The following is a 450,434-nucleotide window of genomic DNA, read 5'->3' as shown; positions in this document are numbered from 1 at the left end:
ATGCACCAGGGCTCCGCCGGCATCGGCGGCACCGCCTCGGACATCAAGATCCAGGCCGAGTACCTCCTGCGCACCAAGAGGCGCATGGCCGAGATCACCGCGCACCACTCCGGCCAGACCGTCGAGGCGATCATCCGCGACGGCGACCGCGACCGCTGGTTCACCGCGGAGGAGGCCAAGGAGTACGGCCTCATCGACGAGATCATCTCTGCCGCTTCGGGTGTTCCCGGCGGCGGCGGCACGGGCGCCTGAGCCCCGCCGGCCAGCTCAAGAGCCCCAGCCCACCGAACGCCACCAGGACGGTGAACACCCAGATGTACAACAACCTCTCCATGAGCGGCCTCCACACCGGCGCGCCGATGGACAACCGCTACGTCGTGCCCCGCTTCGTGGAGCGCACCTCGCAGGGCGTGCGCGAGTACGACCCGTACGCGAAGCTGTTCGAGGAGCGCGTGATCTTCCTCGGCGTGCAGATCGACGACGCCTCCGCCAACGACGTCATGGCGCAGCTCCTGTGCCTGGAGTCGATGGACCCGGACCGCGACATCTCGATCTACATCAACAGCCCCGGCGGCTCCTTCACCGCGCTGACGGCGATCTACGACACGATGCAGTTCGTGAAGCCCGACATCCAGACGGTCTGCATGGGCCAGGCGGCCTCCGCCGCGGCCGTGCTGCTCGCCGCCGGCACCCCCGGCAAGCGGATGGCCCTGCCGAACGCCCGCGTGCTGATCCACCAGCCCTCCGGCGGCACCGGCCGCGAGCAGCTCTCCGACCTGGAGATCGCGGCCAACGAGATCCTGCGCATGCGCAGCCAGCTGGAGGAGATGCTGGCCAAGCACTCCTCGACGCCGATCGAGAAGATCCGCGACGACATCGAGCGCGACAAGATCCTGACCGCCGAGGACGCCCTCGCGTACGGTCTGGTGGACCAGATCGTCTCGACCCGCAAGAGCACGGCCGCCGCGGTCTGACGCTCGACCTTCCCCTGGCACGGTGAACACGCCCCGAACGGCCACGTGGCCGAATCGCGACCATGTGAACCGTGCCAAGGGGGGCCCGAACGGGGGGCCCGGCAAGGTACCGTCGAATATGAGGCACCAGGAGTCGCTGAACCAAGCACTCCCAGGCGAAGGGGAAGCACCTCGTGGCACGCATCGGTGATGGCGGCGACCTGCTCAAGTGCTCGTTCTGCGGAAAGAGCCAGAAGCAGGTGAAGAAGCTCATCGCGGGACCCGGTGTGTACATCTGCGACGAGTGCATCGACCTCTGCAACGAGATCATCGAGGAAGAACTCGCGGAGACGAGCGAGGTGCGCTGGGAGGAACTCCCCAAGCCCCGCGAGATCTACGAGTTCCTCGAGGGATACGTCGTCGGGCAGGAGCCCGCGAAGAAGGCCCTCTCGGTCGCGGTGTACAACCACTACAAGCGCGTCCAGGCCGGCGAGAACGGCGGCGCGCAGGGCCGGGACGACGCCATCGAACTGGCGAAGTCCAACATTCTGCTGCTCGGCCCCACGGGTTCCGGGAAGACGCTGCTCGCGCAGACCCTGGCCCGGATGCTCAACGTCCCGTTCGCCATCGCCGACGCGACGGCGCTGACGGAGGCCGGCTACGTCGGCGAGGACGTCGAGAACATCCTGCTCAAGCTGATCCAGGCGGCCGACTACGACGTCAAGAAGGCCGAGACCGGGATCATCTACATCGACGAGATCGACAAGGTCGCCCGCAAGAGCGAGAACCCGTCGATCACGCGGGACGTCTCCGGCGAGGGCGTGCAGCAGGCCCTGCTGAAGATCCTGGAGGGCACCACCGCCTCCGTGCCGCCGCAGGGCGGACGCAAGCACCCGCACCAGGAGTTCATCCAGATCGACACGACGAACGTGCTCTTCATCGTGGGCGGCGCCTTCGCCGGCCTGGAGAAGATCATCGAGTCGCGGGCGGGCGCCAAGGGCATCGGCTTCGGGGCGACCATCCGCTCCAAGCGCGAGATCGAGGCGAGCGACCAGTTCCAGGAGGTCATGCCGGAGGACCTGGTGAAGTTCGGGATGATCCCCGAGTTCATCGGCCGTCTCCCCGTCCTCACCTCCGTCCACAACCTGGACCGCGAGGCGCTCCTCCAGATCCTGGTCGAGCCGCGCAACGCGCTGGTGAAGCAGTACCAGCGCCTCTTCGAACTCGACGGCGTGGAGCTGGACTTCGACCGCCCGGCCCTGGAGGCCATCGCCGACCAGGCGATCCTGCGCGGCACCGGCGCGCGCGGCCTGCGCGCCATCATGGAGGAGGTCCTCCAGTCGGTGATGTACGAGGTCCCGTCCCGCAAGGACGTGGCCCGGGTCGTCATCACGGCCGACGTGGTCCGCGACAACGTCAACCCGACGCTGGTCCCGAGGATCGTGAAGAACGACGGCAGGCACGAGAAGTCGGCCTGACGGCAACGCGGAAGGGGCGCCCCACCGGACCGGTGGGGCGCCCCTTCCACGTGCGTGGCGCCGTCAGAGCTTGACGCGGATCTCCTTGCGGAGGCCGGCGGCGATCGCGGCGGTCCCGTCGACCGTGCCCGCCTTTCCGGCCATCAGCTCGGCGAGGTTGAAGTGCATCACGTAGCCGATGGTGCTGTGGTCGCCCCAGACGCACACGGGCATGATCACTTCCTTCGGGCCGGCGCCCCCGGCTTCGGAATCCGGCTTGTACTGCATCTCCTGGCACTTCATCACGGCGCCGTCGAGGCCCGCGGGCGTGACCGCCTTCGGGGCGTCGAGGACCCGGCCCCCGTCCTTGTCCTTCTCGGCCTTGGCCTTGAGGGCGGCGAAGACGTTGTCCACGACCTTCTCGGGGTCGTCGATCTCGCCGTACGTACCGCCGAACGCCAGCATCTTGCCGGCGAGCGGGTTGACCTTGTTCTCGGCCCGCCACGAGCCCTCGACGTCCTGGGGGTTCTTGATCCCGAGGGCCGCCGAGTCCGCGAGGGGGTCGTCGTTCGACTTCTTGTTCTTGTCGGGCGCCTTCTTGTACTCGGTGAGCACCGTCTCCGGGGCGACCAGCTTGTGCGGCCCGTCGTCCGCGACCGACGAGCCGCCACCGCCGCCGATCACGAAGTACGCGCCCACGGCGATCGCCGCGACCACGGCCACCGCGCCGACGACCAGGCCCGCCCTGGACTTCTTCGGGGCCGGCGGGGGCGGCGGGAAACCGCCGGGGCCCTGGGGGCCGCCGTACTGCGGAGGCTGGCCGTACGGGCCGGGCTGGGGCGGGTAGCCGTACGGGGGCTGCTGCGGCGGGACGCCCTGCGGAGCCTGCTGGGGGTACCCGTAGCCCGGCTGGGCGCCGTACGGGCCCGGCTGCTGCGGCGGCTGGCCGTACGGGCCCGGCTGGCCGTAGGGCCCGGGCTGCTGGGGCGGCGGGCCGCCGTACGGTCCCGGCTGGTTGTAGCTCATCGACAGGTTCCCCTCACAGAATGCTTGTGCCTCCCCGACATCCTGGCGGAACCGTCGGACACCCGGTGCGGTGGGGGCCACACCGTTACCGAACAATCGAGTTTCGGGGCACCGCCGCGTCCCCCCTAAACTGACCCCGTGACCGAGAACACTCAGCAGCAGACAGCGCCCCCCACCGAACTGCCGACCCAGTACGCGCCGGCCGAGGTAGAGGGGCCGCTGTACGAGCGCTGGGTGGAGCGCGGGTACTTCGAGGCGGACGCGAAGAGCGAGAAGCCGGCGTACACCATCGTCATCCCGCCGCCGAACGTCACCGGCTCGCTCCACCTGGGCCACGCCTTCGAGCACACGCTGATCGACGCCCTCACCCGCCGCAAGCGGATGCAGGGCTTCGAGACGCTGTGGCAGCCCGGCATGGACCACGCCGGCATCGCCACCCAGAACGTCGTCGAGCGCGAACTCGCCAAGGAGGGCAAGTCCCGCCACGACCTGGGCCGCGAGGCGTTCGTCGAGCGGGTCTGGGAGTGGAAGGCCGAGTCCGGCGGCCAGATCGCCGGCCAGATGCGGCGCCTCGGCGAGGGCCTCGCCTGGAGCCGGGACCGCTTCACCATGGACGAGGGACTGTCCAGGGCCGTCCAGACCGTCTTCAAGAAGATGTTCGACGACGGGCTGATCTACCGCGCCGAGCGCATCATCAACTGGTGCCCGCGCTGTCTGACGGCCATCTCGGACATCGAGGTCGACTACCAGGACGACGACGGCGAGCTCGTCTCCATGCGGTACGGCGACGACGAGGACAGCATCGTGGTCGCCACGACCCGCGCGGAGACGATGCTCGGCGACACCGCCGTCGCCGTCCACCCCGACGACGAGCGCTACCGGCACCTGGTCGGCAAGCGCGTCAAGCTGCCGCTGACCGACCGCACGATCCCGGTCGTCGCCGACACCCACGTCGACCCCGAGTTCGGCACCGGCGCCGTCAAGGTGACCCCGGCGCACGACCCGAACGACTTCGCCATCGGCCAGCGCCACGGCCTCGAATCCATCGAGGTCCTCGACGAGCGCGGCGTGATCACCGCCCACGGCCCCTTCCAGGGCCTGGACCGCTTCGAGGCCCGCTCCGCGATCGTCGCCGCCCTGCGCGCCGAGGGCCGGATCGTCGCCGAGAAGCGTCCGTACGTCCACTCGGTGGGTCACTGCTCGCGCTGCAAGACGACGCTGGAGCCGCGCCTGTCCCTGCAGTGGTGGGTCAAGGTCGAGACGCTGGCCAAGGCCGCCGGCGACGCGGTCCGCGACGGCCGGGTCGACATCCACCCGGCCGAGATGTCCCAGCGCTACTTCGACTGGGTCGACAACCTCAACGACTGGTGCATCTCGCGCCAGCTGTGGTGGGGCCACCGCATCCCCGTCTGGCACGGCCCGGACGGCGAGCTGGTCTGCGTCGGCCCGGACGAGGAGCCGCCCGCGGGCGAGGGCTGGACGCAGGACACCGACGTCCTCGACACGTGGTTCTCGTCCGGCCTGTGGCCGTTCTCCACGCTCGGCTGGCCGGAGCGGACGCCGGACCTGGAGAAGTTCTACCCGAACTCCGTCCTGGTCACCGGCTACGACCTGATGTTCTTCTGGGTCGCCCGGATGATGATGTTCGGCCTGTACGCGATGGACGGTCAGCCGCCGTTCCGCACGATCGCCTTCCACGGCATGGTCCGCGACGAGTTCGGCAAGAAGATGTCGAAGTCGTTCGGGAACACGGTCGACCCGCTGGACTGGATGGACAAGTACGGCTCCGACGCCCTGCGCTTCACCCTGGCCAAGGGCGCCAACCCGGGCGTCGACGTCCCGATCGGAGAGGACTGGGTCCAGGCGTCCCGGAACTTCGCCAACAAGATCTGGAACGCCACCCGCTTCGCGATGATGAACGGCGCGACGGTCGAGGGCGAACTGCCCGCTCCCGAGGAGCTGTCGGCGGCGGACCGCTGGATCCTCTCGCGGCTGAACAAGGTCGTCGCCGAGGCGGACGCCCACTACGACGACTACCAGTTCGCGAAGCTCGCCGACGCCCTCTACCACTTCGCGTGGGACGAGGTCTTCGACTGGTACGTCGAGCTGTCGAAGACGACGTTCTTCGCCGGCGGCGAGCAGGCCCGGGTCTCGGCCCGCGTCCTGGGCGAGGTCCTCGACGTCACGCTGCGGCTGCTGCACCCCATCGTCCCCTTCGTCACCGACACCCTGTGGACCACCCTGACGGGCGGCGAGTCCGTCGTCGTCGCCGAGTGGCCGAAGGACTCCGGGTTCCGCGACGAGGCCGCCGAGCAGGAGATCGAGCTCGTCCAGCGGGTCGTCACCGAGGTCCGCAGGTTCCGTTCCGACCAGGGCCTCCAGCCCGGCCAGAAGGTCCCGGCCCGGCTCGACGTGACCGGCACCGCGCTCGCCCCGCACGAGGCCGCCATCCGCCAGGTCCTGCGCCTCCAGCCGGAGGGCGAGGGCTTCTCCGCCACCGCCTCCCTGCCGGTCGCCGGGGCCACCGTCGCGCTCGACCTGTCGGGCACGATCGACGTGGAGGCGGAGCGCAAGCGCCTCGCGAAGGACCTCGCGGCGGCCGAGAAGGAGAAGGCGCAGGCGAACGGCAAGCTCGGCAACGAGGCGTTCCTGGCGAAGGCGCCGGACAACGTGGTCGAGAAGATCCGCACCCGCCTGGCCAAGGCGGACGAGGACATCGCCCGCATCCAGGCCCAGCTGGCGAACCTGCCGCAGGCCTGAGGACGGCGGCGAGGGGGCCCGGAGAACCTTTCCGGGCCCCCTCGCCACGTCCTGCTCCCGCCGCACGCCCGGCGGCCCTTCCGGCGGCCGCCCGCGCCCGGCCGCCCACCCGGTCCTTCCGGCGGTCCACCCGGCCCCCCGGTGGTGGCCCACATCCGGCTCCGCCCCGGCGGCTCACCCGGCCCGCTCCGGCCGCTCGCCCGCCCTTCCGGCGGCCGCCCCCATCCGGCCCGCTCCGGCGGTCCACCCGGTCCCCTCCAGCCGTCCACCCGCCCGCGCCCGGCCGCCCACCCGGCCCGCCCCCGCCGTTCCGCCGGGCCGGAAGCCCCGAAAGGGGTGGGTCCGCCGTCCCGCCGGAGCGGCTCCGTAGACTGGCCCCGTGAGTGAGCACCGCGATCCGTCCGACACGCCCGACGAGCCGTCCGGCGCCCCCGGTGCCCCCGGCACCCCCGACGCCTTCGACGAGATCGTCGGCAACGAGACCCACCGCGACCCCGACCTGGCGGTGATCGAGGCCGGTAGCCGCACCCTGCGCACCCAGGCCGGACCGCCCCAGGGCGACCCCGTGCCGGGCCGCCCCGCGGACCCGGAGCTGGACGCGGCCCTGCGCGAGGTCGAGACCGAGCTGTCCACCCGCTGGGGCGAGACCAAGCTGGAGCCCTCGGTCACCCGGATCGCGGCCCTGATGGACGTCCTGGGCGAGCCGCAGCGCGCGTACCCCTCGATCCACATCACCGGCACCAACGGCAAGACGTCGACGGCCCGCATGATCGAGACCCTCCTCGGCGCCTTCGAACTGCGCACCGGGCGCTACACCTCGCCGCACGTGCAGACCGTCACCGAGCGCATCAGCCTCGACGGCGCCCCGATCTCCGCCGAGCGGTTCATCGAGACGTACCGGGACGTCCGGCCGTACGTGGAACTGGTCGACGCCCGCGAGGAGTACCGGCTCTCCTTCTTCGAGGTCCTCACCGGCATGGCGTACGCGGCCTTCGCCGACGCCCCCGTCGACGTCGCCGTCGTCGAGGTCGGCATGGGGGGCACCTGGGACGCGACCAACGTCATCGACGGCTCCGTCGCCGTCGTCACCCCCATCGACCTCGACCACACCGACCGGCTCGGCGGGACCACCGCCGAGATCGCCGGCGAGAAGTCCGGCGTCATCAAGCCCGGCGCGACCGTGATCCTGGCCCAGCAGCCGGTCGACGCGGCGCAGGTCCTGCTGAAGAAGGCCGTCGAGGTGGACGCCACCGTGGCCCGCGAGGGCATGGAGTTCGGCGTCGTCTCCCGCGAGGTCGCGGTCGGCGGCCAGCTCCTGACCCTGCGCGGTCTCGGCGGGGAGTACGACAACGTCTTCCTGCCGCTGCACGGCGCCTACCAGGCGCGCAACGCGGCGGTGGCGCTCGCGGCGGTCGAGGCCTTCTTCGGCGTCGGCTCGCAGCACGCCCGCACCCTGGACGCGGACACGGTCCGGCAGGCGTTCGCGCGGGTGACCTCGCCCGGCCGCCTGGAGATCGTCCGCTCGTCCCCGACGGTGATCCTGGACGCCGCCCACAACCCGCACGGCGCGCGGGCGACGGCCGAGGGCGTCGGGGAGGCCTTCGGCTTCTCCCGGCTCGTCGGCGTGGTCGCCACGAGCGCCGACAAGGACGCCAGGGGCGTCCTGGAGGCCTTCGAGCCGATCTTCGCGGAGGTCGTGATCACCACGAACTCCAACCCGCGCTCCACCGACGTGGACGCGCTCGCCTCGATCGCGGTCGAGGTCTTCGGGGAGGACCGGGTCGTCGTGGAACCGCGGCTGCCCGACGCCATCGAGGCGGCGATCACCCTCGCGGAGGACGAGGCCGAGTACGGCGGCGCGGGCGTGCTCGTGACCGGTTCGATCTTCACGGTCGGCGACGCCCGGCTGCTGCTCCGAAGGGGCTGAATCCCATGCGCACGCTCTGTTCCTCCACCCTCATCGGCGAGTTCTTCGTCATCGGCTTCGCCGGGCTCGTCGCCATGAAGGACGACAGCCTGGCGCTGTCCACCGTCTGGTGGGTCTGCGGGGCCGCGATGGTCCTCTCGGTGCTGCTGTGCGGGATGATCACCCGCCCCGGCGGCGTGCAGCTCGGCTGGGCGCTCCAGATCGGCCTGATCGCCAGCGGCTTCGTCGTCCCGGTCATGTTCTTCCTCGGGGCGCTGTTCGCCGTCCTGTGGTGGGCCTCCGTGCACTACGGCCGGAAGGTGGACGGGATCAAGGCCCGCTGGGCCGCGGCGCAGGACGCCCAGGTCCCGGCAGGGCCTGACGCTGCGTAATCGGGGCACGTGCGGGCCCTGTAGCCTCGGAGGCCCGCACACCGCTTTTCCGAAGGAGTTCCCCGTGAGCCAGCGCACGCTCGTCCTGCTCAAGCCCGACGCCGTCCGACGCGGCCTGGTCGGCGAGATCATCGGCCGCATCGAGCGCAAGGCCGGCTGGACGCTCGCGGCCATGGAGCTGCGCGAGCTGGACCAGGAGACGCTGGAGCAGCACTACGGCGAGCACAAGGGCAAGCCCTTCTACGAGCCGCTGATGGGCTTCATGTCCTCCGGTCCCGTCGTCGCGCTCGTCGTGGAGGGCGAGCGGGTCGTCGAGGGCGTCCGGCAGCTCGCCGGCCCGACCGACCCGATCGCCGCCGCGCCGGGGTCGATCCGGGGCGACTTCGGCACCATCGTGCGCGAGAACCTGATCCACGCCTCGGACTCCGAGGAGTCGGCGCTCCGCGAGCTGAAGATCTTCTTCCCCGGCCTCGTCTGACCGGGCCGGCCCGGGGCCCGCGCCGGCCCGCGAGGACGGCCGAACGAACCACCCTGTGGGGCGACCGAAGGAATTTCGGTCGCCCTCAGGCATATGAGCGCCGAACCCGGGAACGGATCGCCGCGTCCTGCCGTCACCTGTACACAGAGGTGGACCACCGCGCGGTATCCGGGCGGGCGGCACTACGATGGAAAACTCCACGCCGCACCACCCTCAGCCATGGGAAATCAAGGGGAACTCAATGTCGTTCATCGGCCGTGACATGGCTGTCGACCTCGGGACCGCCAACACGCTGGTGTACGTCAGGGGTCGAGGCATCGTTCTGAACGAGCCGTCCGTCGTCGCGATCAACACCAACACCGGTGGCATCCTCGCGGTGGGCGCGGAGGCGAAGAAGATGATCGGCCGGACCCCCGGCAACATCGTCGCCGTGCGCCCGCTCAAGGACGGTGTGATCGCCGACTTCGAGATCACCGAGCGGATGCTCCGCTACTTCATCCTCAAGATCCACAAGCGCCGCTACCTGGCGCGCCCCCGGGTCGTCGTCTGCGTGCCCTCCGGCATCACCGGAGTCGAGCGCCGCGCGGTCATCGAGGCCTCGACCCAGGCCGGTGCCCGCCAGGTGCACATCATCGAGGAGCCCATGGCGGCGGCCATCGGTTCGGGCCTCCCCGTCCACGAGGCCACCGGCAACATGGTGGTGGACATCGGCGGCGGCACCACCGAGGTCGCCGTCATCTCCCTCGGCGGAATCGTCACGGCGCAGTCCATCCGGGTCGCCGGCGACGAGCTGGACAACGCGATCATCCAGCACGTCAAGAAGGAGTACTCCCTCCTCCTCGGCGAGCGCACCGCCGAGCAGATCAAGATCACCATCGGTTCCGCCTTCGACCTGGACAAGGACGAGCACACCGAGATCCGCGGCCGCGACCTGGTGTCCGGGCTGCCCAAGACCGTGGTCATCTCCGCCGCCGAGGTCCGCAAGGCCATCGAGGAGCCGGTCAACGCGATCGTGGACGCGGTGAAGACCACCCTCGACAAGTGCCCGCCGGAGCTGTCCGGCGACGTCATGGACCGGGGCATCGTCCTCACCGGCGGCGGCGCCCTGCTGCGCGGCCTGGACGAGCGCCTGCGCCACGAGACGGGCATGCCGATCCACATCGCCGAGGACCCGCTGGACTCGGTGGCGCTCGGCTCCGGCAAGTGCGTGGAGGAGTTCGAGGCCCTCCAGCAGGTCCTCGACGCGCAGCCGCGCCGCTGACGCCGGAACACCGCGGGACCGTGCCGGTGCGGTAGAACTGCCGCACCGGCACGGTCGCGGGAGCACCCGCCTCCGTACCGGCCCGGCCGCACGGACCGGCCCGCCGCACGGAGGACGACCGCGCGGAACGGACCGCCGCGCGGAACGATCGCACCACGGAACGACCGAACCACGAGGAAAGGCACGGCCGCCGCACGTGAGGGACACACGAGAGAGCCGGCTGCTCCTGGTACTGCTGATCGCCATCGCGTTCGCGCTGATCACGGTGGACATCCGCGGTGGCCAGGAGTCACCCGTCGACGGTGCGCGGAGGGCCGCCGCGGCAGTCTTCGGACCGGTCGAGAACGGCGTGGCCGCCGCCGTCGACCCCGTAGGCAACGCCATAGGGGCGGTGCGCGACTCCGGCGAGCGGCACACCCGGATCGCGGCCCTGGAGAAGGAGAACGCCGAACTCAAGGCGAGGCTCGGCAGCGACGACCGCAACCGCAGCCGGCTGCACGAGCTCGACTCCCTGCTCAAGACCGCCGGCGCCGGACAGTACGGCATCAAGGGGGCCCAGGTCATCGCCATAGGAGCGGCCCAGGGCTTCTCCTGGACCGTCACCATCGACGTCGGCGCCCGCGACGGCATCGAGCGGGACATGACCGTGGTCAACGGCGCGGGGCTCGTCGGCCGCGTCACCACCGTCGGCCCCTCCACCGCCACGGTCCTCCTCGCCAACGACCCCGACTTCACCGTCGGCACCCGCATGGAGAAGAGCGACGAACTCGGCTTCGCCACCGGCCAGGGCAACAGCCCGCTCCTCGTCCAGCTCCTCAACGGCAAGGCCGAGGTCAAGCCGGGCGACCGCCTCGTCACCTTCGGCTCGCGCGGCGGCAAGCCCTTCGTGCCCGGCGTCCCGGTCGGCGAGATCATCCGCGTCGACCCGGCGGGCGGCGGCCTGACCCGCAACGTCTACGTCCGCCCGTACGCCGGCTTCACCAAGCTCGACATCGTCGGCGTCGTCGTCCAGGCCCCGCGCTCCGACCCGCGCGACGCGGTCCTGCCGCGCAAGCCCGGGCCCGCGCCGACCGTCACCGTCACGGCCTCGCCGCCCCCGCCGGACGGACAGCAGCGGCAGGCGGGACAGCAGCAGCCGGGACAGCAGCAGCCGGACCGGAACCAGAACCAGGACCAGGGGGACGCGACACCGTGAAGATCAACCGCATCCTCCTCTCCGCCGCCCTGATCGTGGTGGCCCTGGTCGTCCAGGTCTCCGTCCTGGCCCGCCTCCAGCTCCCCGGGGCCGTCCCCGACCTCGTCCTGCTCACCGTCGTCGCCCTCGCACTCGTCTACGGGCACGTCACCGGCGCCCTCGCCGGCTTCTCCGCCGGCCTCCTCGCCGACCTCGCCCCGCCCGCCGACCACGCCGTCGGCCGTTACGCCCTGGTGCTCTGCCTCGTCGGCTACCTCGTCGGCCTGGCCCGCCCGGAGAACGGCCGGATGACCTCCGCGGCCGGCCCCATGGCCGTCGTCGCCGCCGCGGCCGTCGGCTCCACGCTCCTCTACGCGGGCGTCGGCGCCCTCGTCGGCGACACCGCCGCGCGCCACGTCGGCCTGGGGTTCCTGCTGTTCACCGCGGTCCTCTACGACCTGCTCCTCGCGCCCTTCGCGGTGCCGCTCGTCATGGCCCTGGCCCGCCGCGCCGACAACGACCCGCTCGCCGACACCGGCGGCGGCACCGACGTCGCCTCCGGCTGGCTCTCCTCCGGGACCGGCCTGCGCATCGGCACCCAGCGCGGCGGCCTGCGGGTGAAGGCCGCCAGGAACCGCGCCGCACGGGCCGGACGCGTCAAGGGAGTCAAGCGACTGTGACCGAGGGGGCAACGGCAGCATGAGCAACATCCCCGAGACCGGCCGGACCCCCCGGGTCCGCATCCGGCTCGTCGTCATCCAGATCCTCGTCTTCTCCCTGCTCCTCACCCTGGGGGGGCGGCTCTGGTACCTCCAGATCCGCAACGGCAAGGAGTACACGGACGAGGCCAAGAACAACCACGTCCAGCAGGTCGTCCAGCCCGCCGTCCGCGGCTCCATCCTCGACGCCCGCGGCGTCCCGCTCGCCGACAACGAGACCCGGCTCGTGGTCTCCGCGTCCCGCACCGAGCTGATGAAGATGAAGGACGACGGCAAGGCGGTCCTCACCCGGCTCGCGGGCGTCCTCGGCATGAAGCCCCAGGACGTCATCAACAGCATCCGGCTCTGCGACTCCAAGACCCCCAAGCCCTGCTGGAACGGCTCCCCCTACCAGCCGATCCCCGTCACCGACGAGGCCACCACCCAGCAGGCGCTGACGATCCGTGAGAGCTCGGAGGACTTCCCCGGCATCACGGCCGAGCCCACCGCCGTCCGCCGCTACCCGGCGCCCGGCAAGGCCCGCACCGCACAGGTGCTCGGCTACCTCTCGCCCGTCACCGACGACGAGATCAAGAAGGCCAAGGACACCGACTCGCCGTTCCTCCGGTCCGACCAGATCGGCCGCTCCGGCATCGAGCGCACGTACGACAAGGAACTGCGGGGCAAGGCCGGCGTCACCCGCTACGAGGTCGACAACCTCGGCCGCGTCATGGGGCAGACGAAGTCCGACCCGGGCGTGGCCGGCTCCACCCTCGTCACCAGCATCGACGCCCGCGTCCAGGCCGCCGCCGAGTACGAGCTCCACGAGGCGATGAAGACCGTCCGCAAGGAGACCGACAAGGTCACCGGCCGCAAGTACGAGGCCGACTCGGGCGCCGTCGTCGTCATGGAGACCAAGACCGGCCGCGTCGTCGCGATGGCCTCCCAGCCCGACTACGACCCCAACGCCTGGGTCGGCGGCATCTCCGCCGCGGACTACGCCGCGCTGACCGGCAAGAAGTCCAACTACCCGCTGCTCAACCGGGCCATCCAGGGACAGGCCCCCGCCGGCTCCATCTTCAAGGTGGTGTCGGCCAGCGCCGCCGTGCGGGCCGGGTACGACTTCAACGACAAGTACAACTGCAGCAGCTCCTACAGCCTCGGCAGCCGCAGCTTCGCCAACTTCGAGTCCCAGGGGCACGGCCCCATCACCCTCGGCGACGCCCTCAAGTTCTCCTGCAACACCGTCTTCTACGCCCTGGGCCACCAGGAGTGGCAGCGCGACGGCGGGCTCAAGCCCAAGAAGGACGCGAAGGACTGGTTCTACCGCACCGCCCGGGACTTCGGGCTCGGCTCCGAGACCGGCGTCGACCTGCCGAACGAGGTGACCGGCCGCATCCCCGACCGCCGCTGGAAGCAGAGCTTCTGGGAGGCCAACAAGGACGTCTGGTGCAAGCAGGGCAAGAAGGGAGGCAGCTACGTCCAGCAGATCGCCTACGAGAGCTGCCTCGAAGGCAACCAGCTGAAGGCGTACGACAGCATCAACTTCGCCATCGGCCAGGGTGACGTCCTCGTCACCCCCATCCAGATGGCCACCATCTACGCCGCCCTCTCCAACGGCGGCACCCTCTACGACCCCACCGTGGGCAAGGCCGTCATCAGCCCCGACGGCAAGGAGGTCCGGGAGATCAAGCCCACGCCCCACGGCAGGCTCCCGATCAGCGCCCGGACCGTCCGGGACATCGACAAGGGACTGCGCTCCGTCGTCGAGCCCGGCGGAACCGCCGCCTGGCGGTTCGGCGGCTGGCCCCAGGACAAGATCCCGATGCGGGCCAAGACCGGCACCGCCCAGGTGTACGGCAAGCAGACCACCTCCTGGCTGGCCACCTACACCGACGACTTCACCATCGTCATGACGATCTCCCAGGGCGGCACCGGCTCCGGCGCCGCCGGCCCCGCCGTGCGCAACATCTACGACGCCCTCTACGGCCTCGACGACGAGGGCAACCAGGACCTCAAGCGGGCCCTGCTGCCCCGCCCGCAGACGGCGCTGCCGAAGATCAACCGGTACGGCACCATCGACGCCCCCGCGGTCAAGCCGTACGACCCGACGTGGCAGAAGGCCGTCCCCGCGCGCGAGGACGGCGGAAAACCGCCGCTCGCGGGCCCGCCCCCCTCCTGGAGGGACTGACCCGATGACGACCCGCACCGACTTCTCCGTCTCCCGTTACGCCCCGCAGCGCGGCCCGCTCGTGAAGCTCACCGCCCGCGACTCGGTCCTGCGCCGCCTCGACTGGCCGATCCTGCTCTCGGCCCTCGCGCTCTCCGTCATCGGCGCCCTGCTCGTCTGGTCCGCCACCCGGGGCCGCACCCAGCTCAACCAGGGCGACCCGTACTACTTCCTCTTCCGGCACCTCCTCAACACCGGCATCGGCCTCGCCCTGATGGCCGGCACGGTCTGGCTCGGCCACCGCACCCTGCGCGGAGCCGTGCCGATCCTCTACGGCGTCTCGATCCTGCTGATCCTCGCCGTCCTCACCCCGCTCGGCGCCACCATCAACGGCGCCCACGCGTGGATCGTGATCGGCGGCGGCTTCTCGCTCCAGCCCAGCGAGTTCGTCAAGATCACGATCATCCTGGTCATGGCGGTGCTGCTCGCGGCCAAGGTCGACGCGGGGGACCAGCTCCATCCCGACCACGGGACCGTCGCCAAGGCCCTCGGCCTCGCCGCCCTCCCCATGGGCATCGTCATGCTGATGCCCGACCTCGGCTCGGTCATGGTGATGGCCGTCATCGTCCTCGGCGTGCTCCTCGCCTCCGGGGCGTCCAACCGCTGGGTCCTCGGCCTGATCGGCGCGGGCGTCCTCGGCGCCGTCCTCGTCACCGCGCTCGGCATGCTCGACGAGTACCAGATCAACCGCTTCGCGGCCTTCGCCAACCCCGACCTCGACCCCGCCGGCGTCGGCTACAACACCAACCAGGCCCGCATCGCCATCGGCTCCGGCGGCCTGTACGGCACCGGCCTGTTCAAGGGGCACCAGACCAGCGGTCAGTTCGTGCCCGAGCAGCAGACCGACTTCATCTTCACCGTCGCGGGGGAGGAGCTGGGCTTCCTCGGCGCCGGCCTCATCCTCGTCCTCCTGGGGATCGTGCTCTGGCGGGCCTGCCGGATCGCCCGCGAGACCACCGAGCTGTACGGCACGATCGTCGCGGCCGGGATCATCGCCTGGTTCGCCTTCCAGGCCTTCGAGAACATCGGCATGACCCTCGGCATCATGCCGGTCGCGGGCCTGCCGCTGCCGTTCGTCTCGTACGGCGGCTCCTCGATGTTCGCGGTGTGGGTGGCGATCGGGCTCCTCCAGTCGATCCGCGTGCAGCGCCCGATGACGGCCTGACGACCGTCCGGCGGGCCGTTCTCCTCCGGAGACCGAGTAAGGCGGCCCGCCCGCGGTTAGATGCCAGACATGGCCGAGACGAAGCGCGAGATCGAACGGAAGTACGAAGCCACGGCGGAGACCGGCATCCCGGACCTCACCGGGGTCCCGGGCGTCGCGACCGTCGCCGACGACGGCGTCATGGAACTCGACGCCGTCTACCACGACACCCCCGACCTGCGTCTGGCCGCCGACTCGATCACCCTGCGCCGCCGCTCCGGCGGCTCGGACGAGGGCTGGCACCTGAAGTTCCCCGTCGCCGACGGCGTCCGCGACGAGATCAGGGCCCCCCTCTCGGACACCCTCCCGCCCGACCTCGCGGTCCTCCTGCGCTCCCGCGTCCGCCACGGCGAGGTCGTCCCCGTCGTCCGCCTCCGCTCCGCCCGCGACGTCCGCCGGCTCCTCGACGCCGACGGCGCCCCCCTCGCCGAACTCTCCGTCGACACCGTCCACGCCCAGCGGCTGCCCGACGGCCCCCGGGCCTCCTGGACCGAGATCGAGGTCGAGGCGGCCGACGGCGCCGACCCCGCCGTCCTCGACGCCGTCGGGAAACGCCTCGGGAAGGCCGGCATCCGCCCCGCCCGCTTCCCCTCCAAACTGGCCAGGGCCCTCGCGGAGACCGCCCCGGACGACCACGGCGTCCGGGAGGGGCGCCCCGCACCCGCGCCCGGCACCGCCGGAGCCGCCGTCCTCGCCTACGTACGGGAACAGGCCGCGGCGATCGTCGCCCTCGACCCCGCCGTCCGCCGCGACCTCCCCGACGCCGTCCACCGGTTCCGCGTCGCCTGCCGCCGCCTGCGCGGCGCCCTCAAGACGTACCGCTCCGTCCTCGACCGGAAGGCCACCGACCCCCTCGGGAACGAGCTGAAGTGGCTCGCGGGCGAGCTGGGCGCCGCCCGGGACCAGGAGGTCCTCACCGAGCGGCTGCGCGCCCTGCTCGCCGACGTCCCCCGGCCCCTGCGCCGCGGCCCCGTCAAGGCCCGGCTCCGGGTCTGGGCCGCCGCCCGCTCCGACGACGCCCGCCGCAGGGCCGTCACCGCCCTCGACTCCGACCGGTACCTCGCCCTGCTCGACGCGCTCGACGCCCTGCTCACCGACCCGCCCCTGCGCAAGGCCGCCTCCCGTGACGCCGCCAAGGTCCTCGCCCGCGCCGTCCGCAAGGACCACGACCGCCTCGCCGCCCGCGTCGACCGCGCCCTCTCCCTGGCTCCCGGCCGCGAACGCGACCTCGCCCTCCACGAGGCCCGCAAGGCCGCCAAACGCGCCCGCTACGCCGCCGACGCCGCCCGCCCCACCCTCGGAAAACCCGCCAAGAAGTTCTCCGGACGCGTGAAGGCGGTGCAGACCCTCCTCGGCGAACACCAGGACAGCGTGGTCGCCCGGACGGCCCTGCGCGAGATCGCCGCCCAGGCCCACGCGGCCGGCGAGACCGCCTTCACCTGGGGACTCCTGCACGGCCGCGAGGAGGCGGCCGCCGCCGCGACCGAGCGCGAGCTCCCCCGCGTCCGGGCGCGGGCCTCCCTCCCCGGGCGGCTGCGGCGCTGAGCCCGCCGGGCACCGGGGTACGCTTGAGAGTCGCCCCCCTGCCAGCTCACGAAGGTTCGAGATGTCTGCTGCCGAGTCTGTCTTCCCGCAGCTCGAGGCCCTGCTCCCGCACGTGCAGAAACCGATCCAGTACGTCGGCGGAGAACTCAACTCCACGGTCAAGGACTGGGACGAGTGCGACGTCCGCTGGGCACTGATGTACCCGGACGCGTACGAGGTCGGCCTGCCCAACCAGGGCGTCATGATCCTCTACGAGGTACTGAACGAGCGCGAGGGCGTCCTCGCCGAGCGCACCTACAGCGTGTGGCCGGACCTCGAAGAACTGATGCGCGAGCACGGGGTCCCGCAGTTCACGGTCGACTCGCACCGGCCCGTCGGCGCCTTCGACGTGTTCGGCCTCTCCTTCTCCACGGAGCTCGGCTACACGAACATGCTCACCGCCCTCGACCTCGCGGGCATCCCGCTGGAGTCGAAGGACCGGACCGTCGACCACCCCATCGTGCTCGCGGGCGGCCACGCGGCCTTCAACCCCGAGCCGATCGCCGACTTCATCGACGCGGCGGTCATCGGCGACGGCGAGCAGGCCGTCCTCGACATGACCGCCATCATCCGCGCCTGGAAGGCGGAGGGCAGGCCGGGCGGCCGCGAGGAGGTCCTCTTCCGCCTGGCGAGGACCGGCAACGTCTACGTCCCGCGCTTCTACGACGTCGAGTACCTGCCGGACGGCCGCATCGGCCGCGTCGTGCCCAACCGGTCCGGCGTGCCGTGGCGCGTCTCCAAGCACACCGTCATGGACCTCGACGAGTGGCCCTACCCCAAGCAGCCCCTCGTCCCGCTCGCGGAGACCGTCCACGAGCGCATGTCCGTCGAGATCTTCCGCGGCTGCACCCGCGGCTGCCGCTTCTGCCAGGCCGGCATGATCACGCGCCCCGTGCGGGAGCGAAGCATCACCGGCATCGGCGAGATGGTCGACAAGGGTCTCCGGGCGACGGGCTTCGAGGAGGTCGGCCTCCTCTCGCTCTCCTCGGCGGACCACTCCGAGATCGGCGAGATCGCCAAGGGCCTCGCGGACCGCTACACCGAGGACAAGGTGGGCCTGTCCCTCCCCTCCACCCGCGTGGACGCCTTCAACGTCGACCTGGCCAACGAGCTGACCAGGAACGGGCGCCGCTCCGGCCTCACCTTCGCCCCCGAGGGCGGCTCCGAGCGCATGCGCAAGGTCATCAACAAGATGGTCTCGGAGGAGGACCTGATCCGGACCGTCTCCACCGCGTACGGCAACGGCTGGCGCCAGGTGAAGCTGTACTTCATGTGCGGCCTGCCCACGGAGACCGACGAGGACGTCCTCCAGATCGCCGACATGGCGATGAACGTGATCGCCGAGGGCCGCAAGGTCTCCGGCCAGAACGACATCCGCTGCACCGTCTCCATCGGCGGCTTCGTGCCCAAGCCGCACACCCCCTTCCAGTGGGCCCCGCAGCTCTCGGCGGAGGAGACGGACGAGCGCCTGCGCAAGCTCCGCGACAAGATCCGCGGCGACAAGAAGTACGGCCGCTCGATCGGCTTCCGCTACCACGACGGCAAGCCCGGCATCGTCGAGGGCCTGCTCTCGCGCGGCGACCGCCGCGTCGGCGCCGTCATCCGCGCCGTCTACGAGGACGGCGGCCGCTTCGACGGCTGGCGCGAGCACTTCTCGTACGAGCGCTGGATGCGGTGCGCCGAGAAGACGCTGCCCGCGTACGGCGTGGACGTCGCCTGGTACACCACCCGCGAGCGCACCTACGAGGAGGTCCTGCCCTGGGACCACCTGGACTCCGGTCTCGACAAGGACTGGCTCTGGGAGGACTGGCAGGACGCCCTCGACGAGACCGAGGTCGAGGACTGCCGCTGGACGCCGTGCTTCGACTGCGGCGTGTGCCCGCAGATGGACACGCACATCCAGATCGGCCCCACGGGCAAGAAGCTGCTCCCGCTGACGGTCGTGAAGTAGGCCGGCCGCACGGCCCCGGGCGACGGCCCGGCGCGAGGGTTCGCCCTCCGCCGGGCCGTCGTGCCGTTTCCGCCGTCGGCGCGGCGCGGACGGCGCCCGCCCCGGCCCGGGCGACCACGCGGAACGCCCGGCGCGCCCCGTCCGGACCGGCCCGGTCGGCCGAGCCCCGGGAACCCCGGGCGGCCCGTGCGCGTACTCTGGGTAGTACAACGAACGTCCCCGGCGCGGCGCCCGCCCCCGAGATCTCCCCGCTGGAGCGGGGGTGAACCGGGCGGGACCCCCGGGGCCAGCCGTACGTCTCGTGGACGGCGCGCACCCGCGCCGTCCCGCACCGAGGAGAAGAACCACTGGGCAAGCGACAGCCCGAAGGCCCGCCGCCCGCACCGGCGGTGCAGCGCATCCGACTGCGCTACACCAAGCGCGGCCGCCTCCGGTTCACCAGCCACCGCGACTTCCAGCGCGCCTTCGAGCGCGCACTGCGCCGCGCCGAGGTACCCATGGCGTACTCGGCCGGTTTCACCCCGCACCCCAAGGTGTCGTACGCCAACGCCGCCCCGACGGGTACGGGCTCCGAGGCCGAGTTCCTGGAGATCGCCCTCACCGAGGCGCGCGACCCGGAGACCCTGCGGGTCCTGCTCGACGCGTCCCTGCCGGACGGCCTCGACATCACCGACGCCGTCGAGGCCCGCACCCCGGGCCTGGCCGACCGGCTCACCGCCTCCGTGTGGGAGCTGCGGCTCGAAGGCGTCACCACCGAGGACGCGGAGAAGGCCGTCGAGGCGTTCCTCGCGGCCGGGACCGTGGAGGTGCAGCGCAAGACCAAGAACGGCGTCCGCACCTTCGACACCCGCTCCGCGGTCACGGAGCTGGCGGCCGTCCGTCCCCGGGACGACTCCCGGGACGATGGGCCGCTGGACAGCGCCTGTGCGATACTGCGGCTGGTTGTTCGGCACGTGACACCCGCCGTACGACCCGACGACGTCCTGTCCGGTCTCCGAGCTGTGGCCGACCTGGCGCCGCCGGTCCCCGCAGCGGTGACCAGGCTGGCGCAGGGGCTCTTCGACGAGGAGTCCGGCACGGTGACCGACCCGCTCGCGCCCGACCGCGAGGCAGTCACGGCCGCTTCACCCACGGCCGCCGCGACCGCCCCGGCGACGGCGCCGGGCGCGGACACCGCGTAGGGAGCGGTCGTCGCAGCGCAGCCCCGGCACTCGGGAGCCACCTGGGCCGGGCCGCGCACTGACCAGGAGACTTTCGCCAGGCCGTCCGCACAGGGCGTACGGAACCGGCGAGCCAGACACAGAGCTCCCGTGCGGCGCCCGCGCCCCGGACGGCGGCACCGCGCCCCAGGCGCGGCCGTGCCGCCGGACCGGAACCAGACGCGGCGCCCGGGAGCGTGACGGGAGAACCCCGCATGCTCGAGTCCAACGAAGACACCAATGCCCCCGGTGACAAGCTGCCGCCGCGCCGCAGGCGCCGCGCCGCTTCCCGCCCCGCCGGTCCGCCGGTGACGGGCGCGGCCGCCGACACCACGGACACCACCGGCACCGCCGGAACCGCCGGGGACGCGCCGGCCGACACGCCGGCCGCGGAGTCCGCTCCGGCGGAGGCCGAGGCCGCTCCCGCGCCGCGCACCCGCCGCAGGGCCACCCGGAAGACCGCGGCCCCGGTCGTGGAGGCCCCGGCCGCGGAGACGGCGGAGGCCCCGGAGCCGGTCGCCGTGACCGCGTCCGTGACCGCCGCCGAGGAGGCCCCCGAGGCCGCCCCGGCGCGCCCGGCCCGCCGCCGCGCCACGCGCAAGGCCACGTCGCCGGTGACCTCCCCGGCCGCCGCCGGGGAGACGCCCGCCCCCGCCGCCGAGCCGGTCGCGGAGGCCGTACCCGAGGCCGTCGCTCCCGCCGAGGACGAGGCCGAGGCCGCTCCCGCGCCGCGCACCCGCCGCCGGGCCACCCGCAAGGCCACCGCCCCCGCCGGCGCGCCCGCCGCCGGGGAGACGCCCGCCCCCGCCGCCGGGGAGACGCCCGCTCCCGCCGCCGAGCCGGTCGCGGAGGCCGCGCCCGAGGCCGTCGCTCCCGCCGAGGACGAGGCCGAGGCCGCTCCCGCGCCGCGCACCCGCCGCCGGGCCACCCGCAGGACCACCTCGCCCGAGCCGGCCGCCGGGGCGCCCGCCGGCGAGACGCCGCCCGAGGCCGCCGTCGCGCAGATCGCCGCCGACGAGCCCGAGGTCGCCGCCGCCGAGACCGCCGCCACGCGTGGTCGGGGCCGCCGCCGCGCCGCCTCCCCGCAGTTCACCTCCGAGCCGGCCCCGGCCCGCGAGCCGCGCCGTGCCGCGCGCCCCGCCGTCGCCGTCTTCCAGGCCCCGGTCTTCACCGAGCCGATGTTCCAGACCCCGGAGACCGCTGCCGCCGCCGCTGCCGCCGCCCCGGTGGAGCCGGAGGACGAGGAGACGGTGGACGAGACCGTCGAGGCCGTGGAAGCCGTGGAGGCCGCCGAACCCGCCGAGCGGGCCGAGTCCGGTTCCCGCCGCCGTCGCCGCCGCCGCGGCGAGCCCGTCGCCGTCGAGCCCGTCCCGGCCACCGTCGCCGACGAGCCCGAGGTCGAGGCCGCCGCCGACGAGGCGGAGGAGGAGGCCGAGGAGACGGACGAGTACGAGGACCGCCCGTCCCGCCGTCGCCGTCGCGGCGGCCGCCGCCGTCGCCGTGGCGAGCTCGCCGAGGCCGGCGAGACCGAGGACGACGAGGAGGCGCACGCCGAGGACGGGTCCGACGACACCGACGACGCCGAGGACGGCGAGGAGGAGCCGGACGACACCGAGTCCCACACCGGCGGCTCCAGCAGCTCCCGCCGTCGCCGCCGCCGTCGCCGCCGCAGCGGGGACGCCGCCGAGACCGAGCCGGGCGACGAGGACGGCGTCCGTACGGTCGTCAAGGTCCGCGAGCCCCGCCCGGCCCGCGAGAAGGCCGAGCCCGGCACCGGCGCCGACGAGGTCCAGTCCATCAAGGGCTCGACCCGCCTGGAGGCCAAGAAGCAGCGCCGCCGCGAGGGCCGCGAGCAGGGCCGCCGCCGCGTCCCGATCATCACCGAGGCCGAGTTCCTGGCCCGCCGCGAGGCCGTCGAGCGCGTCATGGTCGTCCGCCAGAACGGCGAGCGCACCCAGATCGGCGTCCTGGAAGACAACGTGCTGGTCGAGCACTACGTCAACAAGGAGCAGGCCACCTCGTACGTCGGCAACGTCTACCTGGGCAAGGTCCAGAACGTCCTGCCGTCCATGGAGGCCGCCTTCGTCGACATCGGCAAGGGCCGCAACGCCGTCCTGTACGCCGGCGAGGTCAACTTCGAGGCGCTCGGCATGGCCCACGGGCCGCGCCGCATCGAGACCGCCCTCAAGTCCGGCCAGCCGGTCCTCGTCCAGGTGACGAAGGACCCGATCGGCCACAAGGGCGCCCGCCTGACCAGCCAGGTCTCCCTGCCCGGCCGCTACCTCGTGTACGTGCCCGAGGGCTCGATGACCGGCATCAGCCGCAAGCTCCCGGACACCGAGCGCGCCCGCCTCAAGACCATCCTCAAGAAGATCGTCCCCGAGGACGCGGGCGTCATCGTGCGCACCGCCGCCGAGGGCGCGAGCGAGGACGAGCTGCGCCGCGACGTCGAGCGCCTGCAGGCGCAGTGGGAGGAGATCCAGAAGAAGGCGAAGAGCGGCAACGCCCCGACGCTGCTCTACGGCGAGCCGGACATGACCGTCCGGGTCGTCCGCGACATCTTCAACGAGGACTTCTCCAAGGTCATCGTCAGCGGTGACGACGCGTGGGAGACCATCCACGGGTACGTCAGCCACGTCGCCCCGGACCTGACCGACCGCCTGTCCAGGTGGACGAGCGAGGTCGACGTCTTCGCGACGTACCGGATCGACGAGCAGCTGATGAAGGCGCTCGACCGCAAGGTCTGGCTGCCGTCCGGCGGCTCGCTGGTGATCGACAAGACCGAGGCGATGATCGTCGTCGACGTCAACACCGGCAAGTTCACCGGCCAGGGCGGCAACCTGGAGGAGACCGTCACCAGGAACAACCTGGAGGCGGCCGAGGAGATCGTGCGCCAGCTCCGTCTGCGCGACCTCGGCGGCATCGTCGTCATCGACTTCATCGACATGGTCCTGGAATCCAACCGCGACCTGGTGCTGCGCCGCCTCCTGGAGTGCCTGGGCCGGGACCGGACCAAGCACCAGGTGGCCGAGGTCACCTCGCTCGGCCTGGTGCAGATGACCCGCAAGCGGGTCGGCCAGGGCCTCCTGGAGTCCTTCTCCGAGACCTGCGTCCACTGCAACGGCCGCGGCGTCATCGTCCACATGGAGCAGCCGACCACCTCCGGTGGCGGTGGCGGCGGCAAGCGCTCCAAGAAGCGCGGCCGCGGCGGGGACGGGCACGAGCACACCCACGAGCACGAGCACGAGCAGAACGAGGCCGTGGAGTCCGGTTCCGACGCCGCGACCCAGGAGGTCGAGACCGAGGCCGAGGTCGCGGCGGAGCTGGCCGCCCCGGTGGCCCTGCCGGAGCCGATCGCCCCGGACGAGGAGCTGTACGGCTCCATCGCCGAGGCGGAGGCCGCCGCCGCGCGCGGTGGCCGTGGCCGCCGCCGTGCGACCCGCCGGGCGACCGCCCCGGCCGCTCCGGCGCCCGAGGCGCCGGCCGCGGAGGCGCCGGTCGCGGAGGCCGGGACCGGCACCGGGACCGTCGTGGCCGAGCCGGCCGCGGAGCCCGCTCCCGCCGCCCCCGTGGTGGAGGCGGAGACCGCGGTCGAGGAGACCCCGGCCCCGCGCCGCCGCCGTGCCACCCGCCGGGCGACCTCCCCGGTCGTCTCGACCTCGGAGCCGGCCGAGCCGGTCACCGTGGCGGAGCCGGTCACCGTCGTGGAGCCGGCGCCGGAGCCGGCCGCTCCCGAGCGGATCGCCCCGGAGCCGGCCGTGACCGGGGAGCCCGCCGCCGAGGAGGCCCCCGCGGCCGCCCCGCCGCGCGCCCGCCGCCGGGTGGTCCGCAAGGCCACCGCCCCCGCCGGTTCGCCCGCGGGCGCCGAGGAGGCCGTCGTCGTGGTCGCCACGGCCCCGGCCGCGGAGACCGGGGCCGCCGAGGCCGAGGCCGAGCCCGCCCCCGCCAAGAAGACGGCGGCGCGCAAGACGGCGGCGAAGAAGGCCACGGTCAAGAAGGCCCCCGCCAAGAAGACGGCGGCGACCAAGAAGACCGCGGCGAAGAAGACGACGACCGCCAAGAAGACCGCGGCCAAGAAGACGGCGGAGAAGCCCGCCGCCCCGGCCCAGGACTGACCGGCGGGTGCGGGCCGCTCCTCCCCGGAGGAGGAGCGGCCCGCACCGCTCGGGCGGATTTGACCCCTCGTGGCAGCCGCCCGTACCCTTGACCGTCGGCGTGTCTCTTGACACGCCGCGCCTCTGAGCACCTCCCTCCCGCCCGCCGGGAGAGGCCGCTCGTCCGATTCCGGAACGCCACGGGCCCCCGGGTCCGTGTGAGCGGCTGGCGTCAGAGGTTTCATCCCGAGTGAGAGAGAGATCCGCGTGTACGCCATCGTGCGCAGCGGTGGTCGCCAGCACAAGGTTGCTGTCGGCGACATCGTTGAGGTTGACAAGATTTCCACTGCCAAGGTCGGCGACACGGTCGAGCTCTCGACCCTGCTCGTTGTCGACGGCGATGCCGTGACCAGCGACCCGTGGGTCCTCGACGGCATCAAGGTCACGGCCGAGGTCGTGGACCACCACAAGGGCGCCAAGATCGACATCCTGCGCTACAAGAACAAGACCGGCTACCGTCGTCGCCAGGGTCACCGTCAGCAGTACACGGCGATCAAGGTCACCGCGATCCCGTCGGCCGCGAAGTAAAGAGGGACTGAGCAATGGCACACAAGAAGGGCGCATCGTCCACCCGGAACGGTCGTGACTCCAACGCCCAGCGCCTCGGCGTGAAGCGTTTCGGCGGTCAGGTCGTCAACGCGGGTGAGATCCTGATCCGCCAGCGCGGCACGCACTTCCACCCGGGCGCGGGCGTCGGCCGTGGCGGCGACGACACGCTGTTCGCCCTGCAGGCCGGTTCGGTGCAGTTCGGCACCCACCGTGGCCGCAAGGTCGTGAACATCGTTCCGGTCGCCTGATCGGAACGCTTTGCGGAGGCGGACCTCACTTCCCGGAAGGGAAGCGGGTCCGCCTTTCGCGTGTTACTAGATAGACATCCCGCACGTATTTCTCTGGAGGCACCCCCATGACCACCTTCGTGGACCGCGTCGAGCTGCACGTCGCCGCGGGTAACGGAGGCCACGGCTGCGCCTCCGTTCACCGGGAGAAGTTCAAGCCGCTCGGCGGCCCCGACGGCGGCAACGGCGGCCGTGGCGGTGACGTGATCCTGGTCGTCGACCAGGCGGTCACCACCCTGCTCGACTACCACCACTCGCCGCACCGCAAGGCCACCAACGGCCAGCCGGGCGCGGGCGACAACCGTTCCGGCAAGGACGGTCAGGACCTGGTCCTGACCGTGCCCGACGGCACCGTCGTCCTCGACAAGCAGGGCAACGTGCTCGCCGACCTGGTCGGCCAGGGCACGACCTTCGTCGCGGGCCAGGGCGGGCGCGGCGGCCTCGGCAACGCGGCCCTGTCCTCCGCGCGCCGCAAGGCCCCCGGCTTCGCGCTCCTCGGCGAGCCCGGCGAGGCCCGGGACATCGTCCTGGAGCTCAAGACCGTCGCCGACGTCGCCCTCGTCGGCTACCCGAGCGCCGGCAAGTCCTCCCTCATCTCGGTCCTCTCGGCCGCCAAGCCGAAGATCGCGGACTACCCCTTCACGACGCTCGTCCCGAACCTGGGCGTCGTCACCGCCGGCGCGACCGTCTACACCATCGCCGACGTGCCGGGCCTGATCCCGGGCGCGAGCCAGGGCCGCGGCCTGGGCCTGGAGTTCCTCCGCCACGTGGAGCGCTGCTCGGTCCTCGTCCACGTCCTGGACACGGCGACGCTGGAGTCCGACCGCGACCCGCTCTCCGACCTCGACGTCATCGAGGAGGAGCTGCGGCAGTACGGCGGCCTGGAGGACCGGCCCCGGGTCGTCGTCCTCAACAAGATCGACATCCCGGACGGCCAGGACCTCGCGGACATGATCCGCCCGGACCTGGAGGCGCGCGGCTACCAGGTGTACGAGGTCTCCGCAGTGGCCCGCACCGGCCTGAAGGAGCTCTCCTTCGCCCTCGCCGGCATCGTGGCCGAGGCGCGCGCCGCCAAGCCGGTGGAGGAGGCGACCCGCATCGTCATCCGCCCGAAGGCCGTCGACGAGACGGGCTTCACGGTCACGTACGACGAGGCCGAGGACGTCTACCGGGTGCGCGGCGAGAAGCCGGAGCGCTGGGTCCGCCAGACCGACTTCAACAACGACGAGGCCGTGGGCTACCTGGCCGACCGCCTCAACCGCCTCGGCGTCGAGGACGCGCTGATGAAGGCGGGCGCCCGCGGGGGCGACGGCGTCGCGATCGGCCCCGAGGAGAACGCGGTCGTCTTCGACTGGGAGCCCACCATGATGGCGGGCGCCGAGATGCTGGGCCGCCGCGGCGAGGACCACCGCCTGGAGGCCCCGCGTCCGGCGGCGCAGCGCCGCCGGGACCGCGACGCGGAGCGCGACGAGGCACAGCGCGAGTTCGACGGGTTCAACCCGTTCTAGCGGGTTCGGCCCTTCCGGCGAGGTCGGCCTGTTCCGGCGGGTTCGGCCCTTCCGGCGGTGCGCGAGCCGTTACCGCCGGGGAGGAGCCCCCCGGCCGGCCGACGGGCCGGTCGGGGGGCTCCCGTAAAATCCTGGCGTGAGCACCGCCCCCGCCCCCGGAACCGCAGGCCGACTCAGCGTCGTGGTCATCGCCTACAACGACGAGGCGCTGGTCGGCGAGGCCGTCAGGTCCGCCCTCGACCAGGGCCCCGTGGTGGCCGAGGTGGTGGCGGTGGACGACTGTTCCCGTGACGGAACGGCGCGGGTCCTCGACGAACTGGCCGCCCTGCACCCCCGGGTGCGGGTGGTGCGCCGCGCGGACAACAGCGGGGGCTGCGGCACCCCGCGCAACGACGGCGTCCGGGCCGCCACCGCCCCCTACGTCATGTTCCTGGACAGCGACGACGTCCTGCCGCCCGGCGCCGCCGAGGCCCTGGTCTCCGCCGCCGAGCGGCACCGCGCCCCGGTGGCCGCCGGCGTCTGCGTGCGGCGTGAGCTGCCCGAGGGCCGGGACGTCCGCTGGCAGCCCGGTCTCTACCGGGAACCGGCCGTCCTGGAGACGCCCGAGGAGCTGCGGCCCCTCGTCCACGACACCCTCTGCGTGAACAAGGTCTACGAGCGGGCCTTCCTCGACGAGCACGGCATCCGCTTCCCCGACGGCCGGTTCGTCTACGAGGACTTCCTCTTCACCGCCCGGGTGTACGCCGCCGTCCCCCGCGTCGCCGTGGTCCCCGACACCGTCTACGTCTGGCACGTCCGCCGCGCCGCCGCCCGGCTGTCGATCTCCCTCGACCGGGAGGGCGTCTCCAACTGGCGGTCCCGGATCGCCGCCCACCGCGCGGCCGTCGAGGCCTTCGCCGACGCCGGGCGCGCGGACCTCGCGGCCGCCTGCCGCACCAAGTTCCTCGAACACGACCTGCGGATGTACGCCAGGGACCTGCGGTCGCGCGACGAGGCGCACCGCGCCGAGTGGTGGAAGGTCACCCGCGAGCACCTGGCCGGCTTCCGGGAGTCCGAGATCGCCGCCGCCGTCGCCCCCGCCCGCTGGGCGGCCCGCTTCCTGCTGGCCGCGGAGGAACCGCGCGACCTGCTCCGGCTGTCGCGGCTGTCCGCCCGCCCGGCCCGTCTGCTCCCGCCGTACGCGGGCACCCGCACCGCCGCCGTCTGGTCCGACGACCTGCCGGAGGCCCGTCTCGACGGCACGGACGGGCTGCCCCTCGCCGAACTGCCGCTCGTGGTGGACGCCACCCTGCGCGGCGGCGACCTGCGGATCAGCGTGCGGGACCTGTACGGGCGGCTCGCCGAGGCCGGGCCCCGCACCGCCGACATCGCGTTCGTGCCGCGCGGCGCCGACGAGCCCGCCCGTACCGAACGGGTCGAGCTGCGCGCCGGGGCCGGGGCCGGGGCCGGGGCCGGGGAGCGCTGGACCGGCCGGGTCCCGGTCCGGTTCACCGGACTCGCCGCCGCCGGGCGCCGGCGCGGATTCCGGGGCCTCCAGCAGTGGGACGTCACCACCACGGTGACCTGCGCGAACGGCGAGTCGTACACCACCGCGCTCCGGCCGCCGGACGGTTCCCAGTGGCGTTCGGCGCTTCCGAGCAGCCGGTACGGTGTACTTCTCGTGCAGCAGTACGTCACGGCCAACGGCTCGATGGCGCTACGGATCGCACCCGGTGCCCGGGGAGGGTTCCGGGCGGTCGAGGCCCGGCTCCGCCGACTCGTCCGCAGTTCTCAGTGAAAGGGTTTGGGGCGCTATGACTTATCTGATCACCGGCGGCGCCGGCTACATCGGTTCGCACGTGGTCCGCGCCATGACGCGGGCGGGCGAGCGGGTCGTCGTCCTCGACGACCTGTCCACGGGCTACGCGGAGCGGGTCCCGGAGGGCGTGCCCCTGGTGGTCGGTTCGACGCTCGACCGCGAGGTGCTGGACCGGACGATCGCCGAGCACGGCGTGACCGGCGTCGTCCACCTCGCCGCGAAGAAGCAGGTCGGCGAGTCCGTCGAGCTGCCGCTGCACTACTACCGCGAGAACGTCACCGGTCTCACGGTCCTCCTGGAGGCCGTCGCCGCCGCCGGCGTGCGCAACTTCCTCTTCTCCTCCTCGGCCGCCGTCTACGGCATGCCGGACGTCGACCTCGTCACCGAGGAGACCCCCTGCCGGCCGATGAGCCCCTACGGCGAGACCAAGCTCGTCGGCGAGTGGCTGGTCCGTGCCGCCGGCCGGGCCCACGGCATCTCGACGGCCTGCCTGCGCTACTTCAACGTGGCCGGCGCGGCCGCCCCCGAACTCGCCGACACGGGCGTCTTCAACCTGGTCCCGATGGTCTTCGAGCGCCTCGACGCCGGCGAGTCCCCGCGCGTCTTCGGCGACGACTACGACACGCCGGACGGCACCTGCATCCGCGACTACATCCACGTCGAGGACCTGGCCGACGCCCACCTCGTCGCGGCGCGCAAGCTCGCGGAGTGGGCCGGGGCGGGCGAGCCGCGCGACCTGACCGTCAACATCGGCCGGGGCGAGGGCGTCTCCGTCACCGAGATGGTCGCGCTGATCAACGAGATCACCGGTCACACGACCGAGCCCGTCGTCACCCCGCGCCGCGCCGGCGACCCCGCCCGGGTCGTGGCCTCCGCCGACCGCATCGCCGCCGAACTGGGCTGGAAGGCCCGCCACGACGTGCGCGAGATGGTCGGCTCGGCGTGGGAGGGCTGGGTCGCGCGCCGGGGCGCCACCGTCTGACCCGGAACGGAGACGAGGAACGGGCCGGGGAGTTCACCTCCCCGGCCCGTTCCTTTACGCGTCGCCGGACCGTCAGCGCTCCAGGAAGGCGAACAGCGCCTCCCAGCGGTCGGTGATCTCGTCGGCCGAGTACCGCTTCACGTTCTCGAAGGCCGCGTCGCCCATCCGGTCGCGCAGCTCCTTGTCGGAGATCAGCGTGCTGATGTGCCCGCCGAGTTCCAGCGCGTTGCCGAGCCGGGCGAGCAGCCCGTCCTCGCCGTCCCGGATGATCTCCCGGACGCCCGGCGCGCAGTCGAACGCGGCACAGGGCACGCCCGCCGCCATCGCCTCCAGGAGGGTGATCGGGAAGCCCTCGGCGCGGGACGCCTGGGCGAACACCGACGCCCCGGAGAGCGCGCCCAGCACGTCGTTGGTGCGGCCCATCCACTCCACGGACCCGTCGAGGCCCAGATCGGTGGTCTGCCGCAGCAGGGCCGGCTCCTCGTCACCGGTGCCGTAGATCCGCAGCTTCCAGTCGGGATGGCGGGGAGCGACCTCGGCCCAGCTGTCGAGCAGCATGTCGACGCCCTTCTCGTGCGAGAGGCGGCCGACGGAGACGACGACCTTCTCGCTGCGGGGCACCGGGGCCGGGGGCATGAACGGCAGGGCGTTCGGCATGTGGCCGACGTTGTCCATGCCGGCGCGGATCCACTGGTCCGCGTCGCCCGGGGTGAGGACGAGCAGCCGGTCGACGTCCTTGTAGTAGCGCTTCACCCGGGCGAGCCGCGAGGACGCGGCGCTGGCGGCGTACGACTCGTGGCTCATGCCGATCACCACGTGGCCCTTGGTGTCGGCGAGGGCCACCCACTCCATCGCCCACACCTGGGTCACGATCACGATCGCGCCGGGCCGGGCGGCGGCGAAGAGCGCCGTCATCCGGTCCGCGCGCTCCCGCATCCCGGCGGCACGGGCGGCGTGGCGCCGCCGCTCCGCCGCGTTGAGCCTGCCCTTGAGACCGCGCAGCGGCCGCACCTGCGGCGGATGCGCGTCGTACAGGGTGGTGGTGGCGTAGGGCAGCGGGTCCGGGAACTCGTGCTGCCGGCCGGCCGGGGCCGGGGTGATGCCGATGACGTGGACCCGGTGGCCGCGGCCGGTGAACTCCCGGGCCATCTGGTGCGTCCAGGTGGTCACGCCGCCCATCTCGTCCACGCTGTTGGAGACGATGAAGATGTCGCGGCCGCCGGACGCAGTGGTCTGATGGGTCACTTCCCGCTCCCGGTGAAGAACTTGGCGACGATCCGACGGGCCGCGTCGCCCCGGTCGTACTCGCTGAACTCCGCGTTGAACCGCTGACGGGCCGCCGCGTACTTGGTGTCGGCCTCGTCCTTGAAGTCGGCGATCACTTCGAAGAGCTCCTCCGCCGTCTCCACGACCGGCCCCGGCGCGCGTTCCTTCAGGTCGAAGTAGGTGCCCCGGTTCTCCTTGGCGTACTCGTCGTAGTCGTAGGTGAAGAAGACCATCGGGCGGTCGAGCAGCCCGTAGTCGAACATCACGGACGAGTAGTCGGTGATCAGCCCGTCCGCGAGGGCGAGGATCGGGGTGATGTCGTGGTGCCCGGAGACGTCGATGACCCGCCCCCTGACCGACGGCGGCAGGGTCACGCTGTTCAGGTAGTGCGTCCTGATCAGCAGGGTGTGGGTCTCGCCGAAGCGCTCGGCGAACTCCTCGACGTCGAACGGGGCCTGGAAGGCGCGCACCTTGCCGCCCGGGGCGGCCCGGAAGGTCGGCGCGTACAGCAGCACCTTCTTCTCCGGGTCGATGCCCAGCTCGGCCGCGAGCGGACCGCGCTCCCGGACGCCGGTCTCCGTCTCCCTGCGGCGCGCCTCGGCGAGGTCGTCGTTGCGCGGGTAGCCGACGGGCAGCAGCACCTCGTCACGGAGCCGGAAGCCCTTCGCGAGGGTGCGCCGGTCGTGCTCGCCGCGGATCAGGAAGTGGTCGAAGCGGTCCAGGGACTGCTGGAAGGAGGCCTGGGCGGCGAGCCCACGGGCCTTGGTGTTGGGCTCGTCGAAGCCCATCCGCTTGAGGGCGGTGCCGTGCCAGGTCTGGATGTACGTGGTTCCCGGGCGCTTGGTGAGGCGCAGCGGGAAGCCCTGGTTGTCGATCCAGAACTCGGCCTGGGCGAGCGCCCGCAGGTACTGCCAGCTCCAGCGCTTCACCAGCGTGGCGTCCTCGGGGAAGCCGGTCGGCTCCGCACCCGCGTAGGACCAGACGGCCTCGAAGGCGACGCCCTGACGGCGCATCTCCTCGTAGATCGCCTTGGGGCTGTCGCTGTACTGCTTGCCGAGGTGGCTCTCGAAGACCACGAGGCCCTTGCGGATCGGCAGCTTGCTGTAGAACTCGTGGTAGACGCGCAGCTTGGTCTCGCCCGAGTTCAGCTCCTTCTTCGCGTTCAGCAGGCGGCGCAGGCTCGTCTTCGCCAGCCGGGCGGCGCGCCCGTGCATGGCCTCCTCGATCACCGAGGAGGTGCGCACGGCGGCCCTGCCCTCGGCGGAGAGCACGTAGGAGAGGTTGCCCTTCTTCGTGATCTCGGGGACGAAGCGGTCGGAGACCAGCGTCGTCAGCCGGGGGCGGACCTTCAGGGAACGGGCGTCGTCGAGGGAGGTGCCGCCGACGGAGACCCGGGTGCGCAGGCGCCGGCCGTCGACCGTGAGGATCACGCGCACGTCCCAGACGGCGTCGATGATGCCGAGCGGGCGGACGGTGCGGGCGACGTCCACGGTGCCCTCCCACTCGATCCACCGGCCGGCGTGCCGGACCGACGTCACCGGGATGCGGGCGGTCTTGCCGCCGACGCTGCGGCGGGCCGAGAACTCGATGACGGCGCCGAGCTTCGCGTCCGGGGCGATCCGCCCCAGCGGGTTGACCACCCGGCCGGCGAGCGTGACGACGCCGTCGGTGCTCTCGTACGAGGTCAGCTTGTTGCCGAGGGCGAGGGCCGTGAGCGGGCGGACGTGGAAGCCGCGCGAGGTGACGTCGAGGATCTGACGGCCCTGCTCGGTGTCCAGGTGCCGGTCGCACCAGTAGATCCGCTCGTCGACCTCGGCGAGCGGGGAGGTGAGGCGGCCCGGGTTGGTGAGCGCCTCGGTGGCCGGGAGCAGGTTGTCCCAGTCCTCCTTGCTCAGCAGGTAGGCGCAGATGGCGTGCAGCGGCTGCACCTCCTCGTACGCCCGCGGGTCGATCTCGGCGAGGTAGCCGTTGGCCAGCTCGGCGAACTCGCGCCGGTAGTCCTCGTCGAGCAGCGCCAGGTCGCGGAAGTGCAGGACCAGGTCGTGCTTGAGGAACTTGATGTCCTTGCGGTACTTGAGCTCGTCGTAGCCCTTGCTCTCCAGCAGGGCGTCCACGCGGCGGTGGATCTCCATGCGGTGCACGAAGTTGGCGATCTCGTGCCGCCGGTTGCTGATCGACTTGGCGGCGGCGCTCTCCTGCACGTTCCAGTGGTAGACCGTGTTCGGGATGAGCGTGATCCGGCTCGCGGCGACGTAGGCCTGGGCCGAGAAGAGCAGGTCCTCGTAGTGGATGCCGACCGGGAACTCCAGGCCGGACTCCAGGAGGAAGCCGCGGCGGTAGCACTTGTTCGTCGACAGGGTGTCGAAGGTCAGCAGGTCCGGCAGCTCGGTGATCGACTCGATCGTCCGGGTCCTGGAGTACAGCCACGGGTACCAGGCGGTGGTCTTCTTGTGGCGGCTGTCCAGGTGCACGCGGACGCAGAGGCCGGAGACGATGTCCGCACCGGTGCTCTCGGCGGCGTCGAGCATGTTGCGGCAGGCGTTGCGTTCGAGCACGTCGTCGCTGTCGAGGAACATGACGTAGTCGCCGGCGCACTGCTGGATGCCGTGGTTGCGGGGCGCGCCGCAGCCGCCGCTGTTCTGCGGCAGCTGGAAGGCCCTGACCCGGTCGGGGTGCGCGGCGGCGAGCGCCTGGGCGACCTCGAAGGTGCTGTCCTTGCTGCAGTCGTCGACGATCACCACTTCGACGTTGTGCAGGGTCTGATCCAGTACCGACCGAACGGCCGTAGGGAGACGCTCTGCGTCGTTGTAGGCGATGACGACCACGGAGACGTCAGGCACTTGCACCTCGATCCACTTGTCTTTCCTCCAGGCACGTCCAAGCTACCTGGTGTTCCCCGCGCGGTTCGTCGCGGCTTCCGGCGGGGCGGCGCGCGCTGTGTCCCGATCGTGATGGAAGGGCCGGGTCCGCGGGCACAACCATCCGCGCGTGACGTGGGTCGCCCTTACGGGCGTCTCCCCACCAGCGCCGATCGCGCAGGGGAGAAGGTACCCCGTGTCCCCCCGTGTCCGGTGGTGCGGAGTGACGGGAAACACAGCCCTCCCCCGGTTCCGGCGGGCGGAAACGGGGGAGGGAGGGCGCTCGGCGCGTGTCCGGCCGGCGGGGCGCTCAGGGGCGGCGAATCCGGTCCACCCCGTAGTACCGGGCCGTGCACTGGGCCGCCCAGTCGCGCTCGTACACCGGGGTGAAGAACGGTTCGGCGAGCACGCCGATGTACATGGGGCGGTAGGTCACCTCGGTGGCGCCCTTCGCGATCTCCGCGCGGATGCGGGCGTTCTGGTTGTCCCAGGCGATGCTCCGGTAGACCGTCACCTTGCTCAGCGCGTACACCGGCTCCACCAGGGCGGCCGCGCTTCCCAGGGCGAGCGCGCCCACCGCGACCAGCGTGACGGCACGGGCGGCGGGGCGGCCGGGGGCCAGGAGGAGCCGCCCGAGCCGGTACCCGGCCCACGTGCCGTACGCGCAGAGGACGAGCAGCAGGGGGACGACGAAGTTCGTCCAGGTCCGGCCGTACGTCCACCCGGCCGGGCCGTAGCCGCTGCGCAGGCCGTACGTGACGCCCAGGCTGGCGATCGCGATCAGCGGCACCGGCAGGAGCGCCACGAACCACGGCATCCGGCGCGGACGGCCCTCTCCGGCGGCGTCGCCGCGGTCCCGGGACGGCCCGGCGAAGGCGATGCCCAGACCCAGGAGGGCGCCGACGCCGAGGGCCCCCAGGTACGCCCACTGGTCGACGATCGTCTGCCAGATGCGCCACCAGTCGTGGAAGATCTCTCCCAGTTCGTCGGCGGTCAGCGGCTTCTTGGGAACCTGGGCGCGCCGCCACTGGGCACCGGGGGAGGTGTACAGGAGGGCGAGGCCCGTGCCGAGCCCGGCGCAGGCGGCGGCGCACCAGGTGGTGACGTACCAGTCCTTCGCCCGGCCGAAGCGGGGGAGGCAGACCAGCCCGGCGGCGACCGCGAAGATCCCGGCCACCATGGTGAACGGCTCGCTGAGCATGCCGATCGCCAGACCGGTCACGACCGCCACGGCCACGCCGGCCTTCCGGGCCCACGGGCGCGGGGAGCGGGCGGCGACGACGCCGCCGAGCACGGCCGCGAGGCCGATCAGGCTCGGCAGGGTGTGGGAGATGGTGGCCGGGGTCCAGAGCAGCACCTGGTACGCGCGCGTACCGGCGAAGAACAGCAGCGCCTCGAAGAGCGCCACGGCGGCCACGAGGAGCACGGCGGGGGGCTGGGTGCGGCCGAGGGCGCGCAGCACGGCGCGGGCCAGGAAGAAGAGGACGACGCCGAACCCGACGACCAGGAAGGCGGGCATCAGCTTCGCCCCCAGCATGTCGTCGGCGTAGATGACGCCGGTGAGGAAGGCGTTGGTGACGCGGCCGTTCTGGGTGTTGTAGAAGTCCGAGGAGATCCCCAGGACGCCCATGTCCCGCGACTTCCAGAGGGCGCACCAGTCGTCGGAGGTGGGGCGCACGTAGAGACCGAGGAAGGCGCCGACCGCGAGCAGCGTTCCCGACACGGCGGCCACGACGAGGGAGACCCCGCTCAGCGCCCGGCGGAACCCGCCTCCGCCGGCGGGGGCCGCTTCGGGCCGGGCTCCGCCCTCCGGCATCCGCGCCTCATCGTGTTCTGGGAAGGTGGTCCTGCTCACCGGCGGTAGCTCCTGATGGCCCGAGGCCGTTTGTCCAGGTGGCAAAAGAGTGAAATGCCACGTATTTTCAAGGTCTTTCGCGCATGCTTTATTGTATGGACGACATGCCGACCGGGGCGGCCACGCAGGGCACGCCGGACGGCCATCACCACCTTGTACCGCATGGTGCCGCTTGAAGAAGAGTCGGGTGGTGGCCCCTCAGAGCGTGCTCTCGCCCCTCCCTCTGGAGTGACCGTTCCATGACCAAGCTTTCCGTCGTCGTTCCCTGCTTCAACGAGGAGGACGTCGTCGAGCTCTTCGACGCGCGGATGCGCCAGGTGCTCGACGCCCTTCCGGCCGACTACGAGATCTGCTACGTGGACGACGGCAGCTCCGACGGGACGCTGGGCAAGCTCCGGGAGATCGCCACCCGGCATCCGGACCGCACACAGTATGCCTCCTTCAGCCGCAACTTCGGCAAGGAGGCGGCCATGCTCGCGGGCCTGCGCAAGTCCGCCGGCGACGCCGTGGTGATCATGGACGCCGACCTCCAGCACCCGCCCGAGCTGCTCGGACGCATGCTGGACCTCTACCACCAGGGTCACGACCAGGTGATAGCGCGGCGCACCCGCGAAGGCGACAAGAAGGTCCGCAGCGCCCTCAGCCGCACCTACTACCGCGCGGTCAACCGCTGGGTGGACGTGGAGATCATGGACGGCGTCGGCGACTTCCGGCTGCTCTCCCGCCCCGCCGTCGACGCCCTGCTCTCGCTCCCCGAGTACAACCGCTTCTCCAAGGGGCTCTTCTCCTGGATCGGCTTCGACGCCGTCACCTTCGACTACAAGAACGCCGCGCGCGAGGGCGGCGAGACGAAGTGGAAGTTCAGCTCCCTGGTCAACTACGGCATGGACGGGCTGATCTCCTTCAACAACCGTCCGCTGCGCATCGCCCTCTGGCTGGGCATGATGCTGACCGGCCTCGCCGCCCTGTACGCGGTCTGGGTGGTCGTCAACGCCTTCACCCAGGGCGTCACCTCGCCCGGATACGTCACCCTGGTCGCGATCATCGTGGGCCTCGGGGGCGTGCAGATGATGATGCTGGGCCTGATCGGGGAGTACATCGGCCGCATCTACTACGAGACCAAGCGCCGGCCGCACTTCCTCGTCAAGGAGACCCACCGCACCTCCGGCCGTTCCGCCGTCGAGCGCGCCCGCTTCGCCGCCACCGAGCGGGAGCACTGATGGGCACGGGCAGGGACGGGGGGGACGGTCCCGCCCGGCCGGGCGGCGCGCCCGGCACCGGAGGGACGCTCGGCGCCGGAGGCGCGCCCGGCACCGCCGGGACCCCCGGGAAGGACGCCGCGGGACCGGCCGCTCCCGGCGCGCAGACCGCCGCGCGGCGGGCGCGGCTCGCCGAGATCTTCCGCTTCGGCCTCGTCGGCGGGGTCAACACCGGCACGTTCTTCGGGTGCTACCTGCTCCTCCACCCGTGGATGCCGTACTTCGCCGCGTACTCCCTCGCCTTCGTCCTCAGCATGATCGGCTCCTTCTTCCTCAACACCTACTTCACCTACCGCACCCGCCCCACCTGGAAGAAGTTCGCGCTCTTCCCGCTCACCAACGTCACCAACTACCTGGTCCAGAGCGTCGGCCTCTACGCGCTCGTCACCTGGGCCGGCATGGACGACAGGATCGCGCCGCTCGCCGCGGCCGTCGTCGCGATCCCCTTCACCTACGTGATCTCCCAGCGCATCCTGGTGCCCCGCGGCACCGGCCGGGACCACGCCGGGACCGGTCCGGAGAGCGAAACGGGCGAGCGGCAGCCCTCCCGGCTCGCGTAGATTGCCCGACAGCCGCGGCGCGGAGCGCGCGGCGGGACGGGCGAGCGAGGACGGCGCGGGTGACGACGCAGGTGACGGGTCAGACGGACGGGGCGAGGCAGTACGTGACGGAGGCCCGCAGGGTCGTCGTCAAGGTCGGTTCCTCCTCCCTCACCACGGCCTCCGGGGGACTCGACGCCGACCGGGTCGACGCCCTCGTCGACGTGCTCGCCAAGGTCCGCAGCGGCGGCGAGAAGGAGATCGTCCTCGTCTCCTCCGGCGCCATCGCCGCCGGTCTCGCCCCGCTCGGCCTCACCCGCCGTCCCAAGGACCTCGCCCGCCAGCAGGCCGCCGCCAGCGTCGGCCAGGGCCTCCTCGTCGCCCGCTACACCGCCTCCTTCGCCCGCTACGGCGTCCGCGTCGGCCAGGTCCTCCTCACCACCGACGACACCAGCCGGCGCGCCCACTACCGCAACGCGTACCGGACCCTCGACCAGCTCCTCACCATGGGCGCGCTGCCGGTCGTCAACGAGAACGACACCGTCGCCACGGACGAGATCCGCTTCGGCGACAACGACCGGCTCGCCGCCCTCGTCGCCCACCTCGTCCGCGCCGATCTGCTCGTGCTGCTCTCGGACGTCGACGGGCTCTACGACGGCGACCCCTCCAAGCCCGGCACGTCGAGGATCGCGCGGGTCACCGGCCCCTCGGACATCGCCCACGTCGAGATCGGCTCCGCGGGCAAGGCGGGCGTCGGCACCGGCGGCATGGTCACCAAGGTCGAGGCGGCCCGGATCGCCGCCGCCGCCGGCATCCCCGTCGTCCTCACCTCCGCCAGCCGCGCCGCCGACGCCCTCGCCGGCCGGGACACCGGCACGTACTTCCACCGCACCGGCCGCCGCTCCGCCGACCGGCTCCTCTGGCTCGCCCACGCCTCCACCCCACAGGGCTCCCTCACCCTGGACGACGGAGCCGTCCGCGCCGTGGTCGAGGGGAAGAAGTCCCTGCTCGCGGCCGGTCTCGTGGCCGTCGAGGGCGACTTCGTGGCCGGTGACCCCGTCGAGCTGCGCGACACCACCGGCCGGGCCGTCGCCCGGGGCCTCGTCAACTTCGACGCCAAGGAGATCCCCCGGATGCTCGGCCGCTCCACCCACGAGCTCGCCGGAGAGCTGGGGCCCGAGTACGAACGCGAGGTCGTGCACCGTGACGACCTCGTCGTCATCCGCTGAACACCGCCCGCACGCCACCCGCCGAAACGGCCGAAACTACGGCCGTCCGGAAGGGACGTTCACCAAAACGGCCCCACGCACCCCCTCGGGCTGGTCAACTTTGTCCCGGGGGTAAGAGCAAGGCGGGGACAGCACCGCACGCATCACACAGGAGGCCGCCGGTGAGACGAGCGCGTCCTGGGGCACCGCCCCGCGGGACTGCCGAACGCGCCCTGACCAGTGTCGAGGCCGGAGCCGACTTCGACGAGGCACGGGGCGGGTCCACGGACAGGAGGACCGGGTCCGCCACCGACCCGCACGAGGCACGCGAGACGCACGAGACCCGCGCCGGGGAACGGCAACAGCCCGTGTCCAGGCTCTGGCACATCACCCTCAGCGTGTCGGGCGTGGAGTCGCCGCTGAAGGAGGTGCGACGGGGGCTCGAACAGCTGGCCCACGACCATCCCTTCCTGCTGACCAGCCGCTACGCCGGAGATCACGCCGAGATCCGGTACTGGGAGGAGGCCCGTGACCTGCACGACGCGGCGGCCGTCGCCCTGCGCCTGTGGGGCGAGCACCGGCAGACGGCCAAGCTCCCGCCGTGGGAGATCGTGGGCCTGGAGGTCATCGACCGCGAGACCTACCACCAGCGGATCGCGGAGGGCTACGGCCCGCCGCCGGCGGCCCCGGTCGGCGTCCACCCCTACTGACGGACCGCCGGCCCGGCCGGCCGCCGGAGGGGCCACCACGGGGCCGGCAGCCGGACGGATCACCACGGGGCGGGCCGCCGAGAAGCCGGTCACCGCGAGGCCGGCCGCCGGGCGGGCCGCCGCCGGGTGCGGACCGCGTCCCGGGCCGGGGCACGGCACGCCGTCGTGGCGGACCGTGCCACCGGCCCGGGACCGCGTCGCGGGGCCCGGGCGCGCCGCCGGTCCGGGGCACGTCTCGGGACCCGGGCGTGCCGCCGGTCCGGGGCACGTCTCGGAGTGCGGGATACGTGAGGGATGTCCGCAGGCGTGCCAGTACCCTGCGGACATGACCTCGCTCACGCCCCTCGACAACCTCTCCCCGGTCATCCGGGCCGCCTACCGGGCCCGTGGCGCCGCCGCCGAAATCGCGCCACTCCCGCGCGCGGCCAAGGACGACGCCCTGCTGGCGATCGCGGACGCCCTCGAAGTGCGCACCGCCGAGATCGTCGAGGCCAACGCCGTGGACGTCGCCAGGGCCCGGGAGGCCGGGACCAGTGAGGCCGTCGTCGACCGGCTCACCCTCACCCCGGAGCGCGTCCGGGCCATCGCCGCCGACGTCCGCGACGTCGCCGCGCTGCCCGACCCCGTCGGAGAGGTCGTCCGGGGCTCCACCCTCCCCAACGGCATCGACCTGCGCCAGGTCCGCGTCCCCCTCGGCGTCGTCGGCATCATCTACGAGGCCCGCCCCAACGTCACCGTCGACGCCGCCGCCCTCTGCCTCAAGTCCGGCAACGCCGTCCTGCTCCGCGGCTCCTCCTCCGCGTACGCCTCCAACAGCGCCCTGGTGACCGTGCTGCGCGACGCCGTCGGGGGCGCCGGGCTGCCCGCCGACGCGATCCAGCTCGTCCCCGGCGAGTCCCGCGAGTCGGTCCGCGAACTGATGCGCGCCCGGGGCCTGGTCGACGTCCTCGTCCCGCGCGGCGGCGCCTCCCTCATCCGGACCGTGGTCGAGGAGTCCACCGTCCCGGTCATCGAGACCGGCACCGGCAACTGCCACGTCTACGTCGACGCCGAGACCGACCTCGACATGGCCGTCGACATCCTGATCAACTCCAAGGCCCAGCGGGTCAGCGTCTGCAACGCCGCCGAGACCCTCCTGGTCCACAAGGACGTCGCCGAGGCCTTCCTCCCCAGGGCCCTCGACGCCCTCGCCGAGGCCGGTGTCACCGTCCACGCCGACGAGCGGGTCCTCGCCCTCGCCGAGGGCTCCAGGGCCACCGTCGTCCCGGCCACGCCCGAGGACTGGGAGACCGAGTACCTCTCGTACGACATCGCCGCCGCCGTGGTCGAGTCCCTCGACAAGGCCGTGGAGCACATCCGGATGTGGTCCTCCGGCCACACCGAGGCCATCGTCACCACCTCGCAGGCCGCGGCCCGCCGCTTCACCCAACTGGTCGACTCCACCACGGTGACCGTGAACGCCTCCACCCGGTTCACCGACGGCGGCCAGTTCGGCTTCGGCGCCGAGATCGGCATCTCCACCCAGAAGCTGCACGCCCGGGGCCCCATGGGCCTCCCCGAGCTGACCTCGACCAAGTACATCGTCACCGGCGACGGCCACGTGCGGTAACGCCTCCTATCGGTACGGGCGGGGAGGGTTCGCACTCTCCCTGCCCAAAACCACCTTCCGGGTCTACCCTGAATCCGTGCCGGACGACGTGGGGGGCAGGCCGTTCCAGAACGGCGGGGACCCCGAGGACTCTGTCGACCGCGGAGGCGCCGACGAGGTCCACGCCGCCGTGGTCTTCGACGAGGAGTTCGTACGGGCCGCCCCCGTGCACGAACCGTCCGCGGTCGAGCGGCTCCTCGCCGCGGCCCAGGCCCGCGCCGAGGCCGAGGCGGCCCGGGCCCGCGCCGAGGCCGAGGCGGCCCGGGCCCGCGCGGGCGGACCCGCCGACGAGGACTTCCACGGGGACGGCCACGACCCCCTGGGCCCCGTCTACGAGCCCGACGACATCGGCGACGACGACAGCCCCTACGGCCGTCACGGCGGGGCCCTGCGTCCCTACCGGGGCCGTGCGCGCTGGCACCGGCCCGTCGCCTGGATCCTCGCCCTGGTCATGGGGATCGGCATGGTCGCCCTCGCCTTCAGCGCCGTCTACCGGGGCGCCGCCGCCAACCGCCAGGACCGGGTCCCGTCGCCCGCCACCACCGGGGTCGACGCGCCCAGCCCGGCCCCGCCGGCCGCCCGCGCGCCCGCCGTACGCTCCGCGTCCCCCGAATAGCCCCTCCCGGTCTCCCGGCCCCGCGCCGCGTCCCGCCGCCCGGCGGCTCCCGTCCCTCCGCCGCGCCCCCGCACCCCAATGGCGGAATTCTTCCGATTCTGTCGTGTAGCCGGGCGTTTACCGATGCCCCTGCGGACCTACCCTGAAGGTATGGCAGGGCGCGGCGACCCGCCTGAAGGGACGCCCGAGGGGTTCCCCGGCGGTGGTGAGGACGAGTACCGATCCGTCGTCTTCGACGAGGCGTTCGTCCGCGCTGCCCGCCTCCAGGAGTTCTCCGCCCGGGAACGGATGGAGGGCCACGCCCAGGCCGTCCGCAGCCTCCCCTCCCGGGAGGGGAGGAGCGGCCCCCGCCAGGCGGTCCTGCTGGTCCTGCTGGTCGTCCTCGCCTTCGGCACCGCCGTCTACCTGGGCATCCGCAACCCGTACCCGCTCCCGGTGGACCAGCGCGCCGAGCCCCTGCGGACCACCGTGGTCCCGCTCGCCCCCCGGAACCCCGTCCCGGGCGGCGAGCCCGTCCGGCTCCTCGCCCGCAGCCCGGCCGCCCACCACCGCACCGGGGCCGCCGGCATCGACCTGCCCGTCGCGGGACGCACCCCCCACTTCGCCGAGAGCCAGGTCGTCACCGCCCTCGGCATCGCCAAGGACTACCTGGTGGCCTCCTCCATGGAGCCCGACGTCCTGTCCGGGGCCACCGTGCGTCCCCCGCGCCTGCTGCTCGACCCGGACCAGCGGGAGCAGTTCGACCGGAGCGTCGAGTCGTCCGCCGACGACGGCCGGCACGCCCTCGCCGCCTGGCTCGTCCGCTTCGACCCGCGCCGGGTCGTCCTCGCGGACCCCGCCGTCCGGGTGCGGGGGGTCCTGCGCTTCGAGGAGGTCGGCCCCGACACGCTGGACGTCACGGCGGACCACACGTACACCTACGCCCTCCGCCCGGCCACCACGGACGCCGGGCCGGCCGCCGCCTCCCTCTTCACCGTCCACCGGGCGGTGCGCTTCCGCTTCGACCGCGAGGACCTGCGGACGCACCGCGCCGAGCTGCTGACCAGCACCGTGGAGGCCGGGCCGCAGGCCTGCGGCCCCGGGAACACGGGTTCCCTGAGGCCGCTCCTGGCCGGGGCGAAGCCCACCGGGGCGGACGGCCCGGCGGTCACCGACCCGTACGCCACGGCCCGGCCCGCCGCCCCGTCGCTGTGCGGAGCGCTGGCGCCGGACGCTCAGCCCTCGCCCTGACCGCCCGCGCCGTCGTCGGCCTTCGGGGAGCCCTGACCGCCGAACCGGGTGCGCAGCCGCCCGCCCAGGTCGCCCGCCAGGTCACCGGCGCCGCCCGCTATGTCCCCGACCAGCTTGAACAGCGGGTCCTTGCTGGTCCGCACGGTCTCGGCGTAGTGCCCGGCCGACTCGCGGAAGGAGTCCGTGACCGACGTGTCCTTGTCCTCCGACCGCTTCGGGTAGTGCCCGTCCATGATCCGCTGGAAGTCGCGGCTCTCCGACCACTTCTTCAGCTCCGCCGCCCGGACGGCCGTGAAGGGGTGCGAACGCGGCAGCACGTTGAGGATCTTCAGGACCGAGTCCCGCAGGTCACCGGCCTTCTCGTACTCGTCGGCCTGGGCGAGGAACGCGTCCACGTTCATCTCGTGCAGGTGGTTGCCGCCGGCGATCTTCATCAGGCCGCGCATCGAGGCCCGCACGTCCTGTCCCACGAGGAGCCCGGCCCGGTCGGCGGAGAGCTCCGACTTGCGGAACCACTCGCGCAGCGCCGTCACGATGGCCGTGACCGCGACCGTCCCCAGCGGAATCCAGGCGATCTTGAGCGCCAGGTTGGTGAGGAACAGCAGGACCGTGCGGTACACCGCGTGCCCGGAGAGGGCGTGGCCGACCTCGTGACCGACGACGGCCCGCATCTCCTCCTCGTCGAGGAGCTCCACGAGACCGGTGGTCAGCACGATGATCGGCTCGTCCAGGCCGATGCACATCGCCTGGGGCTTCGGGTCCTGCGTCACGTACATCTGCGGGACCTTCTCCAGGTCCAGGACGTAACAGGCGTCCCGCAGCATCTCGTTGAGGTGGCCGAACTGCGCGTCGCTCACCCGGACGGAGTCCGAGAGGTAGAGGAGCCGCAGACTGCGCTCCGGCAGCAGCCCGCTGAGCGCCTTGAAGGCCGTGTCGAAGCCGCTGAGCTTGCGCAGCGCCACCAGCGCCGAACGGTCGGCCGGGTGCTCGTAGGCCCGCGAGGAGATTCCGGGGAACCGCTTCCGCAGCCTGCTCGGCGTGCTCTCCTGGACGTTCTCGGTCATGGATGCCCCCTGTTCGTACGAGTCGGTGCTCGTCCCCCTGACTGCGCCCAGCCTAGGCGTTGGCGATACCGTGTGCCGAGGGCCTGTGGACAACCCGGGCGACCGGGACGAACGAAGGGCACGACCGACATGCCGGACACCACCGCCACCGCCCTGCTCGCCGCGGGGGAGGGCGCGGGCGACACGCTCCGGATCGTGCTGCTGCTCTCGGTCGTGGGCGGCGTCCTGCTCGCCTGGTTCCTGCTGCGCGGCTACCGCGACGACACCACCGGCGGAACGGAGGACGGCCGGGCGGCGGACGGCGCGGACGGCAACGCCGAGCGCGACGCCAACGCCTGAGTCGGCGTGAGCGCGCCGGGACGGCCCGCATACGATGTGCGCGAAGTCTCCGCTCCCACCCCCGATCGATAGGTCTGCCGAAGATGAGCCTCCACAGCACCGCCGCCCACCTGGTCACCCTCGCCGAGGGGGCCGAGCACGGCGGCAACCACGAAAGCCTCAGCCCCTACCTCACCGGCTTCGGTGCCTTCGGCGCCCTGCTCCTGCTGCTGTGGATCACCACCCGCTTCAACCGCGACCGCTGAACCGACACCGCTGATCCGGCGGCCGCTGCCGTGCCAGTAGGCTCTGCACGCATGGGAGAGCAGGAAGTGCCTACTGGCGGGCGCGGGAAGCGCCGACTCGGCGTGATGGGCGGAACCTTCGACCCGATCCACCACGGACACCTGGTGGCGGCCAGCGAGGTCGCCGCCCTGTTCCATCTGGACGAAGTGGTGTTCGTGCCGACCGGGGAGCCGTGGCAGAAGAGCCACAAGGCCGTGTCCGCGGCCGAGGACCGCTATCTGATGACGGTCATCGCCACGGCGTCCAACCCGCAGTTCTCGGTCAGCCGGATCGACATCGACCGCGGCGGCGCGACCTACACCATCGACACCCTGAGGGACCTGCGCTCCCTCAACGCCGACTCGGACCTCTTCTTCATCACCGGGGCCGACGCGCTGGCGCAGATCCTCACCTGGCGCGACGCCGAGGAGCTCTTCTCGCTCGCCCACTTCATCGGCGTCACCCGTCCGGGCCACGACCTCACCGACGACGGGCTGCCCAAGGGCGGGGTCTCGCTCGTCGAGGTCCCCGCGCTCGCCATCTCCTCCACCGACTGCCGGGCGAGGGTCGTGCAGGGCGATCCCGTCTGGTACCTGGTCCCGGACGGCGTGGTGCGCTACATCGACAAGCGCCAGCTGTACCGCGGCCAGTGAACTCCGGGGAGGGGCACCGGTGAACGACCAGCAGCATCCGTACGACCCGTACTATCCGCAGCCGCAGATCATCGGCTACGACGAGTACGGGCAGCCGGTGTACCAGCAGCCGCAGCAGCAGGCGCCCGTGCGGCACCACGACCCGTACGGCGACCCGCAGCAGCAGGCGCAGCAGCAGTCGTACGGCTACGACCCGTACGCCCAGCAGCCGCCGTACGACCCGTACGGCGGGCAGGGCCACGCCCACCCCTCCTACGACACCGGGCAGCAGTGGGCCGCCCAGTCCCCGCCGCAGTCCCCGCCCCAGCCCGTCCGGACCGCCCCGGCGGCTCCGGAGGCGCCGGCCGCGCCCGTCGCGGCCCCGCCCGGCGTCCCCGGCCAGCGCCCCGCCTCCGAGCGCCCCTCCCCGCCCCGGAGGGACGACGGCGACCGCGAGTACCGCACCGAGCAGTTCTCGTTCATCGAGGAGCCCGACGAGGACTCCGAGGACGTCATCGACTGGCTCAAGTTCACCGAGAGCCGTTCCGAACGGCGCGAGGAGGCCAGGCGGCGCGGCCGCAACCGGCTCGTCGCGCTCGCCGTGGCGCTCGTGCTCGCCCTCGCCGGCGGCGTCGCCTACCTGTGGTCCGCGGGCATGCTCCCCGGGACGTCCGACCCGGAGGGGAAGGGGACCGCGGCGAGCGGCACCCAGAAGCGCGACGCGATCGTCGTCCACCTCCACGACACCACCGGCGGCGGGACCTCCACCGCCCTGCTCGTGGAGAACGCGACCACCCGCCAGGGCACCACGGTCCTGCTCCCCAACTCCGTCGTCGTCACCGACGGCGAGGGCTCCCCGACCACCCTCGGCAAGTCGGTCGAGGAGGACGGGTCCAGCGGCACCCGGGAGGCGATCGACAACCTCCTCGGCACCCGGCTCACCGGAACCTGGCGCCTGGACACCCCGTACCTGGAGAACCTCGTCGAGATCGTCGGCGGCGTCGAGGCCGACACCGACACGGACGTGCCCGGCCCCAGGAAGGGGGCCGAGCCGCTCGTGAAGAAGGGCGAGAAGCAGACGCTGAACGGCCGCGCCGCCGTCGCGTACGCCACCTACCGGGCCCCCGGCGAGACCGAGGCGGAGCAGCTCCGGAGGTTCGGCCAGGTCCTCTACGGGGTGCTGCGGAAGATCTCCGACGACCCCGAGGCCGCCACCGTCACCATCGGGACCCTCCAGCAGATCCTCGACCCCTCGCTCCCGGAGAAGGACCTCGGGGCCTCCCTGGCCAAGCTCGCCGAGCACGCCAAGGTCGGCGCCTACAAGACGGCCCTGCTCCCGGTGGAGCAGGACGGCGCGCTGACCGAAGGCGCGAGCGACACCGTCGTGAAGGACGTCCTCGGCGGCAAGGCCGGCGCCCCGGACACGGGCGGCGTGCCCCGGGTCTCGGTGCGGGACGGGTCGGGCGGAAAGGCGGCCGAGACCGCCCGGATCACGCTGGTCAACGGCGGCTACGCCTTCGTGGGCGCCACCACGGCGCCGGCGCAGGAGAAGTCCCAGGTCCTCTACGGCGACGACGCCCGGAAGACGACGGCGGCCGAGGTGGCCAGGACGCTGGGCCTGCCCGCCGGCTCCGTCCGGAAGGGCGGCACGACCGGCACGGCCGCGGTCACCGTGGTCCTGGGCCGCGACTACAAGGCCCCGGGAACCCGGTAGGGCGCGGTCCCGGAAACGGCGCCGCCCGCTCCGCCGGGGCGGGCCCGGCGGCGCTCCGGAAAAGGCAGACGGCGGTGTCGGCGGTCCGTGAGACCCTGGAGGGGTACTGGACCGCCGACGAAAGCCTGCTTGTGACCGCTACGGACCGTTCCATCGAGCTCGTCAAGACCGCCGCCCAGGCGGCCGCCGACCGGCTCGCGCACGACATCATCGCGTACGACGTCAGCGACGTGCTGTCGATCACCGACGCCTTCCTGCTCGCCTCCGCGCCCAACGACCGCCAGGTCAAGTCGATCGTCGACGAGATCGAGGAGCGGCTGCTCAAGGAGCTCGGCGCCAAGCCGGTCCGCCGCGAGGGCGACCGCGACGCGCGCTGGATCCTGCTGGACTACGTCGACATCGTCGTCCACGTCCAGCACAGCGAGGAGCGGGTCTTCTACGCCCTGGAGCGGCTGTGGAAGGACTGCCCCGAGCTGGAGCTGCCCGAGGACGCCCGGAAGACCCGCGGGAAGGGCGCCGAGCACGCCGCCCTGACCGGCGTCGACACCGCCGACCATGCCTCCGGGCTCCCGGACGGAACGGACGGTGAGCTGAGCTGAGCACCACCGGGGGCGGCAGTGGCCGCCGCATCGTCCTCTGGCGCCACGGCCAGACCTCCTGGAACCTGGAGCGCCGCTTCCAGGGCTCGACCGACATCGAGCTGACGGAGACCGGCGTCGCCCAGGCGCGCCGGGCCGCACGGCTGCTCACCGCGCTCGCACCGGACGCCATCGTGGCCTCCGACCTGAAGCGGGCGGCGGCCACCGCCGCCGAGCTGGCCGCGCTCACCGGCCACGACGTCGCCCACGACGCCGCCCTGCGCGAGACCTACGCGGGGGAGTGGCAGGGACTGACCCACGAGGAGATCGTGGCGCGGTACGGAGAGCAGTACGCCGCGTGGAAGCGCGGCGAGCCGGTGCGCCGGGGCGGCGGCGAGCTGGAGACCGAGGTGGCCGACAGGGCCGCCCCGGTGGTCCTGGAGCACGCCGACAAGCTCCCGGAGAACGGCACGCTCGTGGTGGTCAGCCACGGCGGCACCATCCGGACCACCATCGGCCGGCTCCTGGGCCTGGAGGCCCGGCACTGGGAGAGCCTGGGCGGGCTCTCCAACTGCTGCTGGTCCATCCTCGGCGAGGGCGCGCGCGGCTGGCGCCTGACGGAACACAACGCCGGCACGCTGCCCACACCGGTCCTCGGCGACGACGACTGAGCTCCCGCGACCGGCCCGCCGGACCCGGATTTCACTTTCCGGCAGGTCACAGGCTAGAGTTCTTCTTGTTCGCAGCGCGGAGCGCGAAGAACACGAGGGGCTATAGCTCAGTTGGTAGAGCGCCTGCATGGCATGCAGGAGGTCAGGAGTTCAATTCTCCTTAGCTCCACAGTCACCGAATCCCGTCCCCATCAGGGGGCGGGATTCGTCGTTCCCCGACCCTTCCCGCCTCCCGGTCCCGTCCCTCCGGGGCTTCTCGCGCCAAGTCCGCCGACCCCCTTGCGGGGCCATGGCAGAATCGGACGGCCGGAGGGGGACGAAGATCCGGACGGGAGGGTGACCCACGTGCTCGGCGACAACGGCAGGGTGTCCTGTGGGTGCACGACCTGCGGCCACAGCTGGAGCTGACTGATGGGTGCACACAGGCGGAAGTGCGACTGGTGCGGCAGCGGTACGCCCATCGTGCGCGACATGGACCCCGTCAACCCCGGTTTCCAGTACTGGTGCGAGGAGTGCGCGCGGGCGCTGATCATAAAAGGCGACCCGATCGAGACGTACCGGGAACTCGAGGGGGAGCCGATCTACGGCCGGCTCCTCGACGAGCACTGCACCCTCAAGCGGTTCTACTCCTTCGCCACGGCCTGACGCCGCTCCTCCGGAAGGCGCCGCTCCTCCGCGGGCCCCGGCCCCCCGGTCGCGGCCCGGGCCCCGTTCCCCGCGAGGCCCCGCTCCCCGGCGGCCCGCCGCCGCGTCAGCACGTACCCCAGCAGCAGCGCCGTCGCGGTCAGCGGATAGACCGCGGAGAGCAGCATCTGCCCCGCGTTCTGGTCCAGTTCGGGACGTCCCGGGTCGTGCGGCACCCACCACAGCGCGAACGACGCGAACACCAGGGCCACCGCCCCCGTCACCGCCCACGCGCGCGTGGAGCGGTCCGCGAGCAGGATCAGCAGCGGCACGCACCAGACCCAGTGGTGGGACCACGAGATCGGGCTGATCATCAGCGCCGTGAACGCGCAGACGACCACCGCCACCGCCCTGTCGCCGCGCAGCGCCGCGCGCACCGCCACCACCATCGCCGCGCCGCCCAGGAGGGCCGCCGTCACCGCCCACCACAGGCCCGGGTCGTCGGTGTGCATCAGCCGGGCCAGGACGCCGCGGATCGACTGGTTGGCGGTCTCCTCGGCGAAACCGACCCGGCCCGTCTCGAACAGCGTCTCCGTCCAGAACTTCTTCGAGTCCGCGGGCAGCGCGGCCGCCACGGCCAGCGTCGTCCCGAGGAACACCCCGGTCGCCGTCACCGCCGTGCGCAGCCACTGGTTCCAGGACCGGTCCCGGCGCCACAGCAGCACGCCCGCGACGAGCAGCAGGACCACGAAGAGCCCCGGTGTGAGTTTCACCGCGGTCGCCAGGCCGATCCCGAGGCCGGCCCAGCGGCAGCCCTCGCGGCGCGTGAGGTCCCAGAGCACCGCCACCGCCATGAGCAGGTTGATCTGGCCGTACCGCAGGGTCGTCCACACCGGCTCGCACCAGACCACGGCCGCGGCGACCCAGAGCGCCGTGCGCCACAGGTCCGCGCGCGACAGCGACGGACGGACCAGCCGGACCGACAGCACGACCAGGGCGACCACCAGGAGCAGGTTCCCGCCGGTGGCGAGCGTCCGCATCAGCGGGACGCCCACCAGGGTCAGCGGCACGAACAGCAGGGCCGCGAAGGGCGGATAGGTCATGCCGAGGTTGGCCGAGGTGGCGCGCATCGCGTACAGGTCGCCGCCGGCCCGGACCGTCTCCCCCTCGGCCCGGTAGACCATCACGTCGAGCATGTTCACGTGGGCGAGGCGCTGCGCCACCCAGAAGGCCGTGAACGAGAGCAGGCAGACCGCCGCGGCGGTGACCAGGGGCCACGGCCGGGAACGGGTTTTCGAGAGCACGGAGACGGACACAGTCGGCGACCCTACCCGGAGGTCCGGAAGGGCTCCGGGAATCGATTTGGAGATCTGCCGGGGAGCCGGTTAATGTTCTGTCTGTCGCCGCGAGGGAAACCGGAACGGAGACGGAAAGCAAGGGGCTATAGCTCAGTTGGTAGAGCGCCTGCATGGCATGCAGGAGGTCAGGAGTTCAATTCTCCTTAGCTCCACAGAAGGTCCACGGAGGTCTCGTGGAGAGGAGAGCGGGTCACCCGGATCGGGTGGCCCGCTCTCTCGCGTCCCGGCCCCCGGAACGCCGGTGCGGCCCGTGCGGGCGCTGCGGTACCCTGGCGCCATGCGTGCCGTACGCCTCCTGCTTACCGAGCCGCGCTGACCAGTCCCGACGGGTGACAGACATTCCGTCGGAGTCGGCGCGGCATCCCCTCCTGTGCGAGGGGATTTTTCATTTCGGGCAGTCAGTGGCCGTGGGCAGAGACGATCGATGGAGCTTCAAGGACCATGACCGAGATCAATACGGCCGCCGAGACGGCGGCCCCGCATCGCTACACGGCGGCCATGGCCGCCGACATCGAGGCACGCTGGCAGGACTTCTGGGACGCCGAGGGCACGTACGAGGCTCCGAACCCCACCGGTGACCTGGCGGGCGACCCGGCGGTCGCCGCCCGGCCCAAGAAGTTCATCATGGACATGTTCCCGTACCCCTCGGGCGCGGGACTCCACGTCGGCCACCCGCTGGGCTACATCGCGACGGACGTCTTCGCCCGCCACGCGCGCATGTCCGGCCACAACGTGCTGCACACCCTGGGCTTCGACGCCTTCGGCCTGCCGGCCGAGCAGTACGCCGTGCAGACGGGCACGCACCCGCGCGTGTCCACCGAGGCCAACATGGAGAACATGAAGGTCCAGCTGCGCCGGCTGGGCCTGGGCCACGACAAGCGCCGGTCGTTCGCCACGATCGACCCGGAGTACTACAAGTGGACCCAGTGGATCTTCCTGCAGATCTTCAACTCCTGGTACGACGACGAGGCCCGGAAGGCCCGTCCGATCGCCGAGCTGGTCGAGCAGTTCGAGAACGGCACGCGTGAGGTCCCCGGCACCACGCGCGCGTGGAGCGAGCTGAGCGCCGCCGAGCGCGCCGACGTCCTGGGCGAGTACCGCCTGGCGTACGCCTCCGACGCGCCCGTCAACTGGTGCCCCGGCCTGGGCACCGTCCTGGCCAACGAGGAGGTCACCGCTGACGGACGCTCCGAGCGCGGCAACTTCCCCGTCTTCAAGTCCAAGCTGCGCCAGTGGAACATGCGGATCACCGCCTACGCGGACCGCCTGCTCGACGACCTGGACGCCCTGGACTGGCCCGAGGCCATCAAGCTGCAGCAGCGGAACTGGATCGGCCGCTCCGAGGGGGCCCGCGTCGACTTCCAGGTCGGCGACGCCGGTGCCATCACCGTCTTCACCACCCGCCAGGACACCCTGTTCGGCGCCACCTACATGGTCCTGGCGCCCGAGCACGAGCTGGTCGAGAAGATCGTTCCGGCCGCCTGGCCCGAGGGCACCCACGACGTGTGGACCGGCGGTCACGCCACCCCCGCCGAAGCCGTCGACGCCTACCGCAAGCAGGCCGCCTCCAAGTCCGACGTCGAGCGCCAGGCCGAGGCCAAGGACAAGACCGGCGTCTTCACCGGCGCGTACGCGACCAACCCGGTCAGCGGCGAGCGGGTCCCGGTCTTCATCGCCGACTACGTCCTGATGGGCTACGGCACCGGCGCCATCATGGCCGTCCCGGCGCACGACAGCCGCGACTTCGCCTTCGCGCGCGCCTTCGAGCTGCCGATGCGCTGTGTCGTCGAGCCCTCGGACGACCGCGGCACCGACCCCGCCACCTGGGACGACGCCTTCGCCTCCTACGAGGCGAAGCTGGTCAACTCGGCCAACGACGAGATCTCCCTGGACGGCCTCGGCGTCGTCGACGCCAAGGCGAGGATCACCGCCTGGCTGGCCGAGCGCGGCATCGGCGAGGGCACGGTCAACTTCCGGCTGCGCGACTGGCTGTTCAGCCGCCAGCGCTACTGGGGCGAGCCCTTCCCGATCGTCTACGACGAGGACGGCGTCGCCCACTCGCTGCCCGAGTCGATGCTGCCGCTGGAGCTGCCGGAGGTCGACGACTACTCGCCGCGCACCTTCGACCCGGACGACGCGGACACCCGCCCGGAGACCCCGCTGTCCCGCAACGAGGACTGGGTGAACGTCACCCTGGACCTGGGCGACGGGCCCAAGAAGTACCGCCGCGAGACCAACACCATGCCCAACTGGGCCGGTTCCTGCTGGTACGAGCTGCGCTACCTGGACCCGCACAACTCCGAGAAGCTGGTCGACCCGGCCGTCGAGCAGTACTGGATGGGCCCGCGCGAGGGCATGCCGACCGGCGGCGTGGACCTGTACGTCGGCGGTGCCGAGCACGCCGTGCTGCACCTGCTGTACGCGCGCTTCTGGTCCAAGGTCCTGTTCGACCTGGGCCACATCTCCTCGGCCGAGCCCTTCCACAAGCTGTACAACCAGGGCATGATCCAGGCCTTCGTCTACCGGGACGCGCGCGGGATCGCCGTCCCGGCGGCCGAGGTCGAGGAGCGCGACGGCGGCTTCTGGTACCAGGGCGAGAAGGTCTCCCGCGTCCTGGGCAAGATGGGCAAGTCCCTGAAGAACGCCGTCACGCCGGACGAGATCTGCGCCGAGTACGGCGCCGACACCCTGCGCCTGTACGAGATGGCGATGGGCCCGCTGGACGTGTCGCGCCCCTGGGACACGCGCGCGGTGGTCGGCCAGTACCGCCTGCTGCAGCGTCTGTGGCGCAACATCGTCGACGAGTCGACCGGCGAGGTCACCGTCGTGGACGCCGCGCCCGACGAGGACACGCTGCGCGCCCTGCACAAGGCGATCGACGGCGTCGCGCAGGACATGGCCGCGATGCGCTTCAACACCGCCATCGCCAAGATCACCGAGCTGAACAACCACCTGACCAAGTCCGGCGGCGCGGTCTCCCGGACCGTCGCCGAACAGCTGGTCCTGCTGGTCGCCCCGCTGGCACCGCACATCGCCGAGGAGCTGTGGCGCAGGCTGGGCCACACCGAATCGGTCGTCCACCAGGACTTCCCGGTCGCCGACCCGGCGTACGTCGTGGACGAGACCGTGACCTGCGTCGTGCAGATCAAGGGCAAGGTCAAGGCCCGCCTGGAGGTCTCCCCGTCGATCACGGACGCGGAGCTGGAGACGCTGGCGCTGGCCGACCCGCACGTGGTCGCCGCCCTGGGCGGCGCCGAGATCCGCAAGGTGATCGTGCGCGCGCCGAAGCTGGTCAACATCGTCGCCGGTTAGCGGTACGCGGCCGGTGTACGGCCGCGCCCAGGGGTTTCCCCTACGGGCAGGTTGGGGGTTCCGGGGGAACCCGCGGCCTGCCCGTTCCGTTTACCGTGGAGGAACCACAGCCGCGTGGTGAGTCGACCGATGCCGGAGGGGCACCCATGGAAGCCGCGATTGTCACGATCATGGCCCTGCTCTTCTTGTCCTTCGTGGTGCTCGGGGTGTACGCCGCCGTGAAGGTGACCAAGGCCGCCAAACGCGGTGTCGACCGCACCCTGGACCAGGCCCGGCGCACGGTCGAGGACACCACGCTGCGGGCCAAGAGCTTCGGCCAGGCCGGGACCGCCGGAGAGCTGGCCCGGCTGCGGCTCTCGCTGCGCACCTCGATGCGCGCCACCCAGGAGGCGCTCCAGGCCGGAGTCGGGCAGGACGCCTCGCTGAAGGAGTCCCTGGACCTGTTCCACCGGCTCAGCGCGCACGGGATCGAACTGGACGCCGACCTCAAGCGTCTGGAGCGGGAGCCCGACCGGGCATGGGTGGCCGGACAGCTCCCCGAGCTCGCCGCGCGGACCGAGCGGATCACGGGCTCGGCCGACGCGCTGCGTCGCGCCGCCCGGGACCGGGCCGTGAGGTTCGCCGAGGACGACCTGTCGGCGCTCAGCGCCCAGATCGACGTCGAGGCCGGGGCCCTGCGCCACTGGACCACGCCGGAGACGGCGCCGGAGACCGGTGGGGAGGAGCGGGAGCGCCCGGCCGGGTCCGACCGGAGGACCGGGACCGCCGACCGGACGGGGTCCGGGAGCGAGCCGTCCGCCATCACGGGCCCCGACCCCCTGCGGACCGTCCACCCCTGGGAGAAGTCGGCCCGCCCGGAGACGACCGCCTGACGCGACGGCCGCACCGGGGAGCCGCCCGGCGGGACGGCCGGGCGCGGGGCGGGACGGACCCATGCCGGTGCCTCCCGGGGGCCGGACTGCCGCGGGGCGTCCCCGGCGGGTAACCTCCCGCTCATGTCCCGGCATGTCGCGATCCTCACCGATTCCACGGCCTACCTGCCACGCGAGACCAGGGAGCGGCACGCCATCACCACGGTCCCGCTGACCGTCGTCATCGGCGACCGCGCCCTGGAGGAGGGCACCGAGATCTCGGCCCAGGCACTCGCCGAGGCCCTCCAGAAACGACGCTCCGTCACCACCTCCCGCCCGAGTCCCGAGGTCTTCGCCGAGGCCTACCGGAAGGCCGCCGAGGCCGGTGCGCGGGGCGTCGTCTCGCTCCACCTGTCCGCCGAGGTCTCCGGCACGTACGACGCCGCCGTGCTCGCGGCGAGGGGCGCACCCGTACCCGTACGGGTGGTGGACACCCGCATGGTGGGCATGGCGCTGGGCTTCTGCGCCCTGGCCGCGGCACGGACCGCGGAGGCCGGCGGCTCGCTCGACGAGGCGGTCGCGGCGGCCGAGAAGCGTGCCTCGGGGACCTCCGCCTTCTTCTACGTCGACACCCTGGACTACCTGCGCAAGGGCGGCCGCATCGGTGCCGCGCAGGCGCTGCTCGGCTCCGCGTTCGCGGTGAAGCCCCTCCTCGAACTCGACGGCGGGCGGATCGAGCTGCGGGAGAAGGTGCGGACGGCCTCGAAGGCCATCGCGCGGCTGGAGGAGATCGCGGTGGAACGGGCGGGGGCCGGGGCAGTGGACATCGCCGTGCACCACCTGTCCGCGCCGGAGAGGGCCGCCACGCTCGCGGACCGGCTCAGGGAGCGCGTACCGGGAATCGAGGGCTTCCACGTCAGCGAGGTGGGCGCGGTCATCGGTGCTCACACGGGCCCCGGACTCCTCGCGGTCGTCGTCTCGCCGCGCTGAGGTCCTGGGTCACCCGTGAGGGTGACGGAGTTCTCCCCAACGGAGCCCCTGTCCACGGACCGCGACCGAGCCCGGCACGGGGTCTCCGCTGTCCCTACCGTCACGGGCATGACGCTTCGTACACACACCTCGCCCGACGCATCGACCGTCCTAGGAACCACGGCCACGGCGGTTCCCGGACCCCGGGACACGACCGTCCCCGGGGCCACGGGCGCGACCGTCCCCGGAGGGACGGGGACGGCCGTCCCGGAGACCGTGAGGAGGGCCGGTGGTCCGGCGGCCGGGTTCGGACGGACACCCGGACCGGACGGGCGCGGTCGTCCCGTGGGACGCGGTTCGCCCCCCGCGCGGACGCGGGGGCCGGCGGGGCGTGCCACGGGGGCCGCCGACGGTGTGCGGCGGCGGGGGGACGCGCTGTTCCCGCCGATGCCGATGCCGATGCCGACGGAACCGGCAGCGGGAGTGGGGACGCCCGGACCGCCGGCCGGTGGAGGCGCGCCCGAGCCGTGGGAAGGGGCCTCCTCACCAGGCGTGGGGGGACGGCTGGTGGCGGGGCTCCGCGACCGGACGCCGGTGTGGGCGCGGACCGGATGCGGTCTCGAACCGAGGACGCTGGCCGCGCTGACGGTGGTCCTGCTGGTGGCCGCGGGCCTCGCGGGCGGGTACTTCTGGACGGGACGGCCGGAACCGGTGCGCGCCCCCGAGGTCGTCCGCGCCGCCCCCGCGGCGGCCGTACCCGTCGCACGGACCGGGGCCGGGACCGGACCGAGGCCCGATCCGGGGGCGGCGTCCGTGCCGCCCGCTCCCCCCGGCGCCGCCGGGACGTCCGGGAGCGCCGGGGCGGCGGGGACTTCCGGAGGCGCCGGGGCCGCCGGAGCGAAGGTCGTCGTCGACGTCGGCGGCAAGGTGCGCCGGCCGGGGGTCCTCACCCTGCCCGCGGGCTCGCGGGTGGCGGACGCCCTGCGCGCGGCGGGCGGGCCGGAACCCGGCGCCGATCTCACCGGGATCAACCGCGCCCGTGTCCTGTCGGACGGGGAACAGGTCCTGGTCGGCGTACCGGGCGCGGGGGCGGCCGGTCCCGCCCCGGGGAGGGACGGAACCGGCGGAGGCGCACCGGGGACGCCGGTGCCGGTGAGCCTCAACACGGCGACGGTGGAACAGCTCGACACCCTCCCGGGCGTCGGACCGGTCCTCGCCCGGCACATCGTCGACCACCGCACGCGACACGGCGGTTTCCGCTCGGTGGGCGAACTGCGGGAGGTCAACGGCATCGGCGAGCGCCGGTTCGCCGACCTCGAACCGCTGGTCCGTCCGTGAAGAGGGACGGGGCGGCGGACGAGGAGCGGGCGACGGGGAAGCCCCGGTGGCGGGAGGCCCCGGCCGACCTGCGGCTCGTTCCCCTCGCGGGAGCCGCCTGGGCGGCGGCGGCCTGCGCCGTGGGCCTCACCGGATGGTGGACGGCGGCCGGGGTCACGGCCTGCGCGGCGGGAGCGGCGGTCCTGCTGACGCGGGACCGGCTCCGGCGGCGCGGAGACCCGGACGGTGCCCGGAGCGCGTCCGGGAGGGGCGCGTCCGGGCGGCGGCTGCGGGCCACCGCGTGGGCGGGAGTCCTGCTGTGCGCCGCGACCGGGGCCGCCTCGGCGGGACTGCACGCGGCGGACCTGCGGCGCGGACCCGTGCCGGTCCTGGCCGAGGAGTACGCGTGGGCACGGACGGAGGTGACGGTGACCTCCGACCCGCGGCTCACCCGGCCCAGGGTGCGGGGCAACACGACGGCCCCCGTCTCGATCGTCCTGGACGGCGAGGTGACCCGGGTCGAGCGGCCGGACGGGTCGGCCCACCGGACCCGGACCCCGGTCCGCCTGCTCGTACCGGCGGGGGAGAGACGGGAGGAATGGCTGCGGCTGCTGCCCTCCACCCGGTTGCGGGTCGACGCCCGGTTCGCGCCGCCGATGAATCCGGGGGAACCGTGCGCGGCGGTGCTCAGGGCCGGCGGAACGGAACCGCCCCGGGTCGTCGGGCCGCCGAACACCCTGCAACGGGCGGCGGGGGAGCTGCGCGCGGGGCTGCGGAGGGCCACCGAAGGGCTCGCACCGGACGCGCGGGCCCTGCTGCCCGGCCTGGTGGTGGGAGACACCTCGCGGATCGGCCCCGAACTGCGGGACGCCTTCGAAGCGACCGACCTCACGCACCTTCTTGCCGTGTCCGGCAGCAACCTGACCATCGTGCTGCTCCTGCTGATCGGCCGTCCCGGACGGGCGCACCGGGCGGAACGGGGCGGGCTCGCGCCCCGCCTCGGCCTGTCGCTGCGGGCGACCGCGACGGCCGGAGGAGGGCTGACGCTCGCCTTCGTGGTCGTCTGCCGGCCCGACCCGAGCGTGTTGCGCGCCGCGGCCTGCGGTCTCGTCGCCCTGCTCGCGATCGGCACCGGCCGCCGGAGATCGCTGGTCCCCGCCCTGGCCGCCGCCGTCCTCGCCCTGGTGCTCTACGACCCGTGGCTCGCGCGGAGCTACGGTTTCCTCCTCTCGGTCCTGGCCACCGGGGCGCTGCTGACCGTCGCACCCCGGTGGAGCGACGCGCTGCGGCGGCGCAGGGTCCCCGGCAGGCTCGCGGAGGCGTTGGCCGCGGCCCTGGCGGCGCAGGCGGTGTGCGCTCCGGTCGTCGCGGTCTTCGCCGCCCGGGTGAGTCTGGTCGCGATCCCGGCCAACCTCCTCGCCGAACTCGCCGTGGCGCCCGCGACGGTGCTCGGGTTCGCCGCGCTGGCCCTGGCACCGCTCTGGACGCCGGGCGCGGAGGGCCTGGCGTGGCTGGCGGGATGGCCGGCCGGATGGATCGCGCGGGTGGCCCGTGCCGGAGGCGCGCTGCCGGGGGCGGAACTGGCCTGGCCCGACGGGTGGTGGGGCGGGCTGGCCCTCGCGCTGCTCACCGCGACCGTGGTCCTCGGGGCGCGCAGGCTGCCGTACCGGGGCGCGATCGGCGGCCTCGCCGCCGTCCTCCTCCTGCTCGCCGTGGTCCGTCCGGTGCCGCTGACCCGGTGGGCCACCGGATGGCCGCCGCCGGGCTGGGTGTTCGCGATGTGCCAGGTGGGTCAGGGGGACGCGACCGTGCTCGCGGCGGGCGGGGACTCCGCCGTCGTGGTGGACACGGGCCCCGATCCCGTACCGGTGGACCGCTGCCTGCGCGAACTCGGCGTGAGACGGGTGCCGTTGCTGGTGCTCACCCACTTCCACGCGGACCACGTGACCGGGCTGCCGGGCGTGTTGCGGGGACGGTCGGTGGGGGCGATCCAGACCACCGGGCTCGAAGAGCCGCCCGCGCAGGCCGCGTTCGTGCGGCGGACGGCGGCCGCCGCAGGTGTGCCGCTGGTCCGCGCGGAGCCGGGGGAACTGCGGAGGACCGGGAGCCTGGAGTGGCGTGTGCTCTGGCCCCGGGCGGGAGGAGGGAGCCGCTTCGAGGGGCCCAACGACGCGAGTGTCGTGCTGCTCGTCCGTGCCGCCGGGGGACTGAGCCTGCTGCTCCTCGGGGATCTGGAACCACCGGCGCAGCGGGCGCTGTTGCGGGCCCATCCGGAGCTGGCCCCGGTGGACGTCCTCAAGGTCGCCCACCACGGGTCCGCGCATCAGGACCCGCGCCTGATGCGGGCCGTGCGGCCGAGGTTCGCCCTGGTCTCGGTGGGGCGGGACAACCCGTACGGACATCCTTCGCCCCGCACGGTGGAGGCGTTGCGGAACGGTGGCGCGAGGGTGTTGCGGACCGACCGGGACGGGGCGGTCGCGGTGACGACGGAGGGGAGGGAACTCGTGGCCGTACCCGAGGGCGGGTGAGGAGCACCGGTCGTGCGGGCCGGCTGTGTGGACCGGCCGTGCGGGCCGGCCGTGTGAATCGACCACGTGGACCGGCTGTGTGGACCGTTCGTGCGGGCCCACCGTGTGGGGCCGCCGTTTCCACGGCCGGGTGCCGGTGACGCCGGTCCCCGGCCGGGCCGCCCGTTCGTCTGCCGTACGTCCCGGACGCTCAATTCGGACCCTCGGTAACAGTTGCCGACACTTGACTCGTTTGCCTCGAACGGGTCAATGGTGTTCGAATGCGACTTCGTTGCATAATGAATGAACCGCACAGGGGTATGTGAAGAATGTTCGATCGTCTCTTCGGGAAGCGTGCGGCGGGTGCCGCCCGGGGCGGACCGCTCGCCGGCCTCGTCGTCCCGTCCTCGGCGGGAGTGCTGAGCTGCCGGGTTCTCGACCCCGTGCATCAACCGGTCCGGCAGGCCGAGTTCGTCATCAGCGACACCGCCGGGCGCAAGGTGCTGTCCGGGGAGACCGACCCGTACGGCAGCGCGTTCGCGACCGTGCCGGCGGGCGAGTACCGGCTGGTGGTCACCGCCGAGGGGTACACCCCGCAGCACGGCACCGCCGTCGTCACCGAGGGCGGACACACCGGCCTCGGTGACGTTCTGCTCCAGGTCGCCCCGCAGCCCCAGCTCCCGGAGCCGGGCGACTGGGAGATCGACCCGGCGCACTCGCAGATCGGGTTCACGGCCCGGCACATCGGACTGGCCCGCGTCCACGGCCGGTTCAACAGCTTCGCGGGCGCGGTGCGGATCGCCGACCGCATGGAGGACTCCGCGATGCACGTCGTCATCGACGCGGCCTCCATCGACACCGGGCTGCGCATGCGCGACGACCACCTGCGCTCCGGCGACTTCCTCGACGTCGGCGTCTACCCGACGCTGGAGTTCTACAGCGAGCGCTTCACCCACCGGGGCGGCAGCCGCTGGGCCGTCACCGGAGCGCTCACCCTCCACGGGGTGAGCCGCACGGTGACGCTCGACACCCAGTACATGGGCATCGGGAGCGGGCTGGAGGGCGAGACGCGGTGCGCCTGCCGGGCCACCACCGAGCTGCACCGGGAGGACTTCACCCTCACCTGGCAGACGCTGCTCGCGCGCGGCATCGCGGTCGTCGGGTCCAGCATCGCCATCGACCTCGACGTCCAGATCGTGCCCAAGAACCGGCAGCCCGGCTAAGGCGCTTCCAGCCAGCCCTCGTACTCGGCGGCGAGTCCGTCGAGGGCCGCAGGGTCGAGGCGGCCGTCGGGGTCCTCGACGACCACCAGCCACTGCGCGTCCTCGGCGTCGTCCTCCCCGGCCAGGGCGTCCCGTACGAGCTGGGGTTCCTCGGCGACGCCGAAGCGGTCGGGAAGCTCCCCGGCGACCTCCTCGGCGGCGTCGCGGTCGGGGAGCACCAGTACGTGTCGTTCACTCACCCCGCCATTCTCGGTCACGGCCGCCCGTGGACCCCACCTCCCGCGGGTCGCCGACGCCCGCCGTCCGTGACCCGGGCTGTCGGTGGCCCGTGGGATGCTGGAGCGCGATGGCCACCAGAAAGACTTCCCCCGACGACCTCCTCGGCCCCGTGACGCTCGCCGTGGGGCAGGAGGACCTGCTCCTCGACCGCGTCGTCCAGGAGGTGGTGGCGGCCGCGCGTGCCGCCGACGCCGACACGGACGTGCGCGACCTCGCGCCCGAACAGCTCCAGCCCGGGGCGCTCGTGGAACTCACCAGCCCCTCGCTCTTCGCCGAGCGCAAGGTCCTGGTCGTGCGGAACGCCCAGGACCTCTCCGCCGAGGCGGTCAAGGACGTCAAGGCCTACCTCGGCGATCCGGTCGAGGACATCTCCCTCGTCCTGCTCCACGCGGGCGGCGCCAAGGGCAAGGGGCTGCTCGACGCCGCGCGCAAGGCGGGGGCGCGGGAGGTGGCCTGCCCGAAGACGACGAAGCCGGCGGAGCGGCTGACGTTCGTGCGGCAGGAGTTCCGGGCGCTGGGGCGTTCCGCCACGCCGGAGGCCTGCCAGGCCCTCGTCGACTCGATCGGCAGCGATCTGCGGGAGCTGGCGTCCGCCGTCGCCCAGCTGACCTCCGACGTGGACGGGACGATCGACGAAGCCGTCGTCGGGCGGTACTACACGGGCCGCGCCGAGGCGTCCTCCTTCAACGTCGCCGACCGCGCCGTCGAGGGACGGGCGGCCGAGGCCCTGGAGGCCCTGCGCTGGTCGCTCTCGACCGGAGTCGCGCCCGTGCTGATCACCAGTGCGCTCGCGCAGGGCGTGCGGGCCATCGGGAAGCTCTCCTCGGCCAGGGGCGGCCGTCCCGCCGACCTGGCGCGGGAGCTGGGCATGCCGCCCTGGAAGATCGACCGCGTGCGCCAGCAGATGCGCGGCTGGACCCCGGACGGGGTCGCGCTGGCGCTGCGCGCGGTCGCCGAGGCGGACGCGGGGGTGAAGGGCGGCGGCGACGACCCGGAGTACGCCCTGGAGAAGGCGGTCGTGGCGGTGGCCCGGGCGGCGAGGATGCGCCGGGGCGCCTGACGCGGGCCCCGGTGCCGAGTGCGGCCCGCCGGGCCCGTACCCGTACACCCCGTTGGGTTCGTACCCGGCACCCCCGCCGGGCCCGTACCCGGTACACCCCGTTGCGGCCCGCCGGGCCCGTACCCGGCACGCCCACGCCGGACGCGCTTCCGGCACGGCCGCGATCAGCCACGAGCGGCGCCGGTCGATCAGCCACGAGCCGTGCCGGACGATCGCCGCGAGCAGCTGCGGACCATCAGCCACGAGCGGCGCCGGAAGATTCCCCATGAGCGGCTGCGGACGATCACCCGCGAGCGGCGGTGGGCGTCGGGCCGGCCAGGACCGGCGGCGCGTGGCCGCCCGGGAGGGTGGGGGCCGGGGTACGGGGGACCGGAGGCACGGAGGCACAGGGGTGCGGGCCGTCCCTCCCCCTCCTCGCGGGGTCCGGGGGCCGCGCACGCCGAAGGCCCCGCCGTCTCCCGGGGAAGGAGACGACGGGGCCTTCGGCGTTCAAGCCGGTGGGCTCGTACCCGCGTGGCGAACGCGTCCGCGCACGAACCCGGGGTGGCCGGGCGGGGGCGGGAGAGAGGGCCCGCCGAGTCCCGTACGGCCGTTCACATCAGAGCTCAGCCCTGGAGGGAGGCAACCTTGATGGCCAGCGCCGACTTCTTGTTGGCGGCGGCGTTCTTGTGGATGACACCCTTCGAGACAGCCTTGTCGAGCTGACGCGAGGCGGCACGAGCAGCGACGGTGGCCTTCTCGAGGTCGCCGGCGGCGACAGCCTCACGGGCCTTGCGGATCGCGGTCTTGAGCGAGGACTTGACGGCCTTGTTGCGCAGGCGCGCCTTCTCGTTCGTCTTGTTCCGCTTGATCTGGGACTTGATGTTCGCCACGAAAAGAGCCTTTACAGGTTCGGTGTTCCTTCTGGATGCGCCTCGCGGCTGAGAGGGCACACGGGACACAGCTGTCCACGGTATCAGCCCCCCGTGGGGCCGCCCAAACCGGTCGTCGGCCGCCGGGCATGGGACCATGGAGCCTACGTATCGATCCGACATCGCCCCGAGACGAGACCCTGCGTGCCCGCGACTCCTCCCCACGTGCCCGAGCCGAGCCGTACCGACCCGGCTCTGATCCGCAACTTCTGCATCATCGCGCACATCGACCACGGCAAGTCCACACTCGCCGACCGGATGCTCCAGCTCACCGGTGTGGTCGACCAGCGGCAGATGCGTGCTCAGTACCTCGACCGGATGGACATCGAGCGGGAGCGCGGCATCACGATCAAGTCCCAGGCGGTCCGGCTGCCCTGGGCGCCGACCGAGGGGCCGGCCCAGGGCAGTACGCACATCCTGAACATGATCGACACCCCCGGCCACGTCGACTTCACCTACGAGGTCTCGCGGTCGCTGGCGGCCTGCGAGGGCACGATCCTGCTGGTGGACGCGGCCCAGGGCATCGAGGCGCAGACGCTCGCCAACCTGTACCTGGCGATGGAGAACGACCTCACCATCGTCCCGGTCCTCAACAAGATCGACCTGCCGGCCGCGCAGCCGGAGAAGTTCGCCGAGGAGCTGGCCAACCTCATCGGGTGCCAGCCCGAGGACGTGCTCAAGGTCTCCGCGAAGACCGGTCTGGGCGTCGAGGCGCTGCTCGACCGCGTCGTCCGGGACGTGCCGGCGCCGGTCGGCGTCGCCGACGCCCCCGCCCGCGCGATGATCTTCGACTCGGTCTACGACTCCTACCGGGGCGTCGTCACCTACGTGCGCGTCATCGACGGGCAGCTCAACAAGCGCGAGCGCATCAAGATGATGTCGACCGGCGCCACCCACGAGCTCCTGGAGATCGGCACCAACTCGCCGGAGATGCTGCCGGCCGACGGCCTGGGCGTCGGTGAGGTGGGCTACCTCATCACCGGTGTGAAGGACGTCCGCCAGTCCAAGGTCGGCGACACGATCACCTCGCAGTCCAAGGGCGCCACCGAGGCGCTCGGCGGCTACAAGGACCCGAAGCCGATGGTCTTCTCGGGCCTCTACCCGCTGGACGGCTCGGAGTACCCGGACCTGCGCGAGGCCCTGGACAAGCTCCAGCTCAACGACGCCGCGCTCGTCTACGAGCCGGAGACCTCCGCGGCGCTCGGCTTCGGCTTCCGCGTCGGCTTCCTCGGCCTGCTCCACCTGGACGTGATCCGCGAGCGCCTGGAGCGCGAGTTCGGCCTCGACCTGATCGCCACCGCCCCCAACGTGGTCTACCGCGTGCTCATGGAGGACGGCAGCGAGCACACGGTCACGAACCCGAGCGAGTTCCCCGAGGGCAAGATCGACAAGGTGTACGAGCCGGTCGTCCGCGCGACGATCCTCGCGCCCAGCGAGTTCATCGGCGCGATCATGGAGCTCTGCCAGAACCGGCGCGGCACCCTGATCGGCATGGACTACCTCTCCGAGGACCGGGTCGAGATCCGCTACACCCTGCCCCTCGCGGAGATCGTCTTCGACTTCTTCGACCAGCTGAAGTCCAAGACGCGCGGGTACGCCTCCCTCGACTACGAGCCCACGGGCGAGCAGGCGTCCAGCCTGGTCAAGGTCGACATCCTGCTGCACGGCGACAAGGTGGACGCCTTCTCCGCCGTCACCCACAAGGACGCGGCGTACGCCTACGGCGTGCGGCTCGTCGCGAAGCTGCGCGAGCTCATTCCGCGGCAGGCCTTCGAGGTGCCGATCCAGGCCGCGATCGGCTCCCGGGTCATCGCCCGCGAGACCATCCGCGCCATCCGCAAGGACGTCCTCGCCAAGTGCTACGGCGGTGACATCTCCCGCAAGCGGAAGCTGCTGGAGAAGCAGAAGGAAGGCAAGAAGCGCATGAAGATGGTCGGTTCGGTGGAGGTGCCGCAGGAGGCCTTCATCGCCGTCCTGTCGAGCGACGAGTCCTCCGGCAAGGGGAAGAAGTAGCCACGGGCGGACGAACCGGGGCGGACCGGGAACGGACCTGAACCGGAACCGGTCCGGAGTCCGCGACGGCCGCCCCGTGCGGCGAACGGGTCCACGCGCGAGCGCGCGTGGACCCGTTCGTTATGAAGCGACGACCTGCAAGACCTTACGCGTCCGACCCCCGCGCTCTAGTCTGAACCCGGCTCGAAGGTTACTCGCCAGTTAGTTACGCACCACCAGAAGGCACCGCCGCCGCCCGGAGGACGTCGTGAGCGACACACAGACCCAGATCGAGAACCGGCCGCCCTCCGTGGCGACCCTCTTCCTTGAGCGAGTCGAGCGGACTCCCGACGCGGAGGCCTACCGCTACCCGGTCCCCGCCGCGTCCGGGTCCGGCCCGGACGAGTGGAAGTCGCTCAGCTGGGGACAGGCCGCCGAACGGGTCTACGCGATCGCCGCCGGCCTGATCGACCTGGGCGTGCGGCCCGAGGAGCGGGTCGCCCTCGCCTCCTCCACCCGGGTGGAGTGGATCCTCGCGGACCTCGGCGTGATGTGCGCGGGCGCCGCGACCACCACGGTCTATCCGCAGACCAACGCCGAGGAGTCGGCGTTCATCCTCTCCGACTCCGAGTCGGGGGTCCTCATCGCCGAGGACGCCGCCCAGCTCGCCAAGGCCGTCGAGCGCCGCGCCGACCTGCCCGGCCTGCACCACGTGGTCGTCGTCGACGCCACCGGTGTCGAGGCCGACGGCGAGTGGGTCCTCTCCCTCGCCGACCTGGAGGAACGTGGCCGGGTGTACCTGGAGAAGCACCCGGAGGCGGTCAAGGAGCGGGTCTCCGCGATCACCTCCACGCAGCTCGCCACGCTCATCTACACGTCGGGCACCACCGGCCGCCCCAAGGGCGTCCGCCTCCCGCACGACAACTGGGCGTACATGGCCAGGGCCATCGCCGCGACCGGCCTCGTCACCCCGGAGGACGTGCAGTACCTGTGGCTGCCGCTGGCCCACGTCTTCGGCAAGGTCCTCACCTCGGGCCAGATCGAGGTCGGCCACGTCACCGCCGTCGACGGCCGCGTCGACAAGATCATCGAGAACCTTCCGGTGGTCCGGCCGACCTACATGGCGGCCGTGCCCCGCATCTTCGAGAAGGTCTACAACGGGGTCGCCGCCAAGGCCCGCGCCGGCGGCGGGGCCAAGTACAAGATCTTCCAGTGGGCGGCCGGAGTCGCCCGCGAGTACGCCAGGACCACCCAGGACAACTTCCTCCGCACCGGCACCGCCTCCGCGCCCTTCGGCCTCACCGCCCGGCACAAGGTCGCCGACGCCCTCGTCTACGGCAAGATCCGCGAGGCCTTCGGCGGCAACCTGCGCGCGTGCGTCTCCGGCTCCGCCGCCCTCGCCCCCGAGATCGGCTACTTCTTCTCCGGCGCGGGCATCCACATCCTGGAGGGGTACGGCCTCACGGAGTCCTCCGCCGCCTCCTTCGTCAACCCGGGCGAGGCGTACCGCACCGGCACCGTCGGCAAGCCGCTGCCCGGCACCGAGGTCCGGATCGCGGACGACGGCGAGATCCTGCTGCGCGGCCCCGGCATCATGGAGGGCTACCACGGCCTGCCGGAGAAGACGGCCGAGGTCCTGGAGTCCGACGGCTGGTTCCACACCGGCGACATCGGAGAGCTGTCCGCCGACGGCTACCTGCGGATCACCGACCGCAAGAAGGACCTGATCAAGACGTCCGGCGGCAAGTACATCGCGCCGGCCGAGGTCGAGGGCCAGTTCAAGGCGGTCTGCCCGTTCGTCTCGAACATCCTCGTCCACGGCGCCGACCGGAACTTCTGCACCGCCCTGATCGCCCTCGACGAGCCCGCCATCCTGGGCTGGGCCGCCGAGCACGGCCTCGGGGGCAGGACGTACGCCGAGGTCGTCGCCGCCCCGCAGACCCAGAAGCTCGTCCAGGGCTACGTGGACCGCCTCAACGAGGGCCTCCAGCGCTGGCAGACGATCAAGAAGTTCCGCCTGCTGCCGCGCGACCTCGACATCGAGCACGGCGAGCTGACCCCGTCGCTGAAGCTGAAGCGGCCGGTGGTGGAGCGGGAGTACAAGCACCTCATCGAGGAGATGTACGCGGGCTCGCGGGAGGCCTGAGCGGCGTCCCCGGCCGGCGGGCCGGCGGTTCACCCCGGGCGGTACGGGACAATGGGCCCATGCCTTCCGTACTGCCCGATGGTGAGACCGTTCCCGAGGACGGGGCGCTGCCCCCGCACGCCCTGGAAGGGGCCGGGGAGCGCCCGCTCGGGTTCTACCTGCACGTGCCGTACTGCGCGACGCGCTGCGGCTACTGCGACTTCAACACCTACACGGCGAGCGAGCTGCGCGGCACGGGGGGCGTGCTCGCCTCCCGGGACAACTACGCCGGACAGGTCGTGGAGGAGGTCCGGCTCGCCCGGAAGGTCCTCGGGGACGACCCCAGGCCGGTGCGGACCGTCTTCGTCGGCGGCGGCACGCCCACGCTGCTCGCCGCCGGCGACCTCGTCCGGATGCTGGGGGCGATCCGCGACGAGTTCGGACTCGCGGACGACGCCGAGGTCACGACCGAGGCCAACCCGGAGTCGGTCGACCCCGCCTACCTGGCGGAGCTGCGCGAGGGCGGCTTCAACCGGGTCTCCTTCGGGATGCAGAGCTCCCGGCAGCACGTCCTGAAGGTCCTCGACCGCACCCACACGCCCGGACGGCCGGAGGCGTGCGTCGCGGAGGCGCGGGCCGCCGGGTTCGACCACGTCAACCTCGACCTGATCTACGGCACGCCCGGCGAGACCGACGACGACTGGCGGGCCTCGCTCGACGCGGCGATCGGCGCCGGCCCCGACCACGTCAGCGCCTACGCCCTGATCGTCGAGGAGGGCACGCAGCTGGCCCGCCGCATCCGGCGCGGCGAGGTCCCGATGACCGACGACGACGTGCACGCCGACCGGTACCTGATGGCCGACTCCGTCCTGGGCGGGGCCGGTTTCGAGTGGTACGAGGTGTCCAACTGGGCCACTTCGGAGGCCGGGCGCTGCCTCCACAACGAGCTGTACTGGCGCGGCGCCGACTGGTGGGGCGCGGGACCCGGCGCCCACAGCCACGTGGGCGGGGTCCGCTGGTGGAACGTGAAGCACCCGGGGACGTACGCGGCGGCCCTCGCCGCCGGCAGGTCGCCCGGTGCCGGACGCGAGCTCCTCTCCGGGGAGGACCGGCGGGTGGAGCGGATCCTGCTGGAGCTGCGCCTCCGGGACGGGGTCGAGCTGGCCCTGCTCAGGCCCGCGGGGCTCGCCGCCTCCCGCAAGGCCCTGGAGGGCGGCCTCCTGGACCCCGGCCCGTACGGGGCCGGGCGGGCCGTCCTGACCCTGCGGGGGCGGCTGCTCGCGGACGCGGTGGTGCGGGACCTGGTGGACTGAGGGCGGCCCCTACGGCGCCGTCACGAAGTCGATCAGCTCCTCCACCCGGCCCAGCAGCGCCGGCTCCAGGTCCTTGTACGAGGTGACCCGCGACAGGACGTGCTGCCAGGCCGCGCCCGTGTTCTCCGGCCAGCCCAGGGCGCGGCAGACGCCCGTCTTCCAGTCCTGGCCGCGCGGGACCGCCGGCCAGGCGGGGATGCCCACCGAGGACGGCTTCACCGCCTCCCAGACGTCGATGTACGGGTGGCCGACGACCAGCACGTCCGGCGAGGTCACGCGCGCCGCGATCCGGGACTCCTTCGAGCCCGGGACCAGGTGGTCCACCAGGACGCCGAGGCGCGCGTCGGGCCCCGGACCGAACTCCGCGACGATCGCCGGCAGGTCGTCCACGCCCTCCAGGTACTCCACGACCACGCCCTCGATCCGCAGGTCGTCGCCCCAGACCCGCTCGACCAGTTCCGCGTCGTGGCGGCCCTCGACGTAGATCCGGCCCGCCCGCGCCACGCGCGCGCGTGCGCCCGGCACCGCCACCGAGCCGGAGGCCGTGCGGGTGGGGCGCGCCGGGGCGGCGGAGGGGCGGACCAGGGTCACGACCTTCCCCTCCAGGAGGAAGCCGCGCGGTTCCAGCGGGAAGACCCGGTGCTTGCCGAAGCGGTCCTCCAGGGTGACCGTGCCGGCCTCGCAGCGGATCACCGCCCCGCAGAAGCCCGTCGCGACCTCCTCCACGACGAGGTCCCGGTCGGCCGGGACCTCCGGGACGGGCGCCGGGCGCTTCCAGGGGGGCGTCAGGTCCGGGTTGTAGCTGCGCATTCGCAGGACGTTATGACACCTCGAAGCGGTGTGCCAGTTCCTCCCGCTGGCGCCGCACGAACGAGGCGTCCACCACCGCCCCGTGCCCCGGCACGTACACCGCGTCCTCGCCGCCGAGCGCGAGGAGCCGGTCCAGGGCGTCGGGCCAGCGGGACGGGATCGCGTCCGGACCCGCCTGCGGCTCGCCCGACTCCTCCACCAGGTCCCCGCAGAAGACCACCTCGGGCGGGCCGGGGACCAGGAGCACCAGGTCGTGGCCCGTGTGCCCGGGGCCGACGTTCGCCAGGAGCACCTGCCGGCCGCCCAGGTCGAGGGTCCGCTCGCCGGAGACCACGTGCTTCGGCGCCACCAGCACGTCCGCCGCCTCCGCCGCGGCCTCCGGGTCCAGGCCGTTCCGCACCGCGTCCGCGCGCAGCGCCTCCCGGTCCCGTTCCCGGCCGAGCAGTTCGTCCGTCCCGACCGCGCCGAGGACCTCCGCGCCCGAGAAGGCAGCCGCGCCGAACACGTGGTCGAAGTGCGGATGGCCCAGTGCGATGTGCGTCACCCTCCGTCCGCCCGTGAGTTCCGCCACCTGCGCCCGCAGCTCCGCGCCCTCGGTGAGCGACGACCCCGTGTCGTACAGGAGCACCGCCCGTTCCCCCAGGACGAGGCCCACCGTGGCGTCCCACCGGGGCAGCCGTCGCCGGCCCACCCCGTCCGCGAGCCGTTCCCATCCGCACGCTTCCCAGTCCACATCCATGCGGCGACGCTAACCGGTGGGGCGCCGCCTCCTTGCCAGGAGCGTTGTGTGCCGCCGTACACTGGCCGGGGCCCGTTGGCACTCGGACACGGCGAGTGCCAAAAGCGGAGCAACCGGAACGACGACGACAGCTGGAGGTGCGCACGATGCTCAGCGAACGCAGACTCGAAGTGCTGCGCGCCATCGTCCAGGACTATGTCGGGACGGAGGAGCCCGTCGGCTCCAAGGCGCTCACGGAGCGCCACAAGCTCGGCGTGTCGCCCGCCACCGTGCGCAACGACATGGCCGTGCTGGAGGACGAGGGCTACATCGCCCAGCCCCACACCAGCGCCGGCCGCATCCCGACCGACAAGGGCTACCGGCTGTTCGTGGACCGGCTCGCGGGCGTCAAGCCGCTGTCGACGCCCGAACGGCGGGCCATCCACAACTTCCTCGACGGCGCGGTCGACCTGGACGACGTCGTCGGCCGCACGGTCCGGCTGCTCGCGCAGCTGACCCGTCAGGTCGCCGTCGTCCAGTACCCCTCGCTGACCCGTTCGACCGTCCGGCACGTGGAACTGCTCTCGCTGGCCCCCGCCCGCCTGATGCTCGTCCTCATCACGGACACCGGCCGGGTCGAACAGCGGCTCGTGGACTGCCCGGCGCCCTTCGGCGAGACCTCCCTCGCCGACCTGCGGGCCCGGCTCAACAGCCGGGTCGTCGGCCGTCGCTTCGCCGACGTGCCGCAGCTGGTGCAGGACCTCCCCGAGTCCTTCGAGGAGGCCGAGGACCGCGCCACGGTCTCGACCGTGCTCGCGACCCTCCTCGAAAGCCTCGTCGAGGAGCACGAGGAGCGGCTGATGATCGGCGGCACCGCCAATCTCACCCGCTTCGGACACGACTTCCCCCTGATGATCAGGCCCGTCCTGGAGGCTCTGGAGGAGCAGGTCGTGCTCCTCAAGCTGCTCGGCGAGGCCAAGGAATCGGGCATGACCGTACGCATCGGGCACGAGAACGCCCACGAGGGGCTGAGCTCCACGTCCGTCGTCTCGGTCGGCTACGGTTCGGGCGGCGAGACAGTCGCCAAACTCGGCGTGGTCGGCCCGACCCGCATGGACTACCCCGGAACGATGGGAGCGGTACGCGCAGTGGCACGTTACGTCGGACAGATCCTGGCGGAGTCGTAAGTGGCCACGGACTACTACGCCGTACTCGGCGTGCGCCGCGACGCGTCCCAGGACGAGATCAAGAAGGCCTTCCGGAGGCTCGCGCGCGAGCTGCACCCGGACGTCAATCCCGATCCGAAGACGCAGGAACGCTTCAAGGAGATCAACGCCGCCTACGAGGTCCTCTCGGACCCGCAGAAGAAGCAGGTCTACGACCTCGGCGGCGACCCGCTCTCGTCCTCCGGCGGAGGCGGCGCGGGCGGCTTCGGAGCCGGTGGCTTCGGCAACTTCTCCGACATCATGGACGCCTTCTTCGGCACGGCCTCGCAGCGCGGCCCGCGCTCGCGCACCCGCCGCGGCCAGGACGCCATGATCCGTCTGGAGATCGACCTCAACGAGGCGGCCTTCGGCACCACCAAGGACATCCAGGTCGACACGGCCGTCGTCTGCGCGACCTGCTCGGGCGAGGGCGCCGCGCCCGGCACCTCCGCGCAGACCTGCGACATGTGCCGCGGCCGGGGCGAGGTCTCCCAGGTCACCCGTTCCTTCCTGGGCCAGGTCATGACCTCCCGCCCCTGCCCGCAGTGCCAGGGCTTCGGCACCGTCGTCCCGACCCCGTGCCCCGAGTGCGCGGGCGACGGACGGGTCCGCTCCCGCCGCACCCTCACGGTCAAGATCCCGGCCGGCGTCGACAACGGCACCCGCATCCAGCTCGCGGGCGAGGGCGAGGTCGGCCCCGGCGGCGGCCCCGCCGGCGACCTGTACGTCGAGATCCACGAGACCCCGCACGACACGTTCCAGCGGCGCGGCGACGACCTGCACTGCACGGTGACGATCCCGATGACGGCGGGCGCGCTCGGCACCAAGGTGCCGCTGCAGACCCTCGACGGCATCGAGGAGATCGACATCCGGCCCGGCACCCAGTCCGGCCAGTCGATCCCCCTGCACGGGCGCGGCGTCACCCACCTGCGGGGCAACGGGCGCGGCGACCTCGTCGTGCACGTCGAGGTCCAGACCCCGAACAAGCTCGACGCCGAGCAGGAGCGCCTCCTGCGCGAGCTGGCCAAGCTGCGCGGCGAGGAACGGCCCACCGGCCAGTTCCACCCGGGACAGCAGGGGCTGTTCTCGCGGCTGAAGGACGCGTTCAACGGACGCTGACGGGCGTCCGGCCGGAGACGGCGGGGAGAGGGGCGGCACTCCGGTGCCGCCCCCCTCCCGTGCCCGGCCCTTTCCCGCCCCCGCGCGGCGGCATGAAACGATGCCCGTATGTCCACCACCGCACTGAACGGCCTCTCCCGGTTCCCGATCGTGCAGGCCCCCATGGCGGGTGGCGCCTCCTGTCCCGAACTCGCCGGAGCCGTCTGCGAGGCCGGGGCGCTCGGCTTCCTGGCCGGTGGCTACAAGACCGCCGGAAGCCTGTACCAGGAGGTCAAACGGGTACGCGGGCTCACTGCGCGCCCCTTCGGGGTCAACCTCTTCGTGCCCGGGGACGGCCCGGCCGCCGACCCCGCCGCCGTCGAGGTGTACCGCCACCAGCTCGCGGGCGAGGCCGCCTGGTACGAGACCCCGCTCGGCGGGACCGACGACTCCCGCGACGACGCCTACGACGCCAAGCTGGCCATCCTCCTGGAGGACCCGGTCCCGGTCGTCTCCTTCACCTTCGGCTGCCCCGCGTCCGAGGTCCTCGCCTCCTTCGCCCGCGCGGGCACGTACACGGTCGTCACCGTCACCTCCGCCGAGGAGGCCCTGGCCGCCGAGCGCGCCGGTGCCGACGCCGTCTGCGTCCAGGGCGTCGAGGCCGGCGGACACCAGGGCACGCACCGCGACGACCCGGACGAGGACGGCGCGCCCGGCACCGGACTGCTCACCCTCGTCACCCAGGTCCGCGAGAGCGTGGGACTGCCCGTCGTCGCCGCCGGCGGGATCATGCGCGGCGCCCAGATCGCCGCCGTCCTCGCCGCCGGGGCCGACGCCGCGCAGCTCGGCACCGCCTTCCTGCCCTGCCCGGAGTCGGGCGCCCACCCGCTGCACAAACAGGCCCTGACGGACCCGCTGTTCACCCGGACCGCCCTCACCCGGGCCTTCTCCGGGCGTCCGGCGCGCGGGCTCGTCAACCGCTTCATGTGCGAGCACGGGCCGTACGCCCCCGCCGCCTACCCCGAGGTCCACCACCTCACCGCCCCCCTCCGCCGGGCCGCCGCCGGCGCGGGCGACGCCCAGGGCATGGCCCTGTGGGCGGGCCAGGGCCACCGCCTGGCCCGCGAACTCCCCGCCGGGCGGCTGGTCGAGGTCCTCGCCGCCGAACTCGGCACCGCGCTCTCCGAGCTGTCCCACAGGAGCACCCCATGACCGCACCCGTCTTCGTCGTCGACGCCGTCCCCGGCGCCGGGACCTTCCTCCTGGACGGCCCCGAGGGCCGGCACGCCGTCTCCGTGAAGCGGCTGCGGGAGGGCGAGGAGCTCGTCCTCGCCGACGGCCGGGGCCGCTGGGCCGCCTGCGAGGTGCTCGCCGCCGAGGGCAAGGACCGGCTCACCGTGCGGATCGCGGAGGTCCACGAGGACCCCGGGGAGGAGCCCCGGATCACCGTCGTCCAGGCGCTCCCCAAGGGAGACCGGGGCGAGCTGGCCGTCGAGACCATGACGGAGACCGGCGTGGACGCGATCGTCCCGTGGGCCGCCTCCCGCTGCATCACCCAGTGGAAGGGCGACCGGGGCCTCAAGGCCCTCGCCAAGTGGCGGTCCACCGCGCGCGAGGCCGGCAAGCAGTCCCGCCGCACCCGCTTCCCCGAGGTCGCGGACCTCATGACGACCAAGCAGGTCGCCGCCCTCCTCGCGGAGGCCGACTTCGCGGCCGTCCTGCACGAGGACCGCGACCACCCCAGCGGCGCGCTCGCCACCGCCGGCCTCCCCGCGAAGGGCTCGGTCGTGCTGGTCGTCGGCCCCGAGGGCGGGGTCTCCCCGGAGGAGCTGTCCGTCTTCGAGGCGGCCGGGGCGAAGCCGTACCGGCTGGGCCGCAGCGTGCTGCGCACCTCCACGGCCGGTACGGCGGCGGCGGCCCTGGTCCTGGGGCGCACGGGTCGCTGGAGCTAGGGCCCGCCCCGGGGCCCGCCCCAAGACCCGCCCCGGAGGCCGGTGCCGGTGCCCGCGCGCCGTCACCGGGCCGGACGACGGCCGCCCGTCCGTTCTTCCTCCCCGGCGGCGCGTCCGTCCGTCCCGTGCGGAGCGGCGTACGGGAAAGAGGACGGACGAACCCGGTGGACGGCCGCCCCAGGGGGCTCCTTAGGGTGGCCGCATGGCCGACGAGTCCCCCCTGATCCGCAGTCTCCGCGCCGCCGTGGCCGCCGCTCCCGGCGACGTGCCCCTGCGTCTCCACTTCGCCGGACTCCTCCTCGCGGAGGGGCGCGGCGACGAGGCCGTCGCGGAGGCGGCCGTCGCCCTCCAGCACGCGCCGGGCGACCCGGGCGCCCGCGCCCTGATGGCCCGCGCCATGGGGCTGCCCGCGACCGGCCCCGCCGCGCAGGCCCCGGGCCCCGCCGTTGAGTCTCCCGCCGCGCAGGCCCCGGCCCCCACCCCGCAGCCCCCGGGCCCCGCCGCTGAGTCTCCCGCCGCGCAGACGCCGGCCCCGGACCCCGCCGCGGAGCCTCCCGCCCCGGACACCCGGGATTCCGCGCCGGGCGCCGCTCCCGCCCCCTTCGACTGGGACGCGGCCGAGCAGCAGGTGCGGGACCTCGTCGGGCCCCGCTTCCTGGAGGACCCGCAGGCCGCCGACGGCGAGGGGACCGCCGGGGACGCCGACGCCTGGGACGTCGACGCCCCCGGCTCCGTGCGCCTGGCCGACGTCGGCGGCATGGAGGAGGTCAAGGACCGCCTGGAGGCCGCCTTCCTCGCCCCCATGCGCAACCCCGAACTGCGCAGGCTGTACGGCAAGTCGCTCCGCGGCGGCCTGCTCCTCTACGGCCCGCCCGGCTGCGGCAAGACCTTCATCGCCCGTGCCGTCGCGGGCGAACTCGGCGCGAACTTCCTCACCGTCTCGCTCTCCGACGTCCTCGACATGTGGATCGGCGCCTCCGAGAAGAACATCCACGACATCTTCGAGACCGCCCGCCGCCAGGCCCCCTGCGTCGTCTTCCTCGACGAGCTGGACGCCCTCGGCGCCAAGCGCTCCCGCACGCACCACAGCGGCCTGCGCAACGTCGTCAACCAGCTCCTCACCGAACTCGACGGCGTCGCGAGCGGCGCCGGGAACGAGGGCGTCTTCGTCCTCGCCGCCACCAACGCCCCCTGGGACGTGGACATCGCGCTGCGCCGACCCGGCCGCCTCGACCGCACCCTGCTGGTCCTGCCGCCGGACGCCGCCGCCCGCGAGGCGATCCTCCGCTACCACCTGCGCGAGCGCCCCGTCGAGGCCGTCGACCTCGGCAAGCTCGTCAGGGCCACCGAGGACTTCTCCGGCGCCGACCTCGCCCACGTCTGCGAGACGGCCGCCGAGGCCGCGCTCCTCGACTCCGCCCGCACCGGCTCCGTCCGCCTGATCACCACCAAGGACCTGCTCGGCGCGGCCCGGCAGATCAGGCCGTCCACGGAACCGTGGTTCGCCGCCGCCCGCAACGTCGCCATGTTCGCCAACGAGGGCGGCCTCTACGACGACCTGCTCGCCCACCTCAAGCGGAAGCGCAAGCTGTGACCGCGCGGGACGTCCCGGGACCCCGGGACGCTCCGGACGCGCGCGGCGTCCCCGGCGCCCCGACCGCGCTGCGGCGCGCCGAGGCCCTGTACGAGGCCGGACGGTACGCACAGGCCGGTGCGCTCGTCGCCCAGCACCTGGCGACCGAACCGGAGGACGCCGGGGCCCTGGTCCTGCTCGCCCGCTGCCACCACCGGAGCGAGGCCACGGCGGCCGCCCTGGCCGCCGTGGACCAGGCGCTGCGGGCCGAGCCCGAACTGCTCGGCGCGTGGCTGATGCGCGTCCAGATCCTCCTCTCCGGGAAGCGGTTCCAGGAGGCCGAGTCCACCGCCCGGCGGGCCGTCGCGCTCGCCCCGCACCACTGGGGCACCCACTACGCGCTCGGCACCGCCCTCACGGAACACGGCGAGCACGCCCGCACGCCCGCGCGCACCATCGAGGCGTACGAGGCCGCCCGGACCGCCGTGCGCCTCGCCCCCGAGGAGGACGCGGCCCACTTCCTGGTCGGCCTCACCGCCCAGCGCCTGGGCGACCACGCCACCGCGCAGCGGGCGTACGAGACGACGCTGCGCCTCAACCCGCAGAGCAGCGAGGCCCACAACAACCTCTCGCTCCTCCGGCTGCGCCGCCGCTGGTTCCGGCGCGGGGCGTGGACGCAGGCCGCCGAGGGATTCGTCGCCTCCGCCGCCCTCGACCTCCAGGACCGCAAGGCCCGTTACAACCTGGAGGCCATGGCCTGGAACGCCGTGGCCGGGGCCCGCTGGGTCGCGCTCGTCGGCTTCGTCGCCTCCGCGTTCGGCTCCGCCCCCGTCCGCGGCGGCGCGTCCGGGGCCGGGGCGGTCGTCCCGTTCCTGGTCGGCGCGGCCGTCCTCGCCGGCGCCTGGGGCGGCTGGGCGCTGTGGATGGCCCGCCGGGTGCCGCCCCGGCTGCGCCGCCCGATGTTCCTGGTGGCCCGGAGCTGCCGGCCGGTGATCGCCATGGCGGCGGCCGTGGGGCTCCTCGGGCTCCACTCGGTGGCGACGACGGTCCTCTGGTCCCTCGGCGCGGGAACGGTCGGCGGGCTCGGGACGCCGCTGTTCTGGGCCGTGATCGTCACGTACTGGGTGAGCCGGTCCGCCCTGAAACGCCGCGCGCCCAGGGACTGACCGGCCGGGGCAACGGGCCCGCCGGCGGCGGATAGCATGCGCGTGTACTGACCGACGGAGGCGAGGAGGCCCGGGCCATGGCCGGAGAGCCGCAGAGCGACTGCCTGTTCTGCAAGATCGTGGCGGGGGAGGTGCCCGCGACGGTCGTCCGCGAGACGGAGACGACCGTCGCGTTCCGCGACATCAACCCCCAGGCGCCCACCCACGTCCTGGTGATCCCGCGCCTCCACTACCCGAACGCCGCCGCCCTCGCCGCCGCCGAGCCGGCCGTCGCCGCCGACCTGCTGCGCGAGGCCGGCGAGATCGCCGCGCAGGAGAAGACCGAGGACAGCGGCTACCGGATCGTCCTCAACACCGGCGAGGGCGCGGGCCAGACCGTCTTCCACGTCCACGCGCACGTCCTCGGCGGACGCGGCCTCGCCTGGCCCCCCGGCTAGACCGTGTCCGTACGCGAACTGGTCGTCCTCGGAACCGCCAGCCAGGTCCCGACCCGGCACCGCAACCACAACGGCTACCTGCTGCGCTGGGACGGCCGGGGCATCCTGTTCGACCCCGGCGAGGGCACCCAGCGGCAGATGCTGAAGGCCGGCGTCGCCGCGCACGACCTCGACCGGATCTGCGTCACGCACTTCCACGGCGACCACTCGCTCGGCCTGGCCGGGGTGATCCAGCGGATCAACCTCGACCGGGTCCCGCACCCGGTCACCGCCCACTACCCGGCGAGTGGACAGCACTTCTTCGAACGGCTGCGGTACGCCACCGCCTACCGGGAGACCGTGGAGCTGGTCGAGGCGCCGGTCGCCGGGGACGGCCCGCTGGCCGTCACCGACGCCTACACCCTCGACGCGCACCGGCTCTCCCACCCCGTCGAGTCCTACGGCTACCGGCTCACCGAGCCCGACGGGCGGCGCGTGCTGCCCGAGCGGCTCGCCGCGCACGGCATCGAGGGCCCCGGCGTGGGACGGCTCCTGCGCGAGGGCGTCCTGAACGGCGTCACCCTCGACGAGGTCAGCGAGGTCCGGCGCGGACAGCGCTTCGCCTTCGTCATGGACACCCGTCTCTGCGACGGCGTGCACGCCCTCGCGGAGGGCGCCGACATGCTCGTCGTCGAGTCCACCTTCCTCGACGAGGACGTGCGCCTCGCCACCGACCACGGCCACCTGACGGCCGGACAGGCCGCCTCGGCCGCCCGGGACGCGGGAGTGCGGCACCTCGTCCTCACCCACTTCTCGCAGCGCTACCACGACCCCGCCGCGTTCGAACGGCAGGCGCGGGCGGCCGGATTCGACGGCGAGCTGAGCATCGCCCAGGACCTCATGAGGGTCCCCGTACCGAAACGAACGTGACCATGCCCCTCCCCGCCGGCCTCCCCAAGGCCGAACTCCACCTCCACATCGAGGGCACCCTCGAACCCGAGCTGGCCTTCGCGCTCGCCGCGCGCAACGGCGTCACCCTGCCGTACGCGGACACCGCCGCCCTGCGCGAGGCGTACCGGTTCAGCGACCTGCAGTCCTTCCTGGACCTCTACTACGGCCTGATGGTGGTCCTGCGCACGGCCGGAGACTTCACCGCGCTCGCCGACGCCTATCTGGAGCGGGCCGCCGCCCAGGGCGTCCGGCACGCCGAGATCTTCTTCGACCCGCAGGCGCACACCGCCCGGGGCGTCCCGGTCGGCACCGTGATCGAGGGCCTGACCGCCTCCCTCGACCGGGCCGGGGAGCGGTACGGGATCTCCACCCGGCTCATCATGTGCTTCCTGCGCGACGAGTCCGCCGCGTCGGCCCTCGCCACCCTGGAGGCCGCGAAGCCGTACCTGGACCGGATCACCGGCGTCGGCCTCGACTCGGCGGAGGCCGGCCACCCGCCGGCCAAGTTCCGCGAGGTGTACGAGGAGGCCGCCCGGCTCGGCCTGCGCCGCGTCGCCCACGCGGGCGAGGAGGGCCCGGCGGCCCACGTCCGCGAGGCCCTGGACGTCCTCGGCGCGGAGCGGATCGACCACGGCCTGCGCTGCATGGAGGACCCGGAGCTCGTCGCCCGCCTCGCCCGCGAACGCGTACCGCTCACCCTCTGCCCCCTCTCGAACGTCCGGCTCCGCGTCGTCGACACCCTCGCCGACCACCCGCTCCGCGCGATGATGGCGGCGGGCCTGCTCGTGACCGTCAACTCCGACGACCCGGCGTACTTCGGCGGTTACGTCGGCGACAACTTCGCCGGCGTCCGCGACGCCCTCGGTCTCACCGGGGACCAGCTCCGGGAACTCGCCCGCAACTCCTTCCTGGCCTCGTTCCTGGAGGACGACGAGGAGCGGCGGGCGCGGTACCTGGCGGAGGTGGACGCGTACGACCCCGGCGGGGAGCAGTAGCCGCGGGGGCGCCCGCCGGCCCCGTCCGCCGGTGCGGCGCCCGTGCGTCCCGCCCGGCCTCCGCCCCGTCGGGCACACTGGGCTGATCCGCACCACGACCGGGGAGCCCGCCGTGACCACACCCAGGGGAGAGCAGCCGCGACACGACGCCGGGGTCGACCCGCTGGAACGCCTGCGCGAGCCCACCGACCCCGCCTGCGACGTCTTCCTGACCGGTACGGTCTTCCTCGACATCATCTTCACCGGCCTCGACAGCGCCCCCGTCCGCGGCACCGAGTCCTGGGCCCGCGGCATGGGCTCCAGCCCCGGCGGCGTCGCCAACATGGCCACCGCCCTCGCCCGCCTCGGCCTGCGCACCTCCCTCGCCGCCGCCTTCGGCGACGACCACTACGGCGAGTACTGCTGGGACGCCCTGGAACAGGGCGAGGGCATCGACCTCTCCCTCTCCCGCACCGTCCCCGGCTGGCACTCCCCGGTCACCGTCTCCATGGCCTACGAGGACGAGCGCACGATGGTCTCCCACGGCCACGAGGCCCCGCCGGCGGACGACGCCCCGCCCGCCTGCCCGCCGCACGCGCGCGCCGCCGTCGCCTCCCTCGTCCCCGGCCGCTCCGAGGAGTGGGTCGCCCGCGCCGCCCGCGACGGCGCCAAGGTCTTCGCCGACGTCGGCTGGGACGACACCGGCCGCTGGGACCTGGCGGAACTCCCCGACCTGGAGCACTGCGAGGCCTTCCTCCCCAACGCCGCCGAGGCGATGCGCTACACCCGCACCGACTGCCCCCGGGCCGCCGCCCACGCCCTCGCCGACAAGGTCCGCCACGCCGTGGTCACCCTCGGTTCCGAGGGCGCCTACGCGGTCGACGCCGCCACCGGCGAGACCGCCGAGGTCCCCGCCATCCAGGTCGACGCCCTCGACCCGACCGGTGCCGGGGACGTCTTCGTCGCCGGGTTCGTCACCGGCACCCTCGCCGACTGGCCCCTCGCCGACCGGCTCGCCTTCGCCGGCCTCACCGCCGCCCTCTCCGTCCAGGAGTTCGGCGGCTCCCTCTCCGCCCCCACCTGGGAGGAGATCGCCGCCTGGTGGCAACGCGTCCAGGGCGACGCCCGGCAGGACCCCGAGGCGCTGCGCGGCCGCTACGCCTTCCTGGAACGGCTCCTGCCCGCCCCCGCCCGCCCCTGGCCGCTGCGCCGGGCGGTCCCGACGATCGGTTTCCGCGCGGCCGGCCCCCGGACGGCCGCTCCGTAAACCGCTTCGGTCTCGTCGCCGCCAAGTCGTAGGCTTGGTGGCCGAGAGGTTGTCGAACAGCGAGAACCCCGGGACAGGAGGTATGCGCAGGCCCCAGTGCCGGCCCATGACGCACACACCCACAGCCCACGACGGGGCGCGCGGACAGGCCCGCGCCCACTTCACCGTTCCCGCCAAACACCCGATGGTGACCCTGCTGGGCTCCGGCGACGCCCTGCTCCGCGTCATCGAGCGCTCGTTCCCCGGCACCGACATCCACGTCCGGGGCAACCAGGTCAGCGCGGTCGGCGACGCGGCGGAGGTCGCCCTGATCCAGCGCCTGTTCGACGAGATGATGCTGGTGCTCCGCACCGGTCAGCCGATGACGGAGGACGCAGTGGAACGCTCGATCGCCATGCTCAGGGCGAGCGGGGACGGAACGGCGGAGGGCGGCGAGGAGACTCCCGCCGAGGTGCTCACGCAGAACATCCTCTCCAGCCGGGGACGCACGATCCGTCCCAAGACGCTCAACCAGAAGCGGTACGTCGACGCCATCGACAAGCACACGGTCGTCTTCGGCATCGGCCCCGCCGGTACCGGCAAGACCTACCTCGCCATGGCCAAGGCGGTCCAGGCCCTGCAGTCCAAGCAGGTCAACCGGATCATCCTGACCAGGCCCGCCGTCGAGGCGGGCGAGCGGCTCGGCTTCCTGCCGGGCACGCTCTACGAGAAGATCGACCCGTACCTGCGCCCGCTCTACGACGCCCTGCACGACATGCTCGACCCGGACTCGATCCCCAAGCTCATGGCGAGCGGCACGATCGAGGTCGCGCCCCTGGCGTACATGCGGGGCCGCACCCTGAACGACGCGTTCATCATCCTGGACGAGGCCCAGAACACGAACCCCGAGCAGATGAAGATGTTCCTCACCCGCCTCGGCTTCGACTCGAAGATCGTCATCACCGGCGACATCACCCAGGTCGACCTGCCGAACGGGACGAAGAGCGGTCTGCGCCAGGTCCGCGACATCCTGGACGGCGTCCAGGACGTCCACTTCTCGACGCTCACGTCGCAGGATGTCGTACGGCACAAGCTCGTCGGCCGTATCGTCGACGCGTACGAGCAGTACGACAGCCGCAACGGCCGCAACGGCCTGTGACGATTTAACGAGAGAAGTACAGAAGCACCATGTCGATCGACGTCAACAACGAGTCCGGAACCGAGGTCGACGAGCAGGCGATCCTCGACATCGCCCGCTACGCGCTCGCGCGCATGCGCATCCACCCCCTCTCCGAACTCTCGGTGATCGTCGTGGACGCGGAGGCGATGGAGCAGCTCCACATCCAGTGGATGGACCTGCCCGGACCCACCGACGTCATGTCCTTCCCGATGGACGAGCTGCGTCCGCCGGCGAAGGACGACGCGGAGCCCCCGCAGGGGCTCCTCGGCGACATCGTGCTCTGCCCCGAGGTCGCCACCCAGCAGGGCAAGGACGCGCCGACGCGGCACTCCATGGACGAGGAGCTCCAGCTCCTCACCGTCCACGGAGTGCTGCACCTGCTCGGGTACGACCACGAGGAGCCCGACGAGAAGGCCGAGATGTTCGGCCTCCAGGCGGCGATCGTCGACGGCTGGCGTGCGGAGAAGGGCCTGACCGGCCCGTCCCCGGCGCCGACCGTCTCCTGACCCCGATGGACGTGTCACTGGTCCTCGGGGCGGTCGCCCTGGTCGTCGTGGCCTGGCTCGCGGCCTGCGCCGAGGCCGGTCTCGCCCGCGTCTCCGGCTTCCGCGCCGCCGAGGCCCTGCGGACCGGGCGGCGCGGGGCGGAGAAGCTGGCCCAGGTCGCCTCCGACCCGACCCGCTACCTCAACGTGGCGCTGCTCGTCCGCGTCGCCTGCGAGATGGCGGCCGGCGTCCTCGTCACGTACGCCTGTCTGGAGGCCTTCCCGGAGACCTGGGAGGCGCTCCTCGTCGCCATCGCCGTCATGGTCCTCGTCTCGTACGTGGCCGTCGGCGTGTCGCCGCGCACCATCGGCCGCCAGCACCCGCTGAACACGGCGACCGCCGCCGCGTACGTCCTGCTGCCGCTGGACCGGATCATGGGCCCGATCCCGCAGCTCCTGATCCTCATCGGCAACGCGCTCACCCCCGGCAAGGGGTTCCGCAAGGGCCCCTTCGCCTCCGAGGCCGAGCTGCGGGCCATGGTCGACCTCGCCGAGCAGGAGTCGCTGATCGAGGACGAGGAGCGCCGCATGGTGCACTCCGTCTTCGAGCTCGGCGACACCCTCGTGCGCGAGGTGATGGTGCCCCGCACCGACCTGATCTCCATCGAGCGGTACAAGACCGTCCGGCAGGCCCTCACCCTCGCGCTCCGCTCCGGTTTCTCCCGGATTCCGGTCACCGGCGAGAACGAGGACGACGTCGTCGGCATCGTCTACCTGAAGGACCTGGTCCGCCGGACGCACGTCAACCGGGAGTCCGAGGCCGACCCGGTGTCGACCGCGATGCGCCCCGCCGCCTTCGTCCCCGACACCAAGAACGCCGGCGACCTGCTGCGCGAGATGCAGCAGGAGCGCAACCACGTCGCCGTCGTCGTCGACGAGTACGGCGGCACGGCGGGCATCGTCACCATCGAGGACATCCTGGAGGAGATCGTCGGCGAGATCACCGACGAGTACGACCGGGAGCTGCCGCCCGTCCAGGACCTCGGCGGGGACCGGTACCGGGTCACCGCCCGCCTCGACATCGGAGACCTCGGCGAGCTCTACGGCCTGGGCCCCGACGAGTACGACGACGAGGACGTGGAGACCGTCGGCGGCCTCCTCGCCAAGGCCCTCGGCCGCGTCCCGATCGCGGGCGCCGAGGCCGTGGTGGAGCTGCCCGACGGGCGCGGGCTGCGGCTGACGGCCGAGTCCCCGGCCGGCCGCAGGAACAAGATCGTCACCGTGCTCGTGGAGCCGCTGGAACCGGCCGGAGCGGAGGAGGAAGCGGCATGACGCCCGAGGAACTGCGCGCCTTCTGCCTGGAGTTCAACGACGCGACGGAGGAGTTCCCGTTCTCCCCGGAGACCTCCGTCTTCAAGGTCGCCGGGAAGGTGTTCGCGCTGTCGGCGCTCGACGCCGAGCCGCTGCGGATCAACCTCAAGTGCGACCCGGACGAGGCGGTGCGGCTCCGGGAGGAGCACCCGGCGATCGTCCCCGGTTATCACATGAACAAGCGTCACTGGAACACGGTGACCGTCGGAGAGCTCCCCGCCGGAACGGTCCGCGAGCTGATCGAGGACTCGTACGACCTCGTCGTCGCGGGCCTGCCGAAGGCGGTACGGCTCCGCCTCGACCGCCCCTGAGCGGGGCCGGTCCCCGGGACCGGCCCCGCGTCGCGTCCGCCGCCGTGCCCCTCAGGCCCGCCGCCGCAGGCCGAGGCCGACGAGCAGCGCCGTGGCCAGGACGATCGCCGCGTCCAGGGCGAGGACCGTGCGGACGCCCCCGTACAGGTCCCCGCCCGTGGTGGCCAGCACCCCGAGCAGCGGGATGCCGACCGTGACGCCGACCTGCTGGGTGGTGGTCACCAGACCCGTCGCCAGCCCCTGCTCCTCGTCCGGGACGCCGGAGGTGACGGTCAGGCCGTAGGAGACGATCGCGCCCAGGTGGCACATGGAGGCCAGCGAGACCGCGACCGTCGCCAGGACCGCGCCCGAATCCTCCGCCAGCCCGAGCAGCGCGGCCGTCAGGAGGCCCTGGCCGGCCAGCGAGCCCACCAGGGTGCGGCGGGCGCCGAACCGGCCGATCACCTTCGGCGCGAGCGTGCCGGCGGCGACCGAGAGCACGCCCTGCGCCCCGAAGACCAGGCCGGTGGCGAAGGCCGAGAGGCCCAGGGTCTCCTGGAGGTACAGGGTCAGCACGAAGACGACGGTGGACATCATCGAGAAGGTGACCAGGCCGCCCAGGTTGCCGAAGGCGACCGTGCCCCGGCGCAGCATCGCCGGCGAGACGAGCGGGGCCGCGTGCCGGGACTCGATCCGTACGAAGGCCGCGAGCAGCACCACGCCCGCCACCAGGGTGATCCGCACGTCCGCGCCGCCGAAGCCGCGCTCGGCCGCCGTGGACAGGGCGTGGATCAGGGCGAGGAGACCGCCGGTGACGGTGATCGCGCCGGGCACGTCGAGCCGGGGCCGCGACGGGGTGCGGGACTCGGGCAGCAGGCCCGGCGCCAGCGGCAGCACCACCAGGGTGAAGAGGGCGAGCAGGCCCATCGTGGAACGCCAGCCGAGGACGTCGGTCATGACCCCGCCGAGCACCATGCCGACGGTGAAGCCGAGGGAGAGCAGGGTGCCGGAGATGCCGAGCGCCCGGTCCCGGGCCGGCCCCTCGGGGAAGGTGGTCGTCAGGAGGGACATGCCGGTGGGCACGATCGCGGCGGCGCCCAGGCCCTGGAGGGCGCGTCCGGTGAGGAAGGCGGCCGGGCTCCAGGCGAGGGCGGCGAGCAGCGAGGCCGCGCCGAAGACGGCGAGCCCGGCGAGGAAGAGCCTCTTGCGCCCGTAGAGGTCGCCGATCCGGCCGAAGAGCAGCAGGAAGCCGCCGGAGGGCAGGGCGAAGGCGGTGACGGCCCACTGGAGGGCCGACCGGTCGAGGCCGAGGTCGGCGCCGAGGACGGGCAGCGCCACGTTCAGCACGGAGAAGTCCAGCGCCACCATGAACTGGGCGGCGCACAGCACGAAGAGGACGAGCCGGTCGCGGCGGGAGAGGACCGGGGGAGCGGAGGACGTGGTTCCGTCCGGGGAGGGGGTGAGCGTCGTCATGTCCCCACCCTCGGCGCGCGGGAACGGCACCGGGGAGCGGGAACTTATCCTGTGGGTCGCACCACCAGGCATCCAGGGGGAGGAAGCGTACGTGGCCACCACCGTCGAGAGCGCCGGGGCGAAGCGGCGCCGTCTCGGTGAACTGCGCGAGTTCCTGATGAGCCGTCGGGCCCGGGTCGGCCCGGCCGAGGCGGGGCTGCCGGACGGCGGAGCGCGCCGCCGCACCCCGGGCCTGCGCCGGGAGGAGGTCGCGGTCCTCGCGGGCGTGGGGGTCTCCTGGTACCAGTGGCTCGAACAGGGCAGGGACATCACGGTCTCGCCGCAGGTCCTGGACTCGGTGGCGCGGGTGCTGCGGCTGAGCCCGGCCGAGCGGCGCCACCTGTACGTCCTGGCCGGGCTGAACCCGCCGGTCCCGGAGGTGGCCCCGGAGGACCGGGACATGTGCCAGGGGCTGCGGCGGCTGATCGACGCGTGGATGCCGTTCCCGGCGCACATCATGGACGCGTACTGGAACACGGTCATGTACAACGACGCGGCCGCGATCGTGCTCGGGATGCGGCCGGAGATCTCCCAGAACTGCCTGATCTCCTTCTTCACGGACCCGCTGTACCGCTCCCGGGCGAGGGACTGGGAGGAGCTGGCGCCGAAGGTGGTCGCGCAGTTCCGGGCGGCCTGTTCGAACTCCCCCGGCGACGAGGGGTTCCGCGCGGTGATCGAGGAGGCCGGGGCGCGGAGCCGGGAGTTCGCGGAGCTGTGGGAGCGGCGGGACGTCCTGCCGGGCGGCCAGCAGCGCAAGGTGATGGAGCATCCGCTGGTGGGCACGCTGGCCGTCGAGACGACCCAGCTCGGCATCCCGGCCCGCCCGGATCTGGTCATCGTGATGCACGCCCCGCTCCCGGAGGCCGGCACGGCCGAGAAGCTGGAGTGGCTGGTCTCCCCGGCCGGACGGCGCGGGACGATGTACCCGGTGGCGGGCTGAGGGACCGCCGGGCCGGGAGGCGTCCCGGGCGGTGAGGGGCAGGGGGGCGCCCCGGGCGGTGACGGGCCGGGTCCGGCCGGCGCGCCGGGGCCCGTCGGGGGCGCGCGGGGCCCGGCCTATGCTCGGTCCATGACACTCAGCAGCGAGCACGGCGACCTCGGCGCCGAGGACCTCAAGATCATCACTCTCGCCCGGAGCGCGCGGGCCCGCAACGGCGTCGCCGAGGGGGCGGCCGTGCGCGACGAGACGGGCCGGACCTACGTGGCGGGGACCGTGGCCCTCGACTCGCTCCGGCTGAGCGCGCTGCGGACGGCCGTCGCGATGGCGGTGGCCAGCGGCGCCGAGTCCCTGGAGGCGGCGGCCGTCGTGACGGCCGCGGAGACGGTCCCGGACGAGGACCGCGCGGCCGTACGGGACCTGGGCGGACCGGAGACGCCGGTGCTGCTCGCGGGCCCGGACGGGCGGCTCCGCCGGGCCGTCACGGCCGGCTGAGGCACGACGCCGGGCGCTCCGTACCCACGGAGTGCGTGACGCGGGCGCTCATCGGGGACAATGGCCCCCATGAGCGCTCGCAACCAAGAAACCGAAGCCGTCCACCGGGCCGGCTTCGCCTGCTTCGTCGGCCGCCCCAACGCGGGCAAGTCCACCCTCACGAACGCTCTGGTCGGCCAGAAGGTGGCCATCACCTCGAACCGGCCGCAGACCACCCGGCACACCGTCCGGGGCATCGTGCACCGTCCCGACGCGCAGCTGATCCTGGTCGACACCCCCGGCCTCCACAAGCCGCGCACCCTCCTCGGTGAACGGCTGAACGACGTCGTGCGCACCACCTGGGCCGAGGTCGACGTGATCGGGTTCTGTCTGCCCGCCGACCAGAAGCTCGGCCCCGGCGACCGTTTCATCGCCAAGGAACTGGCGGAGATCAAGAAGACCCCCAAGGTCGCCATCATCACCAAGACCGACTTGGTCGACTCCAAGACCCTCGCCGAACAGCTCATCGCCGTCGACCAGCTCGGCAAGGAGCTGGGCTTCGAGTGGCAGCAGATCGTCCCGGTCTCGGCCGTCGGCAACAAGCAGGTCCAGCTCGTCGCGGACCTCCTCATCCCGCTCCTCCCGGAGTCCCCGCCGCTCTACCCGGAGGGCGACCTGACGGACGAGCCGGAGCAGGTCATGGTCGCGGAGCTGATCCGCGAGGCCGCGCTCGAAGGCGTACGGGACGAACTGCCGCACTCCATCGCGGTGGTCGTGGAGGAGATGATCCCCCGCGAGAACCGTCCGGCGGACCGGCCGCTGCTCGACATCCACGCCAACGTGTACATCGAGCGCCCCAGCCAGAAGGGCATCATCATCGGCCCCAAGGGCAGCCGCCTGAAGGAGGTCGGCATGAAGTCCCGCAAGCACATCGAGGCCCTGCTGGGCACGCCGGTCTTCCTCGACCTCCACGTGAAGGTCGCGAAGGACTGGCAGCGCGACCCCAAGCAGCTGCGGAAGCTGGGCTTCTAGCGGAAGCTGGGCTTCCAGAGGACCGGGAACGGTGCCGCCGGAACCCCGGCGGCACCACGCGGTCAGAGCTGGACCAGGGAGTCCTTGTAGTACACCGACGCCTCGCGCTGTCCCGGGGCGTCTCCGGAGGCGAAGCCCATGCACAGGCGGAACACGTCGGGCCGGGACATCTGGGGGATCTGGACGGCCAGGCCCTCGGGCTCGCGGAACGGCAGGGTGTAGCCGGCCTTCGAGTGGAAGGTCGTGACGACGGCACCGGTGTTCAGGTCGACCGAGGTCAGATGGGTGTGGCCCTCGACCCGGATCAGCGGGGACGCCGGCAGCCCGTCCGCCGCGCTCGCGGTGCCGGCTCCCGCTCCGATGCCCGCGACGGAGAGGGCCGCCACACCTCCCAGGGAAAGGAAATTGCGCCGGTTGAGCTGTATGTCGTTCATGGTGCTTCCCGTTTCCGGAGTGGATGGAAGGAAGCAGCATTTCAGGCCGCCGCAGGGGCAGGGCAGTGCTCAGGCGCCCTCTTCGAGGACCCTGGTGATCAGGGACCGCTGGGCCGGGGACAGGCGGGGGTCCCCGCACCGGACCGTCCGGCCGTCGATCGTGATCTCGTACGAGAAGCCGTCCGGCACGCCCGGGCCCCCGGCGTCGCCCCCGTCGAGGACCGCCGCGGCCAGGGCGCGCCACTCGCCGGCGTCCGGCCGGCCGGAGGTGTCCACCTCCGCCGACCGCTCGATGCCCGCGAAACCGCCCGTGCGCCGTACTCGAATCCGCATGGGCCCTGTCTACCAGCCGGATCAGTCCGTCGGCACGCCCACCGCGGCCCAGGACTTCAGTACGGCCTGGATCTCCGCCCCGTCGCCGTACCGGTCCTTCGCCGCCTTCGCCGTCGCCGCCGCGAACTCGGCGAAGCGGGTCTCCGGGGTGAGGGAGCCGCCGGTCATCACGTCGTACCAGATCTGCCCGGCCCGCTCCCAGGCGTTGCCGCCCAGCTCGGTCGCCGTCAGGTAGAAGGCGTGGTTGGGGATGCCGGAGTTGATGTGCACCCCGCCGTTGTCGCCGCCCGTGCGGACGTAGTCGTCCATGTGGGCGGGCTGCGGGTCCTTGCCGAGGACGTCGTCGTCGTAGGCGGTGCCCGGGGCCTTCATCGAACGCAGCGCCGTGCCCCGCACGTCCGGGTGGAAGAGTCCCTCGCCGATGAGCCAGTCCGCCTGTTCGGCGCTCTGTCCCAGCGCGTACTGCTTCACGAGGGAGCCGAAGACGTCCGAGACCGACTCGTTGAGGGCCCCCGACTGGCTGAAGTACTCCAGGTTCGCCGTGTACTGGGTGAAGCCGTGGGCCAGTTCGTGTCCGATGACGTCCACGGGCAGGGTGAAGTCGAGGAAGATCTCGCCGTCGCCGTCCCCGAACACCATCTGCTCGCCGTTCCAGAAGGCGTTGCCGTACTTCTCGTCGTAGTGCACGGAGGCGACCAGGGGGAGTCCGGAGCCGTCGATCGAGTCGCGTCCGAAGGCGTTCAGGAAGAGGTCGAAGGTGGCGCCGAGGCCTGCGTAGGCCCGGTTGACGGTCGCGTCGCCCGTCGCCTCCTGGCCCTCCTCGCGGACCTTCGCCCCCGGCAGGTCGGTGCCGTTCCGGCAGTCGTGGACGGTGCGGCGCGGCCGGGCGGCGTCGCGCGGGGCGGCCCCCGGCGCGGTTCCGGGCAGCGGCCGTGCCCGGAACGCGCGGGCCGCGGCGTCCGCCGCCAGGGTGCGGCGGGCGGCGGCGGCGACGGCCCCGTCGGAGGAGCGTGCCAGGTTCTCCAGGAGGTGGGGCGGCACGATCGGACAGAACACGGGTGTGCGGAGAGTCATGACAGCAATGTGGCAGCGCGTGACGGACCTGTCACGAGGAGATACGAGGATTGGCGAAATGGAGTGATCCGTCACTGTTCGAGTTTGACGGCGCGACCGTCCCGCATACTGGAACGGGACGTTCGCCTCCGCGCCCCTGGGCTAAGCTGCGGCACATCATGCGTTTCGGGCTGCTTCTCCTTAGCTGCCGCGGCGAGGGCCTGTAGTCGTAGGCCGACCCCCTCCCCGCGGGACCTGGCGTTGCGTTCGACAGTCGGCCGTCCCGTTGCCGGACCCGAGGAGCCCCGCGCCATGTCCCAGTCCCCCTTCATCGGACGCCCCACGCCCATCACCAACGCGACGCACACGCAGAAGCCGTCCGGGATGCCGATCCACAAGTACGGCCGGTACGAGGCGGTGGAGATCCCCGACCGCACCTGGCCCGAGAAGCGGATCACCAAGGCCCCCCGGTGGCTGTCCACCGATCTGCGCGACGGCAACCAGGCGCTGATCGACCCGATGTCCCCGGCCCGCAAGCGAGAGATGTTCGACCTGCTCGTACGCATGGGCTACAAGGAGATCGAGGTCGGCTTCCCGTCCTCCGGCGAGACCGACTTCGCGTTCGTGCGCTCCATCATCGAAGAGGGCGCGATCCCGGACGACGTCACCATCTCCGTCCTGACCCAGGCCCGCGAGGACCTGATCGAGCGGACCGTGGAGTCCCTGGTCGGCGCCAGGCGCGCCACCGTCCACCTGTACAACGCCACCGCGCCCACCTTCCGGCGGGTCGTCTTCCGCGGCTCGAAGGAGCAGATCAAGCAGATCGCCGTGGACGGCACGCGGCTGGTGATGGAGTACGCCGAGAAGCTGCTGGGCCCGGAGACCGCCTTCGGCTACCAGTACAGCCCCGAGATCTTCACCGACACCGAGCTGGACTTCGCCCTGGAGGTCTGCGAGGCCGTCTGCGACGTGTGGCAGCCCGGCCCGGACCGCGAGATCATCCTCAACCTGCCCGCCACCGTGGAGCGTTCGACGCCGTCCACGCACGCGGACCGGTTCGAGTGGATGTCCCGGAACCTGACCCGCCGCGCGTACGTCTGCCTCTCCGTCCACCCGCACAACGACCGGGGCACGGCCGTGGCCGCGGCGGAGCTGGCGCTCATGGCGGGCGCCGACCGCGTCGAGGGCTGCCTGTTCGGGCAGGGCGAGCGCACCGGCAACGTCGACCTGGTCACCCTGGGCATGAACCTCTTCAGCCAGGGCGTCGACCCGCAGATCGACTTCTCCCAGATCGACGAGATCCGGCGCACGAGCGAGTACTGCAACCAGATGGAGGTCCACCCGCGCCACCCCTACGCGGGCGACCTGGTCTACACCGCCTTCTCCGGCTCCCACCAGGACGCCATCAAGAAGGGGTTCGACGCCATGGAGGCCGACGCGGCCGCGCTGGGCAGGACCGTCGACGACATCGAGTGGGCCGTCCCGTACCTGCCGATCGACCCGAAGGACGTCGGCCGCTCGTACGAGGCCGTCATCCGGGTCAACTCGCAGTCGGGCAAGGGCGGCATCGCGTACGTCCTGAAGAACGACCACAAGCTGGACCTGCCCCGCCGGATGCAGATCGAGTTCTCGAAGATCATCCAGCAGAAGACCGACACCGAGGGCGGCGAGGTCACGCCGGCCGCGATCTGGTCCGTCTTCCAGGACGAGTACCTGCCCAACCCCGACAACGCCTGGGGCCGCATCCAGCTGCGCTCCGGCCAGACGACGTCCGACACCGACGGCACGGACACCCTGACCGTCGAGGCGGTCGTGGACGGCGCCGACACCGTCCTGACGGGCTCCGGCAACGGTCCGATCTCGGCCTTCTTCGACGCCCTCCAGACCATCGGCGTGGACGCCCGCCTGCTGGACTACCAGGAGCACACGATGAGCGAGGGCGCCTCCGCGCAGGCCGCCTCGTACATCGAGTGCGCCATCGACGGCAAGGTCCTGTGGGGCATCGGCATCGACGCCAACACCACCCGTGCCTCCCTGAAGGCGGTCATCTCGGCGGTCAACCGCTCCGCCCGCTGACCCCGTCCGCCGGGCCGCCGCCCCGCACCCCCCCGGGGGGGCGCGGGGCGGCGGCGCGTCCGGGCCCGGGCTTCCGGGGCGGCCCCGGAGGGTGATCCCGGCCCCCCGCCCCCCGGCCCCCCGGCCCGCCGGGCGGTCCTCCGCGCTCCGGGGAGCACCGCCGCCGGGCCTCCCGGGGCGCGCAGGGCGGTGACGTGTCTCGGCCATCTCCGCGGTGAAGTGGCTCCGGGGTGCTGACGCCGCCTCGCGGATGTGGTTAACATCACGCCCACGCCGGCAGTGCAGCCGGGCCGTCGAGGAGGTGCGCATGCGGTCTGCCCGGAATTCGCGTGGGGGGAAAGTGGGCGTCTGCGGGATCCGCACCTCCTGGAACACCGTGGGGGACGGCGAGTTCTTCTGCGAGGAGTGCGGCGGCGACCGCAACTACCGGCGCCGGACCGGCCGCCGCAGGTTCGCCGTCCTGGGCGTCCCGCTCCTGCCCCGGGGGCGCACCGGCCCCGTGGTCGAGTGCGCGGCCTGTCGCACGCGCTTCGGTACGGAGGTGCTCGACCGCCCGACGACCAGCCGTTTCTCCGCGATGCTGCGGGACGGCGTGCACACCGTCGCCCTGGCCGTGCTCGCGGCCGGCGGCACCGGGTCGCGCGCGGCCCTGGACCAGGCCGTCAGCGCCGTCCGGTCCGCCGGCTTCGCCGACTGCACGGCCGTCCAGCTCGCCGACCTCGTGGAGGCCCTGGAGGCCGACACGGGACGCTTCCTGCCCGAGGCGAGCCCCGAGGGCGCGCTGCTCGCGATCGAGCTCCACGAGGCCCTGGAGCCGCTCGCCCCGCACCTGGCGTCCTCCGGGCGGGAGTCGATCCTGCTCCAGGCCGCCCGGATCGCGCTGGCCGACGGCGCCTACAGCCCGGCCGAGACGGAGGTGCTCGGCATCGTCGGCAACGCGCTGGCGCTCGCCCCCGACGACACCGTCCGCCTCCTGGCCTCCGCGCGCACCGTCCCGTAAGGGGCCTCCGCGGGGAAGGACGGCCCCGCGGGGCCCGGAGCGTCCCGGGTCCCCGCGACCGCCGCGCCGTCCCCTACTGGATCGCGCCGCTGGCGCGCAGCATGTCCTCGCGCTCCACGATCTTCACGCGCTCGCGTCCCTGCGGCTCGCCGAGCGCCTTCTCGGCGGCGTCCAGGGCGTACCAGCCCTCCCACGTCGTGTAGGTGACGCCCTTGTCCTCCAGGAAGGACACGACCGCGTCCGTCTCCGGGGAGGCCGGGGACAGCAGGCGTCCGTGCGCGAAGTCGTCCAGGAGGTTGGCCACGGTCTCGTTGGCGTCGCCCTTGGTGTGCCCGATGAGGCCGACGGGGCCGCGCCGGATCCAGCCGGTGACGTAGGTCGAGGCCAGGTGCTCGCCGTTCTCCTGGAGGACCCGGCCGCCCTCGTCCGGGACGGTGCCGCTGGCGGCGTCCCAGGGCAGCTTGGGCAGCTCGTCGGAGAGGTAGCCGACCGCCCGGTAGACGGCCTGGACGTCCCAGTCGGTGGTCCGCCCGGTCCCCCTGACGTTGCCGGTGCCGTCCAGCTCGGTGCGCTCGGTGCGCAGGCCGACGACCTTGCCGTCCTCGCCGAGGATCTCGACGGGGGACTCGAAGAAGTGCAGGAAGAGCTTGTGCGGGCGGTCGCCCGTGTCGCGGATCGCCCAGTTCTCCAGGGTCTTCGCGACCATGTCGGTCTGCTTGTTCTTGCGCCGGTCCGCGATCGAGCCCTCGTCGTAGTCGATGTCCTCGGGGTTGACGATGACCTCGATGGTGGGGGAGTGGTCCAGCTCGCGCAGCTCCATGGGGCTGAACTTGGCCTGCGCCGGGCCGCGGCGGCCGAAGACGTGGATCTCCACGGCCTTGTTCGCCTTGAGTCCGTCGTAGACGTTGGCCGGGATCTCGGTCGGCAGCAGTTCGTCCGCCGTCTTCGCGAGGATGCGGGCGATGTCGAGGGCCACGTTGCCCACGCCGAGGACGGCGACCTTCTCGGCGGAGAGGTCCCAGGTGCGCGGGACGTCCGGGTGGCCGTCGTACCAGGAGGCGAAGTCGGCGGCGCCGAGGGAGCCGTCCAGTTCGACGCCGGGGATCTTCAGTTCGCGGTCGGCCATGGCGCCGGTCGAGAAGACCACGGCGTCGTAGAAGGCGCGCAGGTCGTCCAGGTGGACGTCGGTGCCGTAGTCGACGTTGCCGAAGAGGCGGACCTGCGGCTTGTCGAGGACCTGGTGGAGCGCGGTGACGATGCCCTTGATGCGCGGGTGGTCGGGGGCCACGCCGTAGCGGATGAGGCCGAAGGGCGCCGGCATCCGTTCGAAGATGTCGATCGACACGCCCGGCTCGGCGGCGGCCTCGGACTTCAGCAGCGCGTCGGCGGCGTAGATTCCGGCGGGGCCGGCGCCGACGATCGCGACCCGGAGGGGGCGGGGCATGACTGGGTTCCCTTCGCAAGCGACGTGGCGGCGAAGCCGCCGACACTTAGGCCACCCTAATTAACATCCCGGAGAAAGTGGTACCCGAGCCCGTTCTATGGACCCATAAGGTGAACTTATGACTTCTCCAAGGAGTGCCTGGGGGTGACCGCCCGGAGTGATCGATTCCGGGACGGCGCGGGGCGGTCGGGGCGCGGAGGTGTCCGTGTTCGTCCGCGTACGCGTCGTCCGCGCGGAGGGTGTCCGTCCGTGCGCGCGGGCGCGGGCGGGGCGAACACCGTTCGGCGCGCACTCCGTCTGTTCGAGGATTCTTCCGGCCCCCGGGAATCGGCGGGCCGCTTTTCCACGCTCCGTCACCGTTTCCGGAAAAGGCGGCCCGGCGGACGCGCGCGGATTCCCGGGGCGAACACCCGTCCGCCCGCGGTGCCGCGTCGCCCTCCCGTGCTTCTCCGGGAATTTCCCGAAAACGTCCGGGCGTCCTGCCGCTTGCCTCTGGCCATGGGTTAACTCCCTCGAAGCGTCGCGCAGTTGTGCGCCCGCGCGCGCCGATTCCATGGAAATGCGCCGCTCTGGAGAGGCGCACCCGGAAATGGATTCAGAAAGGCATACGTTGGTGCAGGAAGACACCGTGAAAGCCTCCGCGGAGGCGGTCGGAACCGCTCGGGAGGCGGTGGCGGAATCGCGCGGGGCACCCGTGAGGGCCGGAATCCCGCTTCCCCGCCCCGCCGCCGTCCGGGGCCGCACGCGGAACCAGGATGCCGCACGGCGGGAACGGCCCGGCTGCCCGCCGCCGCACCGCCGAGGGAGGAGAGTCGAGCATGGCGCTGCCCATCGGGTCGTACGTCGTCGAGATCCGCACCGGACGGGTCGGGAAGGTCACGGGGAACGAGGGGGCCCGCGTCCAGGTCCGCCCACTGGGCGGCGGGCGCGCGTGGGAGACGGAGCACGAGGGGGTGCGGGAGGCCACCACGGCCGAGCGGCTGAGCGCCGCCACCGCGCACGTCAACGCCCGCAGCCGGGGCGAGGTGCCCTGAGGGGCTCCCGCGCGGCGCGGACGGCCCCGGACCGGCCGGGGGCCCGGCCCCGGGCCCGGGTGTCCGTGCCGTGCGCCAGAATGGGCGCATGAGTCTGTTCCGCGACGACGGCATCGTGCTGCGCACCCAGAAACTGGGTGAAGCGGACCGCATCATCACCCTCCTCACACGCGGTCACGGACGCGTACGCGCCGTGGCGCGCGGCGTGCGGCGCACCAAGTCGAAGTTCGGGGCCCGGCTCGAACCCTTCTCCCACGTCGACGTCCAGTTCTTCGCCCGGGGGAGCGAGCTGATCGGCCGCGGCCTGCCGCTCTGCACCCAGAGCGAGACCATCGCCCCGTACGGCGGCGGGATCGTCACCGACTACGCCCGCTACACCGCCGGCACGGCCATGCTGGAGACGGCCGAGCGGTTCACCGACCACGAGGGCGAGCCCGCCGTCCAGCAGTACCTGCTCCTCGTCGGCGGCCTGCGGACCCTCGCCCGGGGCGAGCACGCCCCCCACCTCATCCTGGACGCCTTCCTCCTCCGCTCCCTGGCCGTGAACGGCTACGCGCCGAGCTTCGACGACTGCGCCCGGTGCGGGCTCCCCGGCCCGAACCGCTTCTTCTCGGTCGCGGCGGGCGGAGTGGTCTGCGGCGACTGCCGGGTGCCCGGAAGCGTCGTACCCTCTGCGGAGGCCATCGGCCTGCTCAGCGCGCTGCTCACCGGCGACTGGGCGACGGCGGACGCGTGCGAGCCGCGTCACGTCAGGGAGGGCGGCGGCCTCGTCTCCGCCTACCTGCACTGGCACCTGGAGCGCGGCCTGCGCTCGCTGCGGTACGTAGAGAAGAGCTAGGAGACCCATCGCCATGGCCATCGCACGACGCGGAATCCTCGGGCGGCAGCGCCGGGAGTACAAGATTCCCGAGCCGCACCCCTCCGGTGCCCACCCGCCGAAGCTTCCGCCCGAGCTGGTGCCGAACCACGTGGCCTGCGTGATGGACGGGAACGGCCGCTGGGCCAAGGAGCGCGGCCTGCCCCGCACCGAGGGCCACAAGGTCGGCGAGGGCGTCGTCCTCGACGTGCTCAAGGGCTGCCTGGAGATGGGCGTCAAGAACCTCTCCCTCTACGCCTTCTCCACCGAGAACTGGAAGCGCTCGCCCGACGAGGTCCGCTTCCTCATGAACTTCAACCGGGACGTCATCCGCCGCCGCCGCGACGAGATGGACGAGCTGGGCATCCGCATCCGCTGGGTCGGCCGCATGCCCAAGATGTGGAAGTCGGTCGTCCAGGAGCTCCAGATCGCCCAGGAGCAGACCGTCGGCAACGACGCCATGACCCTCTACTTCTGCGTCAACTACGGCGGACGCGCCGAGATCGCGGACGCGGCGCAGGCCGTCGCCCGGGACGTGGCGGCCGGCCGTCTGGACCCGGCGAAGGTCAACGAGAAGACCTTCCAGAAGTACCTGTACTACCCGGACATGCCGGACGTGGACCTCTTCCTGCGCCCGAGCGGCGAGCAGCGCACGTCCAACTACCTGATCTGGCAGAGCAGCTACGCCGAGATGGTCTTCCAGGACGTGCTGTGGCCCGACTTCGACCGCCGCGACCTGTGGCGGGCCTGCGTCGAGTACGCCTCCCGCGACCGGCGCTTCGGCGGCGTCGACCCGGCCGACATGGCCGTCCTCGACAAGGCCTGACCGGACGCGCACGCGCGGGGGCCCGCGCCGGAACCGTCCGGCGCGGGCCCCCGCGGTCGCCGGGTCACTTCCCGGCGCACTCCGCGCACGTGCCGAAGATCTCCACGGTGTGCGCCACGTTCACGAAACCGTGCTCCGAGGCGATCGCCTCGGCCCACTGCTCCACCATCGGGCCCTCCACCTCCACGGCCTTGCCGCAGACGCGGCAGACCAGGTGGTGGTGGTGGTCGCCGGTCGAGCAGCGGCGGTAGACCGTCTCGCCGTCGCTGGTGCGCAGCGCGTCGACCTCGCCCGCGTCCGCGAGGGACTGGAGGGTGCGGTAGACGGTGGTGAGGCCGACCGAATCGCCGCGGTGCTTGAGCATGTCGTGCAGTTCCTGAGCGCTGCGGAACTCGTCCACCTCGTTCAGTGCCGCCGACACGGCGGCCCGCTGCTTGGTAGAGCGGCCGCGTACGGGGGGTCCTGCCGTCACCACGGGGGCCTCCTTGGATGCTTGTCTGCCCCCGTCATTCTGCCAGTCCCCCGTACGCCCCCGGGGCCGGTCGCGGTTCAGACCCTCACGTCGTCACCGGGGCGCCGGCTCGCCGGGACCGGCGCGTCGCAGGCCGCCGTCCCCTCCTCGGCCGCCCGGGCGCGCCGCTTCGCGAGCGGGGCGGCGAGCAGCGTGAGCAGGATGAAGACCCCGATCGCGTACAGCACGATCGTCGCGCCGGGCGGGGCCTCCACGTAGTACGTGGTGACCGTGCCGGAGAGGGCGACGACGACCCCGATGAGCACCGCGCCGGCGAACGTCGTGCGGAAGGAGCGGGACAGCTGCTGGGCGGCGGCGACCGGCACCACCATGAGCGCGCTCACCAGGAGCAGGCCCACGACCCGCATGGCGACCGTGACGGTCACCGCGGCCGTGACGGCGATCAGCAGGTTCAGGGCGCGCACCGGCAGGCCGGTGACCCGGGCGAACTCCTCGTCCTGGCTGACCGCGAAGAGCCGGCGGCGCAGACCGACCGTGACCAGGACCACGAAGGCGGCCAGGACCGAGATCGCGGTGATGTCCTCGGGCGAGACGGTGGTGAGCGAGCCGAAGAGGTACGAGGTGAGGTTGGCGTTGGAGCCCGTCGGCGAGAGGTTGATCAGCAGGACGCCGCCCGCCATGCCGCCGTAGAAGAGCAGCGCGAGCGCCAGGTCGCCGCGGGTCTTGCCGTACGCCCGGATCAGCTCCATCGCGACCGAGCCGGCGACGGCGACGAGGGTCGCCATCCAGACCGGGCTGGAGTTCAGCAGGAAGCCCAGGCCGACACCGGTCATGGCGACGTGACCGATGCCGTCGCCCATCAGGGCCTGGCGGCGCTGGACGAGGTAGACGCCGACGGAGGGGGCGGTGATGCCCACGAGGAGGGCGGCGATCAACGCCCTCTGCATGAAGGCGGGTTCGAGGAAGTCCATGGTCAGGTCAGCAGTCCCGTGCGGAGCGGCTCGCCGGCCGCGTGCGGATGTACGTGGTCGTGGCCGGGCAGGGCGTGCTGTCCGACGGCCTCGGGCGGCGGGCCGTCGTGGACGACGCAGCCGTCGCGCAGGACCACGGCCCGGTCGATCAGCGGCTCCAGGGGGCCCAGCTCGTGCAGGACGAGGAGGACGGAGGTGCCGCCCGCCACCTGCTCGCGCAGGGTCGCGGCCAGGACCTCCTGGCTGGCGAGGTCCACGCCCGCCATCGGCTCGTCCATGATCAGCAGTTCGGGCCCGGAGGCGAGCGCGCGGGCGATCAGGACCCGCTGGTGCTGGCCGCCGGAGAGGGCGCCCACCGGGTCCCCGGCGCGGTCGGCGAGGCCGACGAGGGCGATGGCCCGGTCGACGGCGGCCCGGTCCTCGCGGGAGAGCCGGCCGAACCTGCGGCGGGAGAGCCGGCCCGAGGTGACGACCTCGCGGACGGTCGCGGGGACACCGCTCGCGGCGGTGGTGCGCTGCGGCACGTATCCGACGCGGGCCCAGTCGCGGAACCGCTTCCGGTCGGTGCCGAACAGCTCGATCGTGCCGCCGGTCAGCGGCACCTGGCCGATGACGGAGCGGACGGCGGTCGACTTGCCGGAGCCGTTGGCGCCGAGCAGGGCGACGACCTCGCCGCGGCGGACGGTGAGGTCGACGCCCCGGAGGACGGGCCGGGCACCGAGGGCCGCCGTGGCTCCGCGGACGGAAATGACGGGTTCGACGGGTTCCTGGGCCATGGGCCGTACCTCCTGCTGTGCCGTGGTCACTTGGCGCCGAGGGCCTTCTTCAGCGCGGCGAGGTTGGATCGCATGACCTCGATGTAGTCAGCGCCCCGGGACTTGTCCGTGATTCCCTCCAGCGGGTCGAGGACGTCGGTCTTCAGACCGGTGTCGCCCGCGAGGGTCTTCGCCGTCCTGTCGCTCGCGAGGGTCTCGAAGAAGACGGTGGAGACCTTGTCCTTGGCCGCGACGGACTGGAGCTCCTTCATGCGGGCGGGGCTCGGCTCGGACTCGGGGTCGACGCCGGAGATGCCCTCCTGCTCCAGGTGGTACCGCTCGGCGAGGTAGCCGAAGGCGGAGTGGGTGGTGATGAAGGTGCGGGTGGCGGTGTTCTTCAGGCCCGTCTCGAACTCGGTGTGCAGGGCGCCGAGCTTCTTCACCAGGGCGTCGGTGTTCTTCGTGTAGTCGGCGGCGTGGTCCGGGTCCGCCTTCGCCAGTGCGGCGCCGACGCCCTTGGCGACCTCGGCGTACTTCACGGGGTCGAGCCAGATGTGCGGGTCGGAGTCGGCGCCGGAACCGTGGTCGTGGCCCTCTTCGCCGGCGTGCTCGTCGCCGTGCCCGTGGTCTTCCCCGCCGGCGTGCTCGTGGCCGGCCCCGGCTTCGGTTCCGTGCGCCTCGAGCTTCGTGAGGGTGGCGGCGTCGACCGTGTTCTTGACGCCGGCCTGGGCGATGGCGTCGTCGACGGCGGGCTGGATGCCCTTGAGGTAGAGGATGAGGTCGGCCTCGCCGAGCGCGCCGATCTGCTTCGGCTTCAGCTCCAGGTCGTGGGGTTCGACGCCGGGCTTGGTGAGCGTGTCGACGGCGACGTGGCCGCCGCCTATCTGCTCCGCCAGGTACTGCATGGGGTAGAACGACGCCACGACGTCCAGCTTGCCGTCGCTCCCCTTGCCGGCGGCGTCGGAGGTGCCGCAGGCGGAGAGGGAGACGAGGCCGAGGGCGACGGCTCCGGTGAGGGCGGTGGCGGGTATGAGGCGACGTACGTTCATGACACTCATTTTCAACAAAAATGGAAACGGTTGTCAATTGCCTTCCGTGTGGTCCGTCCCACGGAGACCCGGGAGGCCCCGCGCGCCCGCGAACCCCGAACCGATTTGATGCGGGGGGTACGGGCGCCGGTAACCTGTGGCATTCGCACTTCGTCGTCGTAATGAAGAGAGCACCGTGGCCGCCGACAAGATCGACACCATCGTCAGCCTGAGCAAGCGCCGTGGCTTCGTCTATCCCTGCAGCGAGATCTACGGCGGCCAGAAGGCCGCCTGGGACTACGGGCCGCTGGGTGTCGAACTCAAGGAGAACATCAAGCGCCAGTGGTGGCGTTACATGGTCACCGCGCGCGAGGACGTCGTCGGCATCGACTCGTCGGTCATCCTGGCCACCGAGGTCTGGGAGGCCTCCGGTCACGTCGCCACCTTCAGCGACCCGCTGACCGAGTGCACCTCCTGCCACAAGCGCTACCGCGCCGACCACCTGGAAGAGGCGTACGAGGAGAAGCACGGCCGCCTCCCCGAGAACGGCCTGACCGACCTCAACTGCCCGAACTGCGGCAACAAGGGCACCTTCACCGAGCCCAAGCAGTTCTCCGGCCTGCTCTCCACGCACCTCGGCCCGACCCAGGACACCGGCTCCGTCGCCTACCTGCGTCCCGAGACCGCCCAGGGCATCTTCACCAACTTCGCCCAGGTCCAGCAGACCTCGCGCAAGAAGCCCCCGTTCGGCATCGCCCAGATGGGCAAGTCCTTCCGGAACGAGATCACTCCGGGCAACTTCATCTTCCGCACCCGCGAGTTCGAGCAGATGGAGATGGAGTTCTTCGTCAAGCCGGGCGAGGACGAGCAGTGGCAGGAGTACTGGATGGAGCAGCGCTGGAACTGGTACACGTCGCTGGGTCTCCGCGAGGAGAACATGCGCTGGTTCGAGCACCCGCAGGAGAAGCTCTCCCACTACTCGAAGCGCACCGCCGACATCGAGTACCGCTTCCAGTTCGGCGGCAGCGAGTGGGGCGAGCTGGAGGGCGTCGCCAACCGCACCGACTACGACCTGAGCGCGCACTCCAAGGCCTCCGGCGCCAACCTGACCTACCTGGACCAGGAGACCGGCGAGCGCTGGACGCCGTACGTCATCGAGCCCGCCGCCGGTGTCGGCCGCACGATGCTGGCCTTCCTCCTCGACGCCTACGTCGAGGACGAGGCGCCGAACGCCAAGGGCGTCATGGAGAAGCGCACCGTCCTGCGCCTCGACCCGCGCCTGGCGCCGGTCAAGGTCGCGGTCCTGCCGCTCTCCCGCAACCCGCAGCTCTCCCCGAAGGCCAAGGGCCTCGCGGCCGACCTGCGGCAGAACTGGAACATCGAGTTCGACGACGCCGGCGCCATCGGCCGCCGCTACCGCCGCCAGGACGAGATCGGCACCCCGTTCTGCGTCACCGTCGACTTCGACACCCTCGAGGACAACGCGGTGACCGTGCGCGAGCGCGACACGATGAAGCAGGAGCGCGTCTCCCTCGACCAGATCCAGTCCTACCTGGGCAGCCGTCTCCTCGGCTGCTGATCTCCGCCCGTCCCACGGGAAGGCCCCCGGTTCCTCTCCAGGAACCGGGGGCCTTCCCGTCGTGGCGGCCCCGTCAGGCCGGGACCCGGGTGCCGCCGGCCGCCTCTTCGGCCGCCGCCTGACGGCGAGCCCCCTCGGCCGCCCGGCGCTTGCTGAACCACGCCGTCCAGAGGGCGAGCGCCCCGAGCACGCCGTAGATCGTCACCGGGCTGAGCACGACCATGACCGAGGTGTCCAGGACGTACGCCAGGACGACGCGGACCAGGGCCTCGGCCAGGTAGGCCACGCCCCAGACCAGCGTGATCGTGCGCATGGTGGAGCGGAAGCCGTCGAACTGCCAGAGCCCGTTCCACCAGGCCGTGGACTCCGGCGTGCCGTCGGTCGCGAACTTGCGCCCGAAGTAGAACATCAGCGGCCGGGGCGCGAGCAGGGTGCCCAGGCAGAGCAGCCCGAAGAGGCCGGTCACGCCCGAGTCCTTGATCAGCAGGGCGCGGGCGGTGTGCGCGCCGATCAGCGAGACCACGGCCGTGATCACCAGGAAGACGAGGGTGACGACGGCGAACTCGTCGAGCTTGCGCCGCCAGGCCACCATGAGGGCGCTGTCGAGCAGCGGCCAGACGCCGCTGACGAGCAGGGCGCCGAACTCGCTCCAGCCCCGGTCCCCGGTCAGGGCGTTGTACGTGAGGATCGGCGCGACGACGTTCAGTCCGATGGTCAGGAACCAGCCGATCGCCGCCGAGACCCCGGAGCGTGCCCGTGGTCCGGGCCTGCCGGCCGGGGCGGCGGTGGCCGTCCGCTCGTGCGCTGACATGGTTCCCCCTGTGAGTGGTGCTCGTGGTGCGGTGCTCGCCGCTGCGGCGCGGTCACGGCGCGGGGGAACGCTAGTCGGCGACCGGGTACGGAACGGGAAAGTCCGCTCAAAATGATCACCAAGTCGGGGGCGCGCGGCGCTCCCCGTACGAGGGCGGCGGGGTGGGAGCGGTGCGGGAAGAAATCGGGTGCCGGCGGGCCGCGGCGGGGGTAGCGTCCCCGGCATGTACGCGTTCTTCCAGATCTACGAGTGAGCGTCCGGCTCCGGCCGATCCGATCCGACCACCGCCCACCCCACTGACGGGAGAACCCCGTGGCGAAGAGCCGCAACAACCTCCTCGGCGTCGGTGGACAGCGCAAGAAGCTGTCCCGCACCGACCGGCAGGGCGCCGGCCAGGGCCGCGCCGCCGCCCGGCCCACGGCCGACGACCACAAGCAGGAGCTGCTGAGGAAGATGCGCGCACGCGCGCAGGGAACCGCGCGTGCCGAAGGCACCGCGAGCCCGGAGGGCACCGGCACCGGCGCCGCCCGGGAGTAAGGCGTTCCGCGACGGGGGCCGGGGCGTCCGCACGCCTCGGCCCCTCCGTTCGTCCCGTGCTCCCCGCTCTCCCGCCCCTCACGGCACCCTCCCGCCTCTCACTGCCCGCTCCCGTCCGGGGCTCCGGGGGTGCGCGCGTGCCGTGGAGATGTGAACTCCGACATGTCCGGACGACGCGGCCGACGTGCGGCCGCCGTCGTGCGCGACAATGGGCGGATGACCGCGTTCACCCCTCTCGCCATCGGGCCGCACATCGTGCAGCCCCCGGTGGTGCTCGCCCCGATGGCCGGCATCACCAACGCCCCCTTCCGCACCCTCTGCCGCGAGTACTCCGGCGGCAAGGGCCTGTTCGTGAGCGAGATGATCACGACGAGGGCGCTGGTCGAGCGCAACGAGAAGACGATGCAGCTCATCCGCTTCGACGAGACCGAGAAGCCGCGCTCGATCCAGCTCTACGGAGTGGACCCGGTGACGGTCGGCAAGGCCGTGCGGATGATCGTGGACGAGGACCTGGCCGACCACATCGACCTGAACTTCGGCTGCCCCGTCCCCAAGGTGACGCGCAAGGGCGGCGGCTCGGCCCTGCCCTACAAGCGGCCGCTGCTGCGGGCGATCCTGCACGAGGCCGTGACCAACGCGGGCGACCTGCCGGTGACGATGAAGATGCGCAAGGGCATCGACGACGACCACATCACCTTCCTGGACGCGGGCCGGATCGCGGTCGAGGAGGGCGTCACGGCGATCGCCCTGCACGGGCGGACGGCGGCCCAGCACTACGGCGGCACGGCCGACTGGGACGCCATCGCGCGCCTGAAGGAGCACGTGCCGGAGATCCCGGTCCTCGGCAACGGCGACATCTGGTCGGCCGACGACGCCCTGCGGATGATGCGCGAGACCGGCTGCGACGGCGTGGTCGTCGGGCGCGGCTGTCTGGGCCGCCCGTGGCTCTTCGGGGACCTGGTGGCGGGCTTCGAGGGCACCGGGGCCTACGCGCAGCCGGGTCTGCGGGAGGTCGCGGACGCGATGGTGCGCCATGCCCGGCTGCTCGGGGAGTGGCTCGGCGACGAGGCACGCGGTGTCATCGACTTCCGCAAGCACGTGGCCTGGTACCTCAAGGGCTTCGCGGTCGGTTCGGAGATGCGCAAGAAGCTGGCGGTCACCTCCTCTCTGGACGAGCTGCGCGCTCAGTTGAGCGAACTCGACCTGGACCAGCCGTGGCCGGTCGGCGCGGACGGTCCCCGGGGTCGTACGTCCGGAAACAACCGGGTCGTCCTGCCCGACGGCTGGTTGAAGGACCCCTACGACTGCTCCGGCGTGAGCGAGGACGCGGAGCTGGACACGTCCGGCGGCTGAGATCGAGCCTTTTCCGGGGAGTGATCCTCGCCACCCCTGAGGGGTGGCGCGCTCACATGAGCGTGCCGGGATCGACTGCACTGCCTGAAGGGTGGCACTGGGTGCCACCCTTTTTGTGTTCAGAAGTTGAACACATATGCTCATGCGGACGCTCATCTGAGCTTCGATCTTCCGTTTTGGACGGAGGAGCCTTCGGAGCCTGAAGGCGGAAGATACCCGTCAGTCACTTTCGAAGTGCTGGCGGACGAGTGGTTAAGACCATATGACCGCTAGGCGTACCTCCCTAGAAGCCTTCGATCTGGGTATGTTCCTCGCCGTCAGGGCAGCCAACCGAGACGCCGAGGAGTCGTGGCCCGTGTCGGAAAACAATGATCAGAAGTTCGTGTACGACTTCACCGAGGGCAACAGGGACCTGAAGGACCTCCTCGGCGGCAAGGGCGCGAACCTGGCCGAGATGACCAACCTCGGTCTGCCGGTCCCCCCCGGCTTCACGATCACCACCGAAGCGTGCAAGGTCTACCTCGAGAGCGGCTCCGAGCCGGTCGAGCTCCGCGACGAGGTGAGCGCCCACCTCGACGCCCTCGAGCGGAAGATGGGCAAGAAGCTCGGCCAGGCCGACGACCCGCTGCTCGTCTCCGTCCGCTCCGGCGCCAAGTTCTCCATGCCGGGCATGATGGACACCGTCCTCAACATCGGCCTCTCGGACGAGTCCGTCGTCGGCCTCGCGCGCCAGGCCGACAACGAGCGCTTCGCGTGGGACTCGTACCGCCGCCTCATCCAGATGTTCGGCAAGACCGTCCTCGACGTGGACGGCGAGCTCTTCGAGGACGCCCTCGACGAGGTCAAGGCCGCGAAGCGGGTCGCCAGCGACACCGAGCTCGACGCCGCCGACCTCAAGAAGGTCGTCGAGCGGTTCAAGGGGATCGTGAAGGCCGAGACCGGCCGCGACTTCCCGCAGGACCCGCGCGAGCAGATGGACCTCGCCATCGAGGCCGTCTTCAACTCCTGGAACACGGACCGCGCCAAGCTGTACCGCCGCCAGGAGCGCATCCCGCACGACCTCGGCACCGCCGTCAACGTCTGCTCGATGGTCTTCGGCAACCTCGGCCCGGACTCCGGCACCGGCGTCGCCTTCACCCGCGACCCCGCCTCCGGCCACCAGGGCGTCTACGGCGACTACCTCCAGAACGCGCAGGGCGAGGACGTCGTCGCCGGCATCCGCAACACGGTGCCGCTGGCCGACCTGGAGTCGATCGACAAGGCGTCGTACGACCGGCTCATGCACATCATGGAGACCCTGGAGACCCACTACAAGGATCTCTGCGACATCGAGTTCACCATCGAGCGCGGCCAGCTCTGGATGCTCCAGACCCGGGTCGGCAAGCGCACCGCCGGCGCCGCCTTCCGCATCGCCACCCAGCTCGTGGACCAGGGCCTGATCGACGAGGCCGAGGCGCTCCAGCGCGTCACCGGCGCCCAGCTCGCCCAGCTGATGTTCCCGAAGTTCGACGAGGACGCGAAGGTGGAGCAGATCGGGCGCGGCATCGCCGCCTCCCCGGGCGCCGCCGTCGGCAAGGCCGTCTTCGACTCGTACACGGCCGTCAAGTGGTCCCGCTCCGGCGAGAAGGTCATCCTGATCCGCCGCGAGACCAACCCGGACGACCTGGACGGCATGATCGCCGCCGAGGGCATCCTCACCTCCCGCGGCGGCAAGACCTCGCACGCCGCCGTCGTCGCCCGCGGCATGGGCAAGACCTGTGTCTGCGGCGCCGAGGAGCTGGAGGTCGACACCAAGCGCCGCCGCATGACCACCTCCGGCGGCCAGGTGGTCGAGGAGGGCGACGTCGTCTCCATCGACGGCTCCACCGGCAAGGTCTACCTCGGCGAGGTGCCCGTCGTGCCGTCCCCGGTCGTCGAGTACTTCGAGGGCCGGATGCACGCCGGCGCCGACGACGCCGACGAGCTGGTCGCCGCCGTCCACCGGATCATGGCCTACGCCGACCGCGTCCGCCGCCTGCGGGTCCGCGCCAACGCCGACAACGCCGAGGACGCCTCGCGCGCCCGCCGCTTCGGCGCCCAGGGCATCGGCCTGTGCCGCACCGAGCACATGTTCCTCGGCGAGCGCCGCCAGTACGTCGAGCGGCTGATCCTCGCGGACACGGACGCCGAGCGCGAGCAGGCCCTCGAAGCCCTGCTCCCGCTGCAGAAGCAGGACTTCGTGGAGCTCTTCGAGGCCATGGACGGGCTGCCCGTCACGGTCCGGCTGCTCGACCCGCCGCTGCACGAGTTCCTGCCCGACATCACCGAGCTGTCGGTCCGCGTCGCCCTCGCCGAGTCCCGCAAGGAGCCGCACGAGAACGACCTGCGCCTGCTCCAGGCCGTGCACCGGCTGCACGAGCAGAACCCGATGCTGGGCCTGCGCGGCGTCCGCCTCGGCCTGGTCATCCCCGGCCTGTTCACCATGCAGGTCCGGGCGATCGCGGAGGCCGCGGCCCAGCGGATCGACGCCAAGGGCGACCCGCGCGCCGAGATCATGATCCCGCTCGTCGGCACCGTCCAGGAGCTGGAGATCGTCCGCGAGGAGGCCGAGCAGGTCATCGCGGAGGTCCAGGCGCGGACCGGCGTGGAGCTGAGGCTCGCGCTCGGCACCATGATCGAGCTGCCGCGCGCCGCCGTGACCGCCGGCCAGATCGCGGAGGCCGCCGAGTTCTTCTCCTTCGGCACCAACGACCTGACGCAGACGGTGTGGGGCTTCTCCCGCGACGACGTGGAGGCCTCGTTCTTCACCGCGTACCTGGAGAAGGGCATCTTCGGCGTCAGTCCCTTCGAGACCATCGACAAGGACGGCGTGGGCGCCCTGGTGCGCAGCGCCGTCGAGGCCGGCCGGGCCACCCGCCCCGACATCAAGCTCGGCGTCTGCGGCGAGCACGGCGGCGACCCGGAGTCGGTGCACTTCTTCCACGAGGTGGGTCTCGACTACGTCTCCTGCTCGCCCTTCCGGATTCCGGTGGCGCGCCTGGAGGCGGGCCGCGCGGCGGCCGGGTCGAAGGGCAGCGACAGCCGCTGAGGCGGGATCCCCCGGCGGGACGCCCTCCCGCCGGGGGATCCCCGCCCGGCCGCGGGGCCACCGGACCCCGGGGCCGCCGCCGGTCAGCTCTCCCACCCTCACCGGCGGGCGGCGGTCCCGGAACCACGGGGACGGGACGGACGCCTTTGTGCGGAGGCGTCCGTCCCGTCGTCCTCCTCCCGCGCGGGGACCGCTCAATTCCGCCCGGCCGCGGGCCGGACGCGGGTTCGTGTCCAATTGGAGCGGATTGAATTATCGGGAATTGAACTTTTCTTTTTCCGTGCCGCAAAGAGCGGGACGGGAGCGGCCCCCGGATCCCCACCCGGGGGCCGCTCCCTTTACCGGTGCCGGGCAGGTGAGCCGTAACCCTCGCCGACCGCCGCCGGACGCGCGAAGCCCCCCACGGTCTTCGCCACGTCACCTCGGTCCTGAAGGTTTCCCGCCCGACCCGCACAGCTTTTCGGTTCCGCCCGGTTTGCCGCGATGCTTTTCAACTGTGGCTGAAACACCCTGGTAACGTGCAGTGATGCTGTGCATACTCGATGTCGGGGTGGTTGCGAGTGCACAGGTGGGGACGTCATGCTGCGGATTCATTTCACCGGAAACGACTTGGCGGGGGTGCGAACGGCCGCCCGGCCGGACGTTCTGTGGGAAACGATTCTGAGCTTTCACCGGTTAAGGGACCGGCGCGGGCCCGTCGTCTACGGGGAATGGCGCTCCGACGTACGGACGCGGCTCGGCGGTGAGACCCGCCTCCTCGCGGCCCTCGTTCCCAGCCGGGGCTATTTCCCCGACTTCCTGACGCCCGCGGAGGGCATCCACGGCCTCGACGAAGGCCTCCAGGCGATCCGCGCGACCGACCCCGGCCGGCTGCGCGGCGAACTCTCGCTGCTCGCCGCCGACCGCTCCGGCGCACGGACCGTGCCCCACTCGCTGCGCGCCCTCGCGGACGGGGGAGCGGAGCCCTTCGACCGGCTCGTGGGGGCGCTGCGCGGATACCACCGGGCCGTGGTCGAACCGTACTGGCCGCACATCCGGGCCCGCGTCGAGGCCGACCGGGCCCGCCGCGGCCGGGCCCTCCTGGACGGCGGGGCCGACGAACTCCTCGCCTCGCTGCCGCCGATGCTGCGCTGGCGCCCGCCCGTCCTGGAGGCCGACTACCCCGTGGACCGGGACGTCCACCTCGACGGGCGGGGACTGCTGCTCCAGCCCTCGTACTTCTGCCGGGGGACCCCCGTCGTCCTGCGCGACCCCGCGCTGCCGCCGGTCCTCGTCTACCCCGTCACCCACGGCGAGGCGCCGACCGTCCGCGCGCCGGGCGGCACCTCGCTCGCCAAGCTCGTCGGCCAGACCCGGTCCGCCGTGCTGCACGCCATCGGGGACGGCGGGACGACCAGCGAACTCGCCCGCCGCGCCGGAGTGTCGATGGCCTCGGCCAGCCAGCACGCCGGCGTCCTGCGCGAGGCCGGGCTCATCGCGACCCTGCGCCACGGCAACGCGGTCCTGCACACCCTGACGCCGCTGGGCGCCGCCCTCCTCGGCGGCGCCCAGCAGAAGGTGGACCTGCGCTGTTACGCGCGGAACGGGCCGGTCACCTCGTAGGTGACGCCGCCCGAGGAGCTGCCGCTCGTGCCCCGCTGGCTGGAGAAGTACAGCCGCCTGCCGTCGGGGGAGAAGGCCGGACCGGTGATCTCCGAGCCCGACTGGCCGTTGACCCGCAGGAACGGCGCGACCACGTCGTCCGGGGTGATGACGCAGATCTCCATGGTGCCGCCGTCCTCGGCGACGAACAGGTCTCCGGAGGAGGAGCCGGTGACGTTGTCGACGCCGGTCAGCGGGGCGCCGCCGGAGACCAGCGAGTCGTCGTAGGCCAGCTCGTACGTCCCGGCGGCGAGGTTGACCTGCCAGACCCGGTTGTCGCCCTTGGTGGTGAACCAGACCGTGTCGTTCGCGTAGTAGCAGCCCTCGCCGCCGTTGAAGCGCTTGGCGCCGGAGACCTGGTTCCGCGTGGCGGTCGGAGAGCCGTCCGGGTCCGGCACGTTCTGCCAGGTGAAGGTGCCGGAGGCGGCGGTGGACGCCTTGAACACCTGGAGGGTGCCGGAGGAGAGGTCGCCCCAGGTGGTGGGCAGGAAGCGGTAGAAACAGCCGTCCGACTCGTCCTCGGTCAGGTACACCGCCCGGCGGACCGGGTCGGCGGCGGCCGCCTCGTGCTTGAAGCGGCCCATCGCGTCCCGGCGGTGGGCGGTGCCGCCCCACGGATCCGACTCGTAGACGTAGCCGAGGGACACCTCCTCGCAGGACAGCCAGGTCTTCCACGGGGTGGCGCCGCCCGCGCAGTTCTGCCGGGTGCCGGAGAGGATGCGGTACGCGCCGGTGATCGTGCCCGCCGCGTCGAACCTGACCGCGCTCGCGCCGCCGCCCGGGTTGATCTCCGAGTTCGAGACGTAGATCCAGCCGGTGCCGTCGGCGAAGCAGGCGCCGCCGTCGGGCGCGTTGTGCCAGGTGTACGAGGTGCCGGCGACCGTCTGCCCGGACCGGGCGATCACCCGGCTGGTGAATCCGGCCGGCAGCTGGATGCCGTTCGCGTCCGCCGGGCCGAGCGCCCCGTAGGGGCCGGCGCCGGGCTGGGCGGGGGCGGCGAAGGCCGCGCCGTGCCAGAGGCTGCCGCCGAAGGCGGCGACCGAGGTGCCGAGGACCGCTCCACGCAGGAAACCGCGTCGCTCCACGTCTCACTCCCGAGAAGGATGGTGAACCGCCCCGCGCCGGTCGGCGGCGGGGTCGCGCCTTCCGGACCATAGGAGTACGGAATTGACGGGGCGTCAACGAGCGGTGAAGGGGAGGCGGCGGACCCGAGGAGGCTTCCGCCGGTGCGGACGCGCCCGCCGGGGCCCCGGCGCCGGGAAGCGGGTGCCGGGTGCCGGGTGCTGGGTGCCGGAGAGGCGGGAGGGGAGGGCGGAGGGAGCGGACGGGAGGCGGAGGGTGCGGGGGGCGAAGGGCGCGGGAGGGAGGCGGAAGGCGCGGGCGGGAAGGCGGGAGGCGGGGCCCCTGAGGTGCCGGGAGCCGGGGCGCCGGGACCTTCGGCACTGGAGAAGGGTCGCCGGGACCTTCGGCACTGGAGAAGGGCACGGAGGGAGGGGAGACTGGAGAGATGCGTGCCACCCGGGACATCAGCGACCGCGCCGACCTCGACGTACTGCTGCGCCGCTTCTACACCGCGGCCTTCGCCGACCCGCTCATCGGGCCCTTCTTCACCGAGGTCGCCGGTACGGACCTGGAGGCCCACCTGCCGAGGATCGCCGACTTCTGGGAGCGCGCCCTCTTCCGCACCGCCGGCTACGGGCGGGACGCCTTCGCCCCGCACGCCGCGGTCCACTCCGCGCGGCCCCTCACCGCCGCCCACTTCGGCCGCTGGGTGCAGCTCTGGCACGCCTCCGTCGACGGCCTCCACCGGGGACCCCGGGCCGACCGGGCCAAGGCGCAGGGGGAACGGATCGCCCTCGCGCTGCTGCGGCGGCTCGCCGGGCCCGGCGCCCCCACCGGGGGAACGGGCGGCGGGTTCGTGCCGCTGGCGGCGCTCGAACTGCGGACCGCGGACCGCGGCCCGGGCGGCCCCCGGGACGGGCACGGGATTTCTTCCCGGGAAGCGATGAGTTCCGGGCGCGGCCCCCGTCCTACCTCCTGAGAACGCCGGAACGCACAGGGCGGACCGGCCGACCCGAGGAGAGAACGCCATGGCCCCGCAGATGATCTTCGTGAACCTTCCCGTGAAGGACCTGGGCGCCAGCAGGGCGTTCTTCGAGAAGCTCGGCTACTCCTTCAACCCGAAGTTCAGCGACGACACCGCCGCCTGCCTCGTCATCAGCGACACGATCTTCGCGATGCTGCTCACCGAGGAGAAGTTCAGGGACTTCACCGCCCCCGGCAAGGAGATCTCCGACGCCACGAAGGCCACCGAGGTGCTGATCACGCTGAGCGCCGAGAGCCGCGAGAAGGCCGACGAGCTGGCCGACGCGGCCCTCGCCGCGGGCGCCACCCCGGCGAAGGAGCCGATGGACATGGGCTTCATGTACGGGCGCTCCTTCACCGACCTGGACGGCCACCACTGGGAGATCTTCTGGATGGACCCGGCCGCCGCCCAGGGCTGAGCCGGCCCCGCGCCGGACCGGAACGCCGCCGCCGGGCCCCGGGCCCGGGCGGCGGCGCCGGCCGCGGCGGGCCCCCGGCCCCTCCCGGACCCCGGCCCCTCCCGGACCCCGGCCCCTCCCGGACCCCGGCCCCTCCCGGACCCCGGCCCCTCCCGGCCCCGGCCCCCTACGAGAAGGACCGGACCGTCCGGACCGGGTACACCGCCACCGCGACCTCCTCGTCGTCCAGGCAGCGGCCCGTCTCCAGGTCGAACCGCTGCTTCAGGAGCGGCGAGGCCACGAACGGCCGCCCGCCCGCCGAGCCGACGAGCCCCCGGGAGAGCACCTGCGCCCCCGTGAACGGGTCGCGGTTGTCGATCGCGTACGTCCGCCCCGACCGGTCCCGGAAGAGCGCCGCCTGCCGGCCGTCCGGCAGCAGCGCGGCCACGCCGCGACCGGGGGTCAGCCGGGACTCCTCGCAGACGGGCATCCAGGAGGCGGGGGACGGGGAGAGTTCGAGCGTCGTCATCGGGAGGAAACCCCTTCCAGGGTGAGAAACGTGAGGTCCGGCTTGATCTGGTCGCGCTCCGGCACGAACCGGACCGACGGGTCCGGTGCCTCCGGGGCGTTCACGAAGGAGACGAAGCGCCGCAGCCGCTCCGGGTCGTCGAGGGTCTGCGCCCACTCGTCCCGGTAGTCCGCCACGTGCGCCGCCATCAGCGCCTCCAGCTCGTCGCAGAGCCCGAGCGAGTCGCGCACCACCACGTCCCTGAGGTGGTCGAGCCCGCCCTCCAGGCGCTCCAGCCAGGCCGACGTCCGCTCAAGGCGGTCCGCCGTCCGGATGTAGAACATCAGGAACCGGTCGATCAGCCGCACCAGCTCGGCGTCCGACAGGTCCTGGGCGAGGAGGTCGGCGTGGCGCGGGGTCGCGCCGCCGTTCCCGCCGACGTACAGGTTCCAGCCGCCGGCCGTGGCGATGACCCCGAAGTCCTTCGACTGGGCCTCGGCGCACTCGCGCGCGCAGCCCGACACCGCCGACTTCAGCTTGTGGGGGGCGCGCAGGCCCCGGTAGCGCAGTTCGAGCCGGATCGCCATCCGCACCGAGTCCTGGACGCCGTAGCGGCACCAGGTCTGCCCGACGCAGGACTTCACCGTGCGCAGCGACTTGCCGTACGCGTGCCCCGACTCGAAGCCCGCGTCCACCAGCCGGGACCAGATCGCCGGGAGCTGGTCCACCCGGGCGCCGAAGAGGTCGATCCGCTGGCCGCCGGTGATCTTCGTGTAGAGCCCGAAGTCCCGGGCGACCTCGCCGATCACGATCAGCTTGTCGGGGGTGATCTCCCCTCCGGGGATGCGCGGCACCACCGAATAGGAGCCGTTGCGCTGCAGGTTGGCGAGGAAGTGGTCGTTGGTGTCCTGGAGGGCCGCCTGCTCGCCGTCCAGGATGTAGCCGCCCAGACCGATCGCCGGCGCGAGCGAGGCCAGGATCGAGCCGACCGCCGGCTTGCAGACCTCGCACCCCTCGCCGCCCCGCGCCTCCGGCCGCCCGTGCGAGTCGAGCAGCGCGGCGAACGAGGTCACGCGCAGGGTGCGGGCGATCTCGTAGAGCTCGCTCCTGCCGTACGCGAAGCAGCCGCAGAGCCCTTCGTCGGCGGGGGCCGGCAGCAGCTTCTCGATCGTCTTCACGCAGCCGCCGCAGCCCGTGCCGGCCTTGGTGCACCTCTTCACCTCGGCGAGGGACGAGCACTGGCCGATCGCGTGCTTCGTGACGTTGTGGCACGAACAGATCACCGCGTCGTCCGGGAGCGCCGAGGGCCCGAGCGCCACCGGCGCGCCCGTGCCCGCCGGGAGGACCAACTGCTCGGGGGAGAGCGGCGGAACGGTGCCCGTGAGGGGCCTCAGCACGCCGTAGGAGTCGGCGTCTCCGACCAGGACGCCGCCGAGCAGCACCCCCTCGCCGTCCACCACCAGCTTCTTGTAGACGCCCGAACGGGAGTCGGAGTACACGACGTCGAGGCTGCCCTCGGCGGTGCCGTGCGCGTCGCCGAACGAGGCCACGTCCACGCCGAGCAGCTTCAGCTTGGTCGACAGGTCGGCGCCGGTGAAGCCCCGGTCCTCCTCCTCCGCGAGGACCGCCGCCGCCGTCTGCGCCATCTCGTACCCCGGCGCCACCAGGCCGTAGACCCGCCCGTCGGCGGCGAGCGCGCACTCCCCGATCGCGAAGACCGCCGGGTCCGAGGTCCGGCACCACTCGTCCACGGCGATGCCGCCGCGCTCGCCCACGGCGAGCCCGCAGTCCCGGGCGAGTTGGTCCCGGGGCCGCACCCCGGCCGAGAAGACCACCATGTCCACGGCCAGTTCGGAACCGTCCGACAGCCTCATGCCCGTCACGGCGCCGTCCGCCGTCACGACCTCCTGCGTGCCCGTCCCCGTGTGGACGGTCAGCCCCATCCGCTCGATCGTGCGCAGCAGGGCCGCGCCGCCGCCCTCGTCCACCTGCACCGGCATCAGGCGCGGCGCGAACTCCACCACGTGGGTGTCGAGCCCGAGCCCCTTGAGCGCGCCCGCCGCCTCCAGGCCGAGGAGCCCGCCGCCGACCACCGCGCCGGTCGTCGCCGTCCCCGCGTACTCCTCGATGGCCAGCAGGTCCTCGATCGTGCGGTAGACGAAGCAGCCCCGGGCGTCCTTGCCGGGCACCGGCGGGACGAAGGGGTACGACCCGGTGGCGAGGACCAGGGTGTCGTACGCGAAGACCCGCCCGGAGCGGGCGGTGACCGTCCGGGCCTCCCGGTCCACCGACTCGGCCGGGTCGCCCACGTACAGCTCGATGCCGTGCCTCTCCAGGAAGCCCTCCCCGACCACCGACAGGTCGTCGGGGGTCCTGCCGGAGAAGTACGAGGTCAGCTGCACGCGGTCGTAGGCCGGACGCGGCTCCTCGCAGAGGACCACGATCCGGGACCGTTCGGTGACGCCGCGTTCGGCGAGCGCCTCCAGGAACCGCTGGCCGACCATTCCGTGGCCGACCAGGACGATCGTCGGGGTGCGCGCGGCCGTGCGGGCACGCGTACGGGCGTCGGTGTCAGCGCTCATGTCAGGAGCCTCCGTCGTGGGTGAGCAGATGGAGCAGGGGGGCCGCGGGGAGGGCTTCGTCGCCCTCCCAGGCCCGCGCGAGCGCGCCGACCGCCGCGAGGTCGTTGAGGAGGACGCCGCCGACGAGGCGGTCTCCCCGGACGACGACCTTGCGGTAGGCGTTGCGGGTGGCGTCGGTGAGCTGGACGGTGTCGTCGCCCGGCCGGGCGGTCACCTCGCCGAACGCGGCCAGGTCGAGCGGGCGCGGGCCGGCGAGGGTCAGGCGGGTCAGGGCGCGGGTGCCGGTGTAGGCGGCCGGGGGAGGGGGCGCGGAGGTCTCGGCCCCCGCCGCCCCCGTCCCCGGGAGTTCCCGCTCCAGGACCTCCACCAGCGCGTCCGCCTGTTCGAGGGCCGGACCCGCCAGGCCGTACACCCGGCCCCCGTGCTCCGCGCAGTCGCCCACCGCGTGGACGTACGGGTCGGAGGTGCGCAGTTCGTCGTCGACCACGATCCCGGTGGCGACGGCGAGGCCCGCCTCCCGGGCCAGGGCCACCCGGGGGCGGACCCCGCAGGCCAGGACCACCACCCGGGCGTCGAGGACGAAGCCGTCGGCGAGCTCGACGGCCGTCACCGCGCCGTCCCGCTGCCGCAGGCCGCTCACCCGGCACTCGGTGTGCACCTCGGCCCCGAGGGACTCGACGTGCTCGCGCAGCAGGGCCGAGGCCGGGGCGTCGAGCTGCCGTTCCATCAGGCGCTCGCCCTGCTGCGCCAGGACCACGTCCGCGCCGAGCTCCGCGAGCGCCCGTGCGGCCGACACGCCGAGCAGCCCGCCGCCGACGACCACCGCCCGCGCCCCGGGCCGCACCGCCGCGCGGAGCGCCAGACAGTCGTCGAGCGTGCGGAAGGAGTGCACGCCCCGGGGGAGCGCGCCCCCGCGCAGTCCGCGCAGCGGCGGCAGCACCGGGTTGGAGCCCGTCGCCAGGACGAGCCGGTCGTAGCCCACGACCGAACCGTCCGCGCACTCCACCGTCCGCGCCGCCCGGTCGATCCGCACCGCCCGCACCCCGAGCCGCGCCGGCTCCCGGGGTCCGGGCAGCGTGATCACCTCGGGGGCGTACCGGCCGGCGAGGACGTCCGCGAGCAGCACCCTGTTGTACGGGGCGTGCGGTTCCTCGCCGACGAGGGTGACCGGCAGTCGCCGGGCGAGCCGGGCACCCGCCGGTCCGCCCCCGATCACCACGATGCGTGTACTCATGACGGGAAGCGTGCGCGGCCGGTGTTACCCGGCGGCATCCCGGCTGTTTCCCGTACGGAACGCTGATCTCAGGTCCCGGGTCCGCGCGCTGTGAGGTCCCGGGTCCGCGCGCCGCGAAACCCGGGCCTCCGCCCCGCGCCTCCGCAACGCCCGGCCCTCCCGGCCCGCCGGAGCCGGGCCCGCGACCGGCCGCCGCGCCCGCCCCGTCCGATCCCCGCCCCCGTCCGATCCCCGCCCCGGCGGGGCGCCCGACCCGGGTCCCGCCCCGACCACGCCCGCCCCGCTCCCTCCCCCGCCCCAGGATTAACCCCTGGTCAGCCTTGTCTCAAGCCCGCCTTAAGGATCACGGAAGCGCCGCCGGGACGCGGGTTCCCGTGCACGGGCGGACCTAGGGTTCCGGATGTGACCACCGAGGCCAGCCACCCTCTCTACGTACCCCTCACCGTGCCGCAGGCCCCCGCCGCGCCCCGCCGTCCGTCCGCGCCCCGCCGCCGCCCGTCCGCGCCCCGCCCCCCGGCCGGGCGGCGCCGTCCCACCGGGCGCCGTCCGGCCGAACGCCGCCCGGCCCCGCCCTCGCCCGCGCTGCGGCTCGCTCCCGAGCGCCTGCGCACCGGGATCGTCGCCGGCGCCGGGGCCGTGTCCCTCCTCTGGGGTCTCCAGGCCCGGCCCTCCGCCCGGCTCGACGCCTTCTTCGCCACCGGCGCCCACCTCACCGGTCTCCTCGCCGGGTACGGCGTCCTCGTGCTCCTGCTGCTCATGGCCCGGGTCCCGGCCGTCGAGCACGGCGTCGGCGCCGACCGGCTCGCCCGCTGGCACGCCCTCGGCGGCCGGTACGTCCTCCTCCTGATCGCCGCCCACGCCGTCCTCGCCCTCTGCGGCTACGCCGTGCACACCCGCACCGACCTCCTCGCCGCGACCGGGGGCCTCCTCTCGTACGGGGCGATCGCCGCCGCCGCCGTCGGCACCGTCCTCTTCGCCGCCGTCGGCGTCACCTCCGCCCGGAGCGTGCGCCGCCGGCTCCGGCACGAGACCTGGCGGGCGGTCCACCTCGGCGCGCTGCTGGCCGCCGCGCTCGGCTTCGTCCACCAGCTCGCGGGCCCCGACGTCGCCGGCGTCCTCCTCACCCGCTGGCTCTGGTCCATGGCCCACGGCACCGTCGCCGTCCTCCTCGTCTGGTACCGGATCGTCGTTCCCGTCCGCGCCGCCCTCCGCCACGACCTTCGGGTCGTCGAGGTCCGCGACGAGGGCCCGGGAGTCGTCTCGGTCCTCGTCCGGGGCCGGGGCGTGGCCCGGCTGTGCGCCGAATCCGGCCAGTTCTTCCGCTGGCGGTTCCTGCGGCGCGGGCTCTGGGCGACCGCCCTGCCCTTCTCGCTCTCCGCGCCGGTCCGCGACGACACCCTGCGGATCACCGTCAAGGCCCTCGGCGACCACACCCGCCGCATCCGGCGCGTCCGGCCCGGCACCCGGGTCCTGGCCTCGGGCCCCTTCGGGGCGCTCACCGCCCACCGCCGCACCCGTCGCAAGGTCCTGCTGCTCGCGGGCGGGGTCGGCATCACCCCGCTGCGGGCCCTCTTCGAGACGCTGCCCGGCGGGCCCGGGGACGTGACCCTCCTCTACCGCGCCTCGGACGAGTCCGCCGTCGTCCTGCGCGAGGAGCTGGAGGCCATCGCCCGGGAACGGCAGGCCGCCCTCCACTTCCTCCTCGGCCCCTCGGACGGCTCCTTCGACCCGCTCGCCCCCCGCGCCCTGCGCGACCTCGTGCCCGGACTCGCCGCCCACGACGTGTACCTGTGCGGTCCGCCCGCGATGGCCCGGGCCGCGTTCGCCTCCCTGCGCCGGGCCGGGGTGCCCGCCTCCCGCATCCACAGCGAGGACTTCGACCATGCCTAGACACGGAGCGCCGTCCGCGCGACCCGTCCCCCGTCCGCGACGGGCCCGGCACCGGCCGGCTCCCGGCCTCCGGCGGGCCCGGCAGCTGTTCGCCGCCGGAGTCATCGGGGCCGGGGCGCTCGCCGCGACCCTGCTGGCCTCCTCCGTCACCCCGGCCGCCCCGCCCGCGCCCGACCGCGAACCGGGCGCGGCAAGCTCAGACGTAGCTCAACTCTCCCGGGATTGATGGACGGGGCGCCGGCCCCCTCCCTAGGCTCACGGACATGCCCGACATACCGCTGACCACGCTCGTCCTGCTCTGTCTCGCCGCGCTCGTGGCGGGCTGGATCGACGCCGTGGTGGGCGGTGGCGGGCTGCTCCTGCTGCCCGCGCTGCTGCTCGGTCTTCCGCACGTCCCGGCCGCGCAGGTCCTCGGCACGAACAAGGCCGTCGCCGTCGTCGGCACCACCGGGGCCGCCGTCACCTACGTCCGCAAGGCGCCCGTACAGGTCGGGACGGCGGTGCGGATCGGGCTCGCGGCCCTCGCCGGCTCCATGGGCGGGGCCTTCTTCGCCGCCGGGATCAGCAGCGAGGTCCTGCGCCCGGTGATCATGGTGGTCCTGCTCGGGGTGGCGGCCTTCGTGATGCTGCGGCCCTCCTTCGGCGCGCGGCCGGAGGGGGAGGAGCGGGCGCCGCTGACCCGGGCCCGGATCGTGACCGCGATCGTGGTCGTCGGCGGCGGCATCGGCTTCTACGACGGCCTGTTCGGGCCCGGCACCGGCACCTTCCTGGTCCTCGCCCTGACCGCCGTGCTCCACCTGGACCTGGTGACCGCCTCGGCCACCGCCAAGATCGTCAACGTCTGCACCAACGCGGGCGCCCTCGCGATGTTCGCCCACCAGGGCACCGTGTACTGGCAGCTCGCCGCCGTCATGGCGGTCTTCAACCTGGTCGGCGGGACGGCCGGGGCCCGGATGGCGCTGAGCAGGGGCACCGGGTTCGTGCGCGGGGTGCTGCTCGTGGTGGTCCTCTCCCTGGTCGCGAAGCTCGCCTTCGACCAGTGGACGTGAACCGTCACCGCGTCCCGGCGGGCCGTCACCGCACCCCGATGAGGTGCCCGAAGGCGACCACGTTCCCCTGGTAGCCGTTCTTCTTCGAGAAGCCGCCGCCGCAGGTGATCACCCGGATCTCGGCGCGGTCCGCCTCGCCGTACACCTTCGCGTCGGGGAAGGCGTCGTTCTCGTACACCTCGACCGCGTCGACCGTGAACACGGCGGTGCGCCCGTCCTCCCGGTCCACCTCGATCCGGTGGCCCTTCCGGAGCGCGCCGAGGGTGTAGAAGACGGCCGGGCCCTCCGCGTTGTCGACGTGGCCCGCGACGACGGCGGTGCCCTTCGCGCCGGGCGTGGTGCCGTCGCCGTACCAGCCGGCCAGGTTCCGGTCCCCGGCCGGCGGCACGCCGAGCGAACCGTCCGCCGCCAGGCCGAGCCGGGTCATGGGCGCGTCGACGCCGGTCTCGGGGATGCGCAGCCGCACCGGCGCGGAGGGCGGCAGCGGGTCGGCGGCGGCGTCGGTGTGCACGTTCGGCCCGGCGGCGAAGGCCTGGGCGGCGGACGGCACGGGCGGGGTGACGTGCTCCGACCCGTTCTGGACGAGCCAGAGTCCGGCACAGGCGGCCGCCGCGACGCCCCAGCCCTTGATCCTGCTGCTCACCTGGATTCCCTCGGTCTCTCCGGTCCGCGGTCCTCCCGGTCCGCGGCCCCTTCGGCCTGCGACCTTCCGGTTCCGTCCTCCCCCCGGTCCGCGGCCTTCCGGCCCGCGCCCGGCGGGATGCGGTCCCGCCCCCGCCGGGCCCCTGTGCGGGCGCGGCGGGGGCGGGGAGGCGGTGCCTCAGTGCCCCCGCGCGCCGCTCGCCCGGCGGCGCAGGAGCCAGGCACCGCCGACGGCGGCCGCGGCCAGCACCGCCACGCCCGCCGTGACCTGGGCGGTGTCGGGGCCTACGCTGCCCCCGACACCGGTCTGGACGTGACCGCTCGGCCGCCGGTGCGTGACGGTCAGCTCGCCCCGGGCCTTCTTCCCGTTGTCGCAGACGACGCCGATGCGGTACGTGCCGGGTTTGGCGTGCTCCGGCACGATGAACTGCCCGACCACGACCTCCTTGTGGGTGCCCGGGCTCAGCCGGAACTCGCCCGCGCCGAGCCCGTCCGTGTTCCCCACGCCGTGTCCGTGCTTGCCGCAGGCGGGGGTGTTCACGGTGACCGTGGTGCCGGGGGAGGCGGACGACGGGTAGATCTCGAGGGGCTCGTACCGCCCCCCGGACTCGTTCCACTCCTCGCCGGCGTACGCCGCCGGGGCGCCGAACGCGCCGAACGCGACGACCGCCAGCGCGGTACCGGTGAACAGACGGGCAGTGGTGCGCATGGGGTCCTCCGGAGCGCGCGAACGGTCATGCCGGGGCGGTCCTCCCGGGAGGGACTTCCCGGAGACGGACCTGCTGTGACCGACATAAAGTCCGCGGCGCGCCTCCCGCCTGCTGAAGCGGCGTCAGGAAGGGGCCGTTCGACAGGACGTGCCGCCCGAATGCCGGGCGTTTTCGCAGGTCGGGGCCGTTTCCGACACGCCGGGTCCCGGTCCGCGCCGAACGGGTGACCGGGGCGTCCGCCCGCCGTGCCGTCCCTCAGGGGCGGATCTCCTCCGCCGGCACGCTCCCGTACGCCGCGTACACCCGCTCCATCAGCTCCTCGTCCACCGCGAACGCCACCCCGTCGATCGCCGTCACGGGCGCGATCGTCCGCGCGCTGGTCACGAACGCGGCCCGGTGGTCGCGGAGCCCGGCCAGGGTGACCGGCCGCCGGACCGACCCGAGGCGCCGCTCCAGGAGGGTCATGGTGACGCCGCGCAGGCAGGGGGCCGACGGCCAGACCACCGAGGTCCCGTCCCAGAAGGCGATGTTGGCGACGGCGCTCTCGGCGATCTCGCCGGACGGGGTGGTCAGCAGCGCCTCGTCGTAGCCCGCGCGCCGGGCCGCCTCGCCGTGGTGGCGCTGCCCGAAGCCGCCCGGGTGCTTGATGTGCGGGGCGGGGCGCTCGTACGCGACGCTCGCCAGGCGCTGCGGGGCGCCGGGCCCGTCCGGTGCCGGGGCGCGGACGGTCACGACCGTGCGGACGCCCTCGTACACGTACACCCGGACCGAGGCGTCCCGCCGTCCGGCGGCCTCCAGGGCCCCGGCGACCAGCCCCCCGACCCGTCCGCCGTCCAGGCCCCGGCCGAAGAGTTCGCGGGTCGAGCGGTCGAGCCGTTCGAGGTGGGCCCCGAGCCCCTTCGCGCGCCCGTCCCGCACCTGCATCGCCGTGAAGTGGCCGTAGCCGCCCATGAGGACGCCGAGGAGCTCCGGATCGGTCACCGGGACGCCGTCGGCCTCGATGTGGGGGCGGTCGGCGGCGGGGGGCGGGGGAGGGGGCGTCATGGCCTCACGGTAGGGGGCCCCGCCGCCTTCCCGCCGGGCGCCCCGGAGGACCGCTTGACCTCAACCAAACATGAGGTACCACGATCACCGTCATGGACCTCACGAACCCCTCGCGGCCCGCCGCTCCCTCCGCCCCCCTCTCCCTCGCCCTCGTCGTCGCCAGCGACCGCGAAGGCCGCTTCGCCCCCGTCCTCGCCGACTGGCTCCTCTCCCGCCTCGCCGGGCGCGAGGACTTCGCCGTCACCGTCGTCGACCTCGCCGGGGCGAACCTCCCGACCTCCCTCTCGCACGACCCCTCCCCGGCCGTCCGCGCCGCGCTCGCCCGGATCACCCCCGCCCTCGCCGCCGCCGACGCCTTCGTCGTCCTCACCCCCGAGTACAACCACTCCTTCCCGGCGTCCCTCAAGAACCTGATCGACCGTCACTACACCGAATGGCGGGCCAAACCCGTCGGCTTCGTCTCCTACGGCGGGATCTCCGGCGGCCTGCGGGCCGTCGAACAGCTCCGCCAGGTCTTCGCCGAACTCCACGCCGTCACCGTCCGGGACACCGTCTCCTTCCACCACGTCCACGGCCTGTTCGACGAGGACGGGCGGCACCAGGACCCCACCGGGGCCGAGGGCGCGGCCAAGACCCTCCTCGACCAGCTCGCCTGGTGGGGCCACGCCCTCAGGGACGCCAGGGCCGCCCGCCCCTACGACGCGTGAGGGAACCGGGCCCGCACGCCCGGCTGCACGCGGCTTGGTCCGCCCGCACGCCCGGCTGCACGCGGCCCGGTCCGCCCGTACGGTGGAGACGTGATCGTCACCGTCCGCACCACCACCGACGCCCGCGCCAAGGCCGACGCCCTGGCGCGCGGTGCCGTCGAGGCCCGGCTCGCCGCCTGCGCGCAGGTCTCGGGACCCGTCACCTCCGTCTACCACTGGCGGGGCGCGATCGAGACCGCCGAGGAGTGGCAGGTGGAGTTCAAGACCACCGAGGCCCGCCACCCCGCCCTGGAGGCGCACCTCCTCGCCGCGCACGGCTACGAGACGCCCGAGATCCTCGCCACCCGGGTCACCCGGGTGAGCGAGGGGTACGCCCGCTGGGTCGAGCGGGAGACCGCTCCGGACCCGGCGGCCGGGGGCCCGGTGGCCGGTGACGAGCTGCCGTTCTTCATGTACGGGACGCTCCGTCCGGGCGCGTACAACCACGACCGGTTCCTCGCCGGCCGGATCGGCGCCGAGGCCGAGGCCGTGCTCGACGGCGCCGTCCTGCACGACGGGCCGGGCTACCCGTACGCCGTCCCGGCGGAGAGGGGCCGGGTGACGGGCACCCTGCTCACGCCCGCGCCCGGCGCCTACGGGGAACTGTTCGGCCTGCTCGACCGCCTCGAACTGCCCGCCGGGTACGAGCGGGTGGCGAAGGACGTCGTACGGGTGCGGGACGGGGCGCGGGTCCCGGCCTGGGTGTTCCTGGCGGCGCCGGACGCGCCCCTCGGCCCGGTCATCGAGAGCGGCGACTGGTTCGCGCGCTGACCTCGGGCACGTTCCGGGCGCACCGCGCACACCTCAGGCGCGTTCCAGGCGCACCGCGCACACCTCAGGCGCGTTCCAGGCGCACCGCGCACACCTTGAACTCCGGCATCCGCGACACCGGGTCGAGCGCCGGGTTCACCAGGGTGTTGGCCCGCCCCTCGCCCGCCCAGTGGAACGGCATGAAGACGGTGTCGGGCCGGATCGACGGGGTGATCCTGGCCGGCGCGACGGCCCGCCCGCGCCGCGAGACCACCGCGATCCGCTCGCCCTCGCCCACCCCCAGCCGCTCCGCGAGCCGGGGGTGCAGCTCCACGAAGGGGCCGGGCGCCGCCGCGTTCAGTTCGCCGACCCGCCGGGTCTGCGCCCCCGACTGGTACTGGGACACGACCCGCCCGGTGGTCAGGACGACCGGGTACTCGGCGTCCGTCTCCTCGGCCGCCGCCCGGTGCGTCACCGGCACGAACCGGGCCCGCCCGTCGGCCGTCGCGAACCGGTCGAGGAACAGCCGGGGCGTCCCCGGGTGGCCGGGCGAGGGACAGGGCCAGAAGACGCCCCCCTCCTCCTCGACGCGCCGGTAGGTGATGCCCGAGTAGTCGGCGGGCCCGCCGGCCGAGGCGCGCCGCAGCTCCTCGAAGACCTCCTCGGGGTCGGTCGGGAAGCCCTTCTCGATCCCGTTCCCGTCCCCCAGGAGCTCCGCGAGCCCGTGCAGCACCTCCAGGTCGCCGCGCACCCCGGGGGGCGGCGCGAGGGCGCGGCGGCGCAGCAGCACGCGCCCCTCCAGGCTGGTCATGGTCCCGGTCTCCTCCGCCCACTGGGTCACGGGCAGGACGACGTCGGCGAGCGCGGCCGTCTCGGAGAGCACCACGTCCGCGACGGCGAGGAAGTCGAGCGACCGCAGCCGTTCCTCGACGTGCGCGGCGCGCGGCGCGGAGACCACCGGGTTGGAGCCCATGAGGAGCAGGGCCCGCACGTCCCCGCCGAGCGCGTCGAGGAGTTCGTACGCGCTCCTGCCCGGCCCCGGCAGCGATTCCGGCGCCACTCCCCACACGCCGGCGACGTGCGCGCGGGCGGCGGGGTCGTCCAGTTTGCGGTAGCCGGGCAGCTGGTCGGCCTTCTGGCCGTGTTCGCGGCCCCCCTGCCCGTTCCCCTGGCCGGTGAGGCAGCCGTACCCGCTCAGCGGCCGGCCGGCCCTTCCGGTGGCCAGGCACAGGTTGATCCAGGCGCTCACGGTGTCGGTGCCCTTGGACTGCTGCTCGGGGCCGCGCGCGGTCAGCACCATGCCGCTGCCGGCGTCGCAGAACATCGCGACCGCCTCGCGCAGCAGGGGCACGGGCACGCCGGTGATCCGCTCGACCTGCTCGGGCCAGTGGGACATGGCCCCGGCCCGCGCCGCCTCCCAGCCGGTGGTGCGTTCCGCGACGAACTCCTCGTCCACCCGCCCCCCGGCGACCACCAGGTGGAGCATGCCGAGGGCGAGCGCGAGGTCGGTGCCGGGGCGCGGGGCGAGGTGCAGATCGGCCTGTTCGGCGGTGCGGGTGCGGCGCGGGTCGACGACGATCAGCTTCCCGCCGTTCTCCCTCAGTTCGGTGAAGAAGCGCAGGGCGGGCGGCATGGTCTCGGCGGGGTTGGAGCCGACGAGGATCACGCACCCCGTCCTCGGGACGTCCTCCAGGGGGAAGGGCAGGCCCCGGTCGAGGCCGAAGGCCCGCTGGTGCGCGGCGGCCGCCGACGACATGCAGAAGCGCCCGTTGTAGTCGATCTGCGAGGTGCCGAGGACGATCCGGGCGAACTTGCCGAGGCTGTACGCCTTCTCGTTGGTGAGGCCGCCGCCGCCGAAGACCCCCACGGCGTCGGGGCCGTGGCCGGCCCGGGCCCGGCGCAGCCCGTCCGCGACGGCGGCGAGCGCCTCCTCCCAGGACGCGGGCACCAGCGCCCCCGTGTCGGGGCACCGGACCAGGGGCCCGGTGAGCCGGACCCGGGGGGAGAGCACGGCGGGCGCGGTGCGGCCCTTGCCGCACAGGGCGCCCCGGTTGACGGGGAAGTCCGTCCGCTCGACCACCTCGACGGGCGACTCCGGTGCGCCGGTGGGACGCAGCGACATCCCGCACTGGAGCGCGCAGTAGGGGCAGTGGGTGGGGACGGCGGTGGTGTCGGACATGCGGCCAGGGTGGGACGGGAGTGTTACGCGGGGCGGCGCGGCGTATTACGGGCGCGGTGCCATGCCCTCCGCCGGGCGGGCGGCGGGGGGTGAGGGCGGTCCGGGCTCAGCGCTCCGGGACCGGGGACGCCAGCGCCTCCGTGACGCCCCTCTCGCGCGGTCCGAGGAAGCGCGGTTCGGGCCGCAGCCCCGCGTCGAGGGCGGCCTTGCCCGCCGCGAACAGCTCCCGGGTGGTGCCGTAGTACCAGGTGCGGTCGCGGGGCTCGGCGACCCCGACGCCGTACGCGTCGACGCCCGCCCGTCCGCACAGCGCGACGGCCCGCTGGACGTGGAAGTCCTGGGTGACGAGGACGGCCCGGTCGACGCCGAAGACCTTCCGGGCCCGGACGCAGGAGTCCCAGGTGTCGAAGCCCGCGTGGTCGCTGACGATCCGCTCGTCCGGCACCCCGCGCCCGGTGAGGTACGCGCGCATGGCGCCGGGCTCGTCGTACGCGGTCCGGCCGTTGTCGCCGGTGACGAGCAGGACCCGGACCCTGCCCGTGCGGTACAGCTCGGCGGCGGTGTCGAGGCGGTGGGCGAGGTACGGGGTCGGCCGCCCCTTCCACAGGCCGGCGCCGAAGACGAGGGCGACGTCCCGGGCGGGCACGTCCGCGGTGGTGCGGAGCCTTCCGGCGGCGGCCGTGTGCGTCCAGGTGGCCGGCAGGAGCGCGAGGACCGCGCCCGCCATCACGGCCTGGACGGTGCGGCGGCGGGCCCGGCGGGAGCGGGGGAGCCACCGGGCGGACCGTGCCGGCATGCGGGAACCTCCGTGGATCGGTGTCGTGCTGTCATCCGGTCCGACGCGTTCCGGCCGGATTCGGTTCGCCGGCCGGCCGGCCGGTTCCGCCGAGCGCGCCGGCCGGGACCGGGCCGGGCGGCGTGCGGGGCGGCCGGGCGGGGTGGCCGGGCGGAGGGGAAGGCCGGCGCCGGGGACGTCCTCGCGATGGAAGGGGCATTCCGCTGCGCGGAACCGAAGGGAAAAAAGAAGGGGTCGGGAGGCGGGAACATCCGTACGATCCGTCCGTGACCACCGACGCCGCCGCCCGCGCGGACCTCCTCGACGCAGCCGTCCGCAACAACGCCGAATGGTGCCAGGCCATGTGCCGCGCCCACGGACACCCCGGCACCTTCGGGCCCCGCGCCTGGACCAGCGACCGGCGCACCCCGCTCTACTACCCGGACGCCGTGACCCTGACGGAGGACGCGACGGCCGGGGACGTCCTCGGCGCCATCGACCGCTCCGCTCCCGGAGCCTCCGTCAAGGACTCCTTCGCCCGCCTCGACCTGGCCGCCGAGGGCTTCCGGCTCCTCTTCGAGGCGCGCTGGATCCACCGGCCCGCCGGCCTCCCCGTCCCCGCCGCCACCGGCGACTGGCGGCCCGTCCGCACCCCGGAAGGGCTCGCCGCCTGGGCCCTGGGCTGGAGCGGCGGCGACGCCGGGGAGGCCGCGCTCCTCCACCCCCGCCTCCTCGACGACCCGGCGACCGTCGTCGTCGGCGGACACGCGCCCGACGGCCGGCTCCTCGGCGGCGCCGTCCTCAGCGCGAGCGCCCGCGTCACCGGCGTCTCCAACCTCTTCGCCACGGACGGCACCGACCCCGCCCTCGTCTGGGCGGGCGTCCTCGCCGCCGCTCCCGCCGGCCTCCCCGTCGTCGGCTACGAGTCCGGCGACGCCCTCACCGACGCCCTCGTTGCCGGCTTCGGGGAGACCGGCCCGCTCCGGGTCTGGCTGGACGCCTGACGACGCCCGGGGCCCGGAGGTGAGGTCACGGCAAACAACCGTGACCCGGCCGCAACGGGCGGGCAACGCGCCCCCGTCAGGATCGGTGCGGGACGGAGCCCGACGGGGTGCGTCCGGACGGCCGCCCGCGAGGGAAGCCAGACGAGGAGGTACGCCCGCCATGACCAGTCCCGCCGCCCGCCCACCGGCCGCCCGCCCGCCCCGCGGGGAGGCCCCCGTCCTCGTCGCCGTCGGCCACGGCAGCCGCGACCCCCGGGCCCGCGCCACCCTGGTCCGGCTCCTCGACCGCGTCCGCGCGCTGCGCCCCGGACTCGACGTCCGCCTCGCCCACATCGAGCTGAACGCCCCGCTCCTGGACGAGACCCTCGCCGCCCTCGCCGCCGAGGGCCGGGAGGCGGTCCTCGTCCCGCTCCTCCTCGCCCCCGGCCACCACGTCACCCACGACCTGCCCGCTGCCGTCGCCGCCACGCCCGGCCTGCGGGCCCGCGTCGCCGGCCCCCTCGGCGCCCACCCCCTCCTCGCCGAGGCCCTCGCCGGCCGTCTCGCCGAAGCCGCCCGGGCCACCGGGGAGGACCTGGACCCGGCGACCACCGGGGTCGTCCTCGCCGCCGCCGGTTCCCGCGACCCCCGTTCCGGCGCCGAGACCCGGCGCATCGCCGCCCTCCTCGGCGAACGCCTCGGCGGCGTGCCCGTCCTCCCCGCCTACGCCTCCGCCGCCGCGCCCACCGTCCCCGACGCCGTCCGCGCCCTCACCGCCCGGGGCCGCCGGCGGATCGCGATCGCCTCCTGCTTCACCGCCCCCGGCCTCTTCGCCGCCCGTGCCGCCGCGCACGCCCCCTGGATCGCCGCCGAACCGCTCGGCGACCACCCGGCCCTCGCCCGCCTGGTCCTCCACCGCCACGACGGCGCGTCCCCGCCCGGCCCCGCCGCCCCCGCGCGGGAACCCGCCCCCGTCCGGGGAATACTGTCGGCCCCTCCGGTTACCTTCGAGACATGGAAGGCATCGCAGACACCGAGGACAGCACGGACACCACGGGCATCACCGGCACGGGCGACACCCCCGGCTACGACCCCGCCGACACCGAACGCTGGGACGCCGAGCCCGACAAGCGTCCCGGACGCACCGCCTTCCAGCGCGACCGCGCCCGCGTGCTGCACTCCGCCGCGCTCCGCAGGCTGGCCGGCAAGACGCAGGTCGTCACCCCCGGCACGCGGAGCCACGCCTGGGACGCCAGCCCCCGCACCCGGCTGACCCACTCCCTGGAGTGCGCCCAGGTCGGCCGCGAACTGGGCGCCGCCCTCGGCTGCGACCCCGATCTGGTCGAGACCGCCTGCCTCGCCCACGACATGGGCCACCCGCCCTTCGGGCACAACGGCGAGCAGGCCCTCAACGAAGTCGCCGAGGACTGCGGCGGCTTCGAGGGCAACGCCCAGTCGCTCCGCCTCCTCACCCGCATCGAGCCCAAGCGCTTCGTCGAGGGCCCCGGCGGCGTCCCCGTCAGCGTCGGCCTCAACCTCACCCGGGCCGCCCTCGACGCCGCCACCAAGTACCCCTGGGGACGCGGCGGTCACCCCACGGACCCCGGCTCGCCCAAGTTCGGCGTGTACGAGGACGACCTCCCCGTCTTCGAGTGGATCCGGCGGGGCGCCCCCGCCCACCGCAAGTGCTTCGAGGCCCAGGTGATGGACTGGTCCGACGACGTGGCCTACTCGGTCCACGACTTCGAGGACGGGCTGCACGCCGGGCACATCGACCCCAACCTCCTCCTCGCGGAACCCGAGCGCGCCGACATCTGGCAGGTCGCGATCGGCCGCTACGTACCGGAGGACACCGACCCGGGGGAGCTGGCCGACGCCCTGGACCGGCTGCTCGACCAGGAGTGGTGGCCGCACGGATACGACGGCTCGGCCGTCGCCCAGGCCCGCCTCAAGGACGCCACCAGCCAGCTCATCGGCCGCTTCTGCCTCGCCGCCGAGGGCGCCACGCGCCGGGCGTACGGCTCGGGCCGCCTCACCCGCTACCGCGCCGAACTGGTCGTCCCCCGCGAGACCCGCGCCGAGTGCGCCGTCCTCAAGGCCGTTGCCGACCGGTACGTCATGCAGCGCGCCGAGCAGGAGGTCCTCCGCGCCGACCAGCGGATCGTCGTCGCCGAACTGGCCGAGGCCCTCGTCGCCCGCGCGCCGGACGGACTGGAGCCGCAGTTCCGCACCGCGTACGACACGGCGTCCGGCGACCGGGCCCGCAAGCGCGTGATCGTGGACCAGATCGCCTCCCTCACCGACGCCTCGGCCCGCGCCCTCCACGCCCGTCTCCGCTCCGGACGGAGGTAGGGGAGCGCCCCGCGGCCCTCTTCCGCCGGTCCCCTCCGTGCGGGACGCTCGCATGCGGCCCCGGGGCGATACGGCCCGGAGAACGTCCGGGGGCGTAGGTTGGAAACGGTCGCAACGAGGAGGAAACGACGTGGTCGACGCAGATCAGACCTTTGTCATCGCCGGCGGGGGCCTGGCAGGGGCCAAAGCGGCGGAGACCCTGCGCGCCGAGGGGTTCAACGGCCGCGTGATCCTCATCGGGGACGAACGCGACCATCCCTACGAGCGCCCGCCCCTCTCCAAGGGCTACCTCACCGGGGCGGGGGAACGCGACGACGTCTTCGTCCACGACGCCGCCTGGTACGCGGCGAACGACATCGAACTGCACCTCGGGCAGGCCGTCACCGCGATCGACCGCGAGGCCCGCACCGTCCGCCTCGGCGACGGCACCGTCATCCGTTACGACAAGCTGCTCCTGGCCACCGGCTCCGAGCCGCGCCGCCTCGACGTCCCCGGCACGGACCTCACCGGCGTCCACCACCTGCGCCGGCTCGCCCACGCCGACCGGCTCCGCCAGGTCCTCGCCGGCCTCGGCCGGGACAACGGCCACCTGGTGATCGCCGGCGGCGGCTGGATCGGCCTGGAGGTCGCCGCCGCCGCCCGCGGCTACGGCGCCGAGGTCACCGTGGTCGAGTCCGACCCCACCCCGCTCCACCGGGTCCTCGGCCCCGAGCTGGGCCAGCTCTTCGCCGACCTCCACAGCGACCACGGCGTCCGCTTCCACTTCGGCGCCCGGCTCACCGAGATCGTCGGCCAGGACGGCCTGGTCCTCGCCGTCCGCACCGACGACGGCGAGGAGCACCCGGCGCACGCCGTCCTCGCCGCGATCGGCGCCGCCCCCCGCACCGCCCTCGCGGAGAACTCCGGGCTCGCCCTGGTGGACCGGGCCGACGGCGGCGGCATCGCCGTGGACGAGTCCCTGCGCACCTCCGACCCCGACATCTTCGCCGCCGGCGACGTGGCCGCCGCCCACCACCCGCTGCTGCGCACCCGCCTCCGCGTCGAGCACTGGGCCAACGCGCTCAACGGCGGCCCCGCCGCCGCCCGCGCCATGCTCGGCAGGCCGGTCTCCTACGACCGGCTGCCCTACTTCTTCTCCGACCAGTACGACCTGGGCATGGAGTACTCGGGCTGGGCACCCCCCGGCTCGTACGACCAGGTCGTGGTGCGCGGCGACACGGGCAAACGGGAGTTCATCGCCTTCTGGCTCAAGGACGGCCGGGTCCTCGCCGGGATGAACGTGAACGTGTGGGACGTCACAGAGCCGATCCAGAACCTCATCCGTTCCCGGGCGCGGGTGGACCCGGAGGCCCTCGCGGACCCCTCCGTGCCCCTGGACGGACTGATCTGATCACCCCCGTCTCCCCGTAGACTTCACGCGTGGCAGGCAGGATCAACGACGACGACGTGAAGGCGGTACGGGACGCGGTCCCGATCGACGCCGTCGTGTCCGAATACCTCCAGCTGCGCAACGCGGGCGGCGGGAACCTCAAGGGGCTCTGCCCCTTCCACGACGAGAAGTCGCCCTCCTTCCAGGTCAGCCCGAGCAAGGGGCTCTTCCACTGCTTCGGCTGCCAGGAGGGCGGCGACACCATCGCCTTCGTGATGAAGATCGACCACCTCTCCTTCTCGGAGACGGTCGAGCGCCTCGCCGCCAAGGCGGGCATCACGCTGCGGTACGAGGAGGGCGGCTACAACCCCGGTCACCAGCGCGGCGAACGCATCCGCCTGGTCGAGGCCCACCAGGCCGCCGCCCGCTTCTACGCCGACCAGCTCGGCTCCGCCGAGGCCGAGATCGGCCGGAAGTTCCTCGCCGGGCGCGGCTTCGACCAGGCCGCCGCCGAGCACTTCGGCGTCGGCTACTCCCCGGCGGGCTGGGACCACCTCACCCGCTTCCTGCGCGGCAAGGGCTTCTCCGACAAGGAGCTGATCCTCTCCGGGCTCTCCCAGGACGGCCGCCGCGGTCCCATCGACCGCTTCCGGGGCCGGCTCATGTGGCCGATCAAGGACGTCGGCGGTGAGATCGTCGGCTTCGGCGCGCGCAAGCTCCGCGACGACGACAACGGCCCCAAGTACCTCAACACCCCCGAGACCCCGATTTACAAGAAGTCGCAGGTCCTCTACGGCATCGACCTCGCCAAGAAGGAGATCGCCAAGAGCAGCCGGGCCGTCGTCGTCGAGGGCTACACCGACGTCATGGCCTGCCACCTCGCCGGGGTCACCACCGCCATCGCCACCTGCGGCACCGCCTTCGGCGGCGACCACATCAAGATCCTCCGCCGCCTCCTCATGGACAACGGCTCGGCCCGCGTCATCTTCACCTTCGACGGCGACGCCGCCGGCCAGAAGGCCGCCCTGCGCGCCTTCGAGGACGACCAGAAGTTCGCCGCCGAGACGTACATCGCCATCGCCCCCGACGGCATGGACCCCTGCGACCTCCGGCTCGCCAAGGGCGACGAGGCCGTCGCGGACCTGGTCGAACCCCGCACCCCGCTCTTCGAGTTCGCCCTCCGCCAGATCGTGCGGCGGTACGACCTGGAGACCCCGGCCGGCCGGGCCGCCGCCCTCGACGAGGCGGCCCCCGTCGTCGCCCGCATCAAGAACGTCGCCTCCCAGCACGAGGTCGCCGTCCAGCTCGCCGGCATGCTCGGCATCCTCGACACCCAGTTCGTCGTCCGGCGGGTCGCCCAGATCGCCCGCTGGCAGCGGCAGGGCGGTACCAAGGGCCCCGCCCGGCAGCAGCCCTCCCGGCCCGGCCACGCCGCCCCGGCCCCGGCCGCCGCCCCCTCCGGGCCCGCGCTCAACCTGCGCAGCCCCGCCCACCGCACCGAGCGCGAACTCCTCAAACTCGCCCTCCAGCGGCCCGAACTGGTCTCCCCGGCCTTCGACGCGTACGGCGCGGACGAGTTCACCGCCCCGCCCTACGCGGCCGTCCGGCAGTGCATCCAGGACGCGGGCGGCGCCACCGGGGCCCCCGCCGACTACCTCGACGCCGTCCGCGAGGCCGCCCCCGACGACACCGTCCGCGCCCTCGTCACCGAACTCGCCGTCGAGACGATCTTCGCCAGGACCGTGGACGAGGCCTACGCCGGCGACCAGCTCGTCACCGTCCGCCTCCGCGCCGTCGACCGCCGCATCCGCGACGTCCAGGGCACCCTGGCCCGCCTCGGGCCGAACGGCGACCCGGAGCGGACCGCGGCCGTGCAGAACGAACTGTGGGTGCTCACCCAGTACGGGCAGTCCCTGAGGAACAACGGCGCCGCCGCCCTCTGACGCTCGGTCACCCGGCGAACCCAAAAAGTCACCGCACGCCCCTCGTGGCGGCGTTGTGTCGTACCCCACACTGGGTGACGGTGCCGTTCCGCCCCACCTGGAGGTCGCCCGCCGTGCAGACCCAGACCGTGCCGCAGGACCAGGCAGAACCCGGCGGGAACCGGACAGCGCCCGGCGAGGACCGGCCGGAACCCGGCGAGGACCAGGCAGAACCCGGCGGGGACCGCCCGGCGCCCGGAGAGGACCGGCCGACGCCCGGCGGCGGCACGGAGGAACCCGGCGGCGACGCCGGGGAGGCCGCGCTCCCGCCCCGGCGCCAGCGCCCCGACCCCGGCGGCAACGGCCTCTCCTCCGACCTCTTCCGGCAGTACCTGCGCGAGATCGGCCGCATCCCGCTCCTCACCGCCGAGGAGGAGGTCGAACTGGCCCGCCGCGTCGAGGCCGGCCTCTTCGCCGAGGAGAAGCTCGCCGGCACCCCCGACCTGGACACCCGCCTCGCGGACGACCTGGACCGGCTGGTCGTCCTGGGCCGGATCGCGAAGCGCAGGCTCATCGAGGCCAACCTCCGCCTCGTCGTCTCCGTCGCCAAGCGGTACGTGGGCCGCGGCCTCACCATGCTCGACCTCGTCCAGGAGGGGAACCTCGGCCTCATCCGGGCCGTCGAGAAGTTCGACTACGCGCGCGGCTTCAAGTTCTCCACCTACGCCACCTGGTGGATACGCCAGGCCATGTCCCGGGCCCTCGCCGACCAGGCCCGCACCATCCGCGTCCCCGTGCACGTGGTGGAACTCATCAACCGGGTCGTCCGCGTCCAGCGCCGCATGCTCCAGGAACGCGGCTACGAGCCCACCCCCGAAGAGGTCGCCGCCCAGCTCGGCCTGCCCCCCGAACGCATCGGGGAGGTGCTCCGCCTCGCCCAGGAACCGGTCTCCCTGCACACCCCCGTCGGAGAGGAGGACGAGGTGGCCCTCGGCGACCTCATCGAGGACGGCGACGCCACCTCCCCGGTCGAGTCCGCCGCCTTCCTGCTGCTCCGCCGTCACCTGGAGGACGTGCTCTCCACCCTCGGCGAACGCGAACGGAAGGTCGTCCAGCTCCGCTACGGCCTGGACGACGGCCGCCCCCGCACCCTGGAGGAGATCGGACAGCTCTTCGGCGTGACGCGCGAACGCATCCGCCAGATCGAGTCCAAGACCCTCGGCAAACTCCGCGACCACACGTACGCGGACCAGCTCAGGGGATACCTGGACTGAGGGACCGGACCGCGACGGAAGGGGGGCCCGCGCCGCACGGCACGGACCCCCCCGGGGGCGGTCGCCGGTCAGTCGACCTCCGCCACCGCCTGCGCGAACTGCGCCGCGTACAGGCGCGCGTAGGCCCCGCCGGACGACAGCAGGTCCTCGTGCGTGCCCTGCTCCACGATCGAGCCGTTCTCCATCACCAGGATCACGTCCGCGTCCCGGATCGTGGAGAGCCGGTGCGCGATCACGAACGAGGTCCGCCCGTGGGCCAGACGGGCCATCGCCTTCTGGATCAGCACCTCGGTACGGGTGTCGACCGAACTGGTCGCCTCGTCCAGGACGAGGATCACCGGGTCCGACAGGAACGCGCGCGCGATGGTGATGAGCTGCTTCTCGCCCGCGCTGACCCCCGTCCCCTCGTCGTCGATGACGGTGTCGTACCCGTCGGGCAGCGTCCGGACGAACCGGTCGGCGTGCGCCGCCCGCGCCGCCTCCTCGATCTCCTCCCGGGTCACCGGACGCGTCGCGCCGTACGCGATGTTGTCCGCGATGGTGCCGCCGAAGAGCCAGGTGTCCTGGAGGACCATCCCGATCGCGGTCCGCAGCCGCTCGCGGGAGATCGTCGAGACGTCCACCCCGTCCAGGGTGATCCGGCCGCCCGTCACCTCGTAGAACCGCATCAGCAGGTTCACCAGGGTCGTCTTGCCGGCGCCCGTCGGGCCGACGATCGCGACCGTCTGGCCCGGCTCCACCGCGAGCGACAGGTCCTCGATGAGGGGCTTGTCCTCCTCGTAGCGGAAGGAGACGTGCTCCAGGGCGACCTTCCCCCTGAGCTCCAGGGGCTTCCCGTCCGCCGGCACGTCGGGCTCCTGCTCCTCGGCGTCGAGCAGTTCGAAGACCCGCTCGGCCGAGGCGACGCCCGACTGCACCAGGTTCGCCATCGACGCCACCTGCGTCAGCGGCATCGAGAACTGGCGCGAGTACTGGATGAAGGCCTGCACGTCACCGATGGAGAGCGTGCCGCTCGCCACCCGCAGACCGCCGACCACGGCCACCAGGACGTAGTTGATGTTCGAGAGGAAGAACATCACCGGCTGCATCACGCCGGAGTTGAACTGCGCCTTGAACCCGGCCTCGTACAGCGCCTCGTTCTGCTCGCGGAAGTCCCGCGCGGACTCCTCCTGCCGCCCGAAGACCTTCACCAGGGCGTGCCCGCTGTACATCTCCTCGACGTGCGCGTTGAGCGTGCCCGTGGACTTCCACTGCTGCACGAAGTGCGGCTGCGAGCGCTTGCCGATCCTCGCCGCGACGAACACCGAGAGCGGCACCGTCACCAGCGCCACCAGGGCCAGCAGCGGCGAGATCCAGAACATCATCGCGAGCACGCCGACGATCGTGAGCAGCGAGTTGATCAGCTGGCCCATCGACTGCTGGAGCGTCTGCGAGATGTTGTCGATGTCGTTGGTCGCCCGGGACAGCACCTCACCGCGCTTGGCCCGGTCGAAGTACGACAGCGGCAGCCGCGCCAGCTTCGTCTGGACGTCCTCCCGCATCCGGTAGACCGTCCGGTTGATCACCCTGATCGACATGCGGGTGGAGACCAGCATCAGCAGGCCCGCCGCCACGTACACCGCCAGGACCAGGAGCAGCACCTCGCCCACGGCGGAGAAGTCGATCCCCCGGCCCGGAGTGAAGTCGACCCCGGACAGCATGTCCGCCATGCCGTCCTGGCCGCGGGCGCGCAGCCCCTCCAGGGTCTGTTCCTTCGTGGCGCCCGCGGGCGTCTGCCGCCCGACCACGCCGGCGAAGATCAGGTCCGTCGCCCGGCCGAGGATCTTCGGCCCGACGACGGAGGCCGCCACCGAGAGCACGCCGGCGACCAGCATCGCCCAGAGCGTGCCGCGCTCGGGCGCGAGCTGCCGCAGCAGCCGCCTGCCCGACCCCTTGAAGTCCATCGACCGCTGGTCGGGGCCGCCACCGGCCATCATGCGTCCGCCAGGACCGGCCATCAGGCTGCCTCCGCCTCGGTCAGCTGGGAGAGCACGATCTCCCGGTACGTCTCGTTGTCCGCCATCAGTTCGTGGTGCCGCCCGGTGCCCACGACCCGGCCCTCGTCGAGGACCACGATCCGGTCGGCGTCCCGGATGGTCGACACCCGCTGGGCGACGATCACCACGGTCGAGTCCGCCGTCTCCTCGGCCAGCGCGGCCCGCAGCAGGGCGTCCGTCTCGTAGTCGAGCGCGGAGAACGAGTCGTCGAAGAGGTAGATCCCCGGCCGCTGCACCAGCGTCCGCGCGATCGCGAGCCGCTGGCGCTGTCCGCCGGAGACGTTGGTGCCGCCCTGCGCGATCGGGGAGTTCAGGCCGTTCTCCAGCTTCCGCACGAAGTCGGCCGCCTGGGCGACCTCCAGGGCGTGCCACAGCTCCTCGTCGGTCGCGTCGGGCTTCCCGTACCGCAGGTTCGTCGCCACCGTTCCCGAGAAGAGGTACGGCTTCTGCGGCACCAGGCCCACCGTCCGCGCCATCAGGGCGGGGTCGAGCCTCCGCACGTCCACGCCGTCGACCAGGACCTCGCCGCCGGTCGCGTCGAAGAGGCGGGGCACGAGCCCGAGCAGGGTCGACTTGCCGCTGCCCGTCGAGCCGATGATCGCGGTGGTCTCGCCGGGCCGGGCGACGAGCCCGACGCCCTTGAGGACGGACTCCTCCGCGCCCGGGTAGCGGAAGTCCGCGTTCCTGATCTCCAGGTGCCCCCGCCGGTCGAGCGTGGTCACCGGGTCGGCCGGCGGCACCACGCTGGAGTCGGTCGCGAGGACCTCCTCGATGCGCTCGGCGCACACCTCGGCGCGCGGCACCATCATGAACATGAAGGTGGCCATCATGACGGCCATCACGATCTGCATCAGATAGGCGAGGAAGGCGGTCAGCGCGCCGATCTCCATCCCGCCGCTGTCGATGCGGTGCGCGCCGAACCAGACCACGGCCACGCTGGACACGTTCACGACGGTCATCACCGTCGGGAACATCAGCGCCATCAGGCGGCCGGTCGCCAGCGACACGTCGGTCAGCTCGCCGTTGGCCCCCCGGAAGCGCTCCTCCTCGTACGCGTCCTTCACGAAGGCGCGGATGACCCGGTTGCCGGTGATCTGCTCGCGCAGCACCCGGTTCACCGTGTCGAGGCGCGTCTGCATCGTCCGGAAGAGCGGCCGCATCCTCCGGACGATCAGCGAGACGGCGACGCCGAGCACCGGCACCACCGCGAGCAGCACGCCGGACAGGGGCACGTCCTGGCCGAGCGCCATCACGATGCCGCCGACGCACATGATGGGCGCGGAGACCATCAGCGTGAACGCCATCAGGACCAGCATCTGGACCTGCTGCACGTCGTTGGTGGTGCGGGTGATCAGCGAGGGCGCGCCGAAGTGCCCCAACTCCCGCGCGGAGAAGGACTGCACGCGGTCGAAGACGGCGCCGCGCACGTCACGGCCGAGGGCGGACGCGGTCCGCGCGCCGTAGTACACGGCCCCGACGTTGCAGACGACCTGGACGACGGAGACGCCGACCATCAGGGCGCCGAACCGGAGGATGTAGCCGGTGTCCCCCTCGACGACGCCGTTGTCGATGATGTCGGCGTTCAGGGTCGGCAGGTAGAGGCTCGCGCAGGTCTGCAGGAACTGGAGGAGGACGAGCAGCGCGATGGGTTTTCGGTAGGGCCGGAGGTGGGTTCGGAGAAGTCTTATGAGCACGGGACTTACTATCGCCCGCGGACCCGGGCCGTTACGACCGGTTTCCCGGGCGCGGGAAAGCCTGGCGAAGACTTTGCGAAAGGACCCGGCGGGCGTCCCGCGGGCCCCGGCGACCGGGCCCGCGGGACACCCGCCGGAGCCCGTCTACGCGTCGAACGCGCCCGGGTGGATCTGCTCCCGCGTCGCCGTGTACTGCTGCCGCACGGCCTGTCCCGCCGCCAGTTCCTCGCCCGGCTCCAGGACCTGGGTGGCGGCGCCCCGCCAGGCCGGGGGAGCGGACGGGGAGAGCGTGCCCCGCGCGACCCCGAGGGCCCACGCGGCCTGCCGGGCCGCGCCGAGCGCCGCGTAGTCGGCGGGCTGCGGGACGACGACCTGGGCGCCGAAGACCGCCGGCGCGACCGCCTGCACGGCGGCGAGCGCGGCGGCGGCACCGAGCAGGAAGACCCGCCGCACCTCGACGCCCCGTCCCCGCAGCACGTCCATGCCGTCGGCGAGCGAGCACAGCATCCCCTCGAACGCCGCCCGCGCCAGGTGCTCGGGCTTCATCGCCTCGCGCCGGAGGCCGCTGAGCGTGCCCGCCGCGTGCGGCAGGCTGGGGGTCCGCTCGCCCTCCAGGTAGGGCAGCAGGACGAGGCCGGAGGCGCCGGGCGTCGACTTGAGGGCGAGCGCCGAGAGCTCTTCGAGGGAGTCGAGCCCCAGCATCTCGGCGGTGCCGCGCAGCGCCCGCACCGCGTTGGAGGTGGAGACGACCGGCAGGTGCATGCCGGTGGCGTCGGCGAAGGAGGTGATCATGCCGCCGGGGTCGGCGAGGGCCTCGTGGTGCACGGCCATCACGGAGCCGGAGGCGCCGAACGAGACCACCGCGTCACCGGGGCCGAGCCCGAGTCCGAGCGCGGCGGCCATCGTCTCGCCGGTGCCGGCGGAGATCAGCAGCCCCTCGGGGGTGGTCCCGGCGGCCTCGGCCGGGCCCAGGACCTCGGGCAGCACGGCCTGGTGGCCGAGCGCGAGCTCCACGAGATCGGGGCGGTACGCGCCGGTGCGGGCCGACCAGTAGCCGGTGCCGGAGGCGGCGCCCCGGTCGGTGGTGCGGCGGGCGGGACGGCCGAGGAGCTGCCAGACCAGCCAGTCGTGCGGCTGGAGGACCATGGCCACCCGCCGGGCGTGCTCGGGCTCGGTCCTGGCCAGCCAGCGCAGCTTGGCGACCGGCTGCCCGGAGCCGGGCACGCTGCCGACGGCCTCGGCCCAGGCCTGCCGCCCGCCCAGCGATTCCACGAGGTCGGCGGCGGCGACCTGCGCCCGTTTGTCGTTGCGGACGAGCGCGGGCCGCACGAGGCCGCCCTGCGCGTCGAGCGGTACGAGCCCGTGCTGCTGCGCGGAGACCCCGATGGCCTCCACGCCCTCCAGGAGGCCGCCGGTGGCGGCCTCCCCGAGCGAGAGCAGCCAGGTCTGCGGATCGACGTCCACGGCCTTCGGCTCGCCGGGGTGCGGAGCGTACCCCTGGCGCAGTACGGCACCCGTGTCCGCGTCGCAGACGACGATGCGTGTGAACTCAGCAGAGCTGTCCAGTCCGGCGACTATCCCCATGCCGACCGATTCTGCCGCACGCGGGGCCTCATGTGTTGCTGGTGCCCCACTCGTCGTTCCCCACCTTGCCGTCGTTCTGGCCGCGTTCGCGCAGCGCCTGGACCTTGTCGGCGACGGCGGGCGGCAGGCGGTCGCCCACCTTGTCGCCCACCACGTGGGCGGCCTTGCCGGCCACCTGCCGCCCGGTCTGGGCGGCCGACTCGGCGGCGTTGCGCACGGCCGGGTTCTCGGTGATGTCCTTGGCGGACCTCTTCAACTGCTCGTAGCGCTCGCGTCCGGCTCGTGTGCCGATGACGTAACCGAGGGCGAGTCCCATGACGAACGTCAGCTTGTATCGCATGGCCACCACCTTCCCTGGAGAGCCTCACTGATGCATGGCCGGTGCGTACCGGTGCGCTTCGCCGGTGCCCGCGGCGATACCGATTGGCGGAGCACCCCCCTGCTTGCGCTAATGTATGTGTCGCAGCGAGCGCACGCCGCCCGGGAAGGCCCGAGGTGCAACCGTTCGGTGCAACGCAGCAATCCCCTGTAGCTCAATTGGCAGAGCAGCCGGCTGTTAACCGGCAGGTTACTGGTTCGAGTCCAGTCGGGGGAGCGCGGTCCCCTGTAGCTCAATTGGCAGAGCATTCGGCTGTTAACCGGAGGGTTGCTGGTTCGAGTCCAGCCGGGGGAGCGGAACGGAGAAGGACCCTTCGGGGTCCTTTTTCGCGTCTCCGGGAACCGCGCGGAGCCCCGCGGGGTCTTCATGGTCGAGCAGAGCCGATCACCCGGAGCAGGAGATCGTATGAGCGGCTATGCTGCGGCAGACGGCGCGCACACATGTACGCGCCTCACCGTACGGGGCGGTAGCTCAGCCGGTTAGAGCAGCGGACTCATAATCCGTCGGCCGTGGGTTCGAGTCCCACCCGCCCCACCACCGGTCCGTGGTCGCAGGAAGGATTCCCCTGCGCCACGGGCTTTTCCGTTCCCACGGTGCCCCCCGTCCGGCCCGGGTTTTCGCAGTGACACGCCGGGGTCACCCGGATGCCCCTTCTCCGGCGGCCCGCACGGCGCGGAGCCCCGGTGCGCGGCACCGGGGCTCCGCGCGTTCCGCGCGGGGGAGGGCGTGGTTACTCGACGACCAGCTCGACCTCGATGTTGCCGCGGGTGGCCTTGGAGTACGGGCAGAAGGCGTGGGTCTTCTTCAGGAGGGCCAGGCCCGCCTCGCCCTGGAGGTGGTCGGGGAACTCGGCGCGCATGACGACCGAGAGGCCGAAGCCGTCGTCGGCGGGGTCCTTGCCGATGGAGACCTCGGCGGTGATCGACGCGTCCGAGACGTCGATCTTCTCCTGGCGGGCGATCACGCCCATCGCGCTGGCGAAGCAGGCCGCGTACCCGGCGGCGAAGAGCTGCTCGGGGTTGGTGCCCTCCCCGTTGCCGCCGAGGGCCTGGGGGTGGGCGAGCGGGAGGTCGAGCCGGCCGTCGGAGCTGATGGCCCGGCCCTCGCGGCCGTTGGCGGTGGCGACGGCGGTGTAGATCGCGTCCATGGTTCTTCCGTCCTGTCCTGGGGTGCGCTGGCCCTCTATTTGTAGCGCGTCATTGAGTTGTGCGCAACTCAATGACGCGTGAAGGGGTCTCGCGTACCCTGGGGGCATGGAGACGCCCGACACCCTTCCCGATCTCTCCGATCCCTCCGGTCTTCCCGGCGAGGACCTCCTCCGCCTCGACCAGCAGATCTGCTTCTCGCTGCACGCGGCGGCCCGCGCCTTCAACGGCGTCTACCGCGAGGCCCTCAAGGGGCTCGGACTCACCTACCCCCAGTACCTCGTGATGCTCGTGCTCTGGGAGCACCGCGAGCTGTCCGTGAAGGGGATAGGCGAGCGGGTGCGGCTCGACTCGGGGACCCTGTCGCCGCTGCTCAAGCGGCTCGAAGCCGCCGGATACGTCGAGCGGCGGCGCAGCGCCGAGGACGAACGGTCCGTCACCGTGCGCCTCACGGAGGCCGGGGCCGGGCTGCGGGAGGACGCCCTCGGCGTGCCGCGCCGGATCGCCGCCGCCACCGGCCTCGGCCTCGGGGACCTCCACGACCTGCGCGAACGGCTCGACGCGCTGACCGCCCGGCTCGCCGCCACCGACCCCGGGGGCCTCTCCGGCCGCGCCTGAGGAGCCCCGGGGCCTCTCCGGCCGCGTTTGAGGAACCCCGGGGCCTCTCCGGCCGCGTCTGAGGAGCCCCGGGGCCTCTCCGGGTGCGCCCGGGGTTCCCCGGCCGCGTTCAGTGCCGCCGGGCCAGTCCCGCCCGCGCGTGGTTCAGGCCCAGGAGCACGCACACGTCCGTCAGGAGCGGCACGTGGTAGGCGAGCGGCCGGGGTCCCGCCTGGTCCGGGCGCGAGGTGAAACCGCCGTCCGGCCGCTGCCGTTCCAGGAGGTGCCGCGCCGCCCGTGCGGTGGCCCGCCGGGCGCCCGGCGCCCGGGCCACGGCGATCAGCGCGTACGCCGTACTGATCGGATCGGACGGGTCCCGCGGGACGTGTCCCCAGCCGCCGTCCCCGTTCTGGGTGTCGAGCAGCCGTGCCACCGCCCGCCGCCGGGCCCGCGCGGACCCGGCGGCCAGGGGATGGCCGGGCGCCGCGGCGCGGAAGGAGTCGTGGGCGAGGACGGCGCGGAAGAGGGCGTTGCTCTCGTTGAGGCTCCAGCTCCGCTCGCACGGCCCGGCGGCCTCCTGGCGGGCCGCGAGGAACCGGACGGCCGCCCCGACCGCCGGGCGGTGCGCGGGTTCGGGCGCCAGGGCGTTCACCGCCGCCGCCGTTATCGCCAGCTCCGACGCCGTGCCCGGTTCGAAGGTGGGGAAGCCGCCGTCCCCGCCCTGCCGGGCCAGCAGGTACCGCTCGCCGGCCGCCACCCCGGCCCCGTGCCGTTCCGGCGCCGCCGCCCGCAGGAACTCCACGCAGTAGGCGGTGTCGTCCACGTCGCTCTGCCCGACGCCCTGCCCGAAGCCCCAGCCCCCGTCCGGGTTCTGGTGCCGCGCCAGGGACGACGCGAGCCTCCGCAGGACGGGCGCGGGCGCTCCCGCCCCGGCCAGGGCGAGGCCGCCGGTCGCCGTCGCGAACACGTCCATGCCCGTGAGGAACGGCAGCCCGCCGTCCTCGGTCAGCGCCTCCCGCACCTCCGCCGCCCGCGCCCGGACGGCCGCCGCGTACCGGGGCCGCAGCCGCAGCGCGAGCAGGGCGAGGAGCCGGGCGAGGTGGTTGCCGTACGGCGGAGGGCCGGGCAGCGCGCAGGGTTCGAGGACCCGCCAGTCCTCCTCGGTGACGAGCCGGGGGGAACGCGTGCCGAAGGCGTGGAGGACCTTCAGGGCGGCCATCTCCGTGATCAGCCAGCGCTGCTGGCCGCGCGCCTCGAAGAGGGGGGCGGGGGAGGGGAGCCGGGGGAAGGAGTGGGCGCCCAGCTCCGCCAGGACCGTCCGGAACATCAGGCGCTTGCGTCCGGCGGTGAAGTGGTCGAAGCCGCCGAGCAGCCGGGCCAGCGCCTCCCGCCCGTCCGCGTACTCGCCGAGGGCCGCGCGGGCCGCCGCCTCCTGCACGGGGTCGGGGGCGCCCTCGTCCAGGGCGGTCTTCAGGTGGCGGCGGAGCCGTTCCTGCGCGTCCGGGTCCACGTCCGTGACCGTGAGCAGCCGCAGGGCCAGGGCGGTTTCCAGGACCCGGCCGTCGCACGGGGCCCGCAGCAGTCCGTCCGGTCCGGCGGCGGCGAGCAGACGGGTGGCGAGCCGGGTCCGGGCGCGGTCGAGCCGGTCCGTCCCCGGGGGCCGCGGGGGGCCGGGGACGGCGAGGGAGGCACCGGGTAAGGGGGGCGCGCAGTGCGTCATGGGGAGGGGTGTCCTTCGCGGGGGCGTGCGGATGGGGGAGGGGAGGGGGGGGAGGCGGGGCGGGACCGGTGGGGCGGGAGGGGTGTCGTGCGGCCTCCGCGCCCGCCGGGGGCGGCCGTCCGGCACGGCCGCCGGTGGGACGACGGGACGGCGGACTCGCGCCGAGCCGGTCCCGCGAGGGTCCGGCGGGTCCGCCGGAGCCGGCCCGGGTCCGCGCGGTCCGTACCCCGGGGCGCGGACCGGGGCGCGGACCGGGAGGCGGACGCCGTGCGGACCGTCCCGGCGGGGCCGGGCGCCTCAGGCGGTCCGGTTCCTCCCGGGACCTCCGGACGGCTGCCGCCCGGCCCCGGGGAACCGTGCGGCGCGTCCGTTCGGAGGAGCGTACGAGAGGGGGCGCACGAGAGAAGAGCGTGCGCTGGGGGCGTACGACTCCGGGACGCGCGCGCTCATGTCCGCCGGTGGAGACGCGTAACCCCCGTTCGGGTGACCGGCGTTCCGTCGCCGGGCAGGGGTGTCGCCCGGGAGGAGAGGCCGGTCAGGGGTGTTCCGGAGGCCTGTGCGGCGCTCCCGTGAAGGAGTGCCGGAGGCGCGCCGGGAGTAACGCGTCGTGCTCGCATGATGACGAATCGTAAACCCCGTGGAGATCTTCACTCTCCACTCGCGCCCCTCCCGGGTCACCTCCCGAACCCCCGGACGAATCCGCCGTTCGATCCCTGCTGGGCGTGTCCGGTCCCGGGGCTCCGCCCCCTCGCCTCCCGGTCGGAAAAATGTAAGGAGTCAGCTGCCTGTCCGCCCCTATACTCGCTCCATGTCCGACATCACCATCCGGCGCGCCGCCGCCGACGACTCCCGGCGGCTCACCCGGCTGGTACGGGGCTCCCGGGCCTACCGGGGGGACTACGCCCTCATGGTCGAGGGGTACCAGGTCGGCGGTTCGTACATCGAGCACCATTCCGTCTACGTCGCCGCGGACGGGGAGGGACGCGTCCTCGGGTTCTACGCGCTGCTCGTCGACGAGGCGGAACTCGACCTCGCGTTCGTCGCCGACGCCGCCCAGGGGCTCGGGATCGGAAGGCTCCTCATGGAGCACATGACCGAACGGGCCAGGGCCGCCGGGCTGGGCTCCGTGAAGGTCGTCGCGCACCCGCCCGCCGAGGAGTTCTACCTGCGCACCGGCGCCGTCCGCACCGGAACCGTCCCGCCCTCCGGCCGCGTCCACTGGGAGCGCCCCGAACTGCGCTACGACGTCGCGTGACCGCCACCGACGAGCGCCGGCGGGAACGGCGACGGGTCCTCGCCGACCTCACCCCGCTGCGCACCTCCGCGCACTTCCGCCGCCTCTGGTTCGGGAACACCGTCTCCTGGGTCGGCCAGGGCATGACCGCCCTCGCCATCTCCCTCCAGGTGTACGACATCACCCGCTCGCCCTTCTCCGTCGGGCTCGTCGGCCTCTTCTCCCTCGTCCCGCTCGTCGTCTTCGGCCTGTACGGCGGCGCCGTCGCCGACACCGTCGACCGACGCAGGCTCGGCCTCGCCGGCGCCGCGGGCTCCGCCGCGCTCTCCGTGTCCCTGGCCGCCGCCGCGTTCGCCGGCTTCCACCGCGTCTGGTTCCTGTACGGGGTCGTCGCCCTCCAGGCCGTGTGCGCCGCGCTCAACGCGCCCGCCCGCAGCGCGATGATCCCCCGGCTCCTGCCGCCCGAGCAGCTGCCCGCCGCCAACGCGCTGAACTCGATGGTCACCACCTTCGGCACCCTCGTCGGCCCCAGCCTCGGCGGACTGATCGTCGGGTTCGCCGGCTACCAGACCGCCTACCTCGTCGACGCCGTCGCCTTCACCGCGAGCCTGTACGCGATGTGGCGGCTGCCGTCGATGCTCCCGGACCGCCGGGAGACCAGGCGCGCCTCGGTCCTCGACGGGCTGCGCTTCCTCGCCACCCGCCCCAACCTGCGCATGACGTTCTTCTCGGACTTCTGCGCGATGATCCTCGCCCACCCCCGCGCCCTGTTCCCGGCCGTCGCCGTCCTCTGGTACGGAGGCGACGCGAAGACCACCGGACTCCTCGTCGCCGCGCCCGCGTGCGGGGCGCTCCTCGGCGGGGTCCTGTCCGGCTGGCAGGGCCGCGTCCGGCACCACGGCCGGGCGATCCTGCTCGCGGTCGCCTGCTGGGGCACCGCCATCGCCGTCTTCGGACTGACCCGGAACCTCTGGCTCGGGCTGCTGTTCCTCGCCCTCGCCGGGTACTCCGACACCGTCTCGATGATCTTCCGGAACACGATGATGCAGGTCGCGGCCCCGGACGAGATGCGCGGCCGGCTCCAGGGCGTCTTCATCGCGGTCGTCGCGGGCGGACCCCGGCTCGGGGACTTCCTCGCGGGCGCGGTGGCGGACCTGACCTCCCCGGCCGTCGCCGTCACCGGCGGCGGGATCGCCTGCGTCGTCGCCGTCGGACTGCTCGCCCTGTACGGGCGCGGGTTCCGCCGCTACGACGCCCTCGCCCCGACCCCGTGAGCGGCTTCCCCGGCCCCTCCGGCGGGCCGCGCGGTCAGCGGGCCCCCGGCAGTGCCTTCTTCAGGACCTTGCCCAGGTCGTTGCGCGGGAGGGCGTCCAGGTAGCGCACCGTCCGGGGCCGCTTGTGCGGGGCGAGGAGCCCGGCCACGTGGTCCGCCAGCTCCGCCCCGCCGGGCGGCCGCGCCGCGTCGGCGGGCACCACCCAGGCCACGATCCGCTCGCCCAGGTCCGGGTCGGGCTCGCCGGTGACGGCCGCCTCCCGCACCCCCGGGTGGTCGAGCAGCGCGTTCTCGATCTCGCCCGCCCCGATCTTGTAGCCGCCGCTCTTGATCAGGTCGGTCGCCTTGCGGCCCACCAGGCGGACCGTCCCGTCGGACTCCCGCACGGCCATGTCGCCGGTGCGGAACCAGTCGCCGTCGAAGGCCGCCGCCGTCGCCTCCGGCCGGTTCAGGTAGCCCGAGAAGAGGTTCGGGCCGCGCACCTGCACCTCGCCCACCGTCTCCCCGTCGTGCGCGCCGAGCACCGAGCCGTCCTCGTCCACGAGGCGCAGGTCCACGCCCGGCAGCGGGGTCCCGACCGTCCCCGGCCGGGGCCTCCCGCCCGGCCGGACGCTGGTGATCATGAGCGTCTCGGTCATCCCGTACCGCTCCACGACCGTCCGGCCCGTCGCCGCCGCGATCCGCTCGTGGTCGTGGACCGGGAGCGCCGCCGAACCCGACACGAGGAGCCGCGCCCCGGCGAGCGCCCGGGCCGGCGCCCCGCCGTGGACGAGCGCGTCCGCGAGCCGGTGGTACATGGTCGGCACGCCGAACAGCATCGTGCCCCCGGTCTCCAGCTCCCGCACCGCGCCCTCCACCGAGAACGCGCCCAGGTGCCGGACCTCGCCGCCCCGCCGCAGCGGGCCCAGGACGCCGAGGACGAGCCCGTGCACGTGGAACAGCGGCAGCGCGTGCACGAGGACGTCGTCGGCCGTCCACGCCCAGGTCTCGGCCAGCGCGTCGAGGGAGGCGGCGACCGCCCGGCGGGAGAGCACGACCCCCTTCGGCGGGCCCGTGGTGCCGGAGGTGTAGACGATCAGGGCGGGGGACCCGGGGTCGGTCCCGCCGCCGGACGTGGACACGGACACGGACACGGACGCCGCCGGGGCCGGGGCCTCCGTCGTCACGTCGAGCCGGGGCAGGTCCGCGAGCGCCGCCGGCGGCTCGTCCCCCGCGCCCGCGAGGAGCAGGGCGGGCTCGCTGTCCGTGAGGATGTGCGCCAGCTCCCGCTCCCCGACGCGCGGGTTGAGCGGTACGGCGGGCACGCCCGCGAGCAGCGCCGCCACCACCGCCACCGCCGTCCCGGCGGTCGGCGTGGCCCAGACGGCCACCCGCCGGACCCCGGCGATCCGGGCGGCCAGGGAGGAGGCGGCCCGGGCCAGTTCCCCGTACGTCAGCGTTCCGGCCGTCGCGGGGTCCGCGCCGAAACGCAGCGCGGGCCGGCCGGAACCGTCTCTCAGGGCGGGGAAGAACGTACTCACCGGTCGTGCTCCTCGGGTCGCGGTCGGGACGGGAACTGCCGGAAGGCATTCTGCCGGGACCGGGGACCGGGGACGGGGGACGGGGGGAGGGGGCGGGGGCGGGACCGGGGACGTGGATGTGACCGGGGGTGGGACCACGCCCGGGGACAGGACTGGGGCGGGACTGGAGACGGGGACGGGACCGCAGGCTTGGCCGGAGCCGGAGCCGGAGCCGGAGCCGGAGCCGGAGCCGGAGCCGGACCGGAGCCGGAGGTGTGACGTCGGGACGGGACCGGGACGCGGAGACCGGACGGGACCGGGACGCGGAGCCCGGCGCGCGGACGTGCTCCGTACGGGGGCCTCAGGGCCAGGTCACCACGGCCGGCGGGGTCCCGTCGTCCTCGGTCCGCAGCCGTACGCCCTCGTCCCCGGCCGACACCTCGACGGTGATGGCGCCGATCCCGGGCCGCCGGTGCGCCGCCGCGAGCGCGCCGCGCAGGGCGGCGAGGAGCTTTCCGGCCGTCCCGTCGTCCACTAGGGCGTCCACCGCGCCGGAGAAGCGCACGGACGGCTGGAAGCCGAGCAGGGCCGCGGCCCCGCCGGTCTCGCGCAGCACCCGTCCCCGGAAGGACGCCGGTGCGTCGGCGGGCGGCTGCTGGAGCGCGAAGATGGCCGTGCGGACCTCCCGGATCGTGGAGTCCAGCTCGTCCACCGCCCGGCTCAGCACCTCGTCCTCCTCGGAGGAGCCCGCCGCCCGCCGCCGGGTCGACTCCAGCATCATCTCCGTGGCGAACAGCCGCTGGACGACCAGGTCGTGCAGGTCCCGGGCGATCCGGTCCCGGTCCTCGTACACCGCGAGGCGCTCCCGGTCGTGCCGCGCGTCCGCGAGGACGAGCGCGAGCGCCGCCTGCGAGGCGAACTGCGAGGCGAGGAGCCGGTCCGCCGCCGAGTACGGCTGGCCGCCGCGCCGCCGGGGGAGGGCGAGGGTGCCGATGAGTTCCCCGCCGCTCCGCAGCGGCAGCATCATCGACGGGCCGAAACGGGACCGGACGGGGGTGGTCATCCGCGGGTCGGTCGCCGAGTCCTCGACGAAGACGGGTTCGCCGCCGAGGAGCTGGACGAGGACGGGGGAGCCGGGCTCGATCGTCGTGCCGATCAGGTCGCCCGGGTCGTCCGGGGTCGAGGCGGCGACGATCTCCATCCCGCCCTCCGGGGTGGGCTGGAGCACCACCCCGGCCGAGGCGCCGGCGAGGACGCGCGCCTGCTCGGCCACGGTCGTCAGGGCGTTCTCGGCGGACGCGCCGGTGAGCAGGGCCGTGGTCACGGCGGCCGCGCCCTCGATCCAGCGCTCCCGCTGCCGGGCCGTCTCGTACAGGCGGGCGTTGGCGATGGCGATCCCGGCCTGCGAGGCGAGGGCCCGGAGCAGGACCCGGTCCTCCTCGGTGAAGCCGCCCGCGCGCTTCTCCACGAGGTACAGGTGGCCGAAGACCTGGGAGTGGACCCGGATCGGAATGCTCAGGGAGGCACGCCCCTCCTGGGTCCCGCCCGATCCGCCGGGTCCGTCCGGTCCGCCGGGCCCGTCCGTCCCGTCCGGCCCGTCCGGTCCGTCGGGGCCATCGGGTCCGCCGGGGCCCTCGGGGAGGCGGTCGACGCGCCGCCGCTCCTCCTCCGTCATGCCCGTGGTGAAGAGTTCGGTGAGCCGGTGGCGCTCGGGGTCGAGGACCACGAGCGCTCCCCGGCGGGCGCCGGTCAGTCCGGTGGCGGCGTCGACGATGTGCTGGAGCGTGGCACCCAGTTCGAGGTCCGTGCCGATGCCGAGGACCGCTTCGAGCAGCATGGGCAGACGGAGCGGACCGAGCGCGTCCTCGTCCGGACCCGCGGGGTAACCCTCGCCCCGGCCCTCATCCATGATCGTCATGGCCTCATTGTCGTACGCGTCGGTGGCTTCCGGCGGTTCGTGTACACCCGTACCGGCGACCGTTCCGTACCGGCGGACGCCCGGACCGGCGACCGTCCCGGGTCCGGAGGCGCCGGGTCCGGGGGTGCCGCGTCCGGGGGCGCCGGGGCCGCGGGGTCCGGGGCTCACTCCGCGTCGGCGGTCGCCCCGTCGAAGTCGAAGGTGTCCCGGACCTCCAGCGGGTCCAGGACCATCGGCTGGACCTTGCCCTCCAGCATGGCGCCCAGGCCCAGGGCCGCGCACACGTCGGGCCGCTCCGCGATCCGCACGGGCATCCCGGTCGCCTCGCGGACCATCTGGTCGAACCCCGGCAGCAGGGCGGAGCCGCCGACCATCGTCACCCCGCAGTCCGCGAGGTCGGCCACCAGATCCGGCGGGCAGTCCCGCAGCACCTTGCCGATGGCGTCGAGGATCGCCGTCAGCGGGGCGTGGAGGGCCTCCCGCACGGCGGCGGTCTCCACCGTCACCGAACGGGCCAGGCCCGTGGCGACGTCCCGGCCGTGGATCTCGGTGCGGGCGGGGCCGTCGTCCGTCAGGCCGTTGCCGCTGAGGGCCAGTTGCAGCGGGCGCACCGACTGGCTCGGCAGCATCAGCTCGTGGTGGTGGCGCAGGTGCTGGATGACGGCGCGGTCGATGGCGTCGCCGCCGATCGGGATGCGCTCCGCCGTGACGATCGAGCCCAGCGAGAGCACCGCGATCTGCGTGGTCGCCGCCCCGCAGACCATGATCATGGTCGCGGTCGGCTGTTCGACGGGCAGCCCGCAGCCCACGGCCGCCGCGATCAGGGTGTCCACCAGCTCGACCCGGCGCGCCCCGAGACCGACCAGCGTCTCCACCGTGGCGCGCTGCGCCAGCGGGTCGCTGTCGTGCGGGGTGCACGCGGCCGCGCGCAGCCGGGGCTTGCGGCGCAGCTGGCGGCGCAGCTTCTCGCCGAGGAGGTGACGGAGCATCCGCTGCGCCATCTCGATGTCGACGACCGTGCCGCCGGAGACCGGGCGCACGACCCGGATGTAGTCGGGGGTGCGGCCGGTCATCTTCTCGGCCAGCGCGCCGACGGCGATCAGCGCGCCGGTGCGGGTGTTGACGGCGGCGACGCTCGGCTCGTCGACGACGAGTCCGGCGCCCTTGACGAAGACCCGGGTGCGGGCGGCACCCAGGTCGACGGCGACATGGCAACGACGCAGCTGCTCCAGGCTGACGGTCATGGCGGATCCTCCGGAGTGCGGTGCTGGCACGGGCGAGGTGGTGCACGGTCCTGTTCGCATCGTCCGGCCGTCCGGGCCGCGGCGCGCGCTGGGATGCGCCGCCCGGGGCCCCGGGGCTCCCGGGGAAACGTTCCGGAGGCGATCCTTCCCGAAGCGGGAGAATCGCGACGCACCGCCTCCGACCTGCGGGTTCCTCACACAATCCTCACCTCCGTGCCTACCTGACGCCGTATCGGCCCGCATAGTCTGCGGACTCCATGGACTACTGCCACGCGTGCCGACGGCATCTCAACGGGGCCCTCGCCTGCGCCGGGTGCGGAACCCCCGCCGAGGAACTCGGGTACGGGGCTCCCCCCGCCCCGGTCCACCTCCGGGACCCGGCCGCCGAATCCGGGCACGTCTACGAACTGGACCCGGTCGAACCGGCGCGCCCGGCCGCCGGCGGTCGCCGCGCCGCGCGCAGGGGAAGGCGGTCACGGGGGCGCGCGGCCCTGGCGGGGACGACGGGCCTGGTGCTCGCGGCCGGTGTGCTGGGGCTGGCCTGGCCCGCTCTGGAGGAGTCGCGGTCCGGGGGCGCCGCCACGGCCGTCGAGGAACTGGAGGTCACCGGGACCCCGCTGCCGACCGCACCCGCCGGGAGCACCGGGCCCCCGGACGGTCCGGCCCCGGTCACGGACGCGCCGGATCCCGGGCCCACCCCCTCCCGCAGGGCCGGCGCGGACTCCGGTGCGGAACCGGGGGCCGGGCCGGGCACGGGACCGGCCACCGGAAGCGGCCCGGACACCGGCGGCGACGCCGGAACCGGACCGGGCTCCGGAGCCGGCCCGGAGCAGGGGGACGGACACGGCCCCACCCGCTCCCCGGCGGTCACCGCCCCGCCCTCTCCGTCCTCCGCCGCCCCGTCCGCGACGGCGAGCGCCCCGGTGCCCTCCGTCACCGGGGCGCCGGGCCCGCCCGCGTCCACGTCCCCGGCCGCCGGTCCCGGACCGGGCGTCCCCCCGTCGCCGACGGTGACGCCCTCGCCGAAACCGACGCCGACCTGCACCCGTTTCCTCTGGTGGTGCGTGTAGCCGGAGCGGCGGGCGCGGGGCGTGACCGTTACGCCGGGGCCTCGCCCAGCATCCGCTTCAGCAGGTCCCGCAGCAGCGCCCGCTCGACGTCGGTCAGCTCCCCGAGCGGCTCGCGCGCGAAGTCGAGCGACTCGCGCAACCGGCGGGCGGTGGCCCGGCCCTCGTCCGTGGGGGCGGCCAGCTTGACCCGGCGGTCGTCCGGGGCGGCCCGGCGCTCCACGAGGCCGCGCGCCTCCAGCCGGTCGACTATCCCGGTGACGTTGGACGGCTCGCACTTCAGTTTCTGGGCGATGCGGCGCATCGGCAGCGGTTCGAGGGAGAGCAGACCGAGGACGCGGGCCTGGGCGCCGGTCAGCGAGTGCTCCGCGGCCACCTGCTCGTACTCCTCGTGGTAGCGCGCCACGACCGTGCCGATCAGCTCGACGACTTCGAGGGTGAGGGGGTCCGTGCGTGAGGTGGCCATGGGGGACATCCTACCCGGATGCTTGACAACATGAAATATCAAGAGGCATGGTTGTTTCAGGCAGTGAATCTTTTTCGAACTGAAGCTTCCTGGAGGCCGCACCATGACCGCTCTTCCCGCTTCCAGCCGCGAGTGGCACCTCGTCGCCCGTCCGCACGGCTGGCCCGCCCCCGCGGACTTCGCCCTGCGCGAGGCCCCGGTGGCCGAGCCCGCCGAGGGACGCATCCTCGTGCGCAACCTGCACTTCTCCGTCGACCCGTACATGCGCGGCCGCATGAACGACGTGAAGTCGTACGTCCCGCCGTTCAAGCTCGACCACCCCATGGACGGCGGCGCGGTCGGTGAGGTCGTCGCCTCCAACGCCGAGGGCTTCGCCGTCGGCGACCACGTGCTGCACGGCCTCGGCTGGCGCGAGTACGCCGACGTGCCCGCCCAGCGCGCGACCAGGGTCGACCCGGACCTCGCCCCCCTCTCCGCCTACCTCGGCGTGCTCGGCATGACCGGCCTCACCGCCTACGCCGGCCTCTTCGAGGTCGCCTCCTTCAAGGAGGGCGACGCCGTCTTCGTCTCCGGCGCGGCCGGTGCCGTGGGCAGCCAGGTCGGCCAGATGGCCCGCCTCAAGGGCGCCTCCCGGGTCATCGGCTCGGCCGGTTCCGAGGAGAAGGTCAAGTGGCTGATCGAGGAGCTGGGCTTCGACGCCGCCTTCAACTACAAGGACGGCCCGGTCAGGGACCAGCTCCGCGAGGCCGCCCCGGACGGCATCGACGTGTACTTCGACAACGTCGGCGGGGAGCACCTCGAAGCCGCGATCTCCTCGTTCAACGTGCACGGCCGCGCCACCATCTGCGGCATGATCGCCCAGTACAACGACACCGAGCCGACGCCCGGCCCGCGCAACATGGCGCTGATCATCGGCAAGCGGCTGCGCCTCCAGGGCATGCTGGTCGGCGACCACTACGACCTCCAGGAGCAGTTCGTCCAGGAGGTCGGCGGCTGGCTCTCCACCGGCGAGCTGAAGCACCGCGAGACCTTCGTCGAGGGCATCGAGAACGGCGTGGACGCCTTCCTCGGAGTGCTGCGCGGGGAGAACACCGGAAAGATGATCGTCTCGGTGTGACCGGTGCGACCCGCTAGGCTTCCCCCAGCCGTCGCGATCGTGGGCGCGAGTCGCGGCGAACCGCAGAAGGAAGTACCCGGCATGTCCATCCAGCAGTCAGACGTCCTCTACACCGCAGTCGCCACCGCCGAGAACGGCAGGGACGGGCGCGTCGCCACCGACGACGGCAGGCTCGACGTCGTCGTCAACCCGCCCAAGGCCATGGGCGGCTCCGGCGAGGGAACCAACCCGGAGCAGCTCTTCGCGGCGGGCTACAGCGCCTGCTTCCAGGGCGCCCTCGGAGTGGTCGCCCGCGAGGAGAACGCCGACGTCTCCGGCTCGACGGTCACCGCCGAGGTCGGCATCGGCAAGAACGACGACGGCTTCGGCATCATCGTCAGGATCTCGGCCACCGTCCCGAACGTGGACGCCGAGACCGCCAGGAGCCTGATCGAGAAGGCCCACCAGGTCTGCCCGTACTCCAAGGCGACCCGGGGCAACATCACGGTCGAACTCGCCGTCTGATCCCGGACGCGCGACGGCGCGCGAGGGCCGCACCCCGCCGACCGGGGTGCGGCCCTCGCCGCTCCCGGCTCGCGCGCGGCCCCCGTCCCGCGCGCTTCCGGTCCTCCCCGGCCCGGTTCGCGCCGCCCCCGGCTCGCGTCGCTCCCGGTCCGCGCGCTCCCGGCCCGCCCCGGCCCGCCCCACCCCGGTTCTCGCTCCCCGGCCTGGGCTGCTCCCCGGTCCGTGCGCTTCCGGTCCACCTCGCCCCCGGTCCTCCCCGGCCCGGTTCGCGCCGCCCCCGATCTCCCTCCCCGGCCCGGTTCGCGCCGCCCCCGATCTCCCTCCCCGGCCCGGTTCGCGCCGCCCCCGATCTCCCTCCCCGGCCCGGGGCCGACTCCTCCCGGCCCGCCTCGTCGCCGGGGGCCCTGCCTCCCGCTTTCCCTCCCGCTTTCCCTCCCCCTCCCCCTCCTCCCGCCTTCCGTCTTCCGTCCCCCCCCGTCCCGCGCGGGACGGGAGGAACCGGGCCGGGCCGGGACCGGCCGATAGGGTGAACCCATGCGTGATCTCGGGGCGGGTTTCGGATACCTGATAAAGGGCCAGAAGTGGGTCGGCAGGCACGGACGGTGGTTCGGGTTCGGGCTGCTGCCCGGACTCGTGACGCTCGTCCTCTACGCGGGCGCCCTCGTCGGACTCGGCTACGGCGCGGACGACCTGGCCGTCTGGGCGACCCCGTTCGCCGACGACTGGTCCTCCCCCTGGATCGACGTCCTCCGGGGCACCCTGACGGCGCTGGTCTTCGTCTTCGGGCTCTTCCTCGCCGTCATCACCTTCACCGCCGTCACGCTCCTCGTCGGCCAGCCCTTCTACGAGTCGCTCTCCGAGGCGGTCGACCGCGGTGAGGGCGGCGAGGTGCCCGAGTCCGGGCTCCCGCTCTGGCGCGAACTGTGGATCTCGGCCCGGGACAGCGTGCGCATCCTGGTGCGGGTCGCGTTCTACGGAATCCTGCTCTTCGCCTGCGGCTTCATCCCGGTGGTCGGCCAGACCGTCGTCCCCGTCATCGGCTTCTGCGTCTCCGGCTTCTTCCTCACCCAGGAGCTGGTCTCCGTGGCGCTCCAGCGCCGGGGCGTCGGCCTCAAGGAACGGCTGGGGCTGCTGCGCGGCCGCCGGATGGCCACGCTCGGCTTCGGCGTCCCGCTGACCCTCGCCTTCCTCGTGCCCTTCGTCGCCGTTCTCCTGATGCCCGGAGCCGTCGCCGGTGCCACCCTCATGGCCCGTGACCTGAGGGGTGAGGGCCCGGCCGGGAAGCGGGACGGCGAGGGCGAGGGGGAGGACGGCCGCGGGAACGGCCCGGAGGGCGGCAACCTTCCTCCGTCCGGCGGCGACCAGGGGGTGCACCACCTCCCCCACTGACGAAGGAGCACCATGCCCTCGCACCAGCGGAAGACGGGCCGCCGCCGCGCCCTCGTCGGCGGCCTGAGCGCCCTCGGCGTCACCGCCGCCGCCCTCGTCGCCGGCATCCAGCTCGCCCCGGCGGGCGCCGCCCCGGCGGCCGGAACCCCGGCCACCGCGACCGCCGCCGGGGTCCCGTCCCGCGCGGTCACGAAGCCGGCCGCCTGGCCCCGGGCCAAGGGCGACAGGCCGGTCGCCGCGACCGTCCGGGTCACGGGCGTGTACGACGGCGGGCTCAAGCGCTTCCGCGGCACCGGCGCGCTCGGCTCGGACGGCCAGGACGAGAGCCAGAAGCCCGTCTTCGTCCTCGCGGACGGCGCGGTCCTCAAGAACGTGATCATCGGCACCCCCGCCGCCGACGGCGTCCACTGCCTGGGCAGCTGCACCCTCCAGAACGTCTGGTGGGAGAACGTCGGCGAGGACGCCGCCACCTTCAAGGGCACCTCGGCGAAGTCCGTGTACGCCGTGCGCGGCGGCGGCGCCAGGAGCGCCTCCGACAAGGTCTTCCAGTTCAACGGGGCGGGCAAGCTGGTCGTGAGCGGGTTCCAGGTCTCCGACTTCGGCAAGCTCGTCCGCTCCTGCGGCAACTGCCGGAAGCAGTACGCCCGCGCGATCATCGTCAACGACGTCGACGTCACGGCCCCCGGGAAGGCGATCGTCGGCGTCAACGCCAACTACGGCGACACCGCCGCCCTGCGGAACGTCCGCGTCCACGGCGACGCCAGGAAGAAGATCGAGCCGTGCGTCCGCTTCACCGGCAACAGCACCGGCGAGGAGCCCGAGCGGACCGGCATCGGACCGGACGGCACCACCTGCCGCTACTCGGCCGGGGACCTCTCCCACGAGTGAGCCCGGAGGGCCGTACGGCCGCACCCGGTCCCGTCAGTCCTCGCCGGAGCCGCCGAGGACCGGGTGCAGTTCGGGCCGGGACTCCCACCACTCCCGGTGGAAGGCGTTGGTGCCGACGTCCGCCAGGTACGCCTCCGCCGCCGCCCGGTAGAGCAGTTCGGCCTGCCGGGCGGAGAGCGCCGCCCGGTTCCAGGCCAGCCTGATCCGCCCGCTGACCGGATCGCCCTCCAGGGGCCGCAGCACCGTCCCCTCGGCCGGCGGCGCCGTCGGCTGGCTCAGCGAGACCCCCCGGCCCGCCGCGATCAGGTCGTAGCGCATCTTGCGGTCGCTCACCCGGTGCCACGGCAGGGGCGTGAACCCGGCCCGCGCGCAGGCCGCGAACAGTGCCTCCGGCCCGCCGTCGTCGTCCTCCACCAGCGACATCCAGGACTCGTCCGCCAGCTCGGCCAGGGCGATCCGCTCCTTGCCGGCCAGCCGGTGACCGGCCGAGAGGCGCACGCAGAACGGCTCCCGGGGGATCAGCGTCCGGGCCGTGACGCCCTCCGGCAGCGGCACCTCGTGGTCGTTGACCTCCCCGTACAGGACGGCGTCGTACCGGCCCGCGCCCAGCTGCCGGGTCAGCGTGGTCACCGAGTGCTCCACGGTCACCACGATCTCCCGCCCCGCCAGGACCTCCTCGGGCCGTTCCATCAGCCGGTTCACCAGGACCAGGAAGATGCAGCCGAGCCGCAGCGGGCCGTCCGCCGCGACGGCCCGTGCCCCGGCCGTGAGCGCGTCCATCTCGCCGAGCACCAGGCGCGCCTTGGTGAGGACGAACTCGCCCAGCGGCGTGGGCTCCACGCCGCCGGGCCCGCGCAGGAACAACTCGCCGCCCGCCACCCGCTCGATCCGCCGCAGCTGCGCCGAGAGCGCCGGCTGCGAGACCCCGAGCCGCACCGCCGCACGCCCCAGACTGCCCGCCTCCGCTATCCGGCAGACAGCTTCCAGATGCCTCAACTCCAACTGCATTTCAGCAGCGTACGCAGCGCCGTACGGCCGCACCATAACCCGCGTCTTATGCCCGGTGGGATGTCCCGGACCAGGCATGTACACGCTCATACTCGGCGCGACGATCCGTCTCCCCCACCTCCGAACGGAGCAGGCGTGCATCCTTCAAGACTCACGGCGGCCGTGGCCGCGCTGGCACTCTCGGCGAGCCTCGCGACCGCCCTCGCCGGGACCGCCGCCGCGGCCCCGCAGGACCGGCCCGCACCGCCCCCCGGCCAGGGCCGGTCCCTCGCCCTGGCCGCCGCCGACACCGCGGCGGCCGGCGGCCTCGACGAGCTGCGGCACGGTGCCGACGAAGACCTCGTCCGCACCTCCGTCACCCCCTGGGCGAACGGCCTGTACTACGCCGCCTACGAGCGCACCTACAAGGGGCTGCCGGTCGCCGGCGGCGGTGACGCGGTCGTCCTCACCGACTCCACGGGCGCGGTCCGCGAGGTCACCGGCGACAGGACTCCCGCGATCTCCCTCGCCACCACCACCGCCCGGGTCCCCGCCGGCGCGGCCCTCGCCACCGCCAGGAAGCAGCTCGCCTCCGTCGAGTCCGCCGGCGCGCCCGAGCTGACCGTGCTCCTGAAGGACGGTGGGGCCGTGCTCACCTGGCACACCCTGGTCGTCGGCCGGACCGCGAAGGGCGCGCCCAGTTCCCTCGACACGTACGTCGACGCCCGCACCGGGGCCGTCGCGCGGTCCACCGAGAAGATCCTGCACGCCGAAGGGCGCGGCTACCACAACGGCAACGTCACCATCGACACCGCCGCGAACTCCATGACCGACACCACCCGCGGCTCCTTCAAGTGCGGCGGCCAGAACGGCAGCGCCTACACCGGCACCCCGCCGTGGGGCAACAACGGCGCCAACGACCTGGTGACCGCCTGCGTCGACATCATGTACGCGGCGCAGAAGGAACACTCCATGCTCAAGGAGTGGTTCGGCTACAACGGCCAGAACGGGCAGGGCGGCATGGTCCCGGCCCGTGCCGGGCTGACCGACGTCAACGCGTACTACGACGGCACGAAGACCACCTACGGCCGCAACCAGAACGGCACCAACCAGCTCACCGGCATCGACGTGGTGGCCCACGAGTACGGCCACGAGATCTTCGACCGGACCCCGGGCAGCGCCGGCTCCTCCAACGAGAACGGCGGCCTCAACGAGTCCACCGGCGACATCTTCGGCGCGCTCACCGAGCACTACGCCAACAACCCCAACGACACCCCGGACTACACGGTCGGCGAGAAGCTGAACTTCACCGGCAACAACCAGCCGATCCGCAACATGTACAACCCGTCGCTCATCGGCAACAACCCCAACTGCTACACCCAGCTCAGCTCGGGCACCGAGGTGCACGCGGCGGCCGGCCCGCAGAACCACTGGTTCTACCTGCTCGCCGAGGGCTCCAACCCGGGCGGGGGCAAGCCCAGCAGCCCCATATGTTCCGGCGGCCCCTCCTCGGTGACCGGCGTCGGCATCCAGAAGGCCGGCAAGATCTTCATGGGCGCCCTGCTGATGAAGACCTCCTCCTGGAACCACCTCGCCGCCCGCAGGGCGACCCTGACCAGCGCCAAGAACACCTACGGCAGCGTCGAGTGCAACGCGGTCAAGGCCGCCTGGAACGCGATCGGCGTCCCCGCCCAGTCCGGCGAGACCGACTGCGGCGGCACCACCGCCCCGGACTTCACGCTCTCCCTCGACCCGGCCTCGGGCGCGGTCCAGCCGGGTGAGGCCGTCAGTTCCACGGTCACCACCGGCACCGTCGGCGGCACCGCGCAGACCGTCCAGCTGTCCGCGAGCGGCGCCCCGAGCGGCGTCACCGTCTCCTTCAGCCCCTCCTCGGTCACCTCCGGCGAGTCCGCCAAGATGTCCGTGGAGGTCGCGGCGGGCACCGCCGACGGCACGTACCCGATCACCGTCACCGGCAAGGGCTCCACCACCCACACCGTCACCTACCGGCTGACGGTCGGCTCGACGACCCCGCCCACCGGCTGCGACGCCGCCGAGCACACCTACCGGGGCAGCCTGACGTCCGGCGGGACCGCGATCCAGCCCGACGGCTCGTACTACTACTCGGCGTCGTCCGGCACCCACACGGGCTGCCTGCGCGGACCGGCGGGCCAGGACTACGACCTGTACCTGCAGAAGTGGAACGGGTACGGCTGGACCGACGTGGCGGTCGGCGGCACGGAGACCGCCGACGAGAACACCAGCTACTACGGCACCGCGGGCTACTACCGGTACGTGGTCCACGCGTACAGCGGCTCCGGCGCGTACACGCTGGGCCTGAGCGCTCCGTAGCGGGCCGGGGGTCCCGTCACGGGGTCCCGCGCCGGGCGGCCGACCCGACGGCCGCCCGGCGTCCGCGCGCCCGGCCCTTCCCGGGGATCAGCCGACCCCGGCGAGGACGAAGCCCGGCCGGTCCGGGCCCGCGTCCGCGATCCGTTCCCCGTCCGGCCCCCACGCCCCGGCGCGGCCCTGGCCCACCCCGTCCTCGTTGGGTCCCAGGACGTTGCCGAGCACCACGTACAGGCCGAAGTCCCGGGCCCGCGCCGGATACACCGTCGTGAACGAGTCGTCGCCGGCGGAGAGCACCGAACTCGCCAGGTACACCGAGCAGCCGTCGGCCGCCGCCCGCCCGGCCGTTCCGGGGAAGCGGTTGTCGTAGCAGGTGGCCGTCGCGAACCGGACCCCGTCGAGCGCGAACCGCCCGTCCGCCGTCCCCGGCGCGAAGACCTCCCGCTCGATCCCGTACAGGTGCCGCTTGTCGTAGCGGGCGAGGAGTCCGCCGTCCGGGCCGATCACCAGCGAGGTGATCCCGGTCCGGCCGTCCGCCGTCCGCACCGGCCCGTTGACCACGGCCGCCGCCGACACCGCCCGGCACGCCTCCCGCACGGGTGCGAGCCGGGGGTCGTCCTCGGTGAGGACCAGGCCGGGGGAGTCCCGTATCAGGGTGGGCTCGTACCCGCTGAGGCAGAGTTCGGCGAAGACGACGACGCGGGCCCCCGCCTCCCCGGCCGCCCGGACCAGACCGGCGACGGTCCGGGCGTTGGCGTCGACGTCCCCGGCGGCCGGGGCGAACTGGGTGGCTGCGACGATCATGGCCCCCATCATCCCGTCCGCGGGCCGCGCGGGCTACGAGGAGGCCGCGCCGCCGTGCAGCAGCCGCACGAAGTCCCGGAAGGCGCCCGGCATGTCGACCGCCGACGGGTCCAGGAGCCACTGGTACTGGAGGCCGTCCATCACGGCGGTGAGCAGCGGCGCCGCCCGTTCCGGGGTCAGGCCGCCCGGCAGCCGGTCGCCGAACTCCAGGCGCAGCACCTCCGCCATGTGCCCCCGCACCTGGGCGTACCGCTCGGTGAAGAACGCGCGCGCGGGATGGCCGTCCGTGACGCTCTCGCCGAGCAGGGCGGAGAAGGTCTGCACGATCCCGGGACGCATGGCGTTGTACTCCACGAGGGAGTCGAGCAGGTCGAGCCGCCAGCCCTCGCGTCCCGGACCGCCGCTCGTGTCCCAGTGGTCCCGCTCCTCCAGGACCGCGACGAGCAGGGACTCCTTCGACGGGAAGTGGTGCAGCAGGCCCTGCTGCGTCAGCCCGACGCGCTCGGCGACGGAGCTGAGCGAGGCGCCCCGGTAACCGCGCTCGGCGATCACTTCGAGGGCCGCCCGCACGATGTCCGCGCGCCGCTCCTCGCTCCTGGTCCGCGCCATCGCGGGGTCCTCCTTCCGCGGGTCCGTCCGGACAGGACCGTACCCCTTCCGCGTCCGCCTCCCCACGCGTGGATAACGGAAAGGTGACATCGCCTACCTCGTCACAGGTGAAAGGGTGCAGGATGGGGTCACCGGTGCGTCGACGAGGAGGTACGGCCATGACGGAGACCCGTGCGGAGTCCGTGAGGGAGGCGGCCGTCGAGGCGGCGCTCGGCAGGCTCGGCCCGGACGCCAAGACCCGGCTGCTCTCCGGCCGGGACATGTGGTCCCTGCCCGCCCTCCCGGAGATCGGCCTGGCCTCCCTGGTCATGTCGGACGGGCCGGTCGGCGTGCGGGGCGTCCGCTGGACCGCCGACGACCCCTCCGTGGCCCTGCCCTCCCCGACCGCCCTGGCCGCCGCCTGGGACCCCGCGCTCGCCCGCCGGGCCGGCCGGCTCCTCGCCCAGGAGGCCCGCCGCAAGGGCGTCCACGTCCTCCTCGCGCCCACCGTCAACCTCCACCGCAGCCCCCTCGGCGGCCGCCACTTCGAGGCCTACAGCGAGGACCCCCTGCTCACCGGGGCCATCGGCACCGGCTACGTCCTGGGCGTCCAGGACGGCGGGGTCGGCACCACCGTCAAGCACTTCGTCGCCAACGACGCCGAGACCGACCGCTTCACCGTCGACAACCGCGTCGCCCCCCGCCCGCTCCGCGAGCTCTACCTCGCCCCCTTCGAGGCCATCGTCGAGAACGCCCGCCCCTGGGGCGTCATGACCGCCTACAACCGGGTCAACGGCACGACCATGACCGAGCACCACGAGCTGGTGAACGGGGTCCTGCGCGGCGAGTGGGGCTTCGACGGCCTCAACGTCTCCGACTGGATGGCCGCCCGCTCCACCGCCGCCTGCCTCCGGGGCGGCCTCGACGTCGCCATGCCCGGTCCGGTCACCGTCTACGGCGAGGCCCTGGCCGCCGCCGTCCGCGCCGGCGAGGTCGAGGAGTCCGCCGTCGACGCCGCCGTGCGCAACGTCCTGCGGCTCGCCGCCCGCGTCGGCGCCCTCGAAGGCGCCCCGCCGGCCGTGACCGAACCCCCCGCCCCGGTCGACGGCGACGCCCTCGCCCGGGAGATCGCCCGCCGCGGCACCGTCCTCGTGCGGAACGAGAACGGCGTCCTGCCCCTCGCCGCCGGGACCACCGTCGCCCTGTCCGGCGCCGCCGCCCGCGACGCCCGGATTCTCGGCGGCGGCTCCGCCCAGGTCTTCCCCGGCCACGTGGTCTCCTCGCTCGACGGCCTCGCCGCCGCCCTCCCCGAGGGGGCCCTGACCTACGCGGTCGGCGCCGACCCCAGCGACGAACCCGCCCCCGCCGGAGCGGGCTTCACCCTCCGCGCCCGCTGCCGGGACGCCGCCGGGAACCTGCTGGGCGAGACCTCCCTGCCCGGCGGGCAGGTCCAGTGGATCGGCGGAGACCTGCCCGACGGGGTCACCCACGAGGCGCTGGCCTCCGTCGAGATCACCGGCACCTTCACCCCGCGCGAGAGCGGCGAGCACTCCTTCGGCACCCGGGGTCTCGGCGCCTTCGTCCTCACCGTCGCCGGCGAGACCGTCTTCGACGGCGTGCAGGCCATGGGCGACGAGACCGACCCCTTCGAGGCCTTCTTCGGCTCCCCGGTCGAACGCGGCCGGGTCGCGCTCACCGCGGGCGAGACCGTCGGCGTCTCCCTGCGCCACACCCTCGACAAGGGCTTCGAGACCCCGCTGCCGGCCGTCGCGTTCTCCCTCGTCCACCTCGGTCCGCGCCGTGACCCCGACGAACTGATCGCCGAAGCCGTCGAGGCCGCCCGCGCCGCCGACACCGCCGTCGTGGTCGTCGCCACCACCGAGCGCGTCGAGTCCGAGGGCTTCGACCGGAAGGACCTCGCCCTTCCCGGCCGCCAGGACGACCTCGTACGGGCGGTCGCCGCCGCCAACCCGAACACCGTGGTCGTCGTCAACGCCGGCGCCCCGGTCGAACTGCCCTGGCGCGACGAGGTGGCCGCGATCCTGCTGGGCTGGTTCCCCGGCCAGGAGGGCGGCGCCGCCCTCGCGGACGTCCTCACCGGCGCCGGGGAGCCCGGCGGCCGCCTCCCCACCACCTGGCCCGCCGCCCTCGCCGACGCCCCCGTCACCACGACCGCCCCCACCGACGGCGAACTCCCCTACGACGAGGGCGTCTTCATCGGCTACCGCGCCTGGGACCGGGCCGGCGCCGTCCCCGCGTACCCCTTCGGCCACGGCCTCGGCTACACCGACTGGTCGTACGACTCCCTGGTCGCGGGTCCCGCCGCCGCCACCGTCCGGCTCACCAACACCGGCGGCCGGCCCGGCCGCGAGACCGTCCAGATCTACCTGGCGCCGCGCCACGACACCGCCGCCCGCCCCCGCCGCTGGCTCGCCGGCTTCGCGAGCGTCGAAGCGGCCCCCGGCGAGACCGTCGAGACCACGATCGCGCTGCCCCGCCGCGCCTTCGAGATCTGGGACGAGGAGAAGCGCGACTGGACCCTCGTCCCCGGGGCATACGAGGTGGGAGCGGCGCACTCCCTCGACGACGTGCGTCTGACCGCCACGCTGGAGATCTGACCCCGGCGGGCCCCGGACGGGCCCCGGAGCGGAACCTGACACCCGCTCCGGGGCCCCTCACCGCTCCGTGATCCGCCGGTACGCCAGCTCCGCGAGCCGCGCCTGGCCGTCCCGGCTCGGATGGAACCGGTCCCAGGGGCTCAACTGCCCGGCGCCGAAGCGGAAGCCGTGCACCGCTCCGCCGTCGTACCGGCAGCGCTCGTCCCGGGCGCAGACCTCCGCCAGGACCCGGTTGTACGCCGTCACCCGCTCCGAGACGGTCGTGCGCCGCCGTTCCGCCGCGGGCCCCAGGTCCGCCGCGTCCGCCAGCATCGAGCCGCAGACCCCCAGCTCCCAGATCCGCAGCCCGGCCTCGTCGAGCCGGCCCGTCGACCACAGCCGCTTCAGGTCCGGCACGCTCGCCACGTACACCTGGGCCTTCGGCGCCCCCGCGCGCAGCCGGGCGAGCGCCGACGCGAAGGAGGCGCGGAAGTCCGCGACCGGGGTCATCAGGTCCGGCGTGGGCCGGCAGGCGTCGTTGGCGCCCATCAGCACCGTCACCAGTTCCGGCTTCCGGGCCGCCGCGGCGGCCATCTGCTCGGGGAGCTCCGCCATCCGCGCGCCCGTCCGCGCCAGGTTCCAGCTGTGGCCGGCCACCCGCCCCGGGCCCAGGAGGCGCAGCGCCAGACTGTTGACGCCGGTGTCCGTGCCGGTCGCCCAGGACGCCTCGGGGCAGTCCGCCAGGAGCGAGCAGGCGTCGAACGCGCGGGTGATGGAGTCGCCCACGGCCGCGACGGAGGCGGGGGAGACGTTCCACAGGGGAGTGGGAGTGGGCGCCGGTGCCCGCGTCCGGCTCGGGGCCGCCTCCTCCGGCGTCCCGGGCGCGCACCCGGCCGACGCCCCCGCGCACAGCAGCACCGCCGTCACGGCGGCGACGGCGGTACGGAAACGGCGTCGCCCGCGCATCCCGGGCACCTCCTCGGGGGTCCCGGCGGGTGAAAGCTTGGTGTGCACCCGCTCCGGACCGACCGTACGTCACCCCGGCGACGGCGCGGCACGGTAGCTTTTCCCCGTCGAACCAGAGGCGTCCTCTCCGACCGGCTCCGGTACATTACATCACGTCACAAGTTGTCCCCTTTCAGAGGATTTGTGAAGATCCACTCCTGATGATGTTTACTGAGGCCGCTGGGAAAGGCGAACCTCGTCCCACACTGGAGGTCCCGGTGACGACACGTGGAGTCCTGTACGTTCACTCCGCACCGCGCGCGCTCTGCCCGCACGTCGAATGGGCGGTGGCGGGCGTCCTCGGTGCGAGGGTCCAGCTCGACTGGATCCGCCAGCCGGCGTCCCCCGGCACCTGGAGAACCGAACTCTCCTGGCAGGGCCGGACCGGCACCGCCTCCAGCCTGGCCTCCGCACTCCGAGGCTGGCGGATGCTCCGCTTCGAGGTCACCGCGGAGCCCTGCCCCACCGCCGAGGGCGAGCGCTACAGCGCCACCCCCGACCTGGGCATCTTCCACGCCGTCACCGGCCTGCACGGGGACATCCTGGTCCCGGAGGACCGGCTCCGGGCCGCCCTGGCGCGCTCCGCGCAGGACGGGACCCCGCTGGAGACCGAGATCGCCGCACTCCTCGGCAAGCCCTGGGACGACGAGCTGGAGCCCTTCCGGTACGCGGGCGAGGGCGCCCCGGTCCGCTGGCTCCACCAGGTCGTCTGACGGTCCCGCCCGGACACGCGCGTGAGGCCCGCTCCCCCGGGGAGCGGGCCTCACGGCGCGGAAGGAACGCGGATCAGACCGTGCGGAACGCCAGGACCACGTTGTGGCCGCCGAAGCCGAACGAGTTGTTGATCGCGGCGATCGTCCCCTGCGGCAGCTCGCGCGGCTCGTCGCGGACGATGTCCGCCCCGACCTCCGGGTCGAGGTCGTCGACGTTGATCGTCGGCGGGGCGAGACGGTGGTGGAGCGCCAGGACCGTCGCGACGGTCTCGATGCCGCCCGCGCCGCCCAGGAGGTGACCGGTCATCGACTTCGTCGCGGAGATCGCGACGTGGTCCAGGTCGTCGCCGAGGACGTTCCGCAGCGCCTTGATCTCGGCGACGTCGCCCTGCGGCGTCGACGTGGCGTGCGCGTTCAGGTGGACGACCTCGGCCGGCTTGAGGTCCGTCGAGTCGAGCAGGTACCGCAGCGCGGCCGAGATGCCCCGGCCGGTCGGCTCGGGCTGCGCGATGTGGTGGGCGTCGGACGACACGCCCTGGCCGAGGACCTCGCAGTAGACCCGCGCGCCGCGCGCCCGGGCGTGCTCCTCGGACTCCAGGACCACGACGCCCGCGCCCTCGCCGAGCACGAAGCCGTCACGGCCCGTGTCGTACGGGCGCGAGGCCTTCTCCGGCTCGTCGTTGTTCTTCGACATCGCCATCATGTTGGCGAAGGCGGCGATCGGCAGCGGGTGGATCGCGGCCTCGGTGCCGCCGGCGACGACCACGTCGGCACGGCCGGTGCGGATCATCTCGACGGCGTAGCCGATCGCCTCGGCGCCCGACGCGCACGCGGAGACGGGGGTGTGGACGCCCGCCCGGGCGTTCACCTCCAGACTCACGTTGGCGGAGGGGCTGTTGGGCATGAGCATGGGCACGGTGTGCGGGGAGACGCGGCGGACGCCCTTCTCCTTCAGCACGTCGTACTGGTCGAGCAGCGTGATGACGCCGCCGATGCCGGAGGCGATGACGGAACCGAGCCGCTCGGGCGCGATCTTCTCGTCCTCGCCGGCCGGGGCGGTGTAGCCCGCGTCGGCCCACGCCTCGCGGGCCGCGATCAGGGCGAACTGCGCCGAGCGGTCCAGCTTGCGGGCGAGCGGGCGGGGCAGGACGTCGCCGGGGTCGACGGCGGCCGTCGCGGCGATCCGGACGGGCAGCTCGGCGAAACGTTCGTCCTCGAGGGGACGGACGCCGGAGCGTCCCGCGATCAGACCTTCCCAGGTCGATGCGGAGTCGCCACCCAGCGGTGTGGTTGCGCCGATACCGGTGACGACCACGGTGCGATTGGTCGAGCTCACAGGAATTCTTTCTCCATGTGTGTGATGGTCGAAATGCGGCGCCACCGCCGGGTGGCTGACCGGGTCAGCGAGGGCTGATCAGTTCTGGTGCTTCACGATGTAGTCGACGGCGTCGCCCACGGTCTTGAGGTTCTTGACGTCCTCGTCGGGGATCTTGACGTCGAAACGCTCTTCGGCGGCGACGACGACCTCGACCATGGACAGCGAGTCGACGTCCAGGTCGTCGGTGAAGGACTTGTCCAGCTGGACGTCCTCGACCGGGATGCCGGCGATCTCGTTGACGATCTCGGCGAGACCTTCGACGATCTGCTCCTGGGTGAAGGCCATGGTGGCGCTCCTTCTGTGTTCGCTGGGTGAGGGGCTTCCGGGAGATCCGGGTGCCTAGGGGAGGGTAACGACCGTCGCGGCGTAGACGAGACCCGCCCCGAAGCCGATGACGAGCGCGGTGTCGCCGCTCTTCGCCTCCCCGGTCGCCAGGAGCCGCTCCATCGCGAGCGGGATCGAGGCGGCCGAGGTGTTGCCGGTGGTCTCCACGTCACGGGCGACCGTGACGTGCTCCGGCAGCTTCAGCGTCTTCACCATCGAGTCGATGATCCGCATGTTCGCCTGGTGCGGGATGAAGACGTCCAGGTCGTCCGCCGAGATGCCGGCGGCGTCCAGTGCCTGCTGGGCGACCTTCGCCATCTCGAAGACGGCCCAGCGGAAGACCGCCTGGCCCTCCTGCGTGATGGCGGGGAACTTGATCTCGCCCTGCTTGTTGAGCGGGAGCTTCGAGACGTCGCCGCCGTGGAACTCGTTCCACGGCACGGTCTGCTTGATCGTCGTCGACTTGTCGCCCTCGGAGCCCCAGACCGTGGGGCCGATGTGCGGCTCGTCGGACGGGCCGACGACCACGGCGCCGGCGCCGTCGCCGAACAGGAAGGCCGTCGCGCGGTCCTCCAGATCCGTCAGGTCGCTGAGCCGCTCGACGCCGATGACGAGCACGTACTCCGCCGAACCCTCGACGATCATGCCCTTGGCGAGGGTCAGGCCGTAGCCGAAGCCCGCGCAGCCGGCGGAGATGTCGAACGCGGCGGGCTTGCCCGCGCCGATCCGGTCCGCGATCTCCGTGGCGATGGCCGGGGTCTGGTGGAAGTGCGAGACCGTGGAGACGACCACGGCGCCGATCTGCTCCGGGCGGATGCCGGCGTCCGCGATGGCCTTGCCCGACGCCTCCACCGACATCGCGGCGACGGTCTCCTCCGGGGAGGCCCAGTGCCGGGTGGTGATGCCGGAGCGCGAGCGGATCCACTCGTCGGACGAGTCGATCTTCTCGAGGATCACCTCGTTCGGCACGACCCGGGTGGGACGGTAACCGCCGACACCGAGGACGCGCGCGTACGGGGCGCCCCTGCTGGGCTTGATCTTCGACATGCTTCTCGACACTCCTTGTCAGACGGCCGCGTGCTCGGCGACGAGCGTACGGGCCGCGTCCAGGTCGTCGGGAGTCTTCAGGGCGACCGTGGCCACGCCCGGCAGGGCCCGCTTGGCGAGACCGGTCAGGGTGCCGCCGGGGCACACCTCGACCAGCGCGGTCGCGCCCAGGTCCTTGAAGGTCTCCATGCACAGGTCCCAGCGGACCGGGTTGGCGACCTGGCCGACCAGGCGGGCCAGGACCTCGGCACCGTCCATGACGACCTGCCCGTCCCTGTTGGAGACGTAGCGGGTGGTCGGGGCGGCCGGGGACAGCGGCTCCGCCGCCTCCTCCAGCTTCGCCACGGCCGGGGCCATGTGGTGCGTGTGGAACGCTCCGGCGACCTTGAGCGCGACGACCCGGCGCACGCCCTCGGGCTTGTCCGCCTCCAGGGCGGCCAGCTGCTCCAGGGTGCCGGCGGCCACGATCTGGCCCGCGCCGTTCACGTTGGCCGGGGTCAGGCCGAGCTTCTCCAGGTGCGGGACGGTCACCTCGGGGTCGCCGCCGAGCAGCGCCGACATGCCGGTCGGGGTGATCGCGGCGGCCTCGGCCATCGCGAGCCCGCGGGCCCGGACCAGACGCAGCGCGGCGGTGTCGTCGAGCACACCGGCGAACGCGGCGGCGGTGAACTCGCCGACGCTGTGACCGGCGACGATGCCGGGCGCGAGGTCGTCACCGAGCGCGGCGGCCGAGAGCAGGCCGGCGGCGACGAGCAGGGGCTGTGCCACGGCGGTGTCGCGGATCTCGTCCGCGTCCGCCTTCGTGCCGTAGTGGGCGAGGTCGAGCCCGATGGCGTCGGACCAGGCCGCGATGCGGTCGGCGGCGCCGGGGAGTTCGAGCCAGGGGGTCAGGAAGCCGGGCGTCTGGGCGCCTTGGCCGGGAGCGACGAGTACGAGCACCCTCACACTCTCTCTTGGGGACGGCTCCGAGCGCCCGTGGGGACAAGGACGAAGAACCGTCGGGGGAATTGTCGGTGTTCGACAAAAGTCTAGGACTGCGTGTCCCCGTCGGCCAAGCGCCCGAGGATGAGCGCGATCCGCAGGGTGAAGGCGGAGCGGACGTCGGAGGGTGACCAGCCGGTGACGTCGGTCACACGTCGGAGCCGGTAGCGCACGGTATTCGGGTGGACGAAGAGCATCCGCGCCGCGCCTTCCAGGCTGCTCGCCTGTTCCAGGTAGACACTGAGCGTTTCCAGGAGCGCCGAGCCCGCTTCCTCCAGCGGTCTGTAGATCTCCTCCACCAACTGCTCGCGCGCCGACGGGTCGGAGGCGATGGCGCGCTCCGGGAGGAGGTCGTCCGCGAGGACCGGGCGGGGCGCGTCCTGCCAGGCCGAGCACGCCTTGAGGCCGGCCGCCGCGGCCTGCGCGGAGCGGGTCGCGGCCAGCAGGTCGGGGACCACGGGGCCGGCCACCACCGGGCCCGGCGCGTACGGCCCGATCAGGGCCTTCGCCACCGCCAGGGGGTTGTCGCTGCCGCCCGCGATGACGACGAGCCGGTTCCCGAGGACGCCGGTGAGGACCTGGAGCTTGGCGTGCCGGGCGGCCCGGCGGATCGCCTCCACCGTCAGTTCGCTGTCCCCGTCGGGGGCCGTGCCGAGGAGCACGCACACGTGCTCCGGGGAGCTCCAGCCGAGCGCGGCGGCCCGCGACACGGCGCCCTCGTCGGCCTCGCCGGAGAGCACGGCGTTCACCACGAGCGACTCCAGGCGCGCGTCCCACGCGCCCCGCGCCTCGGCCGCCTGCGCGTACACCTGCGCCGTGGCGAAGGCGATCTCCCGGGCGTAGACGAGCAGCGCCTCCCGGAGCACCGACTCGTCGCCGGGGGCGGCGACCTCCTCGATCGCGGACTCCATCACCTCGATCGTGGTCCGGACCATCTCCACGGTCTGGCGCAGGGTGATCGCCCGGGTCAGCTCGCGCGGCGCGGTGCCGAAGACGTCCGTCGAGATCGCCTGCGGGGTCTCGGGGTGCCGGAACCACTCGGTGAACGCGGCGATGCCGGCCTGGGCGACGAGCCCGATCCACGACCGGTTCTCGGGCGGCATCGCGCGGTACCACGGCAGCGTCTCGTCCATGCGGGCGATGGCGCCGGCGGCGAGCCGCCCGGAGGACTGTTCGAGGCGCTTCAGGGTCGCGGCGTGCGGATGGGGGCGGTTCACGGGTTCAGGCACGGGGACAAGACTGCCTCATCGGGACACCGGTGTGCCGGGTCGGGGCGGGTTCGCGCCCGAGGGCGCGCGGCGGGGCCCGGCTACGGTGGGACCGTGATACGCATCCAGCGCGCGGCCGAGCGGTACACCGGGGGCGACCCGGCGGCCGGGATCGAGACCCGGCACGCCTTCTCGTTCGGGCCGCACTACGACCCCGGCAACCTCCGGTTCGGTTCGCTGATCGCCTGCAACGAGGAGCGGCTCGCCCCGGGGGCCGGCTTCGACGAGCACCCGCACCGCCACACCGAGATCGTCACCTGGGTCGTGGAGGGCGAACTGACCCACCGCGACTCGGCGGGCCACGCCACGGTCGTCCGCGCCGGCGACCTCCAGCACCTCGGCGCGGCGTCCGGCGTCCGGCACGTGGAGCGCAACGACGGCGACGCGCCCCTGGTCTTCGCGCAGATGTGGCTCGCGCCGCTGGAGCCGGGCGGGGAACCGTCGTACGGGGTGGTGCGGGGGATCGGCGACGGCGCCCCGTACGAGGTGGCGGCGGCGGGCGCGACCCTGCGCGTCCACCGCCCCGAGAACGGCGAACGGGTACCGCTCCCGGACGCCGGCTTCGTGTACGTCCACGTGGCGCGCGGCACGGTGCGCGTCGGCGGCGAGGAGCTGGCGCCCGGCGACGCGGCCCGCGTCACCGGCGCGCAGGGGCTCGTCCTGCTCGCGACCGGCGACGCGGAGGTCCTGGTGTGGGAGATGTGAGGGCTTCGGCACCGGATGACCGGCGCACCGATGAGTTTCCCGCACCGCGGGGGTCTTGTCGGTAGCAGCGCACACCACAGCGGTACGGCCCCTACGTGAACCGGAGAGACGAACATGGCAACAGCGCGAGAGCAGTCGGCCGGAGCCGAGGCCCGAGTCACCTCCGCAGACGGCACCGAGATCGCGTTCGAGCAGTCGGGCCGCGGGCCGGCCGTCGTCCTGGTCGCCTCGGCACTGGCGGACCGCTCGGACACGACCAAACTCGCGGCTCTCCTGGCCCGGCACTTCACCGTGATCAACTACGACCGGCGCGGACGCGGCGCCAGCGGTGACGCCAGTGCTTACGCCCCTGACCGCGAGATCGAGGACATCGCCGCGCTGGTCGAACACGCCGGCGGTTCGGCGTCCCTGTTCGGCTCGTCCTCCGGGGCGGTCCTCGCGCTGCGCGCGGCCGCGGCCGGAGTCGACGTCGACCGACTGGCCCTGTACGAGCCGCCGTTCGTGGTCGCCGAAGGCGACGACGGACCGCCCGAGGACCTCGCGCGGCAGATCACCGCGCTGCTTGCGGAAGGCCGGCACGGCGACGCGGTCACGTACTTCATGACCAGGGTGCAGGGCATGCCCGGCATCGCCGTGTTCTTCATGAGGCTCATGCCGAAGATGTGGGCGAACCTCACCGGGTTGGCTCGCACCCTGCCCTATGACATCGCGGTCATGGGCGATACCCAGCAGGGCAAGCCGCTCGACGCCGAGGAGTGGAAAGGGGTGGCCGTGCCCACCCGCGTGCTGACCGGTGGCAGGAGTCCGGCCGCGTTCCGGCGCGCCGCCCTCGCCCTCACCGAGATCCTGCCGCAGGCCGACCACCGCACCCTGCCCGGACTCAACCACGGCGCCGTCGTCATGGCTCCGGGGAAAATCGCCCCGCAGATCATCGAGTTCATCAAGGGATGAGCTCGTCGTTCGAGCGGTTCGGCGGCGCTCGGCACCCCTCCTGGCACCCGGAGCGGAGCACGCCCCCGTCCCCAACCGGCCGCCGAACCCCGAACGACCACGACTCACGGGACGGCGTTCAGGCGTGCTCCCCGGACCGCCTCGCGGGCCGGCAACGTCGACCGCCGCTCCGTGCCGTGGGCGGGCGTTCTAGCGGAGCCCGTCCACGAACGCCTGCCACGCTCCGGTGCCGACGAGCAGGGCGGGGCCGGTGGGGTTCTTGCTGTCGCGGACCGGGACGGTGCCGGGGAAGTGGTCGGCGACCTCGACGCACTCGCCGCCGTTGGTGCCGCTGTACGACGACTTCCGCCACCGCGCTGCGGTCAGGTCAGGACGGGTCTCCATGGCGTTCCTCCATCACGCGGGTGATCAGTGCCGCCGAGTCCTCGACAGAGAGGGCCGTGGCTTGCAGTCGAGCGTAACCGACGGAACGTTCCTTGATCACGGGAGGATTGGCGGTCATGTGGCCCTGGTCGTAACCGTCGATGTAGAAGATGTCCGGGTCGTCGTCGAATCTGAAGAGGGTGAACGACCCCATCAGTCCCGTGTGCTCGCCGGCGGTGAACGGAAGGACCTGGACCTGTACCCACGGGTTGGTGCGGAACGTCAATAGGTGCGCCAGTTGCCCGCGCATGACCTCGCGGTCGCCCACCTTCTGCCTCAGTACGGCCTCGCTCAGGACGACCCACAGGGCGGGTGGCTCGGCGCGTTCCAGAATGCGCTGGCGTTCCTGCCGGGCCGCCACCATCTCCTCGGCCTTGTCCGGGTATTCGACGGCGAGCAGCGCCCGCGCGTACTCCGGCGTCTGCAACAGCCCGTACACGACCTGCGTCTGGAACGTGGAGATGTACGTGGCACGGGCCTCCAACTCCGCGACCGGTTGGAACCAGGAGGGCAGCCGGCTGCGCAGCACCAGACCGATCAGCCGGGAGAACGTCCCGCCCGTGCCGAGTGCCGCGTCCACCCGTTCCGAGAACTCGCGGGTGGGGAGCTTCCTCGCCGTCTCGACCTGGCCGACGAGGGAGCCCGTGCAGAAGATGACGTCCCCGAGCTGCTGCTGTGTGAGCGTGTGCGCCTCGCGCTGGCGGCGGAGTTCCCAGCCGTAGTAGTCCAGAGGGGAAGCGTTGGGATCGAGTTCCTGAATGTTGACCATGGTCAGTACCTCCGGCCTGCGGCGCGCGGCGTTCTTGTCGCCGAGCGTAATCAGAAGAATGCGGGCCGGAGGGGCGATTCATGTAAACCACCCCTGGGGTCGGTCTGTTGGCTCCCGGCGCTCAACGCAGCGCGCTCTTCGCCCGCCACCGCGCCCAGCTCACGTTCCACGCCCCGTAACCGTTGCCCTCCGCGACCGCGACCGCGACCATCGCCGGGGGCGCGGTCGGGGCCCGGTCCTCCGCCGGGCCCTCGTCCACCGCCCGCGCCGTGCGGGCCGCGAGGGGGAGGGCAGGGCCGGCCGGACGGGCGCGGACCCGTGTGACGGGGGTCGCGGCGGAACGGTCACCGTCCGGTCACACACGCCGTGCGGCTCCGTCGCATTCGGCTGTGAGCCTGCTGTGCGCCCCGCCACCGAGGGGCGGAACCAGGAGGCCCCGTTGTGCCAGCGTCGCTCGTGACGGCCGCACCCGCCGACCGCCACGCCCCCGCGGACCGCCGCACCCCCGCCGGCCGCGCGCCCGCCCGGCCGCTCCGGCTCGGTCCCGTCACCCCCGGGGCGTACCGCGCCTTCCTCGCGTCCCGCTCCGGCGCGGACGGCCCCAGCTTCCTCCAACTCCCCTCGTGGGCCCGGGTGAAGGAGGGGTGGGGTCACCAGCTCGTGGGGTGGGGGCCGGAGGGCGGCGACCTGACGGGCGTCGCGCTCGTGCTGCTGCGGGCCTTCCCCGGGACCCGGAAGTACTTCGCCTACCTCCCCGAGGGGCCCGTCGCCGACTGGACCGACCCCGACGTGGACGACTGGCTCGACCCGCTCCTCGGCCACCTGCGGGCCTCCGGTGCCTTCGCCGTGCGCATCGGACCGGGCCCCGCCCACCGCCGCTGGAACGCCGCCACCGTCAAGTCCGCCACCGGGCCCGGCCGGCGCCTCTCCGACGTCCTCGCCGACGAGGTCGACCCCCTCGGCACCGCCGTCGCCGAACGCCTCCGCGCCCGGGGCTGGCGCCGCTGCGGCGGCGACTCCGGGGACGGCGCCGACGCCCAGCCCCGGCACGTCTTCCAGGTCCCGCTCGCCGGCCGCGGCGCCGACGACCTGTGGTCCGGACTCAACCAGGAATGGCGCCGCAACGTGCGCAGGGCCCGCAAGGCCGGCGTCGAGGTCACCGTCGGGTCCGCCGCCGACCTGCCCGGGTTCCACCGGCTGCTCGGGATCACCGAGGAGCGCGACGGCTTCCGGCTCGGCCGCTCCCTCGCGTACTACGAGCGCCAGTACGCGGCCCTCAACGCCGAGGAGCCGGGCCGGATGAGGCTCTACCTCGCCCGCCACGAGGGCGAGGTCCTCGCCGCCCACACCATGATCGCCGTCGGCGGGCGCGTCTGGTACCAGACCGGCGCCTCCGCCGATCACCGCCGCGAGGTCCGCCCCTCCCACGCCCTCCAGTGGCGCATGCTGCTCGACGCCCACGCCCTCGGCGCCGCCGTCTACGACCTGCGCGGGGTACCCTCCACCCTCGACCCGGACGACCGCGCCCACGGCCTCCTCCGCTGGAAGCTCGGCACGGGCGGCCAGGTCGTCGAGACGCTGGGGGAGTGGGAGATTCCGATGCGGGGCACGACCAACCAGACGCTGTACCGCGCCTTCCAGGCGTACCTGGCCCGCCGGTGACGGCCACCCTCGCCGCGCCGGAGCGGAAGGCCGGGGCCCCGTCCGCGCTCCGCAGCGGCGCCCTCATGGCCGCCGGTTCGCTCGTCTCCCGCGCCACCGGCTTCGCCCGCGCCTCCGTCGTCGCCGCCGCGCTCGGCGCGGCCACCGTCGCCGACGGCTACGCGGTCGGCAACTCCGTCCCCACCATCGTCTACACCCTGCTCCTCGGCGGCGCCCTCAACGCGGTCTTCGTCCCCGAACTGGTCAGGGCCGCCAAGGAACACGAGGACGGCGGCGCCGCCTACACCGACCGGCTCCTCACCCTCTGCGCGCTCGCCCTCGCCGTCCTCACCGCCGCCGCCGTGCTCGCCGCGCCGTCGATCGTCGACGCGTACACCGACTACACGGGCGGCCGGCGGGAGATGACCGTCGCCTTCGCCCGCACCTGCCTCCCGCAGATCTTCTTCCTCGGCCTCTTCACGCTCCTCGGCCAGGTCCTCAACGCCCGGGGCCGGTTCGGCGCCATGATGTGGACGCCCGTCCTCAACAACGCCGTCGTCGTCGCCGTCTTCGGCCTCTTCCTGGCGGTGGGCGACGGGGGCGCGCTCACCCCGGGCGAGACCGCGCTCCTCGGCTGGGGCACCACCGCCGGCATCGCGCTCCAGGCCCTCGCGCTCGTCCCCCCGCTGCGCGCCGCCGGCTTCCGCTGGCGGCCCCGCTTCGACTGGCGCGGCAGCGGCCTCGCGGCCCCGCTGCGGTCGGCAGGCTGGCTGGTGCTGCTCGTCCTCACCAACCAGGGCGCGTACTGGGTGACCACCTGGGTCGCCACCTCGGCGGGCGACGCGGCCGACGGCGGCGGCGCGGGCCTCGCCGCGTACAACAACGCCTACCTGCTGTGGACCGTCCCGCACGGCATCGTCACCGTCTCCCTCGTCACCGCCCTGCTGCCCCGGATGAGCGGCGCGGCGGCCGACGGCGACCTCGCGGGGGTCCGGCGGGACGTCTCGTACGCGCTGCGGACCAGCGCCGCCGCCGTCGTCCCCGCCGCCTGCGCGCTCCTCGCGCTCGCCGTGCCCCTGATGACCGTGGTCTTCCGGTACGGGGCGACGGACGACGACGACGTCCGCGCGATGTCCTGGATCCTGATGGCCCTCGCGCCCGGCCTGATCGCCCTCTCCGGGCAGTACGTGTGCACCCGCGCCTTCTACGCCCTGCGCGACACGCGCACCCCGTTCCTGCTCAACCTGGTGATCGCGGGACTCAACGCGGGCCTCTCCCTCGCCGCGTACCGGCTGCTCCCCGACCGCTGGACCGTCGTGGGCATGGCGGCGGCGTACTCCCTCGCCCTGTGGGCGGGCTGGGGCGTCACGGCGTACGCGCTGCGGCGCGGGCTGCGGGGCGGGACCGCGCCGGAGGGTCCCGGCGGCGCGGTCTCCGGGGGTTCGGCGCCCGCCCTCGCGCGGCTGCTCGCCGCCGCCGTCCCGGCCACCGGATGCGGCCTCCTCGCCGCCCGCGCGGCGGAACCGGCCGGGCCCGTCGCGGCCGGCCTCGCCGGGGCCCTCGCGATCCTCGCCGTCTTCGCCCTGCTCGCCCGCCCCCTCCGCCTCACCGAGGTGAGCGGCCTCCTCGCGGCCGGGGCCGGACGCCTCCGCGCCCTCACCCGCCGTGCGTGACCCGGCCCCGGGAGGGACCCCGCCCCGACGACCTTGGGATACTCCACAGATGCCCCGCGTGCTCCTGATAGAAGACGACCCGTCCGTCCGCGAGGGCGTCGAACTCGGGCTCCGGCGGCGCGGACACGAGGTGCGGACCGCCCCCACCGGGGAGGCGGGCCTCGCCGCGCTCGGGGAGTTCCGGCCGGACCTGCTCCTGCTCGACCTGATGCTGCCCGGCATGAACGGCGTCCAGGTCTGCCGCCGGGTCCGGGAGGACAGCCAGCTCCCGATCATCATGCTCACCGCCCGGGGCGACGACTTCGACATCGTCGTCGGCCTGGAGGCCGGGGCGGACGACTACATCGTCAAACCCGCCCGCACCGAGGTCATCGAGGCCCGCATACGGGCCGTGCTCCGCCGCATCGAGGAACCCGGCGGCACGCGGCCCGCCGTCGAGTCCCACGGCGGACTGACCGTCGACCGGGCCGGGCTCACCGTCACCAAGGCGGGCGAGCGGATCGCCCTGGCCCCCTCCGAGATGAAGCTGCTGCTCCACCTCACCGCCGCCCCCGAGCAGGTCTTCAGCCGGCAGCAGCTCCTCGAACACGTCTGGGAGCACAACTACCACGGGGACGCGCGGCTGGTCGACGCCTGCGTCCGCCGGCTCCGGAACAAGATCGAGGACACCCCGGGCGAACCCCGCTACATCCAGACCCTGCGGGGCTTCGGCTACCGCTTCGGCCCGCTGTGAAGGCCTGCGTGAGGGCGGAGGCGTCCGCCCCGGAGGACGACGGACCCCCCGGCCGGGCGCCCGGCGGTCCCTCCGGCGGCTCCTCCGGCGGGGAGGGCGCGGTGACCCGCCGGAAGGTCCGCACCCCGCGTCCGCGCCCGCACCCCTTCGGCCTGCGCACCCGGCTCGTCCTCGCCTTCCTGCTCGTCGCGGCCGTCGGCTGCGGCACCACCGCCGCCCTCACCTACCGGGCCGCCCGCAACGCCGTCCTGGAACAGACCCAGAACACCGCCGTCTCCGCCTTCCGCGAGCAGGTCGACGAACTCGTCATCACCCTGCCCGTCGACACCGACACCCTGCGGGACGCGCTCCTCCGGATCGCCCGCCAGGGCAAACCCCGCCCCTGGCGCGTCTACGCCGAGTACGGCGCCGTCCGCCTCTCCTCCACCGACCGCCCCACCTCCTCCGTCATCACCCCCGAACTCCGGGACCGCGCCACGACCCGGGCCGCCACCCCGCACAGCGGCTTCCAGCGCGTGGTGAAGGACGGCGTCCCGTACCTGACCGTCGCCGTCCCCGCCGTCTTCCGGACCCACGCGACCGAGGGCACGGCCCAGCACACCGGCCTCGTCCTCTACGCCGTCATGGAGCTGAACGAGGAGGAGGCCGACATCGAGGCCATGGTCACCGCCGCCCGCGACGGCGCCCTCCCCGCCCTCGCCGTCGCCCTGATCCCCGCGCTCGCCGCCGCCCGGGGCGTCCTGCGCCCCGTACGGGAGCTGCGGCGCGCCGCCCACAGCGTGGGGCGCGGCCGCCTCGACACCCGCATCCACGCCAAGGGCCGCGACGAACTCGCCGGCCTCGCCCGTACGTTCAACGAGTCGGCCGCCCGCCTCGAACGCTCCGTCGCCGAACTCCGCGACGCCGAGGCCCGCGCCCGCCGCTTCGCCTCCGACGTCTCGCACGAACTGCGCACCCCGCTCGCCGGGATGCTCGCCGTCACCGAGGTCCTGGACGAGGACGCCGGGAACCTCGACGGCGACACGGCCCGCGCGGTCCGCCTGATCAGTGCCGAGACCGGCAAACTCGCCCTCCTGGTCGAGGACCTGATGGAGATCTCCCGCTTCGACGCCCGCGCCGCCGAACTGCACACGGACGAGGTCGACGCCGCCGACTGCGTCCGCAAGACCCTCCAGCACCGGCACTGGACCGATCCGGAACAGGTCGTCGCGCACCTCGCGGAGGGGATCAGGGCCCGGCTCGACCCGCGCCGCTTCGACGTCGTCGTGGCCAACCTCGTCGGCAACGCGCTGCGGCACGGGGAGGCGCCGGTCACGGTCCGGCTGTACGCGGAGGGGGACGTGCTCGTGACGGAGGTCGCCGACCGGGGACCGGGCATCGGCCCGGAGGTCCTGCCGCACGTCTTCGACCGCTTCTACAAGGCGGACCGGGCCAGGACCCGTTCGGAGGGCAGCGGCCTCGGCCTCGCGATCACCCTGGAGAACGTCCGGCTCCACGGCGGCACCGTCACGGCGGCCGACCGGCCCGGGGGCGGGGCCGTGTTCACCGTACGGATGCCGCGGTGAGGCGCCGGACGGGCGGCCCCGCCGGGCGCCGCCGCACCGCCGCCGCGTTCCTCTCGGGCCTGGTCGCCCTGGCCGGCTGCGGCATACAGGAGAGCGACGTGGTGGAGGCGGGCGGGGCCGCGACCGTCGCCGTCGGGCCGGTGCCCGAGTACCGGATGGTGCTCTACTTCCTCGGCCCCGACGGCCGGACGATGCCGGTGGCCCGCGACACCGGGCACCCCGACCGGTTCTCCGTCCCCCCGCCGGGCGGTCCGGGAACCGGGCGGGTGCCCCACGAGGGGTCCGGGCCCGGACACGGGCTCCCCGCCGGCGCCCCGGGCTCCGGGCGGGGCGCCACCGACAAGGTCCTCGCCGCGCTCCTCGCCGGCCCGTGGGACACCGAGAGGGCGGCGGGCCTCACCACCGCCCTGCCGGGGGGCGGCGCCCGGACGCCGCGCGTGGAGGCGGACCCGGCCGGGTCCGCCTCGGCCCGTCTGCTCCGGGTCCCCTTCGCCGTCGGGGACCTCCCGGAGGGCGCCGTCCGCCAGCTCGTCTGCACGACGGCCTACGCGGAACACCCGGCGGGCCGGATCGAGGTCACGGTCGGCGGCCCCGACGGCACGCTGCCCGCCGCCCGCTGCGAGGAATGAGGGACGACGGCGTCCGCCGCGACGGGCCGGGTGCGAGGGCGTCCGCGGTGCGGAGCCCGGGTCCTAGGGCGTGTGTCGAAAGTCCCGTCTGCCCGGCGGCGCCCGGCACGCACGCTCGCCGCGTTGTCGGGATCATTCCGATACACCCGGTATCGGGGCGACCCTCCGCCTTGCGATCGCACGCACCGGACACCGCCGGGCCTGCCCTCCGGGCAGACGACGCCGCTTTCGACACACGCCCTAGCCCGCCGCCCGCAGGTCCGCCAGGACCGCGTCCGTGAACACCGGCCAGGCCTCGACCGCCCACGGCCCGAAGGGCCGGTCGGTGAGCACCACGCACGCGGCCCGCGCGTCCGGGTCGATCCACAGGAAGGTGCCGGACTGGCCGAAGTGCCCGAAGGCGCGCGGCGAGGAACCGGCGCCCGTCCAGTGCGGGGACTTGCCGTCGCGGATCTCGAAGCCGAGGCCCCAGTCGTTGGGCCGCTGGTGCCCGTAGCCGGGCAGGACGCCGGTCAGGCCCGGATACGCCACGGTCATCGCGTCCAGGACGGTCCGGGCGTCGAGCAGCCGGGGTGCCTGGACCTCGGCGGCGAACCGCGCCAGGTCGTCCACGGTCGACACCCCGTCCTTGGCGGGCGAGCCGTCGAGGGTCGTGGACGCCATGCCCAGCGGTTCCAGGACCGCCTGGCGCAGGTACTCGGCGAAGGGGATGCCGGTGGCCTCGGCGACGTGGTCGCCCAGCACCTCGAAGCCGGCGTTGGAGTAGATCCGGCGGGTGCCCGGCGCGGCCGCGACCCGGTGCTCGTCGAAGGCGAGCCCCGACGTGTGGGCGAGGAGGTGACGGACGGTCGAACCCCCGGGCCCGGCCGGCTCGTCCAGCTCGATCGCCCCCTCCTCGTACGCGACGAGGACCGCGTACGCCGCGAGCGGCTTGGTCACCGAGGCGAGCGGGAAGCGCCGCCCGGTGGGGCCGTGGGCCCCGGCCCGGGTGCCGTCCGCGCGGACCACGGCGGCGGCCGCGGCGGGGACGGGCCAGTTCTCGATCGACGCCAGGCTCGGCAGGCTGCTCTCCACGGGACTCTCCATGGCACCGAGCCTACTTGTCCCCCGGACCGGGCTTGCTTCGAGCGCACTCCAACCTTTTAGCGTGGGGGCATGAGCGTGATCGCGAGCACGACCACGAGCGATACGAGTACGGGCACGGGCACGGTTCGTACGGGCACGGCCGGCACGGCCACGGGCCGCACGGCGGCGGACGCCGCGGGAACGGGCGGCGGCCGGGCACGGCACCACACCATCAGCGAGGTCGCCGCCCTGACCGGCCTCTCGGCGCACACCCTGCGCTGGTACGAGCGGATCGGCCTCATGCCGCACGTCGACCGTTCGCACACCGGGCAGCGCCGCTTCACCGACCGCGACCTGGACTGGCTGGCCTTCGTCGGCAAGCTGCGGCTGACCGGGATGCCGGTCGCCGACATGGTCAGGTACGCCGAGCTGGTGCGCGAGGGCGACCACACCCGCGACGAACGGCGCGCGCTCCTGGAGGCCACCCGCCGGGACGTCCTCGCCCGGATCACCGAGCTCCAGGACACGCTCGCCGTGCTCGACCTCAAGATCGGCCATTACGGGACCACCAGCGGAGGAACACCTTCATGAGCAGCGCGACCAGGATCGACACCGTACGCCTCGGGGGCCAGGACGGACCGGAGGTGGGGGTCCAGGGCTTCGGCGCCATGGGCATCAGCGAGTTCTACGGCGCCACCGACGAGGCCGCCGCCCGCGACACCCTCGACGCGGCCCTGGAGGCCGGCGTCACCCTGATCGACACCGCCGACATCTACGGCAACGGCGCCAACGAGGAGTTCCTCGCCCCCTTCCTCGCCGCCCACCGCGACGAGGTCGTCCTCGCCACCAAGTTCGCCATCGAGCGCCGCGCCGACGACCCGGCCCACCGGGGAGTCCGCAACGACCGCGCCTACGTCAGGAAGGCCGTCGAGGCCAGCCTGCGCCGCCTCGGCGTCGAGACCATCGACCTCTACTACATGCACCGCCGCGACCCGGAGGTCCCGTTCGCCGAGTCCGTCGGCGCGATGGCCGAACTCGTCCGGGAGGGCAAGGTCCGCTTCCTCGGCCTGAGCGAGGTCACCGGGCCCGAACTGCGCGAGGCCCACGCCGTGCACCCGATCGCCGCCCTCCAGTCGGAGTGGTCGCTCTTCTCCCGGGACGTGGAGCGCAGCGCGGTCCCCGCCGCCGCCGACCTCGGCGTGACCGTCGTGCCGTACTCGCCGCTCGGCCGGGGCTTCCTGGCCGGGGCGTTCGCGGACGCCGCCAGGGAACTCCAGGAGGGCGACTTCCGGGCCCAGCAGCCCCGGTTCACCGGCGAGAACGCGGAACGGAACGCCGCCCTGCTCGGCCCGGTCCGCGAGATCGCCGCCGCCCACGGGGTGACCCCGGCGCAGACAGCCCTCGCCTGGGTCCACCAGCGGGCCGCCGTCCACGGCCTCACGGTCGTCCCGATCCCCGGCACCCGCAGGCGCTCCCGCCTCCTGGAGAACGCCGCCGCCACCCGCGTCACCCTCACCGGCGCCGAACTCGCGGCGCTGGAGCCGATCGCCGGCCGGGTGGCGGGCGACCGCTACCCGGACATGCGCTTCACGTCGGTGCACCGGGAGGTCTGACCCTCCCCGGCGGGCCCCGCTCACACCGGCCCCAGGGCGAACGCCGCGAAGCCCGCCGCGAGCAGCGCCGCCAGGACGCGGAGGGCCGGACCGGCCTTCGCCCACGGGGACTCGAAGCCCCGGGCGTACCGGCCGATCAGGACGAGGAGCCCGGCGAAGACCGGCATCCAGAGCAGCCGGGCCGCGATCCAGCCGGCCGAGTCGGGCGCGCCGACCAGGCCCGGGACCTCCCCGGCGTACGAGGCGGGGATCGCGGCGGCGAGCATCGCCGTCTGGTGCCAGCACAGGACCGTCATCGCGGAGAGGTTGACGACCACGACCGGCGCCCACAGCGCGGGCCGCCGCAGGGCCGCGCCGAGCCGGTCGCGGAGCAGGATCGCGGCGCCGCCCTGCGCGGCGGCGAGGGCCAGGACGAGCAGCGACGGGGGGTGCGAGTTGGTGCGGGCCTCGCCGGGGACGCCGACCATCGACGCCGGGTAGCCGAAGACGAGCAGCAGCACGGCGAAGAGGACGGCCCCGCCGGCGAGGAGCGCCCACGCGTGGCGCCGGGTGACCCGGCCCTCGCCCCACGAGACGCCGAGCTGGTAGGCGAAGAGCCAGCCGGGCAGGATGTTCAGCAGGCTCAGCCAGGACGGCACGGCGTCGGCCCAGGGCCCGTACCGCAGGAGGTCGACGACGGCGACCGAGCCGAGCAGCGGGGCCGCCGCCCACACCCCGAGCCGGCGGGCGGCCCGCACGCAGTACGGGGTGAGCGCGGTGACCACCGTGTAGACCCCGACGAACCAGAGCGGCTGGACCACCAGCGTGGACGCCGTCCGCAGGGTGTCCACGGGGACCCCGGGCCCGAAGTGGAGGAGGGGAAGGAGCACCGCCCACACGGCGGTCACCCCGAGCACCGGGCGTCCGAGCCGGGCGAGCCGTCCCCTGAGCCAGTCGCCCGTGGAGCCCTTCCGACGCCGGTACGACAGGACGGAGGCGTACCCGCCGACCAGGAAGAAGATCCCCAGCATCTGGAGGACCCAGCTGACCGGCGCGAGACCGGCGAAGGCGCCCAGGGGGCTGGCGTTGTGGATCGCGCCGTCGGAGGAGGGAGTGAACCCGCCGAGCAGCCAGTGCCCGGTGGGCACGGCGAGCAGGGCGAGGGCCCGCAGCCCGTCGACCGCCCGGTCGCGGTGGGCGGGGGTGCCCGACTCGATCCGCCGGACGGCGGCGGCGAGGGCGCCGCGCCGGGCGGGGGCCGGCGGCGGGGTCGTGGGGGCGTTCCGCCGGGCCGGTGCCGTCGGGGCGCTCATCGCACGTCCCCCTCGGCGATCGCGGCGAACGCCCGGAGGGAGGAGGTCCCGGCCGCGAAGTAGCCCCCGTGCCCGGCGGCGTCCCCGGCCGGGACCGGGCGCGCGCCGAAGGACGGTTCCGCGGGGTCCGCGCCGTGCCCGAGTCCGGCGAACGAGACGTTCGGCACCCGGTCGATCCAGTCGGTGGGGTCCTTCGCCGCCCAGACCCGCGCGGAGGTGCCGAGTGCGGAGACGTTCGCGGCGCGCATCCCCGGCGAGCCGAGCACGACCAGGTCCTTCGCCTTCAGCTCGCGCGCGGCGAGTCCGCAGACCACCGAGCCGTAGCTGTGGCAGAACACCGAGGGCTCGGCCGCCCCGACGGCCGCGAGCCCCTCCGTGAAGCGGGCGAGCCGTTCCGCCCCCGCCCCGGCGAGCCGGCCGGTGGCCGCGTCCAGGCCGACGCCGACGGGGGTGGTGTACCCGGCCCAGGCGACGACCGCCGTACGGCCGCCGGTCGCCCGGCGCAGCGCGGTCGCCATCTCCACGAGCGGCCGGACGTGCCCGGCGTCCACGTCGGAGCCGGGCACGATCACCGCCACGTGCGCGGCCCGTGCCAGGTCCCCGTACACCAGGACCACCTGGCCCCGGCCGCGCGGATCGTGGGCGAGGACCCGCGCCTCCCCGAACCGCCCTCCCGTCGTGAGGGCGTTGGCCTCGTACCGCAGCTCCGGGGGAGCCCCGTCCAGGTTCCCGACGACCGAGGGATGGGCGCGGGCGAGTTCCCTCCGGCGTGCGGGAGCGAGTCCCGCGAAGAACCGCGCGGTCCCGGCCGGCCCCATCCGCTCCGGGTCCGGCAGTCCCGCGTCCCGCCAGGCCCCCGTCCCGGCCGGCGCGCCGGTCACGGCCTCCTGCGCGTCCCCGGACGCCCATCCGGCCGTCCCGGCGACCACGCCGGTCACCAGCGCGGCGGTGATCAGGGCCCTCGTCATACGGCGCATGCGGCCGCCCTCCCTCTCCGGTCCTCGTTCGGCCGCCGTTCGTCCGGCGACGGGAGGAAGGTAGGAAGAGGAGGGGTGACGGCACGTCACACCGGGGAGCCAACTCCCCTTTGATACCGGGGTAGGGGGTGGAGGAGCGGTGGGCCCCAGGGCGGGGGTGGGGCTTCCCCCAGGGGCCGTCTCCTCCCGGGGGTGGGGTTTTCCCGGGGGCGGCCCCCGGGGCCGTACCCGGAGCCGGGCGGGGTCCGGGCGGTGCTCGGGGCGGACGGCGGCCGGGCCGGGTGGGTGCTCGGGGCGGGCCGTGTCCGGAGCGGACCGTGTCCGGGGCGGGCGGCGCCCCGGTCAGGCGGTGCCCGGCGTCACGAGCCCCGACTCGTACGCGAAGACCACCGCCTGGGCCCGGTCGCGCAGGTCCAGTTTGGCGAGGACCCGGCCGATGTGGGTCTTCACCGTCTGCTCGGCGAGGACCAGGCCCTCCGCGATCTCCTGGTTGGACAGGCCCCGGGCGATCAGCTCCAGGACCTCCGTCTCGCGCGGCGTGAGGCCGTTCAGGCGCAGGGCCGCCGTGTCCCGGCGCGGGGCCGGGCGGGAGGCGGCGAAGTCGGCGATCAGGCGGCGGGTCACGGAGGGCGCGAGCAGCGCCTCGCCCGCCGCCACCACCCGCACCGCCGCGATCAGGTCGGCCGGCGGCGCGTCCTTCAGGAGGAATCCGGACGCGCCCGCGCGCAGCGCCTCGTACACGTAGTCGTCCACGTCGAAGGTGGTCAGCATCAGCACCTTCGGCCGGTGCGCGACCCCGGCCGGCGGACCCAGGATCTCGCGGGCCGCCGCGAGCCCGTCCAGCTCCGGCATCCGCACGTCCATCAGCACCACGTCCGGGTGCGCCGACCGCGCCACCTCCACGCCCAGCCGCCCGTCGGGGGCCTCCCCCACGACGTCGATGTCGGGCTGCGCGGCGAGCAGCGCGGCGAAACCGGCCCGCACCATGGCCTGGTCGTCGACGATGATCACGCGGATGGTCACTCGGGGTCCTTCGTACGCAGGGGGAGCCGGGCCGCGACCCGGAAGCCGCCGTCCGGCAGCGGCCCGGTGTCCAGCGTGCCGCCGGTCAACCGTACGCGCTCCCGCATGCCGACGAGCCCGTGCCCGGTCCCGGAGGCGCCCCGCTCGACGGACGAACGCCCTTCCAGGGACGGCCCGTTGACGACGAGGACCGTCAGCCACCCGTCGCCGGACCGGACGGAGACCCGGGTCGGGGCGCCCGGCGCGTGCCGGACGACGTTGGCGAGGGCCTCCTGCACGATCCGGTACGCGGAGAGGTCCACGGCCTGCGGCACGTCGCCGAGACCGGCGGCGAGCCGCAGCTCGGCCGGCACCCCGGCCCGCACCGCCGCCTCCACGAGCTGCTGGACCCGGTCGAGACCCGGCTGCGGGGCCCGTTCGCCCTCGCCGCCGTCGCTGCGCAGGACGGAGAGCAGCCGGCGCATCTCCGCCAGCGACTCGCGCGCGCTCGCCGCGATGGAGACGAACTCCTCGCGGGCCGCGTCGGGGAGTTCCGGGATGCGGTACGGGGCCGAGTCCGCCTGCACGGTGATCACGGACATGTGGTGGGCCACGACGTCGTGCAGCTCGCGCGCGATCCTGGCCCGCTCCTCCAGGAGCGTGCGGCGGGACCGTTCGGCCTCGCTGATGGTCTCCTGCTCCACGAGCCGCCGCTGCGCGTCTCCCCGGGCGCGGACGGCCGAGGTGAGCAGCAGCAGCACCCCGCTCAGGACGAGCAGCAGGGTGTGGACGCCGATCTGCCCGGCGGGCCGCAGGGCCCCCAGGAGGTAGCCGGCCGCACCGGTCGTCAGCCACACGCCGAACAGGACCCGCCGGGACTCGCGGAGGCCGAGCGCGAGCATCAGCGCGCAGTAGCCGATGACGGCCGGCGGCGTCCAGGGCCAGAGCCGCGCCTGGGGGCCGTCCGCGCCCAGCATCGCGAACGCGCCGAGCACGTCGGCGGCGAGGACGATCCACCAGGCCTGGAGGGGGTGGGCGACGGCGAGCAGCAGCGGGGCCGCCTGGGCGGTGCCGATCGCCCCGGCGAGGGCGCCGTTGACCCCGTAGTCGTGGATGAGGAGGTGGATGGTGGTGGGGACCAGCGAGGCGGCGAACGCGAGGGCGACGGCGTACGGCAGCAGCCGCACCCACCGCGAGGAGGCGTCGGCGAACAGCGGGGTCCCGGGCGCGGCGGGGGTGGTGAACGCGGCGCCGAGCCCCTGGAACGCCCCGTGCGCCCCGACGGCCCGCAGCGCGCCGGAGAGGGAACGGCGGCCGGCGCGCGGCCCGGACCGAGGAGCGGCGGACCGCCCGGACCGCCCGGACCGGTCGGACCGGTCGGCGGGCGGCTCCGAGGCCGCGTTCGGCTGGTCCTGGAGGGGCGGCTCGGAGGGCGCGTTCCGCTGGTCCTGGGCGGGCGGTTCGGAGGGTGCGTTCCGCTGGTCCCGGACGGGCTGCCCGCAGGGGGAGGCGGCGGGCGGTCCGGGCGGCGGGGCGGCGGGCGGTCCGGAGGGGGAGGGGACGGGCGGCTCGGGCCGCGGTTCGGTAGCCATGACCCGCCCAGGGTAGGCAGCGGCTCCGGCGTCCGGCGTCATACCCGGGACCGGGACGCGGCCTGGTACCGGGGTATGACGCCGGACGCGGAGGACCCGGAATCCGGACCCGGAATCCGGACCCCGCCCACGGCCCGGACCCTCAGAGCTCCGCCAGCAGGTCGGCCTTCTTCGCGGAGAACTCCTCGTCCGTCACCAGGCCGGCCCGGTGCAGCTCGCCCAGGTGGCGAATCCTTTCGGCCACCGCTTCGGGCGCCTGGGACCCGACGGGCACGGGGGTGCGGTCCGCGCCCCGGACCGCCGCGAGGACGGCGGCCGCGAAGGGGAGCGACTCGTGGACGAGCCCGTAGCCGAGGCCGAAGACGACGGACGCCGGGTCGTGGTCGGGCCGGGTGGGCCGGAGTGCGGCGTCCCGGGGTATCAGCCGCAGGTGCCCGTCGAAGACCTCGGGCGAGCGCCACTCGATCCCGCACAGGTCCCGCACCGAGAAGGTCTGGTCGCCCGCCTTCCACTTCTCCGAGGAGGCCCCCGTCCAGAACCAGCGGAACGCGACCTCCGAACCGCCGTCGAAGGACGCCTTCCCGTCGTACGCCTTGAAGGACAGCGGCCCCGGCGGCGGCGCCACGAGGAACCGCTCGGCGGGCGTCACCGTCCCGCCCGTCCCGTACGCCTCCTCCGGTCCGCCGGGCCCGTCGGGCGCGCCGTCCCGGCCGGGCCCCACGGGCGCGCCGGTTCCGCCGAGCACGTCGGTTCCGTCGTACGGGGCGCCCCCGCCGTGTCCGGAGGCCCCCGCGACCTCCGGCTCCCGGGGCAGGAGCGCCCGCAACTCGTCCCGGTAGTACTCGGCGAGCGTCTCCCGGTCCGCCGGGAGCACCAGCCGGTACGGGTCGCAGCTCTCCTTGAGCTGGCCCGCGGCCGCCTCCATCAGCGGATCGGCGCCCGGCCTCGGCACGGCGTGCAGCACGACGGTCCCCCGCTTGCCGGGCGAGAGCGTCGCGGACGCCAACGCCTCGTACGGTACGCGTCGTTCGCGCAGGACCTGGAAGAGCTTCGGCGTCCGAATCCCCCGTTCGAAGCGGATGACGAGGGCGTCGCTCTCGAACTCCCAGGTGGCATGAATTCCGGCCAGCACATCACCCATGCGGCTCATCGTAAGCGGCACCCGCCCCGGCGTCGCCCCCGTGAAAGGTCCGGAAATCACGGGATCTACACGCGTCAGGCCCCCTCCGTACCGGAAATTCCCTCGCGGCAGGCGCTGCCGGCGCGCGCGCAGACCAGTCGCGGGTAGGCGCCGGTGCCCAGCGCGGCGAAGTTGCCGAGGCTCACCGTCCCCGGCTCGAAGTAGCCGCTGTGCCCGGTGGCCCCGCCCGCCGAGAGCAGCCGCGCGCCGAACCCGGGCTCCACCGGGTCCGCACCGTGCCCGATGCCGCCCACCGTCACGTGCGGCACGTCCGCTATCCAGTCGTCCGCGTCCCGCATCGCCCAGATCCGGGCCGGGGCGGCGAGGTCGGCGGCCCGCTCCACCCGCATCCCGGGGCTCCCGGCCACGGCCACGTCCGTCACCCGGGCGGGCAGCCGGGGCGCGGCGGCTCCGCAGAGCACGGAGCCGTAACTGTGGCAGAAGAGCGTCACCCGGGCGTCCCCGGGCAGCGCCTCGGCCAGTCCCACGAGCCGTGCGGCGCCCGCCTCGGCGAGACGGCCGGTCATCGTGTCGATGCCCATCCCGGCGGGCGCGGTGTAGTCGGCCCAGGCGATCACCGCGACCCGGACGCCGGGCGCGGTCCGTCGCTCGGCGTCGTAGAGGGCCCGGGCCATGCCGACGGGGGCCCCGTACCGGCCGTGGGTCCTCTGGAAGGTGAGGAGGTTGGTGTCGGCGCCGGGCACGACGACCGAGACGCGCCGGGCCCGTTCCAGGTCCCCGAACACCTCGGCGACCCGGCCCGTGCCCGTCGGGTCGAACGCGAGGACCTGGCGGTCCGGCCGCAGCAGCGCGGCGAAGCGGTCGATCCGCCGCCGGGCCTCGTGACGGCCCTCGGGGGAGAGGCGGGGATCGTCGGCCCTGCCGTGCTCGGCGTCGTACGCGCGCGCGAGCGTGATCCGGTTGGCGCGGTAGCGCAGGGCCGGGGGAGCTCCGTCGAGGTTGCCGACGACGAGCGGGTGCCGCTCGGCGAGCCGGGCCCCGGCCGCCGGGCCGAGCCCGGTGAAGAAGGCGGCGACGGTACGGGCGGGGGTGCCCGGCCCGGGCAGCGGGCGGTGGCCGGCCCGGTCGCGCGCCCACGCCGCGAGCGCGGCCTCGCGGGAGATCTTCGGCACGGTCCGGTGCCGGGGCGCGGTCCACCCGGTGGTCGCCAGGAGCACGAACACGACGGCGAGCGCGCACAGGGCGCGCGTGACGGTGAGGGTGGGCGAGGCGCCGGCGGGGATCACGGGCCGCCACCCTACGGGGCGGGCGCGCCGCGCCGGACGGCCGGGGCGGGCGCGGTACGGAGGGGGACTACGCGGTGACGCCGTGTGCCTTCCCGGCCCCGGGAAGGGACGGGGAGGCGGCGCCGGACCCGGGCCCGGGAAGGGACGGGGAGGCGGCGCCGGACCCGGGCCCGGCGCCCGGCCCGCTCCGGGCCCCCGCTCCGTTCCCTGCCCCTGTCCCGCCCCCGAGCCCCGCTCCGTTCCCGGCCCCTGTCCCCGCTCCGTTCCCGTCCCGCCAGCGCGGTGTCAGCGCCGGGCCGAGGTGGTCGAGGTACTCCTCGGTGAGCGCGCGGATGGCCCCCAGGCTCTGGTCGGTCCCCCGGCCCCACATCTGGCCGGTCACCCGCATCACCCCGCTGAACGCCGCCACCGCGATGCGGGGGCGCGGGTCCTCGTCCACGTCGACGCCCTCGCGTGCGGCGATGATCCGGGCGATGGTCTCCTCCATCTCGGTGGAGCGGCGCAGGTGGACGGCGAGCAGCGCGGGCGTCGACTCGATCAGCCGGAAGGTGCGCAGGTACAGCGCGACCGGGACGACCTCGGTGATGGCGTCGCCGATGGTGTCCCAGGCGCAGAGGACGGCGTTGCGCATCGCGTCGAGGGGGCCCTCGGCCGGGGGGCGCTGTTCGAGGGCGCGGACGAAACGTTCTTCCACCATCTGCTGGACGGCGAAGGCGACCTCCTCCTTGGAGGAGAAGTAGCGGAAGAAGGTGCGCTGGGAGACCTCGACGGCCTCCGCGATCTCGTCGACCGTGGTCCGCTCGTACCCGTGGGCGGTGAAGAGTTCCAGGGCCACCCGGATCAGCGCGTCGCGCGTGCGCTGCTTCTTCCGCTCGCGCAGTCCGGGCAGGGTCACCTCGGGGTCCTCTTTCCACACGTTCCACAGACGTTTTGCAAGGTTTTGCTCCAGATCAGAGTACCTGTGAGCTACGTGACAGTTACCGGCGCGTGAATCGCTTTGTCAATTGTCAGCGGCTGACACTAGCCTCGGCCGTATGACTAGTCAGACCACCGTGAAAAAGGCCCCGCAGGGTCAGGGGGATGCCCCGGGAGCCGTTCCGGGCCCGGCGAAGGGACTGCGCGGCCATCCGTGGCTGACCTTGTTCGCCGTCGCCGTGGGCGTGATGATGGTCGCGCTCGACGGCACGATCGTCGCGATCGCCAACCCCGCCATCAAGGAGGACCTCGGCGCCACGCTCGCCCAGGTCCAGTGGATCACCAACGGCTACCTGCTCGCGCTCGCCGTCGCCCTGATCACCGCCGGAAAGCTCGGTGACCGCTTCGGCCACCGGCAGACCTTCCTCATAGGCATCGCCGGCTTCGCCGCCGCCTCGGGCGCCATCGGCCTCTCCCACTCCATCGGGGCCGTGATCGCCTTCCGCGTCCTCCAGGGCCTCTTCGGCGCCCTGCTGATGCCGGCCGCGCTCGGCCTGCTGCGCGCCACCTTCCCCGCCGAGAAGCTGAACATGGCCATCGGCATCTGGGGCATGGTCATCGGCGCCTCGACGGCCGGCGGCCCGATCGTCGGCGGCCTGCTCGTCGAGCACGTCAGCTGGCAGTCCGTCTTCTTCATCAACGTGCCGGTCGGCGTCGTCGCCCTCGCCTTCGGCCTGGTGATCCTCAAGGACCACCGCGCGGAGAACGCGCCGCGCTCCTTCGACATCCTCGGCATCGTGCTGCTCTCCGGCGCCATGGCCTCCCTGGTCTGGAGCCTCATCAAGGCCGGCGAGTCCTGGGGCTGGGGCAGCGCCAAGACCTGGGGCGGCCTGATCGGCGCGCTCCTCCTCTTCGCGGTCTTCGCCTTCTGGGAGACCAAGGTCAGGGAACCGCTCATCCCGCTGGCCATGTTCCGCTCCGTGCCGCTCTCGGCCGGTGTGATCCTGATGGTCCTCATGGCCTTCGCCTTCATGGGCGGCCTGTTCTTCGTGACCTTCTACCTCCAGGGCGTGAAGGGGCTCAGCCCGGTGGACAGCGGCCTGCGCCTGCTGCCGCTGACCGCGATGATGATCGTCTCCTCGCCGCTGGCCGGCGTGCTGATCACCAAGTTCGGCCCGCGCGTGCCGCTCGTCGGCGGCATGGTCTGCACGGCCGTCGCCATGTTCGGCATGATCACGCTCTCCCCCGACACCGGCGCCTTCGCCATGTCCCTCTGGTTCGCCCTCCTCGGCCTCGGGCTCGCCCCGGTCATGGTCGGCGCCACCGAGGTCATCGTCGGCAACGCGCCGCTGGAGCTCTCCGGTGTGGCCGGCGGTCTGCAGCAGGCCGCCATGCAGGTCGGCGGCGCCCTCGGCACGGCGGTCCTCGGTGCCGTGATGTCCTCCAAGGTCTCCGCCGTCTTCGCGGACAACTGGAAGGCGGCCGGCATTCCGGCTCCGCCCAGCCCGGAGCTGGAGCAGGCGGCGGAGTTCGGCATGGCTCCGGCGCAGCTGGCCCAGGCGCCGGGGATGACCCCGGACGTCTTCCAGCGGATCACCGGCGTCATCCACGACACCTTCCTGGAGGGCATGGGCCTGGCCTTCACCGTCGCCGGTGTCGTCGCGGTCGTCGCGGCGCTCGTCGCCACCCTCACCAAGCGCGGTGAGAACGCGGAGGCGGGCATGGGCGGCGCCCACATCTGAGGCCCGCTCCCCGCTCCTCGCACGGCCCCTTCCGGACGCGGTCCGGAGGGGGCCGTCGCCCGTTCGGGTGAAGAAGCTTTGGCCCCCTTCTCAACCGGCGGTCACCTCCGGCAGAGTTCTGGTGACAGAGAGTGACGAAACCGGGGGTTCAGCACCATGCGTGATCTGTGTACGAAGCGACTTCTGACGACCGCCGCCCTGGCGGTCCTCCTCCTCACCACCCTGCCGGCCGCCGCCACCGCCGGAGCGCCGCCCGGACCGCCGGCCGGCGGCGGGGCGGCGGTCGCGGCTCCGGGGACGAAGCTCGGCCCCTGCGGCCCCGGCCGGCTCTGCCTCTGGGCCAAGCCCGACTTCAGGGGCAGGGCGCAGAGCCACGAGCTGGCCACCACCGACATCGACAGCTGCGTCGCCCTGCCGGCCGGCACCTCGGCCCAGTCCCTCGCCAACCGCACCGGACGGCCGGTCACCACGTACCAGTCCGCCGAGTGCGCGGAGACGGGCGAGTTCGAGACCTACCCGGGCAAGGGGACCTGGGTGCCGCAGACGCCGTACGAGGTCAGAGCGTTCAAGATCTGGGAGCGGTAGCCGCGCCCGGGAGGACGCGAAGACTCGCGGAACGCGACGAGGAGCCCGGGACACGACGAGGAGCCCGGGACACGACGAGGGGCGGCGGGACCGTCGGTCCCACCGCCCCTCACCTTCCCTCGCGGGCCCCGTGTCACGGGCCGCGCCTCACGGGTCGCGTCCGACGGGCTACGCGTCGCCGCCCGCCGCGCCCGGGTCCGCCGCCGCCACGTCGAGCAGCTGGTAGCGGTCCACGGCCTGCTTCAGGACCGACCGCTCGACCTTGCCCTCACGGGCCAGCTCGGTCAGCACCGCCAGCACGATCGACTGGGCGTCGATGTGGAAGTAGCGCCGCGCCGCGCCGCGCGTGTCCGCGAAGCCGAAGCCGTCCGCGCCCAGCGAGGTGTACGGACCCGGCACCCAGCGGGCGATCTGGTCCGGCACCGCGCGCATCCAGTCCGAGACCGCCACGAACGGGCCCTCGGAGCCCCGGAGCTTGCGCGTCACGTACGGGACGCGCTGTTCCTCGTCCGGGTGGAGCAGGTTGTGCTCCTCGACGGCCACGGCCTCGCGGCGCAGCTCGGTCCAGGAGGTGGCGGACCAGACGTCGGCCCGCACGTTCCACTCCTCGGCGAGGATGCGCTGCGCCTCGATCGCCCACGGCACACCGACGCCGGAGGCCATGATCTGCGCCGGGATCGTGCCGGCCCCGGCCGGCTTGAGGCGGTGGATGCCCCGGAGGATGCCCTCCACGTCCACGTCCTCCGGCTCGGCCGGGTGCTGGATCGGCTCGTTGTAGACGGTCAGGTAGTAGAAGACGTCCTCGGCCTCGGGGCCGTACATCCGGCGCAGACCGTCCTTGACGATGTGCGCGATCTCGAAGCCGAACGCCGGGTCGTAGGCGACGCAGGCCGGGTTGGTCGAGGCGAGGAGGTGCGAGTGCCCGTCCGCGTGCTGGAGTCCTTCGCCGGTCAGCGTCGTGCGGCCGGCGGTCGCGCCCAGCACGAAGCCGCGCGCCAGCTGGTCGGCCATCTGCCAGAACTGGTCGCCGGTCCGCTGGAAGCCGAACATCGAGTAGAAGACGTACACCGGGATCAGCGGCTCGCCGTGCGTGGCGTACGCGGAGCCGGCGGCGATCAGCGAGGCCGTGCAGCCGGCCTCGGAGATGCCGTCGTGCAGCATCTGGCCGGTCGGCGACTCCTTGTAGGCGAGGAGGAGCTCGCGGTCCACCGCCTCGTACTGCTGGCCCAGCGGGTTGTAGATCTTGGCGCTCGGGAAGAAGGCGTCCATGCCGAAGGTGCGGTACTCGTCGGGGGCGATCAGCACGAAGCGCTTGCCGATCTCCTTGTCCCGCATGAGGTCCTTCAGGATGCGGACGAACGCCATGGTGGTGGCGATCGACTGCTGGCCCGATCCCTTCCTGGCCGCCGCGTAGGCCTTGTCGTCGGGGAGCGCCAGCGGCTTCGCCCGCACGACCCGGGTCGGGACGTACCCGCCCAGCGCCTTGCGGCGGTCGTGCATGTACTGGATCTCCTCGGAGTCCCGGCCCGGGTGGTAGTACGGGGGCAGGCCCTCCTCCAGCTGCTTGTCCGTGACCGGGATGTGCAGCCGGTCGCGGAAGCGCTTGAGGTCGTCGACCGTCAGCTTCTTCATCTGGTGGGTCGCGTTGCGGCCCTCGAAGTTCGGTCCGAGCGTCCAGCCCTTGACGGTCTGCGCGAGGATCACGGTCGGCTGGCCGGTGTGGGCCTTCGCCGCCGCGTAGGCCGCGTAGATCTTCCGGTGGTCGTGACCGCCCCGGCCCAGGTGCAGGATCTGCTGGTCGGACATGCCCTCGACCATGGCCCGCAGCCGGTGGTCGTCGCCGAAGAAGTGGTCCCGGATGTAGCCGCCGGTCTCCGTGGCGTACGTCTGGAACTGCCCGTCCGGGGTGGTGTTCAGCTTGTTGACCAGGATGCCGTCCCGGTCCTGCGCGAGCAGCGGGTCCCAGGAGCGGTCCCAGATCAGCTTGATGACGTTCCAGCCGTTGCCCCGGAAGATCGACTCCAGCTCCTGGATGATCTTGCCGTTGCCGCGCACCGGGCCGTCGAGCCGCTGGAGGTTGCAGTTGACGACGAAGGTGAGGTTGTCCAGACCCTCGCGGGCCGCGATGGAGAGCTGGCCGAGGGACTCGACCTCGTCCATCTCGCCGTCGCCGAGGAACGCCCAGACGTGGGACTTGGAGGTGTCGGCGATGCCCCGCGCCTCCATGTACCGGTTCATCCGGGCCTGGTAGATCGCGCCGAGCGGGCCGAGGCCCATCGACACGGTCGGGAACTCCCAGAAGTCCGGCATCAGCCGCGGGTGCGGGTACGAGGAGAGGCCGTTCGGGAACTTCGAGCGCTCCTGGCGGAAGCCGTCGAGCTGGGCGTCGTTCAGCCGGTCGAGCAGGTACGCGCGGGCGTAGATGCCGGGGGAGGCGTGCCCCTGGAAGAAGATCTGGTCGCCGCCGTCGCCCTCGTCCTTGCCGCGGAAGAAGTGGTTGAAGCCGACGTCGTAGAGGGAGGCCGAGGAGGCGAAGGTCGCGATGTGGCCGCCGACGCCGATGCCCGGGCGCTGGGCGCGCGAGACCATCACGGCCGCGTTCCAGCGGGTGGCGTTGAGGACCTTGCGCTCGATCTCCTCGTTGCCGGGGAAGAAGGGCTCGTCCTTGGTGGCGATGGTGTTGACGTAGTCCGTGCTGCGCATCTCGGGCACGGCCACGCGCTTCTCGCGGGCCCGCTCGATCAGGCGGAGCATGAGGTAGCGAGCCCGCTCCCGGCCCCGCTCGTCGACGGCGGCGTCGAGGGAGTCGAGCCATTCCTGGGTCTCTTCCGGGTCGAAGTCCGGGACCTGGCTGGGAAGGCCGCCAATGATGATCGGATTGCGATCTGATCCGGGAGCCACGCTCTTCCTTAGCTGTTCGGGGTGCCCACGGGGCCACGGGGTGGTCGGGATCTCCATCGTGTACCCCGCCGGCGCCAGACGTCATCTTTACCGAGAGGTAACCCTCGGGGGGCGGCCTCACGCGTGCCTGGTTACGGTCAAATCGCAACCTTACGCCCAACCCGCGCATGCGTTCCGTCCGGGCGTTCGGCAGACTGAGGAGACAGAAGTCCTCAAAAGCGGGACGAATCACTCGCACCCGGTCGCGGAGGACGGCCGGCGGTGCCGGAAGTTGCGGCGAGACGGCCCCAAACGTCACCGTTTCGGCGGTCTCCGGGGCCGGGTACTTGCGCGATCCGCCCCGGCACGTGTGGACTACGGCCAGCGCCGCGCGCATACGCGTGGCCACAGCATTTTCCGAATGAGCAGGAGGCAAGCCGTGAGCGCGACCGCGGACCACGCGGAGGAGCGGACCAACCCGGCAGCGAGGCTGGGGTTCGAGCCCGGACAGGTGGTCCAGGAGATCGGCTACGACGACGACGTCGCCGAAGATCTCCGTGAAGGCATCGAGTCCATCATCGGGGCCGATCTCGTGGACGAGGAGTACGACGACGTCGCCGACGCCGTCGTGCTGTGGTTCCGCGACGAGGACGGCGATCTCACCGACGCCCTGGTGGACGCCATCGGTCTTCTGGAGGACGGCGGCATGATCTGGCTGCTGACTCCGAAGACCGGCCGCGACGGCTACATCGAGCCGAGCGACATCAACGATGCCGCGCAGACCGCTGGTCTCTCCCAGACCAAGAGCATCAGCCTGGCAAAGGACTGGACGGGCACCCGCCTGGCCACCCCCAAGCGCTGATCACCGCACTGCGACGAGCCCCCGCCGGACCCTGTCCGGCGGGGGCTTTCGCCCACGGGCGTAGGGTGGGGTCCACCGTTTCGGCCCGCGCCCCGGTTCCGTCGACCGGGGGACCGGGCCCCGTCGAGAGGGACGCGCACGCGATGGCGATCGAGGTCGGCACCGAGGCCCCGGATTTCGAGCTCAAGGACAACCACGGGCGCACCGTCCGGCTCGCCGGCTTCCGCGGCGAGAAGAACGTGGTGCTGTTCTTCTACCCCTTCGCCTTCACCGGCGTCTGCACCGGCGAGCTGCGCGAGCTGCGCGACAACCTGCCGTTCTTCGTCAACGACGACACCCAGCTCCTCGCCGTCTCCAACGACTCGATCCACACCCTGCGCGTCTTCGGCGACCAGGAGGGCCTGGACTTCCCGCTGCTCTCCGACTTCTGGAGGCACGGCGAGGTCTCCCGCGCCTACGGCGTCTTCGACGAGGAGAAGGGCTGCGCGGTGCGCGGCACCTTCGTCATCGACAAGGCGGGCGTCGTCCGCTGGAGCGTCGTCAACGCCCTGCCGGACGCCCGGAACCTCGACGCGTACAAGAAGGCCCTCGCCGCACTCTGAGCCGTCCCCGGACCGACACCCCGTGTTCGAAGGGCGAATCGGCTGTTTCGAGCGGGAACCCGTCACTAGGATCGATTCGTTGATCCGATGCCAACGCACGACTGGGGGCGCTGCCCCTGGAAACCTATGGAGGGACTCGTGGGAGTCAGCCTCAGCAAGGGCGGCAACGTCTCGCTGACCAAGGAGGCCCCTGGCCTCACCGCCGTGACCGTCGGTCTGGGCTGGGACGTCCGCACCACCACCGGTACGGACTTCGACCTCGACGCCAGCGCCATCCTGGTGAGCGAGGAGGGCAAGGTCCGCAACGACCAGGACTTCGTCTTCTTCAACAACCTGAAGAGCGCCGACGGCTCCGTCGAACACACCGGTGACAACCTCACCGGCGAGGGCGAGGGCGACGACGAGCAGGTCAAGGTCAACCTGGCCACCGTGCCGGCCGACGTGGCCAAGATCGTCTTCCCGGTCTCGATCTACGACGCCGAGAACCGCCAGCAGTCCTTCGGCCAGGTGCGCAACGCGTTCATCCGCGTCGTGAACCAGGCCGGCGGCGCCGAGATCGCCCGGTACGACCTCTCCGAGGACGCCTCGACCGAGACCGCCATGGTCTTCGGCGAGCTGTACCGCCACGGCGCCGAGTGGAAGTTCCGCGCCGTCGGCCAGGGCTACGCCTCCGGCCTGCGCGGCATCGCGCAGGACTTCGGCGTCAACGTCTGAGCCGAACCGTTCGAACCGTCCGGCGCCGCACGGAAGTGCGGCGCCGGACGCGCCTCATCACCACCGGGGAGGAACAGAATCATGGGCGTCACGCTCGCCAAGGGAGGCAACGTCTCCCTCTCCAAGGCCGCACCCAACCTCACCCAGGTCCTCGTCGGACTCGGCTGGGACGCGCGCTCGACCACCGGGGCCCCCTTCGACCTCGACGCCAGCGCCCTGCTCTGCCAGGCCGGCCGGGTGCTCGGGGACGAGTACTTCGTCTTCTACAACCAGCTCCGCAGCCCCGAGGGCTCCGTCGAACACACCGGCGACAACCTCACCGGCGAGGGTGACGGGGACGACGAGTCCCTCGTCGTGGACCTCACCAGGGTGCCGGCCCACTGCGACAAGATCGTCTTCCCGGTCTCGATCCACGACGCCGACAACCGGGGCCAGAGCTTCGGCCAGGTCAGCAACGCCTTCATCCGTGTCGTGAACCAGACGGACGGCCAGGAACTCGCCCGCTACGACCTCTCCGAGGACGCCTCGACCGAGACCGCGATGATCTTCGGCGAGCTGTACCGCTACAACGGCGAATGGAAGTTCCGGGCGGTGGGGCAGGGGTACGCGTCCGGTCTGCGGGGCATCGCTCTAGACTTCGGGGTCAACGTTTCGTAAAGCCATGTAATTTCACGATGGGGTAGACAGTGGTTCTGAAAACCTTCGGCTGGTCGTTCGCGATCACTGCGCTCGGCCTGGTCGTGGCAGTGCTCTACGGGGGGTGGAAAGCGTTCGGGATCGTCGCGATCCTGTGCATCCTCGAGATCTCGCTCTCCTTCGACAACGCGGTGGTCAACGCCGGAATCCTGAAGAAGATGAATGCCTTCTGGCAGAAGATCTTCCTCACGGTCGGCGTGCTGATCGCCGTCTTCGGCATGCGGCTCGTCTTCCCCGTCGTGATCGTCGCCATCAGCGCGAAGATCGGGCCGATCGAGGCGGTCGACCTGGCCCTCAACCAGCCGAACAGGTACCAGGAGCTGGTGACCGACGCCCACCCGTCGATCGCCGCCTTCGGTGGCATGTTCCTGCTGATGATCTTCCTGGACTTCATCTTCGAGGACCGGGACATCAAGTGGCTCGGCTGGCTGGAGCGCCCGCTGGCCAAGCTCGGCAAGGTCGACATGCTGTCGGTCTGCATCGCGCTGGTCGCCCTGCTCGTCACCGCCATGACCTTCGCGACCCACGCCCACCAGCACGGCGGCGCGCACGCCGACAAGGCGCAGACGGTCCTCGTCTCCGGCATCGCCGGCCTCATCACCTACCTCGTGGTCGGCGGCCTGTCCGGCTTCTTCGAGAACAAGCTGGAGGAGGAGGAGGAGCGCGAGCACGAGGCCGAGGAAGAGGCCAGGCGCTCCGGCAAGAAGGTCTCCGCGGTCCAGCTCGCCGGCAAGGCCGCCTTCTTCATGTTCCTCTACCTGGAGGTCCTCGACGCCTCCTTCTCCTTCGACGGCGTCATCGGCGCCTTCGCCATCACCAACGACATCGTCCTGATGGCGCTCGGCCTCGGCGTCGGCGCCATGTACGTGCGTTCGCTGACGGTCTACCTGGTCAAGCAGGGCACCCTCGACGACTACGTCTACCTGGAGCACGGCGCGCACTACGCGATCGGCGCCCTCGCCGTGCTGCTCCTGGTCACCATCCAGTACGAGATCAACGAGGTCGTCACCGGCCTGATCGGCGTCGTCCTGATCGCCTGGTCCTTCTGGTCCTCCGTCCGCCGCAACAAGGCGCTCGAGGCCTCCGGGGGCGGCTCCGGCTCCTCCGGCGACAAGACCGAGGTGACCTCCGGGGTGTGACGCCCCCGGCGGTGAGGAACGCTTCACTGCGGGGCGGCCGGAGCACCCGGCCGCCCCGCGGGCATGTGCGCGGTGTGGACGACGACCAGTGGGGGTGGAGGCGGCATGGCCTTCTGGGACAACCTGTTCGCGGGGAGGTCGGCCCAGTTCGACTCGGGCAACTCCGCGTCGAACGCGATCGACCTGACGAAACGGCGCCCGTCCGTCTCGCTCACCAAGCAGGGCGCCGCCTCCGGCAATCTGCGGGTGAACCTCTCCTGGCGGATGCGGACCTCCGACCTGGAGGGCCGTTCCCGCCAGAGCCGGCAGCTGCTGCGGCACCCCTCCCAGCTCTTCAAGCCCGAGGTCGTCCAGGCCCACACCCAGGGCATGGTCAACGTCGACCTCGACCTGGGCTGCCTCTACGAGCTGGCGGACGGCAGCAAGGGCGTGGTGCAGCCGCTGGGCAACTTCTTCGGCGACCTGAACGCGGCCCCCTACGTCAAGCTGAGCGGGGACGACCGCTTCGGCGGCTCCTCCGGCGAGACGATCTTCGTCAACCTGGACCACAAGGACGAGTTCAAGCGGCTGCTGTTCTTCGTCTACATCTACGACCAGACGCCGGCCTTCGACCGCACCCACGCCACGGTCACGCTCTACCCGAGCAACGGCCCCCGGATCGAGATCGAACTCGACGAGCGCGCCCCGCAGGCCCGCTCCTGTGCGGTCTTCTCCGTGGAGAACGTCAAGGGCGAGCTGACGGTCCGGCGCGAGGTGCGGTTCGTGTACGGCTTCCAGGCGGAGCTGGACCGGCTGTACGGCTGGGGCCTCCAGTGGGGCCGGGGCTACAAGACCAGGGCGTGACCGCGGCCCGTGCGCTCAGGACCGCACGAACTGGGGGCCCATCGGCGGCATCCGGAAGTCCGGGGACGGGTCCCGGTCGGGAACGCCCACCGGCTGCGGATAGCCGTACGCGGGGGCCGGCGAGGGCTCCGGCTGCCGCGGGTGGTCGTAGGAGGGCGCGCGGTCCGGCCTCGGCGGCACCCCGGGGAGCGGCGGCACGGGGGCGTGCACCACGGTCGCCTCGGGGTCGGGGGAGCCGCCGGCGGGCGTGCCGTGGACCGGGGAGCCGGTGACGGGGGAATCCGGGCCCGGGGTCCGCGGGGCGCCGGGCAGGCCGTCCTGGCCCTCCTGCGCCCCCTCCTGGGCGTCCTCGTCGACCGAGATGCCGAAGTCGGTGGCGAGGCCGACGAGCCCCGTCGGGTAGCCCTGTCCCACCGCGCGGAACTTCCAGCCGTCCCCGCGCCGGTACAGCTCGCCGCAGATGACGGCCGTCTCCTCGCCGGTCTCGGCGATCACCTCGAACAGGGCCAGCGGCTCGTCCCCGGCGCCGGCGGACGCGTCGTACAGCAGGATGCGCAGGTCGGAGACGGAGCGGAAGGTGCCGCCGTCGGAGGAGGCGGCGATCACCACCCGGTCGACCGAGGCGTCCAGACCGCCCAGGTCGGCCTCCACGGTGTCGGTCAGTCCCGCGGCGTCCCGTTTCTTCGGCAGCCGCCGCACGAGCCCCGAGGGGTGGCGCGGCTGGTTGTAGAAGACGAAGTCCTCGTCGGACCGCACGCGCCCGGACGGCCCGAGCAGCAGGGCCGAGGCGTCCACGTCGGGGACCCCGGCGCCCGGGGTCCAGCGGAGCACGGCCCGTACGGCCGCGGTGTCGAGAGGGACGTTGGAGCCCTTCAGCATCGCGTGCGTCATGACCGCAATCCTGCCCTCCCGGCCGACCCGCAGACAACGCGGGGGCGGCATCGATGCGGGACCGGGACGGTGGACGCCGCCGGGTCATCCGGATTTCACATCGCGAGGGAACCGAGGACACTCGCGTCTACGTACTATTACCGGCCACGTACCGTCGGGGTACAGACGGGACATCGAACGGCAGACGGGGTACTCATATGCGTCATTTCGGGCACATCCCGTCCGCGAAGCGGACCGGGCTGTTCCACCGGGAGCCGGCCGAGTTCACGGCCGACTCGCCCGCGCGCACGCTCGCCGTGGCTCTGGGCGCCACGCTCTACAGCCCGGCCACCCGGCCCCGGCTCGCCGACGCCGTGCGCAAACAGGCCGCCCGGGGAGTGGTCTCCATGGTGCTCTGCCTGGAGGATTCCATCGGTGACGCCGACGTGGAGGCGGGGGAGGACAATCTCGTCCGGGAGTTCGCGGATCTCGCCGCCGGCGGGACGGACGTCCCCCTGCTCTTCATCCGGGTCCGCGAGCCCGGCCAGATCACCGATCTCGCCGACCGCCTCGGCGAAACGATTCGCCTGCTGTCCGGATTCGTACTGCCCAAATTCACCGAGAGCCGCGGGCGGGCCTTCCTCGACGCGCTGGCCGAGGCCGAGCGGACCAGCGGCAGGCGCCTCTTCGCCATGCCCGTCCTGGAGTCCCCCGAACTCCTCCACCTGGAGACCCGGGTCGAGACCCTCACCGGAATCGCCTCGATCACCCGCGAGTACCGCGACCACGTCCTCGCCCTGCGCCTCGGCGTCACCGACTTCTGCTCCGCCTACGGACTCCGCCGCTCGCCCGAGATGACCGCGTACGACGTCAAGATCGTCGCCCACGTCATCTCCGACGTCGTCAACGTCCTCGGCCGTGCCGACGGCACCGGCTTCACCATCACCGGACCCGTCTGGGAGTACTTCAGGCCCGGCGAGCGCATGTTCAAGCCCCAGCTGCGCCGCAGCCCCTTCCTGCAAGGACGCGCCGAGGACCTGCGCACGGCGCTCATCGAGCACGACCTCGACGGCCTGCTGCGGGAGATCGAACTCGACCGGGCCAACGGCCTGCTCGGCAAGACCTGCATCCACCCCACCCACGTGGGGCCGGTGCACGCGCTCTCCGTGGTCAGCCACGAGGAGTGGAGCGACGCCCAGGACATCCTGCGGCCCGAACGGGGCGGCGGCGGGGTGCTCCGCTCCGCGTACACCAACAAGATGAACGAAGTGAAGCCGCATCGCGCGTGGGCCGAACGCATCCTCCTGCGCGCCGAGGTCTTCGGCGTCGCCAGGGAGGACGTCGGCTTCGTGGATCTGCTCACCGCCGGACTCGCCGGCTGACGAAGGGACGTAGACGACGTGGTGTGGACCGGAACGTGGGTCGCGGAGCGACTGGGCGTCGAACTGACCGGCGGCGAGGAACTGAGAGACCTGCTGGGCCTCGCGCTGCGCCGCAACCCCAGACGCGCGCACCTGCTCGTCTCCGGCGTGCTCGGCAAGCACGTGCCGCAGCGCCCCTCGGTCGTGTACGGCGCCGGCCTCGACCTCGGCCGGCGCGTCCGCGCGCTCCTCGGCGACGAGGAGGCCGCCCGCTCGGTCGTCCTCGGATACGCGGAGACCGCCACCGCCCTGGGCCACGCCGTCGCCGACGGCCTCGGCACCGCCCCGTACCTCCACTCCACCCGGCGCCCGGTCCCCGGCGTCGCCCGCGCGGGCGGCTTCGAGGAGTCCCACTCCCACGCCACCTCGCACCTGCTGCTCCCCGAGGACCCGAAGCTGCTGGCCGGCGACGGCCCGCTGGTCCTCGTGGACGACGAGTTCTCCACCGGCAACACCGTCCTCAACACCATCAGGGCCCTGCACGACGGCTACCCGCGCGAGCGGTACGTCGTCGTCGCGCTCGTGGACATGCGCTCGGCCGCCGACCTCGGCCGGCTGGAGGCCTTCGCGGAGGAGATCGGCGCCCGCGTCGACCTGATCGCCCGCGCCGCCGGCACGGTGCGCCTCCCGGAGGGGGTCCTGGAGAGGGGCCTGGCCCTGGTCGAGGAGTACGGGGCCCCGCCCGCCCCCGCGCCCCCGGCACCCGGCCCGGCCCCCGTACGGGTCGCGCTCGACTGGCCCCGGGGGCTGCCCGACGGCGGACGCCACGGCTTCACCCCCGCGCACCGGGAACTCCTGGAGGCCGCCCTGCCGGCCCTGGCGGAACGCGTGGGACGGGCCCTGGAGACCCCGGAGGGCCGGGACGCCCCCGCCGCCCCCCGCCGCGTCCTCGTGCTCGGCTTCGAGGAGCTGATGTACACGCCGCTGCGCCTCGGCACCGCCCTGGAGGAGGCCGGACACGACGTCCGCTACTCCACCACCACCCGCTCGCCCGTCCTCGCCGTCGACGACCCCGGCTACGCGATACGCACCCGGCTCGTCTTCCCCGCCCACGACGACCCGGCCGACGGCCCCGGCGAGCGCTACGCCTACAACGTCGCCGGCGCGGACTTCGACGCCGCCGTCCTCGTGGTCGACTCCGCCGCCGACACCCCGGCCCTGCACGCCCCGGACGGCCTCCTCGCCCAGCTCGCGGCCCACGTCCCGCACGTGGTCCTCGCGGTCGTGCCCTCGTACGTGCCCGGAACCGCCGCGGCCACCGACGCCCCCCGCACCCCCGAAGCTCCCGAAAGGAGCTCCATGCTGCCCGAGCCCCTCCGCGGCCCCGCCTTCTCCTCGTACGCGCCCGACGAGGTCGGCTGGCTGCTCCAGGACCTCTCGGGCGTCGAACTGGAGGCCCCCACCGAGGAACGCGAGGAGGCCGTCCAGAGCGGCGGCGCCCACTATGCCGAGTCGCTGCCCGTCGAGTACCAGCCCAGCGAGGAGTACCAGGCGCTCTTCCAGTCCGCCCTGGAGGCCTCCGCCGGCCGGATCGCCCACGCGGTCGGCACGGTCACCGAGACCGTCCTCGCCGAACGGGCCGGCCGGCCCGTCCTCGTCTCGCTCGCCCGCGCCGGCACCCCCGTCGGCATCCTCATGCGCCGCTGGGCACGGCTCCGCCACGGCCTCGACCTCCCCCACTACGCCGTCTCGATCGTGCGCGGCCGGGGGATCGACGCCAACGCGCTGCGCTGGCTCGCCGCCCACCACGACCCCGCCGACGTCGTCTTCGTGGACGGCTGGACCGGAAAGGGCGCCATCACCCGCGAACTCGCCGAAGCGCTCAAGGACTTCGACGGGTTCGACCCGGACATCGCGGTCCTCGCGGACCCCGGCTCCTGCGTCCGCACCTACGGCACGCGCGAGGACTTCCTCGTCCCCTCCGCCTGCCTCAACTCCACGGTCTCCGGCCTGGTCTCCCGTACCGTTCTCCGCTCCGACCTCGTCGGGCCGGACGACTTCCACGGCGCCAAGTTCTACCGCGAACTCGCGGACTCCGACGTCTCCGGCGCCTTCCTCGACGCCGTCACCGCCCGCTTCGCCGAGGTCACCGGGACCGTCGACACGGACGTCAAGGAACTGCTCGCCGCCGACCGCACCCCCACCTGGGAGGGCTGGGCGGCCGTGGAGCGGATCAGCGAGGAGTACGGCATCCACGACGTCAACCTGGTCAAGCCGGGCGTCGGCGAGACCACCCGCGTCCTGCTCCGCCGCGTCCCCTGGAAGATCCTCGCCGACCGGGGGGCCGGCGCCGACCTCGCGCACGTACGGCTGCTCGCGGAACAGCGCGGCGTACCGGTCGAGGAGGTCGACGGACTCCCGTACAGCTGCGTGGGCCTGATCCACCCCCGGTACACCCGGGGAGCGACGGGCGCCGACGGCAGGACGGTGGCGTCCCGGTGAGCACGACGACGAACCCGGCCCCGGCGCCCGTCCTGGTCGCGAGCGACCTCGACCGCACCCTCATCTACTCGGCCGCGGCCCTCGCCCTCACCGCGCCGGACGCGCTCGCGCCCCGGCTGCTCTGCGTCGAGGTCCACGAGTCCAGGCCGCTCTCCTACATGACCGAGGACGCGGCCGGCCTCCTCGCGCGGCTGGCCGACGAGACCCTCTTCGTCCCCACCACCACGCGGACGCGCAAGCAGTACCAGCGCATCCGGCTCCCGGGCACCGCGTCGAAGTACGCGATCTGCGCCAACGGCGGCCACATCCTCGTCGACGGCGTCACCGACCGCGACTGGCACGCCTCCGTCCTCGACCGGCTCGCCGACGAGTGCGCGCCGCTCTCCGAGATCCGCGCCTACCTCACCGCCACCACGGACCAGTCCTGGGTGCGCAAGCACCGGGTGGCCGAGGACCTCTTCGCCTACCTGGTCGTCGAACGGGACCTGCTCCCCGAGGAGTGGCTGGGACTCTTCGGCCGCTGGGCGGGGGAGCGCGGCTGGACCGTCTCGCTCCAGGGCCGCAAGGTGTACGCGGTGCCGAAGCCGCTCACCAAGGGTGCGGCCGTCCGCGAACTCGCCCGCCGCACCGGCGCCGCGCTCACCCTGGCGGCCGGGGACTCCCTCCTCGACGCCGACCTGCTGCTCGCCGCGGACCGGGCCTGGCGGCCCGGCCACGGCGAACTGGCCGACGGCGACTGGACCGCCCCCCACCTCGACGTCCTCGCGGAACGAGGGGTCGCGGCGGGGGAGGAGATCCTGCGCCGCTTCCGGACGGCGGCGGCCGGCTAGGACGCGGTGCCGGAAGTCCCGCCCGGCGGCGCCCGGCACGCACGTCCCGGCCCGCGCCGGCCCGTCCCGGCCCGTCCTGGGGTCAGCCGCAGCAGCCCCCGCCGCAGCAACCGCCGCCACCGCCCTGCGCGGGGGCGGCGGTGCCGCTGCCGCCGACGGCCACGGCCGACAGCAGCTTCACGGTGTCGTCGTGCCCGGCGGGGCAGGCGGCCGGATCGGAGGACTCGGCCATGGGCCGACTGAGCTCGAAGGTGTCGCCGCAGGTGCGGCAGCGGTATTCGTAACGAGGCATGGGAACAGGTTAGGCGGTGTCCCGCCGGGGCGGCCCGGGCGACGGGAACGACGGTCCGGTGTCCGGCGGGGCGGGCGGGAGCGCCGGAACGGACGGAGGCGTCGGGGCGGTCGAACCGGGAACGCCGGGGCCGCCGGACCGGGCGAGGGTGCCGGGACCGGCCGGGGCGGCGAAGCAGACGGAACCGACGGGGCGCAGGAGGGAGCCGACGGGGGCCGACGGGAGCGGGCGGGAGCCGGTGAAAGCGGCGGGCCCGGCGGGCTCAGTGCCCGGTCCCCGTTCCCGTCCCCGCGCCGGCCCCCCGCTCCTCCCGGATGTGCCCGACGACCCGGGCGGCGGTGGCGCGCACGGCCTCCAGCTCGGTCAGGAAGTGCCAGTAGTCGGGGTGGCGGCCCTCCAGCGTCCCGACGGCGCGGTCGATCCGCGCGACGGCCTCGTCGAGGGGCCGGGCGTGGCGCGGATCGGGGGTGGTCCGCCCGTCCATCGCGAGCCGCTGGGCGTCCCGTACGGCGAACCTGGCGCGGTCGGTCTCGGCGTTCGGGTCCTTCGCGACGGCGTCCAGGCGGCGCAGCCGGTCGCCGGCGGCCGAGACGGCCTCGTCGGTGGCGTCCAGGAGGGCGCGGACGGTGGAGAGCAGCGAGGTCGCGTCGGGCCAGCGCTGTTCGGCCCGCGCCCGTCCCGCCTCGGCGAGCCGCTCCTCCGCCTGGCGGAGCGTGTCGGCGGCCTGCTCGGGCACGTGCTGGAGGTCCTGCCAGCAGGCGGCGGAGAACCGCCGCCGCAGCTCGGAGAGGACGGGCTCGACCCCTCCGGCGCGGGTGGTCAGCGCCTCGGTGCGGGTGCGCAGGGAGACGAGGCGCCGGTCGATCTCGGCGGCGCGCGCGGGCAGCCGCCCGGCCTCGGCCCGTATGGCCTCGGCGTCCCGCAGCACCCGGTCGGCGCGCTGCAGGGTCCCGGGGACGCCGTGCCGGCCCGCGCCCTCGTTGAGCCGGGTCAGCTCGGGGCCGAGCCGCGCGAGCCGCAGCGCGAGGTCGTCGGCGCGCAGCCCGCTCTCCCGCACGGAGTCGAGGGCGTCGCTCGCGCCCCGCAGGGACTGCCGGGCGCGTTCGACGGCGGGCGCGAGCCGGGCGAGCTGGGTCTCGGCGCGATCGAGCAGCGGGGCGAGACCCGCCTCGAACCGGTCCAGTTCGCCCTTCACGCGGTTCAGCTCGTCCCTGGCCCGGGTGAGGTCGGCGCGGGCCCGGGCGGCGGTCGCCCCGTCCAGTTCGTCGTGGTCGAGGTCGTGGGCGTCGACGGCGGTGATGTACGCGTGGCTGACCTCGTCGATGCGACGCCCCAGCGCCTCGAAGCCCTCGACGGCGCGGAGCGCCTCGGGCGAGCCGTCGACGGCCGTGATGGTCTCGATGGAGATCCGCAGTCCGCGCTGGGCGGTGTCGAGTTCGTAGAACGCGGCCGCGGCGGCGTCCTTCGCGGCTTGCGCCTCGGCCCGCTGACCCTCCCCGCGCCCCCCGAACCACCGCCGGGTCCCCCCGCCGGCGAAGGCCTGCGGCAGCAGTGCCACCGCCACCAGCGGCAGCGCGAACGCCAGCCGGAACGCGGAGGAAACCCTGGGCGCCGACGCGCTCCTCGTATCGCTCGCCGCCACGTACCTCTCCCGTGCTGTGTCCGCCGTGCCCGGTCCGGGTCCATTCTCCCACCCGGTGGGGACGAACACACGGGCCGGTCAGTTCGCCGTCCGGACCGTGACGTCGCCGTTGTCGCTGCGGACGTTCACGGCGTGCCCGGTGCCTTCGCGGCGGGGAACGTCGAGGCGGACCCGGCCGTTGCCGCTGCCCCCGGTCACCGCGTACTCGGCCTTCGGCACCTCCACGGTGATCCCGCCGTTGTCGGTGACCACGTCGACCCTGCGGGGTACGGCTCCGAGGGCGATCCGGACGTCCCCGTTGTCGGACCGGGCGGTGACGTCCCGCGAGGTGGTGCCGGCGTCGACGACCACGCGGCCGTTCCCGCTGTCGAGGTCGAGTGCCCCGCCGGCCTTCCGCACCCGTACGTCCCCGTTGCCGGACCGCACCTTCAGGGGCGTGGCGAACCCCTCGGCGGCCACGCTCCCGTTGCCGCTCTCGACGGTGACGGCGACGTTCCGGGGCACCTGGACGCGGTGCAGGGCGCCGCAGTGGGAGGCGACGGCCTCGCACGCGACCCGCAGCGTCAGCCGCCCGCCCTCCAGCTTCCAGGTCGCCTCGGGCCCCGACCCGATGAACACCCAGCCGTCGACCTGCCGCTCGACGCGCACGCCGTCCACGTCGGCGGGCGTCACCTCGAGCCGCGAGTCGTCCGAGTCGACGACGAGCGACGTCCCGGCGAAGGCGAAGTCCTTCCTCTCCACCGGCGCCCCCTCGGCGTCGGCGGCCCCGCACCCGCCGAGCGCGAGCACGGCGGCCAGGGCCCCGGCGGAAACGGACAACACACGGAACGGACGACCTGCGACCATGACGACCCAACCCCCAGAGGAACACGACGTTCCCCCGACGGTACGGTCCCGCCACACGGCGTCACGATCCGGCGACCCACCGTCTCCGGGGTGGGGCCAGCCCCCGCACCCACCCCACCCGCCTCCCGGGTTTGCGGCACCCGCCCACGGGCCATGTAGGCTGTTGCTCCTCCCACGGGTGCGTAGCTCAGGGGTAGAGCGCTGCTCTTACAAAGCAGATGTCGGCGGTTCGAAACCGTCCGCGCCCACCAGCACGAAGGCCCCTCGCCGATCATGGCGAGGGGCCTTTGACATCTATTTCTGACATCAACGGGAGCGGTCGATCACGACCGGGGACGACTCCTGAGCAGCCGATCCACGTGACCCACGGCCTCCCGCTGCGTGTCCTGGACGACGTGCGTGTACACGTTCATCGTCACGGCGATCTGGCTGTGCCCGAGGATCTCCATCACGACGCGGGGCGGGACGCCGGCGGCGGTGAGGAGGGTCGCCGTACACATCAGCGACTACATCTTCTGGGACTCAGACCCCGAGCTGACTCCCGAGAAGGTGGTCGACAGGGCCATGACCTACAAGCCGATCGCCCTCTGAGGCCAGCGCGGTCAGACTTTCTCTAGTTCATCAAGGCACCCGCTGCGCGCGGCCCGGCGCCCGGGCTTGCGCTCCTGTCTCCGCCCCGCTCCAGCCCGACCGCCGGCCGCACGCCTGACAGCTCGGGTTGATGGCGACGAACCACGACGCGGCCGAGGCCGTACGGGAGTGCGGCTCAAGACGATGCCTCCGGCGGGGGCGCTCAGGCTCCGGGATGGAGGGGGTCCGTGGGCAGGTGCCGACCGGTGGGTTGTGTCGGTGGGGGACTCCCATTCCGTCTGCCGTCGACCCAGGCAGAGCCGAGCAGACACGGCACCGGGCGTCCAGGTCGTTCGTCCAGTTGGGCGCTCCACCTGGACGCCCGGCACCGCGCCTGCTCCACGGTGTGTGGGTCGACGGCAGACGGGATGAGAGTCCAGGTTGATCGTGGACGGATCGCCTACTCCATGGTCCCCTCGGAAGAACCGATGACATGACGCCTCTTCCTGATCACCGCCTGCTTGACGTAGAAAGTAAGTAGCGTGAGAAGGCCGAAGTGAGAAATTAACACATTGGCAATAACTAATGACTTACCCATCCACTCCGGCGCATCACCGTCATCCATTGCAGGGATCCACAGAAAGAGGGTGCAGGCGCTGATCAGCCAATTTCCCGTCTCTTTGGGGCGCCGTCCCGCCCGCAGCTCAAACAGGACCGTAAGTGAGAGCCAAAGGATGAAACAATAAAGACTTCCCGTGGTGAGCACAGGGTTCAAGTCCATGTACTCGCTTACGAAGCGCACCTGATACGGCCACTCAAAAATCAGCAGACCCGCAAGGAGGAGCAATGGGCAGACCTGGAGTGCGAGCCGCCCAAAGCGCTTTACCCGCATCTCGTGGCGCACAATAATGTCGGCCAACCCCTCAAATAGAGGGTTGGGTGCCCTGTTGGGGTCAACGCCATCCAGGGCTCGCACGACAGCGGCGAATGCTTCTTCGAGGGTGAAATCCCTGAGTCTCATTCCAGTCGAATCGATATAACTCTCCAGCTGCTCCGCAAATGACGGTATGGTATCTGCGTTCAGGAGGGCGGTTCGAGGGATGTGGACACGCTTGACGGGATTATCGGTACGCCTAAGTTCCGCAGTCAAGTTCACCCAATAGAGTTCTTTCGTGTCGATGTCGAATACGATACCGACAACGGGGATTCTGCTCTCTCTCCAGTCGTCTGAATGATCTCCGACAGGAACTATGTACCCCTTGGCTCGCTTATATTTTTTGCCAGCTTTTACCTGAATGGCAAGAACGTGTCCTGTCCGTCGCCCGTCTCGCGTCAGCAAGACATGTAGATCCTCGCCGTGATCGTTTCCTCCATCAATTTCTTGGACGATGTGTCCATGATCTTCAAGCAGAGACCGCACCGCGTTAACACCAGCTCGCTCAATGCGGAGGCTTGGTCGAACCCGTGCCATGCTCCCCTCCCCAGTCACTGTCACGGTAGCGGTGACTGTGCCCGAGGTCAGGTGATCTTGCGATTTTCCCTCCGGCTGAGTGCCCTGGCCATCAGCCACGGCCCCTGTGGGCTGTCGCTCCTGCAGCCGGGGCTAGCTGCGCGCCGCCAAGAGCTCTCCTGGGGGGCAGGCTGCACCAGAACCAAGCAGGACCATGAACGACGGCGATCCGCCGGCCGCTTGAGTCGAATTAGGGTGCCGTGGGGCAGGTGAGGCCGTACGATCGCGCTACGTACAGGCACGCATGATCGGAGGGGTCCCATGCCTCCTCGCCCCCGGTGGTGGCACACACTGCAAGAGTCGCGTAGGCAGGCGTGTAGCGCGATCGACTTTTATAACAGGCCAGGCGATAAAGGGAGTTATCTGGACTTTGTCGTGCATATGCATCTAGCCTGGCAGAACCTCCTCCATGCGCATTTCGAAAAGAATGGCATTGACTTTAGCTATAAGGATAAGAGCGGCCGACCGCTCAAGACTAAGGATGGAGACGTAAAAACCTGGGAGTTGCTGCGCTGCGCCGAGGAGGCGTATGCGGAAAACGACCCAGTCCGAAAGAATATCGAGTTCTTCGTTGGCATTCGAAACAAAGTTGAGCATAGGTTCCAGAAATCTCTGATCGTGGCCACCGGTGCCCGTGCGCACGCCCTGGTGATCAACTATGAAGCCGAGTTGACAGCTAGATTTGGTGGCGATCACAGCCTGTCCAGCGAGCTCCGCTTTCCTATTTTTGTGCAATCTCTCACTCCGCAAGGAGTTGAAGAGCAGCTAGAGATCAGGAGGAAGCTCCCAGCGAAGGTAAAAACGTACATCACTCGCTTTGAGGCTGATCTAACTGACTCGGTGAAGGGGAGTGAACGCTATGAGTACCGGGTGCTTCTAACCCCGCTTAAGGGGCCTAAAAGTGAAGCTGACTTGGCGGTGACATTCCTAAAGGCGGAAAGCCTGAGTGACGAAGAGCGCCAAGATTTGAAGAGCCGAAGCCGGACAGGTTCCGTAATTATCACGGAAAAGCAACGGGACATCTACTTGAAGGATGCCCTTTCCCCCGCTAAGGCGTGCGCAGAAGTTGCTTCGCGACTTCCTTATGTGTTTCAGCAGCACCACTTCACTAAGATGTGGCAGAAGCATGGCGTTCGTCCGGCGACGAGTGATCCCAGTAAGGAGCGAACTGACACTCGGTATTGCCTCTATAATGCAGCTCACGACAATTATGTATTCACGAAAGCTTATGTGGAACGCTGCATCAAGGAGATTGACGCTCCGGAGAAATTCCGTGCATTTTTCGGAAAGGATCCGATCTCTAATCCCGAGTAAAGAACCCAAGCCGCGTGGCTCGGCTTTGTTGCTAGGAGTTGCAGCCTAAGCCTGACGAACAGCGCGCCTCCAGACGGTCGGCTGGCGCACAGATGTCGCCAGTGGCGGGGCAGGGCGAAAGAGGCGTGGCCGACTTGCAGACCAGCGAGGTACGCAACCCCGCTCCTATTGCACGAGCCCTCCGGAGCCGTGTGTCAGAAGCCCCCGGCAGGGATGCTGGGGGCTTCGTACTCTTACGTGTAGAGCTGTACGCCTTGCGGTGCTTTCGACTAGGGACGGCCCAGTTGGAGCAGGCGAGGATCCCCGCCTATGGGAGGCGCCGGCCGCGGCTCTCTGCAACGCGTAGCACCTGACCCAAGGCTTCCGTGAGATCTGCTGACGCCGCACGAAGTTCCACGGGGTCGGGCTCCGGGAGGACGAGCAGCGCGATGGCGTGGTGCAGGACATCGGCGGCCTGGTCGAGGTAGGTCGTTTCGACGGTGTCGGCCAGGCGAGACAGGCGGCTGCTGTCGTCGTCGGTGCTTAAGAAGTACGGCTTACCGTCGGGGCCGGACCATGGGAGGAGGCGCAATTCGTCGCGGGAGGTCATCTGTCCGTCTCCCCTCCTTTGAGTGTCTGGTGGGTGGTGAAGAACGCGTCTGCGGTATCGCTGGGGAGGGCCAGGAGTGCGGCCTCGATCACGCGGCCGGTGGAGTTGAGGGCGATGCGCGTGATGGTGAGGACCGTCCGCGTGGGGCTGATGCGGAGGGCGGATGCCTCTTTCGGGGTGGGGAGGCGGGCGGTGACCGTCTCTTGGGTTTCTGTACGGTCCGTGTCTCGACCGCCGGGCCAGGGAGGCGAGGCGAGTCGTGCGGTCGGTGCGAGGTCGCGCGGGATGTAGATGTGGGCCACGCTTCGGGGTGTCGCACCCTCGTAGGTGGTGCAGTGGAACTCCGTCAGGGGGGTGTTGGAGGGGACCTTCAAGAGGGTTCTGATGTGGCCGCGGGCTCGGACGGTGGTGGTTCGGATGTTGGTCTGGAGGTCGGGGGCGAACGGTATGCCAGCGCCGCCCACGTAGGTGATGCGGCGGAGCGGAGCTCGGACGAAGTTGCCCTTGCCCTGGGTCTTCTCGATGAGTCCTTCGGCTTGGAGGAGGGCGAGAGCCTGGCGGAGGGTCGGGGTGCTGACCTTGTATTGGGTGGCCAGTTTGGGTTCCGAAGGGAGACGGGATCCGGGCTTGAGGTGACCGGTGGTGATCTGGGTGCGGAGGTCTTCGGCGATGGTGTCGCGGAGAGTCGGCATGGTCGTGGTCACCACCTTCTCTGGACTCGGAGGGCGACCAGGCGCGTGCGGGGGTGCATGGTCAGTTGCTCACCCGTTTCGAAGAGGAGGCGCTTTGCGCCGAGGGGGAGTTGGCGGAGGTCGGCCACTCGGCAGGGCTGGCCGCCGATCTGGATGACGTCGCCTCGCTGGACGTTGATCGAGCTGATCTCGATGGGGGCGACCACGGCGCCGGTCGGGGTCCAGGACTTCATGCCGTTTCCTCCGGGCGGGGCGGGGTGGTCGCTGGCGTGTGGCAGGCGCAGGCGCATGCCTCGTAGACCACCGGGATGCCGATCGGGGCCGTTGCCGGGGAGGAATGGGCGCACTCGTGATGGGTGCCGATCTGGCACCGGGACGAGCGGTACGGGGTGAGCTTCGTGTGGGGCATCAGGGCGTCTCCGCCTGGGTGAGGTGGGGGCGCTCGACGCTGGGGGCGCACCGACTGACACGGAGCGTGCTGACACCGTGGGCGATGGTCCGTCCCAGTGGGGTGGCGCGGCGTAAGGGCTTGTGGGAGTGGGTGGTTCGGGCGTGCCGTGGTCTGGTGGGGTGGAGTGCGCGGCGGATACGGTTGCGCATGCTGATCAGCTCCCATCGCTGATGGCCGGGTCCCCGGACGTCGCGTGTCGCGGGGACCGCTTGTTCACGGCGGCCCAGAGGGTTCGGCCGCCCAGGCTGGTGGCGAGGAGACCGAAGCGGTCTGCCTGTGCCAGGACTTCCAGGACCTCCCGCCATGTCTCTGCCGGGAGGGTTTCCGGTACCTCCGCTTCGATCGACGTGTGCCTGGCGTGGGCCAGCACGCGTGTGGTGAGTCCGAGTGCGGACAACCGGGCGGCGAGAGCCTCCGCGCTTACTTCGGGAGCAGGCACAGGGCAGCCTCCGTTACCGGTGATCACTTTAAGTGAAGCTAGTTAACTAGATTAGAGCTAGTGGACTAGATTTTCCATATGCCTGAGCAGCCGCCATACCTCCGTATCGCCGACGAACTGCGGCGGCGGATCGCGGAGCACGAGTGGAGTCCTGGAGACCGGCTGCCCTCGCGGGCCCAGATCGGCCAGGAGTGCGGGGTGGGCGAGAACGTCGTTCGCCGGGCCCAGGAGCTGTTGATCTCCCAGGGTGTGTTGGAGGGGCGGGCGGGGTCCGGGACCTACGTGGCCGAGCCCCGGGCGCGGGTGCGGATGGTGCGGTCCGCGGCGCGCGAGCAGCCGGACGAGTCGCCGTTCCGGGCGGACATGAAGGCCGTCGGGCGGAACGGCGGCTGGGAGAGCCGGACCGATGCGAAGGTGCCCGCGCCGGCCGAGATCGCCGCGCGGCTCGGGCTCGGTGAGGGCGAGCTATGTGTCCGGACCGTGTACGAGTTCCTCGCCGACGGTCGGCCCGTGCAGCTGTCTACGAGCTGGGAGCCGTACGACCTCACCGGCGGGACCCTTGTCGTTCTGCCCGAGGGTGGACCGCATGCAGGGGCCGGCGTTGTGAACCGAATGGCCCAGATCGGCGTCACCGTCAGCCACGCCGTCGAGCAGCCCGAGCCGCGGCAGGCGACTGCCGAGGAGGCTTCCCTTCTCGGGATCCAGAAGGCCGCGCTCGTCACGCACATCCGGCGGACGTACTACAGCGACGAGGGTCGCCCCGTCGAGACTGCCGACATCATCGTGCCCGCCGCCCATTGCGAGATCGTCTACGAGATCCCGATCAGCCGCTGAATAGGCTTCGCGCAGGGGGTAGAGTCGCTAGGCTCGGTATCTGCAGCAGCAAATGGAAGCAATGTCCGTCATTATTGCCAGCCGCTCCTGGCTACCAGGCTAGCTTTATGTACCGCTTAGGGGCGATGCGTCGTGGACCCGGACAGCGGATCGCTAGGCGGCTCGCCTGCCAGCCGAATTGCGGGAGACCGTGCGGGCTCGATCGCGTCTCGGTCCGTGACGCCAATTAGTGCGTTGAAAAGCCAAATGAGGCGCATGGAGCGAAGGGAGCCCAGGAGCAGCAAGCCCTCGGCCGGCCAAGCCGAGAATCCCGGTTTGGAGTTCCGGTCGATCAAAAGAAGGAAGATGCACCCTCCGGCAATCAAGAGCATGCTGCTCAGGATGCTGGACCAATTCCGTCGCAAGCTAGGCCCGAACCGCTGACGCATGGCTTGGATTGTATCGCCGCGGGAACTTGCGTACTGTGCGATGGCTGCAGTAGCGAATCCGCCAACCAAGGCCGCGACAGAAGCAGTCGTCGTGTAAACATCCTTCCTTCTATCCAAGCTTGGGCTCTCGAAGAAAGCTGGCATCCCTCCAGCTTTCCACCAGGCTGCGTGAATAGCGAGTACGAGCGCTGCGGCCAGCCAATCAAGGCCCGGCGTTTCGCTCCATATATTCTTGATTCTTGTGACGACCCGGAACATAGCTGCCACACCCCCTCGACCCAAGGAGTCCAACACTAGCTCTAGGCACTGACAGCGGCCCTCAGGTCCCTTTCACGGTCGCGTGCCACCTGCAGGATCGCCTCCACGGCGGACTCGTAGCGAGGACGCGGGTAGTTTGAGCCCACTTCAATGCGGCACTTGACCGTAATGTGGTGCTTTATGAAGTCGAGTGGCTCATCAGTTACTTCGCCATCTTCATCGATCGATGTGATATTGGCCTGCGCGCGATCGATCCCGCTAGGCTCCTCCAGGTAGCCGAGTTCTGACATCAGGGAGTGGATGTCGCCCTGCAATCTGCGTTGTGCACGGAAGCGTGCTACTGGCCCGGGCCCGTTCTTCTTGGGGACTTCCAGCTTCAGTGAAATGCGATGATCCGGGTAGCGTTCGGAGCTAAGTCTTACAAAGCTTGCCAATCCCTCTCCGTCGGGGGGCGGGATGGCGGGGCTCGGACGGTAGCTGAACTCGAAGCTATGAACGGCGTCTGCCTTTTCGAGCTTCTCCCATACATTCTGCCCGATTACAGGCCAGAGGGCGATTTCCTCACTCGCGACGTTGCATCCGTTGAGCCATCGTTGAATAGAAGACGCTCGGGGGGAACCTGGCTTCCCTTGTAGGACACCGATGATATTTCCGTAGTCCAGGAAGCATACCGTTGTTGTGTCGATGGTTCCTTTGTTTCCCTCAAGTCTCATCTCCTCGATTCGCCCCAAATCGAGATCCACTGTCTGGAGCTCACTGGTTCCTACTCTTCCGACGAGAAGATTGAATCGACCGGAGGCGTGGACGGATTGGCCGATGTAGCTGTGTTGAGTGTGGGACAAAATTCGATCGGAAACTGGTCGATTCTCAATCTCCATGAGAGGTGCCTGCCAATTTGCATGTTCCATGCGGGGGTTAACCCCATCCTTGGCGCGCACGATCTCAAAGAAGGCAACCGTTCCTGTCCTCGTCGCCATGGCCCCCACCTCGTTCGCTGTACAGCTGCGTAGCCACATAGCGTGACGGTCCGTGACGATCTTCGCAAGGAGTTGTCGTAAAGCAAGCTGTAGCCGCGTGCGCGCACGTGTGCTTTGGCTTGATCGGGACGGCCAGGTGGCCTGGTCCTGCCTAGTGGGTGCCAAAGCGTAGGCCCGTCGCCGTCGCCGGCTACGAGAGGGGCACGCAAGTTCAATCGATGGCAGAGTCGGCTTGCGTGCGCTTCCGTCACGGCTAGGAGGGTGGATGGTCCAGGCGCTCCAAGGTGAGCTGGTAGGCGTTCCTCAGCCGCGTGAAGTCGTAGAAGTCCCCCTGCGGCTCGCGCCTGACGGTCAATAGCCCCTGCGCTTCGAGTTCCTTGCGGCCCTTGGTCCACGTGTCCGAGGACAGGTTGTAGCGCTGACGCCTCGTCGTGTGGATGTATCGAGGCTCCGAGTGCCCTCCAAGGGCTTCTCTGAGGGCAAACAGTAGGGCCGTTGTCGTTGGCGACAGCTGGAGGAGCCAGCCCCGTGTCCAGAACTCGACCGGCATGCCGACGTAACGGCCTTCCTCCCTTGGTTGCGTGTACATCCCTCCATCGCCGGTGGCGCTCCGCAAGGTGATCGCCGAGGGCCGCCCCCACTGCGGCTGGAGGTCGATGAACTGGTTCTCTTCCAGCCACTTCAAGTTGCTGGCCACCCGCCTAGGCCCCGTCCTCGGGTCGAGTGCGAGCATCTGCGTCCAGCCGTTCGGGCCCGGCGGTCTGCGCAGGTCAAAGGGCTCTTTCGTGGCCATCATGGTGATGCACAGGTAAAGCTGGAGACGCACCTTGCCGCCGCGCCCGCCTTGGATGAGCCGAGCAAGCGGCGGAGGTGAGTCACCGTCCTCAGGTGCGATGACGAACGCCGGCGGGAAAGGGATGTGCCCCCGCCTCTTCGCCTTGTCCGCCGCCCCCTGCAAGTAGGCGAGCGCCTCAGACTGGCGTCCATCGAGTGGCACGTCTTTTACCTTCCTGCAGGAGAAACAGGGATATGGGGCTAACAGGGATACACGGGGGTGCTTGGAGCTTCTCTATGGATCCCGTCACGGGGGTCGAGAGACTACAGCAAGAGCGTAGACCTATACGAGACAAAGGAAGACTACTCATCTGTTGATGTCAAGTGACTCCTGCACAGACGGTAAACACCCCTTTTGACCTGGTGTTTTCTCCCTGTCAACATCGCCTCAGTCAAGCCGGAGATCGTCGCGTGGCCCACCTGGGATGCTGCCGCGATTCCACGGATGAGGGGATTGATAGAGGTTGTCTAACCACGACTCATCGCTCCGAGGCCTCTGGGCGGCGGTCATCGTGCTCGGTGCACTCATGGCCGCCATGCTCAGCACCGCCGCTCTCTGGACGGTGGGAGCGCCTGCGTACGCCGCGCTGGGGGGAGGGGGTGTCACCTTCATCGGTGTAGCCACCCTGGGGTTCACCCTGAGGAAGTTCTTGACCGAGTGAGGAGTAAGGCGTGATGCCGTGAGGCTCTGAGTGGCCGACGTGGGTGCTCAGGGCCGTCCGGTCGGTACGGCGGGAGAAGTCTGAGCTTGTTCTTTGGGGCCTGTGCTGTCGGCGTGCTGCTGTCCGCCGCGGTTGCGCCTCCCTGCTTTGCGTCGCGGGCTGGAAGCATTTCAGCGTCCGACGACGAAGGGGACAGGATGATTCAGCCGACGTGCAGTGCTCCTACCCAGAGCGGAGGCCGCTGCCGGAACAAGGCGATGACGGGTACCTCGCGGTGCTCCAAGCACCAGGGGGCTTGGTCCCCGTACGGGGTCGAGCAGCGGAAGAAGAAGGAAGCCGAAGCCAAGATGAAGAAGCTTCGGAAGAAGCGGTAGCGGGCCGTTGAGTGCGGCCGGCTGACATCCAAAACTGACATCAACGTCGGCGGATGACGGTGGTCGCACACGAACCGCCGTGGCGGTGGTGACCAGCGATCCGCCCTTGGCGAGGGCGCCCCGCACGAGCTTACAAAGCAGATGTCGGCGGTTCGAAACCGTCCGCGCCCACCAGTAGGTAGATAGACAAAGGCCCAGGTCACCGGTATTGAACCGGGAGCCTGGGCCTTGTCCGTTCCCCGGTCGGGAAGGCGACTGCGGGGTGCCGCGCCAGTTACGTGCCAGAAGCGTCGCAAAGGATGTTCCTCGCCGCGCCTTGCCGGGTCCGACGAGCTCGCCTCTCATCACGCCGTTATGGAGGGCTTGGAGCGGTCTCGGACCCGCACGTGACGATGCCGGCGGTTGCGCTGTCCGGCCCGATGGCTGGGCTCAGCGGCACAGCCCCATGATGGTGTCGTCAAAGTCGGGGAACTCTTGTGCGGCCTGCGCGACGATCGTCGTTGCCGACGCGCGGCAGGCCGGAGCGTACTGCTCGGCGATGGCCGTCAGGTCCTCGTTGACCTGCGGAGTCCAATCGGGCTCGGGTGCGTAGAAGGCGGCCGCTTCCCACGGGCCCAAGCCGTCGGCCAGCAGCCACAGGAAGGCGCCCAGGTCGCGTGCGACTACCCCGGTCTCCCCTTCGGATCCCATGAAGACAACGGGCTGCTCTGCGAGGTCCCGGTCTGGACGGACGAGCCAGAAGGCCGCGTGCCCACCGGTGCCGTCTTGGCCGAAGACGCGGAAATCATCGCCGGTCAGGTCGCTGTTGCCCGTCCACGCGCGGAGCCAATCCGTTGTCTCGTCGGCAGTCAGGAAGGACTCGTAGGGTTCGAAGTCGACGCCGTCCTCGCCCATGCGGTCGAGCCGGATTGCCATGGCAGCGGCGAGCGCGGCGGGAAACCGGCGGTCTTCGTTCGGGGTCATGCGAACAGATTAGTGGCCGCCTGAAAGGCCCATGACGCGCCCGGCATCACTGACTGCGCACGGTGGCGTTCGCAGGAGGCTTGCAAGAGCAGCCGTGAGCAGTCGCCCGCAGCGGACAAGGGCGTCATGACGTTGGCGATGTGGGTCGATGGCCGGCAGATGCAGTGCTGCGGAAAGACCTTCGCGCCAGGGGATGGTGTCTCGTGGACGCTATTGGAGGCCGATCCGGAGAACCACGCCGACATCGGTGGTGGCGAAGATGCGGATGAAATCGCCTTTTGTGCCGCCGGCAGCGGTCGGTCACGGCCGGGGCGACTCCTGAGCAGCCGGTCCCCACGACTCACCGCCTCGCGCCGCGTGCCCTGGGCAACACAGGGGTGCGGACGTCGGCGAGCCGGGCCGGGGTCGCGAACGGGACGGCGGAGATCGGCGTCACCGTCGCCCATGTTGTCGAGCGGCCGGGGCTAGCCTGTGGGGACGGCGGTCGTCATCGTGTCCGGCCCTGTGCGGGATCGTCCACGAGATCCCGGTCGATCGCTGATGGAGCATCACGAGGGGGAGTCATGGAGTCGCTCGGTTTCGTCGTCGGTGGTCTGGTCTGGGGCGCGCCTGTCGCCGCCCTCGTGGTGCTGGTGGTGGTGGCCGTCGTTGCCGGGCGATGGCGGCGGAAGGCCATCGCGGCTCTGGAGGACGAGGGGCTGGAGGAGGGCCGGCGGCGCGGGTCCGGGCGGCCGGTCGGTACGGCGGGAGAAGCCTGAACACGTTCTCCGGGTCGTGTGCTGTCGGCGTGCTGCCGTCCGCCGCGCTTGCGCCTCCCCCTCCGTGGCGAGCGCTGGAAGCATTCCGGTGTCCGGTGTTCGGCGACGAAGGGGACGGGATGGTTCAGCCGAAGTGCGGTGCTCCTACCCGGAGCGGAGGCCGCTGCCAGAACAAGGCGGTCACGGGTACCTCGCGGTGTTCCAGGCACCAGGGGCCGTGGTCTCCGTACGGGGTCGAGCAGCGGAAGAAGAAGGAAGCCGAGGCCAGGATGAGGAAGCTCCGGAAGAAGCGCTAGCGAGCCATCGAGTGAGGCCGCGCGCGGCGACTCGCGGCGTTCGTCAGCCGGGCAGGTCGCCGTCGCCGCCCAGGTTGGCGACTGTGCGGCGCAGGACGTTGATCGTGGTCACGAAGTCGGCCGTGTCCACGCCTTCGTGTACCCGCCGGTGCACGCGCAGGTTGCGCTCCTTGGCCCGGAGGCGCCCGTCCTCTCCCGTCTCGGTGAGGGTCATGAGCCCCGCGTCCTCCACCAGCCGGCCACGGGCGACGAGGTCGTCGAAGACGCTGTCGAAGTCGGTCCCGAGGTCGTCCCACTTCGCCGGCCGTTCGGTCGGCGCCGCGCGGGTCCACCGGCCCGGCTGCCCGGCGACGTGGTTGAGCGTCCACCAGTACGGCTGGGTGAGGTCCTCCACCGCCAACTGCTCACGAAGGGCCCCGACCACCAGCCGGCACGCCACGCCCGTCCACGCCCCGATGGGCTGGGCGGCCACCTGCTCCTCCGGGTACTCCCTGGGCGTCACGCTCATGCGCTCCCCCTCGTGATCGGTGGAATGCGATCACCGTAGGACCTCAAATCCGGTTGAGATCAAGGCGCTTCCTGCAGTCCGCTCCCGGTGGACGCCCCGGCGGGACGGCCACCGGAAACCCCTGGCCGAGGGCGGGGCGAACGCGCCCCGCGCCGGTTCGCGCCGCACGGGCGGAGAGTTGACGGAACGTGCGCGCGGCGGGTGTACTCCGGCCATGACCGAGGTGGGGGACGCGCCCGAACAGGGCGATCGGGGCGGCGAGATGACGCCGCAGCGGTACATCGAGACGAGACTCGCGCAGTACCAGGAGTGGTACGACACCAAGGCGACCCGCGCGAAGGCGATGCACCAGCGGATGCGGACCCTGTCCGTCGTCGGCGGGTCGCTCGTGCCGGTGCTCGTGAACGTGGACCTGGACTCCGCGCGGGTCGCGGCCACGGTGCTGAGCGTGGTCGTCGTCGCCGCCGTGTCGCTGGAGAGCGTGTACCGGTACCGGGAGCAGTGGAAGAACTACCGCTCCACCGAACAGCTCCTCGGGCACGAACGCGTCTACTTCGAGGCCAGGGTGGGGCCGTACCACGACCTGCCGAAGCGGCAGTCGTTCCAGCTGCTCGTCGCCCGGGTCGAGAAGGCCATCGCCAACGAGAACTCGGCCACCCTGAACGTCATGACGCTCGGCGGGCAGGTCGGTTCCGACATGCAGCAGTACGGGGTCCCCGCCGCCCGCGAGGCGGTCGGCGAGGTCCGGTCGGAGAGCGTCCGGGCCGAGTACGTACGGGTGGAGAGCGACGCCCGGGTGGAGAGCGGCGCCCGGACGGAGAGCGGCGTTCGCGAGGGCGCCTGAACCGCCCGTCACGCCCCGAAGTCGTACTCCAGGACGTACGACGACGAGTCGAGCGTCATCTCGTTGAGCTCCACCGCCGTCCCCGTCTCCGTGAAGGCCGTGCGGTCGATGAGGACCACCGGCGTTCCGGGGCCCAGGGCCAGCCGCTCGGACTCGTCCGCCGTCGGCATCCGGCAGCGGACCTCCTCGCGGAAGCGCACCGGCCGCCGGCCCAGTTCGGCGAGCCGCGCGTAGGTGCCGCCCGGGCCCGTGTCCGGGGCGGTGATCGGCGTGCCGCGCACCAGCTCGGCGGAGAGGTACGAGACGGAGAGCAGCACCGGCCGGGAGTCCAGGACGAACCGGCGGCTGCGGACGCAGACGGGCGCGCCCGGCGGCAGGTCCAGGGCCTCCGCGACCCGGGCGCCCGCCTCCTCCTCCGTCACCTCGATCCGGTCGACCACCAGGTCCCGGTCCCCGATGTCCGCCGACCAGACCGAACGGCCGCCGCCCCAGTGGTCGCCCGCGAGGCGCGGGACGCCCCGGCGGCGCAGCGGGCGGAAGACGCGGACGAAGACGCCCGCGCCCCTGCGCGCCTCGGTGAGTCCTTCGGCCCGCAGGACGGAGAGGGCCTGGCGGGCCGTCATCCGGGCCACGTCGTGGGTCGCCATGAGGTCGTTCTCGCCAGGGAGGCGGTCGCCCGGCGCGAAGGTGCCCGACCGGATCGCGGACCTCAACTCCTCTGCGATCTTCTGGTACTTGGGCCGCCGGGCGCTGTCCTGGTCGGTCACGGGTGGTGCCCTCCCTTCATTTGCGGCACACCCTACGGCGCACTTCCCGGCGGGGAGGCACACGTGTACGCCTTCCCGGCCGGCCGATCCGTCCAACGGGCGACATCTCTAGAGACGCGTTGACAGGAAGGAGCCGCCGCGCTTCCCTGAGTGTCCCCATGCTTCAGGTTCCGGGACGGAGGGGACGCGTGCAGTCATGGCCCGAGGTCGGTGACCTCGTCCGCGACACCGCCACCGGGCGGGTCGGTTTCTACGTGGCCAGCGTCTCCGGGCGCTTCCGCATCAGGGCCGTCCACGGCGGCGCCGAGTGGGAGGCCGAGCCCGTCGACATCCAGCTCGCCACGCCCCTGCACGAGCTGCGGGCCCGTACCGCCGAGATCAACGCGCGGAGCAGGCGCGGCCTCGGCGCCTGAGCCGGAGCGCGCGCGACGGCGGGGAGACCGGCCGGGGCCGGCGCGGTTGTCGGTGGTGCGCGTCACACTGGGGGCATGTGCCGCAGCATCAAGACGCTCCGCCCGCCCGTACTGCCCGAGGAGGCGACCGGGGACGACATCCGGGCCGCCGCCCTGCAGTACGTCCGCAAGGTCTCCGGCTTCCGCGCCCCCGCCGCCCACAACCGCGAGGTCTTCGAACGGGCCGTGGACGAGGTCGCGGAGGCCACCGCGAGGCTCCTCGACGGCCTGGAGGTGCGCGGGGCGCGCCCTACCGTCAGGAGGCAGCCGCGGGAGCCGGGCCCGGACGCTGGATGAGGTACGCGGCCAGGCCGCCCGCGAGGAAGAGCGCGAGGGTCGACACCCCCGCGGCGAACCAGGTCGCGCCCAGCCACTGACCGCCCAGCCAGCCGAGTCCCACGCTGTACGACGCCCAGGTCACGCCCGCGACCGCCGACCACGGCAGGAACTCCTCGATCCGCCGCCTCGACGCGCCCGCCCCCAGGGAGACCACGGAGCGGCCCGCCGGGGCGAAGCGCGCGAGGACCACGAGCAGTCCGCCGCCCCGGGCGAGGGCGGTGCCGAGACGTTCCTGCGCCAGGGAGAGGCGGCGCGAGCGCGCTATCGCCCGGTCCAGCCCGGCCCCGCCGCGCCGTGCCAGCTGGTACGCGAGGAAGTCGCCGAGCACCGAGGCCGTGGCCGCGCAGAGGAGCAGGGGGAGGAGCGACGGCACACCGGGGGTGGCCGTCGTGGCCGTCGCGGCGGCCGTGGCGGCGGTGACCACCAGGAAGCCGCTCGGCAGCACGGGCAGGAAGACGTCGAGCAGGATCGACGTCGCCACCACCGGGTAGATCCACGGACCGGCGGTGAGCGACCGCACCGAGCCCAGGCTGTCGAGCAGATTCACAGGGGCAGAGCCTACGCGGGGGAGGGGGTCCGCCGTCCGGTGGGTGTCCGGCGGGGGCGTCGGGACCTGCGGGATCGCGGGGACGCGCCGGTGTGCGAACGTGCGGAGAACTGGGGGAACCCGGGGGGAACCGTCCGGGACGGCGACCGGTCCCCGCCGCGCGCCGTACGCGGGAAAGGCCGGAATCCGCGTTGTGGGGACCGTCCTCCTCCTGTTGGGCGGTCCCCGGGGGGTGTCGCGCGGGGCGGGGCGCCCGGGGTGGTGTCGCGCGGGGCGGGGTTCCCGGGGCCGGCCGGCGGGGGCGCCCGGTGCCTCACGCCTCCAGGCGGCTCAGCGCCTCCATGGCCTCCCGCTCCACGCGCGCGAGGTCGCCGAGGACCGTGCCGGCCCGGACGAGGAACCGTTCCTCACCCGTCTCACCGGCCTCCCCGACGAGCGCCGCCACTTCCGTCCACAGGGTGGCCGCCTCGGCGTACAGCGTGTGGCCGGTGCGCAGACGGGCGCTGTCGAGCACGTCGGCGCACTCGGCGAGGAAGTCGCGGTAGAGGTTGCGGAACAGGGCGCCGCCGGTACCGGCCTTCTCCATCAGGAGGGCGGCCCGCGGCAGGTCCCGCTCCGGGGCGTCGGTGCGCCGGAGCCATGTGCGCACCAGTTTCCCTGCCTTCTCGATGCCCCGGTGGCCGAGGTTGGCGACGGGCGGGTGGAGGAAGGCGTCGGCGCAGGCGGTGACGGCCGGCACGATCCGGTCCCTCGGAGAGGGCGGGTTCGCCGGCGCGCCGAGGGTGAACGAGCGGTGCCTGGCGGTCATCGGGCCGCGTGCGGCCCTGGCGCGGGCGAGGCCGGCCAGACCGGTGGAGACCGCTCCGCCCTGCTGTTCGGTGTCCACCAGGTAGGCCTTGTGGTCGTCGTAGCCGTACAGGGCCACGATGTGGCCGCCGAAGTGGACCTTCGTGTTGAAGTAGTCCAGGTGGTAGCTGTCGAGTTGCAGTCCGACGGGGTGGCCGGCGTCGACGGACGCCGCGACCGCGTCCCACGCCTTGCGCGGGGACGTGGTCTCCTGGACCAGCAGCTCCAGCCCGAGCGCGGCGGCCAGGTTCCTGGTGAGTTCGAAGGGTCTGACCCGTCCCCCGAGGAAGGGGAAGTCCATGTTCCTGCTGTCCCAGTAGACGAAGGACAGGCCGGAACCGAGGCCGAAGAGCATGGGTTCGGACAGGTCGATCCCCCGGTGCCGCAGCAGCACCCCCAGCGTCGTCGTCTCGCAGTGCAGCGCACCCCGGACGTCGATGTCGATCATCGTGGTCATGCCGTGTCCTCCCGGACGGAGACGATGGGGCGGGTCGCCGGTCCGTCCCGTGGTGACTCCGCCGGGCGACGGGACGGGTCTCGCACGCCTTCGTGGTGGACCCTCCCACAGGGGGAGGGTCCGGTGCCATGACGGTGTGCCCGGCGGCGTTCCGCCCGCCGCTCAGGCCGCGGCCGGCGTGGTCCGCTCCTCGCGCGCCGCCTTCTCCGTCTCCTCCCGGGTCCCGGCCCCGCCGGGGAGGAGCCGGTCCAGGGCCAGCGCGCCGGGGCCGGTGAAGACGAGCAGGAGGAAGACCCAGCAGAACAGGGCCGCGATCTCCCCGCCGTTCTGCAGCGGGAAGAGGGACTCGGGCTGGTGGACCTTGAAGTACGCGTACGCCATCGAGCCCGAGGCGAGGAGGGCGGCGCTCCGGGTGCCGAGGCCGGCCAGGACCAGGACGCCCGCGACGAGCTGGATCACCGCCGCGTACCAGCCGGGCCAGGTGCCCGTGGGGATCGTGCCGCCGCCCATGGCGCCGCCGAGGACGCCGAAGAGCGAGGCGGCGCCGTGGCAGGCGAAGAGCAGGCCGGCGACCATGCGGAAGAGGCCGAGCGCGTACGGCTGGGCCCGGTCGAGGCGGGCCGTGAGGCCGGCGGCGCCGGACGGGCCGCTCGTGCCGCCGGGGGTTTCGGGGGTGCTGGTGTTCTTCACGGGTGGGGACTCCTTCGGTCTGGCCTCGTTCGTGGGGCGAACGGGGTGGGGGACGGAACCGATGAGTCGGTAGGTTAGGTTCACCTCATTAGTACTTGCAAGTTCAACATTGAGCCGCGCGGGAAGTGTGGGGTCGTGTTCACTTCCCGCGCGGCTCGGCAGTGTCGTTTCTTCGGAGGGAGTGCCGTGCCGTCAGCAGCCGTTGAGGACGGACTGGAGGGCGCTCTTCTCGGCGGAGTCGACGCTGAGCTTCCAGTAGTACTTCACGTGCACCCAGGCCCGGGCGTACGTGCAGCGGTAGGCCGTCCTCGGGGGCATCCACTTCGCCGGGTCGAGGTCGCCCTTCGCCTGGTTCACGTTGTCCGTCACGGCGATGAGCTGCGGCCGGGTCAGGTCGTTGGCGAAGGCCTGGCGCTGGGAGGCGGTCCAGGAACTGGCGCCGGAGCGCCAGGACTCGGCCAGGGGGACCACGTGGTCGATGTCGAGGTCCGAGGCGGCCGTCCAGGTGGCGCCGTCGTACTCGGAGTACCAGCTGCCGCTGGTGGCGGCGCAGTTGGAGTCGGTGACGACGTTGCTGCCGTCCCGCTTGAGGACGGTCTCGCGCGTGTTGCAGGTGCCGGACTGGGTGATCCAGTGCGGGAAGAGGTCCCGGCTGTAGCCCGAGGTGGAACCTTCCGCCCTCACCGTGAGGGAGGCCAGGTAGCTGCGGGCGGTCGCGGCGCTGACCGGGGTCGGGAGGGCGGCCTGGGCGGTGGGGGCGGTGGCCAGCAGGCCGGTGGTGGTGAGGGCGGCGGAGGCGGCGAGCACCGCGATTCGACGCGCGTAGACCGTGTGTATGGACATGTGAACTCCCTTGGCGTGGCGGGACCTCGGCGGAAGCGTCCCCGTGGGCTGCCGGGCGGCGCCCGGTCATCGTGACGGCGCCGGGTTTCCGTGGGGGGTGCGCCAGGTAACAGAGTGGCGTCATGGGCACGACACATCAAGAGGTGCGTCCCCCACTGGCGGAGCGTCAGATTCCGCCCGGCGTCCCGGGGTTGTGGGGGCGCGCCGGCCGGGGCGGGCTGTTCTTCCGCGCGCGGGAGCGCGTGCGCCGGGGAGTGCGAGGGGGCGCGGAGAGCGCCGGGGAGGCGGGTGCGAGGGCCGGGCGTGTGCGGGAGGGGTGCGGGACCGGCCTCGGGGAGCGTCGCTACAGCGGTCGACGCCAAGCCCGTGATCCGGAACCTGCGGCCCGGTGGAGGGCCTGGCCCGCGACCGGGTCGACCTGAACAAGGTGATCACGCACTGGCCCGGCATGCCGAAGGCCGCCGGCTCCCTGGTCACCCATCAGGTCCGCGCCCACGACCCGCCGCGCGTGTGCGGACGCGACGTCCGCCCCACCCCGCTCGGGCCGGCGTCCACCGCGTACGGGCGGATCGCCAAGACCGGGCACCCGCTGCGCGTGGCCGACCCGGGAGAACGACACCTGCCGACGCCGGATGAACCGCCGGCACCCCCGCCGCAGGCGCCCCGCGCCCACCGCGCGCCCCGAACACGGCCGACCCGAACGAGGACGACCCGGACGAGGACGACGACGGGAGCGGGCCGCACCGGGGCCGGCGTGCGGCGCCTCGTGGGCGGGCCGAGCGGGGTGTGGTGCGTGCGGCTGTGAGGCGGAGGAGGGCGTCAACGCGCTGGGCGCACCCCCCGGCCGAGGGCTGGGGGACGTCGGCAACCGACGACGCCGCCGCACATGTGCGTGCCGCGCCCCCCGCCTGACGAAGCACTACGAGCGGGAGCCGGTCACCGCGGGGTAGTCCGTGTATCCCTCCGCGCCACCCGCGAAGTGCGTGTCGCGGTTGTCGGCGGCGAGAGGGTGGCCGTGGGCGAATCGATCGACGAGGTCTGGATTGGCGATGAAGGGGGCGCCGAAGGAGACCGCGTCGGCCAGTTGCCGTTCGAGCAGCGCGTTGCCGCGCTCTCGCGTGAAGCCGAGGTTGGCGATGAGGGCGCCGTGGTAGTGGGCGCGGTAGCGGGTGAACGCGGTGAGGGTGTCGGTTCCTGTGCCGGGTTCCGGGCCGAGGAGGTGGAGGTAGGCCAGGTTGCTGCCGTCGAGGCGCTCCAGGAGCTGGTCGTACTCGTCCAGCGTCTCGGCGTCCGCGGTGAAGGCGGGTCCGTGATTCCAGTAGGGCGAGAGTTTGATGCCGATGCGGTCGCTGCCCCACACGCCGGCGACGGCGTCCACGATGTCGAGGAGGAACCGGGCCCGCTTCTCACTGGTGCCGCCGTAGGCGTCGGTGCGCCGGTTGAGCCGCGGGTTGAGGAACTGGGCCACGAGGTGGGACACCTGTGCGTGGATCTCCAGGCCGTCGAATCCGGCGCGCAGGGCGTTGACGGCTGCCTGCCGGTAGGTGCCGATCGTGGCGGCGATCTCCGCGGCGCTCAGGGCGCGGGGGGTGAGGGACTCCTTCGGGCCGTCGGGGGTGAAGGACATCTCGTGGGGATTGACCGCCGAGGGGCCGGCGGGGAGCCTGCCGCCGTGGTGATCCGGGTGGGAGGCGGCGCCGGCGTGGCCGAGTTGCGAGACGATCCTGCCTCCCGCGGAGTGCACGGCTTCGGTGACCTCGGCCCAGCCGGCGGTCTGGGCGTCGGTGTAGATGCCCGGGACGTTGATGAAGCCGATCGCGTCCGTGCTGACCCAGGTCCCTTCGCTGATGATCAGGCCGGCGCCGGCGCGCTGCGCGTAGTAGGTGGCGTGCAGGGCGGTGGGGGCCAGTTCCTCGTTGTCGGCTCGGGAGCGCGTCATGGGAGCCATGACGACGCGGTTGGGCAGCTCGAGCGCGCCCAGCTGAACGGGCTGCAGGAGGGACTGGGTGCCGGGTACTGAGGTCAGGTCGGACATGGACGTCTCTTTCGTGAGGGGAGGCGCTCCGCGCGGACGCGGGGAGCACGAGCGGGTGGGTGGGGTCAGTCCTGCTTGAGGGCGTGAAGGGCGGACAGGGGACCGCCGAGCTGGATGAGGCGTCCTCCCTCGCGCAGCGTTCCGAGGTCGACGGGGGCGAAGCCGAACTCGGAGGCCAGGCCGCCCACGGTGTTCTTGGCACCGGCGTCGTCGCCGGCGAGGAACAGCACCTGACGCCCCGCCTCGTGGCGGGGATCGGCTGCGATGAACTGCCCGTAGAGGGCGTTGAACGCCTTGACGACGCGTGCGCCGGGAAGCAGGGAGGCCACGTATTCGCTGCCGGTGAGGTCACCCAGGTCGGCGATCTCCGGTTCCGGGGAAAGGGAGGCGAACTGGTTGGTGGCGTCGATGACGACGGTGTTGTCCAGGCTGGGGAGTCCGGCGACGGCGTCGGGAATCCGCGGCCAGGGGACCGCGAGCACGACGAGGTCCGCGGCGACGGCCTCCGCGGGGGGCGCGGCTGCCGCGAGCGCGCCGAGGTCCTTCACCAGCGGGGCCAGGGAGGCGGGTCCCCGGCTGTTGCTGAGCACGACCTCGTGGCCGTGACGGATCGCGTGCCGGGCGATGGCCTGGGCGACCGCTCCGGCTCCGAGCATTCCGATCCTCACCGGGCGGCCCCCTGCCCGGAGTCGGCCGTCCGCGGCGTGGTGAGCAGGACGGTCCCGCTCTTGGCCGGGCGGCGGGCGTGCTCGACGGCCGCCCTGAAATCGGCGAGGTCGTAGCAGGCCGCGACGCCAAGCAGGTCCGGCGCGTTCTGCGCCAGGTCCCGGGCGAAGGCGACATCCTCGGCCCGCTCCTCGGGGGTGCGGCTCAGCCAGTGCAGGATCGACACTCCCCGCACCGTCAGCTCCCGCGCCATGAGGGGTGGCGTCTCCAGCGATGTCGTGCCGGAACTCAGGTGTCCGTAGGAGATCAGAGTGCCGCCGTCGGCGAGCAGTTCAGTGAGGTCCTGGGTCAGGGAACCGCCGACACAGTCGAGGGCCACCCGGACGCCCCGCTCGCCGGCATGGCGGCGGACCTGTTCCCGCCAGTCGTCGTCGCATGTCGCGATCGTGGGCTGGGAGGGGTACGGCGTCCGCGTCTTCCCGGCACCGGAGGTGCTGCGCACGAGGTTGATCAACCGCAGGCCGTGCCGGATCGCGGCCGCGCTGACCAGCCTGCCGACGGACGAGCCGGCGGCGGTCTGGAGGACCGGGCCCGTCTGTCCGCGCAGGGCCTCCTCCACCGCGCGGTACAGCATGCGCAGCGTCAGCGGGTTGACCAGCATCAGGGCAGCGGTCTCGTCGCTGACCCCGTCCGGCACCGGTACTGCCAGATCGGCCGGGACCACGACGAAGTCGCTCCACGTTCCCGGGGCCGGGAAAACCGCCACCCGCTGACCCGGGTGCGGTGTGCGGACGTCCGCTCCGACGCTCTTGACGACGCCCATCCCCTCCACTCCGGGAGTCCGGGTCCCCGACCGCTGTTCGGGCTGCCCCGGCAGACCCTCCACACCGATCAGGTCCCCCGGATGGACGGGCCGGACCAGCATGTGGACCAGAACCTCTCCGCTGCCGGGAGTCGGCCGGCGGGCCTCCTCCCTCAGCGTCAGTACCTGGGCGGCTTCCCCTTGCCGCGTGTACTCCACGGTGCGCATCGGCGCCTCCACCCAATCTTTGATGATGGTCATCATTAAAAAGAATGATGAGGGGTAACATCGAAAACGTCAAACACTGCCGACGCAGGAGGGTGGCCATGCCGCGGATCACCAGGGAAGACAAGGCCAGGAACCGGCAGAACATCGTCGAGGCGGCCGGGCGCATGTTCCGCTCGAAGGGCGTCGACGCCGTGGGCATCGCCGAACTGATGAAGGAAGCGGGCCTGACCCACGGCGGCTTCTACAACCACTTCGCGTCCAAGGACGATCTGGCCGCCGAGGCGTGCGGCGCCTCGTTCGAAGCCTCTCTGGGCTCCCTGGAGCAACTCCTCGAGGAAGGCGCCGATCTCCCCGGCCCACCGCTGAAGCGAGTGGTGGACACCTATCTTTCGGCCGATCACCGCGACGCCCCGGACGGCGGCTGTCCCTCCGCCTCCCTGGTCGTCGACGCCGGACGGCACGGCGACACGATCCAGAGCGTCTACGCGGCCGGCGTGGAGGGGTACCTCACCGGCTTCGCCGAGGAGTTCGCCCGCGAGCACGAAGGGGAGATCACCCCGCGGGAGGCGCGGGAGCGCGCGGTGCTGCTGCTCAGCCGACTCGTGGGGGCGATGGTCCTCGCCCGCGCCGTGAGCCGCGTCCGGCCCGAACTGTCCGACGAGATCCTGCGGACCTGCCGCGCCCACCCCCTCGACTGACCGGCTTCGCACCCGCCGGCCCCGCGCCGTTCCGCCCGGCGGCGAGCCGTACGGTCGCGGCGGCTTGCCGGGGCTTCGTTCTCCTGGCACCGCCCGGGCCGACGGCGGGCTGATGGATCGAGCCGCGACGCCCTGTCGGCAGGCAATCGTTTGCCGGCGGGTGGCGCGGGTGAAGGCGCCGCGCTCTTCGGCATCGCGCGGCAGTGTGGAAATTCCGGCTTCGGGTCAGGCCGACGGGTGGGGGGCGTATCGGGCGAGCATGGTCCGGACGGCCTCTTCGACGGCGTGGTGGACGTCGGAGGGTGCGGGGTTCCAGTCGGTCAGAAGCATGCGGGGCCACAGGACGTAGTTGGCGATCATGCCGAGGAACTGGTTCGCGGCGCTCTCGGCGTCGGGCACGTCGGCGTTGCCCGCCTCGTGCTCGGATTCCAGGTAGTGCTGGACGGAGGCGAAGTAGGGCGGTTTGCCGAGCTGGAACTGCATCCGCCCCAGCTCGGGGAAGCGGGGCAGTTCGACGATGACGATCCGGAACAGGCCCGTCATGCGGGGCCGGCCGATCAGGTCGGCGTAGCGGTGGCCGATGGCCGTCAGCCCGGAGCGCAGATCTCCCGCCCGCGGCCGCGCGGCGGTATCGCCGGCGTCGCGCTGCCAGGACTCGGTGACGATGGCCTCGAAGAGGGCCGCCTTGGTGGGGAACTGCTTGAACAGGGTGGACTTCGAGACCCCGGCCGCTTCGGCGATCCGTGCGAGGGAGGTGCCGTCGTAGCCACGGTCCAGGAACAGTTCCGTGGCCGCGGAGGTGATCGCCTCGCATCTGAGCTGTGGCACCTGGGCGCATCCCGGTTGCCGCACGGTGGAGGAAGTCATGACAGTCGACAAGATCGCTCTGGTGACCGGCGCGAATCGCGGCCTCGGGCGCAGCGCGGCCATCGCCCTGGCCGCACGCGGGATGCGGGTCGTGGTCACCCACCGCGGTGATGCGGCCGGGGCCGAGAGGACGGCGGAACAAGTGCGGGCCGTGGGAGGGACGGCCGCTGCTCTCCGGCTCGACATCAGCGACGTCTCCTCCTTCGCGCCCTTCACCTCCGAACTGGGCGCGCAGCTGGAGCGCTGGGGTACTTCGCGGCTCGACGTCCTGGTCAACAACGCGGGAGTGGGAGTCTTCGGGCCGCTGGAGACCGTCACGGTCGACGACTTCGACACGGTGATGGGCACCAACGTCCGGGGCACGTTCTTCCTCATCCAGGCGCTCGTGCCGCTGCTGGCCCGGGGCGGCCGGGTCATCAACGTCTCGACGTCACTGACCCGCCACACCAGCCCCGCCACCTCGGTCTACTCCGCCTCGAAGGCCGCCGTCGAAGCCCTGAGCCGCACCCTCGCCGCGGAACTCGGGCCTCGCGGCATCCGGGTCAACTCCATCGCCCCGGGGCCGACCGCCACCGACTTCAACGGCGGAGCGATGCGGGACGACGCCGGAATGCGCCGGGTTCTGGCCGGACGGACCGCGCTCGGCCGCGTCGGCGAACCCGAGGAGATCGGCGACGCCGTCGCCGCGCTGGCCTCCGAGGGGATGCGCTGGGTCACCGCCCAGCGCATCGAGGTCTCCGGCGGCGCCCTCCTGTGACGCCGGGCGACGGCCGGTGGGGAAGCGGGCGGTGACGGCCCCCACTCGCTCCGGGCCGGCCGACTCGTCGTTGTCGTCGTCCCCGTCCGGCGCGTGCGGGAGGGGCGCGGGGCGGAAGGAGGCCGTCGGCGCGGGGGAGGGTGCCCCGGAAAACGCTCGCGCGCGGCCGGACGGGTCCGGTCGCGCGCGGAAAGCGGGGTGCGTACGCGGAAGGGTCGCCGCGTACGCGCGGGGTCAGGACAGGGCGGTCAGCGTGATCGAGCCGTCCGCCGCCGCCTCGACCCGCAGGCGGGTGAGGTCCGGCACGTGCACGTCCGGCGCGAAGGCCGCCGCGCGGGGGCCCACGCCCACGATGCGCATGCCGGCCGTGCGGCCCGCCCGGATGCCGGCCTCGGAGTCCTCGAAGACCACGCAGTCCGCCGGGCCGAAGCCCAGCGCCGCCGCGCCCTTCAGGAAGCCCTCGGGGTCCGGCTTGCTGGCGCCGACGCTCTCGGCGGTGACCCGGACCGCCGGCATCCGCAGCGCCGCCGCGCCCATGCGCGCCCGGGCGAGGGCCTCGTCCGCCGAGGTGACCAGGGCGTGCGGCAGGTCCGCGATCGCGGTCATGAAGGCGGGGGCGCCGGGGACGGGCACGACCCCGTCGAGGTCGGCGGTCTCCTCGGCGAGCATGGCCCGGTTGTCGGCGTGGTTCTCCTCCATCGGGCGGTCCGGGAGGAGCAGGGCCATCGTCGCGTACCCCTGGCGGCCGTGGACCACCCGGAGCACGGCGTCCCCGTCGAGGCCCTGCCGCTCGGCCCAGCGGCGCCAGCAGCGTTCGACGACGGCGTCCGAGTTGACGAGGGTGCCGTCCATGTCGAGGAGGAGGGCGCGGGCGGTGAGCGTTGCCGGGGTGGTGGCAGGCATCGGGTCTCCAGGAGGGGGTGCGGAGAACAAGGCGGACCCGCCCACCGGTCAGGGATTGCGGGCGGGGCCACTTTGTTTTTCAACGATACAAAACCGGGGGCGGTCTTGGCCAACCGGTCCGCCCGGTGTCCGCATCCTGGGACCGCCGCCCCCGCCGCCCCTCAGAAGTCGGAGCCGGACGGGTCCCCCTCCAGGACCGCGCGGGTGTTCGGCCCGTACACGCCCGGCGCGTCCCCCACGATCGCCCGCCACTGCTGGAACATCCGTACGGCTTCCCTGACCTCGTCGTCGTAGCGGCCGGTGATGGGCCCGTCGTAGACCCAGGCGTTCCTCAGCCGCCACTGGAGCTCCCTCACCTCGGGCCCCTGGTCGCCGTAGGCGAGGGTGGGGCCCTCCGGCTCGGGCCTCTTCGTCTCCCCGGGGGACCGCGAGGGGGTCGCGGGCCTCGTCGTCGGCGCGGCCGTCGGCGCCGGCGGGGTGGTGACGGCCGGAGGGAGGACGGGCCGGGCCGAGGCGCCGGGGCTCGCGGTGGCGGTGGTGGCCCGGGGGGAGGGGCGGACCGTGCGGGACGGGGAGGCGGAGCCGGAGGGCGTCCGCCGCGGGGTCGGTGACGCCGTCGTCGGTTCCGGGCTCGTGGAGGAGGGGGACGGCGCCTCCGACACGGCGACGTTCAGGGACGCGCTCGTGGTCACCCCGGGCACGACCGCCCGGTCGTCCGTCCCGTCCCCGCCGCCGAGGACGGCCGCGGCCAGGGCGGCGGTGCCCGCCACGGCGGCGGCGGCCACCACCGCGACCATCGCGCCGCGCCCGCGCCTCCCGCCGGACGGAGGCGTCCCGCCGGCCCCGTGCAGCAGCAGGGGCATCGTCTCGGAGGGGTCGCCCCCGGAGCCGGGGTACGCGTCCGCGTCCGCGTGCGCCCCCGTCGCCGGTGCGGCGGGACCGGCTCCCGTCGGGAGGTCCGGGCGGGACCCCTGGTGGGGCACCCGGGGAGCCACGGAGGGGACCGGGGCCGTCCGGGCGGCCGGCGCGTCCGCGTCCTCGCCCTTCGTCCCGTACTCGTGAGCCCCCGCTCCGTACGCCCCGGCTCCCGGCCCGTACGCCCCGGCTCCCGGCCCGTACGTTCCGGCTCCCGGCCCGTACGTTCCGGCTCCCGCTCCGTACCTCCCGGCTTCCGCCTCGTACGCCCCGGCTCCCGCCCCGTAGGCGTCCGCGCCGTACGTCCCCGTCCCCGTCCCCGTGCCGGGCATTCCCGCTCCCGGCCCGTACGCTCCCGGACCCGTCCCGTACGTCCCCGGACCCGTCCCGTACGCCCCCGCCCCGTGCGCCCCGGGCTCCGTCTCCTGCGGCGTCTCCAGCGTCACGTACGGCCTGATCCGGAGCGGATCGAAGTCCTCGGCCGCCGCCAGCTCCGCCCGGGCGCAGGCGCAGCCAGGTCTGTGTACACCGCATTCAGGACAGACGTGTCCGGTCATGATGGGTCCCCTCCCCGATACCAATGCGAGCGATTATGCAGCCCACCCCCTCCCTGCGGGGGAACGGGCGTGCCCTTCCGCAGGCCATAACCGGACATTCGGACCAGGATGGAGGAGCTGTCCGAGGTGAGTTCTCCGGGCCCGTCCCAGGAGACGTACGAGGAGACGAGACGACCATGGCCCAGGACCTACGCCCGTCCCCGCCCGGCGCCCCCGCGCCGGGGGAGGCGCAGAGCCACCGCACCGTCCTCGTCGCGATCGGCGCGCTGCTGCTCGGCATGCTGCTCGCCGCGCTCGACCAGACCATCGTCTCCACCGCCCTGCCGACCATCGTCAGCGAACTGGGCGGCATGGAACACCTCTCCTGGGTGGTCACCGCCTACATGCTGGCGTCCACCGCGGCCACCCCCCTCTGGGGCAAACTGGGCGACCAGTACGGGCGGAAGAAGCTCTTCCAGTCGGCCATCGTCCTCTTCCTCATCGGCTCGGCCCTCTGCGGCATCGCCCAGAACATGCCGCAGCTCATCGCCTTCCGCGCGGTCCAGGGCCTCGGCGGCGGCGGGCTCATGGTCCTGTCGATGGCGATCGTCGGCGACCTCGTCCCGCCCCGGGAACGCGGCAAGTACCAGGGTCTCTTCGGCGCCGTCTTCGGCGCCACCAGCGTCCTCGGCCCCCTCCTCGGCGGCCTCTTCACCGAGCACCTCTCCTGGCGCTGGGTCTTCTACATCAACCTGCCGATCGGGGTCGTCGCCCTCTTCGTGATCGCGGCCGTCCTCCACATCCCGGTCCGCTCCACCCGGCACACCATCGACTACCTCGGCACCTTCCTCATCGCCTCGGTCGCCACCTGCCTGGTCCTCGTCGCCTCCCTCGGCGGCACCACCTGGGCCTGGGGCTCGGCGCAGATCATCGGCCTCGCCGTCCTCGGGGCCGTCCTCCTCGTCTGGTTCGTGCGCGTCGAGGGGCGGGCCGCCGAGCCCGTGCTGCCGCTCAAGCTGTTCCGCGTCCGGACCTTCACCCTCGTCTCGCTCATCAGCTTCGTCGTCGGCTTCGCGATGTTCGGCGCGATGACCTACCTGCCGACCTTCCTCCAGGTGGTCCGGGGCGTCACCCCGACCATGTCCGGCGTCCACATGCTGCCCATGGTCCTCGGCCTGCTGATCACCTCGACCGCCTCCGGCCAGATCGTCACCCGCACCGGCCGCTGGAAGGTCTTCCCGATCGCCGGCACCGCCGTCACCGCCTTCGGGCTCCTCCTCCTCCACCGCCTGACGGAGACCAGCTCCACCTGGGAGATGAGCGTCTACTTCTTCGTCTTCGGCGCCGGGCTCGGCCTCGTCATGCAGGTCCTCGTCCTCGTCGTGCAGAACGCCGTCTCCTACGAGGACCTCGGCGTCGCCACCTCCGGCGCCACCTTCTTCCGCTCCATCGGCGCGTCCTTCGGCGTCGCCGTCTTCGGCACGGTCTTCACCAACCGGCTCACCGGCAAGCTCGAAGACGTCTTCGCCGCCGCGGGGCCGAACCTCCCGCCCGGCGTCGGCCCCGGGCAGGTCACGGCCGACCCGCGTGCCGTCGCCCAGCTCCCCCCGGGCCTGCGCCCCGCCGTGCTCCACGCGTACGCCACGTCCATCACCGACGTCTTCCTGTACGCGTCGCCCGTGGTCCTCGTCGCCTTCGTCGTCGCCTGGTTCCTCAAGGAGGACCGGCTCCGCAGCTCGGTCACCGCGCCCGACACCACCCAGACCCTCGCCTCCAACCCGGTCGAGCGCTCCTCGTACGACGAGTGCGCCCGCGCCCTGTCCGTCCTCGGCTCCCGCGAGGGGCGCAAGGCGGTCTACGAGAAGATCACGGCCCGCGCCGGGCTCGACCTGCTGCCCGCCGCGAGCTGGCTGCTGCTGCGCATCCGCCGGCACGGCACCGTCGAACCGGCCCGGCTCGCCGAGACCACCCCCGTGCCGCTGCGGGCGATCACCGAGGCGTCCCGGCAGGTGGAGGAGCGCCACCTGGCCGCACGGGAGGGCGTCCAGCTGATCCTCACCGAGGAGGGCGTACGGGTGACGACGCTGCTCGCCGAGGCGCGGGAGGAGTCGCTCGCCGAGCTCCTCGGCGACTGGTGGGGGCCCGAACGGCCCACCGACCTGGTGAAACTGGTGGAGGAGCTGACGGCCGAGCTGAACGGTTCGGACGGCGACCGCCCCCACACGCCGGAACCGCCCCGGGACCACCGCGGCTGACCGGACGCGCACCGCCCGGACCGCCGCCGTACCCGACCGCCGCCGCGCCGCGCCGGACCGCCCCCGCCCCCGGACCACCCCCGCCCCCGGACCACCGCCGCACCGGACCGTCACCGCCGCACCGGGCCGCCGCGCGGGGCCGGGCCGCCGCCCGGTGCCGGCGCGGTGCGTCAGAGTTCCTTGCCGTACCAGATCTCCATGTACGGGCCGGTGCAGTACGCCGGTATCTCCGCGTACCCGTGCCGTACGTACAGGCGCCGCGCCTCGATCAGGTCCAGGCGCGTGTTGAGGACCGTCCGGCGGGCGCCGAGCGCGCGGGCCGCGTCCTCCAGGCCCCGCATCAGCAGGTCGGCGCCGCCCAGGCCGCGGAACGCGTGGCGGACGAAGACCCGGGTCAGTTCGGCGCGCTCCCCGTCCAGGAGCAGGACCCCGCCGCAGGCGGCCGGCTTTCCCCCGTGGCGCCCGACGAGGAACTGCCCGGCGGGCGGGGCGAGCAGGTCGAGCCCCTCGTTCAGCATCTCCTCGTCGTACTCGTCCTCGGACAGGACGCGGCGGAAGTAGCGTCCGGCGACGTCGCCGTAGTAGGCGCGGCGGAGGGCGGTGGCGTCGGGGGTGCCGACGTGTTCGGGGGCGAAGGACCAGGTCATGCGCGCCATTGTGCGGCGCGCGCGACCGGGGGCGCAGCCCATTTGACCGCCGGGCGGGCTCAGCCCTTCGGGGCCGCCTGCTGGACCACCTCGAACGACCAGAGGGTGGACCCGGACGCGGCGGGCCTCGGCCGCTCGCCGCCCTCGCCGCCGCCCTGGTGGGCGGCGCGCATGGAACCGTTCATCCAGTTCTGGAAGTCCTCCTCGCTGCGCCAGCGGGTGTACACCAGGTACTGGTCGGTGCCCTCCAGGGGGCGCAGCAGCTCGAACCACTCGAAGCCGTCGGAGCCCTCCACGGCCCCGGCGCGGGAGGCGAAGCGCTGCTCCAGCACTTCGCGCTGTTCGGCCGGGACGGTCAGGACGTTGATCTTCACCACGCTGGGCACACGACACCTCACAGGAAACACGGGCCGGGCGCTGCGCCGGGCCTCGATCGCGTACGTGCAGTCTCTTACATCGTGCGCCGGCGGGGTCCGCCGGTCCGGCGGGACGCCCGTACGGGGGCCGGCGGGTGGCCGGTTCTCCCCCGTCCCGGGGCGGAGCGGCGTCCGGTCCCGTCGTCCCGGTCCCCGGGGCCGTGCGCCGTGTCCTTCAGCGGACCATCTCGTTCAGCCGGTCCGCGGGGAAGAGCGGCGCGGGGACCGTCGCCGCGAAGGCGGCCTGGGCCATGAGCTGGAGGAGCAGCGGTTCGGCCGTACTGGCGGCGAGCAGGGGCCATGCGCACAGGGCCAGCGGGAAGGCGAGCAGGAGGCGGAACAGGACCGCGTCCATGCGGCTGTGCACCCCGGCCGCGAGGACGGTGATGAGCAGGGTGGGGACGCCGACGAGGAGCAGCGCCGTCCTCCCCGTCGCCATGACCTCCGTGAACCCCTCTTCTCCCCCGGCCGTCAGGGAGACGACCACCCAGGCCGCCAGGTGGAGGAGCGCGTACGTCAGCACGCACCGCCCGACCCTTCCGCACATGTACCCCAGGCGGCGGGCGACCGCCGGTCTCTCCGTCACCCTTGTGCCCCCGACCCCGTACGGCGCGATAATTGAACGCGTTCAACGTACTTCGGGCCGGTCACGGAACGCAAGGACGGGGCCCGGTCCGCGGCCCCCGCGCACCGAAGGGACCCCGGTCCGCGGCCCCCGTGCACCGAAGGGACCCCGGTCCGCGGCCCCCGTGCACCGAAGGGACCCCGGCCGCTCCGGACTTCCGGCCGGTGTCCGGCCCGCGGCTCCTATGCTGACCGTGCCGGGGCGGCCCGCTCCCGGGCCGGGTCGTGCGGGTCCGCCGACGGATTCGCCGACCCGCACGACGCTCAGGAAGGGCAGGACGTGACCCCTCCCCCCGTTCCCCGCGCGGACGCGGTGCGCACCCTCGCCGCGCGCTGGCTGCCCCGGCTCGGGGACGGAGACCTCGTCGTCTCGCCGGTCGGGCTGTGGCTGGCGCTCGGGGCCGTCGCGGCCGGGGCGCGGGGCCGCACCGCCGAGGAGCTGTACGACCTGCTCGGGATCGAGGCGGAGGACGCCGCCGGCGCCGTGACCGCCGCCGGGCGGCGGCTCGCGGCCACGGGCGGGCTCGCGGTGGGCACGGGGGTGTGGGCCCGGGTGCCGGTCCGCGAGGAGTACCGGCGGGGGCTGCCCGGCGTGCGGTTCGGGGAGCTGGGCGGGGACGCGCAGGCCGTCCTCGACGCGTGGGCGCGGGAGGCCACCGGCGGCCGGGTCGCCGGGCAGCCGGTCGCCCTCGACGGTTCCGAGGCCCTCGTCCTGCTCAACGCGCTCGCCCTCGGGGCGTCCTGGCGGACCGCCTTCCCCCGGCACCTCACCCGCGACGAGCCCTTCACCGACGGCCGCGGTGCCGTACGGCCCGTGCCGACCATGCGGCAGCGGATTCCCGCCGCGTGGGCCTGGCGCACCGGCGGGGTCACGGTGGTCGAGCTGCCCTGCGCCGGAGAGGGCGCCGCCCTGGTGCGGTTCGTGCTCGGCCCGGAGGGGGCCGGTCCCGCCGGGACGCTGCCCGCCGCCTGGGCCGGGCCCGGCGGGCGGGAACGGTCCGCCGCCGACGCCGTCGACCTCTCCCTGCCGCGCTTCACCCTCCGCGCGACGACCCGGGCGGACGCGCACCTGGAGGCGCTCGGCGTCGTCCGGGCCCTGCGTCCCGGCGCCGACTTCACGGGCCTGACCCCGGACCCGGCCGGTCTCTTCATCGACAAGGTGGTGCAGGAGGCGGTCGTCGAGATCGCCGAGGAGGGCGTCGAGGCGGCCGCCGTCACCTCGGTGAGGATGGCCCGGAGCGCGGCCGCGCCCCGGCGGGAGACGGTGGAGCGGATCGCCTTCGACCGGCCCTTCGGCGTCGTCGTCCTCGACGCCACCGGCGAGGTGCCGCTCTTCACGGGGTGGCGGTCGGGCACCGGCCCGTCGTAGCACGGGCCGGCCGGGGTCACGGGCGGCTACGGACGATCCGGGGACCCGGCGGCCCGTCGTGCGCCCCGCCCCGTCCCGCCGCCCGCGCCGGCCGGGGCCCTACTCCCGCTCCACCACCCGTGCGAGCAGCATCCCGTCGTAGCCCTTCGCGCCGACCGTCTGGAAGGCCGTCGCGTCCAGGCGCGGTTCGCGGGCGACCAGGTCGAACATCTCGCGGGTGCCGGTGACGGCCGGGTCGTCCGGGTGCTCGCTGGCGACCCTGCCGTCCCGCACGACGTTGTCGACCACGATCAGGGTGCCCGGCCGGGAGAGCTTCAGGGCCCACTCCACGTAGCGCGGGTTGTTGACCTTGTCGGCGTCGACGAAGACGAGGTCGAACGGGCCCGCCCCCTCCGCCGCGATCTCCGGCAGGCTGTCCAGGGCCGCGCCCGTCCGCACCTCCACCACCCCGTCCAGGCCAGCGCGGGCGATGTTGGCCCGGGCCACGTCCGCGTGGCCCGGGTCGTACTCCAGCGTGACGAGCCGTCCGCCGGCGGGCAGCGCGCGGGCCAGCCAGATCGTGCTGTAGCCGCCGAGGGTGCCGATCTCCAGGATGCTGCGGGCGCCCTGCGTCCGGGCGAGCAGATGGAGCAGCTTGCCCTGGTTGGGGGTGACGGCGATCTCCGGCAGTCCGGCCGCCGCCGAGTCGGCGAGCGCGGCGGACAGCACCTCGTCGTCCGGGGCGAGCAGGTCGGTGACGTACTGGTCCACGGCGGTCCATCGGGGGTTCGTCATACGGCCGAACGTACACCCGCGCTGGTGCCCGCACGGCGCCGTGACGCCCGTACGAACAGGAGCGCCGCGCCGGCCACGAGCAGCGGGCCGCCGCCCACCGTCAGGAGCCAGACGGGGACGCCGCCGGCGACGGTCAGCAGCCGGTCCCTGTGGACGACCCGGCGGTACGGGGTGTCGGCCACCCGCCGCAGGTGGTGGTCGTCGTCGATCCGCTCCGGGTGCGGGAACCTCTGCTCCAGGACGGTGAGGTGGACCGGCCCGTCGCCCGCGAGCGCGGCCACGGCGCCCCCGGGACGCTCGATCCGGCCGGCGAAGGTCACTTCGGGGCGGTCGCCGCCGATGGGGGAGCGGGGCTCCATCCGGTGGTCCGCGAGGACGGAGAGGCCGAGGGACTGGGGGGTCTTCGCCAGCCGGGAGAGCCGCATGGGGTAGACGAGTTCGGGCGAGGCGAAGGCGATGCGCAGCGGGGTGAGTTCACCGCGCAGGACGGCGCCCTTCTCGCGGGGCGCGAGGCGCACCGCGACGTACTCCCACTTCCGCTCGACGTACGGCCGGAGCGCGCCGGTGAGCCGGTCGGGCAGGTCGAAGCCGTTCGCGCGCAGCCAGTCGCCGAGCGCGTCCGGGTCGGTGGCGGTCAGGCGGGCCACGTCGAAGGGGCCGAGCCGCTCGCGGCCGACGACGCCGACGCCCCCGCCGGGGGGCGCCGCGGCCCCCGCCCCGTCGCCGCGGCCGCCGCCGAACGGCCAGTCGTTCCCGCGCGGCCAGAAGTGGAAGCGGTCGCGCCGCTCGGGCGCGGTGAGCCGGGCCAGTTCGCCGAAGAGCGCCGGGTCGCCGAGGGTGACGGAGGCCCGGCCCGGCACCGGCATGATCCAGGCGGCCCGTTCGCTGTCGCCGTTCACCCTGAAGCGCATGACGACGGTCTCGGTGCGCCCGTCCCAGCGGACCGCCGACTCCTCGCGGTCGACGCCGATGCGCCGGGACGGGTCCGGGATCATGGCGCCGCAGCCGCAGGCGTACGCCGGTGCGACGAGCGAGCCGAGCTGGAGCGCGAGCAGCGCGACGGCTATCGCCAGGATTCTGGTGACCGGATGACGGCGTGTCCCCCACATGGCAGCTCAGACGCGGCGGGGGAGACTCCGGTTCCGTACGGGCGTTCGGTGCCCGGGAACGCGGCAGGCCCCGCTCCTCCGTGAGGAGGGCGGGGCCGTGCGGGTGCGCGGTGCGGCGGGTTTCTCAGTACCAGCCGTGGGTCTGCCAGAAGGACCAGGCGGCGTTCGGGGAGCCGTAGCGCTCGTTCATGTAGTTGAGGCCCCACTTGATCTGCGTGGCGGGGTTCGTCTTCCAGTCGGAGCCGGCCGAGGACATCTTCGAGGCCGGCAGGGCCTGGACCAGGCCGTAGGCGCCGCTGGAGGAGTTGGTGGCCTTGTGGTTCCAGCCGGACTCGTGGGCCACGATCTTGCTGAAGGACGCGTACTGCGAGGCGGGAACGATCTGTCGCGCGACATCCTGCGGGCTGGCGGCCGAGGCCGAGCCCGTCGTGCCGAGCACCGCACCCGACGCACCCAGCAGCACGGCTGCGGAGGCGGCGAAGGACTTCTTGCGGGCGGCGACACGGGTGGTGAGCGAGCGGATCAAGGTTTCTACCTAACTTCGGGGACAGGGTCGCGCCGGGCGTTCCGGGCCGACCGGAACCAGAGCCGGGGGGACCCGGGAACTGGGGGGAACCGGTCGTCCGGGGCGATGCGGTGAGCACCGGCTGCCTGGCGACGTCCACCAGAGAAGCAGGGCGGGAACCCCCGGCGCAACGACCCCCTGTACGAGGGAGCCTCGGACCCGGGAGGAAGGTCCCGGGAGGGCTAGGGGGCATTCCGGCAGGTCAAGAGAGGTTAAGGAGGCATTTGTGCCGTTATGACCGCTACTATGGCCGGTCGTACGTGACCTGGGTCCTATGGCACGGCTCACCCGGGGAGGGCTCCTCCGGGGCCCCGAATGTGACCTGGGCCTCGAAGTTCGCCCGCCGCGTGGCCCGCCGCAGCGCCCTGAGGAGGGGGCCGCCGACCGTGAGCGTGAGGACGACGGTGAGGACGGCCCGGCCGAGGTCCCAGGCGAGCGAGGTGGTGGTGACGTACGCGAGGAAACGGACCAGGTTCTCGGGGAGCGGGGCGCCCGGCAGGAAGGAGATCCCGCTGCTCAGGCCCTGGAGCAGGACCCAGCCCTGGAGGTTCATGACCGTTCCGTACGCGAACGCCGCCACGAAGCCGTACGCGGAGAGCATCAGCAGCTCCGCCCGCCCCCGCAGGCCCCGCTGCCCCGGCAGCAGCCCGGCCCCCATCGTGAACCAGCCCATCGCCAGCATCTGGAACGGCATCCAGGGGCCCACGCCGCCCGTGAGCAGCGCGGACGCGAACATCGTCACCGCGCCGAGGACGAAGCCGAAGCCCGGCCCCAGGACCCGGCCGCTCAGCACCATCAGGAAGAACATCGGTTCCAGGCCGGCCGTCCCCGCCCCCAGCGGGCGCAGGGCCGCGCCCACGGCGGCGAGCACGCCCAGCATCGCGACCGCCTTGGCGTCCATGCCGGAGTCCGCGATCGTCGCCACCACCACCGCGACGAGCAGCGGCAGCAGGACGGCGAACAGCCACGGGGCGTCACCGGCGTGCGACGTGACGGCCGAGCCGGCGTCCGCGAACAGCGGCCAGCAGAAGGCGCCGGCCCCGATCAGGGAGACCAGGACGAGCGCGGCGACCGAGCGCGGACCGAGGCGGAGGGGACGGGCGCTCACCGGGGCCCCTCCCGGAGATCCGCCGGGGTCCCCGCCGGGGCTTTCTCCGGAGTTCCGGCCGGGGCTTCCCCCGGGGCTTCCCCCGGGGCTCCCCCCGGAGTTCCGGCCGGGGCTTCCCCCGAGGCTTTCTCCGGGGTTCCTGTCGGGGCTTCCCCCGGGGTTTTCCTCCGAGGTCCTTGCGGGGCTCCCGCCGGAGGTCCTGCCGGGATGTTCCCCGGAGCTTCCTCCAGGGCCCTCTCCACCTGGCCGACCGTGAGCCACCGCTGCGGGGCGAGGACCTTGGCGACCTGGGGCGAGAACGCGGGCGAGGAGACGACGACCTCGGCCGTCGGGCCGTCCGCGACCACCTCGCCGTCCGCGACGATCACCACCCGGTGCACCAGCTCGGCCGCCAGCTCCACGTCGTGCGTGGCGAGCACGATCGCGTGCCCGTCCGCCGCGAGGGCGCGCAGGTGCGCGACCAGGCGGGCCTTGGCCGCGTAGTCCAGGCCCCGGGTCGGTTCGTCGAGGAGGAGGAGCGGCGGGCGGGCGGTCAGGACGACGGCGAGCGCGAGGGCGAGCCGCTGCCCCTCGGACAGGTCCCGGGGGTGGGTGCCGTCCGCGACCCCCGGCAGCAGCTCGGACACCAGCGCCCGGCAGGTCCCGTCCGCCGCGCCCGCGTCCTCGTCGGCCGCCGCGCACTCGGCGGCGACGGTGTCCGCGTACAGCAGGTCCCGGGGCTCCTGGGGCACCAGGCCGACCTGGCGGATCAGCTCCCGGGGGTCGGTGGCGTGCGGGGCCCGTCCCGCGACCCGGACGGTGCCGGAGGTCGGGGCGACCGTGCCGACCAGGGCGGAGAGGAGGGTCGACTTCCCGGCGCCGTTCCGTCCCATGAGCGCGACGGTCTCGCCGGGGGCGATCCGCAGGTCGATCCCGCGGAGGGCCTCCACACGGCCGCGGCGGACGCCGAGGGAGTCGGCGAGGACGAGGGGGGTGGGAGGGGAGCCGGGAGCCCCGCCCGCCCGTGCCCGTTCCGGCCGCCGCCGCGAGAGGAAGGGGAACCCCCCGCCCCGCTTCCTGCCGGGGCCGGGGCCGGGGCCGGGACCTGGGCCCGGGACGGCGGCGCCCCGGTCGGAGGAGGAAGAAGGGAGAGAGGGGGAAGAGAGCGGGGAGGAGACGGGACGGGGAGAGAGGTCCACGGGGACCCGGCCCTCCAGGCGGGCCTTCAGGTCTCCCGCCCTCCGCCGCGCGTCCCGCACCGTCAGGGGGAGCGGCGACCACCCCGCCACCCGTCCCAGCGACACCACCGGCGGGTGGACCGGCGAGACGGCCATGACTTCGGACGGCGGGCCCATCAGCGCCTCCGGCAGGAGGAGGACCTGGTCCGCGTACTGGACGACCCGTTCGAGGCGGTGTTCCGCGAGGAGGACCGTCGTGCCCAGGTCGTGGACCAGGCGCTGCAGGACCGCGAGGACGTCCTCCGCCGCCGACGGGTCGAGCGCGGAGGTCGGCTCGTCGAGGACGAGGACCTTGGGGTGCGGGGTGAGGACGGAGCCGATCGCGACCCGCTGGCGCTGGCCGCCGGAGAGCGTCGCGATCGGCCGGTCGCGGAGCTCCGCGAGGCCCAGGAGGTCCAGGGTCTCCTCGACCCGGCGCCGCATGACGCCGGGCGCGAGCCCCAGGGACTCCATCCCGTACGCCAGCTCGTCCTCGACGGTGTCGGTGACGAAGTGCGCGGAGGGGTCCTGGCCGACCGTGCCCACCACGTCCGCCAGCTCGCGCGGCGGATGGGTGCGCGTGTCGCGGCCGTCGACCGTCACCCGGCCCGTCAGGGTCCCGCCCGTGAAGTGGGGGACGAGACCGGAGACGGTGCCGAGGAGGGTCGACTTGCCGGCGCCCGAGGGCCCCACCAGGAGGACGAGCTCCCCCTCGGGGACAGTGAGGTCGAGGCCCCGCAGCGTGGGCCCGGCGTCCTCCTCGTACCTCACCGAGACGTTCTCGAAGCGGATCACGGACTCTCCTCGGGTACGGGGGCCACGAACGCGGGCACCAGGCCCACCAGGACCGACACGGCCGGCCAGAGCGGCAGGCCGGGGGCCACCAGGGGGACGACCCCGGGGCGCAGCGCCTCCGGGGCGTACGCGTTCGCCCGGATCATCAGGACCGCGACCGCCGCCCCCGACCCCGCCACCAGCCAGGCCCGCGCGCCCCAGCGGTCGGGCCGGTAGCGGGTCCGCACCGTCCGGCGTCCGCCGAGCCGGAGCCCGGCCGCGGCGGCGAGGAACCCGGCGCCGAGCAGCGGGAGCCCGTACTCCGCGCCCTCCGCCGCGAGCAGCCCGTACGAACCGGCGCAGACGCCGAGGAGCCCGCCGAGGGTCAGGACGTTCGTGGTGCGGCGTACGGACGCGGGGACCCGGGCGGTCCGGCCGTAGCCGCGCGCGTCCATCGAGGCCGCGAGCGCGACCGACCGTTCCAGGGCCCCTTCGAGGACCGGCAGGCCGATCCGGAGGACCGCCCGCACCCCGCCCGCGGGACGGCCCCGCAGCCGGCGGGCGGTCCGCAGCCGGGCCACGTCGGCGACCATGTGCGGCGCGAAGGTCATCGCCACGACGACGGCGACCCCCGCCTCGTAGAGCGCCCCGGGCAGCGACTTGAGCAGCCGCGCCGGGTTGGCGAGCGCGTTCGCGGCGCCCACGCAGATCAGCAGGGTCGCCAGCCTGGCGCCGTCGTACAGGGAGAAGACCAGTTGTTCGGCCGTCACCCGGCCCCCGATCCGCACTCCCCGCGCCCAGCCGGGCAGCGGCACCTCGGGCAGCGTGAAGAGGGGGTGCGTGCCCGGGACGGGGGAGCCGAGGAGCAGCGAGAAGAGGACGCGCAGGGCGACGACGAACAGGCCGAGCCGTACGAACGCGCCGTACGAGCGGGCCCACGGCGCGTCCGTGCGGCGGGCCGCGACGACGTATCCGGCGACGCCGACGACCAGGCCGAGCAGGAGCGGGTTGGTGGTGCGGGAGGCGGCGACGGCCAGGCCGAGCGCCCACAGCCACCACGCCCCCGCGTGCAGGGCGTTGGCCCGGCTCGCCACGGGGGCCGTGAGCGCGCCGCGGAACGCGCCGCGACGGGGGGCGGTGCTGCGGGGGGCGGTGCTCATCCGCGGTGGCGGGCCTTCCAGATCGCCGCCCCGCCGAGGGCCAGGACGGCCGCCCCGCCGGCGAGCACGCCGACGGACGGGCCGCCGCCCGTGGTCCCGGAGGCCGGGGACGCGGCCGGGGCCGCGGTCTCCTCGCCGACCTGCTCGCCGCAGCCCCGCGCCGGATAGCCCGCGATCCCGCAGAGCATGCCGCCGCTGTCGTACCGCAGCGGTTTCACCACGGCGGCCAGCGCCTCCGCGCCCGTCGCGTCGTCGCGGACCCGCGCGCAGCCGGTCCTGACCGGCTCCGCCGGCGGGGCCTCGCCGGGCGGGGCGTCGGCCCGGCCGCCGAAGTCGACGACGACCGCGATCCGCTTCGTGCCGTCCTTCTCCTCCGTGCCCCCGCAGATCCCCGCGAAGTCCGGGGCGACGGAGGGCCGGGAGGCGCTGTCCGCCTCCCGGCCGACCGCGAAGCGGAAGCCGATCGCGTCGCCGTCGGCGGGACGGGCGGTCGCCGGTCCCTGGGTGGCGTACGCCCAGGGCCTGCCGGCTCCGCCCTCCCAGAACGACCAGTAGCGGTAGCCGGCGGCGTGCGCGGGGGCGGCCGCCACCGAGGCGAGGACCAGCAGTGCTCCGGCGGCGGCGCCCGCGGTCCCGGCCCTGCGGGGGGTGACGGCGGTCACTTCTTGCGGCCGCTCACGTAGAAGCCGATGCCGACGCCGACGAGCGTGCCGATGCCGATGATCCACCAGAGGTCGAAGCCGCGGCCCTCGTCGTCGCTGGTGGAGGAGGCGGAGGTGTCGGGGCTCTTGGGCGCGGGCCCGGCGGCGTTGAGCTGCTCGACCAGGTCGGCCGTGCCGAACTCGCGCGGGTCGGTCTCCGTCGCGCGGGCGGCCAGGATCAGCTGGGCGTAGGCGGCCGGGCCGCCCTCCTTCGCCCAGGCGGCGGAGTTCTTCTCCAGCCACTCCAGGGCGGGCTTGGCCTGCTTGGCCGCGCCGGCGGCGGCGAGCGCCACGACGGCGTCGGCGGTGTTGCCGACGTCGGGCTGCCCGGTGGTGGCGGCGGCGCCGGTGGCGCCCGGCATCGGCGGCAGGGTGAGGTGGCCGGTCTTCGCGAGGGCCCCGGCCAGGTAGGAGGCGCCGTTCAGGGCGGCCCGCTCGACGGTCGGCTTCGTCAGGTCGGTGCAGGCCGGCGGCTGGTCGGGGGAGGCCTTGGTGGCGACGAGGCTCTTGCCGAGTCCGGCGAGGGTGGCGGCGGCGGTCGCGTCGGCGTTGGCGACCAGCTTCCCGTCCTTGTCCGGCTGGTAGGCGAACGCGCCGGGGCCCGCCTCGTCCGCGCAGGGCAGCGCGAAGGCGAGGAGCGCGTCGTAGGGGGTGCGGCCCCCGGCGGAGACGAACGTGCCGGGCCGCACGCCGGTCGCGGCGAGCGCGCCGACGACGACCGAGGTGGAGTTGGCGTCGCTCGCGCCGCCGGGGTTGTAGCTCCAGCCGCCGTCCTCGTTCTGCACGCCCTTCAGCCAGTCGGTGCCGGCCTTGACGGCCCGGTCGGCCTTCTCCGGGTCGGCCGCCTGGCGCCGGACGGCGGCGAGCGCCTGCACGGCGACGGCGGTGGCGTTGGTGTCCCGCACCGTCTTCGCGTCGCAGGGCTTCGCGGTGTCCGCGCGGTACGAGGGGAAGGCGCCGTCGGCGCACTGCTGGCCGAGCAGCCACTCCACGGCCCGGTCGGCGGGCTGGTAGCCGGTGGCGCGCTGGGCGAGGAAGGCGAGCGACTGGCGCCAGACGCCGTCGTACGTGGGGTCCTTCGTGCCGTACAGGCCGGTCCCGGCGGAGCCGGAGGAGGGGGCGGAGGGGGCGGGGGCGGGCGCGGCGGAGGCCTGCCCGGCGGCTCCGGCGCCGAGTACGGCGACGGCGGCGGCGAGCGCGGCGGCGCGGCGGACGGTGTTCATGGGGCCCTCTCCTGCGGCCGGGCACGGCACGCCTCGGGGCACCGGGCTCGGCTCCGTGTTCCTCGACGGTGCCGGCGGGTCACGTCCCGGCGGGGCATTCCGGCTCGCCCCCGTACGGAGGGGGCTCACGGCTGCGGGTCAGCGCCGGACTCGCACCGGCTTCCCCCCGCACGGGCATGATGACGACCCGCTCACTCTACCGGCCCTTACGTCCTGCTCATCCGGGGTGCGTACGGTCCCGCACCGGCCCGCGCGGACGACGACGGGAGCCGCGGGCTCGGGGGAGGCGGGCCCCGGACCCCGGAGGCGCGGGCTCGGCCTCCCGGGGGCACGGGCCCCGGACCTCCGGAGGTGCGGACCCCAATCTCCTCGGGGAGGCGGGCCGCTGACCTCCGGGGCGTGGGCCCCGGACCCCGGAGGCGCGGGCTCGGCCTCCCGGAGGCGAGGGCCCCGGGCCCCCGGGGCACGGCCTCAGCCTCCCGGCCCCTCCGTGTCCTCCGCCGTCGCGCCGATCAGCCGGCAGACCGTCTCGATGTCGATCTTCACCCGGTCGATCGAGGACCGTCCCGACAGCCAGGTGATCAGCGCCGAGTGCCAGGTGTGCTCGATCACCCGGACCACCGAGAGCTGCCCGGGTGCCGGGTGCGCGGTCCCCATCGCGTCCAGGATGATCGCCGTCGTCAGGCGGGAGACCTCGTCCACCTCGGCGCTCGCCCCGCGGTCCGCGAAGATCAGCGCCCGCACCATCGCGTCGGCGAGCCGGGGTTCGCGCTGGAGCGCCCGGAAGGCCCGCATCAGGGTCTCCGCGACCCGTTCCGCCGGGTCCGCGCCCGCCGGGGGACGTTTGCGCAGCGTGGTGTGCAGGTGCCGGAGCTGGTCCTGCATCACCGCGACGAGCAGGTGGATCTTCGACGGGAAGTAGCGGTACAGCGTGCCCAGGGCCACCCCCGCCTCCTCGGCGACCTCCCGCATCTGCACGGCGTCGAACCCGCCCCGCGACGCGAGCCGCGCGCTGGCGTCCAGGATGCGCCGCCGCCGCTCCTCCTGACGCTCCGTGAGGGGCGCGGCGCGGCCGTGGTCCGCACCGTGGCCGGTGCCGCGGTCCGCTCTGTTGTCTGCGGTCATGGGGTCCCGTTCCGTGCGGTGGGGAGCGACAGTATGGCGGCGCCGCCGCCGTGGCGCGAATCACCCGCTCCGGATCTCACCGCGGCGCTACCTGCCGGTAGATTCTGTCCTTCCCGGACGGCCGGGCGACGGTCGGGTCTGTAACTTGTTCTAGATTAACGCCAGCGGTTACGCTCCGGCGAAACGCACGCTCGAAGGGGGCCGCGCATGACCGCCGAGGCCGTAGAGGCAGGCCCCCGCCAGGGCGTCACCGATCCCGGTGACGGCCCGTTGCGGATCGCCCTCCTCACGTACAAGGGGAACCCCTTCTGCGGGGGCCAGGGCGTCTACGTCCGGCACCTCTCCCGCGAACTCGCCCGCCTCGGCCACACCGTCGAGGTCATCGGCTCGCAGCCGTACCCCGTGCTCGACGAGGGCGTGCCGCTCACCGAGGTCCCCAGCCTCGACCTCTACCGCTCGCCGGACCCCTTCCGGACCCCGAAGCGCGACGAGTACCGCGACTGGATCGACGCCCTCGAGGTCGCCACCATGTGGACCGGCGGCTTCCCCGAACCGCTCACCTTCTCCCTGCGGGCCCGGCGCCTGCTCGCCGCCCGCCGCGGCGACTTCGACGTCGTCCACGACAACCAGACCCTCGGGTACGGCCTCCTCGGCGGCCCCCGGGCGCTCGGCGCGCCCCTGGTCACCACGATCCACCACCCCATCACCGTCGACCGGCGGCTCGAACTCGACGCCGCCACCGGCTGGAAGCGCCGCGCCTCCGTCCGCCGCTGGTACGCCTTCACCGGCATGCAGAAGAAGGTCGCCCGCCGGCTGCCGTCCGTGCTCACCGTCTCCGGCACCTCCCGCCAGGAGATCGTGGAGCACCTGGGGGTGCGCGAGGACCGCGTCAGGGTCGTCCACATCGGGGCCGACACCGACCTCTGGTCCCCCGACCCGTCCGTCGCCGAGGTCCCCGGCCGGATCGTCACCACCTCCAGCGCCGACGTCCCCCTCAAGGGCCTGGTCCACCTGGTCGAGGCGCTGGCCAAGCTCCGCACCGAGAACCCCGACGCGCACCTCGTCGTCGTCGGCAGGCGCGCCGAGGACGGCCCGGTCGCGCGGGCCATCGAGCGGTACGGCCTCGACGGCGCCGTCGAGTTCGTCAAGGGCGTCACCGACGCCGAACTCGTCGACCTCGTGCGCTCCGCCCAGGTCTCCTGCGTGCCCTCGCTCTACGAGGGCTTCTCGCTGCCCGCCGCCGAGGCCATGGCCACCGGCACCCCGCTCGTCGCCACCACCGGCGGAGCGATCCCCGAGGTCACGGGCCCCGACGGCGAGGCCTGCCTCGCGGTGCCGCCGGGCGACGCGGGCGCGCTCGCCGCCGCCCTCGGCCGGCTCCTCGGCGACCCCGCCCTGCGGGCCCGCCTCGGCGCCGCCGGCCGCGCCCGGGTCCTGGAGCGCTTCACCTGGGCCCGCGCGGCCCGGGGCACCGAGGAGCTCTACCGCGAGGCCGTCGCCCGCCAGGCCCGCCGGTGACCGCCGTGCACGCGCACGAGGGGCACCGCCCCCGCAGACACCGTTCCCACCCGCGCCACCCCCGTCCCGACCGCGAAGGCAGGCCCTCGTGCTGACCGTCGACTTCACCCGCTTCCCGCTCGCCCCCGGCGACCGCGTGCTCGACCTGGGCTGCGGTGCGGGCCGGCACGCCTTCGAGTGCTACCGGCGCGGTGCGCGGGTCGTGGCCCTCGACCGGAACGGCGAGGAGATCCGCGAGGTCGCCAAGTGGTTCGCGGCCATGAAGGAGGCCGGGGAGGCCCCCGCCGGGGCCACCGCCACCGCGATGGAGGGCGACGCCCTCAACCTGCCCTTCCCCGACGAGTCCTTCGACGTCGTGATCATCTCCGAGGTCATGGAGCACATCCCGGACGACAAGGGCGTGCTCGCCGAGATGGTCCGCGTCCTCAGGCCGGGCGGCCGGATCGCGATCACCGTCCCGCGCTACGGCCCCGAGAAGGTCTGCTGGGCGCTCTCCGACGAGTACCACGAGGTCGAGGGCGGCCACATCCGCATCTACAAGGCCGACGAACTCCTCGCCAGGATCAGGGAGGCGGGCCTCAGGCCGTACGGCACCCACCACGCGCACGCCCTGCACGCGCCGTACTGGTGGCTCAAGTGCGCCTTCGGCGTCGACAACGACAAGGCGCTGCCGGTCCGGGCGTACCACAAGCTCCTGGTCTGGGACATCATGAAGAAGCCCGCCCTGACCCGGGTCGCCGAGCAGCTGCTCAACCCGGTCGTCGGCAAGAGCTTCGTGGCGTACGCGACCAAGCCCCACCTGCCCGGGGCCGAGCCGTCCGGAGCGGACACCCCGTGACCTCCCCCGAGCACATCGCCGAACACCTCCTCCTGCCCGGCGTGCTGACCGCCGAGCAGGCCGCTCGGACCGTCGCCGGAATCCTCGCCGCGCAGCGCGAGGACGGCGCCATCCCCTGGTTCCGGGGCCACCACCTCGACCCGTGGGACCACACCGAGGCCGCCATGGCCCTGGACGCCGCCGGGGAGCACGACGCCGCCGCCCGCGCCTACGCGTGGCTCGCCCGGCACCAGAACACCGACGGCTCCTGGTACGCGGCCTACGACGACGGCGACCCGGAGCGGGTCACCGACCGGAGCCGGGAGTCCAACTTCGTCGCGTACGTCGCCGTCGGCGTCTGGCACCACTACCTGTCCACCGGCGACGACGCCTTCCTCGACCGGATGTGGCCCGTCGTCTACGCGGCCGTGGAGTTCGTCCTCGGCCTCCAGCAGCCCGGCGGCCAGATCGGCTGGAAGCGGGAGCCGTCCGGCGGGGCCGTGACCGACGCGCTCCTCACCGGCAGCTCCTCGATCCACCAGGCCCTGCGCTGCGCCCTCGCCGTCGCCGAGGCCCGCGAGGAGCCGCAGCCGGACTGGGAGCTGGCGGCCGGGGCGCTCGGCCACGCGATCCGCCGCCACCCCGAGCGCTTCCTCGACAAGTCCCGCTACTCGATGGACTGGTACTACCCGGTCCTCGGCGGCGCGGTCACCGGCGAGGAGGCGAGGGCCCGCATCGACGCGTCCTGGGACGCGTTCGTCGTGCCCGGCCTCGGCGTGCGCTGCGTGGTCCCCAACCCGTGGGTCACCGGCGGCGAGAGCTGCGAACTCGCCCTCGCCCTCTGGGCGGTGGGGGAGTCCGACCGGGCCCTCACGATCCTCCAGGACATCCAGCACCTGCGGGCCCCGAACGGCATGTACTGGACGGGGTACGTCTTCGAGGGCGACCGGGCCGTGTGGCCGGAGGAGCAGACGAGCTGGACCGCCGGCTCCCTGCTGCTCGCGGTGGCGGCCCTCGGCGGCGACGAGGCCACCGTCGCCGTCTTCGGCGGCGACCGCCTCCCCGCCGGCCTCGAACCGGACTGCTGCGGGACCTGATCCCCTCCGGGTCCCGCGACGGGCGGGGCCCGGCACCCGTACGGGCCGCCCGGGTGGCGGCCGCACGGCCCCGGGGCGAGGCTGGCGCCACACCCCAGGGAGGTCCCCGCCGTGTCCGGAACCCTCGTGCGCCCGGCCGTGGCGCTGCCGCTGTGCTGCGCCCTGCTCCTGACCACCGCCGCCTGCGGCGGCGACGACGGCACGCCGGGCGCGAGCGCCACCGCGACCCCGTCCGCCTCGGGCGGCGCCGAACGGCAGAGGCTGGCCAAGACCCGGTTCGTGGCCAACGCAGGCCTGGCGGCGGGCGCCACGTACCAGTGGATCGTGAAGCCGTACCGCGCGGGCGCGTTCAAGAAGGGCGCGGACGGCCGGACCTTCGCCCTCGTGAAGGCCGGACTCGCGGGGGCGTTCACCTACAACCGGCTCAGGGCGGCGGTCGACAACGCCAAGGGCGACCCGCTGCTCTCGAAGGCGGTCGCGCCCCTCACCGCGGGGATCGAGTCGCTCAAGGACCTCGGGACGAAGTTCCGCGCGGGGGAGGTGGGCGCCGGGGACGTGGGTGCCTTCGAGAGCGTGATCAACAGCGTCAAGGACGCGGGGAAGAGCGCCGGCGCCGAGGTCAGGGACAAGGTCCCCAGCACGTCCCAGCTCGGCGGGTGAGCGGACGGGCCACCCGCGCGGACACGGCGGCGGCCCTTCTCCGGAAGGGATTCCGGAGAAGGGCCGCCGTGCGGGTGCGTGCGCGGGCCGTCAGCCCCGCTGGATGCTGGTGGTGTCCTGGAGGACGCCGCGCCGGCCGTCCTGCGTCTGGGCCACCAGGGCCTGGCCGCGCTGTTCGACCGCCAGGTACCAGGTGCCCGGCGCCAGCTCGGCGATCGGGGCCTGGGAGCCGTCCTCCGCGTAGAGCGGGCGGGCGACCGGGACGGCGAACCAGAACGGCGCGAAGTCCGGGGACGGCTGCGCCTGCGCCTGGGCCTGCGGCTCGGACGGCCTCGGGTCCTGCTGCTGCGGGGCGGCGGCCGCCTGCGCGCCGAACGGCTGGCCCGCGCCGTGCGAGGCGTCCGGCTGCGCGCCGTACGGCTGCTGCGCGCCCGGGTAGCCGTAACCGCCGGGAACGCCCTGCACGCCGTGCTGGCCCCCCTGCGTGCCGTACGGCTGCGGGGCCTGCGGACGCGGCGCGCTCACCAGCGGGGCCTTGAGGGCCGGGACCATCGGTCCGGCCACCGCGGCGGCGGCGAGCACCAGGGAGGCGATGAGGCCGAGGATCAGGGCCGGGCCGGCGTTGCCCGCCTCGAAGACCCACATGAGCAGGGTCCAGGCGGCGGCGATGGTGAACGCGGCGCCGACCTGCCCGAGCTCCAGACCGGCGACCTTGCGCTGCTGCGGCAGGGCGTGGGAGGCGACGACCAGGGCGGCGCCGACGATGCCGAGGAGGAAGGTGCCCCAGCCGAGGTAGGACAGCTCCCACGGGTTGGGGTATTCGACCTGGTCGCAGACCGCGTTGGGACCGTCGCAGCCGTAGATGTCGAGGAACGAGGCGATGAACAGCACCACCGCTGCGCCGATCAGCACGCCATCGCCTCGGGTGAGGGAGCGGATATTCACGTAAGAGTCCTTCGTCGGTTCGTCGTCGCGTCGGGTGGCGCTCAAGGCCGTGGCACGGGGGGCGGCCCCATGGTACGGAGGGAATCTATCGTTCGCGGGTTCTACCCCACGAGGTAGGTCGCGATGCCGTCCGCGATGCCCTGGGCCGCCTTCTGCCGCCACGCCTCCGACGTGAGCAGCAGCGCGTCCTTCGGATCCCGCATATTGCCGCATTCGACGAAGACCTTGGGGACGGTCGAGAGATTCAGTCCGCCGAGGTCGTCCCGCACGACCAACCCCGCACCGGAGCCGAGGTAGTTGGCGGGGGCCGTCCCGGTGGCGCGCGCGAACCGGTCCGCGATCCGTTCGCCCAGCTCGCGGGAGGGGGCCACGATCTCCGTGGTGTCGGCGGAGCCCTCCCGGACGCGTGCGGGCAGGATCACGTGGAATCCGCGGTGCCCGGCGGCCGAACCGTCCGCGTGGACGGAGACCGCGGCGTCCGCGCGGGCCTCGTTGCCGATCCGGGCCCGTTCGTCGACGCAGGGCCCCCAGGGGCGGTCGGCGTCGTGGGTGAACACCACCTCGGCGCCGCGCGCGGTGAGCAGGTCCCGCAGGCGGCGGGAGACGTCGAGGGTGAAGTCGGCCTCGGTGCCGCCCGCGTTCGTGGACGTGCCCGTGGTGTCGCACTCCTTGCTGTTCGTCCCGATGTTCACCTTCCGGGCGATCTCCTCCGGGTGCCGGAAGTTGCCGGGGTTGTGACCGGGATCGACGAGCACCGTCCGTCCGGCGAGGGGGCGGCTCCCCGTGGGGGAGGGAGGGGCGGAGGAGGCCGGGGGCGAGGAGGGGGCGCGGCCCGGCAGCGCACCGCTTCCGGCCGGGGAGGCCTCCGGCGGGCCCGGGGCCTTCCCCGTGGACGGGGGGCCCTGCGGGGCCCCGCACCCGGCGAGCGCGGCGCAGCAGCCGGTGGCGGCGAGGGCGAGGGCGAGGGTACGGCGGGCGGTCTTCCGGCGGTCGTTCGGCACCCGGCGACTTTAGGCCTTGCGGGCGGCGAAAACCCGCAGGGGTAGGTCGCAGGTTGGTCACCGCCTCCCCATAACGGTGGACGCGCGTGTCCGGACGGTGAAGGGTGGGCCACAGGAAGCGACGGTGGGGTGCCACCGTGCATGGATCCACGAGGGGGACCCGTGGTGGGGGAAGAACCGAACGACGCACGTCCCGAACCGCAGGACGAGATCCCGCGCGGAAAGGAACCGGACCGCCCGGACCCGGCGGACCGCCCGGACCGGCGGCAGGACCGCCCGGACCCGGCGGACCCGCGGCGGGACCACCCGGACCCGGCGGACCCGCGGCGGGACCACCCGGACCCGTGGGCCGCGCCGGCCCCCGGGACCCCGGCTCCCGACCCGCGCGTGGCCCCGCCCGCGACGGCCCCGGCTCCTCCGGCGGTCCCGCCGGCCCCTCCGGCCCCGGAGGCCTCCGTCCCGGCGGCCCCGCCCCCGCCGGACCGGGCCCCGGCGGCGCCCGCGCCCGCCTTCGGACCGCCGCCCGGCGCGGTGCCCGCCGGGACGGGCGCGGCCCCGGCCGGCGGCGCGGCGCCCGGCCCCGCGACCGCGCCCGCCTACGGCCCGCCCGGGTACGGTCCCCCCGGCTACGGCCCGCCGCCCGGACACGACCCCGGGCCGCCCGGCCCCGCGAACCCGGCACAGGCCGCCGCGATCGGCCTGCTCAACCTGTCGGGCCTCGGCCTGGGGTACGTGCTCCTCCGCAACTGGGTCGGCGCCGTGCTCTGCTGGCTCGCCACCGCCGCCCTCCTGGTGGCCGCGTTCCCCGCCGACGTCGACGGCGTGCCCGCCGGCGTCCTCATCGGCTACGGCGTCTTCCTGCTCGCCGTCGCCGCCGACGGCTTCCGGCGCGGACTGCGCGCCACCCTCCGCGTCGGCGCCTCCTTCCGGCGCCTCGCGCTGCCGCTCGCCCTGGTGCTGCTCGCCGTGCCGGCGGGGGGCACCCTGGCGTACGGGGCGGCCCGCGACGAGGCCAGGGAGCAGGCCCTCCTGGAACGCCTCGCCGCCGCCGACGACCTGGTGAAGTCCGCCGACGGCCTTCCCTTCGACAAGGCCGAGCCGATCTACCGCAAGGCGCTCGGCACCTACGGGGAACTCGGCACGAAGCACGCCGGGTCGCGGGCCGGGAAGCTCGTCCCCGCGCGCCTCGACACCTACTACGAGCGGCTGTCCGCCCCGTACGGGAAGAAGGAGTACTGCGAGGCGGTCCCGCCGCTCAAGCACCTGCGGAGCCTTCCCGAGACGGTCGACAAGAACCTGCTCGGCTCCCGCCCCGCCAAGACCGACGAGCCGCTGGCCGAGTCGCTCTACGCGTGCGGGACGGCCGCCCTGGGTGTCCAGACCGCCCGTCCGACCGCCAGTGAGAGCCTCAACGCGCTCTACGACACCTTCCCGAACTCCGCTCAGACCGCCCGCGTCGAGCCGGCCGTCCGGGCGGCGATCAGGACGCGGACCACCGCCCTCGACGGCGGTTCCTCGCCCTGCGACACCACGGTCGAGCTGCGCACGCTCCGCTCCTCCCTGGACAACATGCCGCACCCGGTGCTCGAAGCCGCCACGAAGGAGGCCGGGGAGGCGGTCCAGAAGGGCGACTTCGCCTGCGGGACCTCGCAGTTCAAGAACAAGGACTACGACGACGCGGTCACGACCATGACGCAGTTCGCCAAGGACTACCCGTCCAGCCCGCAGGCCGCGTACGCCCGCACGATCGCCATCGCGGCGGAGATCGCGGACGAGGAGCCCGAGGCCGGCAGGAACCTGCCCCCGGCGACGGTCCCCGGCGGCTCCCGGATGGTCATGGTGGTGAGCAACGACGGCCCCGGCGAGGTCGAACTGCTCTACACGGGCCCGATGACCGGCAGGGTGACGCTGAAGGCGTGCACGACCTGCACCAAGTACCCGGGCCCGCTCCGCCTGGGCGGCGAGAAGGTCAAGGCGTGCACCGGGCCGTCCTCGAAGTACCCGAAGGCGACCCTGATGCTGCCCGCCGGCGACTACCACTTCCTCCAGAAGCGGGCCGGGACCGGTACGGCGTCGGCCGGGGACACCAAGTCGAGCAAGGCGAAGATCGAACCGGGCTACACCTACACCAACTGCCTGTACGTGACGTCCGGCTTCTGACCCGGACGCGACGCGGGCCCCGTGGCCGCCCCCTCACGGCGAGGGGGCGGCCACGCGCGTCCACCGGGCACGGGGCGCTCAGCGGCGGCGCAGCACCCGCAGCGAGCCGGTCACCGAGACCTCCTCGAAGCCGCCCGACTCCAGGGCGCGGAGGTAGATCCGGTACGGGGCCTGGCCGCCGTCCGCCGGGTCCGGGAAGACGTCGTGGATGACCAGCAGACCGCCGGGGGCGACCTTGGGGGCCCAGCCCTCGTAGTCGTTCGCGGCGTGCTCGTCGGTGTGCCCGCCGTCGACGAAGACCAGGCCGAGCTGCCCGGCCCACACCTTCGCCACCTGCGGCGACCGTCCGACGACCGCGATCACGTGCTCCTCCAGACCCGCCCTGCGCAGGGTCCGCCGGAAGGTCGGCAGCGTGTCCATGAGGCCGACCTCGGGGTCCACCACGGCCGGGTCGTGGTACTCCCACCCCGGCTGCTGCTCCTCGCTGCCCCGGTGGTGGTCCACGGTGACCGCGACCGTCCCCGCCTCCCGGGCCGCCTCCGCGAGCAGGATCGTGGACCGCCCGCAGTACGTCCCGACCTCCAGGAGCGGCAGCCCCAGCTTCGCGGCCTCGGCGGCGGCCCCGTACAGCGCCAGCCCCTCCCCGACGGGCATGAACCCCTTCGCGGCCTCGAAGGCGGCAAGGATCGCGGGGGAGGGCTCGGACATGGTGACTCCTACTGGCGGGTACGCGGTTACGGGCGCCCATCGTGCCCTACGCGTCGCACTCGAACCACACCGTCTTCCCGCCGGCCGTCCCCGTCACCCCCCACCGGTCCGTCACGGCCTCCACCAGGACGAGTCCCCGGCCGCCCTCGTCCAGCTCCCCGCCCGCCTTCGCGACCACGGTCCCGGGCATCCCGTCCGCCACCTCGACCCGCAGCCCGTACGGCTCGCGCAGGATCAGCACGGAACACCGGCGGCCCGGCACGTGCCGGACGACGTTCGCGACCAGCTCGGTGAGGGCGAGCGTCGCGGCGTCGGACAATCGGACGAGCTCCCAGCGCACGAGGAACATGCGCAGGATGCGGCGCATGTGACCGGCCGAATGCTCACCCACGGTGAACCCCATGCGGTAACTCGACGTAAGTTCCGCAGGATAGAGGTCTGTTGCCTGATTCATGCCCCCAGAGTGGACGCGCTTCGTTACGCTCGGCAACGGCACGAACACAACGCCTCGTCGCGTCGATCTGGGGGTGACCTCGCCGTGGTCAACATCCGCAACCTCGACCCCAGCGCCTCGCCGCTGGACTACTACGGAGCGGAATTACGCCGTCTGAGGGAGGCGGCCGGGCTGAACCAGGCGCAACTCGGCGCGGTCGTCTACTGCACGGGTTCGCTCATCGGCCAGATAGAGACGGCGAAGAAGGTCCCCACCAGGAAGTTCTCGGAACAACTGGACGCCGCGTTGATGACGGGCGGGACGTTCTCACGTCTGGTGGGCCTGGTGCTGAAGAGCCAGTTGCCGACGTGGTTCCAGCCGTACGCGGAGATGGAGGCGCGGGCGACGTACATCTCTTCGTTCCAGCCCCAGTTGGTCGTAGGGTTGCTCCAGACTCAGGAGTACGCGCGTGCCGTACTGGGAGTCCGGACGGAAGGGGATTTGGACACCAAGATCGCCGCCCGGATGGATCGGCAGCGAATCCTGGAGCGGGAGACGCCGCCTCTGGTGTGGGTCGTCCTGACCGAGGCGGTACTCCGCCAGGAGATCGGTGGCAAGCAGGTCATGAAGGAGCAACTCGCCCACCTGCTGCGGATGCAGGAGCACGACTGGGTCAAGATCCAGATCCTGCCGTTCATGGCCGGGGCGCATGCCGGCCTGCCGGGTGAATTCAACCTGCTGCGGTTCGACGATGACCCCGACCTCGTCTACACCGAGGACTTCGTCCAAGGTCATATGACCGCTGATTCAACCGCGTTCAGGGAGGGGTCGCTCCGTTACGATCACCTGCAAGCAGCCGCGCTCTCGGTGGAGGACTCGGCCGCACTGATCGCCCGCATCATGGAGGAGCAGTATGGGGACCAACCAGAACCTGACGGGCGCGCACTGGCGTAAGTCCTCGTACAGCTCGGACACCGGCGGCAACTGCGTCGAGTGCGCACCGCTCGGCACCGCCGCCTGGCGCAAGTCCTCGTACAGCGGCGACACGGGCGGCAACTGCGTGGAGGTCGCCGACCTCGCCGCCCACGTCGCCGTCCGCGACTCCAAGAACCCCGAAGGCCCCGCCTTCCTCGCCGCCCCGGCCGCCTTCGCGGCCTTCGTGACGGCCGCCGCCGAGGGGCGTCTCGGCCGCTGACCGTGGCGACCCTCGTGGGGATGGTGATCCTCGCCCTGGCGCTCTCCGCCTGGGCGGGGATCACGTACGTGGGCCTGGTCCGGGCCCGCAGGGGCGGCGAACCACCCCCGCTCCAGTCGCCCCGACCCCCGCGTACACCTGCCAGGAAGGCCGCCTGGATCGCCGCGTTCGCGTACCTCGCGGGCGGCGCACTGCACCTGTACGGCCTCTCGTACATGCCGTTCCTCTTCCCCGAGGACGCCTGCTGGTTCAAGGCGGGGACGAAGGTCCACCCGGACCACAGCGGCGCGCTCCCCGTCAGCCTGGTGTGCCGGGGCACGGAGATCGTCCCGTGGTGGGTCAACCCGGGACTCCTCGTCCTGGCGGTGGCCGCCGTCGCCGCGACCGTCACGAGCATCGCCCTGGTGATCACGTCCTCTCCGGGAAAGTCCTCCTGAAAGGAATCCGTGAGTGGTGACGCTTCCGGAGATAACAGCACTGCTGGGCGAGCCCCGGTTCCACTGGACCGATCCGGCGCCCTGGACCGCACTGGAGCGGGAGATCGGCGTCGAACTCCCGGCGGACTTCCGGGAGATCGTGGACGCCTACGGTTCGGTCCGGGTCAACGACCAGCTCTACCTGAAGCACCCGGCCGGTCACCTCCTGCACCGTCTGGGGAGGGACATCGGGGAAGACCTCGCGTTCTGGAGCGAGGAGGACATGACGGAGTTCCTGCCGGCCCCGGTCGGGGGGAACCCGGGCGAGCTGCTGCCGGTGGCGTCGGCCACGACGGGAGAGGCGGTCTTCCTCCGCGTCCCCGACGGACCCTCGGCGCCCTGGCGGGTCGTGGTCCAGGAGATGGACAGCCCGTCCTGGACCCTCTACGAGATGACGTTCGGCGAGTGGCTGCTGGCCTACCTCAAGGGCCGGGACGTGACGCTGTGCTCCCGCGACCGCGCGCCGGACGGGCCGTTCTACGCGTTCCTGCCGTGAGACGGGGACGGTACGGGGCATCCGTACCGCTCACAGGGACGCCACGTACGCGTCGACCACGGAGGCGGGGATGCGCCCCCGGTCGTTCACGAGGTGACCGTGCGCGCGGGCCCACCGGCGTATCGCCCCGGCGTCGTGGCCCCGGACGCGCACGGGACCGTCGGGGGTTCCGCTCCGGTCTTCCGGCGGGACCCCCTCCAGCCGGTCCGCCACGGCGTCGAAGAAGGCGGACAGGGACGCGTACTCCCCTTCCACGGGACCGGACCCCTCGCTCCGGCGCCCGACGCGGCCGGTGCGCGCGTCGAGGAACCTTCCGTGGAAACCGTCGCTCTCGGAGGAGACCGGGACCCACTCGCGGCGCCAGGAAGGGTGGCCGGGGTCCCCGGACGGTTCCGACTCCTCCGCGGCCGTCATGTGGAGGTGGACGCGCTCGACGCCGGCGAGCCCCAGCAGGAGACCCCCGTCGGGGAGGACCCCTTCGCGGCCGGACGCGAGCGGACCCCCGGTGTCACCGGGCCGCCCGGCGGGGCCGACGCCGTTCGTCAGGAGCCACTGCCGCATCTCCTCCGGCAGCCGCACGCCCATGCGTTCCCCGGCGGCGGCGACGACCGCCGGGTCCCCGGGGCCGCCGAGGGAGGCGAAGACGGCGGGGGAGTGCCGCTCCAGCCACCCGGTGATCCGCCCCCACGCCCGCCGCACGTCACCGGCCGGGGGGAGCGGCGGCCTCTGCTCGTCCATGGGCGGAGCGTACGCGGGGCCCGGACCGGGCACCGTCCGGGGCGGCCCGTCCCGGACGGGGGCGGCCCGTCCGGGGCGGCCCGTCCCGGACGGGGGCGGCCCGTCCGTCGCCGCACGCAGCCGCCGGCGAGTTCCGCCACCTCCGCAGCGGTTCACGTGTGCTCCCTCTCGGTGCGCTCGAACCCGGCGGCCGCGGAAGGCGGCCGAGGACGACACTGCCGGCAAGGCGGCCGGCCGCGCCGACGCCGCCGACGCCCCCAGGCCGCACAGGCCGAGCCGTGACGTCGTGTTCGCGTCCTACCCGCTTCCGGTCGAGAAGTGGTGCGGTGAGCGGCCGATTGCTCGGGAAACGGGCCGGGTGATACGGAACGGGCATCCCCTCGCCGGAACGCCCGTTCCCGAAATGAGGTTCGCCTTCGACCCCGTGCCTGATCTAGGCCTCTGGCTGTCCTAGTTGAGCCCTAGGTTCGTCACGTCGTGAAGGAGCACGAGGGGATGAGACCGATGAGGCACACCGCACCCGAGGGTTACACCAGCGTCGCACCGTGGGTGGTCACGGACGACACCGGCGCACTGCTCGACTTCATCACCGCCGCGTTCGACGGCGAGGAGATCGCACGGGTGCCGGTCGAGGACGGCACCATCGGCCACGGCGAGATCCGTGTCGGTGACACGGTGGTGCTGGCCTTCGACCGGCGGCCCGACTGGCCGGTGATGCCCGCACTGCTGCGGGTCTACGTCCCGGACGCGGACGCCGCGGTGGCGGCCGCGGTCGCGCACGGGGCGCAGGTGATCACCGAGGTCACCGACAGTGCGTGGGGGGACCGGGGTGGCCGGGTGCGGGATCCGTTCGGCAACATCTGGTGGGTGATGAGCCGGGTCGAGGACGTAGCGCCGGACCGGGCCTGGGAACGCATGGCCGAGCCGAAGTACGCGGAGTCGATGCGCAGGGCCCAGGAGACACTGGACGCCGCACTGAGCGGCCGGGGATCGGGGGTGGCGAGCGCCCCGCGGCGCCCGAGTCACTGAGTCCTTGATCAACCGGCCGCGAAGGGATTCGAGCCGGATCGGATTGCCGAGTTCCGTGTTCCGTACCGGGTGAAGTCCCTGCCCGGTACGTGCTCCTCATCACGGTCGTGCACACGCCGTAGGGGGAGACGCGTCGGGTACCGGGGCGGTCACCGCCCCGGTACCCGACGGGGCGAGAACGGAGGACATGCCCATGGGGTACGGAGTTTCCCTGCACCGGTTCGCCGGCGGCGAGCCGGAAGTACTGGACGACCGGGTGATCCAGGACGTGCTGGCTCCCCACACCGCGAACGCGGGCCCGGACACCGGGGAACTGCTGATCCGGGCGGCCGACGGCGGAGAGGCGGAAGTGGACGTGAGCGCCACCGGCGTCAGCGTGCACCGTTTCCCGCCCGGCGGCGTCGTGGACCTGATCGCCGAACTGGCCGGCCGCCTGGGAGCCGCCGTCGTCCTTCCGGACGGCGTCCTCGTGAGCAGTGAGGAACAACGGGCGAACCTGCCGGACGGATTGCGGGAGACGGCCGTCGTCGTGGAGATGACGGGACCGGGCCTGCGGGAGGCGCTCGACGGCTGAGGGCAGCGACCCGACCGAGACCGGCTCGAAGAGCGGGCACCCGGCCTGTTTCCCTCGCGGAACGTGTGCGTGACAGAGGAGGCGAGGTCCGCCCACGGGCTCTCACCGGCCGGCCCCGGGCTGCGGGGACCCCGGCGTATGTACGGGGCTGAGGGCGTCTGCGACCATGACGGCCATGCCCCGGACCGACTCCGCCCCCCGCACGTCCCCCGCCCCCTCCATACCCCCCTCCCGCTCCTGGGCGGTCGTCCTGATCGCCTGCGCGGGACAGTTCCTCGTCGTGCTCGACGTCTCCGTGGTGAACGTGGCGCTGCCGTCGCTGCGGGCCGACCTCGGCCTCTCGTCGCTCGGCCTGCAGTGGGTGCTCAACGCGTACTCGATCGCCTTCGCCGGGTTCATGCTGCTCGGCGGGCGGGCCGCCGACCTCTACGGGCGCAAGGCGATGTTCCTGCTCGGGCTCGCGGTGTTCACCGCCGGCTCCGTCGCGGGCGGCCTCGCCCAGGAGGGCTGGCAACTCGTCGCGGGCCGCGCCGTGCAGGGCCTCGGCGCGGCCGTCCTGTCGCCCGCCACCCTGACCCTGGTCACCGACGCGGTCGCCCCCGGGCCCGCCCGGACCCGGGCCATCGGCACCTGGACGGCGGTCGGCGCGGCCGGCGGCGCGGCGGGCGGCTTCGTCGGCGGACTCCTGGTCGACCTGCTGTCCTGGCGCTGGGTCCTCCTCGTCAACGTCCCCGTCGGCGTCCTCGTCCTCGCGGGCGCGCTGTTCCTGCTCCGCGAGAGCCGCCCCGGCACCGGCCGCCGCCTCGACCTGCCCGGCGCGGTCCTCGTCACCGGCGGGCTCGCCACCCTCGCGTACGGCATCGTGCAGACCGAGGAGGCGGGCTGGGGCGCCCCGAAGACCCTCCTGACGCTCCTCGGCGCGCTCGTGCTGCTGGCCGCGTTCGTCGCCGTCGAGGCCCGTACGGCGGCCCCGCTGATGCCCCTGAAGATCTTTCGCACGCGGACGGTGGCGGCGGCCAACACGGCGATCCTGCTGTTCGGTTCGAGCTCCTTCGGCATGTGGTTCTTCATGACGGTGTACGCGCAGAACGTCCTCGGCCACACCCCGCTCCAGGCCGGTCTGGCCCTCGTCCCCAGCTCCCTCGCCGTCGTCCTGGGCTCCAAGGCCGCGCCCCGCCTGATGCCGGCCGTCGGCGCCCGCCGCCTCGCCGTGACCGGCGCCCTCGTCGCCGCCTCCGGCTTCGCCTGGCAGTCCACGATGACCGCCGACGGCACCTTCCTGACGACGATCCTCGGCCCCGGCATCCTCATGATGGGCGGCATCGGCCTGGCCACCACCCCGCTGGCCACCCTCGCCACCTCCAGCGCCGCCCCCGGCGACGCGGGCCTCGTCTCCGGCCTCGTCAACACCTCCCGCACGATGGGCGGCGCCCTCGGCCTCGCGACCCTCTCCACGGTCGCCGCCGCCGTCACGGGCCCGGTCCACGGCGCCCCGGACCCGGTCGCCCTCACCGCGGGCTACGCGGCGGCCTTCCGCGTCTCGGCGGCGATCCTGCTCGGCGCGACGCTCCTGATGCTGCTGTGGCTGCCGGGGGACGGCACGAAGAGGGCTTCCCAGGAGGACGTGCGCCGGGCGCCGTCGGGCAGATGACGCCCCTTCCGCCACCCGCCCTAGAGCCAGCCCTGCCGCCGGGCCGCCCGCACCGCCTCCATGCGGTTGCGGGTGCCCGTCTTGCCGATCGCGGAGGACAGGTAGTTGCGGACCGTGGACTCCGAGAGGTGCAGGACGGCCGCGATGTCCGCGATCGTCGCGCCGTCCACCGAGGCCGCGAGCGCGTCCCGTTCGCGGGCCGTCAGCGGGTTCGGGCCCGCGCCGAGGGCCGCCGCCGCGAGGGCCGGGTCGACGACCGTCTCGCCCCGCAGGACCTTGCGGACCGCCTCGGCCAGTTCCTCCACGGGCCCGTCCTTCACCAGGAATCCGGCCGCCCCCGCCTCCATCGCCCGCCGCAGGTAACCCGGCCGGCCGAACGTCGTCAGGATGAGGACCCGGCAGTCCGGCACCTCGTCCCGCAGGTCCGCCGCCGCGTCGAGCCCCGAGCGTCCCGGCAGCTCGATGTCGAGCAGGGCCACGTCCGGCCGCGCCCCGAGCGCCGCGTCCACGATCTCGTCCCCGCGCCCGACCTGCGCGACCACCTCGATGTCCGGTTCCATGCCGAGGAGCAGGGCCAGCGCCCCGCGCATCATCCCCTGGTCCTCGGCGAGGAGAACTCTCGTACACCGTGCGGGCCGGTGGTCCCGCGGCATCTCGTCCACGGGGAACAGCGTAGGCCCGGCGTCCTGTTGGGGCACGTCCGGACGTGCCCCGCCCGGCGCCGGGTGAACCGCCCGGCCGGGCCGGCGCCGCCGGCCGGTGGCGGGGCGGACGCCGCCCGACACGGCACCGGCGCTCCGTACGCGGAACGCGATCGGGCGTCGTGAGACGCTGCCCTCATGATGGCCAAACTGCAGTGTGTGGTGCTGGACTGTGCCGACGTCGCCGAGCTGTCCCGGTTCTACCAGGCGCTCCTCGGCGGCGAGGTGAACCGGCCGGACCCGCGGTGGTCGCTCGACGACGGCTGGGCGACGCTGCACACCGCCGGGCTCGTGCTCGCCTTCCAGCGGGTGGAGGACCATCGGCCGCCACGGTGGCCGGACCCCGCCCGGCCCCAGCAGTTCCACCTCGACCTGGGGGTCGAGGACCTGGAACGGGCCCAGGAGGACGTCCTCGCCCGGGGCGCGACCCTGCTCGACGCGGGCGACGGGGAACGGAGCTGGCGCGTCTTCGCGGACCCGGCGGGCCACCCGTTCTGCCTCGTCCGGGACTGACGGGGCACCGGGGAAGGCGGCCCGTACGGCATGCGGCATCCGCTGTGCGGCACCCGCTGTGCCGGGCCTCCCGGGACGCCGGAGCCGTCCGCGGCGATGCGAAGAAGGGCATCCGCACGGCGGGACCGCCGGGGCGTGCGCCGGAGGTCCCGCCCGCCCTCCGGGCGGCCGACGCCACCTTCGGCACATGCCTTAGCGCACCGGAGCGAAGCTGCCAAGGGGCCGTTCCGTCGCGGTCATGGCCAGAACGTCGAACTTCCCTCCCTCTTTTTGTACGCATACGTCTCATGACGGCCCCGGGGGCAGGAGCGATAGGTTCTTCCCGGGACCAGCGCGATACGGCGAGGGGGCGCCGAGGCGTTCCGGAACCGGCTCGGAGCACCCCGACCCCCGGAACCCCGCCGGTCGGGGCGTCACGGACCGGCGTACGGGACACGTCGTGACCGGTGCCGGTCCGGGCGTTCCCACCCGGCCCGCTCCCGGTCCGGCCGGGTGCCCCGTGTCGCGGCACCGCGTTCCTTTCCTCCCCACCGACGACGCGCGACGGCGCGCGACGGGAGTCCTCGACCATGCCGGCCGCGACGACCGAAGCCCATCGAGAGGACCGTGAACCATGACGACGACCCGAGACACCGACGGCGAAGCGCGACACCCTCACCTCGAACTCCGGATCGGAGGACTGCACTTGACCGTCCAGCGCGTTCCCGGATGGCTCGTGGCCCTGGTCACCACCGCCGGCGGGGCGGGGATGACGTGGTGGACGCAGCGCTGAGCCGCCGACCCGGCCCCCGCACCCCTCCAGGACCGGGCGCGGAGCCGGTACCGGGCGGGGGCCCGGCCCGGGGGCCCGGTCGCGGCCGGATACGCTGAACGGGCCCCGGAGGGCCGGGGCGCGAGTTCGGATGGGGTGGGAGATGCCGAAGCACCGGTTGTCCAGAAAAGGCCGCTACGTCGCCATGGCGGCGACGGGCGTCGTCGTCGCCGCCGGCGCCGGGATCGCGGCGCAGACCTCGATGGCCGCCCCCGCGTGGCCCGCGCAGAAGACCTACACGGGCCGGGCGTTCGACGCCTGCACCGCGCCCTCGCTCACCGCGATGAAGGCGTGGAAGAAGGACGGCTACTACGGCGGCGTCGCCGTCTACATCGGCGGGAAGAACCGGGGCTGCGCCCAGCCCAACCTCACCAGGTCCTGGGTGAAGTCGGTCGACACCCTCGGCTGGCGGGTCATCCCCCTGTACGTCGGGGCCCAGCCGCCCTGCCAGAAGAGCGGCAACAAGGAGCGGTTCACCGCGTCCACCGCCGCCTCGGTCGGAGTGAGCAACGCCAACGACGCGGTCGCCAAGGCCTCGGCACTCGGCATGAAGGCCGGCAGCCCGATCTACCTCAACATGGAGTCGTACAACACCGCCGACAAGGCGTGCAACGACGCGACCCTGGCCTACGTGCGGTCCTTCAGCAAGACCCTGCGCGCCAAGACCTACCGCGCAGGCCTGTACGGCTTCAGCAGCTCCGGCGCCAAGGCCATCGCCACGGCCAAGGACCGCACCGACCTGCCGGGCAACCTCTGGTACGCCCAGTGGAACGGCCTGGAGACCACCACCAGGGACTGGCCCTGGAACCCGAAGCTGTACACCGACCACAGCCGCGGCCACCAGTACAAGGCCAACAGCAAGGAGACCCGCGGCGGTCACACCATCAACGTCGACCGCAACGCCTGGGACGCCCCGGTCGCCATCGTCGGCTGACGCCCCATCAGCGGCGGCCGGCCCGGACGTCCCCGGCGTCCGGGTCCGGCGCGGCGGGTTCCACGGGAAGCTCCGCGACGACCCTGAACCCGCCGCCCGGGACCGGCCCCGACTCCAGGGTGCCGCCCGCCGCCGCGAGCCGTTCGCGCAGGCCGCGCAGACCGCTGCCGGGCACGCCCCCGGCCGGCGCGGCGGCCCCCGCGCCCCCGGGAGCGTGCCCGCCGCCCCGGCCGTCGTCGGTGACCGTCAGACGGGCCCGGTCGGCCGGGCCGGAGAGCTCGACGACGCAGCGGGACGCCCCGCTGTGCCGCACCGCGTTCGTCACGGACTCCCGCACCACCCAGCCGAACAGCGCCTCCGCCGACGGTTCCAGGAGCGGGCCCGAGCGGCGTACGACCGGCTCGATGCCCGCCGAGGAGAGCGCGTCGCGCGCCCGGTCCAGCTCGGCCGCCAGGCTGCCCTCCCGGTAGCCGGTCACCGCCTCCCGGATCTCGGTCAGCGCCTGCCGGCCCACCGACTCGATGTCCGCGACCTGCGCCAGGGCCGCGTCCAGGTCGCGCGGGGCGAGCCGCCGGGCGGCCTCCGACTTCACCACGATCACCGAGAGCGTGTGGCCCAGGAGGTCGTGGAGGTCGCGCGAGAACCGCAGCCGCTCCTTCTCCACCGCCGTCCGCGCCAGTTCCTCCCGGGTCGTCCGCAGTTGCTGGACCGTCTCGTTCAGGGCGAGGATCGCCGCCGTCACCATCACCGAGATGAACGTCCCGTACACGATCCCGAACGAGTCCCAGCCGTCCCGCCAGAACGTCACCGCCCCCGCCCCGGCGACCAGCGGGAAGGTGATCCGGGGCAGCAGCTTCCCGTGCCGCACCACCGCCCCGACCGCCAGGCCCAGGAGCGGGAAGAGCAGCAGCCACTCCCTGCCGTAGCCGATCGCGAGCCCGAAGGTGAGCGCGGCGAGCGCGCCCAGGAGCCACCAGGTCGCCGGCGCGTTCCGGGTGCGCGGGTCGAAGGCGCGCAGGACGATCCCGATGTACAGGGAGTTGAAGGCGAACAGGCCCAGGCCGCCGATCCACGGGTTCGGGGCGTCGCCCCCGAGCAGGTGCGAGAGCGCGCCCAGGCCCATGAGGAGCCAGGGGAGGAGGCTGAGCCCGCTCGGCCCCCGCTCGCGCAGCCTTTCCCTCCGCCGCCGCCGGATCTCCATCGCCGCCCGTCCCCTCCCGTGCTTCCGGGCCGTCGTGCCGCCCGTGCCGCTCATGCGCCCGTGCCGTCCGTACCGGTCACGCCGTCCGTACCGGTCACGCCGTCCGTGCCGTCCGTGCCGGTCACGCCGTCCGTGCCGAACGACGGTACGAGACCGCCGCGTACGCGCCGAACAGTGCCGCCCATCCGGCGAGCACCAGCAGGGCCGCCGCCCCCGGGAGCCGCCCGTCCGTCACCGTCACGCCCAGCTCCGCGAAGCGGTTCGTCGGGGTGTACTCCGAGAGGGCCCGGAGCCAGCCGGGGAAGAGCGCGACCGGGAACCACAGGCCGCCGACGACCGCGAGCCCCAGGTTGCAGGTGATGTTCACGGCGCCGGCGGTCTGGGCCGTGAGCCGGTAGCCGTTGCCGATGCCGAGCAGCGTGAAGGGGAGCGAGCCGAGCCACAGCGCGACGGCGACGGCCGCCCACTGCCAGGCCGCCATCCGCACCCCGTTGACGAGGCCGCCCGCGAGCAGCACCCCCGTGAGGGCGGGCAGGACGACCACCGAACCGGTCAGGGCCCGGCCCGTCACCACCTGCCGGGGCGTCATCGGGGTGATCCTCAACTGCCGCAGCCAGCCGGTGGACTTGTCCTCGGCGACCCCGGTGCCGAGCGAGAGCGCGGCGCCCAGCGCCCCGTACGCCGCCATGCCGACCATCGAGGCCGTCCGGTACGCGCCGTCCTCCGTGCCGCCCAGGTTGGTGAAGAGGAGGTACATCAGCACGGGGACGCCGATCGTCGAGATCGTGAATCCGGTGTCGCGCAGGGTGCGGCGCACTTCGAGGCGTACGTACGCGGTGATCATCGGGTCGTCTCCGGGGTCGTGGCGGTCGTGGCCGTCGTGGCCGTCGTGGTCTTCGTGGGCGCGGTCCCGGTCGTGGCGGCCGGCTTCCGGGTGAGGGCGAGGAAGGTGTCGTTCAGGGAGGCCGGGGCGACCTCCAGGCCCCGGATCGCGTTCCGCTCCGCCAGGGCCCGGACCGTCGCGTCGGAGTCGGTGGTGCGCAGCCGGGCGCGGTCGCCCCGGATCTCGTACGAGGTCACGCCGGGCAGCGAGCCGAGCGGGCCGGACGGCACGCCGGCCAGGTCGAAGGAGACCAGGCCGCCGTCGCCCGCCCGCTTGAGCTGCTCGCTCGTGCCGTCGGCGGCGACCCGGCCGGAGTCGAGGACGACGATCCGGTCCGCGTACGCGTCGGCCTCCTCCAGGTAGTGGGTGGAGAACAGGACGGTGTTGCCCCGGCGCGCGTAGCCGCGCGTCGCGTCCCAGAACTCCTGCCGCGCCTCGACGTCGAGCGCGGCCGTCGGCTCGTCCAGGACGATCAGCTCCGGGTTCCCGGCGAGGGCCACGGCGAACCGGACCCGCTGCACCTGGCCGCCGGAGAGCCGGTCCACGCGGCGGTCGGCGAGACCGGTCAGACCGGCGAGCGCCAGGGCGTCCGCGACCGGCATCGGGGCCGGGTGGGCGCGGGCGACGAAGCCGACCAGCTCGCGGACCGTGACCCGGGAGACCGGCCGGCCCTCCTGGAGCATCGCCCCGACCCGGCCGGCCGCGACGGCACGGGCCGGAGGGCCGCCGAAGAGTTCGACCCGCCCACCGTCGGGCTCGTCGAGGCCGAGGAGCAGACCGACGGCGGTGGACTTCCCGGCGCCGTTGCGCCCCAGCAGCGCCACGACCTCGCCCCGCCGGACGGTGAGGTCGAGCCCGTCGGCGGCGCGGACGGCGCCGTACGTCCTGGTCACGTCCCGGAAGGCGATCGCGGGCGCGCCGGCCGGGCCGTTCTTTCCCTGCTTCTCCTGCTCCTGCTGCTTCATGCCCACGACGTTACGGAGCGTCAGGAGGGCGCGGCAGAAACGGATGTACGGACCCCGCGGTGACAAATGTCCCGGGTGCCTTCCCCGTTCGGCTCCTGACGCGGTGTCAGCGAGGGTTCCCAAGCCCTGCCGCCTCGGCTATACAGGAGGGCCACCGAACTGGAACGCGTTCCAGGACGATCGCGGTCCGGAGCCGTCGCGTTCCGGGGCGATCCCGTGAGGAGCAGCCCGATGCCCATCGACGCAGCCAAGGCCGTCGCCGCCGAACCCCGCAGCACCGAGATCTCCTGGGACCACAAGGACGTCCAGCTCTACCACCTCGGCCTCGGCGCCGGGGTGCCCGCGACCGACCCCGCCGAACTCCGCTACACCCTGGAGTCCCGGCTCCACGTCCTCCCCAGCTTCGCCACCGTCGCGGGCGGCGGCATGGGGATCGTCGACGGCCTCTCCGCCCCCGGCGTCGACGTCGACCTCATGGCCGTCCTGCACGGCGCCCAGTCGATCACCCTCCACCGGCCCCTCCCCACCGGCGGGCGCGCCGTCTCCACCTCCCGCGTCGCCGCCGTCCACGACAAGGGCAAGGCCGCCGTCCTCGTCCTGCGCTCCGAGACCGCCGACGCCGACGGCCCGCTGTGGACCAGCGACGCCCGGATCTTCGTGCGCGGCGAGGGCGGCTGGGGCGGCGACCGGGGCCCCTCCGGGCGCCTGGACCCCCCCGACCGCGCGCCCGACCGGACCGTCGAACGGCACGTGCGCGAGGAACAGGCCCTGCTCTACCGCCTCTCCGGCGACTGGAACCCGCTGCACGCCGACCCCGAGTTCGCGGCCCTCGCCGGTTTCGACCGGCCCATCCTGCACGGCCTCTGCACCTACGGCATGGTCCTCAAGGCCGTCGTGGACACCCTGCTCGGCGGGGACGTCACCCGCGTCCGGGCGTACCACGCGCGCTTCGCCGGGGTGGTCTTCCCCGGCGAGACCCTGCGCGTCCGGATGTGGGCCGGGGAAGGCCGCGTCCAGGTGACGGCCACCGCCGTGGAGCGCGACGACGCCCCCGTGCTCGCGGACGCCCTCGTGGAGCACGCGTAGGACGTCCGGGAACGACGGAGGGCCCCGGGAGGTCTCCCCGGGGCCCTCCGGCCCGTTCGACCGTCAGAACGCTCCGGTCACTGCCCGTCGGGCTCGCGGCGGTGGCGGCCGTGCGGGGAGGACGAGGAGTCCTCCGCCGGCGAGGGCCCGCCACGATGCCGTCCGGAGCCGTTCGACTCCGTACCCTCCGTGCTTGCTTCCGACATGGTGCGACTCACCCCGTAGAACTCGATCGTGCCGTGCGGCCCGCGAGTCTAGCCAACGGGCCCGCGGTCGGTGAGGGGGGCCTGCTGGAGCGGTACGGGACGGCACACCCGGGGCTCCCCGGGAACCTCCTCCGGCCCCGGCGGGACCTCCGGCTCCGGCCGGGCCTCCGGCTCCGGCGGGACCTCCAGGGCCGCGAGACCGCACGGCACCTCGGGCGTCGCGTACGGCAGCCGCAGCACGCCCCCGGCCGTCCACAGGCCCGTGCCCGCCAGCCAGCCCCGGGGGGCGGCGAGCTGGTCCATCCGGCGGGACGAGGGCCGCCAGACCCCCACCCAGCTCCCGGCCGCCGCGTCGATGCGCAGCGCCACCGCGCAGCTCTCCGGCATCAGCACCTGCCCCGGCTGCACCGCGAACGGCGTCACCGCCGCGTCGTCGAGCCGCAGGCACTCCGGGAAGCGCACGGGCAGCAGGCTCCCGAGGACTCCCCAGCCGAGCCGGTCGTGCCCCGGCGACGGCGCGTCCGAGCGGATCAGGAGCAGCCCGCTGTCCGGGTCCGCGAGCAGCAGCCGGTCGTCGCTGTCCTCGGCGATCTGGAGCAGCGGCGTCACCTCGCCGCCCCGCTCCAGGTCCACGGCGACCGCCTTCACCGGCCCGTCGCCGACCCGCCGGTCCAGGGCCAGCATCCGGCCCGTGCGGTCGAGCCAGACGCCGCCCGCGCAGTGGCCCCGGACCTCCGCCACCCGCTCCGGGCCGAAGGCCCCGCCCGCCACCAGCCAGAGCGTCGTGGTGTCGGGACCGACGCACATCGCGTACGCGCAGATGCCGTCCGGCGAGGGCGGGAGAAGGACGAGCCGTTCGGAGCCGGGCGCGTCCACCGAGCCGAGCCGCAGCTCGCCGGTGGCCGGACCGGTGGGGTAGAGCAGCGAGAACGTGTGCCGCCGCCCGTCCACGCGGCGGCAGACGAGGACCCGGCCGTCCGCGAGGGGCAGCAGCTGCGCGTGCGGCTCCTCCGGCTGGTCGAGCGGGAGCGGAACGGCGTACGGCTCCGGACCGTCGAGGGTCCACCTCTCCGCGTACAGGGCGTCCCCGGTCCCCGCGAGCCCGGCCGCGTACGCGCCGTTCGCCGTGATCGTGAAGCCCGCCGGCCGTCCGGCGCTCCCGTCGTACTTCCCTTCGGCGTCGTCGTCCTCGGCCGGGGTCTCGATGGCACAGGCTGTCATCGACTCGTCACCTCCGGCGACGAAGCTAGTTTTCGCGCTTCCCGGCGGACAACACGAGCCCGGTCACTTCACACATAAGGGTGGCCCTCCGGCGGTTCTGCTGAGCGGGAGAGACCCCGTGTGCTGGAGTGACGCGCGGTGGCGGGGAGTAAGGCAAGGCTCACCGGAGCGGGGGACTCCGGGGCGGGGCCGGCGGACGGGGGAACACCGGGGCGGGGAGCGCGGGACCGCGGGGCACGGCCGGCCGGGAACCGGGGCCGCCCGCCGGCCGGGGCCGCCCACGGGCCAGGACGGCGGGGCGCGGGGGACAGGTAGCCTTTCCCCCGTGCCCCGTCTGTCTGAAGTCATCGCCGAACTCGACGCCCTCTGGCCGCCCGACCGGGCCGAGCAGTGGGACGCCGTCGGCACCGTCTGCGGCGACCCCGACGCCCGGGTCGGCCGCGTCCTCTTCGCCGTCGACCCCGTCCGGGAGATCGCCGACGAGGCCGTCGCCCTGGGCGCCGACCTGATCGTCACCCACCACCCGCTCTACCTGCGCGGCACGACGACGGTCGCGGCCGGCCACTTCAAGGGCCGCGTCGTGCACGACCTCATCAAGCACGACATCGCCCTCCACGTCGCGCACACCAACGCCGACACCGCCGACCCCGGCGTCTCCGACGCCCTCGCCGGCGCCCTCGGCCTGCGGGTCACCGGTCCGCTCGTCCCGGAGAACGGCCTCGGCCGGATCTGCGAGCTCGACCACCCCGAGACCCTCGCCGAGTTCGCCGCCCGCGCCGCCGCGCGGCTGCCCGCCACCGCCCAGGGCGTCCGGGCCGCCGGCGACCCCGACATGACCGTGCGCCGGGTCGCCGTCAGCGGCGGCTCCGGCGACAGCCTCTTCGACGCGGTCCGGGCCGCGGGCGTGGACGCCTTCCTCACGGCGGACCTGCGCCACCACCCCGCGTCCGAAGCCGTCCAGCAGACCCCGCTGGGTCTGGTCGACGCCGCCCACTGGGCCACCGAGTGGCCCTGGTGCGAGCAGGCCGCCGCCCAGCTCGACGCGATTTCCGACCGTCACGGCTGGGACCTCCGCGTCCACGTCTCGAAGACGGTCACCGACCCCTGGTCCTCCCACCACACCTCCCCTGGAGCCCCCAACTGAACGCCGCGCCCGCCGACCAGATCCGCCTCCTCGACGTCCAGGCCCTGGACACCCGCCTCCAGCAGCTCGCGCACAAGCGCCGCTCGCTGCCCGAGCACGCCGAGATCGAGGCACTGACCAAGGACCTCAACCAGCTGCGCGACCTGCTCGTCGCCGCGCAGACCGAGGAGAGCGACTGCGGCCGCGAGCAGACCAAGGCCGAGCAGGACGTCGACCTGGTGCGCCAGCGCGCCGCGCGCGACCAGCAGCGCCTCGACTCCGGTGCCGTCTCCTCCCCGAAGGACCTGGAGAACCTCCAGCGCGAGATCGTCTCCCTCGCCAAGCGCCAGGGCGACCTGGAAGAGGTCGTCCTGGAGGTCATGGAGCGCCGCGAGTCCGCGCAGGAGCGCCTCACCGAACTGACCGGACGGGTCTCCGCCGTCCAGGCCAAGGCCGACGACGCCGCCGCCCGCCGCGACGCCGCCGAGGCCGAGCTGGACGCGGAGGCCGCCTCCGTCGCCAAGGAGCGCGAGCTGATCGCGGGCTCCGTCCCGGCCGACCTGCTCAAGCTGTACGAGAAGCTGCGCGAGCAGCAGGGCGGCGTGGGCGCGGCCCGGCTGTACCAGCGCAGGTGCGAGGGCTGTCACATCGAGCTCAACATCACCGAGCTGAACGAGGTCCGCGCCGCCGCCCGGGACGCGGTCGTCCGGTGCGAGAACTGCCGCCGCATCCTGGTCCGCACCTCGGAGTCCGGCCTGTAATGACCTCTGCGCGCGCACTCGTCGTCGAGGCGGACGGGGGCTCCCGGGGCAACCCGGGGCCCGCCGGCTACGGGGCGGTGGTCCTGGACGCGGTGACGGGCGAGACGCTCGCGGAGGCCGCCGAGTACATCGGAGTGGCGACGAACAACGTCGCCGAGTACAAGGGCCTCGTCGCCGGCCTCAAGGCGGCCCGGGAACTCTTCCCGGACGCCACCGTGCACGTCCGCATGGACTCCAAGCTGGTCGTCGAGCAGATGTCCGGCCGCTGGAAGATCAAGCACCCGGACATGAAGCCGCTCGCGGCCGAGGCCGGCCGGGTCTTCCCGGCGGGCCGCGTCCGGTACGAGTGGATTCCGCGCGAGCGGAACAAGCACGCGGACCGGCTCGCGAACGAGGCGATGGACGCGGGGCGGCTCGGCCGGCGGTGGGAGCCCTCCGGCTCCACGGCGGCCCTCGACGCCTCCGCCGCCCGCAACGCCGCCGCACCGCCGCCGTCGGGCCCGCCCGGCGACGCGGCGGCGGGAGCCGCGCGGGCGCGGGCGGCGCTGTTCACGGCCGGGGGCTCCGGAGGCGCGGTCCCCGGCACCTCCGGCGCGACGGCGGCCGACGCCTCCGGCCCCGGCACCGTGACGGGTATGGACGCCGACGCGGGTACGGGTGTCGGCGCGGGTACGGGCACGAGCACGGGTGCCGGTGCGGGCACGGGCACGCGCACGGGTGTCGGCGCGGGCACGGGTGCCGGTGCGGGCGCCCGTCCGGAGGCCGGCCCACGGCCCCCGGGTCCTTCGGGAACGGCCCTCCCCGGAGGGTCCGGCGACACCCCGTTCCCGTCCGGCGGGGCCACCGGCGACTTCGGGGCCGAAGCCGCCGCCGTGAAGCACGCGGAGCCCCCGGCCCCGGCCGCCACCGCGCCCGGACGGGGCTGGACCGCCCCCGACATGGGGGCGCCCGCGACCTTCGTGCTGCTGCGGCACGGGGAGACCGCGCTCACGCCCGAGAAGCGGTTCTCGGGGAGCGGGGGGAGCGACCCCGGACTGTCGGCGGCCGGACTGCGGCAGGCCGAGGCCGTGGCCGGGGCGCTCGCCGCCCGGGGCACGATCCAGGAGATCGTCAGCTCGCCCCTGACCCGCTGCCGCCAGACCGCCGCCGCCGTCGCCGCCCGGCTCGGACTCGACGTGCGGATCGAGCAGGGACTCCGCGAGACCGACTTCGGCGCCTGGGAGGGACTGACCTTCGGCGAGGTCCGCGCACGGTACCCCGAGGACCTGGACGCCTGGCTGGCCTCCCCGAAGGCCGCGCCGACCGGCGGGGGCGAGAGCTTCGCGACCGTCGCCCGCCGCGTCGCCGCGACCCGGGACCGGCTGACCGCCGCCCACGCGGGCCGCACCGTCCTCCTCGTCACCCACGTCACGCCCATCAAGACCCTGGTCCGGCTCGCCCTCGGCGCCCCGCCGGAGTCCCTGTTCCGGATGGAACTGTCGGCCGCCTCGCTCTCGGCGGTCGCCTACTACGCCGACGGCAACGCCTCCGTGCGCCTCCTCAACGACACCTCGCACCTCCGGTAGGCGCGGCCGTCGCGTCCGGCGGCGCGCAGGCCGGTGCCCGCAGGGCCGCCGCGCCGCGCGCCAGGGACTCGACCCGGGCCCAGTCGCGGGCCGCGAGCGCGCCGGGCGGCACCATCCACGTACCGCCGACGCATCCGACGTTCGGCAGGGCGAGGTAGGCCGGGGCGGAGGCGGGGGTGATGCCGCCGGTCGGGCAGAAGCGGACCCCCGGGAGCGGGCCCGCGACGGACTTCAGGTACGGGACGCCGCCCGCCGCCTCGGCCGGGAAGAACTTCATGGCGTCCACGCCCCGTTCGAGCAGGGCCACGACCTCCGACACCGTCGAGACCCCCGGCAGGAACGGCACCCCCGACTCCCGCATGGCGCCGAGCAGCCGCCCGGTCCACCCGGGGCTCACCAGGAACCGGGCCCCGGCGCCGACCGCGTCCGCGGCCCCGGCCGCCGAGACGACGGTCCCGGCGCCGACGACCGCCTCCGGCACCTCCTCCGCGATCGCCCGCAGGGCGTCGAGCGCCGCCGGGGTGCGCAGGGTGATCTCGATCAGCGACAGCCCGCCGGCCACCAGGGCGCGGGCCAGGGGGACCGCGTCGGCCGCGTCCTCGATCACCACCACGGGGACGACGGGGCACTCCGGGGCAAGGTCGAACACGCTCGTCATGGCCTCATCCTGCCGACGGCGGGCACCAGCCGCAACGAGCGTTGCGCGGAGCGCAACGGCGGTTCAGTGGATCTCGTCCACCAGCACGTCCAGGGCCCCCGGCCTCCCGCCCTCCTCCACCACGTACCGCAGGTCCCGCAGCGCCTCCACCAGCTCGGCGGGAGAGCCCGGCGCCACGCCCGACTCCAGGAGGCTCCGCACGATCCGGCCCTTCGTCGCCTTGTTGAAGTGACTGACCACCTTCCGGGTCGGCGCGTGCAGGACCCGCACCGTCACCGTCCGCGCCGCGACCTCCCCCTTCGGCCTCCACGCCGCCGCGTACGCCGCCGACCGGAGATCCAGGACGGGACCGTCCCCGGCCACCCCGGGCAGCACGGAGGCCATCGCGCCCCGCCAGTGCGCGCCGAGCGCGCCGAGGCCCGGCAGCCTCACCCCCATCGAGCAGCGGTACGACGGAACGCGGTCGGTCACCCGCACCGCGCCCCACAGCCCCGAGAAGACGAGCAGCGCGTCCGCCGCCCGCTCCCGGGCCGCCGCGTCCAGGGTCACCAGGCCCAGCGCGTCGTACAGGACGCCGGTGTAGATCTCCCCGGCCGGCCGCGCGCCCGCCGTCCGCAGCTCCGCGTTCTTCGCGACCTCGCCGCGCAGCCCCTCGCTCAGGCCGAGCACCTCGCGCGCCTTCTCCTCGTCGGCGGCGCACAGCTCGACCAGCTCGTCCAGGACCGCCGCCCGCGCCTCCGCGAGCCCCGGCAGGGACAGCGCCTCCGGCTTGAGCGGGGCCCCGCCCCCCGACGGGGCCTTGCCTTCGGAGGGCGGCAGCAGGACGAGCACGGTGGTTCTCCTTCGTACGTACGGGGCCGGGGGCGCGGCCCCGGCGGCCCAGCCTACAAAGGGCCCGCGCGCACCCCCGTACGGCGAACGGACCGTGAGCGCCCCCGTACCGCGACGAGAACGGCGGGGCCTCCCTCGCGCGTCCCTCCCGACATGACGGAACCGCCCCCGCCCCCTACGCTCTGTCCATGCCCCGCCGCCCCATCCACGTGACCGGCGCAGCCGAGGCTCCCCTGCGGGCCGCCCTGCGCGCACTCCGGACCGAGCTCGCGATCCCCGAGGACTTCCCGCCCGCCGTCCTCGCCGAGGCCGAGGCCGCCGCGAAGGCGCCCCGGCTCCCGGCACACGACGCCACCGACCTGCCGTTCCTCACCGTCGACCCGCCCTCCTCCACCGACCTCGACCAGGCGATGCACCTGTCCCGCAGGGCCGACGGCGGCTACCGCGTCCACTACGCCATCGCCGACGTGGCCGCCTTCGTCACGCCCGGCTCCGCGCTCGACGCCGAGGCCCACCGCCGGGTCCTCACCCTCTACTTCCCCGACACCAAGGTCCCCCTCCACCCCGCCGTCCTCTCCGAGGGCGCCGCCAGCCTCCTCCCCGGCGAGGTCCGCCCCGCCGTGCTGTGGCGGATCGACCTCGACGCCGAGGGCCGCAGGGTCGCCACCGACGTCCGCCGCGCCCTCGTCCGCAGCCGCGCCAAACTCGACTACGCGGGCGTGCAGCGGCAGATCGACTCCGGCACGGCCGAGGAACCCGTCGCCCTGCTCCGCGAGATCGGCCGCCTCCGCGAAGCCCTCGAGACCGAACGCGGCGGGATCTCCCTCGACGTCCCCGAACAGGAGGTCGTCGAACGGGACCACGGCTACGACCTCGCCTACCGGGCCCCGCTCCCCTCCGAGGGCTGGAACGCGCAGATCTCCCTGCTCACCGGCATGGCCGCCGCCGACCTGATGACCGCCGCCGGCACCGGCGTCCTGCGCACCCTGCCCACCGCGCCCGACGACGCGGTGGCCCGGCTCCGCCGCTCCGCGCGGGCCCTCGGCGTCGACTGGCCGCCCCACGTCCCGTACGCGGACGCCGTCCGCTCCGCCGACCCGACGAACCCGCGCCACGCCGCCTTCCTCCAGGAGTGCACCACCCTCCTGCGGGGCGCCGGGTACACCGTCTTCACCGACGGCCACGTCCCCGTCCCGGCCGTGCACGCCGCCGTCGCCGACGAGTACGCCCACTGCACCGCCCCGCTGCGCCGGCTCGTCGACCGGTACGCGAGCGAGCTGTGCGTGGCGGCGGTCGCGGGGGACGAACCGCCCGAGTGGGTACGGGCCGCCCTGCCGGCCCTGCCCGAGGAGATGGCCGCGGGCTCGCGCCGCGCCGGCGCCGTGGAACGCGAGAGCGTCGACATCGTGGAGGCGGCGCTCCTGAAGGACCGGGTCGGCGAACTCTTCGACGCGTACGTCATCGACGTCAAGGAACGCGAGCCGTCCACCGGCACCGTCCACCTGGAGGACCCGGCGGTGGTCGCCCGGATCACGGGCGGCGACTCCGCGCTGCCCCTGGGGGAGTGGCTGCGGGTCAGGCTGGCGGAGGCGGACCCGGGCCGGGCGAAGGTGCTGTTCGCGCCTGCGTGAGCGGGGCCCCGCGCTTGTGGCCCGTGCCCCGTCCCCCGCGTCCGGGCCCGTGCCCCGTGTCCGCGCCCCGGGCCCGTGTCCGCGCCCCGGGCCCGTGTCCGCGCCCCGGGCCCGTGTCCGCGCCCCGGGCCCGTGTCCGCGCCCCGGGCCCGCGTCCGCGCCCCGGGCCCGCACCGGCCGCCCCGGGGGCCCGGGGCGGCCGGTGCGGCACCGCAAGGTCGAGCACGGGCCGGCGCGGCGGGTAGCATGGGCGGCACGGCAGACGAGCCGGGCGGGCGGCCGCGTGGGGATCTCCGGATCTCCCCGAGGAACGTCCGGGCTCCACAGAGCAGGGTGGTGGCTAACGGCCACCCGGGGTGACCCGCGGGACAGTGCCACAGAAAACAGACCGCCGGGGACTTCGGTCCCCGGTAAGGGTGAAACGGTGGTGTAAGAGACCACCAGCGCCTGAGGTGACTCAGGCGGCTAGGTAAACCCCACTCGGAGCAAGGTCAAGAGGGGACACTCCGGTGTCCCTGCGCGGATGTTCGAGGGCTGCTCGCCCGAGTCCGCGGGTAGACCGCAGGAGGCCGGCGGCAACGCCGGTCCTAGATGGATGGCCGTCACCCCGACGACCGCGAGGTCCCGGGGTACAGAACCCGGCGTACAGCCCGACTCGTCTGCCCCTCAGGCTTCCGGACCGCGATGCGCGGGGCGGAAGCCTTTCTCGTGGAACCACGGGCGCCGGCCGGGCCGGGCCCCTCCATGGCGCCCGACCGGGCGGGGCCGGCCCCGGAGCCGTGGCGCGGGCCGCTCCGGCGGAGGCGTCAGGACGCCGGAGGCTTGCGGTGCCTGCCGGTCCCGGGGCCGAGCTTCGGCGCCGCCCCGGGCGCGGGGGCGACCTCGGAGCGGGGAAACAGGACGCGTCTCGCCTCCGCGAGGTTCGCCGCGAAGCCGTACGGCTCCCAGAGGTGACCGTTCCACCGCTGGATCGCGCGGGGAGCGTCGGGGCGCAGGTGCGACGCCCTCGGGCCGTCGCCGGTCACCATGGGTACGGCGCGGAGCTGCCCGATCCTCGCGTTCCGGCGCTCCGCCCACTCGGCGAACGGTTCGTCGTCCATGCCCGGAGCGTAGTGGGCCGGACGGTCCGGTGCTCCCGGCACGGGGAAGGAGCCCGGCCGATCCCGTACCGGTGGGCACGGGCGTCACACGGAGCGCGCGCCCGGACCGGCCGGCCGGTCGAATCCGGGACTCATCGGCAAGAAGCCGGACGGGCTTCGGGGGCGTCTTGCCCCGCTCATGTCCGATGACCGAGTCTCGACTCTTGATCACCGAATCGCGGCGCTTCCGCGCACCGCACGACGAGAGGGACACGCGCATGAGTGACGGACGGATCTTCCGCGAGGCGTGGATCGCCGGTGTGAACAAGCACCATCCCGGCGAGCCGAAGCCCGGCTACGTCGCGCCGTGGGACGAGACGCCCGCGTGGGAGCGCGAAGCCGCCGCCGTGTACGGGCAGGTGCGCGACTTCATCCAGGTCAGCGGCGGACACGCGGCCCGGCTCACCCGCGAGCAGAAGGGCCGGTTCGTCGCCATCTGCTGGACCGCCCAGATGTTCCGGCACTTCGAGGACCCGAAGCCCGGATACGTCGCCGACTGGGCCGATCTGCCGGCCTGGCAGCGGGAGACGGACGCGGACGTCTTCGAGCACATCGAGCAGACCCTCTGACCACCGGAACGGCGAGGCCTCCGTCCGGTGCGGCACCCGGGCGGAGTCGTCTCTCCGCGCGGCCGGGAAGGGCGCCACGGCAGCGCCCTGCCCGGATGCCCGTGCGGGGCATGGCGCTGCGGTGACCGTTCCCGGCCCGTTCCCGGCCCGTTCCCGGCCCGTCTGCCGCTGTCTCCTCCCGGTCGGGAGATCCTCCGCCCGGGGGTCCCGGCCATGTATCCGGGTGGCCCCGGACGGGCTCCCCGGGACGCCGCCCGGCCGGGTGGGTGCCCGGGCCACCGGGGTTCCTCAGCGGCCGGCCGGGTCCCTTCAGCAGTCGCCGGGCCCCCTCAGCAGGCGCCGGGCCCCTCAGCGGCCGCCGGGCCCCCTCAGCGGCCGGCAGGGACCGCGGCCACCACCCGGCCGCCCCCGAGGAAGCACAACCGGTCCACCTCGTCGGGGAACGGCCAGTCGTTGTCCCGGTAGAAGCACAGGTCGCCCGGTACGGGGGCGGTGCGCAGGTCGGCGGCGCGGCTGCCCGCGGGCAGTCCGGCCGCCTCCGCCAGGAGCGGGTCGGCCGAACCGTTCCACTCGGTCACGTCGACGGGGCGCGGCCCCGGGTTTCCGGTGTTGAAGAAGAGCCAGCCGCCGCCGTCGGCGACCCGGCCCGCGAAGCCGGGTTCGGCCGTGGCCCGGCGGGCGCGCCGGGCGTACTCGAGGAGCAGGGCGGGCAGCGATTCCGCGAGCAGCGTCACCTCCGGGTACTCCCGCAGGGACGCGACGTCGCCGGGTACGGAGACCGCGTACCCCCACTCCCCGGTCTCCGGGGCGAGGCGTATCTGCACCAGGGCGCCGACGCTCCGGCCGTGGACTTCGGCCAGCGGCCAGTACGTGCCGTCGCCGCCCAGCATCCGGTGCACGTCCGGGTCCACCCCGGCCCCGGCCTCCCGGGGGCGCATCCACAGTCCGGGCATGCCCTCGGCCGTCACCCCGCCGGTCTCCCGCAGCACCCGGCGGACGTCCTCGGGCACCGTGACGGGCCACCCGTCCATCTCCGGGTCGTCGCAGCCGGGGGCGATCGTCACGAAGCCCGGGAACTCCTCGGCGAGCGCGCGCAGTTCCGCCAGTGCCCGGGTCGCCGCGTCCGCCGGGACCGCGTGCCGCCGCACCGGCCGGACCAGGAAGTCCCCGACGACCTCGCTGTGCAGCAGCATGGCCCGCCCGTCGCCCGCCAGGCCGTAGTGGACCACGCTGTTTCCGGTGCCGGGCGCGTCGTCCGCGGTGGAGAAGTACGGCTCCCAGTTCACCCGGCACGGATAGCCGGGCAGGGCCCGCAGGTCGACCAGGTCGGTCAACGGGTCGCCCTCCCCGACCAGTCCGGCGAGTTCCGCGTCGGTCCCCCCGGCCACCTCGACGCTCGCCACCGCCCCCACGGACGCCTTCGGCCCCGGCCGGCCCCGCACGCCGGACACCAGACGTTCGGCACGGCCGGTGAGCCAGCCGAGGAAGTCGGGCGCCTCGACCGTCACCTCGCACACGTCGCTCCACTGGTCCGCGCTCACCACCGGGCCCCACCCGGAGGCCCGCGCGCCCACCAGCAGCGAGCCCTCGCCGGTCTCCATGGTGCCCAGGCGCCAGAAGCCGTCGAGGGTCTCGATGTGGCGGTGCGGGCCGAACCGGTACGTCTCGCCGGGGGAGCCGTCGAGGCTCACGCCGCCGATCTCCCGCAGCACGGCCCGTACCTCCGCCGGCACCGGCACTCCCCAGCCGTCCATCTCCGCGTCCGTGAAGCCGCCGGACAGCTCGCATCCCTCCAGCCCCCGCCGGGCCGCCTCCCGCAAGGTCCGGACGACGGCCTCCGCCCGGTCGAATGTCCGCCGGTTCATGCGCACGCTCCTGAATCCGCCCATCACGACGGGCCGAAGCGTAACCACCGCCGTCACCGTGACGGGAAGCCGCGGTCCGGTCACGGCGGAGCCGCGGCCTCCCGCGTGCGGGACCCGTTCCGATCGCCCGGGTGGCCCAGCCCGGCCGCTGACACGCGCGCGCGTACGGCCGGGTTCCCCGGGGCCGGCGGGGCGGACGGTGTACGGGTGGGACATGACCCTTCCCGTGGAGCAGCTCACCGACCCGGCCGTGCGCGCCTTCGTCGCGGCCCTCAACGCCAACGACGAGGAGGCCTTCCGGAAGGCCCTCGCGCCCGGTGCCACCATGTCCGACGACGGTTCCGAGCGGGACCTCGACGCGTGGGTGGAGAAGGAGGTCTTCTCCTCGCGCGGGCACATGGAGATCGAGTCGCAGAAGGCCGACGGCCGGGACCTCGTCGCCCGCTACCGCAACGACACCTGGGGCGAGATGCGGACCCGCTGGCGGTTCACCGTCGAGGACGGGAGGATCGCCCGCTTCGAGACCCGGCAGGCGTAGGACACCGGGGGCCGGGGCCCCGGGCGGGACCTCCGGGCGGGCTTCCTGGCAGGACCTCCGGGCAGGACCTTCGGGCCGGGGTCTTCGCGCGTACGCCCCGGGGCCGGTCGCCGCTCGTGCCCCGGCCGGCCCCCTCCTCTCCGGCCTTCCCGGCCTTCCGTCCGTCCCGCGCATACCTCCCCCGAACCCGGGCACGAGGAGAACGCCCCCGACCGGGGCCGTACGTCGGCCGGGCTCAGCCCCGGCCGACGTACGGCATCGCCGTCGCCATCACCGTCGCGAACTGCACGTTCGCCTCCAGCGGCAGGCCCGCCATGTGGACCACCGTCGCCGCCGCGTCCGCCGCGTCCATCACCGGCTCCGGGGCCAGGTCGCCGTTCGCCTGGAGGATGCCCGTCCGCATGCGGGCCGTCATGTCGGTCGCCGCGTTGCCGATGTCGATCTGACCGCAGGCGATCCGGTACGGACGCCCGTCCAGGGAGAGGGACTTCGTCAGGCCCGTCACCGCGTGCTTCGTCGCCGTGTACGCGATGGAGTGCGGGCGCGGCACATGGGCCGAGATCGAGCCGTTGTTGATGATCCGGCCGCCCCGCGGGTCCTGCTCCTTCATGCACCGGAAGGCCGCCCGCGCGCACAGGAACGCGCCCGTCAGGTTGACGTCCACCACCGACCGCCAGACGGCCGGGTCCAGGTCCTCGACCGGGACGCCGCTCCCCGCGAACGTCCCCGCGTTGTTGAAGAGGAGGTCCACGCGCCCGTACCGGTCCCGTACCGCCGAGAAGAGGGCCGTCACCTCGTCCTCCGAGGTCACGTCCGTCGGGACGCACAGGAAACGGCCCGCCGGCAGGGCCGCCGCCGTCTCCTCCAGGGCGTCCGCCCGGCGGCCCGCGAGGGCCACCGTCCAGCCCGCCGCCGCGAGGGCGAGCGCCACGCTCCGGCCGATTCCCGAACCCGCTCCCGTCACCACTGCGATGCTCATGGGGGCGCAGCGTACGCGAGACGCGTGCCCCATGAACTCATCCGTCCGACACGTGGAATCCCCGCGCCCGACAGCGCCAGGTCGTTCCGTTCCCCTGGGATGACGGTCGCACAGCAACCGTCAGGGGAGGGGCACATGACCCACATGCACCAGCATTCCGGGGAATTCCGGGCCGCCGCGAAGCACTTCGGCAGACGGCGGTTCCTCACCACCACCGGTGCCGCCGCCGCGCTCGCCTTCGCCGCCCAGCTGCCCGCGGCCGGTTCGGCCGCCGCCGCCGAACTCGACGGCCGGCGCATCACCGAGGACCCCTTCACCCTGGGCGTGGCCTCCGGCGACCCGCTGCCCGGCTCCGTCCTGCTCTGGACCCGGCTCGCGCCCCGTCCCTTCGAGCCCGACGGCGGACTGCCCGCCCGCCGGGTCGCCGTCCACTGGGAACTCGCCCGCGACGAGCGCTTCCGGCGGCCCGTGCGGCGCGGCCCGGCGACCGCCCACCCGGAGTTCCGCCACACCGTGCACGTCGAGGTCGAGCACCTGGAGCCCGGCCGCGTGTACTTCTACCGCTTCCGCGCCGGCGCCTGGACCAGCCCGGTCGGCCGGACCCGTACCGCCCCCGCGCCCGGTGCCGACAACGCGTCGCTCTCGCTCGCGGCCGTCTCCTGCCAGGCGTACCACGACGGCCACTTCACGGCCTACCGCCACCTCGCCCAGGAGGACGTGGACGTCGTCCTCCACCTCGGCGACTACCTCTACGAGTACGCCGTCAACGCCACCGGCGGCGCCCGCGCGTACACCGACCGCACCCTTCCCGCCGTCTTCAACCGCGAGACGGTCACCCTGGAGGACTACCGGCTGCGCTACGCCCTCTACAAGACGGACCCCGACCTGCGGGCCGCGCACGCCGCCCACCCCTTCGTCGTCACCTGGGACGACCACGAGACCGAGAACAACTACGCGGGCGGCACCCCCGAGAACGACGTCCCGCCGGAGGAGTTCCTGCTCCGCCGCGCCGCCGCCTACCGCGCCTACTGGGAGCACCAGCCGCTGCGCCGCCCCCAGCTCCCCGACGGCCCCGACATGCGGCTGTACCGGAGGCTGACCTTCGGGCGCCTCGCCCAGTTCGACGTCCTCGACACCCGCCAGTACCGCTCCGACCAGGCGTACGGCGACGGCTGGCAGGTCCCGGGCCCCGAGTCCGAGGACCCGTCGCGCACCCTGACCGGCGCCACCCAGGAACGCTGGCTGCTCGACGGCTGGCGCCGCTCCCGGGCCCGCTGGAACGTCCTGCCGCAGCAGGTCGTGTTCGCCGAGCGCCGCGACCGCCCCACCGCCGACTTCAAGCTCTCCATGGACTCCTGGGACGGCTACCCGGCCTCCCGGCGGCGCGTCCTGGCGGGCGCGGAGGCCGCCGGCGTCGAGAACCTGATGGTGCTCACCGGCGACGTCCACGTGGCCTACGGCCTCGACCTGAAGGCCGACTTCCGCGACCCGTCCTCCCGGACCGTCGGCACCGAGATCGTCACCACCTCGATCACCAGCGGCAAGGACGGCGCCGACCGGCCCGCGAACTACGACAAGCTCATGCGGGCCAACCCCCACCTGCGGTTCTTCCACGGGCGGCGCGGCTACGCGAAGGTCTCCCTCGGCCGGGAGAGCGCCCGCGCCGACTTCCGTACGGTCCCGTACGTGACGGTTCCGGGCGCTCCCGTCACGACCGCCGCCTCCTTCGTCACGGAGGCGGGCCGTCCGGGCCTCACGCCCGCGTGAGCGGAGCCTCTCCGGGGTAGCGGACGCCGACGCGGTCCCGTACCGCGTCGAGCGTCCGCATCACCGCGAGCGAACCGTCCAGCGGCACGAGCGGGGACTCCGCCGCGCCCGCCCGCAGGCAGCGGATCACCTCGGCGGCCTCGTGCCGCATGGTGTGCGGGTCGTCCGCCGACACGAACTCCTCCGGCTCGCGGCCGTCGCGGTGCAGGGTGAACCGCTCCGGGGCGAAGAAGGAGCGCGGCACGTCGATCCGCCCGAGGGTCCCCGTCACGGAGGCGGTCAGCGGCGTGTCCGCGACGATCGAGCAGGACAGCAGGGCCGACGCCCCGGACCCGGACCAGCCCAGCAGCACGCCCGTGTTCAGGTCGACGCCCTCCGGCGAGAGCAGGGCGTGCGCCCGGACCGTGTCCGGCTCCCCGAGCAGCAGGTGTGCGAACGACACCGGGTACACCCCCAGGTCGAGCAGCGCCCCGCCGCCGGTCTCCGGGTCCCGCAGCCGGTGGTCCGCCGCGAACGGGCCCGCGATCCCGAAGTCCGCCTGGACGGTGCGGACCTCGCCGATCGCGCCGTCGCGCACCAGCTCCACGATCCGCCGGACCAGCGGGTGGCAGTACGTCCACATGGCCTCCATCAGGAAGAGGCCCCGGTCCCTGGCGAGCGCGACCAGCTCCTCCGCCTCCCGGGCGTTGAGCGTGAAGGCCTTCTCGCAGAGCACCGCCTTCCCCGCCTCCAGGGCGAGGCCGGCGGCCGCCCGGTGCGCGTGGTGCGGGGTCGCCACGTACACCACGTCGACGTCCTCGTCCGCGAAGAGACCGGCCCACTCCCCGTACGCCCTCGGTATCCCGAACCGCTCCGCGAAGGCCTTCGCGGGCGCCTCGCTGCGGGACGCCACCGCCACCACCTCGGCGTCGTCGAGGGTCAGCAGATCGGTGGTGAACCGCTCCGCGATGCCGCCCGTCGCCAGGATTCCCCAGCGCACCCTCTCGCCCATGTCCCCACCCGTCCCCATGTCCCCGCCCGTCTCGCAGAGGTCTCGACCATGCCGGCCGAGCTGAGAGCATAGGCAAGGATTCAACGAAATGGAGCTGTCGATGCCGGAGAGCGGCCGGAAGACACCACAGGGAAACACCACCGAGAAGGCACCCGTCGCCCCCGACGCGGCCGGTGCCTCCGCCGGGATCGCCGTCCCCACGGGGGCCACCGTCCCCACCGGGGCCGCCGCCCCCGCCACCCCCGGCGTCGCCGCCGCCCGGCGGACGGGGCTGCTCGTCACCCTCGTCCTGGGCGGCCTCACCGCCCTCCCCCCGCTCTCCATGGACATGTACCTTCCGGCGCTGCCGGAGGTCACCGGAGCGCTGGGGGCGCCCGCCGCCACCGTGCAGCTCACCCTCACCGCCTGTCTCGCGGGCATGGCCCTCGGCCAGCTCGTCGTCGGCCCCATGAGCGACAAGTGGGGACGCCGCCGGCCGCTGCTCACCGGCATGATCGTGTACGTCCTCGCCACCGTCGCCTGCGCCTTCGCGCCCACCGCCGGGGCGCTCGTCGGCTTCCGGCTGCTCCAGGGCCTCGCGGGCGCCGCCGGCATCGTCATCGCCCGCGCCGTGGTCCGCGACCTCTACGACGGCGTCGAGATGGCCCGCTTCTTCTCCACCCTGATGCTGATCTCCGGCGTCGCCCCGATCGTCGCGCCCCTCGTCGGCGGCCAGATCCTGCGGATCACCGACTGGCGGGGCGTCTTCCACGTCCTCGCCGCCGTCGGCGTCCTCCTCACCGTCGTGGTCCACCGCTTCCTGGGGGAGACGCTGCCGCCGGAGCGGCGCCACGAGGGCGGGGTGGGCGAGGCCCTGCGCACCATGCGGGGCCTCCTCGCGGACCGGGTCTTCACCGGCTACATGCTGACCGGCGGCCTCGCCTTCGCGGTCCTCTTCTCCTACATATCGGCCTCGCCGTTCGTGGTGCAGACGATCTACGGGGCCTCGCCGCAGACCTTCAGCCTGCTCTTCGGCCTCAACTCCGTCGGCCTCGTCGTCGTCGGCCAGGTCAACGGCAAGCTCCTCGTCGGCCGCGTCAGCCTCGACAAGGCGCTCGGCTGGGGCCTCGCCGCCATCCTGCTCGCCGCGACCGCGCTGCTCCTGATGACCACCGGCGTCTTCGGGAAGGCCGGGCTCGTGCCCGTGTCCGCCGGGCTCTTCGTCCTGATGTCCGCGATGGGCCTCGCCATGCCGAACACCAACGCCCAGGCCCTGATGCGCACCCCGCACGCCGCCGGGTCCGCCTCCGCCCTCCTCGGCACCTCGTCCTTCCTCGTCGGCGCCGTCGCCTCCCCGCTGGTCGGGATCGCGGGCGAGCACACGGCCGTCCCGATGGCCGTCGTCCAGCTCACCTGCGCCGTCCTCGCCCTCGCCTGCTTCCTGGGCCTGTGCCGCCCGTGGCGGTCCGGCGCACACGCGGAACCCGCCCCGGCGGCCGGGGAGGCACGGGGCCCCGCCGCCTAGACTGTCTCGGTGAACGCCTCCGCTCCCTCCGCCGACTCCCTGCGCGCCGCCCTCGCCGGGCTCCTCGACGGCCTCCCGCCCCACCGGGCCGCCCAGGCCGTCGAGCGGCTGATCGCCAGCTACCGGGGCACCACCCCGACCGACGCCCCCGTGCTCCGCGACCGCTCCGACGTCGCCGCGTACGCCGCGTACCGGATGCCGGCGACCTTCGAGGCGGTACGGGGCGCCCTCGGCGCCCTGCGGGACGCCGCGCCCGACTGGGAGCCGCGCACCCACACCGACGTCGGCGGCGGCACGGGCGCGGCGAGCTGGGCCGTCGCGGAGGCCTGGGGCGACCGGCCGCCCCGCACGACCGTCCTCGACTGGGCCGAGCCCGCCCTCGCGCTCGGCCGCGAGCTGGCCGGCGGCTTCCTGGACGCGGAGTGGCGGCGCGAGCGGATCGGCTCCGCGCTGCGCCTCGCGGACACGGACCTGGTCACCGTCTCGTACGTCCTCAAGGAACTGACCGAGGCCGACCGCGCCGCGCTCGTCGCCGAGGCGGCCCGCGCCGCGCGGGCGGTCCTCGTGGTCGAGCCGGGCACCCCGGACGGCTACGAGCGGATCATCGCGGCCCGCACCCTGCTCGTCGGGGCCGGGTTCACCGTCGCCGCGCCCTGCCCGCACAGCGGGGCCTGCCCGATCGCGCCCGGCACGGACTGGTGCCATTTCTCGGCCCGGGTCAGCCGCTCCTCGCTGCACCGGAAGGTGAAGGGCGGTTCGCTGGCGTACGAGGACGAGAAGTACGCGTACGTGGCGGCCACCCGGTTCCCGGTGGACCCCGCCGCCGCCCGGATCGTCCGCAGGCCGCAGATCCGCAAGGGCCTGGTCCTGCTCGACCTCTGCGACCCCGGGGGCCTCTCCCGCGAGACGGTCACCAAGCGCCACGGCCCCCTCTACAAGCGGGCCCGTGACGTGGAGTGGGGCGACGCCTGGCCGCCGGAGACGGCCGGGGACTCCGGCTGAGGCGTGTCGCGGGAGCGGCCCGGCCACCCGCGGGCGGCGCGGGCCGGACGGGACGTCCGCGACACGTTCCGGGAGACGGCTTCCGGAACGCCGCCCGGGAGACGGCGCCGGCCGCCGCTCCCTCTCCCGCTCGGTTCGCGACGGTGCCGGCCCGCTCGGCCAGGTGGGCGGGGGCCTTGGTGCCGGCGGGCAGCAGCGGGTCCGGCTCCGGTTCGCCCCAGGTCGTGCGCAGCGGCAGGACGCCGGCCCACAGGCCCTGCCGGGCGTCCTCGCCGTCGTCGGGGGCCCCGGTGCGTATCTTCACGGACGCCTCCTCCAGGGAGAGGGCCAGGAGGGCCGTGGCGGCCGGAGTGGAGGGAGCGGCCGGGCGGCCGGGGCGCGCCGGTGTGAACCGGCCGTCCGGCCGTCCGGTTCAGGCCCGCAGCTCCTGGGTGCAGCACTTCACGCTGCCGCCGCCCTTGAGGAGTTCACTCAGGTCCATGCCGACCGGTTCGAAGCCCCGCCGGCGGAGCGGCTCGAAGAGGCCCACCGCCGCCTGCGGCAGCAGGACGTTCCGGCCGTCGCTCACCGCGTTGAGGCCGAGGGCCGCCGCGTCCTCGGCCGTCGCGGTCAGGGCGTCCGGGAAGAGCCGGGCGAGCACCGCGCGGCTGCCGGGGGAGAAGGCGTCCGGGTAGTACATGACCTCGTCGCGGGCGTCGTCCAGGACGCACAGCGCCGTGTCCAGGTGGTAGTAGCGCGGGTCCACCAGGTCCAGGCCGATCACCGGCCGGCCGAAGAACTCCTGCGCCTCGTTCTGCGCGAGCGGGCTGGAGCGGAAGCCGCGCCCGGCGAGGACCCAGGACGCGGTGACGGCGAAGTCGCCCTCGCCCTCGTTCACGTGCTCCGGCGCGCGCAGGTCGTCCTCGGCCCAGCCGTTGCGGCGGAACCACGCCAGGTGCGCGCCGGCCTCGGCCGCGCGCTCCGGGTGCGCGAACCTGGCGCCGAGGACCCGGCCCCCGACGACGGTGGCGCCGTTCGCCGCGAAGACCATGTCGGGGAGCGCCGGGTCCGGTTCCAGGAGCTCCACGGTGTGGCCGAGCGCCTGGTAGCGGTCGCGCAGGTCCTCCCACTGGGCGAGGGCGAGGGGGACGTCGACCGGTTTGGTGGGGTCCATCCAGGGGTTGATGGAGTACGTCACCGCGAAGTGCGTGGGTGGGCACATCAGGTAACGGCGGGGCGAGGACGTGCGCGGAGTGGGGCGCAAGAGGGGCTCCTCACGGACGGGAGGACGGAAGGGCCGGGATTCGGTGGACCCCATGGTCCGCCTTCGGAGCCCTTCGCGCAGTGGACCGTTCGGGTGGTTCGCGGACCACCCGGCGTGGCGAGACGTGTCGTCTCGTCGGATGGTAGGTTCGGGCCCATGTCCAGGACCGGGCCCGCCAAGGCCGCACCCGACGCCTCCCGCCGCAGCGAACGCTCCCGCCGCGCCATCTTCGACGCCGCCCTCGCGCTCGTCTCCGAGAACGGCTACGCGAGGACCACCGTCGAGGGCATCGCCGCCCGCGCCGGGGTCGGCAAGCAGACCATCTACCGCTGGTGGCCCTCCAAGGCGGCCGTCCTCCTCGACGCCTTCCTCGACCTGGCCGCCCGGACCGGCGCGGCGGCCCGCGCCGGCGACGCCCGCGACGCGGAGGACGGGGACGGAATTCCCGACACCGGCGACCTCGCCGCCGACCTCAAGCGGGTCCTCCGCGCCACCGTGGACGAACTGAACGACCCCGCCTTCGACGGCCCCACCCGCGCGCTCTCCGCCGAGGGGACCGTGGACCCCGAGCTGGGCGCCCGCTTCACCGAGGCGCTGCTCGAACCCCAGCTCCAGGTGTACGCGCGCCGCATCGAGGCCGCCCGGGCCGCCGGGGACGTCGCCCCGGACACGGACCCCCGCCTCGCCGTCGAACTCCTGGTCGGCCCCCTCCACCACCGGTGGCTCCACCGCACCCTGCCGCTCACCCACGCCTACGCCGACGCCCTGGTCGACCAGGTCCTGCGGGGCCTCGCCCCGAGGGCCTGACGGCCGGACGGGCACCCCGGTTCCGCACTCCGGTCACCCGGAGCGCAGGATGGTGGGACCATGGGCGGAGCCGAACGGGCGAGCACGAGGTGTGAGGGGATAGATGGGCGACGGCATCGACCGCTACCGCGGCACGGAGGGCAGACTCGCGCAGTGGCTGCGCAGGCGCCCCAAACGCACCGCGGCCGACGACGAGGGCGACCGCGAGCGGCTGCTCCTGGCCGCCGCCGCCGCCGGGCTGCCCCTGGCCCCCGCCGCGTACCCCGTCGGTTACAGCTGTTCCTGTGAGCGGATCGGCTGTCCCACCCCCGCCCGGCACCCCGTCTCCTTCGCCTGGCAGACCCAGTCGACCACCGACCGCGCCCAGATCGAGCGCTGGGCCCGCAACGAGCCCGCGGCGAACTTCGTCACCGCCACCGGCATGGTCCACGACGTCCTCGACGTGCCGCTGGCCGCCGGCCGCGCCGCCCTGGAGCGCCTGCTCGCCGAGGGCGTCGAGGTCGGTCCCGTCGCCGAGTCGGCCGACGCCCGCCCCGACGCCGGGCGGATGCTCTTCTTCACCGCCACCCGCGGCACGCCCGAGGACGAGGACGAGTGGTGGCCCTGCGAGCTGGACTGCCACCCGGAGACCATGGACGAGCACCCGGGCCTCCGCTGGCACTGCCGCGGCAGCTACGTCCTCGTGCCGCCCGCCCGGCTCCCCGGGGACGAGGACGCCCACCCGGTCGTCTCCTGGCTCCGCGGCCCCGAGCACCCGCTGCCCGACCCGCTGAACCTCCTGGAGACCCTCCAGGACGCCTGTGCCCGCCACGCGGCCGAGCGCGGGGCGGACGGCGACGACGGGCACGCGGCCCACGAGATCGCCTGGCCGCTGACCCGCTGACCCGCTGACCCGCTGACCCGCCGACGTGTTCGACCCGTGACCCGCCGGCCCGCCCGGCCTGCCGATCGGCCCGACCCGCCGACGTGTTCGCCCCGCCGGCCCGTACCGGTCCGCCGGGGCGCCGGCCCGGGCGGGCGGGGAGAGCGGGAAGGACGGACGGGGAGCGCGGGAGCGGCGCCGGGCCGCCGTGCGCCGGGGCGTTACGAGCCCACCGCCCCCACCACGCCCTGGAGCCGGCCCACCACCGTGACCGCGTCCCGGTCCGTGCCCGCCGGCTTCACCAGGGCCGTCTGGCCGGACACCCACTCCCGGGTGACCGTGTCCTCGACCGTGCCGGTCATCAGCGCCTTGACGTCCGCGCTCACCTTGGGCCGGTAGCCCCGCGCCGCCGTCTGCCGCTCGAAGTACCGGGTCGCGAAGAAGACGAGCGCGCCGCCGTCCCGGGTCCGCAGCCCCAGCGGCGCGAAGTCCCCCTGGTCGGCGGTCCGGTCGGCGTACTGGGTCGCGAGGCCGGGCCGCTCGGCCGTCTTCCGCCGCTGCGCCCGCCACTCCGTGGTGTGCGGGCCCGCCGCGAACGGCCCCGGCGTCCCGTCCGTCCCGTCCTTCAGGTACGCCACGTACCGCGCGCCCAGCTTCCCGGGCGCGACCGCCAGCGCGTCGGCGTCCGGGGCGACCGGCACCGCGTACCCCTCCTCCTCCGCGAACGCGGGGATCTCGCTCCGGGCGAGGACGGCGAGGTGGGCGGCCTTCCACCGCTGCTCGGGCCCGTTGCGCACGAAGACCAGGAGCCAGCGCCGGCCGGAGCTCCGGTTGGAGTCGGCGTCCGCGACGAACCAGCGCGGCCAGCCCGCCTTGCGGGGCAGCAGGAAGCGCGCGTCCGTCAGCTCCAGCGGCTCGTGCCGCGTGTCGCCGCCGGGCGCGAGGACCGAACGGGCGCGCAGGCCCGCCTGGTTGATCTCCCCGAACGGGCCGGTGACCCGGTCCGCGTCCAGGGCCGGGTCGTGGGCCTTGTCGGCGCGGTTGAAGGCGCTCGTGAAGTCCGCCAGGGCCCGTGCCGCCTCGGCCTCCGTCGCCGGCGGCACCAGTGCCGTCTCGCCGTGCACCGTCACGCAGCCGCTCGCCGTCAGCGCCAGGACGGTCGCGGCGGCCGCCGTCGCGAGCAGCCCCGCCGGCCGCCGCTCAAGCGGTCTTCCCGGCGCTCGCCTCAGCCTCAGCCTTCTCATCGGTCGCCTTCTGCTTCTTCACCCGCGTGGACGCACCCGACCCTATCGGGGCGAGGAAGAGCGCGAGCGCCGGGACCAGATACAGCGCCCACACCGTGACCTGGAGGACCGTCGGGTCCGGCTGGAAGTTGAAGACGCCCTTCAGGAGGGTGCCGTACCAGCTGTCCGGGGGGATCGTCTCCGAGACGTCGAAGGCCTTGTCCGTGAGGCCGCCGAGGAAGCGCGCCTCCTGCAGGTCGTGCACGCCGTACGCGAGGACGCCCGCCGCCACCACGACCAGCATCCCGCCGGTCCAGGTGAAGAACTTCGCCAGGTTGATCCGCACCGCGCCCCGGTAGAACAGCCAGCCGATCAGGACCGCCGTGAGCAGGCCGAGGAGGACCCCGGCCAGCGGCGCGTACGTGCCGTCGGACGAGGCCCGCACCGACGCCCACACGAAGAGCGCCGTCTCCAGGCCCTCGCGGCCCACCGCGAGGAAGGCGGTGGCGACCAGCGCGCCCGTGCCCATCCGGAGGGCCGCGTCCAGCTTCCCGTGCAGCTCCGACCTGAGGTGCCGGGCCGTGCGCCGCATCCAGAAGACCATCCAGGTCACCAGGACCACCGCGACGATCGACAGCGAACCGCCGAGCAGCTCCTGCGCCTCGAAGGTCAGCTCCTGGGAGCCGAACTCGAGCCCGGCCCCGAAGGCCAGGGCGACGCCGACGGCCACGCCGACGCCGGCCCAGACCGGCTTCAGCGCGTCCCGCCGCCCGGTCTTCACCAGGTACGCGACGAGGATGCAGACGACCAGACTGGCTTCGAGGCCCTCGCGCAGGCCGATCAGATAGTTACCGAACACGTCGGCTCCCTCCCAGGGGTGCGTGGACCGGAGTGGCGTGGGTCGTGGGGGCGGGGGGTGCGTGGACCGGGGTCACGAGAACAGGCCCCGGCCCCACCAGTCGTCGCCGTCCCGGACGCCCGGCGGGATCGCGAACACCGCCGAACCCACGTGCTGGACGTACTCGTTGAGGGCGTCGGCGCGGGCCAGCGAGGTCTGCACCGGCAGGAAGCCGGTGCGGACGTCCCGCTGGTACGCGAGGAAGAACAGCCCCGCCTCCAGGCGTCCGAGACCGTCCGTGCCGTCCGTGAACGAGTAGCCCCGGCGCAGGATCGTGGCGCCCCCGTTGCTGTCCGGGTGGGCGAGCCGGACGTGCGCGTCCGGCTTCATCCCCTTCAGGAACGGCTCGTCGTGCTCCTTCGCCCTCCCGGCCGGGGCGCCCTCGCGCTTGTCGCGGCCGAAGACGTCCTCCTGTTCGGCGAGCGAGGTGCGGTCCCAGGTCTCGATGTTCATGCGGATGCGGCGGGCGACGAGGTACGAGCCGCCCTCCATCCAGGCCGCCGGGCCCCGCGCGTCCTTCCCGGAGACCCACACGTGCTCGTCGAGACGGGCGGTGTCGGTGCCCGCGATGTTGCGGGTGCCGTCCTTGAAGCCGAAGAGGTTGCGCGGGGTCTGGGCGTCCGGGGTCGTCGAGGACGTCTTGCCGAAGCCGAGCTGGGACCAGCGCACCGCGACCCTGCCGAAGCCGATCCGGGCGAGGTTGCGGATGGCGTGCACCGCGACCTGCGGGTCGTCCGCGCAGGCCTGGACGCAGAGGTCGCCGCCGCTGCGGGCCGGGTCCAGGTTGTCGCCGGGGAAACGGGGCAGGTCGATCAGGGCTCCGGGGCGCCGGTCCTTCAGGCCGAAGCGCCCGTCGAAGAGCGAGGGCCCGAAGCCGATCGTGAGGGTGAGCCGGGAGGGCTTCAGGCCGAGGGCCTCGCCGGTGTCGTCCGGCGGGGCCTCCGGCAGACCGCCGTACGCCCCCTCGCCGACCTCGGAACCGGCCGTCATCCGCTCGGCGGCCCGCGTCCAGTCCTTGAGGAGCCGGACCAGCTCCGCCCGGTCCTTCGTCTTCACGTCGAAGGCCGCGAAGTGCAGCCGGTCCTGCACGGCGGTGGCAATGCCGGCCTGGTGCGGACCGTGGAAGGGCACGGCCGAACCGCTGTCGGCGACCGGCTCGGTGCCGCCCCCGTCCCGGGTCAGCGCGACGGCGCCGCCGGCCGCGGCGGCACCGAGCGCGAGCCCGGCACCGCCCCAGCCGATGACCGTGCGGCGGGAGGGCGCGGCGGTCTCCCGCGCGGCGTCCTCCCGGGCGGCGGTCCTGTCGGTCCTGTCGGTGGGCTCGCTCATGTCGGGGCCTCCGGTCACTTGACGACGGCGGCGGCCAGCTTGGAGAGCGGCTCGGCCAGCGCGTTGACGCCGTCCGACAGCTCCTTGCGCTGCTCCTTGCCGACCTTGTCGTACGAGGTGAAGTCGTAACCGTTCTTGTCCGCCCGGTACTTGTCGAGCAGCGCGTTCAGGGCGGCGAACTGCTTGTCGAGTTCGGCGACGAGCGCGGGGTCGTTCTTGGACGCGACCGGCTTCAGCAGGCCGAAGGACATCTGCGCGCCCTCGACGTTCGCCTTGAAGTCGACCAGGTCGGTGTGGGAGTAGCGCTCCTCCTCGCCCGTGACCTTGCCGCTCGCGACCTCGTCCAGGAGCTCCTTGGCACCGTTGGCCATGGAGGTCGGGGTGATCTCGGCCCTGCCGACCCGCTTCACCCAGTCCGCGAGGTCCTTGTCCAGGACGTCCGCGAGCTCCTTCTCCCGGGTGCCGATCTTCTTGTCCTGCCAGAGCGCCTTCTCCAGGCGGTGCCAGCCGGTCCAGTCCTTCGCCGGGTCCTGGCCGTCCTCCAGGCCGTCCTCGCGGACGTCGACCTTGGGGTCGATGTCGCCGAAGGACTCCGCGACCGGCTCGGTGCGCTCCCAGCCGACGCGGGAGAGGGCGTAGGCCTTCTTGGCGGCCTCGACGTCCCCGGCGCGGACGGCGTCGGTGAAGACCTTCACCTTGGGAAGGGTCTCCTCGGCCTGCGCCTGGACGTACTGGCGGTAGGCGGCGACGGCCGCGTCCATCTCGGGGGAGCGCCCGGTGCCCGCGGCGCCGCCGGTGACCTTGACCGGCTGCCGGATGCCCGCGCCCTTCATGCCCGGCTTGCAGGCGATCGCGTAGTCGCCGGCCTTGATCTCGGCGGTGAGCGTGGCCTTGGTGCCGGGGCCGATGTTCTCGCGCTCGGTGACGATCCGGTCGTCCGGGTGGAGGACGTAGACCTCGGTGACCTTGGAGCCCCGGTTCTCGACGGCCAGCTTCACGTGCCCGGCCGGGAACTCCTTCTTCGACACCTCGCAGGAGTCGTCCTTGGCGACGACGGTGATCGCGCCGTCCTTCGCGTCGCCCTCGCCCTTCTCGGCGCATCCCGTGACGGCGGCCAGGGCCGCGGCGGTCGCTGCGGCGGTGACGACGGAGAGGCGGACGGCTCGCATGGGGACTCCAGGAACGACGGGACACGGAACTGAGGCGGACCTAACTTAGCGGAGGCTTACCGCACGCATACCGGTCCGTCCAGTGATCCGGCTCTCATCCCCGGCACATCGGACACGGAGAGGTCACGGCGGCTCCAAGGACGGTTCAGTCCCCGGTCAAGAGCGGGTCAAGAGGGGGCGGGGGCCGGGCGCGCCGCCCCGTCGTCCCGGCGGCGCGGGGAGCGCCCGGATTCCGGATGCCGCCCTGCCACCGGGCGGCCGGGTGGTTGAATCCCGGCATGAACACGACCGCCACTGACATCGACGTCCTGCGGGTCTTCTGTGCGGGCGACGGCCGGTACGGGAACGCCCTGGGCGTCGTACGGGACGCCCGTACCCACCCCGACGAGGCCTCGCGGCAGGCGCTCGCCAAGGAACTCGGCTTCAGCGAGACGGTGTTCGTGGACGACCCGGAGCGCGGGACCGTCGACATCTACACGCCCGGCCTGCGGCTGCCGTTCGCCGGGCACCCGCTCGTCGGCGCGGCCTGGCTCCTCGACCTGGAGGTCGTCCACCCGCCGGCCGGCGAGGTGTGGGTGCGCGGCGACGGGGAGTTCACCTGGATCGAGGCGCGCGCCGAATGGGCCCCGCCCCGCACCCTGCGCCGGTACGCCTCCGCCGCCGAGGTCGAGGCCCTGGAGGTGCCCGAGCCGGGAGAATGGGTCTACGCCTGGGCCTGGGAGGAGGAGGCCGCCGGGCGGATCAGGGCGCGGGCCTTCCCGGGGCGCGGCGACGGCATCGACGAGGACGAGGCGACCGGGGCGGCGGCGCTGCTCCTCACGGCGGAGCTGGGGCGGGCCCTGAACATCACGCAGGGCCGGGGATCGCAACTGCTCACCGCTCCCGGCCCCGGCGGCATCGTGGAGCTCGGCGGCCGCGTCCGCCTGGAGGGCACGCTCACGCGCTGACCCCGCCCGGCCCTCACGCGCTCAGCGGGAACTCGTCCCCGAGCCGGCGGAGGACCGCGCCGTTGAAGGCGAAGGCGCGCCGGCACTCGTCGACCATCCGCTGCCTCTCCAGGTCGTCGGCGTTGACCCCGTCGAGCAGCTCCCGGTACGCCCGCTTGAACGCGGCCGGGTGGGGGATCTCCTCGAAGACGTAGAAGCGGACCCCGTCGCCCTTGCGCGCGAAGCCCCAGGCGCGCTCCGCCCCGGCGCGGATGACCTGGCCGCCCGAGAGGTCGCCCAGGTAGCGCGTGTAGTGGTGCGCCACGTAGCCGCCGGGCCAGTCGCGGGCGCACTCGGCGACCCGTTCGGCGTACGCCGCGGTGGCCGGCAGCGGCGCGAGGCCGGCCCGCCAGTCCGGGCCCCGCAGATGGGCGAGGTCCCGCTCCAGGGCGGCCGTGCGGAACAGCTCGGGCCGGACGAACGGCCCGGCGACCGGGTCCTCGCGCAGCGCCTCCGCGTCCTGCTCCAGGGCCCGGTACACGAACCAGAGCTGCTCCGTGTAGCGCGCGTAGGCGTCGACGCCGAGGCGCCCGCCCAGGAGGCGGCCCAGGAAGGGCGACGACTCCGCCTCGGCGTGCTGCTCGTGCGACGCCGTGCGGAGGAGCGTCGAGAAGGGCGTGTCCAAGGCGTGCCTCCGGGTCCGGGAAAACGGGAACCAGTGACGATCCTGTCGAGTGCGGCCCGCCCGGTCAACCGGTTCCCGACGCCCTGTCGGCAAGAGGGGTCACCCGCTTCCCCGGTCAGGGCAGCGTCAGGATCTCCGCCCCGTCCTCCGTCACGACGAGGGTGTGCTCGAACTGGGCCGTCCGCTTGCGGTCCTTGGTCACCACGGTCCAGCCGTCGTCCCACATGTCGTAGTCGTGGGTGCCGAGCGTCAGCATCGGCTCGATGGTGAAGGTCATGCCGGGCTGGATGAGGGTCGTGTGGTGGGGGGAGTCGTAGTGCGGCACGATCAGACCGGAGTGGAAGGACGTGTTGATGCCGTGCCCGGTGAAGTCGCGCACGACGCCGTAGCCGAAGCGCTTGGCGTACGACTCGATGACCCGCCCGACGACGTTGATCCGGCGGCCCGGCTTCACCGCCTTGATCGCCCGGTTCAGGGCCTCCCGGGTCCGCTCCACGAGCAGCCGCGACTCCTCGTCCACGTCGCCGCAGAGGTAGGTGGCGTTGTTGTCGCCGTGCACGCCGTGGATGTAGGCCGTGACGTCCAGGTTCACGATGTCGCCGTCCCGCAGCACCGTGGAGTCCGGGATGCCGTGGCAGATCACCTCGTTCACCGAGGTGCACAGGGACTTCGGGAACCCCCGGTAGCCGAGGGTGGACGGGTAGGCACCGTGGTCGCACATGTACGCGTGCGCGACCCGGTCGAGCTCGTCGGTGGTGACCCCCGGGGCGATGTGCTTGGCGGCCTCCTCCATCGCCCGCGCGGCGATGCGGCCGGCGATCCGCATCCGCTCGACGGTGTCGGAATCCTGCACCTCGGGGCCGGTGTACGGGGCCGGGGCGGGCTTCCCGACGTACTCGGGGCGGCGGATGGAGCCCGGGACGGAGCGGTGGGGGGAGAGTTCCCCCGGGACGAGGAGCGACTGGCCAGACATGCCAGCGAGTGTAACGACCGGGTCCGGGGCACCATGATCTCCGGAGGAAGGAGCCGACGATGGCCCTGTTCAAGAAGCGCGTCACGGGCAAACCGGGCGAGTGGTACTACTGCCTGGAGCACAAGAAGGTCGAGGAAGGCCCCGACTGCCCCGCGAAGAACCGTTTCGGCCCGTATCCGAGCCGTGCGGAGGCCGCCCACGCCCTGGAGACCGCCCGCGAGCGGAACCTGGAGTGGGAGACCGACCCGCGCTGGCACGACCGCGCGGGGAAGGACGAGAACCCCGAGTGACGGCGGCCCCGGCCGGGCCGTCCCCGGCCGGGGCCCCGGCGCCTCTCCGCGGACCCGTACGGGTCCGCCCCGCGCCCCCGGCCGGGGTCCGGCGGCCGCGCGCGGCTACTCGCCCCCCGCCGGGCCCCCCGTACGGGCCTCCTCGGCCGCCGCCTGCTGCGCCCTCCGGCGCAACGAGTCCTCGTCCGTCCGGGAGTCGTACGTCATGAGCTTCGGCAGGGTCAGGCAGAGCAGCCCCACCGAGGCCACACAGGCCACGCCGCCCGTCCAGACCGCCGTCCGGGTGCCGGTCCAGCCCGCCGCCACGCCCGCCCGCACCTGCCCCAGCTGCGGGCCGACGCTGTAGGACAGCACCTCGATGCCGGCGAGCCGGCCCCGCAGCTCCTCCGGGATCGTCTGGTTCCAGATGGTGGAGCGCCCCAGGCCGCTCAGCATGTCGCCCGCGCCCGCGAAGGACAGGCACAGCAGCACCAGCCAGACGTTCCCGAACCAGCCGGCCGCCGCGATCGCCAGGCCCCAGGCCGCCGCCCCGCCGGCCACGAGCAGGCCGTGCCGCCGCACCTTCGAGGTCCAGCCGCTGGTCAGGCCCAGGACCAGCGACCCGACCGAGCCCGCCGCGTACATCAGGCCGAGCGACCAGTCCGCGTCCAGGTCGTCCGCGAGGAACGGGAAGATCGTGTTCGGGAAGGCGAAGAACATCGCCGCCATGTCGATCGCGTACGTGCCGAGCAGCACGGGCCGCGACCAGGCGTACCGCGCCCCCTCCGCGATGCCCCGCAGCGACGGCTTCTCCGCGTCGTGCGCGGGCGGTGCGGGGGAGAGGCGCCGGCACATCAGGACCGACACCGCGAAACCGCCCGCCGTCACCGCGTACGCGGGCGCGTGACCCGCGTACGCCACCACCAGACCCGCGAGCGACGGACCCGCGACGGCGCCCATCTGCCAGCGCAGCGAGTTCAGCGCCGCCGCCGCCGTCTGGTGCTCGTGCGGCACGATCCGGGCGAACAGCGAGTCGAGCGCGGGCCGCTGGAGCCCCGCGAGCGCCGACACCCCGGCCGCGACCACGTACAGCGGCCAGAGCGACGGCTCCGGCAGCAGCGCGTTGGCCAGCAGGACCACGGCGAGCGTGCCGAGACCCGCCTCGGTCCACAGGATCACCCGCCGCCGGTCCACCGCGTCCGCGAGCGCCCCGCCGTACAGGCCGAACACCACGAGCGGCACCAGCTCGACCGCGCCCATCGCCCCGACCGCGAGCGGCGAGTTCGTCAGCTCCTTGATCTGGAGCGGCAGGGCGACCATCGCCATGGCGCTGCTGAAGAACGTCACGAGCCCCTGGACCCACAGGAGCCGGAAGTCGCGGGAGGCGCGCCAGGGCGCCGGATCGGGCAGAACGGCGGAAAGCTTCGAGAGCACGGAGGACACGAGGGGTCATGTTCCGTCCGGAGGATGCCGAAGGCAACCCGATAATCGGGAAGGCGAACCCGGGCCCGGGGGCGGTGAGGGGGCCCGCAGGGGGCCCGCCCCGGGGCGGCCCCCTACCAGCGCGGTGGCGGCGGGGCCGTCAGGCGGTCCGCGAGCTCCGAGAGGCGGTCCCGGAGACGGCGGCCGCCGCGCGGCGGCGGCAGGGTGTTCTCCCCGGCCGCCGCGCTCACCAGGTGCTGCACCGTGTCCAGATCCACCTCCGCCCCCTCCGCCACCGCCAGCGTCTCGTGCGCCAGCCCCCGCACCTCCGCGTCGCCCCCGTCGAGGGCCAGCACCGTGGCCCCCGCCCGCCGGGCGTCGTGCACCCGCTGGAGCAGCCCCGCGTCCGGCCGCTCCGGCGCCACCATCAGGAGCGTCGCCCCGCGCCCCGCCGCCTCCAGCCGGTTCAGGCCGACCGCCAGGTGCGCCGGGGCGCCCGGCCGCACCCGGTGCCGCACCAGCGTCGGCGCCAGCTCCGGAAGCCCCGACCAGGCGGACTCGTCCACCAGGTGCGCCGCCAGGTGCCAGGGCTCGTACTCCTCGGTGCCGACCAGGAGCAGCCCGCCCCGGTGCGACACCACCGAGGAACGGAGTGCCCCCGCGAACCGGCGGGCCGCCCCCGGCCACTCCGTCCCGGCGAGCACTTCCCGCAGCAGCGCGACCCGTACGGCGTCCATGCGCCCGCATCCTGCACGACGCCGGGCCCGCCCGCGGGCGATCCCGGCGGTTCCACCCGTACGGGGGGCCCGCACGCGCTCCCGAGGGTGTCCCCCCACGGCCCACGGGCTCCCTCGTGGCCTTGGGAGCCTCGGGGCCTCGGGATCTCGGGGTGCGCGTTCGCTCCCGGGCTCCCTGGCTCCCGACTCCCCGGCCCGAGCCCCGGGCTCCTGGTCCGCCGGCCCCCAGCCCGAGCTCCGGGCTCCCGGCCTCTAGGCCCCGGCCCCCCAGTCCGGCCCCGAGCCCCGCTCGCGGGCTCGACCCCGGCCCCCGGGCTCCCCCGGCTCTCCCCGTACGGGTCCGGCCCGGACGCCCGGACGCTGGGTAATGTCGGGCCCATGACTTCGCACCCCTCCAGCGCGCCCCAGGACCCCACCGCCGCCAAGGCCTCCCGGACCCCCAAGGACCCGTGGGACCTCCCCGACGTCTCCGGCCTCGTCGTCGGCGTCCTCGGCGGCACCGGCGAGCAGGGCCGCGGCCTCGCCTACCGCTTCGCCCGGGCCGGCCAGAAGGTGATCATCGGCTCCCGCGCCGCCGAGCGCGCGCGGGAGGCCGCCGGGGCGCTGGGCCACGGCGTCGAGGGCGCCGACAACGCCGAGACCGCCCGCCGCAGCGACGTCGTGATCGTCGCCGTGCCGTGGGAGGGCCACGCCGCGACGCTGGAGTCGCTGCGCGAGGAACTGGCCGGCAAGCTCGTCGTGGACTGCGTCAACCCGCTCGGCTTCGACAAGAAGGGCGCCTACGCCCTCAAGCCCGAGGAGGGCTCCGCCGCCGAGCAGGCCGCCGCGCTCCTCCCCGGCTCCCGGGTCACCGCAGCCTTCCACCACCTCTCCGCCGTCCTCCTCCAGGACGCCTCCGTCGAGGAGATCGACACCGACGTGATGGTCCTCGGCGAGGAGCGCGCCGACGTGGAGATCGTCCAGGCCCTCGCCGGTCGCGTCGCCGGCATGCGCGGCGTCTTCGCCGGCCGGCTGCGCAACGCCCACCAGGTCGAGTCGCTCGTCGCCAACCTGATCTCGGTCAACCGCCGCTACAAGGCCCACGCGGGCCTCCGGATCACCGACGTCTGAGGCCGCCGGAAGGGGGCGTACGCGCGGGAGGAGCGAGCCGGAGGACGGAAGCTCCCGGGCATGGGGGACACTGGACGGGCACCGTCAGCCGTACCCGGACAGGAGCCGACCCCCATGCCCCGCCTCGCCCTCTACGCCCTCGCCGTCTGCGCCCTCGCCGTCGTCGCGGCCGTCGTCTCCTTCGTCGAGGGCAGCTTCCTCGGCGTCGTCTGGGTCCTCCTCGCCGGCCTCTCCTCGAACATGGCCTGGTACTACCTCCGCCGCGCCAGGGCCGGGAAGACCGCCGCGCAGGGCTGACCCGGCCCCTCCCCGGAGCGCGCGGAGCGCGGGTGCCGGGCGCAGTGCTCCGGGACCGCACCCGGACCCGCCCGGCCGCCACCACGAAAACCGTCGCGGTACCGGCTCGTCGCCTCATGACGACCGGCCGGGCGCCCCCCGCCTCGTGCGGCGGCTCAGCGGGTCTTGCGGCGTTGCTGGTGGTGGAGCCTGTCGGGTGAGTCCGGCAGGGGGTGGCCGAGGGCGACGGCCCCGCAGTACACGCCGTCACCGAACACGTGGTGGAAGTGGGACCGGTTCGGGTCGCGGATGTTCGGGTTGACGTAGGCGGTCGCCAGCCCGAGGTCCGTGGCACGGAGCATGACCTGCTGGATGATGCACCCGGCGTCGAGGTACGGCATGAACTCGATCTCGTCACCGGCTTTGTAGGCGATCGGGTCCGCCATCATCAGCAGCACGAGCGGGGCACGGTGGACCCAGCCGGTTCCGCCGACGAGGAGGCCCCCGAGGAGCGCGAGCCGGTCGCGGTCGTCCACGGGCACGGCGCGTACGCCTCGCCGGTCACAACTGGACGGGGCGAGGCTGACGGCCTCTTCCAGCGCGGCCCGATCCTCGGCCCCGACGGGCCGGCTGTCGTACATGCGGTCGCTGTGACGGCGCCGCATGATCTCGACGAGGGTGTGCTTCTTGCGTTCCTGGTGGGCCAGGTAGCGGGCCTGGTACGGGTCCCCACCGGAGCCGGCCGGGGGAGCGCCCTTCTCTGAACTCACTGTGCGTTATCCCGATGTGAGCACCTGTGACCACCTGTGACCACCTTGCACGGTGATCAACGCGGAGATCGGGCGAGGGTTACGTTTCCGCGCCCCGGCATGCCGCCCGCCCGCTGTACCGGACCGGCGATCCCGCGCCGCACGCACCGGACGCCGCCGGGCCCGCCCCCCCCCGGGCGGACGACGCCGCTTCCGGCACGCGCCTAGACCCCGCAGAACTCCGGCGCCCCCTCCCAGAACCGGAACAGCCGCGCACCGCAGTACCGGCTCGCCTCCGGCACGCCGAGGGCTCGCATCAGCGCGTCGATCGCGTCGAAGAAGGCGCCGTTGACCGCCGGGACGAACAGCAGGGCGATCACGACGAAGAAGCCGTACGGCGCGTACGGCTCGATCCGCCGCTTCACCCCGTACGACAGCCAGGGCTCCACCACCCCGTACCCGTCGAGCCCCGGCACCGGCAGGAAGTTCAGGAGCGCCGCCGTCACCTGGAGGAACGCCAGGAACGCGAGCGCGTACCGGAAGGCCGGCGGCACCCCGTCCAGCGCGTCCAGCCAGAACGGGGCCGTGCAGACCAGCGCGAAGAGCACGTTCGTCAGGGGGCCCGCCGCCGAGACCAGGCTGTGCTTCCAGCGGCCCCGGATCCGCCCCCGGTCGACGAAGACCGCGCCGCCCGGCAGGCCGATCCCGCCCATGATCACGAAGAGCACCGGGAGCACGACGCTCAGCACCGCGTGCGTGTACCTCAGCGGGTTCAGGGTCAGGTAGCCCTTCGCGCCCACCGTGACGTCCCCGCCGTACAGGGCCGTCCGGGCGTGCGCGTACTCGTGCAGGCAGAGCGACACCACCCAGGCCGAGGTCACGAAGAGGAAGACCGCCAGGCCGGGCAGGGCGGCGAAGTCCGTCCACACCGCCCAGCCGGTGACGGCCGTGACGGCGAGGATCGCCACGAAGACGGGGCTGATCCGCCGCTCGCGGTTCCGGGCGGTGACCGTGGTCATGCGGGACTCCCAGGGGACGGGGACGGGGACGGTGCGGGGTGGTCATGCGGCGACGGCGCGGAGTGGTGTGCGGGGGCGGGGACGGTGCGGAGTGGTGGACGGGGAACGTACCGGGGGGCGGATTCGGTTCCGGGGCCCCTCCCCGGCTCCCGCTCCCCCGGGGAGAGGGGGTCCGCGCCCTCACGGAGAATGGGCCCGTGCGCTACTCCGTCCTCGGCCCCACCCTCGCCCACGCGCCCGACGGCACCGACGTGCCCGTCGGCGGCCCCCGGGTCCGCGCGCTGCTCACCGTCCTCGCCCTGCGGCCGGGCCGCACCGTGCCCGTGGCGGACCTCGTGGACGGGATCTGGCACGGCGACGAGCCGCCCGCCGACGCGGTCGCCGCGCTCCAGGCCCTCGTCGGGCGGCTGCGCAGGGCCCTCGGCCGGGACCGGGTGGTCTCCGCGGACGGCGGCTACCGGCTCGCCGCCCGGCCCGAGGACGTGGACGTCCGCCGCTTCGAACGCCTCACCGCCGAGGGCGTGGCCGCGCTCGGCACCGGCGACCCGGCGCGCGCCGCCGCCCTCCTCGACGAGGCCCTGGGGCTCTGGCGCGGTCCCGCCCTCGCGGACCTGCCGGACCGGGACGCGGAGGCCCCCCGCTGGGAGGCCCGCCGCCTCGACGCCCGCCGCGCCCGGCTGGAGGCGGCCCTGGCCCTCGGGGACGCGTCCGCCGTCCTCCCCGAACTGACCGCCCTCTGCGCGACCCGCCCCCTGGACGAACCCCTCCAGGCCCTCAGGGTCCGCGCCCTCCGCGACACCGGCCGGGCCGCCGAGGCCCTCGCCGCCTACGAGGAGGTCCGCCGCGCCCTCGCCGGCCGCCTCGGCACCGACCCGTCCCCGGCCCTGCGGGCCCTCCACACGGAACTGCTCGCCCCGGCGCCCCCGCCGGCACCGGAGCGCGCCCCGGCCTCCGTGCCCGCCCCCGTCCCCGGGAACCTGCGCGCACGGCTCACCAGCTTCGTCGGCCGCGACGAGGAGATCGCCGCACTCCGGGAGGACCTGCGGACGGCCCGCCTCGTCACCCTGCTCGGGCCCGGCGGCGCCGGGAAGACCCGCCTCTCGCAGGAGGCCGCCGAACGCGGGGCCGGGACCTGGCCGGACGGCGTCTGGGTCGCCGAACTCGCCCCCGTCACCGCCCCGGAGGCCGTGCCCGAGGCCGTCCTCGCGGCCGTCGGCGCCCGCGAGACCGTCCTGCGCGGCGCGGGGGCCGGGGAGCTGCGGGCCGGGAACGACCCCCTCGCCCGGCTCGTCGAGCACTGCGCCGGGCGCCGGATGCTGCTGCTCCTCGACAACTGCGAGCACGTCGTCGGCGCCGCCGCCGCGCTGGCCGAGGCCCTTCTCGCCCGCTGCCCGGACCTGCGGGTCCTGGCGACGAGCCGGGAGCCTCTGGGGGTGCCGGGGGAGGTGGTGCGGCCACTGGGCCCGCTGCCGGCGGGAACGGCGCTGCGGTTGCTGGGGGAGCGGGGCGCGGCGGCGCGGCCGGGGTTCTCGGTGGGGGAGGACCGGGAGGCGGCGGAGGAGGTGTGCCGGCGCCTGGACGGGCTGCCGCTGGCGATCGAGCTGGCGGCCGCGCGGCTGCGGATGCTGTCGGTGCGGCAGATCGCGGACCGGCTCGACGACCGCTTCCGGCTGCTGACGGCGGGGGCGCGGACGGTGCTGCCGCGCCAGCAGACGCTGCGGGCGGTGGTGGACTGGTCGTGGGAGCTGCTCGACGGGGCGGAGCGGGCGGTCCTGCGGCGCCTCGCGGTGTTCACGGGCGGGTGCGACCTGGCGGCGGCGGAGGCGGTGTGCGCCGGCGACGGGACCGGGGACGTGCTCGGCGTCCTGGGCGCGCTGGTCGACAAGTCGCTGGTGGTCGCCTCGCCGGGCGAGGAGGGGATGCGGTACCGGCTGCTCGAAACGGTGGCGGAGTACGCGCGGGAGCGGCTGGAGGAGGCCGGGGAGCGGGCCGGGGTGGAGCGGCGGCACCTCACGTACTACCGGGAGCTGGCCCGCCGCACCGACCCCGAACTGCGCGGACCGGACCAGGTCGCCGCCGTCGCCCGCTTCGGGACCGAGTACGGCAACCTCCGCACCGCCCTGCGCCGGGCCGTCGACGCGCGCGACGAGGACGAGGCGCTCGTCCTCGTCCACTGCCTGATCTGGTACTGGCAGATGCGCGACCTGCGCACCGACGCCCTGTACTGGACCGAGGCCGTCGCGGCCCTCGGACCCGACCCGTTCGTGCCGCCCGCCGCCCCCGTCGTGCCCCTGTACGAGCCGTGCACGGCCGCGCCGCCGCCGCTCTCCGAGGAGCAGCGGTGGGAGGCCCGGCGCGGGGTGCGGCTCGTCGAACTGATCAACATGAGCCACCAGACCGGCCGCTGGACCAGCCCCGAGGGGGTGCGGCGGCTGCGCGAGATGACCGCCGTGTACGACCCCGGCCTGCCCCAGTCCTGCCGGCTGCCCGGCACCTACGCCTTCTTCGCGCTCCTCCTCGCCGGGGAGGCCGACCGGCTCGGCGAACAGCTCGACGTCACCGTCGACGCCTGCCGCCGGTACGGCTACGACTGGGACCTCGCCAACGTGCTCCAGCTGCGCGCCAACCTGCTCGCCAACCGGGGCGACCGGGCCGCCGAGGCCGTCGCCGACGCCGACGAGAGCCTGGAGCTCTTCGTCCGGTTCGGTGACGCCTGGGGCGCGGCCGAGGCGCTCTCCTCCCGCGCGGAGGCCAGGGAACGGCGGCTGGAGTTCGAGGAGGCGGCCGCGGACTTCACCGCCGCCATCGGCTACGCCGAACGGGTCGGCGCCCAGGCGCAGGTGCTGCTCCTGCGGGCCCGGTACGCCGGCACGCTCGTCGAGACCGGCCGGCTCGACGAGGGCGAGGCGATCCTGCGCGAGATCCTGGCGGACGACCACGGCCTGGGCCACGAACCCCGGGTCGGCGCCCGCATGTTCCTCGGCGTGGCGCTCGGCCGCGCGGGGCGCACCGCCGAGGCCCGCGAACAGCTCCTCGTGCTGCGGAAGGAGTTCGACACCGAGACCCTCGCCCTCTTCGAGGGCTTCACCCTCGGCGGCCTGGGCTGGCTGGACGTCCTGGACGGCCGGTACGGCTCCGGGTTCGCCCTCGCCGCGGAGGCGTACGAGCGCTCCCTGGCCCCGCTGTCCATGATGATCGGCCCGCAGATGCCGGCGGCGCACCTGGTCGTCGCCGCCTGGGCCCTCGCCGGGCTCGGGGGGCCGGAGGCGCGGACCGGTGCGGTGCTGCTCGGGGCCAGGGACGCGCTGCTCCCGCCGGGGCACCTGGCGCCGCCGACGGAGCTGGAACAGCTGGAGCGGGCCACCGCGCTGGTCCGTTCCGCGCTCGGCGAAGAGGAGTTCGAGACGGCACGCGCCGAGGGCGGCGGCCTCTCCTTCGAGGAGGCCACCGCCCTGCTCGGCCGCGCCGCCGACGCGATCAGAGAGCGCGCCGAGTCCTGACCCCCGCGAGGGGTTCCGCCGGCCGGTTCAGGTCTTCCGGCGGAACTTGGAGACCGCGAGGGGCGCCGTGACGACGGTGATCAGCACCGACCAGCCGAGCGTCATCCACACCGAGTGGGCGACCGGTCCGCCGTTGACCAGGTTCCGCGCGGCGTCCGCGAGGTTGGAGAGCGGGTTGTAGTCGGTGAAGGTCTCCAGCCAGCCGGGCATCGAGGTCGGCGGGGCGAAGATCGACGAACCGAACTGGAGCGGCATCAGGACCAGCATGGCCATCCCCTGGACGGCCTGCGCCGTCTTCACGGTGAGCCCGAGCAGGATGAAGATCCACATCAGCGAGGCGCCGAAGACCATCGACAGGCCGATCGCGGCGAGGAGGCCGAGGACCGAGGTCTTGATGTCCAGGCCGAGCAGGAAGCCCATGCCGAGCAGGATCGCGGTGGCGACCAGCATCCGGCCGACCTCGACGACGATCTTGGCGATCAGTACGGAGGACCGGGCGATCGGCATCGTCCGGAAGCGGTCCATGACCCCCTTCTTGAAGTCGTCGTTGATGCCGACCCCGACGGCCATCGCGATGTTCATGCCCATCATCGCCATCAGGCCGGGCGTCACGTAGTTGACGTACGCGTCGTTGTTGCCCTTGCCGGCGATCGCGCCGCCGAAGACGTACACGAACAGCAGGATGAAGATGATCGGCATCAGGACGGCGTCGAACATCGACTCCGGGTCCTGCTTGATCTGGAGGGCGTTGCGGCGGGCCAGGGCGCCGATGTGGCGCAGGTTGGCCCGCAGGCCGATCCGGCCCTCGTCGGGCAGCGCCCGGACCCGGTCCGCGCCCGTGTCCGGGCCGTCCGCGGGGGGCTTGGAGAGCGGTGTGGTCGTGGTGGTGGCGCTCATGCGGCGACCTCCTCGGGGAGCGCGTCGGACGCGGACGTCTTCTGGCCGGTGATCGCCAGGAACACCTCGTCCAGACTGGGCAGGTGGGTGCCGATGTGGGCGATGCCGAAGCCGCGCGCGCCGAGCAGGCCCACGACGGCGGTCAGCTGCTCGTCGGCGAGGATCGGCACGTACAGCGCGCCCTCGTCGGTGACGACGGTCGAACCGGCGACGCCGTCGAGACCGGTCTCGCGGAGCGCGGCGGCCATGGCGGTCAGGTCGGCCGGGTCCGCCGGGCGCACCTTCAGGGTGCGGCCGCCGACCCGGGCCTTGAGGTCGTCCACCTTGCCGCTGGCGATGACCTTGCCGCGGTCGATGACGGTCAGTTCGCTCGCGAGCTGTTCCGCCTCCTCCATGTACTGGGTGGTGAGCAGGACCGTGGCGCCCTCGGAGACCATCCGCTGCACCTCGTCCCAGACCTCGTTGCGGGTGCGGGGGTCGAGGCCGGTCGTCGGCTCGTCCAGGTACAGGACGGCGGGGTTCCCGATCATCGAGGCGGCGAGGTCGAGCCGCCGGCGCATGCCGCCCGAGTAGTCCATCGCGGGCCGCTTGGCGGCCTCGGTGAGGGAGAAGCGCTCCAGGAGCTCGTCGGCGCGGCTCCGGGCGTCCTTGCGGGAGAGGTCGAGCAGCCGCCCGATCATGTAGAGGTTCTCCCAGCCGGACAGCTTCTCGTCGACCGAGGCGTACTGGCCGGTGAGGCCGATGGTGCGGCGCAGCTGGCGGGGCTGGCGCACCACGTCGTAACCGGCGACGAAGGCGGTCCCGGCGTCCGGGACGAGCAGGGTGGACAGGCAGCGGACGAGGGTGGTCTTCCCGGCGCCGTTGGGGCCGAGGACCCCGAGGACCGTGCCCTCCCGGACGTCCAGGTCGACCCCGTCGAGGGCCTTCGTCGCGCCGAAGTGCTTCACGAGGCCCCGTACCTCGACGGCGTTGGTGTGTGATCGCGTCATGTCCACCAGGAAACAGGACGCCACCGACAGTCCCCCGACAGACGGCCGACAGCCCGCCGACACGCGCGGTCGGCGGGCTGTCGCGGTGCGGCGGCTCCCGGATTTCCCGGAGGTGCCACCGGCCTGGGTTCCTAGTGGAAGGTGTGCTCCTCGGCGGGGAACGCCCCGCCGGAGACGTCCTCGGCGAAGGCGCGCGCGGCGTCGCCGAGCGTCTCGCGGAGGTTCGCGTACTGCTTGCTGAAGCGCGGCACCTTGCCGCCGGTCAGACCGGCCATGTCGGTCCAGACGAGGACCTGCGCGTCGGTTCCGGCGCCGGCGCCGATGCCGATGGTCGGGATGTTCAGCGAACGGGTGACCTCAGCGGCCAGCTCGGCCGGCACGAGTTCCAGGACGACCGCGAACGCGCCCGCGTCCTGCGCGGCCTTGGCGTCGCGGAGCAGCCGGTGGGCGGCCTCGTCGGAGCGGCCCTGCACCCGGTAGCCCATGGTGTTGACGGACTGCGGGGTGAGGCCCAGGTGGGACATGACGGGGATGCCGGCCTGGACGAGCAGTTCGGTCTGCGGCAGCGAGCGCTCGCCGCCCTCCAGCTTGATCGCGCCGACACCGGCGTCCTTGACGAGCCGGGTGGCGTTGCGCAGGGCCTGGACGGGTCCTTCCTGGTACGAGCCGAAGGGGAGGTCCCCGACGACGAGGGCCCGCCGGGTCCCGCGCACGACGGCGGCGGAGAGCAGGGTCATCTCGTCCATCGTGACGGGCACGGTGGTGTCGTAGCCGAGGTGGCAGTTGCCCATCGAGTCGCCGACGAGGATCACGGGGATGCCGGCCTCGTCGAAGACGGAGGCGGTCATCGCGTCGTAGGCGGTGAGCATGGGCCACTTCTCGCCGCGCGCCTTGGCGGCGGCGATGTCGTGGACGGTGATGCGGCGGGTGCCCTTCCCCCCGTACAGCGACTTGTCGCTGCCGCCGTGGTCGGCGGGCGTCTTCCGGGCAGCCTGAAGCGTCATGGCGAACGGCTCCTTGTCGTCATCTCGAGGCGCCCTCACGGCGTCCCCGGACCGCATCCATGGTGGCACTTCGGCGGGCGGAGGGGGAAGTGGGCCGCAGTGGCGCTGTTCACACCGCCGCCGCGGTGCCCGGGGCCCGCACCGGCCGGGCCGCGCCCCGGGCACCGCGGCGGAGGCCCCGGCCCCGCCTCCGCCGCCGGGGACGGCGGGAGCCCGCGAGGCGCGCCGGCGGGGGCGCCTCCCCGTGCCCCGGCACCGGGGCACGGACCCGTACGAATGTGCGCGTTCTGTCACAACCGCTCCGTACCGGCCCCCCGCAGGAACTCGCCACGCACGGCCGTCGTCCCTGGGGGAGTGCTGCCGTCCCGTGATCGCCTAGGGTCGGATCGGGGCGCGGCAGCGAGGCAGTACGGCGCACGGCGGCAAGGCAGTGAGGACAGGCGATGACGCGGGTGGACATGACGGAGACCGAGTACGACGGCACGGACGGCGGGCGCTCCCGCTTCCGGACCGCCCTCGCCCGGCTCCGCCGGGACCGGGGCGTCTGGCGCCGGGGCATCCTGCTCGCCCTGACCTCCCTCGCCCTCACCCTCCTGATGGTCTTCCACGCCGAGGTCCCCAACCGGGTCGGCAACCTGGGCAGCCTCACGGAGACCTTCCTGCCCTGGTTCGGCCTCCTCCTGCCGCTCCTGCTCGTCCTCGCCCTGCTCCGCCGGTCCGCCACCGCGCTGATCGCCCTGCTGCTGCCGGGCGCGGTGTGGCTGAACCTCTTCGGCGGCCTCGTCGCCGACAAGTCGTCCTCCGGCGGCGACCTGACCGTGGCCACCCACAACGTGAACGCCGACAACCCGGACCCCGAGGGGGCCGCCCGGCAGCTCGCCGGGTCCGGCGCCGACGTGCTCGCCCTGGAGGAGCTGAGGGGCGACATGGTCCCGGTCTACGAGAAGGGCCTCGCCGAGGCCTACCCGTACCACTCCGTCCAGGGCACCGTCGGGCTCTGGAGCAAGCTCCCGCTGCGCGCCGCGCAGCCCGTGGACATCCACATGGGCTGGACCCGCGCCATGCGGGCCTCCGTCGTGACCCCGAAGGGCGAGCTGGCCGTGTACGTCGCCCACCTGCCCTCCGTGCGGGTCAGGATGGACGCGGGCTTCACCGCCAGCCAGCGCGACACCAGCGCCAACGCGCTCGGCGAGGCCATCTCCCACGATCCGCGCGAGCGGATCGTCCTCCTCGGCGACCTCAACGGCACCATGAACGACCGCGCCCTCACGGCCGTGACCTCGCAGCTCCGCTCCACGCAGGGCGCCGCCGGCGACGGTTTCGGCTTCAGCTGGCCGGCCTCGTTCCCGATGGCCCGCATCGACCAGATCATGGTCAAGAACGTCGAGCCCGTCTCCTCCTGGGCGCTGCCCGCCACGAGGAGCGACCACCTCCCGATCGCGGCCCGCGTGCGGCTCTGAGCCCGCCCCCGGGCGCGCCGGACCCCGCGCCGGGCCCCGTGCCCCGGCCCCGCGCCGGGCTCCGGCGGGGCCCGTACGGACCCCGCGCGGGGCCTTCGCCCGGCCCCGTTCCGGAACCTCCCCTTCATCCCCCCGAAGTCTCCGGGAACACGGCGTGCGGGACACTTTGTTCCGCAGAAGAACTATTTTCCGGAAAGGCTTCCCCATGCCCCTGGCGCTGTTCGCGCTCGCCGTCTCCGCCTTCGGCATCGGCACCACCGAATTCGTGATGATGGGCCTCCTGCCCGAGGTCGCCGGCGACCTCGGCACCTCCGTCCCCACCGCCGGACACCTCGTCTCGGCGTACGCGATCGGGGTGGTCGTCGGCGCCCCGCTGCTCACCGCGCTCGGCTCCCGCGTCCCGCGCAAGCGGATGCTGCTCCTGCTGATGGCCCTCTTCACCGTCGGCAACCTCGCCTCCGCCCTCGCCCCCGGCTTCGGCTGGCTCGTCGCGGCCCGGGTCCTCGCCGGCCTCCCGCACGGCGCCTTCTTCGGCCTCGGCGCCGTCGTCGCCGCCCGCCTGGTCCACGAGGGACGGCAGGCGCGGGCCGTGGCCACCATGTTCCTCGGCCTCACCGTCGCCAACATCCTCGGCGTACCGGCCGCGACCCTCCTCGGCCAGCACCTCGGCTGGCGGGCCACCTTCCTGGTGGTCTCCGTGATCGGCCTGCTCGCCGTGGCCGCGCTCGCCCGCCTCGTCCCGCACGTCCCCTTCGACGAGCGGCGGGGCCTGGGCCGCGAGGTGCGCGCCCTCGGCCGCCCGCAGGTGCTGCTCGGCCTGCTCACCGCCGTCTTCGGCTTCGCGGGCGTCTTCGCCGTCTACGCGTACCTCGCCTCGATGACCACCGAGGTGATGGGCTTCGGCGACTCCGCCGTCACGCTCGTCCTCGCCCTCTTCGGCCTCGGGATGACCGGCGGCGCGCTCGCCGCCGGACCCCTGACCGACCGGGCGCCGCGCCCCACCCTGTACGGCTCGCTCGCCGCCCTCGTCCTCGCCCTGGTGGCCTTCCGCCTCACCGTCCACGTGCCCTGGCTGGCCCTGGTCACGGTCGTGGTGCTCGGCGCGGTCGGCTTCATGACCACCACCCCGCTCCAGATGCTGGTCATGAACAAGGCCAAGGACGCGCCGACGCTCGCCTCCGCCTCCAACCACTCGGCCTTCAACCTCGCCAACGCGGGCGGCGCCTGGGCGGGCGGCGCGGCCGTCGCCGCCGGCTGGGGCTGGACCTCCCCGGCCCTCGTCGGCGCCGCCCTCACCGCCGCCGGCCTGGTGGTCGCGGTGGTGGCGGGCCTGCTCGACCGCCGGGCGCCGGAAGGGGCCTCCCGCGTCGTGACGGGAAGCCCCTCCCGGGCGGCCGGGCCGGCCGTCAGCCGGCGGGGGACTCCCGCCAGCGGTTCGTGACCGGGAGGCGCCGGTCCTTGCCGAAGCCCTTCGCCGAGATCTTGGTGCCCGGCGGGTACTGGCGCCTCTTGTACTCCGCCGCGTCCACCATCCGCAGCGTCCGCGCCACCAGCTCCTCGTCGTACCCGGCGGCCACGATCTCGTCCCGCCCCCGGTCCCGGTCCACGTACAGGGCGAGGATGCCGTCCAGGACCTCGTAGTCCGGCAGCAAGTCCGTGTCCACCTGGCCCGGACGCAGCTCGGCGCTGGGCGGCTTGGAGATCGAGCGCTCCGGGATCGGCGGCGTCCGGTCCCGCTCCACGGCGGCCCGGTTCCGCCAGCGCGCCAGCCGGAAGACGTCCGACTTGTAGACGTCCTTGAGGGGCCCGAACGCGCCGACGGCGTCGCCGTACAGCGTCGAGTACCCCACCGCCAGCTCGGACTTGTTGCCCGGGGCGAGCACCAGGTGTCCCTCCTGGTTGGAGAGCGCCATCAGGACCGTCCCGCGCAGCCGGGCCTGGAGGTTCTCCTCCGCGACCCCGGTGAGGTCGAGCGCGCCCGTGTACGCGTCGAACATCGGCTCGATGGACACCGTGCGGAAGTGGAGCCCGGTCCGGCGCGCCAGCTCGGCCGCGTCGTCGCGCGAGTGCCCGGAGGAGTACTTCGACGGCATCGACACCCCGTACACGTTCTCCGCCCCGAGCGCGTCGCAGGCGATCGCCGCGACGAGCGCCGAGTCGATGCCGCCCGAGAGGCCGACCAGGACCGAACGGAAACCGTTCTTCGCGAGATACGCGCGCAGTCCGACGACGAGCGCCGAGTACACCTCCTCGTCGTCCTCCAGGCGGTGCGCGACGCCCCCCGTCAGCTCCGGCTCGTACGCGGGCAGCGGCTCCCCGGAGAGCACCACCCGGTCGATCCGCAGCCCGTCGTCCACCTCGCCCTCCGGGGCCCCGGGGTCGAACGCCGGCAGCTCCAGGTCGAGGACCACGCTGCCCTCGACGAACTGCGGGGCCCGCGCGATCACCTCGCCGTCCGCGTCCACGACGATCGAGTCCCCGTCGAAGACCAGCTCGTCCTGGCCCCCGGTCGTCGCCAGGTAGGCCGTGACGCACCCCGCCTCACGGGCCCGCGCGCGGACCAGTTCGAGCCGGGTGTCGTCCTTGTCCCGCTCGTACGGCGAGGCGTTCACCGACAGGAGCAGCCCCGCCCGCGCGGTGCGCGCCGCCGGCACCCGGCCCCCCTCCTGCCACAGGTCCTCGCAGATCGCCAGGGCCACGTCGACGCCGTGGACCCGGACGACCGGCAGGGTGTCGCCCCGCACGAAGTAGCGGTACTCGTCGAAGACGCCGTAGTTGGGCAGGTGGTGCTTGGCGAACCGCAGCGCCACCCCGCCTCCGTGCAGGACGGCCGCGGCGTTCTCCGGCGACCCGGCGGGCAGGCCGGGCCCCGGCCTCGCCCGCTCCGAGCGGTCGAGGTACCCGACGACCACCGGCACCTCCCCGAACCCCTCGTCGGCCAGTCGCCGGGCGAGCGCGCGCAGGGCGGTCCGGGACGCCTCCACGAAGGAGGAGCGCAGTGCCAGGTCCTCGACGGGGTATCCGGTCAGCGCCATCTCGGGGAACGCGACGAGGTGCGCGCCCTGCCCGACGGCGTGCCGGGTCCAGTGCACGATCGCCTCGGCGTTCCCGGTGAGGTCGCCGACGGTCGAGTCGATCTGATTGAGGGCGAGACGTAGTTGAGGCACCCGCCCAGTCTAATCGTCAAACCGACGCTATGGGGGGGGAACGAGAAGCCCGGCACAGGGACCGGACGCAGGGGAACGGCCCGGACGAAGAGGTCCGGGCCGTTCTCCGGGCCCCGAGGGCCCCGGAGAGAGCCCCCGGAGGGAACCGGCGCAGGGAGCCGGCGGCGGGGCCACCGGCGGGGTTCGGGCCCGCGTCCGGGTTCGGGCTCGGGTCCGGGCCCGCCCGCCCGGGGCCGGGCCGCCGGCACCGGTGCGTCAGGACTCGGCGTAGACGCTCATGCAGAACGCCTTGATCTGCTCGTCCGACAGGTGCTGCGCCAGCTCGGCCTCGCTGATCATGCCGACGAGCCGCTTGTCCTCGATGACGGGAATCCGCTTGATCCGGTGGCTCTGCATCTCCTCCAGGACGGCGCCCACGTCCGCGCCCGCCTCCACCCAGCGCGGAGTGCCCTTGGCCATCTCGCCGCACGTGACCTTGGCCGGGTCGTGGCCCATGGCCACACAGCCGACGACGATGTCGCGGTCCGTGATGATGCCGCAGAGCCGCTCGTTCTCGTCGGCGATGGGCAGCGCGCCCACCTTCAGGTCGCGCATCAGCTGCGCGGCGCGGTCGAGCGTCTCGTGGGCCGGGATCCACCGGGCCCCGGAGTGCATGATGTCCTTCGCCGTGGTCATGGGGTCGCGTGCCTTTCGTCGAACGTCGTCGTACGAGTCCCCGAGTCCCCCTCATTGTCGGCGCACGGCACGGCCCCCGCGACCGCAGCGGGTCACGGGGGCCGTGGAGCCGTGCGGGGTCCGGACGATCAGGCCCCGCGCTCCTTCAGCATGTCCGCCATCAGCAGGATCTCGGACTTCTGCGCGTCGACCATGCCCTGGGCGAGCGCCCGTTCGGCGCCCACGGAGCACTTCCGGACGCAGCCCTCGGCCATGTGGACCCCGCCCCTGTGGTGCTCGGTCATGAGCTTCAGGTACAGGACCTCGGCCTCCCGGCCCTCCGCCCTCCGCAACTCCTCGATCCGCGTCTTGGTCGCCATGCCCGGCATGAGCGCCCCGTCCAGCGGGCCGGTGCCGCCCGAACCGCCCATGCCCATCCACGTCATCGGCTCGACGCCGGACTCGTTCTTGGGCAGCCCCCACAGGTCGAGCCAGCCGAGCATCATGCCCCGCTGGTTGGCCTGCGTGTTGGCGATGTCGTACGCGAGCCGGCGCACGGCCTCGTCCTTCGTCCGGTCCCGGACGATGAACGACATCTCGACGGCCTGCTGGTGGTGGACCGCCATGTCCCGGGCGAAACCGGCGTCCGCCGACGTGGAGACGGGCGTGGCGGGGGCCTCGTCGCGGTCCGCGGAGGCGACGGTGACGGCGCCCCCGGCGAAGAGCAGCGCGAGGACGACGGCGGCGACCGCCGCGCCCTGCGTGCGGCCGACCCTCACTGTCCCATCCCCGCGCCGCCCGCGCCGCTCGCGTCGAGCCCGCCCGTGCAGGCGGCGCCCGGCTCCGGGGTCTGCGGCCCCTGCACGTACTTGGTGAAGAAGGCGTCCACGCGCGGGTCGTCCGCCCCGTCCACGGTCACCTGCTTGCCCCAGGCGGACAGCGTGATCGCGCCCGCCTGGTCGTCCACGGGGCTCATCAGCGAGTACTTGGTCCTGCCGACCTTGGCGGCCAGCTTCTTCACGTCGCCCTCGGGGGCCTTCTTGTTGTACGTCACCCAGACGGCGCCGTGCTCCAGCGAGTGGACGGCGTTCACCTCGGGGATCGCCTTCGTGTAGACGTCGCCGTCGCAGTTCATCCAGACCGGGCTGTGGTCGCCCCCGACCGGCGGCTTCATGTCGTACTTCACGGCCGTCTCGACGTGGTTGCGGCCCAGCTTGGCCGGGTCCCAGCTCTTCTCGGCGGAGATCGGGGCCTTGGCGGCGGCCTCCTTCTTCTCCCGCTCGTCGGACTTCTTCATCAGGACGACGGAGCCGAAGCCCACGAGGCCCAGCACGACGACGGCGGCGACGCCGATGGTGATCAGACGGTTGCGGCGCTCGCGGGCCTGTTCGGCGCGGCGCATCTCCTCTATTCGGGCACGGCGGTCGGCGGTGGCGGAACGGTTGGCGGCCATGGTGGTGTCGTCCTTCTTCGGGAAGTCTTCGGGAGGCCTCGGGAAAGGTCCCGGGAGTTCTTCGGGGATTCTTCGGGAACGGGCGGAGTCCGGGGACGGACGTGCGGCGGGGGCGGGGCCCGCCGCCGCTATGTCCGGAGAACTTGAAGGACGTGCAGGTCCGGCGCGCGCGGCCGGACGCCCGAACGGCGCGCCGGCCCGTCGCCGGAGACCGGGGCGAGGCGCGGGAGCCCGTCCGTCGCGTGGAGCGGGGGATCGAGCGGGGGCGCGCCGAGCACCGCGGGGGAGGGGGAGGGGAAGAGGGAGCAGCCGCCCCGGTCGTGAGGACAGACGTACTCGGCGGAGACCGCGGTCACCGCCCGCGCCCGCTGCTCCCCGGCCGCCCCGTGACGGTCCTCCGGACCCGTCCCGGAACAGAAGAAGAGCGCGGCGAGGAGCGTCGCCACGGCACTCACCAGTGCCATGGGACGTGCGTGCCGGAACGGGCGTACGAGCCGCGGGCCCCCCATGGGCGCAGATCGTAGTGGGCGAAGGCCCTCCGTGGGCCGAACGGGGTACCGGCGGGTACCGGCGGCCGGGCGGGGAAGGGGGAAACGGGGGCCCGGATCAGGCCCTCCCCCGTTACCCGGGCCACGGCCGAGCGGGCACTATGGGTGTGCAACGTGCGCGAAACCATGTGGTGGGATGCTCAGGTGCCCCCCGATGAACCCGAGGCGGTGGGATCAGGCGGCCTGACCAGCGAGGATGGGTGTGGAAATGGACAAGCAGCAGGAATTCGTGCTCCGTACGCTCGAAGAGCGCGACATCCGCTTCGTGCGCCTGTGGTTCACCGACGTGCTCGGCTTCCTCAAGTCGGTGGCCGTGGCCCCCGCCGAACTGGAGCAGGCCTTCGACGAGGGCATCGGCTTCGACGGCTCCGCCATCGAGGGCTTCGCCCGCGTCTACGAGTCGGACATGATCGCCAAGCCGGACCCGGGCACCTTCCAGATCCTGCCGTGGCGCGCGGAGGCCCCGGGCACGGCCCGGATGTTCTGCGACATCCTGATGCCGGACGGCTCCCCGTCCTTCGCGGACCCGCGCTACGTCCTCAAGCGGGCCCTGGCCAAGACCTCGGACCTGGGCTTCACCTTCTACACCCACCCCGAGATCGAGTTCTTCCTCCTGAAGGACAAGCCGCTCGACGGCTCCCGGCCCACCCCGGCCGACAACTCGGGCTACTTCGACCACACGCCGCAGAACGTCGGCATGGACTTCCGCCGCCAGGCCATCACGATGCTCGAATCGATGGGCATCTCGGTGGAGTTCTCCCACCACGAGGGCGCACCGGGCCAGCAGGAGATCGACCTCCGCTACGCCGACGCGCTCTCCACCGCCGACAACATCATGACCTTCCGCCTGGTCATGAAGCAGGTGGCCCTCGAACAGGGCGTGCAGGCCACCTTCATGCCCAAGCCGTTCTCGGAGTACCCGGGTTCGGGCATGCACACCCACCTCTCCCTCTTCGAGGGCGACCGGAACGCCTTCTACGAGTCGGGCGCGGAGTACCAGCTCTCCAAGGTGGGCCGCTCCTTCATCGCGGGCCTCCTGAAGCACGCCGGCGAGATCTCCGCCGTCACCAACCAGTGGGTCAACTCGTACAAGCGCATCTGGGGCGGCTCCTCCCGCACCGCCGGCTCGGGCGGCGAGGCCCCCTCGTACATCTGCTGGGGCCACAACAACCGCTCGGCCCTCATCCGCGTCCCCATGTACAAGCCGGGCAAGACGGGCTCCTCCCGCGTCGAGGTCCGCTCCATCGACGCGGGCGCCAATCCGTACCTGACCTACGCGGTCCTCCTCGCCGCCGGCCTCAAGGGCATCGAGGAGGGCTACGAACTCCCGGCCGGCGCCGACGACGACGTCTGGGCCCTCTCCGACTCGGAACGCCGCGCGATGGGCATCGAACCCCTCCCGCAGAACCTCGGCGAGGCGATCGCCCTGATGGAGAAGAGCGAACTGGTCGCGGAGACCCTGGGCGAGCACGTCTTCGACTTCTTCCTGCGCAACAAGAAGCAGGAGTGGGAGGAGTACCGCTCCGAGGTCACCGCGTTCGAGCTGCGGAAGAACCTGCCGGTGCTGTAGGCGCGGGTCAGGGCGGGTAGAGCCTGGAACTGGGACTGAGGGCCGACGGTCGTGAACCGTCGGCCCTCGGCCGTCCTGCTCGGCCGGGGCCGTCCCTGGGCCGTCAGACGTCGAACCGGGCCCTCGTAGAGGCCGTCCAGTGCCGCCGCCCCGGAGCCGGCGAACGCCCGCGATGGTCGACCCGGCGGCTCCACGCACCCGGGTCGCGGCAGGCTGCCCCGCACCGCCCGCCGCCGGTCGCGTCGGCGGGCACTCCCGGTCGGGGAGCGCCACGGGCGACCGGGCTCAGCCGCCACCCGAGTTGGCCGAGGCCGAACCGCCCGAGGTCCAGCGGGAGTGGGGCTGCGGCCGTTCGCGCGTGCTGCGCTCGGTACGCAGCAGCACCACAACCCCAGCCGGGACGAGCAGATCCTTCAACGCGTCGGCGAGCCGTCGCGAGTCGCCGCCGAACGGGATCTCGATCCGCTCCCGGGCACCCCCTAGGACGAGTTCCAGCGCGAGCGTGGAGACGGCCGGCTTGTAGTCCCCCTGGTACGGCTCCACCACCTTGTGCGTCAGCCACACCTCGCGCAGGGTCGTGACGGGCAGCCAGGCGTCCGGCCCGGCGGCCCGGACCAGCCGCAGGGACGCGGGCGCACCGGCCGGCGCGAACTCCACCCGCAGGATGTCCCGGGCCCGGGAAAGGGCCGTCACCGGCCAGCCGATCAGATACTCCAGCCCGACGATCACCCCCACCACCACGAACACGGTCGACGCCCGCGCCCCGGCCATCGCCATCCAGAAGGCGACGATCAGGGTCGGCACACCCAGGGCGAGCGGAACGAGCAGCGCCGGCCCCACCGACATCAGCGCGTTCCACACCCGCCCGGCCGGCCCCGCGCGCAGGACGAGTTCCGTCGAGTCGGGGCCTTGTCTCAGCAAGGGATCGGTGGCCATGGCTCCAGCGTAGGGCCGGTCCGCAAGGGTGTCTCGTCTATAACTGCCTTATGAGGCACGGTTTTTGACGGCCCATAGCCCTCGGTCGGCGGGCCCGAAGGCGCCGGCGGTCTCGTCCGGGTACTCGCGGGAGGGCGGAACGAGAGGAACCGGCGCGAAGGAGAACCCATGCTCGGCCTGTCGCAGGAGGCCGTTGACCTTCATGTCGTTGACGTGCCGGCACGGATAGCCCTCCAGCATTCCCCCGTAGGTCGTAGGCATCCGCAGCTCGGTGAGTTCGATCGAACGACCGGTAGCGCGCGGCCCTCGGGGGCAATGGAACCATGGCCCGAGGGGACCGCCGCTGATCCGGAAGCCGCCCGGGAACGTTATGCCGCTGATCTGTGGGCGGAGCGCAAGGCTCTGCGCGAGGTGATCAGGGCCGACCTGCCTGCCGCGCACGCCGGCCCGGGCGAACCGGGGACCGTCTCTCCCGCGCCGTCCGTTGCCGACCGGGCGTCATGCCGAAGAAGACCGTCCCGGACACCGGGGGCGGCCCGGGGCGCGGGCCGCCCGCCCCGTGGGCCCGGCCCCCACCGGAGCGGGCCACAATGACGGCATGACCGACGGAATGACCTGGCTCGCCGCTCCCCGGGCGATCGCCTACGGCGGCTACAGCGTGCTGTTGACGCGTGGTGTGGGCGAGGAGGAGCTGGTGTCCCGGCTCGCGGAGGCGGTGTACGGGGACCGGCGTACCGTGCGTCCGCTGGGCGAGCTGACCGGCGCGGACCTGATCGAGGAGTTGGAGGACGCGTACGACTCCGAGGAGACGGCTCTGCGTCTCGGCCGGGACGGCACGTGGGTCTTCGCCGTCATGTACGGGCTCTGGCAGGGCGAGTTCGAGGGCCTGGAGCCCGTCTCGCGCGGCGGTGCCCACGTCTTCCACCTGGAGTTCGAGGAGGAGAACGGCAAGCCGGTACCGCCGTTCTTCCGGTACTTCCACGACGGGCGCGTCATGTGCGACCTCAACCTCCACCTGGACCGCTCGTGGGGCTCCGCCGGTGTGGAGGGGGACCCCGGCGTCGCCCCGCATGTCGAGCGGTTGCTCGCGGAGGCCGGCCTGCCCGACGAGAGCCTTCCTCCCCGGGACGTCCACCGCACCTCACTACACGTTCTGGAACGCCACTTCGGTCTCTCCCTGCCCCGTGCCCGGGTCCTGGAGGAGCCGCTTCCCTCCGTGGCCCTGGAGACCGGGTAAGGGGGCCCTCCTGGGCTTCCGCACATGAGTAACCGGGTCGGGGTCGGGCAGCCCACCGGGGTCCACAAGAACCTCGCCCGGGGGATCGTCGCCCTGGTGTTCCTTTGCCGGCCCGCGGGCGGGGGCGAACGGACCTCCGACGGGGCCACCGCCGTCGAGTGACTCACTCCCGCCGAGGTCCGGGAGCGGATGGCCGAGGTGTACGCCGTGCGGCTCCTCGATGCCGTCGACGGGGGCGGGCCCCATATGCGCGCCCATGACGGGCGGCGGTTCGTCGCGTAGAACGGTGAGCGGCGGTTATTCGGTGGACCTGGCCGAGGCCCGTCAATACCGTCCGGGACGTGTGCACGTACGCCTCTTACTACAAGCTGCACTACGCGTGCGTCTCCTGCCGCGTCAGCTTCAAGCGGTACTCCCATGGTGCCGCGCCCCCGTGTCCCCGCTGCTCCGAGCCGATGCTGTGCGCCGGACACGACTTCGCGGCGCCCCGGCGCGGCAACCGGAAGGCGTGGTCGGTCGTCGCGGTGGTCCTCGGGGCCGGACTCCGCTACGAGGGGTTCGAGGCGTGCGGGTGCGGACGGGAGCCGAAGTTCCGGCCCCGGACGCGGGCCCAGGTGCGGGCCCGGCGCATCGCCGCCGCGCGGACCGGAGTTCCGCTCGCGGAGGCACTCGGGCGGATCGAGCCGTCGGAGCCGCGCCCGTCCCGGCCCGCCCGGCGGCGGTGACCGCGCCCGTCCCGGCCCGCGCGGTGCCGCTCCCGCGCCGGTAAAAGCCATTGTCCGGTGCGCGGGCGGGCGTTCACACTTCCGGGATGAAGATCCCTCCCGTCACCACCGCCCGGCTCCTGCTGCACCCGCTGACCGTCGGGGAGGCCGAGCGGATCGTCTCCCGGACGCCCCCGGCCGGGGCCCGGTGGGGCGACGGGTATCCCCAGGACGGTGACGTCCGCGCCTGCGCCGGCTTCCTGCGGGGGGTCGCCGAACGCGGGGACCCGGGAGTCTTCCGGCCGTACGAGATACGGCTCCGGGACACGGGCGCCGCCGTCGGCGGGATCGGGTTCCACGGGCCGCCCGACGAGATCGGGGTCGTGACCGTGGGATACGGGCTCGCGCCCGGCGTACGGGGCAACGGGTACGCCTCCGAGGCGCTGCGGGCGCTCGTCGAGGTGGCCCGGGTGGCCGGCGTCGCCGGGGTGAAGGGCGACGCCGGCCTGGACAACCCGGCCTCGCACCGGGTCATGGAGGCCGCCGGGATGCGGTGCGTCGCGGAGGACGCCGAACTCCGGCACTTCTACCTGGGGTTCTGAGGCCCGCCCGCCCGGCCGGGGCGCCCGGGTCCGCACGGACCCCGGGGGTTTCGGGACCCCTCCGGCCGCCCGGGGTTCCCGGGTCCCATGTCCTGTACGGCTCCGGGGGCCAGGTCTCCCGTACGGCCCGGGGGGCCAAGTCCCCCCGTACAGCCCCCGGACCCACGTCCCGTACGCTCCCGGCCTCCCCGGCCCCGCCCGGTTCAGCGTTCCGGCAGTTCCGACGGGGCCTCCTGGACCACCCAGCCGTTGCCGTCCGGGTCCTCGAAGGTCATGAACGAGTTCCAGGTGGCGCCCCTGCCCTCTTCCCAGCCCGTCGCGCCGACGTGCATCACCGGGGAGACCTCGACGCCCCGGTCCACCAGCTCCTTCCGCGCCGCCTCGATGTCCGTGACGCAGAGCTGGAGGCCGTGCAGGCCGCCCGGGGGCGTCTCCTTCGCGCCCGGCATCACCGGCATCCCGCTCATCAGCGTGATCGAACAGCGCGAGCCCGGCGGGGTCGCCTGGACGATCCGCACGCCGGGGGCGACCTCGGCGTCCAGGTCGACGGTGAAGCCGCACTTCTCGCCGTAGAACTCCTTCGACCGGTCCACGTCGGTGACCGGGACCGGGACGACTTCCAGTGTCCAGTTCATGAGGTTCCTCTCTCCGTCCTCCGCCGGGGGTTTCCGCGGGGTCGGCCCCACCCTCGCCCGGGGAACGGCCTCCGCACACGCCGACCCGCCGGTGCGGCCCCTCCGGCCGCCGTTCGTTCCGGCCCGTCTCCCGGTACGTCCCCCTTCGTTCCGTACGACGGGAAGAACCGGCCGCGACCGTGGGCCCCCTGGACGCGCAACGCCCCTATAGTGAGCCCGCGTTGAGCACGCGAACGCGGCACTTCCGGCCACCGGGCCGGGAGTCCGGGGCCCGTGGGGCGCCCTCCTCCCGCCGGGCCCGCGCCGCTCCCGCCGCCTTTCCGCGCGGAACGCACGCCGCTCCCCGTCCGCACCGCACCGTCCCGCCCGTACGACAGGAGCCTCCCGTGACATGTCCCCACACCGCCGCCCGGACCGGAGGGACCGTCGTCGTCGACCCGATGGTCCGGGACCTCGACGGCGAGACGGCGCGGCTGCGCGACGCCGGGCCGCTGGCCCGGATCGACCTGCTGGGCGTGCCCGCCCTCGCCGTCACCCGGCACGCCGACGCCCGGCGGCTCCTGGTCGACCCCCGCCTGGTGAAGGACCTCGACGCCTGGAGCCTGTGGCGGAGCGGCGAGGTGACGCACGCGTGGCCGCTCATCGGGATGATCGACGCCGGACGGTCCATGTTCACGGTCGACGGCGACGAGCACCGCCGGCTGCGCGCCCACATCTCCCAGGCGCTCACCCCCCGCCGGCTGGAGGCGATGCGCCCCGCCGTCGAGGGGTTCACCGCCGAACTCCTCGACGCGCTGGCCGAGGGCGGCCGTGACGGGGCCGTCGTCGACCTCAAGTCCGTGTTCGCGCAGCCGCTTCCGATGCGGGTCGTCGGCATGCTGATGGGCGTCGACCCCGCCGAGAACGCCATGCTGACCCGTCAGTACAAGAAGTTCTTCTCCGTGCTCACCCCGCAGGACGAACGGCTCGCCCTCCTGGCCGACCTGGACGCCTTCTACGCCGGACTCGTCCGCGAGAAGGCCGCGCGGCCCGCGGACGACCTGACCTCCGCGCTCCTCCTCGCCGACGGGGGCGGCGGGCCGCTGACCGAGGAGGAGGTGGCCGGCAACCTCAAGGCGATGGTCGCCGCCGGGCACGAGACCACGATCGGGCTCGTCCTCAACGCCGTGCGGGCCCTCCTCGCCCACCCCGGTCAGCTGGGGAAGGTCCTGGACGGGGAGGTCCCCTGGGAGGCCGTGATCGAGGAGACCCTGCGGTGGGACACCCCGACCACCCACCTCCTGATGCGGTTCGCCACCGAGGACGTCGAGGTGGGGGACGACGTCATTCCCGAGGGGGAGGGCGTGGTCGTCTCCTACCGGGCGATCGGGCGCGACACCGGACGGCACGGCGACGGCGCCGACGCGTTCGACGTCACCCGGCCCGCGCCCGCCCGGCACATGGCGTTCGGGCACGGCCCGCACATCTGCCCCGGCGCGGCCCTCTCCCGCGTCGAGGCCGGCATCGCCCTGCCCGCCCTCTTCGCCCGCTTCCCCCGTCTGCGGCTCGCGGTGCCGGACTCCGCCCTGCGCAGGCTTCCCGTGATGACGCAGAACGACCTGGAGGCGTTTCCCGTCCTCCTCGACGCCTGACGCCCGACGCCTGACGCCCGACGCCTGACGCCCGACGCCTGACGCCCGACGCCTGACGCCCGACCCCGGGCCCGGCGCCCGGGATCACGCACCGGGGCCCGGCGCATGACGCCGGACCCCGGTGGTACGGTTCCGCGCTCCGCTCAGTGGCCCGCCGGCGTCCAGTGCAGCCGGCCGTCCAGGCCGATCGCCGCGACGCCTTCCGTGCGCGCGTCCGGCGCCCCCGAGAAGAGGAACGGGTCCAGCGTCCACATCGGCCGCGCCCCCGTCCTGCCGTACGAGGCGGTCGCCAGGAAGCCGGTGCGGGAGCGGACCGCGAGGATGCCGTCGCCGCCGCTCACCGGGCCGAAGCCGGCGACCCCGGTGCCCGGGAGCTCGGCGAACGGGGCGACCGGGTTCGGTCCCTTGAAGTCGGCGCTCCGCAGGTCGCCGGAGGCCGGCTTGCGGAACCAGAGGCGCACCCCGTCGCCGTCCGGCAGCGCGGTCGCGCTCAGCGCCAGCGTCGTCGCGGGCAGGCCGGTCCGCACCGGGCCCGTCACCGGCCCGCCGGGGAATCGCTGCGCCCAGGTCAGGACGGTCTTCGGGGTGCTCGCGAAGACGTATCCGCGTCCGGCCGCGTCCGTCGCCGCCACCGGGTCGCCGGTCACGCCCGTGCCCCCCAGGGGGCGCCACGGTCCCCAGCCGCCGTCGGCGCGCTGCTCGCGGACGGTGAGCTGGTGGCGGCTGTTCCGCAGGAACAGGGACGCCCGGCCGTCGGTGCCCACGGTCACGGCGGGCGCGCTGATGTCCGAGGTGCCCGTGACGTCGTTCCGCTCGGGCGTGCCGAGCGGGCGCCACGGGCCGAAGGCGCCGCCCGGCGTCTTCTGGGTCGTGCTCACCACTTCCCGGCGGTAGTTCACGAGCACCGTCCGGGTGCCGTAGACGGAGATGCGGCCGTCGGGCAGGGTCACGGAGGTGATCCCGCTGTCGATGCCGTCGCCGGGCAGCAGCTCCGGGCCCCGCCAGGCGGTGGCGTCCGCCGCCTTCCGCCAGACCGCGAGCCGTCCGTCCAGGACGGAGAAGGCGTGGAGGCCGCCGGCCGGGTCCTTCTGCACCCAGGAGGTGGAGGTGCCCCGGGCGTACCGGACGGTCTTGGTCCAGCCCCGCCCGGCGGGCCGCGCGGCCACCTTCAGGTCACCGCAGCCCGCGAGGGTCCCGCAGTCCCTGACCTCGTCCATCCACGCGTACGTCTTCAGGGTCTTCAGCTTCGTGCCCGCCGCCTCGGGGTCGAGGGTGTGCGGCAGGGTGCTGGTCGGGTAGCCGAGGTAGTTCTGCACGCCGACGTGCGGCCGGCCGGGCTTCTTCGCGTACCGGGCCAGGGCCGCCTGCGTGAACCGCGCCCCGTAGAGGTGGTCCTGGTGGTCCCACAGCTTCCCCGTCTTCGGGTCCTTGCCGGGGCTCGGGTCCTGCATCCGGACGAAGGTCGGCCGGAAGCGCTCCAGGAGGCCGGTCAGCGTCGCGACGACCTGTTCCTTCGTGTACGTGAAGTCGGCGGGGACCGGGGTGCCGACGGAGCGCTGGGACGTGAGCCTGGTGATGCGGCCGTTCCAGAGGCCGTTGAGGCTGTACGGGCGGTTGCCGCTGATGGAGCCGGCCTCGCGTATCTGCAGCCACACCAGCTTGACCTGGGGCTTCGCCCGCAGGGTGTCCAGCTCGGCCCATCCGCCGCCGGCCGTGGGTATCGCCGTCCGGGTCCACGGGCTGGTCCTCTTGCCGGTCACCATCTCGGCGTACGCGGCCCGGATGCCGTTCTGCCGCGCCTCGGCGTAGCCCGCCTTGTCGGGTTCGAGCCGGGGCCGGCGCAGGCGCGAGTTGACTCCGTCCGACTCGCCGCTGGTGAGGTAGACGGAGGTCAGGGGGCTGCCGGAGCGCAGCGACTGGGATATGTCGGGGTTCATGAAGAACAGGTCGTCGTCCGGGTGCGCGACGACCTGCACCACCGAGACCGGGGCCGCGGGGGTCCGCGCGGGCCTCACGCGTATCTCGGACGGCCGGACGCCCCGGAGGGCGGGGTGCGCCGCGCCCTTCGCGGGCACCTCGGCCTCCGGGACGGCCCGGGCCCCGCGCGGCTCGGAGACCGCGTGCGCCTCTCCCGTCTCGGGCGTTCCCGTCATGGTGAGGGCTCCCGCGGCGGCGGCGCCCAGCAGGGCGGCGGTGACCACGGTCACGGTCGCCCTGCGGCGGGACCGGAGGGCGGAGCGGCGGAAACGGCGAAGGCGGGTGGGCATGGGTCGGCAACGCACTTTCGAGAGGTCGGACGGGCGGGCGAGCCCCGGCGGGGTGTGCCGGTCGAACGGATGGGCGGGTCTCGCGATCAGGTAGACGGACTTTCAAGAAATACGGTTTACTCACCGCGAAAAGCCACCAATGTGCGGGATGTCACGTGTGTCCGACTCTGTTCCGAGGGCCGTGGCGCCACCGCGCCCCGCGCCGGATAGGCTCGAACTCCCGGGTCGGCCCCAGGGCTCGGACCCGTCTCGGACCTGTTCGGAGGGAGCGGCGGAATGACGGTGCCCGGACGCAGGAGCAGTACGTTCACACGCCTGCTGCGGCACGGATTCACCGACCCCTCCGGGGCCGAGCGGCTGCTCGACGTGCCCGAGCTGTCCGAACTGCGCGGCGACCCCGTGCTCCTCGACGCCCTCGGGGCCACCGCCGACCCCGACCTCGCCCTGCGCGGCCTGGTCTGGCTCGTCGAGGCGCAGCCCGACGCCGAGCGGCACACCTTCACCTCCACGCTGCTCTCCGCCAAGCCCTTCCGGGACCGGCTCCTCGGGGTGCTCGGCGCCTCGGAGGCGCTCGCCGACCACCTGGCCCGCCACCCCCGCGACTGGGAGACCCTGGTCACCTACGAGGCGACCGATCTGCACCCGGGGGTCGAGGAGTTCGAACGGCGCCTCGCCGGCGCCGCCGACCCGGTCGCGCTGCGGGTCGCCTACCGCCGCTGCCTGCTCGCCATAGCGGCCCGCGACGTGTGCGGCACCACCGACGTCGCCCAGACCGCCGCCGAACTCGCCGACCTGGCGACGGCGACCCTGCGCGCCGCGCTCGCCATGGCGGAGGCCGGCGCGCCCGAGGACGCCGCCCGGTGCCGGCTCGCGGTCATCGCGATGGGCAAGTGCGGCGGCCACGAGCTGAACTACGTCTCCGACGTGGACGTGATCTTCGTCGGGGAACCGGTCGACGGGGCCGACGAGGGGGAGGCGATCAGGGCCGCGACCCGGCTCGCCTCCCACCTGATGCGGATCTGCTCGGAGACCACCGTCGAGGGGGTCATCTGGCCCGTCGACGCCAACCTGCGCCCGGAGGGCCGCAACGGCCCCCTCGTCCGCACCCTCTCCTCCCACCTCGCCTACTACCAGCGCTGGGCGAAGACCTGGGAGTTCCAGGCCCTCCTGAAGGCGCGCGCGGTCGCCGGCGACCCGGAGCTGGGCACGCGGTACATCGAGGCCGTCTCGCCGCTCGTCTGGCAGGCCGCCGAACGCGAGAACTTCGTCCCCGACGTGCAGCGGATGCGCCGCCGGGTCGTCGACAACATCCCGGCCGCCCAGATCGACCGCGAACTGAAGCTCGGCCCCGGGGGCCTTCGGGACGTCGAGTTCGCCGTCCAGCTCCTCCAGCTGGTGCACGGCCGCAGCGACGCCACCCTGCACAGCGGCACCACCCTCGACGCGCTCGCCGCCCTCGCCGCCGGCGGCTACGTCGGCCGGGCCGACGCGGCCCAGCTCGACGAGGCGTACCGCTTCCTGCGGACCATGGAGCACCGCATCCAGCTCTACCGGCTGCGCCGCACCCACCTCGTCCCCGAGGGCGAGACCGACCTGCGCCGCCTCGGCCGCTCGCTCGGCCTGCGCACCGACCCGGTCGCCGCGCTCAACAAGGAGTGGAAGCGGCACGCGGCCGTCGTCCGGCGGCTGCACGAGAAGATCTTCTACCGCCCGCTGCTCGACGCGGTGGCCCAGCTCGCCCCCGGCGAGATCCGGCTCAGCCCGAAGGCGGCCGGACAGCGGCTCGAAGCGCTGGGATACGCGGACCCGGGCGCCGCCCTGCGCCACCTGGAGGCGCTGTCCTCCGGGGTGAGCCGGAAGGCCGCGATCCAGCGGACCCTGCTGCCCGTGCTGCTCGGCTGGTTCGCGGACTCGGCCGACCCGGACGCCGGACTCCTCGGCTTCCGCAAGGTCTCCGACGCCCTCGGCAAGACCCCCTGGTACCTGCGGCTGCTCCGCGACGAGGGCGCCGCCGCCGAGAACCTCGCCCGGGTGCTCTCCGCCGGCCGGCTCGCCCCCGACCTGCTGCTGCGGGCCCCCGAGGCGGTCGCGATCCTCGGCGACCCGGAAGGCCTGAGGCCGCGCGACCGGGGCCACCTGGAACAGGAGGTCCTGGCGGCGGTCGGCCGCGCGGACGACGCCGAACAGGCGGTCGCCGCGGCGCGCGGGGTGCGCCGCCGGGAGCTGTTCCGCACCGCCGCGGCCGACCTCATCGGCTCGTACGGCACCGAGGAGAGCCCCCGCGAGTCCGACCCGGGCGCCCTCGTGGACCGGGTGGGGGAGGCCGTCACCGACCTCAACGCGGCCACGATCGCGGGCGCCCTGCGGGCCGCCGTGCGCGCCGGATGGGGCGACGAGCTGCCGACCCGGTTCGCGGTCATCGGCATGGGCCGCTTCGGTGGCCACGAGGTGGGGTACGGCTCCGACGCCGACGTGCTGTTCGTGCACGAGCCCCGCGAGGGCGTGGACGAGCAGGAGGCGGCCCGGGCCGCGAACCGGGTGGTCACGGAGATGCGGCGGCTCCTCCAGCTGCCCACCGCCGACCCGCCGCTGCTGATCGACGCGGACCTCCGGCCGGAGGGCAAGAGCGGCCCCCTGGTCCGCAGCCTGAAGTCGTACGAGGCCTACTACCGCCGCTGGTCGCTCGTCTGGGAGAGCCAGGCGCTGCTGCGCGCCGAGCACGTGGCGGGCGACCGCGACCTGGGCGAGAGGTTCGTCGAACTCGTCGACCCGCTGCGGTACCCGGCCGGGGGGCTCGGCGAGGACGCGGTCCGCGAGATCCGCCGCCTCAAGGCCCGGATGGAGTCCGAGCGGCTGCCGCGCGGCGCCGACCCGACGCTCCACGCCAAGCTGGGGCGCGGCGGCCTGAGCGACGTCGAGTGGACGGTCCAGCTCCTCCAGATGCGCCACGGCCGGTCCGAGCCGGGGCTGCGCACGACCCGTACCCGCGAGGCGCTGGCCGCCGCCCACGCGGCCGGGCTCATCCCCGCGGAGGAGGCGCAGACCCTGGACGAGGCGTGGGTGCTCGCCACCCGTGTCCGCAACGCGGTGATGCTGGTGCGCGGCCGGCCCGGCGACACCTTCCCCACGGAGCCGCGCGAGCTCGCGGCGGTGGGCCGGTACCTGGGGTACGAGTCGGGGCACGTCGGCGAGATGGTGGACGACTACCGCCGGATCACCCGCCGGGCCCGCGCGGTCGTGGAGGAGCTGTTCTACGGGGCGTAGGGCCCCGGCGCCCGCCCTCCCCGGCTCTCCCCGGTGCGGCGGCCCCGCCCGCCGCCGCCCCGGCCCGGCACGGGCTCACGGACCCGACGGCCCCGGAGGGGACGGCCGGGCGCACGCTCCGGGACGTGCGTGCCGGGCAGGCGGGACTTGCGCACGCGCCTTAGCGGCCGCCGGAGCCGACCGGTCGCTCCGCGTCCGTCCCGCGGTCCGTCCCCGGGTGCGGACCGCCGTGGGCGACGACCCCGGCGGGCTCCGCGGGGCCGATCAGCTTCGGCAGCCGGTGCGGCCGGGAGCCGTACCAGAAGTACGAGACCAGGAAGCCGAAGGACACGCAGGCCATCCCGCCGACCGCGTCCAGCCAGAAGTGGTTGGCGGTCGCGACGATCACGACGAGCGTCGCCGCCGGGTAGAGCAGGCCCAGGACGCGCGCCCAGGGCGCCTTGGCCAGCAGGAAGATCGTCAGGCCGCACCAGAGCGACCAGCCGATGTGCATCGACGGCATCGCCGCGTACTGGTTCGACACGTGCTTGAGGTTGCCCGAGGCCATCGAGCCCCAGGTGTGGTGGACGAGGACCGTGTCGACGAAGTCCTGGCCGTTCATGAGGCGGGGCGGCGCGAGCGGGTACAGGTAGTAGCCGACCAGGGCCACGCCGGTGGTGGCGAACAGGACCGTGCGGAACGCCGCGTAACGGCCCGGCTGCCGGCGGTACAGCCACACCAGCACGCCGATGGTGACGACGAAGTGCAGCGTCGCGTAGTAGTAGTTCATCGACACGATCAGCCACGTCACCGAGTTCACGGCGTGGTTCACGGTGTGCTCGAAGGCGAGCCCCAGGGACTCCTCGGCCCGCCAGATCCAGTCGGCGTTCCGCAGGGCCTGGGCCTTCTGCTCCGGCACCGCGTTGCGGACCAGGGAGTACGTCCAGTAGCTCACCGCGATGAGCAGGATCTCGAACCAGATCGTGGGGCGCCGGGGGACGCGCGGCCGCGACGGCCTGTCGCCGGCCGCGATGGGTGACGACGGGGTCGTCCGGTTGTCCACACTCTTCACGGTCGTTTCACCCATGGGGAGAGAGTCTGCCAGATGGCCGCCCCCGACAGATCATCCCTCGGTCGGGTCCCGGGCGCACCCGGTCAGTCGGAGGTCGGAGGCCTGAGGGGGGACGGCGCGGAGGCGGTGGAACCCCGGACGACCAGCTCGGGCATGAAGACGAACTCGGAGTGCGGGGCCGGGGTGCCGCCCACCTCTTCGAGCAGCGCGCGGACCGCGGCCTGCCCCATCGCCTGCACGGGCTGCCGGATGGTGGTCAGCGGCGGATCGGTGAACGCTATGAGGGGGGAGTCGTCGAAACCGACGACGGAGACGTCCCGCGGCACGTCGAGCCCCTGCTGCCGGGCCGCCCGGATCGCGCCGAGCGCCATCATGTCGCTCGCGCAGACGATGGCCGTGCAGCCCCGGGAGAGCAGCGCCCCGGCCGCCGCCTGGCCGCCCTCCAGGGTGTAGAGGGAGTGCTGGATCAGCTCCTCGGACTCCTCGGGGCCGAGGCCGAGCCGCTCCTCCATGCCCTTCTGGAAGCCCTCGATCTTGCGCAGCACCGGCACGAACCGCTTCGGGCCGACCGCGAGCCCGATCCGGGTGTGCCCCAGCGAGGCCAGGTGCGTCACGGCGAGCCGCATCGCGGCCCGGTCGTCGGGCGAGACGAAGGGCGCCCGGACCTTGGGGGAGAAGCCGTTGAGGAGGACGTACGGGACGCCCTTGCCGCGCAGCTGGTCGTAGCGCGTCATGTCGGCCGTCGTGTCCGCGTGCAGTCCGGAGACGAAGATGATGCCGGCGACGCCGCGCTCCACCAGCATGTCGGTGAGCTCGTCCTCGGTGGACCCGCCGGGGGTCTGGGTGGCGAGGACCGGCGTGTATCCCTGCCGGGTCAGCGCCTGCCCGATGACCTGCGCCAGGGCGGGGAAGATCGGGTTGTCCAGCTCGGGGGTGATGAGGCCGACGAGCCCCGCGCTGCGCTGCCGCAGGCGCACGGGCCGCTCGTAGCCGAGCACGTCGAGCGCGGCGAGGACGGATTCACGGGTGGCGGTGGCCACGCCGGGCTTTCCGTTGAGCACGCGGCTGACTGTGGCTTCACTGACCCCCGCCTGGGCTGCGATGTCGGAGAGCCGCGCGGTCATGGGAGTGGACTGTACCGGTCACGACGCGTATTGCCCACCGGCCCGGCGCCCTCGTCTCGGGCCCTTCCCGCAAGGACTTGCAGCCCTTGCGGGCCGCCTTGCGGGCGCGGGGAGGCGGGTAGGGGGGCGTTCGCCCCTGTCAAGCGGCCCGTCGGCAACCTTAGGGACACGCGGATGTAACGATCCTCGGCTCTTGCAGAAAATTCACGCAAGGTCTTTCGGCGCGTTTTCATCCCTGTTACGTTCCTGCCAACCCGGAGCGCCGCGAGGGAGCGGTCGCATGAGGAAGGTTCCAGCCCCTCGTCCCCCGGGATCAGTTGAAGGAGTTCACATGCGGCGTGGCATAGCGGCCACCACGCTGGTCGCGGCCCTGGGCGTGACCCTGGCGGCGTGCGGAAGCGGCAACGATTCGAACGGCGGCTCGAAGGGCTCGGGCGAGCTCTCCGGCACCGTCACCTGGTGGGACACCTCCACGGTCGGCTCCGAGGACAAGGTCTTCAAGAAGCTCGCCGAGGACTTCACCAAGAAGCACCCCAAGGTCACGGTCAAGTACGTGAACGTGCCCTTCGGTGAGGCGCAGAACAAGTTCAAGAACGCCGCGCAGTCCGGCTCCGGCGCTCCCGACGTCATCCGCTCCGAGGTCGCCTGGACCCCCGAGTTCGCCGACCTCGGCTACCTGGCCCCGCTGGACGGCACCCCGGCCCTCAAGGACACCGACGACTTCCTCAAGCAGGCCGCCGCCTCCATCAAGTACAAGGACAAGACCTACGCCGTCCCGCAGGTCATCGACTCCCTGGGCATCTTCTACAACAAGAAGATCTTCAAGGACGCCGGCGTCGCGGTCCCCAAGAACATCGACGAGCTGAAGACCGCCTCCGCCAAGATCAAGGAGAAGACCGGCAAGACCGGTCTCTACCTGCGCGGCGACGACCCCTACTGGTTCCTGCCCTTCCTGTACGGCGAGGGCGGCGACATGGTCAACGCCGACCAGAAGAAGGTCACCGTCGACGACGAGTCCGGCGTCAAGGCGTTCAAGACCGCCAAGGACCTGGTCGACTCGAAGGCCGCGATCACCGACGCGACCAACGGCTGGGACAACATGCAGGCCGCCTTCAAGGACGGCAAGGTCGCCATGATGATCAACGGCCCGTGGGCCGTGGCCGACACCTACACCGGCAAGGAGTTCGCCGACAAGGCCAACCTGGGCATCGCCCCGGTCCCGGCCGGTTCGGCCGGCCAGGGTGCCCCGCAGGGTGGCCACAACCTCGCCGTCTACGCGGGCTCCAAGAACCTCGACGCCTCCTACGCGTTCGTCGAGTACATGACCTCGGCCGAGTCCCAGGCGAAGGTCACGAAGGAGCTGAGCCTCCTCCCGACCCGCTCGTCCGTCTACATCAAGCCGGACGTCGCGACCAACGAGATGATCGCCTTCTTCAAGCCGGTCGTCGACAAGGCCGTCGAGCGCCCCTGGATTCCCGAGGGCGGCAGCCTCTTCGAGCCGCTCAAGGTCGAGTACACCAAGGTGCTCACCGGCCAGACCACCCCGGAGGCGGGAGCGAAGGCGGTCGGCGACCGCTACCGCAAGCTCCTCAAGGACTGGAAGTAAGAAGGAAGGCAGACCGGCTGATGGCTGTGGACACCACCGGCCAGTCGGTGGCGAAGGCCGCGGGCGACAGCGTCGCCCGCGGCCGGAGCCGCGGAACTGGCAAGCGCCGGAGCGTGCGCAAGCGCTCCCTCGCCACCCACTGGTACGCCTGGGCGATGGTCGCCCCGGTGGTCGTCGTGATCGGCGTGATCATCGGCTACCCGCTGGTTCGTGGCATCTACCTGTCGTTCACCGACGCGAACGAGCGGAACGTCGCCCGGTCCATCGGCGTCAACCAGATCCCGGCCACGTACGAGTTCGTCGGGGTGGACAACTACACCGAGGCGCTCACCGGGACCCAGTTCCTCGGCACGCTCGTCTGGACCGTCGTGTGGACGGTGGCCTGCGTCTCGATCACCTTCGCCCTCGGCCTCACCCTCGCCAACGTCCTCAACCGCAGGATCGCCGGCCGCTCCGTCTACCGGATGCTGCTGGTCCTGCCCTGGGCCGTCCCCGGCTTCGTCTCCGTGTTCGCCTGGCGGTTCCTCTTCGACGAGCGCCGCGGTCTGCTCAACGAGATCCTGGCGGGCGGCGGCATCTCGGCCGTGCCCTGGCTCAACGACCCGCTGGTCGCCAAGTTCGCGGTCATCGCCGTCAACGTCTGGCTCGGCGTCCCGTTCATGATGGTCGCCCTCCTCGGCGGCCTCCAGTCCATCCCCGGCGAGCTGTACGAGGCCGCCGAGATGGACGGCGCCAACGCCTGGCAGCGCTTCCGCAACATCACCATGCCGGGCCTCAGCTCGGTCTCGACCACGGTGCTGCTGCTCTCCACCATCTGGACCTTCAACATGTTCCCGGTGATCTTCCTGCTCACCCGGGGCGGTCCCGGCGAGGCCACCCAGATCCTCGTCACCCAGGCGTACAAGTTCTCCTTCGAGATCAGCCCGCGCGACTTCGCCCAGTCCTCCACGTGGGGCGTGCTGATCCTGATCCTCCTGATGGTCTTCGCCGCGATCTACCGGCGCGTCCTCCGCAAGCAGGGAGAAGTCTGGTGACCACCACGACCCCCGCCCCCCAGGCCCTGAACGCCCCGGTGCGCGGACGCCGTTCGCCGCTCGCCTCGGCCGGGCTGCACCTCACCCTGATCGTCGCCTCCGTGATCGCCGTCTTCCCGGTGCTCTGGGTGCTGCTGACCTCGCTGAAGCCGGCGGAGTACGCGACCACCACGGACTTCGTGAAGGAGACGACCTTCGAGAACTACACGAACCTGCTGAAGGACACCCCCTTCCTCACCTGGTTCGGCAACTCGCTGCTCGTCGCCGGCCTCACCACCGTCGTCGGCGTCTTCATCTCCGCCACCACCGGCTACGCCGTCAGCCGCTTCCGCTTCCCCGGCAAGCGCGGCCTGATGTGGACGCTGCTCGTCACCCAGATGTTCCCGGTCGCCGTCCTGATCGTGCCGATCTACAACATCATGGCGTCGATGGGCCTGCTCAACCAGCCGGCCGGCCTGGTCATCACGTACCTGACCATCGCCGTCCCGTTCTGCGCCTGGATGATGAAGGGCTTCTTCGACACCATCCCGCGCGAGATCGACGAGTCCGGCTACGTCGACGGCCTCACCCCCTTCGGCACCTTCTGGCGGCTCATCCTGCCGCTCGCCAAGCCGGGCATCGCCGTCACCGCCTTCTACTCCTTCATCACCGCCTGGGGCGAGGTCGCCTACGCCTCCGCCTTCATGGTCGGGGACGAGAACCTCACCCTCGCGGGCGGACTGCAGAAGTTCGTCAACCAGTACGGCGCCCAGTGGGGCCCGATGTCCGCGGCCTCCGTGCTCATTGCCATCCCCGCCGCCCTGGTGTTCCTCTTCGCCCAGCGGCACCTGGTCACCGGCATGTCCGCCGGCGCCGTCAAGGGCTGAGCCCGATCACCGCCTCCGTACGCCCCTCCATACCTCCCAGGGAAGACATGACCCAGCATCTTGCCGCCCCGGCCGCCGCCCCCACCACCGGCACGCACACGGGCTGGTGGAGAGACGCCGTGATCTATCAGGTCTACCCCCGCAGCTTCGCCGACGGCAACGGCGACGGCATGGGCGACCTGGAGGGCGTCCGCAGCCGGCTGCCCTACCTCAAGGAACTGGGCGTCGACGCCGTCTGGCTCTCGCCGTTCTACGCCTCGCCGCAGGCCGACGCCGGCTACGACGTCGCCGACTACCGGGCCATCGACCCCATGTTCGGCTCCCTGCTCGACGCCGACGCGGTGATCCGGGAGGCCCACGACCTGGGCCTGCGGATCATCGTGGACCTGGTGCCCAACCACTCCTCCGACCAGCACGAATGGTTCCAGCGGGCGCTGCGCGAGGGCCCCGGGTCCCCGCTGCGCGAGCGCTACCACTTCCGCCCCGGCAAGGGCACGGACGGCGAACTCCCGCCCAACGACTGGGAGTCCATCTTCGGCGGCCCGGCCTGGACGCGCACCGAGAACCCGGACGGCACCCCCGGTGAGTGGTACCTGCACCTCTTCGCCCCGGAGCAGCCCGACTTCAACTGGGAACACCCCGCCGTACGCGACGAGTTCCGCTCGATCCTGCGCTTCTGGCTCGACATGGGCGTCGACGGCTTCCGCGTCGACGTCGCCCACGGCCTCGTCAAGGCCGACGGCCTGCCCGACATCGGCGCCCACGACCAGCTCAAGCTGCTCGGCAACGACGTCATGCCCTTCTTCGACCAGGACGGCGTCCACGAGATCTACCGCTCCTGGCGCCAGGTCCTCTCCGAGTACGACGGGGAGCGCATCCTCGTCGCCGAGGCCTGGACCCCGACCGTCGACCGCACCGCCAACTACGTGCGCCCCGACGAGATGCACCAGGCCTTCAACTTCCAGTACCTGGGCACCCACTGGGACGCGGCCGAACTGCGGGCCGTCATCGACGCCTCGCTCGCCGCGATGCGCCCGGTCGGCGCCCCCGCCACCTGGGTGCTCTCCAACCACGACGTCACCCGGCACGCCACCCGCTTCGCCAACCCGGCGGGCCTCGGCACCCAGCTCCGCGAGGCCGGCGACCGCGCACTCGGCCTGCGCCGGGCCCGCGCCGCCACCCTCCTGATGCTGGCCCTGCCCGGTTCGGCCTACGTTTACCAGGGCGAGGAACTCGGCCTGCCGGACGTCACCGACCTGCCCGACGAGGTCCGTCAGGACCCGTCGTTCTGGCGCGCCAGCGGCCAGGACGGCTTCCGCGACGGCTGCCGGGTGCCGATCCCGTGGACCGTCGGGGGCGGCTCGTACGGCTTCGGCAGCGGCGGCTCCTGGCTGCCGCAGCCCGCGACCTGGGGCGAGCTGAGCGTCGAGGCGCAGACCGGTGACCCGGACTCCACCCTGGAGCTGTACCGCGGCGCCCTCGCCGTGCGCCGCGCCCAGCCCGGTCTCGGCGCGGGCTCCGGCGTCGAGTGGCTGGAGGCCCCCGAGGGCGTCCTCGCCTTCCGGCGCGACGGCTTCGTCTGCACCGCCAATACCACCGGCCGGGCCATCTCCGTCCCGCTGCCCGGCCGGTTCCTCCTCTCCAGCGCGCCGGTCTCCCCCGGGGACGACGCGGTGGAGCTGCCCGCCGACACCACCGTCTGGTGGGCGGTGTGACGATTCCCCTGCCGCGGGGCGTCGTTCCCGGCGCCCCGCGGCTCGCGGACATCGCGGCCCAGTCCGGGGTCAGCGAGGCCACCGTCAGCCGCGTCCTCAACGGCAAGGCGGGGGTGGCCGGCGCGACCCGGCACAAGGTGCTCGCGGCGCTCGACGTGCTCGGCTACGAGCGCCCCGTACGCCTCAAACGGCGCAGCGCGGGTCTCGTCGGCCTCGTGGTGCCCGAGCTGACCAACCCGATCTTCCCGGCGTTCGCGCAGGTCGTCGAGCAGGTGCTCGCCGGCCACGGCTACACCCCGGTGCTCTGCACCCAGATGCCCGGCGGCGCCACCGAGGACGAACTGGTCGAGCAGCTCGTGGAGCGCGGGGTGGCCGGCATCGTCTTCCTCTCCGGTCTCCACGCGGACGCCACCGCCGACCCGACCCGCTACGACCGGCTCGCCGCCCGGGGAGTGCCGTTCGTCCTCGTCAACGGCTACAACGAGCACATCGACGCCAACTTCGTCTCCCCGGACGACCGGGCGGCGGCCCGGATGGCCGTGCGGCACCTGGTCGAGCTGGGGCACGAACGCATCGGCCTCGCCATCGGCCCCACCCGGTACGTCCCCTCGCGCCGCAAGGCCGAGGGCTTCGCCGCCGAGCTGTACGAACTCCTCGGCATCGGCCGCGCGGACGCCGAACGGTTCGTCCGCCCCACGCTCTTCGGGGTCGAGGGCGGCCACGCCGCCGCCGACATCCTGCTGCGCGAGGGCTGCACGGGCATCGTCTGCGGCTCCGACCTGATGGCGCTCGGCGTGATCCGCGCGGTCCGCGCCCGGGGCCTCGACGTGCCCGGGGACGTCTCCGTCGTCGGTTTCGACGACTCGCCCCTGATCGCCTTCACCAGCCCGCCGCTCTCCACCGTCCGCCAGCCCGTCCAGGCGATGGCCACGGCCGCCGTGGGCGCGCTCCTGGAGGAGATCGAGGGGAACCCGGTGCAGCGCACGGAGTTCGTCTTCCAGCCCGAGCTGGTGGTGCGCGGTTCGACCGCGCAGCCGCCCGCCCGGGGCGAGCGGCCGAAGCCGCTTCCGTAAAAACTCGCGCGGCGGCGTCCGGAGGGTTGACCGGGCGCCGGGGCACTCGTACGGTCACGGCTGAAAACGGTTGCTGAGCTTTTCGGCAACTTCTTGCGACGGTGAGGTCGTACAGGAGGAAGCATGGCCAGAAGAACCGTGGCCGCCGTACCCGCCCCCGTGGCGGGGGCCGCTCCGGCCGTCACGGAAGAGGCCCCGCCGGCACGGCCCGGCCCGCCCGGCCCACCCGGCGAGAACGCCCTCACCGCCGTACCGTCCGCCCGGAAGTCCGCCCCGTCCGCCCGGCGCCGCCCCGGCCGCCCCGGGAACCCCACCGCCCCCGCGCACCCGTCCGGTCGCCGCCCCACCGCCCCCGCGCCCCCGGCCGGCCCCCGTCCCGCCTCCGGTGACACCGCGCGGGAGTGAGTCCGGCGCCGACCGCGCCGCGACCGCCCCCGCCACCGGACGGCCCGCCCCGAACGCCACCCCCCCCACGGCCGACCCCCCCCCGCTCCACGGCCGACCCCCCCCGCTCCACGGCAGATCCCCCTCCGCACCGCAGGGCCCCCCACCCGGGGCGGCCCCCTCTTCCCGTACCTCCAGGGAGCTTCCCCGTGATACGCAAGAGAACGGCGGTCGCACTGGCCGCCGCCCTGTGCGCGGCCCTCGTGCCCGCCGTCCCCGCGACCGCCGCGCCCCGCCCGCCCGCCCCGCCGTCGGACCGCGCGCTCGCGGCCCAGCCGGCCCGTCACGACCTGACCCGCGAGCAGTTCTACTTCGTGCTGCCCGACCGGTTCGCCAACGGCGACCCCTCCAACGACCGGGGCGGTCTCACCGGCAGCCGCACCGAGACCGGTTTCGACCCCACGGACAAGGGCTTCTACCAGGGCGGCGACCTCAAGGGCCTCACCCAGCGGCTCGACTACATCAAGGGCCTCGGCACCACCGCCATCTGGATGGCGCCGATCTTCCGGAACCGGCCCGTCCAGGGCACCGGCAAGGACGCCTCCGCCGGCTACCACGGCTACTGGATCACCGACTTCACCCGCGTCGACCCCCACTTCGGGACCAACGACGACCTGCGGAAGCTGATCGCCGCCGCCCACGCCAAGGGCATGAAGGTCTTCTTCGACGTCATCACCAACCACACCGCCGACACCGTCGGCCACGCCGAGAAGAAGTACGGCTACCGCCCCAAGGGCGCCTACCCCTACCTCGACAGGGAAGGCCGCCCCTTCGACGACCGGACCGCCGTCGGCAGGGTGGACGCGGACTCCTTCCCCTACACCCCCGTCGCGGAGAAGGACGCCAAGAAGCCCGCCTGGCTCAACGACCCCACGATGTACCACAACCGGGGCGACTCCACCTGGGCCGGCGAGTCCGCCGAGTACGGCGACTTCGTCGGCCTGGACGACCTGTGGACCGAACGCCCCGAGGTCGTCGAGGGCATGAAGAGGATCTACGAGACCTGGGTCCACGACTTCGACATCGACGGCTTCCGCGTCGACACCGTCAAGCACGTGAACCTGGACTTCTGGACCCAGTGGGCCACCGCCCTCGACGCCTACGCCAGGAAGCAGGGCCGCGAGGACTTCTTCATGTTCGGCGAGGTCTACTCCTCCGACCCCGCCGTCACCGCCCCCTACGTCACCCGGGGCCGCCTCGACGCCACCCTCGACTTCCCCTTCCAGGACGCCGCCCGCGCCTTCGCTTCCCGGGGCGCCGGAGCCGACAAGCTCGCCAGGGTCTTCGCCGAGGACCACCGTTACACCACCGACAAGGCCAACGCCTACGAGCAGGTCACCTTCCTCGGCAACCACGACATGGGCCGCTTCGGCGGCTTCCTCGCCCAGGACAACCCGGACGCCCCCGACGCCGAACTCGTCCGGCGCGCCCGCCTCGCCAACGAGCTGATGTTCCTCTCCCGGGGCAACCCGGTGGTCTACGCCGGCGACGAACAGGGCTTCACCGGCGCCGGCGGCGACAAGGACGCCCGCCAGCCCCTCTTCGCCTCCCGGGCCGCCGACTACCTCGACGACGACCAGCTCGGCACCGACCGCACCCACGCCACCGACGCGTACGACACCGGCCACCCGCTCTACCGCTCCATCGCCGCCCTGTCGAAGCTCACCCGCGAACACCCCGCCCTCCGCGACGGAGTCCAGCGGGAACGGTACGCCGAGGGCTCCGTCTACGCCTTCTCCCGCACGGACGCGAAGGACCGCACCGAGTACCTCGTCGCCGCCAACAGCGCCACCACCGACAGGACCGTCACGATCCCCGTCGACTCGGAGGACTTCCGGACGCTGTACGGAGGCAGGGGCACCGTCACCGCCACCGGGGGCCGGGTCACCGTCACCGTCCCCGCCCTCTCCTCCCTGGTCCTCCGGGCCGACCGGGCCCTCCCGGTCCCGGCCGTGCGGCCCGGCATCACGCTGAGGCCCCCGGCCGCCGGAGCCACCGGCACCGTCGAACTCTCCGCCGGCGTCACCGGCGACGCGCTCGGCCGGGTCGTCTTCGCCGCCCAGGTCGGCAACGGACGCTGGCAGACCCTCGGCACCGCCGACCACGCCCCCTACAAGGTCACCCAGCACGTGACCGCCCCCGCCGGCACCGCCCTGCGCTACAAGGCCGTCGTCGTCGACGGCTCCGGCCGCACCGCGAGCGCCACCGCCGCCACCACGGCGGGCGCGCCCCCGGTGACCGGGAAGCCGGTCGCCGTCGAACGCACCCACGCCGTCGTCCACTACAAGCGCGAGGACGGGAACTACGACGGCTGGAAGCTGAGGGCCGCGGGCCAGGAGGCCCCCTTCACCGGCCGCGACGCCCACGGCGCCTTCGCCTGGGTCGACGTCCCCGAGGGCGCCTCCACGATCCCGTACACCGTCGAGAAGGACGGCACCGCCGACGGCCCGCAGCGCACCGTCGACCTCGGCCGCACCGGCGAGGTCTGGATCACGCAGGGCACCGACGGCCAGTCCGACACGAACCCGGCCCCCGCCGTCCCCGACCGGACGAAGGCCGTCATCCACTACCAGCGGCCCGACGGGAACTACGAGGGCTGGGGCCTCCACACCTGGACCGGCGCCGCCCGGCCCACCGACTGGGCCAAGCCCCTCCCGCCCACCCGCGTCGACGCGTACGGCGCCGTCTACGAGGTCCCCCTCGCCGAAGGCGCCACCACCCTCTCGTACATCCTCCACAAGGGCGACGAGAAGGACCTGCCCACCGACCAGTCCCTCGACCTCGCCACCCACGGCCACGAGGTCTGGCAGCTCTCCGGGCGGGCCGAGTACCTCCTGCCGACCACCGGCGGCGCCCCGGACCTCGACCTCGGCAAGGCCGGGGCCCAGTGGATCGACCGGAACACCGTCGTCTGGAAGGTCAAGGCCACCGACGCCACCAGCCAGCAGCTCGTGTACGACGAGGACGGCGGGATCACCGTCACCGGCGGCGCCCTGAACACCGAGGGCCGGTGGCTCCGGCTGAACCCGGCCGCCCTCACCGACGCCCAGAAGGCCGCGCACCCCCACCTCCGGGACTACCCGGCCTTCACCGTCGACCCGCGCGACGCCGACCGCGTCCGCGACTCCCTGCGCGGCCAGATCGTCGCCACCCAGCGCGCCGCCAACGGCGCCCTGCTCGCCGCCACCGGCGTCCAGACCGCCGGCGTCCTCGACGACCTGTACGCGAGGAAGGCCACCCGCGCCGCCCTCGGCCCCGTCTTCCGCGACGGCCGGGTCACCCTCTCCGTGTGGGCCCCCACCGCCCGGACCGTCGCCCTCGAACTCGACGGCCGGACCGTGCCCATGCGCCGCGACGACGCCTCCGGCGTCTGGTCCGCCACCGGCCCGCGGTCCTGGACCGGCAAGCCCTACCGGTACGCCGTGACGGTCTGGGCCCCCACCGTCCGGAAGGTCGTCACCAACAAGGTCACCGACCCCTACTCCACCGCCCTCACCACCGACTCCGCCCGCAGCCTCGCCGTCGACCTCACCGACCCGAAGCTCGCCCCCGCCGGCTGGAAGACGCTGAGGAAGCCCGCGCCCGTGCCGCTGCGGGACGCCCAGATCCAGGAACTCCACATCCGCGACTTCTCCGTCGCGGACACCACGGCCCGCCCGGACCACCGGGGCACCTACCTCGCCTTCACCGACAAGGACAGCAAGGGCTCGAAGCACCTGCGCGACCTCGCCGCCTCCGGCACCTCCCACGTCCACCTCCTCCCGGCCTTCGACATCGGCACCGTCCCCGAGAAGAAGTCCGCGCGGACCGAACCGGCCTGCGACCTCAAGGTCTACGCCCCCGACTCCGAGGAGCAGCAGGCCTGCGTCACCGCCGCCGCGGCCGGCGACGCCTACAACTGGGGCTACGACCCGCTGCACTACACCGTCCCCGAGGGCTCCTACGCCACCGACCCCGAAGGCACCCGCCGCACGGTCGAGTTCCGGCGGATGGTCCAGGCCCTCAACGGCGACGGGCTGCGCACCGTCATGGACGTCGTCTACAACCACACCATCGCCGCGGGACAGTCCGACAAGTCCGTCCTCGACCGGATCGTGCCCGGCTACTACCAGCGCCTCCAGGCGGACGGCTCCGTCGCCACCTCCACCTGCTGCGCCAACACCGCGCCCGAGAACGCCATGATGGGCAAGCTCGTCGTGGACTCGGTGGTCACCTGGGCCAGGGAGTACAAGGTCGACGGCTTCCGCTTCGACCTCATGGGCCACCACCCGAAGGAGAACGTCCTCGCCGTCCGCAGGGCCCTCGACGCCCTGACCCCCGCCAAGGACGGCGTGGACGGCAGGGCGATCGTCCTCTACGGCGAGGGCTGGAACTTCGGCGAGGTCGCCGACGACGCCCGCTTCGTCCAGGCCACCCAGAAGAACATGGCCGGCACGGGCATCGCGACCTTCTCCGACCGCGCCCGCGACGCCGTGCGCGGCGGCGGCCCCTTCGACGAGGACCCCGGCGTCCAGGGCTTCGCCTCCGGCCTCTTCACCGACCCCAACCCCTCGCCCGCCAACGGCACCCCCGAACAGCAGAAGGCCCGGCTCCTGCACTACCAGGACCTCATCAAGGTCGGCCTGACCGGCAACCTCGCCGACTACACCTTCACCGACACCTCCGGGCGCACGGTGAAGGGCTCCGAGGTCGACTACAACGGCGCCCCCGCCGGATACGCCGCCGCCCCCGGTGACGCCCTGGCCTACGCCGACGCCCACGACAACGAGACCCTGTACGACGCGCTCGCCTTCAAGCTCCCGGCGGACACGTCCCCGGCCGACCGCGCCAGGGCGCAGGTCCTCGCCATGGCGACGGCCACCCTCTCGCAGGGCCCGGCGCTCTCCCAGGCCGGTTCGGACCTGCTGCGCTCCAAGTCCCTCGACCGCAACTCGCACGACAGCGGCGACTGGTTCAACGCGATCCACTGGGACTGCCGCGACGGCAACGGCTTCGGCCGGGGCCTGCCGCCCGCCGCCGACAACCGGGCCAAGTGGGACCACGGCAGGCCGCTCCTGGTGAACCCGTCCCTCACGCCCGGCTGCGCGCAGATCGACGGGGCCTCGGCCGCGTACCGGGACCTCCAGAAGATCCGCACCACCGAACCGGTCTTCTCCCTGGACACCACCGACCGGGTGCGGTCGGCCCTGTCCTTCCCGCTCTCCGGCCCCGGCGAGGCCCCGGGCGTGATCACCATGCGCCTCGGCGACCTCGTCGTCGTCCTCAACGCGAGCCCGCGGACGCAGACCCAGGAGGTCACCGGCCTGGCGGGCACGGGCTACCGCCTGCACCCGGTCCAGGCGGAGGGCTCCGACGCGGTGGTGAAGACCGCCGCCTACGAGAAGGACTCGGGCACCTTCACGGTCCCGGCGCGGACGGTGGCGGTGTTCAAGGCCGGGTGACCGGCCCCCCGGGGAGCCCCCGCTCCCTCGGGGCGACCCCGTGGCGCGTGCCGTCGGCGGCGGGCCTTCCCGGCTCCTCGCCGACGGCACGGTAGCCGGCGGCCCCGTAGTACGCCTCCGCCGGCGGACCGGGATCGCGGCCGTCCGTCCGCCGGAAGGCCACCCGTGCCGGTGCCGTCGTCACGGCGCCCGCCGGCCCGGTACGGCGGGCAGCGCGTTCGGGGCCGCCGGGACGGCCGGTGCGGGCACGAGCGCGGCGAGGCGGGACACCAGGTCCCCGAACGGGCCGTCGGCCGGCTCGTCGGCGAGGATGCCGACCAGGACCTCCGCCATCCCGGAGTCGTACGCGGCGCTCACCGCCGCCAGCGCGGCGAAGTCGTGCACGAGCTGCAACTCCAGCTCCGCGCGCGGCACCCGCCGTCCGTCCAGCCAGAGCAGCGCCGTCGTCTCGGCGAGGGACACCCAGGAGCGGACCACCAACTCCAGGCGCGCGGAAGGCTCCTCGACCCCGAGGTGCGTGAGGATCTGCTCGTACGCGGCCTGCCGGACCTCGTCGATCATCGCGTTCGCCGTGGACGACCCGGCCGCCGGGCCGCCGCGCATCAGCGCCGTGAAACCCGGGCCGTGACCCTCCACGAAGTCGAAGAAGCGGCCCATCACCCGCAGCAGCCGCGCGCCCAGCGGCCCCCGGTGCGGTTCCGCGAACCGGGCCGCCAACTCGTCGGCGGCCCGCCGCAGGGCGGCCTCGTAGAGGCTCTGCTTGCCGGGGAAGTAGTGGTAGACCAGCGGCCGCGAGATCCCCGCGGCCGCGGCGATCTCGTCGATGGACACCTCGTCGGGCGAGCGGTGGCCGAAGAGTTCGAGGGCCACCCCGATCAGCTGCTGCTTGCGCTCCTCGACGCCCATTCTGCGGCGCACCCCGGTCGTCATGCGAACAGCCTAACGGGGTCGGTTACGCTCCTGCCCCATGAGCGCTCCCGACCAGGACACCCCGTTGGCCGAGTCCCCGAAGGCCTCCGGGGCCCCCAGGACCCCGAAGACCGCGAAGGCCGGAGGGGCCGCGGCGACCCCCGGCGTCCCCGCGCCGCGCGGAACGTCCGGAGGGGCGCCGGAGGAGACGGAGAGGCCCGCCGGAGAACCCGGCGGGAAGCCCGGTGCGGAGAAGCCGGCGGGAAAGGCCGCCGGTGCGGAGCGTGCGGCCGGGAAGCCCGGTGCGGAGAACCCGGTCGGGAAGTCCGGTGCGGAGAGGCCGGCCGAGCCGGCGGCACCCGCCCGGGGGACGGCCGGGAAGGCCGCCGGAGCGCCCCCGCGGAAGGACTCCGGGGACGCCGGTGAAGAGGGCCCGGCCGAGGAGTTCGCGGGCGAAGAGGACGGCGCCGGTGAGGACGGCGCCGGCGGCAGCACCGTCGGGGGGCTCACCCCCCGGCAGGCGAGGCGGCTGCGCGTCGCCGCCGCCTCGGTCCTCCTCGTCGCCCTCGCCGCGGTCCTCGTCGTCCGTCTCGCGAGCCGTACGTCCGTCCTGGTCGTCGGCGTGTACGGACTCGCCATGATCCTCTGCGGGATCGTGATCGAGCTGTCCCGCAACGGCCGTACGCGGCTCGCCACCTGGCTCCTGGCGGGAGGCCTCGCCACCGCGCTCGCCCTGGACTGGCTGGTCCTCCCGTAGGGCCGGTCCCGGGGCTCAGAGGTCGAGCACGAGCCGCTTCCCCGCGCAGCGCGAGACGCAGATCAGCATCGAGTCGTCCCGCTCGGCGTCGGTGAGCAGCTCGTCCCGGTGGTCGATCCCGCCCTCCAGGACCCGCTGCCGGCAGGTCCCGCAGAAGCCCTGGCGGCAGGAGTACGGCACGTCGGGCAGTTCCGCGCGCACCGCGTCCAGGAGCGACTGCCCGGCCGCCACCGCCACCGTGCGCCCGGAGCGGCGCAGTTCGGCCTCGAAGGGCTCGCCGCCGGCCGTCGTGGCGGCCGTGAAGCGCTCCAGGCGCGGGGCCCGCCCCCCGGGCATCGCCGCGCCCACCGCGTCCATCAGCCCGTCGGGACCGCAGCAGTAGACGGCCGTCGCGTCCGGTACGCGCGCGAGGAAGCCCAGGTCGGGGAGGCCCGACTCGTCCTGGGCGACGACGGTCACCCGGTCGCCGCCCAGCGCCTCGACCTCGGCGAGGTACGGCATGGTGGCCCGGCTCCGCCCGCCGTACACGAGCCGCCACTCCGCCCCGGCGGCCTCCACGGCGCGCAGCATGGGCAGGACGGGGGTGATGCCGATGCCCCCGGCGACGAAGACGTACGCGGGGGCCCCGACGAGCGGGAAGCGGTTCCGGGGGCCCCGGACCTCGATCTCCACGCCCTCGCGCAGCCGTTCGTGGACCTCGCGCGAGCCGCCCCGGCCGCCCTCCCCGGCGCCGATCAGCCGGGTCGCCACCGTGTACGCGCCGGTGTCGGCGGGGTCGCCGCAGAGCGAGTACTGCCGGACGAGCCCGGAGGGCAGGACCAGGTCGACGTGGGCGCCCGGCCGCCAGGCGGGCAGGCCGTCGCCTTCGAGGCGCAGTTCCACGACGCCCTCCGCGGGCGTGGTGCGGCGGGTCACCGTGACCTTGCGGGGGACGGTGCGGCCCCGGCCGTATCCGGACACGGGCACGTCGAGGGCGGGCATCGGCCACAGCGGGGCCGTGGACATGCGGTCGCGGACGGCGCGGCGGACCAGCAGGGCGGCCCCGGCGGCGAGGGCGACGGCGGCGAACCGGGGCATCAGCGGCCCCCGTTGGCGCCGGGGGAGGAGGCGAGGTAGGCCAGCGCCTGCGCGGTGCTCCCCTCCTGGGAGGGGTGGTAGGAGCGGCTGAGGTAGCGGGGGGCGGACCGCAGCACGGCCGGGGTGGACGGCAGCAGGCCCCGCCGGCCCCTGCGCACGAAGTCCGCCGGGGAGGCCTTCGCGGCGGTGAGGGTCGGGTCGTTCGCCATGAAGAAGCGGATGCCGCGCTGCCAGAGGAAGACGAGCGCGGAGAAGGCGATCGCCCAGGTGCGGACGCGGCGCCGGTAGCCGCCGTCGAGGTGCATGAAGAGTTCGAAGGCGACCGCGCGGTGTTCCACCTCCTCGGCGCCGTGCCAGCGCAGCAGGTCGAGCATGGTGGGATCGGCGCCGGCCCGGTCGAGGGCGTCGGCGTTGAGGACCCAGTCGCCCAGGAAGGCGGTGTAGTGCTCGATGGCGGCGATCATCGCGACCCGTTCCCTCAGCCACCAGCGGCGCGGCCGGCCGGGCGGCAGGGTGCGGTCCCCGAGCAGCTTCTCGAAGAGCCAGTCCACCTGCGCGGTGTAGGGGGTGGGGTCGAGGCCCAGCTTCCGCAGGTGCGGCAGGACGTCGTCGTGGGCCTGGGAGTGGACGGCCTCCTGGCCGATGAAGCCGATGACGTCCTCGCGGAGCCGGTCGTCCGTGACGTACGGCAGGGCCTGCTTGTAGACGTGCACGAACCAGCGTTCGCCGGCCGGGAGCAGCAGGTGCAGCACGTTGATGGTGTGCGTGGTGAACGGATCGCCCGGAACCCAGTGGAGCGGCGTCCCCTCCCAGTCGAAGGAGACCTTGCGGGCCCTGAGTCCGGCGTGCTCCGACGCCACCGGCGCGGGCTGCTTATGAGACATGGTGTCAATGTACTGAGGGGTACGCCGGAGGAACAGGCACGGGCGGGGCTCTTTTCGCGGGCGGGGGTGCGGCGGTCCTCCGGGGAGGGCCACGGGCGGCACCGGCCGTACTCCCGCGCGCGGACGGGCCGTTCGCCGTCACTCCTCCCGCGCGGCCGTCAGCCGCTCGCGCATCCGCCCGACCGCCTCGTCCGGCACGCCCAGCCCCTCCCGCACGTACGTCTCCATCGACCCGTACCGCACCGCCACCTCGTCGAGCGCCGCGTCCAGGTACTCCGGCAGCACCCCGATCAGGTCGAGCGTCAGCTGCGGGTCGCCGCCCTGGGCCGTGAACCCCTGGATCATCGGCGCGAACGCCTGCCGCACCGCCGGGTTGACCGACAGGTACTCCTCCCGCACCGTCTCCTCGTCCGCCCCGAGCAGCGACAGGACGACCGTCGCCGCCCACCCCGTCCGGTCCTTGCCCGCCGTGCAGTGGAAGAGCAGCGGCCCGGCGTCCGGCGCGCCCAGCTCCATGAGGAGGGCCCCGTAGGCGGCGCGGGCGGAAGCGGTGGAGACGAAGGCGCGGTAGGTGTGGGCGAAGGCCTCCCGCATCCGGCCCCCGCCCAGGTGCTCCTCGGCGAGCACCGGATCGGTGAGCAGCGTCTTCAGGCGCGCGGCCGGCGGCAGCCCGTTCGCCGCCGGCCAGTCGGCGAGCACGTCCGCGACGAGCAGCCGGGCGCCGGCGGGCAGCCGGTCCGGCCGCTCGGTGCGCTCGGGCTCCGTCCGGAGGTCGACGACGGTACGGACGCCCGGACCGGCCAGGGCGGGTTCGGCCGGGTCGAGCCGGTCGAGCATCGCGGAGCGGAGGACGAGGCCGGGCCGGACCGCCCGGCCGCCGCCGAGCGGCAGGCCGCCGAGATCGCGGAGGTTGGCGACGGTGGCGGCGGGGATGGCGGGCATGGCGTCGGCTCCTCCGGTTCGTACGCGTTCGTGTCGACGGTAGTGGATCGCCCGGATTCGGGCAGTTCCTCACGGTCCGCGACGTCCGCCGGGCGGGCGCGCCCCGCCCCCTCCCGCCGGGCTCGGGCGTCCTGCCTCCTCCCCTCCCCGCCGCGCGCCCCTCCTCCCTGCTCCCGCCGTACGCGCGTTCCGCCGTACGCGCGCCCCGCCCCGCACGTGCGCTCACCCCTTCGCGAGCGCCGCCAGGACCTCCGCCTCGCGTTCCGGGGAGAGCCCGGCGCCCGGACGGTCCGGGCGCCGGGGCGCGACGCCGCCGAGCGACTCCAGCCAGGCCCAGGTGTCCGCGACCGTCTCCTCCACCGGCCGGCAGCGCAGCCCGGTCGCGAGCGCCCGGGAGACGTCGGCGGTGTGCATCGCGTCGTACGCCTCGCCCGGCGGCAGCCACACGGGCAGCTCCGTCCAGGGCGCCACCCCGGCCGCGAGCAGCGCCTCCGGCTCCGTCCAGCGCAGCTCGGCCCCGCCGCCGGTCACCCGTACGCAGGCGTCGAGCAGCTCGCCCATGGTCGTGTGCCCGGGCGGCGAGACCAGGTTGCAGGGCCCCGAGAGCCCCGCCGCCACCGCGTCCAGCGTCCACGCGGCGAGGTCGCGCACGTCGACGTACTGGACCGTCGCCCCGCGCGGCCCGGGGGCGAGGACGGGGCCGCCGCGCGCGGTCCTGCCCAGCCACCAGGGGAGCCGGCCGACGTTCTCGTACGGGCCGAGGATCAGGCCCGCGCGGACGAGCAGCGTCCGGCCGGGGCCGAAGGCGGCCGTCGCGGCCAGTTCGCCGCCCCGCTTCGCCTCCGCGTAGGGCACGTCCCCGTCGTCCGGGGAGCCCTCCACCAGCGGGCCGTCCTCCGCGAGCCCGGCGGCGGGCGGCCAGGCGTACACGGAACGGCTCGACACGTACGCGTACCGCCCGGCCCGGTCCGCGAGCAGCCGGGCCGCGTCCCGCACCGCGGAGGGCGCCGCCGACCAGGTGTCCACGACGGCGTCCCAGGCACCGGTGGCGAGGGCGGCGAGCCCGCCGGGGGCGCTGCGGTCCCCGGTCAGCGACGCGGCCCCCACCGGGACCGGGTGGCGGCCCCGGTGAAAGACCGTCACCTCCCAGCCCCGTCCGAGCGCGGCCTCGGCGATCGCGCGGCCGACGAACTCCGTACCTCCGAGCATCAGCAGTCTCATGGCCCGAGCCTGCCCCGCCGGGGAGGACGGTGCCAGGGGGTTCCGCTCCGGGAGGATTCCGCCTCGGGAGGAACGGGCGGGGAGTCGGACGGGAACGGCGGGGCGGGCCCGGCCGGGGCGTCAGGGCGCGTACTTGTAGCCGACGCGCCGCACGGTCTGGATGGTGTGGCGGTGCTCGGCGCCCAGCTTGCGGCGCAGCCGGGCCACGTGGACGTCGACCGTCCGCCCGTCGCCCACGTGTCCGTACCCCCACACCGTGGTGACCAACTGGTCGCGGGTGTGCACCCGGTGGGGGTGCGCCACCAGATGGGCGAGGAGTTCGAACTCCAGGTACGTGAGGTCGAGCGTCCGGCCGTCCACGACGGCGATCCGCCGTTCCCCGTCGACGGCCACCGGCCCCCGCTCCCCGGCCGCGCCGGGGAAGGTCCCGGCACCGGCCCCGGTGTCGGCCCCGGTCCCGGTTTCGGTCCCGGGTTCGGTCGCGGGGGAGGGGGCGGCGGTCACGGACGGGTGCGGCCGGTGGTCGGCCGGGACGAGGACGAGGTACCCGACCATCGGCGGACGGCCCGGCAGCACCGGCAGCACGTGCTGCGGCGCGGGCAGCAGGGTGGCGCCGGGCGGCAGGAAGCCGGCCACCCGGGAGAGGTCGACGGCCTCGTCCGGGGAGACGGCGCGCAGTCGCTGCCTGCCGGGACGGACGGCCGTGAGGGAGGCGCTCTGGGTGTGGGCCATGGGGAATCAGCTCTTTCGCGCGGAGAAACGGACGGACAGGCGTCGTACGTCGTGCGCGTCGGCCGGAGGCCGGGGATCGGACCGGACCGATCGGGGCTTTAGAGGGCCGACGCGTTCCTCGCGCGGCAACACACCCGGTCGAAGTCGTGATGCTGACGGGAAGGCCAGAACGGCTCGAGGTCGTGACGGCCCGTCACGGTGTCGTTCTGCGGATCGGCCATATCCCTATTGAACCAGAAGGGAAACGCGGGGACGACCCCCGGGAGGGCCCCGATCCGGTCACGCGCGTCCCGGACGCGGGAAGGGGCGCCCACCGTGCGGAACGGCGGACGCCCCTTCCGGGAGCGGCGGGATCAGACCTGGCCGGCCTTCTCCAGGGCCTCGCAGCAGGTGTCCACCAGGAGGCGGGTCACCACGTACGGGTCCACGTTGGCGTTCGGGCGGCGGTCCTCGATGTAGCCCTTGCGGTCCCGCTCGACCTGCCACGGGATGCGGACCGAGGCGCCGCGGTCCGAGACGCCGTAGGAGTACTCGTCCCACGGCGCGGTCTCGTGCAGGCCCGTCAGGCGCTCGTCGATGCCGGCGCCGTAGTTCTTGACGTGGTCGAGCGGCTTCGAGCCCTCGCCCAGCGACTCGCACGCGGTGATGATCGCGGCGTACCCCTCGGGCCCTTCGCGCATCGCCTTCGTGGAGAAGTTGGTGTGCGCGCCCGCCCCGTTCCAGTCGCCCTTCACCGGCTTCGGGTCCAGGGTCGCGGCGACGCCGAAGTCCTCGGCCGTGCGGTACAGCAGCCAGCGGGCCACCCACAGCTGGTCGGAGACCTCCAGGGGCGCCAGCGGGCCGACCTGGAACTCCCACTGGCCCGGCATGACCTCGGCGTTGATGCCGGAGATGCCGAGACCGGCCTTGAGGCAGTTCTCCAGGTGCGCCTCCACCACCTGGCGGCCGTGGATCTCGTCCACGCCGACGCCGCAGTAGTAACCGCCCTGCGGGGCGGGGAAGCCGTTGACCGGGAAGCCGAGCGGACGGGTGCCCTCGAAGAAGGTGTACTCCTGCTCGATGCCGAAGATCGGCTCCTGCGCGGCGTACCGGTCGAAGACCTCGGCCAGCGCGGCGCGCGTGTTCGACTCGTGCGGCGTCATGTCCGTGTCGAGGACCTCGCACAGGACCAGGACGTCGTCACCGCCGCGGATCGGGTCCGGGCAGACGAAGACCGGCTTGAGGACGCGGTCCGAGGCGTGGCCCTTGGCCTGGTTCGTGCTGGAACCGTCGAAGCCCCAGACCGGCAGCTCGCCGAGCGCCGGGGACCCGTCCGTGATGATCTTCGTCTTGGAGCGGAGCTTCGCGGTCGGCTCGGTGCCGTCGATCCAGATGTACTCAGCCTTGAAGGTCACGGGGGCTCATCCTTAGGGCGCGTGGCGTGCTGCTGGGGTTCCCCGCGCCCGGAGGCGGACGAGGGCGGCTGCCCGCGGCGGCTCGCGGCGCTGCGAGAAGCTGCGGTCTCCGCACGGACCCGCCCGGGGGCGTTCCGTGCCGGTGCTTTCGGACCGCAGCTTCGCAACCCGCGGTTTCCCGTCGGTTGCCCGTGTGTGAACCCCGTGTTACTCGGCCCTCCCGCGCTTCCCGCCCCCTCCGCGCGACGGCGCCCGCACCCGGGAGCCCCCGGGCCCGGCCGCCCGGGCCCGGCCGCCCGGGTCCGCCGGGCCGGGTCCGCCGGATCGGCCCGGCGTACGGGGTGCCGGACGCGTCCGCCGCCCGCCCGGACCCCGGTGTACGATCCCGCCGCGCGCCGGACGGCGACCGCGTCCCTCCGTACGGTGCACGGGCCCTTCCGTGCGGCGGCCGGACCTCCCCCCACGGCGCACGGGCCTTCCCGTACGGCGGCCGGGTCCTTCCGTACGGCGCACAGGCCCTTCCGTACGGCGGCCGGGCCCTCCCGCCCGTACCGCCGGGCCACCCGGCAGACTGGGATCATGGCCAAGCAGCTCGGGGCACGGCCCCGCATCGGACTCCTCGGCACCGGCCCCTGGGCCGGTCGCACCCACGCGCCCGCGATCGCCGGGCACCCCGACGTCGAGTTCAGCGGGGTGTGGGGCAGACGCCCGGAGGCGGCGGAGGCGCTGGCCGCCGCGTCGGGCACGCGCGCGTACGAGGACGTGGACGCCCTCTTCGCGGCGAGCGACGCCGTGGCCATCGCCCTCCCGCCGGACGTGCAGGCACCGCTCGCGGTGCGGGCCGCCGCCGCGGGCTGCCACGTCCTCCTCGACAAGCCGGTCGCCACGACGGTGGCCGGGGCCCGCGAGGTGGCCGGGGCGGTGGAGGCGGCCGGGGTCGCCTCCGTGGTCTTCTGCACGCTGCGGTTCGCGGAGGCGACGGCGGCCTGGATCGAGGAGCAGGCGGCGGCGGACGGCTGGTTCCTGGGCGAGGCCCACTGGCTGGGGTCGCTCTACGGCCCCGGCTCGGCCAGCGCCTACGCGGCATCGCCCTGGCGGCGCGAGAAGGGCGGCCTGTGGGACGTCGGCCCGCACGTCCTCTCGGTCTACCTGCCGGTCCTCGGCGACGTCACCGGGATCACCGCCGCGCCGGGCCCGGGCGACACCCACCACCTGGTGCTGCGCCACGCCTCGGGGGCGAGCAGCACGGCGACCCTCACGCTCGGCGCCCCGCCGGAGGCGGCGGAGGCGGCCCTCGCCCTGTACGGCACGCGGGGCCGGGCCGAACTGCCCCGCTGGGGCGGCGCGGTGGAGGCCTTCGGCGCGGCCGTCGACGCCCTGGTCACGGCGGCCCGCACGGGCGTCCCCCACCCCTGCGACGCCCGCTTCGGCCTGCGCCTGACGGAGATCCTGACGGAGGCGGAACGCCAGACGGCCGCGACGAGGACGGAGCCGGGCGCGACGGGAGTCTGAGCCCCCGGAACACCCGCCCCCGGCCACGGCGGGCCGTCCGCGACCGTCCGTGACCGGGGGCGGTGACCGGGGGCGGACGGCCCGTCCCCGTCACGGACGGGTCCCCAGCCGGCCGCCACCCGTACCCGGGCCCCAGGCCTACAGACCTACCGGCCCACGGACCCACAGACCACAGGCCCACAGACCCCCAGGCCCACGGACCCACAGGCCTCAGGCCCACAGACCTCAGCGGGACAGCGCGTCCCGTACGGCCTCCTCGGAGCGGCCCACGACGGCGGTGCCGTCCTCGGCCGTGATGATGGGCCGCTGGATGAGCTTCGGGTGCGCGGCGAGCGCCTCGATCCACCGGTCGCGGTGCTCCGCGTCCCGGGGCCACTCCTTCAGCCCCAGCTCACCGGCCTCGGCCTCCCCGGTCCGGGTGATGTCCCACGGTTCGAGCCCGAGCCGCCCGAGCACCTCCCGGATCTCGTCCGGCGAGGGCACGTCCTCCAGGTAGCGCCGCACGGTGTACTCGGCGCCCTCGGCGTCGAGGAGGGTGAGGGCGCCGCGGCACTTGGAACAGGCGGGATTGATCCAGATCTCCATGGCGCACAAGGTACCCCCGGACCCGCGCCCGCGTCCCCGAAAACCCGGTCTGGCCAGGGCCGATTGTCAGTGGGGGGCAGTAAAATCGGGGGTGAAGGTGAGGGTCCCGAGGAGGGCCCGCACCCACCGTTCGCCAGGAGGTAGCCCATGGCTCTCGCCGTGATCCGGACGCCGTCCCTCGAACCCTGGAAGCCGCTCCGGAAGCAGCCGCTCCCCGCGGGCCGGCCCCGCGAGTGGTACGTCACGCACAACCGGCGCCTGAAGGCCATGCGCCTCGCGATCGCCCTCCTCGACGCCGGCGTCTACGTCCCGTCGAAGGCCACGAACGCGACGATACGCACCACGGCCGAGCAGCTCGGCATCCACCCGCCCTCGGACACCACCTGCCGCATGGTCCGCACCCTGATCCGCTACGGCCGCTGACCCGGAGAGCACGAACGAACGGCGAAGGCCGCCGCCCGGAACCTTCCGGGCGGCGGCCTTCGCGGAGCGTCCCGGCCCGCGGGCCGGAGTGCGGCCCGTACCGGGGCCGGGGCGGCCTACAGGTCGAAGTACAGCTCGAACTCGTGCGGGTGCGGGCGCAGCTGGATCGGGGCGATCTCGTGGGTGCGCTTGTAGTCGATCCAGGTCTCGATCAGGTCCGCGGTGAAGACGCCGCCGGCCTGGAGGTACTCGTTGTCCTCCTCCAGGGCGGTGAGGACGGCCTCCAGGTTGGTCGGGACCTGCGGGACGTTGGCGTGCTCCTCCGGAGCCAGCTCGTACAGGTCCTTGTCGATCGGCTCCATCGGCTCGATCTTGTTCTTGATGCCGTCGAGGCCCGCGAGGAGCAGCGCCGAGAAGGCGAGGTACGGGTTCGAGGACGGGTCCGGCGCGCGGAACTCGACGCGCTTGGCCTTCGGGTTCGAGCCCGTGATCGGGATGCGCATGGCGGCGGAGCGGTTGCGCTGCGAGTACACCATGTTGACCGGGGCCTCGAAGCCCGGGACCAGGCGGTGGTACGAGTTCACCGTCGGGTTGGTGAAGGCGAGCAGCGACGGGGCGTGCTTGAGGATGCCGCCGATGTAGTAGCGGGCGGTGTCCGAGAGGCCCGCGTAGCCCGTCTCGTCGTAGAACAGCGGGTCGCCGTTCGACCACAGCGACTGGTGGACGTGCATGCCCGAGCCGTTGTCGCCGAAGATCGGCTTCGGCATGAAGGTCGCGGTCTTGCCGTTGCGCCAGGCGACGTTCTTCACGATGTACTTGAAGAGCATCAGGTCGTCGGCCGCGGCGAGCAGCGTGTTGAACTTGTAGTTGATCTCGGCCTGGCCGGCGGTGCCGACCTCGTGGTGCTGGCGCTCGACCTGGAGGCCGACGTTCTCCAGCTCCAGGGAGATCTCCGAGCGCAGGTCGGCGAAGTGGTCGACCGGCGGGGCCGGGAAGTAGCCGCCCTTGTAGCGGACCTTGTAGCCGCGGTTGTTCTCCACCGCGCCGGTGTTCCAGGCGCCGGCCTCGGAGTCGATGTGGTAGAAGCCCTGGTTCGCCGAGGTCTCGAAGCGCACCGAGTCGAAGACGTAGAACTCCGCCTCGGGGCCGAAGTAGGCGGTGTCGGCGATGCCGGTGGAGGCGAGGTACGCCTCGGCCTTCTTCGCGATGTTCCGCGGGTCACGGCTGTACTGCTCGCCCGTGATCGGGTCGTGGATGAAGAAGTTGATGTTGAGCGTCTTGTCGCGGCGGAAGGGGTCCACCCGGGCCGTCGACAGGTCGGCGCGGAGCGACATGTCGGACTCGTGGATCGCCTGGAAGCCGCGGATCGACGAGCCGTCGAAGGCCAGCTCCTCCGCCGGGTCGAAGGCCGTCGCCGGGATCGTGAAGTGCTGCATCACGCCCGGAAGGTCGCAGAAACGGACGTCGACCATCTTGACGTCGTTGTCCTTGATGAACTTGTTGACCTCGTCGGCGTTCTGGAACCCGTGCTTCTCGGACATCCCACTCCTCCTGGTCCCGGCCCGGGGAGGGCGGGGTTGCGGCTCGGTCGTGCGGCCGGTGCGGTGGCACACGCTGGTCCCGACCATAGGCAGGCGGGATTTCTCCAGCATGACCCATTTGTTTCGTGGACGTTAACCGGGAGGGGTGCCGCCGGTGACCCCGCCACGCCCCGCGGGCGCCGTCACCCCGCCTCCCACCCCCCGGAACGGAGTGATCGAAAACGGGCACAGTACCGTGGTCGGGTGGACAACAGGCACGTACTCGGATCATGGCTCTCCGGCCCCCGCGCGGCGGCCGAGGAGGCCGGCGTCGACTTCGGCTACCGCGGTCAGCAGCTCGGACTGCCCGAGGAGGGGCCCGGTTCGATCGCCCGTCCCGGGCGGCGGCTCGGCGCCCTCGCCGTCGACTGGGCCCTCTGCACCCTGATCGCATACGGCCTGATCACCGACGGCTACAGCCAGGCCACGGGCAACTGGGCCCTCGTCATCCTGTTCGTCCTGAGCGCCCTGACGGTCGGCACCGTCGGCGCCACACCGGGCAAGCTGCTCTTCCGCCTGCGGGTCGTCTCCGCGAACGGCGGCCGGCTCGGGGCGCCGCGTGCGGTGCTCCGCTCGTTCCTGGTCTGCCTGGCGATCCCGGCCCTCATCTGGGACCGCGACGGCCGGGGCCTCCACGACCGCCTCTCCGGCGCCGTCCAGATCCGCGTCTGACCCCCCCGTACATGGGGAGGGCCCCGGACCGAGCGGTCCGGGGCCCTCCCCATGTACGGGGGGAGCGTCAGCGCATCTTCCCGCCGCGGGGCATGCGCATGCCCTTCGGCATCGGGCCCTTCGGGAGGGGCATGTTGCTCATCAGGTCGCCCATCGCCCGCAGCCGGTCGTTGGCCGCGGTGACCTGGGGGCCGGTGAGGACGCGGGGCATCTTGAGCAGGGTCGTGCGGATCTTCTTCAGGGGCACCTGGCCCTCGCCGTCACCGACGATGATGTCGTGCACCGGCACGTCCAGCACGACGCGGTTCATGCGCTTCTTCTCCGCCGCGAGGAGCGTCTTGACCCGGTTCGGGTTGCCCTCGGCCACCAGCACGATGCCGGCCCGGCCGACCGCGCGGTGCACGACGTCCTGGCTGCGGTTCATCGCGACCGCGGGGGTCGTCGTCCAGCCGCGCCCGACGTTCTGCAGCACCGCCGCGGCCGCGCCCGGCTGGCCCTCCATCTGCCCGAAGGCCGCGCGCTCCGCACGCCGCCCGAAGACGATGGCCGCCGCCAGGAGACCCAGGACGAGGCCCAGGACGCCCAGGTAGACCGGGTGACCGATGAGGAAGCCGATCGCGAGGAGGACACCGAGTACGCCGATGCCCACGCCCGCGACGACGAGACCGACCCGGGGGTCGGCCTTCCGGGTCATCTTGTACGTGAGGGCGATCTGCTTCAGTCGCCCGGGATTGGCAGCGTCAGCGCTGCTCGTGTGTGCCTTCCTCGCCATGCTGTGAAGTTTACGTGGCCCGGGAAGCCCGGCCGGACGCGACCTCCATCACGCGCTGGGCCTCCACCCGGTCCCTGGCGCGGCGGCGGTCCTCCAGGACGGAGTTCCAGGCGTTGCGCCGGGCGGTGCGCTGCCCGGCGCCCAGGAGCAGCGACTCGACGGCCCTCAGGGCGTCGGTGACGGACGGGATCGCGGTGACGCGGACGTGCGTCGGTGCGGCCGGCATGACGGGGTCCTCCCTCGATGGCGGGTGAGACGAGGCGGGGTGCGAGCGGGTGGTGGCGCTGTGTGGAACCAGGCTCACAGATCGGTGTTACCAGGGCGTGACCCGGGGGTCAAACACGGGTGAAACCGCCGTGCGGCCGGACGGCCCAGCGGGAGAACGCCGACGCGGTCCGGACGGCCCCGCTGAGCTGCGGGGGCGTCCGGACCGCGTCGAATCCGTCGCGTGCCCCCCGGCGGGCGCCTGTGCCGGGGTTCACACGGGCCTACGCGCTCGGCGCGGCGGCCCGCTTCTCCATCGCCTGCTGGTACAGCCGTCCGGCCCGGTACGAGGAACGCACCAGCGGGCCCGACATCACGCCGGAGAAGCCGATCTCGTCGGCCTCCTCCTTCAGCTCCACGAACTCCTGCGGCTTCACCCAGCGCTCCACCGGGTGGTGGCGGACCGAGGGGCGCAGGTACTGGGTGATCGTGATCAGTTCGCAGCCCGCGTCGTGCAGCTGCTGGAGCGCCTCGCTGATCTCCTCGCGGGTCTCGCCCATGCCGAGGATCAGGTTGGACTTCGTGATCAGACCGTAGTCGCGCGCCCGCGTGATGACGTCCAGGGAGCGCTCGTAGCGGAAGCCGGGGCGGATGCGCTTGAAGATGCGCGGCACCGTCTCCACGTTGTGCGCGAAGACCTCGGGGCGGGAGTCGAAGACCTGCTCCAGGAGTTCCGGCACCGCGTTGAAGTCGGGGGCCAGCAGCTCGACCTTCGTGCGGCCCGCCTCGCGGTCCGCCGTCTGGTGGTGGATCTGGCGCACGGTCTCCGCGTACAGCCAGGCGCCGCCGTCCTCCAGGTCGTCGCGGGCGACGCCGGTGATCGTGGCGTAGTTCAGGTCCATGGTGACGACGGACTCGCCGACGCGCCGGGGCTCGTCCCGGTCCAGCGCCTCGGGTTTGCCCGTGTCGATCTGGCAGAAGTCGCAGCGCCGGGTGCACTGGTCGCCGCCGATGAGGAAGGTCGCCTCGCGGTCCTCCCAGCACTCGAAGATGTTGGGACAGCCCGCCTCCTGGCAGACCGTGTGCAGGCCCTCGCTCTTCACGAGGCCCTGCATCTTCGTGTACTCGGGCCCCATCTTCGCCCGGGTCTTGATCCACTCGGGCTTGCGCTCGATGGGGGTCTGGGCGTTCCGGACCTCCAGGCGCAGCATCTTGCGTCCGTCGGGTGCGACTGCGGACACATCGGCTCCTGTAGCTTCGATTCTTCGGCGTACACCAGGGTACGCCCGTGGCTTCCATGCCTTGCCTACGTCCGGCCAACCCGTGGCCAGAGCCCCGCATTCCCGGGGCCGCCCGTGCCTCAGGCGGACGCGGGCTCCACGGCCCGCGGCGCGAGTTCCGCGTGCTCCAGGACCTCCCGCAGGTGCTTCTCCACCACGGGCAGCACCTCCTCGACCGTGACGTCCCGGCCCAGCTCGCCGGCGAGCGAGGTGACGCCCGCGTCGCGGATGCCGCACGGGATGATCCGGTCGAACCAGACGTTGTCCGGGTTCACGTTGAGCGCGAAGCCGTGCATGGTGACGCCCTTGGCGACGCGGATGCCGATCGCCGCCAGCTTCCGGTCCTCGCGGCGCTGGCCGGCGTTGGAGGGCGCGTACTCCGGCCCGTTCAGGCGCGGGTCGAACTCCTCGTCGGTCAGGCGCGGGTCGAAGTCGAGCGAGAGCCCGCCGGGCGACGGCCGCCGCTCGACCGGGTCGCCCAGCACCCACACCCCGCTGCGGCCCTCGATCCGCGTCGTCTCCAGACCGAAGTCCGCGGCCGTGCGGATCAGGGCCTCCTCCAGCCGGCGCACGTGCGCGACGACGTCCACCGGGCGGGGCAGCTTCATGATCGGGTAGCCGACCAGCTGGCCGGGGCCGTGCCAGGTGATCTTGCCGCCCCGGTCGACGTCCACCACCGGCGTCCCGTCCAGCGGGCGCTCGCTCTCCGCGGTGCGCCGGCCGGCGGTGTAGACCGGCGGGTGCTCCAGGAGCAGACAGGTGTCCTCGATCTCGTCGGCGAACCGCGCGGCGTGCACCTCGCGCTGCTTCTCCCAGGCCACCCGGTAGTCGACGGCCCCGTCGCCGAAACCGAGACGGACGAATCGCAGCTCACTCACGGCCATGCCTCCTCCTGGGTGCCGGGAGCGGGGGACCGGGGATCGTCCCGGGCCGGCTCGGCACCCTGCGTCATTCGCGCCCCTGCCACTGTACGGCGGCGCCGGGAACACCCGTACGGGGGTGCGGCGGGCCGTCCCCCTTTCGGTGGCGGGCCGTCCCCCTCCCGGTGGCGGGCCACTCCCCTCCCGGTGGCGGGCCGCCCCGGCCCGCCACCGGGGGCCCGCGTCAGGGGGCCATCGATCCTCACACGATCGGATGAATGTGGGGCGAAGGCGGTGGTACGGGCCGTGGGGGCCGCTAAATTCACGCCGTTCCATGGGGGTCCGAGGGGGCTGCCGCCCGGGCCCGGAAGGCAGGAGACCGCACAGCTGATGACGGAACGACCCCCGCAGCGCATCCCGAACCGCCAGCTCGCCGCGCTCATCGCCGAAGCGGGGTTCTCCCACGCGGGCCTCGCCAGACGGGTGGACCAGCTCGGTCTGGAACACGGGCTCGACCTGCGGTACGACAAGACCTCCGTGACCCGCTGGCTCCGCGGCCAGCAGCCCCGCGGCACCACCCCCGCCCTCATCGCCGAGGTCTTCACCCGCCGCCTCGGCCGCCGGCTCTCCGCCCAGGACCTCGGCCTCGACGCCTGCGCCCCCGTCTACGCCGGCCTGGAGTTCGCCGCCACCCCCGAGGAGGCGGTCGACATCGTCAGCGGCCTGTGGCGCAAGGACTCCGGCAGCCACGCCGAACTCCGCAAGATCGCCTTCACCCCGGCGGGCCTGGTCGTCCCCAGCCGGGACTGGCTGATCGGACGCGCCGACGAACGGGTCGCGCGCGGGGAACCCGTCCCCCGCTCCGCCGCCGGGACGCCCCCGCGCGACCCCCGGGTGCCGGCCCAGGGCCGCTCCTCCGTGCCCCGCCAGCGCGGCACGGACCGGGGCCCCGGGCAGCGGGTCTCCGGCGGCGACATCGCCGCCCTCCGCTCGGTCGGCGACCTCTTCCGCACCCTCGACCACGCCTACGGCGGCGGCCACGCCCGCCAGGCCCTCGTCCGCTACCTGGAGCACGAGGCCGAGCCGATGCTGCGCGGCACCTACGGGGAGGCCACCGGCCGCCGCCTCTTCGCCGCCGTCGCCGACCTCACCCGGCTCGCGGGCTGGACCTCGTACGACATCGCCGCCCACGGCCTCGCCCAGCGCTACTTCGTGCAGGCGCTGCGCCTCGCGCAGGCGGCCGGGGACCGGGCGTACGGCTCGTACGTGCTCCTCACCATGAGCTGCCAGGCCGTCTACCTCGGCCACGGGCGGGAGGCCGTGCAGCTCGCCCGGGTCGCCCAGCAGGGCGTCGGGCCCGCCGCGCCGCCGGTCGTCCAGGCGATGCTGCACGCGGTCGAGGCGCGGGGCCACGCCGTCCTCGGGGAGGCGCGCGCGTGCGGCGCCTCCCTCGTCCGGGCCGAACGGGCCCTGGAGACGGCCCGCCCCGGCGACGAGGTGCCGCACTGGGCCAGGCCGTTCGACGAGGCGCAGCTCGCCGGCGAGGCCGGGCACTGCCACCGCGACCTCCAGCAGTACCGCCTCGCCGCCCAGCACGCCGAACGCGCCCTCCAGCTCCGCGCCCCCGGCTTCGCCCGCAGCCGCCTCTTCTGCCGGGTCGTCCTCGCCACCTCCCGGCTCGCCCTGGGCGACCTCGAACAGGCCTGCGCGCTCGGCGCCGAGGCCGCGGGGGAGGCCGCCGAGATGCGCTCGGCCCGCGCCGCGGAGTACGTGCGCGACTTCGAGCGCCGCCTGGAGCCCCACCGTGACGCGGCCGCGGTCCGCGCCTACCGCGACCGGGTCGCCGCCCTCGGCTGACCCGGCCCGGCGCGGTCAGGCCGTCTCCCTCGCCCCCGCGTCCCGCGCGGGCGGCCGCACCCCCAGGTCCCCCAGGAGCGCGCGGGCGGCGCGCCGGCCCGAGAGGAGGGCGCCCCGGGGGGTGCTCGTGGCGCGGTGGTCGCCGCAGACGTAGAGGCCCGCGAGCAGCCGGACCGGACGGTGACCGTCGTGCGGGGGCCGCATCGACGGGACCGCGTCCCGGGTGTGGTGGAGGGCCAGCAGCTCCCACTCGTCGGTCGACGCGCCGTACAGGGTGGCGAGGTGCTTGCGCACCCGGCGCTCCGTGTCGTCCGGCGGCGTCCCGAGCACCGTCGAGGTGATCAGCGCCCGGCCCGCCGGGGCGCGGCGCGGGTCCACCGCGCTCATCACGGCCGTGTGGGCCACCGGCCCGCCCGGGTCCGACTCCAGGAGCAGCACCGGGTCCCCGGTGGGCGCGGCCGGCGCCGTGTGGTGGAGGACCGTCACGGTGTGGAACGCGGGCGTCCGCAGGCCCGGCAGCAGTGCCGCCGCCGTACGCGCCCCCGTGGCGACGACCACCGACCGGCAGCGGAACACCCCGTGCTCCGCGGTCGTGACCCGGGAGACGGACACCCCGGTGACCCGGACGCCGGTGCGGACCGTGCCCGGCGGCAGGGCGGCGGCGAGCCGTTCCGGAAGCGCCGCCGAACCGCCCTCCGGGACGGCGAGCCGGCCCCGTGCGAAGGCGCGCAGCGCGAGGTCCGCCCGCCTGCTGGAGGTGCCGAGGTCCGGGTCGGCCAGGAGCGCCGCGAGCAGCGGCCGCAGCACCCCCTGGACCGTCCGGGAGGGCAGCCGCGCGTTCAGGGCGTCGAGCGCGGTCCGCTCCGGGCGGGCGAGCAGCCGCTGTGCCGGGGTCGCGGCGAGCCGGACGAGGGACGCGCCGAGGCGCGCCTGGTCGAGCGGGGTCGCCGGATGCCGGGGGGCGCTCGCGAGGGCGCGCGCCATGCCGTGCGCTCCCCCCGCGCTCCGTCCGCCCGCCGTCCGGGACGCTCCGGCCGCCCGGCGGGGGTGCGGAGCGCCCCATCGCGCGTACCGGCCGTCGCTGTGCACGAGGACCCCCGGCGCGAAGGGGCGCAGCGCGAGACCGGCGAGCCCCGGAAGGGCCCGCAGCTCCTCGTGCGAGAGGGTGAGCAGCGGCCCCACCCGGTCGAGCAGGAAGCCGTCGGCGGACTCGGTCGCCATCCGGCCCCCGATCCGGGGCTCCGCCTCCAGGACGGCGACGGAGAGCCCGGCGCCGGTCAGCAGGCGGGCGGCGGCGAGGCCCCCGGTCCCCGCCCCCACCACCACGACGTCGACGCTCTCCGCGGAGTCCGCGCGGCGCGCGCTCCCCGTGCCGGCGGTGCCGGCCGTACCGACGGTGCCGGCTGTGCGGTGCGTGCCGCCCGTACCGGCTGTGCTGGTTGTACCGGCGGTGCTGGTCGTGCGGTGCGTGCTGGCTGTGCGGTGTGTGCTGTCTGCGCTGGCGGTGTCGTCCGTGTTGTCTGCGCTGCTGAGCACGTTCCCCTCCCCGGGTCGGCGCGGCCGGTGGGAGGCCTATTCCCCCAACGGCCCGCCGGGATACCGGAGTTCACGGGTCGCATCGAGCCCGTCCGGTGCTTCCGCCCGTGCCCGCCGCCCGCGCCGGGACGCGTGGCGCGGGGAAGGGCGGAGGGAGGGGCGCGGAGGGGGCGGCGGGAAGCGGGTCAGCCGGCCGCCGCCCGGATCGCGTCGTCGACCGTCGGGAACGCGAAGTCGAAACCGGACTCCAGCAGGCGTCCCGGCAGGACCCGCTGACTCCCCAGCACGTCCTGCGCGAAGTCCCCGAGGACGATCCTCAGGGCCGGCGCCGGGACGGTCAGGAGGGTCGGCCGGCGCAGGACCCGGCCCATCGCCGCCGTCACCTCGCGGTTGGTGACCGGCTCGGGGGCCGTCAGGTTCACCGGGCCCGACAGGGACGGGGTGTCCACGAGGTGGCGCAGGGCGGCCACCTCGTCGTGGAGGGAGATGAACGACCAGTACTGGCGGCCGTCGCCCAGCCGGCCGCCGAGCCCGGCGCGGAAGAGCGGGAAGAGCCGGCCCCACGCCCCGCCCTCGCGCGCCACCACCAGGCCGGTGCGGGCGTACGCGACCCGGATGCCGGCCTCCTCGGCCGGGGCCGCCGCGGCCTCCCACTCCACGCACACCGACGGCAGGAAGCCCGTCCCGGCCGGGGCGCTCTCGTCCACGGCGCGGCTCCCGGTGTCCCCGTACCAGCCGAGCGCCGTGCCGCACACCAGGACCTCCGGCGGCTCCGCGAGCGAGGCGAGCGCCCGCGCGACCGCCGTCGTGCCGAGCACCCGGCTGTCCCGGATCTCCTTCTTGTACGCCTCGTTCCAGCGCCGTTCGCCGACCCCGGCACCCGCCAGGTGCACGACCGCGTCCACGCCGACGAGCCCGGCGGCGTCCACGTACAGCCGCCCCGGGTCCCACTCGACCTCGTCGGCGGTGCGGGCCGGCCGGCGGACGAGGCGGAGGACGTCGTGGCCGTCGGCGCGCAGGGAGCGGACCAGGGCCGAACCGATGAGGCCGGAGGCGCCGGTGACGGCGACGCGCTTGCGGGGGGCTGAAGGCTGCATGGGACCCATCCTGCCCTCGTCGCGCGGGACGTGGCACAGTGACGGCCATGAACGCCCCGGAGACTCGGATACGCACCGCCGGACACGAGGACGACGCCGCGCTCGCGGCGCTGGACCGGGACACCTGGTCCCCCCTGCACGCGGTGGTGCCCCCGCCCGTCCCGCCGTACGGGCCCTTCTTCGACGAGCGGCACCTGCCCGGGGACTACCTCGTGGCGCTCCGCGGGGGCGTGCTCGTGGGCTACGTCCGGGTCGTCCAGCCGATCCCGCTGCCCTCCCACGCGCACGTCCGCCAGATCCAGGGGCTCGTGGTCGCCGGTGCCGCCCGGGGGAAGGGCGTCGCGCGGGCCCTGCTGCGGGCCGCCGCGGACCGGGCGCGGGAGGAGGGCGCCACCCGGCTCACCCTGCGGGTCCTCGGCCACAACGCGCCGGCCCGCGCGCTCTACGCCTCCGAGGGGTTCGCGGTGGAGGGCGTGCTGCCGGGCGAGTTCCTGCTCGACGGGGAGTACGTGGACGACGTGTGCATGGGCCGGTCGCTGACGGCCTGAGGCCTCACGCGCCGGGGCCCGCCCCTTCGCCTTAGCCTTCCCCTTTCTCTTTCCCTTCCCTTTCTCCTCCTGCCGCCCCCGGCAGCCCCGTTCCGCCCGTCAGCCCGCGCAGGCAGCGCACCGCGAGACCGGCCGGGGCACCCTCGCCGCGCAGCGGCGCGTCCGGGCGCGCCCCGGCCCAGCTCTCCAGCGCGATCCGGATCGCACCGGTGGCCGCCGCCGCCGCGAGCCGCACCTCCAGCGGGTCGGCGTCCGGTCCGGCGAGCCCGGCGAGGACGTCGCGCAGCCGTTCCTCGGACTCCTGGTTCACCCGGTACCAGACGGCCCGCAGGGCGGGGTCCCCGGCCGCCGCCCGGAGCAGCCCCCGCGTCCGGCGCAGGCCCTCCTCCGCCTCCGCGTCCTCCGGGGTGAGCGCGGCGGCGACGGACCGCTCCAGGGCGGCCGCCGGCGGCGTGCCCGGCGGGGTCGCGGCCAGCTCGTCCCGCCAGCGGTCGGCCCCGCCCGCGAGGAGCGGGGCGACGGCCTCCTGCTTGGAGCGGAAGTACCGGTAGAAGGTGCGCAGCGCGACCCCGGCCCGCAGGGCGATGTCCTCGGCCGTCGTGTCGTCCGGCCCGCGTTCGGTGAACAGCTCGGCGGCGGCGCGGGCGATGTCCAGTTGTGTGGCGGCCTTGCGGCGCTCCGTCAGGGAAGGGGCCCGCGTCGTCGGCGGGGAGGGCGTCCGCGGGGGTGTCTTGTCGCTCACGCCACCCAGCGTACGCCCCCGACTGCCAGGAGTGCACAACATGCAGACATGGCAAAACGTGCCACTTGGGCGTACGGTGGCAGGACATTCGAGGAAACCGCCGACGAGAGGCCGCCCCCATGAACCAGCTCACCCGTTACGAAGGACGCCGTGCCCTCATCACCGGCGGCGGCTCCGGCATCGGCCAGGCCACCGTCCTGCGCCTGCTCGCCGAGGGCGGCCGGGTCGTCGCCGCCGACATCAGCGAGGAGGGGCTGAAGGACACCGCCGACAAGGCGGACGCCGCCGCCCCCCGCCTCACCACCGTCCTCCTGGACGTCGCCGACGAGGCGTCCGTGCGGGCCGGCGTCGCCGCCGCCGTCGAGACGCTCGGCGGCCTGGACGTCCTGGTCAACGCCGCCGGCGTCCTGCGCTCCTCGCACACCGCGGAGACCACCCTCGACGCCTTCGAGCAGGTGCTCCGGACCAATCTGACCGGCACCTTCCTGGTGATACGCGAGGCGATCCCGGCCCTCCTGGAGGGCGACGGGCCGGCCGTCGTGAACTTCTCCTCCACCTCCGCGGCGTTCGCCCACCCGTACATGGCGGCCTACGCGGCCAGCAAGGGCGGCATCCAGTCCATGACGCACGCGCTCGCCGCCGAGTACGCCGGGCGGGGCGTCCGCTTCACCGCCGTCCAGCCCGGCTCCATCTCCTCCGGCATGACCGACGGCACCGGCGCCAGCCGCCGCAGCGTCGGCCCCGGCCTCCCCGCCGACGCCGACATGGCGCTCTTCGCGAAGCTCGCCCCCGCCCTCGGCCAGGGCTTCGCGGGCCCCGAGACCGTCGCCGGCGTCGTCGCGATGCTGGCGAGCGAGGACGGAAGGTTCGTCACCGGCACCGAGATCCGCGTCGACGGCGGCACCCACTTCTGAGCCCGCCGCCCGCCGCCCGGCTCCGAGGAGCCCCGGACCGCACGGCGAAGGGCTCCGCCCGGCCCCGGAGCACCCGCGACCGGGGCGTCACCCCGCCCCGAAGCGCTCCCACAGCCGGGGGAGGCGGGCCGCCAGGGCCTCGTCGTCCTCCAGGTCGAGGGGGGTCCCGAGCGGTTCCCCGTCCGGCATCGGGATGCCCAGGTCGGGGGTCTCCGCGCCGGTCAGCCGCTCGTAGGCCTCGTCCGCCGCGAAACCGATCTCCTCGCCGTCCCCGTCGATCTCCACGTCGAAGTCGCCGAGCAGCTCCGCGAGCGCGTCCGGATCGTGCACGGCTCCCTCGTACACCTCCCGGCCCCGGCCGATCAGCCAGCACCGGAAGGAGTCGAAGGCCTCCTCGCCCGCCCCGTCGAACAGCACGGCCGCCGCGCCCCACAGGTCCCAGAGGTACGCGCGGTTGTAACGGGCCTCGAAATGGCGCGCGTAGTCGAGAACCGCGTCGGGGTCCAGCCGGGTCAGCCGTTCCACCAGCAGGTCCGCCTGCTCCTCGGCGTCGCCCTCGGCGTCCTCCCGGGCGGCGTCGATGATCTCCCAGAACTCGGTCTCGTCCATCACGGGACCAGCATCCTGCCCCGGCGGGCGCGACGCACCCGGAAAACCCGAAACGAATCCGGACAGAAGGTGTCGGGGTTTCCTGCCAGCCTGGGTTCCATGACGACCGAGACAACCGAGAACACCCCCCTGCGCGGACGGATCTGCCTGGTCGCCGGGGCCACCCGGGGCGCCGGGCGGGCCATCGCCGTCCAGCTCGGCACCGCCGGGGCCACCGTCTACGTCACCGGGCGCACCACCCGCGAGAAGGTCAGCGAGGTCGGCCGGGCCACCGAGACCATCGAGGAGACCGCCGAACTGGTGACGGCCGCCGGCGGCGAGGGCGTCGCCGTCCCCACCGACCACCTGGAACCCGACCGGGTCCGCGCCCTGGTCGACCGGATCGACCGCGAACGGGGCCGCCTCGACGTCCTCGTCAACGACATCTGGGGCGGCGAGCACCTCGTCGTCGCCGGCTTCGGCAGGAAGATCTGGGAGATGGACCTCGCCGACGGCCTGCGCATGCTGGAACTGGGCGTGAAGAGCCACCTGATCACCAGCGCGGCGGCCACCCCCCTGCTCACCCGGCACCCGGGCGGCCTCCTCGTGGAGGTCACCGACGGCACGCAGGAGTACAACGCCACCCGCTACCGCGAGAACGTGTACTACGACCTCGCCAAGAACGCCCCGATCCGGATGGCGTTCGGCCTCGCGCGCGAGCTGGAGCCGTCCGGCTGCACGGCGGTCGCGCTCACCCCCGGCTGGCTCCGCTCGGAGCAGATGCTGGACCACTTCGGCGTGACCGAGGACAACTGGCGCGACGCCGCCGCGAAGCTCCCCGACTTCGCCGTCGCCGAGTCCCCGGTCTACGTCGGCCGCGCGGTCGCCGCCCTCGCCGCCGACCCCGGCCGGGCCCGCTGGAACGGCCGTTCGCTCTCCAGCGGGCAGCTCGCGAGGGAGTACGGCTTCACCGACGCGGACGGCTCCCGGCCGGACGCGTGGGGGTTCGTCATGGCCAAGGAGACGGACGGCGACGTGTCCGTGGACGACTACCGGTAGGGAGCGCGCCGGAAGCCCCGCCCGGCCTCCGGGCGGACGGCGCCCCTTCCGGCGCGCGCCCCGGGGCTCACCCGTAGAGCCGCGCCAGGCCCCGCGCCGTCTCCGCGAACCTCTCCCGGAGCGAGGCCGGGGCCACCACCTCCGCCTCCGGCCCCAGGCCCAGGAGCTGGCCGAGGGCGACCTCCTCGTTCTCGACGCGCAGGGTCGCCCGGAGCCGCCCGTCGGGCTCCGCGACGGCCGCCGCCAGGGCCTCCCCGGCCGCCGCCCGGTCCGTCACGTGCGGCAGCCGCCGCGCCCCCTCCCCGGTGAGGAGCAGCACGGCCTCGGCCCGCAGCAGGGAGCGCGCGAACTCCCCGGACCGCTCGGACCAGAACGCGGGCAGGTCGAAGTCCGGGTCCCGCTCGAAGCGTTCCCCGTCCACCGTGACCGCCGTGAAGCGGTCCACGCGGTACGTGCGGAACGAGCCGTCCGCCCACGCGCACGCGTACCAGACGCCCGCCTTCAGGACGAGTCCGTACGGCCGCAGTTCCCGCTCCACCTCCGTGCCGTCCCCGCGCCGGTAGCGGACCCGGGCGCGGCGGTCGTCCCAGACGGCCTCCGCGAGCACCGGCAGCAGCTCCGGCGTCACCGGCTCCCGGTACCAGGCGGGCGCGTCCAGGTGGAAGCGCTGCGCCGCCGTGCGGGGCGCGTCCCGCAGCGACGGGAGCAGCGCGGCCGACACCTTCAGGCGGGCCGCCGAGGCCGCGTCCTCCAGGCCCATGTCCCGCAGCGCGCCCGGGAGGCCGGACAGGAACAGCGCCTCCGCCTCGCCCCGGGCGAGCCCGGTGAGGCGGGTGCGGTAGCCGTCGAGGAGCCGGTAGCCGCCGGCCCTGCCCCGGTCCGCGTAGACCGGCACCCCCGCCTCCGACAGGGCCAGCGCGTCCCGGGCGACCGTCCGTTCCGACACCTCCAGCTCGGCGGCGAGTTCGGCCGCCGTCATCGACGGGCGGGACTGGAGCAGCAGGACCAACTTGATGAGGCGGGCGGCACGCATGACCCCATCATGCGTGCCGCCCGCCTCCCGGGAACGGGTCCCCCTACAGGCCGTAGCGCTCGCGCGCCTCCTTCACGGCCGTCGCCCGCACCTCGCCGCGCCGCGCGAGCTGCGCGAGCGCCGCGACGACGATCGACTGCGCGTCGACGCCGAAGTGGCGGCGGGCCGCGTCGCGGGTGTCCGAGAGGCCGAAGCCGTCGGCGCCGAGCGAGGACCAGTCCTGCTCGACCCACTGCGCGATCTGGTCCGGGACCTGGCGCATGTAGTCGGAGACCGCGAGGACGGGGGAGTCCACGCCCTCCAGGGCCTTGCGGAGGTACGGCGTGCGCTCCTCGCCGCGCAGCAGCGCCGCGTCCGCCTCCAGGGCGTCGCGCCGCAGCTCCGTCCAGGAGGTCGCGGACCACACGTCGGCGGCCACGCCCCACTCGGCGGCGAGCAGCTTCTGCGCCTCCAGGGCCCAGTGGATGGCCGTGCCGGAGGAGAGGAGCTGGATGCGCGAGGGGTTCGCGGGCAGCTCCAGGCCGGCCGACTCGGCCGTGTTGAAGCGGTAGAGGCCCTTGATGATGCCCTCGTCGACGCCGGCCGGCTTGGCGGGCTGCGGCATCGGCTCGTTGTAGACGGTGAGGTAGTAGAAGACGTCCCGGTCCTCGCCCTCGGCGGCCTCGCCGTACATCCGGCGCAGACCCTCCTTGACGATGGCCGCGACCTCGTAGGCGAACGCCGGGTCGTACGTGAGCGCCGCCGGGTTGGTGGCCGCGATCACCGGCGAGTGGCCGTCGGCGTGCTGGAGGCCCTCACCGGTCAGGGTGGTGCGGCCGGCGGTCGCGCCGACGAGGAAGCCCCGGCCGAGCTGGTCGCCGAGCTGCCACATCTGGTCGGCGGTCCGCTGCCAGCCGAACATCGAGTAGAAGATGTAGAACGGGATCATCGCCTCGCCGTGCGTGGAGTACGCGGTGGAAGCGGCGATGAAGTCGGCCATCGAACCGGCCTCGGTGATCCCCTCGTTGAGGATCTGGCCGTTCGTGGCCTCCTTGTAGTACATCAGCTGGTCGCGGTCGACCGGCTCGTACGTCTGGCCCTTCGGCGAGTAGATGCCGAGGGACGGGAAGAGGCTCTCCATGCCGAAGGTGCGGGCCTCGTCCGGGACGATCGGGACCCAGCGCCTGCCGGTCTCCTTGTCGCGGATCAGGTCCTTCACCAGGCGGACGAAGGCCATGGTCGTGGCCATCGACTGCGAGCCGGAGCCCTTGTCGAAGGCGGTGAACGCCTTCTCGGCCGGGGCCGGCAGCGGGGCGAGCGGGTGGACGCGGCGGGCCGGGGCCGGGCCGCCGAGGGCCGCGCGGCGCTCCTGGAGGTAGCGGACCTCGGGGGAGTCGGCGCCGGGGTGGCCGTAGGGCACCTGGCCGTCGGTGAACCGCGCGTCGGAGATGGGGAGTCCGAGCAGGTCCCGCATGTTCTTGAACTCGTCCGTGGACAGCTTCTTCATCTGGTGGTTCGCGTTCTTCGACGCGAAGCCCTCACCGAGGGTGAAGCCCTTGACGGTCTGCGCGAGGATGACCGTCGGCGCGCCCTTGAACTCCAGGGCGGCCTTGTACGCGGCGTACACCTTGCGCGGCTCGTGACCGCCGCGCGAGAGGTGGAAGCACTCCAGGATCTTGTCGTCGCCCAGCAGCTTCGCCATCTCGACGAGCGCCGGGTCCTTGCCGAAGAAGTCCTGGCGGATGTAGGCGGCGTCGCGGGTCTGGTACGTCTGGACCTGCGCGTCCGGCACCTCGCGGAGGCGGCGGACCAGGGCGCCGGTGGTGTCGAGCGCGAACAGCTCGTCCCAGGCGTTGCCCCACAGCGACTTCACGACGTTCCAGCCGGCGCCGCGGAACTGGGCCTCCAGCTCCTGCACGATCTTGAAGTTGGCGCGGACCGGGCCGTCGAGGCGCTGCAGGTTGCAGTTGATGACGAAGGTCAGGTTGTCCAGGCCCTCGCGGGCCGCGAGGGCGAGGGCCGCGGTCGACTCGGGCTCGTCCATCTCGCCGTCGCCGAGGAAGGCCCACACGTGCGAGGCGGAGACGTCCTTGATGGAGCGGTTGGTGAGGTAGCGGTTGAAGCGCGCCTGGTAGATCGCGGAGAGCGGGCCCAGACCCATGGAGACGGTCGGGAACTCCCACAGCCAGGGGAGGCGGCGCGGGTGCGGGTAGGAGGGCAGGCCGTTGCCGCCGGACTCCTGCCGGAAGTTGTCGAGGTGGGCCTCGTTCAGGCGCCCGTCGAGGAAGGCGCGGGCGTAGATGCCGGGGGAGGCGTGGCCCTGGATGTAGAGCTGGTCGCCCGAGCCGGGGGCCTCGGGGGACTCCTTGCCCTTGAAGAAGTGGTTGAAGCCCGTCTCGTACAGCCAGGCGGCGGAGGCGAAGGTGGCGATGTGGCCGCCGACGCCGTGCTTCGAGCCGCGGGTGACCATCGCGGCCGCGTTCCAGCGGTTCCAGGCGGTGATCCTCCGCTCCATCTCCTCGTCGCCGCCGGTCTCGGTGACCGAGGGTTCGGCGGAGGTGGGGATGGTGTTGACGTAGTCCGTCTCCAGCAGCTTGGGGAGGGCGAGGCCCGCGCCCTCGGCGTGCTGGAGGGTGCGGCGCATCAGGTAGGCGGCCCGGTGGGGGCCGGCGGCCTTGGTGACGGCGTCCAGGGAGGCCGCCCACTCGGCGGTCTCCTCGGTGTCACGGTCCGGGAGCTGGTCGAGCTCGCTCGGAGTCTTGCCTACGGGATCGGTCATGATCGCCGCCTTCCGGACAGGTGGGGTGGAGATGGCCCTTGTCTGGCAGGACAGGGCGGAGAGCCGGGTACGGCCCGCCGAAGACTGTAAACCGACGATCGATGATCGATCAAAGGGTTGAAGCGGAAAACCTCTTCAGATCGAGAAAGTCGGCACAGGGTGCCGCGAAAAAGGGCACCCGGTGCCTTGTTTTCGCAGGTGAGGGAGGTTCCCTGAGAGGGAGCGCGCACGGATGAGCGGGCGTGCGGACGGGAGGGGACGGGCGTACGGACACGAGGAAGCGGGCGTACGGACACGAGGAAGCGGGCGTACGGACACGAGGAAGCGGGCCCGCCGGAGGACGGACCCGCTCGTGTTCCCGTACGGTCAGGCGCGCGGCGCGCAGCCCAGGACGTGGGCCTTCACCAGGGCGCCGATGTTCGGATCGCCCCTCCGGAAGGCCTCCACGAGGTCCTGGTGCTCCTCCGCGTACGACTTCTGGACCGTGCCCAGCCAGCGGATCGACAGGGCCGTGAAGACCTCGATGCCCAGCGTCTCCCACGTGTGCAGCAGCACCGCGTTCCCGGCCGCCTTCACCAGCTCCCGGTGGAAGGCCACCGTGTGCCGCACCTGCGCCGTCCCGTCCGCGGCCGCGTCCGCCTCGTAGAGGGCCGCCACGTGCGGCTCCAGGGCCGAGCAGTCGGCCGCGAGCCGCCCGGCCGCCAGCTCGGCCGCGATCTGCTCCAGGCCGGCCCGTACGGGGTAGCTCTCCTCCAGGTCGGCCGCGGTGAGGTTGCGGACCCGGACGCCCTTGTTGGGCGCCGACTCGATCAGCCGCAGCGACTCCAGCTCCCGCAGCGCCTCGCGGACCGGGGTCTGGCTGACCTCCAGCTCGGTCGCGATCCGGCGCTCCACGATCCGCTCGCCCGGCTTCCAGCGGCCGCTGACGATCCCCTCCACGATGTGCTCGCGGATCTGTTCGCGCAGCGAGTGGACGACGGGGACGGTCATGAAGGGCTCCTCGGGGAGTATCGACCCTAAGACAATACGGCGGCGCCCCCGCCCGGAAACACTTCCGGGCGGGGGCGCCGCAGGTGAGGCTCGTTACGTTGCGGTCCGGCCGGAGCCCTCCCGCGAACGCCTACAGGCCGAGGTCGACCTCGAACTCGCCGGCCTCCAGGATCGCCTTGACGGCCGACAGGTAGCGGGCGGCGTCGGCGCCGTCCACCAGGCGGTGGTCGTAGGACAGCGCGACGTACGTCATGTCGCGGATCGCGATCGTCTCGCCCAGGTCCGGGTGGTCGACGACGACCGGACGGCGCACGGTGGCGCCGATGCCCAGGATGGCGACCTGGTTCGGGGGCACGATGATCGTGTCGAACAGCGCGCCGCGCGAACCGGTGTTGGAGATGGTGAAGGTCGCGCCGGCCAGGTCGTCCGGCGTGATCTTCCCGGCGCGCACGGCGCCGGCCAGCTCCGCGGTCTTCTTCGAGATGCCGGCGATGTTGAGGTCGCCCGCACCCTTGATGACCGGGGTCATCAGACCCTTCTCGGAGTCCACCGCGATACCGATGTTCTCGGTGTCGAAGTAGGTGATCGTGCCCTCGTCCTCGTTGATCCGGGCGTTGATGACCGGGTGGGCCTTCAGCGCCTGGGCCGCCGCCTTCACGAAGAACGGCATCGGGGAGAGCTTGACGCCCTCACGGGCGGCGAAGGCGTCCTTGGCGCGGGCGCGCAGCCTCATCAGCTTGGTGATGTCGACCTCGACGACCGAGGTCAGCTGGGCCTGGCCGTGCAGCGCCTTCATCATGTTGTCGCCGATGACCTTGCGCATGCGGGTCATCTTGACGGTCTGGCCGCGCAGCGGGGAGGCCTCCAGGGCCGGGGCCTTCGGGGCGGCGGCGGCCGGGGCCGCGGCCGGAGCCGGAGCGGCCTTCTTGGCCTCGGCGGCCGCGAGGACGTCCTGCTTGCGGATGCGGCCGCCGACGCCGGAGCCCTTGACGGAGCCCAGGTCGACGCCGTTCTCGGTGGCGAGCTTGCGGACCAGCGGGGTGACGTACGCGCCGTCCTCCGCCGGAGCGGCGGGAGCCGCCGGGGCCGGGGCGGACGGGGCGGGAGCCTGGGCGGCCGGCGCGGGAGCCGCCGGAGCCGGGGCCTGGGCGGCCGGAGCGGCGACCGCCGGGGCCGGGGCCTGGGCGGCCGGAGCCGGAGCCGGAGCGGCGGGGGCGGCCGGCGCGGGAGCCGGAGCCGGAGCCGCCGGGGCGGCGGGGGCCTGCGGAGCCGGAGCGGCCTCGGCGGCCGGAGCCGGGGTCTCGGCGGGGGCCTGGGCGGCCGGGGCCGAACCCGCGGCACCGATGACGGCCAGCTTGGCACCGACCTCGGCGGTCTCGTCCTCGTTGACGACGATCTCCAGGAGGACACCGGAGGCCGGGGCCGGGATCTCGGTGTCGACCTTGTCCGTGGAGACCTCGAGCAGCGGCTCGTCGGCCTCGACGGTCTCGCCGACCGACTTCAGCCAGCGGGTGACGGTGCCCTCGGTGACGGACTCGCCCAGCGCCGGCAGCACGACGTCGGTGCCCTCGGCGGAACCGCCGCCGGAAGCGGCCTCGGCGGTCGGGGCCGGGGCGGGCTGCTCGGTCTCGGTGGACGGCTGGGCCTGCGGGGCCTCCGGAGCGGGGGCCTCCTGCGCCGGGGCGGACTCGGCGGCCGGGGCCTGGGCCTCGGCGGAGGCGCCCGAACCGTCGTCGATGACGGCCAGCTCGGCGCCGACCTCGACCGTCTCGTCCTCGGCGACCTTGATGGAGGCCAGGATGCCCGAGGCGGGGGAGGGGATCTCGGTGTCGACCTTGTCGGTCGAGACCTCGAGCAGCGGCTCGTCGGCCTCGACGCGCTCGCCCTCGGCCTTGAGCCAGCGGGTGACGGTGCCCTCGGTGACGCTCTCGCCGAGCGCCGGCAGGGTTACGGAAACCGACATGGTTTCAGTTGCTCCTAACGAATTGCGGGAAGTGGTCGTCGCGCCCTGTGATGACGTCAGCGTCAGTCGTGGGAGTGCAGGGGCTTGCCGGCCAGGGCCAGGTGGGCCTCGCCGAGCGCCTCGTTCTGCGTCGGGTGGGCGTGGATGAGCTGCGCGACCTCGGCCGGCAGCGCCTCCCAGTTGTAGATCAGCTGCGCCTCGCCGACCTGCTCGCCCATGCGGTCGCCGACCATGTGGACGCCGACCACGGCACCGTCCTTGACCTGGACGAGCTTGATCTCGCCCGCGGTCTTCAGGATCTTGCTCTTGCCGTTGCCCGCGAGGTTGTACTTCAGGGCCACGACCTTGTCCGCGCCGTAGATCTCCTTGGCCTTGGCCTCGGTGATGCCGACGGAGGCGACCTCGGGGTGGCAGTACGTCACCCGCGGCACGCCGTCGTAGTCGATCGGGACGGTCTTCAGGCCGGCCAGGCGCTCGGCGACGAGGATGCCCTCGGCGAAGCCGACGTGCGCCAGCTGGAGGGTCGGGACGAGGTCGCCCACGGCCGAGATCGTCGGCACGTTGGTGCGCATGTACTCGTCGACCAGGACGTAGCCGCGGTCCATGGCGACGCCCTGCTCCTCGTAGCCCAGGCCGGCGGAGACCGGGCCGCGGCCGATGGCGACCAGGAGGACCTCGGCCTCGAAGGTCTTGCCGTCGGCCAGGGTGACCCTGACGCCGTTGTCGGTGTACTCGGCGGACTGGAAGAAGGTGCCGAGGTTGAACTTGATGCCGCGCTTGCGGAACGCGCGCTCGAGGAGCTTCGAGCTGTTCTCGTCCTCGACCGGCACCAGGTGCTTCATGCCCTCGATGACGGTGACGTCGGTGCCGAAGGACTTCCAGGCGGAGGCGAACTCGACGCCGATGACGCCGCCGCCGAGGATGATCGCGGACTCCGGGACCCGGTCCAGGGTCAGCGCGTGGTCCGAGGTGATGATCCGGTTGCCGTCGATCTCCAGGCCCGGCAGCGACTTCGGCACGGAGCCCGTGGCGAGGAGGACGTGACGTCCCTCGACGCGGCGGCCGTCCACGTCGACGGAGGTCGGGGAGGAGAGGTGGCCGGTGCCCTCGATGTAGGTCACCTTGCGGGAGGCGACGAGACCCTGGAGACCCTTGTAGAGCCCGGAGATCACGTCGTCCTTGTACTTGTGCACGCCCTTGATGTCGATGCCCTCGAAGGAGGCCTTGACACCGAACTGCTCCGCCTCGCGCGCCTGGTCGGCGATCTCGCCGGCGTGGAGCAGGGCCTTCGTCGGGATGCAGCCGTTGTGCAGGCAGGTGCCGCCGAGCTTGTTCTTCTCGATCAGTGCGACGTCCAGGCCCAGCTGCGCTCCGCGCAGCGCCGCGGCGTAACCGCCGCTACCGCCGCCGAGGATCACTAGGTCGAAAACGGTGCTGGCGTCGTTCGCCACGTCACGTCCTCCATGCATGTGCGCTCGTCGCCGGTCGTCCATGACCGGGCGGCGGCTGGTGTTCGGCCGCTTATTTTCGGCCCTGTGATGGGGGCCCTGTCCTGCCGGGAACCCATCTTCGCACTTGTTGGCGGGCGACGGGACGCGGGGCCGTGCTCCGGGACGGCCGATCGTCCGTACGGGGGGCCCGCAGGTCGTACGAACACGCGGATTTCGTCGTCCCGCCGCCCCGGCACCGGCACGGATTCCGTCACGGGCGAACGGCGACGGCCCCGGGCGCGGAGCCCGGGGCCGTCACCGCCGTACGGAAGCCGTACGGAACCGGGCCGGTCAGAAACCGCCCTCGGCCAGGCGCTCGGCCAGGCGCACCAGGGTGCGGACCGAGGAACCGGTGCCGCCCTTGGGGGTGTAGCCGTACGGGGCGCCCTCGTGGAAGGCCGGGCCCGCGATGTCCAGGTGGGCCCAGGTGATGCCCTCGCCCACGAACTCCTGCAGGAAGAGGCCGGCGACCAGGCCGCCGCCCATCCGCTCGCCCATGTTCGCGATGTCGGCGGTGGGGGAGTCCATGCCCTTGCGCAGGTCCGCGGGGAGCGGCATCGGCCAGGACGCCTCGCCGACCTCCTCCGCGACCTCGTGGATCGTGGAGCGGAACTCGTCGTCGTTGGCCATGATGCCGAAGGTGCGGTTGCCGAGCGCCAGGACCATGGCGCCGGTCAGGGTCGCCACGTCGACCATCGCGTCCGGGTTCTCCTCGGAGGCCTTGGTCAGCGCGTCGCCGAGGACCAGACGGCCCTCGGCGTCGGTGTTCAGGACCTCGACGGTCTTGCCGCTGTACATGCGCAGCACGTCGCCGGGGCGGGTGGCGGAGCCGGACGGCATGTTCTCCGCGAGCGCCAGCCAGCCGGTGACGTTGGCCCGCAGGCCGAGGCGGGCCGCGGCGACGACGGCGGAGAACACGGCGGCGGCGCCGCTCATGTCGCACTTCATCGTCTCGTTGTGGCCGGCCGGCTTCAGGGAGATGCCGCCCGAGTCGTAGGTGATGCCCTTGCCGACCAGGGCGAGGGTCTTCTCCGCCTTCGGGTGGGTGTAGGCGACGCGGACCAGGCGCGGCGGGTTGGCGGAACCGGCGCCGACGCCGAGGATGCCGCCGTAGCCGCCCTTGGCGAGGGCCTTCTCGTCGAGGACCTGGACCTTGAGGCCGTGCTCCTTGCCGGCGGTCTGCGCGGCGGCGGCGAAGGCGGCCGGCGTCAGGTCGTTCGGCGGGGTGTTGATCAGGTCGCGGGCGCGGTTGATCTCCTCCGCGACGGCCTGGGCGCGGTCGGCGGCGGCCTTGTGGGCCTTGTCGCGCGGCTTGGCGCCGAGCAGGGCCACCTCGCCCAGCGGCTTCTTGGCGTCCTTGCCGCTCTCCTGGTACGCGGTGAAGGCGTACGCGCCGAGCAGGGCGCCCTCGGCGACCGCGGCGACGGCGGCGTCGCCGTCGACGGGCAGCGCGAACCCGGCCTTCTTCGTGCCGAACAGGGCGCGGGCCGCGGTGCCGGCGGCGCGGCGCAGCGTCTCCGTGCCGAACGCCTCGCCGTCCGCGGGCGCGGAGCCCAGGCCGACGGCCAGGACGACGGGGGCCTTGAGGCCGGAGGGGGCGGGGAGCTTCGTCGCCTCACCCTCGGCACCCGAGGCACCCAGGGTCTCCAGGACGGCGGCGAGCCGTCCTTCGAAGGCCTTGTCGACGGCCTCGGCGCCCGGGGCGACGATCAGCTCCTTCCCGGACTTCGCGACGCCGACGACGAGGGCGTCCGCGCGCAGCGTCGCCGCGCCGGCAGTGCTGAGAGTGAGAGCAGTCACGGTGGTGAAATCTCGCTTCCTGTGAGTCCTGTGTCGGTCGGTGGATGGGCCGACCGTGCCCGCCGCATCGTATTTCGGCCCGGAGAGCGCCGGGAACGAGCCTACGCTCGCCCGTCCGGTTCGCCCACGGCGGCGTTGGTTCACCCGTCCGTGGTGTCCCTTCCCGTGGAACCGCCCGGTCCGGGGGTCTTCCCCCGTGCTCGTCCCGTCCGGCCCGGGGTCTTCTCCCGCGCCCGTGCCGCCCGGCCGGGGCGACGTCCTCGCCACCACGCCGGCGGCGGCACCCGCGGCGGCGTCCGTACGGCGGCTCCGCCCGGTCCCGCTCCTTCCCGGGGCGGCCCCGCCGGGGGAGGACACCGGCGGGGGAAACGGGCCGGAACCGTACGCGCGGAACCGCCCCGCGCCGTTCCCGGCGCCCGCGCGGAGGCCGGTCACCCCAGCGTCAGGGCCACCAGCGCCGCCGTCGCCGCCGTCTCCTCCACCGCGCCGAACACGTCCCCCGTCACCCCGCCGAACCGCCGTACGCACCGGCGCAGCAGCAGCGCCGCCGCGCCCAGGGCGACGCCGGCCGCCAGGACGTGGCGGATCGCGTCGTACGGGGAGAAGAGCAGGCCCGCCGCCGCGCACAGGACCAGGAAGGCGGCCGTCGCGAGGGTCGCGGACCGGACCGGGACCGTCGCGGCGACGATCGCGCCGAGCCCCTCGGGGCGGGCCGCGGGGACGCCGTGGCGGGAGGTGTGGGTGAGGGCGAGACGGGCGACGGCGGCGGCGAGGACGGTGGCGACGGCGCCGCGGGCCCCGTCCTCCCCGTACAGCCGGAAGAGGGCGGCGACCTGGGCGAACAGGACGAGGACCACGGCGATCACGCCGAACGGGCCGATGTCCGACCGCTTCATGACGCGCAGCGCGTCCTCGGCGGGCTTGGCGCTGCCGAGGCCGTCCGCGGTGTCCGCGAGGCCGTCCAGGTGGAGGCCCCGGGTGAGCGCGGCGGGGACGGCGACGGTGACGACGGCCGCGAGGAGCGGGCCCGAGCCGAGCAGAAGAAACGTTACGCCGAGGGCTGCGGAGGCCAGGCCGACGACCAGGCCGGCGAGCGGGGCGCAGAGCATGCCCGCGCGCGCCGCGTCCCGGTCCCAGCGGGTGATGCGGGCGGGGAGCACCGTGAGGGTGCCGAAGGCGAAACGCAGGCCGTCCATCCGGGCAGGGTAATCGCCGCTCCCGGACGGTAGATTGCGCATCACGCGCATCACACACATTCCGGACGGGGGTGGCATGGGTCACTGGTTCTCGCGCAACATCCTCGAACCGGGCAAGCTCCCGATGCTCCTCGCCCTGGCCTCGTTCGTCGTGACGTTCCTGGCCACCCGCACCGTCACCCGCCTGATCCGGGCGGGGAAGGGCCCCTTCCGGAACGTCTCCGGCTCCGGCGGCCTCCACATCCACCACGTGGTGCCGGGGGTCGTCCTCTCCGTCGTGGGCGGCTTCGGCGCGGTGGGCAGCGGCCGGCACGGCGTCGGCGCCGCCGTCTCCGCCGTCGTCTTCGGGATCGGCGCGGGGCTCGTCCTGGACGAGTTCGCGCTCATCCTCCACCTCGACGACGTGTACTGGAGCGAGGACGGCCGCAAGAGCGTCGAGGTGGTCGTGCTCACCGCCGCCCTGGCCCTGCTCGCCCTGGGCGGCTTCTCCCCGCTCGGCGTGGACAACGTGTCCGTCGCCGAACGCCAGGACCGGGCCGCCTTCGTCCTGACCACCGCGCTGAACTTCCTCCTCGCCCTGGTCACCCTGGTGAAGGGGAAGTTCCGGATGGCCGTGATCGGGGTCCTCGTCCCGTTCGTGGCGATCGTCGGCGCCGCCCGCCTCGCCCGCCCCGACTCCTGGTGGTCCCGGCACCTCTACCGCCGCCGCCCCCGGGCCAGGGCCCGCTCCCGCGTCCGCGCGTACCGCCACGACAAGCGCTGGACCAGGGTGCGGCGGCGCTTTCAGGACCTGATCGGCGGCTTCCAGGAGCGCGTCCACGGACCCGGCGCGCCCCCGCCCTGACGCCGCTCGCGCCGGGCCGTGAAGGCGATCAGGACCAGGACGGCGGCGATCGCCGCCAGGTGCTCCTTGCCCGCCAGGTTCGGTTTGACCACCACCTCCACCACCATCGCCAGGATCACCAGGCCCCCGGTCGCGTACGCGCGGTACCGCCAGCAGACGTAGACGGCGAGGCCCACCACGGCCGCCGACGGGCCGGTGTCGACCACCCGCGCGTCGGAGGCCGGAAGGCCGAGCGGGCCGTCCGGGCCGAGGGCGATGCCCACGCGCGCCCAGAGCGTGCCCGCGAGGGTCGACAGATAGGCGACGGCGAGCGTCCGCCACCGGCCGAGACAGATCTCGGCGAGCCCGAACACGAGCAGGACCTGCGCGAGCGCGCCCCAGACCGGCAGGTCGAGCGCGGGCACGAAGAGCGAGAACGGGGTCCGCAGCAGCGCCAGCCAGAGCGGGTCCTCGGCCCGGACGAAACCGATGGCGCGGACCGGCCGGTACCCCCAGTCCTGGTTCTGCACGAGCTGGAACAGCGCCGTCAGGCAGACCGACGCCAGCGTCAGCGGGACCGCCCTCCACCGCTCGGTGACGAGCGCCGTCCGCACGGTGGTGAACAGCGGCCCCCACTCGCGGCGGGCGAACCGCCGGGCACCCCCCTCCCGGGAGGACCCGCTCAACGCCCGCCCCCCAGGTGTCTGCGGTGCAGCCACTTCGGCAGTCCGGGTGCCTCCAGGAACCCTTCGGCCCGCCCGGCGGCGAGACCGATGCGGAGCAGGTCCGCACTCTTCTCGAAGAGCATGAATCGGGGCTCCCAGATCGGTCGGTACTTGGCGTTGGCACGGTACAGCGACTCGATCTGCCACCACCGGGAGAAGAAGCTGAGCAGCGAACGCCACATCCGCAGCACCGGTCCCGCCCCGAGTTTCGAGCCGCGTTCGAAGACGGAGCGGAACATCGCGAAGTTCAGCGAGACCTGAGTGATCCCGATCTCCCCGGCCCGCTGGAGGAGTTCGATGACCATGAACTCCATCAGGCCGTTCTCCGACTCCCGGTCACGGCGCATCAGGTCCAGCGAGAGCCCCTTCGGCCCCCACGGCACGAACGAGAGCAGGGCCCGCAGCTCCCCCCGCCCGTCGGTGCACTCCAGCATCACGCAGCGGCCGTCCCGGGGGTCGCCGAGCCGGCCCAGCGCCATCGAGAAGCCCCGCTCGGTCGCCCCGTCCCGCCAGTCGTCCGCCCTGCGCACCAGCGCGGCCATCTCCTCGGCGGGGATGTCCTCGTGGCGCCGGACGCGGACCTCGTACCCGGCCCGCTTCACCCGGTTGTACGCCTGCCGGACCGTCCGCATGGCGCGGCCCTCCAGGGTGAACTCGGCGGTCTCCACGATCGCCTCGTCGCCCAGCTCCAGGGCGTCCAGGCCGTGCCGGGCGTAGATCGTCCCGGCCTCCTCGCCCGCGCCCATCACCGCCGGGACCCAGCCGTGCTCGCGGGCCTCGGCGAGCCACGGCTCGATGGCGCCCGGCCAGGCCTCGGGGTCCCCGATAGGGTCGCCGGAGGCCAGCGACACCCCGCCGACCACCCGGTAGACGACGGCCGCCTTCCGGCTCGGGGACCACACCGCGCTCTTCTCGCGGCGCAGCGCGAAGTAGCCGAGCGAGTCGCGGTCCCCGTACTTGTCCAGCAGGGCCCGCAGCCCCTCCTCGTCCTCCTCGGTCAACGGATCGACGGCCCGCCGCGAGCGGAAGGCGGCGTAGAGCACCGCGACCAGCAGCAGCGTGGACAGGACGTTGATGACGACGTCCACCCAGCCCGGGGTGGAGATCCCGGTGAAGCGCGAGTCGTCCGAGGCCAGGGTGATCAGGCGCATCACGCCGTACCGCCAGCGCTCGGTGAAGGGGGCGTGGGCCGGGGAGGTGTCGGTGACCGTGACCAGGACGGCGGCGAGCAGCGAGGTGACGAGCAGCCCGCCGACCGCCACGACCGCCGCGAGCGGCGGGTTGGAGCGGTCGCCCTTCGCGTAGAACTCCCGGCGGCCGAGCAGCAGCGCGGCGACGAAGGCGGCGGTCAGCCCCAGTGAGATCCAGTTCTGGGCGTGTTCCCGGACCTCCGGGAAGAGCATCACCAGGGCGAAGAGCAGCAGGAAGAGCCCGCCGAGCACCAGGTTCAGGATCCACGCGGCCCGCTTGCGGCGGCGCATGGTGATCGCCAGGAAGAGGGTGAAGAGCCCCGAGGCGAAACCCGCCGTGAGCAGGTACGGGGTGAAGTAGTCGTCCTCGTTGTGGCGGCGCAGGTCCTGTCCGAACGAGACCCAGACGGCGCTCAGGAAATTGACGAACGTGACGGCGCGCAGATACCAGACGGCGCACGCGGCGCCGCGCCGCGAAAGGGCGGTGGTGCCCCGGGGCGCTCCTTCGGCGGACAAACGGACCTCTCCCATGAAAAGCGATCATATGGGGCACCGCTTGCCGTGCGGCGACGCCGAAGACGGCCGCACGCGCGTCGCGTGCGGCCGCCCGGAGTCGGTGTGAGTCCGCCGGCGCCCCCGTCAGGCCCCGGGCGTCTCCGGGGCACCGCCCTCGCCGTCCGGGGTGGTCGCGTCCGGACGCTCGGGCAGTTCCGCGGCGAACGCCGCCGCGGCCTGGACCAGGGGAAGCGCGAGCAGTGCCCCGGTTCCCTCACCCACATGGACGCCGTGGTCGAGCAGCGGGTTGAGCGCCATCCGGTCCAGCGCCTTCGCCTGCGCCGGCTCACCGCTCACCTGGCCCGCCAGCCACCAGTCCGGGGCCCGGAACGCCGCCCGCTGCGCCACGAGCGCGCAGGCCGCGCCCACCACCCCGTCCAGGATCACCGGCATCCGCCGCACCGACGCCTGGAGCAGGAAGCCCGTCATCGCCGCCAGATCCGCGCCGCCGACCGCCGCGAGCAGCTCCAGCTGGTCGCCGAGGACCGGCCGGGCCCGCCGCAGCGCGTCCCGGATCGCCGCGCACTTGCGCATCCACGCCAGGTCGTCGATCCCGGCCCCGCCGCGGCCGGTCACCACCGAGGCGTCCGTCCCGCACAGGGCCGCGATCAGGGTGCACGCCGGGGTCGTGCCGCCGACGCTCAGGTCCCCGAGCACCACCAGATCGGTGCCCGAGTCCGCCTCCTCGTCCGCGATCGCGACGCCGAGCCGGACCGCCGCCTCGGCCTCCCCGGCCGTCAGCGCGTCCTCCACGTCGATCCGGCCGCTCCCGCGCCTGATCCGGTGCCGCACCACCCCGGCGGGCAGCAGCCCGGGATCGCAGTCCAGGCCGGCGTCCACGACCCGCACCGGCACCCCCGTGGAACGGGCCAGCACGGCCACCGGGCTCGCCCCGTCCAGGACCGCCCGCACCAGCTCGTGCGCGGTACCGGCCGCGCGGCCCGACACGCCCAGTGAGGCCACCCCGTGGTCGCCCGCGAACAGGACCGCCTTCGGCTGCCCGATCGTCCGCACCCGGGCCGAGGCCTGCGCGGCGGACAGCCACTCGCCCAGCTCGTCCAGCCGGCCGAGCGCCCCCGGCGGCACGACGAGCCGTTCCCGGCGCTCTTCGGCGTCCCGCCGTATCCCCCCGTCGGGGCGCTCGATCAGATCGGAGAAGTCGTCCAGGTTCACGGTTCCGCCTTGTGACAATCAGCGAGGTCCACAGGTGTTCGCACCCTACCCGCGCAGCACGAGGACCTGTCCCGCGACCACCAGCAGCACCTGCTCGCACTCGTCCGCGAAGGCCGCGTTCAGCCGCCCCAGCTCGTCGCGGAACCGCCGCCCCGCCGCCGTCGCGGGCACCACGCCCGAGCCGGTCTCGTTCGTCACCGCCACGACCGTGCGGCGCGTCGCCCGCACCGCCGCCACCAGCTCCGCCGTCCGCTCCCGCAGCGCCTTCCGGCCCCGGGCCTCCCACTCCGCGTCGTCCCAGGCGCCCACCCGGTCCATGGCGTCCGTCAGCCACAGCGACAGACAGTCGACCAGGAGCGCCGGACCGTCCTCCGCGAGCAGGGGCACGAGGTCGCAGGTCTCGACGGTGCGCCACGAGGCGGGCCGCCGCTCCCGGTGCAGGCCCACCCGCTCCGCCCACTCCGGGTCGCCCTCCCGCCGGCCGCCGGTCGCCACGTACACCACCTCGGGGAAGGTCTCCAGGCGCCGTTCGGCCTCCACCGACTTCCCCGACCGGGCCCCGCCGGTCACCAGGGTCCGCCGCGGCACGTCCGGCACCTCGTGGTACTCGCCCACGTACAGCGTCGTCCCGTCCGGCACCGCCCGCGCGCCCGCCGCCGCGAGCCGCCGGTCCAGTTCGGAGCCCACCGGCGCGCCGTGGTCCAGGTGCGCCGCGACCACGTCGGTGGCCGGACCCACGGCCCCGCTCGCCCGCAGCCGGGCCAGCGCGTCCGGGCGGCCCGTCACATCGGCCACCACCAGGTCGTACGGCGTCCGGTGGTCCTCCGGGAGCCCCGCCGGGGCCCCGCCCGGCGGCAGGTAGAGCAGCCGCTCGCCGTCCGCCGAGGTCACCTCGTACCCGGTCCCGGGGGAGTCCATCGGCACCGCCCGGACCCGGTGGCCGCTGATGAGCGTCAGCTCCCGTCCGTCCGGCACCCGCCCGGCCGTCGGGAGCCCCGGCGGGAGCTCCAGGGGCGGCCCGTCGTGCGGATGGGTGAGCAGCACCTGCCGGACGCCCACGAGCGAACGGCCCGACCGGGCGGCGGCGAGCACGGCCCCCGGGGTGAGGTCCAGCAGCAGGGCCCCGTCCACGAGCAGCGCGGTCGCGGCCCGCGCGCGCGGGCCGCGGGAGAGCGCGCACACGGCGCAGGGGCAGTCGGGGCGGGGGAGGCCGCGCGGGGCGCCGGTGCCGAGCAGAGTCAGTTCCACCCCCAGATCCTCCCGCGCCACCGCGAGGCGTGCGCGCCCGGCTACGCTGCGGGCAGGAAACCGATCATCCAGTGGGCTCCAGGAGGCTTGCATGGCATGGACGTGGCGGTTCGAGAAGGCCGACGGCACGGAGGTCGAGCCGGTGGTGACTCCCGAGGAGTTCACCACCCAGGGCGACGCGGAGAGCTGGATCGGGGAGCACTGGCGTGACCTCCTGGGCGGCGGCGCCGAGCAGGTGACCCTCTCGGAGGACGGCACGAAGGTCTACGGCCCGATGCCCCTGAACGCGGAGGGATAGGGCGCCCGTCCGGCGGCGGAGGGCGCGGGGCCGGAGTCCCGCGCCCCTTCCGGCCCGGTCACATCTCGCCCAGCGTGACCTCGGTCTTCTTCGTCTCCGTGCCCCGCACGTACGTCACCGTCACCTTCTCGCCCGGCTTCCGCGAGGCCAGCGCCTCCGACAGGGAGGTGATGGTCGTGATCTCGTCGTCGCCGAGCCGCGTGATCACGTCGCCCGGCCTGAGGCCCGCCCGGCCGGCCGCGCCGCCCGCGGGCGCCTCGACCACCGCCACGCCCGCCGGCTCGTAGTCGTCGCTCAGGACCGTGCGGCCGGTGACGTTCAGGGCCGCCCGGCCCGAATCCGTCACCTTGCCGTTCTTGATGATCTGGTCCGCGATCGTCCGCACCGTCGAGGCGGGGATCGCGAAGCCGATGCCGGGCGCCGCGCCCCCGCCCAGCTCCGGGTCGGACGCCGCGAGGGTCGGGATGCCGATGACCTCGCTGTCGAGGTTCACCAGGGCGCCCCCGCTGTTCCCGGGGTTGATCGCGGCCGACGTCTGGACCATGTTCGCGATGGTCGCGCCCGTGCCGCCGCCGGTCCGCCCCTCGCTGACCGTCCGGCCGGTGGCCGAGACGATGCCCTGGGTCACGCTGCCGGACAGCCCCAGCGGGGAGCCCATGGCGAGCACGATCTGCCCCATGTCCACGGTGGAGGAGTCGCCGAACCTGGCCGCCTTCAGCCCCTGCGGCACGGTGCTCAGGCGGAGCACCGCCAGGTCCTGCTCCGGGTACGAGGCGACGAGCCGCGCCGTCACCGGCTGCCCGCCGGTGGCCGCCGTGACCTTGAAGCTCTTCTCCTGGCCGACGACGTGCGCGTTGGTGACGATGTGGCCCTTGGCGTCGTAGACGACCCCGGAGCCGAGGCTGTCCGACGCGTCGATCTGCACGACGGACGGCAGGACGTCCTTGATGGCGGCCCGGTAGTCGTCCTGGAGCCCGCGGGCGGCGAGCGGCGCGGCCGCCCGGGTGGGCCGCTCCGGCGCGGAGGCGTCCCCCGCGGCGGAACAGGCCCCGACGAGCGCGGCGGCGCAGACCCCGGCGGCCGGCGGAAGGAGGAGGCGGCGGACACGGGTACGGGCGCGGGCACGGGATACGTCCATGTCCGGAGTATCCGTTCCCTCCCGTTCCCGGGCCCGGCGAGCGCACCCGATCAGGGGGAGCCCCGGGAGGGGCCCCGCCCCGGGCCCGGAGCCGAGGGGTGGCGCACAAGGCCCTGAGCCGGGGAGCGCGCAAGGCCCGGAACCGGGCCTTCCGCGACGTCCTTCAGCCCCGCACCCCGCACAGGTGCAGCAGCGCCGCGATCCGCCGGTACGGGTCCGTGCGGCCCGCCCGTTCCTCGGCGGCGAACAGCCGGTCCAGCTCGTCGGCGGCGGGCAGGCCCACCTCGGCCGGGACGCCGTCGGTGAAGATCCGCACCCCGTACCAGGCGTGCAGCGGCGCCGCGATCCCCGAGAGCGTCGACGTCAGCGCGTCCAGCCGGTCGGCCCGCACCTTCACGCCGTCGTCGTCGGTGTATACGTCGGAGTCGAAGCCCGCGAGCGCCCCCGCCCAGTCCCCGGCGATCCCCGGCCGCATGGCCAGGGCGTCGGCGTTCCGCACCACCAGGGAGAGCAGGCCCCCCGGGGCCAGCATCCGGGCCAGGCCCGCGAGCAGCGCGTCCGGCTCGTCCGCGTACATGAGCACGCCGTGGCAGAGGACCACGTCGAAGCTGCCGGGCAGGAAGTGCACCCCGGTCTCGCGCCCGTCGCCCTCGATCAGCCGGACCCGCTCGCGGATGCCGGCGGGCTCGGTCGACAGCGACTCGCGGGCCGCCTTCAGGAGGTCGGGATCGGCCTCCAGACCGGTCACCGTGTGCCCGGCCCGCGCCAGGCGCAGGGCCTGGACGCCCTGCCCCATCCCCGCGTCGAGGATGCGCAGCCGCTGCCCCACGGGGTACCGGCCCGTTATCTGCTCGTCGAGCTGGCGGGCGACGATCTCCTGGCGAATGGTGTCGCGCAGCCCGCCGGTCCCGGCGGGCCAGTGCGTGACGACGGGCAGGACGGGGCCGCCCGTACCCGGCGTCGCTCCGCCGGACACGGACCCGCCGGCTTCCGGGCCGTCGGTGCTCAGGGCCGCTCCCCGCGCTTGACCTGCGGCTTCGGCAGCCGCAGTCGGCGCATCTGGAGCGTGCGCATCAGGCCGTAGGCCACGGCCCCGCGCTTCGGCTCGTTCGGGAAGCGCTCGTGGAGCTGCTTCCGCAGGCGGAGCCAGATGCCGATCGAGTCGATGACGATCAGGACGATCACGCCGAGCCAGAGGAGCAGCGAGATGTTCTGCAGCCCCCGGTTGGCGTTGCCGAACAGCGACAGCACGAGGATCACCACGGCCATCGGCAGGAAGTACTCGGCGATCGCGAACCGCGAGTCCACGAAGTCGCGCACGAAGCGGCGGACCGGACCCTTGTCGCGGGCCGGCAGATAACGCTCGTCGCCACTGGCCAGCGCCTCGCGCTGACGGGCCAGGTCCGAGCGGCGTGCCTCGCGCTGGCGCTTGGCGGCCTCCTTGCGGTCGGTCGGCACCGTCGCGGCACGACGGCGCTGGGACTGCGCCTCGCTCCGCTTCGGCGTCGGGCGGCCCTTGGGGGCCTGGGGGTCGCGGGGCTGCTGGGTGGAGAGGTCCGCCGTCACCTTGTCGGTGGGGGCCTTCTCTTCCTTCGAACGGCTACGGAACACAAAACCCAAGGGTACGGGGTGGGGGGCATGAACCCCATGCCGGGCGGGAACGATCCGCTAACGGACCGCGTCCTCGGCGGTGGGGGAGGGGACGGGTGCGCGTCTCCCCGGGATGCGCCTACTCCCTGCGCGGGAGGCAGCGCCGCGCGCAGTCGTCCTTGGGGAGGAGCGCATCCCGCTCCGAACAGTGCGGTAATGGAGTCGGGGCCCGTACTGTGGACCTTGTTGGAAGAGTCGGCCGAGTCCGTCAGAAGGGGGCGCGCGAAGCCCATGAGCGGTGTCATGAAGCGTATGGGGATGATCTTCCGCGCGAAGGCGAACAAGGCCCTTGACCGGGCCGAGGACCCGCGCGAGACGCTCGACTACTCGTACCAGAAGCAGTTGGAGCTGCTCCAGAAGGTGCGGCGGGGCGTCGCCGACGTCGCCACCTCCCGCAAGCGGCTCGAACTCCAGCTGAACCAGCTGCAGGGCCAGTCCGCCAAGCTGGAGGACCAGGGCCGCAAGGCGCTGGCGCTCGGCCGCGAGGACCTGGCGCGCGAGGCGCTGTCCCGGCGGGCCGCGCTCCAGCAGCAGGTCGGCGACCTGGAGACGCAGCACCGGACGCTGCAGGGCGAGGAGGAGAAGCTCACCCTCGCCGCTCAGCGCCTCCAGGCCAAGGTCGACGCCTTCCGCACCAAGAAGGAGACGATCAAGGCGACCTACACGGCGGCCCAGGCGCAGACCCGGATCGCCGAGTCGTTCTCCGGCATCTCGGAGGAGATGAGCGACGTCGGCCTGGCGATCCAGCGGGCCGAGGACAAGACCGCCCAGCTCCAGGCGCGCGCCGGGGCGATCGACGAACTGCTCGCCTCGGGCGCCCTGGACGACCAGTCCGGGCTCGCGAAGGACGACATCCAGGCGGAGCTCGACCGGCTGTCCGGCGGCACGGACGTCGAGCTGGAGCTCCAGCGGATGAAGGCCGAGCTGGCGGGCGGGCCGTCGGCGCAGCAGCAGGCCATCGAGGGCGGCGGGACGGCGGCGCCGCAGGACCGCGACCGGCAGCAGTCCCACCCGCGCTTCGAGAAGTAGGAGAACGGCCGGCGGTTCCCGGCGGCCCCGGAGAACAGGACGCGTCATGATCGTACGGATCATGGGGGAGGGCCAGCGGAGGCTGGCCGACGGCCACCTCGCCGAGCTGAACGTGCTCGACGAGGAACTGCTCGCGGAGACGCGGGCGGGGGACGAGGACGGGTTCCGGCGGACGTTCGGCGCCCTCCTCGACGCCGTCCGGCGGCTCGGCGAGCCGCTTCCCGACGACGCCCTGGAGCCTTCGGAGCTGATCCTCCCGGCTCCGGACGCGAGCCTCGAAGAGGTCAGGGCGATGCTCTCCGGCGACGGCCTCATCCCGAACTGACCCGCCGCGACCGGCTCTTTCCGCACGGAGGTCCCGCCACCCCGAGGGGTGGCGGGACCTCCGTTCTCTTCGCGCCCTCCGTGTTCCCCGGCTCCCGGTCTCCCGGGCGGGGAATCGTTACGGCAGTGCCAGCATCCGCTCCAGGGCCAGCTTCGCGAAGCTCTCCGTCTCCTTGTCGACCCGGATCTGGTTGACGAGGTTGCCCTCGGCCAGCGACTCCAGGGTCCACACCAGGTGCGGCAGGTCGATGCGGTTCATGGTCGAGCAGAAGCAGACCGTCTTGTCGAGGAAGACGATCTCCTTGCCCTGGTCGGCGAATCGGTTCGCCAGCCGCCGGACCAGGTTCAGCTCCGTGCCGATGGCCCACTTGGAACCGGCCGGGGCCGCCTCCAGGGTGTTGATGATGTACTCGGTCGAGCCCACGTAATCCGCGGCGGCGACGACCTCGTGCCGGCACTCGGGGTGGACGAGGACGTTCACCCCCGGGATGCGCTCGCGCACGTCGTTGACCGACTCCAGCGAGAAGCGGCCGTGCACCGAGCAGTGACCCCGCCACAGGATCATCTTCGCGGCGCGCAGCTCCTCGGCGGTGAGCCCGCCGTTCGGCTTGTGCGGGTTGTAGAGCACGCAGTCGTCCAGGGACATGCCCATGTCGCGGACGGCGGTGTTGCGGCCCAGGTGCTGGTCCGGCAGGAAGAGCACCTTCTCGCCCTGCTCGAACGCCCAGTTCAGGGCCCGCTCGGCGTTGGACGAGGTGCAGATGGTGCCCCCGTGCTTGCCGGTGAAGGCCTTGATGTCGGCCGAGGAGTTCATGTACGAGACGGGCACGACCTGCTCGGCGATCCCGGCCTCGGTCAGCACGTCCCAGCACTCGGCGACCTGCTCGGCGGTGGCCATGTCGGCCATCGAGCAGCCGGCCGCGAGGTCGGGCAGGACGACCTTCTGGTCGTCGCCGGTGAGGATGTCGGCCGACTCCGCCATGAAGTGCACGCCGCAGAAGACGATGTACTCCGCCTCCGGCCTGGCGGCCGCGTCGCGCGCGAGCTTGAAGGAGTCGCCGGTGACGTCGGCGAACTGGATGACCTCGTCGCGCTGGTAGTGGTGGCCGAGCACGAAGACCTTGTCCCCGAGCTTCTCCTTGGCGGCGCGGGCGCGCTCCACGAGGTCCGGGTCGGAGGGCGACGGCAGGTCGCCCGGACACTCCACGCCGCGCTCGCTCTTCGGGTCGGCCTCGCGGCCGAGCAGGAGCAGGGCGAGCGGCGTCGGCTGGACGTCGAGCTCATGACGGGTTTGGGCCGTGGTCACGTCACGCACCCTTTCTTCGGGGAACCTTTTCGTCTAAATGACGCTATCTATCATAACCTCTTCGCGTCACGTTGACGACGGCCATAGTGTCCATGTGACGAATTCGCCGCCTCCGCGTCCGGCGCGGGGTGTGCGAGCATGAAGGAGGAAGACACACTCGGCCCGGAATGAATCCGGGGCACCGCCGGTTGCAACCGGCGGCAAGCAGTCTCCGTACACACCGGGAGAGAAGCAGATGTCCGTATCGGACGAGAAGACCACTGTCAGCGACGGCATCCTCCTGTCCGACGCCGCCGCGGCCAAGGTGAAGGCCCTCCTCGACCAGGAAGGCCGTGACGACCTGGCCCTGCGCGTCGCCGTTCAGCCCGGCGGCTGCTCCGGCCTGCGTTACCAGCTCTTCTTCGACGAGCGTTCGCTCGACGGCGACGTCGTGAAGGACTTCGACGGCGTCAAGGTCGTCACCGACCGCATGAGCGCCCCGTACCTGGGCGGCGCCTCCATCGACTTCGTCGACACCATCGAGAAGCAGGGCTTCACCATCGACAACCCGAACGCCACGGGCTCCTGCGCCTGCGGCGACTCGTTCAGCTAGTCCGTACGAACCGGAGGGCGGCGGCCCGGGACTTCCTCCCGGGCCGCCGCCCTCCGGCGTGCGCGGGCGGACGTCAGCGGCGCGGCACCGTCCCGCCGCTCGCCGCGTCCACCACCGGCCGCGAGCCGAGCGGGGCGTCCAGGGCCACCGTCCTGGTGACCTCCACCGCGGTGAGGACGCACACCCGGCCGGGATCGACCGGCGCCTCCTCCATCCGGACGGAGACCCGCTCCGGACTCTCCTCCGCCGTGACCGTGTACGTGCTGCACACGCCGCCCCAGAAGGTGACCGCCAGCTTCCGGCCGCCGTCCTCCACCCGGTACGACTGGACGCGCCGGGGCACCGCCGTGTCCTCGCCGGGCGCCGGCGGGGACGTCACGGGCGGTGCCGGGCTGCGCGGCTCCACCGCCGCCCGCGCCACCGTGTACGGCGCCGCGTCCACCGGGTCCGCCGTGAACAGCCACGCCGGCACGAGCTGACGCTCGCCGTCCACGTCCTGTGCGGCCAGCCCGAACACCGCGCCCGTCACCGGCACCTCGACCGGCGCGGCGGGTTTCCCGGCCGGCGGGCAGGGCGCGGCGGTCCCGGCCGCCGGCCTCCCGGAACCGGGCACCCCGGCCCCCGGCCCAGCCGGCTCCTCCCGCCCGGCGGTCCCGGCACCCGGCCCCTCCGGCCCGGACGCCCCGGCACCCGGCTTCCCGGCGCCGGTCCCGTCCTCCGCCGGCGCGCCCGTGCCGCAGCCGCCGGCCGGACCCGTGCCCCTGCCCGCCTCCTCGTTCAGCGCGGCGAGCGTCTTCTCCGCCCCGAGCACGGGGTACGAGGCGCCCGCGACCGGCTCCTTCAGCGTCCCGCTCCCGGAGAGCACCCGGCCGTCCGGCCCGACGCGCAGCCCCGTCGACCAGCCGTGGGTCGGAAGGCCGCCCACCACCGGATCGGCGTCGACCACGCGCACGGACCCGTTCGTCACCCGTGCGGCGTCCACCTTCGCGTCGTCCTGGCCCAGGACCTTCAGGACGGGGGCCGCCGCGGCCCTCGCCGCCGCCTCGCTCACCGGCGAGCCGCCGCGCGGGGGCTTCACCTCGCCCGGCGGGGGACACGCCTTGCCCTTGAGACAGGTGTCGCCGACCGGTCCGCCGTCGTACCAGGAGTACGTCCAGTTCCCCGGGGCCTTCCGGGACACGTCGAGACGCGGCCCCGAACCGTCCTTCTCGGGGCGGATCGTCCAGACGTCCCCCACCGCCACGGGACGGCCCGTCATGCCCAGGGCCCCGGCGAGGCGGGTCACCTCCGCCGGGGCGACCGGGCCCCCGGGCCGGTGGACGGCGGCCGAGGAGGGGCCTTGGGGGAGGGGACCCACGGCCTTGTAGACGATCCCGCGGGGGCCGCCGGGATCGGGCTCGCCGGGCGCGATCCCCGGGCCGCCGCCGTCACCGCCCTCCGTGCGCGGGGCGGACGACGCCCCGGCCGGGGCGGCACCGGCCCGGCCCGCGCCGCCGTCACCGGACGCGGCGGTGGCGAGGTACACCCCGCCGCCCCCGGCGAGCAGCACGCCCGCCGCCACCGAGGCGGTCAGCAGTGTCCGCCGCCTCCGACCGTTCTCCGTACCGCTCACGGCATCGCTCCTTCGGCCCCTGCCCCCCTTCTGGAGGACGGGGGTGGGACGGGACGGACGCCCGGACGGTTCCGTCAGCCGCCGTACTCGGCGGTGGCGTCGATCAGCCGGGCCGACGCGGCCGGCACGTCGACCCCGAGGATCAGCGCGGGGGAGACCGGGGCGGGAGCGGGCCCGGCCGGCGTCACCCAGTGGGGGGCCATCCGCGCGCCGTCGCCGCACAGCTGGGCGAGGCTCGGTTCGGACTCGTATCGCTCACCGGGAGCGGGGAAGAGGGTCATGGCCGCACCGTACGCACCCCGCGCCTCCGGGGAAAAGACCTACTCTGGGGTAGTTTCAACTGTTCGGCAGGGCGACCGCCACCGGGTAGCGTGAACTGTCATTACCGCCTTCCCGCAGGAGCGCCCCGTCGTGCGTATCGCAGTCACCGGCTCCATCGCCACCGACCACCTCATGACCTTCCCCGGGCGGTTCGCCGACCAGCTGGTGGCCGACCAGCTCCACACGGTGTCCCTCTCCTTCCTCGTGGACAACCTGGACGTGCGCCGGGGCGGCGTCGCCGCCAACATCTGCTTCGGCATGGGCCAGCTCGGCGGCCGCCCGCTCCTGGTGGGCGCGGCGGGCTTCGACTTCGACGAGTACCGGGCCTGGCTCGACCGGCACGGCGTGGACACCGGTTCGGTGCGGATCTCCGAGGTCCTGCACACCGCCCGCTTCGTGTGCACCACGGACCGGGACCACAACCAGATCGGCTCCTTCTACACGGGCGCGATGAGCGAGGCCCGGCTGATCGAGCTCAAGGCCGTCGCCGACCGGGTGGGCGGGCTGGACCTGGTCCTCATCGGCGCCGACGACCCCGAGGCGATGCTCCGCCACACCGAGGAGTGCCGCACCCGGTCGATCCCCTTCGCCGCCGACTTCTCCCAGCAGATCGCGCGCATGGACGGCCAGGAGATCCGCACCCTCCTGGACGGCGCCACCTACCTCTTCTCCAACGAGTACGAGAAGGGCCTCATCGAGTCCAAGACGGGCTGGACCGACGAGGAGATCCTCTCCCGCGTCGGCCACCGCGTCACCACCCTGGGCTCGCGCGGCGTGCGCATCGAGCGGGCCGGCGGGGACCCGGTCGAGGTCGGCTGCCCGGAGGAGACGGCCAAGGTCGACCCGACCGGCGTGGGCGACGCCTTCCGCGCCGGCTTCCTCACCGGTCTGACCTGGGGCGTCGGCCTGGAGCGCGCCGCGCAGGTGGGCTGCATGCTGGCCACCCTGGTCATCGAGACCCTGGGCACCCAGGAGTACACCCTGCGGGGCGCCCACTTCATGGAGCGCTTCACCAAGGCGTACGGCGAGGACGCGGCGGCGGAGGTCCGGTCCCACCTGGTCTGACTCCGGGGACCCGCCCGTCCGGCCCTCGCGCGGGGGCCGGACGGGGCGCGGGCTCACACCAGCCGGCGCACCACGTACGCGCTCCCGCCTCCCGCCGAGCCCTTCTCGCCCACGTACTCCTGCCCCCGCATCTCGCACCACGCCGGAATGTCCAGCCGGGCCGCCTCGTCGTCCGAGAGGACCGTCAGCGTGCCGCCGACCGGGACGCCGCCGATCGCCTTCGCCAGTTCGATCACCGGGACCGGGCAGCGCCGGCCCCGCGCGTCCACGACGGGCGAGGCGGGGCCGGCCGCCGGGGCCGCGACCGGGGCGCCCAGCCGCTCCCGCACCTCCGCCACCACCCCCGGCAGCACGTCGAGGAAGCGGTCCACGTCCTCCTCCGCCGTGCCGGCCGGCAGGGACACCCGGACGTTCCCCTCGCTCAGCACCCCCATCGCCCGCAGCACATGGCTGGGCGTCAGCGTCGAACTCGTGCACGACGAACCGGACGAAACGGAGAAACCGGCCCGGTCCAGCTCGTGCAGCAGCGTCTCCCCGTCGACATAGAGACAGGAGAAGGTGACCAGATGGGGAAGGCGCCGCACCGGATCGCCCACCACCTCCACGTCCGGCACCAGCTCCGGCAACCGCGTCCGGAGGCGGTCCACGAGCCCCCGCAGCCGCGCCCCCTCGGCCTCGGCCTCCGCCCGGACCGCCCGCAACGAGGCCGCCGCCGCCACGATCGCCGGCAGGTTCTCGAAGCCCGGCGCCCGGCCCGACTCCCTCTCGTCCGCCGGGCCTTGCGGGGCGAACCGCACCCCCTTCCGCACGGCCAGCAGCCCCACCCCCGCCGGACCGCCCCACTTGTGCGCGCTCGCCGCGAGCAGCGACCAGCCCTCCTCCACCGGGCCCCAGGCGAGCGACTGGGCCGCGTCCACGAGCAGCGGCACCCCCGCCTCCCGGCAGGCCCCGGCCACCTCCGCCACCGGCTGCGCGGTCCCCACCTCGTGGTTGGCCGACTGGAGGCACGCCAGGGCCGTCCCCCCGGCCAGGGCCGCCGCGAAGCCCGCCGCGTCCACCGCCCCGGTCCGGTCCACCGGCACCTCCGTCACCGTCCCGCCCGCCGCCGCGTGCGCTTCGGCCGCGTGCAGGACGGAGGAGTGCTCGACCGCCGACACCACGATCCGGTTCCCGGCGCGCCGGCGGCCCGCGAGCGCTCCGGAGACCCCCGCGTGAACCGCGCGTGTCCCCGAAGGAGTGAACACGAGCTCGTCCGGGCGGCAGCCCACGGCCTCCGCGGCGGCCTCCCGCGCCGCGTCGAGCAGCATCCTGGCCCGCCGCCCCTCCCGGTACAGCCGGGCCGGGTCGGCCCAGCCCTCGTCCAGGGAGGCGAGCAGCGCCTGACGGGCGACGGGGTGCAGCGGGGCGGCGGACGCGGCGTCGAAGTACGGCATCCGCCCACGGTAGAACGTGCGGGAGCCCCGCCCCCGCGCGCCCCGCCCCGCCTCCGCCCCCGCGCAGCCCGCCCCGCCTCCGGTCCGAGCCACCTCGCCCCGTCCCGGGCCCGGGACGCCCCGCCCCGCCCCGCCTCCGGTCCGAGCCACCCCGCCCCGCCCCGGGTCCGGTCCGCCCCGCCCGCCGCCGCTCCGGTGAACTCCCGTCAGAACCCCCGCCGGCCCCGGCGCCAGAGCGCCGAACGGGTGAGCCGGACCCTCTCCGGAACCCCGGACTCCACCCCTTCGGGGAGTCGGACGGCGCGTTGGGCACCCTCCCCGCGCGACCCCAAATAGCGTCCAGTAGGGTTTGGTCCGCATAAACATCCAAACCCCTGCCCGCGGCACGGGGCGGCGACCGACCAGCGAGACGGACGGCCGTGGCCGACCAAACGCGGGCCGAGACTCTCGGGAAGGCGCTACGTGAGTCCCAACGGCTCCGACCGCTCGTCGCGGCGCCCGATGCGGCGGAAGCTGCCGCAGGTGCTGACTGCGGGCCTGATCCTGGCGACAGCCACCGGCTGCTCGTACAACTGGGAAGATTTCCCCCGCCTCGGTATGCCCACCCCCGTCACGGAAGAGGCGCCTCGGATCCTCTCCCTGTGGCAGGGCTCGTGGGCCGCCGCACTCGTCACCGGCATCCTGGTGTGGGGCCTGATCCTCTGGGCCGCCATCTTCCACCGGCGCAGCCGGACCAAGGTCGAGGTACCTCCGCAGACCCGTTACAACATGCCCATCGAGGCGCTGTACACGGTCACCCCCCTCATCATCGTCTCGGTGCTCTTCTACTTCACCGCGCGCGACGAGTCGAAGCTCCTCGAGCTCTCCCCGAAGCCGGCCCACACCATCAACGTGGTCGGCTACCAGTGGAGCTGGGGCTTCAACTACGTCGAGAGCGTGCCCGGAGTGAAGGGCGACGCCAAGACGGACAAGAACCTGGAGACTGTGCCGGAGCGGTACAAGAACCAGTTCCCGGACAACGCCGGCGGCGTCTACGACGCGGGCATCCCGGGCGACCGCAACCCCCAGACCGGCAACCCGGGACCGACCCTGTGGCTGCCGAAGGGTGAGAAGGTCCGGTTCGTCCTGACCTCCCGCGACGTCATCCACTCCTTCTGGGTGGTTCCCTTCCTGATGAAGCAGGACGTCATCCCGGGGCACCCGAACGCCTTCGAGGTCACTCCGACGCAGGAGGGCACGTTCCTCGGCAAGTGCGCCGAGCTGTGCGGTGTCGACCACTCCCGGATGCTCTTCAACGTCAAGGTGGTCTCTCCGGAGCGCTACCAGCAGCACCTGAAGGAGCTGGCGGAGAAGGGGCAGACCGGCTACATCCCGTCGGGCATCGACCAGACGGCCCCGGCCAGGAACGCGGAGAAGAAGCAACTGTGAGCATCCTCAACGAACCCCAGGGTGCGGCCGCGGCTGAGGAGCCTTACGAGAACGAGGTTCCGGTACGCCGCAAGCAGCCCGGCAATGTCGTGGTCAAGTGGCTGACCACCACCGACCACAAGACGATCGGCACGCTCTACCTGGTCACGTCGTTCGTCTTCTTCTGCGTCGGCGGACTCATGGCGCTCTTCATGCGCGCCGAGCTGGCCCGTCCGGGTACGCAGATCATGTCGAACGAGCAGTTCAACCAGGCGTTCACGATGCACGGCACGATCATGCTGCTGATGTTCGCGACGCCGCTGTTCGCCGGTTTCGCCAACTGGATCATGCCGCTGCAGATCGGCGCGCCCGACGTGGCGTTCCCGCGGCTGAACATGTTCGCCTACTGGCTCTACCTCTTCGGGTCGATCATCGCGGTGGCCGGCTTCCTCACCCCGCAGGGTGCGGCCGACTTCGGCTGGTTCGCCTACTCCCCGCTGTCGGACGCCGTCCGCTCGCCGGGCGTCGGCGCCGACATGTGGATCATGGGTCTGGCCTTCTCCGGCTTCGGCACGATCCTCGGCTCGGTCAACTTCATCACCACGATCATCTGCATGCGCGCCCCGGGCATGACGATGTTCCGCATGCCGATCTTCACCTGGAACGTGCTGCTGACCGGTGTCCTGGTCCTGCTCGCCTTCCCGGTCCTGGCGGCCGCGCTGTTCGCCCTGGAGGCGGACCGGAAGTTCGGCGCCCACGTCTTCGACGCCGCCAACGGCGGCGCGCTGCTGTGGCAACACCTCTTCTGGTTCTTCGGGCACCCAGAGGTGTACATCATCGCCCTGCCGTTCTTCGGCATCATCTCCGAGGTCATCCCGGTCTTCAGCCGCAAGCCGATGTTCGGCTACATCGGTCTGGTGGCCGCGACCATCGCGATCGCCGGCCTGTCCGTGACCGTGTGGGCGCACCACATGTACGTCACCGGTGGCGTGCTCCTCCCGTTCTTCTCCTTCATGACGTTCCTCATCGCCGTTCCGACCGGCGTGAAGTTCTTCAACTGGATCGGAACGATGTGGAAGGGCTCGCTGTCCTTCGAGACCCCGATGCTCTGGGCCGTCGGCTTCCTGATCACCTTCACCTTCGGTGGTCTGACCGGCGTCATCCTGGCCTCGCCCCCGATGGACTTCCACATCTCCGACTCGTACTTCGTGGTGGCGCACTTCCACTACGTCGTCTTCGGCACCGTCGTCTTCGCGATGTTCTCCGGCTTCCACTTCTGGTGGCCGAAGTTCACCGGCAAGATGCTCGACGAGCGCCTCGGCAAGATCACGTTCTGGACGCTGTTCATCGGCTTCCACGGCACCTTCCTGGTGCAGCACTGGCTCGGTGCCGAGGGCATGCCGCGCCGTTACGCGGACTACCTGGACGCCGACGGCTTCACCGCGCTGAACACGATCTCGACGATCTCCTCGTTCCTGCTCGGCCTGTCGATCCTGCCGTTCCTCTACAACGTCTGGAAGACCGCCAAGTACGGCAAGAAGATCGAGGTCGACGACCCGTGGGGCTACGGCCGTTCGCTCGAATGGGCGACGTCCTGCCCGCCGCCGCGGCACAACTTCCTCACCCTGCCGCGGATCCGTTCCGAATCCCCGGCGTTCGACCTGCACCACCCTGAGATCGCCGCTCTCGACCAGCTCGAGAACAAGCCGCACGAGGCCGAGGCCCTCACGGGCAGCAAGGAGGCCGGCAAGTGAAGATCCAGGGCAAGATGTTCATCTGGCTGAGCGTCTTCATCCTCGGCATGGCGATCCTCTACGGCGTCTGGTCGAAGGAGCCCGCCGGCACGACGGCGCTGTTCCTGGCGTTCGGCCTGGCCCTCATGATCGGCTACTACCTGGCCTTCACGGCCAAGCGTGTCGACGCGATGGCGCAGGACGACAAGGAGGCCGACGTCGCGGACGAGGCCGGTGAGGTGGGCTTCTTCGCCCCGCACAGCTGGCAGCCGCTCTCGCTGGCCATCGGCGGCGCGTTCGCCTTCCTCGCCGTCGCGATGGGCTGGTGGCTGCTGTACTTCTCCGCCCCGCTGATCCTGGTCGGCCTCTTCGGCTGGGTCTTCGAGTTCTACCGCGGCGAGAACCAGAACCAGTAGCGGTACCCCGCTCCGCACCGGAGCGCACCGAGGGGCCCGGAAGCTTCGTCACCGAAGCGTCCGGGCCCCTCTTTTGCAGCACTCGGCGCGCCCGGCCCGGGGATTGTTCTTACGGTGAGTCCATGAACGACACGCCGCGCATCCGGATTGTTGTGAGCTGTGCCCTGCTGGCCGCGGCCGTCACCGCGAGCGCCACCGGGTGCACGGCACGGAACGAACGCCCGCTGACGCCGAAGGCGTACGACGCGGCCGGTCCGCTCACCGTCAGCGCCCCCTCCGACGGGACCAGGGCCGACCCCGAGAAGCCCCTGGAGATCACCGCCGGGGACGACGGGGACCGGATCGCCGACGTCACCGCCCTCGACGCCGCGGGGCGCCACCTGGCGGGCGACCTCACCGCGGACGGGCGTCGCTGGCGCTCCACGGCCTCCCTGGCGGCCGGCACCCGCTACACGGTCCGGGTGACCACGGAGGACGAGGAGGGCGCCCCGGGGGTCCGTACGTTCACGTTCGAGACGGCTCCGGCCCAGCGGGCCCTGACCGCCGTCTTCGGGCCGGAGGCGGGCACGTACGGCGTCGGGCAGCCCATCACCGCCGACCTCAGCCTCCCCGTCAAGGACAGGGCCTCCCGGGCGATCGTCGAACGGGCCCTCAAGGTCCGCTCCACGCCCTCCGTCGAGGGCTCCTGGTACTGGGTGGACGACAAGAAGCTGCACTTCCGCCCGAAGGAGTACTGGCCCGCCGGCGCGCGCGTCACCGTCAGCGGCAACCTGGACGGCCTCAAGATCGGCGACAAGCTCTACGGGGGCGCCTCCGCGCCGCTGAAGCTCACCATCGGCGACCGGGTCGAGGCGATCGCGGACGCCGGGTCGCACCACATGACGGTCAAGCGCAACGGAGAAGTGATCAACACCATTCCGGTGACCACCGGCAAGCCCGGCTTCTCCACCCGCAACGGCACCAAGGTGGTGCTCGGCAAGGAGTACTACGTCCGGATGCGCGGCACCACCGTCGGCATCTCCGAGGGCAGCTCGGAGTCGTACGACCTGCCCGTGTACTACGCCACCCGGGTGACCTGGAGCGGCGAGTACGTGCACGCCGCGCCGTGGTCGGTCGGCTCGCAGGGCGTGGCGAACGTCAGCCACGGCTGTGTCGGCATGTCGACCGGGAACGCGGCCTGGTTCTTCGAGAACGTGCGTCCCGGCGACGTCGTCAGGACCGTCAACAGCGAGGGCGACACGATGGAGCCCTTCGGCAACGGCTTCGGCGACTGGAACCTGACGTGGGAAAAGTGGCGTCAGGGCAGCGCGCTGGTGGAGGCCGCCGGGGAGCCGGTGACCTCCACCCAGAAGGCCCGCCTGCGGCCCTCGCTCTGATCAGCTCACGCGCCGACCGGGAGCCGGGAGCGCAGCAGGGAGGCGAGGGAGGCCGCGAGGTCGACGGGGTCGACGGGGAGGGTGACGGCGGCGTCGGCGCGGCTCCAGGTGGCCAGCCAGGCGTCCTGGGGGCGTCCGATGAGCAGCAGGACCGGGGGGCAGTGGAAGACCTCGTCCTTGATCTGGCGGCAGACGCCCATGCCGCCGGCGGGTGCGGCCTCGCCGTCCAGGACGCACACGTCGACGCCGCCCTCGTCCAGGCGTGCGAGGAGCGCGGGCAGGGTGGCGCACTCCACGAACTCGACCGGGGGGACGTCGGCCGCGGGCCTGTTCCCGGCCGCGAGGCGCACCTGCGCGCGGGTGTTCGCGTCGTCGCTGTAGACCAGGACCGTGGCACTCGACTGCATCGTTCCTCCGTGGGGAAGTCCGTGGGACGGTCGTCGACCGATGCGGCGGATGCTACTCCGCTCCACTGCCCGTCAACACCCGTTCGCCAACCGTTCGAAGGGTGGTTCCCGCCCCTCCCACTGGGCCGTTCGGGCTGGACACACCCCCCTGACACTCCGAACGGCACCCCCCGGAGTGAGGGCGGGATAAGCGACCGACATAATGTCGGTCGTGGCGACAGTAACGACAGTAGAAACAGGGCACGCGCACCCGTCGGTCAATCGACCGAACCTCACCAGCGTCGGAACCATCATCTGGTTGAGCTCCGAGCTGATGTTCTTCGCGGCCCTCTTCGCGATGTACTTCACCCTGCGATCGGTGACGGGTGCCGAGTTCTGGGCAGAAAAGGCCTCGGCGCTGAACTTCCCGTTCTCGGCGACCAACACCACGATCCTGGTGCTCTCCTCCCTCACCTGTCAGCTCGGCGTCTTCGCCGCCGAGCGGGGCGATGTGAAGAAGCTCCGGACGTGGTTCATCATCACGTTCGTGATGGGTGCGATCTTCATCGGCGGACAGGTCTTCGAGTACACCGAGCTGGTCAAGAAGGACGGGCTCTCCCTGTCCTCGGACCCGTACGGCTCGGTGTTCTACCTGACCACCGGCTTCCACGGTCTGCACGTGACAGGCGGTCTCATCGCCTTCCTGCTGGTCCTGGGCCGGACGTACGCCGCCAAGAGGTTCACCCACGAGCAGGCAACCGCCGCCATCGTCGTGTCCTACTACTGGCACTTCGTCGATGTCGTCTGGATCGGCCTCTTCGCCACGATCTACATGATCAAGTAATCGGATCCGCCACCACGGCGGACCGAGACATCCAGCAAGCACCGACGCAGAAGATCCTGACACCGGGGTAATCCGTGAAAAAGCTCTCCGCACGACGACGCCATCCGCTGGCGGCGGTCGTCGTCCTACTTCTCGCGCTGGCGGCCACGGGGGGGCTGTACGCCGCGTTCGCGCCCGCGGGCACGGCGAAGGCCGACGAGACCGCCCAGTCCCTCGCCATCGAGGAGGGGAAGAAGCTCTACTCCGTCGGCTGCGCCAGCTGCCACGGAACCGGCGGTCAGGGCACCACTGACGGCCCCTCCCTCGTCGGCGTGGGTTCGGCCGCCGTGGACTTCCAGGTCGGCACGGGCCGCATGCCGGCCCAGCAGCCGGGCGCCCAGGTCCCGAAGAAGAAGGTCATCTACTCGCAGGCCGAGATCGACCAGCTCGCGGCGTACGTGGCCTCCCTCGGGGCCGGCCCGATCACGCCGACCGGGCAGCAGTACGACCCCGCGGGCGCCGACAAGGCCAGGGGCGGCGAACTGTTCCGCACCAACTGTGCCCAGTGCCACAACTTCACCGGGGAGGGCGGCGCGCTCACCCACGGCAAGTACGCCCCGAGCCTCGAGGGCGTGAGCCCGAAGCACCTCTACGAGGCCATGCAGACCGGCCCGCAGAACATGCCCTCCTTCCCCGACACGACGATGCCGGAGAAGGAGAAGAAGGACATCATCGCGTACGTCCAGGCCGTCAACAGCGACGAGGCCGACAACCCGGGCGGTCTCTCGCTCGGTGGACTCGGTCCCGTCAGCGAGGGCCTGTTCGCCTGGATCTTCGGTCTGGGTGCGCTCGTCGCAGTTGCCATCTGGGTCGCGGCCCACACCGCTAAGGCCAAGAAGTCATGAGTAGCCAAGAGATTCCAGAAGAGAACCTGCCGGCCGTGCAGGACACCGCGCACGGCGCGGTGAAGGTCGCCGACGACCCGTTCGCCGACCCGGGCCTCCCGCCCCACAAGCCCCGCATCCAGGACATCGACGAGCGGGCCGCCCGCCGGTCCGAGCGTGCGGTCGCCTTCATGTTCGCGCTGTCGATGCTGGCCACCATCGGCTTCATCGCCTCGTACGTGATCTTCCCGGTGGACAAGATCGTGTACATCTGGCCCTTCGGCCGGGTGTCCGCGCTCAACTTCTCCCTGGGCCTGACCCTCGGTGCCTCCCTCTTCTTCATCGGCGCGGGGGCGGTCCACTGGGCCCGCACCCTGATGTCCGACGTCGAGGTCGCCGACGAGCGGCACCCGATCGAGGCGTCGCCCGAGGTCAAGGCGAAGGTCATGGCGGACTTCGCGGCCGGTGCCGCCGAGTCCGGCATGGGCCGCCGCAAGCTCATCCGCAACACGATGTTCGGCGCGCTGGCGCTGGTGCCGCTCTCCGGCATCGTGCTCCTGCGCGACATGGGCCCGCTGCCCGAGAAGAAGCTCCGGACCACCCTGTGGGCCAAGGGCAAGCAGCTCATCAACATGAACACGCACGAGCCGCTGCGTCCCGAGGACGTCGCGGTCGGTTCGCTGACCTTCGCGATGCCCGAGGGCCTCTCGGAGCACGACCACCACTTCCAGACCGAGATCGCCAAGGCCGCCCTGATGATCGTCCGCATCCAGCCGGACGACATCAAGGACAAGCGCGAACTCGAGTGGTCGCACGAGGGCATCGTCGCCTTCTCGAAGATCTGCACCCACGTGGGCTGCCCGATCTCCCTGTACGAGCAGCAGACGCACCACGTCCTCTGCCCGTGCCACCAGTCCACCTTCGACCTCTCCGACGGCGCCCGCGTCATCTTCGGCCCGGCCGGTCACGCCCTTCCGCAGCTGCGGATCGGCGTGAACGACAAGGGCTTCCTGGAGGCGCTCGGCGACTTCGACGAGCCCGTCGGCCCTGCCTTCTGGGAGCGCGGATGAGCACCGTGACCGATACCGAAAAGAAGGCACCCGCCGGCGAGCGGGTCGCCGACTGGGCCGACGGCCGCCTGGGGATCTACACGCTGGCCAAGGCCAACATGCGGAAGATCTTCCCGGACCACTGGTCCTTCATGCTGGGCGAGGTCTGCCTCTACAGCTTCCTCATCATCATCCTGACGGGCGTCTACCTGACGCTGTTCTTCCACCCGTCGATGAACGAGGTGGAGTACGCGGGACCGTACGTCCCGCTCCAGGGACAGCTGATGTCCGAGGCGTTCAACTCGACCATGCACATCTCGTTCGAGGTGCGCGGCGGTCTGCTCATCCGGCAGATCCACCACTGGGCGGCGCTGATCTTCCTCGCCGGCATGTTCGTGCACATGATGCGCGTCTTCTTCACCGGCGCGTTCCGCAAGCCGCGTGAGATCAACTGGCTGTTCGGCTTCCTGCTGTTCTTCCTGGGCATGTTCACCGGCTTCACCGGTTACTCGCTCCCGGACGACCTGCTCTCCGGCACCGGTGTCCGCTTCATGCAGGGTGCGATCCTGTCCGTGCCGGTCGTCGGCACGTACCTCTCGATGTTCCTGTTCGGCGGGGAGTTCCCCGGCGGCGACTTCGTCGCCCGGTTCTACTCGGCGCACATCCTGCTGCTGCCCGGCATCATGCTGGGCCTCGTGGTCGCCCACCTCATCCTGGTGTTCGTCCACAAGCACACGCAGTTCGAGGGCCCCGGCCGCACGAACAAGAACGTCGTCGGCATGCCGCTGCTGCCCGTGTACATGGCGAAGGCCGGAGGCTTCTTCTTCCTGGTCTTCGGCGTCATCGCGGTCATCGCGGCGATCGCCTCGATCAACCCGATCTGGGCCCTCGGCCCGTACCGCCCGGACCAGGTGTCCACCGGCGCCCAGCCCGACTGGTACATGGGCTTCGCGGAAGGCCTGATCCGCGTCATGCCGGGCTGGGAGATCAACCTCTGGGGCCACACGCTCGTCCTGGGCGTGATGATCCCGCTGGCGATCTTCCCGGCGGTGCTCGGCGCGATCGCGGTCTACCCGTTCATCGAGTCCTGGATCACCGGCGACAAGCGCGAGCACCACATCGCGCAGCGCCCGCGCAACGCCCCCACGCGCACCGGCTTCGGCGTCGCCTGGATCACCGCGTACATGATCATGCTCGTGGGTGGTGGAAACGACCTCTGGGCGACCCACTTCCACCTGTCGATCAACTCGATCACCTGGTTCGTGCGGATCTTCTTCTTCGTCGGCCCGGTCATCGCGTTCATCGTCACCAAGCGGATCTGCCTCGGCCTCCAGCGCCGGGACAGGGACAAGGTGCTGCACGGCCGCGAGTCGGGCATCATCAAGCGCCTGCCGCACGGTGAGTTCGTCGAGATCCACGAGCCGCTCAGCCAGGGCGAGCTGCACCGCCTCACGGCGCACGAGCAGTACGAGCCCGCAGCGCTGCCGCCGGCCGTGGACGAGAACGGCGTGGAGCGGAAGATCGGCCGCATGGAGAAGCTCCGGGTCAAGCTGAACAGGAGCTACTACGGCGGGGACAACCAGATCCCCAAGCCCACCGTCGAGGAGTACAAGGAGATCCAGAGCGGCCACGGCCACCACTGATCGCCTGACGTCCACGACTTGCCGAAGTCGCCACGGCGAGAGCCCCGTCCGTACGCCGGACGGGGCTCTTCGCCGTCCCCGGGGATCGATAGGGTGGTCCCGTATCCGTCAGGCGATGATGACCGGGAGCTGCCATGGGCGCTGTGACCCCCGCTGGAGGACCCACCACGGCGGGCCGCTCCTGGCCCGTCGTCCTGGACGGCCTGCTGAGCGGCCGCGACCAGAGCGCCGAGGACACGGCCTGGGCCATGGACCGGATTCTGCGCGGCGAGGCCACCGACGCGCAGATCGCCGGGTTCGTCGTCGCCCTGCGCGCCAAGGGCGAGACCGTCGAGGAGATCACCGGCCTCGTCCGGACGATGTACGAGCACGCCCGCACGATCGAGGTGCCCGGGGCCACCGTCGACATCGTCGGCACCGGCGGCGACGGCGCCAGGACCGTCAACATCTCCACCATGTCCGCGATCGTGGTCGCCGGCACCGGCGCCAAGGTCGTCAAGCACGGCAACCGCGCGGCCTCCTCCGCCTCCGGCGCCTCCGACGTCCTGGAGAAGCTCGGCGTCAACCTGGACCTGACCCCGGGGCGGGTCGCCGAGGTCGCCGAGGAGGCCGGCGTCACCTTCTGCTTCGCCGTGAAGTTCCACCCGGCGCTGCGTCACGTCGCGACGGCCCGCAGGGAACTCGGCATCCGCACGGTCTTCAACTTCCTCGGCCCGCTCACCAACCCGGCCCGGGTGCGGGCCCAGGCGACCGGCGTCGCGGACCCGCGGATGGCGCCCATCGTCGCCGGGGTGCTCGCCGGACGCGGCTCCTCCGCGCTCGTCTTCCGCGGCGACGACGGGCTCGACGAGCTGACCACCACCGCCACCTCACGGGTCTGGGTGGTCCGGGACGGCGCGGTGCGGGAGGAGACCTTCGACCCCCGGGACGTCGGCATCGACCTCGTGCCGGTGGAGGCGCTGCGCGGCGCCGACGCCTCGTACAACGCCGACGTGGCCCGCCGGCTCCTCGCCGGCGAGACCGGGCCGGTGCGGGACGCGGTGCTGCTCAACTCGGCGGCGGCGCTGACCGCGCTGGAACCGGGGGAGGGCACCCTCGCGGAGCAGCTCCGCGCGGGCATCGCGAAGGCCGCCGAGGCCATCGACTCCGGCGCCGCCCGGCGGGTCCTGGAGCGCTGGGTCGCGGCCAGCAACGCGTAACGCGTTCCGCCGCGCGGCCCCGGTCCAGGATGCGGACCGGGGTCGTGCGCCGCGGCGATCATGTGGCAGGATGCTGCGCAGGTCACGAGTGACAGCGTCAAGGCCCCGGCTCGCTGTCCGGCAACCCTCCGTCCGTGGCGGGGTGCCCCGGGTGATGACCAGGCCGTGGGCAGCGAGGTCCGCGGCAAGCGCGGACCCCTCGAACACCAGGGGTCCTGGTCTCTCGAGGAGCGTTTTCCGTGAGCAAGCGAATGCGATAGGGCGAGTCCGCCCCTTCTTCACCCCTCGGAACAGGGTCCCTTCCGCGTACCCGCACACCCGCGCGCGCCCCCTCCTCTCCGAGGCGTCACCCGTACCCCGCCGTGTCCGGCCGCGTACGGGACCACCGAAGCCGTTCCGCACCGCCCGCCGGGAGATACCGCCATGTCCGCACGCCCGAACGCCGCCACCGTCGAGACCGCCGCCCCCGGAACCGGCGGCCCCCGCCCCGCCGCCCCGCTGCCCGTCCTCGGCCGGGACGTCACCGTCCCGCTCGTCACCGGCGGCGAGGTGACCTACGCGGCGCTCGACTACGCGGCCAGCGCGCCCGCTCTCCAGCGCGTCTGGGACGACGTCGCCGCGTACGCCCCCTACTACGGCAGCGTCCACCGCGGCGCCGGCTACCTCTCCCAGCTCTCCACCGACCTCTTCGAGAACAGCCGCGCCACCGTCGCCGGGTTCCTCGACTGCCGCCCCGGTGACCAGGTCGTCTTCACCCGCTCCACCACCGACTCGCTCAACCTGCTGGCCGCCGCCCTCCCCGCCGGCTGCGAGGTCTTCGTCTTCGAGACCGAGCACCACGCCTCGCTCCTGCCCTGGCGCGACGCCCGCGTGACGTACCTCGACGCGCCGCGCACCCCGGAGCAGGCCGTCGGGACCCTGGAGCGCGCCCTCGCCGGACGCGACCCCCACGGCCCCGCCCTGGTCTGCGTCACCGGCGCCTCCAACGTGACCGGCGAGCTGTGGCCGGTGAGGGAGCTGGCCGCCGCCGCCCACGCGCACGGCGCCCGGATCGTGCTCGACGCCGCCCAGCTCGCGCCCCACCACCCGGTCTCCGTGACCGCCCTCGACGTGGACTGGGTCGCCTTCTCCGGGCACAAGCTGTACGCGCCCTTCGGCGCCGGCGTCCTCGCCGGCCGCGCCGACTGGCTCCGGGACGCCGATCCCTACCTCGCGGGCGGCGGCGCCTCCCGGAAGGTGGCGCGCCGGGCCGACGGCGGCGTGGACGTCGAGTGGCACACCAGCGAGGCCCGCCACGAGGCCGGCTCCCCGAACGTCATCGGCGTCCACGCGATCGCCTCCGCCTGCAGGGCGCTCGCCGAGGCCGGCTTCGACGCCCTCGTCGCCCGCGAGAACCAGCTGATCGCCAGGGTCCGCGAGGGCCTGGCCGGGGTCCCCGAGGTCAGGGTCCTCTCGCTCTTCGGGGACGACGCCCCACGCGTCGGCGTCATCTCGTTCGTGGTGGAGGGCTGGAACAGCTCCCACTTCGCCGCCGCGCTCTCCGCCGAGTACGGCATCGGCGTCCGCGACGGCCTCTTCTGCGCCCATCCGCTGGTCCGCACCCTGCTCGGCGGCGACCCGCGGGACCCGGGCGAGTGCGGCGCCCCCGAGGCGGCGCCCGGCGAGCCTTCCCTCAACGCCGTCCGGGTGAGCTTCGGCGCCGGAACCCCCGACGAGCACGTGGAGCGGTTCGTCGGCGCCGTGAAGGAACTGGTCCGGGACGGCGCCCGCTGGAAGTACCGCACCGAGGACGGCCGTTGCGTCCCGGACCGCGGCTGAACGCTCACTCGTACGGGTGAAGGGGGCCTCCCGTCCGGGAGACCCCCTCCGTCCGCGGCCGCGAAGGACCTCAGGACTCCAGGCCGATGGCGAAGGCCGCCTCCAGGTCGTGCTGCGAGTACGTGCGGAACGCGACGTGGGTGTCCGTCGCCTCGACGCCCGGGATCTTGCTGATGCTGCCGGGGATCACGTCCGCCAGGTCGTCGTGGCGGGGGACCCGGACCATCGCGATCAGGTCGTACGTGCCGGTCACCGAGAAGACCTCGCTGACGCTGTCGAGCGCCGCGATCGACTCGGCGATCTCGGGGATGCGGTCCACGCTGGTCTTGATGAGCACGATCGCGGTGATCACGGCTGGCTTTCTCCCTCGGTGGCCGCGGCTGGGGCTTTCACTCTATCCCCACCCCGGTGGCGCACCCAGGCGTAGAGGAAGCCGAGCGAGAAGCCCACCACGTGGGCCAGGTACGCGACGCCGGGACCGGCCCCGGCCGTCCGCGCGGCCAGCCACTGGAGCGCGAACCAGAAGATCAGCACGATCCACGCGGGGAAGCGCAGCGGGAGGAAGAAGAGGAAGGGGAAGAGGCTGGTGACCCGGGAGCGCGGGAAGAGGAAGAGGAAGGCCCCGAGCACCCCGGAGATCGCCCCCGACGCCCCCACCAGGGTCTGCTCGCTGTCCGCGTGCGCCACCGCGTAGCCGACGAGGGCGAGACAGCCGGTCCCCAGGTAGAAGAGGGCGTACTCGACGGGCCCCAGGCGCTCCTCGGCCATCGCGCCGAAGACGTACAGGAAGAGCATGTTCCCCAGGAGGTGGAGCCAGCTCCCGTGGACGAAGAGCGCGGTGAACGGGGTGAGCAGGGCGCGCGGGTCGCCGCTCACCAGCTCGGCGGGGACGACGCCCCAGCGGCGGAAGTGGGAGCCCTGGGCGGCGAGGAGGGCGTCGCCCGTGCCGTGCGCCGGGTTGAGCCCGGAGACCGGACCGGCCACGAAGAGGAGGCAGCAGGCGGCGATCAGCCCGTACGTCACCGCGGGACCGCCGCGGACGCCCCGCAGGGCGCCGCGGGCCGCGCTTCGCCAATCGATCACGGACAGATCATGGCGTACCGGCGGCGAAGTGGACAGAGTGCCTCGCCGTGCTCCGGCCTCCCCGCGAGGCCGTAGTGTGGCGGACAGTACGACCGCAGTTCGACGGCGCACCGCGGCTCCCGCACCTGGTACCCCACCACAGGAAGAAGGACGGCACGATGACGACGGTTCCCCTGCCGACCGCCGAGACCCGCTGGCGCTGCACGCTCTGCGGCAACCTCACCCGCTTCGACGTGACCCGCTCGTCCAAGGTGGTCGAGTACGTCCATCTGGACCTCGCCGGAGAACCGACGGTCGAGGAGCGGCAGGTGGTCAGTGAGACCATCGAGTCGGTCCGCTGCCGCTGGTGCAACGCGGTGGACCGGATCGAACTGGTGGACAGGCCGGGCGCCGCTTCCTGAGGACGGCGCGGACGACATAGGGGTGACGGATCGTGGAGCAGCCCGCGCACGGTGGAGAGCCGGCCGGCGCGGCAGGTGACGCTGCCGAGACGTTCGACCATCCACTGCCGGAAGGCGTGCGGCGGAAGGTCGTCGCGCTGGTCGCGGACGCCTTCGGCGGGCTGACCGTCGCCGAGCTGCCCCCGCCCCTGCGGCAGTACGCCCGGTTCACCGCGAGCCGGCGGGCCAAGTTCGCCGGGAACGCCATGGCGTCGGCCCTGGAGAGCGACCCGGTCTTCCGGCAGCGGATCGGCGAGCGGTTCAAGCAGGGCCACCCCGAACTGGCCGGAGCCCTGGAGAGCGGCACCCCGCCCGCGGCGGCCGACCCCGTCGACGTGGCGGCGGCCGCCTATGTGCTGCGCCCGCCCGGCTGGGTCAAGCTGGTCGCCGCCGCGGGCGAGGAGGCCCAGCGGGCCGACGCCGAGCGGGCCGACGAGGCGGGCCGGCGCGAACTGGAGCGGCTGCGCCGGGAACTCGCCGCGGCCAGGGACCGCTCCCGGGACGAGACCGAGCAGTTGAGGCACGACCTCGACGCGGCCCGCCGGGAGGCGGAGTCGTTCCACCGCAAGCTGCGCAGCGCCCTGAGCGACGTGAAGCGGGGCGAGGCGGCGCTGCGCAGGGTCCAGGGTGAGATCGAGACCGTGCGGGCGGACGCGGCGGCCCGGGTGTCGGCCGCCGAGAGCGAGAGCCGGCGGCTCAGGGCCAGGCTCGGCGAGGTCGAGGCGGCCCTGGAGGCGAGCCGCAGGAGCGCACGCGAGGGCCGTTCGGTGGAGGACATGCGGCTGCGGCTCCTCCTGGACACGGTCCTCGACGCGGCGCAGGGGCTGCGCCGCGAACTGGCGCTGCCGCCCGTCTCGACGCATCCGGCGGACACCGTGGACGCGGTGGAGCCGGGGCGGATGTCCCCGAAGGACATCGCGGCGCGGGCGCTCTCCGAGACCGATCCGGCCCTGCTCGACCAGCTCCTCGCGCTGCCGCAGACCCATCTGGTGGTCGACGGCTACAACGTCACCAAGACCGGCTATCCGACGATGCCGCTGGAGAAGCAGCGGCTGCGGCTGCTCGGCGGCCTCTCGGCCCTCGCGGCCCGGTCGGGCGCCGAGGTCACCTGCGTCTTCGACGGGGCGGAGCTGGCGGCCCCGGTGCTGCTCGCGCCGCCGCGCGGGGTGCGGGTGCTGTTCTCCAAGGCGGGCGTCACGGCGGACGAGTTGATCCGGCAGCTGGTGCGGGCGGAGCCGCCCGGCCGGCCGGTGGTGGTGGTCTCCACGGACCGCGAGGTGGCCGACGGGGTGGCGAAGGCGGGTGCGCGGCCGGTCCCGTCCGTCTTGTTGCTGAAGCGGCTTTCGCGGCTCTCGTGACCCGTGTCAACCCGTGGGCCTTATGACCGGTTTCTGGATGGCGCACCGTCAAGTCCCCCTCACTGCCCGTACGGTGCGTGTGAACAAAGTGCCGGGTGGGCGAGATTTTTGCCGTCGGGATTTGAACTGATCACAAGTTGGTCACTAGGGTCAGGGCTCGAACCTTCGCGCGGTTGGTCACCCATCCGGGGTGACGGCGGAGGAACCGCCCGCCCCTGACCGGCCGGGCGGCTCTGAGGAAGAAGGAGCTCGCCTTCGTGGCGTCCCACCGTCGACCCAAGCAGCCGAGCCGCACCCGCGTGACCGTGCTCACGGTGACCGCGGCCGCCGCCGTCGCCTTCACCGCACAGTCCGGTGCCCAGGCGGCCCCCGCCAAGCCCAAGATCGACGAGGTCAAGTCGAAGGTCGACAAGCTGCACCACGAGGCCGAGGAGGCCACGGAGCAGTACAACCAGGCCGACGAGCGCCGCGGGAAGCTGCAGAAGGAGGTCGGCGACCTCCAGGACAAGGTGGCCCGGGGCCAGCAGGAGCTCAACGTCCTGCGCGACCAGATCGGTTCGGTCGCCAGCGCCCAGTACCGCTCCGGCGGCATCGACCCGGCGCTCCAGCTCTTCCTCTCCGCCGACCCGGACACCTACCTCGACAAGGCGTCCGCGATCGACCAGCTGAGCGCCCAGCAGGCCGACGTCCTCACCTCGATCCAGGCCAAGCAGCGCACGCTCGCGCAGCAGCGCGCCGAGGCCACCGCGAAGCTCGCCGACCTCGAGGACGTCCGCAAGACCCTCGGCGAGAAGAAGCAGAAGTTCCAGAGCAAGCTCGCCGAGGCCCGGAAGGTCCTCGACACCCTCACGGCCGCCGAGAAGGCCAGGCTGAAGCAGGAGGAGCGGGAGAAGGAGGAGCGGGCCAGCCGCGACGCCGGTCGGCGGACCGACCTGACCGGCGGCGGCGCCCCGGTCGACCTGGGCTCCGTGAGCGGCCTCGCCGGCAAGGCGCTCGCCGCCGCCGCCACCCAGATCGGCAAGCCGTACGCCTCTGGCGAGGAGGGCCCCGGTTCGTACGACTGCTCCGGCCTGACCCAGTGGGCCTACCGCCAGGCGGGCGCCCGGATCAGCCGCGTCACCTACACCCAGCAGAACGACGGCACCAAGATCGGCCGCAGCCAGCTCCAGCCGGGCGACCTGGTCTTCTTCAACGGCCTGTCGCACGTGGGCCTCTACGCGGGCAACAACACGATCCTGCACGCCCCCAAGCCGGGCGCCTTCGTCCGCTACGAGTCCATGGACTACATGGGCACCTTCCAGTTCGGCGTCCGCGTCGGCGGCTGATCCCCCGCCGACCCGCGCGGCATGCCGCCCGAACGGGTGGTTCGCCGAGAACGGAACTGACCTGACGCCCCGCCGGTGACCTGTGGTCTCCGGCGGGGCGTCACTGTGCGTGCCCGTCGCCCTCGTTGGACGCGGAGGTGGCAGCGGCTACTGTCTGCCGCGCCAGTCTGCGTCGAGCCGAACGGAGCGCGATCCGTGGCGTCCCACCGCCGATCCGCCAGGGTCACCGTCCTCACCGCCGCCGCGGCCACCGCGGCGGCGTCCCTCGGGGCCGTCCCCGCGAGCGCCGACCCGGGAACCGGCGCCGAGACCGCCCGGGCCGCGGTCGACCGCCTCCTCACGGAGGCGGAGCGGGCCACGGAGGGCTACAACCGGGCGGACGAGAAGGCGGACGAGCTGCGCCGGACGGTCGCCCACGCCCAGGACGGCCTCGCCCGGGGCCAGGAGCGGGTCAACCGCATGCGGGGCGTCCTCGGCGCGGTCGCCGGGGCCCAGTACCGCTCCGGGGGCATGGACCCCGCCCTCGCGCTGCTGCTCTCCTCCGACCCGGACAGCTACCTCGACCGGGCCTCCGCCCTCGACCGCGCCACCGACCGCCAGAACGACGCGCTCGGCGCGCTCCGGCGGGAACAGCGCCGGCTGGCGCAGCTGCGGAGCGAGGGCCGCGCGGCCCTCGCCGAACTGGAACGCGGCCGGGACGAGGTCGCCCGCCACAAGCGCGCCGTGGAGGGCAAGCTCGCCGAGGCCCGCCGGGTGCTCGCCTCCCTCACCGCCGCGGAGCGCGCCGACTTCGACCGCGCCTCCCGCACCGGCGGCCGCGGGGCCGCCCCCGACGGGGGGAGCGCCGGGAGCGGCCCCGGCGGCGGGCCGTCGTTCCCCGGGGACCCGGGGCCGGTCTCCTCCCGGGCCGCCGCCGCGGTGGCCGCCGCCCGCAGCGCGATCGGCAGGCCGTACGCGTGGGGGGCGACCGGCCCCTCCGCCTTCGACTGTTCGGGCCTGATGGTCTGGGCGTACCGGCAGGCCGGGGTCAGCCTGCCGCGCACCTCCGCCGCGCAGCGGTACGCGGGCCGCCGGGTCCCCCTCGCACAGGCGCGGCCCGGCGACCTCGTCACGTACCGGGGCGACGCCAGCCACGTGGCCATCTACGCCGGGAACGGGCAGGTCATCCACGCCCCCTACCCGGGCGCGCGGGTGCGCTACGACCCGGTGGACATGATGTCGCACGTGACGGTGACCCGGGTCTGAGCCGGGCGCGCGGCCCCGGCCGCGCCGGTTCGTGCCCGCCCCGCGCCCGTCCCGGCCCCGACCGCACCGGCCTCGGCCCCCGCCCGCACGGGTCCCGGCCGGCTCCGTCCCCGCCCCGCCCGCCCCGGTCCTGTCCCGGCCCGCACCGGTCCCGTCCGGCTCCGCGCCGGCCCCGGCCGGGACCGTTTCGCACCGGCCGGGAGCCACGACCGCCGTTCGGATCGTACGATCGGACGCGTGGCAGGTCAGCGGTGCGGAGCGCGACGGCCGGCAGCCGTCTGTCTGCTGGCCCTGCTGCTTGCCCTGACGGGCCCGGTCGGCTGCACGAGGACCGGGGGACCCGCCGACACGGCCTCCCGGGAGATCCAGACCCTCCTGGACCGGCACGCCAGGGCCCTCCTGGACCGCGACGAGCCCGGTTACCGCACCGCCCTCGACCCCGCGTACGCCCCGGCCGGCCTCACCCTCTACCGGCGGCTCGCTGCCGTGCCGCTGGAGGGCTGGTCGTACCGGGTCACCGGCGTCGACCGCGCCGCCCCCGGCCGGGCCACCGTCCGCGCGGACCTCGGCTACCGGCTCCGGGGGTACGACCGGCGGCCCGTCACCGGGGCCCGCGTCCTGGACCTCGCCGAACGGGACGGACGCTGGTACGTGACCGGCGAGCGGCCCGCGAAGGGCACGCCCCGGCAGCTGTGGGAACAGGGGGACGTCGCGGCCGTCCGGAGCGCCCGCTCCCTCGTCCTCGGCGTCGGCCAGGAACCGGCCCGGCTCCGGGAGATCGCGACGGCGGCCGACCGGGCGGTCCCCGCCGTCACCGGGGCCTGGCACGCGGACTGGGCCCGCCGCGTGGTCGTCCTCGTCCCCGGCTCGCTGAACGCGATGGGGGAGCTGCTGGGGGAGCCGGGAAGCTCCTACCGGGGCATAGCGGCCGTCACCACGGGCGAGACCGCGGGCGGGACGGACGCGCCCGCGGACCGGGTGATCGTCAACCCCGAGGCGTACGGCGTCCTCGGCGACTTCGGCCGGCAGCTCGTCCTCACCCACGAGACCGTCCACGTCGCCACCCGGGCCCACACCACTCCCTCGACCCCGGTCTGGCTCTCCGAGGGCTTCGCCGACTGGGTCGCCTACCGGGACGCCGACCGCACCCCCGTCCAGGCCGCCCCCGAGCTGACCCGCGCCGTCCAGGACGACGGCCCGCCCGCCCGGCTCCCGGAGGACGGCGACTTCGCCTTCGGCGGCGACACGGAGGTCCTGGCGCGGGCGTACGAGAGCGGCTGGCTGGCCTGCCGCATGGTCGCGGACCGCTGGAGCGAGGAGAAGCTGGTGGCCTTCTACCGGGCGGTGGGCGCGCACCCGGGACGCAAGGGCGCCGTGGAGAAGGCGCTCCACGAGGTCCTGGGCACCACGCCGGAGGACTTCACGCGGGAGTGGCGCGTGTACGTGGAGGAGCAGCTCGGCTAGGAAGCCTCCCGGCTCCCGCCTTGTCCGGTTCTTGCCCGGTCCGGCCCCCGGCCCGTCCGGCCCCCGCCCCGCTCCGGCCCTCGCTCCGTCCGGCCCGGCTCCCGTCCGGCCCGGCTCCCGTCCGGCCCGGCTCCCGCCCGGTCCGGCCCCGCCGTTCCTCAGCGCGAGCCGGTCAGGGTCTTCCCGGTCTTCTCGCGGTCCGGGTGTCCCGCCTGCGCGGGGATGGCCGCGACGCCGGCGGGGCGCGGCTCCGTGACCGTCTCCCGCCACAGGATCCGGCAGGCGAGGAGGGCGGCGGCGATCAGCAGGCCGTTGCGCGAGAACAGCGCCGCCATGCCCAGCGGATCGCTCCGCGTCACGTGCGAGAACCACACCGGGAACTCGAACTGGGTCACCGCCGCCGCCAGGAGCACCAGGTGCGCGGGCCGCTCCATCCGGCTCGACCGGAAGGCCAGGCACACCGCCGCCAGGCCGACCAGCCACAGCATGTACTGCGGGGAGAGCACCCGGCTCGTCAGCGTGAACAGCAGCACCGCCACGAAGGCCGCGTCCGCCACCGTCGACGAGGTGAAGCGGCGCGCCCTGACCCGCCACAGCAGCAGCCAGGCGAAGGCGGCGAACGTGAGCGCCATCGCGGCCGTGGAGACCGTGGACACGTACGGCCCGAGGAACTCGATCGAGCCGTAGTTCATCCGCGCCTCGCCCTCCCAGCCGAAGTGCCGGGCGACGTGGAAGACCATCGAGCCCAGGGACTCGACCTCGGTGCCCCGGTCGCGCTGGAAGGAGAGGAAGGCCAGCGCCCCCGGCATCCACAGCACGCAGAACAGCAGCACCGCCGCCGCCGCGCCCGCCGCCGCCGGCCACGAGCGGAACGTCGCCCGCCCCTTGGGGGTGCCCGCGAGGATCAGCACCGGCCACACCTTCAGGACCGCGCCGAAGCCGGCGAGCGCGCCGAGCACGCGCGGGCTCCGGCCCGCCGCGAGCAGCCCCGCCACCGCGACGGCGGTCACCATCACGTCGTACCGGGCGTACGTGATCGGGCCGAGCAGCGGGACGGCCGCCAGCCAGAACCAGGCGCCCCGGGACGTCCGGCCCGCCCGGCGGCCGGTGTGGAGCAGCAGGCCGAAGACCAGGGCGTCGCAGAGGAGCGCGAGGAGGAAGAAGGCGGCCGAGTAGCCGAGGAACGGCAGCAGCGCGGGGGAGAGGATCGCGAACGCCGCGGCCGGCGGGTACTGCCAGGTGACGTCGTCCAGCGGGTACGTGCCGGTCCGCAGGACGTCGTACCAGCCCTGGTAGATGTTCTCGATGTCGAACGTGATGTCCGGGCCGGGGATCACCACGACCTTGAACACGACCAGCAGGAGGATCGCCCGGCTGAGGCCCCAGAGGCCGAGGGGGAGTCGCAGGTCCGCGCGTGATCCCTTACCCACTGCGCCCGTCGTCACTGTCTCGTCCTTGTTCTGTCGGCCCGCTGGCGCGGGGGGTGGTGGTGCCGGGCGGAGGATGTGATCGCGTACTGTCGGCCCCGATGCACAAGACCCTGATCGTAACCAACGACTTCCCGCCGCGTCCCGGGGGAATCCAGGCCTTCCTGCACAACATGGCCCTGCGCCTGGACCCCCGGCGGGTCGTGGTGTACGCCTCCACCTGGAAGCACGGCCGCGAAGGGGCCGGGGCGACGGCCGCGTTCGACGCCGAACAGCCTTTCACGGTCGTCCGGGACCGCACCACCATGCTGCTCCCCACCCCCCGGGTCACCGCCCGCGCCACCGCGCTGCTGCGCGAGCACGGCTGCGAGTCCGTGTGGTTCGGCGCCGCCGCCCCGCTCGGCCTGATGGCCCCGGCCCTGCGGCGGGCGGGTGCCCGGCGCCTGGTCGCCACCACCCACGGCCACGAGGCCGGCTGGGCCCAGCTCCCCGGCTCCCGGCAGCTGCTCCGCCGCATCGGCGAGGGCACGGACACGGTCACCTACCTCGGCGAGTACACCCGGTCGCGGATCGCGGAGGCCCTCACGCCCGCCGCCGCCGGCCGGATGGTCCAGCTCCCGCCGGGCGTGGACGAGAAGACCTTCCACCCCGGTTCGGGCGGCGACGAGGTCCGCGCCCGGCTCGGGCTCAGCGACCGCCCCGTCGTGGTCTGCGTCTCCCGGCTCGTGCCCCGCAAGGGCCAGGACACCCTGATCAGGGCCCTGCCGCGGATCCTGCGCCGGGTTCCGGACGCCGTCCTGCTGATCGTCGGCGGCGGCCCGTACGAGAAGGACCTGCGCCGCCTCGCCGCCGGGACGGGCGTGGCCGGATCGGTGCGGTTCACCGGCGCCGTCCCCTGGGCGGAGCTGCCCGCCCACTACGGGGCCGGCGACGTCTTCGCCATGCCCTGCCGCACCCGGCGCGGCGGCCTGGACGTCGAGGGCCTCGGCATCGTCTACCTGGAGGCCTCCGCCACCGGCCTCCCCGTCGTCGCCGGCGACTCCGGCGGCGCCCCCGACGCCGTTCTCGACGGCGAGACCGGCTGGGTCGTCCGGGGCGGTTCCCCCGGGGACACCGCCGACCGCGTCACCGCCCTCCTCCTCGACCCCGAACTGCGCGCCCGCATGGGCGAGCGCGGCCGGGCCTGGGTCGAGGAGAGGTGGCGCTGGGACCTGCTGGCGGAACGGCTGCGCGAGCTGCTCTGAGCGCCACGGACGGAGAGGGGCCCCGGGCGGATCGCCCGGGGCCCCTCTCCGTCCGCGCGTCCGCCGGGCTCAGCCCCGGTAGAGCGCCTCGATCTCGTCCGCGAAGTCCTTCGCCACCACGTTCCGCTTCAGCTTCAGGGACGGGGTGATGTGGCCCGCCTCCTCCGTGAACTGGGCGGGCAGGACGCGGAACTTGCGGACCGACTCCGCCTTGGAGACCGCCGCGTTGCCGTCGTCGACCGCCCGCTGGACCTCCGCCAGGAGGTCGGCGTCCTCGCACAGGGAGGCCGCCGTCGAACCGGCCGGCTTGCCGTGCTCGGCGGCCCAGCGGCCGAGGAACTCCTCGTCGATCGTGACGAGCGCGCCCACGAACGGGCGCCCGTCGCCGACCACCATGCACTCCGCGACGAGGGCGTGCGCCCGGATGCGGTCCTCGATGACGGCCGGGGCGACGTTCTTGCCGCCCGCCGTGACCAGGATCTCCTTCTTCCGCCCGGTGATCGCGAGGTAGCCGTCCTCGTCGAGGGTGCCGATGTCGCCCGTGTGGAACCAGCCGTCCGCCAGCGCCTCGGCCGTCGCCGCCTCGTTGTTCCAGTAGCCCGTGAAGACGTGTTCGCCGTGCAGCAGCACCTCGCCGTCGTCGGCGATCCGCACCACGGACCCCGGCAGCGGCTGGCCGACCGTGCCGATCTTCGGGCGGTCCCACGGGTTGAACGCGGTCGCCGCGCACGACTCCGTCAGGCCGTAGCCCTCCAGGACCGTGAAGCCGATGCCCCGGAAGAAGTGGCCGAGCCGCTCGCCCAGCGGCGCGCCGCCCGAGATCGCGTACTCGCCGCGCCCGCCGAGCACCGCCCGCAGCTTCCCGTAGACCAGCTTGTCGAAGAGGGCGTGCTTCAGCCGCAGGCCGAGGGACGGGCCCTGCGGGGTGCTCAGCGCCCGGCTGTACGCGATGGCCGTGTGCGCGGCCCTGTCGAAGATCCTGCCCTTGCCGTCGGCCTGCGCCTTCGCCCGCGCCGAGTTGTAGACCTTCTCGAAGACCCGGGGCACGCCCAGGATCAGCGTCGGCCGGAACGAGGCCAGCTCGTCCGTCAGGGACTTGATGTCGGGCAGACAGCCCAGGCGGATCGGGGCCATCACCGAGGCCACCTCGATCAGCCGGCCGAAGACGTGCGCGGCGGGCAGGAAGAGCAGCACCGAGGACTCGCCGGTACGGAAGAGGGGCTTCAGCCGCTCCACCACGTTGCCGCACTCGGCGAAGAAGGCCCGGTGGGTCAGGACGCAGCCCTTGGGGCGGCCCGTCGTGCCCGACGTGTAGACGATCGTCGCCGGGTCGTCGGCGGTCGCCGCCGACATGCGCTCGTCCAGCAGCTCGTCGGAGACGCCGGCCCCGTCGGCCGTGAGCCGGGCGACGGCACCGTCCTCGATCCGCCACACGCCCGTGAGCTCCGGCAGGTCGTCCCGGACGGAGGACACCGCCTCCTCGTGGGCCGCGCTCTCCACCAGGACGAGCTTCGCGCCCGAGTCGCCCAGGATCCACCGGATCTGCTCCGGCGAGCTGGTCTCGTACACCGGCACGGTCACCGCGCCCGCGCTCCAGATCGCGAAGTCCAGGAGCACCCACTCGTACCGCGTGCGGGAGAGCAGCGCGACCCGGTCGCCCGGCTCCACGCCGGAGGCGATCAGCCCCTTGGCGGCGCCCCGGACCTCGGCGAGGAACTCGGTGGCGGTGACGTCGGCCCAGCCGCCGTCGGTCTTGCGCCCCATGACGGCGACGTCTGGGTGCTGGGAGGCGTTGCGGCGGATGAGATCCGTCAGGTTGCCGTCCGTGGGGACCTCGTACAGGGCCGGAAGGCTGAACTCGCGCAAGACTGCTGCTCCTCATCGGGCGCCGGCGCCACGGCTCTGTGTGATGCACCGGTGTAGTCCACGTCCGGGCGGGTGCTCAGTGGGGGTGAGCACGACTGGACTGCCCGGACGTTACCCACCAGTACATGGTTCCCGATAGGGGGTCCCGGCCAGATGTTCCCTGCGTCACACACCCGTGACGGTGCTCTGCGCACAGTAATCCACCGCGTTCCCGACTCGGAAGTAACCGCAGGTAGGGGGGTGCGGGAGCCGTCCCGCGCACCCGGTCCGGCCGCACCCGGCCCGGGTGCGCGGGACGCCCCCCTAAGGTGGGTCCATGCGAGTCCACGTGGTCAGCGACGTACACGGCAACGCGGCGGACCTCGCCGTGGCGGGGGAGGGCGCCGACGCCCTGATATGCCTGGGGGACCTGGTCCTCTTCCTGGACTACGCCGACCACGGCCGGGGGATCTTCCCCGACCTCTTCGGCGTCGAGAACGCCGACCTGATCGTCGAACTGCGCACCGCCCGCCGCTTCGACGAGGCCCGCGCACTCGCCCGCCGCCTCTGGGCCACGCTCGACGTCGACCGCGAGACCGCCGTCGAGGCCGCCGTGCGCCGCCAGTACGCCGAACTCTTCGCGGCCTTCCCCACCCCCACGTACGCCACCTACGGCAACGTCGACGTCCCCCGGCTCTGGCCCGAGTTCGCCCGTCCCGGGACGACCGTCCTCGACGGACGGCGGGCCGAGATCGGCGGCCTCGTCTTCGGCTTCGTCGGCGGCGGCCTGCGCACCCCGATGCACACCCCGTACGAGATCTCCGACGAGGAGTACGCGGCGAAGGTCGAGGCCCTCGGAGAGGTCGACGTCCTCTGCTCCCACATCCCGCCGGACGTGGCCGAGCTGACCTACGACACGGTGGCCCGCCGCTTCGAGCGCGGCAGCCGGGCCCTGCTCGACGCGATCCGGCGCACCCGCCCCCGCTACGCCCTCTTCGGCCACGTCCACCAGCCGCTGGTCCGGCGGATGCGGATCGGCGCCACCGAGTGCGTGAACGTCGGCCACTTCGCCTCGACCGGCAGGCCCTTCGTCCTGGAGTGGTGACCCGCCCCTTGCCGTGCGGGGCCCGGCCCCGGGCGCGATAGCCTTCCGTCGGCACGTCTGTGCCCCTGACTTCCGCCGGACCGCACAGTGGAGGAGCCACCGCGATGGCCGAACACACCAGCTCGAGCATCACCATCGAGGCGGCGCCGGCCGACGTCATGGGCGTGATCGCCGACTTCGCCCGCTATCCCGAGTGGACGGGCGAGGTGAAGGAGGCCGAGGTCCTGGAGAGGGACGCCGCCGGCCGCGCGGAGAAGGTCCGGCTGCTCCTCGACGCGGGCGCGATCAAGGACGACCACACCCTCGCGTACACCTGGACCGGGGACGACGAGGTCGGCTGGACGCTGGTCAAGTCCCAGATGCTCCGCTCCCTCGACGGCTCCTACCGGCTCGCCCCGCTCGACGGCGGCAGGCGCACCGAGGTCACCTACCAGCTGACCGTCGACGTCAAGATCCCCATGCTCGGCATGATCAAGCGCAAGGCCGAGAAGGTCATCATCGACCGCGCCCTGGCCGGCCTGAAGAAGCGCGTCGAAGCCGGCGCGTAGGCGCCGCGCGGCGGGGGCGCGGACCCCGGCGTCCGCCGTCGCGGGCGGGCGGTAGCGTCCTCCGCATGCGGATCATCCTTGTCACCGGCCCCGGCGGCGCCGGTCGCACCACCGTCGCCACCGCGACCGCCCTCGCCGAGGCACGGGCCGGACGCCGGGTCCTGCTCGTCTCCGAGGAGGCCGAGGAGGCCGCGGAGAGCGCGGGTGCGGGGCTCCCGGGCGGGGAGTTCCCGGACGGGGGGCTCCGGACCGGGCGGCTTCCGGGCGGAGGGGACCTCCGGGTCCTGCGGCCCGCGCCCGCCGCCGACTTCCGCCGCGAGTTCCTCGCCCTCCAGGCCCGTTCCGCCGCCGCCCTCGACCTGCTCGGCGCCGCGCCCTTCGAAGAGGCCGAACTCACCGAACTCCCCGGCAGCCGCGCCTTCGCCCTGCTCCGGTGCCTCCGCGACGCCGCCGAGGGCGACCACGACCTCGCCGTCGTCGACCTGCCCCCGCTCGCCGAGGCCCTCGCCGTCCTCGCCCTGCCCGGACAGCTCCGCCGCTACCTGCGCCGGCTGCTGCCCCCGGAGCGGCAGGCCGCCCGCGCCCTGCGCCCGGTGCTCGCCCAGCTCGCCGGGGTCCCCATGCCCGCGCAGTGGCTGTACGGGACCACCGCCCACTGGGAGGCGGGACTCGCCGCGGTCCAGGCCGTCGTCGAGGACCCCGCCACCACCGTCCGGATCGTCCTCGAACCCGGACCCGCCGCCGCCCGCGCCCTGCGCACCGCCCGGCTCGGCCTCGCCCTCCACCGGCTCCCCCTGGAGACCGTCGTCGCCAACCGGCTGCTGCCCGCCGGTTCCGGGGACCCCTGGCTCGCCGGGCTGGCCGCCGAACAGCACCGGCACCTGGAGGGGCTCCGCGCCGCCGCCGGCGACGCCCTGCACGAACTCCCCCACCTCGGCCGGACCCCGCGCGGGGCCGGCGACCTGGCCCTCCTGGCCCCGGCCCGGACCGGGACCGCGCCCGCGCCCGTGCCCGCGTGGGCCGTCGAGGACCGGCGGGAGGAGGACGGCGTCCTCGTCTGGCACCTCGCCCTGCCCGGCGCCGTCAAGGAGGAGCTCTCCCTCGTCCGGCGCGGCGACGAGCTGCTGCTGGGCGCGGGACCGTTCCGCCGCGCCCTGCCCCTGCCCGCCGCCCTGCGCCGCTGCTCCGTCACCGGCGCCGGGCTCGTGGACGGGGAGCTCCGCGTCCGCTTCACGCCCGACCCCGGACTCTGGCCCCGCACCCCGTGAGGGGCGCGCCCCGCCGCCGGAGCCCGCGCCCCCCGGCGTCCGTGTACCGTCGGAGTACCAGCCGACCGAGGAGTGCCCCATGAGCGATCAGGACGCCTGGGCCGAGGCGTGCGCCGAGGACCTGGAGGCGGAGAGGGCCCGCCGCCGGGCCGAGCGGGGAACCGGCCCCGGACCGGCCGCCGAGGAGTTCCGCAAGCTCTTCGAGGCGGTCGCCGGCAAGGTCTCCGAAGGCCTCGGGAACCCGCTCCTCGCGGCCGGGGCCGAGCAGACCGTACGGCGGTTCGTCGACCGGGCGAAGGCCGTCGTCGAACCCGTCGTCGAGCGCAACCCGCAGGTCTTCGACCACCTCGCCGCCGCCGGGAACGAACTCCTCGCCGCCTACCGCTCCGCCGTGGAGGGGCACGAGGGCCGCTGGACCCGGGGCGGAACCGCCCCCGCGGACCCGTCGCCCCCGGATTCCGGGGCGTCCCGGAAGGACGACGGGGGCCCGGGAACCGGGCAGCACATCGACCTGGACTGACCGGGGCGCGCCTCTCCCTCGGGTACGGTGGGCCCTAGCGGGGCTCGACCGAAAACTGAGGGACACATGGGACTCACCATCGGCGTCGACATCGGCGGCACGAAGATCGCGGCCGGCGTGGTCGACGAGGAGGGCAAGATCCTCGACACGCACAAGGTGCCCACCCCGCCGACCCCCGAAGGCATCGTCGACGCGATCAGCACGGCGGTCTCCGAGGCCGGCAAGGGCCACTCGATCGAGGCCGTGGGCATCGGTGCCGCCGGCTACGTGGACGACAAGCGGGCCACCGTCCTCTTCGCGCCCAACATCGACTGGCGGCACGAGCCGCTGAAGGACAAGGTCGAGCAGCGCGTCGGTCTGCCCGTCGTGGTCGAGAACGACGCCAACGCGGCCGCCTGGGGCGAGTACCGGTTCGGCGCGGGCCAGGGCCACGAGGACGTCATCTGCATCACCCTCGGCACCGGCCTCGGCGGCGGCATCATCATCGGCAACAAGCTGCGCCGCGGCCGCTTCGGCGTGGCGGCGGAGTTCGGCCACATCAGGGTCGTCCCGGACGGCCTGCTGTGCGGCTGCGGCAGCCAGGGCTGCTGGGAGCAGTACGCCTCCGGGCGCGCCCTCGTCCGGTACGCCCGGCAGCGCGCCGCGGCCACCCCGGAGAACGCCGAGCTGCTGCTGGGCTTCGGCGACGGCACCCCCGAGGGCATCGAGGGGCGGCACGTCAGCCAGGCCGCCCGCGCCGGCGACCCGGTCGCCGTGGACTCCTTCCGCGAGCTGGCCCGCTGGGCCGGTGCCGGCCTCGCCGACCTGGCCTCGCTCTTCGACCCCTCGGCGTTCATCGTCGGCGGCGGCGTCTCGGACGAGGGCGACCTCGTCCTCGACCCGATCCGCAAGTCCTTCCGGCGCTGGCTGATCGGCGGCCAGTGGCGTCCGCACGCCCAGGTCCTCGCGGCCCGGCTCGGCAACAAGGCCGGTCTGGTCGGCGCGGCGGACCTGGCCCGCCAGGGCTGACCCCTACGGGGACGACCGGCCCGCACGAAGAGGTGCGAAGACACGCGTGTCCGCCCGCCGCGTCCCCCGGGACGCGGCGGGCGGCCGTCGTATGTTGACCGTCATGGCGATCACTGAGCTGCCCAACTCCCGCACCGAGGAGGACGGTTCGGCCGTCCTCCGGGTCCTGAGCTACAACGTCCGCTCGATGCGCGACGACGAGGACGCCCTCGTCCGGGTGATCCGGGCCTGCGCCCCCGACGTCGTCTTCGTCCAGGAGGCCCCGCGCTTCTTCCGCTGGCGCAAGCACGCCGCCCGGCTCGCCGCCAGGAGCGACCTCGTCGTCCTGAGCGGCGGCGCCACCGCGGCGGGACCGCTGCTGCTCTGCTCCCTGCGGGCCACGGTGGAACGCACCGAGGACGTCCTGCTGCCGCTCACCCCCGGCCTGCACCGCCGGGGCCTGGCGACCGCCGTCGTCCGCTTCGCCGGGGCCCGGGTGGGGCTGGTCAGCTGCCACCTGAGCCTGCGGAAGGACGAGCGGTACGCGCAGGCGGGCATGGTCCTCGACCGGGTCGCCGCGCTCGGCACCCCGCACGTCCTCGTCGCCGGCGACCTCAACGAGCGGCCCGGCGGCCCCGCCTTCACCCGGCTCACCGGGGAGCTGCGGGACGGCTGGGCCGTCGCCCCGTGGGGCGGCGAGTTCACCTCGACCCCCGACGACCCGCACCAGCGCATCGACGCGGTCCTCGCGACCCCGGGCGTCGAGTTCCTGGGCTGCGGGGTCCCGGCGGACCTGGACCCGGCGGACCTGCGGGCCGCCACCGACCACCTTCCGGTGCTCGCGGCGGTCCGCGTGCCCGCCTCCTCAGGCTGAGGACCTACACGACCGCCCCGCGGCCCGGGTCGTCGAAGCCGTCGTCATCGTCGTCGTGCTTCATGCGCGCGACCAGGGTCGCGAAGCCGCCTAGGAAACCGCCCACGCAGAGCGTCGTCAGCCACCAGGTCATGTCCCACTGGAGCAGGACGGCCAGGAGCAGCAGCACCGGGCCGCCGACCACGCCGAGCCAGGCGAACTTGGCCGTCGCGTCCGCCTCCGGCAGCGGGGGCGGCTCCGGCGGGACGAAGTGGCCCTCCCCGGACTCCCCCGGCCCGTCGCCGGGTCCGTCCCGGTCCTCCGGGTCGGCGGGGGAGTAGTCCCGGGGGCCCGCGGGCCGCACCCCGGGCGCGAACACGACGGAACTGCCGAGCGCGGGCCTCTCCGGGCCGGGCTCGCCGCCCGCCCCGGGCCCGTTCTCCGGCTCCCCGGCCGCCGCCTCCCCGTCCCCCGCGGGCTTTCCGCCCGTCCCGGGAGCGGAGGCGGCGCCGGACCCGAACGTGTCGCCCTTGTCCCTCCCGCCGGACCGGCGGCCTCCGCCGTCCGAACCGTCCGGGCCGTCCGAACCGTCCGGGCCGTCCGAACCGTCCTCCGGCTCCGGCAGGGACAGGTTCTCGACGGTCCTGAACGGCCTCGCCCCCGGGGGGTCCGCGGGCTCCTCGCCGTACCCGGCGACGATCGCGGCCCAGGCCGCCTCCTCGTCGACGGGCCGCGGCTCCCGCTCCCCGCCGTCCTGCTGCTCAGCCACCGCTCCTGTTTCCCTTCCCGCCGGCCGTCTCGGGGGCGAGACGCCCGACGAAGGCCAGGCTCTCGTCGAAGATCCGCTCCGCGTCATGGTCCAACGTCGCCACGTGGTAGCTCTGTTCCAGCAGGACCTCCCGGACGTCCGCCGAGGAGACCCGGCCGAGGATCCGGGCCGAGTCGGCCGGTGGCACCACGTGGTCCTGCGGGCTGTGCAGGAGCAGCAGCGGCTGCGTGACCTGCGGGAGCTCCGCGTCGACCGTACGGAAGAACTGGCGCAGGGAGTGCGCGGCGTGCAGCGGCACCCGGTCGTAGCCGACCTCGGTCGCGCCCTCCTTGGCGATGTCGTTGGCGACGCCCTTCGTGGTCGGGACCAGGTGCCGGACGACCGGCAGCGCGTGCGCGGCCAGGCCGTGCACCTTGTTGCCCGGGTTGACGAGGACGAGCCCGCGCACCGCGTCCCCGTGCCGGGCGGCGAGCCGCAGCGCCAGCGCCCCGCCCATGGAGAGACCGAAGACGAAGACGGTCCCGCACCGCTCCCGCAGCTCGCGCAGCGCCCGGTCCACCTCGGCGTACCAGTCGTGCCAGGTGGTGAGCCGCATGTCCTGCCAGCGGGTCCCGTGTCCCGGCAGCAGCGGCACCGACACCGTCAGGCCGTGCTCCGCCAGGTACTCGGCCCACGGGCGCATCGACTGCGGGGAACCGGTGAATCCGTGACAGAGAAGGACGCCGACGTCCCCGCCCTCACGGCGGTACGGCTCGGCTCCGGGAAGGACCGGCACCGGGGTCTCCTGTTCGCTCGGCTTCGCGTCCGCCTTCGGGTGCGCTCCGGGGTGCGCCCTCGGTGCACCGAAGCGACGGAAAGATGTGGGGAAGGACCTTCACCGTACGCGACCGGGCCGACACCGACCAGGGCCGTAACGGGGGGCGTGCGCCGGTACGGGATAAAGTCATGGCCACGGCACACGGAAGGCATGGCGAGTTGATCTACGGCGCAATGAAGTTCTCCATCGGAGGCTCCCTGAAGCTCGCCTTCCGGCCCTGGGTGGAGGGCCTGGAGAACATTCCCGCCAAGGGACCCGCGATCCTGGCGAGCAACCACCTGTCGTTCTCGGACTCCTTCTTCCTGCCGGCCGTCCTGGACCGCAAGGTCACCTTCATCGCCAAGGCCGAGTACTTCACCACTCCCGGCGTGAAGGGCAAGCTCACGGCCGCCTTCTTCAAGGGCGTCGGCCAGCTCCCGGTGGACCGTTCGGGTGCCCGGGGCGCGGGCGAGGCCGCCATCAAGGCCGGCATCGAGGTCATCGAGGGCGGCGGCCTCTTCGGGATCTACCCGGAGGGCACCCGTTCGCCGGACGGGCGCCTCTACCGGGGCAAGCCCGGCGGTCTGGCGCGGGTCGCCCTGGCCACCGGCGCGCCCGTGATCCCGGTCGCCATGATCGACACCGAGAAGATCCAGCCGCCCGGCAAGGTCGTCCCCAAGCTGATGCGCCCGGGAATCCGGATCGGCAAGCCGCTGGACTTCACCCGGTACCAGGGCATGGAGGGCGACCGCTTCATCCTCCGTTCGGTGACCGACGAGGTCATGTACGAGATCATGAAGCTGTCCGGCCAGGAGTACGTCGACATCTACGCGACCGCCGCCAAGCGGCAGATCGCGGACGCGGAGAAGGCGGCCAAGGAGGCCGTCAGGGCCGAGATCGCCGCCCGGGAGGAAGCCGGGGCGTAAGTCCCCGGGGGCCGGTGTACGGAGGCCCGGAGCACGGGTTCACGGGGGGCCCGGAGCACGGGTTCGCGGGGGTCCGGGACGCGAGGTCCCGGGGCCCCGGGCACGGAGGGCGTCCCGCCGGGGCGCACGGAGGTGGGGGAGATGGCCGAGCGCGAGCGCGTCGTGCGCATGTCGGTCGAGCAGCCGCTGTGGCGGGCGCTGACCGGCTACCGCGTCCTGACCATGGTCTACGCGGTCCTGATCTTCGCCTTCGGGCGGGAACGGTACGAACGGCCCTGGATCGGCGTCGCCTACCTGGCGGTGCTGTGCGTCTGGACCCTCGCCACCCTCCCCAGGGTGGCGAACGAGGCCGGCTGCACCCGGCGCTTCCTCGGCGCCGACCTCGCCGTCGCCCTCGCCGGCATCCTCCTCACCCCGCTCGCGGACGCCCACGCCCAGTCGGTCGACGGCCCCACCCTGCCCTCGATATGGACCGCCGGCTCCGTCCTCGCGTTCGCCATCAAGGGCGGCTGGCGCTGGGCCGGCGTCGCCTCCTCGCTCGTCGCCGTCGCCAACATCGTCGAACGCGGCCACCCCAGCCGGGACACCGTCCACAACGTGATCCTGGTCTGGGTCGCCTCCATCGCCATCGGCTACGTCGTGGAGGTGGCCCGCGCCTCCGAGCGCACCCTGGCCCGCGCCCTGGAGATCGAGGCCGCCACCCGGGAGCGCGAACGGCTCGCCCGCGACATCCACGACGGCGTCCTCCAGGTCCTCGCCATGGTGCAGCGGCGCGGCACGGCGCTCGGCGGCGAGGCCGCCGAACTCGGCAGGATGGCGGGCGAGCAGGAGGTGGCCCTGCGCACCCTGGTGGCGGGCGGGATCGTCCGGCCCAGCCTGGTCTCCGAGGACGCGTCCGAGGGCGCCGTGGTCCGGGTCGCGGAGGAGGACGACGGAGCCGGCGGGTCCGCCCCCGTCGACCTGCGGGCGCTCCTCGCCCCGCGCGCCGGGTCCCGGACCACCCTCTCCGAACCGGGCGCGCCCGTCCTGCTGCCGCCGCCCGCGGCCCGCGAACTGGCCGCCGCCGTCGGCGCCGCCCTGGACAATGTGAGGGTGCACGCGGGCGAGGGCGCCCACGCCTGGATCCTGATCGAGGACTGGCCCGACGAGGTGGTCGTCACCGTACGGGACGACGGCCCGGGCATCCCGGAGGGCCGCCTCGCGCAGGCGGAGGGCGAGGGCCGGATGGGCGTCGCCCTCTCCATCCGGGGGAGGCTGCGGGACCTGGGCGGCACGGCCGAGGTGATCTCGGTCCCCGGGCAGGGCACGGAAGTCGAGTTGAAGGTCCCACGGGGGAAGGCAGGGGAGAGATGAACGAGCAGCGGATCAGGGTGATGGTCGTGGACGACCACCCGATGTGGCGGGACGCGGTCGCCCGCGACCTCGCGGAGGCGGGGTTCGACGTGGTCGCCACCGCCGGGGACGGCGAGCAGGCCGTGCGCCGCGCCGCGGCGGCCCGTCCCGACGTCCTCGTCCTGGACCTGAACCTGCCGGTCATGCCGGGCGTCCGGGTCTGCAAGGAGCTGGTCGGCGCCCGGCCGGACCTCCGGGTCCTCGTCCTCTCGGCCAGCGGCGAGCACGCCGACGTCCTGGAGGCCGTGAAGTCCGGGGCCACCGGCTACCTCCTCAAGTCCGCCAGTACGGAGGAGCTGATCGACGCCGTGCGGAGGACGGCCGTCGGCGACCCCGTCTTCACCCCCGGCCTGGCCGGTCTGGTCCTCGGCGAGTACCGCCGCCTCGCCTCCGAGCCGGTCCCGGCCGCCGGCACGGACGAGCCGAAGGCCCCGCGGCTGACCGAGCGCGAGACCGAGGTCCTGCGGCTGGTCGCCAAGGGCCTGAGCTACAAGCAGATCGCGGAGCGCCTGGTGATCTCGCACCGCACGGTGCAGAACCACGTCCAGAACACCCTCGGCAAGCTCCAGCTGCACAACCGGGTGGAGCTGGTCCGGTACGCCATCGAGCGCGGTCTCGACGACGCCTGAGGCCCGGCGGCGGCACGGGCCGCGCCGGGGGCCGGATGCCCGGCGCGGTGCCGGGAGGGGCCGTATATTCGCGCGTACGAGGCACATATGTCCACAGAGGCGCGCGTACGCGGCCCTTCACCGCAGCGAGGGAACATTCGTGGAAATCCTGGCATTCGGCGTGCAGGCGGACGAAAGGCCCCTCATCGAGCAGGCCTTCCGGGGGCATCACGACATCCGCTGCCTGGACGTCTTCCTCACCGAGGACACCGCCCCCCTCGCGGCCGGCCACGAGGCGATCTCCACCAGCGTCAACGCCGTCCTCGACGGCCGCGTCCTGCGGATTCTCGCCGACGGCGGGACCCGGATGGTCGCCCAGCGCTCCACCGGCTTCAACAACATCGACCTGGAGGTGGCCGAGCGCCTCGGGCTCACCGTCGCCCGGGTCTCCTCCTACTCGCCGTACTCCGTGGCCGAGTTCGCCTGGACCCTCGCCATGGCCGTCAACCGGCGGATCGTCCGCGCCTCCAACCGGACCCGTGACTTCGACTTCCGGCTCGACGGGCTGATGGGCCGCGACCTGCGGGGCCGTACCGTCGGCGTCCTCGGCACCGGGAAGATCGGCGAGGCCTTCACCCGGATCGCCCACGGCTTCGGCACGCGGCTCCTCGGCTGGGACGTCACGGAGAACCCGGCCTGCACCGCCCTCGGCATGACGTACGTCGAGAAGGAACGCCTCTTCGCGGAGGCCGACCTCATCAGCCTCCACGTGCCGCTGCTCCCCGCCACCCGGCACCTCGTGGACGCCGCCGCCCTCCGGGCGATGAAGGACGACGCCATCCTGGTGAACTCCAGCCGGGGCGGGCTGGTCGACACCGACGCCCTGGTCGCCGAACTGCGCGCCGGCCGCTTCACCGGCGTCGGCCTGGACGTGTACGAGGCGGAGGCCGGACTCTTCTTCCTCGACAAGTCGCTGGAGGCCGTCGAGGACGACACCCTGGCCCGCCTGGTCACCTTCCCCAACGTGGTGGTCACCTCCCACCAGGCCTACTACACCGTGGACGCGGTCACCCAGATCGTCGGCGCCACGCTCCGCAACGTCCTCGACTTCGCGGCGGGCCGGCACAGCGAGAACGTCCTGATCCCCCGGGAACCACTCGGCCGGGCCGCGCATCCTCAGGCGTGACCGACACGCGCGGCCACCGGGCCGCGCGCCATCTCAGTGGGGGAAACGTTTCCATGGGGAACCACACGCTCTCGTCCGCCGGGCGCCGCGCCGCCGCCGCGCTCGCCGCCTCCGTCCTCGCCGCCACCGGGTGCGTGGCGGCCGTCGCGACCCCGGCCGCCGCCGTCCACGGCGGCCGCTCCGCCTCCGTGACGGACCACCCGTACGCCATGCTCATCGAGACCCCGGACGGCACGCAGTTCTGCGGCGGCACCCTGGTGGCACCCACCAAGGTCCTCACCGCCGCGCACTGCGTGGCCGACGCCGAGAAGCCCCGCGAACTGGTCGTCATCGGCGGGCGCACCACCCTGGGCAGCGGCAAGGGAACGGTCCGGCACATCTCCTCGATCAAGGTCCACCCCAAGTTCGAGCAGTCCACCCTCTCCCACGACGCGGCGGTCCTCACCCTCGACCGGGCCATGCCCCACAAGCCGCTGCCGGTCGCGGGACCGAAGGACAAGGCCCTGTACGCCTCCGGCACGAAGGCGACGACCGTGGGCTGGGGCCGCACCGGCCCCGACACCCTCGCCACGCGCCTCAAGTCGGCCGAACTCCGTCTCGCGCCGCTCGGGAAGTGCGATCCCTTCACCTTCCCCACCGACACCCCCGCCCTGCGCGTGTGCGGGATCTCCGCGCCCGGCACCCGCGACAGCGTCTGCAAGGGCGACTCCGGCGGTCCGCTGACCGCCGGAGGGAAGCTCATCGGCGTCGTCTCCACCGGCAACAAGTACTGCGACGACACGTTCCCGGTCTCCGTCTTCACCCGGGTGAGCGCGATCGCCGGAGACCTGGGCCTGCCGGTGGCGTGAGGGCGCGCCCGGCGTTCAGACCAGCACGCCGGCGAGCAGCGAGGCCGTCAGCTCCGCGCCCTCCGTCGTGAGGACCGACTCGGGGTGGAACTGCACCCCCGCGAACCCGGGGCCGCGCAGCGCGTGCACCTCGTCCGTCGCCGGGTCGCGGCTCACCTCGACCCGGTGCAGCGCGAGTTCGGTGGCGGTCCGGTCGTCGCAGCGGGCGGTGAAGCTGTTGTAGAAGCCGACCGTCCGCTCCTGCCCGAAGAGGTCGATCCGCACCTGGGCCCCCTGGAAGGGGACCCGCTTGCGGACGATCTCCAGGCCCAGCTCGGCGGCGATCAGCTCGTGGCCCAGGCAGACGCCCAGGAGGCCGTGGCGGTGCTCCCGCACCAGCTCGGCGGTCAGGCCGCGCAGGAAGCGCATCTTCGGGTCGGCCGCGTCCGACGGATCGCCGGGCCCCGGGCCGAGGACGACCGGCCCCTCGTGGGCGAGCGCCAGCTCCCGCAGCCCCGGCTCGTCGTAGCGGAGCACCGACACCTCCAGGCCGGAGGAGCGCAGGACGTGCGCCAGCATCGCCGTGAAGGTGTCCTCGGCGTCGATCACGAGGGCGTGCCCCGACAGCTCGGCCGAACGGACCTGCATCCTCAGCCAGAACGGGGCGAGGTCCGCCCGGCGCGCGTCCAGGGCGGCCCGCACCCGGGGGTCGTCGGCGAGCCGGGGCGCGGCCGGCGCCTCCGCCTCCGGCCTGCCCTCCCGCACGCCGAGCGCGGTGAGGACCCCGGCCGCCTTGGCGTGGGTCTCGGCGACCTCGCCCGCCGGGTCCGAGTGCCGCACCAGGGTCGCGCCGACCGGCACCCGCAGCCGCCCGTCGGCGGCGATGTCGGCCGTGCGGATCAGGATGGGGGAGTCGAGGGTCTGGGCGCCGTTCCCGTCCGTGCCGAGCAGCGCCAGGGCCCCGGCGTAGTAGCCGCGGCCCCCGGCCTCGTGGCGCTCGATCACCCGGCAGGCGTTCTGCACCGGCGACCCGGTCACGGTCGCCGCGAACATCGTCTCCCGCAGCACCTCCCGCACGTCCAGGGAGGAACGCCCCCGCAGCTCGTACTCGGTGTGGGCGAGATGGGCCATCTCCTTCAGGCGGGGGCCGATCACGACCCCGCCCCTGTCGCCCACCGTGCACATCATCTTCAGCTCCTCGTCCACCACCATGGACAGCTCCTCGGTCTCCTTGCGGTCGCCGAGGAAGGCGAGCAGGTCCTCCGGGGCGGGGGCGGCGCCGGCCGGGTAGCGGTACGTGCCGCTGATCGGGTTCATCACGACCGTGCCGCCCGCCATCCGCACGTGCGCCTCGGGGCTCGCCCCGACCAGCGTCCGCTCCCCGGTGTGCACGACGAAGGTCCAGTACGCGCCCCGCTCGCCCGCGAGCAGCCGCCGGAACAGGGCCAGCGCGTCGGCCCGCCCGAACCCGGGGATCTGCCCGGTGTAGGTGCGCCGGACGACGAAGTTCGCGCCCTCGCCGGAGCCGATCTCCTCGTCGATCACCCGCCGCACGGTCCCGGCGTACTCCTCGTCGGAGACGTCGAACCCGCCGTCCTCGACGGTCACGTCGTGCGCCGGGAGCTGCGCCAGGGCCCGCGCGAGCGGCAGTTCGTACGTCTCGTCGGCGACGAGCACGGAGAGCGGCGTGCCGTCGTCGCGCACGTCGAAACCGCGCTCCCGGATCTGCCGGAAGGGCACGAGCGCGAGCGCCGGCGCCGGGCCCACGGGCAGGTCCGCGAGGCGTTCGGCCTCGTGGACCGGGCCGATCAGCACCTCGACGGTGTCGTGGTCGCGGCCCGGGGTGCGCCTGCGCAGCAGGGCGAAGGGAGGGCAGGAGTCGTCGAGCAGACGGGAGAGGTCCATGGGGTCCGTCGTTCCTTCCGTGGGTGTAGCGGAGAGGAACGGCCCCGGATGCGGGAAAGGCCGCCCCTCGGGCGGCCTTCGCGTGTGTCGGTGTACGCGCGTTCAGTGGGCCGCCGGATGAGCGGTCCACCACCAGTTCTGGTTCAGGGGCGCGTACACGTGAGCACTGTAACCCGGCCGGACGCGGAGACGGGGCCCGGTCCGCACCATGGACGGTGCGGACCGGGCCCCGTCGGGCCCGCGAACCGATCAGAAGATCATGTTGTATATCTGCCAGCCGCTGCCGACCTGGACGCGGTCGCCGAACGGCGCGGTCGCGCCGCCGGTGCCCTTGTACAGCCACAGGCCGCCGGAACCGTCCCGGCCGATCAGGTCGCCCCGGCCGTCCTTCGTCAGGTCGCTCGGGCCGACGATGGCGTTGTACGTGTGCCAGCCGGTGCCGATCCTGACGCGGGGGCCGAACGGCACGGCCGCGTCGCCGGTGCCCTTGTACAGCCAGAACGCGCCGGACGGCTCGCGGCCGAGGAGGTCGGCCCTGCCGTCGCCGGTGAGGTCACCGGTGCTGACGATCGCGTTGTACACCTGCCAGCCCCCGCCGACCTTCAGCCGCGGCCCGAGCGGGGCGCTCGGGTTGCCGGTGCCCGGGTACAGCCAGAGCACGCCCGAGCTCTCCCGTCCGAGCACGTCGGGCTTGCCGTCGCCGGTCTGGTCCCGCACGCCGACCACCTGGTTGAAGATCCCCCAGCCGCTGCCCGCCTTCACGCGCGGCTTGAACGGCATCGAGGGGTTTCCGCTGCCCGGGTAGTACCAGAGCGCGCCGGAGGTGTCCCGGGCGATCAGGTCGCCCGTGCCGTCGGCCCTGAGCGCGGTCAGCGGCGTGACCACGTTGTAGCCGCCCCAGCCGGTGCCGATCCGGTAGCGCGTCAGGAACGGCGCGGCCGGGTTGCCGGTGCCCTGGTACTGCCAGAGGCCGCCGGAGCCGTCGCGGGCGACGAGGTTGTAGCGGTTGTTCGCGGCGACCGGGGCGACGGCGGGCGCCTCCACGATGTCGGACTGCTTCACCCAGGTGATCTTGTGGTGGAAGCGGACCGGCACGAAGAGCGTGCTGCCGACGACGTTCCGCTGGGCGGTGCCGAACCAGTCGTCGCCCTTCACCGCCGGGCCGGCCTTCACGTAGGCCTGGCCGGCCGGGAGCGAGAACTTCGACAGGGAGGCGTTCTCGTCACCGGGGGCCTCGAGACCGGCCGCGGTGTAGGCGGCGGTCTCGGGGAAGGAGCGGCCGAAGACCTTGGCCGAGGCCAGCCCCGACTTCACCTTCACGGTCGTGGCACCGCTCAGCGGCACGGTGTACTGGTTGCCCGGGTTCTGGAACCATGCCTTCTGCCCCGCGTACCAGATCGCCGTCCAGTCGTTCCTGGTCTCGGCGACGACGTAGAGGCCGCCGGCGCGGACCTTGTTGCCGTAGTTCGATCCCTCGGTCGGGAGCGAGCTGAAGTAGGGGTCCTTCAGCGTCGTCGCGGTCGTCGAGGGCGACGTGTACAGGTAGCCGAAGTTCGACGGGCGCGCGGGGGCGGCCGTGCCGCCGACGGTCAGCTTCGGCTGGTTCGCCGTGGTGAACGGCGGGACCACCCGGACCACCTGGCCGGCCGCGAGCGGGGCGCCCGCGCCCTTGTCGCCCTGGGGGGCGCCCAGGAGCGACATGTAGTAGTTCCAGTCCCAGTACGGGCCCGCGTCCCAGTGGAGCTTGTCGAGGCTGCCGTCCGTCTGGAGCGCCACCTCGTCGTGGCCGATGATGTGCTCACGGTCGATCGGCACGCCGTACTTGGCCGCCAGGAACTTCACCAGCGCCGCGGAGGAACGGTACTGCGGCTCGGTGTACCAGCTCCCCTCCTTCATGGCGAAGCCCTCGTGCTCCACGCCGATGGCGTGCATGTTGTGCGTCCAGTTGCCCGCGTGCCACGCCAGCTGCTTGTTCTCGAGCATCTGGGTGACCTGACCGTCCGTGGCGCGGATCAGGTAGTGGGCGCTGCCCGGGACGTTCGGGTTGGTGAGCGCGTCGAGCGAGCCGTCGTACCCGCCCTCGGTGTCGTGGATGACGATCTGGCGGATGTCCACGCCCTGGTTGGGGCGGTCGCCGAGGGTGTAGTTGCGCTTGTTGGGGTTCGCGGGGTCCGTGCGGACCGGCACGAAGTTGCAGTTCAGGCCCGAGGGGCACTCGGGGGTCGGCACGGCCGTGGTGCTCGCGGGGGTCGCGGCCAGCGGCACGTTCGACGGCTTGACCGGCTCGACCGAGGGATCGGCCGGCAGGGCCACCCGCTCGCCGTCGAGGGTGACGGCCCGCTCGCCCTCCCTGATCGACTCGAAGACGCGCTTCGCGAAGAGGTCGGCGCCCGTCTTCTGGGGGGACTGGCTGTAGCGCGCCACGGCCGGGTACCAGTCGCCCGGGTCGTCGGACAGCTCGGCGCCCGCCTGCTTCTGGTAGTCGGCGAGCAGCGCGGCGCCGGCCCGGACCGAGGCCGCGGTGTCGTTCTGCACGGTCTCGGCGGAGCTGCCGATCAGCTCGGCGGCCTTGTCCAGCGTGTGGAGCCGGGGGTCGTCGGTGTCGACGACCGCCTTCTCCAGGACGCGGCGGACCTTCTCGCGGTCGAAGGTCTTCTCGATCTCCGGCCGGCCGCTGCCGTTGAAGTGGTCGATCTGCTCGTCGGTGACCTTCTGCTCGACGTCCTCGGGGTCGACCTTCGTCAGACCCATGACGTTGTACGCGCCGGTCGTGCTCGGCTCGCCGTCGTGCGACTCCCACCGGGTCTGCTGGTACGACACCGCCATCAGCACGCTCTGCGGCACGTCGAACTCGCGCGCCGCGTTTGCGAACTGGGCCTGGAGGGAAGAGTCCCCCGCGGGCCCCTGGCCCCCCGCTCCGAGGAGACCCGGCGAGGCGACCGCGAGGGTGCCGATCGTGGCCGTGGCGACGACCGCGGCCGCCGCTCCGTACAGGAGTCGTTTCTTCTTGCGGTCTCTGCGGTGTCCCTGCGTCACGCCCACCCCTGTGTTCGCTGTGATGTTGTGAAACGGGGCCGAGGGTAGCACCACCGGGCGGCGCGAAGATCACCGGCGGACATACCGGTCACCGTCTCAGCCATTGGGCGGTGGGACAGGACCGGACGAAGAACCCCGTAATGTGGTCCGTGTGACCGTGAACGCTGATTCCCACGCCGTCGCCGGGGCGACCTGGCGAGACCTGCCCGCGGCGCAGCAGCCCGAGTACCCGGATGCCGAGGCTCTGCGCGACGTGATCGCGGACCTCGAGTCGTATCCCCCGCTCGTCTTCGCGGGCGAGTGCGACCAGCTGCGCGCCCGGATGGGAGCCGTCGCCCGTGGCGAGGCGTTCCTGCTCCAGGGCGGCGACTGCGCCGAGGCCTTCGACGCCGTGTCCGCCGACCACATCAGGGCCAAGCTCAAGACGCTGCTCCAGATGAGCGCCGTCCTCACCTACGCGGCCTCCGTGCCCGTGGTGAAGGTCGGCCGCATCGCGGGCCAGTACTCCAAGCCCCGCTCCAAGGGGACCGAGACCCGCGACGGGGTGACCCTGCCCACGTACCGCGGCGACTCCGTCAACGGCTTCGCGTTCAACGAGGCCGCCCGCATCCCGGACCCCGAGCGCCTGAAGCGGATGTACCACGCCTCCGCCTCCACGCTCAACCTGGTCCGGGCCTTCACCACCGGCGGCTACGCCGACCTGCGCCAGGTGCACGCCTGGAACCAGGACTTCGTCAAGTCGTCCCCGTCGGGCCAGCGCTACGAGGCGCTCGCCCGCGAGATCGACAACGCCCTGAACTTCATGAAGGCCTGCGGCACCGACCCGGCCGAGTTCAAGGCCGTCGAGTTCTACGCCTCCCACGAGGCGCTGCTGCTCGACTACGAGGGCGCCCTGACGCGCACCGACTCGCGCACCGGCAAGCTGTACGACACCTCCGGCCACATGGTCTGGATCGGTGAGCGCACCCGCCAGCTCGACCACGCGCACGTCGAGTTCGCCTCGCGGATCGCCAACCCGATCGGCATCAAGCTGGGCCCGACCACCTCGGTGGACGAGGCCCTGACGTACGTCGACCGCCTCGACCCGGAGCGCGATCCGGGCCGGCTGACCTTCATCGTCCGCATGGGCGCCGACAAGGTCCGCGACAAGCTTCCCGAGCTGGTCGAGAAGGTCACCGCCTCCGGCGCGGTCGTCGCCTGGGTCACCGACCCGATGCACGGCAACACCTTCGAGGCCGCCTCCGGCCACAAGACGCGCCGCTTCGACGACGTGCTCGACGAGGTCAAGGGCTTCTTCGAGGTCCACAAGGCGCTGGGCACCCACCCCGGCGGCATCCACGTGGAGCTCACCGGCGACGACGTCACCGAGTGCGTGGGCGGCGGCGACGAGATCTTCGTCGACGACCTGCACCAGCGTTACGAGACGGCCTGCGACCCGCGCCTGAACCGCAGCCAGTCGCTCGACCTGGCGTTCCTGGTGGCGGAGATGTACCGCGATCAGTAGGTGTCTTCGCACGACGGCGGGGCGCGGATTCTGTGATCCGCGCCCCATCGTCGTTTCCGGGCCTTTTGCGGCCCCGGACCGCCGGGTAAGGTTAGGTTAACCTAATGGATCTCGGCGGGAGGTGAACCGCGTGTACGTCTGCTCATGCTTCGGTGTCACGGAGAAGCAGGTCAGGGCCCACGCGGACGCGGGTGCCTGCACGCCCCGCCAGATCGCCTCCGCCTGCAAGGCCGGCACGGACTGCGGCTCCTGCGTCCGCCGCATCCAGGCCATCCTCGGACGCGGCGCCTGCCCCCGCCGCGAACTCGCGGACCAGGGGGTCCCCGCCCTGGCGGCCGAGACCGCCGTGCCCGTCACCGGACTCGGGGAAGCCGCCTAGGCGGGCCGGGCCGCCGGCCCCGCGGAGCCGTCCGGTCCGGGACGCCCGGGGTGCGTGCCGGGCGCCGCCGGGCGGGACCTCCGGCTCGCGTCCTAGCTCGGCTGTTCGATCAGCGTCGAGATGTACAGCGCCTCGCCCAGGGACTCGATCAGCTCCAGCTGCGTGTCGAGGTAGTCGATGTGGTGCTCCTCGTCCGCGAGGATCTCCTCGAAGAGGTTGGCCGACGTGATGTCGCCCTTGGCGCGCATGACCTCGATCCCGCGCCGGAGGCGGTCGATCGCCTCCACCTCGACCTGGCGGTCCGCCTGGAACATCTCGGTGACGGTCTGGCCGACCCGCACGTGGAAGAGCCGCTGGTAGTTGGGCAGGCCGTCGAGCATCAGGATGCGCTCGGTCAGCTTGTCCGCGTGCTTCATCTCGTCGATGGACTCTTCGCGGGTGTACTTGGCGAGCTTCGTCCACCCCTTGTTGTCCTGGATGCGGTAGTGCAGCCAGTACTGGTTGATGGCGGTGAGTTCACCGGTCAGCTGCTCGTTCAGGAACTCGAGAACCTCGGGGTCGCCCTGCATCGCAAAGGCTCCTTCCACTTCCACGCTGTGTGTCCACGCCATGACCGGTCAGGATGGCGGCATCCTCGCACCCCGGATGGGGGGCGTCCAGTAAGTGCAGGCTTAGTGGGAGTTGTCCCGGCGGCGGCCCCGGGGAGGTCACCTGGTCGCGACCACCCCTTGCGGTCTGTCACCATGGACGGCATGGGTCAGCCGGAGAGCGGAGCACACCGGGAAGAGGGTCGGCCGGATCGTTCGCCGGACCTCCCGGCGGATCTTCCGCCGGGGCAGCGGCTCCAGCGCGGCTGGCCGGTCACCCATTACGGGCCCGTACCCAAGTTCAAGCCGGACCGCTGGGAGTTCCGCGTCTTCGGCGCGACGGCCGACGGCGACAAGCGCTGCTGGAACCACGAGGAGTTCTCGGCCCTCCCGTTCTCCACGGTCGTGGCCGACCTGCACTGCGTCACCAAGTTCAGCATGATCGGTGCCGAGTGGGGCGGCGTCGCCGCCCGCACGGTCCTGGAGCTGGCCCCGCCCGCGCCCCGGGTCACCCATGTGATGGTCTGGGCCGAGTACGGCTACAGCGCCAACATGCGGCTCGCCGACTTCGCCGCGGACCGCACGATCTTCGCCACCCACAAGGACGGGGAGCTGCTCACCGCCGAGCACGGCTTCCCGCTGCGGCTGGTCGTCCCCCACCTGTACGCCTGGAAGGGCCCGAAGTGGGTCCGGGGCATCGAGTACATGACCGCCGACCGGCGGGGCTTCTGGGAGGAGCGCGGCTACCACAACGTCGGTGACCCGTGGCGGGAGCAGCGCTACTCGTACCAGGAGGAGCCCGGGGACGGCCCCGAGCTCTGACCGGGGCCGCGCCGGGGGGCCGTCAGTGGTGGTACTGGTGGACCACCGCGTGGCCCTTGCCGCGGCCGATCATCCACTTGTTGACCGGTGTGGTGATCACGAAGGCGGCGGCCAGCGCCAGGGCGAGGACGATCCAGAAGAGCGCGTCGGACAGGTGCGCGTCCATGGCGCCGGGCCAGAGGGCGATGACGCCGTTGTCGATGACCTCCATGACGGCGATGGAGAGGGTGTCGGCGGCGAGGGCGACCCTGAAGGCCGTCCGGAAGTCGACGCCCGAGGACAGGACGCCGCGCAGCGTGAGCGCGTAGCCGAAGAAGAAGGCCAGGACGACGGCGAGGACCATCGTCGGCGTGTTGCCCCAGCCGAGCGCGGTCCCGACGGTCATGCCGAGGATCTCGCCGATGGCGCAGCCGGTGAGGCAGTGCAGCGTGGCCCTGGCGGCGGCGGCCCAGGTGACCCCGCCGGGGGAGCGGTGGTGTCCGTGGTCGTGGCCGGCCTGTTCCCCGTGGCCGGAGTGGCCGGAGTGGCCGATGCCGCCGGTGTGGCCGGAGTCGCCGGAAGGGTCGGTGTGACGGGTGTGACTGGTGTCGCCGGTGTGCTGCCCGTGCCCGGCGTGTTCGCCGTGTCCGTCCTCGTGCTCGTGTCGGGCGTGTGCTTCGTGCCGCATGAGGGCCCCCAGCGTCGGGTGACGGTTCCTGTCGATACGGGAACCGTATACCCCCCAGGGGTATTCCTCAAGGGCGTAGCCGCTTCAGCAGGTCCACGTCCGCCCGGTGTCCCTCCTTGCCGCCGGGCGTCTCGATGACCAGGGGCACCCCCTCCGTCGCCGGATGGCGCAGCAGCGCCCGGAAGGCGTCCTCGCCGATGTGGCCGGCGCCGATGTTCGCGTGCCGGTCCTTGTGGGCCCCCACGACGTCCTTCGAGTCGTTCGCGTGGATCAGTTTCAGCCGTCCTTCGCCGACCGTCCCCACCAGCAGGTCGAGCGTCCGCGCCGCCTCGCCCGGGTCCGCCAGGTCGTGCCCGGCGGCGAAGACGTGACAGGTGTCCAGACAGACGCCCAGCTTGGGATGGCGGTCGAGCACGTCGAAGTACGGACCGAAGTCCCAGGTCCGCGAGCAGAGCGAGGAACCCTGGCCGGCGGTCGACTCCAGGAGCAGGTCCGGGTCGTCCGGGCGCGTCAGCTCGTCGAGCAGCGGCAGCAGCCGCTCCCGCACCTGGGCGAGCGCCACCCCGCGCGGGCGGCCCCCGGTCGCGGAGCCGGTGTGCACCACCACGCCCTTCGCGCCGATCTCCCGGCCCCGCCGCAGCGAGTGCCGCAGCGACTCCACCGACCTCTCCGCCGTGGCCTCGGTGTCCGAGCCGAAGTTGATCAGGTACGGGGCGTGGACCCAGGCCGAGACCGAGGCGTCCGCGCACCCGGCCCGGAACAGCTCGTCCTGGACCGGGTTCCCGGCCGGGGTCGCCCAGCCGCGCGGATTGGCCACGAAGACCTGGACGGCCTCGGCGCCGAGGTCACGGGCGTAGGCGAGACCGGTCCGGGCGAGGCCACCGGCCACCGGGACGTGGCCGCCGACGGGGTTGCGCATCGGTTCCCTACAGTCCCTTGATCGTGAGGGTGATGGTGGAGCCCTCGGGCGCGGTGGAGCCGCCCTCCACGGACTGGTCCGCCACCGTGTCGCCGAGGTACGGGAAGGTCTTGTCGACCTTCACCTCGAAGCCCGCCTCCTCCAGGGCCGCCCGCGCCTCCGCCGTCGACTCGCCCGTGACGTCCGGGACCTCGACCCGCGCGGGCCCCTTGGAGACGGTGAGGGTGATGGTGTCGCCCCCGGCGGCGCGGCTGCCCCGCGCGAGGGACTGGGCGGCGACCGTGCCGGCGGCCTCGGGGGAGTGGACGCGCTCCGGGGCGACCCGGACGGTGAGCCCGGCCTCCTGGAGCGCGGCCGTGGCGTCGGGAACGGTGTCGCCGGTGACGTCGGGCACGTCGACGGGCGCCCCCTTGCTGACCACCAGGGCGACGGCCGAGTCCGGGCTCCGCTCGGTGCCGGGCTCGGGGTCGGAGCCGATCACGGCCCCCCGGGCGACGGAGTCGCTGAACTCGCGGGTGACCACGCCCGCGACCAGCCCCTCCTTCTCCAGGGCGCGCTTCGCCTCCGCGAGGGGCTTGTTCCGCAGGTGGGGCACCTTCACGACCCGCGGTCCCCGGGAGAGGGTGAGGGTGACGGTGGCGTTGCCCCGCAGACGCTCGCCGGGAGCGGGATCGGCGGCCATGACGGTGCCGCGCTCGTACACGTCGCTGAAGGCGCGCTTCGTCGTGCCGACCGCCAGACCGGCGTCGGCGATGCGCTTCGACGCGGCGGCCTCGGTCTGGCCGAGGACGGCCGGGACACGGGTGAACTGGCCGGAGTTGATGTACCAGACCCCGGCGCCCAGGCCCAGGGCGAGCAGGACGGCGGCCACGACGAGCAGCGGGCCGCGCGGAGGCCTGCGCCGGCCGGCCCCGGGGGCGGCCGGGGGCTCGGGCACCGGCAGCCGGCTCGTGTGCGACACCCCCGGGCCGCCGGTCTCCGCCGGTACGGGCGGGCCGGTGCGCTCCCCGGCGGGCGGCACGGCGCGGGCGATCACGCTCGTCCGGTCCTCGGCGGTGTCCCGGGCGCCGGACAGGGCCCCCGGGGGCACCGCGTCCAGCTGCTCCTCGCCGAGCGCGGCACGGGCCTCCAGGACCAGGCCGAGCAGGACGGCGGCGTCGTGCGGGCGGGCCCCGGGGTCGCGGGACGCGGCGGCGGCGACCAGCCCGTCCAGCTCCGGGGCGAGGCCGGGGACGGCGGCGGACGGGGCCGGCACGTCCGTGTGCAGGTGCTGGTGGAGGACCTGGGCGGGGGTGCCGCCGGAGTGGGGCTTGCCGCCGGTCAGCATCTCGTACAGGACGACGCCGCAGGCGTACACGTCGGCGCGGGTGTCGGCGGTGCCGTGCTCGATCTGCTCCGGCGCCAGGTAGGAGACCGTGCCGAGGACCGAGCCGGTGGTGGCGGTCGCCGACCCCACGGCCCGTACGAGCCCGAAGTCCGCCACCTTCACCCGGCCGTCGTCCCCTATCAGGACGTTCTCCGGCTTCACGTCCCGGTGCACGAACCCGGCCCGGTGGGCGGCGCCGAGCGCGGCGAGCACCGGCTCCAGGATGTCGAGGGCCGCGCGGGGCGGGAGGGCCCCGCGCTCGCGCAGCACGTCGCGGAGGGTGCAGCCGGCGACGTACTCCATCGCCAGGTAGACGTACGCGCCCTCGGCGCCCTGGTCGAAGACCCCGACCACGTTGGGGTGGGCGAGCCGGGCGACGGACTTCGCCTCGCGGATGAACCGCTCGACGAAGGCGGCGTCGGCCGCCAGCTGCGGGTGCATCACCTTGAGCGCGAGGACGCGGTCGAGGCGGGTGTCGAGGGCCCGGTAGACCGTGGCCATCCCGCCGACGGCGACGCGCGCGTCGACGCGGTAGCGGCCGTCGAGCAGCCGCCCGACGAGGGGGTCCTGAAGGGTCGTGTCCACGCCGACGAGTCTACGAGCCGCCGGCACGCGCCCCGCCCGGCCGTCCCGCACCGCAGCGGACCTGTGACGTGCGGCGGGGCGCCCGTCCTCAGAACGCCGGGCGCTCCGGGTCCAGGTGCGCGAGGCCCTCCGCCGGGGACGAGGCCTCCGCGAAGTGGCGGCGCGGGATGCGGCCCGCCCGGTGGGCGAGCCGGCCCGCCTCGACCGCGTGCCGCATCGCCGAGGCCATCAGGACCGGCTCCTGCGCCCGGGTCACCGCCGACGCCAGCATGACCGCCGCGCACCCCAGCTCCATCGCGAGGGCCGCGTCCGACGCCGTGCCCGCCCCCGCGTCCAGGATCACCGGCACCCCGGCCCGCTCCGTGATCAGCCGGAAGTTGTGGGGGTTGCGGATGCCGAGCCCGGACCCGATGGGGGACCCCAGCGGCATGATCGCCGCGCACCCCGCGTCCTCCAGCTTCCGGGCGAGGACCGGGTCGTCGTTGGTGTACGGCAGGACGGTGAAGCCCTCGTCCACCAGGGTCTCCGCCGCGTTCAGCAGCTCCTCCCCGTCCGGCAGCAGGGTCCGCTCGTCGGCGACGACCTCCAGCTTGATCCAGTCGGTGCCGAGCGCCTCCCGGGCGAGCCGGGCGGTCAGGACCGCCTCCCCGGCCGTGAAGCAGCCCGCCGTGTTGGGCAGCACCCGGATGCCGAGCCGTTCCAGGACGGAGAGGACCGACCCCCGCACGGTCGGGTCCAGGCGCCGCATGGCGACCGTCGTCAGCTCCGTGCCGCTGGCGACCAGGGAGCGCTCCAGGACGTCGAGGCTGGGCGCCCCGCCGGTGCCCATGATCAGGCGGGAGGAGAACTCCGTGCCGCCGAGGACGAACACGTCGTCGGACATCGCGCTCAGCCCCCCTGCACCGCGGTGAGGACCTCCACCCGGTCCCCGTCGCCCAGCGGCGTCGAGGCCCACTCGCCGCGCGGCACGACCGTCTCGTTGACGGCGGCGGCTACGCCCGAGCGGGCGGTGGTGAGGGTCGCGACGAGGGCGTCGAGGGAGACGGGGGCGGGAAGCTCGCGCGCCTCCCCGTTCACGAGCACCTTCACGAACGCGTTCAGGGGCGCGTTCGCGGATGCTCCGGCGGGTGCGGCGGCGGACCTCTCGGCGGGCACGTCGGCGGGCACGTTCATGCGGGCTGCTCCTGTCGTACGGGCGGGGCGGGGGAGAAGCGGCGGGGCGAGAAGGGGCGCGCCTCGTCCGGCAGCGCGCCCGTGGTGAGCACGTCCGCCATGACGTCGCCGGTGACGGGGGCGAGCAGCACCCCGTTGCGGTGGTGCCCGGTGGCCAGGTGCAGGCCGGGCAGGACGCTGGGACCCAGCAGCGGCGCGTTGTCCGGCGAGCCGGGGCGCAGCCCGGCCAGGGTCTCGGTGAGCGGCAGCTCGGTGATCCCGGGGACCAGCTCGTGGGCGTCGCGCAGCAGCTCGTACACCCCGCCCGCCGTCACGGTCGTGTCCCAGCCCAGCTCCTCGCTGGTGGCGCCGACGACCAGCTCGCCGTTCTCGCGGGGCACCAGGTAGACGTGGCTGCCGCGCACGACGGCCCGGACGGTCCGGGAGAGGAAGGGGGCGTACGCGGGCGGCACCCGCAGCCGCAGGACCTGGCCCTTCACGGGCCGTACGGGCGGCAGCGCCTCCTCCGGCACCCCCGCGAGCCGCCCGCTCAGGCTGCCCGCCGCGAGCACGGTCTGCCCGGCGGCCAGCTCCCCGCCCCCGGCGAGGAGGGCGCCGCGCGCCCGGCCCCGCACCACCGTCAGGCGCTCCGCGAGGGCCCGGTGGAAGACCACCCCGGCCCGCTCGCAGGCGACGACGAGGGCGGCGGCGAGCCGGCGCGGGTCCACCTGGTGGTCCCCGTCGACCCGGAGGCCGCCGCGCACCCCGGGCGCCAGCATCGGTTCGAGGCGGCGGCACTCGCGGCCGCTCAGCCACTCGGAGGAGAGCCCGCAGCGGGTCTGGAGGGCGTGCAGTTCGCGCAGGTGCGCCCGGTCGTCGGCGTCGAGGGCGACGGCGAGGGTGCCGCAGGCGCGGTAGCCGACGTCGAGGCCGGCGGCCTCCTCCAGCTCCGCGACGAAGGCCGGGTAGCGCGCGGCGGAGGCGAGGCCGAGACCGAGCAGGGTCTCCTCGCCGTAGTGCAGTTCGGTGACGGCGGCGAGCATCCCGGCCGCGACCCGCGCGGCCCCGCCGCCCGGCTCGGGGTCGGCGACGGCGACGCGCAGCCCGCGCCGCGCGGCCCGCCAGGCCGTGACCAGGCCGATGACACCGCCCCCGATCACGAGGACGTCGGCCCCTCGGGCCTCGGAAGAACGCATGGGCGTCCAGCCCCTCCCTTCGCCGGCATGACCCGGATCAGGTTCGTACGGTCGGAGGCCGCCCAGCCTCCCTCTCAGTCCGGTGCGTCCGGACTCCCGCGAGTGCTTTACGCCCGCCAGACTAGCTTCCGCCCGGCCCCCGCCACGAGGGGGCCGCCGGCCCCGCCCTCCCTGACGCTCCGTCAGGTGCGTAAGGTGGGCGGGTGAGCGAGCAGAAGCGGACCCCGCGGCGGGTCGTGGTCGTCGGTGCCGGAATGGCGGGCGTGCAGACCGCCGTCGCCCTGCGGGAGCGGGGCTTCACCGGCCCCGTCACCCTCATCGGGGCCGAACCCCACCAGCCCTACGACCGGCCTCCGCTCTCCAAGGCGGTCCTCCTCGGAAAGGCCGAGGGCTCCGCCTTCGAGGTCGACTTCGAGGAGCTGGACATCGAACTCCGGCTCGGCGTCGACGTCACCGGACTGCGCGCCGCCGACCACGAGGTCGACACCGGGGCCGGGCCCGTCCCGTACGACACCCTGGTCGTCGCCACCGGCGCCCACCCGGTCACCCTGCCCGGCTCCGAGGGCGTGCCCGGCGTCCACCTGCTCCGCACCCTGGACGACGCCGTGCGCCTCGGCCCCGTCCTGGAGGACCGCCGCGCCGTCGTGGTCGTCGGAGCCGGCTGGATCGGCGCCGAGTTCGCCACCGCCGCGCGCGGGGCGGGCTGCCCCGTCACCGTCCTGGAGGCCGCGGACCTGCCCCTCGCCGGGACCCTGCCCGCCGAGGTCGCCGCCCCCATGGCCGAGTGGTACGGGCGGAGCGGCGCCGAACTCCTCACCCGCGCGCGCGTGGAGACCGTCGAACCCGGCCGCGTCGTCCTCGCCGACGGCCGCGAACTCCCCGCCGGAGCCGTCGTCGTCGGCATCGGCGCCCGCCCGGCCACCGCGTGGCTCGCCGGCTCCGGCGTCGCCCTCGACCCGGACGGCGCCGTCACCGCCGACGACCGGCTGCGCACCTCCCTGCCCGACGTGTACGCGGTGGGGGACTGCGCCTCCTTCCCCTCCGCCCGCTACGGCCGGCGGCTCCTCGTCCACCACTGGGACAACGCCCTCCAGGGCCCCCGCGCGGTCGCCGCCGCGATCACCGGCGCCGACGCCGGGCCGTACGACCCCGTGCCGTACTTCTGGTCCGAGCAGTTCGGCCGTTTCGTCCAGTACGCGGGGCACCACGCGGACGCGGACGAGCTGGTGTGGCGCGGAGACCCGGCGGACGAGGCCTGGTCGGTGCTCTGGCTGCGCGCCGGGGTGCCGGTGGCGCTCCTCGCGGTCGGCCGCCCCCGCGACCTGGCCCAGGGCCGGAGGCTGATCGAGGCCGCCGTCCCGGTCGACCCGGTCCGGGCGGCCGACCCGTCCGTACCGCTGAAGGCGGCGGTCCGGGAGGCCTGAGGGCCGCGTTCCGGCGGGTCCGGGGCGCCGCCGACCTCTCGGAGGCGGCGGTCCGGCGCGCCCGGGGACGCTCCCGGTCCCCTCGGAGGCGGCGGTCCGGCGCGCCCGGGGACGCTCCCGGTCCCCCCGAAGGCGGCAGTCCGGCAGGCCCGACTACCGGCTGTCGGTCCGGGATGGCAGGCTTGTCCCGTGACCGAGATTGACGCAAAGATCGATGCTCTCGTCCCCGCCTGGCTCTACCTGCCCGACATCGCGGAGATGCTCGATGTCGAGGTGACGCGCGTGCGGCAGATGGTCAAGGAGGGCCAGCTCATCGCCGTGCGCCGCGGAGAGAACAACGCACTTCAGGTGCCCGCCGCCTTCATCCAGGGCGACAAGATCGTCAAGGGCCTCGTCGGGACCCTGACGCTGCTGCGGGACGACGGCTTCACCGACGAGGAGATGCTGGAGTGGCTCTTCACTCCGGACGAGAGCCTGCCGGGCACGCCCGCGCAGGCCCTCGGCGAGAACCGCGGCACGGAGGTGAAGCGCCGCGCCCAGGCGCTCGCCGTCTGACGCAGACACCGAAGACACCACCAGCCGGGGGGGGGGGGGGGGGGGGGGGGGGGGGGGGGGGGGCGCGCCCGCCCCCCCCCCCCCCCCCCCGGGGGGGCCGGGGGGGGGCGGGGGGGCCCCCCCCGGCCGGGTGCGGGCGGGTGATCAGTACTGCCGG

General features: G+C 73.4%; 403 protein-coding genes, 6 tRNA genes, 1 other RNA gene, 8 pseudogenes and 3 riboswitches (1 of these 421 running past the window's edge). Of the genes and pseudogenes, 228 read left to right on the top strand and 190 right to left on the bottom strand.

Features of this window, described 5'->3' with window-relative positions:
- The 3 genes from ACZ3IL_RS07675 to clpX form a co-directional block, all read left to right on the top strand.
- Positions 1-252: the 3' end of an ATP-dependent Clp protease proteolytic subunit gene (locus ACZ3IL_RS07675; RefSeq protein ID WP_467387631.1), read on the top strand. It extends 366 nt beyond the left edge of the window; the window shows 252 of its 618 coding nt (coding positions 367-618); its start codon lies beyond the left edge, outside the window; the stop codon is at positions 250-252.
- A gap of 62 nt (positions 253-314) precedes the next feature.
- Complete coding sequence (locus ACZ3IL_RS07670; RefSeq protein WP_467388201.1) at positions 315-974, top strand: ATP-dependent Clp protease proteolytic subunit; 660 nt, start codon at positions 315-317, stop codon at positions 972-974.
- Between the two features lie 173 nt (positions 975-1,147).
- On the top strand, positions 1,148-2,431 hold the full coding sequence (clpX, locus tag ACZ3IL_RS07665; protein ID WP_030210686.1) for an ATP-dependent Clp protease ATP-binding subunit ClpX: 1,284 nt from the start codon (positions 1,148-1,150) through the stop codon (positions 2,429-2,431).
- A gap of 63 nt (positions 2,432-2,494) precedes the next feature.
- On the opposite strand, the gene ACZ3IL_RS07660 is transcribed toward clpX, so the two are convergent.
- Positions 2,495-3,436: a hypothetical protein gene (locus ACZ3IL_RS07660; protein WP_467387629.1), complete on the bottom strand. Its 942-nt coding sequence runs from the start codon at positions 3,434-3,436 to the stop codon at positions 2,495-2,497.
- 138 nt (positions 3,437-3,574) lie between these two features.
- Between ACZ3IL_RS07660 and ACZ3IL_RS07655 the strand changes: the two genes are divergently transcribed.
- From ACZ3IL_RS07655 to galE, 18 genes are all read left to right on the top strand, one after another.
- Positions 3,575-6,196: a valine--tRNA ligase gene (locus ACZ3IL_RS07655; RefSeq protein WP_467387627.1), complete on the top strand. Its 2,622-nt coding sequence runs from the start codon at positions 3,575-3,577 to the stop codon at positions 6,194-6,196.
- Between the two features lie 379 nt (positions 6,197-6,575).
- Positions 6,576-8,123 (top strand): bifunctional tetrahydrofolate synthase/dihydrofolate synthase, encoded by a 1,548-nt coding sequence (gene folC, locus ACZ3IL_RS07650; protein ID WP_467387625.1) that lies wholly within the window; start codon positions 6,576-6,578, stop codon positions 8,121-8,123.
- 5 nt (positions 8,124-8,128) lie between these two features.
- Positions 8,129-8,494 carry a DUF4233 domain-containing protein gene (locus tag ACZ3IL_RS07645; protein WP_467387623.1) on the top strand — a complete coding sequence of 122 codons (366 nt, stop codon included), beginning with the start codon at positions 8,129-8,131 and terminating at the stop codon, positions 8,492-8,494.
- A 64-nt stretch (positions 8,495-8,558) separates the two neighbouring features.
- Positions 8,559-8,972: a nucleoside-diphosphate kinase gene (gene ndk / locus ACZ3IL_RS07640; RefSeq protein WP_467387621.1), complete on the top strand. Its 414-nt coding sequence runs from the start codon at positions 8,559-8,561 to the stop codon at positions 8,970-8,972.
- A 241-nt stretch (positions 8,973-9,213) separates the two neighbouring features.
- Positions 9,214-10,233, top strand: coding sequence for a rod shape-determining protein (locus ACZ3IL_RS07635; protein WP_467387619.1), 1,020 nt, complete (start codon positions 9,214-9,216; stop codon positions 10,231-10,233).
- A gap of 196 nt (positions 10,234-10,429) precedes the next feature.
- Positions 10,430-11,428, top strand: a complete 999-nt coding sequence (gene mreC / locus ACZ3IL_RS07630) for a rod shape-determining protein MreC (protein ID WP_467387617.1) — start codon at positions 10,430-10,432, stop codon at positions 11,426-11,428.
- Complete coding sequence (gene mreD, locus ACZ3IL_RS07625) at positions 11,425-12,087, top strand: rod shape-determining protein MreD (protein ID WP_467387615.1); 663 nt, start codon at positions 11,425-11,427, stop codon at positions 12,085-12,087. Before mreC ends, mreD begins: the two co-directional genes overlap by 4 nt.
- Positions 12,088-12,106: 19 nt before the next feature.
- Entirely contained in the window at positions 12,107-14,296 is a 2,190-nt protein-coding gene (gene mrdA / locus ACZ3IL_RS07620; protein ID WP_467387613.1) for a penicillin-binding protein 2, read from the top strand.
- Between the two features lie 4 nt (positions 14,297-14,300).
- Entirely contained in the window at positions 14,301-15,500 is a 1,200-nt protein-coding gene (rodA, locus tag ACZ3IL_RS07615) for a rod shape-determining protein RodA (RefSeq protein ID WP_467387611.1), read from the top strand.
- 69 nt (positions 15,501-15,569) lie between these two features.
- Positions 15,570-17,084, top strand: coding sequence for a CYTH and CHAD domain-containing protein (locus tag ACZ3IL_RS07610; protein WP_467387609.1), 1,515 nt, complete (start codon positions 15,570-15,572; stop codon positions 17,082-17,084).
- A 61-nt stretch (positions 17,085-17,145) separates the two neighbouring features.
- Positions 17,146-19,074, top strand: a complete 1,929-nt coding sequence (locus ACZ3IL_RS07605) for a TIGR03960 family B12-binding radical SAM protein (RefSeq protein ID WP_467387607.1) — start codon at positions 17,146-17,148, stop codon at positions 19,072-19,074.
- A 389-nt stretch (positions 19,075-19,463) separates the two neighbouring features.
- Entirely contained in the window at positions 19,464-20,255 is a 792-nt protein-coding gene (locus tag ACZ3IL_RS07600; RefSeq protein WP_467387605.1) for a TIGR03936 family radical SAM-associated protein, read from the top strand.
- Positions 20,256-20,488: 233 nt separating this feature from the next.
- Complete coding sequence (locus ACZ3IL_RS07595; RefSeq protein ID WP_467387604.1) at positions 20,489-24,388, top strand: Rne/Rng family ribonuclease; 3,900 nt, start codon at positions 20,489-20,491, stop codon at positions 24,386-24,388.
- Positions 24,389-24,634: 246 nt separating this feature from the next.
- Positions 24,635-24,955, top strand: coding sequence for a 50S ribosomal protein L21 (gene rplU / locus ACZ3IL_RS07590; RefSeq protein WP_388693140.1), 321 nt, complete (start codon positions 24,635-24,637; stop codon positions 24,953-24,955).
- 14 nt (positions 24,956-24,969) lie between these two features.
- Positions 24,970-25,224 (top strand): 50S ribosomal protein L27, encoded by a 255-nt coding sequence (rpmA, locus tag ACZ3IL_RS07585; protein ID WP_073807354.1) that lies wholly within the window; start codon positions 24,970-24,972, stop codon positions 25,222-25,224.
- A gap of 107 nt (positions 25,225-25,331) precedes the next feature.
- On the top strand, positions 25,332-26,771 hold the full coding sequence (gene obgE, locus ACZ3IL_RS07580; RefSeq protein ID WP_467387601.1) for a GTPase ObgE: 1,440 nt from the start codon (positions 25,332-25,334) through the stop codon (positions 26,769-26,771).
- A gap of 136 nt (positions 26,772-26,907) precedes the next feature.
- On the top strand, positions 26,908-28,548 hold the full coding sequence (locus ACZ3IL_RS07575) for a glycosyltransferase (protein ID WP_467387599.1): 1,641 nt from the start codon (positions 26,908-26,910) through the stop codon (positions 28,546-28,548).
- A gap of 16 nt (positions 28,549-28,564) precedes the next feature.
- Positions 28,565-29,551 (top strand): UDP-glucose 4-epimerase GalE, encoded by a 987-nt coding sequence (galE, locus tag ACZ3IL_RS07570; protein WP_467387597.1) that lies wholly within the window; start codon positions 28,565-28,567, stop codon positions 29,549-29,551.
- Positions 29,552-29,623: 72 nt separating this feature from the next.
- On the opposite strand, the gene ACZ3IL_RS07565 is transcribed toward galE, so the two are convergent.
- From ACZ3IL_RS07565 to ACZ3IL_RS07555, 3 genes are all read right to left on the bottom strand, one after another.
- Entirely contained in the window at positions 29,624-30,730 is a 1,107-nt protein-coding gene (locus tag ACZ3IL_RS07565; RefSeq protein ID WP_467388199.1) for a glycosyltransferase, read from the bottom strand.
- Between the two features lie 62 nt (positions 30,731-30,792).
- The gene (locus tag ACZ3IL_RS07560) at positions 30,793-33,663 is read right to left on the bottom strand and encodes a bifunctional glycosyltransferase/CDP-glycerol:glycerophosphate glycerophosphotransferase (protein WP_467387595.1); all 2,871 of its coding nucleotides are present in this window, start codon (positions 33,661-33,663) and stop codon (positions 30,793-30,795) included.
- Positions 33,664-33,985: 322 nt separating this feature from the next.
- Positions 33,986-35,530, bottom strand: coding sequence for a DUF6056 family protein (locus tag ACZ3IL_RS07555; RefSeq protein WP_467387593.1), 1,545 nt, complete (start codon positions 35,528-35,530; stop codon positions 33,986-33,988).
- A gap of 239 nt (positions 35,531-35,769) precedes the next feature.
- Here ACZ3IL_RS07555 and ACZ3IL_RS07550 point away from each other — a divergent pair, with 239 nt between their 5' ends.
- From ACZ3IL_RS07550 to ACZ3IL_RS07520, 7 genes are all read left to right on the top strand, one after another.
- Positions 35,770-36,750, top strand: coding sequence for a glycosyltransferase family 2 protein (locus ACZ3IL_RS07550; RefSeq protein ID WP_467387591.1), 981 nt, complete (start codon positions 35,770-35,772; stop codon positions 36,748-36,750).
- A gap of 176 nt (positions 36,751-36,926) precedes the next feature.
- On the top strand, positions 36,927-37,349 hold the full coding sequence (locus ACZ3IL_RS07545; RefSeq protein WP_467388197.1) for a GtrA family protein: 423 nt from the start codon (positions 36,927-36,929) through the stop codon (positions 37,347-37,349).
- A 104-nt stretch (positions 37,350-37,453) separates the two neighbouring features.
- Positions 37,454-38,557, top strand: coding sequence for a glutamate 5-kinase (gene proB, locus ACZ3IL_RS07540; RefSeq protein ID WP_467388195.1), 1,104 nt, complete (start codon positions 37,454-37,456; stop codon positions 38,555-38,557).
- A 161-nt stretch (positions 38,558-38,718) separates the two neighbouring features.
- Positions 38,719-39,246 carry a hypothetical protein gene (locus tag ACZ3IL_RS07535; protein ID WP_467387589.1) on the top strand — a complete coding sequence of 176 codons (528 nt, stop codon included), beginning with the start codon at positions 38,719-38,721 and terminating at the stop codon, positions 39,244-39,246.
- A gap of 325 nt (positions 39,247-39,571) precedes the next feature.
- A complete protein-coding gene (locus ACZ3IL_RS07530) occupies positions 39,572-40,855 on the top strand; it encodes a glutamate-5-semialdehyde dehydrogenase (RefSeq protein ID WP_467387587.1) in 1,284 nt (427 codons plus the stop codon).
- Between the two features lie 76 nt (positions 40,856-40,931).
- A complete protein-coding gene (locus tag ACZ3IL_RS07525) occupies positions 40,932-41,510 on the top strand; it encodes an SCO2584 family spore wall biosynthesis protein (RefSeq protein WP_467387585.1) in 579 nt (192 codons plus the stop codon).
- A gap of 150 nt (positions 41,511-41,660) precedes the next feature.
- A complete protein-coding gene (locus tag ACZ3IL_RS07520) occupies positions 41,661-42,740 on the top strand; it encodes an SCO2583 family membrane protein (protein ID WP_467387583.1) in 1,080 nt (359 codons plus the stop codon).
- Here the strand turns inward: ACZ3IL_RS07520 and ACZ3IL_RS07515 are convergent.
- Positions 42,725-43,804 carry a M48 family metallopeptidase gene (locus tag ACZ3IL_RS07515; protein ID WP_467387581.1) on the bottom strand — a complete coding sequence of 360 codons (1,080 nt, stop codon included), beginning with the start codon at positions 43,802-43,804 and terminating at the stop codon, positions 42,725-42,727. The two genes, ACZ3IL_RS07520 and ACZ3IL_RS07515, sit on opposite strands and share 16 nt — an antisense overlap.
- Positions 43,805-43,933: 129 nt before the next feature.
- Here ACZ3IL_RS07515 and ACZ3IL_RS07510 point away from each other — a divergent pair, with 129 nt between their 5' ends.
- The 8 genes from ACZ3IL_RS07510 to ACZ3IL_RS07475 all read left to right on the top strand — a co-directional run bounded on the left by ACZ3IL_RS07510 (position 43,934) and on the right by ACZ3IL_RS07475 (position 48,647).
- Positions 43,934-44,143 (top strand): hypothetical protein, encoded by a 210-nt coding sequence (locus tag ACZ3IL_RS07510; RefSeq protein WP_467387579.1) that lies wholly within the window; start codon positions 43,934-43,936, stop codon positions 44,141-44,143.
- Positions 44,144-44,226: 83 nt separating this feature from the next.
- The gene (locus tag ACZ3IL_RS07505) at positions 44,227-44,388 is read left to right on the top strand and encodes a hypothetical protein (RefSeq protein ID WP_185893249.1); all 162 of its coding nucleotides are present in this window, start codon (positions 44,227-44,229) and stop codon (positions 44,386-44,388) included.
- A gap of 51 nt (positions 44,389-44,439) precedes the next feature.
- On the top strand, positions 44,440-45,060 hold the full coding sequence (gene nadD / locus ACZ3IL_RS07500) for a nicotinate-nucleotide adenylyltransferase (protein WP_467387577.1): 621 nt from the start codon (positions 44,440-44,442) through the stop codon (positions 45,058-45,060).
- Between the two features lie 19 nt (positions 45,061-45,079).
- Positions 45,080-46,753 (top strand): LCP family protein, encoded by a 1,674-nt coding sequence (locus ACZ3IL_RS07495; RefSeq protein ID WP_467387575.1) that lies wholly within the window; start codon positions 45,080-45,082, stop codon positions 46,751-46,753.
- A gap of 74 nt (positions 46,754-46,827) precedes the next feature.
- Positions 46,828-47,352 (top strand): ribosome silencing factor, encoded by a 525-nt coding sequence (gene rsfS, locus ACZ3IL_RS07490; protein WP_467387573.1) that lies wholly within the window; start codon positions 46,828-46,830, stop codon positions 47,350-47,352.
- The gene (locus ACZ3IL_RS07485) at positions 47,349-48,002 is read left to right on the top strand and encodes a histidine phosphatase family protein (protein WP_467388193.1); all 654 of its coding nucleotides are present in this window, start codon (positions 47,349-47,351) and stop codon (positions 48,000-48,002) included. The genes rsfS and ACZ3IL_RS07485 overlap by 4 nt, the downstream gene beginning before the upstream one ends.
- 96 nt (positions 48,003-48,098) lie before the next feature.
- Positions 48,099-48,171 (top strand) — tRNA-Ala (locus tag ACZ3IL_RS07480).
- Positions 48,172-48,413: 242 nt separating this feature from the next.
- Positions 48,414-48,647 carry a hypothetical protein gene (locus ACZ3IL_RS07475; RefSeq protein WP_015033559.1) on the top strand — a complete coding sequence of 78 codons (234 nt, stop codon included), beginning with the start codon at positions 48,414-48,416 and terminating at the stop codon, positions 48,645-48,647.
- Here ACZ3IL_RS07475 and ACZ3IL_RS07470 read toward each other — a convergent pair.
- A complete protein-coding gene (locus ACZ3IL_RS07470; RefSeq protein ID WP_467387570.1) occupies positions 48,626-49,942 on the bottom strand; it encodes a glycosyltransferase 87 family protein in 1,317 nt (438 codons plus the stop codon). The two genes, ACZ3IL_RS07475 and ACZ3IL_RS07470, sit on opposite strands and share 22 nt — an antisense overlap.
- Before the next feature lie 121 nt (positions 49,943-50,063).
- Here ACZ3IL_RS07470 and ACZ3IL_RS07465 point away from each other — a divergent pair.
- The 7 genes from ACZ3IL_RS07465 to ACZ3IL_RS07435 all read left to right on the top strand — a co-directional run bounded on the left by ACZ3IL_RS07465 (position 50,064) and on the right by ACZ3IL_RS07435 (position 60,163).
- Positions 50,064-50,136: transfer RNA gene (locus ACZ3IL_RS07465), tRNA-Ala, on the top strand.
- A gap of 289 nt (positions 50,137-50,425) precedes the next feature.
- Positions 50,426-53,296 (top strand): leucine--tRNA ligase, encoded by a 2,871-nt coding sequence (gene leuS, locus ACZ3IL_RS07460; RefSeq protein ID WP_467387568.1) that lies wholly within the window; start codon positions 50,426-50,428, stop codon positions 53,294-53,296.
- 146 nt (positions 53,297-53,442) lie between these two features.
- The gene (locus tag ACZ3IL_RS07455) at positions 53,443-54,168 is read left to right on the top strand and encodes a hypothetical protein (RefSeq protein ID WP_467387567.1); all 726 of its coding nucleotides are present in this window, start codon (positions 53,443-53,445) and stop codon (positions 54,166-54,168) included.
- 123 nt (positions 54,169-54,291) lie between these two features.
- Positions 54,292-55,137, top strand: a complete 846-nt coding sequence (locus tag ACZ3IL_RS07450; RefSeq protein ID WP_467387565.1) for a DegV family protein — start codon at positions 54,292-54,294, stop codon at positions 55,135-55,137.
- A 414-nt stretch (positions 55,138-55,551) separates the two neighbouring features.
- Positions 55,552-56,454, top strand: coding sequence for a ComEA family DNA-binding protein (locus tag ACZ3IL_RS07445; protein ID WP_467388191.1), 903 nt, complete (start codon positions 55,552-55,554; stop codon positions 56,452-56,454).
- Entirely contained in the window at positions 56,451-58,961 is a 2,511-nt protein-coding gene (locus tag ACZ3IL_RS07440) for a ComEC/Rec2 family competence protein (protein WP_467387563.1), read from the top strand. The genes ACZ3IL_RS07445 and ACZ3IL_RS07440 overlap by 4 nt, the downstream gene beginning before the upstream one ends.
- 308 nt (positions 58,962-59,269) lie before the next feature.
- Entirely contained in the window at positions 59,270-60,163 is an 894-nt protein-coding gene (locus ACZ3IL_RS07435; protein ID WP_467387561.1) for a YceI family protein, read from the top strand.
- On the opposite strand, the gene ACZ3IL_RS07430 is transcribed toward ACZ3IL_RS07435, so the two are convergent.
- Positions 60,160-60,402 (bottom strand): hypothetical protein, encoded by a 243-nt coding sequence (locus ACZ3IL_RS07430; protein WP_125664369.1) that lies wholly within the window; start codon positions 60,400-60,402, stop codon positions 60,160-60,162. The two genes, ACZ3IL_RS07435 and ACZ3IL_RS07430, sit on opposite strands and share 4 nt — an antisense overlap.
- Before the next feature lie 107 nt (positions 60,403-60,509).
- On the opposite strand from ACZ3IL_RS07430, the gene holA reads away from it, so the two are divergent.
- On the top strand, positions 60,510-61,502 hold the full coding sequence (gene holA / locus ACZ3IL_RS07425) for a DNA polymerase III subunit delta (RefSeq protein WP_467387559.1): 993 nt from the start codon (positions 60,510-60,512) through the stop codon (positions 61,500-61,502).
- Between the two features lie 605 nt (positions 61,503-62,107).
- Here holA and rpsT read toward each other — a convergent pair.
- A complete protein-coding gene (gene rpsT, locus ACZ3IL_RS07420; protein ID WP_030494120.1) occupies positions 62,108-62,374 on the bottom strand; it encodes a 30S ribosomal protein S20 in 267 nt (88 codons plus the stop codon).
- Between the two features lie 183 nt (positions 62,375-62,557).
- Between rpsT and lepA the strand changes: the two genes are divergently transcribed.
- The 3 genes from lepA (at position 62,558) to hemW (ending at position 67,843) form a co-directional block, all read left to right on the top strand.
- Complete coding sequence (gene lepA, locus ACZ3IL_RS07415; RefSeq protein WP_467387557.1) at positions 62,558-64,426, top strand: translation elongation factor 4; 1,869 nt, start codon at positions 62,558-62,560, stop codon at positions 64,424-64,426.
- A gap of 247 nt (positions 64,427-64,673) precedes the next feature.
- A complete protein-coding gene (locus tag ACZ3IL_RS07410; RefSeq protein WP_467387555.1) occupies positions 64,674-66,551 on the top strand; it encodes an AMP-dependent synthetase/ligase in 1,878 nt (625 codons plus the stop codon).
- Between the two features lie 59 nt (positions 66,552-66,610).
- Positions 66,611-67,843 carry a radical SAM family heme chaperone HemW gene (gene hemW, locus ACZ3IL_RS07405; protein WP_467387553.1) on the top strand — a complete coding sequence of 411 codons (1,233 nt, stop codon included), beginning with the start codon at positions 66,611-66,613 and terminating at the stop codon, positions 67,841-67,843.
- Positions 67,844-67,852: 9 nt separating this feature from the next.
- Here the strand turns inward: hemW and ACZ3IL_RS07400 are convergent, their stop codons facing one another.
- Both ACZ3IL_RS07400 and ACZ3IL_RS07395 read right to left on the bottom strand, forming a co-directional pair.
- Positions 67,853-68,653, bottom strand: a complete 801-nt coding sequence (locus ACZ3IL_RS07400) for a DUF3097 domain-containing protein (RefSeq protein ID WP_467387552.1) — start codon at positions 68,651-68,653, stop codon at positions 67,853-67,855.
- Between the two features lie 10 nt (positions 68,654-68,663).
- Complete coding sequence (locus ACZ3IL_RS07395; protein WP_467387551.1) at positions 68,664-69,392, bottom strand: MBL fold metallo-hydrolase; 729 nt, start codon at positions 69,390-69,392, stop codon at positions 68,664-68,666.
- Positions 69,393-69,538: 146 nt separating this feature from the next.
- On the opposite strand from ACZ3IL_RS07395, the gene hrcA reads away from it, so the two are divergent.
- The 14 genes from hrcA to ACZ3IL_RS07325 all read left to right on the top strand — a co-directional run bounded on the left by hrcA (position 69,539) and on the right by ACZ3IL_RS07325 (position 83,298).
- Entirely contained in the window at positions 69,539-70,558 is a 1,020-nt protein-coding gene (hrcA, locus tag ACZ3IL_RS07390; RefSeq protein ID WP_388693193.1) for a heat-inducible transcriptional repressor HrcA, read from the top strand.
- Complete coding sequence (dnaJ, locus tag ACZ3IL_RS07385; RefSeq protein WP_467387550.1) at positions 70,559-71,695, top strand: molecular chaperone DnaJ; 1,137 nt, start codon at positions 70,559-70,561, stop codon at positions 71,693-71,695.
- A 108-nt stretch (positions 71,696-71,803) separates the two neighbouring features.
- Entirely contained in the window at positions 71,804-72,886 is a 1,083-nt protein-coding gene (locus ACZ3IL_RS07380) for a nitronate monooxygenase (RefSeq protein WP_467387549.1), read from the top strand.
- The gene (locus ACZ3IL_RS07375; protein ID WP_467387547.1) at positions 72,883-73,626 is read left to right on the top strand and encodes a 16S rRNA (uracil(1498)-N(3))-methyltransferase; all 744 of its coding nucleotides are present in this window, start codon (positions 72,883-72,885) and stop codon (positions 73,624-73,626) included. The genes ACZ3IL_RS07380 and ACZ3IL_RS07375 overlap by 4 nt, the downstream gene beginning before the upstream one ends.
- Positions 73,627-73,828: 202 nt before the next feature.
- Positions 73,829-75,220, top strand: coding sequence for an ATP-binding protein (locus ACZ3IL_RS07370; protein ID WP_467387545.1), 1,392 nt, complete (start codon positions 73,829-73,831; stop codon positions 75,218-75,220).
- Positions 75,217-76,365 carry a tetratricopeptide repeat protein gene (locus tag ACZ3IL_RS07365; RefSeq protein ID WP_467387543.1) on the top strand — a complete coding sequence of 383 codons (1,149 nt, stop codon included), beginning with the start codon at positions 75,217-75,219 and terminating at the stop codon, positions 76,363-76,365. The genes ACZ3IL_RS07370 and ACZ3IL_RS07365 overlap by 4 nt, the downstream gene beginning before the upstream one ends.
- 77 nt (positions 76,366-76,442) lie before the next feature.
- The gene (locus tag ACZ3IL_RS07360) at positions 76,443-76,802 is read left to right on the top strand and encodes a histidine triad nucleotide-binding protein (protein ID WP_467387541.1); all 360 of its coding nucleotides are present in this window, start codon (positions 76,443-76,445) and stop codon (positions 76,800-76,802) included.
- Between the two features lie 3 nt (positions 76,803-76,805).
- Positions 76,806-77,711 (top strand): ribonuclease Z, encoded by a 906-nt coding sequence (locus ACZ3IL_RS07355; RefSeq protein ID WP_467387539.1) that lies wholly within the window; start codon positions 76,806-76,808, stop codon positions 77,709-77,711.
- A 2-nt stretch (positions 77,712-77,713) separates the two neighbouring features.
- Entirely contained in the window at positions 77,714-78,727 is a 1,014-nt protein-coding gene (locus ACZ3IL_RS07350) for an adenosine deaminase (protein ID WP_467388190.1), read from the top strand.
- Positions 78,728-78,839: 112 nt separating this feature from the next.
- Positions 78,840-79,973, top strand: coding sequence for a carbohydrate kinase family protein (locus ACZ3IL_RS07345; protein ID WP_467387537.1), 1,134 nt, complete (start codon positions 78,840-78,842; stop codon positions 79,971-79,973).
- Positions 79,974-80,079: 106 nt separating this feature from the next.
- A complete protein-coding gene (locus ACZ3IL_RS07340) occupies positions 80,080-81,111 on the top strand; it encodes a PhoH family protein (RefSeq protein ID WP_467387535.1) in 1,032 nt (343 codons plus the stop codon).
- Between the two features lie 29 nt (positions 81,112-81,140).
- Positions 81,141-81,638, top strand: coding sequence for an rRNA maturation RNase YbeY (ybeY, locus tag ACZ3IL_RS07335; protein WP_388694767.1), 498 nt, complete (start codon positions 81,141-81,143; stop codon positions 81,636-81,638).
- 5 nt (positions 81,639-81,643) lie between these two features.
- Positions 81,644-82,948, top strand: coding sequence for a hemolysin family protein (locus ACZ3IL_RS07330; protein WP_467387533.1), 1,305 nt, complete (start codon positions 81,644-81,646; stop codon positions 82,946-82,948).
- The gene (locus tag ACZ3IL_RS07325; RefSeq protein ID WP_467387531.1) at positions 82,945-83,298 is read left to right on the top strand and encodes an MmcQ/YjbR family DNA-binding protein; all 354 of its coding nucleotides are present in this window, start codon (positions 82,945-82,947) and stop codon (positions 83,296-83,298) included. Before ACZ3IL_RS07330 ends, ACZ3IL_RS07325 begins: the two co-directional genes overlap by 4 nt.
- Positions 83,299-83,349: 51 nt before the next feature.
- Here the strand turns inward: ACZ3IL_RS07325 and ACZ3IL_RS07320 are convergent, their stop codons facing one another.
- Positions 83,350-84,750: an MFS transporter gene (locus tag ACZ3IL_RS07320; RefSeq protein ID WP_467387529.1), complete on the bottom strand. Its 1,401-nt coding sequence runs from the start codon at positions 84,748-84,750 to the stop codon at positions 83,350-83,352.
- 91 nt (positions 84,751-84,841) lie between these two features.
- Between ACZ3IL_RS07320 and ACZ3IL_RS07315 the strand changes: the two genes are divergently transcribed.
- The 3 genes from ACZ3IL_RS07315 (at position 84,842) to era (ending at position 87,232) form a co-directional block, all read left to right on the top strand.
- The gene (locus tag ACZ3IL_RS07315) at positions 84,842-85,729 is read left to right on the top strand and encodes a helix-turn-helix transcriptional regulator (protein WP_467387527.1); all 888 of its coding nucleotides are present in this window, start codon (positions 84,842-84,844) and stop codon (positions 85,727-85,729) included.
- A gap of 129 nt (positions 85,730-85,858) precedes the next feature.
- The gene (locus ACZ3IL_RS07310) at positions 85,859-86,221 is read left to right on the top strand and encodes a cytidine deaminase (protein ID WP_467387525.1); all 363 of its coding nucleotides are present in this window, start codon (positions 85,859-85,861) and stop codon (positions 86,219-86,221) included.
- Between the two features lie 60 nt (positions 86,222-86,281).
- Positions 86,282-87,232: a GTPase Era gene (gene era, locus ACZ3IL_RS07305; protein ID WP_467387523.1), complete on the top strand. Its 951-nt coding sequence runs from the start codon at positions 86,282-86,284 to the stop codon at positions 87,230-87,232.
- Positions 87,233-87,294: 62 nt separating this feature from the next.
- On the opposite strand, the gene ACZ3IL_RS07300 is transcribed toward era, so the two are convergent.
- The 3 genes from ACZ3IL_RS07300 to ACZ3IL_RS07290 all read right to left on the bottom strand — a co-directional run bounded on the left by ACZ3IL_RS07300 (position 87,295) and on the right by ACZ3IL_RS07290 (position 89,073).
- Positions 87,295-87,666 carry a hypothetical protein gene (locus tag ACZ3IL_RS07300; protein ID WP_467387521.1) on the bottom strand — a complete coding sequence of 124 codons (372 nt, stop codon included), beginning with the start codon at positions 87,664-87,666 and terminating at the stop codon, positions 87,295-87,297.
- A 69-nt stretch (positions 87,667-87,735) separates the two neighbouring features.
- Entirely contained in the window at positions 87,736-87,999 is a 264-nt protein-coding gene (locus tag ACZ3IL_RS07295) for a protealysin inhibitor emfourin (RefSeq protein ID WP_467387519.1), read from the bottom strand.
- A gap of 21 nt (positions 88,000-88,020) precedes the next feature.
- On the bottom strand, positions 88,021-89,073 hold the full coding sequence (locus ACZ3IL_RS07290; RefSeq protein ID WP_467387517.1) for a M4 family metallopeptidase: 1,053 nt from the start codon (positions 89,071-89,073) through the stop codon (positions 88,021-88,023).
- Positions 89,074-89,364: 291 nt separating this feature from the next.
- Between ACZ3IL_RS07290 and leuA the strand changes: the two genes are divergently transcribed.
- Complete coding sequence (gene leuA, locus ACZ3IL_RS07285) at positions 89,365-91,128, top strand: 2-isopropylmalate synthase (protein WP_467387515.1); 1,764 nt, start codon at positions 89,365-89,367, stop codon at positions 91,126-91,128.
- A 307-nt stretch (positions 91,129-91,435) separates the two neighbouring features.
- Positions 91,436-92,128: a TerB family tellurite resistance protein gene (locus tag ACZ3IL_RS07280; RefSeq protein WP_467387513.1), complete on the top strand. Its 693-nt coding sequence runs from the start codon at positions 91,436-91,438 to the stop codon at positions 92,126-92,128.
- 73 nt (positions 92,129-92,201) lie between these two features.
- Here ACZ3IL_RS07280 and ACZ3IL_RS07275 read toward each other — a convergent pair whose 3' ends face one another.
- Complete coding sequence (locus tag ACZ3IL_RS07275) at positions 92,202-93,572, bottom strand: FAD-dependent oxidoreductase (RefSeq protein WP_467387511.1); 1,371 nt, start codon at positions 93,570-93,572, stop codon at positions 92,202-92,204.
- A gap of 818 nt (positions 93,573-94,390) precedes the next feature.
- Here ACZ3IL_RS07275 and ACZ3IL_RS07270 point away from each other — a divergent pair.
- From ACZ3IL_RS07270 to ACZ3IL_RS07260, 3 genes are all read left to right on the top strand, one after another.
- Positions 94,391-94,606, top strand: coding sequence for a hypothetical protein (locus tag ACZ3IL_RS07270; RefSeq protein WP_467387509.1), 216 nt, complete (start codon positions 94,391-94,393; stop codon positions 94,604-94,606).
- Positions 94,607-94,694: 88 nt separating this feature from the next.
- A complete protein-coding gene (gene recO / locus ACZ3IL_RS07265) occupies positions 94,695-95,444 on the top strand; it encodes a DNA repair protein RecO (RefSeq protein ID WP_388694740.1) in 750 nt (249 codons plus the stop codon).
- Positions 95,445-95,463: 19 nt separating this feature from the next.
- Entirely contained in the window at positions 95,464-96,288 is an 825-nt protein-coding gene (locus ACZ3IL_RS07260; protein WP_467388189.1) for an isoprenyl transferase, read from the top strand.
- Positions 96,289-96,352: 64 nt separating this feature from the next.
- Here the strand turns inward: ACZ3IL_RS07260 and ACZ3IL_RS07255 are convergent, their stop codons facing one another.
- The 4 genes from ACZ3IL_RS07255 to ACZ3IL_RS07240 all read right to left on the bottom strand — a co-directional run bounded on the left by ACZ3IL_RS07255 (position 96,353) and on the right by ACZ3IL_RS07240 (position 99,535).
- Entirely contained in the window at positions 96,353-96,763 is a 411-nt protein-coding gene (locus tag ACZ3IL_RS07255; protein WP_467387507.1) for a Fur family transcriptional regulator, read from the bottom strand.
- A 74-nt stretch (positions 96,764-96,837) separates the two neighbouring features.
- The gene (locus ACZ3IL_RS07250) at positions 96,838-97,731 is read right to left on the bottom strand and encodes a metal ABC transporter permease (protein WP_467387505.1); all 894 of its coding nucleotides are present in this window, start codon (positions 97,729-97,731) and stop codon (positions 96,838-96,840) included.
- A gap of 2 nt (positions 97,732-97,733) precedes the next feature.
- Positions 97,734-98,507: a metal ABC transporter ATP-binding protein gene (locus ACZ3IL_RS07245; protein ID WP_467387503.1), complete on the bottom strand. Its 774-nt coding sequence runs from the start codon at positions 98,505-98,507 to the stop codon at positions 97,734-97,736.
- Between the two features lie 26 nt (positions 98,508-98,533).
- A complete protein-coding gene (locus ACZ3IL_RS07240) occupies positions 98,534-99,535 on the bottom strand; it encodes a metal ABC transporter substrate-binding protein (RefSeq protein WP_467387501.1) in 1,002 nt (333 codons plus the stop codon).
- A 175-nt stretch (positions 99,536-99,710) separates the two neighbouring features.
- Between ACZ3IL_RS07240 and ACZ3IL_RS07235 the strand changes: the two genes are divergently transcribed.
- Positions 99,711-101,093, top strand: a complete 1,383-nt coding sequence (locus ACZ3IL_RS07235; protein WP_388694729.1) for a glycine--tRNA ligase — start codon at positions 99,711-99,713, stop codon at positions 101,091-101,093.
- A gap of 73 nt (positions 101,094-101,166) precedes the next feature.
- Here ACZ3IL_RS07235 and ACZ3IL_RS07230 read toward each other — a convergent pair whose 3' ends face one another.
- Positions 101,167-101,904: a VC0807 family protein gene (locus ACZ3IL_RS07230; RefSeq protein ID WP_467387498.1), complete on the bottom strand. Its 738-nt coding sequence runs from the start codon at positions 101,902-101,904 to the stop codon at positions 101,167-101,169.
- Between the two features lie 312 nt (positions 101,905-102,216).
- Here ACZ3IL_RS07230 and ACZ3IL_RS07225 point away from each other — a divergent pair, with 312 nt between their 5' ends.
- The 4 genes from ACZ3IL_RS07225 (at position 102,217) to ACZ3IL_RS07210 (ending at position 108,463) form a co-directional block, all read left to right on the top strand.
- A complete protein-coding gene (locus tag ACZ3IL_RS07225; RefSeq protein WP_467387496.1) occupies positions 102,217-102,441 on the top strand; it encodes a DUF6243 family protein in 225 nt (74 codons plus the stop codon).
- 216 nt (positions 102,442-102,657) lie between these two features.
- A complete protein-coding gene (gene dusB / locus ACZ3IL_RS07220; protein WP_467387494.1) occupies positions 102,658-103,794 on the top strand; it encodes a tRNA dihydrouridine synthase DusB in 1,137 nt (378 codons plus the stop codon).
- Positions 103,795-104,149: 355 nt separating this feature from the next.
- Positions 104,150-106,861 (top strand): pyruvate, phosphate dikinase, encoded by a 2,712-nt coding sequence (gene ppdK / locus ACZ3IL_RS07215; protein WP_467387492.1) that lies wholly within the window; start codon positions 104,150-104,152, stop codon positions 106,859-106,861.
- 579 nt (positions 106,862-107,440) lie between these two features.
- A complete protein-coding gene (locus tag ACZ3IL_RS07210) occupies positions 107,441-108,463 on the top strand; it encodes an ArsR/SmtB family transcription factor (RefSeq protein ID WP_467387490.1) in 1,023 nt (340 codons plus the stop codon).
- On the opposite strand, the gene ACZ3IL_RS07205 is transcribed toward ACZ3IL_RS07210, so the two are convergent.
- The gene (locus ACZ3IL_RS07205; protein WP_467387488.1) at positions 108,433-109,587 is read right to left on the bottom strand and encodes an alkaline phosphatase PhoX; all 1,155 of its coding nucleotides are present in this window, start codon (positions 109,585-109,587) and stop codon (positions 108,433-108,435) included. The two genes, ACZ3IL_RS07210 and ACZ3IL_RS07205, sit on opposite strands and share 31 nt — an antisense overlap.
- A gap of 422 nt (positions 109,588-110,009) precedes the next feature.
- Here ACZ3IL_RS07205 and ACZ3IL_RS07200 point away from each other — a divergent pair, with 422 nt between their 5' ends.
- Together ACZ3IL_RS07200 and ACZ3IL_RS07195 are read left to right on the top strand one after the other, a co-directional pair.
- The gene (locus ACZ3IL_RS07200) at positions 110,010-110,543 is read left to right on the top strand and encodes a group III truncated hemoglobin (RefSeq protein WP_467387486.1); all 534 of its coding nucleotides are present in this window, start codon (positions 110,010-110,012) and stop codon (positions 110,541-110,543) included.
- Positions 110,544-110,592: 49 nt separating this feature from the next.
- Positions 110,593-111,006, top strand: a complete 414-nt coding sequence (locus ACZ3IL_RS07195; RefSeq protein ID WP_467387484.1) for a VOC family protein — start codon at positions 110,593-110,595, stop codon at positions 111,004-111,006.
- A 166-nt stretch (positions 111,007-111,172) separates the two neighbouring features.
- On the opposite strand, the gene nirD is transcribed toward ACZ3IL_RS07195, so the two are convergent.
- The 3 genes from nirD to ACZ3IL_RS07180 are packed head-to-tail and all read right to left on the bottom strand — an operon-like array spanning position 111,173 to position 115,309.
- The gene (gene nirD, locus ACZ3IL_RS07190; RefSeq protein ID WP_467387482.1) at positions 111,173-111,514 is read right to left on the bottom strand and encodes a nitrite reductase small subunit NirD; all 342 of its coding nucleotides are present in this window, start codon (positions 111,512-111,514) and stop codon (positions 111,173-111,175) included.
- Positions 111,511-114,075 (bottom strand): nitrite reductase large subunit NirB, encoded by a 2,565-nt coding sequence (gene nirB / locus ACZ3IL_RS07185; RefSeq protein WP_467387480.1) that lies wholly within the window; start codon positions 114,073-114,075, stop codon positions 111,511-111,513. The genes nirD and nirB overlap by 4 nt, the downstream gene beginning before the upstream one ends.
- 1 nt (position 114,076) lies before the next feature.
- Positions 114,077-115,309 carry an NAD(P)/FAD-dependent oxidoreductase gene (locus ACZ3IL_RS07180; RefSeq protein ID WP_467387478.1) on the bottom strand — a complete coding sequence of 411 codons (1,233 nt, stop codon included), beginning with the start codon at positions 115,307-115,309 and terminating at the stop codon, positions 114,077-114,079.
- A gap of 402 nt (positions 115,310-115,711) precedes the next feature.
- Here ACZ3IL_RS07180 and ACZ3IL_RS07175 point away from each other — a divergent pair, with 402 nt between their 5' ends.
- Together ACZ3IL_RS07175 and ACZ3IL_RS07170 are read left to right on the top strand one after the other, a co-directional pair.
- Positions 115,712-117,199 carry a ferredoxin reductase family protein gene (locus ACZ3IL_RS07175; protein WP_467387476.1) on the top strand — a complete coding sequence of 496 codons (1,488 nt, stop codon included), beginning with the start codon at positions 115,712-115,714 and terminating at the stop codon, positions 117,197-117,199.
- A gap of 263 nt (positions 117,200-117,462) precedes the next feature.
- Positions 117,463-118,248: a sulfite exporter TauE/SafE family protein gene (locus ACZ3IL_RS07170; protein ID WP_467387474.1), complete on the top strand. Its 786-nt coding sequence runs from the start codon at positions 117,463-117,465 to the stop codon at positions 118,246-118,248.
- Between the two features lie 25 nt (positions 118,249-118,273).
- Here the strand turns inward: ACZ3IL_RS07170 and ACZ3IL_RS07165 are convergent, their stop codons facing one another.
- The 3 genes from ACZ3IL_RS07165 to ACZ3IL_RS07155 form a co-directional block, all read right to left on the bottom strand.
- On the bottom strand, positions 118,274-118,891 hold the full coding sequence (locus tag ACZ3IL_RS07165; protein ID WP_467387472.1) for a class F sortase: 618 nt from the start codon (positions 118,889-118,891) through the stop codon (positions 118,274-118,276).
- 177 nt (positions 118,892-119,068) lie between these two features.
- Positions 119,069-119,599, bottom strand: coding sequence for a hypothetical protein (locus ACZ3IL_RS07160; protein WP_467387470.1), 531 nt, complete (start codon positions 119,597-119,599; stop codon positions 119,069-119,071).
- Between the two features lie 256 nt (positions 119,600-119,855).
- Complete coding sequence (locus ACZ3IL_RS07155) at positions 119,856-120,644, bottom strand: aminotransferase class IV (protein WP_467387468.1); 789 nt, start codon at positions 120,642-120,644, stop codon at positions 119,856-119,858.
- A gap of 92 nt (positions 120,645-120,736) precedes the next feature.
- Here ACZ3IL_RS07155 and ACZ3IL_RS07150 point away from each other — a divergent pair, with 92 nt between their 5' ends.
- The 3 genes and pseudogenes from ACZ3IL_RS07150 (at position 120,737) to ACZ3IL_RS07140 (ending at position 122,161) form a co-directional block, all read left to right on the top strand.
- On the top strand, positions 120,737-121,351 hold the full coding sequence (locus tag ACZ3IL_RS07150; protein ID WP_467387466.1) for an NADPH-dependent FMN reductase: 615 nt from the start codon (positions 120,737-120,739) through the stop codon (positions 121,349-121,351).
- A 90-nt stretch (positions 121,352-121,441) separates the two neighbouring features.
- Positions 121,442-121,750, top strand: a pseudogene (gene cutA, locus ACZ3IL_RS07145) (divalent-cation tolerance protein CutA); the annotation flags it as partial.
- 51 nt (positions 121,751-121,801) lie between these two features.
- Entirely contained in the window at positions 121,802-122,161 is a 360-nt protein-coding gene (locus ACZ3IL_RS07140; protein WP_467388188.1) for a gamma-glutamylcyclotransferase family protein, read from the top strand.
- A 64-nt stretch (positions 122,162-122,225) separates the two neighbouring features.
- On the opposite strand, the gene ACZ3IL_RS07135 is transcribed toward ACZ3IL_RS07140, so the two are convergent.
- Together ACZ3IL_RS07135 and ACZ3IL_RS07130 are read right to left on the bottom strand one after the other, a co-directional pair.
- Complete coding sequence (locus ACZ3IL_RS07135) at positions 122,226-124,319, bottom strand: molybdopterin oxidoreductase family protein (RefSeq protein WP_467387464.1); 2,094 nt, start codon at positions 124,317-124,319, stop codon at positions 122,226-122,228.
- A gap of 106 nt (positions 124,320-124,425) precedes the next feature.
- Positions 124,426-125,115 carry a SanA/YdcF family protein gene (locus ACZ3IL_RS07130; RefSeq protein ID WP_467387462.1) on the bottom strand — a complete coding sequence of 230 codons (690 nt, stop codon included), beginning with the start codon at positions 125,113-125,115 and terminating at the stop codon, positions 124,426-124,428.
- A gap of 341 nt (positions 125,116-125,456) precedes the next feature.
- Between ACZ3IL_RS07130 and ACZ3IL_RS07125 the strand changes: the two genes are divergently transcribed.
- The 6 genes and pseudogenes from ACZ3IL_RS07125 to ACZ3IL_RS07100 all read left to right on the top strand — a co-directional run bounded on the left by ACZ3IL_RS07125 (position 125,457) and on the right by ACZ3IL_RS07100 (position 132,994).
- A complete protein-coding gene (locus tag ACZ3IL_RS07125; RefSeq protein ID WP_467388187.1) occupies positions 125,457-126,098 on the top strand; it encodes a hypothetical protein in 642 nt (213 codons plus the stop codon).
- A 160-nt stretch (positions 126,099-126,258) separates the two neighbouring features.
- Positions 126,259-127,038 (top strand): annotated as a pseudogene (locus ACZ3IL_RS07120) (sirohydrochlorin chelatase); the annotation flags it as partial.
- A gap of 53 nt (positions 127,039-127,091) precedes the next feature.
- Positions 127,092-128,429, top strand: a complete 1,338-nt coding sequence (locus ACZ3IL_RS07115) for a deoxyguanosinetriphosphate triphosphohydrolase (protein ID WP_467387460.1) — start codon at positions 127,092-127,094, stop codon at positions 128,427-128,429.
- A gap of 130 nt (positions 128,430-128,559) precedes the next feature.
- Entirely contained in the window at positions 128,560-129,819 is a 1,260-nt protein-coding gene (locus ACZ3IL_RS07110; protein ID WP_467387458.1) for an NAD(P)/FAD-dependent oxidoreductase, read from the top strand.
- A gap of 29 nt (positions 129,820-129,848) precedes the next feature.
- On the top strand, positions 129,849-131,741 hold the full coding sequence (gene dnaG / locus ACZ3IL_RS07105; RefSeq protein ID WP_467387456.1) for a DNA primase: 1,893 nt from the start codon (positions 129,849-129,851) through the stop codon (positions 131,739-131,741).
- Positions 131,684-132,994 carry an RNA polymerase sigma factor gene (locus ACZ3IL_RS07100; RefSeq protein ID WP_467387454.1) on the top strand — a complete coding sequence of 437 codons (1,311 nt, stop codon included), beginning with the start codon at positions 131,684-131,686 and terminating at the stop codon, positions 132,992-132,994. The genes dnaG and ACZ3IL_RS07100 overlap by 58 nt, the downstream gene beginning before the upstream one ends.
- Before the next feature lie 68 nt (positions 132,995-133,062).
- Here ACZ3IL_RS07100 and ACZ3IL_RS07095 read toward each other — a convergent pair whose 3' ends face one another.
- From ACZ3IL_RS07095 to ACZ3IL_RS07080, 4 genes are all read right to left on the bottom strand, one after another.
- Positions 133,063-134,991 (bottom strand): ABC transporter ATP-binding protein, encoded by a 1,929-nt coding sequence (locus tag ACZ3IL_RS07095; protein ID WP_467387452.1) that lies wholly within the window; start codon positions 134,989-134,991, stop codon positions 133,063-133,065.
- Positions 134,991-136,724 (bottom strand): ABC transporter ATP-binding protein, encoded by a 1,734-nt coding sequence (locus tag ACZ3IL_RS07090; RefSeq protein WP_467387450.1) that lies wholly within the window; start codon positions 136,722-136,724, stop codon positions 134,991-134,993. The genes ACZ3IL_RS07095 and ACZ3IL_RS07090 overlap by 1 nt, the downstream gene beginning before the upstream one ends.
- A gap of 144 nt (positions 136,725-136,868) precedes the next feature.
- Positions 136,869-138,308 (bottom strand): FGGY family carbohydrate kinase, encoded by a 1,440-nt coding sequence (locus tag ACZ3IL_RS07085; protein ID WP_467387448.1) that lies wholly within the window; start codon positions 138,306-138,308, stop codon positions 136,869-136,871.
- A gap of 28 nt (positions 138,309-138,336) precedes the next feature.
- Entirely contained in the window at positions 138,337-138,648 is a 312-nt protein-coding gene (locus ACZ3IL_RS07080) for a YtxH domain-containing protein (protein ID WP_467387446.1), read from the bottom strand.
- Between the two features lie 182 nt (positions 138,649-138,830).
- On the opposite strand from ACZ3IL_RS07080, the gene ACZ3IL_RS07075 reads away from it, so the two are divergent.
- The 3 genes from ACZ3IL_RS07075 to ACZ3IL_RS07065 all read left to right on the top strand — a co-directional run bounded on the left by ACZ3IL_RS07075 (position 138,831) and on the right by ACZ3IL_RS07065 (position 139,224).
- Positions 138,831-138,903: transfer RNA gene (locus ACZ3IL_RS07075), tRNA-Asn, on the top strand.
- Between the two features lie 5 nt (positions 138,904-138,908).
- A tRNA-Asn gene (locus ACZ3IL_RS07070) sits at positions 138,909-138,981 on the top strand.
- Positions 138,982-139,147: 166 nt separating this feature from the next.
- Positions 139,148-139,224 (top strand) — tRNA-Ile (locus ACZ3IL_RS07065).
- A 193-nt stretch (positions 139,225-139,417) separates the two neighbouring features.
- Here the strand turns inward: ACZ3IL_RS07065 and ACZ3IL_RS07060 are convergent.
- Positions 139,418-139,834, bottom strand: a complete 417-nt coding sequence (locus tag ACZ3IL_RS07060; RefSeq protein ID WP_467387444.1) for an organic hydroperoxide resistance protein — start codon at positions 139,832-139,834, stop codon at positions 139,418-139,420.
- A 106-nt stretch (positions 139,835-139,940) separates the two neighbouring features.
- Here ACZ3IL_RS07060 and ACZ3IL_RS07055 point away from each other — a divergent pair, with 106 nt between their 5' ends.
- Positions 139,941-140,450 (top strand): MarR family winged helix-turn-helix transcriptional regulator, encoded by a 510-nt coding sequence (locus ACZ3IL_RS07055; protein ID WP_467387442.1) that lies wholly within the window; start codon positions 139,941-139,943, stop codon positions 140,448-140,450.
- A gap of 109 nt (positions 140,451-140,559) precedes the next feature.
- On the opposite strand, the gene ACZ3IL_RS07050 is transcribed toward ACZ3IL_RS07055, so the two are convergent.
- Entirely contained in the window at positions 140,560-142,149 is a 1,590-nt protein-coding gene (locus ACZ3IL_RS07050; RefSeq protein ID WP_467387440.1) for a prenyltransferase/squalene oxidase repeat-containing protein, read from the bottom strand.
- An 808-nt stretch (positions 142,150-142,957) separates the two neighbouring features.
- Between ACZ3IL_RS07050 and ACZ3IL_RS07045 the strand changes: the two genes are divergently transcribed.
- Together ACZ3IL_RS07045 and ACZ3IL_RS07040 are read left to right on the top strand one after the other, a co-directional pair.
- A complete protein-coding gene (locus ACZ3IL_RS07045) occupies positions 142,958-143,404 on the top strand; it encodes a GNAT family N-acetyltransferase (protein WP_467387438.1) in 447 nt (148 codons plus the stop codon).
- Complete coding sequence (locus tag ACZ3IL_RS07040; protein WP_467387436.1) at positions 143,401-144,657, top strand: MFS transporter; 1,257 nt, start codon at positions 143,401-143,403, stop codon at positions 144,655-144,657. The genes ACZ3IL_RS07045 and ACZ3IL_RS07040 overlap by 4 nt, the downstream gene beginning before the upstream one ends.
- 34 nt (positions 144,658-144,691) lie before the next feature.
- Here ACZ3IL_RS07040 and ACZ3IL_RS07035 read toward each other — a convergent pair whose 3' ends face one another.
- The 3 genes from ACZ3IL_RS07035 to mreB all read right to left on the bottom strand — a co-directional run bounded on the left by ACZ3IL_RS07035 (position 144,692) and on the right by mreB (position 149,317).
- Complete coding sequence (locus ACZ3IL_RS07035; RefSeq protein ID WP_467387434.1) at positions 144,692-146,176, bottom strand: acyl-CoA synthetase; 1,485 nt, start codon at positions 146,174-146,176, stop codon at positions 144,692-144,694.
- A 340-nt stretch (positions 146,177-146,516) separates the two neighbouring features.
- A complete protein-coding gene (locus tag ACZ3IL_RS07030) occupies positions 146,517-148,073 on the bottom strand; it encodes a GAF domain-containing protein (protein WP_467387432.1) in 1,557 nt (518 codons plus the stop codon).
- A 164-nt stretch (positions 148,074-148,237) separates the two neighbouring features.
- On the bottom strand, positions 148,238-149,317 hold the full coding sequence (mreB, locus tag ACZ3IL_RS07025) for a rod shape-determining protein MreB (RefSeq protein WP_467387430.1): 1,080 nt from the start codon (positions 149,315-149,317) through the stop codon (positions 148,238-148,240).
- 257 nt (positions 149,318-149,574) lie between these two features.
- On the opposite strand from mreB, the gene ACZ3IL_RS07020 reads away from it, so the two are divergent.
- Positions 149,575-150,387 (top strand): SCO2400 family protein, encoded by an 813-nt coding sequence (locus ACZ3IL_RS07020; RefSeq protein ID WP_467387428.1) that lies wholly within the window; start codon positions 149,575-149,577, stop codon positions 150,385-150,387.
- A 28-nt stretch (positions 150,388-150,415) separates the two neighbouring features.
- Here ACZ3IL_RS07020 and ACZ3IL_RS07015 read toward each other — a convergent pair whose 3' ends face one another.
- Positions 150,416-150,850 carry a MarR family winged helix-turn-helix transcriptional regulator gene (locus ACZ3IL_RS07015; RefSeq protein WP_467387426.1) on the bottom strand — a complete coding sequence of 145 codons (435 nt, stop codon included), beginning with the start codon at positions 150,848-150,850 and terminating at the stop codon, positions 150,416-150,418.
- A 103-nt stretch (positions 150,851-150,953) separates the two neighbouring features.
- Between ACZ3IL_RS07015 and ACZ3IL_RS07010 the strand changes: the two genes are divergently transcribed.
- The 4 genes from ACZ3IL_RS07010 to ACZ3IL_RS06995 all read left to right on the top strand — a co-directional run bounded on the left by ACZ3IL_RS07010 (position 150,954) and on the right by ACZ3IL_RS06995 (position 154,748).
- Entirely contained in the window at positions 150,954-151,967 is a 1,014-nt protein-coding gene (locus tag ACZ3IL_RS07010; protein ID WP_467387424.1) for an NADP-dependent oxidoreductase, read from the top strand.
- Between the two features lie 81 nt (positions 151,968-152,048).
- Complete coding sequence (locus ACZ3IL_RS07005) at positions 152,049-152,471, top strand: organic hydroperoxide resistance protein (RefSeq protein WP_467387422.1); 423 nt, start codon at positions 152,049-152,051, stop codon at positions 152,469-152,471.
- 534 nt (positions 152,472-153,005) lie between these two features.
- Entirely contained in the window at positions 153,006-153,860 is an 855-nt protein-coding gene (locus tag ACZ3IL_RS07000; RefSeq protein WP_467387420.1) for an EI24 domain-containing protein, read from the top strand.
- Positions 153,861-153,872: 12 nt separating this feature from the next.
- A complete protein-coding gene (locus ACZ3IL_RS06995) occupies positions 153,873-154,748 on the top strand; it encodes a pectate lyase (protein WP_467387418.1) in 876 nt (291 codons plus the stop codon).
- A gap of 33 nt (positions 154,749-154,781) precedes the next feature.
- Here ACZ3IL_RS06995 and ACZ3IL_RS06990 read toward each other — a convergent pair whose 3' ends face one another.
- Positions 154,782-155,756 carry a LysR family transcriptional regulator gene (locus ACZ3IL_RS06990; protein WP_467387416.1) on the bottom strand — a complete coding sequence of 325 codons (975 nt, stop codon included), beginning with the start codon at positions 155,754-155,756 and terminating at the stop codon, positions 154,782-154,784.
- Between the two features lie 135 nt (positions 155,757-155,891).
- Here ACZ3IL_RS06990 and ACZ3IL_RS06985 point away from each other — a divergent pair, with 135 nt between their 5' ends.
- On the top strand, positions 155,892-158,087 hold the full coding sequence (locus ACZ3IL_RS06985) for a M4 family metallopeptidase (RefSeq protein WP_467387414.1): 2,196 nt from the start codon (positions 155,892-155,894) through the stop codon (positions 158,085-158,087).
- 87 nt (positions 158,088-158,174) lie between these two features.
- Here ACZ3IL_RS06985 and ACZ3IL_RS06980 read toward each other — a convergent pair whose 3' ends face one another.
- Complete coding sequence (locus ACZ3IL_RS06980; RefSeq protein WP_467387412.1) at positions 158,175-158,888, bottom strand: carbon-nitrogen hydrolase family protein; 714 nt, start codon at positions 158,886-158,888, stop codon at positions 158,175-158,177.
- Positions 158,889-158,921: 33 nt separating this feature from the next.
- Positions 158,922-159,497, bottom strand: a complete 576-nt coding sequence (locus tag ACZ3IL_RS06975; protein WP_467387410.1) for a TetR/AcrR family transcriptional regulator — start codon at positions 159,495-159,497, stop codon at positions 158,922-158,924.
- 158 nt (positions 159,498-159,655) lie between these two features.
- Between ACZ3IL_RS06975 and ACZ3IL_RS06970 the strand changes: the two genes are divergently transcribed.
- Positions 159,656-162,094 (top strand): glycoside hydrolase family 3 protein, encoded by a 2,439-nt coding sequence (locus tag ACZ3IL_RS06970; RefSeq protein ID WP_467387408.1) that lies wholly within the window; start codon positions 159,656-159,658, stop codon positions 162,092-162,094.
- Positions 162,095-162,151: 57 nt separating this feature from the next.
- On the opposite strand, the gene ACZ3IL_RS06965 is transcribed toward ACZ3IL_RS06970, so the two are convergent.
- Positions 162,152-163,039, bottom strand: coding sequence for an SGNH/GDSL hydrolase family protein (locus tag ACZ3IL_RS06965; protein ID WP_467387406.1), 888 nt, complete (start codon positions 163,037-163,039; stop codon positions 162,152-162,154).
- A 257-nt stretch (positions 163,040-163,296) separates the two neighbouring features.
- On the opposite strand from ACZ3IL_RS06965, the gene ACZ3IL_RS06960 reads away from it, so the two are divergent.
- On the top strand, positions 163,297-163,791 hold the full coding sequence (locus ACZ3IL_RS06960; RefSeq protein ID WP_467387404.1) for a DUF3145 domain-containing protein: 495 nt from the start codon (positions 163,297-163,299) through the stop codon (positions 163,789-163,791).
- A 73-nt stretch (positions 163,792-163,864) separates the two neighbouring features.
- On the opposite strand, the gene fabF is transcribed toward ACZ3IL_RS06960, so the two are convergent.
- The 5 genes from fabF to fasR form a co-directional block, all read right to left on the bottom strand.
- Positions 163,865-165,127, bottom strand: coding sequence for a beta-ketoacyl-ACP synthase II (gene fabF / locus ACZ3IL_RS06955; protein ID WP_467387402.1), 1,263 nt, complete (start codon positions 165,125-165,127; stop codon positions 163,865-163,867).
- 78 nt (positions 165,128-165,205) lie between these two features.
- The gene (locus tag ACZ3IL_RS06950) at positions 165,206-165,454 is read right to left on the bottom strand and encodes an acyl carrier protein (RefSeq protein ID WP_467387401.1); all 249 of its coding nucleotides are present in this window, start codon (positions 165,452-165,454) and stop codon (positions 165,206-165,208) included.
- Positions 165,455-165,508: 54 nt separating this feature from the next.
- Positions 165,509-166,540, bottom strand: a complete 1,032-nt coding sequence (locus ACZ3IL_RS06945) for a beta-ketoacyl-ACP synthase 3 (protein ID WP_467387399.1) — start codon at positions 166,538-166,540, stop codon at positions 165,509-165,511.
- 18 nt (positions 166,541-166,558) lie between these two features.
- Complete coding sequence (locus ACZ3IL_RS06940) at positions 166,559-167,479, bottom strand: ACP S-malonyltransferase (RefSeq protein WP_467387397.1); 921 nt, start codon at positions 167,477-167,479, stop codon at positions 166,559-166,561.
- Positions 167,480-167,568: 89 nt separating this feature from the next.
- Positions 167,569-168,750 carry a fatty acid biosynthesis transcriptional regulator FasR gene (gene fasR / locus ACZ3IL_RS06935; protein ID WP_388694602.1) on the bottom strand — a complete coding sequence of 394 codons (1,182 nt, stop codon included), beginning with the start codon at positions 168,748-168,750 and terminating at the stop codon, positions 167,569-167,571.
- Positions 168,751-168,843: 93 nt separating this feature from the next.
- Between fasR and ACZ3IL_RS06930 the strand changes: the two genes are divergently transcribed.
- Both ACZ3IL_RS06930 and ACZ3IL_RS06925 read left to right on the top strand, forming a co-directional pair.
- The gene (locus ACZ3IL_RS06930) at positions 168,844-169,494 is read left to right on the top strand and encodes a pirin family protein (protein ID WP_467387393.1); all 651 of its coding nucleotides are present in this window, start codon (positions 168,844-168,846) and stop codon (positions 169,492-169,494) included.
- Positions 169,495-169,608: 114 nt separating this feature from the next.
- The gene (locus tag ACZ3IL_RS06925) at positions 169,609-170,445 is read left to right on the top strand and encodes an alpha/beta fold hydrolase (protein ID WP_467387391.1); all 837 of its coding nucleotides are present in this window, start codon (positions 169,609-169,611) and stop codon (positions 170,443-170,445) included.
- Between the two features lie 189 nt (positions 170,446-170,634).
- Here the strand turns inward: ACZ3IL_RS06925 and ACZ3IL_RS06920 are convergent, their stop codons facing one another.
- The 3 genes from ACZ3IL_RS06920 to ACZ3IL_RS06910 all read right to left on the bottom strand — a co-directional run bounded on the left by ACZ3IL_RS06920 (position 170,635) and on the right by ACZ3IL_RS06910 (position 171,896).
- Positions 170,635-170,829 (bottom strand): DUF397 domain-containing protein, encoded by a 195-nt coding sequence (locus ACZ3IL_RS06920; protein ID WP_467387390.1) that lies wholly within the window; start codon positions 170,827-170,829, stop codon positions 170,635-170,637.
- Complete coding sequence (locus ACZ3IL_RS06915) at positions 170,813-171,637, bottom strand: helix-turn-helix domain-containing protein (RefSeq protein ID WP_467387388.1); 825 nt, start codon at positions 171,635-171,637, stop codon at positions 170,813-170,815. The genes ACZ3IL_RS06920 and ACZ3IL_RS06915 overlap by 17 nt, the downstream gene beginning before the upstream one ends.
- 121 nt (positions 171,638-171,758) lie before the next feature.
- Entirely contained in the window at positions 171,759-171,896 is a 138-nt protein-coding gene (locus ACZ3IL_RS06910; protein WP_467388236.1) for a hypothetical protein, read from the bottom strand.
- Positions 171,897-172,078: 182 nt separating this feature from the next.
- Here ACZ3IL_RS06910 and ACZ3IL_RS06905 point away from each other — a divergent pair, with 182 nt between their 5' ends.
- The 5 genes from ACZ3IL_RS06905 to ACZ3IL_RS06885 all read left to right on the top strand — a co-directional run bounded on the left by ACZ3IL_RS06905 (position 172,079) and on the right by ACZ3IL_RS06885 (position 177,878).
- The gene (locus tag ACZ3IL_RS06905; RefSeq protein WP_467387386.1) at positions 172,079-173,299 is read left to right on the top strand and encodes a lipid II:glycine glycyltransferase FemX; all 1,221 of its coding nucleotides are present in this window, start codon (positions 172,079-172,081) and stop codon (positions 173,297-173,299) included.
- Positions 173,296-174,951, top strand: a complete 1,656-nt coding sequence (murJ, locus tag ACZ3IL_RS06900) for a murein biosynthesis integral membrane protein MurJ (RefSeq protein ID WP_467387384.1) — start codon at positions 173,296-173,298, stop codon at positions 174,949-174,951. Before ACZ3IL_RS06905 ends, murJ begins: the two co-directional genes overlap by 4 nt.
- Before the next feature lie 49 nt (positions 174,952-175,000).
- On the top strand, positions 175,001-175,684 hold the full coding sequence (locus ACZ3IL_RS06895; RefSeq protein ID WP_467387382.1) for a response regulator: 684 nt from the start codon (positions 175,001-175,003) through the stop codon (positions 175,682-175,684).
- A 101-nt stretch (positions 175,685-175,785) separates the two neighbouring features.
- Complete coding sequence (locus ACZ3IL_RS06890; RefSeq protein WP_467387380.1) at positions 175,786-177,249, top strand: ATP-binding protein; 1,464 nt, start codon at positions 175,786-175,788, stop codon at positions 177,247-177,249.
- Positions 177,246-177,878: a hypothetical protein gene (locus tag ACZ3IL_RS06885; protein WP_467387378.1), complete on the top strand. Its 633-nt coding sequence runs from the start codon at positions 177,246-177,248 to the stop codon at positions 177,876-177,878. Before ACZ3IL_RS06890 ends, ACZ3IL_RS06885 begins: the two co-directional genes overlap by 4 nt.
- 240 nt (positions 177,879-178,118) lie before the next feature.
- Here ACZ3IL_RS06885 and ACZ3IL_RS06880 read toward each other — a convergent pair whose 3' ends face one another.
- Positions 178,119-178,964, bottom strand: coding sequence for a serine hydrolase domain-containing protein (locus ACZ3IL_RS06880; protein WP_467387376.1), 846 nt, complete (start codon positions 178,962-178,964; stop codon positions 178,119-178,121).
- 69 nt (positions 178,965-179,033) lie between these two features.
- Here ACZ3IL_RS06880 and ACZ3IL_RS06875 point away from each other — a divergent pair, with 69 nt between their 5' ends.
- Both ACZ3IL_RS06875 and ACZ3IL_RS06870 read left to right on the top strand, forming a co-directional pair.
- Complete coding sequence (locus ACZ3IL_RS06875; protein ID WP_467387374.1) at positions 179,034-179,534, top strand: MerR family transcriptional regulator; 501 nt, start codon at positions 179,034-179,036, stop codon at positions 179,532-179,534.
- Positions 179,531-180,556 (top strand): aldo/keto reductase, encoded by a 1,026-nt coding sequence (locus ACZ3IL_RS06870; protein ID WP_467387372.1) that lies wholly within the window; start codon positions 179,531-179,533, stop codon positions 180,554-180,556. The genes ACZ3IL_RS06875 and ACZ3IL_RS06870 overlap by 4 nt, the downstream gene beginning before the upstream one ends.
- Before the next feature lie 20 nt (positions 180,557-180,576).
- On the opposite strand, the gene ACZ3IL_RS06865 is transcribed toward ACZ3IL_RS06870, so the two are convergent.
- From ACZ3IL_RS06865 to ACZ3IL_RS06835, 7 genes and pseudogenes are all read right to left on the bottom strand, one after another.
- Positions 180,577-181,848, bottom strand: coding sequence for an acyltransferase family protein (locus ACZ3IL_RS06865; protein ID WP_467387370.1), 1,272 nt, complete (start codon positions 181,846-181,848; stop codon positions 180,577-180,579).
- Positions 181,845-182,825, bottom strand: a complete 981-nt coding sequence (locus ACZ3IL_RS06860; RefSeq protein ID WP_467387369.1) for an alpha/beta hydrolase — start codon at positions 182,823-182,825, stop codon at positions 181,845-181,847. Before ACZ3IL_RS06860 ends, ACZ3IL_RS06865 begins: the two co-directional genes overlap by 4 nt.
- A gap of 342 nt (positions 182,826-183,167) precedes the next feature.
- Positions 183,168-183,848, bottom strand: a complete 681-nt coding sequence (locus ACZ3IL_RS06855) for a response regulator (protein ID WP_467387367.1) — start codon at positions 183,846-183,848, stop codon at positions 183,168-183,170.
- Complete coding sequence (locus tag ACZ3IL_RS06850; protein ID WP_467387365.1) at positions 183,845-185,419, bottom strand: sensor histidine kinase; 1,575 nt, start codon at positions 185,417-185,419, stop codon at positions 183,845-183,847. Before ACZ3IL_RS06850 ends, ACZ3IL_RS06855 begins: the two co-directional genes overlap by 4 nt.
- A 142-nt stretch (positions 185,420-185,561) precedes the next feature.
- The gene (locus ACZ3IL_RS06845) at positions 185,562-186,569 is read right to left on the bottom strand and encodes a DUF4429 domain-containing protein (protein WP_467387363.1); all 1,008 of its coding nucleotides are present in this window, start codon (positions 186,567-186,569) and stop codon (positions 185,562-185,564) included.
- Positions 186,570-186,634: 65 nt separating this feature from the next.
- A complete protein-coding gene (locus ACZ3IL_RS06840) occupies positions 186,635-187,846 on the bottom strand; it encodes an alpha/beta hydrolase (RefSeq protein WP_467387362.1) in 1,212 nt (403 codons plus the stop codon).
- Between the two features lie 265 nt (positions 187,847-188,111).
- Positions 188,112-188,741, bottom strand: a pseudogene (locus ACZ3IL_RS06835) (TetR/AcrR family transcriptional regulator); the annotation flags it as partial.
- 139 nt (positions 188,742-188,880) lie between these two features.
- Between ACZ3IL_RS06835 and ACZ3IL_RS06830 the strand changes: the two are divergent.
- Together ACZ3IL_RS06830 and ACZ3IL_RS06825 are read left to right on the top strand one after the other, a co-directional pair.
- Positions 188,881-190,503, top strand: a complete 1,623-nt coding sequence (locus ACZ3IL_RS06830) for an MFS transporter (protein ID WP_467387360.1) — start codon at positions 188,881-188,883, stop codon at positions 190,501-190,503.
- Between the two features lie 156 nt (positions 190,504-190,659).
- Positions 190,660-191,088, top strand: coding sequence for a peptidase inhibitor family I36 protein (locus tag ACZ3IL_RS06825; RefSeq protein WP_467387358.1), 429 nt, complete (start codon positions 190,660-190,662; stop codon positions 191,086-191,088).
- A 168-nt stretch (positions 191,089-191,256) separates the two neighbouring features.
- Here ACZ3IL_RS06825 and aceE (ACZ3IL_RS06820) read toward each other — a convergent pair whose 3' ends face one another.
- On the bottom strand, positions 191,257-193,989 hold the full coding sequence (aceE, locus tag ACZ3IL_RS06820) for a pyruvate dehydrogenase (acetyl-transferring), homodimeric type (RefSeq protein ID WP_467387356.1): 2,733 nt from the start codon (positions 193,987-193,989) through the stop codon (positions 191,257-191,259).
- Positions 193,990-194,407: 418 nt separating this feature from the next.
- Between aceE (ACZ3IL_RS06820) and ACZ3IL_RS06815 the strand changes: the two genes are divergently transcribed.
- The 6 genes from ACZ3IL_RS06815 to ACZ3IL_RS06790 all read left to right on the top strand — a co-directional run bounded on the left by ACZ3IL_RS06815 (position 194,408) and on the right by ACZ3IL_RS06790 (position 198,824).
- Complete coding sequence (locus tag ACZ3IL_RS06815; RefSeq protein ID WP_388694541.1) at positions 194,408-194,830, top strand: DUF3052 domain-containing protein; 423 nt, start codon at positions 194,408-194,410, stop codon at positions 194,828-194,830.
- A gap of 143 nt (positions 194,831-194,973) precedes the next feature.
- A complete protein-coding gene (locus ACZ3IL_RS06810; RefSeq protein ID WP_467387354.1) occupies positions 194,974-195,432 on the top strand; it encodes a peroxiredoxin in 459 nt (152 codons plus the stop codon).
- A 138-nt stretch (positions 195,433-195,570) separates the two neighbouring features.
- A complete protein-coding gene (locus ACZ3IL_RS06805; protein WP_467387352.1) occupies positions 195,571-196,146 on the top strand; it encodes a TerD family protein in 576 nt (191 codons plus the stop codon).
- Between the two features lie 81 nt (positions 196,147-196,227).
- The gene (locus tag ACZ3IL_RS06800) at positions 196,228-196,803 is read left to right on the top strand and encodes a TerD family protein (RefSeq protein ID WP_467387351.1); all 576 of its coding nucleotides are present in this window, start codon (positions 196,228-196,230) and stop codon (positions 196,801-196,803) included.
- Positions 196,804-196,832: 29 nt separating this feature from the next.
- Complete coding sequence (locus ACZ3IL_RS06795; protein ID WP_467387349.1) at positions 196,833-197,981, top strand: DUF475 domain-containing protein; 1,149 nt, start codon at positions 196,833-196,835, stop codon at positions 197,979-197,981.
- A gap of 105 nt (positions 197,982-198,086) precedes the next feature.
- Entirely contained in the window at positions 198,087-198,824 is a 738-nt protein-coding gene (locus tag ACZ3IL_RS06790; RefSeq protein ID WP_467387347.1) for a TerD family protein, read from the top strand.
- A 15-nt stretch (positions 198,825-198,839) separates the two neighbouring features.
- Here ACZ3IL_RS06790 and ACZ3IL_RS06785 read toward each other — a convergent pair whose 3' ends face one another.
- Positions 198,840-199,724: a TerD family protein gene (locus ACZ3IL_RS06785; protein ID WP_467388184.1), complete on the bottom strand. Its 885-nt coding sequence runs from the start codon at positions 199,722-199,724 to the stop codon at positions 198,840-198,842.
- Between the two features lie 188 nt (positions 199,725-199,912).
- On the opposite strand from ACZ3IL_RS06785, the gene ACZ3IL_RS06780 reads away from it, so the two are divergent.
- From ACZ3IL_RS06780 to ACZ3IL_RS06770, 3 genes are read left to right on the top strand one after another with little or no spacing between them, the layout of a single operon-like run.
- Positions 199,913-201,076, top strand: coding sequence for an HpcH/HpaI aldolase/citrate lyase family protein (locus ACZ3IL_RS06780; RefSeq protein ID WP_467387345.1), 1,164 nt, complete (start codon positions 199,913-199,915; stop codon positions 201,074-201,076).
- Positions 201,077-201,094: 18 nt separating this feature from the next.
- Entirely contained in the window at positions 201,095-203,557 is a 2,463-nt protein-coding gene (locus ACZ3IL_RS06775) for a phosphoribosyltransferase (protein ID WP_467387343.1), read from the top strand.
- Positions 203,554-204,387 carry an HAD family hydrolase gene (locus ACZ3IL_RS06770; RefSeq protein WP_467387341.1) on the top strand — a complete coding sequence of 278 codons (834 nt, stop codon included), beginning with the start codon at positions 203,554-203,556 and terminating at the stop codon, positions 204,385-204,387. The genes ACZ3IL_RS06775 and ACZ3IL_RS06770 overlap by 4 nt, the downstream gene beginning before the upstream one ends.
- 82 nt (positions 204,388-204,469) lie before the next feature.
- Here the strand turns inward: ACZ3IL_RS06770 and ACZ3IL_RS06765 are convergent, their stop codons facing one another.
- The 3 genes from ACZ3IL_RS06765 to ACZ3IL_RS06755 all read right to left on the bottom strand — a co-directional run bounded on the left by ACZ3IL_RS06765 (position 204,470) and on the right by ACZ3IL_RS06755 (position 207,143).
- Positions 204,470-204,679, bottom strand: a complete 210-nt coding sequence (locus tag ACZ3IL_RS06765) for an FmdB family zinc ribbon protein (protein ID WP_467387339.1) — start codon at positions 204,677-204,679, stop codon at positions 204,470-204,472.
- Positions 204,680-204,941: 262 nt separating this feature from the next.
- Positions 204,942-206,264 (bottom strand): hypothetical protein, encoded by a 1,323-nt coding sequence (locus tag ACZ3IL_RS06760; RefSeq protein ID WP_467388182.1) that lies wholly within the window; start codon positions 206,262-206,264, stop codon positions 204,942-204,944.
- 135 nt (positions 206,265-206,399) lie between these two features.
- On the bottom strand, positions 206,400-207,143 hold the full coding sequence (locus ACZ3IL_RS06755) for a DUF4097 family beta strand repeat-containing protein (protein ID WP_467387337.1): 744 nt from the start codon (positions 207,141-207,143) through the stop codon (positions 206,400-206,402).
- 200 nt (positions 207,144-207,343) lie between these two features.
- On the opposite strand from ACZ3IL_RS06755, the gene ACZ3IL_RS06750 reads away from it, so the two are divergent.
- Positions 207,344-207,418: transfer RNA gene (locus tag ACZ3IL_RS06750), tRNA-Val, on the top strand.
- Positions 207,419-207,490: 72 nt separating this feature from the next.
- Here ACZ3IL_RS06750 and ACZ3IL_RS06745 read toward each other — a convergent pair.
- Together ACZ3IL_RS06745 and ACZ3IL_RS06740 are read right to left on the bottom strand one after the other, a co-directional pair.
- Positions 207,491-207,661 (bottom strand): annotated as a pseudogene (locus ACZ3IL_RS06745) (tyrosine-type recombinase/integrase); the annotation flags it as partial.
- Between the two features lie 536 nt (positions 207,662-208,197).
- A complete protein-coding gene (locus tag ACZ3IL_RS06740) occupies positions 208,198-209,208 on the bottom strand; it encodes a DUF4365 domain-containing protein (RefSeq protein WP_467387335.1) in 1,011 nt (336 codons plus the stop codon).
- Positions 209,209-209,508: 300 nt separating this feature from the next.
- Between ACZ3IL_RS06740 and ACZ3IL_RS06735 the strand changes: the two genes are divergently transcribed.
- Complete coding sequence (locus ACZ3IL_RS06735; RefSeq protein ID WP_467387333.1) at positions 209,509-210,561, top strand: DUF3644 domain-containing protein; 1,053 nt, start codon at positions 209,509-209,511, stop codon at positions 210,559-210,561.
- Positions 210,562-210,868: 307 nt separating this feature from the next.
- Here the strand turns inward: ACZ3IL_RS06735 and ACZ3IL_RS06730 are convergent, their stop codons facing one another.
- From ACZ3IL_RS06730 to ACZ3IL_RS06715, 4 genes and pseudogenes are all read right to left on the bottom strand, one after another.
- Positions 210,869-211,150: a hypothetical protein gene (locus ACZ3IL_RS06730; RefSeq protein ID WP_467387331.1), complete on the bottom strand. Its 282-nt coding sequence runs from the start codon at positions 211,148-211,150 to the stop codon at positions 210,869-210,871.
- The gene (locus ACZ3IL_RS06725; protein WP_467387330.1) at positions 211,147-211,854 is read right to left on the bottom strand and encodes a GntR family transcriptional regulator; all 708 of its coding nucleotides are present in this window, start codon (positions 211,852-211,854) and stop codon (positions 211,147-211,149) included. The genes ACZ3IL_RS06730 and ACZ3IL_RS06725 overlap by 4 nt, the downstream gene beginning before the upstream one ends.
- Positions 211,851-212,075, bottom strand: a complete 225-nt coding sequence (locus tag ACZ3IL_RS06720; protein ID WP_367204100.1) for a hypothetical protein — start codon at positions 212,073-212,075, stop codon at positions 211,851-211,853. The genes ACZ3IL_RS06725 and ACZ3IL_RS06720 overlap by 4 nt, the downstream gene beginning before the upstream one ends.
- Positions 212,076-212,457: 382 nt before the next feature.
- Positions 212,458-212,732: pseudogene (locus ACZ3IL_RS06715) on the bottom strand (hypothetical protein); the annotation flags it as partial.
- Between the two features lie 78 nt (positions 212,733-212,810).
- Here ACZ3IL_RS06715 and ACZ3IL_RS06710 point away from each other — a divergent pair.
- Entirely contained in the window at positions 212,811-213,566 is a 756-nt protein-coding gene (locus ACZ3IL_RS06710) for a GntR family transcriptional regulator (RefSeq protein WP_467387327.1), read from the top strand.
- A gap of 727 nt (positions 213,567-214,293) precedes the next feature.
- Here the strand turns inward: ACZ3IL_RS06710 and ACZ3IL_RS06705 are convergent.
- From ACZ3IL_RS06705 to ACZ3IL_RS06695, 3 genes are all read right to left on the bottom strand, one after another.
- A complete protein-coding gene (locus ACZ3IL_RS06705; protein WP_365342124.1) occupies positions 214,294-215,229 on the bottom strand; it encodes a hypothetical protein in 936 nt (311 codons plus the stop codon).
- Positions 215,230-215,482: 253 nt separating this feature from the next.
- Positions 215,483-216,226 carry a hypothetical protein gene (locus tag ACZ3IL_RS06700; protein WP_467387323.1) on the bottom strand — a complete coding sequence of 248 codons (744 nt, stop codon included), beginning with the start codon at positions 216,224-216,226 and terminating at the stop codon, positions 215,483-215,485.
- A 1,302-nt stretch (positions 216,227-217,528) separates the two neighbouring features.
- Positions 217,529-218,062, bottom strand: a complete 534-nt coding sequence (locus ACZ3IL_RS06695; protein ID WP_467387321.1) for an SMI1/KNR4 family protein — start codon at positions 218,060-218,062, stop codon at positions 217,529-217,531.
- Positions 218,063-218,188: 126 nt separating this feature from the next.
- Here ACZ3IL_RS06695 and ACZ3IL_RS06690 point away from each other — a divergent pair, with 126 nt between their 5' ends.
- Positions 218,189-218,530 carry a DUF6578 domain-containing protein gene (locus ACZ3IL_RS06690; protein WP_467387319.1) on the top strand — a complete coding sequence of 114 codons (342 nt, stop codon included), beginning with the start codon at positions 218,189-218,191 and terminating at the stop codon, positions 218,528-218,530.
- A gap of 95 nt (positions 218,531-218,625) precedes the next feature.
- Positions 218,626-218,820 (top strand): hypothetical protein, encoded by a 195-nt coding sequence (locus tag ACZ3IL_RS06685; RefSeq protein ID WP_467387317.1) that lies wholly within the window; start codon positions 218,626-218,628, stop codon positions 218,818-218,820.
- Between the two features lie 339 nt (positions 218,821-219,159).
- Here ACZ3IL_RS06685 and ACZ3IL_RS06680 read toward each other — a convergent pair whose 3' ends face one another.
- Positions 219,160-219,624 (bottom strand): MarR family transcriptional regulator, encoded by a 465-nt coding sequence (locus ACZ3IL_RS06680; RefSeq protein WP_467387315.1) that lies wholly within the window; start codon positions 219,622-219,624, stop codon positions 219,160-219,162.
- A 214-nt stretch (positions 219,625-219,838) separates the two neighbouring features.
- Between ACZ3IL_RS06680 and ACZ3IL_RS06675 the strand changes: the two genes are divergently transcribed.
- Positions 219,839-220,468, top strand: coding sequence for a DUF4231 domain-containing protein (locus ACZ3IL_RS06675; RefSeq protein WP_467387314.1), 630 nt, complete (start codon positions 219,839-219,841; stop codon positions 220,466-220,468).
- Between the two features lie 8 nt (positions 220,469-220,476).
- Here ACZ3IL_RS06675 and ACZ3IL_RS06670 read toward each other — a convergent pair whose 3' ends face one another.
- Positions 220,477-221,235: a GntR family transcriptional regulator gene (locus ACZ3IL_RS06670; RefSeq protein ID WP_467387313.1), complete on the bottom strand. Its 759-nt coding sequence runs from the start codon at positions 221,233-221,235 to the stop codon at positions 220,477-220,479.
- A 188-nt stretch (positions 221,236-221,423) separates the two neighbouring features.
- On the opposite strand from ACZ3IL_RS06670, the gene ACZ3IL_RS06665 reads away from it, so the two are divergent.
- The gene (locus ACZ3IL_RS06665) at positions 221,424-221,648 is read left to right on the top strand and encodes a hypothetical protein (RefSeq protein ID WP_467387311.1); all 225 of its coding nucleotides are present in this window, start codon (positions 221,424-221,426) and stop codon (positions 221,646-221,648) included.
- 75 nt (positions 221,649-221,723) lie between these two features.
- Positions 221,724-221,984 carry a DUF2277 domain-containing protein gene (locus ACZ3IL_RS06660; protein ID WP_467387309.1) on the top strand — a complete coding sequence of 87 codons (261 nt, stop codon included), beginning with the start codon at positions 221,724-221,726 and terminating at the stop codon, positions 221,982-221,984.
- Here the strand turns inward: ACZ3IL_RS06660 and ACZ3IL_RS06655 are convergent.
- From ACZ3IL_RS06655 to ACZ3IL_RS06640, 4 genes are all read right to left on the bottom strand, one after another.
- Positions 221,944-222,573 carry a DedA family protein gene (locus ACZ3IL_RS06655; protein ID WP_467387307.1) on the bottom strand — a complete coding sequence of 210 codons (630 nt, stop codon included), beginning with the start codon at positions 222,571-222,573 and terminating at the stop codon, positions 221,944-221,946. The genes ACZ3IL_RS06660 and ACZ3IL_RS06655 overlap by 41 nt on opposite strands.
- 313 nt (positions 222,574-222,886) lie before the next feature.
- Positions 222,887-223,876: a BtrH N-terminal domain-containing protein gene (locus tag ACZ3IL_RS06650; protein WP_467387305.1), complete on the bottom strand. Its 990-nt coding sequence runs from the start codon at positions 223,874-223,876 to the stop codon at positions 222,887-222,889.
- 162 nt (positions 223,877-224,038) lie between these two features.
- A complete protein-coding gene (locus ACZ3IL_RS06645) occupies positions 224,039-224,452 on the bottom strand; it encodes a DoxX family protein (protein WP_467388180.1) in 414 nt (137 codons plus the stop codon).
- Positions 224,453-224,758: 306 nt separating this feature from the next.
- On the bottom strand, positions 224,759-225,403 hold the full coding sequence (locus tag ACZ3IL_RS06640; protein ID WP_467388178.1) for an HNH endonuclease family protein: 645 nt from the start codon (positions 225,401-225,403) through the stop codon (positions 224,759-224,761).
- A 376-nt stretch (positions 225,404-225,779) separates the two neighbouring features.
- Here ACZ3IL_RS06640 and ACZ3IL_RS06635 point away from each other — a divergent pair.
- Positions 225,780-226,053 (top strand): annotated as a pseudogene (locus ACZ3IL_RS06635) (Tn3 family transposase); the annotation flags it as partial.
- Positions 226,054-226,328: 275 nt separating this feature from the next.
- On the opposite strand, the gene ACZ3IL_RS06630 reads toward ACZ3IL_RS06635, so the two are convergent.
- The 3 genes from ACZ3IL_RS06630 to ACZ3IL_RS06620 form a co-directional block, all read right to left on the bottom strand.
- Positions 226,329-227,444, bottom strand: a complete 1,116-nt coding sequence (locus ACZ3IL_RS06630) for an alkene reductase (protein ID WP_467387303.1) — start codon at positions 227,442-227,444, stop codon at positions 226,329-226,331.
- A 65-nt stretch (positions 227,445-227,509) separates the two neighbouring features.
- Complete coding sequence (locus ACZ3IL_RS06625; RefSeq protein ID WP_467387301.1) at positions 227,510-228,112, bottom strand: NADPH-dependent F420 reductase; 603 nt, start codon at positions 228,110-228,112, stop codon at positions 227,510-227,512.
- Complete coding sequence (locus tag ACZ3IL_RS06620) at positions 228,109-229,176, bottom strand: zinc-binding dehydrogenase (RefSeq protein ID WP_467387299.1); 1,068 nt, start codon at positions 229,174-229,176, stop codon at positions 228,109-228,111. Before ACZ3IL_RS06620 ends, ACZ3IL_RS06625 begins: the two co-directional genes overlap by 4 nt.
- Positions 229,177-229,238: 62 nt before the next feature.
- On the opposite strand from ACZ3IL_RS06620, the gene ACZ3IL_RS06615 reads away from it, so the two are divergent.
- Positions 229,239-229,838, top strand: a complete 600-nt coding sequence (locus tag ACZ3IL_RS06615; protein ID WP_467387298.1) for a TetR/AcrR family transcriptional regulator — start codon at positions 229,239-229,241, stop codon at positions 229,836-229,838.
- Positions 229,839-230,063: 225 nt separating this feature from the next.
- Here the strand turns inward: ACZ3IL_RS06615 and ACZ3IL_RS06610 are convergent, their stop codons facing one another.
- Entirely contained in the window at positions 230,064-230,705 is a 642-nt protein-coding gene (locus ACZ3IL_RS06610; protein WP_467387296.1) for a TetR/AcrR family transcriptional regulator, read from the bottom strand.
- Here ACZ3IL_RS06610 and ACZ3IL_RS06605 point away from each other — a divergent pair.
- Complete coding sequence (locus ACZ3IL_RS06605) at positions 230,704-231,462, top strand: SDR family NAD(P)-dependent oxidoreductase (RefSeq protein WP_467387294.1); 759 nt, start codon at positions 230,704-230,706, stop codon at positions 231,460-231,462. The genes ACZ3IL_RS06610 and ACZ3IL_RS06605 overlap by 2 nt on opposite strands.
- Before the next feature lie 234 nt (positions 231,463-231,696).
- On the opposite strand, the gene ACZ3IL_RS06600 is transcribed toward ACZ3IL_RS06605, so the two are convergent.
- Together ACZ3IL_RS06600 and ACZ3IL_RS06595 are read right to left on the bottom strand one after the other, a co-directional pair.
- On the bottom strand, positions 231,697-232,365 hold the full coding sequence (locus ACZ3IL_RS06600; RefSeq protein ID WP_467387293.1) for an HAD-IA family hydrolase: 669 nt from the start codon (positions 232,363-232,365) through the stop codon (positions 231,697-231,699).
- A 161-nt stretch (positions 232,366-232,526) separates the two neighbouring features.
- A complete protein-coding gene (locus ACZ3IL_RS06595; RefSeq protein WP_467387291.1) occupies positions 232,527-233,837 on the bottom strand; it encodes a peptidoglycan-binding domain-containing protein in 1,311 nt (436 codons plus the stop codon).
- Positions 233,838-234,013: 176 nt separating this feature from the next.
- Here ACZ3IL_RS06595 and ACZ3IL_RS06590 point away from each other — a divergent pair, with 176 nt between their 5' ends.
- Positions 234,014-236,071 carry an MDR family MFS transporter gene (locus ACZ3IL_RS06590; protein ID WP_467387289.1) on the top strand — a complete coding sequence of 686 codons (2,058 nt, stop codon included), beginning with the start codon at positions 234,014-234,016 and terminating at the stop codon, positions 236,069-236,071.
- Positions 236,072-236,241: 170 nt separating this feature from the next.
- Here the strand turns inward: ACZ3IL_RS06590 and ACZ3IL_RS06585 are convergent, their stop codons facing one another.
- From ACZ3IL_RS06585 to ACZ3IL_RS06575, 3 genes are all read right to left on the bottom strand, one after another.
- Complete coding sequence (locus ACZ3IL_RS06585) at positions 236,242-236,727, bottom strand: GNAT family N-acetyltransferase (RefSeq protein ID WP_467387287.1); 486 nt, start codon at positions 236,725-236,727, stop codon at positions 236,242-236,244.
- A gap of 50 nt (positions 236,728-236,777) precedes the next feature.
- Positions 236,778-237,104, bottom strand: a complete 327-nt coding sequence (locus ACZ3IL_RS06580) for an antibiotic biosynthesis monooxygenase family protein (RefSeq protein WP_467387285.1) — start codon at positions 237,102-237,104, stop codon at positions 236,778-236,780.
- 205 nt (positions 237,105-237,309) lie between these two features.
- Positions 237,310-237,657 (bottom strand): hypothetical protein, encoded by a 348-nt coding sequence (locus ACZ3IL_RS06575; protein ID WP_467387283.1) that lies wholly within the window; start codon positions 237,655-237,657, stop codon positions 237,310-237,312.
- 381 nt (positions 237,658-238,038) lie between these two features.
- On the opposite strand from ACZ3IL_RS06575, the gene ACZ3IL_RS06570 reads away from it, so the two are divergent.
- Positions 238,039-239,127 carry a serpin family protein gene (locus ACZ3IL_RS06570; protein WP_467387281.1) on the top strand — a complete coding sequence of 363 codons (1,089 nt, stop codon included), beginning with the start codon at positions 238,039-238,041 and terminating at the stop codon, positions 239,125-239,127.
- 99 nt (positions 239,128-239,226) lie between these two features.
- On the opposite strand, the gene ACZ3IL_RS06565 is transcribed toward ACZ3IL_RS06570, so the two are convergent.
- The 9 genes from ACZ3IL_RS06565 to ACZ3IL_RS06525 form a co-directional block, all read right to left on the bottom strand.
- On the bottom strand, positions 239,227-239,901 hold the full coding sequence (locus tag ACZ3IL_RS06565) for an O-methyltransferase (RefSeq protein WP_467387279.1): 675 nt from the start codon (positions 239,899-239,901) through the stop codon (positions 239,227-239,229).
- On the bottom strand, positions 239,898-241,010 hold the full coding sequence (locus ACZ3IL_RS06560) for a DUF2330 domain-containing protein (RefSeq protein WP_467387277.1): 1,113 nt from the start codon (positions 241,008-241,010) through the stop codon (positions 239,898-239,900). Before ACZ3IL_RS06560 ends, ACZ3IL_RS06565 begins: the two co-directional genes overlap by 4 nt.
- A gap of 124 nt (positions 241,011-241,134) precedes the next feature.
- Positions 241,135-241,536, bottom strand: a complete 402-nt coding sequence (locus tag ACZ3IL_RS06555; protein WP_467387275.1) for an aggregation-promoting factor C-terminal-like domain-containing protein — start codon at positions 241,534-241,536, stop codon at positions 241,135-241,137.
- 283 nt (positions 241,537-241,819) lie between these two features.
- Entirely contained in the window at positions 241,820-242,683 is an 864-nt protein-coding gene (locus tag ACZ3IL_RS06550) for an ECF transporter S component (RefSeq protein ID WP_467387273.1), read from the bottom strand.
- Entirely contained in the window at positions 242,680-244,674 is a 1,995-nt protein-coding gene (locus ACZ3IL_RS06545) for an ABC transporter ATP-binding protein (RefSeq protein WP_467387271.1), read from the bottom strand. The genes ACZ3IL_RS06550 and ACZ3IL_RS06545 overlap by 4 nt, the downstream gene beginning before the upstream one ends.
- Entirely contained in the window at positions 244,671-245,813 is a 1,143-nt protein-coding gene (locus ACZ3IL_RS06540) for an energy-coupling factor transporter transmembrane protein EcfT (RefSeq protein ID WP_467387269.1), read from the bottom strand. Before ACZ3IL_RS06540 ends, ACZ3IL_RS06545 begins: the two co-directional genes overlap by 4 nt.
- Positions 245,810-246,475: an SCO2322 family protein gene (locus ACZ3IL_RS06535; RefSeq protein WP_467387267.1), complete on the bottom strand. Its 666-nt coding sequence runs from the start codon at positions 246,473-246,475 to the stop codon at positions 245,810-245,812. The genes ACZ3IL_RS06540 and ACZ3IL_RS06535 overlap by 4 nt, the downstream gene beginning before the upstream one ends.
- Positions 246,472-247,737: a prenyltransferase/squalene oxidase repeat-containing protein gene (locus ACZ3IL_RS06530; RefSeq protein ID WP_467387265.1), complete on the bottom strand. Its 1,266-nt coding sequence runs from the start codon at positions 247,735-247,737 to the stop codon at positions 246,472-246,474. The genes ACZ3IL_RS06535 and ACZ3IL_RS06530 overlap by 4 nt, the downstream gene beginning before the upstream one ends.
- Before the next feature lie 92 nt (positions 247,738-247,829).
- A riboswitch (cobalamin riboswitch) is annotated at positions 247,830-247,903 on the bottom strand.
- 305 nt (positions 247,904-248,208) lie between these two features.
- On the bottom strand, positions 248,209-248,862 hold the full coding sequence (locus ACZ3IL_RS06525) for a TetR family transcriptional regulator (protein ID WP_467387263.1): 654 nt from the start codon (positions 248,860-248,862) through the stop codon (positions 248,209-248,211).
- A 207-nt stretch (positions 248,863-249,069) separates the two neighbouring features.
- On the opposite strand from ACZ3IL_RS06525, the gene ACZ3IL_RS06520 reads away from it, so the two are divergent.
- The 4 genes from ACZ3IL_RS06520 to ACZ3IL_RS06505 all read left to right on the top strand — a co-directional run bounded on the left by ACZ3IL_RS06520 (position 249,070) and on the right by ACZ3IL_RS06505 (position 252,954).
- Positions 249,070-250,380 carry a glycosyltransferase family 4 protein gene (locus ACZ3IL_RS06520; RefSeq protein ID WP_467387261.1) on the top strand — a complete coding sequence of 437 codons (1,311 nt, stop codon included), beginning with the start codon at positions 249,070-249,072 and terminating at the stop codon, positions 250,378-250,380.
- A gap of 88 nt (positions 250,381-250,468) precedes the next feature.
- Positions 250,469-251,218, top strand: coding sequence for a class I SAM-dependent methyltransferase (locus tag ACZ3IL_RS06515; protein WP_467387259.1), 750 nt, complete (start codon positions 250,469-250,471; stop codon positions 251,216-251,218).
- Positions 251,215-252,294 (top strand): prenyltransferase/squalene oxidase repeat-containing protein, encoded by a 1,080-nt coding sequence (locus ACZ3IL_RS06510; RefSeq protein ID WP_467387257.1) that lies wholly within the window; start codon positions 251,215-251,217, stop codon positions 252,292-252,294. Before ACZ3IL_RS06515 ends, ACZ3IL_RS06510 begins: the two co-directional genes overlap by 4 nt.
- Before the next feature lie 111 nt (positions 252,295-252,405).
- The gene (locus tag ACZ3IL_RS06505; RefSeq protein ID WP_467387255.1) at positions 252,406-252,954 is read left to right on the top strand and encodes a hypothetical protein; all 549 of its coding nucleotides are present in this window, start codon (positions 252,406-252,408) and stop codon (positions 252,952-252,954) included.
- Between the two features lie 90 nt (positions 252,955-253,044).
- On the opposite strand, the gene ACZ3IL_RS06500 is transcribed toward ACZ3IL_RS06505, so the two are convergent.
- The gene (locus ACZ3IL_RS06500) at positions 253,045-253,899 is read right to left on the bottom strand and encodes a DUF5336 domain-containing protein (RefSeq protein WP_467387253.1); all 855 of its coding nucleotides are present in this window, start codon (positions 253,897-253,899) and stop codon (positions 253,045-253,047) included.
- A 101-nt stretch (positions 253,900-254,000) separates the two neighbouring features.
- On the bottom strand, positions 254,001-254,900 hold the full coding sequence (locus ACZ3IL_RS06495) for an N-acetylmuramoyl-L-alanine amidase (protein ID WP_467387251.1): 900 nt from the start codon (positions 254,898-254,900) through the stop codon (positions 254,001-254,003).
- A gap of 387 nt (positions 254,901-255,287) precedes the next feature.
- Here ACZ3IL_RS06495 and ACZ3IL_RS06490 point away from each other — a divergent pair, with 387 nt between their 5' ends.
- The gene (locus ACZ3IL_RS06490; RefSeq protein ID WP_467387249.1) at positions 255,288-257,060 is read left to right on the top strand and encodes a hypothetical protein; all 1,773 of its coding nucleotides are present in this window, start codon (positions 255,288-255,290) and stop codon (positions 257,058-257,060) included.
- A gap of 78 nt (positions 257,061-257,138) precedes the next feature.
- Here ACZ3IL_RS06490 and ACZ3IL_RS06485 read toward each other — a convergent pair whose 3' ends face one another.
- Together ACZ3IL_RS06485 and ACZ3IL_RS06480 are read right to left on the bottom strand one after the other, a co-directional pair.
- A complete protein-coding gene (locus ACZ3IL_RS06485) occupies positions 257,139-257,768 on the bottom strand; it encodes a class I SAM-dependent methyltransferase (protein WP_467387247.1) in 630 nt (209 codons plus the stop codon).
- Between the two features lie 46 nt (positions 257,769-257,814).
- On the bottom strand, positions 257,815-258,222 hold the full coding sequence (locus tag ACZ3IL_RS06480) for an ATP-binding protein (RefSeq protein ID WP_467387245.1): 408 nt from the start codon (positions 258,220-258,222) through the stop codon (positions 257,815-257,817).
- Positions 258,223-258,306: 84 nt separating this feature from the next.
- On the opposite strand from ACZ3IL_RS06480, the gene ACZ3IL_RS06475 reads away from it, so the two are divergent.
- From ACZ3IL_RS06475 to ACZ3IL_RS06460, 4 genes are read left to right on the top strand one after another with little or no spacing between them, the layout of a single operon-like run.
- Complete coding sequence (locus ACZ3IL_RS06475; protein WP_467387243.1) at positions 258,307-259,155, top strand: helix-turn-helix domain-containing protein; 849 nt, start codon at positions 258,307-258,309, stop codon at positions 259,153-259,155.
- Positions 259,115-259,396, top strand: a complete 282-nt coding sequence (locus ACZ3IL_RS06470; RefSeq protein WP_467387241.1) for a DUF397 domain-containing protein — start codon at positions 259,115-259,117, stop codon at positions 259,394-259,396. The genes ACZ3IL_RS06475 and ACZ3IL_RS06470 overlap by 41 nt, the downstream gene beginning before the upstream one ends.
- 20 nt (positions 259,397-259,416) lie before the next feature.
- On the top strand, positions 259,417-259,833 hold the full coding sequence (locus ACZ3IL_RS06465; RefSeq protein ID WP_467387239.1) for a hypothetical protein: 417 nt from the start codon (positions 259,417-259,419) through the stop codon (positions 259,831-259,833).
- A gap of 13 nt (positions 259,834-259,846) precedes the next feature.
- The gene (locus ACZ3IL_RS06460) at positions 259,847-260,368 is read left to right on the top strand and encodes an SMI1/KNR4 family protein (RefSeq protein WP_467387237.1); all 522 of its coding nucleotides are present in this window, start codon (positions 259,847-259,849) and stop codon (positions 260,366-260,368) included.
- Between the two features lie 30 nt (positions 260,369-260,398).
- On the opposite strand, the gene ACZ3IL_RS06455 is transcribed toward ACZ3IL_RS06460, so the two are convergent.
- On the bottom strand, positions 260,399-261,106 hold the full coding sequence (locus ACZ3IL_RS06455; RefSeq protein ID WP_467387235.1) for an Lsr2 family DNA-binding protein: 708 nt from the start codon (positions 261,104-261,106) through the stop codon (positions 260,399-260,401).
- Between the two features lie 495 nt (positions 261,107-261,601).
- On the opposite strand from ACZ3IL_RS06455, the gene ACZ3IL_RS06450 reads away from it, so the two are divergent.
- The 3 genes from ACZ3IL_RS06450 to ACZ3IL_RS06440 all read left to right on the top strand — a co-directional run bounded on the left by ACZ3IL_RS06450 (position 261,602) and on the right by ACZ3IL_RS06440 (position 264,360).
- Positions 261,602-262,135: a VOC family protein gene (locus tag ACZ3IL_RS06450; protein ID WP_467387233.1), complete on the top strand. Its 534-nt coding sequence runs from the start codon at positions 261,602-261,604 to the stop codon at positions 262,133-262,135.
- Between the two features lie 193 nt (positions 262,136-262,328).
- The gene (locus tag ACZ3IL_RS06445) at positions 262,329-262,709 is read left to right on the top strand and encodes a hypothetical protein (RefSeq protein WP_467387231.1); all 381 of its coding nucleotides are present in this window, start codon (positions 262,329-262,331) and stop codon (positions 262,707-262,709) included.
- 166 nt (positions 262,710-262,875) lie between these two features.
- A complete protein-coding gene (locus ACZ3IL_RS06440; protein ID WP_467387229.1) occupies positions 262,876-264,360 on the top strand; it encodes an MFS transporter in 1,485 nt (494 codons plus the stop codon).
- Positions 264,361-264,380: 20 nt separating this feature from the next.
- Here the strand turns inward: ACZ3IL_RS06440 and ACZ3IL_RS06435 are convergent, their stop codons facing one another.
- Positions 264,381-265,013 (bottom strand): response regulator, encoded by a 633-nt coding sequence (locus tag ACZ3IL_RS06435; protein WP_467388176.1) that lies wholly within the window; start codon positions 265,011-265,013, stop codon positions 264,381-264,383.
- A gap of 186 nt (positions 265,014-265,199) precedes the next feature.
- Here ACZ3IL_RS06435 and ACZ3IL_RS06430 point away from each other — a divergent pair, with 186 nt between their 5' ends.
- The 3 genes from ACZ3IL_RS06430 to ACZ3IL_RS06420 all read left to right on the top strand — a co-directional run bounded on the left by ACZ3IL_RS06430 (position 265,200) and on the right by ACZ3IL_RS06420 (position 267,319).
- The gene (locus tag ACZ3IL_RS06430; protein WP_467387227.1) at positions 265,200-265,574 is read left to right on the top strand and encodes a VOC family protein; all 375 of its coding nucleotides are present in this window, start codon (positions 265,200-265,202) and stop codon (positions 265,572-265,574) included.
- 613 nt (positions 265,575-266,187) lie between these two features.
- Positions 266,188-266,346, top strand: a complete 159-nt coding sequence (locus ACZ3IL_RS06425; protein WP_467387225.1) for a hypothetical protein — start codon at positions 266,188-266,190, stop codon at positions 266,344-266,346.
- Between the two features lie 142 nt (positions 266,347-266,488).
- Positions 266,489-267,319: a glycoside hydrolase domain-containing protein gene (locus ACZ3IL_RS06420; RefSeq protein WP_467387223.1), complete on the top strand. Its 831-nt coding sequence runs from the start codon at positions 266,489-266,491 to the stop codon at positions 267,317-267,319.
- A 7-nt stretch (positions 267,320-267,326) separates the two neighbouring features.
- On the opposite strand, the gene ACZ3IL_RS06415 is transcribed toward ACZ3IL_RS06420, so the two are convergent.
- From ACZ3IL_RS06415 to ACZ3IL_RS06405, 3 genes are all read right to left on the bottom strand, one after another.
- The gene (locus tag ACZ3IL_RS06415) at positions 267,327-268,520 is read right to left on the bottom strand and encodes a sensor histidine kinase (protein WP_467388174.1); all 1,194 of its coding nucleotides are present in this window, start codon (positions 268,518-268,520) and stop codon (positions 267,327-267,329) included.
- A gap of 121 nt (positions 268,521-268,641) precedes the next feature.
- On the bottom strand, positions 268,642-269,364 hold the full coding sequence (locus ACZ3IL_RS06410; RefSeq protein ID WP_467387221.1) for an ABC transporter permease: 723 nt from the start codon (positions 269,362-269,364) through the stop codon (positions 268,642-268,644).
- Positions 269,361-270,368 (bottom strand): ABC transporter ATP-binding protein, encoded by a 1,008-nt coding sequence (locus ACZ3IL_RS06405; protein WP_467387219.1) that lies wholly within the window; start codon positions 270,366-270,368, stop codon positions 269,361-269,363. Before ACZ3IL_RS06405 ends, ACZ3IL_RS06410 begins: the two co-directional genes overlap by 4 nt.
- 231 nt (positions 270,369-270,599) lie before the next feature.
- On the opposite strand from ACZ3IL_RS06405, the gene ACZ3IL_RS06400 reads away from it, so the two are divergent.
- Entirely contained in the window at positions 270,600-271,454 is an 855-nt protein-coding gene (locus ACZ3IL_RS06400; RefSeq protein WP_467387217.1) for a MaoC/PaaZ C-terminal domain-containing protein, read from the top strand.
- Positions 271,455-271,708: 254 nt separating this feature from the next.
- Here the strand turns inward: ACZ3IL_RS06400 and ACZ3IL_RS06395 are convergent, their stop codons facing one another.
- The gene (locus tag ACZ3IL_RS06395) at positions 271,709-272,881 is read right to left on the bottom strand and encodes a hypothetical protein (protein ID WP_467387215.1); all 1,173 of its coding nucleotides are present in this window, start codon (positions 272,879-272,881) and stop codon (positions 271,709-271,711) included.
- Positions 272,882-273,206: 325 nt separating this feature from the next.
- Between ACZ3IL_RS06395 and ACZ3IL_RS06390 the strand changes: the two genes are divergently transcribed.
- From ACZ3IL_RS06390 to ACZ3IL_RS06380, 3 genes are read left to right on the top strand one after another with little or no spacing between them, the layout of a single operon-like run.
- On the top strand, positions 273,207-274,025 hold the full coding sequence (locus tag ACZ3IL_RS06390; RefSeq protein ID WP_467387213.1) for a Nif3-like dinuclear metal center hexameric protein: 819 nt from the start codon (positions 273,207-273,209) through the stop codon (positions 274,023-274,025).
- A complete protein-coding gene (locus ACZ3IL_RS06385) occupies positions 274,022-274,765 on the top strand; it encodes a zinc ribbon domain-containing protein (RefSeq protein WP_467388173.1) in 744 nt (247 codons plus the stop codon). Before ACZ3IL_RS06390 ends, ACZ3IL_RS06385 begins: the two co-directional genes overlap by 4 nt.
- On the top strand, positions 274,765-276,330 hold the full coding sequence (locus ACZ3IL_RS06380; RefSeq protein ID WP_467387211.1) for a bifunctional RNase H/acid phosphatase: 1,566 nt from the start codon (positions 274,765-274,767) through the stop codon (positions 276,328-276,330). Before ACZ3IL_RS06385 ends, ACZ3IL_RS06380 begins: the two co-directional genes overlap by 1 nt.
- Here the strand turns inward: ACZ3IL_RS06380 and eda are convergent.
- On the bottom strand, positions 276,305-276,988 hold the full coding sequence (eda, locus tag ACZ3IL_RS06375; RefSeq protein WP_467387209.1) for a bifunctional 4-hydroxy-2-oxoglutarate aldolase/2-dehydro-3-deoxy-phosphogluconate aldolase: 684 nt from the start codon (positions 276,986-276,988) through the stop codon (positions 276,305-276,307). The two genes, ACZ3IL_RS06380 and eda, sit on opposite strands and share 26 nt — an antisense overlap.
- 63 nt (positions 276,989-277,051) lie before the next feature.
- Positions 277,052-277,819 carry a peroxide stress protein YaaA gene (yaaA, locus tag ACZ3IL_RS06370; RefSeq protein ID WP_467387207.1) on the bottom strand — a complete coding sequence of 256 codons (768 nt, stop codon included), beginning with the start codon at positions 277,817-277,819 and terminating at the stop codon, positions 277,052-277,054.
- 188 nt (positions 277,820-278,007) lie between these two features.
- On the opposite strand from yaaA, the gene ACZ3IL_RS06365 reads away from it, so the two are divergent.
- Both ACZ3IL_RS06365 and rnpB read left to right on the top strand, forming a co-directional pair.
- Positions 278,008-279,450, top strand: coding sequence for an RNB domain-containing ribonuclease (locus ACZ3IL_RS06365; RefSeq protein WP_467387205.1), 1,443 nt, complete (start codon positions 278,008-278,010; stop codon positions 279,448-279,450).
- A 263-nt stretch (positions 279,451-279,713) separates the two neighbouring features.
- Positions 279,714-280,112: RNase P RNA component class A (gene rnpB / locus ACZ3IL_RS06360), an RNA gene on the top strand.
- Between the two features lie 144 nt (positions 280,113-280,256).
- Here the strand turns inward: rnpB and ACZ3IL_RS06355 are convergent.
- Positions 280,257-280,550, bottom strand: coding sequence for a DUF6087 family protein (locus ACZ3IL_RS06355; RefSeq protein WP_467387203.1), 294 nt, complete (start codon positions 280,548-280,550; stop codon positions 280,257-280,259).
- Between the two features lie 257 nt (positions 280,551-280,807).
- On the opposite strand from ACZ3IL_RS06355, the gene ACZ3IL_RS06350 reads away from it, so the two are divergent.
- Complete coding sequence (locus ACZ3IL_RS06350; protein WP_467387201.1) at positions 280,808-281,158, top strand: hypothetical protein; 351 nt, start codon at positions 280,808-280,810, stop codon at positions 281,156-281,158.
- 368 nt (positions 281,159-281,526) lie between these two features.
- Here the strand turns inward: ACZ3IL_RS06350 and ACZ3IL_RS06345 are convergent, their stop codons facing one another.
- The gene (locus ACZ3IL_RS06345) at positions 281,527-283,023 is read right to left on the bottom strand and encodes a hypothetical protein (protein WP_467387199.1); all 1,497 of its coding nucleotides are present in this window, start codon (positions 283,021-283,023) and stop codon (positions 281,527-281,529) included.
- Positions 283,024-283,237: 214 nt separating this feature from the next.
- Here ACZ3IL_RS06345 and ACZ3IL_RS06340 point away from each other — a divergent pair, with 214 nt between their 5' ends.
- The gene (locus tag ACZ3IL_RS06340) at positions 283,238-283,561 is read left to right on the top strand and encodes a nuclear transport factor 2 family protein (protein WP_467387198.1); all 324 of its coding nucleotides are present in this window, start codon (positions 283,238-283,240) and stop codon (positions 283,559-283,561) included.
- 235 nt (positions 283,562-283,796) lie between these two features.
- Here ACZ3IL_RS06340 and ACZ3IL_RS06335 read toward each other — a convergent pair whose 3' ends face one another.
- Positions 283,797-284,573, bottom strand: a complete 777-nt coding sequence (locus ACZ3IL_RS06335; protein WP_467387196.1) for an SDR family oxidoreductase — start codon at positions 284,571-284,573, stop codon at positions 283,797-283,799.
- 102 nt (positions 284,574-284,675) lie between these two features.
- On the opposite strand from ACZ3IL_RS06335, the gene ACZ3IL_RS06330 reads away from it, so the two are divergent.
- On the top strand, positions 284,676-286,307 hold the full coding sequence (locus ACZ3IL_RS06330) for an alkaline phosphatase D family protein (protein WP_467387194.1): 1,632 nt from the start codon (positions 284,676-284,678) through the stop codon (positions 286,305-286,307).
- Here the strand turns inward: ACZ3IL_RS06330 and ACZ3IL_RS06325 are convergent.
- Positions 286,294-287,298, bottom strand: coding sequence for a Gfo/Idh/MocA family protein (locus ACZ3IL_RS06325; RefSeq protein WP_467387192.1), 1,005 nt, complete (start codon positions 287,296-287,298; stop codon positions 286,294-286,296). The genes ACZ3IL_RS06330 and ACZ3IL_RS06325 overlap by 14 nt on opposite strands.
- Before the next feature lie 100 nt (positions 287,299-287,398).
- Between ACZ3IL_RS06325 and ACZ3IL_RS06320 the strand changes: the two genes are divergently transcribed.
- Both ACZ3IL_RS06320 and ACZ3IL_RS06315 read left to right on the top strand, forming a co-directional pair.
- Complete coding sequence (locus tag ACZ3IL_RS06320) at positions 287,399-288,802, top strand: multidrug effflux MFS transporter (protein ID WP_467388171.1); 1,404 nt, start codon at positions 287,399-287,401, stop codon at positions 288,800-288,802.
- 9 nt (positions 288,803-288,811) lie between these two features.
- Positions 288,812-289,804 (top strand): small ribosomal subunit Rsm22 family protein, encoded by a 993-nt coding sequence (locus ACZ3IL_RS06315; protein ID WP_467387190.1) that lies wholly within the window; start codon positions 288,812-288,814, stop codon positions 289,802-289,804.
- A 136-nt stretch (positions 289,805-289,940) separates the two neighbouring features.
- On the opposite strand, the pseudogene ACZ3IL_RS06310 reads toward ACZ3IL_RS06315, so the two are convergent.
- Positions 289,941-290,150: pseudogene (locus ACZ3IL_RS06310) on the bottom strand (pyridoxamine 5'-phosphate oxidase family protein); the annotation flags it as partial.
- Positions 290,151-290,216: 66 nt separating this feature from the next.
- A complete protein-coding gene (gene ddaH / locus ACZ3IL_RS06305; RefSeq protein WP_467387189.1) occupies positions 290,217-291,047 on the bottom strand; it encodes a dimethylargininase in 831 nt (276 codons plus the stop codon).
- A 156-nt stretch (positions 291,048-291,203) separates the two neighbouring features.
- On the opposite strand from ddaH, the gene ACZ3IL_RS06300 reads away from it, so the two are divergent.
- Both ACZ3IL_RS06300 and ACZ3IL_RS06295 read left to right on the top strand, forming a co-directional pair.
- Entirely contained in the window at positions 291,204-291,854 is a 651-nt protein-coding gene (locus ACZ3IL_RS06300; RefSeq protein ID WP_467387187.1) for a TetR/AcrR family transcriptional regulator, read from the top strand.
- A 103-nt stretch (positions 291,855-291,957) separates the two neighbouring features.
- Positions 291,958-292,737: a bifunctional DNA primase/polymerase gene (locus ACZ3IL_RS06295; RefSeq protein WP_467387185.1), complete on the top strand. Its 780-nt coding sequence runs from the start codon at positions 291,958-291,960 to the stop codon at positions 292,735-292,737.
- Between the two features lie 200 nt (positions 292,738-292,937).
- On the opposite strand, the gene ACZ3IL_RS06290 is transcribed toward ACZ3IL_RS06295, so the two are convergent.
- The 4 genes from ACZ3IL_RS06290 to efeO form a co-directional block, all read right to left on the bottom strand.
- Positions 292,938-293,960, bottom strand: coding sequence for an SCO2278 family lipoprotein (locus ACZ3IL_RS06290; RefSeq protein WP_467387183.1), 1,023 nt, complete (start codon positions 293,958-293,960; stop codon positions 292,938-292,940).
- A complete protein-coding gene (gene efeU, locus ACZ3IL_RS06285) occupies positions 293,917-294,798 on the bottom strand; it encodes an iron uptake transporter permease EfeU (protein WP_467387180.1) in 882 nt (293 codons plus the stop codon). The genes ACZ3IL_RS06290 and efeU overlap by 44 nt, the downstream gene beginning before the upstream one ends.
- Positions 294,799-294,870: 72 nt before the next feature.
- Positions 294,871-296,166 (bottom strand): iron uptake transporter deferrochelatase/peroxidase subunit, encoded by a 1,296-nt coding sequence (gene efeB / locus ACZ3IL_RS06280; protein WP_467387179.1) that lies wholly within the window; start codon positions 296,164-296,166, stop codon positions 294,871-294,873.
- A 14-nt stretch (positions 296,167-296,180) separates the two neighbouring features.
- Positions 296,181-297,335: an iron uptake system protein EfeO gene (gene efeO / locus ACZ3IL_RS06275; RefSeq protein ID WP_467387178.1), complete on the bottom strand. Its 1,155-nt coding sequence runs from the start codon at positions 297,333-297,335 to the stop codon at positions 296,181-296,183.
- 278 nt (positions 297,336-297,613) lie between these two features.
- On the opposite strand from efeO, the gene ACZ3IL_RS06270 reads away from it, so the two are divergent.
- The gene (locus ACZ3IL_RS06270) at positions 297,614-298,282 is read left to right on the top strand and encodes a PhzF family phenazine biosynthesis protein (protein WP_467387177.1); all 669 of its coding nucleotides are present in this window, start codon (positions 297,614-297,616) and stop codon (positions 298,280-298,282) included.
- A 13-nt stretch (positions 298,283-298,295) separates the two neighbouring features.
- Here ACZ3IL_RS06270 and ACZ3IL_RS06265 read toward each other — a convergent pair whose 3' ends face one another.
- The gene (locus ACZ3IL_RS06265; protein WP_467387175.1) at positions 298,296-298,946 is read right to left on the bottom strand and encodes a biliverdin-producing heme oxygenase; all 651 of its coding nucleotides are present in this window, start codon (positions 298,944-298,946) and stop codon (positions 298,296-298,298) included.
- A gap of 115 nt (positions 298,947-299,061) precedes the next feature.
- A complete protein-coding gene (gene map / locus ACZ3IL_RS06260; RefSeq protein WP_467387173.1) occupies positions 299,062-299,919 on the bottom strand; it encodes a type I methionyl aminopeptidase in 858 nt (285 codons plus the stop codon).
- A gap of 59 nt (positions 299,920-299,978) precedes the next feature.
- Here map and ACZ3IL_RS06255 point away from each other — a divergent pair, with 59 nt between their 5' ends.
- A complete protein-coding gene (locus ACZ3IL_RS06255; protein ID WP_467387171.1) occupies positions 299,979-300,209 on the top strand; it encodes a hypothetical protein in 231 nt (76 codons plus the stop codon).
- A 105-nt stretch (positions 300,210-300,314) separates the two neighbouring features.
- Here ACZ3IL_RS06255 and ACZ3IL_RS06250 read toward each other — a convergent pair whose 3' ends face one another.
- Both ACZ3IL_RS06250 and ACZ3IL_RS06245 read right to left on the bottom strand, forming a co-directional pair.
- Positions 300,315-301,622 (bottom strand): MFS transporter, encoded by a 1,308-nt coding sequence (locus ACZ3IL_RS06250; protein WP_467387169.1) that lies wholly within the window; start codon positions 301,620-301,622, stop codon positions 300,315-300,317.
- Positions 301,623-301,744: 122 nt separating this feature from the next.
- Positions 301,745-302,347 (bottom strand): hypothetical protein, encoded by a 603-nt coding sequence (locus ACZ3IL_RS06245; protein WP_467387167.1) that lies wholly within the window; start codon positions 302,345-302,347, stop codon positions 301,745-301,747.
- A 378-nt stretch (positions 302,348-302,725) separates the two neighbouring features.
- On the opposite strand from ACZ3IL_RS06245, the gene npdG reads away from it, so the two are divergent.
- Positions 302,726-303,457, top strand: coding sequence for an NADPH-dependent F420 reductase (npdG, locus tag ACZ3IL_RS06240; RefSeq protein WP_467387165.1), 732 nt, complete (start codon positions 302,726-302,728; stop codon positions 303,455-303,457).
- Between the two features lie 60 nt (positions 303,458-303,517).
- Positions 303,518-303,754 carry a hypothetical protein gene (locus ACZ3IL_RS06235; protein WP_467387163.1) on the top strand — a complete coding sequence of 79 codons (237 nt, stop codon included), beginning with the start codon at positions 303,518-303,520 and terminating at the stop codon, positions 303,752-303,754.
- Between the two features lie 155 nt (positions 303,755-303,909).
- Here the strand turns inward: ACZ3IL_RS06235 and ACZ3IL_RS06230 are convergent, their stop codons facing one another.
- A complete protein-coding gene (locus tag ACZ3IL_RS06230; protein WP_467387161.1) occupies positions 303,910-304,503 on the bottom strand; it encodes a nitroreductase family protein in 594 nt (197 codons plus the stop codon).
- Between the two features lie 203 nt (positions 304,504-304,706).
- Complete coding sequence (locus ACZ3IL_RS06225) at positions 304,707-305,501, bottom strand: site-2 protease family protein (RefSeq protein ID WP_467387159.1); 795 nt, start codon at positions 305,499-305,501, stop codon at positions 304,707-304,709.
- Between the two features lie 197 nt (positions 305,502-305,698).
- On the opposite strand from ACZ3IL_RS06225, the gene ACZ3IL_RS06220 reads away from it, so the two are divergent.
- Complete coding sequence (locus ACZ3IL_RS06220) at positions 305,699-309,001, top strand: AfsR/SARP family transcriptional regulator (protein WP_467387157.1); 3,303 nt, start codon at positions 305,699-305,701, stop codon at positions 308,999-309,001.
- Between the two features lie 27 nt (positions 309,002-309,028).
- Here ACZ3IL_RS06220 and ACZ3IL_RS06215 read toward each other — a convergent pair whose 3' ends face one another.
- From ACZ3IL_RS06215 to panB, 3 genes are all read right to left on the bottom strand, one after another.
- Positions 309,029-309,898, bottom strand: a complete 870-nt coding sequence (locus ACZ3IL_RS06215; protein WP_467387155.1) for an ABC transporter permease — start codon at positions 309,896-309,898, stop codon at positions 309,029-309,031.
- The gene (locus tag ACZ3IL_RS06210) at positions 309,895-310,887 is read right to left on the bottom strand and encodes an ATP-binding cassette domain-containing protein (protein ID WP_467387153.1); all 993 of its coding nucleotides are present in this window, start codon (positions 310,885-310,887) and stop codon (positions 309,895-309,897) included. Before ACZ3IL_RS06210 ends, ACZ3IL_RS06215 begins: the two co-directional genes overlap by 4 nt.
- Before the next feature lie 131 nt (positions 310,888-311,018).
- Positions 311,019-311,891 (bottom strand): 3-methyl-2-oxobutanoate hydroxymethyltransferase, encoded by an 873-nt coding sequence (panB, locus tag ACZ3IL_RS06205; RefSeq protein ID WP_467387151.1) that lies wholly within the window; start codon positions 311,889-311,891, stop codon positions 311,019-311,021.
- 443 nt (positions 311,892-312,334) lie between these two features.
- Here panB and ACZ3IL_RS06200 point away from each other — a divergent pair, with 443 nt between their 5' ends.
- Positions 312,335-313,351: an endonuclease/exonuclease/phosphatase family protein gene (locus ACZ3IL_RS06200; protein WP_467387148.1), complete on the top strand. Its 1,017-nt coding sequence runs from the start codon at positions 312,335-312,337 to the stop codon at positions 313,349-313,351.
- Between the two features lie 205 nt (positions 313,352-313,556).
- Positions 313,557-314,792 carry an MFS transporter gene (locus ACZ3IL_RS06195; protein ID WP_467387146.1) on the top strand — a complete coding sequence of 412 codons (1,236 nt, stop codon included), beginning with the start codon at positions 313,557-313,559 and terminating at the stop codon, positions 314,790-314,792.
- Here ACZ3IL_RS06195 and ACZ3IL_RS06190 read toward each other — a convergent pair.
- The 5 genes from ACZ3IL_RS06190 to ACZ3IL_RS06170 all read right to left on the bottom strand — a co-directional run bounded on the left by ACZ3IL_RS06190 (position 314,758) and on the right by ACZ3IL_RS06170 (position 319,089).
- Complete coding sequence (locus tag ACZ3IL_RS06190; RefSeq protein ID WP_467387144.1) at positions 314,758-316,518, bottom strand: NAD+ synthase; 1,761 nt, start codon at positions 316,516-316,518, stop codon at positions 314,758-314,760. The genes ACZ3IL_RS06195 and ACZ3IL_RS06190 overlap by 35 nt on opposite strands.
- Before the next feature lie 255 nt (positions 316,519-316,773).
- Entirely contained in the window at positions 316,774-317,193 is a 420-nt protein-coding gene (locus ACZ3IL_RS06185; protein ID WP_467387142.1) for a CBS domain-containing protein, read from the bottom strand.
- Positions 317,194-317,321: 128 nt separating this feature from the next.
- Positions 317,322-317,951 (bottom strand): DUF305 domain-containing protein, encoded by a 630-nt coding sequence (locus tag ACZ3IL_RS06180; RefSeq protein ID WP_467387140.1) that lies wholly within the window; start codon positions 317,949-317,951, stop codon positions 317,322-317,324.
- Positions 317,948-318,625 (bottom strand): DUF3105 domain-containing protein, encoded by a 678-nt coding sequence (locus ACZ3IL_RS06175; protein ID WP_467387139.1) that lies wholly within the window; start codon positions 318,623-318,625, stop codon positions 317,948-317,950. The genes ACZ3IL_RS06180 and ACZ3IL_RS06175 overlap by 4 nt, the downstream gene beginning before the upstream one ends.
- Positions 318,626-318,753: 128 nt before the next feature.
- Complete coding sequence (locus tag ACZ3IL_RS06170) at positions 318,754-319,089, bottom strand: hypothetical protein (RefSeq protein ID WP_467387137.1); 336 nt, start codon at positions 319,087-319,089, stop codon at positions 318,754-318,756.
- Between the two features lie 292 nt (positions 319,090-319,381).
- On the opposite strand from ACZ3IL_RS06170, the gene ACZ3IL_RS06165 reads away from it, so the two are divergent.
- Positions 319,382-320,743 (top strand): glutamine synthetase family protein, encoded by a 1,362-nt coding sequence (locus tag ACZ3IL_RS06165; protein WP_388696341.1) that lies wholly within the window; start codon positions 319,382-319,384, stop codon positions 320,741-320,743.
- Positions 320,744-321,028: 285 nt separating this feature from the next.
- Here ACZ3IL_RS06165 and ACZ3IL_RS06160 read toward each other — a convergent pair whose 3' ends face one another.
- Positions 321,029-321,679, bottom strand: coding sequence for a hypothetical protein (locus ACZ3IL_RS06160; protein WP_467387134.1), 651 nt, complete (start codon positions 321,677-321,679; stop codon positions 321,029-321,031).
- Positions 321,680-322,277: 598 nt separating this feature from the next.
- Here ACZ3IL_RS06160 and ACZ3IL_RS06155 point away from each other — a divergent pair.
- The 4 genes and pseudogenes from ACZ3IL_RS06155 (at position 322,278) to ACZ3IL_RS06140 (ending at position 324,222) form a co-directional block, all read left to right on the top strand.
- A complete protein-coding gene (locus tag ACZ3IL_RS06155) occupies positions 322,278-322,916 on the top strand; it encodes a DUF6461 domain-containing protein (RefSeq protein ID WP_467387132.1) in 639 nt (212 codons plus the stop codon).
- Between the two features lie 36 nt (positions 322,917-322,952).
- Positions 322,953-323,198, top strand: a pseudogene (locus ACZ3IL_RS06150) (NUDIX hydrolase); the annotation flags it as partial.
- Positions 323,199-323,257: 59 nt separating this feature from the next.
- Entirely contained in the window at positions 323,258-323,641 is a 384-nt protein-coding gene (locus tag ACZ3IL_RS06145) for a hypothetical protein (RefSeq protein ID WP_467387130.1), read from the top strand.
- 86 nt (positions 323,642-323,727) lie between these two features.
- Positions 323,728-324,222 (top strand): GNAT family N-acetyltransferase, encoded by a 495-nt coding sequence (locus ACZ3IL_RS06140; protein ID WP_467387128.1) that lies wholly within the window; start codon positions 323,728-323,730, stop codon positions 324,220-324,222.
- Between the two features lie 203 nt (positions 324,223-324,425).
- Here the strand turns inward: ACZ3IL_RS06140 and ACZ3IL_RS06135 are convergent, their stop codons facing one another.
- Positions 324,426-324,857 (bottom strand): VOC family protein, encoded by a 432-nt coding sequence (locus tag ACZ3IL_RS06135; protein ID WP_467387126.1) that lies wholly within the window; start codon positions 324,855-324,857, stop codon positions 324,426-324,428.
- 386 nt (positions 324,858-325,243) lie between these two features.
- On the opposite strand from ACZ3IL_RS06135, the gene ACZ3IL_RS06130 reads away from it, so the two are divergent.
- Positions 325,244-326,488: a cytochrome P450 family protein gene (locus ACZ3IL_RS06130; protein ID WP_467387124.1), complete on the top strand. Its 1,245-nt coding sequence runs from the start codon at positions 325,244-325,246 to the stop codon at positions 326,486-326,488.
- A gap of 143 nt (positions 326,489-326,631) precedes the next feature.
- On the opposite strand, the gene ACZ3IL_RS06125 is transcribed toward ACZ3IL_RS06130, so the two are convergent.
- On the bottom strand, positions 326,632-328,755 hold the full coding sequence (locus ACZ3IL_RS06125; RefSeq protein ID WP_467387122.1) for a PIG-L family deacetylase: 2,124 nt from the start codon (positions 328,753-328,755) through the stop codon (positions 326,632-326,634).
- Between the two features lie 276 nt (positions 328,756-329,031).
- On the opposite strand from ACZ3IL_RS06125, the gene ACZ3IL_RS06120 reads away from it, so the two are divergent.
- Positions 329,032-332,019, top strand: coding sequence for a bifunctional [glutamine synthetase] adenylyltransferase/[glutamine synthetase]-adenylyl-L-tyrosine phosphorylase (locus ACZ3IL_RS06120; RefSeq protein ID WP_467387120.1), 2,988 nt, complete (start codon positions 329,032-329,034; stop codon positions 332,017-332,019).
- A gap of 160 nt (positions 332,020-332,179) precedes the next feature.
- On the opposite strand, the gene ACZ3IL_RS06115 is transcribed toward ACZ3IL_RS06120, so the two are convergent.
- Positions 332,180-333,085 carry a phosphatase PAP2 family protein gene (locus ACZ3IL_RS06115; protein WP_467387118.1) on the bottom strand — a complete coding sequence of 302 codons (906 nt, stop codon included), beginning with the start codon at positions 333,083-333,085 and terminating at the stop codon, positions 332,180-332,182.
- 68 nt (positions 333,086-333,153) lie between these two features.
- On the bottom strand, positions 333,154-334,194 hold the full coding sequence (locus ACZ3IL_RS06110) for a LacI family DNA-binding transcriptional regulator (protein WP_467387116.1): 1,041 nt from the start codon (positions 334,192-334,194) through the stop codon (positions 333,154-333,156).
- Positions 334,195-334,525: 331 nt separating this feature from the next.
- Between ACZ3IL_RS06110 and ACZ3IL_RS06105 the strand changes: the two genes are divergently transcribed.
- The 6 genes from ACZ3IL_RS06105 (at position 334,526) to pulA (ending at position 346,373) form a co-directional block, all read left to right on the top strand.
- On the top strand, positions 334,526-335,800 hold the full coding sequence (locus tag ACZ3IL_RS06105; protein ID WP_467387114.1) for an extracellular solute-binding protein: 1,275 nt from the start codon (positions 334,526-334,528) through the stop codon (positions 335,798-335,800).
- A 20-nt stretch (positions 335,801-335,820) separates the two neighbouring features.
- Positions 335,821-336,834 (top strand): carbohydrate ABC transporter permease, encoded by a 1,014-nt coding sequence (locus tag ACZ3IL_RS06100; RefSeq protein ID WP_467387112.1) that lies wholly within the window; start codon positions 335,821-335,823, stop codon positions 336,832-336,834.
- Positions 336,831-337,700, top strand: a complete 870-nt coding sequence (locus ACZ3IL_RS06095; protein ID WP_467387110.1) for a sugar ABC transporter permease — start codon at positions 336,831-336,833, stop codon at positions 337,698-337,700. Before ACZ3IL_RS06100 ends, ACZ3IL_RS06095 begins: the two co-directional genes overlap by 4 nt.
- A gap of 47 nt (positions 337,701-337,747) precedes the next feature.
- Positions 337,748-339,415, top strand: coding sequence for a glycoside hydrolase family 13 protein (locus ACZ3IL_RS06090; RefSeq protein ID WP_467387108.1), 1,668 nt, complete (start codon positions 337,748-337,750; stop codon positions 339,413-339,415).
- Positions 339,403-340,488 (top strand): LacI family DNA-binding transcriptional regulator, encoded by a 1,086-nt coding sequence (locus ACZ3IL_RS06085; RefSeq protein WP_467387106.1) that lies wholly within the window; start codon positions 339,403-339,405, stop codon positions 340,486-340,488. The genes ACZ3IL_RS06090 and ACZ3IL_RS06085 overlap by 13 nt, the downstream gene beginning before the upstream one ends.
- Before the next feature lie 593 nt (positions 340,489-341,081).
- Complete coding sequence (pulA, locus tag ACZ3IL_RS06080) at positions 341,082-346,373, top strand: pullulanase-type alpha-1,6-glucosidase (protein ID WP_467387104.1); 5,292 nt, start codon at positions 341,082-341,084, stop codon at positions 346,371-346,373.
- Positions 346,374-346,553: 180 nt separating this feature from the next.
- On the opposite strand, the gene ACZ3IL_RS06075 is transcribed toward pulA, so the two are convergent.
- A complete protein-coding gene (locus ACZ3IL_RS06075; RefSeq protein WP_467387102.1) occupies positions 346,554-347,303 on the bottom strand; it encodes a TetR/AcrR family transcriptional regulator in 750 nt (249 codons plus the stop codon).
- A gap of 37 nt (positions 347,304-347,340) precedes the next feature.
- Between ACZ3IL_RS06075 and ACZ3IL_RS06070 the strand changes: the two genes are divergently transcribed.
- Positions 347,341-348,039 carry a hypothetical protein gene (locus ACZ3IL_RS06070; RefSeq protein WP_467387100.1) on the top strand — a complete coding sequence of 233 codons (699 nt, stop codon included), beginning with the start codon at positions 347,341-347,343 and terminating at the stop codon, positions 348,037-348,039.
- Positions 348,040-348,054: 15 nt separating this feature from the next.
- Here ACZ3IL_RS06070 and ACZ3IL_RS06065 read toward each other — a convergent pair whose 3' ends face one another.
- From ACZ3IL_RS06065 to glnII, 6 genes are all read right to left on the bottom strand, one after another.
- Positions 348,055-349,116 carry a PDR/VanB family oxidoreductase gene (locus ACZ3IL_RS06065; RefSeq protein ID WP_467387098.1) on the bottom strand — a complete coding sequence of 354 codons (1,062 nt, stop codon included), beginning with the start codon at positions 349,114-349,116 and terminating at the stop codon, positions 348,055-348,057.
- Entirely contained in the window at positions 349,116-350,000 is an 885-nt protein-coding gene (locus tag ACZ3IL_RS06060) for a metal-dependent hydrolase (protein ID WP_467387096.1), read from the bottom strand. Before ACZ3IL_RS06060 ends, ACZ3IL_RS06065 begins: the two co-directional genes overlap by 1 nt.
- A 138-nt stretch (positions 350,001-350,138) precedes the next feature.
- A complete protein-coding gene (locus ACZ3IL_RS06055; protein WP_467387094.1) occupies positions 350,139-350,942 on the bottom strand; it encodes a tyrosine-protein phosphatase in 804 nt (267 codons plus the stop codon).
- A 222-nt stretch (positions 350,943-351,164) separates the two neighbouring features.
- Positions 351,165-352,163 carry an NAD-dependent epimerase/dehydratase family protein gene (locus ACZ3IL_RS06050; RefSeq protein ID WP_467387092.1) on the bottom strand — a complete coding sequence of 333 codons (999 nt, stop codon included), beginning with the start codon at positions 352,161-352,163 and terminating at the stop codon, positions 351,165-351,167.
- 120 nt (positions 352,164-352,283) lie between these two features.
- Positions 352,284-352,895, bottom strand: a complete 612-nt coding sequence (locus ACZ3IL_RS06045; RefSeq protein ID WP_467387091.1) for a winged helix-turn-helix domain-containing protein — start codon at positions 352,893-352,895, stop codon at positions 352,284-352,286.
- Between the two features lie 353 nt (positions 352,896-353,248).
- Positions 353,249-354,289: a glutamine synthetase gene (gene glnII / locus ACZ3IL_RS06040; protein WP_467387089.1), complete on the bottom strand. Its 1,041-nt coding sequence runs from the start codon at positions 354,287-354,289 to the stop codon at positions 353,249-353,251.
- A 579-nt stretch (positions 354,290-354,868) separates the two neighbouring features.
- Between glnII and ACZ3IL_RS06035 the strand changes: the two genes are divergently transcribed.
- On the top strand, positions 354,869-355,801 hold the full coding sequence (locus tag ACZ3IL_RS06035) for a Gfo/Idh/MocA family protein (RefSeq protein WP_467387088.1): 933 nt from the start codon (positions 354,869-354,871) through the stop codon (positions 355,799-355,801).
- Between the two features lie 225 nt (positions 355,802-356,026).
- On the opposite strand, the gene ACZ3IL_RS06030 is transcribed toward ACZ3IL_RS06035, so the two are convergent.
- Positions 356,027-356,386 carry an arsenate reductase family protein gene (locus ACZ3IL_RS06030; protein WP_467387087.1) on the bottom strand — a complete coding sequence of 120 codons (360 nt, stop codon included), beginning with the start codon at positions 356,384-356,386 and terminating at the stop codon, positions 356,027-356,029.
- A gap of 147 nt (positions 356,387-356,533) precedes the next feature.
- Between ACZ3IL_RS06030 and ACZ3IL_RS06025 the strand changes: the two genes are divergently transcribed.
- Positions 356,534-356,809, top strand: a complete 276-nt coding sequence (locus tag ACZ3IL_RS06025; protein ID WP_388696415.1) for a hypothetical protein — start codon at positions 356,534-356,536, stop codon at positions 356,807-356,809.
- A gap of 116 nt (positions 356,810-356,925) precedes the next feature.
- Here ACZ3IL_RS06025 and glnA read toward each other — a convergent pair whose 3' ends face one another.
- Positions 356,926-358,350, bottom strand: a complete 1,425-nt coding sequence (gene glnA, locus ACZ3IL_RS06020) for a type I glutamate--ammonia ligase (RefSeq protein ID WP_467387084.1) — start codon at positions 358,348-358,350, stop codon at positions 356,926-356,928.
- Between the two features lie 243 nt (positions 358,351-358,593).
- Here glnA and ACZ3IL_RS06015 point away from each other — a divergent pair, with 243 nt between their 5' ends.
- A complete protein-coding gene (locus tag ACZ3IL_RS06015; protein ID WP_467387082.1) occupies positions 358,594-359,061 on the top strand; it encodes an RDD family protein in 468 nt (155 codons plus the stop codon).
- A 67-nt stretch (positions 359,062-359,128) separates the two neighbouring features.
- Here the strand turns inward: ACZ3IL_RS06015 and ACZ3IL_RS06010 are convergent, their stop codons facing one another.
- From ACZ3IL_RS06010 to lipB, 4 genes are all read right to left on the bottom strand, one after another.
- Entirely contained in the window at positions 359,129-359,833 is a 705-nt protein-coding gene (locus tag ACZ3IL_RS06010; RefSeq protein WP_467387080.1) for a DUF4191 domain-containing protein, read from the bottom strand.
- 10 nt (positions 359,834-359,843) lie between these two features.
- Positions 359,844-360,059 (bottom strand): SCO2195 family GlnR-regulated protein, encoded by a 216-nt coding sequence (locus ACZ3IL_RS06005; RefSeq protein WP_388696430.1) that lies wholly within the window; start codon positions 360,057-360,059, stop codon positions 359,844-359,846.
- Positions 360,060-360,321: 262 nt separating this feature from the next.
- A complete protein-coding gene (lipA, locus tag ACZ3IL_RS06000; RefSeq protein ID WP_467387077.1) occupies positions 360,322-361,278 on the bottom strand; it encodes a lipoyl synthase in 957 nt (318 codons plus the stop codon).
- 119 nt (positions 361,279-361,397) lie between these two features.
- Positions 361,398-362,195 carry a lipoyl(octanoyl) transferase LipB gene (lipB, locus tag ACZ3IL_RS05995; protein ID WP_467387075.1) on the bottom strand — a complete coding sequence of 266 codons (798 nt, stop codon included), beginning with the start codon at positions 362,193-362,195 and terminating at the stop codon, positions 361,398-361,400.
- Between the two features lie 372 nt (positions 362,196-362,567).
- Between lipB and ACZ3IL_RS05990 the strand changes: the two genes are divergently transcribed.
- The gene (locus ACZ3IL_RS05990; protein ID WP_467387073.1) at positions 362,568-364,034 is read left to right on the top strand and encodes a regulator; all 1,467 of its coding nucleotides are present in this window, start codon (positions 362,568-362,570) and stop codon (positions 364,032-364,034) included.
- Positions 364,035-364,049: 15 nt separating this feature from the next.
- Here the strand turns inward: ACZ3IL_RS05990 and ACZ3IL_RS05985 are convergent, their stop codons facing one another.
- Positions 364,050-365,360: an NAD(P)/FAD-dependent oxidoreductase gene (locus ACZ3IL_RS05985; RefSeq protein ID WP_467388169.1), complete on the bottom strand. Its 1,311-nt coding sequence runs from the start codon at positions 365,358-365,360 to the stop codon at positions 364,050-364,052.
- 395 nt (positions 365,361-365,755) lie between these two features.
- Positions 365,756-366,676, bottom strand: coding sequence for a TIGR01777 family oxidoreductase (locus ACZ3IL_RS05980; RefSeq protein WP_467387071.1), 921 nt, complete (start codon positions 366,674-366,676; stop codon positions 365,756-365,758).
- Between the two features lie 38 nt (positions 366,677-366,714).
- Here ACZ3IL_RS05980 and ACZ3IL_RS05975 point away from each other — a divergent pair, with 38 nt between their 5' ends.
- Entirely contained in the window at positions 366,715-367,215 is a 501-nt protein-coding gene (locus tag ACZ3IL_RS05975) for a GNAT family N-acetyltransferase (protein WP_467387069.1), read from the top strand.
- 31 nt (positions 367,216-367,246) lie between these two features.
- Here ACZ3IL_RS05975 and ACZ3IL_RS05970 read toward each other — a convergent pair whose 3' ends face one another.
- Positions 367,247-367,999 (bottom strand): TetR family transcriptional regulator, encoded by a 753-nt coding sequence (locus tag ACZ3IL_RS05970; protein ID WP_467387067.1) that lies wholly within the window; start codon positions 367,997-367,999, stop codon positions 367,247-367,249.
- A 77-nt stretch (positions 368,000-368,076) separates the two neighbouring features.
- Between ACZ3IL_RS05970 and ACZ3IL_RS05965 the strand changes: the two genes are divergently transcribed.
- A complete protein-coding gene (locus ACZ3IL_RS05965) occupies positions 368,077-368,871 on the top strand; it encodes an SDR family NAD(P)-dependent oxidoreductase (RefSeq protein WP_467387065.1) in 795 nt (264 codons plus the stop codon).
- An 87-nt stretch (positions 368,872-368,958) separates the two neighbouring features.
- Here the strand turns inward: ACZ3IL_RS05965 and ACZ3IL_RS05960 are convergent, their stop codons facing one another.
- A complete protein-coding gene (locus tag ACZ3IL_RS05960) occupies positions 368,959-369,480 on the bottom strand; it encodes a DUF4240 domain-containing protein (protein WP_467388167.1) in 522 nt (173 codons plus the stop codon).
- Positions 369,481-369,579: 99 nt separating this feature from the next.
- On the opposite strand from ACZ3IL_RS05960, the gene ACZ3IL_RS05955 reads away from it, so the two are divergent.
- Positions 369,580-370,518: an SDR family oxidoreductase gene (locus ACZ3IL_RS05955; protein WP_467387063.1), complete on the top strand. Its 939-nt coding sequence runs from the start codon at positions 369,580-369,582 to the stop codon at positions 370,516-370,518.
- Positions 370,519-370,585: 67 nt separating this feature from the next.
- Here the strand turns inward: ACZ3IL_RS05955 and ACZ3IL_RS05950 are convergent, their stop codons facing one another.
- The 7 genes from ACZ3IL_RS05950 to cobS all read right to left on the bottom strand — a co-directional run bounded on the left by ACZ3IL_RS05950 (position 370,586) and on the right by cobS (position 381,790).
- Positions 370,586-371,551, bottom strand: coding sequence for a helix-turn-helix transcriptional regulator (locus ACZ3IL_RS05950; RefSeq protein WP_467387061.1), 966 nt, complete (start codon positions 371,549-371,551; stop codon positions 370,586-370,588).
- Positions 371,552-371,594: 43 nt separating this feature from the next.
- The gene (aceE, locus tag ACZ3IL_RS05945) at positions 371,595-374,309 is read right to left on the bottom strand and encodes a pyruvate dehydrogenase (acetyl-transferring), homodimeric type (RefSeq protein WP_467387059.1); all 2,715 of its coding nucleotides are present in this window, start codon (positions 374,307-374,309) and stop codon (positions 371,595-371,597) included.
- A 366-nt stretch (positions 374,310-374,675) separates the two neighbouring features.
- On the bottom strand, positions 374,676-375,299 hold the full coding sequence (locus ACZ3IL_RS05940) for a GntR family transcriptional regulator (protein WP_467387057.1): 624 nt from the start codon (positions 375,297-375,299) through the stop codon (positions 374,676-374,678).
- A 130-nt stretch (positions 375,300-375,429) separates the two neighbouring features.
- Positions 375,430-377,262 (bottom strand): 2-oxoglutarate dehydrogenase, E2 component, dihydrolipoamide succinyltransferase, encoded by a 1,833-nt coding sequence (sucB, locus tag ACZ3IL_RS05935; protein WP_467387055.1) that lies wholly within the window; start codon positions 377,260-377,262, stop codon positions 375,430-375,432.
- 62 nt (positions 377,263-377,324) lie between these two features.
- Positions 377,325-378,713 carry a dihydrolipoyl dehydrogenase gene (gene lpdA, locus ACZ3IL_RS05930; protein ID WP_467387053.1) on the bottom strand — a complete coding sequence of 463 codons (1,389 nt, stop codon included), beginning with the start codon at positions 378,711-378,713 and terminating at the stop codon, positions 377,325-377,327.
- A 330-nt stretch (positions 378,714-379,043) separates the two neighbouring features.
- Positions 379,044-380,552: a leucyl aminopeptidase gene (locus ACZ3IL_RS05925; protein WP_467387051.1), complete on the bottom strand. Its 1,509-nt coding sequence runs from the start codon at positions 380,550-380,552 to the stop codon at positions 379,044-379,046.
- A 431-nt stretch (positions 380,553-380,983) separates the two neighbouring features.
- Positions 380,984-381,790 (bottom strand): adenosylcobinamide-GDP ribazoletransferase, encoded by an 807-nt coding sequence (gene cobS, locus ACZ3IL_RS05920; protein ID WP_467387049.1) that lies wholly within the window; start codon positions 381,788-381,790, stop codon positions 380,984-380,986.
- A gap of 34 nt (positions 381,791-381,824) precedes the next feature.
- Here cobS and ACZ3IL_RS05915 point away from each other — a divergent pair, with 34 nt between their 5' ends.
- Entirely contained in the window at positions 381,825-382,592 is a 768-nt protein-coding gene (locus ACZ3IL_RS05915; protein WP_467387047.1) for a hypothetical protein, read from the top strand.
- On the opposite strand, the gene ACZ3IL_RS05910 is transcribed toward ACZ3IL_RS05915, so the two are convergent.
- The 4 genes from ACZ3IL_RS05910 to ACZ3IL_RS05895 form a co-directional block, all read right to left on the bottom strand.
- Entirely contained in the window at positions 382,532-383,257 is a 726-nt protein-coding gene (locus ACZ3IL_RS05910; RefSeq protein WP_467387045.1) for a hypothetical protein, read from the bottom strand. The two genes, ACZ3IL_RS05915 and ACZ3IL_RS05910, sit on opposite strands and share 61 nt — an antisense overlap.
- Positions 383,254-385,017: a phosphatidylglycerol lysyltransferase domain-containing protein gene (locus ACZ3IL_RS05905; protein ID WP_467387043.1), complete on the bottom strand. Its 1,764-nt coding sequence runs from the start codon at positions 385,015-385,017 to the stop codon at positions 383,254-383,256. Before ACZ3IL_RS05905 ends, ACZ3IL_RS05910 begins: the two co-directional genes overlap by 4 nt.
- A 108-nt stretch (positions 385,018-385,125) precedes the next feature.
- The gene (gene cobT / locus ACZ3IL_RS05900) at positions 385,126-386,214 is read right to left on the bottom strand and encodes a nicotinate-nucleotide--dimethylbenzimidazole phosphoribosyltransferase (protein ID WP_467387041.1); all 1,089 of its coding nucleotides are present in this window, start codon (positions 386,212-386,214) and stop codon (positions 385,126-385,128) included.
- A 45-nt stretch (positions 386,215-386,259) separates the two neighbouring features.
- Positions 386,260-387,462, bottom strand: a complete 1,203-nt coding sequence (locus ACZ3IL_RS05895; protein ID WP_467387039.1) for a bifunctional adenosylcobinamide kinase/adenosylcobinamide-phosphate guanylyltransferase — start codon at positions 387,460-387,462, stop codon at positions 386,260-386,262.
- Between the two features lie 91 nt (positions 387,463-387,553).
- Here ACZ3IL_RS05895 and ACZ3IL_RS05890 point away from each other — a divergent pair, with 91 nt between their 5' ends.
- Positions 387,554-387,760, top strand: a complete 207-nt coding sequence (locus ACZ3IL_RS05890; protein WP_467387037.1) for a hypothetical protein — start codon at positions 387,554-387,556, stop codon at positions 387,758-387,760.
- Positions 387,761-387,818: 58 nt separating this feature from the next.
- Here the strand turns inward: ACZ3IL_RS05890 and ACZ3IL_RS05885 are convergent, their stop codons facing one another.
- From ACZ3IL_RS05885 to ACZ3IL_RS05875, 3 genes are all read right to left on the bottom strand, one after another.
- Complete coding sequence (locus ACZ3IL_RS05885) at positions 387,819-388,898, bottom strand: S1C family serine protease (protein WP_467387035.1); 1,080 nt, start codon at positions 388,896-388,898, stop codon at positions 387,819-387,821.
- 163 nt (positions 388,899-389,061) lie between these two features.
- Entirely contained in the window at positions 389,062-389,796 is a 735-nt protein-coding gene (locus tag ACZ3IL_RS05880) for a class I SAM-dependent methyltransferase (protein WP_467388165.1), read from the bottom strand.
- Between the two features lie 107 nt (positions 389,797-389,903).
- Positions 389,904-390,509 (bottom strand): DUF3043 domain-containing protein, encoded by a 606-nt coding sequence (locus ACZ3IL_RS05875; protein ID WP_467387033.1) that lies wholly within the window; start codon positions 390,507-390,509, stop codon positions 389,904-389,906.
- 195 nt (positions 390,510-390,704) lie between these two features.
- On the opposite strand from ACZ3IL_RS05875, the gene ACZ3IL_RS05870 reads away from it, so the two are divergent.
- Positions 390,705-391,577 (top strand): PspA/IM30 family protein, encoded by an 873-nt coding sequence (locus tag ACZ3IL_RS05870; RefSeq protein ID WP_467387031.1) that lies wholly within the window; start codon positions 390,705-390,707, stop codon positions 391,575-391,577.
- Between the two features lie 46 nt (positions 391,578-391,623).
- A complete protein-coding gene (pspAA, locus tag ACZ3IL_RS05865; protein WP_467387029.1) occupies positions 391,624-391,902 on the top strand; it encodes a PspA-associated protein PspAA in 279 nt (92 codons plus the stop codon).
- 117 nt (positions 391,903-392,019) lie between these two features.
- On the opposite strand, the gene nadA is transcribed toward pspAA, so the two are convergent.
- Entirely contained in the window at positions 392,020-393,207 is a 1,188-nt protein-coding gene (nadA, locus tag ACZ3IL_RS05860) for a quinolinate synthase NadA (RefSeq protein WP_467387027.1), read from the bottom strand.
- 235 nt (positions 393,208-393,442) lie between these two features.
- On the opposite strand from nadA, the gene ACZ3IL_RS05855 reads away from it, so the two are divergent.
- The gene (locus ACZ3IL_RS05855) at positions 393,443-393,799 is read left to right on the top strand and encodes a HesB/IscA family protein (RefSeq protein ID WP_018848827.1); all 357 of its coding nucleotides are present in this window, start codon (positions 393,443-393,445) and stop codon (positions 393,797-393,799) included.
- A gap of 73 nt (positions 393,800-393,872) precedes the next feature.
- On the opposite strand, the gene ACZ3IL_RS05850 is transcribed toward ACZ3IL_RS05855, so the two are convergent.
- Entirely contained in the window at positions 393,873-395,411 is a 1,539-nt protein-coding gene (locus ACZ3IL_RS05850; protein WP_467387025.1) for a hypothetical protein, read from the bottom strand.
- Between the two features lie 74 nt (positions 395,412-395,485).
- Complete coding sequence (locus ACZ3IL_RS05845; protein ID WP_467387023.1) at positions 395,486-395,692, bottom strand: hypothetical protein; 207 nt, start codon at positions 395,690-395,692, stop codon at positions 395,486-395,488.
- A 130-nt stretch (positions 395,693-395,822) separates the two neighbouring features.
- Here ACZ3IL_RS05845 and ACZ3IL_RS05840 point away from each other — a divergent pair, with 130 nt between their 5' ends.
- Positions 395,823-396,797, top strand: a complete 975-nt coding sequence (locus ACZ3IL_RS05840; protein ID WP_467387021.1) for a carbohydrate kinase family protein — start codon at positions 395,823-395,825, stop codon at positions 396,795-396,797.
- 53 nt (positions 396,798-396,850) lie between these two features.
- On the opposite strand, the gene ACZ3IL_RS05835 is transcribed toward ACZ3IL_RS05840, so the two are convergent.
- Complete coding sequence (locus ACZ3IL_RS05835) at positions 396,851-398,230, bottom strand: aminotransferase class V-fold PLP-dependent enzyme (protein ID WP_467387019.1); 1,380 nt, start codon at positions 398,228-398,230, stop codon at positions 396,851-396,853.
- 462 nt (positions 398,231-398,692) lie between these two features.
- On the opposite strand from ACZ3IL_RS05835, the gene ctaC reads away from it, so the two are divergent.
- From ctaC to ACZ3IL_RS05815, 4 genes are all read left to right on the top strand, one after another.
- Positions 398,693-399,658, top strand: coding sequence for an aa3-type cytochrome oxidase subunit II (gene ctaC / locus ACZ3IL_RS05830; RefSeq protein WP_467387017.1), 966 nt, complete (start codon positions 398,693-398,695; stop codon positions 399,656-399,658).
- A complete protein-coding gene (gene ctaD, locus ACZ3IL_RS05825; RefSeq protein WP_467387015.1) occupies positions 399,655-401,391 on the top strand; it encodes an aa3-type cytochrome oxidase subunit I in 1,737 nt (578 codons plus the stop codon). Before ctaC ends, ctaD begins: the two co-directional genes overlap by 4 nt.
- On the top strand, positions 401,388-401,786 hold the full coding sequence (locus tag ACZ3IL_RS05820; RefSeq protein ID WP_467387012.1) for a cytochrome c oxidase subunit 4: 399 nt from the start codon (positions 401,388-401,390) through the stop codon (positions 401,784-401,786). The genes ctaD and ACZ3IL_RS05820 overlap by 4 nt, the downstream gene beginning before the upstream one ends.
- A gap of 122 nt (positions 401,787-401,908) precedes the next feature.
- Entirely contained in the window at positions 401,909-403,162 is a 1,254-nt protein-coding gene (locus tag ACZ3IL_RS05815; protein ID WP_467387010.1) for a L,D-transpeptidase, read from the top strand.
- 5 nt (positions 403,163-403,167) lie between these two features.
- Here ACZ3IL_RS05815 and ACZ3IL_RS05810 read toward each other — a convergent pair whose 3' ends face one another.
- Complete coding sequence (locus tag ACZ3IL_RS05810; protein ID WP_467387008.1) at positions 403,168-403,569, bottom strand: hypothetical protein; 402 nt, start codon at positions 403,567-403,569, stop codon at positions 403,168-403,170.
- A 202-nt stretch (positions 403,570-403,771) separates the two neighbouring features.
- Here ACZ3IL_RS05810 and ctaE point away from each other — a divergent pair, with 202 nt between their 5' ends.
- From ctaE to ACZ3IL_RS05780, 6 genes are all read left to right on the top strand, one after another.
- Positions 403,772-404,392, top strand: coding sequence for an aa3-type cytochrome oxidase subunit III (gene ctaE, locus ACZ3IL_RS05805; protein WP_467387006.1), 621 nt, complete (start codon positions 403,772-403,774; stop codon positions 404,390-404,392).
- 74 nt (positions 404,393-404,466) lie between these two features.
- On the top strand, positions 404,467-405,276 hold the full coding sequence (gene qcrC, locus ACZ3IL_RS05800) for a cytochrome bc1 complex diheme cytochrome c subunit (protein WP_467387004.1): 810 nt from the start codon (positions 404,467-404,469) through the stop codon (positions 405,274-405,276).
- Positions 405,273-406,325, top strand: coding sequence for a cytochrome bc1 complex Rieske iron-sulfur subunit (gene qcrA / locus ACZ3IL_RS05795; RefSeq protein ID WP_467387002.1), 1,053 nt, complete (start codon positions 405,273-405,275; stop codon positions 406,323-406,325). The genes qcrC and qcrA overlap by 4 nt, the downstream gene beginning before the upstream one ends.
- On the top strand, positions 406,322-407,947 hold the full coding sequence (gene qcrB / locus ACZ3IL_RS05790) for a cytochrome bc1 complex cytochrome b subunit (protein WP_467387000.1): 1,626 nt from the start codon (positions 406,322-406,324) through the stop codon (positions 407,945-407,947). The genes qcrA and qcrB overlap by 4 nt, the downstream gene beginning before the upstream one ends.
- A gap of 134 nt (positions 407,948-408,081) precedes the next feature.
- Positions 408,082-409,146, top strand: coding sequence for an anthranilate phosphoribosyltransferase (trpD, locus tag ACZ3IL_RS05785; RefSeq protein WP_467386998.1), 1,065 nt, complete (start codon positions 408,082-408,084; stop codon positions 409,144-409,146).
- An 80-nt stretch (positions 409,147-409,226) separates the two neighbouring features.
- Positions 409,227-409,343: riboswitch (SAM riboswitch) on the top strand.
- A gap of 226 nt (positions 409,344-409,569) precedes the next feature.
- Positions 409,570-410,964 (top strand): aminotransferase class V-fold PLP-dependent enzyme, encoded by a 1,395-nt coding sequence (locus ACZ3IL_RS05780; RefSeq protein ID WP_467386996.1) that lies wholly within the window; start codon positions 409,570-409,572, stop codon positions 410,962-410,964.
- A 70-nt stretch (positions 410,965-411,034) separates the two neighbouring features.
- Here the strand turns inward: ACZ3IL_RS05780 and ACZ3IL_RS05775 are convergent, their stop codons facing one another.
- Entirely contained in the window at positions 411,035-411,316 is a 282-nt protein-coding gene (locus ACZ3IL_RS05775) for an Lrp/AsnC family transcriptional regulator (protein WP_030205672.1), read from the bottom strand.
- A complete protein-coding gene (locus ACZ3IL_RS05770) occupies positions 411,313-412,047 on the bottom strand; it encodes a rhomboid family intramembrane serine protease (protein WP_467386994.1) in 735 nt (244 codons plus the stop codon). Before ACZ3IL_RS05770 ends, ACZ3IL_RS05775 begins: the two co-directional genes overlap by 4 nt.
- Positions 412,048-412,205: 158 nt before the next feature.
- Here ACZ3IL_RS05770 and ACZ3IL_RS05765 point away from each other — a divergent pair, with 158 nt between their 5' ends.
- The 5 genes from ACZ3IL_RS05765 to ACZ3IL_RS05745 all read left to right on the top strand — a co-directional run bounded on the left by ACZ3IL_RS05765 (position 412,206) and on the right by ACZ3IL_RS05745 (position 417,879).
- Positions 412,206-412,448, top strand: a complete 243-nt coding sequence (locus ACZ3IL_RS05765) for a hypothetical protein (protein ID WP_030205668.1) — start codon at positions 412,206-412,208, stop codon at positions 412,446-412,448.
- A gap of 32 nt (positions 412,449-412,480) precedes the next feature.
- On the top strand, positions 412,481-413,845 hold the full coding sequence (locus ACZ3IL_RS05760; RefSeq protein WP_467386992.1) for an NYN domain-containing protein: 1,365 nt from the start codon (positions 412,481-412,483) through the stop codon (positions 413,843-413,845).
- Positions 413,846-414,102: 257 nt separating this feature from the next.
- The gene (locus ACZ3IL_RS05755; protein WP_467386990.1) at positions 414,103-415,170 is read left to right on the top strand and encodes a C40 family peptidase; all 1,068 of its coding nucleotides are present in this window, start codon (positions 414,103-414,105) and stop codon (positions 415,168-415,170) included.
- A 195-nt stretch (positions 415,171-415,365) separates the two neighbouring features.
- Complete coding sequence (locus ACZ3IL_RS05750; RefSeq protein ID WP_467386988.1) at positions 415,366-416,415, top strand: C40 family peptidase; 1,050 nt, start codon at positions 415,366-415,368, stop codon at positions 416,413-416,415.
- A 237-nt stretch (positions 416,416-416,652) separates the two neighbouring features.
- On the top strand, positions 416,653-417,879 hold the full coding sequence (locus ACZ3IL_RS05745) for a hypothetical protein (RefSeq protein ID WP_467386986.1): 1,227 nt from the start codon (positions 416,653-416,655) through the stop codon (positions 417,877-417,879).
- 158 nt (positions 417,880-418,037) lie between these two features.
- On the opposite strand, the gene ACZ3IL_RS05740 is transcribed toward ACZ3IL_RS05745, so the two are convergent.
- On the bottom strand, positions 418,038-419,309 hold the full coding sequence (locus tag ACZ3IL_RS05740) for a glycosyltransferase 87 family protein (RefSeq protein ID WP_467386984.1): 1,272 nt from the start codon (positions 419,307-419,309) through the stop codon (positions 418,038-418,040).
- 98 nt (positions 419,310-419,407) lie between these two features.
- Between ACZ3IL_RS05740 and ACZ3IL_RS05735 the strand changes: the two genes are divergently transcribed.
- Positions 419,408-420,550, top strand: a complete 1,143-nt coding sequence (locus tag ACZ3IL_RS05735; RefSeq protein ID WP_467386982.1) for a glycosyltransferase family 4 protein — start codon at positions 419,408-419,410, stop codon at positions 420,548-420,550.
- A gap of 69 nt (positions 420,551-420,619) precedes the next feature.
- Here the strand turns inward: ACZ3IL_RS05735 and ACZ3IL_RS05730 are convergent, their stop codons facing one another.
- A complete protein-coding gene (locus tag ACZ3IL_RS05730; RefSeq protein WP_467386980.1) occupies positions 420,620-422,416 on the bottom strand; it encodes an AMP-dependent synthetase/ligase in 1,797 nt (598 codons plus the stop codon).
- 316 nt (positions 422,417-422,732) lie between these two features.
- On the opposite strand from ACZ3IL_RS05730, the gene ACZ3IL_RS05725 reads away from it, so the two are divergent.
- The 6 genes from ACZ3IL_RS05725 to ACZ3IL_RS05700 all read left to right on the top strand — a co-directional run bounded on the left by ACZ3IL_RS05725 (position 422,733) and on the right by ACZ3IL_RS05700 (position 427,697).
- On the top strand, positions 422,733-423,500 hold the full coding sequence (locus tag ACZ3IL_RS05725; protein ID WP_467386978.1) for a metallophosphoesterase family protein: 768 nt from the start codon (positions 422,733-422,735) through the stop codon (positions 423,498-423,500).
- A gap of 104 nt (positions 423,501-423,604) precedes the next feature.
- Positions 423,605-424,048 (top strand): SRPBCC family protein, encoded by a 444-nt coding sequence (locus ACZ3IL_RS05720; protein ID WP_467386976.1) that lies wholly within the window; start codon positions 423,605-423,607, stop codon positions 424,046-424,048.
- A 65-nt stretch (positions 424,049-424,113) separates the two neighbouring features.
- Positions 424,114-425,316 carry an ArsA family ATPase gene (locus ACZ3IL_RS05715; RefSeq protein WP_467386974.1) on the top strand — a complete coding sequence of 401 codons (1,203 nt, stop codon included), beginning with the start codon at positions 424,114-424,116 and terminating at the stop codon, positions 425,314-425,316.
- Between the two features lie 79 nt (positions 425,317-425,395).
- Positions 425,396-425,836, top strand: coding sequence for a DUF5304 domain-containing protein (locus ACZ3IL_RS05710; protein WP_467386972.1), 441 nt, complete (start codon positions 425,396-425,398; stop codon positions 425,834-425,836).
- A 66-nt stretch (positions 425,837-425,902) separates the two neighbouring features.
- Positions 425,903-426,844, top strand: coding sequence for an ROK family glucokinase (locus ACZ3IL_RS05705; RefSeq protein WP_467386970.1), 942 nt, complete (start codon positions 425,903-425,905; stop codon positions 426,842-426,844).
- Between the two features lie 103 nt (positions 426,845-426,947).
- Positions 426,948-427,697 (top strand): endonuclease/exonuclease/phosphatase family protein, encoded by a 750-nt coding sequence (locus ACZ3IL_RS05700; protein WP_467386968.1) that lies wholly within the window; start codon positions 426,948-426,950, stop codon positions 427,695-427,697.
- 4 nt (positions 427,698-427,701) lie between these two features.
- Here ACZ3IL_RS05700 and ACZ3IL_RS05695 read toward each other — a convergent pair whose 3' ends face one another.
- The gene (locus tag ACZ3IL_RS05695; RefSeq protein WP_467386966.1) at positions 427,702-428,445 is read right to left on the bottom strand and encodes a hypothetical protein; all 744 of its coding nucleotides are present in this window, start codon (positions 428,443-428,445) and stop codon (positions 427,702-427,704) included.
- Positions 428,438-429,220: an alpha/beta hydrolase gene (locus tag ACZ3IL_RS05690; protein ID WP_467386964.1), complete on the bottom strand. Its 783-nt coding sequence runs from the start codon at positions 429,218-429,220 to the stop codon at positions 428,438-428,440. The genes ACZ3IL_RS05695 and ACZ3IL_RS05690 overlap by 8 nt, the downstream gene beginning before the upstream one ends.
- Positions 429,221-429,420: 200 nt before the next feature.
- Between ACZ3IL_RS05690 and ACZ3IL_RS05685 the strand changes: the two genes are divergently transcribed.
- From ACZ3IL_RS05685 to ACZ3IL_RS05665, 5 genes are all read left to right on the top strand, one after another.
- The gene (locus tag ACZ3IL_RS05685; RefSeq protein ID WP_467386962.1) at positions 429,421-430,167 is read left to right on the top strand and encodes a lysophospholipid acyltransferase family protein; all 747 of its coding nucleotides are present in this window, start codon (positions 429,421-429,423) and stop codon (positions 430,165-430,167) included.
- A gap of 141 nt (positions 430,168-430,308) precedes the next feature.
- A complete protein-coding gene (gene macS, locus ACZ3IL_RS05680) occupies positions 430,309-431,520 on the top strand; it encodes a MacS family sensor histidine kinase (protein WP_467386960.1) in 1,212 nt (403 codons plus the stop codon).
- A complete protein-coding gene (locus tag ACZ3IL_RS05675) occupies positions 431,517-432,188 on the top strand; it encodes a response regulator (protein WP_467386958.1) in 672 nt (223 codons plus the stop codon). Before macS ends, ACZ3IL_RS05675 begins: the two co-directional genes overlap by 4 nt.
- A gap of 139 nt (positions 432,189-432,327) precedes the next feature.
- Entirely contained in the window at positions 432,328-433,353 is a 1,026-nt protein-coding gene (locus ACZ3IL_RS05670; RefSeq protein ID WP_467386956.1) for a 2-hydroxyacid dehydrogenase, read from the top strand.
- 53 nt (positions 433,354-433,406) lie between these two features.
- Positions 433,407-434,201, top strand: coding sequence for a S1 family peptidase (locus ACZ3IL_RS05665; RefSeq protein ID WP_467386954.1), 795 nt, complete (start codon positions 433,407-433,409; stop codon positions 434,199-434,201).
- Positions 434,202-434,216: 15 nt separating this feature from the next.
- Here ACZ3IL_RS05665 and ACZ3IL_RS05660 read toward each other — a convergent pair whose 3' ends face one another.
- The 3 genes from ACZ3IL_RS05660 to ACZ3IL_RS05650 all read right to left on the bottom strand — a co-directional run bounded on the left by ACZ3IL_RS05660 (position 434,217) and on the right by ACZ3IL_RS05650 (position 439,121).
- A complete protein-coding gene (locus ACZ3IL_RS05660; protein ID WP_467386952.1) occupies positions 434,217-436,085 on the bottom strand; it encodes an anthranilate synthase family protein in 1,869 nt (622 codons plus the stop codon).
- Positions 436,086-436,187: 102 nt separating this feature from the next.
- The gene (locus tag ACZ3IL_RS05655; RefSeq protein ID WP_467386950.1) at positions 436,188-436,295 is read right to left on the bottom strand and encodes a trp operon leader peptide; all 108 of its coding nucleotides are present in this window, start codon (positions 436,293-436,295) and stop codon (positions 436,188-436,190) included.
- A 39-nt stretch (positions 436,296-436,334) separates the two neighbouring features.
- Positions 436,335-439,121, bottom strand: coding sequence for an N-acetylmuramoyl-L-alanine amidase (locus tag ACZ3IL_RS05650; protein WP_467386948.1), 2,787 nt, complete (start codon positions 439,119-439,121; stop codon positions 436,335-436,337).
- Between the two features lie 151 nt (positions 439,122-439,272).
- Between ACZ3IL_RS05650 and ACZ3IL_RS05645 the strand changes: the two genes are divergently transcribed.
- Both ACZ3IL_RS05645 and ACZ3IL_RS05640 read left to right on the top strand, forming a co-directional pair.
- Positions 439,273-440,625, top strand: a complete 1,353-nt coding sequence (locus ACZ3IL_RS05645; RefSeq protein WP_467386946.1) for a class II 3-deoxy-7-phosphoheptulonate synthase — start codon at positions 439,273-439,275, stop codon at positions 440,623-440,625.
- A 121-nt stretch (positions 440,626-440,746) separates the two neighbouring features.
- A complete protein-coding gene (locus tag ACZ3IL_RS05640) occupies positions 440,747-441,004 on the top strand; it encodes a (2Fe-2S)-binding protein (RefSeq protein WP_467386944.1) in 258 nt (85 codons plus the stop codon).
- Between the two features lie 92 nt (positions 441,005-441,096).
- On the opposite strand, the gene bfr is transcribed toward ACZ3IL_RS05640, so the two are convergent.
- The gene (bfr, locus tag ACZ3IL_RS05635; protein ID WP_030205614.1) at positions 441,097-441,573 is read right to left on the bottom strand and encodes a bacterioferritin; all 477 of its coding nucleotides are present in this window, start codon (positions 441,571-441,573) and stop codon (positions 441,097-441,099) included.
- Positions 441,574-441,756: 183 nt separating this feature from the next.
- On the opposite strand from bfr, the gene ACZ3IL_RS05630 reads away from it, so the two are divergent.
- Positions 441,757-442,413 carry a sulfite oxidase-like oxidoreductase gene (locus tag ACZ3IL_RS05630; protein ID WP_467386941.1) on the top strand — a complete coding sequence of 219 codons (657 nt, stop codon included), beginning with the start codon at positions 441,757-441,759 and terminating at the stop codon, positions 442,411-442,413.
- 22 nt (positions 442,414-442,435) lie between these two features.
- On the opposite strand, the gene ACZ3IL_RS05625 is transcribed toward ACZ3IL_RS05630, so the two are convergent.
- The 6 genes from ACZ3IL_RS05625 to thiO all read right to left on the bottom strand — a co-directional run bounded on the left by ACZ3IL_RS05625 (position 442,436) and on the right by thiO (position 448,298).
- Positions 442,436-443,080: a DUF4396 domain-containing protein gene (locus ACZ3IL_RS05625; protein ID WP_467386939.1), complete on the bottom strand. Its 645-nt coding sequence runs from the start codon at positions 443,078-443,080 to the stop codon at positions 442,436-442,438.
- Positions 443,081-443,147: 67 nt separating this feature from the next.
- Positions 443,148-443,999, bottom strand: coding sequence for a deoxyribonuclease IV (locus ACZ3IL_RS05620; protein ID WP_467386937.1), 852 nt, complete (start codon positions 443,997-443,999; stop codon positions 443,148-443,150).
- 7 nt (positions 444,000-444,006) lie between these two features.
- The gene (gene pknB, locus ACZ3IL_RS05615; RefSeq protein WP_467386935.1) at positions 444,007-445,950 is read right to left on the bottom strand and encodes a Stk1 family PASTA domain-containing Ser/Thr kinase; all 1,944 of its coding nucleotides are present in this window, start codon (positions 445,948-445,950) and stop codon (positions 444,007-444,009) included.
- An 88-nt stretch (positions 445,951-446,038) separates the two neighbouring features.
- Positions 446,039-446,833: a thiazole synthase gene (locus tag ACZ3IL_RS05610; RefSeq protein WP_467386933.1), complete on the bottom strand. Its 795-nt coding sequence runs from the start codon at positions 446,831-446,833 to the stop codon at positions 446,039-446,041.
- A gap of 5 nt (positions 446,834-446,838) precedes the next feature.
- Positions 446,839-447,123, bottom strand: coding sequence for a sulfur carrier protein ThiS (gene thiS / locus ACZ3IL_RS05605; RefSeq protein WP_467386931.1), 285 nt, complete (start codon positions 447,121-447,123; stop codon positions 446,839-446,841).
- On the bottom strand, positions 447,120-448,298 hold the full coding sequence (thiO, locus tag ACZ3IL_RS05600; protein WP_467386929.1) for a glycine oxidase ThiO: 1,179 nt from the start codon (positions 448,296-448,298) through the stop codon (positions 447,120-447,122). Before thiO ends, thiS begins: the two co-directional genes overlap by 4 nt.
- Positions 448,296-448,408: riboswitch (TPP riboswitch) on the bottom strand. Its footprint overlaps the gene before it by 3 nt.
- Before the next feature lie 93 nt (positions 448,409-448,501).
- On the opposite strand from thiO, the gene ACZ3IL_RS05595 reads away from it, so the two are divergent.
- Together ACZ3IL_RS05595 and ACZ3IL_RS05590 are read left to right on the top strand one after the other, a co-directional pair.
- The gene (locus ACZ3IL_RS05595) at positions 448,502-449,722 is read left to right on the top strand and encodes an NAD(P)/FAD-dependent oxidoreductase (RefSeq protein WP_467386927.1); all 1,221 of its coding nucleotides are present in this window, start codon (positions 448,502-448,504) and stop codon (positions 449,720-449,722) included.
- Between the two features lie 189 nt (positions 449,723-449,911).
- Positions 449,912-450,277 carry an Rv2175c family DNA-binding protein gene (locus ACZ3IL_RS05590; protein ID WP_467386925.1) on the top strand — a complete coding sequence of 122 codons (366 nt, stop codon included), beginning with the start codon at positions 449,912-449,914 and terminating at the stop codon, positions 450,275-450,277.
- The last annotated feature ends 157 nt before the right edge of the window (positions 450,278-450,434 follow it).

The sequence above is a fragment of the Streptomyces sp. NPDC014907 genome, from assembly GCF_055562975.1.
This window is presented reverse-complemented; position numbering and strand designations above follow the sequence as displayed.

Excerpts from the sequence above, each read along its gene's own strand:
- ACZ3IL_RS07135 (WP_467387464.1), bottom strand. The coding sequence starts at position 124,319 with ATGTCCGACACCACCGCCGTCCCCACCCACTGCCCCTACTGCGCGCTC.
- ACZ3IL_RS06585 (WP_467387287.1), bottom strand. The coding sequence starts at position 236,727 with ATGGCGCGCATGACCTGGTCCTTCGCCCCCGAACACGTCGGCACCCCC.
- ACZ3IL_RS06645 (WP_467388180.1), bottom strand. The coding sequence starts at position 224,452 with ATGGTCGCCGGCCTGCTCTTCGCCTGCCACGGCGCCGCCTCGCTCTTC.
- ACZ3IL_RS07155 (WP_467387468.1), bottom strand. The coding sequence starts at position 120,644 with ATGACGCCCCCTCCCCCGCCCCCCGCCGCCGACCGCCCCCACATCGAG.
- ACZ3IL_RS05725 (WP_467386978.1), top strand. The coding sequence starts at position 422,733 with ATGCGAGTCCACGTGGTCAGCGACGTACACGGCAACGCGGCGGACCTC.
- ACZ3IL_RS07330 (WP_467387533.1), top strand. The coding sequence starts at position 81,644 with ATGGACGTGTCACTGGTCCTCGGGGCGGTCGCCCTGGTCGTCGTGGCC.
- ACZ3IL_RS06765 (WP_467387339.1), bottom strand. The coding sequence starts at position 204,679 with ATGCCTCGTTACGAATACCGCTGCCGCACCTGCGGCGACACCTTCGAG.
- ACZ3IL_RS05620 (WP_467386937.1), bottom strand. The coding sequence starts at position 443,999 with ATGCGCAACCCCGTCGGCGGCCACGTCCCGGTGGCCGGTGGCCTCGCC.
- ACZ3IL_RS07055 (WP_467387442.1), top strand. The coding sequence starts at position 139,941 with ATGGAGACGCCCGACACCCTTCCCGATCTCTCCGATCCCTCCGGTCTT.
- ACZ3IL_RS06565 (WP_467387279.1), bottom strand. The coding sequence starts at position 239,901 with ATGACGAACCCCCGATGGACCGCCGTGGACCAGTACGTCACCGACCTG.
- ACZ3IL_RS06870 (WP_467387372.1), top strand. The coding sequence starts at position 179,531 with ATGAGCAGCGCGACCAGGATCGACACCGTACGCCTCGGGGGCCAGGAC.
- ACZ3IL_RS07095 (WP_467387452.1), bottom strand. The coding sequence starts at position 134,991 with ATGGCCGGTCCTGGCGGACGCATGATGGCCGGTGGCGGCCCCGACCAG.
- thiO (WP_467386929.1), bottom strand. The coding sequence starts at position 448,298 with ATGCGTTCTTCCGAGGCCCGAGGGGCCGACGTCCTCGTGATCGGGGGC.
- era (WP_467387523.1), top strand. The coding sequence starts at position 86,282 with ATGGCCCCCATGAGCGCTCGCAACCAAGAAACCGAAGCCGTCCACCGG.
- ACZ3IL_RS07140 (WP_467388188.1), top strand. The coding sequence starts at position 121,802 with ATGTACGGGACGCTCCGTCCGGGCGCGTACAACCACGACCGGTTCCTC.
- macS (WP_467386960.1), top strand. The coding sequence starts at position 430,309 with ATGGCCGAGCGCGAGCGCGTCGTGCGCATGTCGGTCGAGCAGCCGCTG.
- ACZ3IL_RS06410 (WP_467387221.1), bottom strand. The coding sequence starts at position 269,364 with ATGATCACCGCGTACGTACGCCTCGAAGTGCGCCGCACCCTGCGCGAC.
- qcrB (WP_467387000.1), top strand. The coding sequence starts at position 406,322 with ATGAGCACCGTGACCGATACCGAAAAGAAGGCACCCGCCGGCGAGCGG.
- glnA (WP_467387084.1), bottom strand. The coding sequence starts at position 358,350 with ATGTCCGAGAAGCACGGGTTCCAGAACGCCGACGAGGTCAACAAGTTC.
- ACZ3IL_RS06605 (WP_467387294.1), top strand. The coding sequence starts at position 230,704 with ATGACAGTCGACAAGATCGCTCTGGTGACCGGCGCGAATCGCGGCCTC.
- ACZ3IL_RS06340 (WP_467387198.1), top strand. The coding sequence starts at position 283,238 with ATGACCCTTCCCGTGGAGCAGCTCACCGACCCGGCCGTGCGCGCCTTC.
- ACZ3IL_RS07455 (WP_467387567.1), top strand. The coding sequence starts at position 53,443 with ATGGAAGCCGCGATTGTCACGATCATGGCCCTGCTCTTCTTGTCCTTC.
- ACZ3IL_RS06920 (WP_467387390.1), bottom strand. The coding sequence starts at position 170,829 with ATGGAGACCCGTCCTGACCTGACCGCAGCGCGGTGGCGGAAGTCGTCG.
- ACZ3IL_RS07245 (WP_467387503.1), bottom strand. The coding sequence starts at position 98,507 with ATGGCCCAGGAACCCGTCGAACCCGTCATTTCCGTCCGCGGAGCCACG.
- ACZ3IL_RS06210 (WP_467387153.1), bottom strand. The coding sequence starts at position 310,887 with ATGACGCGATCACACACCAACGCCGTCGAGGTACGGGGCCTCGTGAAG.
- ACZ3IL_RS07290 (WP_467387517.1), bottom strand. The coding sequence starts at position 89,073 with ATGACTCTCCGCACACCCGTGTTCTGTCCGATCGTGCCGCCCCACCTC.
- ACZ3IL_RS06395 (WP_467387215.1), bottom strand. The coding sequence starts at position 272,881 with ATGACAGCCTGTGCCATCGAGACCCCGGCCGAGGACGACGACGCCGAA.
- panB (WP_467387151.1), bottom strand. The coding sequence starts at position 311,891 with ATGACGCTTCAGGCTGCCCGGAAGACGCCCGCCGACCACGGCGGCAGC.
- efeB (WP_467387179.1), bottom strand. The coding sequence starts at position 296,166 with ATGAGCGAGCCCACCGACAGGACCGACAGGACCGCCGCCCGGGAGGAC.
- ACZ3IL_RS06355 (WP_467387203.1), bottom strand. The coding sequence starts at position 280,550 with ATGGACGACGAACCGTTCGCCGAGTGGGCGGAGCGCCGGAACGCGAGG.
- ACZ3IL_RS06895 (WP_467387382.1), top strand. The coding sequence starts at position 175,001 with ATGCCCCGCGTGCTCCTGATAGAAGACGACCCGTCCGTCCGCGAGGGC.
- ACZ3IL_RS06990 (WP_467387416.1), bottom strand. The coding sequence starts at position 155,756 with ATGCAGTTGGAGTTGAGGCATCTGGAAGCTGTCTGCCGGATAGCGGAG.
- ACZ3IL_RS05610 (WP_467386933.1), bottom strand. The coding sequence starts at position 446,833 with ATGTCCGACGACGTGTTCGTCCTCGGCGGCACGGAGTTCTCCTCCCGC.
- ACZ3IL_RS07085 (WP_467387448.1), bottom strand. The coding sequence starts at position 138,308 with ATGGGGATAGTCGCCGGACTGGACAGCTCTGCTGAGTTCACACGCATC.
- eda (WP_467387209.1), bottom strand. The coding sequence starts at position 276,988 with ATGACGAGCGTGTTCGACCTTGCCCCGGAGTGCCCCGTCGTCCCCGTG.
- ACZ3IL_RS07635 (WP_467387619.1), top strand. The coding sequence starts at position 9,214 with ATGTCGTTCATCGGCCGTGACATGGCTGTCGACCTCGGGACCGCCAAC.
- ACZ3IL_RS06825 (WP_467387358.1), top strand. The coding sequence starts at position 190,660 with ATGCGTGATCTGTGTACGAAGCGACTTCTGACGACCGCCGCCCTGGCG.
- ACZ3IL_RS06420 (WP_467387223.1), top strand. The coding sequence starts at position 266,489 with ATGCCGAAGCACCGGTTGTCCAGAAAAGGCCGCTACGTCGCCATGGCG.
- thiS (WP_467386931.1), bottom strand. The coding sequence starts at position 447,123 with ATGAACGTGCCCGCCGACGTGCCCGCCGAGAGGTCCGCCGCCGCACCC.
- ybeY (WP_388694767.1), top strand. The coding sequence starts at position 81,141 with ATGTCGATCGACGTCAACAACGAGTCCGGAACCGAGGTCGACGAGCAG.
- ACZ3IL_RS07530 (WP_467387587.1), top strand. The coding sequence starts at position 39,572 with ATGACCTCGCTCACGCCCCTCGACAACCTCTCCCCGGTCATCCGGGCC.
- ACZ3IL_RS07130 (WP_467387462.1), bottom strand. The coding sequence starts at position 125,115 with ATGCCGGCACGGTCCGCCCGGTGGCTCCCCCGCTCCCGCCGGGCCCGC.
- ACZ3IL_RS05970 (WP_467387067.1), bottom strand. The coding sequence starts at position 367,999 with ATGTTGTGCACTCCTGGCAGTCGGGGGCGTACGCTGGGTGGCGTGAGC.
- ACZ3IL_RS07115 (WP_467387460.1), top strand. The coding sequence starts at position 127,092 with ATGGAAGGCATCGCAGACACCGAGGACAGCACGGACACCACGGGCATC.
- ACZ3IL_RS06450 (WP_467387233.1), top strand. The coding sequence starts at position 261,602 with ATGAGACCGATGAGGCACACCGCACCCGAGGGTTACACCAGCGTCGCA.
- ACZ3IL_RS06345 (WP_467387199.1), bottom strand. The coding sequence starts at position 283,023 with ATGAACCGGCGGACATTCGACCGGGCGGAGGCCGTCGTCCGGACCTTG.
- ACZ3IL_RS05960 (WP_467388167.1), bottom strand. The coding sequence starts at position 369,480 with ATGGACGAGACCGAGTTCTGGGAGATCATCGACGCCGCCCGGGAGGAC.
- ACZ3IL_RS06225 (WP_467387159.1), bottom strand. The coding sequence starts at position 305,501 with ATGACCACGGTCACCGCCCGGAACCGCGAGCGGCGGATCAGCCCCGTC.
- ACZ3IL_RS07370 (WP_467387545.1), top strand. The coding sequence starts at position 73,829 with ATGGCCGACGAGTCCCCCCTGATCCGCAGTCTCCGCGCCGCCGTGGCC.
- ACZ3IL_RS05890 (WP_467387037.1), top strand. The coding sequence starts at position 387,554 with ATGGCATGGACGTGGCGGTTCGAGAAGGCCGACGGCACGGAGGTCGAG.
- ACZ3IL_RS05835 (WP_467387019.1), bottom strand. The coding sequence starts at position 398,230 with ATGCCGTACTTCGACGCCGCGTCCGCCGCCCCGCTGCACCCCGTCGCC.
- ACZ3IL_RS06880 (WP_467387376.1), bottom strand. The coding sequence starts at position 178,964 with ATGGAGAGTCCCGTGGAGAGCAGCCTGCCGAGCCTGGCGTCGATCGAG.
- ACZ3IL_RS06170 (WP_467387137.1), bottom strand. The coding sequence starts at position 319,089 with ATGGCACTGGTGAGTGCCGTGGCGACGCTCCTCGCCGCGCTCTTCTTC.
- ACZ3IL_RS06560 (WP_467387277.1), bottom strand. The coding sequence starts at position 241,010 with ATGTGGGGGACACGCCGTCATCCGGTCACCAGAATCCTGGCGATAGCC.
- ACZ3IL_RS06690 (WP_467387319.1), top strand. The coding sequence starts at position 218,189 with ATGACGTTGGCGATGTGGGTCGATGGCCGGCAGATGCAGTGCTGCGGA.
- ACZ3IL_RS06680 (WP_467387315.1), bottom strand. The coding sequence starts at position 219,624 with ATGAGCGTGACGCCCAGGGAGTACCCGGAGGAGCAGGTGGCCGCCCAG.
- ACZ3IL_RS06365 (WP_467387205.1), top strand. The coding sequence starts at position 278,008 with ATGCCCCGCCGCCCCATCCACGTGACCGGCGCAGCCGAGGCTCCCCTG.
- ACZ3IL_RS07160 (WP_467387470.1), bottom strand. The coding sequence starts at position 119,599 with ATGCGCACCACTGCCCGTCTGTTCACCGGTACCGCGCTGGCGGTCGTC.
- ACZ3IL_RS06875 (WP_467387374.1), top strand. The coding sequence starts at position 179,034 with ATGAGCGTGATCGCGAGCACGACCACGAGCGATACGAGTACGGGCACG.
- ACZ3IL_RS06925 (WP_467387391.1), top strand. The coding sequence starts at position 169,609 with ATGGCAACAGCGCGAGAGCAGTCGGCCGGAGCCGAGGCCCGAGTCACC.
- ACZ3IL_RS06620 (WP_467387299.1), bottom strand. The coding sequence starts at position 229,176 with ATGATGACCATCATCAAAGATTGGGTGGAGGCGCCGATGCGCACCGTG.
- ACZ3IL_RS06675 (WP_467387314.1), top strand. The coding sequence starts at position 219,839 with ATGACCGAGGTGGGGGACGCGCCCGAACAGGGCGATCGGGGCGGCGAG.
- ACZ3IL_RS05720 (WP_467386976.1), top strand. The coding sequence starts at position 423,605 with ATGGCCGAACACACCAGCTCGAGCATCACCATCGAGGCGGCGCCGGCC.
- leuA (WP_467387515.1), top strand. The coding sequence starts at position 89,365 with ATGTCCCAGTCCCCCTTCATCGGACGCCCCACGCCCATCACCAACGCG.
- ACZ3IL_RS07475 (WP_015033559.1), top strand. The coding sequence starts at position 48,414 with ATGGGTGCACACAGGCGGAAGTGCGACTGGTGCGGCAGCGGTACGCCC.
- ACZ3IL_RS06165 (WP_388696341.1), top strand. The coding sequence starts at position 319,382 with ATGGACAAGCAGCAGGAATTCGTGCTCCGTACGCTCGAAGAGCGCGAC.
- ACZ3IL_RS06200 (WP_467387148.1), top strand. The coding sequence starts at position 312,335 with ATGACGCGGGTGGACATGACGGAGACCGAGTACGACGGCACGGACGGC.
- ACZ3IL_RS07210 (WP_467387490.1), top strand. The coding sequence starts at position 107,441 with ATGCTGCGGATTCATTTCACCGGAAACGACTTGGCGGGGGTGCGAACG.
- ACZ3IL_RS06320 (WP_467388171.1), top strand. The coding sequence starts at position 287,399 with ATGCCGGAGAGCGGCCGGAAGACACCACAGGGAAACACCACCGAGAAG.
- ACZ3IL_RS06790 (WP_467387347.1), top strand. The coding sequence starts at position 198,087 with ATGGCCTTCTGGGACAACCTGTTCGCGGGGAGGTCGGCCCAGTTCGAC.
- ACZ3IL_RS06480 (WP_467387245.1), bottom strand. The coding sequence starts at position 258,222 with ATGAATCAGGCAACAGACCTCTATCCTGCGGAACTTACGTCGAGTTAC.
- ACZ3IL_RS07325 (WP_467387531.1), top strand. The coding sequence starts at position 82,945 with ATGACGCCCGAGGAACTGCGCGCCTTCTGCCTGGAGTTCAACGACGCG.
- ACZ3IL_RS06160 (WP_467387134.1), bottom strand. The coding sequence starts at position 321,679 with ATGGCCACCGATCCCTTGCTGAGACAAGGCCCCGACTCGACGGAACTC.
- ACZ3IL_RS07505 (WP_185893249.1), top strand. The coding sequence starts at position 44,227 with ATGAGCCTCCACAGCACCGCCGCCCACCTGGTCACCCTCGCCGAGGGG.
- ACZ3IL_RS05625 (WP_467386939.1), bottom strand. The coding sequence starts at position 443,080 with ATGCGGCACGAAGCACACGCCCGACACGAGCACGAGGACGGACACGGC.
- ACZ3IL_RS05905 (WP_467387043.1), bottom strand. The coding sequence starts at position 385,017 with ATGGGAGAGGTCCGTTTGTCCGCCGAAGGAGCGCCCCGGGGCACCACC.
- ACZ3IL_RS06405 (WP_467387219.1), bottom strand. The coding sequence starts at position 270,368 with ATGAAGCAGCAGGAGCAGGAGAAGCAGGGAAAGAACGGCCCGGCCGGC.
- ACZ3IL_RS06440 (WP_467387229.1), top strand. The coding sequence starts at position 262,876 with ATGACGGCCATGCCCCGGACCGACTCCGCCCCCCGCACGTCCCCCGCC.
- ACZ3IL_RS07320 (WP_467387529.1), bottom strand. The coding sequence starts at position 84,750 with ATGACGACGCTCACCCCCTCCCCGGACGGAACCACGTCCTCCGCTCCC.
- cobS (WP_467387049.1), bottom strand. The coding sequence starts at position 381,790 with ATGCGCAATCTACCGTCCGGGAGCGGCGATTACCCTGCCCGGATGGAC.
- ACZ3IL_RS06115 (WP_467387118.1), bottom strand. The coding sequence starts at position 333,085 with ATGGGTGAAACGACCGTGAAGAGTGTGGACAACCGGACGACCCCGTCG.
- ACZ3IL_RS07380 (WP_467387549.1), top strand. The coding sequence starts at position 71,804 with ATGTCCACCACCGCACTGAACGGCCTCTCCCGGTTCCCGATCGTGCAG.
- ACZ3IL_RS06380 (WP_467387211.1), top strand. The coding sequence starts at position 274,765 with ATGACCTCTGCGCGCGCACTCGTCGTCGAGGCGGACGGGGGCTCCCGG.
- ACZ3IL_RS05950 (WP_467387061.1), bottom strand. The coding sequence starts at position 371,551 with ATGCGTGCCGCCCGCCTCATCAAGTTGGTCCTGCTGCTCCAGTCCCGC.
- ACZ3IL_RS07550 (WP_467387591.1), top strand. The coding sequence starts at position 35,770 with ATGACCAAGCTTTCCGTCGTCGTTCCCTGCTTCAACGAGGAGGACGTC.
- ACZ3IL_RS07660 (WP_467387629.1), bottom strand. The coding sequence starts at position 3,436 with ATGAGCTACAACCAGCCGGGACCGTACGGCGGCCCGCCGCCCCAGCAG.
- ACZ3IL_RS06740 (WP_467387335.1), bottom strand. The coding sequence starts at position 209,208 with ATGGCACGGGTTCGACCAAGCCTCCGCATTGAGCGAGCTGGTGTTAAC.
- ACZ3IL_RS06155 (WP_467387132.1), top strand. The coding sequence starts at position 322,278 with ATGACCGACGGAATGACCTGGCTCGCCGCTCCCCGGGCGATCGCCTAC.
- ACZ3IL_RS06710 (WP_467387327.1), top strand. The coding sequence starts at position 212,811 with ATGCCTGAGCAGCCGCCATACCTCCGTATCGCCGACGAACTGCGGCGG.
- rodA (WP_467387611.1), top strand. The coding sequence starts at position 14,301 with ATGACGACCCGCACCGACTTCTCCGTCTCCCGTTACGCCCCGCAGCGC.
- ACZ3IL_RS06600 (WP_467387293.1), bottom strand. The coding sequence starts at position 232,365 with ATGCCTGCCACCACCCCGGCAACGCTCACCGCCCGCGCCCTCCTCCTC.
- ACZ3IL_RS05665 (WP_467386954.1), top strand. The coding sequence starts at position 433,407 with ATGGGGAACCACACGCTCTCGTCCGCCGGGCGCCGCGCCGCCGCCGCG.
- ACZ3IL_RS05660 (WP_467386952.1), bottom strand. The coding sequence starts at position 436,085 with ATGGACCTCTCCCGTCTGCTCGACGACTCCTGCCCTCCCTTCGCCCTG.
- galE (WP_467387597.1), top strand. The coding sequence starts at position 28,565 with ATGACTTATCTGATCACCGGCGGCGCCGGCTACATCGGTTCGCACGTG.
- ACZ3IL_RS07005 (WP_467387422.1), top strand. The coding sequence starts at position 152,049 with ATGTCCATCCAGCAGTCAGACGTCCTCTACACCGCAGTCGCCACCGCC.
- ACZ3IL_RS07295 (WP_467387519.1), bottom strand. The coding sequence starts at position 87,999 with ATGCGGATTCGAGTACGGCGCACGGGCGGTTTCGCGGGCATCGAGCGG.
- ACZ3IL_RS06980 (WP_467387412.1), bottom strand. The coding sequence starts at position 158,888 with ATGATCGTCGCAGCCACCCAGTTCGCCCCGGCCGCCGGGGACGTCGAC.
- ACZ3IL_RS05700 (WP_467386968.1), top strand. The coding sequence starts at position 426,948 with ATGGCGATCACTGAGCTGCCCAACTCCCGCACCGAGGAGGACGGTTCG.
- ACZ3IL_RS06135 (WP_467387126.1), bottom strand. The coding sequence starts at position 324,857 with ATGAACTGGACACTGGAAGTCGTCCCGGTCCCGGTCACCGACGTGGAC.
- ACZ3IL_RS05915 (WP_467387047.1), top strand. The coding sequence starts at position 381,825 with ATGGGTCACTGGTTCTCGCGCAACATCCTCGAACCGGGCAAGCTCCCG.
- map (WP_467387173.1), bottom strand. The coding sequence starts at position 299,919 with ATGTCTGGCCAGTCGCTCCTCGTCCCGGGGGAACTCTCCCCCCACCGC.
- ACZ3IL_RS05845 (WP_467387023.1), bottom strand. The coding sequence starts at position 395,692 with ATGACCCTCTTCCCCGCTCCCGGTGAGCGATACGAGTCCGAACCGAGC.
- ACZ3IL_RS06850 (WP_467387365.1), bottom strand. The coding sequence starts at position 185,419 with ATGGCTACCGAACCGCGGCCCGAGCCGCCCGTCCCCTCCCCCTCCGGA.
- ACZ3IL_RS06485 (WP_467387247.1), bottom strand. The coding sequence starts at position 257,768 with ATGTCCGAGCCCTCCCCCGCGATCCTTGCCGCCTTCGAGGCCGCGAAG.
- ACZ3IL_RS05940 (WP_467387057.1), bottom strand. The coding sequence starts at position 375,299 with ATGACCGTCCCCGTCGTCCACTCGCTGCGCGAACAGATCCGCGAGCAC.
- ACZ3IL_RS06415 (WP_467388174.1), bottom strand. The coding sequence starts at position 268,520 with ATGGAGATCCGGCGGCGGCGGAGGGAAAGGCTGCGCGAGCGGGGGCCG.
- ACZ3IL_RS07400 (WP_467387552.1), bottom strand. The coding sequence starts at position 68,653 with ATGCGCAGCTACAACCCGGACCTGACGCCCCCCTGGAAGCGCCCGGCG.
- sucB (WP_467387055.1), bottom strand. The coding sequence starts at position 377,262 with ATGTCGGTTTCCGTAACCCTGCCGGCGCTCGGCGAGAGCGTCACCGAG.
- ACZ3IL_RS06105 (WP_467387114.1), top strand. The coding sequence starts at position 334,526 with ATGCGGCGTGGCATAGCGGCCACCACGCTGGTCGCGGCCCTGGGCGTG.
- ACZ3IL_RS07250 (WP_467387505.1), bottom strand. The coding sequence starts at position 97,731 with ATGGACTTCCTCGAACCCGCCTTCATGCAGAGGGCGTTGATCGCCGCC.
- ACZ3IL_RS07045 (WP_467387438.1), top strand. The coding sequence starts at position 142,958 with ATGTCCGACATCACCATCCGGCGCGCCGCCGCCGACGACTCCCGGCGG.
- obgE (WP_467387601.1), top strand. The coding sequence starts at position 25,332 with ATGACCACCTTCGTGGACCGCGTCGAGCTGCACGTCGCCGCGGGTAAC.
- ACZ3IL_RS06030 (WP_467387087.1), bottom strand. The coding sequence starts at position 356,386 with ATGGAGATCTGGATCAATCCCGCCTGTTCCAAGTGCCGCGGCGCCCTC.
- ACZ3IL_RS07435 (WP_467387561.1), top strand. The coding sequence starts at position 59,270 with ATGTTCGATCGTCTCTTCGGGAAGCGTGCGGCGGGTGCCGCCCGGGGC.
- ACZ3IL_RS07350 (WP_467388190.1), top strand. The coding sequence starts at position 77,714 with ATGCCCCTCCCCGCCGGCCTCCCCAAGGCCGAACTCCACCTCCACATC.
- ACZ3IL_RS07645 (WP_467387623.1), top strand. The coding sequence starts at position 8,129 with ATGCGCACGCTCTGTTCCTCCACCCTCATCGGCGAGTTCTTCGTCATC.
- ACZ3IL_RS07450 (WP_467387565.1), top strand. The coding sequence starts at position 54,292 with ATGTCCCGGCATGTCGCGATCCTCACCGATTCCACGGCCTACCTGCCA.
- ACZ3IL_RS06705 (WP_365342124.1), bottom strand. The coding sequence starts at position 215,229 with ATGGCGACGAGGACAGGAACGGTTGCCTTCTTTGAGATCGTGCGCGCC.
- ACZ3IL_RS06695 (WP_467387321.1), bottom strand. The coding sequence starts at position 218,062 with ATGACCCCGAACGAAGACCGCCGGTTTCCCGCCGCGCTCGCCGCTGCC.
- ACZ3IL_RS06270 (WP_467387177.1), top strand. The coding sequence starts at position 297,614 with ATGAACACGACCGCCACTGACATCGACGTCCTGCGGGTCTTCTGTGCG.
- ACZ3IL_RS07020 (WP_467387428.1), top strand. The coding sequence starts at position 149,575 with ATGGACTACTGCCACGCGTGCCGACGGCATCTCAACGGGGCCCTCGCC.
- aceE (WP_467387059.1), bottom strand. The coding sequence starts at position 374,309 with ATGACCGATCCCGTAGGCAAGACTCCGAGCGAGCTCGACCAGCTCCCG.
- nirD (WP_467387482.1), bottom strand. The coding sequence starts at position 111,514 with ATGACGACGCTCGAACTCTCCCCGTCCCCCGCCTCCTGGATGCCCGTC.
- ACZ3IL_RS07515 (WP_467387581.1), bottom strand. The coding sequence starts at position 43,804 with ATGACCGAGAACGTCCAGGAGAGCACGCCGAGCAGGCTGCGGAAGCGG.
- ACZ3IL_RS07200 (WP_467387486.1), top strand. The coding sequence starts at position 110,010 with ATGCGTGCCACCCGGGACATCAGCGACCGCGCCGACCTCGACGTACTG.
- ACZ3IL_RS06400 (WP_467387217.1), top strand. The coding sequence starts at position 270,600 with ATGCCCATCGACGCAGCCAAGGCCGTCGCCGCCGAACCCCGCAGCACC.
- ACZ3IL_RS06830 (WP_467387360.1), top strand. The coding sequence starts at position 188,881 with ATGACTAGTCAGACCACCGTGAAAAAGGCCCCGCAGGGTCAGGGGGAT.
- npdG (WP_467387165.1), top strand. The coding sequence starts at position 302,726 with ATGACTTCGCACCCCTCCAGCGCGCCCCAGGACCCCACCGCCGCCAAG.
- ACZ3IL_RS05735 (WP_467386982.1), top strand. The coding sequence starts at position 419,408 with ATGCACAAGACCCTGATCGTAACCAACGACTTCCCGCCGCGTCCCGGG.
- ACZ3IL_RS06035 (WP_467387088.1), top strand. The coding sequence starts at position 354,869 with ATGGCCAAGCAGCTCGGGGCACGGCCCCGCATCGGACTCCTCGGCACC.
- ACZ3IL_RS05815 (WP_467387010.1), top strand. The coding sequence starts at position 401,909 with ATGAACGACACGCCGCGCATCCGGATTGTTGTGAGCTGTGCCCTGCTG.
- ACZ3IL_RS06945 (WP_467387399.1), bottom strand. The coding sequence starts at position 166,540 with ATGTCGAAGATCAAGCCCAGCAGGGGCGCCCCGTACGCGCGCGTCCTC.
- ACZ3IL_RS06520 (WP_467387261.1), top strand. The coding sequence starts at position 249,070 with ATGACCGCCGAGGCCGTAGAGGCAGGCCCCCGCCAGGGCGTCACCGAT.
- ACZ3IL_RS06075 (WP_467387102.1), bottom strand. The coding sequence starts at position 347,303 with ATGACGACCGGGGTGCGCCGCAGAATGGGCGTCGAGGAGCGCAAGCAG.
- ACZ3IL_RS07010 (WP_467387424.1), top strand. The coding sequence starts at position 150,954 with ATGACCGCTCTTCCCGCTTCCAGCCGCGAGTGGCACCTCGTCGCCCGT.
- ACZ3IL_RS05630 (WP_467386941.1), top strand. The coding sequence starts at position 441,757 with ATGGGTCAGCCGGAGAGCGGAGCACACCGGGAAGAGGGTCGGCCGGAT.
- ACZ3IL_RS06430 (WP_467387227.1), top strand. The coding sequence starts at position 265,200 with ATGATGGCCAAACTGCAGTGTGTGGTGCTGGACTGTGCCGACGTCGCC.
- ACZ3IL_RS06860 (WP_467387369.1), bottom strand. The coding sequence starts at position 182,825 with ATGCGCCGTATGACGAGGGCCCTGATCACCGCCGCGCTGGTGACCGGC.
- ACZ3IL_RS06070 (WP_467387100.1), top strand. The coding sequence starts at position 347,341 with ATGAGCGCTCCCGACCAGGACACCCCGTTGGCCGAGTCCCCGAAGGCC.
- ACZ3IL_RS07240 (WP_467387501.1), bottom strand. The coding sequence starts at position 99,535 with ATGAACGTACGTCGCCTCATACCCGCCACCGCCCTCACCGGAGCCGTC.
- ACZ3IL_RS05655 (WP_467386950.1), bottom strand. The coding sequence starts at position 436,295 with ATGGTGCGGACCGGGCCCCGTCTCCGCGTCCGGCCGGGTTACAGTGCT.
- ACZ3IL_RS05955 (WP_467387063.1), top strand. The coding sequence starts at position 369,580 with ATGACGACCGAGACAACCGAGAACACCCCCCTGCGCGGACGGATCTGC.
- ACZ3IL_RS06025 (WP_388696415.1), top strand. The coding sequence starts at position 356,534 with ATGGCTCTCGCCGTGATCCGGACGCCGTCCCTCGAACCCTGGAAGCCG.
- ACZ3IL_RS06615 (WP_467387298.1), top strand. The coding sequence starts at position 229,239 with ATGCCGCGGATCACCAGGGAAGACAAGGCCAGGAACCGGCAGAACATC.
- ACZ3IL_RS06125 (WP_467387122.1), bottom strand. The coding sequence starts at position 328,755 with ATGCCCACCCGCCTTCGCCGTTTCCGCCGCTCCGCCCTCCGGTCCCGC.
- ACZ3IL_RS06045 (WP_467387091.1), bottom strand. The coding sequence starts at position 352,895 with ATGGCCCACACCCAGAGCGCCTCCCTCACGGCCGTCCGTCCCGGCAGG.
- ACZ3IL_RS06060 (WP_467387096.1), bottom strand. The coding sequence starts at position 350,000 with ATGTCTCATAAGCAGCCCGCGCCGGTGGCGTCGGAGCACGCCGGACTC.
- ACZ3IL_RS06215 (WP_467387155.1), bottom strand. The coding sequence starts at position 309,898 with ATGAGCGCCACCACCACGACCACACCGCTCTCCAAGCCCCCCGCGGAC.
- ACZ3IL_RS06235 (WP_467387163.1), top strand. The coding sequence starts at position 303,518 with ATGGGGGACACTGGACGGGCACCGTCAGCCGTACCCGGACAGGAGCCG.
- ACZ3IL_RS07310 (WP_467387525.1), top strand. The coding sequence starts at position 85,859 with ATGACACTCAGCAGCGAGCACGGCGACCTCGGCGCCGAGGACCTCAAG.
- ACZ3IL_RS06435 (WP_467388176.1), bottom strand. The coding sequence starts at position 265,013 with ATGCCGCGGGACCACCGGCCCGCACGGTGTACGAGAGTTCTCCTCGCC.
- dusB (WP_467387494.1), top strand. The coding sequence starts at position 102,658 with ATGACCGCGTTCACCCCTCTCGCCATCGGGCCGCACATCGTGCAGCCC.
- ACZ3IL_RS07280 (WP_467387513.1), top strand. The coding sequence starts at position 91,436 with ATGCGGTCTGCCCGGAATTCGCGTGGGGGGAAAGTGGGCGTCTGCGGG.
- ACZ3IL_RS07670 (WP_467388201.1), top strand. The coding sequence starts at position 315 with ATGTACAACAACCTCTCCATGAGCGGCCTCCACACCGGCGCGCCGATG.
- ACZ3IL_RS06735 (WP_467387333.1), top strand. The coding sequence starts at position 209,509 with ATGCCTCCTCGCCCCCGGTGGTGGCACACACTGCAAGAGTCGCGTAGG.
- nadD (WP_467387577.1), top strand. The coding sequence starts at position 44,440 with ATGGGAGAGCAGGAAGTGCCTACTGGCGGGCGCGGGAAGCGCCGACTC.
- ACZ3IL_RS07595 (WP_467387604.1), top strand. The coding sequence starts at position 20,489 with ATGCTCGAGTCCAACGAAGACACCAATGCCCCCGGTGACAAGCTGCCG.
- ACZ3IL_RS05810 (WP_467387008.1), bottom strand. The coding sequence starts at position 403,569 with ATGCAGTCGAGTGCCACGGTCCTGGTCTACAGCGACGACGCGAACACC.
- ACZ3IL_RS06195 (WP_467387146.1), top strand. The coding sequence starts at position 313,557 with ATGCCCCTGGCGCTGTTCGCGCTCGCCGTCTCCGCCTTCGGCATCGGC.
- ACZ3IL_RS06845 (WP_467387363.1), bottom strand. The coding sequence starts at position 186,569 with ATGAGCCGCATGGGTGATGTGCTGGCCGGAATTCATGCCACCTGGGAG.
- ACZ3IL_RS07125 (WP_467388187.1), top strand. The coding sequence starts at position 125,457 with ATGTGCCGCGCCCACGGACACCCCGGCACCTTCGGGCCCCGCGCCTGG.
- ACZ3IL_RS05975 (WP_467387069.1), top strand. The coding sequence starts at position 366,715 with ATGAACGCCCCGGAGACTCGGATACGCACCGCCGGACACGAGGACGAC.
- mreB (WP_467387430.1), bottom strand. The coding sequence starts at position 149,317 with ATGACCGTCAGCCTGGAGCAGCTGCGTCGTTGCCATGTCGCCGTCGAC.
- ACZ3IL_RS06865 (WP_467387370.1), bottom strand. The coding sequence starts at position 181,848 with ATGAGCGCCCCGACGGCACCGGCCCGGCGGAACGCCCCCACGACCCCG.
- ACZ3IL_RS05705 (WP_467386970.1), top strand. The coding sequence starts at position 425,903 with ATGGGACTCACCATCGGCGTCGACATCGGCGGCACGAAGATCGCGGCC.
- ACZ3IL_RS06140 (WP_467387128.1), top strand. The coding sequence starts at position 323,728 with ATGAAGATCCCTCCCGTCACCACCGCCCGGCTCCTGCTGCACCCGCTG.
- ACZ3IL_RS06010 (WP_467387080.1), bottom strand. The coding sequence starts at position 359,833 with ATGGCGAGGAAGGCACACACGAGCAGCGCTGACGCTGCCAATCCCGGG.
- ACZ3IL_RS06915 (WP_467387388.1), bottom strand. The coding sequence starts at position 171,637 with ATGGTCAACATTCAGGAACTCGATCCCAACGCTTCCCCTCTGGACTAC.
- ACZ3IL_RS05765 (WP_030205668.1), top strand. The coding sequence starts at position 412,206 with ATGACGACGGTTCCCCTGCCGACCGCCGAGACCCGCTGGCGCTGCACG.
- ACZ3IL_RS05855 (WP_018848827.1), top strand. The coding sequence starts at position 393,443 with ATGTCCGTATCGGACGAGAAGACCACTGTCAGCGACGGCATCCTCCTG.
- ACZ3IL_RS06595 (WP_467387291.1), bottom strand. The coding sequence starts at position 233,837 with ATGACCGGACACGTCTGTCCTGAATGCGGTGTACACAGACCTGGCTGC.
- ACZ3IL_RS07605 (WP_467387607.1), top strand. The coding sequence starts at position 17,146 with ATGTCTGCTGCCGAGTCTGTCTTCCCGCAGCTCGAGGCCCTGCTCCCG.
- ACZ3IL_RS06965 (WP_467387406.1), bottom strand. The coding sequence starts at position 163,039 with ATGCGCGGGCGACGCCGTTTCCGTACCGCCGTCGCCGCCGTGACGGCG.
- ACZ3IL_RS05980 (WP_467387071.1), bottom strand. The coding sequence starts at position 366,676 with ATGGGTCCCATGCAGCCTTCAGCCCCCCGCAAGCGCGTCGCCGTCACC.
- ACZ3IL_RS05780 (WP_467386996.1), top strand. The coding sequence starts at position 409,570 with ATGTCCGCACGCCCGAACGCCGCCACCGTCGAGACCGCCGCCCCCGGA.
- ACZ3IL_RS06650 (WP_467387305.1), bottom strand. The coding sequence starts at position 223,876 with ATGACCACGATGATCGACATCGACGTCCGGGGTGCGCTGCACTGCGAG.
- ACZ3IL_RS07275 (WP_467387511.1), bottom strand. The coding sequence starts at position 93,572 with ATGCCCCGCCCCCTCCGGGTCGCGATCGTCGGCGCCGGCCCCGCCGGA.
- ACZ3IL_RS06540 (WP_467387269.1), bottom strand. The coding sequence starts at position 245,813 with ATGAGCACCGCCCCCCGCAGCACCGCCCCCCGTCGCGGCGCGTTCCGC.
- holA (WP_467387559.1), top strand. The coding sequence starts at position 60,510 with ATGGCCACCAGAAAGACTTCCCCCGACGACCTCCTCGGCCCCGTGACG.
- ACZ3IL_RS07520 (WP_467387583.1), top strand. The coding sequence starts at position 41,661 with ATGGCAGGGCGCGGCGACCCGCCTGAAGGGACGCCCGAGGGGTTCCCC.
- ACZ3IL_RS07375 (WP_467387547.1), top strand. The coding sequence starts at position 72,883 with ATGACCGCACCCGTCTTCGTCGTCGACGCCGTCCCCGGCGCCGGGACC.
- ACZ3IL_RS06445 (WP_467387231.1), top strand. The coding sequence starts at position 262,329 with ATGGGGTACGGAGTTTCCCTGCACCGGTTCGCCGGCGGCGAGCCGGAA.
- ACZ3IL_RS07170 (WP_467387474.1), top strand. The coding sequence starts at position 117,463 with ATGCCCGACATACCGCTGACCACGCTCGTCCTGCTCTGTCTCGCCGCG.
- ACZ3IL_RS06590 (WP_467387289.1), top strand. The coding sequence starts at position 234,014 with ATGGCCCAGGACCTACGCCCGTCCCCGCCCGGCGCCCCCGCGCCGGGG.
- ACZ3IL_RS07080 (WP_467387446.1), bottom strand. The coding sequence starts at position 138,648 with ATGCGATACAAGCTGACGTTCGTCATGGGACTCGCCCTCGGTTACGTC.
- ACZ3IL_RS05710 (WP_467386972.1), top strand. The coding sequence starts at position 425,396 with ATGAGCGATCAGGACGCCTGGGCCGAGGCGTGCGCCGAGGACCTGGAG.
- ACZ3IL_RS05990 (WP_467387073.1), top strand. The coding sequence starts at position 362,568 with ATGACGGAACGACCCCCGCAGCGCATCCCGAACCGCCAGCTCGCCGCG.
- ACZ3IL_RS06330 (WP_467387194.1), top strand. The coding sequence starts at position 284,676 with ATGACCCACATGCACCAGCATTCCGGGGAATTCCGGGCCGCCGCGAAG.
- ACZ3IL_RS07050 (WP_467387440.1), bottom strand. The coding sequence starts at position 142,149 with ATGACGCACTGCGCGCCCCCCTTACCCGGTGCCTCCCTCGCCGTCCCC.
- ACZ3IL_RS06185 (WP_467387142.1), bottom strand. The coding sequence starts at position 317,193 with ATGACCACGGCGAAGGACATCATGCACTCCGGGGCCCGGTGGATCCCG.
- ACZ3IL_RS06970 (WP_467387408.1), top strand. The coding sequence starts at position 159,656 with ATGACGGAGACCCGTGCGGAGTCCGTGAGGGAGGCGGCCGTCGAGGCG.
- ACZ3IL_RS06175 (WP_467387139.1), bottom strand. The coding sequence starts at position 318,625 with ATGGCCGCCAACCGTTCCGCCACCGCCGACCGCCGTGCCCGAATAGAG.
- trpD (WP_467386998.1), top strand. The coding sequence starts at position 408,082 with ATGGGCGCTGTGACCCCCGCTGGAGGACCCACCACGGCGGGCCGCTCC.
- ACZ3IL_RS06995 (WP_467387418.1), top strand. The coding sequence starts at position 153,873 with ATGCCCTCGCACCAGCGGAAGACGGGCCGCCGCCGCGCCCTCGTCGGC.
- ACZ3IL_RS06610 (WP_467387296.1), bottom strand. The coding sequence starts at position 230,705 with ATGACTTCCTCCACCGTGCGGCAACCGGGATGCGCCCAGGTGCCACAG.
- ACZ3IL_RS06470 (WP_467387241.1), top strand. The coding sequence starts at position 259,115 with ATGGGGACCAACCAGAACCTGACGGGCGCGCACTGGCGTAAGTCCTCG.
- ACZ3IL_RS06295 (WP_467387185.1), top strand. The coding sequence starts at position 291,958 with ATGGGCGACGGCATCGACCGCTACCGCGGCACGGAGGGCAGACTCGCG.
- ACZ3IL_RS07150 (WP_467387466.1), top strand. The coding sequence starts at position 120,737 with ATGGACCTCACGAACCCCTCGCGGCCCGCCGCTCCCTCCGCCCCCCTC.
- ACZ3IL_RS07300 (WP_467387521.1), bottom strand. The coding sequence starts at position 87,666 with ATGAACGACATACAGCTCAACCGGCGCAATTTCCTTTCCCTGGGAGGT.
- qcrA (WP_467387002.1), top strand. The coding sequence starts at position 405,273 with ATGAGTAGCCAAGAGATTCCAGAAGAGAACCTGCCGGCCGTGCAGGAC.
- ACZ3IL_RS06245 (WP_467387167.1), bottom strand. The coding sequence starts at position 302,347 with ATGGACGCCGTACGGGTCGCGCTGCTGCGGGAAGTGCTCGCCGGGACG.
- hemW (WP_467387553.1), top strand. The coding sequence starts at position 66,611 with ATGCCTTCCGTACTGCCCGATGGTGAGACCGTTCCCGAGGACGGGGCG.
- ACZ3IL_RS05965 (WP_467387065.1), top strand. The coding sequence starts at position 368,077 with ATGAACCAGCTCACCCGTTACGAAGGACGCCGTGCCCTCATCACCGGC.
- ACZ3IL_RS06255 (WP_467387171.1), top strand. The coding sequence starts at position 299,979 with ATGGCCCTGTTCAAGAAGCGCGTCACGGGCAAACCGGGCGAGTGGTAC.
- pspAA (WP_467387029.1), top strand. The coding sequence starts at position 391,624 with ATGATCGTACGGATCATGGGGGAGGGCCAGCGGAGGCTGGCCGACGGC.
- ACZ3IL_RS06660 (WP_467387309.1), top strand. The coding sequence starts at position 221,724 with ATGTGCCGCAGCATCAAGACGCTCCGCCCGCCCGTACTGCCCGAGGAG.
- ACZ3IL_RS06350 (WP_467387201.1), top strand. The coding sequence starts at position 280,808 with ATGAGTGACGGACGGATCTTCCGCGAGGCGTGGATCGCCGGTGTGAAC.
- ACZ3IL_RS06685 (WP_467387317.1), top strand. The coding sequence starts at position 218,626 with ATGGAGTCGCTCGGTTTCGTCGTCGGTGGTCTGGTCTGGGGCGCGCCT.
- efeO (WP_467387178.1), bottom strand. The coding sequence starts at position 297,335 with ATGCGAGCCGTCCGCCTCTCCGTCGTCACCGCCGCAGCGACCGCCGCG.
- ACZ3IL_RS07565 (WP_467388199.1), bottom strand. The coding sequence starts at position 30,730 with ATGGGCGGCGTGACCACCTGGACGCACCAGATGGCCCGGGAGTTCACC.
- ACZ3IL_RS07180 (WP_467387478.1), bottom strand. The coding sequence starts at position 115,309 with ATGAGTACACGCATCGTGGTGATCGGGGGCGGACCGGCGGGTGCCCGG.
- ACZ3IL_RS06120 (WP_467387120.1), top strand. The coding sequence starts at position 329,032 with ATGACGGTGCCCGGACGCAGGAGCAGTACGTTCACACGCCTGCTGCGG.
- ACZ3IL_RS07230 (WP_467387498.1), bottom strand. The coding sequence starts at position 101,904 with ATGTCAGCGCACGAGCGGACGGCCACCGCCGCCCCGGCCGGCAGGCCC.
- ACZ3IL_RS06110 (WP_467387116.1), bottom strand. The coding sequence starts at position 334,194 with ATGACCGCGCGGCTCTCCGACATCGCAGCCCAGGCGGGGGTCAGTGAA.
- ACZ3IL_RS06800 (WP_467387351.1), top strand. The coding sequence starts at position 196,228 with ATGGGCGTCACGCTCGCCAAGGGAGGCAACGTCTCCCTCTCCAAGGCC.
- ACZ3IL_RS06530 (WP_467387265.1), bottom strand. The coding sequence starts at position 247,737 with ATGAACACCGTCCGCCGCGCCGCCGCGCTCGCCGCCGCCGTCGCCGTA.
- ACZ3IL_RS06730 (WP_467387331.1), bottom strand. The coding sequence starts at position 211,150 with ATGACCTCCCGCGACGAATTGCGCCTCCTCCCATGGTCCGGCCCCGAC.
- ACZ3IL_RS06525 (WP_467387263.1), bottom strand. The coding sequence starts at position 248,862 with ATGACCGCAGACAACAGAGCGGACCGCGGCACCGGCCACGGTGCGGAC.
- ACZ3IL_RS07195 (WP_467387484.1), top strand. The coding sequence starts at position 110,593 with ATGGCCCCGCAGATGATCTTCGTGAACCTTCCCGTGAAGGACCTGGGC.
- ACZ3IL_RS06100 (WP_467387112.1), top strand. The coding sequence starts at position 335,821 with ATGGCTGTGGACACCACCGGCCAGTCGGTGGCGAAGGCCGCGGGCGAC.
- rpmA (WP_073807354.1), top strand. The coding sequence starts at position 24,970 with ATGGCACACAAGAAGGGCGCATCGTCCACCCGGAACGGTCGTGACTCC.
- ACZ3IL_RS07270 (WP_467387509.1), top strand. The coding sequence starts at position 94,391 with ATGGCGCTGCCCATCGGGTCGTACGTCGTCGAGATCCGCACCGGACGG.
- ACZ3IL_RS07000 (WP_467387420.1), top strand. The coding sequence starts at position 153,006 with ATGCGTGATCTCGGGGCGGGTTTCGGATACCTGATAAAGGGCCAGAAG.
- ctaE (WP_467387006.1), top strand. The coding sequence starts at position 403,772 with ATGTCGGTCGTGGCGACAGTAACGACAGTAGAAACAGGGCACGCGCAC.
- ACZ3IL_RS06005 (WP_388696430.1), bottom strand. The coding sequence starts at position 360,059 with ATGCCGGCCGCACCGACGCACGTCCGCGTCACCGCGATCCCGTCCGTC.
- ACZ3IL_RS06325 (WP_467387192.1), bottom strand. The coding sequence starts at position 287,298 with ATGGGCGAGAGGGTGCGCTGGGGAATCCTGGCGACGGGCGGCATCGCG.
- ACZ3IL_RS07360 (WP_467387541.1), top strand. The coding sequence starts at position 76,443 with ATGGCCGGAGAGCCGCAGAGCGACTGCCTGTTCTGCAAGATCGTGGCG.
- ACZ3IL_RS06335 (WP_467387196.1), bottom strand. The coding sequence starts at position 284,573 with ATGGGGCACGCGTCTCGCGTACGCTGCGCCCCCATGAGCATCGCAGTG.
- ACZ3IL_RS06465 (WP_467387239.1), top strand. The coding sequence starts at position 259,417 with ATGGTGATCCTCGCCCTGGCGCTCTCCGCCTGGGCGGGGATCACGTAC.
- ACZ3IL_RS05675 (WP_467386958.1), top strand. The coding sequence starts at position 431,517 with ATGAACGAGCAGCGGATCAGGGTGATGGTCGTGGACGACCACCCGATG.
- ACZ3IL_RS06290 (WP_467387183.1), bottom strand. The coding sequence starts at position 293,960 with ATGAGAAGGCTGAGGCTGAGGCGAGCGCCGGGAAGACCGCTTGAGCGG.
- ACZ3IL_RS05885 (WP_467387035.1), bottom strand. The coding sequence starts at position 388,898 with ATGGACGTATCCCGTGCCCGCGCCCGTACCCGTGTCCGCCGCCTCCTC.
- ACZ3IL_RS06425 (WP_467387225.1), top strand. The coding sequence starts at position 266,188 with ATGACGACGACCCGAGACACCGACGGCGAAGCGCGACACCCTCACCTC.
- bfr (WP_030205614.1), bottom strand. The coding sequence starts at position 441,573 with ATGCAGGGCGACCCCGAGGTTCTCGAGTTCCTGAACGAGCAGCTGACC.
- ACZ3IL_RS06090 (WP_467387108.1), top strand. The coding sequence starts at position 337,748 with ATGACCCAGCATCTTGCCGCCCCGGCCGCCGCCCCCACCACCGGCACG.
- ACZ3IL_RS06950 (WP_467387401.1), bottom strand. The coding sequence starts at position 165,454 with ATGGCCTTCACCCAGGAGCAGATCGTCGAAGGTCTCGCCGAGATCGTC.
- ACZ3IL_RS06780 (WP_467387345.1), top strand. The coding sequence starts at position 199,913 with ATGCGTCATTTCGGGCACATCCCGTCCGCGAAGCGGACCGGGCTGTTC.
- nirB (WP_467387480.1), bottom strand. The coding sequence starts at position 114,075 with ATGAGCGCTGACACCGACGCCCGTACGCGTGCCCGCACGGCCGCGCGC.
- ACZ3IL_RS05715 (WP_467386974.1), top strand. The coding sequence starts at position 424,114 with ATGCGGATCATCCTTGTCACCGGCCCCGGCGGCGCCGGTCGCACCACC.
- ACZ3IL_RS07510 (WP_467387579.1), top strand. The coding sequence starts at position 43,934 with ATGCCGGACACCACCGCCACCGCCCTGCTCGCCGCGGGGGAGGGCGCG.
- ACZ3IL_RS07395 (WP_467387551.1), bottom strand. The coding sequence starts at position 69,392 with ATGGATGTGGACTGGGAAGCGTGCGGATGGGAACGGCTCGCGGACGGG.
- leuS (WP_467387568.1), top strand. The coding sequence starts at position 50,426 with ATGACCGAGATCAATACGGCCGCCGAGACGGCGGCCCCGCATCGCTAC.
- ACZ3IL_RS06050 (WP_467387092.1), bottom strand. The coding sequence starts at position 352,163 with ATGAGACTGCTGATGCTCGGAGGTACGGAGTTCGTCGGCCGCGCGATC.
- ACZ3IL_RS07015 (WP_467387426.1), bottom strand. The coding sequence starts at position 150,850 with ATGGCCACCTCACGCACGGACCCCCTCACCCTCGAAGTCGTCGAGCTG.
- ACZ3IL_RS06720 (WP_367204100.1), bottom strand. The coding sequence starts at position 212,075 with ATGAAGTCCTGGACCCCGACCGGCGCCGTGGTCGCCCCCATCGAGATC.
- ACZ3IL_RS06065 (WP_467387098.1), bottom strand. The coding sequence starts at position 349,116 with ATGCCCCGGTTCGCCGCCGTCGCCCTCGCCGCCGGGGCCGCCCTGCTG.
- ACZ3IL_RS05870 (WP_467387031.1), top strand. The coding sequence starts at position 390,705 with ATGGAGTCGGGGCCCGTACTGTGGACCTTGTTGGAAGAGTCGGCCGAG.
- ACZ3IL_RS07610 (WP_467387609.1), top strand. The coding sequence starts at position 15,570 with ATGGCCGAGACGAAGCGCGAGATCGAACGGAAGTACGAAGCCACGGCG.
- hrcA (WP_388693193.1), top strand. The coding sequence starts at position 69,539 with ATGCTCAGCGAACGCAGACTCGAAGTGCTGCGCGCCATCGTCCAGGAC.
- ACZ3IL_RS06455 (WP_467387235.1), bottom strand. The coding sequence starts at position 261,106 with ATGGACGAGCAGAGGCCGCCGCTCCCCCCGGCCGGTGACGTGCGGCGG.
- ACZ3IL_RS07060 (WP_467387444.1), bottom strand. The coding sequence starts at position 139,834 with ATGGACGCGATCTACACCGCCGTCGCCACCGCCAACGGCCGCGAGGGC.
- ACZ3IL_RS06975 (WP_467387410.1), bottom strand. The coding sequence starts at position 159,497 with ATGGCGCGGACCAGGAGCGAGGAGCGGCGCGCGGACATCGTGCGGGCG.
- mrdA (WP_467387613.1), top strand. The coding sequence starts at position 12,107 with ATGAGCAACATCCCCGAGACCGGCCGGACCCCCCGGGTCCGCATCCGG.
- recO (WP_388694740.1), top strand. The coding sequence starts at position 94,695 with ATGAGTCTGTTCCGCGACGACGGCATCGTGCTGCGCACCCAGAAACTG.
- ACZ3IL_RS06630 (WP_467387303.1), bottom strand. The coding sequence starts at position 227,444 with ATGTCCGACCTGACCTCAGTACCCGGCACCCAGTCCCTCCTGCAGCCC.
- ACZ3IL_RS06810 (WP_467387354.1), top strand. The coding sequence starts at position 194,974 with ATGGCGATCGAGGTCGGCACCGAGGCCCCGGATTTCGAGCTCAAGGAC.
- ACZ3IL_RS06055 (WP_467387094.1), bottom strand. The coding sequence starts at position 350,942 with ATGCCCGCCATCCCCGCCGCCACCGTCGCCAACCTCCGCGATCTCGGC.
- ACZ3IL_RS07030 (WP_467387432.1), bottom strand. The coding sequence starts at position 148,073 with ATGACGATCATGGATGAGGGCCGGGGCGAGGGTTACCCCGCGGGTCCG.
- ACZ3IL_RS06300 (WP_467387187.1), top strand. The coding sequence starts at position 291,204 with ATGTCCAGGACCGGGCCCGCCAAGGCCGCACCCGACGCCTCCCGCCGC.
- ACZ3IL_RS07340 (WP_467387535.1), top strand. The coding sequence starts at position 80,080 with ATGACGCACACACCCACAGCCCACGACGGGGCGCGCGGACAGGCCCGC.